Consider the following 455,196-nt stretch of genomic DNA (forward strand, 5'->3'; position numbering starts at 1 on the left):
CTTGGTGCGCCCGATGTACGGAAAGAAGATCTCGCCCTTGGCGTCGACGATGAAGCCGGGCGCCACGGTCACGCCCGTCGGGTCCGACTGCTGCGCGATCACCGCGCCGGCGTTCGGCAGCAGCTCGGGGTGGTCGTACACGATGATGCCCACCACGTCGCCCGGCCCGATGGTGTAGACCGGTGCCGCGGTGAACAGGCGCTTGATGTTCTCGGGCACGCCCTTGGGCCGCTGCGCGATCTGCGTGCGGATCAGGTCGGGCGTGATCGGGATGATCTGTCCGGTGCTGCCCGAGGCTGTGCTGTCGCCGTTGGCGCGGGTGAAGCCCAGCGGTGCCACCGAGCCGAATCCCGGAGCGCAGCCCGCGAGCATCACCAGCCAGATCGAGACCAGCATGGCCAGCCCGAACCATCGCAGCCGTGCCTGCGCTGGCGTCCGGGCCAGGACCGCGGACGGTTGCGTTCCGCGTGCTTGTGTCGCTGGATCGTGGCGTTGCATGGTGATCTCCTTGACGGCTGGTTGTGGCGGGTGGTGCAAGGCGTGAATGAATGGTTCGGCATGGACCTCTGTCAGAGCGCGGCCCAGGTGGTCATGGCCGGTTCGGGGCTGGCGGGTGCCCGGCTGCTGCCCTGGCTGCGCCGCTCGGTGCCACCGGCCAGGCAGCGCTCGGCGACCCAGTCGCCCACGCTGCGCAGGAAGAGCTGCTGTCCTCTCGCGGTGCACACGGTGTGATCGACCTCGCCGAGGAACTCGTACTGCAGCCCCTGCGCGAAGGGCTTGCGGGCGAAGGCGCCGAGCTGGTCGCGGCCGCGGTCGCACACGTGCAGCGAGCCCGAATACAGCAGCTGCATCGCCACGTTGCGCTCGGCAAGGCGCTGCAGCGCGGCGCCGAACCAGATCGCGTTGGCCTCGGGCGCGCGCCTTTCAGCGAAGAAGCCCGGCAGGGGCGTGGTCGAGTGGCTGCGCAGAAAGTGCCGCTGCAGCCAGCGCCTGGCCTTGCCCGGAAAGGATGGGTGCGCGGGCGCGGCCAGCGCGCGGCGCAGGTTGCGCTCCAGCCGCGCGCGCAGCTCGGGAAAGGCGAATCCGTCGAAGAGCGACAGCCCCACCACCCGCCGGTCGGCCAGCGCGGCCGACATGGCGTGCTCCACGCCCGAGCACATGCCCACGATCACGAACTGGTTCACGCCCAGCGTGCGCTGCGCGGCGTCCATGGCCGCCTTCAGGCTGTGCACCGCGCGCACATGCAGGTCGGGCGAGGTGGCCAGCGCGTCGCTGTCGCCGATGCCGCCCAGGTCGAAGCGCAGGCTGCCCACGCCGCGCGCGGCCAGCAGGTGCGCCAGCTTCACGTTGATGCGGCGCGGCCCCACCCGGTGGTTGGCGCCCATGTTGAACATGAGGCAGGCGGTGCCGCCGCGCGCCGGCCGCGCAGGCAGCGTGAGCATGCCCATCAGCGCGTCGCCGGGCCCGAACTGCAGCGGGGCCTGGGCGATGGCACTTGGAAGCGTCGTGGTCGGGTCATTCATGAAGAGCACCCTGCAGGCGGTTGAGCGCATCGGCCGGGACCATCGCGCTGTTGGGATAGGGGTCGGAAGTCCAGTCGAGCTGGTGGCTGAAGTACGCGAGGCGCACCGGCATGTGGCGCGACTGCTGGTCGGCCGCCCACTGGGCGGTGCGCTCGTCGTCGGGGCCGGCGAGCACCAGCGTGTCGTGCAGCGCGGTGAGCGGCAGCGACTCGGGCACCAGCGCCGCCAGCTGCGCGCGCAGCGCGGGCGAGAGCAGGGTGCCCAGCGCCTCCTCGGGCATCGCCTCGGGCTCCTGCAGCAGGCTTCGGCGCCACGCCAGGTCGGGAATGCAGAAGGTGGTGTCGATGGCGGCCACGTGCTGCTCGCGCAGCAGCCGCGCATAGCTGCGCCCGTCGATCACCGGCTCCCACAGCACCAGCCGCACGGGGTCGCAGCGCCCGCCGCGCGCCGCCAGCACCGCCACGGTGGCACCGAGCCGCGCGCCGATCCACACGATGGAAGCGCCGGGCGCGCGCCGCCGCAGCTCTTCGTGCGCCGAGCAGAGGTCGCGGCGCCAGCCGTCGAGCTCGCCCTCGACTTCCTCGCCCGGAGAATCGCCAGAGCCGTAGAAGTCGAAGCGCAGCGTGGCGATGCCCGAGCGCGAGAGCCGCTCGGCCAGCACCTTGAAGAAGCGGTGGGTGCGCAGGCCTTCCTGCCCGAAGGGCGGGCACAGCAGCACGGCGGTGTTGCCGCCGGCGCTGTCTTCCTCGGCGGGATGGAACACGCCGAAGAGCTGCCGCGAGGCCGGCCCGAACATGATCGGCTTCAGATGGCTCATGCGTGCGCCTCCAGCAGGCGGCCCGAGTGGCTGGCGTTGCCGGCGCGCGCCTCGGTCTGCCGCCATTCGGCGATGGAACCCACGCAGTCCATCCGCTCGGGCGCCGGGCCCAGCAGCAGCCAGAGGATGCGGCCCGCCACCGCAAGCTCCACGCTGCGGCAGTCGGGCTCCAGGCCCACTTCGAAACTCTGCGACGACACCAGCAGCCCCACGCCGATGGCCTTCAGGCAGGCTTCCTTGCGGGTCCAGCAGGTCAGGAAGGCGCGGTCGCGTTCCTGCGCGGGCAGGGCGGCCAGCGCTTCCTGCTCGCGGCGGGTGAAATGCTCGGCCGCGAGCACCGCCGCGTCGGGCACCGGGCGCAGCAGCTCGATGTCGGCGCCCAGCGGGCCGCGCCCGCCGATGGCGATCAGCGCCAGCCCCTGGCTGTGGCTCAGCGAGAACTGCGTGCGCGCATGGCCGGTGAGCGACGGCTTGCCGAAGGAGCCCTTCGACAGATGCAGCTCGGCGTGCTGCAGGCCGGTGTACTCGCTCAGCGCCTGCCGCAGCGCGAGGTGCGAGGCCACGTAGCGCTGGCGGTCCAGCGGCGAGCGGAAGCTCTCGGCGCGCTCGCGTTCCTCGTCGGAGAGAACCTGCTCCGACGGAAGGCCCGCGAACCTGTCCAGGTCGACGTACAGGCACAGCGGCACGTCGATGGAAAGCGGCTGGGGCGAATGGCCGGCCATGCTCATCACCCCTTGCGCAGCCAGCCGCCGAGGGCGCCGAGCAGTCCGCCGCGCTGCTGCTGATGCTGTTGGGCGTGCGCGGCCGTGTCGGCGGCGAGCTCGGCGAGGTCCGACGGCACGCCCCCGGCCGCGACGCGCGGCGACGAGGCGATCTGCCCGAGGTTCTCGAACAGGTAGCGGCGCGGCTCCACTCGGTGGCCCAGCGTCAGGGCCGCCTGCTGCACGGCGCGCAGCACCAGAAGCGAGTCGCCGCCGAGGTCGAAGAAGTTGTCGCTGGCGCGGATGTCGGCCACGTCGATGCCGATCACCTCGGCCCAGATGCGGGCGAGCTGCGCCTGCTCGGGCTCGAGCTGGCTCTGCTTCGCCCTGGCCGCGCCGCCGTTGCCGTCGACGGCGCCGTCGACGGTACCGTTAGCGGCGGCGGCCTTGCCCGGATCGGCCGCCGCCATCTTGCGCAGGTAGGCGGCGCTGGTCGACATCTCGGGGTCGGTGATCCGCTCCAGCGTGGCGCCCGGCTCCTCGGCCACGCGGCGCAGCACTTCGAGGTAGCGCTCGCGCAGCTGGGCGCCGGTCTCGCGCAGGTAGACGTCGGCGTTGTAGATCAGCGCGCCTTCCAGGCCGTGCGGCTTGTCCATCAGCCACACGCCGATGTCGTCGGTGGCGCCGTGCTGCATCACGTGCACCTGGCGGGTCTGCAGGCTGCCGACCGAGCGGGCGCGCTCGCGGGCGTCCTGGAACGAGAACATCGACTGGTAGGGCCCGGAGGTCTTGATCTGCCCCGCGTAGCCCGGCTCGGCCATCAGGCGCTCGAAGGGCACCTGCTGGTTGTTCATCATCGACAGCAGCTCCTGCTTCACGTAGCGCATGAAGGCCGGCAGCGCGAGCGAGCGGTCGATGGTGAGCGACACCGGCAGCACGTTGTTGAAGAAGCCCATCACGTCTTCGGTCTCGGCCTGCTGGCGCCCGCGCACCGGGTTGGCGATGACGATGGCGTCGTTGCCGGTCACCTGGGCCATGGTCAGCGCGTACACGCCGAAGGTCAGCATGCTCAGCGTTACGTCCATGTCGCGCGCGATCTCGCGCAGCCGCTGCGTGCTCTGCAGGTCGATGTGGATCCAGTGCGCGCCGCCCTGGCCGCTCTTGCCGGCGCGCCGGGGCATGTCGGTCACCGGCGGGCGCACGGCCTTCGCGCCTTCGAGGCGGCCGCGCCAGAAGGCGAGTTGCTCCTCGCAGGCAGGCCCGGCCAGCCACTTCTCCAGCCACTCCGCGTAGTCCCCCTGGGTGGTGGAGAGCGCGGGCAGGTTGTGCGGTCGGCCGCGCTCGGCCGCGTCGTACAGGGCCGAAAGCTCGCGCTGCATCAGGTCGAAGGACCAGCCGTCCCAGATCAGATGGTGCGGAACGAAAAGGAAGACGTGCTCGTTGTCGTCGAGCTGGAACAGCGTCGCATGCATCATCGGCGCGCTGTGGATGTCGATGGGCCGGTCCGCCAGCTCCTGCATGCGCTCGGCCAGTTCGGCCTCGCGCTGGTCGGCGGGCAGGCCGCGCAGGTCCACCAGCGGCAGCGTGAATTCCGCTGACTCCGAAATCACCTGCACCGGCCTGCCGCTTCCCGCGTCGATGCCGATGTGGGTGCGCAGCGAGGGCTGGCGGCGGATGATCTCGCGCCACACGTTCTCGAAGCGCGCCGCGTCGAGCTGCCCGGTGAGCCGCTGCGCAGAGGGCGCGTTGTAGACCGAACGGCCGGGGTGCAGCTGCTCCATGAAGCGGATGCGCTCCTGCGCCATCGTCAGCGGCGCGGTGGTGCGCCCGATGCTGCGGCCGATGGGCGCCTGCAGCCCCACGCCCGCGCCCTGCAGCGCCTGGATGGACGCCGCCAGCTTCCCGGCCGTGGGGGACTCGAACAGGGTGCGCAGCGGCACCGTCACCTGGAACTCGCGGCTCAGCAGCGTGGTGAGCCGCGCGGCCAGCAGCGAATGGCCGCCCATGGTGAAGAAGTCGTCGTGCATGTCCAGCCCGGGCAGGCTCAGCACCTTCTCCATCAGCGCGAGCACCTTGCGCTCGTGCTCGTTGCACGGGCCGGCGCCGCGGCGCACCTCGTCTCGTGGCACTGCCTGCGGAGCCGGCAGCGAGACACGGTCGATCTTCCCGTTGGCCAGCTTGGGCAGCACATCCATCGTCACCACGTGCTGCGGCAGCATGAAGGCGGGCAGGTGCTTGCGCAGGTGCACCATCAGCGTCTCGAGGTCGAAGCCCGCGCCCTGCTTTAGCGCGAGGTAGGCCACCAGGCGCACGTCACCGGGGTTGTCCTCGCGGGCGATCACCACCGCGCGCGAGACGCCCTCGACCTCGCAGCAGCGCACCTCGATCTCGCCGGGCTCGATGCGGTAGCCGCGCACCTTCACCTGGAAGTCGAGCCGGCCGAGGTGGTCGAGCAGGCCGTCGTTGCGCCAGCGGCCGCGGTCGCCGGAGCGGTACACCTTCTTGGGCGTGCCGAAGATGCGCACCGTGACGAAGCGCTCGGCGGTCAGCTCGGGGCGGTCGAGGTAGCCCAGCGACACGCCTTCGCCCGCGATGCAGATCTCGCCCGGCACGCCGATGGGGCAGGGCTGCAGGTCGGCGTCGAGGATCCAGATCTCGGTGTTGTCCACCGGCCTGCCGATGGAGACGCCGCGCGAGGCGATCTCCTCGGGGCGCACATGCCAGGCGGTGGAATACACCGTGGTCTCGGTCGGCCCGTAGCCGTTCCACAGTCCTTCCATGCGTTCGCACAGCGCCAGCGCCATGCTCGGGCGCAGTGCCTCGCCGCCAGTCCAGCCACGAAAGCCCGGCGCACCGCCGGCCCACTGGGCATCCAGCAGCAGCTGCCACATGCCGGGCGTGGCCTGCAGCAGGGTGATCTGCTCCTCGTCGAGCGTGCGCGACAGCCGGGTGCCGTCCATCGCGACCTCTCGCTTGACCATTACCAGCTCGGCGCCTGCCGCCAGCGGCAGCAGCAGGTCGGGCACGGCCATGTCGAACGACAGGGTGGTGACCGCCGCGATGCGGTCGTGCGGCCCGACGCTGGATTCGCGCTGCATCCACTGCAGCAGGTGCGCCACGCCGCGGTGATGGGCGATGACGCCCTTGGGCAGCCCGGTCGAGCCCGAGGTGTAGATGATGTACGAGGCGTCTTCGGGGCCGGGGTCGTCCGCGCTCGGCGGCAGCGGCTCGCCGGAGAGCTGGCGCCAGTTGTCGCGGTCGATCTCGAAGATGCGCGCGCCCGCGTCGGCGCGCCAGTCGCGCGGCGCGACCGCGATGTCCGACGAGGTCAGCATCAGGCTGAGGCTGGCGTCGGTGGCGTAGTGGTCGAGCCGGGCCTGCGGGAAGGCGGTGTCCAGCGGCACGTAGGAGGCGCCCGCCTTGAGCACGCCCAGCATCGCGACCACCATTTCCAGGCTGCGCTCCAGGCACAGGCCCACGCGCTGGCCGCGGCCCACGCCGCGTGCGCGCAGGGCGCGTGCGAGGCGGTTGGACAGCGCGTCGAGCTCGCCGTAGCTGCAGCTCCTGGCGCCGTCGCGCACCGCGGGGCTGTCGGGCTGCATCGGCACGCGCGCCAGGAAGCCCGCATGCGCCAGCGGCGCGCCGACCAGCGGAACGCGCGCCGGCTGCAGCGCGATGAGCTCGCGCGCGGCTTCGGCCGACAGCACCTCCAGCCGGCCGACGGTCTCGTCGGGCCTGTGCGAGGCCGACTGCAGCACGCACTCGAACATGTCGAGCCAGCGCTGCACGCTCACCTCGTCGAAGAGGTCGGTGTTGTACTGGGCCTCGACCATCAGGCCGCCCTCGTGCGGGCGCAGGTTGGCGAAGAGCTCGAAGTTCTCGTAGCGGCGGGCGATGGTGTCCTGCACCACGTCCAGCGTGGTGAAGGCCTGGGCGCTGCTGGCCACGTCGGGGTCGACGTTGAAGGCCACGCTCACCAGCGGCAGCCGGCTCGGATCGCGCTCCAGCGAGAGCTGGCCCAGCAGCGCGCCATAGGTGAGCGCCTGGTGGTCGAAGGCGTCGAGCACGGCGGTGCTGCACTCGTCCATCAGCGCGTCGAAGCGCATGCCGGCGTGCGCGGCGATGCGCAGCGGCAGCAGGTTCACGCAATGGCCGACCAGGCCCGGCATGTCGTGCGCGAGCTGGCCCGAGGCCGGGATGCCGACCACGATGTCGTCCTGCCCCGTGAGGCGGTGCAGCGTCGCCACGAAGCCGCTGAGCAGGCCGGTGAAGAGGCTGATGCCGGCCTTGGTGCTGGCCGAGCGCACGGCGGCGACCAGCCGCCTGTCGAGCAGCCGCTCGGCGCGGCGCGAGTTGAAGGTGCGCGCGGCCGGACGCGGGCGGTCCATCGGGAGGTCGAGCACCGGCAGCGGGCTGCCGGGGAAGCGGCCGAGCCAGTAGTCGATGTGCGCCTGCATGTCGGGGTGCGCGGCGGCGGCGGCTTCCTCGGCGGCGAAGTCGGAGAAGAGCGGCGCGGCCTTCAGCTTCAGCCCGGTGCCGGTTTCCTCGGCGTAGAGATGGCCCAGCTGCTCGGTGATGACGGCCCACGACCAGCCGTCGCACACCACGTGGTGCGCCGACATCACCAGTTCGTGATCGGTCTCGCCGAGCCGGTAGAGCGCGGCGCGGAAGAGCGGACCGTGCTCCAGCGAGAAGGGCGTGCACACGGCCTCGTCGTGCGCGTCGCGCAGGGCCAGCGTGCGGGCCTCGGGCGCGAGGCCGGCCAGGTCGTGCTCGGCCATCGGACTGCCGCCCGCGTGGCTCACCAGCATGCAGGTGCCGTCGGGCGAGATGGTGGAGCGCAGGGCCTGGTGGCGTTCCAGGAGCCGGGCCATGGAGCGCGAGAGCGCCGGGCGGTCGAGCTCGCCGCGCAGGCGCAGCACCACCGATTCGTTGTAGGCCATCGAGGCCTCGGAACCCAGCGTTGCGCCGAGCCAGACTTCGCGCTGCGATTCCGTGGTCGGAATGATGCACTCGACGGCACCACCGCTCGCGGCGGGCTTGAGGACGGCGTTCATGCTGCGACCTTTCCGTTGACGTGTTGCTGGCTGGCGGCGGCCGCGTCGGGCACGTACCAGAACGGCTGGCCGTCGATGTCGCGGGCCAGCACGGAGCCTTCCTCGGCCGGCTTGTGCCGGTCGAAGGCGGCGACGGGGACGGCGCGGCGCGGCAGGAAGCCGGATTCCTGCATCTCGGCGACCGATTCCTTGAAGGCGCGCTGGATGAAGGCGATGTCCTCGGCGCTGTGCGCGCTGGTGAGGAAGCACGGGAAGTTGTCCAGGATGTGGACCCCGCGGCTGCGCATCATGGCGAACAGCAGGTCCTGCAGCGGATGATCTTCGAGCCAGCTCACGCGCCACAGCGACGCGAAGTGCCGAATCTCCACCGGCGCGCCCACCTCCTTGCACCAGCCCGTGAGCTCCGCGGCCATGGCGGCGGTGCTCGTGTTGAGCCCCGACTGCAGCGCGGGTCCAGCTTCCTTCAAATGCAGGAGCGATGCCCTGGCAGCTGCGAGCGCGAGCGGATGACGCACGAAGGTGCCCGCGAAGTAGGTCACGCCCACGCCGGGAATGGAGTCATCGCCATACTGCCAGGCGCCGCCGTCGAGCGCGTCCATGAACTCGCGCTTGCCGGCGATCACGCCGACCGGAAAGCCTCCGCCGATCACCTTGCCGTAGGTGGCCAGGTCGGCGCGCACGCCGAAGAACTCCTGCGCGCCGCCCAGCGCGGTGCGGAAACCCGTGATGACCTCGTCGAAGATCAGGCAGCAGCCGTTCTTCGCGGTGATCTCGCGCAACTCGTGCAGGAACTCGCGCGGCTGGAAGTCGGGCCGGCGGCTCTGCACCGGCTCGGCCAGCACGGCGGCGAGATCGCCCGCGTTCTCGCGGATGAACTCCAGCGCCTCGGGCGTGCCGTAGTCGAGCACGCGGATGTCGCCGAACATGCCGCTCATCACGCCCGGAGCAGCCGAGAGCCCCTTGCCGCCCTTGCCGGCGCGCACCAGCACCTCGTCGAAGGTGCCGTGGTAGGAGCCGGTGAACACCACCACCGTGCTGCGGCCGGTGACGGTGCGCGCGATGCGCAGCGCCGCCATCACCGCTTCGGAGCCGGTGTTGCACAGGCCCGCGCGGTCGTTGCCGGTGAGCTCGCATACCAGCGCCGTCACCTCGGCGGCCAGCGGATGCTGCGGCCCGATCTCGTAGCCCGCGTCGAGCTGGCGGCGCACCGCGTCGAGCACGAAGTCGGGCTGCCAGCCGAACATGTTCATGCCGAAGCCGTTGAGCGCGTCGACGTATTCGTTGCCGTCGAGGTCCCACATCTTCGAGCCCTTGGAGCGCTCGATGACGATCTGGTAGGTGATCTCCTTCGTGATCGGCCGGAAGCCGTTGACCACGCGCGGATCGGCCATGTGCGAGCGGTTGGCCTCGGTGAACTCCTTGCTCTTGCGCGTGCGCTCCACGTAGCGGCGGATGAAGGCCGCCAGCCGCGCCTTCTGCCGGCCGCTGGGCTCGGCGGTGCGCTGGGTGTGGATGCGGGCGATGGCGCCGAAGGCCTTGCTCACGTCGTAGCGCACGGGTTGGGCGGGTTCTTCGGTGGTTGCGACGGGGGCGGCCGGCGTTGCCGGTGCCGCAGCCACGGGTGCTGCCTGTGCCGGCATCACCGGCTGCAGCGTCACCAGCGGCGCGGCGGGAACCGCGCCCGACAGCAGCGCAAGCTGCTGCCGCATCAATTCCATCTGTTGCGAAATCAGCTGGGGCAGCTGGGCCTCGCCCATGACGACACTGCCTTGCATCGGCATGTAGACCGGCATCGGCACGGGCTGCGGCTGCGGCATTGCCCGCGATACGGAGACCGCGCTTTCGACTGGCGCGGCCACCGGGGCAACCGCTGCAGCAACCGGCGCGGGCGCCGCTTCGGGCGGCAGGCTCTCGCGCAGGAAGGCGGAAAGCGCGTCGAAGCTGCGGTAGTTCTCCATCAGCTGGCGGAAGCTGACGGCGACCTTGAAGTGCTTCTTGATCTGCGTGGCCGCCTGCGTCAGCGTGAGCGAGTCCAGGCCGAGCTCGCCGAAGGGCGCCTGACCCTCGGTCTGCGCCATGTCGAGGCCGGAGATGTCCTCGAACAGGGCGCGCAGGCGCGTGTCGATGGGCGACGCGTTTGGTGGAGGAAGAGGCGAGGGCGTAGCAGCGGTCACGATCGGCTCCAGGGCAATGGGTGGGACGACGACGGCGGCGGCGACGGGCGCCGCCGCGACAGATGGGGTCACGGAAGAAGAGGCGGCTGGGGCGATGTCGACCCAGCAGCGCTTGCGCTCGAAAGGCGTGGTGGGCAGGCGCACGCGCTGCGCGCCGGCACGGGCGGTCAGGCGCGAGAGTTCGACCTCGGCGCCGCAGGTCCACAGGCGCGCGAGCGCGAGGCGCAGGGTGCGGGCCTCGCCGGCATCGCCGCCGGGCTCCATGTGCAGCAACGGCACGACGCTGCCCGCGCCGGCGCCGTGCTGGCGAACCAGCGTGGCGAGCGTGTTGCGCGGGCCGGCCTCCACGAAAAGCGGGCTCTGCACCTGCGCCATCGCGCTGCGCACCGCCGGCGAGAAGCGCACGGTGCCGCGCAGGTGGCGGGCCCAGTAGACCGGGCTGGCGGCATCGGCGTCCCCGAGCGGCTGGCCTGTAAGGGTCGAGAAGATCGGAATCTGCGGCGCGCGCAGCGCCACCTTGGCCACCAGCGCCTCGAAGGGCGCGACGGCCGGGTCCATCATGGCCGAGTGGAAGGCGTGCGAGGTCTGCAGCGCGCGGCAGGCAACGCCGTCGGCTTCCAGCGCGGCCTGCAGCGCGGCAATGTCCTCGAAGGGGCCGGCGGCGACGCAGGCGGTGGGGCCGTTCTCGGCGGCGAGCGAGAGATTCGGGCCGAGGCGGCCGGCGAGATCGGCCGCGCCCATGCGCACCGACAGCATCGCGCCCGCGGGCTGCGCCTGCATGAGCGCGCCGCGGCGGGCGACCAGCCGCGCGGCGTCCTCGAGCCGCATCACGCCGGCGATCACGGCCGCGACGAACTCGCCGACGCTGTGGCCGATCAGTGCATGCGGCCGTGCGCCCAGTGCCAGGAGCCGGCGGGCCAGCGCGTATTCGAGCGTGAAGATCGCCGGCTGCGTGGCGGCGGTAGGTGCCAGCGCCTGCGGGTCGTCGCAGAACATGCGCTCACGCAGGTCGAAATCGGTCGCGCCGGCGAAGGCGGCCATGCAGTCGTCGAAGGCCGCGGCGAACACCGGGTCGTTCGCATGGAGGTTGCGGCCCATGCCGGCGTACTGCGCGCCCTGTCCGGGAAACATCAGCACGAGCTGCTGCGCGCGCTGGGCGGCGCGGCCGCTGGTGCCGCCTGGCGCGGCGGCATCGCGCAGCGCCGTCACCGCTTCGGCAGTGCTGCCGGCCACGACCGCGCGGCGGAAGGCGTGGGCCTTGCGGCCTACCGCAAGGGTGTGGGCCACGTCGGCGAGCGACAGCTCGGGCCGGGCTTCGAGATGCGCGGCGAGCTGGCCGGCGGCCACGCCGAGCGCGGCCTCGGAGCGTGCCGAGAGCAGCAGCACCTGGTCGCCCACGGCCGGTGGGGAGGCCGGGCGCGGCGGCGCTTCCTCGACGATGACGTGAGCGTTGGTACCGCCCACGCCGAAGGAGCTGACACCCGCGCGGCGCGGCTGTTGCGTGCGCGGCCATTCCTGCAGGCTCGCGGTGACGTGGAAGGGCGTGCGCGCGAAGTCGATCGCCGGGTTCGGCGCGCTGAAATGCACCGTCGGCGGAATCTGCTCGTGGTGCAGCGCCAGCGCCGTCTTGATGAGGCCCGCCGCGCCCGCCGCCGTGACCATGTGGCCCACGTTGCTCTTGAGCGAACCGAGCGTGCAGAAACCCAGTGCGTCGGTGTGCTCTGCGTAGGCGCAGGCCAGCGCCTCCACTTCCACCGGGTCGCCCATCGGCGTAGCGGTGCCGTGCGCTTCCACGTAGGAGATGCTGCGCGCGTCCACGTCGGCGGCCGCCAGCGCTGCGCGGATGACGGCCGCCTGCCCGTCGACGCTGGGCGCGGTGAAGCTGGCCTTGGCGCCGCCGTCGTTGTTCACGCAGGCGCTGCGCAGCACGGCATAGATGGTGTCGCCGTCGGCCTGCGCATCGGCCAGCCGCTTGAGCAGCACCACGGCCGCGCCGTCGCTGAAGACGGTGCCCCGGGCCTGCGCGTCGAAGCTGCGCGTGTGGCCGTCGGGTGAGAGCATCGAGCCCTCGTTGTAGAGATAGCCGCTGCGCGGCGGGCAGGTGACCGATGCGCCGCCGGCCAGCGCCATGTAGCACTGGCCCGTGCGCAGCGCGTGGAAGGCATGGGCCACCGCCACCAGCGAGGTCGAGCAGGCGGTGTGCACGCTGACGGCCGGACCCGTGAGGTTGAGCCGGTTCGCCACCCGCGTGGTGATGTAGTCCTTCTCGTTGGCCAGCATCACCTGGAACTCGCCCACCGGCTCCACCAGGTCGGGCCGGGTGCTCACGTGGCGCTGGAAGTAGGTGGCGTTGTACATGCCGGCGTACACGCCCACCGGGCCCGGCGCCGCGTCGGGCACGTAGCCGGCGCGCTCCAGCGCCTCCCAGCAGATCTCGAGGAACACGCGCTGCTGCGGGTCCATGAGCTGCGCTTCCTTCGGGCCGATGCCGAAGAAGGCGGCGTCGAAGTCCTCGATGCCGTCGATCACGCCGCGGGCGCGCACGTAGGCCGGGTCGCTGCGCAGCGCTTCGGAGATGCCGGCGTCGAGCGAGGCGTCGTCGAAGAAGCTGATCGTGTCGCGGCCGGCGACGAGGTTGTCCCAGAACTGCTCCACGTCGGCCGCGCCGGGGAAGCGCCCGGCGGTGGCGATCAGCGCCACGGCGTCTTCAGGATGGGTGGCCGCTGCGTCCGGTCGATCCTTGAAACCGGGCGCAGCGGCCTTGGCGGGCTGTTCGTCCGCCGGCTGCATCCGCGCACCCATCGCTTTTGGCGTGGGGTTGCGGAAGAAAAGATTGGCCGACAGCGGCACCGTCGAGTCCTGCCGCAGGTCGGCCAGCACCTGCAGCACGAGCAGCGAATCGCCGCCGAGGTCGAAGAAGTTGTCGTTGCGTCCGACCTTCGCGATGCGCAGTGCGCGCGCGAAGGCATCGCACACGCGCTGCTCGACGGCGTCGCGCGCTTCCTCGAAAGGCTGGGCAAGCTCGGGGCGTTCGCCGGCCGGATCGGGCAGTGCCTTGCGGTCGAGCTTGCCGTTGGGGGTGACGGGCAACTGGGCGAGCCACACCTGCGCCGAGGGCACCATCGCCGCCGGCAGGCGCTCGGTGAGGTGGGCGCGCAGGGCGTCCCACGAAAGCCGCTCTTCCGCAGAGGGCGAAACCAGGTAGGCGACAAGGCGCAGCTGCCCGTTTTCGTCGGGCCGGGCGATCACGGCGCACGACTGGATGGCCGGGTGCGCGAGGATCGCTGCCTCGACTTCGCCGGCCTCGATGCGGTGGCCGTGGATCTTCACCTGGCCGTCGCGGCGGCCGATGAATTCGATGGTGCCGTCGGGCAGCCAGCGCGCGAGGTCGCCGGTGCGGTAGAGCCGCTCGCCAGGGGCGCCGAAGGGATCGGGCACGAAGCGATCGGCGCTGAGCGCGGGCTGCCGAAGGTAGCCGCGCGCCAGCCCGTGGCCGCCGATGCAGAGCTCGCCCACGAAGCCGGTCGGCAGCAGCGCCATCGATGGGCTCAGCACGCGCAGCACGGTGTTCTTGATCGGACGGCCGAGCGGAATGGAGCGCAGGTCATCGGGCAGGGGCGCGGCGATGCGGTGCGTGGCTGCGAAGGTGGTGCACTCGGTGGGGCCGTAGCCGTTGCTCAGCGTGAGCTGCGGCAGTGCGGCGAGCGCGCGCCGCACGTGCGGCACCGAGAGCGCCTCGCCGCCGGTGAACAGGTGGCGCAGGCCGGCGAGGTGCGCCGGGTCGTCGTCGATCACCGCATTGAAGAGCGCGGCCGTCAGCCATGCGGTGTGCACGCCGTGGCGCTCGATGGTGCGGGCCAGGCCCGCGCCGGTGGGCACGCGCTCGTCATGGATGACGCAGCAGCCTCCGTTGAGCAGCGGTCCCCATATCTCGAGCGTGGCCGCGTCGAAGCCCAGCGGTGCCGCGTGCAGCATCGCGAGGCCCGGGGCGAGGTCGACGTAGTCCACGCCCACCACCAGCCGAAGGATCGAGCGATGGCAGATCTCGATGCCCTTGGGCGTGCCCGTGGAGCCCGAGGTGTACATGACATAGGCCACCGATTCGGCATCGATGGCCGGCGGATTCCATGAACTCCGGTTTTGCTTATCTTGCTGCTCGTCGACCAGAAAAACGCCGTGATGAGGGGGGACGAGGTGGCGGTGCTCCCGCGTGGCGAGCACGCGGTGCGCACCGGCCTCGGCAAGCATGTAGGCGATACGCTCGGCCGGGTAGTCCGTGGGCACGGGCACGTAGGCGCCGCCGGCCTTGAGGATGGCGAGCTGGGCGACGATGGCCGGCATCGAGCGGTCGAGCAGCATGCCCACGCTGTCGCCTGCCTGGACGCCGAGGCTTTGCAGATACCGGGCGAGGTCGCTGGAGCTGCGGTCGAGTTCGCCGTAGCTCATGCGTGCGTCGCCCTGGGCGATGGCGATGGCGTCGGGGGATGCCGCTGCCTGGCGGGCGAACATCGTGGGCACGGTCAGGGCCGGGTCCACGGGGGTCAGGGCGGTGTTCCAGCCTTCGAGCTGATCGGATCGGTCGGCTTGAGGCTGGGTGCGGATGTCGCTCAGGGCTGCGTCCGGGCGCTCGATCAGGTCATGGGCTGTGTCGGCGAGGGCTGCGAGCAGCTGGTCGATCGCCGCCGGGTCCATCAGGCTCGCAGCCGCATCCATGTGAAGTGAGACGGTGGCTGCGTCGAGGCGCAGGCGCACGGGGGCGTCGGCGTCTTCCGTTGGGAACGAGCGGCGGATGCCGTCCAGTTCGGCGAGCCAGGCGCTTGCAGCCCTGGCTGCGTCGACCTCGACGGCGACGGGCCCATGCACGGCCCGCGGGCTTCCGAGCCAGCGCGACTGCAGCAGCAGCCATGCGGCCACGAAGGGCGTGTCGGGCAGCTGGCCGCTGGCGGCGAGCCAGCGTGTCCAGTCGCGCGCGAGGATTGGGGAGAGCGTCGCCGATCCAGCGTGGCGGCCGGTGAGGCCGTTCGAATTGGATCGCGGCACGAACAGGTCTTCCAGAGAGAGCTCCGGAGCACCTTGCATCGCCTGCGAAACAGTTTGAATTTCCACGTAAATATCCCAAAAGAAATACGGCGAAAGCAATCAGGCGAATGGAAAATCCATTCGCCTAATTGAAAGAGCAGGAGATGGTCCGCGCTTTTTTCGTGTCTTCATCCTAGGGTGTTTGCAACTGCCGATGTGGGGACTTAAGGCTTAAGTTACAACTGGATAAAGTTATTTCTAAAACGTACTACCCGATTCGTCCCGGACGGGGTAACTGATGCGCCGTTCGCGGTGAAAAGGGGGTCGAACGACGCTCTCCGGGCATCGGGGAAGCCCGGTAGAAGCAAGGTACTCAAGGGGAGATTCAGGGGGAATCAGGGGCCGAAGCGCTGCGGTGGGCGCATGAGCGGTGGTCCGGACGATGCCTCGCGGCGGGCCGGCGAACCATGCGGAAACCGCACCGGAAAAGTCGTCGAAAAATGAAACATCCTCCCGGTGCAGACTGTTTTTAATTGGCAGAGGCTGTAACCGTATAAAAGATATTCAAACAAAACCTGAAAATTGAAAAAGGCATTGGAAATTGGGCGAGGCCGGAGGGTTCAGCTTGCAGGGATTGCAATGAATTTCGCGACATCCCATTACCCGGTGTAGTTCCACGGCACCGGAACCGCTTTCCCAAATTGGCTTTTCAGGCAATTCGCCACCGTTGCCAGGACCCGCTGTCGAATGAGCGGCCCGCAGCGAAAAAGCCCCGAAGCCACCGGAGCGGCTCGCGACTGCTGTTAGCCTTCGCGCATTCTTCGAGCGCGGTTCCGGGGCACCCGGCAGCGCGCAATCCAGGTTGTGCAGGAAGGAATCCGGTGGTGGTTGTGACAGGAAGGAACTGGCGCGCGGGCGCTGTGCTCGCGGCGGCATTGGTGGTGGCGGCATGCTCCACGTCTCCCAAGGCGCCAGTGGCGGGGCCGGGCGAATACGTCGTCCAGCCGGGCGACACGCTCTATCGCATCGCATCGAGGGCAGGGCGCTCGCCCGGCGACATCGCGCGCTGGAACAATCTCCAGGACCCCGACAAGCTCGAAGCGGGCCAGGTGCTGCGCGTGGTTCCTCCGGGCGGCGCCGGCTCGTCGGAGCCGCCGCCGAGCCGCGAACGGCCCGAGCGCCCCGAGAGGCCTGAACGCGCGGAGCGCCCCCGGCCGCCGCGAGCCTCGGCACCGGAACCGGTCGCGCCGCCCGCATCCCGCCGCAGCGACTGGACCTGGCCCTCGCAGGGCCCGGTGATCGCGGGCTTCAACGGCACCAGCAGCAAGGGCGTGGACATCGGCGGCAGCCTCGGCGACCCGGTGGCGTCCATCGGAGCGGGCAAGGTGGCGGTGACCGAAACGCTGCGCGGCTACGGCAGCGTGGTGATGGTCGACCACGGCGGTTCATATATGTCGGTCTACACCAACCTGCGCGCCGTGCAGGTCAAGCAGGGCCAGCAGGTGAAGCAGGGCCAGAAGCTCGCCGAGATCGGCAGCTCCGACGGCACGCGCGCGCGCCTGCACTTCGAGATCCGCTACCGCGGCAACGCTGTCGATCCGCGCCAGTACCTGCCGGCGAAGTGAGCTGAAGTGGGTCGTCCGGCCGGAGGCGGTGGGCGATCTCTGGCGAACGGCATCCCCCGAATTGGCGATATCGCGATGCCTGCGAAGTGATCAGACTCCCGCTGATTCTTGAAAAGGGGCGGCGATGGAACTCGTGCACTGGATGTTCGTCATTCTCGGCATCGCGCTGGCTCTGACCATGCAGTGGCTGCTCCTTGCCCCCTTCAGCCTCGAGTGGCGGCCGCTGCGCGAGCAGATCGCCGAGCAGGTCACCCAGTCGGCCGCGCTGCTGCAGGAGTGCTCGGCCGGGGCCGACTCCCAGGCCTGATCTGATCCGTCCGCTCCGCACGGTGTCGTCACCGCGGACGATCGTGCGCGCCCTCTAAGATGCTCGCTGTTCGGGACTGACCCGGACGATGCAGACGCGACAGGCAAAGGGAGGGCCACGACGCATGATTTCTTTGCTACACACCGCGGACTGGCAGATCGGCCGCGTGTTTTCCCAGTTCGAGCCCGACGACGCCTCGGCGCTCTTCGAGGCGCGCTTCAAGGCCGTCGAGCGGCTCGCCGCCATCGCCAGCGAACGCAAGGTCGACGCCGTGCTGGTCGCGGGCGATGTGTTCGACCTGCAGACCGTCTCGGACAAGACCATCCGCCGCATGTTCAACGCCATGCAAGGCTTTGCCGGACCGTGGCTGCTGATTCCGGGCAACCACGATTCGGCGCTGAGCGAATCCGTCTGGAGCCGCGCGCAACGGCTGGGCGCCATCGCGCCGAACGTCGTCTGCTGCCTGGAGCCCAGGCCGCACACCGTGGCCGGCAAGTTCACGCTGCTGCCCGCGCCGCTCACGCAGCGCCACACCTATGGCGATCTCACCGAATGGTTCGCCGCCGCCGAGCCGGAGGATGAAAGCCTCCCCCGCATCGGCCTCGCGCACGGCAGCGTGCAGGGCATCCTCTCGGAAGACATCGACTCGACCAACCCCATCGCCGCCGGCCGCGCCGCGCAGGCCGGACTCGACTACCTCGCGCTCGGCGACTGGCATGGCACGCGGCAGATCGACGAGCGCACCTGGTACGCCGGCACGCCCGAAACCGACCGATTCAGGGCCAACGACTCCGGCCAGGCGCTGCTGGTCGGCATCGCCGGTGCCGGCGCGCCGCCCGTGGTCGAAACCATCCGCACCGGCCAGTTCGACTGGCAGCAATGGGAACCCCGGCTCGCCGTGCCCTCCGACATCGACGAGCTGGTGCGCAAGCTCGAGCAGATCGGCAGCGGCGACGTGCTGCAACTGCGCGCCCAGGGCAGCTGCGATCTTGCCGGGCACAACCGGCTGAACGCAGCCCTCGATGCCGCGCGCGCCCGCGCCCGCGCGCTGGTGTGGGAAGGTGAAGCGCTGCGGCTGGAGCCGACCGAAGACGACATACAGGCACTGCGCGCCGACGGCTTCGTCGGCGAGGCGCTGCAGGCGCTGCGCGAGCAGCAGGGCGGCACCGATGCCGAACTGGCGCGCGACGCGCTGCTCACGCTCGCGCGCATCCTCGGTATGCAGCCGGGAGCGGCCGCATGAAGCTGCAGCGCCTTCGCATCGAGAACTTCAAGCTCTTCCGCGCGCCGCTCGAAATCGACGGGCTGACGGACGGGCTCAATCTTTTCGCCGCGCCCAACGAATCGGGCAAATCGACCGTCGCCGAGGCCATTCGCGCCGCTTTCTTCGAGCGGCACCGCTCCAGCGCTGTCGAGCATCTGCGGCCCTGGGGCGAAAGCTCGGCGACGCCCATGGTCGAAGTCGATTTCGAGCTCGACAGCAAGCGCTACCGGCTCACCAAGGCCTTCCTGGGCAAGAAGCGCTGCGAACTGGTGATCGACGGCAGAGCCATGGACGGCGCCGTCGCCGAAGACCACCTCGCGGCCCTGCTGGGCTTCCGCTTTCCGGGCAAGGGCGCCAGCACGCCCGAGCACATGGGCATTCCGGGGCTGCTGTGGATCAAGCAGGGCACCTCGCACGACATCGCCAGCGCGGTGGGCTTTGCCAGCGACCATCTGCGCAACGCGCTCGGCGAATCGCTGGGCGAACTGGCCTCCAGCAACGGCGATGCGGTGCTGAAGGCGGTGGAGGCCGAGCGCAACGAACTGCTGACGCCCGCCGCCGGAACACCGCGTGGCGCTTACGCCGACGCGCTCAAGCTGCGCGCGGAACTCGAAGCCGAACTCGAGCGGCTGCATGCCGACATCGAGTCGTACCAGTCGGGCGTCGACCGCCTCTTCAATCTGCGGCGCGACCACCAGCGCGACGAAGTCGCGCGGCCGTGGGCGACATTGCGGGAGCAACTCGTCGTCGCGCAGCAGCGGCTCGACGAAGCCCGAGGGCTGGACGAGAAGAAGACCGCCCAGGAGGCCGCACTCAGGCAGATCGCCGCGCAGGTGAACTCATGGCGCACCCAGCTGCAGGCGATGGAGCGCGAGGAAGGCTCTCTCGTTCAGCGGGAGACGAATCTGCAGAAGACGCAGGAAGTCCTGGCCAAGGCGCTCGGCGAACTGCAGGCATGGGAGCCTCGCCACGCGTCCGCCACGAAGGCCGATGCCGAAGCTCGCGAGAACCTGCGCCTGGCTCGGCAAGCTGCCTCACGCATCGCACAGGAGAAAACCATCGAAAGCCTGGCCGAGCAGCTCGCCGCGCTCTCGCAAAGCCACGAGAAGGCAAAGGCCGAACAGGAGAAAGTCACCCGCCTGCAGGCCGAGGCGCAGGCGCTCGCGGTGCCCGAAGGCGAGCTCAAGCGGCTGCGGCAGTGCGCGGACGCGCTTCGCACGGCGCAGGCCAGGCTCGACGCGGTGGCGACGGCCCTGGAGTTCGAACTGCAGCCCGGCGCCAAGGTCCGCGTCGCAGGAACTGAGCTGACGGGCTCGCAGCGCCAGACCGTCATCGCCCGCACCGACATCGAGATCGAAGGCGTGGGCCGCATCAGCGTGCTGCCGGGCGGCGCGGACCTCGAAAGCATCGCCATTGAGCGCGACCGTGCGCGGGACCAGCTTGCGGCGCTGCTGCAGGGCCTGCGCGCCGAAAGCTTGGCGGCGGTCGAAGAGCGTGCGCGGCAGCAGGTGCTGCGCAAGGGTGAAGCCGGCGCAGCAGAAGCAGTGCTGGCAGCACTGGCCCCCAAGGGATTGGGCACGCTCGCCGCCGACGTGGCGACGCGTGAAGCACGTCTCGCCGAGGCCCGGCTGGTGCTGCAGGCGATGCCGCCCGCGCCAGCTGCAGGCATCGCAGTGCCTTCGGCCGAATCGGAAGAAGCCGCTGCGCGCGCCGCATTGGAGGCAGCCTCCGCCGCGCTCAACGACGCGAAGGTCGCGGCTGGCAATGCCCGCGAACAGGTGAAGGCCGCCGAAGACGAACTCGCCGCAGTCAAGGCCACCCTCAACGACCCCGCACGCGCCGGCAGAAAGACCGAAGCCGGCGGCGCACTGACCGACGCGCTGGCGCAGCAGTCAGCCATGCAGGACAAGCTCTCAGAACTGGCCCAGCGCCTGCAGACCGTCAACCTGCCCGTGCTCGCGCAGGACGTGGAGCGGCTGGAGCGCAGCGCAAGGCAGGCCGAGGCCGCGCACAGCCAGCGCGCCACCGAGATCACCCGGCTCGAAGTCGAACTGGAAACCAAGGGCGCCCTCGGCCAGGAAGAAGCCGCCTCGGAAAAGCAGCGAGAACTCGAACACGCCACGCGCCGCTGCGCCGAACTCGAACGCCGGGCGAGGGCGCTCGACCATCTGCTCAAGCTGCTGCGCGAGAAGCGCTCCGCACTGGCGCGGCGCCTGCGCGCGCCGCTGCAGAAGCACCTCGACCACTACCTGCAGATTCTTTTCCCCGGCGCACAGATCGAGGTCGGCGACGATCTCTCGCCCGGCCGCATCACGCGCCAGAGCCTGCGCGGCGCCCAGAGCGGCGAGTTCGAGGAACTCAGCGTGGGCGCACGCGAGCAGATGGGCGTGGTCGCCCGGCTGGCCTACGCGGACCTGCTGAAGGAAGCGAACAAGCCGACGCTGCTCATCCTCGACGACGCGCTGGTCAACACCGACGAGGAGCGCCTGCGGCAGATGAAGCGCGTGCTGTACGACGCGGCGCAGCGGCACCAGATCCTGATCTTCAGCTGCCACCCCGAGGCATGGCGTGACCTGGGCGTTGTGGCGCGAAGCATTCCCTGAGGCTGCTTTCCAGTTTTGGCGGCTCGACGTGCGGGCGCAAGCCCGGCCGGTTTCACCCAAGTGGTTTCCCGGTAGGCCAACTCGTCGAGCCGCCGCCTCGTTTGAACTCGGTGTGGCGGTTCGGGTAAGGGCGGCAAGCCGTTTCTGAAGCGAGGTGGGCGCTGTTTATCGTGTGGCTATACTGCGTCGGTCGCGTCAAACAAAGGCGCGATCGGGCTTGGACTCCCGTGAAATCGCTGCGACTTTAAAAACCGCAATCACTTGGAGGCCAACCATGGCTGCTTCTGCACGCGCGTCCACGCGCGTCTCTTCCTCTACCTCTTCCCAATCCTCCGTCTCACAGAACGCCGAGCAACTCGCGCTGCAGCTGTGCGACGACATCGGCAACCTCCAGTCGATGCAGCGCGCCTACTCGTGCCTCGAAAAGCTCATCGTCCAGCAGGAGGTGGGCGATGCGCAGGAGCTCTATCCCAGCCGGGCCGAGCTCGCGGCCCTGGTCGGCGTGGTCAACGAGGAACTGCAGCGGCGCATCGACGCGGCCGATGCCACGGCGCAATCGCTGCGCTATGGCCTGGGAAAGAGCGGCACACCCTGAACGTGCCGGCCGACGTGTTCGCCGGCTACTTGCCCGCCGGCACGAAGAAAAGATATTCGCCGCGCCCCAGCTCGGGCGTGATCGTGTAGCCCGCGCACAGGTCTTCCGTGCACTGGATGACGATCACGCGCGGCCAGATCGTCGCGGCCGTGGGGTAGCCCGGCAGGTACTGCGGCACGTGCCACACGCCGAGGGCGCCGACCGGCAGCGCGTTCTCGGTGCCGCGCGCGTTCTGCAGGCCGCTGCCCATGTTCATCCGCTCGACGCGCAGCGGCTGCTGCACGGCCGCTGCCGCCGCCGTGGTGGCAGCGCAGCAGGCTGCCAGCCAGAGCAGGAATACGGTCCTGGTCATTTGGCGCTCCGTGCGGTCATTGCGCGGCGGGGGCCGAGCGCGGTGCGGTTGCGATGTCGTCGGAGCGCTGGTCCAGCATGCGCGACGCGGCCCGGATGGAGGCGACTTCGCCCGGGTCGATCGGCGTCACCGTGGCGCTGACGACGGGCATCGTGACCACGCCCGTGTCTTCGGAGGCTGCCGCGGCCTGCTGCTGCGGGGCAGGCGAGGCTTGCGCGATGTGCTCGGTGTGCGCGGGAGGCGGCGGCAGCGGAGCCGGGGCGGCCGGCGAAGTGGCAGCCACGGGCTGCGGAGCCACCGGGGCAGGGGCCGCTGCAGCCACCGCGCGAGGCGGCGAGGCGGCAGCGCCGCTGGCCGATGCCTGCGGTCCGTAGGCCGTCACGCGCTCTTCCGCCGTCATCGACTGCGGGCACTTGGTGCCGGTCATCTCCAGCGCGGCCATCGCGGCCGGGTCCATGCAGTCCATGGCCAGCGACGCTGCCTTCATGCCCTTGTTCCAGAGCTCGCGGCTCATCTTCAGGCGCTTGCAGTGCTCGTCCGTCCAGGTGGTGCCGAAGCTCAGGCCCACGCCAGGGCCGTTCGCGCTGGCGCTGCTGCTGCCCATGCAGGTGTCATTGCTCGTCGTCAGGTTGGGTCCGTTGACCGACGGCACGTTCTTGATCGTGTAGCTGCCGCGGTAGTCGACGGTGTTCGTCGTCGCGCCGGTGTTGTTGACGTTCTGGTTGCTGGTCATCGTCGACTGGGTGGTCACGCTCGCCGGGCTCGAAAACGTCACCGACTGGCTGTTGCCCTGGGCCGAGGTCGTGGCCGAACTCGACGATCCGTTGTTCGCACCCGTGTTGGTGTTGGTCTGTTGGGCGATAGCCACCACGGAGAAGGTCAGCAGTGAAAGAAAAAGCAGCTTCTTCATTTTTTCGACTCCTTTGAGGACCGGGGAGAGGGCGTTTCCTGCCGCTCTCCCCATTTCCAGGTTCAGCAACCGGTTTGCGCAAGGCAAGGTTCAGGGAGCCGATGCGGTCGAGCTCGCGCCCGCCGTGCCGCCGGTGCCGCCACCGTTGGTGAAGCCGCCGGCGTTGCCCCATGCGAAGTTGGTGACGCCGAAGGAGCCGCCGGTGGAGCCTGCCGTGGCCGAGGTGCTCGTGCCGTTGATGGGCCCGTTGATCGCGCCGGACGATGCGTTGTAGCCGGAGGTCGTGGTCGAGGTACGGGTCACCAGGGCGATGCCGCCGCCGGGGCCGGCAGCCGTTGCCGCCGTGTTGTTGGTGGTGGAGGAGGCTGCGCCGCCAGCGCTGCCGCTGACGTGCGTGGCGCCGCCCGCGGAGTAGTTGGCGTTGCCCGCCGAGGTCGCGTTGGCCGAAGCGTTGGCGCCGCCGGTGGCCAGGCCGTTGCCGGTCGTCACCGCCATGCTGGTCACGCGGCCGGTGGTGGTTGCCGAGCCGCCAGCCGTCGCGCCGCCGATGGCGAAGCCCGGAACCGCGAACGCGCCGCCCGAGGCGTTGGCATTGGCTGCCGAACTCGACGTGGCCGAGTTGTAGCTCAGTGCGCTGCCCGTGCCGGAGCTGGCGGCGGTCGATCCGGCGGAGCTGGAAGAGCCGGTCGTGGTGGACGTCGCGGCGACCGCGGTGCTGCCGACCGTTGCCGAGGCGACGCTGCCGACAAGGACCACGGCGATGGCGATGAGAGTCTTCTTCATGATGCTTCCTCGAGTGATGTGGAACGAACCCGATCACCGGACCACCCGGCCATCGGCTGACGGTCTGTGACGCGGAATGAAGAGACTGCGTGACGACCGGAGTGCAGTTTCTGCGTCGGGGAAGCAACGAAAAATGCCTTGTGCGGGGTACTGCGAGGCTATGGCGAAAGGCATGGCCGGCGGCTTTTGCGGCAGAGCGGAAAAACGCGCCGGCCACACGATGGCGGCAACCGCAATCGGGGTCTCCGGCAGGCCGCCGGCACAGGTCGCAACGAGATGAAACCGAGGTAATCGAATCTGCGGCCGGGTGCCGGCGCAAAGCCATGCCGACGCTCGGAACGGCCGCCGCACCACGCGGTACCGCCGCTTGCCTAGAGGTGACGGGAAAGGTGGCGGGAAGGCCGTCACCTGTCCATTCGGCCATCTGTCCGTTGTCACGCCGCGCCCCCGGCGCTTTGTCCTGCCTTCCGGCCGGTGCGCATGGGGGATTTGACTCCCCCACAAAAGGGCGCCGCGCTCATGTGCGCAAGCGAGCCGGTTTCTACAGTCATCCCCAAGGCCCAACGCCTCTGCCCATGCGGGGCAACAGGCGCTCCAGGCCGGTCACTACAACGAGGGGATACGCATGGAATTGCTCGCACTGCTGCCGACGACCTTCATGAACCTGCTGCGCGAAGACGCCGGCATGTCGTTCATGGAGTTCGCGCTCATCGGAGCGCTGGTGATGGTCGTGTGCCTGCTCCTGCTGCTCGCCATCCGGCGCACTGCCTGAACCCGTGGAGACCGACATGCAGGAACTCGACGCCGTTCTCGAACTGCTGGCGATGCTGGCCACCGACCTTCGCATGCTCGTGCTGCTGGCGCTGCTGGCCACGGCCGCCGTCAGCGACTGGCGCTCCTACCGCATCCCCAACTGGCTGACCTTCGGCGGCGCGCTCTTCGCGCTGGTCTACGGAACGCTGGCCGCGCGCACCCCCGCCGTGGGGGCCGCAAGCGCATTCGGCGGGCTGGGCGTGGGCTTCGCGGCGATGGTGCCGTTCTACGTGATCGGAGTGATGGGCGCCGGCGACGTGAAGCTGATGGCCATGGCCGGCGCCTTCATCGGGCCTGAGCAGGCGCTGATGGCGGTGCTCTTCACCTTCATTGCCGGCGGCGTGGCGGCCATGGTCTTCGCGATCCACCAGCGCCGCGTGGTGCGCATGCTGACCAACGTCAAGGACGCCGCACAGGGCGTGATGCTGTCGGGCATGGTCGGCATCCGTCCCTCGGGACGCATCGGCGCCAGCCAGTCCATCGGAAGGCTGCCCTACGGCATCTGCATCGCTGCGGGCACGGTCGTCGAAGTGCTCGCGCACCAGCTGGGCTACGTCTAGCCCCTTCACTTTCCCTTTCATCTCATCTCATCTGCGACGGAGGTTCACATGAAGAACATCAAGGCGATCGGGCTGATCCTTCTGGCCCTGCTGACGGGGCTGGCGGCCGCCGTCTATGCGGCGGGGTGGATCTCCAAACAGGGCGGCATCGCGTCCAACAAGGTCGTGGTGGCGGCGGTAGACATCGAGCTGGGCAGCCGCGTCAACCCGCAGATGCTCACGACGATCGACTGGCCCAGCGGCTCGGTGCCGAACGGCGCGTTCAGCGACATCAAGGCGCTGGACGAGCGCGTGGTGAAGGTCGGCGTGCTGCGCGGCGAAGCGGTCATCGAAGGAAAGCTGGCGCCGGTGGGCACGCAGGGCGGGCTCTCGGCGGTGATCGCCAGCGGCAAGCGGGCGATGACGGTGCGCGTCAACGACGTGGTGGGCGTGGCGGGCTTCGCGCTGCCGGGCAACTACGTGGACGTGATGGTCAACGCCCAGCAGGACAAGGGCCGCGGCGAAGAAGCGCTGCAGATCAGCAAGACCGTGCTCGAGAAGGTGCTGGTGCTGGCGGTGGCGCAGGAAGCCAACCGCGACGACACCAAGCCGAAGGTGGTGAGCGCCGTGACGCTGGAGCTCTCGCTGGAAGACTCCGAGAAGCTCGACCTGGCCCGCAGCGTAGGCACCCTGTCCTTGGTGCTTCGCAACCAGATGGACAAGACCACGGTGGCCACCGACGGCATCACCAAGGGCCAGCTCTTCGGCGCCAAGGAACTCGTGCAGGTCGCGGCGACCGCGCCTGCTCCGGCACCGGCCCGGCCGCGCGCCCATCGCCCGGGCCCCGCCGCGACGCCGGCTTCCCAGTGCGTGGAAATCATCCAGCACGCGGGCAGCTCGCTGACCTGTTTCTGAACCGGTTCGACATTCGACAGGAGGAACACCAAGTGCGCCATATCCCCACAACACTCGCCAGCCTGCTGGCGGCCTTCGCGACAGTGGCGGCTCCCGCCATGGGCGCCGAGGTCGCGGCAACCGCCTCGGCCGCGGGCGCCATGCCCGCCGCAGCCACCGCCACCACGCAAGCCGCGGCGGCAGGCAGCAGCAGTGCCTCTGCCGCTGCCAACGGCAGCCGCCGATGCACCGCCATCATTCCCGACGACCAGCCGACCCAGGCCGTGCTGGGCAAGTCGGTGGTCATACCGCTGAAGGCGCGCGTGGTGCGCATCGTGGTCAGCGGCCAGCCGCCGAGCCGCGCACCTGTACCGGCGGCCGCCGCGGCTGCAGTGCCCGCCGGCATGCAGCCCGTCGCGGCACCCGCGGCCAACGCGAACACCAGCGACGGCGTCGCGGACGTCGACGTGACGCTGCTGAGCCCGACCGACCTGTTCTTCCGGGGCCGCCAGGCGGGCTCGATGAACGTGGTGCTGCAAAGCGCCGATGGCACCTGCTACATCAAGGACGTCATCGTCACCATCGACCCGATGGCCCTGCAGTCCAAGCTGGCCGAACTGATGCCCGAGGAGCGCCGCATCCAGGTGCGCAGCGCCGAAAAATCCATCGTGCTCACCGGCGAGATCAGCGACGCGCTCAAGCTCGACGACGTGATGAGCCTGGCCTCGGCCTACGGCGCCGACGGCAAGAAGGTGGTGAACCTGCTTCGCGTGGCGACGCCGCAGCAGGTGATGCTGGAAGTGAAGATCGCCGAGGTCAGCAAGACGCTGCTCGACAGGCTGGGCTCGCGCGTGGGCATCGCACGCACCGGCAACGGCGGCCTGAACAACTATTCGCTGATCTCCAATTTCCTGAGCACCGGCGCCGGCTTGGCGCAGGCGCTGCGCATCGGGCGGACCTCGCTGACCATCGACGGCCAGAAGGACGACGGGCTCGTGCGTATCCTCGCAGAGCCGAACATCATGGCCATCAGCGGGCAGCAGGCCAGCTTCCTGTCGGGCGGCAAGATCTTCATTCCGGTGGCGCAGAACGCCGCGGGCGGCGGTGGGACGAACATCACGCTGGAGGAGAAGGAGTTCGGTATCGGGGTCAAGTTCACCCCGACCGTGCTCAACGGCGACCGCGTCAACCTCAAGCTGGTGTCCGAGGTGTCGGACCTGACGCAGACCGGCTCTCCGTTCACTACCGTCTCGGGCGTCACCGCCGTGCTGCCCTCGTTGACGGTGCGGCGCGCCGACACCACCGTGCAACTCAACGACGGCCAGAGCTTCGTCATCGCCGGGCTCATCAAGAGCAACGTGAACGAGACGATCAAGCGCTATCCGGGCCTCGGCGAGGTGCCGGTGATGGGCGCGCTCTTCCGCAGCACCGAATTCCAGAACGAACAGACCGAGCTGATGTTCGTCATCACGCCGCGCCTGGTGCGTCCGCTGGCCGAGTCGCCGCGGGTGCCGACGGACAACCACGTCGTTCCGAGCCGTGCCGAGGTCTATCTCAACGGCGCCCTCGAGAGCTCGACCCCGGCCCCGGCCGCCCCCGCCAGCGAAACCCCGTGAGGAGCACCGTCATGTTCATCATCAGATCGATCACCGTCGGGCTCGTCTGCCTTCTCGGCGCCAGCTGCTCGACCGTCACGCCCAACTACGACGCGCGCTTCGGCGACGCGGTGCGGGACGCAAGGAAGAAGATGACCATCAACCCGAACGCCGGCAAGAACGGCGACCCCGTCACCGGCATGGACGGGCGCGCATCGCGCGAGGCGATGCACCAGTACCAGGAGTCGTACAAGACGCCGCCGCCGGCGGTCAACGTCATCAACATCGGTGGCCAGATCGGCGGACAGGGCGCCGGCGCCTCGAAGTGATGAACGCACGCATTGCATTAGCCAAGCCCGCTTCCTCGGGACTCACGCGGAAAGGAGAGTGACACGAATCGAAACGAACTTTCTTCCCTCACTCATGTTTTCTCGAACCTGATTTCCAACCGTTCAAACCTCGAAAGGAACGAATCATGCAAAACTTTTTCAAGGCCATCGGCCAATCGACCCAAGGCTTCCTGCGCGAAGAAGAGGGCGCCCAGGTCGTCGAGTACGCGCTGATCATCGCAGTCGTCTCGATCGCGCTGGTTGTCGCGCTGAAGGGCCTCACGGCCAACAACGGCGGTTTCACGAGTTTCATCACTCGCGTCACGACCTGCCTGACGGGGACGAACTGCCAGTAAGCAGTTCTTCGGGGAGGGAAGCGGGTCCATGTCACATGGCCCGCTTCGTTCCATCTCCCCGTTCGCTCCCACGCATTCTTCGTCAACAACGAACCGGGGTTCATCATCATGTTCAAGTCATTTCTGACAGACGAGAGCGGTGCGCAAGTGGTCGAGTACGCACTGATCATCGCCGTGGTTTCCATCGCGCTGGTGGTTGCATTGCAAGCGTTGTCCGACGGCACTGCTCTGGGCGCTCTCATCGACCGTGTCACGACATGTCTGGGCGGCACGAGCTGCACCTGACCCGGCCGCTGCGCGCGCTCACTCAACCAGGGAGCTGACCATGTCCACCTGCCGCCATCACCGCCGCCAGCGCGGCGCGATGATCGTCACAGCCGCGCTGATCCTGCTGTTCCTGATGGGGTTCATGGGCATCGCCCTGGACTTCGGGCATCTGTTCGTGGTCAAGACCGAGCTGCAGACAGCTGTAGACAGCTGCGCCCTGTCCGCTGCGCGCGAGCTCGACGGACAGGGCACGGCGATCACCCGTGCAACGAGCGCAGGCCAGACCGCCGGCAATGCCAACCGCGTGAACATGCAGTCGAGTACCTGGAGCGGGCAGGGCCAGATCGTCGCGAGCGACATCACCTTCCGCGACGCCTCCTATGCCGTCACCACGACGCCCGCCCTCGCGCGCTATGCCCAGTGCGTGCATACCCAACCCAACATCAGCATCTGGCTCATGAAGGCGATGGGCGCCTTCTCGGGCGACACGGCCGGCAACCCCGGGACGCGCAGCGTCACCGCAAGAGCGGTCGCCACCCGTGCCAGCGCGCAGAGCGCTTGCCCCATTCCCGTAGCGGCGAAGCCCAAGACCGGTGGCGTGGCGCCGAACTATGGCTTCGTGGTCGGCGAGTGGGTGACGCTCATCATGGCGCAGAACGCCGCCGCCGGCGGGCAGATCGGCTGGGCCAATCTCGACGGCAGCAACAGCGCGTCGGAGACCGAAGCCGAGCTCAACGGCCGATGCGGCGCCAAGGTCGGCGACACGATCGGCACTCCTGGCGTGCAGACCTCGGTGGCCGACGTGTGGAACCAGCGCTTCGGCATCTACAAGAACAGCGGCGATCCGAGTACGGGCCGCCCTGACTACACGGGCTACGCCTACACCTCGCTCAACTGGCCCGCGCAGTTCAACGCCTACAACGGCCCATCCCCGGGCTCAGGGACTGGTCAGAACTACCTGACGAAGCGCGCCGCCTTCGCGTCGTGCGCCGACACCGGCACCAAGGTGAAGGGCGCGAACAGCTGCGAATCGATCACTGGGCTGTCGCTCAACAGTTTCCAGAAGCTGGCCAACCCGGGCAACGTCGCCGGCGGCCACATGCAGTACGGCCTCGACCGCCGCTTCGTGACGGTACCGGTCATCGATGGCGGCAACCACGTGATCGACTACCTCTGCATGCTGATGCTTCAGCCGCTGAGCATTCCGATGACCGACGTGCAGCTGGAATTCCTCGGCAACGCCGGTGCGACCGGCAGCCCCTGCACCACCAGCGGGCTGGCGGGCGGATCGGCCGGGCCGCTGGTTCCGGTCCTGGTGAGATAGGAAGAGGAGGCACGCCATGAAACCGTCTCGTCGTGCACAGCAGGGCGTAGCGCTTGTCGAACTCGCGCTGATCATCCCGCTGCTGCTGTTGCTGACCTTCATCACCACAGAGTTCGGCCGCGCGATGTACGAGTACAACGCGGTGGTCAAGTCGACCCGCGACGCGGTGCGCTACATGTCGGTGCAGACGCCGGGCACGAAGATCACCGAGGCGCGCAACCTGGTGGTGTACGGCAACACGGCCGGTACGGGTTCGCCGCTGGCGCGCGGGCTGAGCCTGTCGAACGTGCCGGCCGGCACCTGCTGCACCTGGCAGTCGGCCGGCGCGGCGCCGATCATCACAACGGTGACGATCCGGGTCAGCGGCTACACCTTTCATTCGATGTTCCCTTCGGTGATGGGCGTCGTCTTCGCGGATGCGAACGGCAACATCGCCTTCAGCGACATCACCGCCAGCATGAGGGCGCCATCATGAGAAGAAGCACCTCCCGCCACAACCGCGGCGCCACGACGGTCGAGTTCGCCCTGGGCCTGATCATCTTCCTCATGTTCACGCTGGGCATCGTGGACTTCGCGCGCATGCTTTTCACCTGGAACGCCGCCCAGGAGGCCACGCGCGCCGGCGCCCGCTACGCGGTGGTGTGCGACGACACGGCCCAGCAGGCCCTGGTGCTTGCGCGCATGAAGGCGCTGCTGCCGCAGATCAGCACCGTGTCGGTGGCGTGGTCGCCCTCGGGCTGCACGGCCGCGACCTGCGAAGGCGTGACGGTGAGCATCACCGGGCTCAACTACCAGTGGATCTCGCCCATCGCATACGCGACCGCGCCGCTGATTCCGATGCCGGGCTTCTCCACCTACCTGCCGCGCGAGGTCATGCGCAAGGACCCGAACAGCGCCTCGATCTGTTCCTAGCCATCCAGCAATCCAACGCAACGGACACGACCATGAAGATCTCCATTATTTCCCCCAACGCCAACCACCTGCAGGACATGCGCAAGGTGCTGGAGGCGCGCTCGCACATCGTGTCGCTTTTCGAGGGCGGCAAGAGCCGGATGCAGTGGGTCGTCGAGAAGGCGGCTCCCGAGTTGCTGCTGGTCGACGGCATGTGCTGCGACCCGCAGGAGCTCAGCCTGGTGGAAAAGCTCACGCTGCAGCACCCGGCGATCTCGGTGGTGCTGCTGTGCGCGATGCAGACGCCCGAGTTCCTGATCCACGCGATGCGCGCGGGCGTGCGCGAGGTGCTGCCGTCGCCGGCCGACACCGCCGCGCTGGAGGCGGCCGTGGAGCGCATCGCGCAGAAGATGGCCGGCACGCAGGCGCGCGCGCCGGGTCAGGTGGTGGCCTTCATGCCCTGCAAGGGCGGCAGCGGGGCGACCTTCCTGGCCACCAACATCGCGCACCAGCTCTCGAAGGAGCGCTCGGTGCTGCTGGTGGACCTGAACCTGCAGTTCGGCGACGCGCTGTCGTATGTGAGCGACCTGCGGCCCACCTCGACGATGGCGGACGTGGCCCGCGACATCGGCCGGCTCGACGCCTCGCTGCTCGCGGCGAGCGTGGCGAAGGTTTCGCCGACTTTCAGCATCCTGCCGGCGCCGGAGGACATCTCGCGCGCGATGGACGTGAAGGCCGAGCACGTCGACGCGATCCTGCACGTCGCGCAGGGCATGTACGACTTCGTGCTGTTCGACCTGGGCCCGCGCATCGACACGCTCGCGATCCGCGTGCTGGACCGTGCCGACCGCATCTTTCCGGTGCTGCAGCCCAGCCTGCCGCACATCCGCAACGTGACGCGGCTGATGCATGTCTTCAAGTCGCTGGGCTACCAGCCCGGCAAGGTCGAGCTGCTGGTGAACCGCAGCGCCGGCGGCGGGGAGATCGGCCTGTCGGACATGCGGCGCTCGCTGGTGGGCGCGACGCTCACGGTGGTGCCCGACGGCGGCAAGGACGTGGATGCATCCATCAACCGCGGCGTGCCGCTGGCGGAGATGGCGCGAGGCAGCGCACTCGCAAGAAAGCTGGCGGACATCGCGCACACGCTCAGCCCCCGGCAGGAGGCGGAGCCCGGCTTCATCGGGCGGCTCTTCCGCCGCGCTTGATCGGCGCCTGATCGGCGCCTGATCGGCGCCTGATCGGAGCCCGGCAGCCAGTCATTTCAATCAACAGCAAGGCAGGTCCCCATGTCATTCAGAGAACAGCTCAGTGCCGTCGAAACCGATGCAGGTGCCACCGCGCGGCCGGTGGGGCACTCCGCCGAACAGGCGGTGTCGCCCTTTGCCTCGGATGCCTACAAGTTGCTGAAGGAGCGCATGCACCTGAAGCTGCTGGAGCGCTTCGACCTCGCGGCGCTCGAGACCCTGAAGCCCGACGTGCTGCGCCAGGAAATCTCGACCATGACCACGCGGCTGCTGCAGGAGGAGCCCGAGGCGCTCAACGACATCGAGCGGCGCACGCTGATCCGCGACATCCAGCACGAGATGCTGGGCTTCGGGCCGATCGAGCTGCTGATGGCCGACCCGTCGGTTTCGGACATCCTGGTCAACTCGCACGAGAAGATCTACGTGGAGCGCCGGGGCCGGCTGGAGCTGACCAACGTGAGCTTCACCGACGAGAAGCACCTGCTGCGCATCATCGACAAGATCGTCTCGCTGGTGGGGCGGCGCATCGACGAGTCGAGCCCGATGGTCGATGCGCGGCTGCCCGACGGCTCGCGGGTGAACGCGGTGATCGCGCCGGTGGCGCTGGACGGGCCGATGATGTCGATCCGGCGTTTCGCGAAGATTCCGCTGCGCATGGAGAACCTGGTGGACGAGCTCAAGACGCTGACGCCGCAGATGGCGCAGATGCTCGAGGGGCTGGCGCAGGCCAAGGTCAACATGCTGATCTCGGGCGGCACGGGCGCCGGCAAGACCACGCTGCTGAACATCCTCTCGGGCTTCATTCCGCCGAGCGAACGCATCATCACCATCGAGGACGCGGCCGAGCTCCAGTTGCAGCAGCCGCACGTGGCGCGCATGGAGACGCGGCCGATGAACATCGAGGGCAAGGGCGAGATTACGCAGCGCGCGCTGGTGCGCAACGCGCTGCGGATGCGGCCCGACCGCATCGTGATCGGCGAGGTGCGCGGCGCCGAGGCGGTAGACATGCTGCAGGCCATGAACACCGGCCACGAGGGCTCGCTCACGACCATCCACGCCAACACGCCGCGCGACGCGCTGGCGCGGCTGGAGAACATGATCGGCATGGCCAACCTGAACCTGCCGCACCGCACGGTGCGCCAGCAGATCGCATCGGCCATCACCGTGATCGTGCAGGTGCTGCGGCTGGTGGACGGGCGGCGCAAGGTCACGAGCATCCAGGAGATCACCGGCATGGAAGGCGAGGTGGTCACGATGCAGGAGATCTTCAGCTTCCACCAGACCGGCATGGGGCCCGACGGCCAGGTGCGCGGGCACTTCCATGCGACGGGCGTCAGGCCGAAGTTCGCGGAGCGGCTGCATGCCTACGGCGTGGAACTGCCGGACACGATGTTCGACCCGAGCAAGCACTACGAATGACCTGACCAGGCAAGGAACAGGAGGCCATCATGCTCAACAACCTTGGGGGCAACACCCTCATCACCGTCACCGTGCTGGTGTTCGTGACCGTGCTGCTCATGCTCGAGGGGCTCTACATGCTGTGGCGCTCCTACAAGGGGCCCGAGGCACGCAAGATCGAGAAGAGGCTGCAGGCGTTCTCGGCCGCGGTCGACCGCACGCCGCAGGCCCACCTGGCCAAGGAGCGCATGCTCAGCGAGGTGCCGTGGATGCAGCGCCTGCTGCTCACGCTGCCGCGGGCGCACCGGCTGGACCGATTCATCCTGCAGGCCGGGCTGGACTGGACGGTTTCCAGCTTCCTGCTGATTTCCTGCGTGCTGGGCGTGCTCGGCTTCTTCGCCGTGATGGTGATGGTGCACCAGTCGCTCCTGGTGGCGCTGGTGGCGGGAGGCTGCCTGGCGGTACTGCCGCTGCTCTACCTGCAGCGCCAGCGCAGCCGCCGGCTGACACGCATGGAAAAGCAGCTGCCCGAGGCGCTGGACCTGGTGACGCGTGCGTTGCGTGCCGGGCATTCTTTCGCCAGCGGCGTGCAGATGATCGGAGACGAGATGGCGGATCCGATCGCCAGCGAGTTCCGCATGGTCGCCGACGAGGTGAACTTCGGCGTCTCGCTGCAGCAGGCCCTGACCAACCTCAGCGAGCGTGTGCCGCTGACCGACCTGCGCTACTTCGTGGTGTCGGTGCTGATCCAGCGCGATTCGGGCGGCAACCTGACGGAAGTGCTGGGCAACCTCAGCCGGCTGATCCGCGAGCGGCTCAAGCTGCTCGCGCGGGTGCGGGTGCTGTCCTCGGAAGGACGGCTGTCGGCCTGGATCCTCGGGCTGATGCCGTTCGCACTCGCCGCGCTCATGAACGTGTTCAACCCCGAATTCATGTCGCCGCTGTGGACCGACCCGATCGGGCAGATGGTGATCAAGTACATGCTGGTGGTGATGCTTGTGGGCGTCGTGCTGCTGCGCAAGATCGTGAAGATCCGCGTCTGAAGGAGAAGAGCCATGACCATGCTGTTTCCCATCCTCGTCTTCGTGGCCGTGTCGCTGGCGATCATCGGAATGGCCGTATGGCTGTCGCCGACGCGCACCGAGCAGCGCCTGCAGGCAGTGGCGATGCCAGCGGGCAAGTCGGCCTGGACCGAGAAGGCCGTCAAGATCGTCGGGCCGTTCGCGCAGCTTTCATCACCGACCAACGATGCCGAGCTGTCGCCGCTGCGCGTGCGCTTCCTGAACGCGGGCATCCGCCATCCGGACGCCTACCTCGTGTATTTCGGCACGAAGACACTGCTGCCGCTGGGCCTTGCCGCGCTGGCGTACGTCGGACTGAGGGCGACGGGGGCCGCCGAAGACAGCACGGTGATGCTGCTGTGGCTCGCGGTGGCGGCGCTGGCCGGCTGCTACCTGCCCAACCTGGTGCTGCGCCTGATGATCCGCTCGCGCCGCCGGGAGATCTTCGAGAATTTTCCGGATGCCGCCGACCTGATGCTGGTATGCGTCGAAGCCGGCCTCGGGCTGGATGCCGGGCTGGTCAAGGTCACGGAGGAGATCCAGGTGAAGAGCGCGGCGCTGGCGCAGGAACTGCACTGGACCAACCTGGAGATGCGCGCCGGCGCCACGCGCGAGAAGTCGCTGCGCAACCTGGCGCTGCGCACGGGCGTGGAGGAGATCGGGACCTTCGCGACCATGCTGACGCAGGCGGACCGCTTCGGCACCAGCATCGGCGAATCGCTGCGGGTGTTCTCCGAGGACCTGCGCCACAAGCGCCATGTGCGCGCCGAGGAACTGGCGGCGAAGGTGCCCACCAAGATGCTGCTGCCGCTGGTGCTGTGCATCTTCCCGTGCATCTCGCTGGTGATCCTGACGCCGGCGGCGATCCGCATCATCCGGATGATCATGCCGATGCTCAACGGGACCTGAGCGCTTTCGGCCTTCCGATCAAAAAAGCCCTGCGCGCCGTCTCCGGCGCGCAGGGCTTCGAGCTTTTCTCTTTTTTCTTCAGTGCGGGGCGGCGTCGAGCTGGTGCTTGACCGCGTAGATGTAGAGCTCGAGGCGGTTGCTCACGCCAAGCTTCTGGTAGATCGAGGTGAGGTGGTTGCGCAGCGTGTGCTCGGTGACGAAGAGCTTCGCGGCCAGGGCCTTGTTCGAGGCGCCGCTGCCGCTCACGACGGTGTGGATGATCTCCCGCTCCTTGTGCGTCAGGCTGGCCTGCCTGGCGGCTTCAGGATCGGCCTTGGGCTGCTGCTTCTTCACCGAGGTCAGCTCGTAGAAGACGCGGCCGATCGACTGGGCGTCGATGCAGAGCTCGCCGTTGTGCACGCGCTCGATGGCGTCGATCACCTGTTGCGCCGGCGCGTCCTTGCGCATCACGCCGCGTGCGCCTTGCAGCACCGCCAGGTCGAGCGTGCGCTGTTCGCGTTCTCCCGTGAGCACCATGACGCGCGAGACGTCGTTCGACACCAGCCTCGGCAGGATGTCGAGGGCGCTGTGGCCGTCGAGGTCCAGGTCGAGCACGATGACGTCGGGCGCGAGGCTTTCCGACGTGGCCACCGCGTCCTCGCAGCAGCAGGCGGTGCCGACCACCTTCATGCGCGGATGCTCCCCGTCGATCAGCCTGGACAGGCCCCACAGCATGGTCTGGTGGTCGTCCACGAGCAGGACGCCGATGGGATGGGTGGCAGCTGGTTGCATGGTGGGCTCCTTGATTCGGCTCTGGTTTGTCTCTTGGCAGGTGCAGCGGCTTGCTGCCGGGATTCGTCGTTGTTGCTCAGATCGGGATTTCCACCAGCACGGCGGTGCCGCCGCTGTCGCACTGGCGGACCTGGGCGCGCCCGCCGAGGGCGGCTGCGCGTTCGGTGATGGAGTGGGGCCTGAAGCGGGTGAAGCTCTCCTCGCCGTCGGCCTCGTTCTCTATGCGCACGTGCAGCCGGCCGTTGCGGCAGGCCAGGCGCACGCTGCCGTGGCGCGCCTGGGTGTGCTTGCAGATGTTGTTGAGGCCTTCGCCGACCATCTGCAGCACCTCCGCGGTCATCCGGTCGTCCAGGTGCAGCGGGCCGTCGACGTCGACGGCGATGTCGATGCCGTAGAGGCCCTTGATCCGCGCGGCCTGGCGGTGCAGCTGCGGCAGCACGAGGCCACCGGGGCTGCTGTTGCTGCCTTGCCTGACTTCGCCGGCATAGCGGCGCAGGTCGGCGATGACGCCGTCGGCCACGCTCGCGAGCTTTTCCAGGTCGTCGCTCAGCGGGTTGTCGGCGGTGGCCTTCTTGCGCAGGGCGCACAGGCCCATGCGCAGACCGATGTAGGGCTGCACGGCCGTGTCGTGCAGGTTGAGCGCGAACTTCAGACGCTCCGCGGTGGCGGCCTCGGAGGCCATGCGGTCCAGCACCTCGATGGTTTCGATGATCGGGAAGATCTGCTCCATGAGGTGCGTGAGGAAGAGGGCGTCGGACTTGTTGAAGAGCCCGTCGCGCGAGGACACGAAGACGCGGCCTTCGCCCAGCCGCATGGGCAGCGGAGCGCTGATGAAGGCACGGGCCTCCAGCATTGCGGTGATGGCCTCGCAGCGCCGGGCGCCTTCTTCGTCCTCGACGCGCCAGCCATCTGCGGCACCAGCCTCGAAGACGTGGCTCTGGGCATACAGCCGGTTCAACGGCCAGGGCAGGCGGTTGCTGAGCACGGTGTGGTCGGCCGGCAGGGCCATGAGCGGGGATTCGGCGATGCGGCCGATGGTCTCGACGCTGACGTGCTCGCAGGCGTCGTTCTTGCGCAGTGTGCGCAGGACCCAGTTGCCGGTGGCGGTGTCGCGCGTCAGCAGGATGCAGTGGCTGGCCCGGAAGAAGGCCAGCGTGCGTTCCATGGTGCGGGCGATGGTGCGGCCGGCGCCGAAGCGCGGGTTGGAGAGCTGGCTGACGTCGCCCAGCAGGGCCAGGCGGCGCTGCAGGCCGAGCTTGGAGCCGCCCCAGTGCACGATCATGTGGCCGAGCGCCAGCAGGAAGGTGCTGCGCATCAGCAGCTGGGGCGCGTCGTTGCCGGTGCTGGTGGCGAGGCCGCAGGCGGCGAAGGAGGCGACCGACGCCACCGTGACGCGGGCGCCTTCCTCGAAGCCCCAGCGGAAGGCGGAGGTGAGGATCGCGAAGAAATAGAAGAGGAAGAAGAGGCTCTGTACCCCGTCGGTCACGAAGATGATGAGCGTGAACCAGAGTACGTCGGACCAGTGGATGACCTTGCCCTGGAAGTACGGGCGGCCCATCCGCGTGCATGCGTACACCAGCAGGCTGTGCAGCACGTAGCCGCAGAAGGCCAGCCAGACGGCGCCGTCGACATGGTTCCGATGGTCCCCGGCATCAACCACCACCGCCAACAGCGCCGAAACCGAGAGCACCAGCCGCATGCGCGAGACCATGAGCGCGTCCGCGGCGACGCTGATGCCGGCGTCGGGGGTGGCAGTGGTATGGGCCAGCATGGAAGACGATTTCCGGCAGGAGGTACATCACGCGATGCGGGCCGCAAGGCGGCTGCTGCTGGCGAAGCGGCACGGTGTCATTTTGGAATTCACTCCTCGTACCTGAAAGGGATGTATGTGAAGGTTTCACATTACTACTTTGGTAGTCGAAAACAATGGGGTCCGAGGTCTATCGCCAGTTTGTGACTCTTGTTGCATTCAGTTTCATTCGTCTCTGGCCGGGGCGTTTCGAGGTGGTGGCAGAGGAGGGCGAGCGGGCCGGCTGCCAGGAAGCGCGCTATTTGCGGGTACCTGTTCAGTGCGAAAGGCGCGACCGGGTTCCGGGTTTCAGGCCCGGCGCTCGACCAGCGCGGTACGGCCCAGCGGCGTGACCCGCAGCACGACCGCCTGCCTGAATTTCTGCGGGCTCTGCCTGGTCCGGCAGGGCGGGGGCAGGGTTGCTTCCACCATGCCCGCAGCGTTCAGCACCGCCACCGAATTGATCTCCGTCGGATCGTCGATGCGCAGCGGGAAGACCGAATTCCCGATCTTGCGCAGGTAGTCCAGGGGCATCACGGGCCATTTCTGGTCCTCGAGCGCAATGGCTGCGGCGCCGGCCTTCAGGCTGGCGATTTCCGCATGCCCTTCCTCCGTGATGTCGAACACCACGGCGCTCTCGTAATGCTGGTATCCGAAGTGATCGAGATGGAATTCGGCTTCGACCAGCCCGGTGGCCATCAGGACCGAGGCGTGCCTGATGTCGGGTTCAGCCGTGAGCGTGACCGGAAACTTCTCGTGCAGAAGCCGGAGGAGGAGATTGAGCGGCATACATGCTCCCGTCTGCACCGTCGTTGGTGCACATCGAGCAATGGGAAGGACCTGCGGACGGATGCCCGCATCGCAGCGCCGATCCCGGATGCCGCCTCTGGACGTGTAACAGCGTTACCGCGGGCGGAATGCCGGGGTAACACGATCTTGGGTCGTCAAGCGGGCGGTAGGACTTCGACACTTTAAATGTGATTTTTTCACTTTAGTCATTTCGTTGTACTCCTGCCGCTCGACCTTGTCGAGAATTAGTTTTGTGAAGGATTTCTCGTTTTCAGGGCGAGAACGTCACGTGTTGAGCAATCAGCACGCCGTCGACCACCCGGTCGCCCACGACCGTGACCTTCCGGCCGTTGCGCAGGTCGGACTTGGTTCCGTTCTCGAAAACGGCCGCATCGGCATCCACCGGCTGGCCGCGCACCCTGAAGTCCGCAAGGGAGCGATACGCGCCGATGGCGCCGATCAGCGTGAAGGAGGCCGGTCCGCCCGTGCCCGGCACATTGCGGATGCGCAGCTTCTTCGCCACCAGCACGCCGCCCGACATGAATCCGTCGGCTTCGACCTTCACGCCGTTGCCGAGCGAGCCCACGGGGCCGCCTGTGATCTGCGCGTTGGTCGCATCGACGGGAGTGCCCAGCACCCCGAACGAGCCGCGCGAGACGAAGTCGGTGACGACGCCCGCGAGCTGGACCGCCACGCCGTCGCTCGTCGGAATGGCGTACCAGCCCTGGACTTTCGTGGCCGTGAGCACGCCGCCGACCGGCGCAGTGGTGCCCCGGGCGCGAACGACGACGCCATTGGCGAGCGACGATTCATCCAGCCCCGCGAAGACGGCCGTGCCGTAGTTGACCGTCAGCTGGCCGAGCATGAAGGTCTTGTGCGCCTTGTCGAGGCTCTGCACCGCGCCCGTGGCAAGCGGGTCGGCCACCGTGGGCGAGACCTGGATGCGCGTGGCCCGCAGCGTGCCGGGCGCGCCCGGCAGGCCCCACACCTGGATGATGCTGCCCGCCTGGACGTCGGCCAGGCCGTTCGCGTCGCCCCAGACCGTGGCCGAGTCGATGCTGACGCCGATGCCCATCACGACGAAGGTGCCGGCAGGAACATCGATGTTCGAGACCGCGCCCCGCAACTCGGCCGCGGAGACCACCTGGTCGGCGATGCCGCTCGTGAAGTTGTCGTCGACCTTGCCCGCGACCCGCGCGCTCATGCCGATCTGCAGTCCGGTCGCGTCCTCGATGGTGAAGGTCGCGCTGTCGGTGTCGTAGCGCAGGCCGTTGAGGATGATGCTGCCCAGGCCGTCCGCAGCACCGATGCCGGCGGCATCCGCCGTCACGCCGGTGCCGCCCGAGCCCACGCCGGAGCCGTCGGTGTTGCTGTTGCCGGCGGTGCTCGTGCCTGCGCCGGCGTCGCCACCGGTGCTTCCTGTGCCGCCCGTGCCGCCGGAATCCCCTGCGGCACCGGTTCCTGACCCGGTCCCCGAACCCGAACCCGTTCCGGTTCCGGTTCCGGTTCCGGTTCCGGTTCCGGTTCCGGTTCCGGTTCCGGTTCCGGTTCCGGTGGAGTCGCCCCCGGTTGCAGTCGCCGCGGGCGCGCTACCGGTGCCGACGCCGATGCCAGCCATGGAGCCGCCGCTGCCTCCACCCCCGCCGCACGAAAGCAGCAGCGCCAGGAAACCGGCGGACAGGAGTCCGAGCAGGAGCCTTCGAGGCGTCTTCATCGTGCTCATGGTTTGGGCCCTCTTTCTTCCGGCGGCGGCGGCGCTGGCGTGCGCTCGGTCCGCTCGTCCTCGTAGTAGGTGTAGATGCCGACGCGGATGCGTCCCTTCGCACCGCCGGGGGCCTCGTCGACCGCCCGTGACATTTCCTGCGCCAGCTCGTGATGCAGCGCCGTCCAGCGCTCGCGCACGAGCCGCTGGATCTGCTCGCATTCCGCAAGCGTGAGCCCGCGCGCGTACACCGCGCGTTCCAGCATCCTGGGCTCCTCGCCCAGCGTGTTGGCGACGGCCGCCAGCAGGTGGTCCCGCCCGTTGTCGCCCAGGAAGGCCAGCATCGACTGCAGGTCTTCCACCGGCACGAAACCGTCCGTCGTGAGCTCGACCACGCCCTTGTCCTCGTCCTCGCTCACCATGTTCAGGCGCACCAGTTCGTCGAGGATGGTGCGGTGATGCACGTTGCCGCGGCTGCTCATGCGCGCGACGGCCTCGAAGGAGGGCGCGTCGTGGCCCGCCGTGATGGGCAGGCGCCGGTAAGTGTCATCTTTAGTAAGCATCTGCAACCATAACGTGAAAGTCTTGGCTGCAGCCGACAGCTCGGTGTGGGGCAGGGGATCAGTGGTTGCCCTGACCTTGGCAGTCACCGCCTTGCGGTTGAGCCCGGTCGTCACCGAAAGCTGGCTCAGGTTCGGGTTGGCCACCCCCTGGTTGCGCCAGCTGCGCTGGGCTTCCTCGATCAGCAGGTCGCGCAGCAGTTCCTCGAGGTGAGGGTGCTTCACCCCCATGGCGAGCGCGAGCCTGACCACCGGCCGGAGAATCCGGGCGCAGGCAGCAAGGGTCCAGTCCAGCCGATGTTCCATGGATTCGAGCGATATTCCCGAAACTGCGGTTCAAAGAGGGTTCGACGGCACAGATCGCCAGTTGCGATCTGCTTTCAATTGTCCTGCGCAAGAGTATGAATGTGAATGCTTTGGACTACTGCCGGCCGATTGGCTGGGTGTAAAGAAGCAACACCCCGGCCGGGCTCCCGCCAGGAGGCTCGGGGAGCGTCGTCGCAGCCGCTCAGGCGCCGGGCGCCGTCACCGCCGCCTGATCGTGCTGCAGCCGTGGCGGCAGCCGGTCGTCGAGCCAGTCCATGCGCCAGGCCAGCAGCGCCACCGCGCCGACGATGCAGGCGGCCGCCAGCGCGCCCGCCAGGCCATGCCGTTCGCGGTACGGATCGGGTGCGATGCGCTTGGCCCCCGGCGGCACGCGCGCCGTCTGCGACAGCATCCCCCCGAGCCGCACGCTCACCTTCATGCGGCCGTTGATGGCCCACCCGCTCGCGTCGAGGATCGGCCCCAGGCTGCGCTGGCGCAGCTTCAGCCAGGCGATCAGCATGCTGGGCCCCGAGATCGCGATCACGATGCCGGCCAGCGCCACCGGAATCCACTGCCCCAGGTCGATGAACTTGCCGAAGATGCCGACCAGCACCGCACTGATGCTGCCCAGCGCCACCCCGATCGCCGCCACTGTACCCACGTCGATGCGGCTGCCCGCCGTTGGCACGCCGGGCTTGGCAGGGGCCTTCGAAGCGGCGTCCGCGCCCGCCGCCTGATCCGCCGTGGCCACCCGGCCGGCCAGCGACTGCAGCGCGCCCTGCGACCCGGCTTCGCTCGCCGCTGCCCGCTTGGCCACCTGTTCCTCGATCATGCGGACGAACTTCTTGTACGGCGCGAAGAAGGCCTGCGCGACGCTGGTCGGGTTCTCGATCAGCTTGGTGATGGTGGCGTCCCAGTCGCGGCCCTGGCGGTCGTAGAACACGCCGTTGCGCCCCACGAAGAGAAAGTCGACGTCGCCCGCGGTGAAGGCGGCGACGATGCTCATCTTCTGCCCCTGGCGAGTGCAGTCGCAGTACGCGAGGCAGGTCTTCGCCAGTCCCGCCAGTGTCGCGTGCCGGGCGGTGTCCTGCACCTGCACGGTGAGCTCGCAACTGCGCCCGTCGAGGTACAGCGTGCCTGCCTGGAAGATGGCGCCTTCGCGCCGATAGAAGGCCTTGAACGACACGAAGTTGTGCAGCAGCACCAGCAGGTCGCGCTGCAGGCGCAGCAGCTTCTCCAGGTCGACCAGCAGCCGGTTGTGACGCTCCGCCGCCTCGTCCTCGGCAATGAGCGAGAACAAGGCCTCCTGCGTCTGGAGCAGCGCGTCGATGCGCTCCCGCGACAGTGCGGCCAGCGCATTGGCCGGCCGGGCCGCGATCCATGCCTCGCACGGCGCAAGCCGGCTGCGAAGCGATTGCCATTGCTCTTCTTCCAGCGCATCGCGCTCGCCCAGCAGCGGTGCCACCGCGTCGCGCGCGAACGCGGCCATCGCATCGGCCCAGGCCGGGTTCAGGCTCGTGCCGCGCAACGGCAGCGAGCGGCTGGGCGTGACCGGCGCGAGCGGCAGCTCGGCGATGGGCTGCGCGCCCACGTCCAGCGTGTGGCCCGAGAGCGCGTCATAGGCCTGCGGCGAAGGATTGAGCGCCGCCACCGCCTGCACGTCATAGGCCGCGACCCGGCAGCGAGCGAAGAAGTCGTCGATCTTGGCCGCGACCGCGCGCAGGGCCTCGGTGGCGGCAAGCGTGCGATCGCCCAGCGGCAGCAGCACCTCGTCGCTGCTGTCGCCGTGCGCGTACCAGTCGCGCATGGCTTTCGCTTCGGCCATGAAGGCTTGGGCGCGCGCCCGGTCGAGGCCGGGTTTCTTCTCGTGGCGGTCGGGCGTGCTGCCGTGGGTGCGCATCGCTTCCTGGATGGTCGAGCGCAGCGCGTCGTCGGAGGCGGTGTCGGGCGTGACCACGCCGTCGCCGTTGAAACGCATGGCCGCCAGCCATTCGCTGCGGTCCGAAATGTCGGCGAGCGTGAGCGTGTTCGAGTCCTTCTTGCCGAGCAGGTCGAGGATGCGCCGGCCTTCCCTGGCAAGGTCGGCGCCTGCCGCGCTGTTGTTGTCGAGATCGTCCAGCGACAGCGTTCCGCCGCCCGCGAGCAGCGCATCGGCGCTGCGCAGCCGCTCGCAGGCCCACTGGCATGCCGCGATCACTTCGGGCGGGCGCACGCGGCCATCGCCGTCGCTGTCGATCAGATCGAGCGTGCGCGCATCGAAGTCGATGCCGCGCGTGGGGCAGGCGAGCGCGACCCACAGTTTCTGGTCGAGTTCGGCGATGTGCGCAATGTCCGCGCCGCTGCGAAACACCACCTGGTCGAGACCGCCGGCACGGATGAAAAGCCATCGGTGCGGTGTCGATGCCGCGGAAGGCGCACTGTTGCCGGGTACGCCGGCGGGGACTGGGGGCGTGCTGATGTCTGTCGTCACTGGGCTGGGGTTCCTGCAGCGGTAGCGGTGGTGTGTTCTTCGTCTTCGAGACGAGCCTAGATCGCACGCCACACGCACCTTGAGGACAGACGGCGCGCAGCCATGTCGGCCTATGCCGACATCGGCCTCCCCATTTCGCGCAGCCCCGGCCTATGGCAAATGTCCTGCACCCGCCGTCGTTCGCGGATGGCGGCGCGCCAGCTGCTCGCGCCCAAAACTCGGCGCATGCACAGAGCCCGAGGAGCCATCCATGTCGAACAAGCCGAACCCCGCCAGGCAATCCCCGCGTGAGGAACCCGAACTCGCGAACGAAGAGTCCGTTCCCAGCGACGGCCGCGACGTCGAGGGCGAGCAGTTGATGAAGGAAGTGACCAACAGGAAGCTGCACGACAAGGGCGAAGCCGAACACAAGACGCCCGAGAAGGCCGAGAAGGCCGAGAAGGCCGAGAAGGCTAAGAAGGCCGACAGGTCCGCCGATGAGCACGGCACCGACCGCGACTCTCGCTGACCCGGCGGACGCCATGAGCCCCCGGCTTGCCACCGGCTCGACACGGTGGCAGCGTTGGCGTCGATGGGTGCTGCCGCTGGTCGGCGTCGCAGTGCTGGGCCTGCTGCTGTCCCACATCCACAAGATCGACTGGGCCGGTGCCTGGCACGCGCTGCACCGGTATTCGCCGTGGCTGCTGCTCGCGGTGCTCGGGCTCGCCACGGCCAGCCATGCGCTCTACGGCTGCTTCGACCTGATCGGCCGGCGCCATCTGCGGCACCGGTTGCCGGCCTGGCGTACATGGGCCATCGCGGTCACGAGCTATGCGTTCAACCTCAATCTCGGCTCGCTGGTCGGAGGCGTGGGGATGCGTGCGCGCCTCTATGCCCGCGCCGGGCTCGACGATGCCACCGTGGCGCAGATCGTCGGCCTGAGCCTCGCGACCAACTGGCTGGGGTATGGGCTGCTGGCCGGGGGCCTGTTCGCGGCCGGCGTCATCGAGCCGCCGCGGCAGGCGCACATCGGGCAGGGCGCGCTGCAGGCGCTGGGCGTGGCGATGATCATGCTGGCGCTGGGCTACGTGGTGGCATGCGCGGTCTCGCGCAAGCGCGAATGGGTGGTCAGGGGCAGGCACATCCGTCTGCCGGGGGCGCGCATCGCGTCGATGCAGCTGGCGCTGTCTGCCGCCAACTGGGCGCTGATGGGCGCAGCCATGTACCTGCTGCTGGGGCAGAAGGTGCCTTACGCCACCACGCTGAGCGTGCTGCTCGCGGCGTCCATCGTCGGCGTGCTCACGCCCATACCGGCCGGCCTGGGCGTGCTGGAAGCGGTGTATCTCGCCTTGCTTTCTGGCACGGTGAAGCAGGGCGCGCTGATGGGAGCCGTGCTGGCGTACCGGGCGCTGTACTACCTGGTGCCGCTGGCCGGCGGGCTGGCGCTCTACCTGCTGCTCGAACGCTGGGCGCCGGCCAGCGATGGGCAAGCGGGGGCCGCATCCGCGCTGGAAACGCCAGTCGCCTCCGTGTGAGGCCGGGACGGGCCTGTTCACCAGGCCGCTTCGCCGTTCAGCAACGCCCGCCGTGCAAGCAGGAAGGTCGCCGCGTTCCAGCTCTGCCCGGCCATGCCCATGGGCGCCAGCGTGCGGCCGTGAAACCACTCGGTGAAGCGCCAGTCGTCCAGCGCATTGGCTCGCGCCAGCTTCGCGAGTTCGGCCCAGGCCATGCCGTGCTCTCCCAGCTTCGCGAGCGCCATCACCCAGAAGCCGCCGACGAAGGGCCAGATGCCGCCGTTGTGGTACTGGTGCACGATGTTCTGCCGGTGGCGGCCCATGTAGGCCCTCCACAGCGGGTGCTGCCGCGGCAGTGGGTGCAACACCACGCGCACCGGCCAGGGCTCGCCGGCATGCGCCCGGTCGATGGTGTCGACGATGCGGCGCGCCATGGCTGAATCGGCCAGTCCGCACTGCATGGCGAGCACGTTGCCGAACACGTCGCCCTCGTCGCCGACCACCGCCAGGTTGACGAAGCTCAGGTACAGCCCCGGGTCGCGCCGGCCGCGGCGCGCGTAGTGCTGCAGCAGCCGCGCCCGGTGGTATTCGGGCAGATCGCGCTGGAACGGATTGAACAGGTGGTTGAAGTGGTAGTGCGTCGCCTCCGCGTGGTCCAGCGCGAAGCGGCGCTTGACCTCGTACCACAGCGCGTTGGTGTAGAGCACATAGCCCGAGCGCGGCATGATGTCCGCCCAGTCGCTGGCCTCGTTCTGCTGCAGCAGTCGGAAGTGCTGGTGCTCCTGCGCCAGCAGCCAGCCGAGCGCGCGGGCGACTTCCTCCGTCCAACGAGAAGGGCCGACCTGCCCGTGGCGGCGCACGTGGTCCACGGCAATCAGCCACCACAGCGTGGCGTCGATGCAGCCCAGGTACCAGAAATCGGCATCGCGGCCCTCGGGGTCCACGTACTTGGGGATCTGCCCGTTGGCCGCCTGCTGCGCCGCGAGCGCCTCGAGGCTCGCCACCGCGCCCTGTTCCAGCGCGGGCACGCCGCTGCCGCACATCGCCATCACGCAGATCGCGGCGTCACGCCCGAAGATGCGCGTGTAGCGCCGCGCAACGGCGGCCTCGGTGCGGGCGGCCGCCAGGATGCCGTGAGAAGTGAGATTGCGTTCCAGAAGTGCCAGCGAGGCTTGCGAGCAGTTGTCGATCAGCGCGAGCGCGGAGGCATCGAGGTCGGTCATGGGTTCCATGGTGGCTTGGGGCACTCCTTTTTAACAACCGTCGTCTTTCGCGGATGTAGGCCTGGTCCTGCCTGCCCGACTTTGGTTCCGGCTTCCGCCGATACGGGCAGCTCTCCGACAAGGCGAGTCGGCGCAGGCCGTAACCACGATCCTGCCGGCGCTCGCAAATTGAGCCGGGTCAGGCGTGAACGGGCAACAACAACCGAGGTCGGTCCTCGATGCGCCGTTCCGCTGGTCTTCAACGAAGGAGCGCCGGTGCCGTCGAACGAACAACGCCAGAGCGGGCAAGACGCCTACCTTTTCCGCGAGGGAACCCATTCCCGGCTGTACGACCTGCTGGGCTGCCACCCCGATGAGAAGGGCGGCGGCGCAAGGTTCGCGGTCTGGGCGCCGAACGCGGAGACCGTGTCGGTGGTCGGCGACTGGAACTACTGGTCCGGCGACGCCGACCTCTTGCAGCCCGACCCGGACGGCACGGGCATCTGGAGCGGGCACGTCCCGAATGCCGCGATCGGCCAGACCTACAAGTACCGCATCCGCTCGCGCCATGGCGGCTACACGGTCGACAAGGCCGACCCGGTCGCCTTCGCCGCCGAACTGCCGCCCGCCACGGCCTCGCGCATCTGCGAGCTTTCGTACCAGTGGGGCGATGCCGGGTGGATGGCCGACCGCGGCCGGCGCAACGCGCTCGATGCGCCGATGTCGGTCTACGAGGTGCACCTGGGCTCCTGGCGCCGCGAAGACGGCCACTTTCTCGGCTACCGCGAGATCGCGCACCGGCTCGCGGCCTATGCGCTCGAGATGGGCTTCACGCACGTCGAGCTGATGCCGGTGACCGAGCATCCGTTCTACGGCTCCTGGGGCTACCAGACCACCGGCTATTTCGCGCCCACCGCGCGCTTCGGCTCGCCGCAGGACTTCATGTACCTCGTGGACCACCTGCACCAGCAGGGCATCGGCGTGCTGCTCGACTGGGTGCCTTCGCATTTCCCCACCGACGAGCACGGGCTCGCGTACTTCGACGGCACGCACCTGTACGAGCATGCCGATCCGCGCCAAGGCTTCCACCCGGAGTGGAACTCGAGCATCTTCAACTACGGCCGGCCGGAGGTACGCAGCTTTCTCGTGTCGTCCGGCCTTTTCTGGCTCGATCTGTATCACATCGACGGCCTGCGGGTGGATGCGGTGGCGTCGATGCTCTACCTCGACTACGCGCGCGGCCACGGCGGCTGGGTGCCCAACCGCCACGGCGGGCGCGAGAACCTGGAGGCCATCGATTTCCTGCAGACATTGAACCGCGCCGTCTACCGCGAGCATCCCGACACGCTCACCGTGGCCGAGGAGTCGACCGCCTGGCCGCGCGTTTCGCGCCCCACCGACATGGACGGCCTGGGCTTCGGCGAGAAATGGAACATGGGCTGGATGCACGACACGCTCGCCTACATGAAGGAAGAGCCGGTGCACCGCAAGTACCACCACCACAAGCTGACCTTCTCGCTGGTGTATGCCTTCCACGAGAACTTCGTTCTGCCGTTCTCGCACGACGAGGTGGTGCACGGCAAGGGCTCGCTGCTGGGAAAGATGCCCGGCGACAACTGGCAGCAGTTCGCCAACCTGCGCGCGCTGTACGGCTTCATGTGGGCGCACCCGGGCAAGAAGCTGCTGTTCATGGGCGGCGAATTCGGCCAGCGCCGCGAGTGGACGCACGACGGCGAGCTCGAATGGTGGGTGAGCGGGCTCGAAGGCCACGCGGGCCTGCAGCGCCTCGTGTCGCAGCTCAACCGCGTCTACCGCGCCTCGCCCGCGCTGCACCGGCTCGATTTCTCGTCCGCCGGCTTCGAATGGCTGGCCGCCGACGAGGCCGACCTGAGCATCTTCGCCTTCCTGCGCAAGGCCGGCGACGGCAGCCCGCCGCTGCTCGCGGTGAGCAACATGACCCCGGTGCCGCGCACCAACTACATGCTCGGCGTGCCACTGGGCGGGCGCTGGTGCGAGGTGATCAACACCGACGCCACCGAGTTCGGCGGCTCCGGCTGGGGCAATTTCGGGGGCGTCGAGGCGGCGCCCGTGGGTTCCCACGGACGCAGGCAGTCGGTGTGCCTCACCTTGCCGCCACTGTCCACGCTGATCCTGGAGCACCGGCCCTCATGAAGAACATTTTCTCGACCAGGCATGCCGCGGCGGGCAACGCCCCCGAGGCGGACGCGGCACACGGCGACATCCGCGCGGTCATCGACGCGGTGCTTCCCTCCATCGACAACGGCCGCTTCGCCACCAAGTGCGTGGCCGGGGAGCGCGTGACGGTGCGCGCCCATTGCTTCACCGACGGCCACGACGTGCTGCGCGTGCAGCTGTGCTGGCGCGCGCAGGAGCAGGCCGAATTCCGCGAGGTGCCGATGAAGCCGCTGGGCAACGACGTGTGGGAGGCCAGCTTCTCGCCGCCGTCGGCGGGCCGCTATGTCTACACCGCCGTGGCCTGGGTCGATCCCTTCGATTCGTGGCGCCACGAGATGACGCGACGCGTGGACCTGGCCGACGTGCGCGTTGCAGCGCAGGTCGGCGCGCTGGAAATCGCCGCGGCCGCCGCCCGGGCCCATGGAGAGGATCGCACCGCGCTGCAGCGCTGGGCCACGGAACTCGACGCGACGGCAGCCAACCCCGGCGCGGACATCGCCGCCTTGAAGGCGCTGGCGCTCGACGAGGAATACGCCGTGCTGGCGCGGCGCCACCCCGATCGCCGCCACGCGGTGCGCCACGCGGCGGAACTGCCGCTGGTGGCGGAGCGGGAGCGGGCGCGCTTCAGCACCTGGTACGAGCTCTTTCCGCGCTCGGCCGGCACCGAGCCCGGCGTGCATGGCACTTTCAGGGACGTGGAAGCGCGCCTGCCGGCCATCGCCGAGATGGGCTTCGACGTGCTGTACTTCCCTCCGATCCATCCCATCGGCCGCATCCAGCGCAAGGGGCCCAACAACTCCCTGGAAGCCGGTCCCGGCGACGTGGGCAGCCCATGGGCCATCGGCGCGGAGGAGGGCGGGCACAAGTCGATCCTGCCGGCGCTCGGCACCGAGGAAGACTTCCGGCGCCTGCTGGCGCGCGCGGCGGAGCACGGGCTGGAGATCGCACTCGACATCGCCTTCCAGTGCGCGCCCGACCACCCCTACGTCAAGGCGCACCCCGACTGGTTCCGCTGGCGGCCCGACGGCACGGTGCAGTACGCCGAGAACCCGCCGAAGAAGTACCAGGACATCTATCCCTTCAACTTCGAGTGCGAGGGCTGGCGCGCGCTGTGGGCCGAGCTCAAGAGCGTGATCGATCACTGGACGGGGCAGGGCGTGCGCATCTTCCGCGTGGACAACCCGCACACCAAGGCTTTCCCGTTCTGGGAATGGGCCATCGGCGAGGTCAAGCGCGAGCACCCCGATGCGATCTTCCTGGCCGAGGCCTTCACGCGGCCGAAGGTGATGCACCGGCTCGCGAAGCTGGGCTTCTCGCAGTCGTACACCTACTTCACCTGGCGCACCACGAAGCAGGAGCTGCAGGAGTACTTCACGGAGCTCTCGACCGAGCCGGGCATCGACTACTTCCGGCCCAACGTGTGGCCCAACACGCCCGACATCCTGCACGAGCAGCTGCAGACCGGCGAGCCGGCCGTGTTCATGTCGCGGCTGGTGCTGGCCGCCACGCTGGCGGCCAACTACGGCATCTACGGGCCGGCCTACGAGCTTCGCGAGCACCTGCCGCGCAGCCCGGGCAGCGAGGAATACCTGGATTCCGAGAAGTACCAGCTGCGCCACTGGAATCACGACGACCCCGCGAGCCTGGCGCCCTTCATCGCGCGGGTGAACCGCATCCGCCGAGAGAACCCGGCGCTGCAGTGGGACCGCACGCTGCGCTTCCTGCATATCGACAACCCGCAGCTGATGGCCTATGCCAAGAGCTCGGCCGACGGCGCCAACGTGGTGGTGACCGTGGTCAACCTCGATCCGCACAACGTGCAGGAAGGCTGGGTGGGCCTGGAGCCAGCCAGCGTGGGCGTGAACCCGCCCTCGCGCGCCTTCCAGATGCACGACCTGCTCAGCGGGCAGCGATTTCTCTGGCAGGGCGACTGGCACTACGTGCGGCTCGATCCGCGCAGCGTGCCCGCCCACATCTTCGTGGTCCGCAGGCGCCATGGCGACGAGCGCGACTTCGACTACTTCCTGTGAGGCCGCCCGCACATGAACGCACCCGTCTCCCACATCGCGCTCGAGACCGTCGAGATCGACAACAGCGACGACCCGCTGTGGTACCGCGACGCGGTGATCTACCAACTCAACGTCAAGGCCTTCTTCGACTCCAACAACGACGGCATGGGCGACTTCAAGGGCGTCACCGCCAAGCTCGACTACGTGAAGGAACTGGGCGTCAACACCATCTGGCTGATGCCCTTCTATCCCTCGCCGCTGCGCGACGACGGCTACGACATCTCCGAGTACGAGGACGTGCACCCGCAGTACGGCACGCTGGACGACTTCCGCGAGATGCTGGCCGAGGCCCACAAGCGCGGCCTGCGGGTGATCACGGAGCTGGTCATCAACCACACCTCCAGCGACCACCCGTGGTTCAAGGCCGCGCGGCTCGCGCCGCCGGGCTCGCCCGAGCGCAATTTCTACGTGTGGAGCGACACCGACCAGATCTACCAGGGCACGCGGATCATCTTCACCGACACCGAGACCTCCAACTGGACCTGGGACCCGGTCGCCAAGCAGTACTACTGGCACCGCTTCTTCAGCCACCAGCCCGACCTGAACTTCGACAACCCGGCGGTGATGGAGGCCATCTTCAGGACCATGCGCTTCTGGCTCGACATGGGCGTGGACGGCTTCCGGCTCGACGCCATTCCCTACCTTGTGGAGCGCGACGGCACCAGCAACGAGAACCTGCCCGAGACGCACGCGGTGATCAGGCGGCTGCGCGCGGCCATCGACGCGCAGTACAAGAACCGCTTTCTCCTGGCCGAGGCCAACATGTGGCCCGAGGACGTGCGCGAGTACTTCGGCGACGGCGACGAGTGCCACATGGCCTACCACTTCCCGCTGATGCCGCGCATGTACATGGCCATCGCGCAGGAAGACCGGCACCCGATCGTCGAGATCATGGCGCAGACGCCCGATATTCCCGAGGGCTGCCAGTGGGCCATCTTCCTGCGCAACCACGACGAGCTCACGCTGGAGATGGTCACCAGCAAGGAGCGCGACTACATGTACACCATGTACGCGGCCGACATGCGCGCGCGCATCAACCTGGGCATCCGCCGACGCCTGGCGCCGCTGATGGAGAACGACCTGGACCGCGTGAAGCTCATGAACGGGATGCTGCTGTCGATGCCGGGCTCGCCCATCATCTACTACGGAGACGAGATCGGCATGGGCGACAACGTGTTCGTGGGCGACCGCAACGGCGTGCGCACGCCGATGCAATGGAACCCCGACCGCAACGCCGGCTTCTCGCGCGCCGACCCGCAGCGCCTGTACCTGCAGCCGATCATGGACCCGCTGTACGGCTACGAGGCGCTCAACGTGGAGACGCAGGCGCGCGACAGCAGCTCGCTGCTGAACTGGACCAAGCGCATGCTCGCCGTGCGCAAGACCAGCCACGCCTTCGGCCGGGGCCGCCGGCGCTTTCTCAAGCCCGGCAACCGCAAGATCCTCGCGTACCTGAGCGAGTACGACAGCGACGTGATCCTGACCGTGTTCAACCTCTCGCGCGCGGCGCAGCCGGTGGAGCTGGACCTGTCGGAGTTCAAGGGCTTCGTGCCCATCGAGATGCTGGGGCGCTCGCCTTTTCCGCCCATCGGCGAGCTGCCGTACCTGCTCACGCTGGCCTCGTACGGCTTCTACTGGTTCAAGCTGACCGCCGAGGCCGATGCGCCCAGCTGGCACCAGGAGGGCGTGGCGCTGCAGGAATGGCCCACCCTGGTGCTCTTCGACGGCTGGACCAGCTTCTTCCGCGACCGCGTGATGCCGTGGCGCATCGGCATGTCGGAGCGCATGCGCAACCAGTTCGAGCTGGAGACGCTGCCGCGCCACATCGAGATCCAGCGCTGGTACGCCTCCAAGGGCACGACCATCCAGCGCGCGCGGCTGGCCGACCACGCCGTGTGGGAGGCGAACGGCCTGAGCTGGATGCTGCCGCTGCTCGAACTCGACGGCCCGCCCGGTGGCGCCACCTATTTCATGCCGCTCGCGCTGGCGTGGGAAGAGCGCGACGAGGAGCGCATGGCCGGCGTGGCGCAGGCCGCGCTCGCCAAGGTGCGCCAGCAGGCGCAGGTCGGGCTCATGGGCGATGCCTTCTACGACGAGGCCTTCTGCCGCGAACTGGTGCGAGCCATCCGCAGCGCAGCCGAGCTGCCGACCGCGAACGGCCGGCTGGTCTTCAAGCCCACGGCCGCCTTCGCCGAGACCATGGCGGACATCGACGCGCTGCCCTTCGGCCGGCCCAGCGGGGTGAGCAGCAACACGGTGGTGACGCTGGGCGAGACGCTCTTCCTCAAGGGATACCGCCACGTGCGCGAGGGCATCAACCCCGAGCTGGAGATGGGCCGCTTCCTCACCGAGGTGGCGCACTACCCCAACTGCGTGCCGGTGCTGGGCGCACTCGAATACATGGCCGCCGACGGTCGCACGATGACGCTCGCGATGGTGCAGCGCTACGTGGCGAACCAGGGCGACGGCTGGGACTACACGCTCGGCTACCTGGAGCGCTTCCTGCGCGACGTGGTCACGTCGGACGGCGACGCGCCGGAGGTGGCGGCGGTGCACGGCGGCTTCCTCGCGCTGATGGCCACCCTGGGCCGGCGCACCGCCGAGCTGCACGAGGCGCTGGCCGCCCGCACCGGCGCGGCGGCCTTCGACCCCGAGCCGCTCACGGCCGCCGATGCCACCGGCTTCAAGACACGGGCCACGGCCGACGCGGCTGCCACGCTGGAGCTGCTGCGCGAGCGCTTCCAGCTGCTGCCACCGGCCGCGCAGGCCGATGCGCGCACGCTGCTGGACGCCGGCGCGGCGCTGCGCGCCAGCATCGAGGCGAAGCGCCCCGCGGAAGGCGGCGGCATCAGCAGCCGCTACCACGGCGACTACCACCTCGGCCAGGTGCTGGTGAAGGACAACGACTTCGTCATCATCGACTTCGAGGGCGAGCCCGCGCGCAGCTTCGACGAGCGCCGAATGAAGGGTTCGCCGCTGCGCGACGTGGCGGGCATGCTGCGTTCCTTCAACTATGCGCGCTGGTCGGCGCTGCGCCGCGTGGCCCAGAGCCCGCAGGAGGCCGAGCGCCTCGCCGGCCCGGCCATCGCCTGGGAGCAGGCCACGCGCGACGCCTTCCTTGCCGGCTACGGCCTCGCGCTCGATGGCGAGCTTCTTGCTCTCTTCGAGCTGGAGAAGGCGCTCTACGAGCTGCGCTACGAACTCGGCAACCGCCTCGACTGGGTACAGGTACCGCTGCACGGCGTGCTCGCGCTGGTGCGGCCGGGGCGCGGCTGAACCCGGGCCAACCTGGCGAAATCAAGGGAACTCCACCATGGAAAACTTCGGCATTCACCTGGAGCCGCTGCGCGCCATCCTTTACCAGGTCGGCGCCTTCATTCCCCGGCTGCTGGTCGCGCTGGTGGTCGTGCTCGTCGGCTGGCTCGTGGCCAAGGCGGTGCGCTTCGCAGTGACGAAGGCGCTGCGCGCCATCAACTTCAACGTGCTGACCGAGCGCGCCGGCCTCGACAACTTCCTGCGCCAGGGCGGCCTGGCGGGCGACACCAGCAGCCTGTTCGGCGTGCTCGCGTACTGGCTGGTGATCCTCGCCTCGCTGCTCATCGCCTTCAACGGCATGGGGCTGAGCTACATCGCGGACCTGCTGGGGCGCATCGTCTGGTTCGTGCCGAACGTGTTCGTGGCGCTGCTGGTGCTGGCCTTCGGCTCGTACTTCGCGCGCTTCGTGGGCGACGCGGTGGCCAGCTATTTCCGGGGCGTGAAGATGCAGGACGCCGCGCTCTTCGCCAAGGCCGCGCAGTACGCGGTGATGGCTTTCGTGATCCTGATCGCGCTCGACCAGGTCAAGGTGGGCGGCGACATCGTGCGCGAGAGCTTCCTGGTGATCCTCGCGGGCGCGGTCTTCGCGCTGGCCCTGGCCTTCGGCCTGGCGGGCAAGGACTGGGCCAAGTCCTGCATCGAGCGCTGGTGGCCGAGGGAGGCCAGGGACGGCAGGGTGCCGCCTGCCATGCCCGCGCCACCACCGCCTCCGCCACCCCCGACCGTCGTCGGCGGCACAGGTCTGTACCCGCGCCACGACAACGACCGCCCGCCGCGCTGAATGCGGCACAGCCCTTCAACCTACTGCCATCGGATGACATCCAGGAACGCCGCTACCCCCTCCATCACCGCCGTCTGGCCCGGGCGGCCTTACCCGCGCGGCGCCACCTGGGACGGGGAGGGCGTCAACTTCGCTCTCTTCTCGCAGCACGCCGAGAAGGTCGAGCTGTGCCTTTTCGACGATCGCGGCCGCCAGGAGCTGCAGCGCATTCCGCTGCGCGACCGCACCGATGGCGTGTGGCACTGCTACCTGCCCGAGGCGCGCCCCGGCCAGGCCTACGGCTACCGGGTGCACGGCCCCTACAAGCCGGAGGAGGGCCACCGCTTCAACGCCCACAAGCTGGTGCTCGACCCCTATGCGAAGGACCTGGTGGGCGAGCTGCGCTGGGGCGACGCGCTCTACGGCTACACGGTAGGCAGCAAGCGCGAAGACCTGTCGTTCGACCGCCGCGACAGCGCGCCGCTCATGCCCAAGGGCCGCGTGCTCGAAACGGCCTTCACCTGGGGTGGCGACCGCCGCCCCATGATCCCGTGGCAGGACATGGTGATCTGCGAGATGCACGTGCGCGGCTTCACCATGACCCACCCCGACGTGCCGCCCGCGCTGCGCGGCACCTACGCGGCACTGGGCTGCGCGCCGGTGGTCGACTACCTCAAGCGGCTGGGCGTGACCACCGTCGAGCTGCTGCCGGTGCACGGCTTCCTCAACGACCGCCACCTGTCCGAGCGCGGCCTGCGCAACTACTGGGGCTACAACACGCTGGCCTTCTTCGCGCCCGAGATGCGCTACAGCGCCTCGGGCAAGGTGAAGGAGTTCAAGACCATGGTGAAGACGCTGCACTCGGCGGGCATCGAGGTGATCCTCGACGTGGTCTACAACCACACCTGCGAAGGCAACCAGCTCGGGCCCACGCTGTCGATGCGCGGCGTGGACAACGCCTCCTACTACATCGTCAACGGCGACAACCGCCGTTACTACGACGACTTCACCGGCTGCGGCAACACCGTCAACCTGGAGCATCCGCACGCGCTGCAGCTGGTGATGGATTCGCTGCGCTACTGGGCGGAGGAAATGCACGTCGACGGCTTTCGCTTCGACCTGGCCTCGGCGCTGGCGCGCGAGTCGGGCAAGGTGGAGAACCTCGGGGGCTTCTTCGATGCCATCGGGCAAGACCCGACGCTCAACCGCGTGAAGCTCATCGCCGAGCCTTGGGACCTGGGGCACGGCGGCTACCAGGTGGGCAACTTCCCGCCCGGCTGGGCCGAATGGAACGACCGCTACCGCGACGGCCTGCGCGGCTTCTGGAAAGGCGACGGCGGCCTGCTCGGCGAGCTGGCCCGGCGCATCACCGGCTCGGAAGATCTCTATGGCTGGTCGGGCAAGCAGCCCACCGCCAGCATCAACTTCGTGACCGCGCACGACGGCTTCACGCTGCACGACCTGGTCTCGTACAACGACAAGCACAACGAGGCCAACGGCGAGGACAACCGCGACGGCAGCAGCAACAACGTCTCGTGGAACTGCGGCGCCGAGGGGCCGACCGACGATGCGGAAGTGCTGACCCTGCGCGAGCGCCAGAAGCGCAACCTGCTGGCCACGCTGCTGCTGTCGCAGGGTGTGCCGATGCTGCTGGCGGGCGACGAACGCGGCCACACGCAGCAGGGCAACAACAACGTCTATTGCCAGGACAACGAACTCGGTTGGCTCGACTGGACGCCGACGCCCGAGCGGCTCGCGCTCGTGACCTTCGTCGAACGGATGGTCGCGCTGCGCCGCGCGCACCCCTCGTTCCGGCGCCGCACCTTCTTCGCGGGCCGGCCGGCGGAGGTGGAGACCGTGACAGACGTGCACTGGCTCAGGCCCGACGGAGCCGAGATGCGCCCCGAGGACTGGAACGACGCCAACGCGCGCTGCATCGCGATGTACATCCCTGGCGGCGGCATCGTCGACCGGGGCCCGCGCGGCGAGGCGCAGCTCGACGACGACTTCATCGTGCTGTTCAACGCCCACCACGACGAGATCGCCTTCACGCTGCCGGCGGCGCCGCATGGCGCATGGCGGTTGCTGGTCGACACCGCGAACACCGCGCCTCCGCTGACCACCGAGGACGCGGCCGCGCACGCGCCGGCGTGGAGCGAACCCGCCTATCCGCTGCAATGCCGCTCGCTCGTGGTGCTGAGCCGGCCGGACGTGCGGCCATGACCAAGAAACAGCACCGCACCAGGGCAAAGAGGATCCGATGAGCACCCACGCACACACCATGCCCTTCGGCGCCACCGCGCAGGCGCAGGGCGTGGATTTCGCCCTCTGGGCACCTTCGGCCGAGGCCGTGGTGCTGGAGCACCGCGGCGCGGCAAGCGGTTGCGCCGCCGTGTCGCTGCCCATGGAACGCGACGCCCACGGCTGGCACCGGCTGACGGTGCCGAAGGCAGGCCAGGGCGACAGCTACGGCTTCCGCCTGCCCGACGGCACCCGCGTGCCCGACCCGGCCTCGCGCTTCAACCCCGAGGACGTGCACGGCCCGAGCGTGGTGATCGACCCGCGCCGCTTCGAATGGACCGATGATGCGTGGCGCGGCCGCCCGTGGGAGGAAGCGGTTGTCTACGAGCTGCACGTGGGCACCTTCACCGACGAAGGCACGTTCCGGGCCGCGCGGCAGCGGCTGGAGGAGCTCGCCGAGCTCGGCATCACCGCCATCGAGCTGATGCCGCTTGCCGACTTTCCGGGGCGCCGCAACTGGGGCTACGACGGCGTGCTGCCGTTCGCGCCCGATGCCTCGTACGGCACGCCCGACGATCTCAAGGCACTGATCGACGCGGCGCACTCGATGGGCCTGATGGTGCTGCTCGATGTGGTCTACAACCACTTCGGACCGGAAGGCAACTACCTGCACGCCTGCTGCCCCGAGTTCTTCAACCAGGGGCACCAGACGCCCTGGGGCCCGGCCATCAACTTCGACGGGCCGGCATCGCGCACGGTGCGCGACTTCTTCATCCACAACGCCTGCTACTGGATCGAGGAATTCCGCTTCGACGGCCTGCGCATGGACGCGATCCACGCCATCCACGACGAGACGCGGCCGCACATCGTGCAGGAGATCCGCCAGGCGCTCGACGACGGGCCGGCCCGGGGCCGCCACGTGCACCTGGTGCTGGAGAACGACGCCAACCAGGCCTCGATGCTGATGCGCGACGGCCGGGGCATTCCGGTGGCGGGCACCGCGCAGTGGAACGACGACCTCCACCATGCCGCGCACGTGCTGGCCACCGGCGAACGCGACGGCTACTACGCCGACTATGCAAGCGACCCGGTCTCCAGCTTCGCCTGCGCGCTGGCGGAAGGCTTCGTCTACCAGGGGCAGCCCTCGGCCTTCCGGCACGGCGAGCGCCGGGGCGAACCGAGCACGCGGCTGCCGCCGCAGGCCTTCGTCTCGTTCCTGCAGACGCACGACCAGGTCGGCAACCGCGCCTTCGGCGAACGCATCCACGCGCTCGGCGATCCGGTGCTGGTGCGCGCCGCGATGGCCTGCCTGCTGCTGTCGCCGCATGTGCCGATGTTCTTCATGGGCGACGAATTCGCGGCTTCGACGCCGTTCCTGTACTTCTGCGACTTCGGCCCGGAGCTTGCGAGCGCCGTTGCCGAGGGGCGGCGCTCCGAGTTCGGCGGCTTCGCGGCATTCGCCGACGAAGCGGCGCGAGCGCGCATTCCCGATCCGAACGCCGAATCCACTTTTCTCGCCTCGAAGCTGCGCTGGCGGGAGCGCGGCACGCGCGCGCACTTCGAGCGGCTGTGCGAGGTGCGGCAACTGCTGGAGATTCGGCATCGGCTGATCGTGCCCCGGCTTGCGGGCATGAGCGCCGCAGGCGTCTACCGCTGCGAGAACGGTACGCTGCAGGTGGCGTGGGATCTCGGAGCGCCCGGCACTCGGCTGCACCTGCTGGCGCACTTCGGCGATGGGCCCGTGGCGGGCTTGGCTGCGCCGCCCGGCAAGGCGATCCACAGCGAAGGCGCTGCCGTCCAAGAGGGCGCGATGCGCCTGGAGCGCGGCGCCGTGCACGTGACGCTGGAGGATCCGCCGGGTGTCGTATGAAGCAAGCCCGCCGCCGATCGCCGTCACCGATGAACTCGCGCGCCTGTGCGGGCACCACGGCATCGCCACCGGCTATTTCGACGCATTCGGACGGCGCCGAGAAGTTGGCGGGCGCAGCCTGATCGCGCTGCTGGCCGAGTTCGGCGTGCGGCTCGGCGATGTGGCGGAAGCCGGCCCCGCGCTCGAAGCAGCACGGCAGGCGGATCGGGCCGAGTCGCTGCCGCCGGTTGTGGTCGTACAGGTACCGGCGACCGGATGGCCGGTGCGGCTGCGGATTGCGCCTTCGATGAGGCGCGTGCGCTGGCAGATCAGCGACGGGTGCGGGACCGTGCTGGAAGGCGAGGGCGACGTGGGTGCCGAAGAAGCGACGCCTGGCGAGCGCATCCTGCAGATGCCTGTCGTGCTCGAAGCCGGCTACTACCGGCTGCGCGTCGAAGGCCTGCCCGGCGAGACGCTGGTGCTGGCCACGCCGGGCCATTGCTACCGCCCGCCGGCCGTGCAGGACGCAGGCCGCGTGTGGGGCGTGGCCGTGCAGCTCTACGGCCTGCGCTCGCCGCGCAACTGGGGCATCGGCGATTTCGGCGATCTGGAGGACCTGGCCGTGCGGGTGGCGGGGCAGGGCGCCGATCTCATCGGACTCAATCCGCTGCATGCGCTGTTCGCGGGCACGCCGGAACATGCCAGCCCGTACAGCCCGTCGTCGCGGCAGCAGCTCAATGTGCTCTGCATCGACGTCGAGGCGGTCGATGGCTTCCCGGACTGCGCGGCCGTGCGGGAAAAGGTCGGCTCGCCGGATTTCCAGCAGCGCCTGGCCATGCTGCGCGCCGCGCCGCTGGTCGACTACGCCGGCGTGGCCGCGGTGAAGTTCGAAGTGCTGGAGCTTCTGTTCGCGCATTTCTGCGAGCGGCACCTGCCGCCGGAAGGCGAGCCCGATGAAGCGGGCAGGGCCTTCCTTGACTTCGTCGCCCGGCGCGGCGAGGCCTTGCGGCGGCATGCCGTGTTCGAGACCTTGCGCGCTCACTTCCTTTCCACCGACAACGGTTCGGGAGACTGGCATTCATGGCCGGCCGCATGGCGCGACCCGGAATCCGCCGAAGTCGCTGCGTTCGCACGGGTGCATGCGGGGCGGGTGCGCTTTCACCAGTACCTGCAATGGGTGGCCGACCGGCAGCTCTCGCACGTCGCGGCGCGCTGCTGCGTGCTCGGCATGGGCGTGGGCCTCTACACGGACCTGGCGGTATCCGTCGATCGCGCGGGCTCCGATGCCTGGTCCTTCCAGCATGGCTTTGCCGAGAACGCCAGCATCGGCGCGCCACCGGACGAGTTCAACCCGGCCGGCCAGCGCTGGGGGCTGCCGCCGCTGAGGCCCGGCGGCCTGCGCGCCGACGGCTATCGCTTCTTCATCGAGACGCTGCGCGCCAGCATGCGCGGCGCGGGCGCCCTGCGCATCGACCATGCGATGGGACTGATGCGGCTGTTCTGGATTCCACCGGGGTGCGGCGCGGCCGAGGGCGCGTACGTCTACTACCCGCTGGAGGAGATGCTCGCCATCGTTGCGATCGAAAGCCACCGGCAGCGCTGCATGGTGGTGGGCGAGGATCTCGGCACCGTCGAGGACGCGGTGCGCGAAGGACTCGCGCGCGCGGACGTGCTCTCGTACCGGCTGCTCTATTTCGAACAGCGGCAGGGCGGCGGCTTCAAGGCCCCTGCCGATTACCCGCCGGCCGCGCTGGTCGCGATCAGCACGCACGACCTGGCAACCTTCGAGGGCTGGTGGACGGCCGCCGATCTGCGCGAGCGGCTGGCGCTGCGCCTGTTTCCCGATCCGGCGATCTTCGACAAGCAGCTGGCGGACCGCATGCGCGAGCGCGTCGAGCTGATGCAGTCGCTGCAGCATGCGGGCCTGCTGTCGCGCGAGGAAATGGCGGAGGCAGCCGGCCTTGCGATGCCTTCGCAGCGCCTGGTGGAGGCGGCGCATGCCTTCCTGGCCCGCACGCCGTCGGCGCTGATGATGGTGCAGCTGGAAGACGTGGCCGGCACTGTCGAGCAGGCCAACATGCCGGGCACCGTCGACGAACACCCCAACTGGCGCCGCAAGCTGGCGCAGCCGGTCGCGGCGCTGGCGCAGAGCGATCGGATGCACCGCCTGGCGCGCCTGCTGCGCGAGGAACGGCCACGACAGCCTCGGAATGAAACGCCAGCCGGCCTGCGGGCGCGCATTCCACGCGCCACCTACAGATTGCAGTTCCACAAGGACTTCGGCTTCGACGACGCGATCCGCGTGCTGCCGTACCTCGCGAAGCTGGGCGTGAGCCATGTCTATTGCTCGCCGATACAGCGCGCCCGCCCGGGCAGCACGCACGGCTACGACGTGGTCGCGCATGCGGAGATCAACCCCGAACTGGGCGGCGCCGAAGGCTTCGCGCGCTTCGTCGACGCGCTGAAGGCCAACGGCCTCGGGCAGCTTCTGGACATGGTGCCCAACCACATGGGCGTGTTCGGCGCCGACAACGCATGGTGGATGGACGTGCTGGAAAACGGCCCTGCCTCGCTTTTCGCCCAGCACTTCGACATCGACTGGCAGCCGCTGAACCCCGAGCTGGCCGGCAAGGTGCTGCTGCCGGTGTTGGGCGGGCACTACGGCGAGACGCTGGACGGCGGCGAGCTGGTCTTGCGCTTCGAGGAAGCGGCGGGCGGCTTCGCCGTCCGCTATTTCGAGCATCGCTTTCCGCTGGCGCCCGAGACTTATCCGGTGGTGCTGGAACGCGCGCTCGAGCGGCTGGGCGATGCGGATGCGTCGCACCGGCTGGCGAGCCTTTCCACGGCCTTCGGTCGCCTTCCCGGGCGCGACCTGGCATCGCCGCACGAGCAGGCCGAGCGAGTCCGCGACAAGGAGCTCTTCAAGGCGCGCCTCGCGGAGCTGGCGCGCAGCGAGCCCATGGTGGCCCATGCGCTCGCTGCAGCAGTGGCGAGTTTCAATCTGGCCTCGGCGCAAGCCCGCGATGCGCTGCACCGGCTGATCGAGGCGCAGGCGTATCGGCTCGCGCACTGGCGGGTGGCGGCCGACGAGATCAATTACCGGCGCTTCTTCGACATCAACGATCTTGCCGGCGTGCGCATGGAACGCGACGAGGTGTTCGAGGCCACGCAGTCGTTCGCGCTGGATCTGGCGGCTTCGGGCGTGGTGGACGGGCTGCGCATCGACCATCCGGACGGGCTCTACGACCCCGCGGACTACTTCCGCAAGCTCCAGGAAGGCTATGCGCGCCGCGCCGGACTGGCGCTGCCGGCGCACGACACGCAGGGCCGGCCCGCGCGGCCGCTCTACGTGGTTGCCGAGAAGATCGCCGCGGCGCACGAGGAAGTTCCCCACAGCTGGCATGTGCATGGCACCACCGGCTACCGGTTCGCGAACGTGGCCAACGGCGTGCTGGTCGACACAGCCGGCAGGGATCGCATGCTGCACGCCTGGCAGCGCTTCACAGGCGTGGCGGAAGACTTCGCCTCGATCTGCCGCGAAGGCCGGCGCGAGGTGATGCGCAATGCGTTGTCGTCGGAGCTCAATGTGCTGTCCGGCGAACTGCTTCGCATCGCCCGGGCGGACCGAGGCACGCGCGACTACACGCTCAATGCACTGCGCCGGGCCTTGTCTGGCGTGTGCGCCTGCATGACCGTCTATCGCACCTACATCGTCGGTGAGCCGTCCGGGCAGGACGGACGCTTCATCGACGAGGCCGTGGCCGAAGCCGCTCGGCGCAGCGGCGAGGCCGATCTGTCGGTGTTCGAGTTCGTGCGTGGAGCACTGAGTGGGGCGCTGAGTGGGGCGCTGCGTGGCGAGCCATCCACTGCAGCCCACCCCGCGCTCGCCGAACGGGTGCGCCGCTTCGCGATGCGTTTCCAGCAGTTCAGTGCGCCGGTAGCGGCCAAGGGCGTGGAAGACACGGCGTTCTATCGCTACTTTCCGCTGAGCTCGCTCAACGAGGTGGGCGGCGAGCCGGATCTTTTCGGTATCGAGGTCGGGCAGTTCCACGCGCTTTCCGCCGATCGCGCACTTCACTGGCCGCACACCATGCTCGCGACATCGACGCACGACAACAAGCGCGCGGAGGACGTCCGCAACCGGATCGACGTGCTCTCGGAAATCCCCGACGAGTGGATGCGCGCGCTGGCACGCTGGCACGGCAAGTGCCGCGGCACGCGCGCGAATCTGCCGGGCGGCGAGTCGCCGTCGCGCGCCGATGAATACCTGCTCTACCAGACGCTGCTGGGCACGCTGCCACCGGGCGGGCTCGGCGCGGATGCGCTGCCGGACTACATCCAGCGCATCTGCCAGTACATGCGAAAGGCCGCGCGCGAAGCCAAGCTGCGCACGCGCTGGACGCAGCCCGACGAGGACTACGAATCGGCGCTGGAACATTTCGTGCACGAGATATTGGCGCCGGCCGGCAACGGGGAGGAGGGCGAGTGCCTGCGGGACATCCGGCAGCTGTCGGACCGGCTGGCGACGATCGGTGCGTGGAACAGTCTCACGCTGATGCTGCTGAAGTACGCCTCGCCGGGCGTGCCCGATCTCTATCAGGGCAGTGAGCTGATTGCGCTGAGCCTCGTGGATCCGGACAACCGGCGGCCGGTGGACTATGCGCTGCGCCAGCGGCTGCTCGACGAACTGGACGGAATGGCCGGCGAGGACGGCCTTGCCCGCCGGATCCGCGCGATGGCCGCGTCGCCGCACGATGGGCGGGCGAAGCTCTGGTTCATCTGGCGGCTTCTGACCCTGCGACGGGCGCAGCCGCTGCTGTTTGGAGAAGGCAGCTACGAACCGTTGACTGTCGAGGGGCCGCTGGCGCGGCATGTAGTCGCATTCGCGCGGCGGCATGGCGAGCAGGCGGTGCTGGTCCTGGCTGGCCGGCTGTTCGCGTCATTTTCAGGCGATGCCGCAAGACCGACGCTGCCGGAATCGGCGAAATGGAACGGCACGACGATCCGTCTGCCGGACGGCCTCGACGCGGGGCCCATGCGAAACCTGCTGACAGGAGAGGTCGTTTCCGCCACGGACCGGCTGCAACTGACCGAGACATTCAGCGCAATGCCTTGGGCGGCACTGGTTCCCGTGGGTGCATTCCGTTGACTCGGGACCTCCAGGAACTAGGGCCTCAAGGGCTGGTGCGAGAACAGCTCCTCGCACAACGTGCGCAGCCAGCGGCTGGCAGGATCCTGGTGGTAGCGGACGTGCCAGTGCTGTTTGACGGTGAACGGCGGCACTCGCACCGGACAACCGTGGACCTTCAAGGCGCTCCCACTTGAACTGGCGAGCGTCTCGCCGATATGACGCGGCACGGTTGCGATCAGGTCGGTCGTGGACACGACAGCCGCAAGGCCAAGGAACCCCGGCAACTCCAGCAGGACGCGCCGCCCGATCTTTTGTCGCTGCAGTGCAGCCTCCAGCAGCAAGGCGCCGGTGCCCCCAACGATGCCGATATGGGCCTCGGCCTTGTATTCGCGCAGGCCCAATCCCTTGAGGCCGATGCGAGGGTGACGCGCGTTCACGAGGCACACCCAGTCCTGAGGGTAGAGAACCTGCTGGTAGAACCCCGACTCGAGCTGGGGCACCAGGCCGATCGCGAGGTCCGCCTCGCCGGATTGCAGCGCCTGTCCGGTTTGCTCGTCGATTCGCGCGGCCTCCAGGCGAACGCCGGGCGCGACCGCGCGCACATGCGCGAGCAGGCGCGGCAGCAGGGTGATGTGGCTGGCATCCGTCATGCAGATGCGAAAGCGCCGTGTCGCGATCGACGGATCGAAAGGCTCGGCGGGCGCGGCCACTCGGCGCAGTGCGGCCAGGGCTTCCCGCACCGGCACGATCAGCTCCTGCGCGCGCGGGGTCGGCTGCATGCCGTTGGTGGTGCGAACGAAAAGCTCGTCGCCCAGCTGCCGGCGCAGTCGTCCGAGCCAGTTGCTCACGGTCGGCTGGCTCTGGCCCATCGCCTCGCCGGCCCGCGTCACGCTGTTCGTGCTGTAGAGCAGCTCGAACAGGCGCAGCAGCTTGATGCTGGGAAGGGATGCATCGCCTTCGATGTCGTCGTCAGTGTCCAAACCGGGTCTCCATTTCAAATTGGAATGTAGATCATTGCAGCCATGCCATGGGCAACATGATCCTTGGAACCTATCGTCGGGGTCATTCCGAACGAAGGCTCACATGAAGATCTACTTTCTCGGTGCCGGCGCACTGGGTTGCGCCATCGGCGGGACCCTCGCCGCAGCGGGGTCCGACGTCACACTGATCGACCCCTTCCAGGCCCACGTCGATGCGATCAATCGCGACGGGCTGCGCATGAAGGTCGGCGATTCGGAGCGCACCGTGCGGGTCCGCGCGGCGCTCGACAGCACGAGGCTCGAGGCCCCGGACCTCATCGTCGTGCTGGTCAAGTCCTTCCACACGCGTGCAGCCATCGAAGGGGCACGAAACATCGTGGGGCCCGACACGGCCGTGATGTCGCTGCAGAACGGCATGGGGCATGAGGAAATCCTCTCGGAAGTGGTGGGCGCCGGGCATGTGCTCGCCGGCAAGACCTACGTCGGCGGCGTGATGCTCGCTCCCGGTCATGTCATTGCCGGCACACAGGGCAAGCGCACGGTGATCGGCGAGATCGACGGCCGCGTCAGCGAACGCGCCAAGGCGATCGCCGCGGAGTTCGAGCGCGCCGAGCTGCCTTGCGAGGTCAGCGGCAACATCCTCGGCGCGATGTGGGACAAGCTCCTGATCAACGTCGCGACCGGTGCACTGAGCGGCATCACCGGCCAGGTCTACGGAAGCCTCTACGCGGTGCCGGAGATCGAAGCCACGGCCATCGCCGCGGTGGCCGAAGCGATGGCGGTTGCCGAGGCCAGCGGCGTGAAGCTGTCGATCAAGGCGCCGCGCGACGCCTGGCTGATGGCTGCCGAGGGCCTGCCCTACGAATTCAAGACCTCGATGCTGCAGAGCCTGGAGAAGGGCTCGATCACCGAGATCGACTTCATCAACGGCGCCGTGGTGCGCGTGGGCCGCAAATATGGCATGCCGACGCCCGTCAACCAGACGCTGGTCGCAGCGATCAAGGGCATCGAACGCCGCATGGAGGCGAAATGAACACCCGGGCCATACCGAAAGCCTACGTCGAGCACGTCGCCATCTGGGTGCGCGACATCCATTGGCACATCAAGTTCTTCCACGATGTCTGCGGCATGACGATGCGGGAAGTGCAAGGCACCGTCGAAGAGCCCATCCAGTACTGGACGCTCGGGGGCATGCAGTTCATGGCCAGGCCCGATCACGACGGCCCCGAAGGTCGGCTGGGCCACCTGGGCGTGATGTGCGAAGACCTCGAGGCCGCACTGGCCGCCGCAAAGGCCTTCGGCGTCACCGAGATGCCCCAGGGCCGCAACTGGCTGCGCCTGCCCGATGGCCTGGCCGTCGAATTCATCCAGGCCAGCCCCGGCGCCGTGGCCAAGGCGCTGGCGATCGATCCCCGCGCCTGAACCCTGTCCGTACCCGAGCCCCCGACATGAACACACTCACCATCGAAGACAAGTACTGGGACGACGCCGTCGTCGGCGAGGAATGCATCAGCCCGCCGTACGAAGTGACGGAAGCCCGCGTGATGGCCTACGCCGACCTCACGGGCGACCACACGCCCGTGCACACCGACGAGGCCTACGCCCGCACCACGCCTTTCGGCACCCGTGTGGCCCACGGCCTGTTCGGCCTCTCGATCGCAGACGGCCTCAAGACAAGGAGCGACATGCGCTTCATGCCCGGCATGTCGCTGGGCTGGGAATGGAGCTTCGTCGCGCCCATCAAGCTCGGCGACACGGTGCGGGTGAGGTTCCGCGTCGAGTCCAAGCGCGAATCGAAGAGCAAGCCGGGCTGGGGCATCCTGGTGCTGCCGTCCGAACTGATCAACCAGCGCGACGAAGTCGTGCAGAAGGGCGAGCATCGCGTGATGGTGCCCAGGAGGCCGGCATGAACGCGGCGGCACGGCAGGCATTGCCCCTGGCGGGAATCCGCGTCATCGACTACAGCCATTTTCTTGCCGGTCCCTACGTGGGCCGCTGCCTGGCCGCGCTGGGCGCCGAGGTCATCAAGGTGGAGCGCCCCGGCTCCGGCGATGCCGGCCGGCAGCACGCCTGGTTCGTCGGTGACCACAGCGGCTACTTCCTGCAGCAGAACATGGGCAAGAAGGGCCTGTCGGTCAACACCAAGGATCCGCGCGGCCGCGCGCTGATGAAGAAGCTGGTCGACAGCGCCGACGTGTTCGTCGAGAACTACCGCCCCGGTGCACTCGAAAAGCTGGGCCTGGGCTACGCGGAACTGGCCGAGACCAACCCGGGCCTCGTCTACTGCTCGATCTCCGCATACGGCCATACCGGACCGGACTCGCACCGCGCCGGCTTCGGCCTGATTGCTGAAGCCAAGAGCGGCATCATGCAGATGGTGGGCAATCCCGGCGAGGCGCCGCCTCTGCTGCGCATCTCGCTCGGCGACATGTACACCGGCATCCACGCCGTGGCGGCGATCAACGCCGCGCTGCTGGGCCGCGTGAAGTCGGGCCGCGGACAGCACATCGACATGGCGCTGTACGACACGCTGGTGTCGATGCACGAATACGCGGTGCAGTGCTACACGCTCTCGGGCGGCAAGGAAGTACCGGTGCAGACCGGCCACGACATGCCCAATTCGACCCTGTACGGCGTGTTCCGCGCGCAGGACGGCGACCTGGTCATCGCCGCGCAGGTCGACGATGCATGGAAGCGCTTCGCCGCGCTCGTCGAGCAGACCGGCGGACCGGCGGGTTTCGGAGGCGACACGCGCCTGCACGCAGCGGCCGGGCGCAACGCAAACCGCCTGGAAATTCTCGAGGTGGTCCGCCCATGGGTGGCACAGCGACCCGTGGCCGAGATTCTGAAGATGCTGGACGGCATCGACGTGCCCTGTGCCAAGGTGCAGCGCATCGACGAAGTGCTGGCCGACCCGCAGATCCAGGCGCGCGGCATGGTGGTGGAACAAGAGCATCCGGTGCTCGGCAAGATCCGCCTGCCCAATCTGCCCTTCCGCATGTCGGGCTGCGACACCTCGATCACGCAGGTGGCGCCGGAGCTCGGCGAGCACAACGCCGAGATCGCCGCGAGCCTGGGCTACGACGCCGCCCAGATCGCCGAGATGCAGGCCGACGGCGTGCTCTACGGCGCATAACGAGGAGGGCAGCATGACCGACCGCTACGCCGTCATCGGCAATCCCATCGGCCACACCAAGTCGCCGCTGATCCACGGCAGCTTTGCGCGAGCGACCGGCCAGGACATCGAGTACGGCGCCATCGAAGGCTCGCTCGAGCGCTTCGCGAACGACGTGCACGCGTTTCGCAAGGCGGGCGGGCTCGGCCTGAACGTCACGGCGCCATTCAAGCTGCAGGCGCTGGCCCTGGTGACTGAACGCCTGGAGCGTGCCGAGCTGGCCGGTGCCACCAATGCGCTCAAGTTCGAGGGCGACCGCATCCTTGCCGACAACTTCGACGGCGTGGGGCTGACCAGGGACATCCGGAGCAACCTGGGCTTCTCCCTCAAGGGCGCGCGCATGCTGGTGCTCGGTTCGGGCGGCGCGGTGCGCGGAGCCCTGTTGCCTTTCCTCGCGCAAGAGCCGGCCGAACTGGTGCTTGCGAACAGGACCCTGCCGAAGGCGGTCGACCTCGCCGAGCAGTTTGCGGTGCATGGCCCCGTGCGCGCCTGCGCCTATGCAGACCTGGCCGGGGAGCGCTTCGACATCGTCATCAACGGCACCTCGGCCAGCCTCAAGGCCGAGCTGCCACCGGTGCCGGCGCAGACCTTCCAGAACGCCAGGCTTGCCTACGAACTGGCCTACGGCAAGGGCCTGACGCCCTTCCTGCGGCTTGCGCAGAACGCGGGCGTGCCCAAGCTCGCCGACGGCGTGGGCATGCTGGTCGAGCAGGCGGCCGAAGCCTTCCTGTGGTGGCGCGGCGTGCGGCCCGACACCCGTGCGGTCATCGAGCGAATGACCATCCCGCTGGTCTGAGGCCGCGACAACAAGGAGAGACCCGATGAAGATCCTCATGCTCCACGGCATCAACCACAACATGTTCGGCAAGCGCGATCCGAAGCAATACGGCAACACGACGCTCGCCGAGATCGACGCGAAGCTGCAGGCGCTGGGCAAGGAGCTGGGCGCGGAGGTCGAGAGCTTCCAGACCAACAGCGAAAGCGCCATGTGCGAGCGCATCCACCAGGGCTTCGTCGATGGCGTCGATGCGGTCCTGATCAACGCCGGCGCATGGACGCATTACAGCTACGACATCAGGGACGCGCTGGCAATCCTCACGGTGCCGGTGGTCGAACTGCACATGTCGAACATCCATGCGCGCGAGGAGTTCCGGCATCACTCGGTGTTCGCGGACATCGTGAAGGGCCAGATCTGCGGCTTCGGCCTGGACAGCTACCTGCTCGCCTTGCGTGCTGCCGTGTCGGCGGTGCGAGGCGCCGGCTAGCGAGAAGCAAGCTGCGCGAGCCCGCCCCCGGGGATGCCCGGCGACGACGAGGCGGGGTCGCAGCGAGATAGCCGTGCCGCCTGCGAAACATGAGGCGGTCGGCGGCGGAAAACCGGGCTCGGCAGCGATCCGGACGAAGACCATTTCGCATCCAGCGAAAGCACCGGCATCACTGCGTCTTCGAGGTGGAATGAACGCAAGCAAGTTGCAGTGCTTCCGGTCATTCCGAAAATGAAATTCAGTCGCTCATTTTCAGAGGCAATTCAACGCTCGTTGCCGCCTCTGTACAGGTCACACTGATCGGGCTTGCCGTGTCGCGCAGTCGATGCGGTGCGGGCATGGCCGGAGGCAGTGACATTCAATGTCGTTTCGCCGGCGTCTCATGTGACAACGAATGTCACTTCTTGCCGCTGCGCGTCCCTCGCAACGCGCTCAATGCATCCATCGGTTTTACCGATTTCATTTCGTCTACCCATCGAAGCGAATGGCATGCACTTTGCAGAAGCATTTATTTACACATTCCGATAAATGACCCATCCCACGAACGACGACAAAGACGCCGGCCTGCTGGATCGCCGCACCTTCTTCATCGGCACCGCGAGTGCAATCGCCCTGGGCACGACAGCTTGCGGTGGGGGCAGCAGCGGAAGTTTTTCGCCCATAGGGGGAGCGGCCGCGCAGCAGTCATCACAGCAATCACCGGGTGCGAGCTCCGGCGCGGTCGCAGGTGTCGATACACCCGCCACTCCCGCGCCCGAGCCAGCCGCCCCTGAGCCCGCAGTACGCAAGATCGTGCACCCCGGCCTGCTGGTCACGGAAGACGCTCTGCAGCGCATCCGCGACAAGCTGGCCGCCAAGGCGGAGCCATGGGTGGGCGGCTTGAACATGATGCTCAGGGCGAACACCACCGGCCTCGATGCGAAGCCGCGCCCCCTGGCGCTGGTGACGCGCGGCGTCGATGGCGAGAACTATGGGCAGATGGTCGGCGACATGGTGCGCGCCCTTCATTACGCACTGCGCTGGAAGATCTCGAACGACGAGAGCTACGCGAAGAAGGCGGTGGAGTTCCTCAATGCATGGTCGTCGACCTTGACCGAGCTGGGCGGCAATTCGAACGTCTACCTGGCCTCGGGCCTTTACGGCAACCAGTGGGCCAACGCCGCGGAACTGATGCGGACCTACTCCGGCTGGGCGAAGGAAGACGTCGCGCGCTTCCAGGCGATGCTGATGAACGTGTTCTATCCGAAGGCCCACGACTTCCTGGTCAACCACAACGGCAGCGAGACAAGAAAGGTCACCCACTACTGGGCCAACTGGGACCTGGCGAACATCTGCGCCGTCTACGCGATCGGCGTGTTCTGCGACCGGCCCGACCTGAGGGCCGAGGCAAGCAACTACTACAAGGCCGGCCGCGGCAACGGAACGAGCGCCGGCAGCGTCTACTACGTGCACCCCGGTTACCTCGGGCAATGGCAGGAAAGCCATCGCGACCAGGGCCACTCCACCCTCGGCATCTCGCTGGCCGGGATGCTGTGCGAAATGGCCTGGAACCAGGGCGAGGACCTCTACGGCTACTGGAACAACCGGTTGCTGGCCGGTGCGGAGTACGTGGCCAGGACGAACCTGACCGATGCCAATGGCAATGCACTGTTCACGATGCCGTTCGCGCCTTACAACGGCGTATTCGGACCCGCTACCGCCGCGGCGGGCACCGGCAGCGGCCGGCCCTGCTGGGAACTGATCTACAACCACTACGTGAACCGCAAGGGTCTCTCCGCCCCCTGGACCAAGGCGATGGTCGACAGATTTCGTCCGGAGCGCGTCGACGGCGGCGACCAGCCAGGCATCGGCACGCTGCTCTATGCGCGCGATCCGGTCGCTGCCGCAAAGCCCAGCGGCCTGAGCGCATTCCTGAACAACGCAAAGGTGCAGCTGTCCTGGTGGGGCACGGCGGGCGCTTCCCAATACCTCGTGCAGAGGGCGGCTTCACCGAACGGTCCGTTCACGACCCTTGCGCCCGTCACCGATCCACGCACCTACACCGACGATGCCGACCAGGGCACCTGGTACTACCGCATCGATGCGGTGACCGACGCCGGCGAGATCGCCGGTGCGGATACCTTGCGCGTGGCGGTTCCCGGCGAGCTGTGGCTGCACCTGCCTCTCAACGGCGATGCCAACGACGCCAGCGGCCGCGGCCTGAACGCGCAGTTGAAGGGCGGTACGAGCTGGGGCGAAGGGCGCAACGGCGGAAGCGCCGTGCAACTCGACGGTCGCAGCGGCCACGTCCAGTTGCCCGACGGGGCCGTGTCGGCCCTGGGCGACTTCACGGCGGCGGTGTGGGTCTACTGGGATGCCTCGGTGGTCAATACGCGCATCTTCGACTTCGGCTCCAACGACGTGGCCTACATCTCGCTGATTCCTCGCGACGGCAACGGCAAGCTGCGCTTTTCGGGTTCGCGCAACCAGTTCTGGAACGAGGAGTCCGTGACGACCGACGTGCTGCCCACGCAGCGCTGGGTGCATGTGGCGGTCACGCTTTCAGGCACTGTGGGCACGCTCTACGTGGACGGCACGCAGGTTGCGACCGCGGACGGCATCTGGATCAATCCCTTCCAGCTGGGCCGCACGACGCAGACCTGGCTGGGCCGCTCCCAATACGGCGGCGACCCGTACTTCAAGGGCCGCATGCAGGACTTCCGCATCTACAGCGGCGCGCAGGACGCGGCCTTCATCGCGAACCTCGCCCGCTGAGCGCCATCGGGCAGCCGCGCTGCCCGGACAACCCTGAACCCGAACCGGTGTGTGCCTGCACGGGCGCGCCGGTATTTGTTTCCTCTCACCTTTCGGACTTTTCCATGGGCATTCTTTCTCGACGATCCGTTTCCGCGCTGCTGGCCTCGCTGCTGCTCTTCGGCTGTGGCGGAGGAGGTGGCAGCGGTAGCGGTGGCGGGGCCGGCATTCCGTTGTTCGGCAGCCCGACGGGCCAGGCTGGCGGCGGCGGTCAATCCGACGGCGGCCAGAGCAACGGCGGCCAAGTAGCCAGCAACACCTCCGGCGGCGGCACCCAGGGCGGCACTGGAGGCACGACCGGCGGCACCATACCCGTCGCGGCCACCGTCGCCCTGGCGAACAAGCTCGGCAAACCCGCCCGGGTGCTGGTTGGCCTGAGCGCCAATTCCACCGACGACTTGAAGAGCCAGGACATCCACCCCGACATCGTGGAGCACTACCTTGTGGGGATCGTGGGCTACAACGGAGGCTGGCCCGACTGGAACGCGGGCGGCGCCTACGTCACCATCTTTGCGGAGGCCGCGCAGGCCTACGGTGCGGTGCCCATGTTCACGCTCTACCAGATGACGGCGAACGGAGAGGGCAATGTCGACACGACCGCCGATGCGGCCTTCATGAACAAATACTGGGGCCAGGTCCGGCTGATGTACCAACTCATCGCGAAGCTGGACAAACCCGTTCTGATCAACGTGGAGCCGGACTTCTGGGGCTTCGCTGCAGGGAAGCGGTCCGATCACGACCTGACGAAGCTTACCGCTCGCGTCAGCGGTCAGCCCGAATGCAGCACGCTGCCTGACACCGTCGCGGGCCTCGGCCAGTGCGTCGTGCAGATGGGCCGGAAGATCGCACCCAAGGCGCTGATCGGGTTCCCGCCTGCGTTCTGGAACGGCACGCCCTCCGACATCGGCGCGATGATGCAAGCTGCCGGCGCGAACCAGGCGGACTTCATCGTCGCCCAGACCAGTGACCGCGACGCGGGCTGCCGGGAGGTGACGCCGAGGCCCGACGGATGCCAGAACGGAAGCGATCGTTACTGGGACGCGAGCAACAAGACCAGCCCGAACTTCCACGATTCGCAGAAGCAGTATTCGGACTATCGCGCAGCCCTGGGCAACGGCCTGCCCATCCTGTGGTGGCAGACGCCCATGGGCGTTCCTTCCGACACGCCCGGCGGCACCGACGGGCACTACCGCGACAACCGCGTCGACTACATGCTGACCAACACGCAGGAATACGGCGACATGCACACCTTCGGGATCGTCTTTGGCCCCGGCTGGGGCAACCAGACCTCGATCGCCACCGACGGCGGCCAGTTCGCGCGCCTTTCGGCGCAATACCTTGCGCGAGGCGGCGCGGTGCTGAAGTAGCGGGTTCGGTCGAGCCCACTACCGCAGCACCAGAACCGGCAGCGACGATCGAACCAGGACTTGCTGCGTCTCGCTTCCCAGCAAAAGGCGCTTGAGGCCCTTGCGTCCGTGCGAGGCCATCACGATCAGGTCGCTCCTGTGCTTCTTCGCCGCGGCGATGATCGATTCGGCGACCAGGTCCGAGCTGGCCTGCGCCGTCCTGATCCGCACGCCGCGCTCCCGCGCGCGGTCGCGCACCTTGTCGAGCATGGCCTGCGCCTTCTCCGCCCATTGCTTCTCGATGCGGCCGACGTCTTCTGCCGAGAAGGTCGTCGAGCCTTCGAAATAGCTCTTCGGGTAACGGGGAACGACGGTCAGGGCGACCAGGTCCGAGTCGTTCTGCACCGCCAGCGCGATGGCGCTGTCGACGGCCTTCTTCGAAAGGGCGGTGCCGTCGGTGGCGACGAGGATGCGTTTGAACATGAGGGGCTCCGCGTGATTTGCGGCAGAGCTTAGGCGCGCCCGCAACCTACGGCTTGATCCATATCAAACGGCTCGCGCGGCCCGCCTCTTAGGCTCGCCCGATGAATGCCACGCTCGCCCCCGATCGCGCCGCGATCCCCGTATTTCCCGCCGCGGACGGCGACCAGGCCTGGCAGCTGCTGGACGATCCGGCCGAATGGCCCGCCTTCGGCCGCGAGTTGGGTGCCGCCGGCGCTGGCTGCTGGGAGTCGCAGGTCGTGGTCGAGGGCATGCACTGCGCGGCCTGCGCCTTCACGGTCGGGGCGGCGCTGCGCCAGGTGCCGGGCGTGATGGAGGCGCAGGTCAACGCGGCCAGCCGGCGTGCGCGCGTGGTCTGGTCGCCCGCGCAGACCCGGCCTTCGCACTGGTTCGAGGCCAGCGCGAAAGCCGGCTACCGGCTGCTGCCGGGCAGCGACCGCTCCGTCAGGGAACTGCGCCGGCGCGAATCGCGGCTGGCCCTGTGGCGCTGGCTCGTGTCGGGCTTCTGCATGATGCAGGTGATGATGTACGCCTACCCGGCCTACGTCGCGCGGCCCGGCGACATGAACGCCGATTCCGCGCAGCTGCTGCGCTGGGCTTCCTGGGTGCTGACGCTGCCCGTCGTGCTCTTCTCCTGCGGGCCCTTCTTCCGCAGCGCCTGGCGCGACCTGCGCATGGGGCGCATCGGCATGGATCTTCCCGTGGCCTTCGGCGTGCTCGCGACCTTCGCGGTCAGCACCGCGGCCACCTTCGATGCCACGGGGCCGCTCGGCCACGAGGTGTACTTCGACTCGCTGACGATGTTCGTCTTCTTCCTGCTCACGGGCCGCTGGCTCGAGGCGCGCCTGCGCGAACGCACCGCCGGCTCGCTCGACGCGCTGATGAACCGGCTGCCCGACGGTGTCGACCGGCTCGCCGCCGATGGCAGCTGGAAGCGGGTGGCCGTGCGCCGGCTCGCCGTGGGAGACGTGGTGCGGGTGCGGCCGGGCGAGGCCTTTGCGGCCGACGGCGTGGTGATCGAAGGCGACACCAGTGCCGACGAGGCCTTGCTGACCGGCGAATCCCGACCCGTGCCTCGCCCCTGCGGCGACCGCGTGCTCGCCGGCAGCCACAACCTGTCGGCGCCGGTGCGGGTGCGCATCGAATCGGTGGGCGAGGGCACGCGCTTCGCGCAGATCGTCCGGCTGATGGAAAGCGCCGCCTCACGCAAGCCGCGCCTGGCACTGCTGGCGGACCGCGTGGCGCGCCCCTTCCTCGCCGCGGTGCTGGTGTCGGCGGCCGTGGCCGCAGCGCTCTGGTGGCCCACGGACCCGGGCAGGGCGCTGATGGTGGCGGTCGCGGTGCTCATCGTGACCTGTCCGTGCGCGCTCTCGCTCGCGACGCCGGCCGCCATGCTCGCCAGTGCCGGCGCGCTGGCACGCGGCGGGGTGATGACATCCAACCTCCAGGCCCTGGAAGCGCTCGCGTCGGTCGATACCGTCGTGTTCGACAAGACCGGGACCCTGACCGGCGACATACCGCGCCTGGAGCGCATCTACTGCCGCCAGGGCATGCGGCCCGGCGATGCGCTGGAGATGGCCGCCGCGCTCGGCGCGCAGTCGCTGCATCCCGTGTCGCAGGCGCTGGTGAATGCGTGGAATGCGCAATTCCGTTGTGCGCCCGGCTGGGCAGCGGACAAGGTGGCTGAGACTGCGGGCCAGGGCATCGAGGGCCGGATGCGGCGCGTGCGCGCGGCCGCCGGAACGAGCCGTCGCGTGCGCCTCGGCTCGCCAGCCTTCTGCAGCGTGGCGCCGCTGGAAGTCGATGCGGCGCAGGTCCATCTCGCGGACGAGCAGGGGTGGCTCGCCAGCTTCGTGCTGGTCGAGGAATTGCGCGCCGATGCCGCGGCTGCCGTGGCGTCGCTGCGCGAGCAGGGCCTCACGGTGCGGCTGCTGTCGGGCGACAGGGATTCGGCCGCGAGGGAGATCGGCGCGCGTTGCGGCATCGACTTCTCGCAGGGCGGCTGTACGCCCGAGGACAAGCTCGAGGTGCTGTGGCGGCTGCAGGCCGAGGGCCGGCAGATCGCGATGGTGGGCGACGGCCTCAACGACGGGCCGTCGCTGGCGCGCGCGAACGCCTCGTTCGCCTTCGGCCGCAGCGTGCCGCTGTCGCGCGCGCATGCCGACTTCGTCGTGCTGGGCAACAGGCTCGCAACCATCCCCCAGGCCATCGCGCAGGCGCGCAGGACGCTGCGCGTGGTGCGCCAGAACCTCCTGTGGGCGGCGGGCTACAACGCGCTGTGCGTGCCGCTGGCCATCGCCGGCTGGCTGCCTGCTTGGCTTGCCGGCCTCGGCATGGCCGCGAGTTCGCTCGTGGTGGTTCTGAATGCGACGCGGCTCGCGGCCGGCGCGAAAGAGGCGCACTGATGGACATCCTCTTCCTTCTCGTTCCCTTGTCCGTGGCGCTGGTCCTCGCGATCCTCGGCGGCCTGTGGTGGGCCATTGAGCGCGGCCAGTTCGACGACGTCGACGCCGAGGGCGAGCGCATCCTGCACGGCGATTGATCTGCATCAACCCGCAGGGCAGCGTGCCCACGGAAACTGCCCGCAACTCAATCAAGGGCACCACGATGCAACCACCGAATCCACCCGCCGCGGAATACGACGACACGGTCGTGCGGCAATTCGCGCTCATGTCCGTGGTCTGGGGCGTGGTCGGCATGCTGGTGGGCGTGGTCATCGCCTCCCAGCTGACGTGGCCCGAACTCAACCTCGGCATTCCGTGGCTCAGCTATGGGCGCCTGCGGCCGCTGCACACCAACGCGGTCATCTTCGCGTTCGGCGGCTGCGCGCTGATGGCGACCAGCTTCCACGTGGTCCAGCGCACCTGCCAGGTGCGCCTGTTCGCACCCAGGCTCGCGTCTTTCGTGTTCTGGGGCTGGCAGGCGGTGATCGTGGCGGCTGCCATCAGCCTGCCGATGGGCTACACCAGCGGCAAGGAATACGCCGAGCTGGAGTGGCCCATCGACCTGCTGATCGCCGTGGTCTGGGTGGCGTACGCCGTCGTGTTCTTCGGCACCATCGGGATGCGCAAGGTGCGCCACATCTATGTGGCGAACTGGTTCTTCGGCGCCTTCATCATCGCGGTGGCGCTGCTGCACATCGTCAACAGCGCCGAGATCCCGGCTGGCTGGATGAAGAGCTACTCGGCCTACGCCGGCGTGCAGGACGCGATGGTGCAGTGGTGGTACGGCCACAACGCCGTCGGCTTCTTCCTCACGGCCGGCTTCCTCGGGATGATGTACTACTACATCCCCAAGCAGGCGGGCCGGCCGGTGTACTCGTACCGGCTGTCGATCGTGCACTTCTGGGCGCTGATCTTCACCTACATGTGGGCGGGCCCGCACCACCTGCACTACACCGCGCTGCCCGACTGGACGCAGTCGCTGGGCATGGTGTTCTCGCTGATCCTGCTGGCGCCGAGCTGGGGCGGCATGATCAACGGCGTGATGACGCTCTCGGGCGCCTGGCACAAGCTGCGCACCGACCCGATCCTGCGCTTCCTGATCGTGGCGCTGTCGTTCTACGGCATGTCGACCTTCGAGGGGCCGATGATGTCCATCAAGACCGTCAACGCCTTGAGCCACTACACCGACTGGACCGTGGGCCACGTGCATTCCGGCGCGCTCGGCTGGGTGGGCTTCATCACCATGGGCTCGCTCTACTACCTGATCCCGCGCATGTACGGCCGCACCGCCATGTACAGCACCAAGGCCATCGAGGCGCACTTCTGGATCGCCACCATCGGCATCGTGCTTTACATCGCGGCCATGTGGATCGCCGGCGTGATGCAGGGCCTGATGTGGCGCGCCATCAACTCCGACGGCACGCTCACCTACACCTTCGTGGAGAGCGTGAAGGCCACCTTCCCGTTCTACCTGGTGCGCGTGATCGGCGGCGTGCTCTACCTCAGCGGGATGCTGCTGATGGCATGGAACGTCTGGATGACCGTCATCTCCGGGCGCGCGGTGCGCGCCGAGATCCCGCCCCCTGCCATGGCCCATGCCTGAGGACGCACGATGAACCAGAACAACTCCAGCCCGGCTTCCAGCTCCGGCGGCTTCACGCACGAGAAGATCGAGACCAACAACCTGCTGATGATCGTGCTGATCCTCGTGGTGGTGGCCGTCGGCGGCCTCGTCGAGATCGTGCCGCTGTTCTTCCAGAAGTCGACCACCGAGGCGGTGCAGGGCGTCAAGCCGCTCACGCCGCTGCAGCTGGCCGGGCGCGACGTCTACCTGCGCGAGGGTTGCTACAACTGCCACTCGCAGATGATCCGGCCCTTCCGTTCGGAGACGCTGCGCTACGGCCACTACTCGGTGGCGGGCGAGTTCGTCTACGACCACCCCTTCCAGTGGGGCAGCAAGCGCACCGGCCCCGACCTGCATCGCGTTGGCGGCAAGTACAGCGACGAGTGGCACCGCATCCACCTGAACAACCCGCGCGACGTGGTGCCCGAGTCGAACATGCCGGCCTACACATGGCTGGAGAAGACGCCGGTCGACGCCGAGGCGCTGCCGGCCCACATGCGCGCGCTGCGCCGCGTCGGCGTGCCCTACACGGACGCCGAGATCGCCGGTGCCACGGAAGAAGTCCGCGGCAAGACCGAGATGGAGGCCACGGTGGCCTACCTGCAGTCGCTGGGCCTGGCGCTGAAGTAGGCACGGCGGCAAAGGACACAAAACATGATCGACCTCACCACCTTGCGCATCGGCGCCACCGTCGTGTGCTTCGCGCTCTTCATCGGCATCGTGATCTGGGCGTATTCGCGCCGCAACGCGCCCGGTTTCCAGGAAGCCGCACGCCTGCCCTTCGAGCAGGACTGAAGGGAGAAGCACGATGAGCGATTTCATCCACCGTTTCTGGTCCGACTACGTTGCAGTCGTCTCGCTGCTGAGCATCCTCGGCTGCGTGATCCTGCTGTGGCTCACCGCCCGCAAGCGCGTCGCGTCCAGTGCCGACAACACCACCGGCCACGTCTGGGACGAGGACCTGCGCGAGGCCAACAATCCGCTGCCCATGTGGTGGGTGGGCCTCTTCGTGCTGACCATCGTCTTCGGGCTGGGCTACCTGGCGGTCTTTCCGGGGCTGGGGAGCTTTCGCGGCCAATACGACTGGACCTCGCGCGGCGAGTACGACGCGGAAGTCGCCAGGGCCACGCAGGAGCTCGCGCCCGTCTACGCGAAGTACGCCGCCATGCCGGTCGAGGACGTCTCCAGGGACCCGCAAGCCCGAGCCATCGGCGAGCGGCTCTTCATGGGCAACTGCGCGCAGTGCCACGGTTCCGACGCGCGCGGCAGCAAGGGCTTTCCCAACCTCACGGACAAGGACTGGCTGCATGGCGGCACGCCCGAGAAGATCGTCGAGACCATCACCAAGGGCCGCGTGGGCGTGATGCCGCCAATGGCCGCCGCCGTCGGCACGCCCGACGACGTGAAGAACGTCGCCAACTACGTGCTGAGCCTGTCGGGAGAGCCGCACGACTCGGTGCGCGCCGGCCTCGGGAAGTCGAAGTTCTCGGCCTGCGCCGCCTGCCACGGCATCGGCGGCGTCGGTAACCAGGCGCTGGGCGCGCCCAATCTCAGCGACAGGATCTGGCTGCACGGCTACGGCGAGGAAGCCATCGTCCAGATGATCAATTCGGGCAAGCACAACGAGATGCCCGCGCAGGAAGGCCGCCTCACCGAGGCGCAGATCCGGATGGTGGCGTCGTATGTCTGGGGGCTCTCCAACAGCACGGCCGCGGCCACGCCCTGACGTCGGCAGCCCGCCATGACCCGGAAGATCATTCCCATAGCGAACGCGAGCAGCAGCGCGAACCTGGGCAGCGGCGAGGAGGTCGGCCTCTACGAGGCCACGAAGAAGATCTACCCCCGCACCGTGCGCGGCATGTTCGCGCGCTGGCGCTGGGCCATGGTCTTTCTCACCCAGTTGGTGTTCTATGGCATGCCATGGGTGGAGTGGGGCGGGCGGCAGATGGTGCTGTTCGACCTCGCGGCGCGGCGCTTCTACATCTTCGGGCTGGTGCTGTACCCGCAGGACCTGATCTACCTCTCTGGCCTGCTGGTCATCAGCGCGCTGTCGCTTTTTCTCTTCACCGCCGTGGCGGGGCGGCTGTGGTGCGGCTATGCCTGCCCGCAGACGGTCTACACCGAGATCTTCATGTGGGTGGAGCAGAAGATCGAAGGCAACCGCGTCGCGCGCATGCGGCTGGACGCCGAACCGATGTCGCTCGAGAAGCTGGTGAAGAAGTGGTTCAAGCACATCGTGTGGATCGGCATCGCGATGTGGACCGGCTTCACCTTCGTGGGCTACTTCACGCCCATCCGCGAGCTCGGCCTGGCCTTCCTGCAGACGCAGATGGGCTCCTGGGAAGTCTTCTGGGTGTTCTTCTACGGCTTCGCGACCTACGGCAACGCCGGCTTCATGCGCGAGCAGGTCTGCAAGTACATGTGCCCCTACGCGCGCTTCCAGAGCGCGATGTTCGACCGCGACACCCTGATCGTCACCTACGACCCCGGGCGCGGCGAGCCGCGCGCGCCGCGCCGCAAGGGGCCGGACCCGCGCACGATGGCGCTGGGCGACTGCATCGACTGCGGCCTGTGCGTGCAGGTGTGCCCCACCGGCATCGACATCCGCAAGGGCCTGCAGTACGAGTGCATCGGCTGCGGCCTTTGCGTGGATGCCTGCGACACGGTCATGCAGAAGATGGCCTACGCGCCAGGGCTGATCCGCTACGACACGCAAAACGGCATGGAGGCCGGCTGGTCTCGCCGGCAGCTGCTGCGGCGGGTGCTGCGTCCGCGCGTGCTGGTCTACACGGCGATCCTGGCGCTGCTGGTGGCCAGCCTGCTGGCCAGCCTGGTGGTGCGCACGCCGCTGAAGGTCGACGTGGTGCGCGACCGCGCTTCGCTGGCGCGCATCGCCGAGGGCGGAAAGCTCGAGAACGTCTACCGGCTGCAGATCATGAACGCCACCGAGCAGCCGCGGCACTACCTCATCTCGGCCAGCGGGCTGCAGGGCCTGAGCGTGTCGCCCGAGCAGCCGGTGAGCGTCGATGCCGCCCAGTCGCGCTGGGTCGCCGTGCGGCTGCAGGTGCCCTACGGCTCCGCGACGCCCGGCTCGCACACGGTGCACTTCAGCATCCGCGAGGAGGGCGGCGGGGCGCAGGTTTCCGAGAAAGCGGCCTTCCTGGTGCCGCGCTGAAAGGTCTGGAATGAACGCAGCAACCGATTCGACGATGAACGCGCTCGCCGCCGGGGCGGACAAGCCCTGGTGGCGCCATCCGTTGCTCTGGATGGTGATCGGTGGCCCGGTGGCCGTGATGATCGCGAGCTTCGTGACCTTCTGGCTGGCCTGGCGGAGCCCCGACGCGCTGGTGTCGCCGGACTACTACCGCGAAGGCGTCGAGATCAACAAGGCCCTGGCCGCGAAGAAGCACCTTCCCGCGCTGACCGGCCGCAACCACGCGATGACGCCCGCGGAAGACGTGCCCTCCGAGGGCCGGAAGGCCGCGCCATGAACGCGATGCGGCTGGTCGCCGGCATCCTGTGGCCGTCCTTCCTCGTGGCCTGCGGCATGGAGGTGCTGGTGTTCGCGCTGGTCGATCCCATCAACACCTTCTGCGGCGCCGACGCGCTGCGCATGTCGCGCCAGGGCATCTATACCGGTGCCTTCTTCGTCTTCTGGCTGATGGCGGCGGCGTCCAGCGCCTGCACGGTGCTGCTCGCCGGACCGGCCATGCCTGGACAACCCGATGCGCCTGCAGGCACTACCTCCCCATGACTTCCATCGCTCTCGCCCCCGAGCCCGTGCACGCACCACTGCCCCTCGACCTGCTGCGGCAGTTCGACGTGCCCGGGCCGCGCTACACCTCGTACCCCACTGCAGATCGCTTCGTCGAGGCCTTCGGTGCCGACGACTACGTGCAGGCGCTGCGGCATCGCCGCGAGGCCGGGTGCGGGGCGTCGCCGCTGTCGCTGTACGTCCACATCCCGTTCTGCGAGTCGCTGTGCTACTACTGCGCCTGCAACAAGATCGTCACCCGGCACCACGAATGGGGCCGGCAGTATCTGTCGTACCTGGCGCGCGAAGTCGAGTTGCAGGTCGCGCAGCTCGGCCGCAATGCCTCCGTGGCCCAGCTGCACCTGGGCGGCGGTTCCCCGACATTCCTCGATGACGCGGAGCTCGGCGAGCTCATGGAACTGCTGCACCGGTCCTTCGCCTTCGTGCCCGGTGGCGAGCGCTCCATCGAGATCGATCCGCGCACGGTCGACAGGCAAAGGCTCGCCAACCTCGCGGCGCTGGGCTTCAACCGCCTGAGCTTCGGCGTGCAGGACTTCGACCCGGCCGTGCAGCAGGCCGTGCACCGCATCCAGCCCGCATCGCAGGTCTTCGCGCTGATGGACGACGCGCGCTCGCTGGGCTTCGAATCGATCAACGTGGATCTGATCTACGGCCTTCCGCGCCAGAACGACGCCTCCTTCGGGCGCACGCTCGCGCAGGTCTGCGAGTTGCGGCCCGACCGCATCGCGCTTTACGCCTATGCGCATCTGCCGGAGCGCTTCAAGCCGCAGCGGCGCATTTGCGCCGACGAGTTGCCGGACGCCTCGGCGCGCGTGCGCATGCTGGCGGACGCCATCACGAAGCTCACCGGTGCGGGCTATGTCTACATCGGCATGGACCACTTCGCGCTGCCGGACGATCCGCTCGCCGTCGCGAAGCGGGAAGGGCGGCTGCATCGGGACTTCCAGGGCTACGGCACCCGGCCCGAGGGCGACCTGATCGCGCTCGGCGTATCGGGCATCGGGCGCGTGGGCGCCACCTACAGCCAGAACGCCAAGAGCCTGGACGAGTACCGCGACCTGCTCGACCAGGGACGCCTGCCGGTGGTGCGCGGCCTCGCGCTGTCGCGCGACGACCAGCTGCGCCGCGAGGTGATCATGGCGCTGATGTGCCGGGGGCGGGTCGATTTCGATGCCATGGGCGAAGCCTTCGCGGTCGACTTCCGCCGCTACTTCGCCACCGAGTTCGCCGCGCTCGGGACACTGGTCGCCAGCGGCCTGGTGCGCCTGAGCGACCACGACCTCGCGGTGACCGAGCAGGGCTGGTTCCTCGTGCGCGCGGTCGCGATGGTGTTCGACCGGTACTGTCGCTCCAACCGCACGCGTTTCTCCCGCGTGGTCTGAACATGCAACTCGCGCTCGCCGGTGCCGCACTGCTCATGGGCCTTGCCGGCGGGCCGCACTGCGTGGCGATGTGCGGCGCCGCCTCTTCGGCGGTGATACGGATCGTGCCGCTCCCGGCCGCAGGGCAGGGCACCATGCCGGCGCTCGCTGCGCCCGGTGCCTTTCATCTGGGCCGCATCGCGAGCTACGCGGCGGCGGGTGCCCTCGCTGCCGCCAGCGTCGACAGCCTGGCGCTGGCCAGCGCGCAGGTCGCCGCACTGCGGCCGCTGTGGGTGATGCTGCACGTCTTCGTGTTCGCCTGGGGCGCGATGCTGGCCGTCACGGGGCGACAGCCGCTGTGGGCGCGGCGCATCGGCCGTTCGCTCGAATCGCGCCTTCGTCCGCATGCGGGCGGCACGGGGCTGGGCGTGCTTGCCGCCGGGCTGCTCTGGGTGGCGCTGCCCTGCGGGCTGCTCTATTCGGCGCTGATGCTGGCCGGGCTAGGCAACGGTCCTTTGCAGGGCGCAGCGCTCATGATGCTGTTCGCGCTCGGCGGCGGACTTTCGCTGTTGCTCGCGCCGTGGCTCTGGCAGCGGTTGCGATGGACTGGCGGGGAGGCGCGCCAAGCCTGGGGTGCGCGGGTGGCCGGCGTCCTGCTGGCGGCGGTGGCGGTGCACGCGCTCTGGTCGGACCTTCTTCAGCAGATCGACGTCTGGTGCCGCTGAGGCGGTGGCTGCGGAGTCGGCTCAGCCGATGCTTTCCAGCAGCAGGGCCTGGAGGATGAAGCGCCGGTTGTCGGCCCGCGAGGTCGCTTCGCCAAGCAGTTCCGAAAGCTGGTTGGCCGCGTGGGCTTTCATTGCCGCGCCGTCGAAAACCGGAACGCCGGCGTGCTCGGCGATGCGTTGCACCAGCGCGGGGGCCAGCCCCTGGCATTCCACGGCTTCGTAGAGTTTGCCGAGCATGCGGGCAGTGTGCTGCACCTCCTGCAAGGGGCTGGAGGCAGACAGGCTCGAGCGCATCACGGCCACGTGCGCGCCCAGTTCCTCCGCTGCAAGGCGGAACAGCGCCTGCGCCTCGTCGGGCTGCGCCTCGCAGAGCAATCCCAGGTTCTTGCCGCGCAGCAGGGGGCGCGTGGTTCCGCCGAGCGCCGCGCGTTGCAGGATGCGCGCCCGTGAGAGCAGGCTGGCCGCTCCCAACGGGGAAAGTTGGCGCTCGGCCTCGGGGCTGCGGACGGTGTTGGAAGGATGCATGGCAACGGTCAATGTATGACTTGCCAAGGTTAGGGATGCCGGCGGGCGGGTCTTTGATGCAGGTCAAGGCGCGGGGGCGATTGCGGCGCCGTGCGCGGGGCGCCCGCGGTTGATACAAACCGGACACACTGCATTGACCCAGTGTCACATTGGGATTCAAGCCATTGGTATTGCAGTTTCGATGGCTCCCTAGCATCGATTCATCGAAACGCGACAGACCACCAAGGAGTCTCGATGCTCAACACCACCCCCACGAACACCGCGCAGTTTTCACCGAGCCTGACCCTGCCCGCCGGCAGCCGGGAATGCGCGGGCCGCAACACCATGGACACGCTGAAACTGCTGGGCGAGCAGCTCAAGCCGCAGCGGCGCGTGGTGCACACGGGCGACACGATCTACCAGGCGGGCGAGCGCTTCGGCAATCTCTACATCCTGAATTCGGGCTTCTTCAAGATCGTGAACCTCTCGGCCGACGGGCGCGAGCAGGTGGTGGGCCTGAAGTTCCGCGGCGACTGGCTGGGCTTCGACGGTATCGCCGGCGGACGCTACGCATGCGACGCGGTGGCCATGGACACCGGCGAGATCTGGGTCGTTTCCTACGAGGCGCTGCTTGCGACCTGCGCCGTGCAGCCCGAGCTCCTTCAATTGCTGCACGCCGCGATGAGCCGCGAGATCGCCCATGACCGCGATTCGCTGATGTCCGTGTGCACGCTGCCGGCCGATGCCCGCGTGGCCGATTTCCTGCGCTACTGGGCGCAGACCCTGGCCGAGCGCGGAATGCGCGGCGACGAGATCACGCTGCGCATGACACGCGCCGAGATCGGCAACTACCTGGGCATGACGCTCGAGAGCGTGAGCCGCGCGCTGTCGCGGCTGGCGAGGGACAACGTGATCGGCTTCGCGACGAAGGGGCGCCGCGACGTGCAGATCCCCGACGTGGGCGCACTCAGCGCTTTCGTGCAGCGCTGCCTCGCGCCCGCGCCGACCATGCTGCAGTAGGAAGAGCGCCGCGACCGGGCGTCAGATGTGCCCGGCCAGCACCTTCGCCATGGCGCGCGCCAGTTCGGCGCGCGAATAGGGCTTGCGCAGCAGCTCCCAGCTTTGCGGAACCTCGCGATCGGCGTCCAGCAGCTCCGAGGAGAACCCCGACATCAGCAGCACCGCCATCTGTGGAAAGCGCTGCTGCACTTCCGCCGCCAGCCGCGTGCCGCGCATGCCCGCGCCCAGCGCGATGTCGCTCAGCAGCAGGTCGAAGGGGCCCGCTCCCGCATCGAGGGCGGACAGGGCCTGGTCAGCGGTGGTGGCCGAGACCACTTCGCAGCCCAGCGCGGCCAGGAAGGCTTCGACCACCTTGCGGACTTCAGCGTCGTCCTCGACCAGCATCACCCGCAGCCCGGCGGGGAGCGCTTCGCTGCCCGGAAGCTCTTCCATGGCGACGGGGGCATCCGACTCTTCTTCCTCCGGCTCCTGCTGCCGCGGCAGGTAGAGCGTGACCGTGGTGCCCAGGCCCACCTTGCTGTCGATCGACACGGCGCCGCGCGACTGGTTGACGAAGCCGTACACCGTGCTCAGGCCCAGGCCCGTGCCGCGCCCGGCTTCCTTCGTGGTGAAGAAAGGCTCGAAGGCGCGCTCCTTCACGTCGTCGGGCATGCCTGTGCCGCTGTCGGTGATGGAGATCGCGACGAAATGCGTGGTGCCGTCGCTGCCGGGATTGTTTTGCTCGTTGCGCAGGTCCGTCGGCAGCGCGTCGCAGATGCCGGTGCGAAAGCGCAGCGTGCCGCCCTCGGGCATGGCGTCGCGCGCATTGATCGCGATGTTGAGCAGTGCCGACTCCAGCTGGCCCGGATCGGCCATGACCAGCGGATGGCCGGGTGCCGTGTCGATCTCGATGCGGATGCGCTGGTCCAGCGTCCGGCGCAGCATGTCGGCCAGCGAGTGCAGAAGCGCATGCGTGTCCACGGCGGCGGGCTGCAGCACCTGCCGCCGCGAGAAAGCCAGCAGCTTGCCGGTGAGTTCCGCACCGCGCCGCGATGCCCGGGCGGCGGCAGCCAGCAGCCGCTGTCCGTGGCTGCTGTGCGCCAGCTCCGGCAGTTCCTCGAGGACCTGCAGGTTGCCCTGGATGACGGTCAGCAGGTTGTTGAAGTCGTGCGCGATGCCGCCCGTGAGCTGGCCGACGCTCTCGAGCCGCTGCGCATGGTTGAGCGCCTCTTCCGTCTGCACGCGCTGCAGGCTGGTGGCGAGCAGGCTGGACAGCGACTCGAGAAAGCGCACCTCCTCATCCCCGAAGCGCCTGGATTCCCTGGAGCGCACCGACAGCATGCCGATCACGCGCCCCCGGTCCGACAGCGGCACGGCGAGCGCGCTGACCAGGCCGGCGTCGATGTAGGCCGCAGGCACGCGAAAGCGCGCTTCGTCGGCGTAGTCGGGCACCACGACGGGCCGGCCCTGCGAGAAGACGAAGCCCGGCGGAGTGTCCGGGCGGTTGGCGACGTGCGCGCCGATCTCCTCGCCCGGTACCAGCCCGACACCGCTGGCCACGCGGAATTCGAGGCGGTTGCTGTCGAGCAGCCAGACCATCGCCACCTCGACCTCCAGTGCCCGGGTGATGATCTCCGGCACGTGCTGCAGCACCGCCTGCAGGTCTCGCGTATCGACCGCCAGCCGCCCGAGCTGGGCCAGATGCTCGCTGTAGCGGGCGCGCTGCAGCGCCTGCTTCACGCGCGGGTAGGCGCCGATGTCGCGGATGGCGGCAACGACGAAGGGCAGGCCATGGCTCTGCAGGGGACTGAGGGCGATCTCCACCATCACTTCGCTGCCGTCCTTGCGCTTGGCCGCCAGTTCCATGTGCGTGCCCATGGGGCGAGGGCGCGGAGCACGACCGTAGGCCTCGCGGTACGAGGCATGGCGCGGGCGGATGCTGTCCGGTACCAGCTCCTCGACGTTCAGCCCGAGTAGCTCGTCTTGCGCATAGCCCAGCAGCGCGGCCGCCGAGGGGTTGGCGAGCATGATGCTGCCGGACTGGTCCACGAGCAGCAGCGAATCGGGATAGGCCACGAAGAGCGAACGGAAGACGCTGCTTTCGTCGATGCCCGAGGGCAGGCGCCGGATGGGCGCGCCGGGCGCCTCGGGCAGCGCAGGGGGGCTGTCCGAAGGGTCAGCCATGGGACACCGGCGGCACCAGCATGTAGCCCGCGCCTCGCACCGACCTGATGAGCTGCGGATCGTCCGCGTCCGACTCGATCTTCTTGCGCAGCCGGCCGACCTGCACGTCGATCGTGCGGTCGAAGGGCGTGGCTTCGCGTCCGCGTGTCTGCTCCAGCAGGAAGTCGCGCGAAAGCACGCGACCTGGATGCAGGGTGAAGACGTGCAGCAGGTCGAACTCGCCGCCGGTCAGCACGACGCTCTCGCCCTGCGGGTTGCGAAGGCTGCGCGAGCCTGTGTCCAGTTGCCAGCCTGCAAAGCGCAGCTTGCCGGCAGACGCCGGCTGATTCGCCACCGGTGCCGGCGTGGCAGGCGCCAGCCGCCTGAGCACGGCCTTCACGCGGGCCACCAGCTCGCGCAGGTCGAAAGGCTTGGTGACGTAGTCGTCCGCTCCCACCTCCAGGCCCACCACCTTGTCGACCGCGTCGCCGCGCCCGGTGACGATGATGAGGCCGCAGCGCCAGCTCTCGCGCATGCGGCGGGCGATGGTGAATCCGTCTTCGCCGGGCAGTCCGAGGTCGAGCAGCACGAGGTCGGCGGGGTCGGTTTCCATCAGCGCCGTGAGAGCCCGCCCCTCATGCACCTGGCTGACGCGGAAGCCATGCCCCTGCAGGTAGCCGGCCAGCAGCTCGGTGATGTCGGGTTCGTCGTCGAGAACCGCGATGTGGGGTGTGTTTTTCATGCGCTGGCGAGGAAATTCAGCACGAGTTTCCTGGGTGTTCCGGTCTCGCTTGAGCGTAGCACGCACCGTGCGCCGAAGCACCTGCAACAAGCCATCCGCCGCCCGCCATGCTGCCCGGCAACGGCGAGACCGCATTGACCTGCATCAAAGTCCGCGACCCGTGCCGTCAGCAGAATCGCCGGCACTGTTCAAGAGGTATGAATGCAATCCCTGCTCTACTCCGGCGTCCTGGATCTTCCGTGGTGGGGCGTGCTGCTGGCCGCTCTCGCGCTCACGCACGTCACCATCGCGTCCGTCACCATCTTCCTGCACCGCCACCAGGCGCACCGCGCGCTCGAGTTGCACCCCGCGGCGAGCCACTTCTTCCGCTTCTGGCTCTGGCTGACCACCGGCATGGTGACCCGGGAGTGGGCCGCGGTGCACCGCAAGCATCACGCGAAGTGCGAGACCCCCGAAGACCCGCACAGCCCGCAGGTGCACGGGCTCAACCGCGTGCTGTGGGGCGGGGTGTTCTATTACATGCGCGAGGCGCGGCACACCGAGACCCTGGAACGCTACGGCCACGGCACGCCCGACGACTGGCTGGAGCGGCATCTCTACTCGAAGCACAAGATCCTGGGCATCGTGCTGATGGGCGTCGTGGACATGGCGCTCTTCGGCGCCGTGCCGGGCGCGCTGGTGCTGCTCGTGCAGATCGCGTGGATTCCGTTCTGGGCGGCCGGCGTGGTCAACGGCATCGGCCACTACTGGGGCTACCGCAACTGGCCGGCCCGCGACGCCAGCACGAACATCTTTCCGGTCGGCATCCTGATCGGCGGGGAGGAACTGCACAACAACCACCATGCCTTTCCGGCCTCGGCGAAGCTTTCGAGCAAGTGGTTCGAGTTCGACATCGGCTGGCTCTACATCCGCACGCTGCAGCCGCTGGGCCTGGCCCGCGTGAAGCACGTGGCGCCCACGCCGCGCCTGGTCGCGCCCAAGGCGAACGTCGACCTGGCCACGGTGCAGGCGATCATCCGCTGCCACTACGACGTGCTGTCGAACTACACGCGCTCGCTGAAGAAAGCCTGCGTGGCCGAACTCGGCCGACTGCGCGCCATTTCGCCGGAGGCCGCGCGCGCCCTGAAGGCCGTCAAGCCCTGGCTCGGCAAGGACCAGGGCCTGCTCGGGCCCTCGCGGCAGCGGCAGGTGATGCAGGCGTTGAAGGCCTCGCAGCCGCTGGCTACGATGTATTCGATGCGCGGCGAGCTGACCGCACTGTGGAGCCGCTCCACCGCCACGGGCGAGCAGCTCGCCAGGCAGTTGCAGGACTGGTGCCAGCGCGCCGAGGCGAGCGGCATCGCGCCGCTGGCGGATTTTTCGCGCCGGCTGCGCTCCTATGCCTGACTGGCCCTTGGGGAGGGCGACACGCGCATTCCTTGTGCCATATCAAGGGAGGTGCGCCCCACGGCGCATAAGGTATTCACGTCACCCTTTTCCGAGGTAGCCCATATGTCCAAGGACAGCTTCTCTACAACCACATCCACGACCCCGGTCTGCGTCGCTGGCGGCAGCCTCCAGGCCCTGCTGGACTGGGAGGTTGCCGTCGCCAGGAGCATGCTCCTCGTGCAGCGCCAGCAGCTGGAAATGATGTTCGCCTGGCAGCGCTCGGCCACCGCCGTACTGTGCGAATTCCGGGACCAGTGGGTCTGCCGCTTCGGCGGCGGCGTGCCGCTGGACGGCTAGGCGCCGAGGCAATCCGCCCGCAATTCCTTTCCGGCGCCGGGACGCGGCGCGCCAGTTCGCGAGGAGTCCATTCATGAACTACAGAACCATCCTTGTGCACCTGGACCATTCGGACCGCAGCCCCGTGCGCGGCGCGGTGGCGGCCCGGTGGGCGCGGGCGCAAGAGGCCCATCTGGTCGGCCTCGTTCCCACGGGCCTGCATGACGGCGTGATTCCCGCCGATGCCATCGCCACCGGCATGAGCGACTACATCGCCGAGTCGGCCGACTACCTGCGCCGTCGCGCCGAGGCCATCGCGCGCGAGTTCCGGGCGGGCATCGCGGCGTCGGCCCCCCTGTCGTACGAGGTGCGGCTGGCCGACGGCGCCACGGTGGATGCGGTCGCAAGGCACGGCCGCGCGAGCGATCTCGTCGTGCTCGGGCAGGACGACGATTCGACCCGGAAGGACACCACGGTTCGCGCGCTCGCCGAGCAGGTGCTGATGGAAGCAGGGCGCCCGGTGCTGGTCGTGCCCTCGGCCGGCGATGCGTTCGAACAGGTGCCGAAGAACGCCGCCGTGGTCTGGGACGGCTCGCGCGAGGCGGCCGTGGCCCTGCGGGCCGCGCTGCCGGCGCTGCGCAACGGCGTGCGCGTGACGCTCGTGTCGTTGCGCCATCCCCGTGACGAAGACGACGCGCGGCGGCTGCTGGTGCCGGACATGATCCAGTACCTGCTGCGGCATGGCGTGAATGCGCGCGCCGAGTCCGGCGTGACCGAGGCCAGCTTCGCGGACGCGCTGTTGTCACGGGTGTCGGAACTGGGCGCGGATCTTCTGGTGATGGGCGGCTACGGCCATTCGCGATTGCGCGAGCGGATCATGGGCGGCGTCACCCGGCAGATCTTCTCGCAGATGACGGTGCCGGTCCTGATGGCGCATTGACGCGCGGCCGGCTCCCGTCAAAGGGCCTCACTGGCTCGCAAGCTCCCCGCTGGACAGCGCGAAGCGCTCGTGCTCGGTCTTCGCGCTCTCGGGCGCGCGCACCAAGAGCACCGGCACGGGTGACATGCGCAGGATGTGTTCGGCGCTGCTGCCCATCACCCAGCGGCCGATTCCACGGCGCCCGTGCGTGCCGATCACGATCAGGTCGGCCTTCCAGGACTGCGCCTCGGCGATGACCTGGTCGTGGACGGTGCCCCTGAAGCTGTCGAGCAGCACGACGTCGGTTTCGACGCCCTCCCGGGCCGCCATGGCACGGCCGTCCTCGAGCAGCTTGCGCGCATTGCCGCGCAGTTCTTCCAGCCAGCTGCCGGCATAGCCAGCGTAGGCGTCCATCGACAGCGCGAACGACAGTTCGTCGATGACGTGCGCCAGCCGCAGGCGTGCGCCCGTGAGCTTCGCGAGATGAATGGCTTCCGCCAGGCCGCGGCTGGCGGTGGAACTGCCGTCGACGGGAACAAGAATTCGCTGGTACATGGCACGACTCCGAAGGGTTGAAAGAGTCGGTCCAGTATCCGGAGGGGCGCCTCGCACGGCTTGATATCGATCAAACGCGCAGCTCCCTGGCAGGAGCGGCCTTGATCTGGAACAAGCCCGCGAGCGAAGAAAGCGCGACCCTAGGGGCATGCACAGGAAGACTCTCATGCCCCACGCCACCGTCCGCATCATCCGCCAGGAGCACGCCGCGCTCGCCGCCATGCTCCGGTCCATCGTCATGCTGCTCGAACAGCACCGCAAGAAGGGCACGCTGCCCGACTTCGCGACGCTCAGGGCCATGCTCTTCTACGTGGACGAGTTTCCCGAGAAGCGCCACCACCGCAAGGAGACCGAGTTGCTGTTTCCCAGGCTGCGCGCCCGCACGCCAATCTCGCGCGAGCTGCTGGACAGGCTCGACAGCGACCATGCCAAGGGCGAACGCCGGATCCGCAACGTGGAGCACGCGCTGCTGGCCTTCGAGATGCTCGGCGATCCGCGGCGCGAGGAGTTCGAAAGAACCGTCGGCGAGTACGTCGATTTCTATCTCGACCACATGGCGCTGGAGGAGCGAGAGATCCTGCCGCTGGCCGAGCGGGTGCTGACCGAGGACGACTGGCGCGACCTGGACAACGCCTTCTCGCAGAACCGCGATCCGATGACCGGGCACGTGCCCGATCTCGAATACAACGCGCTCTTCACGCGCATCGTCAACATCGTTCCCGCTCCCATCGGGCTGGGGCCGGCGCTCTGAGTTGCCGGCAGCGTGCGCCGCCCGGCCAGGAGGGCTTCAGCTCGATTGCGGCGACAGCGTCACGGGGCGCACCACGGCCTGTGGGCCCTCCGCTTCGCGCACGGCGTTGCCGAAGGCCTGCAGCCGCGCCGCGCAGCTGCCGTCGTCCACCTCGCGCATCGTGACCGAGGAACTCAGGATCGGCGCGCGGCCGACAATCCTTGCGATCTCGGCGGCCGCGTTCGGCGCTCCCTGTCCGCCCATCACCGAGAGAACGGCGACATCGGGAAGCCGGGCGCGCTGGCGTGCCACGAAGCTGCGCATGGGGCCGGCGAGCTGCAGCATCCAGATCGGCGACACCAGCACCACGGCGTCGAAGTCGCCCGGCGGCGGCCCGTCGTAGCGGATGGCGGGCTCGCGGCGCAGCAGGGAGTCGATCACGCAGCGCAGGCTGCCCAGGCCGCCCGCGCGAGGCCGCGTCTCGATGATGTTCGCGAGCTGCCAGTTCTGCTGGCTGCACAGCAGCTCCGCGACGCGGCGGGAAGTGCCCGTGTAGGAATAGACGATCACCAGGACGTTGTTCATGCTTGCCTCTGCTGCGTTCATGGAAACCCAATGTAGGCAGCGGGTGGGCCCGATGCCTTGCGCTGCATCAAGGGCCGGTGCGGTGCGCGCGGCGACCATCCTTGCATCGGGGAAGCTCCCCGGCTGAAGGAACCATCATGAAAATCCTGCTTGCCGTCGACGGCAGCGACTACACGGACCGCATGCTGTCCTACCTGGCCGCGCACAAGGAATGGTCGGGCGCGGGCCACGACTTCACCGTCTTCCACGTGGTACTGCCCGTGCCGCATCGCGCCGCGGCTTTCGCGGGACCGGAGATCGTGCACGGCTACTACGAGGACGATGCGCGGATGGTGCTCGAACCTGTGCGCGGCCTGCTTGCCAGGAACGGCATCGAGGCGCGCTTCGAGCACCGCATCGGACATCCTGCCGAGGAGATCGCCGCGTTTGCGCAGAAGGGGAAGTTCGACCTGGTGATCATGGGCTCGAGGGGCCACGGTGCCCTGACGAACCTGGTGCTGGGCTCGGTGGCCAACAAGGTCCTGGCCGCGTGCACGGTGCCGGTACTGCTGGTGCGCTGATGAAGACCGCCGCCTTCGCGCAAGGCGTGGCCGCACTGGCCCTCGGCGCATTCGCGCTCGCGGGCGGAACGAACGCCTGGCCGCAGGCGCGCTCCTGCCTGGAGCGGGGCCAGCCGGCGTCACAGGCCGTCGACTTCGCGGCCGCCGCCGCGCGGCAGTCGCCCGCGGTGGTGAGCATCATGGTCACGGAAGGCAGCGGCGACCGGCCCGCCATCGGCGACGTGCGGCCCTCCATGCCATGGGATCGGGCGTGGGCGCGCGGCTTCGCCTCGGGTTTCATCATCGGCAGCGACGGATACATCCTGACCAGCGCCCATGCGGTGACCGGCGCCCGGGCGATCTCCATCGTCACCGCCGACCAGCGCCGCTTCGACGCCGAAGTGGTGGGAACCGACCGCCTCAGCGATGTCGCGCTGCTGAAGGTCGCGGCTTCAGGCCTGCCGGTCATCGTTCCGCGCCGCGGCAGCGAGCTGTGCCCCGGCGAGCGCGTTGCCGCCATGGGCGCGCCGTTCGGCTTCGAGCGCAGCGTGACTGTCGGCGTGGTGAGCGCCAATCCGCGCTACATGCCTGGAGGAAGCGGCGTGCCGCTGATCCAGAGTGACGTGGCGCTCAACCCAGGCAACTCGGGCGGGCCGCTGTTCGACGAACGGGGCGAGGTGGTGGGAATGAACTCGATGATCTATTCGCCCGGCGGCGGATATTTCGGCATGTCGTTCAGCCTGCCCATCGATACCGCGATGCGTGTCGCGGATGAACTCCGCGCGACCGGGCACGTGAGGCGAGGGCACATCGGCGCCCGCACCCAGCCCCTGACGGCCGAGCTGGCGCCGGCCTTCGGCCTGGCGTCCACGCAGGGAGCGCTGATCGTGCGGGTCGACCCGGACAGCCCGGCCGCGCAGGCGGGACTTCGCAGCGGCGACGTGGTGCTGGCCGCCGGAGGCGACACCGCGATGAGCTACGCCGACATACAGAATCGCGTGGCCGCTACCCGCGCGGGCAGCCGGATCGCGCTGAAGATCTGGCGCCACAAGGCGCCGCTGACGGTGCAGGTGGGCGTGATCGAGAACCCGCCCGATGCCTCGCCCCGTACGGCCGCGCGCACCGCCGCGCAGCAGGAAACGCGCTTCGGGCTCGAACTCATCGAGCGCAAGGGCGTGCTGGGCATAAGCCTGCCGTCCCCGGGGCTGTATGTGCAATCGGTCTCCGGTTCGGCCCAGATGGCGGGGCTGCGATACGGCGACATGCTGATCGCGGTCAACGACGTGGAGGTGGCCAGCCTGGCGGACTTCGACTCGGTGATCCGCTCCATCGCGGAGAGCGACACGGTTGCGCTGCTCGTCGTGCGTGGCTCGGCTCGAAGCTATGTGCCGATCCTTCCGCGCAGTGCCGCGCGCGCTCCGGTGGCGCGGCACGCAGGCAAGGCGGTCGCGCCTGTGCCCTGAGGCTTTCACGATGGAAAAGACGAGCAGCTGCGGCGTTCTGGTGTTTGACATGGCAGGGCAGTTGCTGCTGTGCCACGCAAGCGACAGCCGCTACTGGGACGTTCCCAAGGGCGCCGCCGAAGGGCAGGAGGAGGGCGCGCAAGCGGCTGCGCGCGAGGCGGCCGAGGAGTGCGGTCTCCGCCTGTCACCGGAGCAACTGCGGGAACTGGGGCTCTTCCCCTATCGCAAGGGCAAGGATCTCCGGCTCTTCGCGGCGCTGGTGCGGCCCTTCGAGGCGAAGAGCTGCGTGTGTTCCAGCTTCTACACCGACCGCCATGGACGGCGGCGTCCCGAGATGGACGCGTTCCGCTGGGCCACCTTCGAGCAGTTGCCCCGGCTCTGTGCGCCCAGCCTTGCCGCGGTGCTGACGCAGGCGTTGTCACTGGCAGCCATCCACGGGCAATTGCTCTACGAAGTGGGGCCGGTCGATGTTGCACCCGGGCCGCACGGCTTTCGCGCAGTTGATCCTGCGCAAAGCCGCGCGCAGCCGGCCGCTCAAGAATGACCGCAGGCCGTTCCCGAAAAACCATCACGAGGTCGCCCCATGAACATCACCTTGAACGCAGCCCTGCAAATCCTGGGGTTCTGCATCGCAACGCTGCTGGCAACTGGTGTCCTCGTGCTGGCGGGTTTGAATGAACGGAATTCTTCGCCGAACGGCCTGGAAACCATCTCGCACACAACGAAAGACTCACGATGAAGTCCAACCGCAGAACTTTCATGCTCACGCTTGCCGCAACGGGGGCGGCCGTTACCGCCACCGGCTCTTTCGCACAGGCTCGGCTCGATGAAAAAGACCCGCAGGCCGTGGCCTTGAGCTATGTAGCCGACTCGGCGAAGGCCGACGTGAAGAAGTTCCCGAAGCATGACAGCGCGCAGTTGTGCAACGGCTGTGCGCTTTGGCAATCCAAGCCGACGGATGCGCAAGGCAACTGCGCGCTGTTTGCCGGCAAGCAAGTCAACGCCAAAGGCTGGTGTAGCGCTTGGGCCAGGAAGGTCTAGCGGACCGATTTCGCCAGCTTCAGGCGCATGGCGCGTGCGAATGAGGCGAGGCCGGCCAAGTGCGGCTATCGACTTGCGACCGCGCGGCTCTCGCTGGGCTCCCAGCCGCCACCCAGTGCCTTGAAGGCCGTGACCGCGGCACGCGCCGCTTCGGTCTGCGCCTGGGCTTTCGCATCGGAGGCGCGCAGCAGGTTGTCGTCGGCCTGCAGTACTTCGATCAGGCTCACCACGCCCTGCTGGTAGGCCGCAAAGGAAGCGCTGCGCGCGCGGCCCAGCGAGTCCACGCCCTGGGCCAGCACGCTGGCTTGCTCCTCGCGCTTGGCGAGGGCCGAGAGTGCGTTCTCGACATCCTCAGTGGCGCGCAGCACGGCCAGCCGATATGCGCCGAGCAGTTCCGCGTCCCGGCCCTTGGCGAGATCGATCTGTGCATTGATGCGGCCGAAATCGAAGAGGCGCCAGCGCAGGCCCAGCACTGCAGCCGCCTGGCTGGCGCCGCCGGTGAAGAGATTGCCGCTCGCCACGGACGTCGCGCTGCCCAGCATGCCGCTCAGGGACAGCTTGGGGTAGTACTCGGCGACAGCCACGCCGATGCGGGCATTCGACGCGGCGAGACGGCGCTCGGCTGCAATCAGGTCGGGGCGTCGCCTGAGCAGGTCGCCCGGTGTGCCCGAGTCATGGAGCTGCGGCGCGACGGGAATGGCGCCGGCCTCGGCCAATTCGGCCCGGTGCGTGCCCGGCGAGGCGCCCAGCATCACATCCAGCGCGTTCATCGCTGTGTCCAGGCCCGCCTCCAGTACCGGGACGGAGGCTTGGACCTGGGCCAGAGCACCTTCGGCCTGCCGCACCTGGAGTTCGGCGGCCAGCCCCTTGCCATAGAGAAGGTTGACCGTGGACAGCAGCTGCTGCTGCGTCTGCACCTGCCGGCGCGCCACGCCGAGGCGCGTCTGAAGGCCGCGGATGCTGATGTAGATATCGGCGGTCTGGGCCGCCACTGCCAACCGCGTGGCGACGGCCGAGGCCTCCGAGGCCTGGTATTCGGCGAGCGCCGCTTCGCGTCCGCGGCGCAAGCCTCCGAACAGGTCCACTTCCCAGCTCGCACCCAGATTGGCTTCGTAGGCGCTGCCGTAGCGGTCGAGGCCAGGCCTCGAGTTCAGCACCTGTCCCAGCGGCGTTTCAACGGACTGGTAGGCCCGGGCTGCCTGTGCGCTGACGTTACCCGAAGGCAGCAGGGCGGCATTCGCCGCGCCCAACGCAGCACGCGCCTGCGCGACGCGCGCGGATGCCTGGGCGAGATCGAGGTTCTGCGCAAGCGCGAGCGTGACGAACCCAGCCAGCTGTGGATCGCCGAAGCCGGTCCACCAGGCGCGGAGATCGGCGCTGCCCGCGGCGGTCCGTTGCTCGAGGCCCTGCCGGCCCAGGTACTGCTGCGGCATCGCCATGTCGGGGCGTGCGTAGTCGGGGCCGACCGCGCAACCTGCAAGAAGGCCGGTCGCAATGAGCGGAACAAGGATGCGCTGGAGCATGGTGTTCTTCCTGAGCTGGAGAGGAAACGTCGATTTGGCGGTGACTATATATCAAAATGGTCACTCGTTGTTCAATCATTCGGCGCGCGGTAAGCTGTCAGGCATGAGCAAAGAAATCTCCTCTGCCGGCGTGGCGCGCGGGCCGGTCGACCATGACGTGCGCGACCAGATCGTTGCCGCGGCGACCGAGCACTTCAGCCGGTACGGGTATGAAAAGACGACCGTTTCCGATCTCGCCAAAGCCATCGGGTTTTCCAAGGCGTACATCTACAAGTTCTTCGAGTCCAAGCAGGCCATCGGCGAAATGATCTGCGCAAACTGCCTGAGCGAGATCCACGCCGAGGTACGGGCTGCGGTCGAGGGGGCAGATCGTCCTGCGGAGAAGCTGCGCCGGATGTTCAAGTCGGTGGTCGAGGCGAGCCTTCGTCTGTTCTCCGAGGATCGCAAGCTCTACGAAATCGCGAGCTCCGCCGCCACCGAGCGCTGGCAGGTAGCGTTTGCGCACGAAGCGCACATCCGGCAATTGCTTCAGGACATCCTGCGCGAAGGCCGGGAGACGGGGGAGTTCGAGCGCAAGACGCCGATCGATGAGGCAGTCTCGGCCATCTACCTCGTCATGCACCCCTACATCAATCCGCTGCTGCTGCAGTACAGCTTCGACCACACGGCTGAAGCGCCCGCCCAACTGTCCAGCCTGGTGCTGCGCAGCCTGTCTCCGTGAAGCCGATTTGTCTGTGACTGTTGACTGAATTAGTCACAAGTATCAGAATACGGGTCCTGATCATTTCGATACCGGGACTCTCATGCCTTGGCGCCGCCTTGCTATCTCCATCGTCACCTGTGCATTGCCGCTCGCGCTGGTCGCCTGCGGCGAGAAGGCGCCTCCTGACCCTCGAACCCAGGCGCCGCAGGTTCGCGTCGCGGTCGTCGAAGGCGCCGGCGCCGCGTCGCGTGCGTTCACGGGCACCGTAGCCGCCCGGATTCAGAGCGACCTGGCCTTCCGGGTCTCGGGCAAGGTCCTGCAGCGGCTGGTGGACACAGGGCAGGGCGTCAGGCGCGGCCAGGTGCTCATGCGCATCGACCCCATCGACCTGAAGCTTGCGGCCCATGCGCAGCAGGAGGCGGTCGCCGCGGCACGGGCGCGCTTGCAGCAAGCAGCGCAGGACGAGGTCCGCTACCGCGATCTGCGCGGCACCGGTGCGATCTCGGCATCGACCTACGACCAGGTCAAGGCGGCCGCGGACACGGCCAAGGCCCAGGTCAGCGCGGCCGAGGCCCAGGCGGATGTCGCGCGCAATGCGAGCGGCTATGCCGAACTCGTGGCTGACGGCGACGGGGTGGTCATGGAAACGCTGGCCGAGCCCGGCCAGGTCGTGAGCGCTGGTCAGACGGTGGTCCGCGTGGCCCGCGCCGGCCCGCGCGAAGCCGTGGTCCAGTTGCCGGAAACCCTGCGCCCCGCGGTCGGGTCCGTGGGGCAGGCCACGCTCTTCGGCAGGGAGGGCGTGAGCGTGGCGACCACGCTGCGGCAGCTCTCGGAGGCCGCGGACCGGCAGACGCGCACCTTCGAGGCGCGCTATGTCCTCAGGGGTGAGCTCGCCGATGCGCCGTTGGGTGCGACGGTCACCATCCGGATTCCTCAGGGCCTTCCCTCCGCGTCGGGAGGACTGCAGGTACCGATCGGCGCGCTCTTCGACGCCGGCAAGGGGCCGGGGGTGTGGCTCGTCAGTGGCGAGCCGGCCAGGGTCAACTGGCGGCCGGTCGTGGTCGAACGCCTGGATGACGATGGCGCGCGCGTTACCGGGTCGCTCCAGCAGGGCGACCGGATCGTCTCGCTCGGGGCGCATCTGCTGCGCGAGGGCGAGCAGGTACGGGTGGCCGACCAGGCGGGCGCCGTCGCGGCGCGCGGAGTCCGCCCGTGAGCGCAGGCCGCTTCAACCTCTCGGCGCTCGCGGTGCGCGAGCGCTCGGTCACCTTGTTTCTGATCTGCCTGATCTCGCTGGCGGGCCTGGTTTCGTTCTTCAAGCTGGGCCGGGCGGAAGACCCGGCCTTCACCATCAAGGTGATGACCATCGTCACCGCGTGGCCCGGCGCGACCGCGCAGGAAATGCAGGACCAGGTTGCCGAGAAGCTCGAGAAGCGGCTGCAGGAACTGCGCTACTACGACCGCGCCGAGACCTACACCCGGCCCGGCCTGGCCTTCACGACGCTGACCCTGCTCGACAGCACACCGCCTTCGCAGGTGCAGGAGCAGTTCTACCAGGCCCGCAAGAAGGTCGGCGACGAGGCGGGCAACCTGCCTGTGGGCGTGATCGGACCGATGCTGAACGACGAGTACGCGGACGTCACCTTCGCGCTGTACGCCCTCAAGGCGAAGGGCGAGGCGCAGCGCCTGCTGGTGCGCGACGCCGAGACGCTGCGCCAGCGCCTGCTGCATGTGCCGGGCGTGAAGAAGGTCAACATCGCCGGTGAGCAGTCCGAGCGCATCTATGTCGAGTTCTCGCACGAGCGCCTGGCGACCCTGGGCGTCAGTGCGCAGGACGTCTTCGCGGCGCTCAACGGCCAGAATGCCCTGACGCCGGCGGGGTCCGTGGAAACGAAGGGCCCCCAGGTGTTCATCCGCCTGGACGGGCCGTTCGACGAGCTGCGCAAGATCCGCGACACGCCGGTCACCTCGCAAGGCCGCACCCTGAAGCTGTCGGACATCGCCGAGGTCAAGCGGGGCTATGAAGACCCGGCGAGCTTCATGATCCGCAACGGCGGCGAGCCGGCCCTGCTGCTGGGGGTGGTCATGCGGGAAGGCTGGAACGGGCTCGACCTGGGCAAGGCGCTGGAGCGCGAGGTGGGAGCGATCAATGCCGAGCAGCCGCTGGGCATGAGCCTGACCAAGGTCACGGACCAGGCCGTCAACATCAGCGCCGCGGTCGATGAGTTCATGGTCAAGTTCTTCGCCGCGCTGCTGGTGGTCATGCTCGTGAGCTTCCTGAGCATGGGCTGGCGCGCAGGCCTCGTCGTCGCCGCCGCAGTGCCGCTGACGCTGGCGATCGTCTTCGTGGTGATGGCTGCTACGGGCAAGGACTTCGATCGCATCACGCTCGGCTCCCTGATCCTCGCGCTGGGCCTGCTGGTGGACGACGCGATCATCGCCATCGAGATGATGGTGGTGAAGATGGAGGAGGGCTACAGCCGCGTCGCCGCCTCCGCCTATGCCTGGAGCCACACGGCCGCGCCGATGCTTTCGGGCACGCTGGTCACGGCCGTCGGCTTCATGCCCAATGGCTTTGCGCCATCCAGCGCAGGCGAATACACCAGCAACATGTTCTGGATCGTCGGCATTGCGCTGATCGCGTCCTGGGTGGTCGCGGTCGTCTTCACGCCCTACCTCGGTGTCAAGCTGCTGCCCGATTTCAAGAAGATCGAAGGCGGTCACGCCGCGATCTATGGCACGCCGCGCTACAACCGGCTGCGTGGGATGCTCGGGCGCGTGATCGCACGCAAATGGGCGGTGGCCGGTGCGGTGGTCGGCCTTCTCGTGGCAGCCGTTCTCGGCATGGGCCTGGTCAAGAAACAGTTCTTCCCGATTTCGGACCGGCCTGAAGTCCTGGTGGAGGTGCAGATGCCCTATGGCACATCGATCACCCGGACTAGCGAAGCCACGGCGAAGGTGGAGGCGTGGTTGGCCGGACAGAAGGAGGCCCACATCGTCACGTCCTATATCGGGCAGGGCGCGCCGCGCTTCTTCTTCGCGATGGGCCCCGAGCTGCCCGATCCGTCATTCGCCAAGATCGTGGTGCGCACCGACAGCCAGGAAGAGCGCGAAGCCCTGAAGCATCGACTGCGCGAGGCCATCGCCGACGGTCTGGCCTCCGAGGCGCGCGTGCGCGTCACCCAGCTGGTGTTCGGCCCGTATTCGCCGTTCCCAGTCGCCTACCGCGTCACGGGACCGGACCCCGACAAGCTGCGCGACATCGCGGCTCAGGTGCAGCAGGTCATGGAAGCCAGCCCGATGGTGCGCACGGTCAATACCGACTGGGGGACACGCACTCCCACGCTGCACTTCACCCTGCATCAGGACCGCCTGCAGACCCTGGGGCTGAACTCCGGCACGGTGGCGCAGCAGTTGCAGTTCTTCCTGAGCGGCGTGCCCGTTACCGCCGTGCGCGAGGACATCCGCACGGTGCAGGTAGTGGCGCGCTCGGCCGGCGCCAGCCGCCTCGACGTGTCGAGGATCGCCGATTTCACGCTGGCGGGTGCCAACGGGCAGCGCATTCCGTTGTCGCAGGTGGGCGAGGTCGAGGTACGCATGGAGGAACCGGTCATGCGCCGGCGCGACCGCATGCCGACGATCACCGTGCAAGGCGACATCGCCGACGAACTGCAGCCACCCGACGTGTCGACGGCCATCACCGCGCAACTGCGCCCCGTCATGGACAAGCTGCCCTCCGGCTACCGCATCGATGAGGCCGGCTCCATCGAGGAATCGGGCAAGGCGACCAGGGCCATGCTGCCGCTGTTCCCGATCATGCTGGCGGCCACGCTGCTGATCATCATCTTCCAGGTGCGTTCGATCTCCGCGATGGTCATGGTCTTCCTGACGAGCCCGCTGGGGCTGATCGGCGTGGTGCCGACGCTGCTTGTCTTCCGGGAGCCCTTCGGCATCAATGCGCTGGTCGGCCTCGTGGCGCTCTCGGGCATCCTGATGCGCAACACGCTGATCCTGATCGGACAGATCCACAACAACCAGCAGGAAGGTCTCGATCCGTTCCACGCGGTCGTCGAGGCCACTGTGCAGCGTGCGCGACCGGTGATCCTGACCGCGCTGGCGGCGATCCTGGCGTTCATTCCGCTGACCCATTCGGTGTTCTGGGGAGCGCTTGCGTACACGCTGATCGGTGGAACCCTTGCGGGCACGGTCCTGACGCTGGTGTTCCTGCCGGCGATGTATTCCATCTGGTTCAGGATCAGGCCCGGCGACGCCGCAGCCGCTGCGCACTGACAACGCTTTTCACCACTCATACAGATCGAAGGAAAACACCATGTCAAGTTCATCGGTTGTCGTCGTGACCGGCGCGTCATCGGGCATTGGGCGCGCCGCCGCGGAAAGCTTCGTCGCGCGAGGCTGCCGGGTGTTCGGCACCGTGCGCGACCTGCGCAAGGCGCCCGTGGTGCCCGGTGTGGAGTTCGTTGAAATGGACGTCCGGGAGGAGGAGTCGGTGCAGGCCGGCATCGACTCCATCATCGAGCAGGGCCTGCGCATCGATGTGCTGGTCAACAACGCGGGAATGATGATGCTCGGCGCGGTCGAAGAGACGGCGACGGCAGAAGCCGCGGCGCTGTTCGACACCAATGTCTTCGGCGTGCTGCGCGTCACGCGCGCCGTGCTCCCCTCCATGCGCAAGCAGCATCGCGGGCGCATCGTCAATGTGAGCTCGCTGTTCGGCGTGATGCCGGCGCCCTACATGGGCATGTATGCGGCCGCCAAGCATGCGCTCGAGGGCCTCTCGGAGTCGCTGGACCACGAGGTGCGCCAGTTCGGCGTTCGCGTGACGCTGGTGCAGCCGGCGTTCACCCGGACCAACCTCGACATCAATGCGCCGCGTGCCAAGGCGCCGATCGCGGACTACGACCGCGAACGCGGCCTGGTCGAGCGCGCGGTGGCCGACAGCGTCAACAACGCGCCGCCGCCGCAGGGCGTGGCCAACACCATCGTGGAAGCGGCGCTCGGCCCCTGGCGCATGCGTTGCACGCCGCCCGGCGAGGCCTCGGTCCTGGCGAAGCTTCGCCGTTTCATGCCCGCGGGTCCGGTCGACGCGAGCTTGAGAAAAAAGCTCGGTCTCGCCTGATACATCGACCCGCCGGAGCCGGCCTGGCCGGTGTCTGGCACCGTCTTGCAAGGAAGGAGAGGCCTTGGACAGCTTGGAACTCTTGCGAACCTTCAACGAAGTCGCCGTGTCGGGCAGCTTCTCGCGCGCCGCGAAGCACCTCGAACTGTCCAGAGCCACCGTGAGCAAGTACGTCGCGAAGCTCGAGGGGCGCTTCGGTGTGCGACTGCTGAACAGGAACAGCCACGCCGTCAGCCTCACGGATGCCGGCGTGCTCTTGCTCGAGCGGAGCAAGCCCGTGCTGGAGTTGGTGGAAGCAACCCGTGCGGAACTGCAGGATCGCGCGTTGACTCCGAGCGGCCGTTTGCGCATTTCCGCGCCCCACGGCATCGACCAGACCGAGTTGCCGGCGCTCTTCAACACCTTCCTGGGTCACTACCCCGATGCCAGCATCAGTCTCTTGCTGACCAATCGCCTTGTCGACCTGGCAGAGGAGGGGGTCGACATTGCGTTGCGCTTTGGGCCGATCGCGAACGAGAACCTGATCGTTCGCAAGTTGCTTCTGATGGGTTTGACCGTTTGCGCGGCCCCGATGTACTGGAAAAGCAGAGGAGTGCCCTCCCACCCCAGCGAACTCGCCAACCACGATGCGTTGATCAGTACCCACCTGAATCCATCGTCCAAGTGGCGCTTCCAGGTCGACGGCGAGCCGTTGGAGATCGCGGTGCATGGCCGGCTGGATGCCACCGAGGCCAGCCCGCTCATCCAGGCCGCACTGCAAGGCGCTGGCGTGCTGTACTTGCCGACGGTCATGCTGAAGCCCTATCTCGACAGCGGCCGGCTGGTTCCCGCGCTGTCGGATTTCGTGCGCAGTGACATGTGGCTTTCAGCCGTCTACCTGCAAAGACGCCACAGCACCGCGGTTCACCGGGCGTTCCTCGATTTCCTCGAAAGTCGGATCAAGGCCGGCAAGACCCTCCGTCGAGGTTGAACGCAGTGCCCGGTGCCGCCTTCATGGCGTTTCATGGGTGAGGTTCACGTTCCGCAGACGAGCGCCTCAAGAGTTCAAGCCAGCATCGATTGCTGGGCGAAGATGCCCGCCATCGCACCCTGCGACGATGCCTGGGTGACCGAGGGCAGGAAGGGCGTGGCGAGGTCGCCGGCGGCGTAGATGCCGGGCACGCTGGTCTGGCGGCGCTCGTCGACCTTCAGCACGATGCCGGTGGGCGTATCGGCCGTGGCGAGGCCCAATGCTTCATGCAGGCTTGCGGACGGCTTGTTGCGCGGGCTGGCGAACAGGACGTCGACCGCGACATTGCGGCCGCTATCGAGATTGACTGTGGCAATGCGGCCCTTGTGATGGGCGATATCGATGATCCGGCCGTCGACGACAGCGATGTTGCGATTCGCCAGATCGGCCCGGATATCGGGCGCAATGTCGCGACCGTCAGCGAAGACGGTCAACTTGTCGGTCCAATCGCGGAACAGCCTGGCCTGATTGTGCGACTGCGGGCCGGACCAGACGTGGCCCCAGTGCCGGTCGGCGACTTCGAAGCCGTCGCAATAGGGGCAGGGCACGATGGACGTGCCCCAGCTTTCGGCGAAGCCTGGGACGTCTGGCATCTGGTCGGCGACGCCGTAGCTCAGGATCACGCGGCGCGCTCCGAGGCTTTCGCCGTCGTCAGTGAGAACGGAGAAATCGTCGATGACGCCGGAGACGTTGTCGGCCCGTGCATTGACCAGCTTGATCGCGGGATACCGCGCCAGCTGCTGCCGCGCCTCGGCGAGGATGTCCAGCGGTGGCTTGTGATCATGGCCGAGCAGGCCATGCGAATGGCCGGCGAAGCGATTGCGCGGCAGGCCGGTATCGAGAACGGTGACCTTGCGGCGGGCACGGCCGAGCTGCAGGGCCGCGGCGAGGCCGGCAAAGCTGCCGCCAATGATGATGACGTCATTCATGGTGATGGGTTCCGTGTAGGGCGGTTATTACTGGACTTTCAAGTACAGTAATGTGAAACACATATAGTAGACTGTCAAGTCCAATAAATATGCCCATGACCCGATCTCCAGTTCCTGCTCCGAAGCCTCAACGCGGGCGGCCGCGCGATCCTGAGCGCAGCCGGCGCATCCTGGAGGCGGCGCAGACGCACTTCGATCGGCATGGTCTGGAGCGCGCCAGCGTGGATGCCATCGCTGCCGACGCAGGCGTCTCCAAGATGACCGTGTACAGCAACTTCGGCTCCAAGGAGGGGCTGTTCGAGGCGGTCGTGCGCGACAGGACGGTAGCCGTGATGGCTGGATTCCCCGGGGCCGGGGCGCTGGACCCGAACCAGCCGGAGAAGGTGCTGCTGGTGATTGGGGAGCGGTTTCTCGCGCTGGCGCGCGGGGACGCCCTGGGCGCGTTGCGCGCCGTCTATGGCGTCGCGGGGGCGCAACCGGAAGTCTGTCGCGCGCTGTACAAGGAGGGTCCGGAGCGTGTGATGGACGAACTGGCTGCATATCTGCTTCTTGCCAGCTCGGCGGGCACGCTGAAGGTGCGGAATCCGCTCCAGGCAGCGGACCTGTTCCTGTCGATGTTCCTGGGCTCCGGCCACATCCGCGGAATGCTGAAGCTCGAGATGCCGGATACCCGGGAAAACCAGGCTCTTCTGCAAGAGGCTGTTCGAGTCTTCATGACGGCCTACGGCGCTTAGGCTCTACCGGGTAGCTTGCCGGCAATGGGGCAGAACTCCTGGTTGCCTCCCGCGCGCCTTATTTAACATAAGACACATTGTGTGAAAATTATCCCGCGCGGGGAGCTAGTTCAACCGGCCATCGCCGCAGGCGGCGGCATCCACTGCACGACTCACCAGCAGCCGCGCCGAAGAAGAACGAAAGCTCACCACTTGCCGTCCTTGGGAACGGCCTTGGCCGCGCTGGCTTTCGCATTGGCGGCCGCGGCGATCATCGAGGCGGCTTCCGAGCGGTTTGCCTTGTTGGCGAAGTCGACGGCGGTCATGCCCAGTTGGTTCTTCATGTTCGTGTCGGCGCCTTCTTCAAGCAGCAGCTTCACGGCATCGTTGGAGCCGTACATGGCGGCCATCATCAGCGGCGTGGTGCCGTTGGGCGATTGCGCGTCGATGAAGGCGAAGTTCTCGAGCAGCGTCTTCATGATCGCGATCTGCCCGCTGGTGGCCGCGTAGTGCAGCGGCGTCCATCCGGTCTTGTTGACGGCAGCGTCGCGCTTGAGCAACTGGGCGACCACGTCCTGCTGGCCCTTGATCGCAGCGAGCATCAGCGGGGTTTCGTCCTTCGGGCTGGCGATGTCCACGTCGGTCTGCGGCGCTTCGATCAGCACCTTGATCACCTTCGGCGAGGGCTCGCGCAGCGCGATCAGCAGGCCGGTCTGGCCGTGCTCGTCGCGCGTGTTGGGGTCGAAGCCGCGCTGGATCAGGTTGCTGACGCCGCTGGCGTTGTCGCCGCGAACGGCGCGGAAGAAGTCTTCGAACGAACCGGCGTTCGCTGCAAAAGATGCAGCAATGACAACAAGATAGATGGATTTCTTGAAGTAGTTTTTCATGATTTGACTTCCCTGAACAATGCTTCGAAATTGTCGCTCGTGGCCTTGGCGATGGCCTCTACGGGCATCTGCCTGAGTTCGGCGATCTGCTGCGCCACATAGGGCACGTAAGACGGGTTGTTGGTCTTGCCGCGGTACGGCACCGGCGCAAGGTACGGGCTGTCGGTCTCGATCAGCATGCGGTCCAGCGGCACGAAGGCAGCCACGTCACGCAGGTCCTGCGCTTTCTTGAAGGTCAGGATGCCGGAGAACGAGATGTAGAAGCCCAGGTCGAGCGCGGCGCGGGCCACCTCGGCGGTCTCGGTGAAGCAATGGAACACGCCGCCGGCAGCGCCGGGCGAGCCGTCTTCGCCCTCTTCCTTCAGGATCGCCAGCGTGTCCGCCGAGGCTTCGCGGGTGTGGATGATCAGCGGCTTGCGCGTCTGCTGGGCGGCGCGGATGTGCACACGGAAGCGGTCGCGCTGCCATTCCAGGTCGGAAATGCTGCGGCCGCCCTTGCGCTCTTCCATCTGGTAGTAGTCGAGGCCGGTCTCGCCGATGGCGACCACGCGCGGCCGCTGCGAAAGCCGAACCAGATCTTCGATCGAGGGCTCGGCGATGTCCTCGTTGTCGGGGTGCACGCCCACGCTGGCCCAGAAGTTGTCGTAGCTGGCGGCCAAGGCCTGCACTTCGTCGAATTCCTCGAGCTTGGTGCAAATGCAAAGCGCCCGGTCGACCTGCGCCGCGGCCATGGCGGCGCGGATCTGCGGCATCTGGCCCGCGAATTCGGGAAAGGTGAGGTGGCAGTGGGAGTCTGTGAACATCGGAAATGGTGGGATGCGAGGCGCACCCCCTTGTCTGGCCCGGACTGCCGGGCTTCGTATGGGAGGCAGGCGCCGTCGACCGAGTTCCGCGTCACGAGGACGGGGCGGAAAACTCAGATGGTTTGCGTGGGGCGGTCGGAGGCCATCGAGCCGCCGAGTGCCGCCTCGATGCGCGCCTTCAACTGGCGCGACTTCTCGTCGGAAGGAAAACGGATACCCACGCCCGGCGCCCGGTTGCCGGCGGCGCGCGGCGGCGTGATCCAGGCGACCTTGCCGGCCACCGGGTAGCGCTGCGGGTCTTCGGGCAGCGTCAGCAGCACGTAGACGTCGTCGCCGAGCCGGTATTCGCGCGTGGTCGGAATGAAGATGCCGCCCTCGGCGAACAGCGGGATGTAGGCCGCGTACAGCGCGCCCTTTTCCTTGATGGCGAGCTGGATGACGCTCGGCCGGGCGGGTGTAGAGGATGCTGCGGGTGCAGCGGATGCGGCAGGTTGGTTCATGGTCGGCGACGAGCGGCAGAGTTTAGGGTGGTTCGCGCTTCGCTCACAAGCGCTTCGAGCATGAGGCCGGCGTTGAACGGGTGCTCCGCGGTTCTCGCGGCGCTTGCGAGCGACTTCGACCAGCGCGCGAGCGCCAGCCGGGGCGGCGCGGCGGGCAGATCGGCGGCCTCGAAGAAACGGGGTGCGGCGCCGTTGCCGACGGCCATCAGGTCATGGCAGAGCTTCTGCAGCGCGCCGACAGCCTGCGCGGGCGCGTGATCGGCCAGCGCGCCGATGTCGCCGCGCACCATGGCCTTGGGCAGCAGTGCCCAGGCCTTGGGCGACTGTCCCGAGCGCGCGAGCTTCAGTGCATCGCTGGGCCGGCCACCGGCGGCGCGCAGCAAGGCGGCCGCGTCGGCGGCGGGCACGTCCTGCGCGGCGAGCCAGGCCTCGGCCTCGGCGGTTGCGGGCCATGGCAGCGTGAAACCCAGGCAGCGGCTGCGGATGGTCGGCAGCAGCTGCCACGCGGCCTCGCTGGCGAGCACGAAGCGCACGTCGCCCACGGGCTCCTCCAGCGTCTTCAGCAGCGCATTGGCCGTGATCGTGTTCATGCGCTCGGCCGGATACACCAGCACCACCTTGCCGCGGCCGCGCGCGCTGGTGCGCTGGGCGAAGCCGACCGCGTCGCGCATCGCCTCCACGCGGATCTCGCGGCTGGGCTTGCGCTTCTTGTCGTCGATGTCCGCCTGTGCCTTTTCGTCGAGCGGCCAGCCAAGCTCCTGCATCGCCACCTCGGGCATCAGCACGCAGAGGTCGGCATGCGTGCGCACCTCGATGGCATGGCAGCTCGGGCAATTGCCGCAGGCGGTGCCCTCCTCCGTCGGCTGCTCGCACAGCCAGGCGGACGCCAGTGCCAGCGCCAGCTCGTACTGGCCGATGCCGGACGGGCCCTGCAGCAGCCAGGCGTGGCCGCGCTGGCGCAGCAGTTCGGTCAGCGGCAGGCGCAGCCAGGGAGACAGTGCCTCGGCGCTCATCCGGCGCGACCTCCGGCCAGCACGCCACGCGCCCTCAGCTCGGACTCGATCTGCAGCCAGACCTGCTCGCGCGTCTGGCTGGCGTCGATGCGCACGAAGCGCTGCGCGTCGGCGCTTGCGCGGCCCGCATAGCCCTGGGCAACGCGGCGGAAGAACTCGACCGGTTGCGCCTCGAACTTGTCGGGCACGCGAGCACCGGCCAGCCGCTGTGCGGCGATCTCGGGGGCGAGGTCGAACCACAGCGTGATCCGTGGCTGCAACAGCTTCGTGCCGCCCGCCTGCCCCTGGACCCATTGCTCGAGAGTCGACAACACGGCGTTGTCGAAACCGCGCCCCGCGCCCTGATAGGCGAAGGTGGCATCGGTGAACCGGTCGCAAAGCACCACATCGCCGCGCGCCAGTGCCGGGCCGATGACCTGGGTGATGTGGTCGCGCCGGGCTGCGAACACCAGCAGCGATTCGGTCAGCGGGTCCATCGGCTTCTCGAGGACCAGCCCGCGCAGCGTTTCGGCCAATGGCGTTCCGCCGGGCTCGCGCGTGCGGACGACCGTGCGGCCCTGCGCCTTGAACAGCGCCTCCAGCGCGTCGAGATGGCTCGACTTGCCCGCGCCGTCGATGCCTTCCAGCGTCAGAAACAAGCCTTGGTCACTCATTGGGTCGTCGCCTTCGGTTTGGTGTCGCCGCCGCGCTGGTAGCGGTTGACCGCGCGGTTGTGATCGTCGAGCGAACTGCTGAACTGGCTGGTGCCGTCGCCGCGAGACACGAAATACAGCGATTTGCTTTGCGCAGGCTGCACCGTCGCCAGCAGCGCCGCCTTGCCGGGCATGGAAATCGGCGTGGGCGGCAGGCCGCCGCGCGTGTAGGTGTTCCAGGGCGTGTCGGTCTGGAGGTCTTTCTTGCGCAGGTTGCCGTCGAAGGCGGTGCCCATGCCGTAGATGACGGTCGGGTCGGTCTGCAGCGGCATGCCGATGCGCAGGCGGTTGGAGAACACGGCCGCGATTTCCGCGCGGTCGTTGGCCTTGCCTGTCTCCTTTTCGACAATGCTGGCCAGAATAAGCGCCTCATCGGCCGATTTCAGCGGCAAGTCGGAAGCTCGGGCGGCCCAGGCAGCTTCCAGCTTCTTGTCCATGGCGCGCATCGCGCGCTGCAGCAGGGCGATGTCGGTCGAGCCCTTCGAGTAGGTGTATGTGTCCGGGAAGAAGCGCCCTTCCGGGTGCAGGCCGGGCTTGCCCAGCTTGGCCATGAGCGCCTCGTCGGTCATGCCCACGCTCTCGGGCTTGAGCTGATCGGCCTTGGCCAGCGCGGCGCGCACCTGGCGGATGTTCCAGCCTTCCACCAGCACCACGCTGCGGGTGGCTTCCTCGCCGCGCACCAGAATGTTGAGCAGCAGCTTGGGCGTGACGCCGCGCTCCAGTTCGTAGCTGCCGGCGCGCATCTGGCGGTCCTGTCCCGAGACGCGGAACCACAGGTAGAGCAGTTGCGGCTGGACATCGACACCTGTGTCGGCCACCGCCTGGGCAATGCCGCGCGGCGTGGTGCCGGGCTCGACCGACAGGTCGACGCTGGGCGCAGGCAGCTTGAGCGGCTGATGCACCCACCAAAGGCCGGCGCCGCCGAGCGCAAGCACGGCCAGGGCGGCGAGCAGGAAGAGCGTGAGGAAGAAACTGCGCACGAGTCCGATGTGGGGATGACGGGGAAAAAGCCGGAGGCAATCAAAAAACGGTGCCCTTGCGAACCGAAGGGCTGGAGCCCCTGCCGCCTCGAAGGAACAGGCCCGGCCATGATAATTCAGCGATGACCACTGTCGTTCTCAATGGGGTGACCGCCCTCTCCCATCTCGGCGTGATCCGTGCCGAAGGTCCGGACGCCGCCAGCTTCCTCCACGGCCAGCTCACACAGGACTTCTCCCTGCTCGGAGCCTCCGACGCCCGCCTGGCCGCGCTGTGCACCGCCAAGGGCCGTGTGATCGCGAGTTTCATCGGCATCAAGCCGCAACCGGAACTGATCCTGCTGGTGTGCAGCCGCGACATCCTTGCCGCCACGCTCAAGCGCCTGTCGATGTATGTGCTGCGCGCCAAGGCCAAGCTGAGCGACGCCACCGAGCAGTACGCGCTGTACGGCCTCGCCGGCACCGCCCTTACCGCCAACGGGCTCGACGCGGCGGCCCCGCCCGGCAAGCGCACGGCTGTCGGCGACGAAGTCAGCGCCGTGTCGCTCTACCCGGCCGACGGCGTGCCTCGCGCGCTCTGGATCGCGCCGGCCGGGCATGCCGCGCCCACGGGCCCGGCTCTGGACGACAACCTGTGGCAATGGAGCGAGGTGCGCAGCGGCATCGTGACGCTGACCACGCCCGTCATCGACGCCTTCGTGCCGCAGATGATCAATTACGAATCCGTGGGCGGCGTGAACTTCAAGAAAGGCTGCTATCCAGGCCAGGAAGTGGTCGCGCGAAGCCAGTTCCGCGGCACGCTGAAGCGGCGCACCTACCTCGTCCAGGCCGATGCGCCGGTGGCCGTGGGGCAGGAAGTGTTCGCCGCCGGCGACGCCGAGCAGCCGGTGGGCACCGTGGCGCAGGCCGCGCCGGCGCCCGATGGCGGCTGGTCCGCGCTGATCTCCATGCAGATCGCCGCGCTCGAGGCCGGTGGCCTGCGCGCCGGCGCGGCCGACGGCCCGGCGCTTACGGTCGAGCCGCTGCCCTACCCGCTGCTCGAAGACATCTGAGCCTGCGCACCCTTTAAACCCCCAACGCCCTCAAAGCGGGTGTTTGGCGCTGTCGAAAATCGACGGCGCCATTTTTTTGCGCGTCTCCTAACCCCGTTGCCGTTGCCGAGCCGTAGAAGCCGGCACCGATCAACTCCGGCAAGGAAACACCATGAAGCGCAGACTCTTTTCCACCGCCCTGGCGCTGAGCGCCGTGGCCTCGTCGTTCCCGGCCTGCGCGCAGACCTCGGAACGGCCCTACGTTCCCTCCACGCCGTCCAGCCGCATCGGCTCGCTGATGCAGATCAGCGTGGTCGACCGCGGCAGCGGCGCCGAACTGCCGATCTACCGCCATCGGGGCGAATACTGGGTGGCCGGCCGCCCCGGCGCGCGCTACGCCATCCGGGCGCGCAACGCGATGGGCGAGCGCATCATGGCCGTGATGTCCGTCGACGGCGTCAACGTGGTCACGGGCGAAACCGCTGGCGTCGGGCAGAACGGCTACGTCTTCGGCGCCCGCGAGCGCAGCGACATCACCGGCTGGCGCAAGAGCGATTCGCAGATCGCCGCCTTCGAGTTCGCCGCGGCCGGCAACTCGTACGCCAGCCGCACCGGCCGGCCGGACGACGTGGGCGTGATCGGCGTCGCGATGTTCCGCGAGCGCATGCCCGAACCGCCGCCTGCGCCGGTCACGCCGTTCCCGCGCCGCGATGAATACGGCGGATACGGCCCCGAGCGCGAGCGCCGCAGCGAATCGTCGTCGTACCAGGGCGACGCGCGGGCCAAGGCAGGCGCAGCCGACAACGCCGCTCCCGCTGCGGCCGCCGAATCTTCCGGCAGCCTGGCCCGCCAATCCGCGCCCAGCCCGAGCCTCGGCACCGCACACGGCCGCCGCGAAACCTCGTACGTTGGCAGGACGACCTTCGAGCGCGCGCAGTCGTCACCCGACGAGGTGGTCCGCATCCGCTACGACAGCCGCGAGAACCTCGTCGCCGCGGGCGTGATCCCGGTGCCGCCCCCTCCGCGCTGGCCGCGTCCCGCAGGGCCGTCGCCCTTCCCCGGCTCGGATCCGGGCTATGTGCCCGATCCGCCGAGCCGTTACTGAGAAGAAGAGGACCGAAGAGGCCGGCGCATCTCGATGTGCGGAATGCCGGCCTCCTCGAAGCCGTCTCCATGCGGCACATAGCCCAGCCGCGCATAGAAGCGCTCGGCGCTGCGTTGCGCGTTCAGTGCGACCACGCTGGCGCCGCGCTCTCTGGCAGCCTCCTCCAGCACCTGCATCACAGCGGCGCCATGGCCGCCGCTGCGCAGATTGCGATGCACCGCCACGCGGCCGATGTGCGAGATGCCGTTCTCGGCCGGCAGCAGCCGGGCCGTGGCGATGACCTGCCCGAGCCGGTTGCGCGCGACCGCATGCAGCACCACGGCATCCTGCTCGTCCCACTCCAGCGATTCGGGAATGTTTTGCTCCTCGATGAACACCGCGCGCCGCAAAGCGCCGGCGCCTTCGCCGAGCGTGGCCCAGTCGCCCGTCTCGATGGTGCGCATGGCCTCGCCGGCCTCGTAGCCCAGCAGCACCTCGCGCAGCGCCGGCGGCACCGGCTTCGACGTCTGCGTCGCCGGATCGGCGAACACATAGACCAGCTCGCAGCCGACCAGGAACTGGTCCTGCCGGAACAGCCCGCCTTCGAACACGATCGACGAATTGCCGATGCGCACGCAGCGCATGCCAACGTCGAGCACGTCGTCGATGCGCGCCGAAGCGCGGAAATCGACCGTCGCCTTGCGCACGTACAGGTCGCCGCCCATCGCGTGCATCGACTCCTCGTACGGCAGCGCCAGCGCGCGCCAGTAGTCGGCGATGGCGGTGTCGAAGTACATCAGGTAGTGCGCGTTGAAGACGATCTTCTGCATGTCGACTTCGGCCCAGCGTACGCGCAGGCGGTGGAAGAAGCGGAAGTCCTTGCGTTCGGTAGCTGTCGTCGTGTTGCTCATGGTGTCAGTAGTGCCTCTTTGATTGCGCGGGCCGCATCGTCCTGCGCCTGCAGCGCCTCCGGAATCGCCCGGCCCATCTTGATGAATTCGTGGATCACGCCGCGGTAGATCTCCAGGTCGACCGGCACGCCCGCCGCGCGCAGCTTGTCTGCGTAGGCGATGCCTTCGTCCACCACCGGGTCGCATTCGGCCAGGCCGATCCAGGCCGGCGCCACGCCGTCCACGTCGTCGGCCAAGAGCGGCGCAAAGCGCCAGTCGTCGCGGTCGACCGGGGTGTTGACGTACTGCGCGAAGAAGAAATCGATCATCGCCTTGGTCAGCAGCGGGCCGTCGACGTGCCGCAGGTGCGAGGCCGTGTCCTGGTGCGCGGTGGTGCCGGGATAGATCAGCATCTGCAGCAAGAGCGGCAGGCCCGCGTCGCGCGCGAGAATGGCGCACACGGCCGCGAGCGTGCCGCCGGCACTGTCGCCGCCCACGGCCAGTCTGGACGGATCGAGGCCCAGGCCCGTGCCCTCCTTCGCGATGAACTGGAAGGCATCCCATGCGTCGTTCGACGCGGTCGGGAACTTGTGCGCGGGCGCGAGCCGGTAGTCCACGGAGATCACCGCGCAGCCGCTCTTCGCGCTCAGCACGCGGCACAGCGTGTCGTGCGTGCGGATGTTGCCGACCGTGAAGCCGCCGCCGTGGAAATAGATCAGCACCGGCAGCACCGCCGATGAAGGCGCGTAGAGCCGCGCGGGGATCGCATACCCGTCGCGCGCCGCGATGGTGAAGTCTTCGACGCGCGCCAGCTCGGGCTTCGGCACTTCGAGCACGCCGGCGCCCTTTTCGTAGGAGGCCTTGGCCTCCTCGGGCGTCTGCTTGTCGAGTGGCGGGTGGCCTGCGCGGGCCATGCGTTCGACGACGCTGGCCATCTTCGGCGTGAGCCGCGTGCCCGCCGGTGTTCCGGGCGCGACAGCGGCAAGGGTTTCTTTCGTGTGCAAGACGGTTCGCTCTTGTTAGATTTGGCTGGTCGGCAATCGTACTGCCCCGTGCCTACCGGGACATCCCCACATCCATGGCCCTCATCCAATACCTCACCCAGATCCAGTTCGAATTCGGCGCGATCAAGCTGCTGTCCAGCGAATGCGCGCGCATCGGCATCAACCGCCCGCTGATCGTGACCGACGCCGGCGTGCGCGCGGCCGGCGTGCTGCAGAAGGCGCTCGACGCCATCGCCGACCTCGAGGTCTCGGTCTTCGACCAGACGCCCTCCAACCCCACCGAAGCGGCGGTGCGCGCGGCCGTGGAGCTCTACCGCAGCGGCCGCTGCGACGGCCTGATCGCCGTGGGCGGCGGCTCCGCCATCGACTGCGCCAAGGGCGTCGCCATCGCGGCCACGCACGAAGGACCGCTCAAGACCTACGCGACCATCGAAGGCGGCTCGCCGCGCATCACCGAGCGCGTGGTGCCGATGATCGCGGTGCCCACCACCAGCGGCACCGGCAGCGAAGTGGCGCGCGGCGCGATCGTCATCGTCGACGACCACCGCAAGCTCGGTTTCCACAGCTGGTTTCTGATGCCCAAGGCCGCCATCTGCGACCCGGAGCTCACGCTGGGCCTGCCGCCGAAGCTCACGGCCGCCACCGGCATGGACGCGATCGCGCACTGCATGGAAACCTTCATGTCGGCCGCGTTCAATCCGCCGGCCGACGGCATCGGCCTCGACGGCCTCGAGCGCGCATGGGGCCACATCGAGCGCGCGACAAAAGACGGCAGCGACCGCGAGGCGCGCCTGAACCTCATGAGCGCGTCGATGCAGGGCGCGATGGCGTTCCAGAAGGGACTGGGCTGCGTGCACTCGCTGAGCCACAGCCTGGGCGGCGTCGATCCACGACTGCATCACGGCACACTCAACGCCCTCTTCCTGCCCGCGGTGATCCATTTCAATTCAGGCGCCGAGTCGGTGCGCAAGGAACAGCGCCTGCAGCGCATGGCGCAGGCCATGCACCTTGATTCGGCCGGCGATCTCGGCGATGCCATCCGCGACATGAACGCGCGCCTGGGCCTGCCCAAGGGCCTGGCCGAAGTGGGCGTGACGCCGGCGATGTTCGAGCAGATCATCGATGGCGCCATGGCCGACCATTGCCACAAGACCAACCCCCGGCTGGCCACGCGCGAAGATTACAAGGCGATGCTCGAAGCCTCCATGTAAGGCTCGCGTAAGAGGCCTGTAAGGGCTTCTTCTACACATTGTTTCAGTGACCGTTTTCGAGGCGTTTTCAGAGGGAAAAGACGCTCTCTGCGCCCCTCACGTCATTTATGTGACATAAGGGATTTCTAGACTGTCACCGAAGGTTTCTCAGCCGCAGAAACCCAAGGGTCAGGGAAGTTCCGAATGCAGCGCACAGTCCAAGTCCACACCGTCCTGAGCACCGAACAGCTCAAGTTCCGCTCGATGCGTGGACGGGAGGGCCTCTCTCAACTTTTCGAGTTCGAGGTGGACATGGTCAGCAGCAGCTTCAGCCTCGACCTGAAGCAGCTGCTCGGCACTTCGCTCACGCTGGAGCTGGCCGACGAAGGCGCACCGCGCTTTCTCAACGGCACCGTGGTGCGCTTCGAGCTCGTGGGCCGCGCCAACGAAACTGGCCGCCACTACATCTACCGCGCGCTGGTGCAGCCATGGCTGTGGTACCTCACGCGCACCACCGACTGCCGCATCTTCCAGAACAAGAGCGTGCCCGAGGTGCTCGACGAAGTGCTGGGCAAGTACGGCTTCCAGTTCGAGAAGCGCCTCACCGGCAGCTATCCCGCCTGGGAATACTGCGTGCAGTACCAGGAGAGCGACTTCGCCTTCGTGAGCCGTCTCATGGAGCACGAAGGCATCGCCTATCACTTCGAGCACAGCAACGGCTCGCACCTGCTGGTGCTGGCCGACGATTCGGGCAGCTACCAGCCGCTGCCCGGCCATGCCAGCATCGCCTACCGTCCGCGCGACCGCGTGGTCAATGCGCTGGAGCCCTGCATCGACCAGTGGCGCGTGACGGAGCAGATCACCTCCGGCCGCGTGATGCTCGACGACTTCGACTTCAGGAAGTCGCGTGCGTCGCTGCAGAGCGTGCAGCAAGACCCGAAGCCTCACGAGCATTCGACCTACGAGGTCTACGAATGGCTCGGCGGCTACACGGAGCACCAGCAGGGCGACGCCTACGCCAAGATCCGCCTGCAGGAACTGCAGTGCGCGCACGAGCTGGCCTCGGGCCACACCAACGTGGTGGGCATGGCACCGGGTTACCTGTTCCAGATGACGCATTGCCCGCGCGAGTCGGACAACCGCGAATACCTCGTCACCGAGACGCGCTACGACCTGCAGGAGCCCGAGTACTCCACCGGCGGCAGCAGCGAATCGGTGTGCGAGTTCGACTTCACCGTGCTGCCCTCCTCCGTGGCCTACCGCCCCCCGCGCAAGACGCCGCGCCCGCGCACCAACGGCCCGCAGACCGCCACGGTGGTCGGCCCCGAGGAAATCTGGACCGACCGCTTCGGCCGCGTGAAGCTGCAGTTCCGCTGGGACCGCTACGGCCAGTCGAACGAGAACAGCTCCTGCTGGGTGCGCGTGTCCAGCAGTTGGGCCGGCGCCAACTACGGCACCATGCACATGCCGCGCGTGGGACAGGAAGTGATCGTCGATTTCATCGGCGGCGAGCCCGACCGCCCCATCGTCACCGGCCGCGTCTACAACAGCGACCAGATGCCGCCGTGGGAGCTGCCCGCCAACGCCACCGCCAGCGGCATCCTCACGCGCTCCAGCACCGGCGGCGCGGCCAACCAGGCCAACATGCTGCGCTTCGAGGACCGCACGGGGGCCGAGCAGATCCTGCTGCACGCCGAGCGCAACCTCGACGTCGAAGTGGAAGCCGACGAAACCCACACCACCGACGGCACCCGCACCACCCTCATCAAGGGCCACGAATCGGCCACCTACCAGGACGGCGAGACGCGCGACATCACCGCCGGCGCCAAGGAAACCATCACCGGCGGCGACACCCGCAGCGTGACCGGTGGCTTCACCGAGACCGTGACCGGCGGCGTGAACCAGACCATATCTGGCGGCAAGACGCGCATGCTCAGCGGTGGACTGAACGACACCATCACCGGCGGCGTCGAGCTGGCCATCACCGGCGGCTTCCACGGCACCATCGACGGCAAGGAAATCCGCTTCGTCAGCGACGGCCGCAACGACACCATCAACACGTCCAACGACGTGCTGGTCAACGGGCCGTCGACCACCACAGTTACCGGCCCCACGGTGCACACCTCGCCGGACGTGACCTTCAACACGACCAACCACATCCACAACACGACGCAGCACGTCATCAACACCAACGTCTACAACACGACGTCGAACACGTACAACAACCTGACGGTCAACTACACCAACAACTCCGCCACCTACACCAACAACTACTCCAAGAGCAGCGACTGGAGGTGGTTCCGCCTGGGTGGCACCGGCCTGAACATGGACGTGTCGGGCATTTCGCTGGGCGTGCTGGCCGTGCGTTCGATGGCCATGGGCGTGCAGGCGCAGGCCATCGGCGTGAAGCTGGAGGCCGTGGGCGCGGAGTGGAAGAACAAGGCCATGTCGCTGGGCGACGCCGGTGCGCTCATCCAGCTCGTGGGCACGGAGATCAGGACGGGCGGCCTGCGCGCCGGCATCCAGGCGCTGAAGGTCCTGCTCTGAGGCGTGGAAAGCGTGCTCGAGATCGTTCTGTGGGGTGTGTTCGGCGTCGTCAGCCTGGGCGTGATCGCGCTTGCCGGGGTCGTGCTGGCGGTGTCGTTGATGAGCCATCGTGCCTACGCCGAGGAAGGCCGGCTGTGGCAGCAGCTGCAGGCCGACGGCCGCCCGCTGCAGGGCGTTGCGGTTTCCGTGCTGCGCTCGCCCAGCGGCTACTCCCGGCGCGGCCCGGTCGGACAGCGCCTGACGGCCGTGCAGCTTGGTGTCGCCTACACCGATGCCGCCGGCATCGAGCAGCAGACCACCTTGCGGACACTCATCGACGAGGACCTGCTGGCCCACTTTTCCGCGGGCCGGCCCGACATTCATCTGCTGCAGGACCCGCAGGACCCGTCACGGCTGGCCATCGACCGCGCGCGCACCCCGCTGGTGATCCGCGGCGCAAGGCGCTGATCCAGCCGTGAAGACCATCAAGCCCCTGCGCCTGAGCGTCCTGACGCGGCCCTTCCTGCGCGGGCAAAGCCAGCGTTTGGCAATCACCGTGATCGGCATGCACACCCTCGGCGAAGGGGGCGTGCTGCTGCCGGAGACGGAGCTCTGGAAGACCGTTTCCGCCGAAGTGGGAAACCAGTCCGCGATCGATCTCGGCATTCCCAAGCTGCGGCCCGAGTTCCTGGTGAGCGGCCAGGCCTACACCTGCCATCAGCAGGACAAGACGCGCTGCGCGGTCGACGTGCGCGTAGGCGGCTTGCGGCGCCAGTTCCTCGTTTCGGGCGACCGCTACTGGCTGGATGGCCGCGCCACCGAGCCGCAGGCTTTCGACACCATGCGCCTGGACTGGCAGCACGCATTCGGCGGCCCAGGCTTCGCCGCCAACCCCGCGGGCATCGGCTACGCCCCCGAGATGGTCAACGGCCTGCTTGTGCAGCGGCTTCCCAACGTCGAACGCCCGGGCCATGGCATGGACCGCCCCGACCGGCGTCCGGCCCCTGCCTGCCCGGGTGCGATGGACGTCGACCTGCCCGAGCGCATGAAGCTGCTCGGAACGGACTACGGCGACCAGTGGCGCGAGACGCTCTACCCCGGCTTCGCGCGCGACATGGACTGGCAGTTCTTCAACGCCGCGGCTGCCGAACAACGCTGGAACGACGAACTGTCCATCCCCGCGGCCGCGCCCTATGAGATCTGGAACATGCACCCGGAGCACGCGGTGCTGCGCGGACGGCTTCCGGACCTGCGCGCACGCGGCTTCGTCGCACGAAAGTCTGCGCAGCCTCTTGCGCTGGAAGAGGTGCCGCTGCGGCTGACCACGGCCTGGTTCTTCCCGCACGTGGAGCAGGTCATGCTGATCTTTCACGGCGAGACGCTCATCGCCGAGGACGACGCCGCGGACATCACGCACGTCATGCCGGCGATGGAGTCGGCGGACAGCCCGCCGCGCCCCCTCTCCCACTACGGGGCGGTCTTCGAGAACCGCTGCAACCTCGAGAAAGGCGCGATCCATGCGTTCCTCGACGAGGAACTGCTTCCGGTCTCGGCCATCGGCCCCTGGCTGGACCAGATCGACGCGCGCGAATCGATCCTGGCAAGGAACATCAAGGACAAGGGCGAGCGCCTGCGCGCCGAACTGACCGCGCGCGGCCTGGAAGCCGGCCACAAGCCGCGCCATTTCCGGGAACGCCCGCTGCCGAAGCCTTTCGACAAGATGCCCACGCTGGCCGAACTGCCCGAGTTCATCGAGAAGACGCGCGCCTACCAGCGCGAGCAGGAACGCAAGCTGGAGGAAGCCAGGCAGGAAGTCGCAAAGGCGGCCCTGGAGAACGCATCCGAATCGCGCAAGGCGGGCTTCGACAGCAGCCGGATCATCGAAGAAAGCCGGAACGCGCAGCTCAAGGGCCCGCCGAAGTTCGAGGCCGAAACCATCCTCAAGGGGCTGGGCGGCATCGCCGCGGCCACGGGCACCCCGGCCATGAGCGCCGCCGAGCACTCCGAGCTGCAGGCCCTCGGACAGCGGGGCCAGAAGGACATGCTGGCGCTGTACCGCATGGGGGCCCACCACCAGGCGGCCGCCGATCCGATGGCCGTTGAACAGAATGCGCAGGCGCGCGAACGCGTGCTCGCCGCCATGGCCGCGGACCGCGATCTGTCCGCCATGGACCTGACGGGCTGCGACCTCTCGGGCCTCGATCTGCGGGGCGCCCGCATGCACCAGACCCTGCTCGAAGGCGCCAGCCTCCAGGGCACCCGCCTGGACGGCGCCGACCTGAGCCAATCGGTGCTGGTGCGCGCCGACCTGCGCCAGGCCTCGCTGACAGGCTGCAACCTCGAGCGCGCCAACCTCAGCCTCGCCCGCTGCGAGAACACCAACTTCGCAAAGGCCCGCTTCGAGCGCACGCAGATGGAAAAGCTGCGCCTGGCCGGCTGCTGCCTCGACGAAGCGACTTGGAGCCATCTGCTGCTGCAGGGGATCGAGCTGGCCGATTGCAGCCTGCGACGCTCCGACCTGAGCTACCTGAGCATGGCCGAACGCTGCCGCCTGACGCGCTGCGACTTCGGCGAGGCGCGCCTGGAAAAGGTGCTGTTCGTACAGGCCGAATTCGAGTCGGTGGATTTTTCCGGCGCCACCGTCGAAGCCTGCAGCTGGGCCCACACGCCGCTGCACAAGGGCACGCGCTTCCGGCATGCCCTTCTCAAGACCACCAGCTTCGTCGGCACTACAGATCTTCGCGAGGCCGACTTCGAGGACGCCACGCTGGTGCACTGCACCTTGCGCGAGCTGCCGCTCGATGGCGCGAACTTCAGACGGGCCACGCTCGACACCTGCGATTTCTCCTCCGCGTCGCTCAAGGGCGCGGACCTGCGCGCGGCGGCTGCGCCCGACAGCCTCTTCATCCGCGCCGATTTCACGCGTGCTTCCCTGCGGCTCGCCAATCTCATGAATGCCACCCTCCAGAAGGCCTGCCTGGTCGATGCCGATCTTGGCGAGGCCAACCTGTTCCGTGCCGATGTCGCCCAGGTTTTCATCAGCCCGGGCACGCTCACCCTGGGCGCCCACATCGACCAGATGAAGACACTGCCCCGGCGCCCCGAGGCGGGCAGAGCGTGAACGCCGAGACGCTGGCAGCCCAGGTCCGCAACGGTGAGCCGATCCGCGAGAAGGACTTCAGCGACATGGACCTGAGGGGCATCGACCTGCGCGGCGGCGTGTTCAGCGAATGCAGCTTCAGGGGTGTTCGGGCCGATGCCGCGCAGCTGGGCGAATCCATCTTCGAGAAGTGCCGCTTCGACCAGGCGCAGCTGCCGGCGGCGGAACTGACGCGAGCCGCCTTCCACGAGTGCAGCCTGCACGACGCGGTGCTGGATTCGGCCTCCATGCCGCATTCGGTGTTCAGCGGCTGCACCCTTTCGGGCGTCCGGCTGGAAGAGGCCTTCATGGACCAGGCGAACTTCCACCAGAGTAAGCTGCACGACGCCTGCCTGGACCGTGCCAGCCTCGAAAAGGCCGTGTTCTCCGAGTGCGACCTGACTGGAGCGTCCTTCAACGAGGTGGCCTTCTCGTCGACCATCTTCTTCCGCGCAACGCTGACGGGCACGCGCTATGCCGGAGCCAGCTTCACGAACGCGATCTTCAGCGAGGCGGATTTTGCGGGGCAGGACTTCTCGGGCCAGCAGTTCCACCTCTGCCAGTTCATCGATGCGGTGCTGACGGCGTGCCGCTTTCGCGATGCACGCCTCACGCAGTGCAACTTCAAGGGCGCAGACCTGCGCAACGCGGTGCTGGCAGGGGCGCAGGCCATGCAGTGCCTTTTTCCCGAAGCCGACCTGCGCGGCGCCGATGCGCGGCGCGGCAACTTCCAGAACAGCATCTGGGTCGACGCCCATCTCGACGGCGCGGACTTCTCGCAGGCGCAGCTCGAGCAAGGCGTCTTCCATCGCGCGCACTGCGGGCAGACCTCGTTCGCCGGCAGCCGGCTGGACTACGCCGACTTCTCCTACGCCCTTCTGGTACAGACCGATTTCCGCGACGCTGCCTTCCTGCGCACCGTATTCCATCGCGCCGACCTGGACGGCGCCAGGTTCAGCACCCGCGTGGGTACGCTGGACCGTGACCCCGCGCTGCACGAAGCCGAGATGGTGGCGTTGGAGCAGCCCGAGCGCGCATCCCGCCTGGACCGCGACATCCATGGCCGGCGCCCCAAGAAAGACAACCCATGAACTCCACACGGAACACGGCCGGCGACACGGTCGCCGCCGCACACCATGCAACGCAAGGCGTGCTGGATCCGCTGATGCAACGCCCTTCCAACGCGGCCCGCGCGGACTCCGGCACGCGGACCGCCACGGTGATCGCCAGCGATGGCGATCCCTGGTTCGAGGTCGGCCTCGACGACGGCCAGGGATCGCTGCGCTGCCGCCGCGTCGCCAGCTGCCTGCTGCTGCCCGCGCCGGGCGACACGGTGCTGATCACCTCCACCCGCCAGGGCGAGAGCTTCGTCATCGCGGTGGTCGCCCAGGCCGACCCGAGGCAGGCGACGCTGGCCGTGGACGGCGACCTGACGCTGGTCTCGCGCTCCGGGGGCATCCGCGCGCGCAGCGCCGGCCCCATGGCGCTGGAGTCGGACACCTCGATCGCCATGCAGTCGCCCGAGTGGCGCGCGCAGGCCCGGCAGGCCCATTGCGAGATCGGCGAGATGGATTACCAGGGCGCCCGCGTCCGCTTCAACGTGCTGGTGTCGCGCTTCGTCGGGCGCGCCTGCGAAGTGGTGCTGGAGCGCCTCAACCTGCTCACCCGCTCGAGCTTCCGCCTGACCGAGGAAGTGGAACAGGTGCGTGCCGGCCAGCTCGACATCCAGGCCGAGCAGACCCTGCGCCTGCATTCGAACAACACGCTGCTCACCAGCAAGGGGCTGGTCAAGGTCGATGCCGAGCAGATCCACATGGGTTGACCCCGAACGAAGGAGCCGTTGCCATGTTCGCCAATGCACAGATGATGGGCGTCGACCTCGCCTTTCCCGACGTCTGCAAGACGCCGCCGGCGCTGCCGATTCCCTACCCCAACTTCGCGCTGGGGCCGACTGCCATCCCCAACGCCTGGAACATCCTGTACGGCGGCACTCCCGCGCACAACCTGGCGACCGTCACGCCCATCACCAACGGCGACAACGCCGGGGTGCTGATGGGCGTGGTGTCGCAGACGGTGATGGGGCCCTCGCGCCACATCACCGGTGCATTCACCGTGCTGCTGAAGGGCACGCCGTGCACGCGCATGACGAGCCTGTCGGTGCAGAACCGCTGCAACATCGTCGGCATGCGGATCGTGCCGAGCCAGTTCAAGGTGCTGGTGCTGGCGCCCTGATTCCGGGCGCCCGGAGGCGCTCCCGGCCTCAGGGTGTCGCGATGCACTTCCACGCGCCCAGCGACTGGTTCGCCGGAATCTCGCCCGTCGCATTCCTCGCAAGCGATGGCGCGCCATAGCGGGCCTGGTCGTCATGCACCCAGTTGTCGAGATCCGCAACGGCATTCCAGGCCAGCTGCAGCGGCGTCAGCCCCACCCGCCTGAGCAGCGAGTTGGTGTTGTAGAAGCCGTGGCTGTAGTCCTCGATGAAATAGGCACGCACCGAGCCCTTGATGTCGCTTGCCGTCACCTTGCCGCCCGAGGGCAAGGCCGCCAGCTTGCTGACGAACTCGCCGGCCTGGGTGCAGGGCACCAGGAAGTCCGACGTGCCCTGGTAGATGATGATCTTCTTGCCCTTTCCGCCCGCCTTCTTCTGGCTTGCGGCCGCATCGAAGAACGCAAGCAGTTCGGCAGGCCGCACGTTCCAGACGGGCGCGAGTTCGTCGAGCAGCCTGTTGTAGCCGTCGTAGTCCGCGCCGGACTCGATGGCCACGTCCGCCAGGTGCCGCGAGACCGCGCCCAGCCCGTCGCTCAGGGTCTGCTGCGACACCTGCTGGCCGAAGAGGCTGGTGATCATTGCCGAGGCGCCGGCCCAGTTGACCACCCAGTCGTTGACCACCGCCGGTACCTCGATCGTCTTGAGCAGGTTGGTCTCGTCCACGGGCGGTGCTCCGGCGACGATGCCGTCGTAGGCGTCGGGCCAGTTCGCCATGGCCTTCAACGCCTGCCGGCCGCCGGTGGAAATGCCGACGAAATAGGTGTCGGTCGGCTTGCTGCCCGTGAGCTTCTTCAATAGATAGAGCCCGACGTCCAGCGATTTCTTGATGGAGTCCTGGCCGAAGTTCTTCACCATTTCCTGCTTCGCGACGTCGCTGAGCTTCCTGCCGGCCTGCACGAATTCGGGGTCGAAGGATTTGCCCGAATCGCCGACGCCCGCATCGGCGAGGATCACCGCGTAATTCGACAGCGCAATTCCCTGCAGCGAGGGCGAATACTGCAGATTCGTCTGGATGCCGTTGGCGACCACGTCGGTCTTCCAGGCAAAACCTCCGCCGCCGAGCTGCACGAATTTGCCGTTCCATTGCGACGGGACATAGATCTGGAAATTGATGTCGGACACGCGGTAGCTCGGGTCCTTCACCGCCGGATCGACACCGCCCGGAGAAGTCGGCTGGATCGTTCCCTTGATGAGGCAATAGGCCGGCAGCGCGAGCCAGACCTGCTCGACGGAAGTGACCGTGAAGCCGCCCGTCCTTGGCGAAGGAAAGCGGGTGCCGCGGAAATCGTCCAGCACCGCATCGGCATATCGCGAGCCGTTCAGCTGGTTGGAACAGGTCCTGATGAGCGTGCCGGAAATGTCGTTGGCCGCGTGTGCCGATGAAATAAACGCGCCGCAGGCCATTGCGAGGAGAAATGGCCGAAGCAGCCGCCCCGGCCACCGTGTTGCTCCATGAAAGCCGGAAATCTTCGTCTTGTTCAAGATTTGTCTCCAGGGTATCGATTGGATTTCACAAACCCACCGCCGCCTCTTCTTCTTCCCGAATCAGCGCGGATGGACCCGTGCCTTCTCTTGAGGCAGTGAAATTCTCGATTGCCCTGCAATGGGCCGCACTATCCGTGCAGCGCCATCCGAATGACCTTCCGGACCTCGGAACCTGTCTTGAACGACTGAATTACCTTGAAAGCGCTACTGCGCTTGTTATTCGGCTTTCACGCCCGCTGTGCGGATCACCTTTCCCCATTTCGCCGTTTCAGCGGTAATGAACGCATCGAATTCCTCCGGCGTGCTGCCTGCGGGAATGGTGCCCATCGCATCCAGCTTGGCGCGCGTGTCGTCGCTCCTGATGATGTTCGCCACCTCCTGCGACATGCGCCTGACGATGTCGCGCGGCGTGCCCGCCGGCGCCAGCATGCCGGCCCAGGTGCTGCCGGTGAAGCCCGCAAAGCCTTGCTCGATGAAGGTCGGCACATCGGGCGCCGCCGCCAGCCGCTTGTCGCCCGCCACCCCGATCAGCCGCACCTTGCCGGCCTTGGCCTGGTTGATGAGGCCCGTCGGCGCATCGAAGAAAAGCTGGATCTGCCCGCCCATCAGGTCCGTCAGCGCCGGCACCGCGCCCCGGTACGGGATGTGGATCATGTAGGTCTGCGTCAGCGACTTCCACAGCTCGGTGGTCAGGTGCGCGGCAGAGCCGTTGCCCGAGGAGCCGAAGCTCACCTTACCCGGATTGGCTCGCGCATAGTCGATGAGCTCGCGCGCCGTCTTGAACGGCGCATCGACGTTCACTGCAGCCAGCAGCGGCGACACGCCCATCAGCGAAACGCCCGTCAGGTCCTTGCGCGGGTCATAGGGCAGCTTCGGGTACAGCGTGGTGTTGGCCGCATAGGCCGCGATGACGACGCCGAAAGTCGTGCCGTCGGGTGCCGCCTTGGCGATCGCATCGACGCCGATCAGGCTGTTGGCGCCCGGCTTGTTGTCGACCAGCACAGGCTGCCCCAGCTTCGTCTGCAGCCCGATCTGCACCAGCCGCGCCATCTGGTCGGTGAAGCCACCGGGCGTGTACGGCACGATCACGCGGATCAGCTTGGTGGGCCATGCGGGCTGCGCGAGGGACGGCAAGGCGAGGCTCGCGGCGGCGGTGGCGAGCGTGAACCGGCGGCGGGACAGCGTGGCTTGGGACATGGCGGCGGAAACCCTTTCGTTGCGTCGTTTCGGGAATGGACCGGGCCATTCTCGAAGCGCCATCCGCGCGCCCGGTCAGGGTTTGCCCGGCACCGCCAGCGGCAACCTCATGTCGAACCGCGCCCCTCCCCCGCTCTCGTTCGCCGCCTCGATCCGCCCGCCATGCGCGTGCACCACGGCCTGCGAAAGCGCCAGGCCGAGGCCCAGGCCCGGCGTTTTCTCATCCGAGCGCGCCGTAGCACCGCGGTAGAAGCGCTCGAACAGGTGCGGCATTTCATCCCCGCGGATGCCGGGGCCGCTGTCGGCCACGGTGATGACGGCCTCGTTCGCCTCCGCGTCCGCGCGCAGGCTCACGCGTACTGTGGTGTCAGGAGGGGAGAACTTGAGGGCGTTGTCGAGCAGGTTGGCCAGCGCGAGGCTGGCCGCGCCGCGGGCGAAGCGTGCAGCGACAGGTCGCGCCGCATCCAGCGACAAGGCAAGGCGCCGCTCGCGCGCCAGCGGCTCGAGCCGCCTCAGGGCCTCTTCGGCGAGCTGGTTCAGCGATACCGTTTCCACCGCGTCGCGTTCCTGGCCGGCGTCGAGCCTGGCCAGCACCAGCAGTTCCTCGACCAGCAGCGTGAGCGACTCGACCTCCTCCAGCGAGGAGCGCAGCGTTTCCACATACGCGGCCGGTTCGCGCGGCCTGCGCAGCGCCAGTTCCAGCTCGGTGCGCAGGCGCGACAGCGGCGAGCGCAGCTCGTGCGAGGCATCCGACGTGAAGCGCCGCTGTGCTTCCATGCCCTGTTCGATGCGTGCCAGCATGTCGTTGAGCGTGTCCACCAGCCGGCCGATCTCGTCGCGCGTGCCGGGGTGCGGCAGCCTCTCGCCCAGGTTCGCGTCACCGATGCGGTGGGCCTGCCGCACCACGTCGTCGATGGCGCCGAAGGCGCGCCGGGTGATGAGCGCGCCGGCTGCGCCCAGCGCCAGCAGCAGCGCGCCGCCAAGGATGATGAACAGCGCGCTGGCCATGGCCACGGTGCGGTTCACGTCGTCCAGCGAGCCGGCTACCTGCACCGCGAGCAGCGAGGCACGACCCGGCACGGGCACCGAGACCATGCGCGTGGGTTCCTCGCCGTAGCCGTCGAGCGTCTCGAACACGGTCTCGCCCGCCGCGAGCCGCTCACGCAGCGCGGCTGGAATGGGCAGCTGCGCCTCGCCGAGGTTGCTGCTGCGCGCGAGCACGCGGCCATCGGCATCGACGATCTGCACCAGCCGGTCGAGCCGCACGAACGAAGGCGCGCCGGGGCCGGGTGGCGCCTCGTGGACGATGACGGTGTCGCCCTCGCCGGCCGACAGCAGCATGCCCATCTCGGTCTCGGCCAGCGCCAGCAGCGCGGCGTCGAGCTCGCGGTGCACGTTGCGCGAGAACACGAGGTACGAGCCGAGGGCGGCGACCGCCATCACCACCACGATCACGCTGACGTGCGCCAGCGCCAGCCGCTTGCGGAAGCTAAGCATGAGCGACGCTTCCGGCACCTGCGCCGTCGTCCGCCAGCGCCAGCCTGAAGCCGCGCCCGCGCACGGTCTGGATCAGCGGCGCGGCCGGCGGCGCGTCGACCTTGCGGCGCAGGTTGCTGATGTGCACGTCGATCAGGTTGTCGATGGCGATCAGGTCGTCCTTCCACACCTGCTCGGCCAGGCGCGAGCGGCTGACCACCTCGCCGGCATGGCGCAGCAGTATCTGCAGGATCGCGAACTCCTTGTGGGTCAGCTCCAGCACCGCGCCGCCGCGCAGCACGCGCTGGCTCATCGGGTCGAGGCTGAGGTCGGCCAGCGCAAGCACCGTCGGGCGCACCAGCTCCGAACGGCGCAGCAGCGCGCGCACGCGCGCCAGCAGTTCGTCGAAGGCGAAGGGCTTGGTGAGGTAGTCGTCGGCGCCGGTGTTCAGGCCGGCCACGCGGTCACTGAGCGCGTCGCGGGCTGTGAGCATGAGCACGGGTGTCTTGCAGCCGCGCTGGCGCAGGTCGCGGCACAGGGTGAGGCCGTCCTTTCCGGGCAGCATCCAGTCGAGCACGATCAGGTCGTAGGCGACGACGAAAGCCTCCTCGTCGCCCTCCTCCGCGGTGTGCACCACGTCGACCACGAAGCCCTCTTCCTGCAGGCCCCGGGCCAGCAGCCGGGCGGCCTTGCGGTCGTCTTCGATCAGCAGAATTCTCATGGCGCGGATCATGCCGCGTGTTCCTGACTTCCGGCCATCGGGGCCGCCGAAGGCCGATCCTGAAGATTTCTTCAGGATTTCTTGGGAGCTTCTTCAGGCGTCATTTCTTACGCTCCCCGGCAGGAGACGGGAGCGGATCGAGGGCATGGGAAGGCGTCCCATGCACGGCGCGCCCGTCCCTCGACATCCGCATGCGATGAAGAAGAAATCCCTCTACCAAATGACTCCCGCGCGCATCGTCTTCGGCGTGATGACCTGCGCGGCCCTGTGCGTCGATTCCTTCGACAGCACCGCCCATGCAGCCACCACCGTGGCCGCCGCCCCTGCACCGATGCTGGTGCGCCAGGGCAACCGCCTGAGCGTGCCCGCCGGCTCGCCGTTGCGCGAGCGGCTGCTGGTCGCCACGGTCGGCCAGGACACGCTGCCGCACGAGGTGAGCCTGCCCGCCACGGTGGAAGCCAATCCGGCCAATACCGCCAACATCCTGCCGCCGCTGACCGGCCGGCTGCTCGAGCTGAAGGTGCGCCTGGGCGACACCGTGAAGCGCGGCCAGGTGCTCGCGACGATGAGTTCGCCCGACCTCGCGCAGGCCGTGGCCGACGCGCAGAAGGCCCGCGACGCGCTCGACCTCGCGCAGCGGGCGCTGGTGCGGGCACGCGGCGTGAACGAGGCCGGCTCCAACGCCGCGAAGGACGTGGAAGCCGCCAGCAGCAGCGTCGCCCAGCAGAAGGCCGAGCTCCAGCGCAGCGAGGCGCGCCTGCGCAGCCTGGGCGCGGACGCGAGCGGCGCGCAGGCGGGCCAGGTGCTGAAGATCGTCGCGCCCACGTCCGGCACGATCACGGCGCTGAACGCGGCCGCCGGCTCCAGCCTGAACGACGCCAACGCGGCGCTGATGACGGTGTCGAACCTCGATTCGGTCTGGGTCACGGTCAACGTGCCCGAGGGCGTGGTCGGCACGGTCGCGCCGGGGCAGAACGTGGTGGTCACGCTGGCCGCCTACCCGGGCCGCAGCTTCACCGGCAAGGTCGCCTTCGTGAGTGCGGTGCTCGACGCGGACACGCGTCGCGCCCGCGCGCGCATCGTGTTCGCCAACCCCGAAGGCATCTTCAAGCCCAACATGTACGCGACGGCCGTGCTGGGCGTGCCGCAGGGCGCGCAGCCGCAGGTGCCGGCATCGGCGCTGCTGATGAACAACGACAGCGTGAGCGTCTTCGTCGAGGCCGAGCCCTGGACCTTCGTGCGCCGCACGGTGGAACTGGGCCGGGAAGACGGCGACAAGGTTCGCATCCGCAGCGGCCTGGCCGCCGGCGAGCGCGTGGTGGTCCGTGGTGGTGTGCTGCTGAATGATTAATCTCATCATCACCCAGTTCTTCCGCCGCAGGCACCTGGCCTGGGCGATGTCGGTGGCGCTCGTGCTCTTCGGCGCGTGGTCGTGGACGCAGATGACGGTGGAGGCTTACCCCGACCTCGGCGACGTGAACGTGCAGGTGACCACGCAGGTCAACGGCCTGGCCGCCGAGGAGATCGAGCAGCAGATCACCACGCCGCTGGAGCGCGCGCTGAGCAACACGCCGGGGCTGGCCTCGATCCGCTCCAGCAGCACCTTCGGCCTCTCGCTGATCACGCTGACCTTCAAGGACGGCACCGACGACTACTTCGCACGCCAGCGCGTGACCGAGCGCATCGGCCAGGTCAGCCTGCCCTCGGGCGCGCAGCCCGGCCTGGGGCCGGTGGCGGGGCCGGCCGGCGAGATCTACCGCTACACGCTGGAGTCGGACAGCAAGAACCTGATGGAGCTGTCGGAGCTGCAGCGCTGGAAGGTGATTCCCGCGCTCAAGCAGGTGGCCGGCGTGGTCGACATCAACAACTTCGGCGGCTTCACCCGCGAGTTCCAGCTGGAGCTGGACCCGGCGCGGCTGCAGAAGTACGGGCTGGTGCTCAACGACGTGGTCACGGCCATCAACAACAACAGCGCCAACGCAGGTGGCGGGCGCATCGCGCGCGGCGACCAGAGCTACGTGGTGCGCGGCATCGGCCAGATCCGCACGCTGGACGACCTGGGCTCGGTGGTGGTGGCGCAGAGCAGCGGCTCGCCGGTGCTGGTGCGCGACCTGGGGCGGCTGCAGTTCGGCCACCAGGAGCGCGGCGGCATCCTGGGCAAGGACACCAACCCGGACACCATCGAGGGCATCGTGCTGATGCTCAAGTACGAGAACCCCTCGCGCGTGCTCGAAGGCGTGCACAGGAAGATCGACGAGCTGCAGGCAGAACTCGCGCCCATGGGCGTGAAGATCGTGCCCTACATCGACCGCGACGACCTGGTGAAGCTCACTGTCGACAAGGTGACGCACACGGTGCTCGAAGGCATGGCGCTGGTGTGCTTCGTGCTCATTCTTTTCCTGGGCAGCCCGCGCAGCGCGGTGGTGGCGGCGGTGGCCATTCCGATGTCGCTGGTGACGGTGTTCATCGTGATGCACTTCACCCGCATGCCGGCCAACCTGTTCTCGCTGGGCGCGATCGACTTCGGCATCATCGTGGACGGCGCCATCGTGGTGATGGAGGCCATCCTGCGGCGAAGGGAAGAAGAGCCGCACGCCACGCTCACCGAGGGCAACATCCTCGAGACGGTGAGTCATGTGTCGGGGCCGATCTTCTTCGCGACGCTGATCATCATCACGGCGTACTTTCCGCTCTTCGCCTTCGAGCGGGCGGAGGGCAAGCTGTTCAAGCCGATGGCGTTCACGGTCGGCTACGCGCTGGTGGGCGCGCTGCTCTGCGCGCTCACTCTCATTCCGAGCCTGGCCTACGTGGCGCTGCGCAAACCGAGCAAGCCCTTCGTCAACAAGCCGCTGGTGTGGCTCACGGGCGCGTACCGGCGGGTGCTGGCGCGGCTGCTGGACGTGCCGGCGATCGCCTACGGGCTGAGCGTGGCGGCGCTGGCCGCGGTGGTGGTGCTGGGCGCCACGGCCGGGCGCGAGTTCCTGCCCGACATCGACGAAGGCGCCCTGTGGCTGCAGGTGCAGCTGCCCTCGGGCCTGTCGCTGGACAAGGCCAGCGAGATGGCCACCGAGCTTCGGCATGTGCTGCTCGAATACCCCGAGGTCTCGTACGTGGTGACGCAGCTCGGGCGCAACGACGACGGCACCGACCCGTGGACGCCCTCGCACATGGAGGTGCCGGTAGGCCTCAAGCCGTACGGCGAGTGGCCGGCCGGGGTGAAGAAGGCCGACTTCGTGCGCACCCTGACCGAGCGCTTCGCGCGCATGCCGGGCTTCGACGTGGGTATCAGCCAGCCGATCATCGACGGCGTGAACGACGCCGTGGGCGGTGCGCACAGCCCGCTGGTGCTGCGCATCTACGGCGACGACCTGAAGGAAAGCCGGCGCATCGGCAACCAGATCGTCGACCTACTCCAGACGGTGCGCGGCACGGCGTCGGCATCGCTCTTCCAGGAGCCGCCGATCCCGCAGGTGGTGATCCAGCTCAACCGCGAGGCGGCGGCGCGCTTCGGCGTGAACGCGAACGACGTGGCCAGCCTGGTCCAGACCGGCATCGGCGGCGCGCCCGTCATCACCGTGTACTCGGGCAACCGCACCTACAACGTGTCGGTGAAGATGCCCAGGAGCGCCAAGGGCAACACCGAGGCCATCGGCTCGCTGCTGCTCAACAGCTCCAGCGGCGCCAAGGTGCCACTAGCGCAGGTGGCCGACATCCGCCTGCAGACCGGCGAAAGCACGATCTCGCACGAGATGAACGAGCGACAGATCACGGTGCGCGTGGACAACCGCGACCGCGATCTCGCCTCCTACCTCGACGAGGCGCGCGATCGCATCGCGAAGGAAGTGAAGTTCGACCCGACGAAGTTCCGGCTGCAGTGGGCCGGCCAGTTCGAGAACCAGCAGCGCGCGCAGGCGCGGCTGGGCGTGTCGCTGGCGATCGTGGTCGGCATCATGGCGGTGCTGCTGTTCTTCCAGTTCGGAAAGATCCGGCAGGTGGCGCTGATCCTCGGCGTGGTGCCCATGGCCACGCTGGGCGGGCTGATCGCGGTGCACGTGGCGGGTGAAACGCTCAACGTGGCGACGGCCGTGGGCTTCATCGCGCTCTTCGGCGTGTCGATCCAGAACGGGATCATCATGGTCGCCAACTTCCGCCGCGTGCGCGGCGAAGGGCTGGCGCTGCAGGCCTCGGTGCTCGAAGGCGCGACCGAGCGGCTGCGGCCGGTGCTTATGACGGCCACGGTGGCGTCGGTCGGCATGCTGCCCGCAGCCCTGGCTACCGGCGTGGGCACCGACGTGCAGCGCGGGCTGGCGACCGTGGTGGTCGGCGGGCTGGTGGTGTCGACGCTGCTGACGCTCTTCATCCTGCCCACGCTGTATTTCGCGATGGAACGCGTGTTCGAACGCAAGGGCTGGGGCACGCGCTCGCGGCGCGATCGCTAGGAAAGCGGAACAACCAGTGAAGACAACGAAGACAAACCTGGCGACGCCCGTGGCGGCCGGCATTGCGGCGATGCTGCTGGCCGGCTGCGCGGTCGGCCCCGACTACGCCCGCCCGCAGCTGAACCTGCCCGAGCGATATACCTCCTCACCATCCGCGAGCAAGGAAGCCGAAGGCGTGCCGCTGGCGCGCCTGTCGCCCGAGCTCGACGTGCCGGCCCAGTGGTGGCAGGCCTTCCGCAGCGAGCCGCTGAACGCGCTGGTCACGCAGAGCCTCGCCGGCAACCCGACCATCGAGGCGGCAGACGCCGCCCTGCGCGCGGCGCAGGAGAACGAAGCCGCCGACCGTGCCGCCTTCTGGCCCAGCGTGGCGCTGGGCTACTCGCCCACGCGGCAGCGCGTGGCCAGCGCGGTGGCGAGCCCGGTGTCGTCCAACGCGAGCCTGTACACGCTGCACACGGCGCAGGTGACGGTGTCGTACACGCCCGACGTGTTCGGCGGCACCCGCAGGCAGGTGGAAGGCGCGCAGGCCAGTACCGAGCTGCAGCAGTTCCAGAGCGTGGCCGCAAAGCTCACGCTCAGCAGCAACGTGGTGACCACCGCGATCACTGAAGCCTCTTTGCGCGCGCAGCAGGCCGCCACGCTGAAGATCATCGCGGGCCAGAAAGAAGTGCTGCAGGCCTATCGCAGGCAGCTGGCGCTGGGCCAGGCGGCGCCGGCCGACGTCGACGCGCAGGAGGCCGCGCTGGCCGCCACCGAGGCCACGCTGCCGCCGCTCGACCGGCAGCTGGCGCAGCAGCGCAACTTGCTGGCCACGCTGGCCGGCCGCTTCCCGAGCCAGGGCGTGGAGGCGCGCTTCGATCTCGATGCCCTGCAGCTGCCGACGGAATTGCCGCTGACCTTGCCCTCCAGCCTCGTCGAGCACCGCCCCGACGTTCGCGCGGCCGAGGCGCAGCTGAAGTCGGCGAGCGCCGCCATCGGCGTGGCGGTCGCGGCACGGCTGCCGAGCGTGACGCTAGGCGTGAACTCGTACGGCTCGTCGGCCTACAAGCTGTCGGACCTGTTCAAGGCTTCCTCGCTCTTCTGGACCGTGGCCGGGAGCGTGACGCAGCCCATCTTCGACGGCGGCGCGCTGAAGCATCGCGAGGCCGCAGCGCGCGCATCGTTCGACCAGGCGGCCGCGCAGTACCGTGCGACTGTGCTCGCCGCCTTCCAGGACGTGGCGAACACGCTCGAAGCCATCGACGCCGACACCCGCGCGCTGCAGGCGGCGGTGAAGGCCGAGCGCACGGCCTCGCAGAGCCTGGCGCGCACCCAGGCGCAGGTGCGGCTGGGCGACGCCAGCGCGCTCTCGCTGCGCATCGCGCAACAGGCGCAGCAGCAGGCGCTGCTGAATCTGGTTCAGGCCCGCGCGCTGCGGCTGACCGACGCGGCCGCCCTCTTCCAGGCGCTGGGCGGTGGCTGGTGGAATGCACCCCAAGCTGCCATCGTCTCGTCTTCTTCCATCTCTCCCGCATCGCCATGAACATCATCCGCCACGACATGGGCCCCCGCTTCAGCGAGATGGTGACCGTCGACCTCGGCGCCGCGCGCCTGCTGTACCTTTCGGGCCAGGTGGCCGAGAACCCGTCGCTGGACATCACCGGGCAGATGCGCGAGATCCTGCGCCACATCGACCGCCTGCTCGCCACGCAGGGGGCGACCAAGCAGGACCTGGTGAGCGTGACGATCTACCTGCGCACCGTGGGCGACTACGCCGCGATGAACTCGGTGTGGGACGAATGGGTGCCCGCCGGCCACACCCCCGCGCGCGCCACGGTGGGCGCGAAGCTGATCGACTCCGAGTACCGCGTCGAGATCCAGGCCACGGCGGCGATCGCTGCGACAGGGCCGGTGCCGTGATGCGCTCGGCCCTCCTCTGTGCGCTGATGCTGGGCGGCTGCTCGGCCTTCGATGCGCACTCGTTCGACCGCTCGGCCGGCTGGCGCGCTGCCGAGGTCGTCAGTGTCGGGCGCGCGGGCGAGCTTGCCGCCACGGTCGATCGCGATTGCGGCTCGGACGGCGGTGCCGCGGTGCCCTACGCCGTCGTGCGCTACCGCAACGGCGGCGTACACAGCCGCTCGCTGGGCACCGGGCGATGGCCTGCGGGCGCCCGGCTCAATGTAGGCGATGCGGTGGAAGTGAACGTGCTCGACTGCGCCCTGCCCCTGGCGCTGCCGGGTCAGAGCGGCAGCAGCTCGGGCACGCCGTCGCGCTGAAGCCAGCCCTCGAACTCGTCCGACAGCCGCCGCGCCTCGCGCGTGGCGCGGCCCCATGCCGCGATGCGCGCCTGCGCGTCGTTCGCGAAGTGGATGAAGTCCTTGCGGTCGGGCAGCTTGCCGTTGGGCAGCGTGCGCACCCATTCCGGGTGGGGCGCGAGCACCACCATCCGGTCGAGAAAGCCGCTGGCCTTGTGGCGCCAGCGCAGGCCCTTGTCGAGCCAGCCCGGCACCACCGCCTGCTGGAAGTGCGGATACAGCACGATGCCCTCGTCGGCCGGCTGGTAGTCCAGGTGCAGGTGGTAGTCGGTGATGCCGCCGTCCCAGTAGGCGCCGCGCGGCGCGCCGGGAATGTCGTGCACCGCCGCCAGCAGGAACGGAATGGAGCACGAGGCCTGCAGCACCATGTTGAAGTTGGCCTCGCTCAGCGCGTGCTGGCGCGTGCGGAAGTCGCGCGTGGCGAAAGGCAATGCCGCGCCGGGCGTTGAGAACACGCAGCGCTCCAGCCACGCGCCCAGGCTCTTGCGGTGCAGGCTGTTGGTGGCGAAGGCGCCCAGGTAACCCACCGGCGTGCGCGCCCTGCCCTCGCGCCCGAGGATGTGACGGCCGCGCGATGTCACCACGTGCAGCCGGTAGCGCGGATGGCTCAGCACCTCGGCGATACGTCCGCCATAGAAGGCTTCGAGGCTCTCGGCGAAGCGCTCGCTGAGCTGGCGCGGGCTGAGCTTCTTCTGCCCCGGCGGTACCTCGAACTGCTGGTGCACGTAGTCGTGCTCGAAGCGCTCGAATGCCGCGTCGGAACCCGACAGGCAGGCCGTCGACAGCCGCCACGCGCCGATCGACGCACCCACCAGGTGCACCTGCTGGCTGGACTGCGGCAGCCAGCGGCCGAAGATGAAGCGGTCCAGCGGCCCGAGGATCAGCCCCTTCGGCCCGCCCGCCGCGCCGGGGATGGTGCGCACGTCCTGCGGACGCAGGCCGTGCTGCGCGATGTGCTTGCGGGCCGCGGGGCCGGCGTAGATGCGCAGGGCTTTCATGCCTTCGGCTGCTCGAAAGGATTCAGAACCTCGACGCCGAATCCGGCGAAGTCGCTGACGTTGCGGGTCACCACGGTCAGCGCGTGCTGCCGGGCGGTGGCGGCGATCATCGCGTCCTCGTACAGCGTGTCCGAACTGCGATGCATCAGCTTCGCCCAGAGCCTGAAGGTTTCCGCATCCATGGGCAGGACGTTGTACGAGACGGCAACCATGGCCGCCCATTGCTCGATCTCGTCGGCCTTGGCTGCGTCCTGCTCGCGCGTGAGTTCGATGCCGGCCTGGATCTCTCCGAGCGTCACCGCCGAGAGATGCAGGTCGCCGTCCGCGATGGGGGCGATCCACGCGAGCACCGCGCCGTGCGGGCGGGGCCTGCGGAGTTCGGAAATGACGTTCGTGTCCAACAGGTACATGCCGACCTCAGCGCATCGGGATGACGCGGCGCCTGCGAGCGCTACCCCGCTGAGGGACGAGAAATTCGGTGCGGGCTTCTTCCGAAAGCAGCAGATCCTTGAGCGACGGCTTGGCGCTCGCGTGCAGGCGCCGCCACTCAGCCGCCGGAACGAGCACGGCTGCTTCGGCGCCGCGCTTCGTCACCATCTGAGGCCCGTCGACCAGGCAAGCCTCCAGGAATTCACTGAAACGCGCCTTGGCGTCTTGTACCGGCCAGGTTTTCATGGCGGATCACCCATTCATAACTAGTTAGATGACTAGTTTAATGGGCAATCGTTCTTTCGGAAGGACTTACTTGCGAAGCCCCTGCAGCTTGGCGAAGGCATTGGCCATCTGCCCCGCCGGTTGCGGCGAGCTGTCGCGGCGGCCGTGCTGCTGCTGGCCGCGTCCTGCGCCCTCGAAGCGGTTGTCGCGCGGGCCGTCGCGGCGCGCGGGCGCCGCATCCAGCTTCATCGACAGGCCGATGCGCTTGCGCGCCACGTCCACTTCCATCACCTTGACCTTGACGATGTCGCCGGTCTTCACGACCTCGCGCGCGTCGTTCACGAACTTGTGGCTCAGCTGGCTCACGTGGACCAGTCCGTCCTGGTGCACGCCGAGGTCGACGAAGGCGCCGAACTGGGCCACGTTGCTCACGGTGCCTTCGAGCACCATGCCCTCCTTCAGGTCGGCGATGTCTTCCACGCCGTCGTTGAAGCGCGCCACCTTGAAGTCGGGGCGTGGGTCGCGGCCGGGCTTCTCGAGTTCGCCCAGGATGTCCTTGACGGTGATGACGCCGAACTTCTCGTTGGCGAAGAGTTCGGGCTTCAGCGTCTTGAGCATGTCGGCACGGCCCATCAGCTCGGCGATAGGTTTGCCGGTCTTGACGATGATCTGCTCGACCAGCGGATAGGTTTCAGGGTGCACGCCGGTGATGTCCAGCGGGTCGGCGCCACCGCGGATGCGCAGGAAGCCCGCGCTCTGCTCGAAGGCCTTGGGGCCGAAGCCGGTCACGTCGAGCAGTTGCTTGCGGGTGGAGAACGCGCCGTTGGCCTCGCGCCAGCGCACCACCGCCTTCGCCACGCTGGCAGACAGGCCCGACACGCGGCTGAGCAGCGGCACGCTGGCGGTGTTCAGGTCGACGCCCACCGAGTTCACGCAGTCTTCGACCACGGCCTGCAGGGTGCGTGCGAGCTCGCTCTGGTTCACGTCGTGCTGGTACTGGCCCACGCCGATGCTCTTGGGGTCGATCTTCACGAGTTCTGCAAGCGGGTCTTGCAGGCGGCGCGCGATGGAGGCGGCGCCGCGAAGGCTCACGTCCACGTCGGGCATCTCCTGCGAGGCGAATTCGCTGGCGGAGTACACCGAGGCGCCGGCCTCGCTCACCACCACCTTGTCGACCTTGAGTTCGGGAGCGCCTGCCTGCGCGGCCATCTTGGCCAGCAGCTTGATGAGGTCGGCGGCGAGCTTGTCGGTCTCGCGGCTGGCGGTGCCGTTGCCGATGGCGATCAGGTTCACGCCGTGCTTGGCGCACAGCTTGCCCAGCGTGTGCAGCGAGCCTTCCCAGTCCTTGCGCGGCTCGTGCGGGAACACGGTGGCGGTCTCGACCAGCTTGCCGGTGGAATCGACCACCGCCACCTTCACGCCGGTGCGGATGCCGGGGTCCAGGCCCATCACCACGCGAGGGCCGGCGGGCGCAGCCAGCAGCAGGTCGCGCAGGTTGTCGGCGAACACTTTGATGGCGACCTTCTCGGCGTCTTCGCGCAGGCGGGTGAACAGGTCGCGCTCGGTGGAAAGCGCGAGCTTCACGCGCCAGGTCCAGGCCACGCACTTGCGGATCAGGTCGTCGGCCGGGCGGCCCGAATGGCTCCAGCCCAGGTGCAGCGCGATGCGGCCTTCGGCGATGCTGGGCTTGCCCGGCTCGGGCTCCACCGGCAGCACCAGCTTGGCGTCGAGGATCTCGAGCGCGCGGCCGCGGAACACGGCCAGCGCGCGGTGCGAAGGCACGCGGCCGATGGGCTCGTCGTATTCGAAGTAGTCGCGGAACTTGGCGACGTCGGCGTTGTTCTCGTCCTTGCCGGCCATGAGGCTGGAGCGCAGCAGGCCCTCGTTCCAGAGCCATTCGCGCAGGCTCTGCACCAGCGCGGCGTCTTCGGCCCAGCGCTCGGAAAGGATGTCGCGCACGCCGTCGAGCACGAACGGCACGGTGGAGAAGTCGGGGCCCGGCTTGCCGTCGTCCAGCGTGGTGGCGGGTTGCAGGAAGGCCTTGGCTTCCACGGCGGGGTCGAGCGTGGGGTCGGCCAGCAGCTTGTCGGCCAGCGGCTCGATGCCGAATTCGCGGGCGATCTGGCCCTTGGTGCGGCGCTTCTGCTTGAACGGCAGGTAGAGGTCTTCGAGCTCCTGCTTGGTGGGCGCCAGCTCGATGGCGGCGCGCAGCTCGGGCGTCAGCTTGCCCTGCTCGTCGATGGCCTTGAGCACGGCCACGCGGCGGTCCTCGAGTTCGCGCAGGTAGGAAAGGCGGGCTTCAATCTCGCGCAGCTGGGTGTCGTCGAGGCCATCGGTGGCTTCCTTGCGGTAGCGGGCGATGAATGGAACCGTGGCGCCTCCGTCGAGCAGTTCGACGGCGGCCTTCACCTGGTTCTCGCCGACCTTGATCTCGACGGCGAGCTGGCGAATGATTTTCTGCATGTCTTGAGCGCGTCCCTGGCAAAGCGCGGGAGTTTGCCATAGGCGGGGACGGCATCCGCCCCGGGCAAGCCGGCGGGCGTGTTACAGCTTGCTTTCGGATTCATGCCTTGCCTCGGCTTCGCACGGCACCACGAGGCGCACGCACAGGCCGTGCGGCACGACGGGGCCGATGTCGAGCTCGGCACCGATCGCCTCGGCGCGCGAATGCATGCTGCGCAGCCCCTTGCCCAGGCTGCCGGAGGGGCCCGCGTCCCCGGCCGGCGCGCTCCCGGCCGGGCTCAGCCCCCTGCCGTTGTCGCTCACCTCGAGCACCATCGCCCGGCCCTGTTCCTGCGGCGCGACGCGCAGCTCGACGCGGGTCGCGCGGGAGTGGCGCAAGGCATTCGACAAAGCCTCCTGCGCCACGCGGCAGACCTGCGACGCGGTCTCCGCCGGCATCGGGAAGCTTTCAGTCTCGGCCGAGATGTTCCATTCGAAGGCGACGCCCATGCGCTCGAACGCGGGGCGCAGGCGGTAACGCAGGTGGCCCAGCCGCTCGACGACGGTGCTGTCGCCCTGGTCGTCGAGGTCGTCCACCGTCATCTGCAGTTCGAGCAGGCAGGCCTGCAGCGCCATCGAGAGGCTGCCGGGGCCGCCCGATTTCGGGTCCTGGCTGGCCAGCAGCGCCACGAGCCGGGAACCGACGCCGTCGTGCAGGTCGTTGGCGATGCGGCGGCGCTCGGCCATCACCGCCTGGGCCTGGCGAAAGCGCGCGGCCCGACGCTGCGAGACGTACCAGATGCCCAGGATCATTCCCAGCACCAGCACGTTGGCCGCCTGCAGGGCCCAGAAGGCGAACGGCATGTCGCTGGCCATGACGGTGACAGCGGAGCCTGCCCTGATGGCCTGCGCTGCGACCGGCGTCAGGTGCAGCGCGCCCGCGAGCGCGGCCCATGCCAGCAGCCGGCGTCGCGAGACGTGCTGGCGCAGCCAGACGAGCAGTACGCACCACGAGCCGATCGACAACCACACGAACTGGTCTTCCAGAAGATGCGGAAGCTGAAGGACCTGCGGCGCGAGCATGGCATGGCCTAGAGAAGTCCCCGATGGGAGGCGAAGCTCACGGCCTGCGCGCGGGTGTGCGCATGCAGCTTGCGGTAGATGTTCTTGACGTGCGCGTTAACCGTCTGGGCACTGATGGTTAGCTGCAAAGCGATCTCTTCGGTTACGTAGCCCGTCGCTACAAGTCGCAACACTTCGCGCTCCCTGGCGGATAACGTCGCCTTGCTGTCCGGCGGGCGCACCGGGTTCACGTTGGAGCGCTTGTGATCGAGGTGCACGAGCAGCCGGCGGGCCAGCCGCGGGGTGATGGCGGCACCGCCATTGACCACCTGCAGCACGGCCTGCGCATAGCTCTGGAACCACGCGTTCTTGACCAGGTAGCCGGAGGCGCCGAGCTCGAAGGCATGCAGCACCTGAGGCTCGTCCTCGAGGGCGGAAATGACGATGATCTCCGCCGCGCTGCGATGGCGCTTGGCCTCTTCGATCAGCTCGAAACCGCTGCCATCTCCGAGGCGGATGTCGACCATGAGCACGTCGAACTCGTGCTGCATCAGCAGCCGCCGTCCTTCGCGCAGCGTGCCTGCCTGCCCTTCGAGCTGGATGCGCAGATCGCCCAGCAATTCCTGCGCGATGACGCGGCGCACGAAGGGGTCGTCGTCCACCAGCAGGACGCGCACCGGCTTGGTCTGTTGCCCGGTCAGGAAGTCGGGCCAAGGGAGGGTATCCGCGGACGGTGAAAGTAGTCCGCCGAACTGGCCAGGGTTGGTGTATTTCCTAGCGGAGTTGCTTGAATCTGTCAACGAAACGTCGAGATCGCTTTCCATTTCAGCCCCTTTGTGACAACTAGTCCATCTTGTTCGTTTCCAAAAGTTAATTCATTTCTACTCAGATTTTTATCTTCAGCTTTTTTGATTACTTTGGTTGCATCTTGTTGCGATTGACTACTCGAGTCAAGCAAAAGTAGTAATTCTCCCTTTGGGCGGCGCATGTAATACCAGCCCGCTGCTCTCTTGAAGCGCTGCTCGACATGTCTTTTGCCATAGCCTCGCTCTACCCAGCAGGGCCCTTTCTTCCCCCGTTTCCCGGGCGCCGAAGAAGCATTTCGGCTGACATCTGGCCCTTCCGGACCGCCTCGCTGATCGCCGGCTGATCGCGAAGCGGCCCGCGGCCCCTTGCGTGCCTTACCCTCGCGCAATGACATTCCTTGCGCGCGTGCTGCGCGTACTGCGTGCCCTGCTCCGCGCCATCGGCACCGCGCTCATCGTTGCGCTGCTGCTCTTCGAGGAGTGGGGCTGGGAGCCGCTCGCGGCCCTTGCTGCGCGGCTGTCCCGCCTCCCCCTCTGGGCCGCGCTCGAGGAACGGCTGCGCCGGCTGCCGCCGTGGGGTGCGCTCCTGGCCTTCTTCGTGCCGGTGCTGTTGCTTCTGCCGGTGAAGGTGCTGGCGCTCTTTCTCTTCAGCCGTGGCCATGCGGCGACCGCCCTCACGGCGCTGGTGCTGGCCAAGCTGGTGGGCACCGCCATCGTGGCGCGGATCTTCCAGCTGGTCGAAGGGCCGCTGATGCGCATTCCGTGGTTCGCCCGCTGGTATCCGCGGTGGAAAGCCTGGAAGGACCGCGTGCTCGACCTCGTCCGGCAGAGCCGTCCTTGGCGCCTTGTGCGGGCACTGAACAGGCGCATGGCTCGCGGCTGGCGGCGGTTCAGGGAAAGCTGAACTCCATTTTTACCCGGATGTATTGCCGTTCTAATTTAATCCGGGTAATATTTGGGGCATGAACCTGTCCACGGAAAACCGCCGCGCCCTGATCCGGCAATACAAGGAAAACCCGCGCCCGGCCGGCGTCTACGCGATCCGCAACAAGCTCAGCGGCCGCGTCTACGTGGCCGGCAGCCTCGATGTGGATGGCGCGATGAACCGCGCGCGCTTCGAACTGAACATGCGCTCCCATCGCAGCAAGGCGCTCGGCCAGGACTGGATCGCGCATGGCGCCGAACATTTCAGCTTCGAGGTGGTCGACCGCATCAAGGAGCGCAAGGACCCCGGTTTCGATCGCAAGGCCGAGCTCGAGAAGCTTCTTTCGCTATGGCAGGAAGAGCTTCAATGCTTCGGCGCGAACGGCTACAACACACCCTGAGCGCATGCGCGACACATGGCGACGAGATGGCGCGCATCGAAGCGCGGCAGCGAGTAGATTACGCACCTCGTTTCGCTTGGTACCCCCCAGGAACAAACAAACATCCGAATGTCTTCCGACACCCCGACAACCACTTTGACCGTGTTCTTCGGCTTCCAGCGCGTGGCACACGGCAGCAAGACCGAAGTGCTCGAACAGCTGAGCCGCCGCGACGACCCCGGCCCGTATCTCGTGTTCGATGACCAGACCGGCGCCCAGCTCGACCTCGACATGCGCGAGCTTCCGCCCGAGCTGCGCTACCCCGAGGCCGAGCCGCATCGCGACGATGCCCCGCGCGGCGTGGGCCGCCCCAAGCTCGGCGTGGTCGCTCGCGAAGTCACGCTGCTGCCGCGCCACTGGGACTGGCTCGGCCGCCAGCCCGGCGGCGCCTCGGTCGCGCTGCGCAAGCTGGTCGAAGACGCGCGCCGCGTGAACGCCGAGCGCGACACCGTGCGCGCAGCGCAGGAAGCCGCCTACCGCTTCATGACCGCGATCGCCGGCAACCTGCCCGGCTTCGAGGAAGCCACCCGCGCGCTCTTCGCCGGCGAGGAGCAGCGCTTTGCCACCCTGATCGACCCCTGGCCCACCGACGTGCGCGCCCATCTGCAGAAACTCGCGGCCGCCGGCTGGAACCATCGATGAGAACGACAACCGAGACGACCGGCACCGGCAGCAGCAACAGCCCCGGTGCCGGCCAGAGCGGCCTGCAGGGCGTGCCCGTGTCGCCCGTCAACGCGCCGCGCCCGCTGTGGAAGGTCTTTCTCTTCTTCCTCGCGCCGATGTTGCTCAGCAACATCCTCCAGTCGCTCTCCGGCACGCTCAACAACGTGTACGTGGGGCAGATGCTCGGCGTGGGCGCGCTCGCGGCGGTGTCGAGCTTCTTTCCGGTGATGTTCTTCTTCATCGCCTTCATCATCGGCCTGGGGGCCGGCGCCTCGGTGCTCATCGGCCAGGCATGGGGTGCGCGCGACGTCGCCAAGGCCAAGGCCGTGGCCGGCACCACGCTCACCGTCGGCGTGCTGATGGGGCTGGTGATCGCCGTATTCGGAGGCGCGTTCACCACGCCGATGCTGGCCGCGCTGGGCACGCCCCCCGACGTGCTGGCCGACTCCACGCGCTATGCCCGCATCATGCTGATCGCGATGCCCGGCGTGTTCATCTTCCTGCTGGCCACCGCGATGCTGCGCGGCGTGGGCGACACCGTCACGCCGCTGCTCACGCTGCTGATTTCCACGCTGATCGGCCTGGTGGTCACGCCCGCGCTCATCCGCGGCTGGGGCGGCCTGCCGCAGCTCGGCGTGGCCAGCGGCGCGTGGGCGTCGGTGCTGTCGTTCGCAGTGGCGACCACCTGGCTGGGCTTTCGCCTGCGCCAGCGCAAGAGCCCGCTCGCGCCAGACGCGGAATTCATGCGCAACCTGCGCATCCAGCCGCACCTGCTGAAGGCCGTGCTGCGCATCGGGGTACCCACGGGGGTGCAGATGATCGTGGTGGCGCTGGCCGAGGTGGTGCTGCTGTCGATGGTCAACGGCTTCGGCTCGAACGCCACGGCCGCCTACGGCGCGGTGAACCAGGTGGTGGCCTACGTGCAGTTCCCGGCGATCTCGATCGCGATCACCGCGTCGATCCTCGGCGCGCAGGCCATCGGCGCGGGCCGGGCCAACCGGCTCGGCGCCATCGCGAAGACGGCGCTGCTCATGAACCTGGTGCTGACCGGCGGCTTGGTGCTGCTGGGCTACCTGTTCTCGCGGCCGCTGATGGGCTTCTTCATCACCAGCGCGCCGGTCATCGAGATCGCGCAGACGCTGCTGCACATCATGCTGTGGAGCCTGGTGGTCTTCGGCATGGCTTCGGCGCTGTCGGGGATCATGCGCGCCAGCGGCTCGGTGCTGGTGCCCACGCTGATCTCGATCTTCTGCATTCTCGGCGTGGAGGTGCCTGTGGCCTGGGTCATGAGCCACCGCATCGGGCTCGATGGGGTCTGGGTGGCCTACCCGGTGACCTTCGGGGCGATGCTGCTGCTGCAGACTGCCTACTACCAGCTGGTGTGGCGCAAGAAGTCGATCCACCGGCTGGTGTAGCCGGCGCCGGCTACTTGCCGTCGAAAGCCCGCTGCACCTGTGCGAGGTCGAGCTTGACCATCTTCATCATGGCCTGCATCGCGCGGTTGGCCTTGGCCGCGTCCTTGTCCTGGAACATGCGGATCATGGCCTTGGGCGCGACCTGCCACGAAACGCCGTAGCGGTCGGTGAGCCAGCCGCACTGCACCGGCTGGCCACCGCCTTCGAGCAGCCTGTCCCAGTAGTAGTCGACATCGGCCTGCGTCTCGCACGGCACGAACATCGAGATGGCCGGGTTGAACTTGTACTCGGGGCCACCGTTGAGAATCATGAACTCCTGCCCGTCGAGCTCGAAGGTCGCGGTGAGCAGCGAGCCCTTGCGGCTGGGGTTGGCGTCGCCCCACAGCAGTGTGTCGGTCACGCGCGAGTTCGGAAAAATGCTGCTGTAGAACTTCAGCGCCTCTTCTCCGTTGGTGTCGAACCAGAGACAGGGAACGATCTTCTGCATGGGACTCCTTCGCTTCTGACGATGAACCTGATAGTTCAGTATCCAGGCGTCGCAGGCCCCCTGTCAACCCGTGCGACGCCTGTCAGCGGGAAGTTCCCATGGGCCCGGCTTTCGAGGCGCCTGCCCCGAAGGCCTTCCGCCAGCGATAGGCCTCGGCCGCATTGACCGCGCCCTTCGGCGCCCTGCCCTGGAAGATCTCCGCGAGTTGCGACACGGTTTCCATCGCCTGGTGCTCCACCGCCGGCGGCGTGAGCCCGCCGATGTGGGGCGTGGCGATCACGCGCGGATGCGCCGCCACGTCCGGCGAAGGCATCTGGTCAGGTGCGCGGCCCACGTCGAGCGCGCATCCAGCGATCACGCCCGCGTCCAGCGCCGCGAGCAGCGCACGCTCATCCACCAGGTTTCCGCGCGAGGCATTGATGAAGAAGGCGTGGGGCTGCATCGCGGCGAACGCCCGGGCATTCATCATGTTCTCGGTCGCCTCGGTGGCGGGCGCGAGGCAGACCACGAAGTCCGATTGCGCCAGCAGCGCCTCGAAGCTCACCTGCTCGAACTCCGCCCGATCGGTCGCCGTGTACGGGTCGTGCACGACGATGCGCATGTTCAGCGCCAGCGCGACATCGCAGAGGTACCGGCTGATCTGCCCGTAGCCGATCACGCCCAGCGTGCTGCCGCGCAGTTCGCGCCCCATCGCGGGCGGCGGCAGGCGGCCCGCGTGGTAGCTCGCGGCGGAGGCACTGATGCCCCGGCCCAGATCGATCATCGCGCCTACGATCCATTCCGACACCGAGGTGATGAACCCTGCGCTCGCCTGCGTCACCAGCACGCCATGCCGGCTGGCGGAAGCCACGTCGATGTTGCGGATGTCGATGGCGCAGCGCACGAAGGCCTTGAGCTGTGGCAGTGCCGCGAACAGCGCCTCGTCGCCCACCGTCTGGCGGTAGGAAATGATCGCGTCGCAGTCCTGCGCCAGATCGGCGAGCTCGCGCGACGAAAGTTCGGCGTCGCTGGGATTGAGGCGAACCTGCGCGATGGCCCGAAGGGCGGCGGTGGCGCGGTCGCCGAAGTAGTTGGCCAGCTTGGCTGGCGGATGGCTGACGAAAACCGTGGTCATGAAAAAACTTCTGTTCGGGAAGAAAGACTGGCCGCGAGCATCATGCCGCCGCAAGCGCCAGGACCGTGCGCCGCCACGAAGGCAGAATGGAAAAATCAACAGGACGCAGCATGACCATAACCTCGCAGACACCCGACGCCGCCCGCGCTTACGCCGTCGAAATGCATGGCGACCAGAAATACGGCACCCATCCGTACGTGCACCACCTCGACGCCGTCGCCGCCCTGCTCCAGCCCTATGGCGACAAGGCGCGCGTCGTCGGCTACCTGCACGACGTGGTCGAGGACACGGCAGCGACGGTGGCGGACGTGCGCTCGCGCTTCGGCGACCTGGTCGCCTCCTGCGTCGCGCTGCTGACCGATGCGCCCGGCGCCAACCGCAAGGAGCGCAAGGCCAGGACCTATGCGGCGCTGGCCGAGGTGAAAGGCGACGAGGAACTCGCGCTGCTGGTGAAGGCCGCCGACCGGCTGGCCAACGTGCGCGCCTGCGTGGCCGACGGCCAGCGCGCGCTGTGGGACACATACCACGGCGAGCACCCGACCTTCAGGGCAGCTGCGTTCAGGGCTGGGCAATGCGATGCGCTGTGGATCGAGCTCGACACGCTGCTCTCGCCCTCTTGCGCGCCAGCAGCGACGCCCTGACAAGGGCCGCGCCCGGTTGGTTCGCCCCTGCCAGGCGAGCGATCTTTCGAGGGTAAGGCGCTCGTCGTGGTCCGGACAGACGGGCCACGCGCCCTGCGCCGGCCAGCCCGAGCCTGTAATGGTGCGAAATTGATTGGTGCCCGAATGGACGCCACAGTGCACCGACTTCAGTTCTCCGGAAAGCCAGAAAGGGGTCAGGTTGCTGGCAGCCCCCCCTACCCCGGGCACGCATCCGGAAGAAGTCGGGTACATCCATTTCAGTAACGCAATCAATCGAACTGGAGGGCTAAATGGGCATTGTGTTTGCAGAAAACTGGGACAACATCGATGGACTCAGGGCAAAACATGGCGATTGGTATGAGGACACATACAACACCCTGGGCGATGCCAGCTACCAGCAGATAACCGCCATGCTGAATACATGGGCGGACAGAGAAATTGCCAATGGGCACGCAGTCGAACTGCACGAATTGGCCGTTGCCGTATTGAGCGACAGGCTCAAGGTCACAGTGGAACTGGGCTTCCACCAACGTCAGACTTTCAGGGGGCAGGACTACTTCCACATCACCGTGATTCACCCGGATGGATGGAAAGCCCACCTGTTCAGCCGCGCGGCGATCTATATGGGCAGCGTCGCGCACATCGAGAAAACGATCGAAGGCGGAACCAAAGTCCCCACCGTCTACGAAAAAAGAATCTACGTGCAGCCTCAACAGCCCTACACGCCGTTCGTTTGAGTCTCGCAAGTTCGAGCAAGGGCAGCCCACGGCCGACGGTGTGATGTCAGCTGGCGCATGAGGCCATATGAATTCCAAGTTCGTTTTCCTCGAACTCCGGCAATAGCTAACCAGCACGCCGATTCGTGAACTCCATCACCCCGTCGTCCACCGAACCGAAGCGCAGGCTCACCAGATCGCGCGCGTAGTTCTGGTACACGCGCCACGGCGCGCGCGAGCCCTGCTTCGGAAACCTGTCCACCGCGCGCTGCACATAGCCCGAAGAGAAGTCGAGCCAGGGCTCGGGCGCCAGCGCCGGGTCCGTGTTGCGCGGCGTGCATTGCCTCCAGCCTTGCTTCTCCATGTGGTTGAGCACCCGGCAGACATACGCGCAGGTCAGGTCGCTCCTGAGCGTCCACGAGGCGTTGGTGTAGCCGAACGACGAGGCCAGGTTGGGCACGTCGCTGTACATCATTCCCTTGTAGTTGAAGGTCGCGGCCGGTTCCACGCGACGGCCGTCCACCTCGAGCTGCACGCCACCGAGCACCTGCAGCTCCAGCCCGGTGGCGGTGACCACCACGTCGGCCTCCAGCTCCCTGCCCGACTTCAGCCTGATGCCGCCCGGCGTGAAGGTGTCGACGTGGTCGGTGACCATCGAAGCGCGCCCTGCCCTGATGGCCGCGAACAGGTCGCCGTCGGGAACCAGGCAAAGGCGCTGGTCCCACGGGTTGTAGCGCGGCGTGAAATGCGTGGCGATGTCGTAGTCGGGGCCGAGCGCCTGCCGTACGCCGCCGAGGATCATCTTCTTCGCGTAGTCGGGCTTGCGCCGGGCGAGGCGGAAGAAGTACATCGACAGCAGCACGTTCTTCCAGCGCGTGAGGCCGTAGGCCAGCCCGGCCGGGAAGATGCCGCGCAGCCTTCGCGCGATCGGGTCCTGCGCCGGGCGCGCGACGACGTAGGTAGGCGAGCGCTGCAGCAGAGTCACGTGGCCGGCCGTCTTCGCCATCGCGGGCACCAGCGTCATCGCGGTCGCGCCGCTGCCGATGACGACCACGCGCTTTCCGCCGTAGTCCAGGTCCTGGGGCCAGTGCTGCGGATGGACGATGCGGCCCGTGTAGTCGCCGATGCCCGCGAAGTCGGGCGTGTAGCCCGCGTCGTACCTGTAGTAGCCGCTGCACAGGAAGAGAAAGTTGCAGCGCAGGCGCAGCGGAAGCCGCTCGGGGCCGCGCTCCACGTCCACGCTCCAGCAGGCCTCCGGCGTCGACCACGAGGCGCGCACCACGCGGTGGTTGAAGCGGATCCTGCGGTCGATGCCGTGCTGCGCCGCCGTCTCGCGCAGGTAGTTCAGGATCGACGGCCCGTCCGCGATGGACTTCGCCTGCGTCCACGGCCGGAACGAATAGCCCAGCGTGTACATGTCGGAGTCCGAACGCACGCCCGGATAACGGAACAGGTCCCAGGTACCGCCGCTGCGCTCACGCCCTTCGAGGATCGCGTAGCTGCGGCCCGGGCAGTGCTTCTGCAGGTGGTAGCCGGCACCGATGCCCGAGAGGCCGGCGCCGACGATCAGCACGTCGAAGTGCTGCTGTTGCTCGCTCTCTTCCCGCATCGGTCGTGCCCCTTTCACTTCTTACCGTCCGTGCCTCCTGCCGCCGGTGGAGTGCTCCGGATCATCAGCCACGCGCTCAATGCGCTGAGCACGGCCAGCGCCGCGCTCGACAGCATCACCCAGCGAAAGCCCGCGACGAAGGATTCGGCCACCGCGCGTTTCACGGCTGCCGCAGTGGCCGCGTCCGCGCCCGGAGGGATCGCCGCGCCCGCCAGCTTGCTGCGCTCGCCTTCGAGAAATGCCGTCAGTTGCGCCGTCGCGTCCATCTCGCGCAGATGCCCGGCCAACGCGGTGTCGAAGGCCCAGGCCATGAGCGCGCCGAACACCGCGATCGCCAGCACCGCAGCCGCGCGCGACACCGCGTTGTTCACGCCAGAGGCCACGCCCGCTAGGTCTGCGCCGACCGCGTTCATCACCGTGGTCGTCAGCGGCGCCACCGTCACCGTCATGCCGAAGCCCAGCACCACCACGGCCGGCAGGAAGCCGCTCCAGTAGCTCGCGCCCACGCCCGGCAGCGCGAACAGCGCGAAACCCACGGCGGCAATCGCCGGCCCGATCACCAGCGGCATGCGCGGCCCGAAGCGGTCGACCAGCTGCCCGGCCCAGCCCGAGAGCGCGAACATGATGAAGATGAACGGCAGCAGCGCCGCCCCCGCCACCGTGGCCGAGTAGCCCTGCACCTGGATCAGGTTGAGCGGAAAGAAATACAGCCCGCCGCCCAGCGCCGCGTAGAGCAGCAGCGTCAGCAGGTTGGCGCCGCTGAAGTTGCCGATGCGCAGCAGCTCCAGCGGCAGCATCGGCGTGCGCGCCTTGCGCTCGGCGACGAAGAACGCAACGCTGCCCAGCACGCCGATGGCCAGCGCCGCAAGCACCGCCGCCGAACCCCAGCCCTGCGTCGGCGCCTCGATGAAGGCGTAGACGATGCCGCCGAGCCCGGCCGTCGCCAGCAGCGCGCCCCACAGGTCGAGCCCGCCGCTGGCGGAAGCGCCGCGGCTCTCGGGCACGTGGCGCCACACGATCCACAGCACCAGCAGCGCCATCGGCACATTGATGAGGAAAGCCCAGGTCCACGAGAAATGATCGACCAGGAAGCCGCCCAGCACCGGCCCCACCGCCGCCGTGATGCCGCTGAAGCCCGACCATGTGCCGATGGCCTTGCCGCGCTCCTTCTCCGGATAGGCCGCGCTGATGAGCGCCAGGCTGCCCGGCACCAGCAGCGCGCCGCCCACGCCCTGCACCGCCCGCGCCGCGATGAGCTGCTGCACATTGCCCGCGAGCGCGCACGCCACCGACGACAGCGCGAAGATGCCGACGCCTATCGCGAAGATGCGCCGCCGGCCGTAGTGATCGCCCAGCGCCCCGCCCACCAGCAGCAGCGCCGCCAGCAGCAAGGCATACGACTCGACCACCCATTGCGCCTGGAAGGCTGTTGCGCGCAGGTCGGACTGGATGGCCGGCAGCGCCACGTTGACCACCGTGCCGTCGATGAAGGCCATGCTCGAGCCCACGATGGCCGCGGCCAGCACCCATGGCCTGGCGGCTTCAGGACAGTCGCTCCCTTCGCCCTCTCCCGCGCGGGAGCCATGAAGGCCATGAAGAATCAGCGTCTCGTCGCAGGGCGCCTTGCCGATCTGTGCCATGGGGTCTCCTTTTCATGGGATTCCGGTCTCGCACTGCCCCTTCAAGGGGAGAGAAGAAAACTCAGGTCGCGCAGGCGGTCGCCGACGGATTCGCCCGCGCCGCGCTCACGCTGCGCGCCATCGCGGCGGCCGCCGCCGAGGTCACGCGCTGTGCCCCCTGCGCCACCGCGTCCATTCCGCTGCCCACCGCCTCGCCGAGGCTCAACTGGCAGACCACGGTGCGCGCCTCGTCCGAGCGCCGCAGCGTCCAGCTGAAATTCGCGTCCACGCGGCCGCCCTCGACCGCGTCGAACTGCCGCAGCTGCACCGCGATGCGCCACACCGGCTGCGAACTCTGACGGCCGCCCTTGGTCACGTCGAGCGCGCCGAGCCGGCCGGCGATGCCGCTGGCCAGCGCGTCGCGAAGCTCGTTCTCGAAGGACGAGGCCCAGCGGTGCTGCTCCAGCACCTCGACCTGCACGCTGCCGTTGGGCTGGCGCACGACCATCTGCGGCCGTGCGAAGCGCTCGGGAACGGCCACGGGCGCGAGCTCGATGTAGAGCGGCGCGGCGCTGCCGAGCGTCGAAGGCGCGGCATCGGCCGCGGCCACCGGGCTTGCCAGCGTGTAGTAGTTGTCGGGCTTGCTCGCGCAGCCCGCGAGCGCCGCCAGCGCTGAAACCGCCGCAGCCACCGCCACGGATGAAAGGTGGTTCTTCTTCATTTCTTGTTGTCGTCCGGTTTGCCGCGCAGCAGCGATTCGGGATGGCGCTCGAGGTAGTCGGTCAGCACGCGCACCGAGCCGGCGGCGCGCGTGAGTTCCTGCAGCGTCTGGCGCATGTCCTGCTGCAGCGGCGAGTCGTCGGCCAGCGTGCGTTCGGCCGTGTTCACGGTCTTGCGCACGTCCTTCATGGCCGCGGCCAGCTCGGGCGTGACGTCGTTGTTGATGCGCTTCACCGTCTGCTCGGCGGCCGTGAGCGTCTTGTTGAGCGAAGCGAGCGTGGTGCGCAGGTCGCCCGCGATCTGCTCGTAGGGCACCTTGTTGAGCTTGGTCGCGATCTCCTGTACCTGCGACTGGATCTCGTCGAGGCTGTTGGGCACGGTAGGCAGTTCGATCGGGTTCTTCGCCAGGTCGATCTTCGCCGGCGGCGCCTTCGGGAAGAAATCGAGCGCCACGTAGACCTGCCCGGTCAGCAGGTTGCCGTTGCGCAGCTGGGCGCGCAGGCCCTTCTCCGCCAGGAAGCGCAGCCGCTCCTGCTGGGTGGAGCGCGACTCGGTGCCGCTCTCGCCCGCGCGGCGGCGCAGGCGGTCGGGGTAGACCTGCACCAGCACCGGCATGCGGAACTCGCGCTCGGCGCGGTCGAACTCCACGCCGATCGACTTCACCTCGCCGATCACCACGCCGCGGAAGTCCACCGGCGCACCCGGCGTCAGGCCGCGCAGCGACTGGTTGAAGTACATCAGCAGGGTCTGCGAAGGCCCGTCGGGCTCCTTCATGGCCGTGGTCTCGTCCTGCGCCAGCGTGAAGGAGGCGTTCTCCTTGGCCACCGGTCCCATCGCGTCGTCGGGCGCCTGGAAGGCGATGCCTCCGAGCAGGATGGTCGCCAGCGACTGCGTGCGCAGCGTGAAGCCGCTGGCGCTGAGCTGCGCGTCGATGCCGCTGGCCTGCCAGAAGCGCGTGTTCATGCCCACGAACTTGTCGTACGGCGCATTGATGAAGACGCGCAGCGTCACGCCGCGCCCGTCGCCGTCGAGCTCGTAGGCCGCCACCTGCCCGACCTTGATGCGGCGGAAGTACACGGGCGAGCCCACGTCGAGCGAACCCACGTCGTTGGCGCGCAGCAGGAACTGCTTGCCCGAGTCGTCGCGCGTGACGGTGGGCGGCGTCTCCAGCCCGGTGAACTCGCCCGCCGTTTCCTGCGACACGCCCGCGTCGGCGCCGATGTAGGCGCCCGACAGCAGCGTGTTGAGCCCCGAGATGCCCGAGGTGTCCAGCCGCGGGCGCACCACCCAGAAACGCGAGTCGGAGGCGGTGAAGCTCTGCGCGTCCTTGTTGAACTGCACCAGCACGCGCACATGAGAGCGGTCGCGCGCCAGGCGCAGGCTGGTGACCAGGCCGATCTGCACGTCCTTGTACTTCACGGCGGTCTTGCCGGCCTCCAGGCCCTCGGCGGTCTTGAAGGTCAGCACCACCTCCGGACCGCGCTCCATGATGATGCGCGCCACCAGCGTGATGCCCACCAGCGCGGCCACGATGGGAATCAGCCAGATCAGCGACGGCAGCCATTCGCGGCGGCGCACCACGCGTGGCTTCGGCAGCGGGGGCTGGCCGGATGGCTCCGGTTTGTCCTGGGGTCGGTCTTCTTCACTCATGCTGGTTTCTCGTCCCTGTTTTCATGTCCCTGTACACGTTGCTCAGGTTGTGCGCCTTCTTCGTTGTCCCGCAGGATGGCCTGGTCTTCCCTGCTGTCCCAGGTGAGCTTCGGGTCGAAGCTCAGCGAGGCCAGCATGGTCAGCACCACCACCGAGCCGAAGGCCGCGATGCCCACGCCCGCGGTGATCACCGCGAAGCCCTGGATCTGCACCAGCCCCGTCAGCAGCGATACCACGAACACGTCGAGCATCGACCACCGGCCGATGATCTCGATGATGTGATAGAGCTTCGCCCGCTCGCGCCGGCGCCAGGTGCTGCCGCGCTGAGCCAGCACCACGAGCAGCAGCAGCACCGCGAGCTTGAACAGCGGCACCAGGAAGCTCGCGATGAAGACGATGGCGGCCAGCCCGTAGGCGCCGGACACCCAGAAATAGATCACCCCGCTCAGGATGGTGTCGTTCTGCGTGCCGAACAGCGTGCGCGTGATCATCACCGGCAGCAGGTTGGCCGGGATGTACATCATGCAGGCCGCGATCAGGAAGGCCCAGGTGAGCTTTAGGCTCTGCGGCTTGCGCGTATGCAGGTGCGTGCCGCAGCGGCCGCAGGCGTCGCCCTCCTCGGCGTCTTTCCAGACGGCGCCGCAATGGCGGCAGGCCATGTAGCCCATCGAGGCGGCGGTGGGAACCTTCGCATCCGCCTCGTGTTCGTGGTGGTAATGCTCGCCGTAAGCCGCAAGGCTGCCGAGGCGCTGCCGGAGGTGGCCCTGCAGCTTCTTCATGCCGATGCTCCACCCTTCTCTTCTTCACCAGGTTCCTCGCCCTTCGGCCTGAACGCCATTCCCCAGAACGCACCCGGGTCGAAGGACAGCACCGCCGTCAGCATCACCGTGAGCGCCATGAAGGCCCACAGCGCCGGCCCCGGCACCACGGTCGCCATGCTCGAAAGCTTGACGATGGCCACGAGAACGCCGAGCAGGAACACTTCGATCATTCCCCAGGGCCGCAGCGACTGCATCGCCCGCACCAGCAGTGCGAAGCCCACGGGCCGGTGCTCGCGGCTCAGCGGAACCAGCAGGTACGCCAGGATGCAAAGCTGCAGGAAGGGAAAGAGGATGGTCGTGGCCAGCACCAGCAGCGCCACCACCGACATGCCTTCGGCGCTCAGTGCCACCACCGCGCCGGCCAGCGTGGTCTGGCTGCGCAAGCCCTGCAGCTCGATCTCGACGATGGGAAACAGGTTCGCGATGGCGAACATGATGAGGCAGGCCACCGTCAGAGGAAGGATCCGGCGCTCCTGCTCGCCCGGATGCCGGTCGAGCTCGGTGCCGCAGCGCGGGCAGCGCGCCACGTCGCGCGGGCGCAGGGGCGTGCGGCCGTAGACCGCATCGCAACCCGGGCAAACCACGGTTTCAGGTACTTCCGTCATGGGTGAGTACCCTAACTCATTCAGCCGCCGTGGCTTGTCGTCTTGAGCCGCAGGCTGCTGAAAACCGCCGCCACCGCGGCAAAACTGGCGGCCAGCACCAGCGCGACCACCGGCCCGTGGCCCCCGTGCGGGCTCCAGATGCTGAAGACGCCCGCCAGCACCACGGCACCCAGCGTCTGCCCGGTGAGCCGTGCCGTGCCCAGCATGCCGCTGGCCGCACCACTGCGGTGCGCCGGCGGCGAGGTCACGATGGTGTGGTTGTTCGGCGACTGGAACAGCCCGAAGCCAAGCCCGCACAGCGCCATGCGCCAGGCGATGTCGGCATTGCCCGGATGCGCCGGCAGCGCCGCCAACAGGGCCAGGCCCGTGGCCAGCAGGCCCAGTCCGATGCCGCCCAGCAGCCCGTCGGGGTACCGGCCGATCAGCCGCCCTGCGATGGGCGCCATCACCACGATGGCCAGCGGCCACGCCGTGATGAGCAAGCCCGCCTCGATGTGGCTGCGCCCGTACACCTCCAGCAGCAGGAAAGGCAGCGCGATGTAGGCCAGCATCTGCGCGCAGAAGGCGGCCACCGAGGTGCTCATCGACAGCGCGAACACCGGAATGCGCAGCAGGTCGATCGGGAAAAGCGGCACCGCTTCCCTGCGCTGGCGGCGCAGGTAGATGAAGCCCACCACAAGGCCCGCCAGCAGGATGCCCCAGGCCGAGGCCTGCGAGCCGCCGCCCTGAACCGCGCCTTCGCGCACGCCGAGCCGGTCGACGCCCAGGAACACCAGCGAGAACATCAGCACGTTCAACGCCACGTCGACTGGCGAGAAGCGCAGCCCCGCGGCGGGCGGCACGCGGTTGAAAGGCAGCGCCTTCATGCCCAGCGCGAAGGTGACGAGGCCCAGCGGCACGTTGATGGCGAAGAGCCAGGGCCAGGAAGCCACCGACAGGATGGCCGCCGCCACCGAAGGCCCCGCCACAGAAGAAGTAGCCACCACCAGCGAATTGATCGCCATGCCCTTGCCCAGCTGCGACGAAGGGTACGTGAGCCGTACCAGCGCCGCGTTCACGCTCATGATGCCGGCCGCGCCCAGGCCCTGGAACGCGCGCGCCGCGATCAGCGTGCCCAGCGAGTTGGCAAAAGTGGCAGCCAGCGAAGACAGCGTGAACACCGCCATGCCGACCAGGTACACGCGCCGGTAGCCCACGAGATCGCCCAGCGAGGCCAGCGGCAGCAGCATCACCAGCGTGGCGATCTGGTAGGCGTTGACCACCCAGATCGATTGCGAAGGGCTGGCGTTGAGCTCGCGCGCGATGCCCGGCAGCGCCAGGTTGACGATGGTGCCGTCGAGCACCGCCACGATCAGCCCGAGGATGATGACCAGCATCGCCCAGCCGCGCTCCGGCTGGGACAGCCCGTCGACGGGCCTTGGCGCCATGTTGCCGCCGTTGTTGTTGTCTTCGGCGGCCGGGAGCGCGGCGCCTGCGCGTACCGTGTTCATCAGGCTCGCTGCGCCCTTCCTGTCTTTGCTGCCTTGCCCGTGGGCTCCGAGCGCACGCCGCCCAGCGTGAGCCAGGTCAGTATCAGCGCGATGAGCGCGCCGCCGGCCATGCCGGCCACCATCGGCAGCGGCCGGCCGTCGGTGAAGAGGCCCACCACCGCCATCGCCAGCGCGCCCGTGAGCATCTGCAGCGTGCCCAGCAGCGCCGAGGCCGTGCCCGCGATGGCGCCGTGCATCTCCAGCGCGAGAACGCCGGTGGTCGGGATCACCAGGCCCATGAAGCCCGAGGCGATGAAGTACAGGACGATGAGCACCCAGATGCTGTCGCCGCCCATCGCGAAGTAGGCGAACATCGCGATCATCGCGGCGCCGCAGCACATCACGCCGAACTTGACGAGATTGACCAGCCCGTAGCGCTCGCCCAGCGTGCCGGTGAACTGCGAGGCGCCGATGAAGGCGGCAGCGTTCACGCCGAAGGCCACGCTGTAGAGCGCGGGCGAGAGGCCGTAGTGGTCGATCATCACGAACGAGGAGTTCGCGAGGTAGGTGAAGAAGCCCGCCATCGCGAAGCTGCCGATGAACACCAGCCCGAGGTAGTGCGTGTCGCGCAACAGCAGCCAGTAGGCCGAGAGCGCGCTGCCGAGGCTGCTTTCGACGCGCTCCGATGGCGGACGGGTCTCGTCGAGCAGCTTCACCATCATGGCCAGGCCCGCCACGGCCGCGACAGTCACGGCCCAGAACACGCCGCGCCAGCCGGAAAAAGCGATGACCGCGCTGCCTGCCAGCGGCGCGAGGATCGGCGACACGCTGAACACCAGCATCAGCAGCGACATCAGCCGGGCCGCGTCGGTGCCCGTGTGCAGGTCGCGCACCACCGCGCGCGGAATCGCCATGCCGGCGGCGGCGCCCAGGCCCTGGATGAAGCGCAGCACGATCAGCGTCTGGATGTCGGTCGCCAGCGCGCAGCCGATGCTGGCGAGTGCGAACAGCAACAGCCCTGCGTACAGCGGCGGCTTGCGGCCCACCATGTCGGAGATCGGCCCGTAGAGCAGTTGCCCCGCGCCGAGCGAGAGGAAGAAGGCCGTGAGGCTCATCTGCACCGCGCCGATGTCGGCGTGCAGGCTCTGTCCGATGGCGGGCAGCGCCGGCAGGTACATGTCGATGGCGAATGGCCCGATGGCCGAGAGCAGGCCCAGCAGCAGGGCCATCTTGAAGAAGGGGGAAGAACGCATTGCAGCGATTGTCGCGAAGCACGGCAATCGCTGCAGGCGTGGGGTCTGTGCCGGCGTGCGCCCTGCCCTTGCTAATTCCTGGCAAAGAATCGCGCGGGCACAGCGCTGTAGAACACAGCGCGCATGAGCCGTTTCGTCTTACTGCTACTTGCCTTGCGGCGGCTTGCCGGCGGGCCAGAACACCAGCGCGCGCAGTTCGATGCTGCGCCGCGGCGGCGCCTCCTGCGAACCCGTCGGGTCCTCGAAGGCGGTGTGCGCGGTGTAGCGCGCCACGCCCTGTTCGAGCGAGTCGTAGATCTTCAGCAGCAGCGCCTCGTCGGGCCGAAGCCTCGGGAACCAGTACCAGCGGTGCTCCGGATTCCAGGTAAAGGACCAGGTCTCGCCCACCTTGTCGGGATAGACGAGGTCGCTGGGCACGAGGTCGTTCGGCGAGATGGAACGGGCGTCGCACAGTGCCAGCGGCAGGCGCTCCACCGTGGCCAGCGGGCGCCACAGGTTGACGATCGCGAAGCGGTTCTTCAGCCGCTCCTCGGCCTCTTCCGGCGGCAGGTGGTCGCGCACGCGGCGCGGCGCGGAGACGAAGGTCTGGTCGTTGTGCACGCGGCGCACCGGCTCGCGCAACTCGGCCGTGCGGCGCGAGCCCTGCGCGCTGTCGCGCAGCGTGTGGTCGAACACGACGATCTTCTCGGCGCCGGTCACGTCGCGCAGCAGCGCCTCGGCCTCGCGGTAGTAGATGTCGCGGATCGCGGCATCCTGCGAGAAATCGGCGAGCACGCTGCGGTGCGAGATCTGCGTGAAGCCGCTGCGGTCGAGCGTCAGCTCGTTCAGCGCCACCAGCGGGCGGCCGTCGCGGATGGTCACGCGGCGCGCTTCCAGTTCGCCGGTCACCCAGGGCGTGCCGGACGGAGGCTCGAATGTGTAGCTCACGGGCCGGCCCTGGCCCGCCTTCAGGTAGTTGAGCTCGGCCTCCACCGAAGGCAGGTTGGCGGCCAGCATCTGTCCATTGGACCCAACGCTCATGCGACGTGACTCCTCGAAACGGTTCCTCTGCAAGCGAATGCAGAGGCTATACCCGCGCCATCGCGCGCGGAACGAAACAAAGGAGATAACCATATTCGGCGGCAGGTGGTGCCCTGTCGCGCTTGACGCAGCATCCGGCTTCACTGCATGCGCCGTGCCCGCTACGCTATCGGCTTCCCGGACAGTCCATAACAACTCGCAGCATTCGTCATCCAGGAGAAGATCGCCCATGGCCCTCGCCCGCACGGTTCACGCCGACCTCTTGCGCGTGTTCGTCCTCACGCTCGTGTCGCTTTTCGCCATTCCGGCGGCGACGCTCGCTTTCACCGAATACGCGCTGCGCTCGCAGGACGCGGAGTTCCTGCAGGCGATGGAAAACCGCATCGCCAAGGATGCAAGGCTGTCCGCCGCCGACAAGGCCGAAGCCACCGCGTTCTACCGCACCCACCAGCTCTCCAGGGCCTGCGACGCCACCGCCCCCGAAGACAGGAACTTCCACGACAAGGTGTGCAGCCCCTATTCGATGCAGTGGCAGTTCCACTGGGCCGACCGCGCCGCCATCTGGACCATCGTGCTCGGCGCCGCGCTGCTCGCCGCGGCGCTGGTGCTGGGCGCACTGGCCTTCGCCAACCGGGGCCTGCGCTACGCCAGTTTCGTCGCGGGCTGGCGGCTCATGACGGTCTCGTGCGCGGTCGAGGTGGTGCTGCAGAGCGCGATGCTGGTATGGCTGTCGTTCTGGCTCACCGCGTACTTCTGGCACAGCTACTACGTCAAGCTCATCGCGCTGGCGGGCATCGCGGCGGGCGCGGCGGTGTTCTATGCGATCTACACGCTGTTCAAGAAGCTGCCTTCGGGCAACGAGATCGAGGGCGAGCTGGTCTCGCAGGCCGACGCGCCGCGCCTGTGGGAGCGCATCCGCCAGCTCGCCGGCCGCGTCAAGACGGCGCCGCCCGACCAGATCGTGGCCGGCATCGACACCAACTTCTTCGTGACCGAGGCTCCCTGCGAAGTCAAGGGCCGCACGCTGCATGGGCGCACGCTCTTCGTCAGCCTGCCTCTCTTGCGCGTGCTCGACCAGACCGAGGCCGACGCGGTGCTCGCGCACGAGCTCGCCCACCTGGGCGGCGGAGACACCCGCAGCAGCGCGGCGCTGGGCCCCAAGCTGCTGCAGTTCGACCAGTACACCTGGAAGATGCGAAGCGGCGGCCTCACCATCGTGGCGCACTACCTGCTGCGGCTGTACCGAATGATCTTCGCCTTCGCGCTGGCCCGCGACAGCCGCGAGCGCGAGTACAGGGCCGACCGCGTGGCCGCCGGCCTCACGGCGCCGCACGCGATCGTGCAGTCGCTCATCAAGATCTCGGCCTATGCGAGCTACCGCAACGACGTGGAGCAGAAGCTCTTCGAGCAGGACCGCGAGCACGACGGCGCGCTCGGCATCGCCCGCTTCGTCGCCGACGGCCTGCCGCCCTACGCCAACTCCGAAGCATTCATCGAGGCGATGAAGACGGCCGGCGTGCCGCACCCCTACGACAGCCACCCGCCGCTGCTGGAGCGCATGCGCAACGTCGGCCACCACGTGCCCGAGAGCGCCTACGGCGGCATCGTCGCGACCGCGCCGCAGACCTCGTGGGCCGACGAGATCGAGACCGCCCACGCCATCGAGCAGCGCCTGTGGAGCGAGTACGAGCAGCGCTTCGTGCAGAACCACGAGCTGAGCCTGGCCTACCGCTACGAACCCGCGACCGAGGAAGAGCGCGCAGTGGTGCTGCGCCACTTCCCGCCGGTGGGCTTCGCGCTGAAGAACGGCGAGCGCGTCGACATCAGCTACGAGGGCATGCACCCCAGCGCGGACGGCGGTTCCACCATTTCGTGGGACGAGGTCAAGAGCCTGACCTACAAGGACGGCAGCTTCGGCGACACCCTCATCGTCACCCACCACGACAAGGGCATGCTGGGCGCGCGCACCACCAAGGTGAAGCTATCGGGCCTCGGCAAGCAGAAAGAGAACTTCAAGGGCGTCGTCGGCCACTACTGGCGGCGCCACCAGATCATGAGGGCCCAGCAGCAACAGTCTTGAAGCCGGCGGGCCCGATCAGGGGCATCCAGGCCCATTCCATGTGCCGCGATTGGCGAGGTTTTTCACGCGCCGCGCAGCACAAACGTCATCTGAATGTTGCCCACAGCCGTTTTGCAAGGGCGCCCATTCAGCGACGCATTTCCCGTCCATCGATGTCATTGCCTAGAAAGAACGCCATGAAGACCAAGCATTTCATCCTCTCCAGCATCCTCGCTTTCGCAGGCCTCGCCCTGCTGGCACCGGCCGCCTCCGCCGCGCCGTACCACCATCCCAAGAAGCACAAGGTGTGCAAGTGGGACGCGCGCCATCACCACCGCGTCTGCCACTGGGTGCGCTGATCCGCCCCATCGGTCCACGGACCGCAGGAAAGAGCCCGCTTCCGCGGGCTTTTCTCGTCATGGCGCCGGCTCAGTAGAGCGTCGCCCGCTGCCGCGCCGGCAGTTCCCGGTCGTAGGCTTCCCCGTCGAAGGCGGATTCGGTCAGCGCCGACAGGATCGCGCCCGGCGTCGGCACCTCGCGCTTCGCATCCGCCTGCAGCGGCGCCCACAGCTTCGAACGCTGGATCGCCCGCGCGCACTGGAAGAACACCGTCTCCACCGTCACGCGGATCACGCATTGCGGCAGCTTGCCTTCCATGGCGAAGCGCTCCAGCAGCGCCGGCTCGACCGAGATCTGCGCCCTGCCGTTCACCCGCAGCGTCTCGCCCACGCCCGGGATCAGGAAAAGCAGCGCCACGCGCGGGTCGGCCACGATGTTGCGCAGGCTGTCGATGCGGTTGTTGCCGCGCCGCTCGGGCATCAGCAGCGTCTTCTCGTCCTGTACCACGACGAACCCCGGCGGGTCGCCGCGCGGAGAGGCATCGAGCCCGCCCGGGCCGATGGTGGCGAGCACCGCGAAGGGCGACGCGGCGATCAGCGTCTGGTAGCTCGGGTGCAGGTACGGCACCTCCTTCTTGAGTGAGGCGTCGCCGGGCACCCCGAAAAGTGCTTCGAGCTGGGAGACGGTTCCGATGGTGTGAGAGGTCGTCATGCACTTCCTTGCTGGATGTTGGTCGATTGTGTCGACGCGCCCCAGCCGCAGGCCAGCGCCGCGAGCGCAAGCAGCAAGGCGGCCACGCCGTAGATCCAGGGCGGCGAGGCGACCGGCAGCAGCAGCCCCGCGATCAGCGGCCCGGCACCGGCGCCGATGTCGCGCCAAACCGAGCGCGCCGCCAGCGCCTGCACGCGCTCCGGCCCCGGCGTGCGTCGCGCCACGATGGGCGGCAGCAGCGGCAGTTGCAAGGCGCGCAGCACCACGATCAGCGCCGCGCAGCTCCACAGCCAGCCGAGGCCGAAGCCCACGAGCGCGATGGCGGTGACCAGCGACAGGCTCACCAGCAGGCGCTCGGCGCCGAAATGCTCGGCCATGCGCCCGCCGACCGGGCTCAGCAGGATCTCCGCGAGATAGCGCAGCGCCATCAGCACGCCGGCCACGATCACGGCGCCGCCCGGCAGCAGGTCCTTGCCCAGGTAGGAGAGACCGACGATGAAGAGCCCGTCGAGCGCCAGCCCTTCCATGAACGACCAGCCGTCGAGGCTGTTGGGCAGCTTGAAGCGCTTCACCGGCCTGGCCACTGGATGCGGCGCCGACGGCAGCCGCCGCGTGACGAAGCACGCCAGCAGCGAGAACACCGCGAGGACGCCGAAGATCGCGCGCGGCCCTGTCCACTGCGCCAGCAGCGCCCCCAGAGGCAGCGCGAGCACCGGCCCCATCGCGATGAAGGCGCGCGAACGCCCGTTGCGCCGCGCGGCGCCCACCGGATCGGCCGTGGCCAGCGCCTGCGTCGACAGGTTCAGCGCCGCGAAACACAGGCCCCACATCAGCCGCAGCGGCAGCAGCGCCCAGAAGCCCGAGAGCGTGGCGTAGCCCAGGCCGCACGCAGCAGCAGCCACCACCGCGATGGTGCAGGTCAGCCGGTCGCCGTTGCGGGCATAGAAGCGGGCGACGAAGCCGTAACCGGCGATGCGCACCAGCCGGTTGGCCGCGAGCAGCATGCCGGCCTCGGCCAGCGTCACGCCGAACTCTCTGGCGTACATCGGCAGCAGCAGGTAGAGCACCACGTCGGCCGGCAGCGAGAGGCCGAGGGCCATCGCCGCATGGCGGGAATTCAGGTCGGTGGGGGAAGTCTGGGGAGCGGGTGCGGAGCGTGACATCGAGCCTCGATGGTGCGACGGCAACCGCCTTGCCGACAAACGACATTAACGACCGTCATGCGTGAGAAAATCGCACGCATGCCGCTTCGAGAGCCTCCCCTGAACGCCGTGCGCGCCTTCGCCGCCGCGGCACGCCACCTCAGCTTCACGCGCGCGGCGCTCGAACTGCACGTCACGCACAGCGCCGTGAGCCGGCAGATCAAGAGCCTCGAGGAGTTCCTGGGCATCGCGCTCTTCGAGCGGCGCATCCGGCAGGTGGCTCTCACGGCCGAGGGCCAGCAGTTCTTCGCCGAGGTGCAGCCGGCGCTCGCGCAGATCAACGCCGCCGCGCGGGCGCTGCAGTCGCAGGGACCGGCGCGCGCCGTGCGCATCAACGTGCGGCCCTCCTTCGCGGTGCGCTGGCTCATTCCGCGCCTGCCCTCCTTCGTCGAGCGCTTTCCGGAGATCGAGCCGCAGGTCGTCACCAGCACCGTCATGCCCGAGGAGGCCATCGGCAGCTTCGACATCGCGGTGCGCCGGGGCCTGGAAGGCTGGCCCTCGTCGATGGAGGTGCGGCCCTTTCTCGAAGATGAAGTGCTGGTGGTCGGGGCCCCTGCGCTCTTCAAGACCCACCCGCTGCCGGATCTGCGCGCCCTCGCCTCGCACGTGCTGCTTTCGGCCCGCACGCGCAAGGACGACTGGGACGCCTGGAAGAAGCAGGTCGGTGCCCCCCGCGCCCGCCCGGCGGGCCGGCTGCAGTTCGACCACCTGCACTTCGTGCTGCAGGCGGCGGTCGACGGACTGGGCATCGCGCTGGCGCCGACATCGCTGGTGTCGCACGACCTCGCCTCGGGCCGCCTGGAGTCGCCGCTGCCCACGCTGCGCATGACGCTGGAGCGCTATTACTACGGCCTCGCGCCCGATGCTGCGCCGGAAGCGGGCTATGTGGCCGAGTGGTTCGAAGAGATGCAGGCGCGGCAGGCTGCCTAGCCGGCAAGGGAGCGGATCACCTCCGCCACGCCCACCCTGCCCTTGCGCACGCTCGCATCGTTGCTCTCGAAGCGGATCCATCCCTCATTGAAGCCATCGAGCATCTGGATGCGCGGCACCGGGTCGCGCATGCCCTGCGCGCGGAAGATCGCGCCCCAGTTCTCGCGCGGCACCGCTTCGGCGTGCACCGGACGGCCCAGCACCTGCGTGAGCGCGGCGGCAATGTCGTGCTGAGTCAGCCGCTGGGGCCCTTCGAGCTCGACCACACGCGGCAGTTCGCCCTCGTGCAGCAGCAGTTCGGCGGCGACGCGGCCCACGTCGGCCGTCGCCACCATCGGCACAGCACGGTCGAGCGGCTGCAGGTAGCTGGAAAGCAGGCCCTGCTCGCGGGCCTGCGCGATGTCCCAGCGCAGGTTCTCCAGGAACCACGCGGGCCGCAGAAAGGTGACGGCGAAGGGCAGCGTGCGCAGCGCCTCTTCCAGCAATGTGCGCTGGCTCAGCAGATTGGGCTGCGCGGCCTGCGCACCGACGGTCGACAGGCACACCACGCGCGGCGGCCGCGCGGTTTCCAGCGCCTCGCGTATCGCCGCGTTCTCGGCCCTGACCTCGGGAAAGCCCGGCTCGGGGTCGAAGTTCGGCGGCGGCAGCACGAAGACGCCGGCCGTGCCGGCGAAGGCGCGCGCCAGTGCGGCGGCATCGTTCATCTCGGCGACGGCCACTTCGCAGCCGAGCCCGGTCCAGACAAGGCCCTTGCCTTCGTCGCGCACGACCGCGCGAACGCGCTGGCCCTCTGCCAGCAAGGCACGCGCGACGGCGCCGCCGACCTGGCCGGTGATTCCGGTGATTGCGTACATGGGATTTCCTTTTCTTCACTTGATCGATTGATTGATTGATTGATTGATTGGCTGACGCATGCGACGGGACGATCGTAGGAAGAACCGATCTTTGAGTGAAGCGACCCCAGTGCATATCATTCATGACACCTGATCACGAATAAGAAGATGACTCTCGACGGACGCCTCCTCTCCAACGTCAGCGTGCTGGCCGCCGTGGTCGAAGGCGGCAGCTTCGCCAGCGCCGCCAACGCGCTCGGCCTGACTCCTTCGGGCGTGAGCCGCGCCATCGCCCGGCTCGAAGGCCGCATCGGCATACGGCTGTTCGACCGCACCACCCGCTCACTGAGCCTCACGGACGAAGGCCGGCAGCTCTACGCCAACATCAATCCGCTGGTGCTCGGCATCGAGGACGCGGTGACGATCGCCTCGGGTGCGTCCGGCGCGGTGCGCGGGCGCCTTCGCGTGAACACCGATGCATTCACGTCCCGCCTGCTGCTGGCGCGGCACCTGCCGCGCTTTCTCGCGCGCCATCCCGACCTCACGCTGGAGCTGATCGCACGCGACCAGCTCGGCGATCTCGTCGCCGAAGGCTTCGACATCGCGGTGCGCTTCGGCGAGCCGCCGTCGTCGTCGCTGGTGGCCCGCAAGCTGATGGATTCGCGCGTGGTCACCGCCGCAACGCCGGCCTACCTCGCGCAACACGGGCGCCCCGCGAAGCCGGCGGACCTTGCCGGCCATGCCTGCCTGCAGGTGCGCAACCCGGTCACCGGTCAACCCTACGCCTGGGAGTTCCAGCGCGGGCGCAAGCTCCTGAAGGTGCCGACCACCGGAAGGCTGCTGCTCACCGATCCAGGCACGGTGCTCGAAACCGTTCTCGCCGGCATCTGCGTCGCGCAGATCAAGGCGGTGGGCATCCAGCCGCAGCTCGACCGGGGCGAGCTGGTCGATCTGTTTCCAGACTGGCCCGACGAGCGGCTCCCGCTATACGCGCTCTATCCGTCGCGCCACTTGCCAGCCGCGAAGGTCCGGGCCTTCATCGATTTCGTGATGGAGGTTGTCTCGCCAGCTTCCGAGCCAGCTGCGAAGAAGCCGCGGCGTTGACACTCGCGCGTCCGGAAACGGCCAGCCGCGAAGGCCCGCCGCCAGCACGATGAGGGCATGACTCGAACAACGCCCCTCCCCCACGCATTTCAAAACCTCGCCTGGTCCAACCTCGCCGCGCAGTCCGCCGAACAGCTGAGCCTCGCGGCGGTGCCGCTGGTGGCGGTGCTCGCGCTAGGCGCGGGGCCTGGCGAGATCGGCTTCCTCGCGGCCGTGCAGACTCTGCCCTTCCTGCTGGTCTCGATGCCCATGGGCCTGCTCGCGGACCGCATGTCGCGGCGGCGGCTGATGGTCTGGGCCGAGGGGCTGCGGGCGGTGTCGCTTCTCGTGCTGCTGGCGATGGTGTTCGCATCGAAGCTGAGCATCGGATGGCTGGCGGTGCTGGGATTTCTGGGCGCTGTCGGCACCGTGGGTTTCAGCGTCGCGGCACCCGCGCTGGTGCCGGCGCTCGTGCCGAGGGACGCACTGGCAGCGGCCAACGGGCGGCTGGAACTGGCGCGCAGCGCGGCCTTCACCGCCGGACCTGCGCTCGCGGGTGCCCTCGTGGCCTGGGCCGGCGCGTCGGCCGCGTTCGTGCTGGCAGCAGTGCTTTCGGCGGCTGCCGTGGCCCTGCTGCTGCGCCTCGCCGAGGCACCGCGTGCCCCTTGCGCCAGCCGGCATCCGCTGCTCGAAGTGCGCGACGGCGCGCGCTTCGTCTGGCAGCACGAAATGCTGCGCCCGATGCTGCTGACCGGCGCGGTCTTCAACATCTCGTGGTTCGTGCTGCAGGCGGGCTACGTGCCCTACGCCGTGCGCGTGCTCGGCCTCGGCGCGCAGGCGGTGGGCTTCACGCTGGCGATGTACGGCGCGGGCATGGTCGTCGGAGCGCTGCTGACTCCTCGCGTGGTGGCGCGCCTGCCCTTCGGCCGCGCGATACAGGTTGGCCCCTCGGTCGCGGTATTGGCTGCAGCAGCAATGGCGGCCACGCTCGTCGTGCCGACCGCGACGCTGGCGGCGCTCTCGTTCTTCCTGTTCGGCGCGGGGCCGATGGTCTGGGTCATCACATCGACCACGCTGCGCCAGAGCGTGACGGCAGCCACGATGCTGGGCCGGGTGTCGGCCGTGTTCCTCACGATCAACGCCGGCGCCCGGCCTATAGGCGCGGCGCTGGGCGGCATGGTCGGCGCCGCATGGGGCGAGCCGGCCTGCCTGCTGCTGGCGCTCGCGGGATTCGGGCTGCAGGCAGCGATCATCTTCGCGTCGCGCATCGCGACGCTGCACCGGCTGCCGGTGCCTGCTGCCTAGAAAAGCGACGCCATTCCGTTCGGCCGCGCATCCTCGATGTCGAGCATGCGCAGCTTGGTCAGCGCGCCGCCGCCGGCCGAAAAGCCGCCCGGCTTGTTGCCCGCCGCCAGCACGCGATGGCACGGCACCACGGGCGCGAAGGGGTTGTGGCCCATGGCCTGGCCCACGGCGCGCGACAGGCCCTTGTCGCCCAGCTCCTCGGCGATCTCGCCGTAGGTGCGGGTCTGGCCCGGTGGAATGCGCCGCGCGATCGCGTAGATCCGCTGGTGGAATTCGGAGACGCCGCTCATGTCCAGCTCGATGTGGCTCAGGTCGTCGTGCACGCCGCGCAGAAGGCCCTGGATGGCCTCGACGGCACGCTGCGCCATTTCGTTCGGCGGGCCTTCCTGCAGATCAGGAAATCGCTGCCGCATGCGCGCACGCGTGGCGGACTCTCCGTTGTCGGCGGGCAGCTGCACGCCGACCAGCCCGTGCGGGCCCCATGCCAGCGCGCACATGCCGATGGAAGTTTCGAACAAGGCAAAGCCGCTCATCGCGATGTCTCCCTTTGCAGCGAATGCTGGCGCGATGCGAGTACCGCGCCGAGCCACAGGGCCGTTGCCGAAGCCACGAGCCCGCGCGCCAGTCCGCCCGGACCGTCCGAGATCCAGCCCGTGACCGTCGGCCCGACGATCTGCCCCAGCGCGAAGATGATGGTGAAGGCGCTGATGCCCTGCGCCCAGCGCGAAGGCGGCAGGTTGTGGCGCACCAGCGCGGTGGTCGAGGCCACCACCGACAGGAACACCGCGCCAAAGAGCACGCCCGAGATCAGCGCCACCGGCGCCGACGAACTCAGCACCGGCAGCAGCGTCGCCACGCCCAGCAGCCCGTTGAGCAGCGCCTGCGGTTGCCCGCCGTGATACCGGTCGAGCAGCCCGGCCCACAGCCTGGAAGAAGCCACACAGGCGATGCCCAGCAAGGCATAGAACAGCGTGACGAAGCCTGCGCTGGCGCCCTGCTCGCGCAACAGCGCGATCACGAAGGTCATGTAGCCGATATAGCCCATGCCGAAGAGGGCATAGCCTGCGAGCGCCCAGCCGAAGCGATGCAGCGCGACGGGCGGTGCCGAGCCCGCCGCGGCGGCGGGCGCCGCGGGCGCAGCAGACTGCTGTTCCGGCATCGCACGCCCCGCCCAGGCCAGCAGGCAGGTGGCGGCCGCGCTCGCAACCGCCAGCGCCCACCACGCCCAGGCCCATCCGTGAGGCACGCCGGCCGCCGCGCGCAGCACCTGCGGCACGAGCAAGGCCGACAGCAGGATGCCGAAGCCGGTGCCACCGTAGTAGATGCCCAGCAGCAGACCTCCGCGCGCGGAGCCCGCATCGCTGAGCCGGGCCGCGAGCAGCCCGCCCGCCACGAACACCCAGGCGCTGGCCACGCCCGCGAGCAGCCGTTGCAGCAGCAGGGCCGACGCATCGGTGACGAAGCCGCTGCCCGCCATGAACACGCTGGCCAGCACCGCGCCGAACACCAGCAGCCGGGTCGCGCCGAAGCGCCGCATCAGCGCCGGTGTGCCCAGCGCGCCTATCAGGTAGCCGACCGCGTTGGCCGTGTTCATGCCCCCAGCCAGCGCATAGCTCCAGCCCAGGTCCGCGCGCATGGGCGGCAGCAGCAGCGCGTAGGCGAAGCGCGTGATGCCTAGCGACACAGCCGCGCCCATCGACAGCGCGAAGGCAAGCCGCAGCGTGGGCTGGGCGGAGATGGGGGATGGAGAAGCGAGCGTCGTCGGCATTGGCGTGGCGGGCGGCAGGCGGGCCTATTCTGCGGCAGCCGCCGCCGGCCTGCAGGCGCCGGCCGCTCAACCCGCTTCGGCCACCGGGTCTGTATGCAGCAGGTGCCGCTCCAGCAGCACCGCCACGTGCACCGCCTCGCGCTGCGCCCCGTCGCCGATCTGGTGGCGGCAGCTTGTGCCGTCGGCCACCACGATGGCACCCGGCTTCGCGCGGATGGCGGGCAGCAGGCTGGCCTCGGCCATCTTCATCGACACCTCGAAATGGCTGGCCTCGTAGCCGAAGCTGCCGGCCATGCCGCAGCAGGAGCTTTCGATGAGCTCGGGCTGTGCGCCGGGAATGAGCTTGAGCACCTCCATCACCGGGCTCACCGCGCCGAAGGCCTTCTGGTGGCAGTGGCCGTGCAGCAGGATGGGCGCTTCGGCCGGCTTCAGCGGCAGCTCGAAGCGGCCCTGCTTGAGCTCGCGGGCGATGAATTCCTCGAACAGCAGCGCATGCTTCGCCACCAACTCGGCCTTCTCGCCGAAGCCCATCACCAGCGCCTCGTCGCGCAGCGTGAGCAGGCACGAAGGCTCGAGTCCGACGATGGGCACGCCCGCGCGCGCCAGCGGCAGCAGCGCGTCGATCAGCGCCTCGGCCTTGCTCTTGGCCTCGTCGACCATGCCGCTGGCCAGGAAGGTCCGGCCGCAGCAGTGATGCCCACCGCCGCCCTTCTCGACCGTGTGCAGCACATAGCCCGCCGCCTGCAGCACGCGTGCGGCTGCGAAGGCGTTCTCGCTCTCGAAGGTGCCGTTGAAGGTGTCGACGAAGAGCACCGCTGCCTTGCCGCCGCGCCGCGCGATCGACAGCGCCACCTCGCGTTCGACGAACAGGCCCGGCTCGTTGGCACGCGCACGCCAGAAGGTGTCGCCGCGCCATTCGGGCAGCGAGCGCTTCGCCGAGAAGCCCAGCAGCTTCTCGCCCAGCCATGCGGCGCCGGGCACGCTGTTGCGCAGGTTCAGCAGCCAGGGAAAGCGGCTGGCCTTGTGGGCGTAGTCGGGAAGGCCCGCCACCAGCCTGTCCTTCAGCGTGTGGCCGTGGCGCTTCTTGTAGTGGTCGAGAAACTCGACCTTCATCTTCGCCATGTCCACGCCCGTCGGGCAATCGCGCTTGCAGCCCTTGCAGCCCACGCACAGGTCCATGGTCTCGTGCATGGCCTCGCTGGTGAAGGCGTCGGGGCCGAGCTGGCCCGACAGCGCCAGCCGCAGCGTGTTGGCGCGTCCGCGCGTGAGGTGCTGCTCGTCGCGCGTCACGCGGTAGCTGGGGCACATGGTGCCGGCGTCGAACTTGCGGCAGTGGCCGTTGTTGTTGCACATCTCCACGGCCTTGGCCAGGCCGCCGGTGCTGTCGCCGCCGGTGCCGGGCGCGGTGGTCACCTCGGTCACGGGGTCGGCGTCGACGTTCCAGGCCGACCAGTCGAGCACGGGCTTGAGCTCGATGCGGCGATAGGGCTTGGGCGCGGTGGGCGGCGCGAAGCGGAACAGCGCGCCGTCGTCCATGCGCGGCGGATCGATGATCTTGCCGGGGTTGAAAAGGTCGATGGGGTCGAGCTTGCGCTTGATGGCGCGGAAGGCCTCGTTGATGGCCGGGCCGAACTGCCATTCGATCCACTCGCCGCGGCACAGCCCGTCGCCGTGCTCGCCGCTGAACGCGCCCTTGTACCTGCGCACCAGCTCGCTCGCCTCCTCGGCGATGGCGCGCATCTTCGCGGCGCCGTCGGTGCGCATGTCGAGGATCGGCCGCACGTGCAGCGTGCCCACCGAGGCATGCGCGTACCAGGTGCCGCGGCTGCCATGCTTCGCGAACACCTCGGTCAGCGCGTCGGTGTATTCGGCCAGGTGCTCCAGCGGCACGGCGCAGTCCTCGATGAAGCTCACGGGCTTTCCGTCGCCCTTGAGGCTCATCATGATGTTGAGGCCGGCCTTGCGCACCTCCCAGAGGTTCTTCTGCCGTGCCTCGTCGGGCATCTCGACCACGCTGCCGGGCAGGCCGAGGTCGCCCATCAGCTCGACGAGCTGCTTCAGCTGCGGCAGCAGCGAAGCCTTGTCGGAGCCCGAGAACTCCACCAGCAGGATCGCTGCCGGCTTGCCGATCAGCGCGGTCTCGACCGTCGGCTTGAAGGCCGGGTTGGCCAGGCTCAGCTCGATCATCGTGCGGTCGACCAGCTCCACCGCCGTGGGCCCGAGCTTCACGATGTGCTGGGCCGAGTCCATCGCGGCATGGAAGGTCGGGAAGTTGACGATTCCCAGCACCTTGGCGCGCGGCAGCGGCGCGAGCTTGAGCGTCAGGCTGCGGGTGTACGCCAGCGTGCCTTCGGAGCCGATCAGCAGGTGCGCCAGGTTCACGCTGCCGTCGGCCGTGTAGGGCCGCTCGCTCTGGTTGTCGAAGATGTCGAGGTTGTAGCCCGCCACGCGCCGCATGACCTTGGGCCAGTTCTCGGCGATCGCCTCGCGGTGCTGCCGCGCGAGGCTGCGCACGAACTGCGCGATGCCCGCCGCGCGCACACCCAGCGAACCCACGGTGCCGAAGTCGACGAGCTCGCCGTTCGACAGCCACGCGCTCGCGCCCAGCACGTTGTGCACCATGTTCCCGTAGGCGATGGAGCGCGAGCCACAGGAGTTGTTGCCCGCCATGCCGCCCAGCGTGGCCTGCGCGCTGGTCGACACGTCCACCGGGTACCAGAACCCGTGGGGCTTCAGCTGCGCGTTGAGGTGATCGAGCACCAGGCCGGGCTCGACCGTGGCCGTGCCCGCCTCCACGTTCACGTCGAGCACGCGGCGGAAGTGCTTGCTGTTGTCGATCACCAGCGCTGCGCCGGTGGTCTGCCCGCACTGGCTGGTGCCGCCGCCGCGCGCGAGCACCGGCACCTTCAGGTCGCGGGCGATGTCGATGGCGGTCGCGATGTCGCGCTCGTTCGTGGGCACGAAGGCGCCGACGGGTGTGATCTGGTAGATCGACGCGTCGGTGGCGTAGCGCCCGCGCGAGGCGTCGTCGAACAGCACCTCGCCCTGCGTCTCGGCGCGCAGGCGGCGCGCGAGCAGCTCGCAGGCTTCATTGGGCGGAAGAACAGTTCCGGCTGGCTGCATGTGGCTGGCGGGGTCGATGCGCATGGTGATCAGGTCGCTTTGACGGACTTGGCCGATTTACTCGGCCGCCTTACTTGGCTGATTTGGCCGGTGGATAGATCTCGCCGGCACGCAGCAGCTCCAGCACCGTGTCGCGCTTGCGCAGCACGTGCGACACGAGCACCTTGCGCATGGCCTCGGCGTCGCGCTTGGAGAGCGCGTCGATCATCTGCTCGTGCTCCTCGACCGCATGCTTCCACTTCGCCTCGTTCTGGTTGGTGCGAAAGCGCAGCGACTGCACGCGGGCGTTGATGGAGCGGTAGGTGTTCGACAGCACCGGGTTCGCCGCCGCCTCGTTGATCGCGGTGTGGATGCGCGCATTCAGCCTGTAGTAGCCCGAGAGATCGCGCCGCGCAAAGCAGGCCAGCATCTCGTAGTGCAGCGCGCGCACCTCGGCAAGCTCTTCGTCGGTGATGCGCCGTGCCGCCAGCTCGCCCGACATGCCTTCGAGCATGGCGAGCACCTCGAAGGTGTCGAGCACGTCGGCCTCGGTGAGCTTCACCGCCACAGCGCCCCGGTTGGGCAGCAGGTCGACCAGCCCTTCGGCCGCGAGCAGCTTGATGGCTTCGCGCAGCGGCGTGCGCGACACGTTCAGTTGCAGGCACAGCTCGCGTTCGTTGAGCTTGGCGCCGGGTGCGATGAGCCCTTCGACCAGCATGGTGCGCAGGCGCGCGGCCACCTGGTCGTGGAGTGCAAGCCTGGAGATTTCGATGATTTCGGCGGTCATAGTTTTGTCCCTTGAATGCATTTTGAATGCAAAAAACAGGACCCACAACCTTGGCGAATAAGGGTAAACCATCAAGCGAAAATGAATTTTGAATGCAAAACTGAACGCGAAAGGAGCGTTCATGCTGCAACTCGACATCCACCCCACCGGCCGCCACTTTCTCCAGATTCCCGGTCCGAGCCCCGTGCCCGACCGCATCCTGCGGGCCATGAGCCTGCCTACCATCGACCATCGCGGGCCCGAATTCGGCACGCTCGGGCTGAAGGTGCTGGGCGGCATCCGGCAGATCTTCAAGACGAAGCACCCGGTCGCGATCTACCCCGCCTCGGGCACCGGCGCCTGGGAGGCCGCGCTCGCCAACACGCTGAGCCCGGGCGACCACGTGCTCATGTACGAGACCGGCCACTTCGCCTCGCTGTGGCAGAAGATGGCCACGCGCCTGGGCCTGTCCACCGAGTTCCTCGCCTGGCAAGGCGCCGATTCGCAGCTGCCAAACGCGCCGAGCTGGCGCCGCGGCGTGCAGGCCGATCTCATCGAGGCCCGCCTGCGCAAGGACACCGAGAAGAAGATCAAGGCCGTGTGCGTGGTGCACAACGAGACCTCCACCGGCGTCACCTCCGACATCGCCTCGGTGCGCAAGGCCATCGACGCCGCGGGCCACCCCGCCCTGCTGATGGTCGACAGCATCTCGGGCCTTGCCAGCGCCGACTACCGCCATGACGAATGGGGCGTGGATGTGTGCGTCAGCGGCTCGCAGAAGGGTCTGATGCTGCCGCCGGGCATCAGTTTCAACGCGCTTTCGCCGCGCGCGCTCGAAGCCGCGAAGCACGCGAAGCTGCCCAAGGCCTTCTGGGCCTGGGACGAGATCGTCGAGATGAACAAGGACGGCTACTGGCCCTACACGCCCAACACCAACCTGCTCTACGGCCTCTCGGAGTCGCTGGACATGATCCTCGGCGAAGGCCTGGACAACGTGTTCGCGCGCCACCAGCGCTGGGCCGCCGGCGTGCGCGCCGCCGTCAACGCCTGGGGCCTGCCGGTCCAGTGCGCCGACCCGGCCGTGTACTCGCCCGTGCTCACCGGCGTGATCACGCCAGAGGGCGTGGACGCCGACGCGCTGCGCCGGCTGATCCACCAGCGCTTCGATCTCTCGCTGGGCACCGGCCTGGGCAAGCTCAAGGGCCGCATGTTCCGCATGGGCCACCTGGGCGACAGCAACGACCTGACGCTGGTGGCCATGGTCGCCGGTGTCGAAATGGGCATGAAGCTCGCGGGCATCAAGCTGGCAGGCAGCGGCGTGCAGGCCGCCATGGACCACTTCTCGAGCCACACGGCACCGGCCGCGCTGCAGAAGGCCGCATAGGCACGCAGCGCCATCGGCGCTGCACAGGTATACGGCGCGGCCGGCGCGCATCGGATTCCCCACCCACGACGGAGACAAGGAAGATGCAGAGACGTTCGTTGATCCAGGCTGCGGGCGCCGCGGCCGCCACGCTGGGCGTGCCCCGGCTCTTCGCGCAGGAGTGGCCCACGGGGCCGGTGCGCATCGTTGTCGGCTTTCCGCCCGGCGGCGGCACCGACGCGCTGGCCCGCGTGGTCGCGCAGAAGCTCACCACGATGTGGGGCCAGCAGGTGATCGTCGAGAACAAGGGCGGCGTGGCCGGCGTGCTCGCGGCCGACTACGTGGCGCAGCAGCCCAGCGACGGCAGCACGCTGCTGATGGCCCACATCAACAGCCACGCGCTCGCGCCCAGCCTTCAGCCCAAGCTGCGCTACAACGTGGAGCGCGACTTCGTGCCCATCGTGCTGGTGGGCGTCACGCCCAACCTGCTGATCGCCAACCCGGCGCAGAAGGCGCTCTCGGTGAAGGACATCGTCGCCGCCTGCAAGGCCGCGCCCGGCACGCTGAGCTTCGGCTCGGCCGGCGCAGGCTCGGCGCAGCACCTGGCGCTGGAGATGTTCAAGCTGCAAGGCGGCGTCGATGCGCTGCACGTGCCCTACAAGGGCAGCGGCCCGCTGCTGGCAGACCTGATGGGCGGGCAGATCCAGTACAGCTTCGAGACCATGACCGCCGCCACGCCGCACGTGAAGAACGGCCGCGTGCTCGCCGTGGCGCAGACGCGCACCAAGCGCGCCAAGGGCCACCCCAACGTGCCGACCATGCAGGAGCAAGGCTTCCAGGGCTTCGAGGCCACCACCTGGTACGGCCTCGCCGGCCCGGGCAAGCTGCCCGCGTCCATCGCGCAGAAGGTGAACCGCGACGTGAACACCGTGCTGGCGATGCCCGACGTGCAGGAGCGGCTGGACACCTACGGCGCGGAGGACGGCGGCGGCTCGCAGGACAAGTTCAGGCAGTTCATCAGCACGGAGATTGCCAAGTGGGCGAAGGTGGTGAAGGACGGCAACGTTCACGTCGAGACCTGAAGGGCCTGCTTTGCTGAGAAGATCCGGAAGATGAATTCATCCCAGACCGCCCTCACCGACGCACTCGTGGCCGCGCGCCGCGGCAACCGCACCCTCGACGCCACGCCCTGGCTCGACACACTCGAAACCGCGGCACAGGCCTATGAAGTGCAGGACGCCGTTGCGTCGGCGCTCGGCTGGTTCGAGAGCCAGCCGGTGCCCCGCGCATGGAAGTCGGGCGGCGGCTCGCGAAGCGCGACGCTCACGCATGCGCCGCTGCCGCCTGAAGGCGTGCGGCAGAGCCCGGCGGATTTCAGCGACCTCGTCTTCCACACGCCCGGCATCGAGGCCGAGATCGCCCTGCGGCTCGGCCAGGACGTGACGCCCGCGCGAGCTGCGACGCTCGACCACGAGAACTCGGCAGCGCTGATCGACGCCATGGCGGTTTCAGTGGAAATCGTCGATGCACGCTGGCAGGACCTCCCCTCCACGCCCGCCCTGCTGCGCCTGGCCGACTCGCAGGTGCACGGCGCGCTCGTGCTCGGCGAGTGGAAACCTTTCGCCGCCGTCGACTGGGCCTCGCAGCGCTGCGAGACAAAGATTGGCAATGCCGAAGTGGTAGTGCGCGAAGGCACGCACCCCCTGGCCGATCCGGCGTGGCTGCTGCCGATCTGGCTGCGCCACATCACGCGCAACGGGCGGACGGCGCCGGCCGGCACCGTCGTCACCACGGGCTCATGGGTGGGCGTGCTGCCCTGCCGGCGCGGCGATCAGGTGACGGCCGAGTTTCCCGGCGTCGGCGCCGTGCGCTTGATCGTGTAGCGCCCGCCTCCCACGCCCGAGCAGGCCACCAGGAAGTCGAGCACCGCCCGCACCCGCGCGGGCAGCGTGCCGGCCTTGCCGATGTAGACCGCGTGGATCGGCTCCACCTCGGCCGGATTGAATTCCTCCAGCAGCGGCACCAGCCGGCCAGCGTCGATGTCGTGCTGTATGTGGTACAGCGACAGCCGCGCCACACCCGCCCCGGCGATGGCCAACTGGCGCAGCGTTTCGCCGTCGCCCGCGCGCACCGGGCCGGCAACGGGCAGCCACTGCATGCGGCCGTCCACGCGCAGCGGCCAGTCGGGCGTGTTGCGCCGGTAGCTCCAGCCAAGGCGGTTGTGCGCCTGCAGCTCCTGCGGCGTGCGCGGCGTGCCGTACTTGGCGAGGTAGTCAGGTGCGGCGACGATGGCCTGGCTGGTTTCACCCAGCCTGCGCGCGACAAGGTCCGACGCCGGCAACTGGCCCCAGCGGATCGCGATGTCTGCGCGCTCGTCCATCAGGTCGACGATGCGGTCGGTCAGCGCGATGTCGAGCGTGATCTGCGGGTGCATCTCGAGCAGCCGCGGCACCAGAGGCACCAGCTTGTGGTGGCCTAATGAGACGCTGGCGTTGATGCTCACCCGCCCGCGAGGCGCGGCGCCGGCCGCGGCGCAGCGCTCGGCCTCGTCCATGTCGGCCAGCACGCGCAGGCTGCGCTCGTAGAACTCCGTGCCCTCGGGCGTGAGCTGCAGCTTGCGCGTCGAGCGGTGCACCAGCTGTATGCCCAGGCGCAGCTCGAGCCGCGCCACCAGCTTGCTCACGGCCGAAGGCGTCATGCCCAGCAGGCGCGCGGCGGACGAGAAGCCGCCCGACTCCACCACCTGCACGAAGGCTTCCATTTCGCCGGAGCGGTTGACCTCGATGCGCGGCATGGCTCCTCCTCAGTTATGTGACTTCAAGTCACAAGTCTATGTAGCCGTGGCATTCTAGTCATCGATGGCATTCGTCCTCACAGTACAGGGCATCATGCCAATCGCTCTACTTGCCCTCACCGCTGGTGCCTTCGGAATAGGCACTACCGAGTTCGTCATCATGGGCCTGCTGATGCAGGTCTCGACGGATCTTCACGTCTCCATCACGGCCGCCGGCCTGCTGATCTCGGGCTACGCCCTAGGGGTCGCGGTCGGCGCTCCCGTGCTCACCATCGCCACCCGCAAGCTGCCGCGCAAGACGGTGCTGCTCGCGCTGATGGCGATCTTCACGCTCGGCAACCTCGCCTGTGCCCTCGCGCCCAACTACGAAATGCTGATGGCCGCGCGCGTCATCACCTCGCTGGCGCACGGCACCTTCTTCGGCGTCGGCTCGGTGGTCGCCACCGGGCTGGTGGCGCCGGAACGCCGCGCCTCGGCCATCGCGATCATGTTCACCGGCCTGACTGCCGCCACGCTGCTCGGCGTGCCCGCCGGTGCATGGCTGGGGCTGCATTTCGGCTGGCGCTCTACCTTCTGGGCCGTGACGGCGATCGGCGTGCTGGCGTTCGCGGTGCTCGCGGTGTTCGTTCCCCGCGTGAAGGAAGAGGCCAAGGCCGCGCCGCTGCGCGAGGAGCTGGGCGTGCTTGCGCGTCCGCAGGTGCTGCTCGGCCTGGCGATGACGGTGCTCGGCTTCGCAGGCGTGTTCGTGGTCTACACCTACATCCAGCCGCTGCTCACGCAGGTCACGGGCCTGTCGGAATCGGCCGTGTCGCCGATCCTGCTGGTGTTCGGGGGCGGCCTCGCGGTCGGCAACCTGCTCGGCGGCAAGCTGGCCGACCGGGCGCCGATGGCCGCCGTGTTCGGCACGCTGGTGGCGCTGGCGGTGGTGCTCGGCGCAATGCAGTTCACCATCGGCACGCCTTTCACCGCAGTGGTGTTCGTCGGACTGCTGGGCGTGGCCTCCTTCGCCACCGTGGCGCCGATGCAGCTGCGGGTGCTGGAGAAGGCTTCGGGCGCCGGTCAGAACCTGGCTTCGAGCCTGAACATCGCGGCCTTCAATCTCGGCAACGCACTTGGTGCCTGGGTCGGCGGCGTGGTGATCGACCATGGCCCCGGCCTGCGCGCGCTGGGCTGGGTGGCCGCGCTGCTCACGCTGGTGGGCCTGGCCATCGCGCTGTGGAGCCGCGCGCTCGACAGGCGCGAGCCGCGCGACGCGCTGGCCGACTGCGCTTCGGCCCGGGCCTGAGTCTTCCAGCACTCGAGCCGAGCAACAGAAGCGCCGGCTCAGTGCTCCAGCCGCGTCGGCGAGCCGCTGTGCGAGCCGCCGGACTGCATGAAGAACGCGAACCTGTCGCGCCCCGCCGCCTTGGCGTTGTAGAGCGCGACGTCCGCGCGCGCCAGCAGCTCCTCGGCCGTGGCCGACGAGCCGCTCGCGCGGTGGAAGGCGATGCCGATGCTCGTCGTCACGTCGACGCGCTGGCCGTCCACCACGAAGGGCGGCGTGTGGACGCGGTCCACGATCTTCTCCGCGACGATGGCGGCCGCCTCCGGCGTGCCCAGCCCCTCCAGCACCAGCACGAATTCGTCGCCGGCCAGCCGCGCGACCATGTCGGTGCCGCGCACGCAGCCTTGCAGCCGCCGCGCGTATTCGGAAAGCACGGCGTCACCCACCGCGTGGCCCATGGTGTCGTTGATGGCCTTGAAGTGGTCGATGTCGAGGAACATCAGGGCCATCGCATGGCCGGTGAGCTGGCTGCGCAGCACCGCGTCGGGCAGGTACTCGTTGAAGGCCAGCCGGTTGGGCAGGCCGGTGAGCGTATCCAGCCGCGCCAGCTCGATGAGCTTGTGCTCCACCACCTTCAGCGCCGTGATGTCCAGCGCCAGCGAGAAGATGCCGTGCGTCACGCCGTCGGTACGCACGTCGGGCACGTAGATGACCTGCGTGATGCGCTCGCTGCCCGCGAGCTGCATGCGCGCCTCGAACTCCACCCGCTCGCCCGCCAGCGCGCGCGCCAGCATCGGCTGGCGCGACACGTACACCTCGCGGCCCGACACCTCCTGCACGTGGCGCCCCAGCACCTGCGCCGGATCGAGCCCGAGCCACTCGCGGCTGGTGGCGTTGGCGAAGGTGATCTTCTCCTCGCGGTCGATGTAGGTGATGAGCGCCGGCATGTTGTCGGTGATGGCGCGCAGCCGCAGCTCGCTCTCGGCCTGGCGCAGCTCTGCTTCCTTCAGCGCCGTGATGTTGAAGGACATCAGGTAGAAGCCCACCACTTCGCCGCGCAGGTTCTTGTCGGGAATCAGGTTGACCTGGAAATAGCCCTGGCGGCCGTGCAGCGGCGCGCGCACCGGAAAGCGCACCTTCTTGCCCGAGAACATGACCGGAAGGTACGGTTTGAGCTGGGAATAGATCGTCCTGCCCAGGGCCGAGCGCAGCGTGGTGCCCTGCAGCGCCGACTTCTCGCCCAGGCCGGCCATCTGCCGCGCGCGGATGTTCGCGAAATGGCAGTTCTGCTGGCGGTCGAAGTAGCCGACCAGCGCCGGGATGCTGTCGGTCACGTCGCGCAGGCGGGTTTCCTGTTCGCTCAGCGCGCGGCGAATGTTGACCTCCTCGGTGATGTCGAAGGTCATCGAGAACACGCCGCACACCCTGCCCTGGGCGTCGAGGTCGGGAATGTAGTGCGCCTTGAAGGTGCGGTCGCCGATGCCCAGCGCCGGGTCGCCCGATTTCTCGAGGATCACGGTCTCGCCGGCCAGCGCGCGCATGAAGTGCGGCTCCACGACCGCGAAGTCGGCCGGGCCGCGCACGTCGGGCATCAGGCGGCCGACGAGCGGCCCGTTGCCGCGGTGCAGCGCCCGCACGTGTGCATTGACGAAGGTGTAGCGCAGCGACGCGTCGACGTGCGACACCATCGCCGGAATGCTGTCGGCAATGATGCGGACCTGCGCCTCGCTGTGGGCCAGGCTGCGCTCGATGGCGCGCCGCTGCTCCATCAGCTCGTCGAAGGTGCGCGAGAGGTCGCCGATCTCGTCGGCGGGGTAGCGCCGCTGCGCCACGGGCGTCCCTTCGTCCCCGCCGGAGGGCGCCTGCTGGGTGGACTGCATGTGACGGTGCAGTTCCGCCAGCGGGGTGAGCTGGCGGCGCACCACGGCCAGCGTCAGCGCGCCGGCGCACAGCGCGAGCGCGAGCGCGCCGATCCAGGCGCCGCGCTCGATGGCGTTGATGCTCGCGAAGGCCTCGCTGCGCGGATACATCGCCCCGACGATCCAGTTCGCCTGCACCATGCGGTCGAAGGCGTAGAGGCTGGGCACCCCGGCCTCGTTGACGCCTTCGCTGGAGCCCTGGAAGCCGGCCATCGCGCGGAGGATCTGGGCGTCGCCGCCGCTGCCGTTGGGCTGGACGTGATTCAGGATGCGCGAGGCGTTCGGGTGGTCGACCACGATGCCGTCCACCGTGGTCACGAACAGGTAGCCGGTCTTGCCGAACTTCACGTCGGCGAGCGTGCCCAGCACGCTGCGGTCCTTCAGGTTGATGGCGCCGGAGATCACGAAGCGCACCTGCCCGGTGCTGTCGAACACGGGCTCGGTGATGGCCACCTGCGCCAGTCCGTTGAGCCGGTTGCGGTAGGGCTCGGACACCAGGCCCGTCCTGGAGGCGACCGTCTGCTGGAAATAGGGCCTGTCCTTGACGTTCACCTTGCCGATCGCCTGCGCGCCGTTGAGGTTGGCCACGAGGTTGCCGTCCATGTCGAGGAAGGCGACGTTGTCGAAGGCCTGGCGCAGCGAGGGATGCTTCTCCACGAAGGTCTGAAGCGCCGCCGTGCCCTGGAAGTCCTGGGCCTCGACGCTGCCGCTGAAGGTCTGCAGCAGGATGCGGCGGCTGCCGAATTTCTGGTCGATCGCGTCGGCGATGGCGTCCACCCGGGCGAACTCCTCGGACGCGATCGAGGCGCGCATGCTGCTCTTGACAAGGTGCAGTGCGAAGGTGGCGATCGCGAAGGTGGCCAGCAGGACCACCGCCGCCACGCCCAGGCTCAGGCGTGTGTGCAATCCGAACCGGAATTTCGAGGGACCTGTTTGATTCATTGAACTTGCTCGGGGCCGGTACGTTGCCGGCGGCGCGAATGTTTCCCGTCTCTGAGTATCGGTGGGTTCGGGTTGCGGCGGAAGATACCGGGTTTACGCGGCGCGGGCGCCGCCGGATTCATTCCATTTGCAACAGCACGTCTCGTACCCGGTCCAGCGACGGGTCGATGTCGGCCTCGCCGATGGCGCCGAACCCCAGCATCAGCCCCGCCCGAGGGGGCGAGAAATGGAAGAACGGCGCCAGCGGATACAGCCCCACGTCGACCCGGCGCGCCAACCGCACCAGCTGGTCCATGTCGATCCGGTCCCCTTTTCCGGGCCTGCACAGCGCCGCCATGTGGATTCCGGCCGAGATCGGCACCAGCTCGAACCACGGCGAAAGATCTTCCGCGAAGCGCCGCACGATGCGCTCGCGTCGCGGCGCATAGGCTGCGTGGCAGCGCCGGATGTGCCTGTTGAGGTCACCGTCGGCGATGAACTTCGCCAGTGCCGACTGCGCCGGCGTCGCGGTGTGGCAGTCGCTCAGGTACTTGGCCGTGGCGGCTGCCTCCAGCACGTCGGGCGGCGCGAGCAGGTAGCCCAGCCGCAGATCGGGCGCCAGCGTCTTCGAGAAGGTGCCGACGAAGACCACGCGGCCGTTGGCATCCATGCCGTGCAGCGAGTCGGCCGGGCGGCCCTCGTAGCGGAATTCGCTGTCGTAGTCGTCCTCGATGACGATGGCGCCCAGTTCGTCGGCCCGCTTCAGCAGTGCCTTGCGGCGCGCCTCGCTCATCGGCATGCCCAGCGGGAACTGGTGCGCGGGCGTCACGTAGATCAGCCGCGTTCCGTCGGGAATGCGCTCAACCACCAGCCCTTCGCCATCGACCGGTATGCCCACCACCTTCGCGCCCTGCCCGGCCAGCAGCAGCCGTGCCGGCGGATAGCCCGGCTCCTCCATCGCGACCGTGCTCCCCGGCTCGACCAGCACCCGCGCGACCAGGTCCAGCGCCTGCTGCGCGCCGTTGGTCACGAGGATGTCGGCCGCGACGCAGCGCACGCCCCTGGAAAAGCTCGCGTGCCGCGCGATGGCGTCGCGCAGCTCCGGCAGGCCCTCGGCCTCGCCGTACAGCCCGCGCGAGCGGGCGCCCTGCCGCAGCGCATGCAGCATGCAGCGGCGCCAGTCCGCGTGCGGAAAAAGATCGCGCGCGGGAGCACCGCCGATGTATTCGTAGCGCGCGCTGCCAGCCGGCGCGGGGTGCCGCAGCGGTGTGCTCATGCCGCGCCAGTGCTCGACCATGGCGCCCCCGGCCAGCGCCCGCGTGGCTGCCGCGCCCGGCTTGCGGGCGGCGTCCTGGGCCACGAAGGTGCCGCTGCCGACGCGGCCCGTGAGCAGCTTTTCGAAGCTCAGGCGGGCGTAGGCCTCCGACACCGTCTTGCGCGACAGCCCCAACTGCTGGGCGAAGAGGCGCGACGGCGGCAGCTTCTCGCCCGCCGCAAGCCGGCCGCTGCGAATGGCCTCCTTCAACTGCCGGTACAGCTGGCCGGCCAGGTCCTTGTCGCCTTCGATGACGACGTGCAACTCCATGGGATTGGTCTCCTGCGAATGCCCCGGATTGGCCGCCTGCGGCGACGCCCCTCGCTCCTAGCATCGAGGCTGCATTGAACCACTCAACCCATTGAAGGAACCCGCGCCATGCAATCCCGCCTCGACTTCTACAAGGCTTCTCCCGACGCGCTCAAGGCCATGATCGGCTTCGAAGCGGCCATCGGCAAACTCGGCCTGGAGCCGAAGCTGCTCGACCTGGTCAAGCTGCGCGCTTCGCAGATCAACGGCTGCGCCTACTGCATCGACCTGCACTCGGCCGACTTGCGCAAGGCCGGCGAAACCGAACGCCGCCTGGCCACCCTGTGCGTGTGGCACGAAACGCCGCTCTTCACCGGACGCGAGCGCGCAGCGCTGGCCTGGACCGAAGCGCTGACGCAGGTGTCGCTCACCCACGCGCCCGACGAGGCCTACGAAGCGCTGGCCGCCCATTTCAGCGAGGCGGAACGTGTCAACCTGACGATGGCGATCAACGCCATCAACAGCTGGAACCGGCTGTCGATCGGCTTCCGCAAGCAGCTGGCGGACTGACCGGGATCAACCCTTCACGATGCGCGCGCTGGCCGTGGAACGCGCCACGATGCGGCCGCCGGCATCGCTCAACCGGGCTTCGAGAAAGGCGATCGTCCTGCCCCGCTGCACCACGCGGCCCTCGCCGTACAGCAGGCCGGGCTTCGCGGCAGCCAGGAAGGACACGCTGAGGTCGATGGTGACCGAGCAGGTCTCCTCGCCGTTCAGCACCCACAGCGCCGGCCCCATCGTGTCGTCGAGCATCGCGGCCAGGATGCCGCCCTGCACCGCGCCCGCGGGGTTGAGGAAGGCGTCGGTGGCGACGAAGCTCAGGCGGATCGAGCCCTTGGCTCTGTCGAAATCCAGCACGCGCTGGCTGAAGAGTTCGGCGGTGGGTGGACGCGGAAAGCGCTCCAACCGGGGGACGTCGGGCACCATTTTTTTCGCTCCGGAAGTGGAGCGAGAAATCCTAGGCCGCGGCTGCTGACAGCGTGGTGTCAGCAGGCTCCAGCAGCGCATCCACCAGAGCGTCCACCCGTTGCTCCACGCGCCGGATCGACTGGGCGAGCTGATCGCCGCCGAACTCGTCGGACTCCACCGCTGCCTCGTATACCTCCGTGATGCCGATGTAGCCCAGGGCCGAGCGCACGCTGTTCTCGGTGTGGTTGAGATGCGCGATGCGCCCGCCCGCGTCGTAGCCGTGGTCGCCGCGCGCGCCCAGCAGCACCACGCGCTTGCCCGCGTCCGCCAGCATCGGCCAGTACGGCACCGCGCCGCGCGAGCGGTCGAATCCGAAGGTGCGGCCCACGCGCACGATGTTGTCGATCCACGCCTTGAACTGCGCGGGCGCGCTGAAGTTGTACATGGGAAGGCCCACCACGATCAGGTCGGCCGCGACGAGCTGGTCGACCAGCCGGTCGCTCTCGGCGAGCACCTGCGCCATCCAGGGCTCGCGTGCGGCGGGCGGCGTGAAGGCCGCGTGGATCCAGCGGCCGCTGACGTGCGCGGGCGGCTGCTGGCCCACGTCGAGGTAATCGACGCGGTCGCCGGGCCGCGCCTCGAGCCAGCGTTCGACGAAGCGCGCGGAAAGGCGGCGGGTGTGCGAGCCGTGCAGGTCGGTGTCGGAACGGCCCGGCCGGGCGCTGGCGTCGATGTGGAGGATGTTCATGGTCGCGTTCGTCATGGATGAGTTTCCTTCTTTCGTTTCGCGCTGCCAGAATGGAGCGCAGGCCTTGAATCTAGGTTTCAGGAGCCAGCTTCACAAACGAACATTTCTCCACCGATGAACGAGATTGGCTCACCTGTCCGCACGCCGCGCCGTCTGCCTCCGCTGCTCTCGCTGCGCGCCTTCGAGGCCGCGGCCGCACACCTGAGCTTCCAGCGGGCTGCGCAGGAGCTCTCGGTGACTCCATCGGCCATCAGCCACCAGGTGCGCGCGCTCGAAGACGCGCTGGGCCAGCCGCTTTTTCGCCGCCTCACGCGCCAGCTTGCGCTGACGCCTGCTGGCCAGCGCCTCTTCGACGACCTGCGCACAGGCTTCGACCTGCTGGAGGCCGGTGTCGACAGGCTGCGCCGCCCTTCCGCCTCGCAGGCCGTGACCCTGAGCACCAACACCGCCTTCGCCGCGCGCTGGGTGCTGCCGCGCATGGATGCCTTCCGCAAGGCCTGCCCCGGTGTGGAACTGCGGCTGCATGCGAGCGACACGCTGGTCGACCTGGCGCGCGGCGAGGCGGACATCGCGGTGCGCTCCGGCAACGGAAACTGGCCGGGGCTGGTGTCGCGCGAACTGATGCCCGAGCGCTACGCGCCGCTGTGCAGCCCGATGCTCGGCCTGAAGGACGCGGCCGATCTGCCGAAGCACCGGCTGATCCACTGCGACTGGCAGCCGCAGGCGCTCGCCCCAGCCGTGTGGCCGCGCTGGTTCCGCGAAGCCGGTATCGCGCCGCCGAGGGGGCGCGCGATGACGGCATCGGGCCTGTCGTTCTCCGACGAGACGCACGCCATGCTGGCCGCGCTCGCCGGGCACGGCGTGGCGCTGCTGAGCCTCACGCTCTCGGCCGAGGAACTCCGCAGCGGCGCGCTGGTGCAGCCCTTCGGGCCTGCGCTGGACACGGGCAGCTACTTTCTTGCCGTTGCGAACGGCAGGGAAGACGAGCCGGCGTTACGCGCCGTGTGGGAGTGGATCGCATCGCAGGCCTCCGCAGCCTGAGCGGAATCTGAAGACCGGGCTTGCAGTCTGTTACCGGTTTCGCGCAGACTCCGGCAACAACTAAGCGAGGAGCCCCCTATGAAGAGGTTTGCCGGCGTGCCCGTTGCCATTGCGACAGGCGCGCTTCTTGTAATGGTTTTGGCCTCATGCGGAGGCGGCGGTGGGGGCGGCGGCGGAGGTGGAGGAATAGGCATAGGACTGGGCACCGGCGGAACCACGCCGCCCGCCACGAACACACCCGAACTGCCGGCGCGCGAAGCCCTCATCGCGCGCGCCAGGAGCTACGAACTCAACACGCCGTACGTGCCGCCGCCGGGCGATCCGCTGGAGCACAACACCTCGGGCTACGCCAAGGCGATGTGCTCGGCAGCCTTCATCACCGGGCTCGACCCCGCCGTCGCGGCCGAGAGCGTGGGCTACTTCACCGGCCCTTACGCGCAGCGCAAGAAGGTCGGCACGCCGGTGGTCGACCGCGCGAAGAAGGAAGTCCGCATCACCATTCCCAACGGCCCGACGCTGACGGCCCGCTACTACGGCTCGCAGGGCTGCATCACGCTGCCGCCGGGCAGGGACGACGTGTTCTTCACGCCGGTGGCGGTCAAGAGCGCCCTGCCCGACGCGTCGACCCAGGCATGGCCCATGGGCGACGTCATGCCTGGCGGCACTCCGCCCGGCATCGACACCGCGAAGGTGAGCCAGGCGGTCGACGCGGCCTTCGAGCTGCCCGAGGCCTACACGGCGGCTTTCGTGGTCACGCACAAGGGGCGCATCGTCGGCGAGCGCTACATGAACGGCATCGGCCCGGGCACGCCGCTGGAGTCGTGGTCGATGGGCAAGAGCGTGACCGCGACCATGATGGGCGTGCTGATGAAACAGGGCGAATACCAGCTCGACCAGCGCGCGCCCATTCCGGAATGGCAAGGTGCGGACGACAAGCGCAAGGAAATCAGGATCTCCGACATCCTCCACATGTCGAGCGGCCTGCGCATCAAGGCGCCCGACGACCCGGACTTCGATCCCAACGGCACCTACCCCGACCACGTCTACTTCTACACGGGCCGCATCAACATCTTCAACTACGCGGCCACGCGGCCACAGCAATGGCCGCCCAACACCATCGGCCGCTATCGCAACACCGACCCAGTGCTGGCGAACTACCTGATCCGGCTGGCCGTGGAAAAACGCGGCGAGGAATACCTGTCGTTCCCACAGAGAAACCTGTTCGACAAGATCGGCATCCGCACGATGACGCTGGAGACCGACCCCTACGGCAACTTCATGGGACAGGGCTACGACTTCATGTCGGCACGCGACTGGTCGCGCCTGGCCAACCTGTACCTGCAGGACGGCGTGTGGAACGGCGAGCGCATCCTGCCCGAGGGCTTCGTCAGGTTCGTGAGCACGCTCGCGCCGACCTGGGCGGCCGACAAGCGCCCGATCTACGGCGGCTTCTTCTGGCTCAACGGAACGAGCACATGGCCGGTGCCGACCTCGGCCTACTACATGCTCGGCGCCGGCGGGCAGGTGGTGCTGATCGTTCCCTCGCACGACCTCGTGGTGGTGCGCCTGGGTTTCGACAAGGGCGAAAGCTCGTCGGTCCCGAGCCTGCGCAAGGCACTGACGCTGCTGATGCAGGCGGTGCCCGCGTCGTCGTGAAATGAAGAAAGGCCTCCCGAAGGAGGCCTGCAACTCGAGCTGGTGTCCGGCTTCGTCTCAGCGCGTCTTGCTCAGCAGCGTCGGCACCACATAGCCATCACGGTAGACGGCCTCGATGGTTCCGTTGACCGTGTCGGACGGATGCGCGGTCACGAACTTTTCCTCCGTCACGCGGTAGACCACCATGGTGCAGGACGAGTGCTTGCTCAGGGTGCGGGCCACGCCTGTGGCCTGCCTCAGGGTCGGATATGTCTCCATGGGGTGCTGCCTCCTCGTCTGCTTGATGTTGCTCCAAATGTTAACTCTTTGGTACTCAAATATTCCTAAGGGTATTTTCTGAGCCCAGACAACACGTACTTTCCTCATGCCGTGCTTTCGAGAATCGAGGGGTCGCGTCAGCGATCGAGGCTTCCGGCAAGCTCGCCCAATGCAGGCCCGGAAAGCCTGTAGCTGAGCCTTTCGATGACTCGCTTCGCCCCCAGGCTCTCGTAGAAAGCGATACCCATGAGGTTTGAGGCCTTGACCGGCCAGTCGATGCGGGCGCATCCGTGCGCTGCCGCGTACCTGGCCACCCATGCCATCAGCGCCCTGCCCGCCCCGTGGCTTCGGTGCGACGAGCGAACGTAGAGCTCCTTCAACTGGCAATGCCTGCGCAGATCGGGAGAAAAATCGACGAGCGAATACACCAGCGAGATGGCGGCAAGGCCGATCACCGTCCCGCGCTCGTCCTCCGCCACGACAAGGCGCTGGGACGACCCGGCAGCCAGCAGGTTCGCGGTCAGATGCTCTCTCACGATCTCCTGCGCGACCTCGGCACCGTCGTTGTAGTAGGCATGCAGCTCGCACAGCAGGTCGATCAGCGACTCGTACTGAGCTTCGGAGACAAGGTCAACGCGCATTGGAAGTCCCAGGCAGGCCCACGGCCAAAAGCGGCGATGCTATCAAGGCACGGTTGGAGCGGTCAGCCCGCAGAGCACCCTCACTACACTGCCCTCCGATGAACCACCCCACCTCATCGCACCCCGCGCCAACCGCCTTCTTCCGAAGCGGCGAACTGCTCCGCAGCCGCAGCGTGAGCGAGGTCGTGCTGACCGGCATGGTGGACGTGCCCATGCCTCCCGCTCGCCTGCTCGCCGACTGGGACCGGGAGATTTCCTCGCAGCTCGCGCTGGAGCTCGGAGACGTGGAGCCCCTGCCCCTCGCACGGGCCCGCGCGCGCTGGCCGGACTACCGGCTCTGCGTCCAGGCCGCGTCCGACTGGGCGCAGGCGCAGAGCCTGCCCGGGGTGCTGGCCTCCAGCGACATCGCCCTGATGGCCTGCCGCGGTGCGACGTACCACCACGACGGCACCCGGTACGGCTTCGCGGCGTTCTGCAATCTCTTCATGAGCGAGGACAAGGGACTGGACCTGCACTTCCCCTTCGCGGACCGGCGCATTCCGCTGAGGCGAGGCACGGTGGCGATCTTCGACACCGGCCAGCCTCATGCCGTGATCCGGCGCGGCAGCAGCGGCTTCGACGCGGCCGACTTCGCGGAGGGCACGGATTGCAACCTGGTCTTCCTGACATGGGAGCTGCCTATCGAGGACGCCTCCGTGGCGAAGGCACTGCGGATCGAGTTCGACGTGGCCGCACAGAACCCGGCGCAACCCGACGAGGAGTCGCTCATGCTGGGCGGCAAATCCGCCGTCGTGCACCCGGCTTCCGGCCAGTGGATCAGCGACGACTGACCGGCTTCGCTCAGCGCTCCTGCGGACGAGCGGCAGCGCCGGCGGCAAGCTCGGCCAGGCATTCCCTGACCGCCTGAAGCGGCGTCCTCTCATGGCAGCGTGCCGCAGCCTCGCGCGCGACGGCTTCGCTCAGGCGCCGCTCCTGCGCGGCCTCGACCTGCAGTTCGACAATCCATTTCATGAGCACGGCCAGCACGATCAGCAGCCCGATCGCAGCGCCGATGAAGGTCAGGCGCCAGCTGCCGATGCGAAGGATGGGAGCCGTGCCAGGCTTGCCGGCCATGCTTTCTTCCCGCCCGGGCATCTAGCGCGGCAGGCCCGGAAAGACCCACATGCTCAGGCCGAGGATCAGCCCGATCCCAAGGAACACGATGGCGGCCGTGGTGAACACCGATGCCGCCACGATGTTCTGGACGAACAGCGCCATCAGCACGAACCCCACTGCGGCGGCGAAGCACATCACGACCGGCAGCAGCGCCCTGAGCGCCGCGCCGCGCCCGGGCACCGAGGTTGGTTCGTCCGGGCTGCCTTCGCGCAGGAACGGGGTTCGCATGACTGTCCTCCTCTTCGCGATATCTCGCGTATATGCATGGGGTCCGCTGAAGAAGGCCGGCTGCTTCGGGGCAACCTTTTCTGACCTTCATCAAAGAAAGTGTCCGAAGGTTAAGGAAAGGATCCGGCCGGGCTAAGGGATTACTGCGCGAACCTCGCGCGTGAGAAGAGGCCCGGCGAACAAAGCTCGACGGCCTGCGTAATAGTTAACAACCGGTACACCGCAAGGCACCGCCCGATCCTCGCGCGGACTCTAGAAGCCCGGACCGGCCGCCACCAGTGTCGAAAGTCATTGCACGCGAAGTCAGCCATTCGCGCCGGGCGGCTGAAGCTCCCTCACCCACTCGAACACCGCCGCCACGGCGGGTTCGTCGCGCCGGGCCTGGGGGCAGACGAGATGAAACGGCAACCCCGGCAGTTCCGGGCCGAAGGGCTGCACGAGATTGCCCGCGCGCAGCTCGTCCGCGATCAGCGCCAGGCTCATCAGCGCGACGCCCTGCCCCTGCAGCGCGGCCCACACCGTGTGCGTCTCGTCGGAGAACACCGGCCCCGCCGACACGTCGAGGCCCGGCACCTGCGCTTCCTGCTGCCACGCGGCCCATGTGCCGGGCTGGCTCTTGCTGCCGGGCACCGTGAAGTGCAGCAGCGTGTGTCGCACCAGTTCGCCGGGGCGGCGCAGCTTGAGCGCGGGGCTGCACGCGGGCGCGAAGACGTTGTCGAACAGCTTTTCAGACACCATGCCCGGCCACTGCCCGCGTCCGTAGCGGATCGCGAGGTCGGCCGTGACGCCATCGAGCGCCACCGCGTCGTGCGACGCGTGAATGCGCAGGTCGAGCCGCGGATGCAGCGCGCGCAGCGTGCTCACGCGCGGCAGCAGCCATCGCGCCGCGACCGCCGGGGTGGTCGACAGCGTGATGGCCATGCGCTCAGGTGGCGCTCGCAGCCGCGCAACGGCATTCGCCATCGCGTTGAACGCTTCGCCGAGCACCGCCTGAAGTTCCCTGCCCTGCGACGTGAGCACCAGTTGCCTCGGCTGGCGGATGAAGAGCGCCACGCCCAGCGAATCCTCCAGTTGGCGCACCTGGTGGCTGATGGCCGTGGGCGTCACCGAGAGCTCGTTGGCCGCGAGCTTGGCGCTGCAATGCCGCGCGGCGGCTTCGAAGGCGCGCAGCGCCGCCAGCGGAGGGAGTTGGCGAAGGTTGGCCATGGATGAATTTATTTTTCAGCAACGCAAAGAAATCGTCGTTTGTCGCCTTGGCGGTGCGCCGATAAATTTCTCTCCATGCCAGGCAGACAGCTGAATTCTCTTCATCCAACCCTTCATGTCAAAGAGGACTGCACCATGACCACACTGCTCCACATCGACGCCAGCGCCCGCCCCGGCCGTTCGGGCACGCATGTCCACGGCTCGCATTCGCGCCGCCTCAGCCATCACTTCGTGACGACCTGGCGGGCAGCCCGACCCGACGACGAAGTGATCTACCGCGACATCGGCGCCACGCCGCCCGGCAACGTCACGGGCGAGTGGATCGCCTCGGGCTATACGCCGGCCGGGCAGCGTGAGCCGTGGATGCACGCGGTGCTCGCCGAAAGCGACGCACTGATCGACGAGCTCCGGCGCGCCGACGTGCTGGTGATCGGCGCGCCCATGTACAACTTCGGAATGCCCGCGCCGCTGAAGTCGTGGATCGACAACATCGTGCGCATCGGCTCGACCTTCGACTTCGACCGCGACCGCGAGAACCCGTACGTGCCGCTGCTGGCCGAGCGACACCGCCGCACGGTGCTGCTCACCTCGTGCGGCAGCAGCGGCTACGGGCCGGGTGGATTCCAGGCGCAGATGGACCTGCTCACGCCGGGCATCGCGAGCCCGCTGGCGCTGCTCGGGCTCAACGAAGTGCACAGCGTGGCGATCGAGCACGCTGAAGACCACGGCGACCTGCTCGACCGCTCCATCGCCAGCGCGCTTGCCCGTGTCGAAGCGCTCGTGGCCGAACTGCAGGCCGGCTGAACGCCCCGGCTCAGGCCGAACGCAACTGCTCGCGCAGCTTCTGGCCGATTTCGGGCCGCTCCAGGAACGGGTCGGCCGGATTGGTGATGGAGACGATGTTCTCCATACGGCTGCGCACGTTGCCCAGCGCCTTCGGATGGCTGAACACGTAGAACTGGTTGTCGCTGATGGCTTCGAACACCTTGGCGGCCACTTCGGCAGCCGTGATCTTGCCGCTGCTCACGGCCTTGTTGCTCATCGCCTGGCCGATCAGCTGGCTCTTGGTGAGCTCGCTTTCCTTCGGCGCGTTCGGACGGTTGCGCTCGCTGCTGGTGATGCCGGTGGGCACGAAGTACGGGCACAGCAGGCTCGCGCCGATCTGGTCGGTGACGAGGTTCAGGTCCTGGTACATCGTCTCGGTAAGGCTCACCACCGCGGCTTTCGCGGCGTTGTAGATGCCCATGTTGGGCGGCGTGAGCAGGCCGGCCATGCTGGCCGTGTTGGTCACGTGGCCGCGGTAGGACGGGTCCTTGGCCGCAGCCTCCAGCATCATCGGCACGAACAGGCGTACGCCGTGGATCACGCCCCACAGGTCCACGCCCAGCACCCATTCCCAGTCAGCCACGGTGTTCTCCCACACCAGGCCGCCGGCGCCCACGCCCGCGTTGTTGAAGACGAAGTGCGGCGCACCGAAGCGCTCCTTCACGGCAGCGGCCAATGCCTCCATCTGGGCCGCGTCCGACACATCGACCTTGCGCGCCAGCACCTGCACGCCGGCCGCTTCCATCTCGGCCTGGGCCTTGTCGAGCGCATCCTGCTGCACGTCGACCAGCACGAGGTTCATGCCGCGGGCGGCGCCGATACGCGCGCACTCCAGGCCGAAGCCCGAACCCGCGCCGGTGAGAACGGCGGTCTTGCCCTTGAAGTCCTGAATCATTGGGTGCTTTCCTTTGGTTGACTCTGTGCCGCCTATTGGACCGCTTCAAGCGGAGAACGGCTGTCGTTCGCGTGACGCGAGTCAGCCCTCGGCCTTCTTCAGCACATACCCGATCCGCGGAAAGTGCACATGCACCGTGCCCACGCGCTCGCTGCTGCGCTCCAGCGTGTAGTGCGTGCGCGTCGCGGCGACCAGCGTGCCGGGCGTCTCTTCGAGGCCGAAGCTCTCGGCGCGGATGGTGACCGCGGTGCCCAGCGGGATGCCGTGGTCGTCCTGGAAGGTGCTGTCGGTCAGCAGTGAATGCGGCATCGAGGCCTTCGCCACCGCGATGGCTTCCTCGCTCGAGAACTTCTCGGGCACGTCGTGGCCGATGGCGGCCATGCGGTCCATCCAGTCGATCACCGCGGGCGTGAGGTCGAGGATGGTGCGGACCGACTCTATGCGCCGCGTGTACCACAGCGGGTGGTAGGCGGAGAAGTCGGCGATGCTGGGCACCTCGCCGAGCAGGTAGGGCTTCTCGTCGAGCATGTCCGACAGGCGGCGCAGGTACGACTTGTAGGCGCTGGTGGCGTCGGCCGGGCGCAGGCGGGTCATGTTGCCCGCGCTCATCTTGCCGCGGTCCTCGCCGAAGGCCTTCGCGGCTTCGGGCGGCGCCTTGGCAAACACTTCCGCCGCGCCCCTGGGCTGCAGGTTCCAGGCCATGGCGGCCCAGAAGAGCGTGGTGTCGGCCCATTGCGCGAGGATGCGCGACATGCCTTTTTCAGGCTCCGGATAGAGCGTGGGTTCGGGCCGCAGATGCTCGAGCACGTCGGCGATGAGCGCGCTGTCGCAATAGATGTCGGCGCCGATCTGCAGGAACGGCGTCTTGCGGTAGCCGCCGGTGAGCACCTCCACGTCGGGCTTGGGCATGATCGGCGGGATGAAGACCGACTTCCACGGCAGCTTCTTGGCGCCGAGGATGAGGCGCACCTTCTCCGAGAACGGCGAGGTGAGGTAGTGATGGAGGATCAGGTCGGCCATGGTGTTTCCCGTGGGTTGTCGTTCGTGTTGCGTCAGCGCGGCTGTGCGCGCTGGATGATGGCGTCGAAATCGGTGCCTGCGCCCAGCGTACCGAAGGCATTGCCCCAGTCGCCGGCCAAGCGCGATGCGCAGAACGCGCCGGCCACTGCAGCCGGCGCCGTCTGCACCAGCAGCGCGGCCTGCACGGCCAGCGCCACGTCCTGCGCGAGACGGCGGGCCTCGGCTTCCGAAGCCATCGCCTCGATGCGCGCCGGCAGCGCATCGGCCAGCCGGTCGAGCGCGGCGTGATGTCCGCGCGCAGGTGCGAGTTCCTTCGCCAGCGTGGCCACCGCGTCGCCCTTGCGCAGGCCGCGCAGCAGGTCGAGCGCCATGATGTTGCCCGCGCCTTCCCAGATGGAGTTGAGCGGCATCTCGCGGTAGATGCGGGCCATGATGCCTTCGCCGCCCTCCTCCACGTAGCCGTTGCCGCCCAGGCATTCCATGGCTTCCTGCGCGAAGGCGCTGCCGCGCTTGCAGATCCAGAACTTGGCGACCGGCGTGAGCAGCCGGGCCATCAGGCGTTCGTGCTCGTCGGACTGGTTGTCGAAGGCCCTCGCGAGGCGGATGGCGAGCGCGGTGGCGGCCTCGCTCTCCAGTGCGAGGTCGGCCAGCACGTTCTTCATCAGCGGCTGTTCGATCAGCGCCTTGCCGAAGGCCATGCGCTGCGTGGCGTGGTTGAGCGCGATGGCCAGCGACTGGCGCATCAGCCCGCTGGTGCCCAGCGCGCAGTCGAGCCGCGTCATCGTGCCCATCTCGAGGATCTGCGGGATGCCACGCCCCTCCTCGCCCACGAGCCATGCGATGGCGCCATGGAACTCCACCTCGGAGCTCGCGTTGGCCTTGTTGCCCAGCTTGTCCTTCAGCCGCTGGATGCGGATCGCGTTGCGCGAGCCGTCCGGCAGCACGCGCGGCAGGAAGAAGCAAGAAAGCCCGGCGGGCGCCTGGGCCAGCACCAGGAAGGCGTCGCACATCGGCGCCGAGAAGAACCACTTGTGGCCGGTGATGGCGTAACGCTCGCCCCAGGCGTCGCCGGTGCCGTCGCGCACGGCCTGCGTGGTGTTGGCCCGCACGTCGGAGCCGCCCTGCTTCTCGGTCATGCCCATGCCCATGGTCACGCCGGGCTTGTCGCTGAAGGGCTTGAGCGCCGGGTCGTACCAGAGGCTGCCGAGCTTCGGCGCCCAGTCGGCATGCACCGCCGCGTTGCCGCGCAGCGCGGGTGCAACGGCGTAGGTCATGGAGACGGGGCAGAGAATCGACGGCTCCAGCTCGGTGAAGAGCATGAAGCCAGCCGCGCGCAGCACGTGCGGCGAGGCCGATGTGCCGGTCCACGGCGTGCCGTGCAGCCCGGCGCCCACCGCGGCGCTCATCAGCGCGTGATAGCCCGGATGGAACTCCACCTCGTCGATGCGCCGCCCGAAGCGGTCATGCGTGTGCAGCTCGGGCGTGTGGATGTTGGCGAGCCGCGCATGCGCCTGCATGCCGGCCGAGCCTAGGGTTGCGCCCAGTTCGTGCAGCTGCGCGGTCTGCAGCGCGGGCGCGTTGAACTTCAGCGCATCGCGCAGGGGCCGGTTGGTGTCGAAGAGGTTGTAGCCCACCAGCGGCGTGGGCTGGTTGAAGACCTCGTGCGTCGAGTCCATTCGAATACCTCCGTGCTCTGCACTGCGGTGCGCGCTGGCTTGGGGCGGCCCGGCGCGGCTCGCATGGCCGGCCTCCTTGCCGTGCGTTCAGCTCATTGATGCATCAGATCAGCTTAACCAGTTGCTTGCCGAAGTTCTTGCCCTTGAGCAAGCCCAGGAATGCCTCGGGCGCAGATTCGATGCCCTGCGCGATCGACTCGCGCGGCTTGAGCTTGCCAGTGGCCACCAGCGTGCCCAGCTCGGCCAGCGCCTCGGGCCACACTTCCATGTGCTCGCTGACGATGAAGCCTTCGATCTTCATGCGGTTGATGAGGATCAGCGCCGGGTTGGCCAGCGGCAGCGGCTGGCCGTCGTAGCCCGCGATCATCCCGCACAGCGCCACGCGGGCGAAGGCGTTGGCGCGCAGCAGCACCGCGTCGAAGATGTAGCCGCCGACGTTTTCGAAGTAGCCGTCGATGCCGTCCGGGCAGGCTTCCTTGAGCGCCGCGCTCATCGACTTGAGGTCGGGGTGCTGGCGGTAGTCGATGCAGGCGTCGAAGCCCAGCTCGTCCGTCACGTACCTGCACTTGTCGGCGCCACCCGCGATGCCGACCACGCGGCAGCCCCGCGCCTTGGCCAGCACGCCGAAGGCACTGCCCACCGCGCCGCTGGCGGCTGTGACGACCACCGTTTCGCCGGCCTTGGGCGCGATGATCTTCACCAGCCCGTACCAGGCGGTCACGCCCGGCATGCCGACGGCGCCGAGGTAGTGCGACAGCGGCACGTGCGTGGTGTCGACCTTCTTCAGCGCGCCGGGCTGCGAGGCATCGACCACGCTGTATTCCTGCCAGCCGCCGAAGCCCACCACCTTGTCGCCCACGGCGTACTTGGGGTGCTTGCTTTCCACCACTTCACCGACCGTGCCGCCCTGCATCGTCTGGCCCAGCGGCTGCGGCTGCGCGTAGCTCTTGGAGTCGTTCATGCGCCCGCGCATGTACGGGTCGAGGCTCATGTAGTGGTGGCGCACCAGGACCTGGTTGTCCTTGAGTTCGGGGGTCTGGGCCGTGACGAGCTTGAAGTTGCTGGCGATGGCCTCGCCCTCGGGGCGGTTGTCGAGGTGGATCTGCTTGTTGGTGGGCATGGAAGGCTCCGGGGGAGAAATAGGGTCGGGTCAGTCGGTCGAGGGCGGGCGCATCTCGTTGGCGCTGGCCGGGCCGGTCGGCAGCCGGCGCTTCACGTACTTGAAGGTACCGGTGGCGTGGGCGCACACGCGCTCCTGCTCGTCGTAGATTCTGGCCTCGGTGAAAGCCAGCGTCGCCGTCCTGTGAATGAGCGTGCCGCGCGCGTGCAGTGGGCCGACCGAGGGCTGCATGAAGCTGGTCTTCATCTCGATGGTGACCACGCCCATCTCGGGCGCGATGCTGCGCGCGGCAGCGGCCATGGTGATGTCCAGCAGCGTCATGCAGGCGCCGCCGTGCGTCACGTCGAAGGTGTTCAGGTGCTCGGGCTTGGCGGTGTAGAGGATCTCCGATTCGCCGTTCTCGAACTTCGTCAGCTCGAAGCCCAGGTGGCGCGCGAACGGGATGCGGCTCGTGTACGAGCGGAAATTGATGTCGTCGGTTTGATCGGTCATTTCAGTTTGCCAGCCTCCTGCACCTCTGCGCGGCCCGTTCGCGGGCTCCCGCGGAACCGGCTTCGCCGGGCCGCAGGGTGCGCCCCCTCGAGGGGGTGTCCGAGCCACACGAAGTGGGCGAGGCTGGGGGTGGTCATTTCAAGCTGCGCCAAGGACGACGCTCACGCCGCCGTCCACGGCCAGCCACTGGCCGGTGACGTGCTTGCCGGCGTCGCTCGCGAACAGCAGCGCCAGGCCCTTCAGGTCTTCGTCGTCGCCCAGGCGGCCCAGCGGCGCCTGCGCGGCCATCTTCTCCTCGCCGAGCGACTTGATGAGGCCGGCGGCCATCTTCGTCATGAAGAAGCCCGGGCAGATGGCGTTCACGTTGATGTTGTACTTTCCCCACTCGGCAGCCAGCGTGCGGGTGAAGCCGATGACCGCGGTCTTGGAGGTGTTGTAGGCCAGCGTCTGCATCTCGGGCGGGTTGCCGTTGAGGCCGGCGATGGAGGCGATGTTGATGATGCGGCCCGATTTCTTCGGGATCATGTAGCCGTTGGCGATCTGCTGCGACAGGATGAAGTAGCCCCGCACGTTGAGGTTCATCACCTTGTCCCAGGCCTCGACCGGGTGGCTCTCGGCCGGAGACCCCCAGCTGGCGCCCGCGTTGTTCACGAGGATGTCGACCGCGCCCATGCGCTGCAGGGTCTCGTCGGCCAGGCGGCGGGTGTCTTCCTCCTTCGAGCAGTCGGCGGCGATCCAGCGCGCGTCGATGCCGGCGGCCTGCAGTTCGGCGGCCGCCTGCTCCAGGTCGTCGGCCTTGCGCGAACTCAGCATGATCTTCGCGCCGGCCTCGCCCAGCGCGTGGGCCATCTGCAGGCCCAGGCCGCGCGAGCCGCCGGTGACGAGGGCGGTCTTGCCGGTGAGGTCGAAGAGTTTCTGGACGGTGCGTGCGGTCATGGCTGGATGTCTCCGGGGTTCGGGTTGGTTCAGTTCAGATCAGATCTCGTAGTCCATGCACTGGCGGGCTTCTCTTACCGCGCCGATGAATGGCTTCAGGGCCACGTGCTGCGGATGGTCCGCATAGGCCGCGAGCGCGGCGGCGTCGGTGAATTCCGAATAAAGGACAAGGTCGTAGGTGGCTTCCAGCCCGGGTTGGGCGATGGCTACCTCGAAACGCAGCGTGCCGGGCGACAGTTTCGCGCAGGCGTCGAGCAGCGCCTTGGCCTTGAGCAGGTTGGTCGCCTTGTCGGCGCCCTCGGCGTGCTCCTTGAACTTCCACATCACGATGTGCTTGAGCATGGCGGGCCTCTTTATTTGCTTGGAGGAGTGTTGGGCAGCCGCGAGCGCACGTAGATCAGCACGAAGCCGACCAGTGCCACGATGCCGCCGGGCACGGAGATGGACCAGCCCAGCGCGGCATCGGTGCGGCCGGTGGCGATGCCCAGGATCACGACGAACAGGCCGCCGTAGATCAGGATCCAGATCCATTTCTCCAGCCGCGCATGCGGCTTCGGCGGCTTGGCGGTGGGGGTGTTGCTGCTGGGGGTGGGGTTCGGCGAATCGGTGGTGGCCATCAGAAGGCGTCCTCGGGCAAAGCTGTACAGGTCGGATCACGGGTTTCGACCACGTTGAGCCATGCGCCGATTTTCGGCAGCTCGTAGTGGAAGAAATAGTCCGTGGCGCCGATCTTGCCAGCTGTTACCGCCCTCGCTTTTTCCGCGTCGGTTTGCAGGGCCTTGCCCGCGACGTCGAGCCAGATCCAGGCCAGCACCGTGTGGCCGAAGGCCTGCATGTACGGCACCGCATTGGCCAGCGCGTCGGCCGGGTCGCCGGTGGACCAGGCGGCCTCGGTGGCGCTGCCGATGCGCTGCAGCGCGGCGCCCAGCGCCTTGGCGTGGCCAGCCAGCGCCGGCACCTTCGCCGCGCGGCCGATGGTGTCGGTCATGCGCGCGGCCAGCAGCTGCAGGCCGAGGCCCTTCTCCATCAGCACCTTGCGGCCGAGCAGGTCGGCCGCCTGGATGCCGTGGGTGCCCTCGTGGATCATGTTCAGTCGGTTGTCGCGCCAGTACTGCTCCACCGGGAAATCGCGCGTGTAGCCATAGCCGCCGTGCACCTGGATGGCCAGCGAATTCGCCTCCAGGCACCACTCGCTGGGCCAGCTCTTCGCGATGGGCGTGAGCACCTCCAGCAGAAGGCGCGCGTCGTCGGCGGCCTGCGCGTCGCCGGTCTTCTGCTCGTCGACAAGGCGGGCGCAGTACAGCTCCAGCGCCAGCGCGCCCTCGCAGTACGCCTTCTGGGCCAGCAGCATGCGGCGCACGTCGGCGTGCTCGATGATGCGCACCTGCGGCGCGGCCGAGTCCTTGGCGACGGCCGTGCCGGCTGCCTCGGGCTTCTTCACCAGCCGGCCCTGCGGGCGGCTCTTGGCGTATTCGAGCGAGGCGTGGTAGCCGGCCATGCCGAGCATGGTGGCCGCCGTGCCGACGCCGATGCGCGCCTCGTTCATCATGTGGAACATGCAGTGCAGGCCCTTGCCGGGCTCGCCGACCAGGTAACCCACCGCGCCGGCCTTGCCGTCGACCGGGTACTTGCCCTCGCCGAAGTTCAGCAGCGTGTTGGTGGTGCCGCGCCAGCCCAGCTTGTGGTTGAGGCCCGCGAGCGCTACGTCGTTGCGCTGGCCCGTGAGATTGCCCTGGGTATCGACCATGCGCTTGGGCACGATGAAGAGCGATATGCCCCGCGTGCCGGGCACCAGCCTGCCGTTCTCGTCGGGAATCTTCGCCAGCACGATGTGCACGATGTTCTCGGTTAGCTCGTGGTCGCCCGCCGAGATCCACATCTTGTTGCCCGTGAGGCGGTAGCGCGGACCCAGCGGATCGTTCTGGAAGTCGTCGCCATCAGGCACCGCGCGCGTGGCCACGTCGCTCAGCGACGAACCGGCCTGCGGCTCCGACAGGCACATGGTGCCCGCCCAGCGGCCCGAGAACTCGTTCTTGGCGAAGACCTCCTTCTGCATCTCGGTGCCATGCACCATCAGCAGGTTGGCGTTGCCGCTGGTGAGCATGTTCGAGCCGATGCTCACAGAGGCCATCGCGAAGAAGCTGTTGGCCGCGGCCTGCAGCGTGTAGGGCAGCTGCATGCCGCCGATGTCGTAGTCCTGTGCCGCGCTCATCATTCCCGACTCGACGAAGGCCTTGTGCGCATCGTGCGTGGCCTGCGGCAGCACGACCTTCTCGCCGTCGAAATGCGGCTCCTGCGTATCGACCGTGCGGTTGAACGGCGCGTACTTCTCGCGCGCGATGCGCTCGCAGGTGTCGAGCACGGCGTCGAAGGTCTCGCGCGAATGGTCGGCGAAGCGCTCGCGCTGGTTGAGGGATTCGGCGTCGAGCCAGTCGTAGAGCAGGAAGTCGAGGGTGGGACGAAGGCTCATGAAATTCTCCAGGGGGTCGGGATCGGACAGCCGAACGCAAAAGAGGTACGGGAAATACGCAGAAGTCGCAGAGAAAAACCAATCAAATTCTGGTTTCTCTTCTGCGACTTCTGCGTAACCTTCGCGACCTCTGCGTTCGGAAGTCCGAATTCAGCGGCTCAGGTGGAAGCTCAGAGCACCTCGAACACGCCCGCGGCGCCCATGCCGCCGCCGATGCACATCGTGACCACAACCTTCTTCGCGCCGCGGCGCTTGCCTTCGATGAGCGCGTGGCCCGTCAGGCGCTGGCCGCTCACGCCGTAGGGGTGGCCCACGGCGATGGCGCCGCCGTTCACGTTCAGGCGGTCGGCCGGAATGCCCAGCTTGTCGCGGCAGTAGATCACCTGCACGGCGAAGGCTTCGTTCAGCTCCCACAGGTCGATGTCGTTCACCGTGAGGCCCAGGCGCTTGAGCACCTTCGGAATGGCGAAGACGGGGCCGATGCCCATCTCGTCGGGTTCGCAGCCGGCCACTGCGAAGCCGAGGAAGCGGCCCATGGGCTTCAGGCCCTTCTGCTGCGCGTACTTCTCGTCGACCACCACGCAGGCGCCGGCGCCGTCGGAGAACTGGCTGGCGTTGCCGGCCGAGATCAGGCCGCCGGGCAGCGCCGGGCGAATGCCGCTGATGCCTTCCTTGGTGGTGCCTGGGCGGATGCCTTCGTCGTTCTCGACGGTGACTTCCTTGGTACGCAGGCCCATCACGGGGTCGGCCACGCCGGCCAGCACGGTGATGGGGGCGATCTCGTCCTTGAACTTGCCGGCTTCCAGCGCGGCGGTGGCGCGCTGCTGGCTCTGCGCGCCGTATTCGTCCATCGCGTCGCGGCCGATGTTGTAGCGCTTGGCGACCTGCTCGGCCGTCTGCAGCATGTTCCAGTAGATATCGGGCTTGTTCTTCACCAGCCACGGGTCGGCCAGCATGTGCTTGTTGGCTTCGTTCTGCACGCACGAGATGCTCTCGACGCCGCCGGCCACGTAGACCTCGCCTTCGCCCGCGATGATGCGCTGGGCCGCGGTGGCGATGGTCTGCAGGCCCGAGGAGCAGAATCGGTTGATGGTCATGCCCGAGGTGGTGATCGGCAGGCCGGCGCGCAGCGCGATCTGGCGCGCGATGTTGGAGCCGGTGGCGCCTTCGGGCGTTGCGCAGCCCATGATGACGTCGTCGACCGATGCGGGGTCGATGCCGGCGCGCTGCACGGCGTGCTGCACCGCGTGGCCGCCCAGCGTGGCGCCGTGCGTCATGTTGAAGGCACCCTTCCAGCTCTTCGCGAGCGGCGTGCGGGCAGTGGAAACGATGACGGCGCTGGTCATGGTGAGGTCCTTTGAAGCAGATGGAAGGGAAAAGAGGTTGCGTAAGCAGGTGTCGTCATTGCGCCGGAGCAGCGTTGGCGTTGCTCAGGAGCTGGCGGTAGAAGCCGATCATCTCGCCATAGTTCGAGATGGCCAGGCGTTCGTTGTTGCCGTGGAAGCGCGCGAGGTCTTCGTTCTTCATGCGGAACGGCGAGAAGCGGAAGACGGCGTCGCTCACGATGCTGAAGTGGCGCGAGTCGGTGGCCGCGGTCATGAGGCCCGGGGCCACCACCGCATCGGGAAAGCTCTGGCGCACGGCCTGTTCGATCGCGCGGTAGCCGGTGCTGTCGGTCGACGACACGGGCGACGGCTCGGAGTTGCCCGGGTAGGCCTTGATCTTGATGTCGTCGTTGCCCAGCGCCTTGCGCAGATGCGCCTCGGTGCTGGCGATGGTGTCGCCCGGCAGGATGCGGAAGTTGACGGCAGCCTCGGCCCGGCCGGGCAGCACGTTGTCTTTATTGCCTGCGCGCACGATGGTCAGCGCGGTGGTGGTGCGCAGCATGGCGTTGCTGCTCGGGCTCTTCTCGAGGATGCCGCGCACCAGCGGCTCGGTGAGCCACAGGTTGGAAAGCATCACGCGGTTGACGCCGCTCATCTCGGGCGCGAGCGCGCCGAACATCTGGCCGGCCACGCCCTTGATGCCCCCAGGCATCGGGTTGGCTTCGAGCCGCGCCAGCGCCGCGCTCATGCTGCCGATGGCGCTGTGCTGCGGCGGCATCGACGAATGGCCGGGCGCGGTGTCGAGCGAGAGGAAGAAGGTGGCGTAGCCCTTCTCTGCCAGGCCGATGAGCGCCGCCGGCTGCTTCAGGCCCTGGAGCACGCCGTCGAGCACCAGCAGGCCCTCGTCGAGCACCCAGTCGAGGCGCACGTTGCGCGACTTGAGCAGTTCGGCGATGGGCAGCGCGCCGCGCAGGCCGCTCACCTCCTCGTCGTCGCCCATCACGAGGTAGACGGTCTGCCTAGGCTTGAAGCCGCTGCCGATGAGCAGTTCGATGGCCTCCATCTGCGCAAACAGGTTGCTCTTGTTGTCGAGCGTGCCGCGACCCCAGATGAAGCCGTCCTTGATCTCGCCGGAGAAGGGATCGACCGTCCAGGCTTTCTCAGTGCCCGGCGCGATCGGCACCATGTCCTGGTGCGCCATCAGCGCGACGGGCCTGGCCTGCGGATCAGTACCGGTCCAGGTGTAGAGCAGCGCCTTGTTGCCCACCACTTCCTTCTTCAGGGTGGCGTGCACCTTCGGGAACTGCTGCTCGAGGTAGGCATGCAGCTTGTCGAACTCGGCCGCGTTGGCGGCCGGGTCGTCGAGGCCCGATACCGTGCGGAACGTGATCGCCGTGGACAGCCGCCTGGCGGCCGCCTGCAGGTCGATGTCCAGCTTGGGCGCGGGCGCCACCGCCAGCTGGCGCGACGGCGTGGTCCAGGTCTTGACCGCCACGGCGGCCGCAAGCAGCACAACTGCCAGCAGCAGCCCGAGGAAGATGCGTTTCAACATTGGCGGTCTTGGTCCCGGCTCAGGTTCTGCGCGTCGTCATCAGCCGAAGGACTTGCCTTCTGCCACCAGCTTCTGGATCAGCGGCGCGGGCTGCCAGAACTCGGCGTCGTCGCGCGGGTTCTTCGCGAAGCGCTTCATCGTCTCGGCCACGTTGTACAGGCCGACCTGCGAGGCGTAGTGCATCGGGCCGCCGCGATAGATCGGGAAGCCGTAGCCGGTGAGGTACACCATGTCGATGTCGCCCGACTTGGAGGCAATGCCGTCTTCCAGGATGTGCGCGCCCTCGTTGACCAGCGCATACACCAGCCGCTGCACGATTTCCTCGTCGGAGATCTTGCGCGGCGTGATGCCCAGCTCCTTGCGGTGATCCTCGATCATCTTGTTGACCAGCTCCGACGGGATGGCGTCGCGCTTGCCGGCCTGGTAGTCGTACCACCCTGCCCCGGTCTTCTGGCCGAAGCGGCCCAGTTCGCAGAGCTTGTCTGCCGTGCGGCTGTACTTCATGTCGGCGCGCTCGACGGCGCGGCGCTTGCGGATGGCCCAGCCGATGTCGTTGCCGGCTAGGTCGCCCATGCGGAACGGGCCCATGGCGAAGCCGAACTTCTCGATGGCCTTGTCCACCTGCTGCGGCGTGGCGCCTTCGTCCAGCAGGAAGCCGGCCTGGCGGCTGTACTGCTCGATCATGCGGTTGCCGATGAAGCCGTCGCAAACACCCGAGACCACGGCCGTCTTCTTGATCTTCTTGCCGATGGCCATCACGGTGGCCAGCACGTCCTTGGCGGTGGCCTTGCCGCGCACCACTTCCAGCAGCTTCATCACATTGGCGGGGCTGAAGAAGTGCATGCCGACCACGTCCTGCGGACGCTCGGTGAACGACGCGATCTTGTCGACGTCGAGCGTGGAGGTGTTCGACGCCAGGATCGCGCCCTTCTTGGCGACGCGGTCGAGTTCCTTGAACACTTTTTCCTTCACGCCGATTTCCTCGAACACGGCCTCGATGATGAGGTCGGCGTCCTTCAGCTCGTCGTAGCTGAGCGTGGTGCTCAGCAGCGCCATGCGCTGCTCGTACTTGTCCTGCTTGAGCTTGCCCTTCTTGACCTGGGCTTCGTAGTTCTTGCGGATGGTGGCAATGCCGCGGTCGAGCGCTTCCTGCTTCATCTCGAGGATGGTCACGGGAATGCCCGCGTTCAGGAAGTTCATCGAGATGCCGCCGCCCATGGTGCCGGCGCCGATCACGCCGACCGACTTGATCTCGCGCTTGGGCGTGTCTTCCGGCACGTCGGGGATCTTGCTCGCGGCGCGCTCGGCCATGAACAGGTGGCGCAACGCCAGCGACTCGGGCGTGAACATCAGCGAGGTGAAGATGCGGCGCTCTTCGGCCATGCCGGCGTCGAACTTCATCTTGGTGGCGGCCTGCACGGCATCGACGCACTGCAGCGGCGCGGGGTAGTTCTTCGACATGCCGCCGACCATGTTCTTCGCGAACTGGAAGTAAGCATCGCCCTGCGGGTGCTTGCACGGCAGGTTGCGCACCAGGGGCAGCTCATCGCCCGTCTTGCCGGCCACGCTCTTGGCGAAGGCCACGGCCTCGTCGAACACCGATTCGGCCGAGGCGGCCAGCTTGTCGAACAGCTTCTGGCCGGGCACCGACGCGAGCAGCTCGCTCTTGACCGGTTCGCCGCTGACGATCATGTTCAGGGCCGTCTCCACGCCCAGAACGCGCGGCAGGCGCTGCGTGCCGCCCGCGCCGGGAATCAGGCCTAGCTTGACTTCGGGCAGCGCGACGTTGGTGCCGGGGGCGGCCACGCGGTAGTGGCAGCCCAGGGCCAGTTCGAGGCCGCCGCCCATGCACACCGAGTGGATGGCCGCGACGATGGGCTTGGGAGAAGCTTCCAGCGCAAGAATCACGCTCAGCAGGTTGGGCTCCTGCAGCGCCTTGGGCGTACCGAACTCCTTGATGTCCGCGCCGCCCGAGAACGCCTTGCCGGCGCCGGTGATGACGATGGCCTTGACGGCGTCGTCGGCATTGGCCTTGGACAGGCCGTCGGTGATGCCGATGCGCGTCGAGAAACCGAGACCGTTGACCGGAGGATTGGTCATGGTGATCACGGCGATGTCGCCGAGCACTTTGTATTCAGCCGTCATGCTGCGTTCCTTGGTGTGTGAAGAAAAAGAAGAAAAAGCACGAGTGTTCTTTTTCGGGGGATTCTAGGCGTTTCGCGCGGCCCAACAATGGCACGCAGTCGCTGTAGAGACAAGGGCCGTGGATGCGGGAACGGCTACCGAACGCAGAAGACGCGAGGATTTCGCAAAGGACGCGAAAGGGAAAGCAGATCATTTTTTCTGACTTGCTTTCGCGTCCTTCGCGAAACCTTCGCGCCCTCTGCGTCCGGAAATCCGCATCCAGCGGCCTAGACCTCCAGCCACTCCTTGCGGGTGGTGGCGTCGGCGCGCAGGCCGGCGGGGGTGCCGTCGAAGACGATGCTGCCGTGGCCCATGACGAGCGCACGGTCGGAGATTTCCATCGCAATGGTCAGCTTCTGCTCGATCAGCAGCACCGAGATGCCCTTGTCCTTGAGCGTGCGCAGGTACTGCCCCACCAGCTCGACGATCTTGGGCGCGAGGCCCTCGGTGGGCTCGTCGATGATGATGAGATCGGGGTCGCCCATCAGCGTGCGGCACAGCGTGAGCATCTGCTGCTCGCCGCCCGAGAGCACGCCCGCCTCGGTGTGCTGGCGCTCCTTCAGGCGCGGGAACATGCCGTACATGTCGTCGAACGACCACCGGCTGCCCTTGCCCGAGCCCTTCTGCCCCAGCAGCAGGTTCTGGTGCACCGTGAGCTTGGGGAAGATGTCGCGGTTCTCCGGCACGTAGCCGATGCCGCAGTGCGCGATCTCGTAGGCCTTTCGGCGCAGGATGTCCTGGCCCTTCCAGTGCAGGCCGCCCTCGGCATGCACCAGGCCCATGATGGCCTTGGCGGTGGTCGAGCGGCCCGAGCCGTTGCGGCCCAGCAGCGCGACGATCTCGCCCGGGTTCACCTCGAAGGAAACACCATGCAGCACATGGCTCTTGCCGTAGTAGGCGTGGATGTCTTGAAGCTTCAGCATTTCAGTGTCCAGCCCCTTGTGCATCGGCGACGGCGGAGCCCAGGTAAGCCTCCTGCACGCGCGCATTGGCGCGGACGGCAGCCGGCGTGTCGAAGGCGATCACCTCGCCATACACCACCACCGCGATCTTGTCGGCCAGCCCGAAGACCACGCCCATGTCGTGCTCCACCGTCAGCAGCGTCTTGCCGACGGTGACGTGCTTGATGAGCGAGATGAAGTGCGAAGTCTCCGTCTTGCTCATGCCGGCCGTGGGCTCGTCCAGCAGGATCACGCTGGCGCCGCCCGCGATGGTCACGCCGATCTCCAGCGCGCGCTGCTCGGCGTAGGTGAGGTTCACCGCGTGCACGTCGCGCTTCTTCTCCAGGCCGATCTGGCGGATGAGTTCTTCCGTGCGCTCGTTGGCGTCGTCGAGGTTCGAGAGAAAGCGCAGGAAGGTGTACTTGTAGCCCAGGCTCCACAGCACGCCGCAGCGCAGGTTCTCGAAGACGGTGAGCTTCGGGAAGATGTTGGTGATCTGGAAGCTGCGCGACAGCCCCATGCGGTTGATCTCGTACGGCTTCATGCCGTCGACGCGCGTGCCGTTGAGCAGCACCTCGCCGCTGCTGGGCGCGAGCCGCCCGCTGATCAGGTTGAAGAGCGTCGACTTGCCCGCGCCGTTCGGTCCGATGATGGCGATACGCTCGCCGGCCTTCACGGCCAGGTCGACGCCGCGGATGATGTCGGTCTTGCCGAAGCTCTTGCGCAGGTTCTTGAGTTCGAGTGAATAGGTCATGCCGTCTCCCGCCGCTTGATCTCGGCTTCGATTTCTTCCTGCGCATGGCCCCAGACCTTCGCGAAGCGCCGGCGCACCACTTCGAACACGCCCAGGCCGACAGCGAACAGGACCACGGCGACCACCCAGGCCATGGCCGAGGATGTGTCGAGCTGCAGGCCGGCGAACGGCACCACCGGCCCGAGCGCCGCGTTGAGCTGCATGTGATAGATCATCTCGACGATGGCCGCCGCACCCGCGAGCATGATGGCCGCGCCGACGAGAAGGCCCACGTACAGCAGGTAGAAGCGCTTGATCTTGCCGAACAGCGCCACGCGCACGTTCATCATGATCAGGCTGGCCACGCCGCCGGGCGCGAACATCACCATCAGCAGGAACACCAGGCCCACGTACAGCAGCCAGGCCTTGCTGAGTTCCGACAGCAGCACCAGCGCGAACACCAGCAGCGCCGCGCCGATGATGGGCCCGAAGAAGAAGGTCGCGCCGCCGAGGAAGGTGAACAGCAGGTAGCTGCCCGAGCGCAGCCCGTTGAGGCTGTCGGCCGCGTTCACGATCTCGAAGTTGATGGCAGCCAGCCCGCCGCCGATACCGGCGAAGAAGCCCGCGATGATGAAGGCGTAGTAGCGCACGCGCTGCGTGTTGTAGCCGATGAACTCCACGCGCTCCGGGTTGTCGCGCACCGCGTTCAGCATGCGCCCGAGCGGCGTGCCGGTGAAGGCGAACATCAGCCCGGTGCAGATGAAGCAGTAGACGGCGATCAGGTAGTAAACCTGGTTCTGCGGACCGAAGTTGAGCCCGAAGAACGAGGCGCCGTACACGCGGTTGGTGGTGATGCCGCCCTCGCCGCCGAAGAAGCTGGGGAACATCAGCGCCATGGCTGCCACCAGCTCGCCCAGGCCCAGCGTGATCATCGCGAAGGTGGTGCCCGACTTCTTGGTCGACACGTAGCCGAAGAGCGCGGCGAAGAACATGCCGCCCAGCCCGCCCACGAGCGGGATGAGCACCAGCGGAACCGGCAGCTTGCCCGCGCCGGCCAGGTTCATGGCGTGGATGGCGATGAACGAGCCCATGCCCACGTACACCGCATGCCCGAAGCTGAGCATGCCACCCTGCCCCAGCAGCATGTTGTAGCTCAGGCAGATGATGATGAGATAGCCGATCTGCGACAGCATGGTCAGCGCCAGGCTGCTGGTGAAGATCATCGGCGCCACGATCAGCAGCAGCGCGAAGAAGGACCAGATCAGGATGCGGCCGATGTTCAGCGGCTTGAACCGGTAGTAGCGCACCGGCGTGGAGGTCGAAGCGGTTGTCGTTGCGGTGTTCATCGCGTCAGTCCTCCCGCGTTCCGAGAAGACCCTTGGGCCTGAAGATGAGGATCAGCACCAGGAAGAGGTACGGAAGGATCGGCGCGACCTGCGAGATCGTCAGCCTGAGCAGCTCGTAGCCGAAGGTCTGGTCGGTCACCGCCACGCCGAAGGCCTGCAGGCCGGTGGCGAGCGACTGGTCCATGGCCACGGCGAAGGTCTGCACCACGCCGATGATCAGCGAGGCCAGGAAGGCACCGGCCAGCGAGCCCATGCCGCCGACCACCACCACCACGAAGATGATGGAACCCACCGACGCGGCCATGGCCGGCTCGGTGACGTAGGTGTTGCCGCCGACCACGCCGGCCAGCCCCGCCAGCGCGGCGCCGCCGCCGAACACCAGCATGAAGACGCGCGGCACGTTGTGGCCCAGCGCCTCGACCATCTCGGGGTGCTTCAGCGCCGCCTGGATCACCAGGCCGATGCGCGTGCGCGTGAGCAGCAGCCACACCGACACCAGCATCAGCACCGCCACCAGCATGATGAACGAGCGCGACTTGGGGAACTGCGTGCCGTAGAGCGTGAAAAGCGGCCCCTGCAGCGCCGACGGCAGGCCGTACGGCACCGTGGAGCGGCCCCACACCAGCTGCACGACTTCGAGGATCAGGTACGAAAGACCGAAGGTCACCAGCAGCTCGGGCACATGGCCGAACTTGTGGACGCGGCGCAGGCAGTAGCGCTCGAAGGCGGCACCCAGCGCGAACACCAGCACCGGCGCGATGACCAGCGCCGGCCAGAAGCCGACGATGCCCGACAGCGTGTAGGCGAAGTAGGCGCCCAGCATGTAGAAGCTCGCGTGCGCGAAGTTGAGCACGCCCATCATGCTGAAGATCAGCGTGAGGCCTGAGCTCAGCATGAACAACAGCAGGCCGTAGCTCACGCCGTTGAGCAGCGAGATGACGAAGAATTCGACGTTCATCGGTCTTTCGTGTCAGTTGAAAAAGAAAAAGGCCCGAGTGTTGAAGTCGGGCCTCGACCGCGTTGGCGCGTTCCCGGAATCAGGAGGGACGCTTCATCTGGCAGGAGGTGGGCGTGCTCGCCACGTAGGCGTCGTAGAACTTCACCGGCACCAGCGTGTAGCCGGTGTTCTCGGGGCTGTAGGGGTACTTGGCGGTGGCCTTCTCCCAGCGGGTGATGTACAAGCCCTGCTGCGCCTGGTGGTCGGTCTTGCGCAGCTCGATGTCGCCGTTGAAGCTCTTGAACTTCAGGCCTTCCATCGCGGCCGCAACCTTCACCGGGTCGGTCGACTTGGTCTTCACGAAGGCCTCGGTGAGCGCCTGGAACACCGTGTAGATGTCGGTGGTGTAGAGGTCGTCGTTGAACTTCTTCTTGAAGTCGTCGGCGTACTTCTGCATGTCGCCGCCCATGTTGTAGTGGGCGTAGCCGACCTGGTAGACCTTGCCGTCCGAAGCCGCGCCCATGGCGGTCGGCGTGCCGGTGGTCACGGCGTAGTAGGTGTAGAACTTGACGTTCAGGCCCGCATCGTTGGCCGCCTTGATCAGCAGCGCCAGGTCGGAGCCCCAGTTGCCGGTGATGACGGTGTCGGCGCCCGAGGCCTTGATCTTGGCGATGTACGGCGCGAAGTCGCGCACCTGGGCCAGCGGATGCAGGTCGTCGCCCACGATCTGGATGTCGGGACGCTTGTGCTTGAGGTCTTCCTTCGCGAACTTGGAGACCTGCTGGCCGTGCGAGTAGTTCTGGCCGATGATGTAGACCTTCTTGATCTCCGGCTGGTCCTTCATGTAGGTGGTCAGCGCCTCCATCTTCATCGACGTGTCGGCGTCGAAGCGGTACTGCCAGTAGCTGCACTTGCTGTTGGTCAGGTCGGGGTCGACGGCGGCGTAGTTCAGGTAGAGCGCCTCCTTGCCCGGATTGCGCGCGTTGTTCTTCTCGAGCGCATCGATGATGGCGAGCGCCGGGCCGGAGCCGTTGCCCTGCACGATGTAGCGCGCGCCCTGGTCGAGGGCCGAGCGCAGCGCGCTGGTGGTCTCCTGCGGGCTGAGCTTGTTGTCGATGCCGATGATCTCGAACTTCACGCCCGCCGCGTTCTTCTTGTTGAACTCCTCGGCGAAGAACTGGAAGGTCTTGAGCTGGTTGGTTCCGACCGCGGCCATGAGGCCCGACAGCGGATCGAGCCATGCGATCTTGACGGTTTCACCCTTCTGGGCAAAGGCACCGGTGGCGGTGGCAGCGATGACGGCTGCGGCGGCGATTTTCAGAGCGAACTTCAATCTATATCTCCTGGTCAAACCGATTCAAAACGCCGCACGAGAGTACAAGCGTTTGCAGCCCCTCCCCTCAGGGAATGCCCGTAAGAGGGGTGCCGCAAAGGCCCGTTTCTATCGCGCATGCGACACCGCGTTTCTCCAATTTGCTACCCGCCGGTAGACAGCTGCTACCGATGGGTAGGAAACGCGTTCACAAAGACGCCTAGGGGCGCTTCATCTGGCACGACGTGGGCGTGCTCGCCACGTACGATTCGAAGTACTTCACGGGAACGTTGGTGTAGCCGGTGTTCTCCGCGTCGTACGGGTACTTCGCGCTCGCCTTCTCCCACCTCGCGATGTAGAGGCCCTGCTGCAACTGGTGGTCGGACTTGCGCATCTCGACCTCGCCGTTGAAGCTCTTGATCTTCATGCCCTCCAGGGCCGCCGCCACCTTCACCGGGTCGGTCGACCTGGTCTTGACGAAGGCGGCATCGAGCAGCGCGAACACGTGATAGATCGACGACTGGGTGAGGTCGTCGTTCATGCGCTTCTTGTAGCCCGCGAGCAGCTGCTGGATCTCGCCGCCCATGTTGTAGTGGGCATAGGCCACGGTGTAGACCTTGCCTTCCGAGGTGGCGCCCATCGCCGTGGGCGTGCCCGCGCCCGGCGCGTAGTAGGTCAGGAACTTGACGTTCAGCCCCGAGTCGTTGGCTGCCTTGATGAGCAGCGAGAGGTCGGAGCCCCAGTTGCCGGTGATGACGGTGTCTGCGCCCGATGCCTTGATCTTCGCGATGTAGGGAGAGAAGTCGCGCACCTGCGCCAGCGGATGCAGGTCGTCGCCCACGATCTGGATGTCGGGGCGCTTCACCTTCAGGTCTTCCTTGGCGTACTTCGACACCTGCACGCCGTGCGCGTAGTTCTGCCCGAGGATGTAGACCTTCTTGATGTCGGGCTGGTCCTTCATCCAGGTGGTCAGCGCCTCCATCTTCATCGACGTGTCGGCGTCAAGCCGGAAGTGCCAGTAGCTGCACTTGCTGTTGGTCAGGTCGGGGTCGACCGCCGCGTAGTTCATGTACAGCAGCTCCTTGCCCGGGTTGCGCGCGTTGTTCTTCTCGATGGCGTCGATGATCGCGAGCGCGGGGCCGGAGCCGTTGCCCTGCATGATGTAGCGCGCGCCCTGGTCCTGCGCGGAACGCAGGGCCGCGGTGGTCTCCTGCGTGCTGAGCTTGTTGTCGATCGCGATGATCTCGAACTTCACGCCCGACTGGTTCTTCTTGTTGAACTCTTCGGCAAGGAACTGCGTGGTCTTCAGCTGATTGGTGCCCACCGCCGCCATCAGGCCCGACAGCGGGTCGAGCCAGGCGATCTTGACGGTCTCGCCCTTCTGGGCGAACGCCGCGGCAGCGCTCACCAACATTGCACAGGCAGCTACAGACTTGATGGCAAATTGCATGAAGAGTCTCCGGTGTGAAAGGCGGACCGCCAGCGTACAAGCGGCCTTTTTTTCGCCGCACAGGGATTGCCCGCAAGCAGGGCCGCCGGGGCCGCCTTGCTATCGCGTATGCGACAGCGCGGCGCTCGCGGCGGGCCCGGCGGTCATGCCGTGGGCAGCTTGTAGTCCTTGAGCAGCTCCCGCAGCTTCGTCTTGAGGATCTTGCCGGTGGCGCCCAGCGGGATGGCCTCGACGAACACCACGTCGTCGGGGATCTGCCACTTGGCGGTCTTGCCCTCGTAGAACTTCAGCAGCTCCTCGCGCGTGACCTCCGCGTTGGGCTTCTTCACGACGGCGATGATCGGCCGCTCGTCCCACTTCGGGTGGAACACGCCGATGCACGCGGCCATGGCCACGCCCGGGTGCGCGACGGCGATGTTCTCGATGTCGATGGAGCTGATCCACTCGCCGCCGGACTTGATCACGTCCTTGCTGCGGTCGGTGATCTGCAGGTAGCCCTCGGCATCGATGGTGGCCACGTCGCCCGTGGGGAACCAGCCGCGGTTGCGTTCATCTGGAATGAGCGGATCGCCACCCTCGCCCTTGAAGTACTCCTTGACGATCCATGGCCCCTTGACCAGCAGGTCGCCATAGGCCTTGCCGTCCCAGGGCAGCTCCTTGCCGTCGCCGTCGACGATCTTCATGTCGACGCCGAAGATGGCGCGGCCCTGCTTCATGCGGATCTGCAGCTGCGCGTCGGCCGGCAGCGACAGGTGCTTGTTCTTGAGCGTGCACAGCGTGCCCAGCGGGCTCATCTCGGTCATGCCCCAGGCGTGCAGCACCTCCACGTTGTAGATGTCCTGGAACGCCTTGATCATGGCCGGCGGGCAGGCCGAGCCGCCGATCACCGTGCGGTTGAGCTTGCTGAACTTCAGGCCGCCCGCCTGCATGTGGCCCAGCAGCATCTGCCACACGGTGGGCACGCCGGCGGCGAAGGTCACGCCCTCGGCCTCGATGAGGTCGTAGACAGACTTGCCGTCGAGCGCCGCGCCGGGGAACACCAGCTTGCAGCCCACCAGCGCCGCCGAGTACGGAATGCCCCACGCGTTGACATGGAACATCGGCACCACCGGCAGCACCGAGTCGCGCGCCGACAGGCGCATCACGTCGGGCAGTGCAGCGGCATATGCATGCAGCATCGTCGAGCGATGGCTGTAGAGCGCGGCCTTCGGGTTGCCCGTGGTGCCGCTCGTGTAGCACATGCTCGAGGCGGAGTTCTCGTCGAAGCTGGGCCATTCGTAGTCGGTCGGCTGCGAGCCCATCCAGCTTTCGTAGCTCACGAGGTTGGGCACGCCGCTGTCGCCAGGGAGCTTGTCGGAATCACACAGTGCAACCCATTTCCGGATCGTGGGACACCGCGCATGCACCGCCTGCACCAGCGGCAGGAACGTGAGGTCGAAGCACAGGATCTGGTCTTCGGCATGGTTGGCGATCCACGCGATCTGGTCGGGATGCAGGCGCGGGTTGATGGTGTGCAGCACGCGGCCGCTGCCGCTCACGCCGTAGTACAGCTCCAGGTGGCGATAGCCGTTCCAGGCCAGGGTGGCGATGCGGTCGCTGAACAGCAGCTGCTCGCCATCCAGCGCGTTGGCCACCTGCTTGGCGCGCGATGCGATGTCGCGCCACGTGCAGCGGTGGATATCGCCTTCGACACGACGCGAGACGATCTCGCCGTCGCCGTTGTGGCGCTCGGCGAACTCGATCAGCGACGAGATCAGAAGCGGTTGGTCTTGCATCAAACCCAGCATCTACGGACTCCTATGTGAAATGACTTCTTCAAAGCTCGGGAACAACGCATTCACGCAAGCTTCGGCCATTTGCACAATGACACAAACCCGCACTGCACGATTGAACGAAGCGGCTCATTGCATGAGCGTGATCTTGGTGGCCGTGGGAGTGGCGTCGAGCAGCAACTGCGAGGGCCAGGGCGCCCAGGTTGCACCAAGTTCGGGCGTGTTCGGGTCGCCCGTTCGCATGAAGGCGCCCACGCTGGCCATGACCGCGCTCGACAGCGCCAGCCGCCCCTTTTCGTTGGCCTTGCCGCGGATCACATTCGACAGCACCGAGGGACCGAAATTGCCGAACACGAAAGGCAGGTCGAAGGCGTGTGCCGCGCCGTAGACGTCGTTCCAGGGGGAGGCTTCCTGGGCCCAGTCGAGGCGGTAGTGCCAGATGTTCGACTGGCGCGTCTTCATCGTGTCGAGCAGGTTGTCGCGGTTGGCTTCGAACAGGCCCTTGGTGATGAGCGCGGTGGCCGCGTTGTAGCCGGTGCCGGCCTTGTCCACCGGAAGGTAGAACGGGTCGATGATGTCTTCCACCTTGAGCGTGGGCGCCGCATCGGGGTCGAAGCTGAACATCATCGAGAAGCGCTGGGCGTCGTTGACGATCCACCCCGGCTTCGGGAAGCCGATGGTGCCCAGCAGCGACGCGAACAGCTTGCCCTCGTCGCGCGTGTTGCCCGAGAGCATCGGCACCTTCGCGTACTGGTCGGCGGCGATGGCGCCGATGGGGTCGGTCGGGATCACCGTGCCGTCGGGAATGGGCCCGACCGCGCCGAGGCCGGCGGCGACCACGGTGGTCAGCATCCTGCCGCCGTCCTGAGCGCGCAGGTACTCGGCGATCTGCGCCGGCGTGCGGGTGGCGATGTAGTTCTTGGCGGCCGTCGCATCGGCCGCGGTGCCGTCGGCGACGAGCAGCTTCTCGAGGATGGATTCGCCCTGCGCCAGCGAAGCAGATGCCGGCGACAGCGAAGGCAAGGTGCCCGGCGGCAGGTTGCTCGCGAGCGAGATGCCGCCGCTCATCTCGAAGGCCTTGTGGAACAGGCCCTTGGCCATCGGCGAAGTCATCACCGACAGCAGGTTGGTGGCGCCTGCCGATTCGCCCGAGAGCGTGACGTTGCCCGGGTCGCCCCCGAAGCTGGCGACGTTGTCGCGGATGAAGCGCAGCGCCGCCATGTTGTCGAGCAGCGCGAAGTTGCCTGAGTCGTCGCCCTCGCTGCCGCCCGGACGCAGCTGCGGCACGTTCAGGAAGCCCAGGATGCCCAACCGGTAGCTGGCGGTGATGACCACCGCGTTGGCGGCCTTGGCCAGCGCGGCGCCGTCGTACAGCGGGTCTGCCGTGTAGCCCGAGATGTTGCTGCCGCCGTGAATGAAGAGCAGCACCGGCAGGTTCTTCTCTTCCGTGGCCGGGCGCCAGATGTTGACGAACAGGCAGTCCTCGCTGCCCGAGGGCTTGCCCAGCATGGTGCCGATGGTCTCGTCGTAGGTGTTGTTGGCGCCGGGGCTGAAGATGCGGCCGATCTGCAGGCAGGCATTGCCGAACTTTGAGGCCGGGCGGATGCCGCTCCAGGGCTCGGGCGCCGCAGGCGCGCGCCAGCGCAGTGCGCCGACTGGCGGCTTGGCGAACGGAATGCCTTTCCAGAACCAGGTGCCGGTCCTGGCGCTGTCGTCCACGCCCTCGACCTTGCCGGCAACGGTCTGGCGGACCATGGGGCCATCCGCCGCGGGCGGGGCCGGCGCCGGAGCCGGTGCGGGCGGCGGGCCCGGAAGGAAGGCGAAGCCGGACGAGCCGGAGCCGCCACCGCCGCAGGCCGAAAGAGCCGCCAGGGCGGCCGCGGCCATCGCCAGGGCGACGGCCCTGGCCGTTGCCGTCTTCTTTACCGCCGCCGGACCCTGCCAGTCGCGTGCGTTCGTCTCTGTCTCCATGTTTCTTGTCTCCACACCGGGTTAATCGGAATTCCTGGTCTGACGCGCCGCGCCCATACTCCGGGGCCGCCGAACGCGTAAAAAAATTCTAGAAACCGGCACGGTTTTCATCGCTATCGCAACAAAGCCAAACGAATGACTTCAGGAGCCTCCACGCCACTGCGCCAACGCGGCACCCAGCGCCGGGCGGGCTGCATGCCGCAGCCGGAGCTGCGCACCAGTTCGGCCGCGTGGCTCGAGGGCGTCCTGTCGATGTTCGAGGCTGAAGGACTGGATGTGCCCTCGCTGCTGCGCGAAGCCGGCTTCGATCCCGACTCGCTGCACCGGCAGAACGCGCGCATCCCGGTCGATGAGATCTCGGTGCTCTGGCAGCTCGCGGTGGCCCGCGCCGGCCGGCCCACGCTGGGCCTGCACCGCGACCTGGCTTCCACACACAGCAAGCTGGGCACGGTGGGGCATGCGATGTCGTGCAGCTCCAGCCTCGAATCGGCGCTGGTGCGGCTCACGCGCTACATGGCCGTTATTTCGGACGCCACCGCCTTTTCGCTGCAATCCGATCCGCGCGGCTGCTGGATGGTGATGCGGCACACCGGCGGCAGCCTGCCCATTCCGCGCCAGCGCGTCGAATACGCCCTGCTGACCGTGCTCATGCAGTGCCAGTGGCTCACGCGGCGCGAGCTGCAGCCGCTGGCGATGGAGTTCGTCTACCCCGCCCCGGCCGACGACCGCCTGCACCGCGAGGCCTTCGGCTGCGAGATCCGGTTCAACGCCGAGGCCAACCGCCTGCTGCTGTCTTCGGCCGACATGGCGACGCCGCTGCCCACCTTCCACGAAACGCTGGGCGAGATGCAGGAGCACCTGCTGGACGACCAACTGAACCTGCTGGGGCAGACCACTACCAGCACACTGGTGTGCGCCGAGATCGCGCGCCGCCTGCAGCACGGCGAACCGCGCCGGCAGGACGTGGCCTCCGGCCTCGGGCTGGCCGAGCGCACGCTGCAGCGGCGGCTGCAGGAGGAGTCGGTGTCCTTCCAGTCGCTGCTCGACCGCACCCGCCGCGAGCTGGCCAAGCAGTACCTGGCCGAAGACCGCCACACGCTGACCGATGTGGCGGACATGCTGGGCTTCGTCGATACCAGCAACTTCTTCCGCGCCTGCAAGCGCTGGTTCGGCGTGCCTCCGGCGCAGTACCGGGCCCGCCTCTGGGACACCCCCGCCGCCCTCGCGGCCTGACACCGGCGGGCCCCCGATGGCCCGCCAGGCCAGGGGTTACGCGCGGTGCCGGACAATCCGGACATGAGCTTGCTTGCTGAAGACACCGAGGCCGCGGACCTGGGCTTGCGCTGGAAACCGGGTTTCGCCGCCCTTGGACCGGCCTTCCTCACCGAACTGCGCCCCACGCCCCTGCCCGATCCCTATTGGGTAGGCCGCAGCGAAGCCGTCGCCCGCCAGCTCGGGCTGCCGGCCGGCTGGCACGAATCCGGCGCCACGCTGGCGGCCCTCACCGGCAGCCTGCCCGTTGCAGGCACCCGCCCCTTCGCCACCGTCTACAGCGGCCACCAGTTCGGCGTGTGGGCCGGGCAGCTCGGCGACGGGCGCGCCATCATGCTCGGCGAGACCGAAGGTGGTCTCGAAGTGCAGCTCAAGGGCGCCGGGCGCACGCCCTACTCGCGCGGCGGCGACGGCCGCGCGGTGCTGCGCTCGAGCATCCGCGAGTTCCTCTGCAGCGAGGCCATGCACGGCCTGGGCATCCCGACCACCCGGGCGCTGTGCGTGACCGGCTCCGATGCCCCCGTGTACCGTGAGGAGATCGAAAGCGCGGCCGTCGTCACCCGCGTGGCGCCCAGCTTCGTGCGCTTCGGCCACTTCGAGCATTTCGCGGCCAACCAGCGCAACGACGAACTGCGCGCTCTGGCCGATTACGTCATCGACCGCTACTACCCCACCTGCCGCACCACTGAGCGCTTCGGCGGCAACGCCTACGCCGCCTTCCTCGAAGCCGTGAGCGAGCGCACCGCCGCCCTGCTCGCCCAATGGCAGGCCGTGGGCTTCTGCCACGGGGTGATGAATACCGACAACATGAGCATCCTCGGGCTCACCATCGACTACGGCCCGTTCCAGTTCCTCGACGGCTTCGACCCGCGCCACATCTGCAACCACAGCGACACCAGCGGGCGCTACGCCTTCAACCAGCAGCCCAACGTCGCCTACTGGAACCTCTTCTGCCTGGCGCAGGCGCTCCTGCCGCTGATCGGCGACCAGGAAGTGGCCGTGGCCGCCCTGGAGTCTTACAAGACGGTGTTCCCGAACGAGTTCGAAGGCCGCATGCGCGCCAAACTGGGCCTTCCTGAAGCAGCCGAGGGCGACCGCGCGCTGATCGAAGGCGTGCTCAAGCTGCTGGCCGCCGGCAAGGTCGACTACACCATCTTCTGGCGCCGGCTCTCCAACTACATGGCCGACGGCAACGTGGAGCCGGTGCGCGACCTCTTCCTGGATCGCCCGGGCTTCGACGCCTGGCTGCTATCGTTTTCGCAGCGCCATGCCGCCGCCGACAGGGCCCGGGCCGCGGAACTGATGCGCCGCTCCAACCCGAAGTTCGTGCTGCGGAACCACCTGGGACAGCAGGCCATCGAAGCGAGTCAGCAAAAGGACCACTCGGGTGTGGCAGTCTTGCTGGCTCTGCTGCAGACCCCATTTGAAGAACATCCCGGCGCCGACGCGTATGCCGGGTTCCCGCCCGACTGGGCCTCCACGATCGAAATCAGCTGCTCATCATGACCACTCCCGTACAGAAAACCGACGCCGAATGGAAAGCCCTGCTCGCTGAAAAAGGCGCCGAACCCGCGGCCTTCGAGGTGACGCGCCACGCGGCCACCGAACGCCCCTTCACCGGCAAGTACGAGGCGCACTGGGAAGACGGCACCTACCACTGCATCTGCTGCGGCGCCAAGCTCTTCGAGTCGGCGACCAAGTTCGACGCCGGCTGCGGCTGGCCCAGCTTCTCGCAGGAAGCCGTGCCGGGCGCCATCCGCAACATCATCGACCGCTCGCACGGCATGGTGCGCACCGAGAATGTCTGCGCCAATTGCGGCGCCCACCTGGGCCACGTGTTCCCCGACGGCCCGACCGAAACCGGCCTGCGCTACTGCATGAACTCGGCGTCGCTCGACTTCCAGAAGAAATAAGAGAAAAGAAACAGGCAACCCGCTCGATGAAACTGATCCTCGACTTCTTCCCGATCCTGCTCTTCTTCATTGCCTACAAGATGGGCAACATCTACACCGCCACCGGCGTGCTCATGGCCGCCACGGTGGTGCAGATGGCGATCATCTACGCCACCGAGCGCAAGCTGCAGGCGATGCAGAAAGCCACGCTGGTGCTGATCCTGCTGTTCGGCACGCTCACGCTGGCGCTGCACGACGATCGCTTCATCAAGTGGAAGCCGACGGTGCTCTATGGCGCCATGGCGCTGGCGCTCGCGGTGGCGCTGTGGGCGCTGAAGAAGAACTTCCTGAAGATGCTGCTGGGCTCGCAGCTGGAGCTGCCCGACCGCATCTGGGGCCGGCTCAACGTGGCCTGGATCGGCTACTGCGTCTTCATGGCCGTCATCAACGGCTACGTGGCGGCGTACTTCACGACCGAGGCCTGGGTCAACTTCAAGCTCTGGGGCTACGTGTTCCCCATCGTCTTCCTGGTGGCGCAGGGCCTGTACATCGCGCCGCACCTGAAGAACGAAGAAGACAAGCCCGCGGCATGACGAGTACGGCCGCCCCCCTTCCCACCACGGCCGAACTCGAGGCGGCGCTGTGCAAGGCGCTTGCGCCGACCGCGCTCGAGGTGATCGACGAAAGCGCCGCCCACGCGGGGCACGCGGGTGCCAACGCCGAGGGCCGGGGCACCCATTTCAGGGTGCGCATCGCCTCCCCCTTGTTCGACGGGAAGCCGCGCGTGGCGCGGCATCGGCTTGTGTATGATGCCCTCCACGTTTTCATCGCACAGGGTCTGCACGCCATCGCCATCGAGGTGCTCTGAGTCAGTCGTCCAACGCATCGCTCGCACGCCGCGCCCGCACCGGCAGCTGCTTCCTCCCTTTCTTCCCCCAATCCCCTGCTTTCATTACCGCGCAACTCCTACACGCGCATTTCCTTCCCAGCTCGACCATTCATTCCATGAAAAAACAAATCTTGCAGGCCGTCGCGGCCGCAGCGCTGCTCGGTGCCATCCCCATGGCGGCCCTGGCGCAGAACGCAGCCATCGTGAACGGCAAGCCGGTGCCCAAGGCCCGCATGGACGTCCTGGCCCAGCAGCTGGCAGCCGCCGGCCGCCCGGTGACGCCCGAGATGCAAGGCCAGCTGCGCGAGGAAATCGTGGCGCGCGAAGTGTTCATGCAGGAAGCCCAGAAGCAGGGCCTCGACGCCACCGAGGACTACAAGAACCAGCTCGAGCTCGCCCGCCAGGCCATCCTGATCCGCGCCCTGTTCGAGAACTACCGCAAGACCAACCCGGTCGCCGACGCCGACGTGAAGGCCGAGTACGACAAGTTCGTCGCTGCCAACGGCGGCAAGGAATACAAGGCCCGCCACATCCTGGTCGAGACCGAAGACCAGGCCAAGAAGATCATGGCCGACCTGAAGAAGGGTGCCAAGTTCGAAGACATCGCCAAGAAGCAGAGCAAGGACCCGGGTTCGGGCGCCAACGGCGGCGACCTCGACTGGGCCAACCCCGCGAGCTTCGTGCCCGAGTTCTCGGAAGCCATGATCAAGCTCAAGAAGGGTGAGACCACCCCCGCCCCGATCAAGACCCAGTTCGGCTGGCACATCATCCGCGTCGACGACATCCGCCAGGCACAGCTGCCGAAGCTGGAAGAAGTGAAGCCGCAGATCACGCAGCAGTTGCAGCAGCAGCGCCTGCAGAAGTACCAGGAAGACCTTCGCGCCAAAGCGAAAGTGGAATAACCCCCCAGGCCTGCGGCCCGGCAACGCCGATTCCGCGGTGTTCTGAAAATGAAAAAGCGGCCTTCGGGCCGCTTTTTCGTGGGCGCCCGGAGCGCCCGGGGCGGCGAAGAGCCAGGCCTCAGCCCACCCAGCGGCGCGCGTTGCGCCAGATCTGCATCCAGGGGCTCAGCTCGCTCTTGTCGCCCGAGGTCCAGCTCATCTGGATGTTGCGGAACACGCGCTCCGGATGCGGCATCACTGCGGTGAAGCGGCCGTCCGGCGTGGTCACGGAGGTCAGGCCGCCGGCGCTGCCGTTCGGGTTGAACGGGTACTGCTCGGTGGGCTTGCCGTGGTTGTCGACGAAGCGCATGGCGGCGATGGCCTTGTCGGCGTCGCCGCGGTACTTGAAGTTGGCATAGCCCTCGCCGTGCGCCACCGCGATCGGCAGGCGGCTGCCGGCCATGCCCGCGAAGAAGATGCTGGGCGACTCGAGCACCTCGACCATCGACAGGCGCGCCTCGAAGCGCTCGCTCTGGTTGGTGGTGAAACGCGGCCAGGCCTCGGCGCCCGGGATGATGTCGGCCAGCTCGGCGAACATCTGGCAGCCGTTGCACACGCCCAGGCCGAAGGTGTCGGCGCGGCCGAAGAAGGTCTTGAACTGCTCGGCCAGCTTCGGGTTGAAGGTGATGCTGCGGGCCCAGCCGATGCCGGCGCCCAGCGTGTCGCCGTAGCTGAAGCCGCCGCAGGCGACCACGCCCTTGAAGTCGGCGAGGTCCGCCCTGCCCGTCTGCAGGTCGGTCATGTGCACGTCGAAGGCTTCGAAGCCGGCCTCGGTGAAGGCGTAGGCCATCTCGACGTGCGAGTTGACGCCCTGCTCGCGCAGGATCGCGACCTTGGGGCGCGACTGCAGGATGGCCGGGGCAACGGGTTGTTGCGCGTTCGGCAGGAACACGTGCACGCCCGGGTCGGCCGGATCGCCGGCCGCGGCGTGTTCGGCATCGGCGCAGGCGGGGTTGTCGCGCTCGCGGGCGATCTTCCAGCTGACCGAGTCCCACACCTGCTGCAGGTCGTGAAGGCTGGCGCTGAACACCGACTTGGCGTCGCGCCAGACTTCGATCTTGCCCTTGCCCGCGTCCATGGTGGAGCTGGCCGGACGGGTCTTGCCGATGAAGTGGCTGTGGGTGCTCAGGCCGTGGGCGCGCAGCACCTGCATGACGTCGTTGCGCTCGGCGGTGCGCACCTGCAGCACCATGCCCAGCTCCTCGTTGAACAGCGCCTTGAGCGTGAGCTCCTCGCGGCGCGCGCTGACCTGCTGCGCCCAGTTCTTGGCGTCGCCGGTCTCCATGCGGCTGTCGGAGATGCCGTCGCCTTCGGTAACGAGCATGTCGACGTTGAGCGCCACGCCGACGTGGCCGGCAAAGGCCATCTCGCAGGCGGTGGCGAACAGGCCGCCGTCGCTGCGGTCGTGCATCGCGAGGATCTTGCCGTCGGCGCGCAGCGCGTTCACGGCGTTGACGAGCGCGACAAGCTGCGCCGGGTCGTCGAGGTCGGGCACCGTGTCGCCGCTCTGGTCGAGCGTCTGCGCGAGGATGCTGCCGGCCATGCGGTGCTTGCCCTGGCCCAGGTCGATCAGCACGAGGGTGGTGTCGGCCTCTTCGGCGTCGAGCTGCGGCGTGAGCGTGCCGCGCACGTCGGGCAGCGTGGCGAAGGCGCTGACGATCAGGCTCACGGGCGAGGTGACCTTCTTCGCCTCCGCGCCATCCTTCCACTGGGTGCGCATCGACAGCGAATCCTTGCCGACGGGAATCGACACGCCCAGTGCCGGGCACAGTTCCATGCCGACGGCCTTGACGGTCTCGTACAGGGCGGCGTCTTCACCGGGTTCGCCGCAGGCGGCCATCCAGTTGGCCGAGAGCTTCACGCGCGAGAGTTCGATGGGCGCGGCCAGCAGGTTGGTGATGGCCTCGGCCACCGCCATGCGGCCCGAGGCCGGCGCGTCGAGCGCGGCCAGCGGCGTGCGCTCGCCCATGCTCATGGCTTCGCCGGCAAAGCCCTTGTAGTCGGCCAGCGTCACGGCGCAGTCGGCCACGGGCACCTGCCACGGGCCGACCATCTGGTCGCGGTGGCTCATGCCGCCCACGGTGCGGTCGCCGATGGTGACGAGGAAGCGCTTGGAAGCCACCGTCGGGTGCGAGAGCACGTCGATGGCCGCCTTCTGCAGGTCGACGCCGGTGAGGTCGAGCGGCTTGAAGCTGCGCGCCACGGTCTTCACGTCGCGGTGCATCTTCGGCGGCTTGCCGAGCAGCACGTCCATGGGCATGTCGACGGGCTGCACCTCGGCGCCTTCATCGGCCACCAGCAGCTGGCGTTCCTCGGTCGCCACGCCGACCACCGAGAACGGGCAGCGCTCGCGCTCGCAGAACGCCTTGAACTGTTCGAGCGACTCTGGCGCGATGGCCAGCACGTAGCGCTCCTGGCTCTCGTTGCACCAGATTTCCTTCGGCGCCATGCCCGACTCTTCGAGCGGCACCGCGCGCAGGTCGAAGCGCGCGCCGCGGCCGGCGTCGTTGGTCAGCTCGGGGAAGGCGTTGCTCAGGCCGCCCGCGCCCACGTCGTGGATCGCGAGGATGGGGTTGGCCGCGCCCTGCTGCCAGCAGTGGTTGATGACCTCCTGCGCGCGGCGCTCGATCTCGGGGTTGCCGCGCTGCACGGAGTCGAAGTCGAGCTCGGCCGCGTTGGCGCCGGTGGCCATCGAGCTGGCGGCGCTGCCGCCCATGCCGATGCGCATGCCGGGGCCGCCGAGCTGGATCAGCAGCGAGCCGGCGGGGAACTGGATCTTCTTGGTCTGCGCCGCATCGATGCTGCCCAGGCCGCCCGCGATCATGATGGGCTTGTGATAGCCGCGCTGCACGGTGTCGACGTCGCTCGCCACGGTCTGCTCGTACTCGCGGAAGTAGCCCAGCAGGTTGGGGCGGCCGAATTCGTTGTTGAACGCGGCGCCGCCCAGCGGGCCCTCGGTCATGATCTGCAGCGGGCTGGCGATGTGCTCGGGCTTGCCGTAGCTGCCCTCTTCCGGCCAGAGCTTCGAGACGGTGAAGCCGGTCAGGCCGGCCTTGGGCCTGGAACCACGGCCGGTGGCGCCCTCGTCGCGGATCTCGCCGCCCGCGCCGGTCGAGGCACCCGGGAACGGCGAGATGGCCGTGGGGTGGTTGTGCGTCTCGACCTTCATCAGCACATGGCTCAGGGCGCTATCTTTTTGATAGCTCTGCGAGCCGTTGGCGGGCACGAAGCGCTCGATGGCCGTGCCTTCCATGATCGAGGCGTTGTCGGCGTAGGCGACCACCGTGTGCTGCGGGTTCAGCTTCTCGGTGTTGCGGATCATCGAGAACAGGCTCTGCGGCTGGGCCTGTCCGTCGATGGTGAAGTTGGCGTTGAAGATCTTGTGGCGGCAGTGCTCGCTGTTGGCCTGCGCGAACATCATGAGCTCGACGTCGCTGGGGTTGCGGCCCAGGCGGGTGAAGGCGTCGACCAGGTAGTCGATCTCGTCCTCGGCCAGCGCCAGGCCGAAGCCGGTGTTGGCCGCCACCAGCGCGGCGCGGCCGCCGCCCTGCACATCGACCTGCGCCATCGGCTGGGCCGGCAGCTCGCTGAAGAGGCTGGCGGCCTGCTCGACCGTGGCCAGCACCGATTCGGTCATGCGGTCGTGCAGCGGGACGGCCACGGCCGCCAGCTGGTCGCCGTCGAGCACGGGGGCCTTGCCGATCAGCGGGGCCTTCAGCTTCAGGTGGTACTGGGTGACGCGCTCGACGCGCCGCAGGGCCAGCCCGCAGTTGTGGGCGATGTCGGTGGCCTTGGAGGCCCAGGGCGAGACGGTGCCCAGGCGCGGCGTGACCACCACGCTGGTGCCCGCCTTGGCCGGCGCCTCGAAGGGGTCGCCGTAGGTCAGCAGCGCGGCGAAGCGCTCGCGGTCGGCCTGGCCGAGCGCCGCGTCTGTCACCACGAGGTGCACGAAGCGCGCCGAGATGCCCTCGATGCGCGGCTCGATGGCCTGCAGCTTCGGCAGGAGCTGGCGTGCGCGGAAGTCGCTGAGCGCGCTGCCGCCCTCGAACATGGTTACGACAGGAAGGGCTTGAGGTGCGGGCTGCGTCACGGTCGATGGGGCCTCGGGGGCCGCGTTGGGAAATCAAGGAATCGAGGCGGATGGCCGCTGACTGGGGTCATCCGCGTTAACCCGGGATTTTAGCCGGGCCAATGGGATAATTCGGCCATGAGCATTAACTACAAAGACGCTGCAGGCATCGAAGCCATGCGGGTCGCATGCCGCCTGGCCTCCGAGGTGCTGGACTACCTCACTCCCCTCATCAAGCCCGGCATCACGACCAACGATGTCGACCGGCTGGCTGCCGAGTACATGGTCAAGCAGGGCACCACCTCCGCCACGGTGGGCTACATGGGCGCGAGCAGCGTCCCGTTCCCGAAGTCGCTGTGCACCTCGGTGAACCACGTGGTGTGCCACGGCATCCCGAACGACAAGCCCCTGAAAAAGGGCGACATCATGAATGTCGACGTCACCGTCATCAAGGACGGCTGGTTCGGCGACAACAGCCGCATGTACGTGATCGGCGACGCCTCCATCGCGGCCAAGCGCCTGTGCAACATCACCTTCGAGGCCATGTGGCACGGCATCCTGCAGGTGCGCCCCGGCGCGCACCTGGGCGACGTGGGCCATGCGATCCAGAAGTTCGCCGAGGGCCAGGGTTTCTCGGTGGTGCGCGAGTTCTGCGGCCACGGCGTGGGCCAGCGCTTCCATGAAGAGCCCCAGGTGCTGCACTACGGCCGCCCGGGCACCATGGAAGAACTCAAGCCCGGCATGATCTTCACCATCGAGCCGATGATCAACGCCGGCAAGCGCGACGTGAAGGAAGACTTCAAGGGCGGCCAGTACGACGGCTGGACCATCGTCACGCGCGACCATTCGCTGTCGGCCCAGTGGGAGCACACCGTGCTCGTCACCGAGACCGGCTACGAGGTGCTGACGCTGTCGGCCGGAAGCCCGCCGCTGCCCTCCTTCGTCACCGCCACCAAGACCTGACGCGCAGACGCCCCCCTCGCCGTGATCGAAGCAGCCAACATCGACGTGGCGACGCTGCGCGAAGCCTATCGCGCGAAAAAGCTCGCCCTGTTCGACACCCTGCGCTTCGCGCGCGCCCCGACCCGCAGCGTCCACACGGTGCTGCGCCAGCTCTCGGCGCTGGCCGACGAAACGCTGTGCACCCTGTGGCGCGACGCCGGCTTCGGCGACTCGCTCACGCTGGCGGCCGTGGGCGGCTTCGGGCGCGGGGAGCTGTTTCCGTATTCCGACGTCGACGTGCTGCTGCTGCTGCCGCCCGAGGGCGAGGCCGGCGGTATCGAGCCGGCCCGCATCGAGGCCTTCATCGGCCAGTGCTGGGACGCCGGTCTGGAGATCGGCTCCAGCGTGCGCACTGTCGAAGAATGCCTGGCGGAGGCCGAGAAGGACGTCACCGTGCAGACCTCGCTGCTCGAGGCGCGCCTGATCGCCGGCGACAAGAAGCTCTTCACCGCCTTTCGCCGCCGCTTCTCGCGCGCCATCGATCCGCAGGCCTTCTTCGTGGCCAAGTCGCAGGAGATGCGGCACCGCCACCAGAAGTTCGACAACACGCCCTACGCGCTGGAGCCCAACTGCAAGGAATCGCCCGGCGGCCTGCGCGACCTGCAGACCATCCTCTGGATGACCAAGGCCGCGGGCTACGGCAGCCGCTGGGACGACCTGGCCAAGAACGGCCTGGCCACCTCCTTCGAGGCGCAGCAGATCAAGCGCAACGAGGCGCTGCTCTCGCTGATCCGCGCCCGGCTGCACGTGATCGCCAACCGCCGCGAGGACCGGCTGGTGTTCGACCTGCAGACCGCCGTGGCCGCGACCTTCGGCTACGAAAGCGAGTCGCAGCGCAAGTCGAGCGAGGCGCTGATGCGCCGGTACTACTGGGCGGCCAAGGCGGTGTCGCAGCTCAACCAGATCCTGCTGCTCAACATCTCCGAGCGGCTGCAGCCCAGCGACGAGCAGCACACGCCGATCAACGAGCGCTTCTACGAGCGCGCCGGGCTGATCGAGATCGCGAGCGACGACCTCTACGAGCGCGAACCGCACGCGGTGCTCGAGACCTTCCTGCTCTACCAGAAGACCATCGGCGTGAAGGGCCTGTCGGCGCGCACGCTGCGCGCGCTCTACAACGCGCGCCACGTGATGGACAGCAAGTTCCGCAACGACCCGGTCAACCACCAGACCTTCATGCGGATCCTGCTGCAGCCCTACGGCATCACGCATGCCTTCAGGCTGATGAACCAGACCTCGGTGCTCGGGCGCTACCTGCGCGTGTTCCGCAGCATCGTGGGGCAGATGCAGCACGACCTGTTCCACGTCTACACGGTCGACCAGCACATCATGATGGTGCTGCGCAACGTGCGGCGCTTCTTCATCGCCGAGCATGCGCACGAGTACCCGTTCTGCTCGCAGCTCGCGGCCGGCTGGGACAAGCCCTGGATCCTGTACGTGGCCGCCCTCTTCCACGACATCGCCAAGGGCCGCGGCGGCGACCACTCCACGCTGGGCGCGCGCGACGTGCAGCGCTTCTGCAAGCAGCACGGCATCGCCCGAGAAGACGCGAGGCTCATCGAGTTCCTCGTGGCCGAGCACCTGGTGATGAGCCAGGTCGCCCAGAAACAGGACCTGAGCGATCCGGAGGTGATCGGCGCCTTCGCCAAACGCGTGGGCAACGAGCGCTACCTGACCGCGCTCTACCTGCTGACGGTGGCCGACATCCGCGGCACCTCGCCGCGCGTGTGGAACGCCTGGAAGGGCAAGCTGCTCGAGGACCTTTACCGCTACACCCTGCGGGCGCTGGGCGGCCGCATGCCCGACCCGGACGCCGAGGTCGAGTCGCGCAAGCGCGAGGCCCTGGTGCAGCTCGCCCTGCACGCCCAGCGCTTCGAGGCGCACAAGGCCCTGTGGGACACGCTCGACGTCGGCTATTTCATGCGCCACGACGCCGGCGAGATCGCCTGGCACGCCAAGCAGCTCTCGCGCTTCGTGCCGCCGCCGAACGTGCCGGCCGACCCCAAGGCAGCGCCCATCGTCAGGGCGCGCCTGTCCCCGGTGGGCGAAGGCCTGCAGGTGGTCGTGTACACGCCCGACCAGCCCGACCTGTTCGCGCGCATCTGCGGCTACTTCGACCAGGCCTCCTTCAGCATCCTGGACGCCAAGGTGCACACCACGAGCAACGGCTACGCGCTCGACACCTTCCAGGTGGTGACCACCTTCCTGCCGGACCACTACCGCGACCTGATCAGCATGGTCGAGTCGGGCCTGGCGCAAACGCTCACCGAGGCCGGCGCGCTGCCGCCGCCCAGCATGGGCCGGGTGTCGCGCCGGGTGCGCAGCTTTCCGATCAAGCCGCGCATCAGCCTGCTGCCGGACGACAAGGCGCAGCGCTGGCTGCTCAGCATCTCGGCCAGCGACCGCGCGGGCCTGCTGTATTCGGTGGCGCGGGTGCTGGCGCGCCATCACCTGAACCTGCAGCTCGCCAAGGTCACGACGCTGGGCGAGCGGGTGGAAGACACCTTCCTGATCAGCGGCCCCGAACTACAGGGCCAGAAGACGCAACTGGCCATCGAAACAGAATTGATGGAAGCACTGGCCTCCTGACACCCCGGGAGCCCTCAGAATGTCGGCCATGGAATTCCTGATCGAACAGCTATCCGAAACCGTCTCCTCGGCCACGACGCTGGAAGACCTCGCGCGCCCGATGCTCGAAATGCTCGAGGCGGCAACCGGCCTTGAATCGGCCTATCTCACGGTCATCGAGCCCGACAAGGCCCGCCAGCACATCCTCTTCGCCCACAACGCGGGCGAGCTGACCATTCCCGAAGGCGCCTACGTTCCCTGGGGCGACACGCTGTGTCGCCATGCGCTGGAAGAAGACCGCATCTACGCCGACGATGCCGGCGGCTGCTGGGGCGATGCCGATGCGGCCCGCGAACTGGGCATCCAGACCTGCGCGAGCGCACCCGTCAGGCTCGACGGCGGCGGCCTGCATGGCGCGCTGTGCGCCGCCAGCGCCCGGCAGATGCCCCTGCCGGCCATCGCCGAACCGGTACTTCGCCTGTTCGCAAAGCTGATCGCCCAGCAGGTGGACCGCGAGCAGATGGTCGCCAGGCTCGACAAGGCCGGCATCGAACTCTCGGCCAATGCAGCGACCGACGTACTTACCGGCCTGCCGAACCGCCGCGCCCTGGTCGACGCGCTGCAGCGCATGCTGGCGCAGGGTGCGCGCAGCGCCCAGAGCGTGCTGGTCGGCTTCATCGACATGGACGACTTCAAGAAGATCAACGACGCGCACGGCCACGCGGTCGGCGACGAGTTCCTGGCGGCCATGGCGAAGCAGCTGTCGAACTGCGTGCGCGCGAGCGACATGCTGGCGCGATTCGGCTCCGACGAGTTCGTGGTGATCGGCCTGGGCCCCGGCCTCGGCGAATCGCCGCGTACCGGCGCGATGGCGCTGGGCGACCGGCTGGCGGAAAACACCAAGGGCGAACTGCGGCTCAGGAACCTGACCATCGACTACGCGGGCGCCAGCGTCGGCGTGGTGGCGGTCGATCCGCGCACCACCTCCGCCGAGGAGGCCCTGCGGCAGGCCGATGCCGCCATGTACGCGGTAAAGCACGGCCGCCGCACCATGTTCCAGCACGCGGGCGAAGCCCTCTCGGACTGACCCCGGGCCGAGTCGCGACGCGGGCGCACGGCTGCGTCGTCCGCGCCTGTCTCCGGTGACGGCGGGGACGAAAGCGCACTTCACCAGAAACTTGAATCCGATCGCGCCCGCGCGACGTATGGAACTCGACCCGACGAAGGTCGCGGTTCGAGCTCGTCCCCGAATTCAGACAGTTGGCCAGCTCAAATTCAGTTCTTTCGTACTAATTAGTTCACATTCATTGTCAATAGTTAACTGATCCAAGAGAATGCCTCGGCATGGAAACTGGTGCGACGTTTATTGACTATTACGAAAAGAAATCCTGCAGCGCCCAATGGTTGGAATTCAACCGCGGCATGGCCGCCGAGTTGAGCGCCGGGTTGCCTCCGGAAGATCTGAGGCAGCTTTTCTTTCGCATCGGCCAGCGTCTCGCGCAGGCCCTGCCGATCCCCCGCTGCCGCACGCTCGAGGAGTTGCAGGACCAGTTCAACGCCCGCTGGGACGGCATCGACTGGGGCTTCGCCGTGCTGAACGAGGAAGCCGACGGCGTCGCCATCACCCACGCCTGCAGCCCAGTGGCCGCCGCCTTCGGGCCCGGATCGACCGACTGGAGCGTCGGTTTCTTCGAAGGTGCCTACCAGACCTGGTTCGAGGCGCAGCACATGCCCTCCACGCTGCGCGTGCAAGCGTTGCAGCCCGAGGTCCAGGCCGGGCCGCGCATCGATCTGCGCCTGTCGAGGGCAGGCGCATGAGCACCGAGGAACCCATGCCCGAGGACATCGCCGGCCTGTTCGGCAAGTTCGGCGGCAACGGCAACGGCTACAAGGAATTCGCGCCGCCCGACGCCGAGGCGCCGCGCGTGTGGCCACTGCTGTCGGGCGAGAAGATCGCCCATCCGCCGGCGGTCACGGCTGCCGCCCCGGTCCCTGCGCCCGCACTGGCGCCCGCTCCAGTTCCGGTCGGCGCGGCAACGCCCCTGCACGCGCCCTCGCCCGCACCGCTGGTCGCCGCTCCAGTCGCCCATGCACCAGCCGCGGTCCCGGTGTTCGCACCCGAGCCCGCACCGGCTCCGGCCGCCATCGCCTCCGGGCCGGGTTCCGCGACACCGCTCGAGCAACTTTTCGCACGTCTGGCCGCGCCGCAGAAGGCAGCCGTGGCGCAGGGTCCCATGTCACGCTGGCGAAGGCCGACGTGACGATGGTTGTCATCCCCGTAATCTCCTCCAAGGGCGGCGTAGGCAAGACGACGATTGCCGCCAACCTCTGCACCGCGCTCGCGCAGCGCGGCAGGCAGGTGCTGGCCATCGATCTCGATCCGCAGAACGCGCTGCGCTTCCACATCGCCAACGAGCCGCAGGCCTGCGACAGCGGCCTGGTCGAGGCTGCCACCGGCCTGATGCCGTGGGCCCGCGCCATTCGTCCCGCGCACGGCGGCGTGATGCTGCTGCCTTTCGGCGACGTCGACGACGAACGCCAGATCGCGTTCGAGCAGCAGCTGGCCCGGTCGCCCGGCTGGCTCGGCGACACGCTGGAACGCTTCGGCCTGCCCGCCGGCACGCTGGTGGTGCTCGACACCCCGCCCGGCCCCTCGGTCTACCTGCAGCAGGCGCTGCGCGCGGCCAGCTTCGGCGTGGTCGCGGTGCTGGCCGATGCGGGCTCCTTCGCCACGCTGCCCATCGTCGAGCGCATGCTCGACAAGTACGCCCGCCCACGCGGCGGCTACCTCGGCACCGGCTACGTGGTGAACCAGATCGACCCGGGCAAGCGGCTCAACCACGATGTCTTCGAACTTCTGCGCCAGCGGCTGCGCCCCGAGCTGCTGGGCATGCTGCACCTGGACCAGGCGGTGCCAGAGGCGCTGGCCTCGGCCGCGCCGGTGCAGCGCTACGCGCCCATGAGCCAGGCGACGCAGGACATCGACGCCTGCGCCGAGCGCCTGCTCGAACGCCTAGACACCGCGCGCCAGGCGGCGTCCTTCCCGACCCTGCGGACCACGGAAACGAACCGATGAAACACGCCCAGTCCGCCGCGCCGGCCCAGCCGGAGCCCCGTCCGGCGCCGGCCATCCTGAAGCTGCTGCCGGTGCGCATCCTCGGCTGGATCGTGGCGCTCACGATGCTGCCCGCGCTGATCATCGCGCCGATGACCTTCGAGCAGCAGATCGTGCTGTCCGTGGGCATCTTCGTGGCGGCGCTCGTCACCAACCGCTTCCGCGGGCGCTTCGCCAGCCTGGTTCTGATCTTCCTGTCGGTGGTGGTGTCCTCTCGCTACACCTACTGGCGGGTGACCGAGACCATGTTCATGGACAACCTGCTCGACCTGGTGCTGGGCGTCGGCCTGCTGATGGCCGAGCTCTACGCCTTCGTGGTGCTGCTGCTGGGCTACGTACAGACCGCCTGGCCGCTGGAGCGCAAGCCGGTGCCGCTGCCGGAGGACCCGGCCGAGTGGCCGACCATCGACCTGTTCATTCCGACCTACAACGAATCGCTGTCGGTGGTTCGCTCCACGGTGCTGGCCGCGCAGCTGATCGACTGGCCGCGCGACAAGATCAAGATCTTCGTGCTCGACGACGGCCGGCGCGAGGAATTCCGCGTGTTCTGCGAGCAGGTCGGCGTGACCCACGTCATCCGCGACAACAACCGCCATGCCAAGGCCGGCAACATCAACGCCGCGCTGAAGAACACCACGGGCGAGTTCGTCGCGATCTTCGACTGCGACCACATTCCCACGCGCTCGTTCATGCAGATCGCCATGGGCTGGTTCGGGCGCGACCCCAAGCTGGGCATGGTCCAGCTGCCCCACTACTTCTTCTCGGCCGACCCGTTCGAGCGCAACCTCGACACCTTCGGCACCGTACCCAACGAGGGCGAGCTTTTCTACGGCCTGATCCAGGACGGCAACGACCTCTGGAACGCCACCTTCTTCTGCGGCTCCTGCGCGGTGCTGCGGCGGACCATCGTGGAAGAAGTGGGCGGCATCGCGGTCGAGACCGTGACCGAGGACGCCCACACGGCGCTGAAGATGCACCGCCTGGGCTACAACACCGCCTACCTCGCGCTGCCGCAGGCCGCGGGCCTGGCGACCGAGAGCCTCTCGGGCCACGTGGGCCAGCGCATCCGCTGGGCGCGCGGCATGGCGCAGATCTTCCGCATCGACAACCCGCTCTTCGGCCGCGGGCTGCACTGGGCGCAGCGCCTGTGCTACGTGAACGCGATGCTGCACTTCCTGTACGGGCTGCCGCGGCTCATCTACCTGACGGCGCCGCTGGCCTACCTGTACTTCGGCGCGAGCGTGATCCACGCCTCGGCCTCGATGATCTTCGCCTTCGCGCTGCCGCACATCCTGCACGCCAACCTGACCAACAGCCGAATACAGGGGCGCTTTCGCTACCTGCTGTGGAACGAGGTCTACGAGGCGGTGCTTGCCTGGTACATCTTCCGCCCGACGCTGGTGGCGCTCATCAACCCCAAGCTGGGCAGCTTCAACGTGACGGCCAAGGGCGGCCTGATCCAGCAGGAATATTTCGACAGCAGCATCGCCAAGGCCAGCCTGGTGCTGCTCGCGCTGAACTTCGTGGGCGTGTGCCTGGGCGTGTGGCGGCTGACCTGGGTCGACTCTCAGCACATCGCCACCGTGTGGCTGAATCTCGCCTGGACGGTCTACAACCTGATGATCCTGGGCGCCTGCGTGGCCGCGGCCAACGAGTCGCGCCAGCTGCGCGGATCGCACCGCGTCGAACTCAACCTGCCGGCCACGCTGTACTTCACCGATGGCCGCTCCCTGCGCTGCAACACCTTCGATTTCTCCAGCGGCGGCCTGGGCCTCGAACTCCCGCAGGACCTGAAGCTGGACCTCGAAACGCCGGTAGAGGTGGCGCTGTACCGCAACGACCAGGAATCGCGCTTCGCCTCCACCGTGCGCTTCAGCAGCGGCAAGCGCCTGGGCCTGAGCTTCGTGCCGATGAGCTTCGCGCAGGAACGCGCGCTGGTGCAGTGCACCACCGCCCGCGCCGACATCTGGGCCGCGCGCTGGGGCAACCACCCGCGCGTGCCGATCCACCGCGTGCTCGGCCACATCATCAGCATCAGCGGCACCGGTTTCCGAGACATGTTCAGCCATTACTACCGTGCGGCCGCCTCGCGGCTGCGTCCCGTCAAAGCGAAGGAATCCACGTGACGACCCACGTGACGCCCAACCAGCGCGCGCATCGCCGCGCCGAGCATCCCGTCAGCGTGGCTTCGTCCCCGTTCGTCTCCCGCGCCGTGGCCCTCGCCGTGGCCCTCGCCGCCGCCGGCACGGCCTTCGCCCAGCCCCGGCCGGCCGAGCCCCAGGCTGCGGCCGCCGCTGCAGCCCAGCAGGCGGCGCCGGCTCCCATTGCTGCCGCGGCACCTGCCGGCGGCGCGGTGCGCGAACTCAACCTCACGCAACTCGGCATCGACTACGCGGTTCAGCTGCGCGGCATCAGCGGCACGGTGGGCATCCCGTTCAACGTGCGCGCCGACGAGCTGGTGACCGCCGCCTCGTTCAGGCTGAACTACGCCTACTCGCCCTCGCTGATCCCGGAGCTCTCGCACCTGAAGGTCACGGTGAACGACGTGCTGGTGGCCACGCTGCCGGTGCCCACCGCAGGCGCGGGCCGGCCGCAGACGGCCGACATCCCGATCGACCGGCGCCTGATCACCGAGTTCAACCGCATCAACGTCGAACTCATCGGCCACTACACCCGCGAGTGCGAGGACCCGGCGCACACCAGCCTGTGGGCGCGTATCGACGCCACCAGCACGCTGAAGCTGACGGTGGCGCCGCTGAAGCTGGTCAACGACCTGGCCGCCCTGCCGCAGCCCTTCTTCGACCGCCGCGACGTGCGCCGCGCGCGCATTCCCTTCGTGTTCGGCACCGCCGCCTCGGGCCCGGTGCTGGAGGCCGCGGGCGTGGTGTCGTCGTGGTTCGGCGCGCTGGCAGATTACCGCGGCGCGACCTTCCCGGTGTCGGGCGGTGACCTGCCCACCGGCCACGCGGTGGTGTTCGTCACGCCCGATTCGAGCATTCCGGGCCTCACGCTGCCGGCCATCCGCGGGCCGGGCCTGGCGATCGTCGACAACCCGCGCGACGCCAACGGCAAGCTGCTACTGGTAATGGGCAGCACGCCCGCCGACCTGCGCACCGCCGCCGCCGCGCTGGCGCTCAACGCCAAGGCCTTCGCGGGCGCGACCGCATCGATCACCGCCTTCCAGGAGCCGCCCGCGCGCAAGCCCTACGACGCGCCGCGCTGGGTGCCGAGCGACCGTCCGCTGCAGCTGGGCGAACTGGCCACGGCGGCCGACCTCTCGGTGTCGGGCTACAACCCCGACGTGGTCCGCGTGAACCTGCAGCTGCCGCCCGACCTCTTCACCTGGCGCAGCCGCGGCATTCCGCTCGACCTGCAATACCGCTACACCCCGCGCGTGCGGCCCGACCAGTCGACGCTGAACGTCAACGTCAACGAGAACTTCGTGGGCGGCCTGCCGCTGCGCTCGGCCAACCCGGCCGGCGACCGGTGGTGGAACCCGCTGGCGGTGAAGCTGATGCCCGACGGCACGCTGGCCGAACGCAAGGAAATCATCCTGCCGCCGCTGGCCATGGGTCCGCGCAGCCAGTTGAGGCTGCACTACTACTTCGAGCCGGTGGGCGGGCGCTGCGTGCCGCAGCTGGACAACGTGCGCGGCTCGATCGACCCGACTTCGAAGATCGACGTGTCGGGCTTCCCGCACTTCATCGCGATGCCCGAGCTTGCCGCCTACGCCAACGGCGGCTTCCCGTTCTCGCGCATGGCCGACCTTTCGGACACCGCCGTCATCCTGCCCGACCAGCCCAGCAGCAGCGACACCGAAATGTTCCTCGGCCTGCTCGGCCAGATCGGCCGCTCCACCGGCTACCCCGCGCTGCGCGTGAAGGTGGGCCGCTCGGGCGAGGCGCCGCAGTGGGCCGACAAGGACCTGCTGGTCATTGGCAACCTGCAGAACCAGCCGCTGTTCACCCAATGGGCCGACCGGATGCCGCTCAAGCGCAACGGCACCGCGCCCGAGCTGAAGCTCAACAGCTGGATCGACAACGCCATCGACTTCGTGATCGGCGCACGCACCCGCGAAGACCTGCCGGGCTCGATGCAGATCTCGGTGAGCGCCGACGGCCGCGACGCGGTGCTGGCCGGCTTCCAGTCGCCGCTGCAAAGCGGCCGCAGCGTGGTCGCCGCCATCACCAACAGCGAGTCGAAGGACGCGCTGCTCAACGCGCTGATGACGCCCGAGCTGCTCAAGAGCGTGCAGGGCAGCATGACCATCGTGCGCGACACGCAGGTCAACAGCGTGCTGGGCCAGGACACGTATTACGTCGGCCGCCTGCCGCCCGTCGCCTGGGTGCAGTGGCACCTCTCGCGCAGCCCGCTGATGCTGGCCGGGCTGGTGATCGTGCTGGCGCTGCTGGGCGCGGCCGTGTCGTACGCGGGCCTGCAGCTGCGCGCGCGCCGCCGGCTGTCAGTGAAGGCCAAGGGGAAGTAAGGAACTCATGCGACGCTCGAACACGGCGCCCCCACCCGAGCGGCTTGCGAGCCGGCGCGCCCTGCTGGGCGCGGCCGGGCTGGCGCTGGCGCTGCCCCGGATGGCCGCTGCAGCGCCCACCGCAGCGCCCCCGGCGCCTGCCGCTGCTCCAGCTGCCGCACCGGCCTGCCACCCCGCCACCGACTGGGCCGCCTTCGCCGCGCGCCACATACAGCCCGACGGCCGGGTGATCGACTTCAACACGCCGCAACAGCAGTCGACCTCCGAGGGCCAGTCGTACGGCATGTTCTTCGCGCTGGTCCACAACGACCGCGCCACCTTCTCTCGCGTGCTGGCCTGGACCGAGGCCAACCTCGCGGGCGGCAGCCTCGCGAGGCAGCTGCCGGCCTGGCAATGGGGCCGCAAGCCGGCCGGCGGCTGGGGCGTGCTCGACGCCAACGCCGCATCCGACGCCGACCTGTGGATCGCCTATTCGCTGATGGAAGCCGGCCGCCTCTGGAACGATGCCGCCTATCGCACGCTCGGCCGCGAGGTGCTGGCGCTGGCGGTGCGCGAGGAGATCATCAACGTGCCGGGCCTCGGGCGCATGCTGCTGCCCTGGCCCAAGTCGGTGGCGAGCGGGCCGCTGTGGCGCCTCAACCCGAGCTATGCGCCGCTGCAGCTGCTGCGCTACTTCCAGCAGGCCGACGCGGCCGGCCCGTGGAACGAGGTCATCGACAACACGCTGCGCATGTTCGGCGCCGTCACGCCCAAGGGCTTCGCGCCCGACTGGTGCGCCTGGTCGCAGGATTCGCGCTCTTTCGTTGCCGATCCACAGAAGGGCGTCACCGGCAGCTATGACGCCATCCGCGTCTACCTCTGGGCGGGCATGCTTTCCGAGCGCGACCCGGCGCGCAAGATGCTGCTGCTGAGCCTGCGCGGCCCGCGCCAAGCACTCGCCGAGAACCACGCGGTGCCCGAGTACGTCGACACCGTCACCGGCCAGGTCCGCGGCATGGCGCCGCTGGGCTTCTCGGGCGCAATGCTGCCCTACCTCAAGGCGCTGGACGCCGCCGACGCTCTGGCCGACCAGGTCGCCCGCGTGCCCGGCGGCCGCGCGGCGCCTCCCGCGCCCAACGCAACGACGCCACCCGTGGCGCCCTTGCCGTACTACGAACAGTGCCTGTTGCTTTTCGGACAGGCGTGGCTCGACGGCCGCTATGAATTCGGCCGCAACGGCCAGCTGCAAACCTCATGGAGAACGCTATGCCGTCCCAATCGACCGGCCTGAAGCCCCGGCGCTCGCTCGGCGTCGCCCCCGGCTCGCGTCCTTTCCCGAGCCCTTTTTCGCTCTCGCCGCAATCCCGTCAATGGACGGCCTGCCTCGGCATGCTCGTCGCGCTGTGCGCCGCCAACCCCGCTCACGCGCAGGCAGACGCCAGCGCCGCGCTGATCGAGCAAGGCAACTACTGGCAGGCCCAGGGTCGTGCCGATCTCGCCGAGGAAAGCTGGAAGAAGCTGCTGAGCGTGCAGCCCCAGTCGACCGACGCGATGTACGGCATGGCGCAGGTCGAGCTCTCGCGCGGCAACTCCGAGGCCGCACGCGGCTGGATCGCCAGGCTGCGCACCGCGAACCCGAACGACAGCCGCCTCGCCCGCCTGCAGCAGCAGTCGCAGCAGCCTGCCGGCGCGCAGAGCACGCTACAGCGCGCCCGCGCCGCCGCGCGTGCCGGCCGTGCCGCCGAGGCGGTGGAGCTGTACCGCAGCCAGTTCGACAACCGCCCGCCGCCCGAGGCGCTGGCACTCGAGTACTACCAGGTGCTGGCCAGCACGCCCCAGGGCGCCGACGAAGGCCGCCGGGGCCTCGAGCAGCTGGTGAAGGATCACCCGGAAAACACCAGCTACACGCTCGCGCTGGCGCAGCAGAAGACATACAGCGAATCGACGCGCCGCGCCGGCATCCGTGAGCTGGTCGAGCTGACCCGACAGCCTGCCGTTGCCAGCGCCGCGCGCGCCGCGTGGCGGCAGGCGCTGATCTGGCTCGACGCCCGCCAGCCCGACGTTCCGCTCTACCAGGAATACCTGAGCAACAACCAGACCGACGCAGCCGTGGCCGCGCGGCTGGAAAGCCTCACCACCGCCAAGGCCGCGGCCACCAGCTCGCCCGGCGTTCCGGTGGGCGAAGGCTTCAAGGCGCTGGACCGCGGCGATGCGAGCACCGCCGAGCAGCGCTTCCAGCAGGCGCTTCGCACCAAGGCCGACGACACCGAGGCGCTGGGCGGACTGGGCCTGGTGCGCCTGCGCCAGGAGCGCTTCGCCGAGGCGCAGGAGCTGCTGGAGCGCGCGGTGCGCGGTGGCGGCAGCAAATGGAACTCGGCATTGCAGAGCGCCAGCTACTGGGTGCTGGTCGGACAGGCCCGGGCCGCCCAGGGCAAGAACGACCTGCGCGGCGCGCAGTCGCTCTACGAACGCGCGGTGCGCATCGATCCGCGCGAGCCCGTGGGCCAGAACGCGCTGGCCGACCTGCGCGCCGCCGCGGGCGACTACGCGCAGGCCGAACAGGGCTACAAGCGCGTGCTCGAAAGCCGTCCGCAGAACACGCAGGCGCTGCGCGGGCTGATCTCGGTCTACGGCCAGACTGGCCGCCCCGACGAGGCGCTGGCCCTGTCGCGCCGCCTCACGCCCGAGCAGGCCACGCAGCTGGGCGGACTGCGCGACATCCAGGTCGAGCAGGCGCGCAACCGCGCCCGCCAGCAGGCCGATGCTGGCGATACGGCCGGCGCGCAGCGCACGCTGGAAGACGCGATGCTCGCCGCGCCCGACAGCCCCTGGGTGCGGCTGGACCTCGCCAATCTCTATCGCAAGCGCGGCATGGTGTCCGAAGCGCGCGGCGTGATGGAGGGCCTGCTGATGTCGCAGCCCGACATGCCCGACGCGCTGTACGCCAGCGCCCTGCTCGCCTCCGAGACCGGCGACGCGGCAGCGGGCATCCAGTACCTCGAACGCATTCCCGCCGGCTCGCGCACGCGCGACATGGCGGCACTGCAGCGCCGCCTCTGGGCGCAGCAGCAGGCGGCGCGCGCGCTGGCACTGGCTCGCCAGGGCCAGGTGGATGCCGCGCGCGGCGTGCTCGCGCAGGCAGAGTCGGCGCTCAGCGCCGACATGCCGGCCGAGCTCTGGGGCCAGCTCGCGGGCGCCTATGCCGAGATCGGCGACGCACCGCGCGCCCTGGCCATGAGTCGCCAGCTGCTGGCGCGCTCGCCCACGCCGAGCACCGGCGACCGGCTGCTGTACGCCTCGGTGCTGCTCAAGACCAGGCAGGACATCGAGCTGTCGGCCGTGCTGCGCCAGCTGGCCACCACCAACATGACGGCCAGCCAGCGCGCCGACTTCGACAACCTGCGCATCGCCTTCGCGCTGCGCCAGACGGATTCGCTGCGCGAGGCCGGCAACCTCGAAGCGGCCTACAACGCGATCGCGCCGGTGCTCGCCGAGCGCCCAGAAGATCCGCAGGCGCTGGCCGCGCTGGCCCGCCTGTACTCGGCGGCGCGCGACGAAGGCCAGGCGCTCGCGCTCTACCAGCGCGTGCTTCAGCGCAACCCGACCGATCTCGACACCCTGCTCGCCGCCGCGGCCAGCGCCAGCGCACAGCGCGACCACAGCTCGGCCGAGAACTACGTGATGGCCGCGCTCAAGCAGGCCCCCGACCAGTCGCGCGTGCTCGCGGCGGCCGGCCGCGTCTACCGCAACGCGGGCGAGAGCCGCAAGGCCGAGCAGTACCTGCGCGCGGCGGTCGAGGCCGAGCGGCAGGTGGCGTCGGGCGGCTTCGCGCCCGGCGGCATGGCGGCCTCGCCGTTGCCGCCGGCCAATCCCTTCGCGGGCATGACGGGCGGCGCACCGAGCGCGGCCGTGCCGGCCAGCTATCCGGCAGCCAACGGCAATCCGTTCGCTCAGGCGCGCATGCAACCGGCGTCCTATCAGGCATCTCCGGTGCCGGCGGGTTACCCGGTCGCGCAGGCCTATCCGGCGGCGAACCAGGCGTATCCGGCCTATCCCGCGGCTGCGGCACCGAATGCCTATCCGCTTGGCGCCCTGCCTTGGAATCCCGGCGCTGCGGCGTCGAACGCCAAGGGCCGCACGACGGCGGCCAAGTCGTCGTCGACGCGCACGGCGCGCAATGCCGCAGCGAACCCGAACAACGTGCCACAGGCCTCCGCGTACATCGCGCAGCCGATGCAGCAGCCATTGCCCCAGTACCCGGTGCCCGGCACGCAGCAGGTCGCGCCGGTCTACATTCCGCCGGCGCAGCAGCCCGGCGGCTATCCGGCTCCCGGCTATCCGCAGGCGAATGCCGCGTATGCGCAGGCCAACACGCCGCGCGCGGACACCGGCTGGAATGCGCCGCCGCGCAGCGCGCCCGCGACGAGCTCGGTGGCCGCCGAGCTGCAGGAGCTCGAATCGCAGCGCGCCGTGAGCCTCACGGCGGGCACGGTGTACCGTAACCGCGCCGGCGAGGCGGGGCTGAGCCGGCTGTCGGACTTCCAGCTGCCGATACAGGCGCGCTTCCCTGCGGGTGAAGGCAAGATCGTCGTGGGCGTGACGCCCACCGTGCTCGATGCCGGCACGCCCGCGAGCGACTACGCCACCGGCAGCCGCTTCGGCGGCGGCCCCAGCGCCGCACTGAACGCGCTGCGCAGCGGCGCCTCGGCCGGCCAGCAGAATGCGGCCGGCGTCGGGCTCAACGTGGGCTACGAGGGCAAGAACATCGATGCCGGCATCGGCACCACGCCGCTGGGCTTTCCCACCACCAACGTGGTCGGCAACGTGACATTCAAGGGCAGCATCGGCGACTCCTGGAACTACAAGGCCGACATCTCCCGCCGCGCCGTGACCGACAGCGTGCTGTCCTTCGCAGGCGCGAAGGACGAGCGCACCAACGAGCGCTGGGGCGGCGTGGTCGCCACCGGCGTGCGCGGCGACATCGGCTATGACGACGGCACCTACGGCGTGTACAGCTACCTCGCGGCGCACGGCATCACCGGCAGGAACGTGCAGAGCAACTCGCGCGTGGAAACCGGTGGCGGCGCCTACCTGCACCTGCTCAACAGCCCGAACTCCAAGCTCACGCTGGGCATGAACATCGGCCTGATGGGCTACCAGAAGAACCTGAGCTACTACACCTTCGGGCAAGGCGGCTACTTCAGCCCGCAGAGCTTCGTGAGCGTGGCCTTCCCGGTCGACTGGAGCGGGCGCAGCGACAGGCTTTCGTGGCGCCTGAACGCCTCGCTGGGCGTGCAGTCGTTCACCCAGAAGTCGTCGCCCTACTTCCCGACGGACCCGTCGCGCAACGCGGCCGCATCGAGCGCCGCCTACCAGGCGCTGGCGCTGGGGCTGAGCAGCTCGGCCTACAACAACACCTACGCCAGCAGCTCCAAGACCGGCCTGGCCTACAACCTGGCCGCGGTGGTGGAATACCAGTTGGCGCCGAAGATGTTCCTGGGCGGGGCGCTGGGGTTCAACAATGCACAGAACTACCGGCAGTTCACCGGTAGCGTCTACCTGCGCTATGTGTTCGGCGGCTCCAGCAGCATCGGCGTGCCCGGCTACGGCACCGGAAGCGGCACCACGCTGAGCCCGATGACGTCGCCCTACACGCCGCTGCTCTAGGGCCTGTTCACACTATTTCCGGGGTCGCGTTGGTGCGCCAACCCTGCGGGAAGGGCCGCCAGGGCGGGCCACTCGGCGTTGCGCTCCTAGCGTGTGCGCATGCACACACGTCGTCGCGCGCCTTGATTGGCCCGCCCTGGCGGCCCTTCGCGACCCCGGAAATAGTGTGAACAGGCCCTAACCGGGGAGGCCCAGGGTGGGCCACCCGTCGCGGCCCCACAGCGGGGCGCGCTCGTATTGGGCCACCCACGGCGCCACGTCCTTGGCCGCCATCGGCTTGCTGATGCCGAAGCCCTGTCCCAGCATGCAGCCCATGGCCAGCAGCGCCTCGCCCTGCTTCACCGTCTCGACGCCCTCGGCCACGGCCGTGAGGCCCAGCGCGTGAAGCAGCGCGATGATGCCCTGCACGATGGCCCGGTCCTGGCTGTTGTCGAGCATGCCGCGCACGAAGGACTGGTCGATCTTCACCGTCGACACCGGCAGCTGGCGCAGGTAGGTCAGCGACGAGTACCCGGTGCCGAAGTCGTCGATGGTGACGCCCACGCCGAGCAGCTTGCAAGCTTCGACGAACAAGGCGACGTTCGCGAACTGGCTGATGGCCGTGGTCTCGAGGATCTCGAGTTCGAGCATGCCCTCGCCCTGCTTCGGAAACTGCGCGAGGTGCCGTGCCAGGCGCTCGACGAAGTCCCAGCGCATCATGTGGCGCGGCGCCACGTTCACGCTCACCGAGATCTGCAGGCCCGCGAGGCGCCACTGGTGCGCCTGCCACAGCGCGGTGGCGATGGCCCAGTCGCCGACCTGCTCGACCAGCGCGTCGTCTTCGATCAGCGGAACGAACTGCGAGGGCGGCATCAGGCCGCGCTCGGGGTGCTGCCAGCGGATCAGCGCCTCGACGCCGACCACCACGCCGCGCAGCATGTCGACCTTGGGCTGGTAGACAAGGAAGAACTCGCCCTGCAGCAGCCCTTCCTGGATGCGCTGGCGCTCGCGCACCACCTGCTCGTCGGCGCGTGCCTGCGGGGCGTCGAAGTAGTGCACCTTGCCGTCGGCCGCGCGCTTGGCGAAGAAGGCCGCGTGCTGCGCCTGGCGCAGCGCCGTCTCGGGGGGCGGGCCGTTGCTGTCGAGCAGCATGGCGCCGATGCTCGCGTCGATGCAGGCCGACTGGCCGCGCCAGTCCCAGGGCTCGGCGAGCGATGCCTGGATGCGCTCCAGCACCTGCGCGCACTGCGAGGTGCCGAGGCCGGCGAACAGGGCCGCGAACTCGTCGCCGCCCACGCGCGCCATCACGCTCTCGCGCGGCAGCTCGGCCTTGATACGGCGGGCCACTTCCTCCAGGGCCGCATTGCCCGCGACCATGCCCAGGCGCGAATTCAGCTCGGCGAAGCGGTCGACATCGATGTAGCAGACCGCGGCCAGCCGCTTGCCGGCCCGGGCCCAGTCCGCCATCAGCGGGCGCAGCACCTCATCCGGCGGGAGGCGGGCCGATCCGTCGTAGTACGACGGCAACGAGACTGTGGGTTGCTGGTTCGACAAAAGACTGGAGCTCCGGAAGTCGCGGGCTATTGTTCTCCCAATTGGGACTGATCCACCCTTTGCAGCGAAGATTTGTTACCGGTACGTGTTTGCACCACAACACCTTCGTATACATCACGGTGGCGTGGTCCGGCGAAGTCCGCTAGCCGCAGTACGCGCCGACCACCCGGCCGGTGGGCTCGACCTGCACGTTGAGCCGCATCATGTCCTGCGCCGGGTCGGCCGGCTCGGTCGCGAGCACGCTGCGCGCCATGCGGGCGCCGGCGCGCTGGCGCATTTCCTCCAGCAGCTGCTGGGTGATGCGCAGCCCCAGTCCGAAGCGCACGGAGGCCGCCTGGCAGGTCTCGGGCGGCGTGACGAAGCTCGGGGGTTCGGGCACTTCCGAAGTCAGGGGCCGGTCGGCGGGGGGCGCCTGGCAGGCGGCCAGGGCGAGGCAGAGGCCCAGGGCAGCCATGCCGGGCAGGTGTCGACCGTTCGCGTGGATGCGCATCTTTCTTGCTCCTTCGTCGTTCTTCATGCTGTGCGGAAGCTTATTCAACTCCGGGGGCGGCCCTGTGGCACAGGTTAAGCCAGCGGGCCTCGATGCATCAACTAAATCACGGGGGCGCGGCCCGGCGTCGCATTCGAGGGGTATGCTGAAAGCAACGCGCGCAGCCCATTGCAGTCAAGGCCCCTCGGGCACGAACCCATGACACAAACCCCTGCCACGGTCTTCCTGATCGACGTCGACAACACCCTGCTCGACAACGACCGCTTCATCGCCGATCTCCATGCCCGCCTCGACGAGGCTTTCGGCGCCGAGGTCGCCAGCCGCTACTGGACGGGCTTCGAGAAGCTGCGCGACGAACTCGGCTACGTCGACTACCTCGGAGCGCTGCAGCTCTTTCGCGCCGGCGCGGGCCGCAGTGGCATGAGCGACCCGCAGCTGCTGCGGATGTCCGGGTTCGTGGTCGACTACCCCTTCGCCGACAGGCTCTACCCCGGCGCGCTCGAAACGCTGAAGCACCTGCGCCGCCACGGCCCCACCGTGATCCTCTCGGACGGCGACGTGGTCCTGCAGCCGCGCAAGGTGCAGCGCTCGGGCCTGTGGGAGGCCACCGAGGGCCGCGTGCTGATCTACGTGCACAAGGAGGAGATGCTCGACGCCGTCGAGCAGCACCACCCCGCGCGGCACTACGTGATGATCGACGACAAGCTGCGCATCCTCTCGGCCATGAAAGCCATCTGGGGACCGCGTCTTACAACCGTCTTCGTGCGGCAAGGGCACTATGCGCTCGACGCCGGGGCCAACGCGGCCCACGCACCCGCCGACATCACCGTCGAGCGCATCTCGGATCTCATCAACTTCGACTTCCCGTCCACATGAGCCAAGCAAGCAACCCTCTCGCGGGCAAGCCCGCCCCAATCGAACTGCTGGTAGACGTGCCGCGACTCGTCTCGGCCTACTACACCGGCCGGCCCGACCCGTCGGTGCCTTCGCAGCGCGTGGCCTTCGGCACTTCGGGGCACCGGGGCTCTTCCTTCGACGATGCCTTCAACGAGTGGCACGTGCTCGCGATCAGCCAGGCCATCTGCGACTACCGCAGGCAGCAAGGCATCGACGGCCCCCTCTTCCTCGGCATCGATACGCATGCGCTCTCCACTCCGGCCTTCGGCACCGCAGTCGAGGTACTGGCGGCCAACGGCGTGGAACTGATGATCTCGAAGGACGACGAGTACACGCCGACGCCGGCCGTGTCGCACGCGATCCTGGTCTACAACCGCGGCCGCACCTCGGGGCTGGCCGACGGCATCGTCATCACGCCCTCGCACAATCCGCCCGAGAGCGGCGGCTTCAAGTACAACCCGCCCAACGGCGGCCCGGCCGGCACCGACATCACCTCGGCCGTGGAGGCCGCGGCCAACAGGATGCTGGCGAACGGCCTGGAAGGCGTGAAGCGCATGCCGCTCGCGCAGGCGCTGCGCGCTTCGACCACGCACCGCCACGACTACCTGAACAGCTACGTCGAAGACCTGGCGCAGGTGCTCGACATGGACGCGATCCGCGACGTGAACATCGACCTGGGCGTCGATCCGCTGGGCGGCGCCGGCGTGCGCTACTGGCCCGCCATCGCCGAGCGCTACAAGCTCAAGCGCCTGAACGTGCTCAGCCGCGAGGTCGACCCGACCTTCCGCTTCATGTCGCTCGACTGGGACGGCCGCATCCGCATGGACCCGTCGTCGCCCGACGCGATGCACAAGCTGATCGAGCTGAAGGACCGCTTCGGCATCGCCTTCGCCTGCGACACCGACCACGACCGCCACGGTGTCGTCGCCGGCAGCACGGGGCTCATGCAGCCCAACAGCTACCTCGCGGTGATGATCGACTACCTCTACACGCACCGCCCGAACTGGCCCGCGCAGGCGGCTATCGGCAAGACGGTGGTGAGCAGCCAGATGATCGACCGCGTCGCCAACCGGCTCGGCCGCAGGCTGCACGAGGTGCCGGTGGGCTTCAAGTGGTTCGTCGACGGGCTGGTCGATGCCTCACTGGCCTTCGGCGGCGAGGAAAGCGCCGGCGCGACCTTCCTGCGCAGGGACGGCTCGGTGTGGACCACCGACAAGGACGGCATGGTGCCAGCCCTGCTGTCGGCCGAGATCGCCGCGCGCACCGGACGCGACCCCGGCGAGCGTTATGCCGAGCTGACGCAGGCGCTGGGCAGGCCGGTGTCGAACCGGGTGGACGCGCCGGCCACGGTCGAGCAGAAGAAGCGGCTGTCGAGCCTGTCGCCGCAGCAGATTCGCTCCACCGAGCTGGCGGGCGACAGGATCGTCGAGGTGCTGAGCCATGCGCCGGGCAACGGCGCGGCCATCGGCGGCGTGAAGGTCGTGACCGCCAACGGCTGGTTCGCCGCGCGGCCCTCGGGCACGGAGAACATCTACAAGATCTATGGCGAGAGCTTCAAGGGCGAGGAGCATCTCGCGCGCATCCTCGAGGAGGCGCAGCAGGTCGTGGACGGTGCGCTCTCAGGAAACTGAAGCCGCATGCGGACGCTGGTGCTGCGGCTGAACCCGGGCGACGACCTGCGCGCTTCGCTCGATTCGGCGCTGGGCCGAAGCGGGAGCGATGCGGCCTTCGTCGTCTCGGGCATCGGCAGCCTGAGCGGCGCGAGCATCCGGTTCGCGGGTGCGCCGACGCCGGCCCGCATCGAGGGCGACCTGGAAATCCTCACGCTGGCGGGCAGCCTGTCGCCGGACGGATCGCATCTGCACATCAGCGTGTCGGATGCCGAGGGTCGTGTCTCCGGCGGGCATGCGGCGCCGGGGTGCGTCGTGCGGACCACGGCCGAGATCCTCGTCGCCGTGCTGCCCGACTGGCGATTCGCGCGAACGCTCGATCCGCTCACCGGCTATGCCGAGCTGAGCCCGCTCAGCCTTCCAGCGACTCCACGCGCAGGGTCGTGACCGCGCCCGCCACCTCGGCGCGCGCCTGCAGCGCATGCACAGCCAGGTCGAGCGTGCCCTGCTCCACCGGGCCGGTCAACACCAGCACCTGAGGCCCCGTGCCGGGCCGCTCGGCCGCCAGCGCGACCTGGCGCACCGGCACTTTCTGCTCCGCGAGACTGGCCGCGACGGCCTGGATCTGATTGACCGCACGCACCGGCACGCGCAGGTAGTGCGATGTGTGGACGGCTGCGCGCGGCAGCACGGCCAGCGCGTTGGTCGCATATGCATGCACGCCGAGGTGCGGCACGTGCTGAGCGGCATGGACGCCATCGAGACGCGCCACGTCGACCAGATCGGCGATCACGGCGGAAGCCGTCTGCTCCGAGCCGGCGCCCGCGCCGTAATACATCGTGAGGCCGGCTGCGTCGCTCTTCACCATGACGGCGTTCATCGAGCCATTCACCTGCGCCATCAGGTGCGTGGCCGGCACGAGCACCGGCTGCACGCGCAACTCGACGCCGGCCGCCTGCCGGCGCGCGACGCCGAGCAGCTTGATGCGGTAGCCCAGCTGCTCGGCGCAGGCCACATCCACGCCCTGCAGCGCGGTGATGCCCTCGACCTGCGCGTCGGCAAAGCGAAGCGGCATGCCGAAGGCGTTGGCCGCCAGCAGGGTCAGCTTGTGGGCCGCGTCGATGCCCTCGATGTCGAAGCTGGGGTCGGCCTCGGCATAGCCCAGCGCCTGGGCCTGCGCGAGCGCGGCGGCGAAGTCCAGGCCCTCGTCGCGCATCTTGCTCAGGATGAAGTTGGTGGTGCCGTTGATGATGCCGGCCACCCATTCGATGCGGTTGGCGGCAAGGCCTTCGCGCAGCGCCTTGATGATGGGGATGCTGACGGCCACGGCGCCCTCGTAAGCCACGATCACGCCCTTCTCGCGCGCGGCGGCGAAGATTTCGGCGCCGTGCACGGCCAGCAGCGCCTTGTTGGCCGTGACCACGTGCTTGCCGTGCGCGATGGCGGCCAGCACCCAGTCGCGCGCCGGGCCGGTGCCGCCGGCCACTTCGACCACCACGTCGACGTCGGGATGCGTTGCGACCTGCATCGCGTCGGACGTCAGCGCCACGCTGTCTCCCACGATGCCGGCCGCTCGCTCCAGGTTGCGCGCGGCGACCATCACCAGCTCGATGGACCGGCCCGCCCGCGCGGCGATGTCGGCCCGGTTGCGCGCCAGCACGCGGAAGGTGCCCGAGCCCACGGTGCCGATGCCGATCATCCCCACGCGCAGGGTACGAATGGCCGCATGGCGGTGGTGCAAGGGCTCTAGGGATTCAACGGGATCGCGGTACATGGACAACTCCTGACGAAAAAACAAAACCCAGCTGCCAGAGCTGGGTTCATTCGTTCGGGGAGAGAGCGATACACCAGGTGGCTGCCGGAACGGCCACCTGCGCGTGCTCAGGTGGCCGCGGTGGTAATGGTGGTAATCATTCGGGCAACGACCATCGCCTGCGCGGAGGCAGGCAGCATCATGCGGCCCATGGGGGCTGCGAAGGATGCGAAGGGGAAGCGTTGGCTCGACATGAAGCCACGGAGTGTACAGGAGCCGGCGGCGCCACCGGTCAGGGCGCGGCCGACAGCCGCTTTTCGAGCCACACGCTGTAGCGCGAGAGCCCGAAACACAGCAACCAGTAGACCGCCGCGATGAAGAGATAGCCCTCGAGGTAGAACGGCCGCCAGGTCGGGTCGCCGCCCAGCGCCAGCCCCAGCGCACCCGTGAGCTCGAAGAGCCCGACCACGGTGACCAGCGAAGTGTCCTTCAGCGTGCCGACCACGTTGTTGGTCAGCGCGGGCACGACGAGCCGCAGCGCCTGCGGCAGCACGATGTCGCGCTGCACCGGCCAGCGGCCGAAGCCCAGCGCCATCGCCACTTCGGTCTGCCCGCGCGGCACGGCCTGCAGGCCGCCGCGGATGATCTCCGCAAGGTACGCGGCCACGAAGAGCGCCAGGCCCGCGAGCACACGCACCAGCACATCGGGCTGCCACCCGGCCGGCCACAGCAGCGGCAGCAGGAAGGAGGCCATGAACAGCACCGAGATCAGCGGCACGCCGCGCACCAGCTCGATGTAGCTCGCGCTCAGCGTGCGCACCACGGGCCATCCGGAGCGCCGCCCCAGCGCCAGCAGCAGCGCGAGTGGAAAGGCCAGCGCCAGCCCCACCACCGCGAGCCCGATGGTCAGCGGCAGGCCGCCCCAGCGTCCGGTGGGCACATGGCTCAGGCCCAGTACGCCGCCGCGCATCAGCAGCACGAAGAGCAGCAGCGCGACGACCCACAGCGGCACCAGCCACCAGCGCCAGCTGCGCGGCCAGGCGCTGAGCATCGTCACGGCCGACAGCACGATCACCGCGACGGCGGGACGCCACTGTTCCTCGTACGGAAAACGCCCGAACAGCATCGGCCGCCACTTCTCGGCCACCACGCCCCAGCAGGCGCCATGCTGCACCGCGCGGCAGGCCTCGGCATCGGGAAGGAACACCGCGTGCACGATGCCCCATTCGACGATGTGGAAGCCGATCCAGGCGAAGAGCGCCACCAGCAGCAGCGTCGCAACCGCGCGCAGCGGCGAACCCCAGAGTTCGCTGCGCCATGCGATGGGCTCCCGCGCGGCATTCCTCATCGCCAGCCCCGCAATGCGACGCGCGCGTTGTAGCGATTCATGCCGAAGGAGATCACCAGCGACAGCATCAGGTAGACCGCCATGATGATCGCGATGCACTCGAAGGCCCGGCCGTTCGTGCCGATGGTGGTGTTGGCCACCGATACCAGTTCCGGATAGCCCACTGCCACCGCCAGCGACGAGTTCTTGGTGAGGCTCAGGATCTGGTTGGTGAGCGAAGGCACGATCACCCGCAGGGCCTGCGGCAGCACGACGATGCGCAGCTGCTGCACCGGCGACAGCCCCAGCGCCTGCCCCGCCAGCACCTGCCCCTGGGGCACCGACAGGATGCCCGCGCGCACGATCTCGGCCACGAAGGCGGCCGAATAGAGGCTCAGGCCGGCCACGATGGTCACGTATTCCGGGCTCAGCGCCGCGCCACCGCTCACGCCGAAATCACCGCGCTCTGGAAGCTCGAAATGCAGGCCGCCCTCGCCCATCATCGGCCACGGCACGCTGAGGCCGCCCTTGCTCAGCCATACGCCCGGGAGCAGCCGTACCGGCTCCGTCGGATCGGGCAGCAGGTTTGCCATCGCGAAAGCCAGCATCAGCAGTTGCACCAAGAGCGGCACGTTTCGCACCAGCTCGACATACGCGGTACAGATGCCGCGCAGCAGCACATGCGGGGCCAGCCGGCCGATGCCGATCAGCGTGCCCAGCACCACCGAGAAGATGGCCGCCGGCACCGCCGCGCGCACCGTGTTGATCAGCCCCGCGAGGAAGGCGCGCCAGAACGGCTGGCTGGCATCGAAGTCGAGCCAGCCTTCGCTGATGGAAAAGCCCGTGGGCTCGGTCAGGAAGTCGAAGCCCGAGCGCACACCGCGGGCACGCAGCACTTCGAGCGCGTGGTGCACCACCCAGACGGCGCCGGCCACCACGGCCAGCACCAGCAGGGCCTGGACGGCCCAGGCCAGCCAGACCCCGCGGCGCGAGGCCCGGTCGTTCATCGAACGGGAGGTGCGTAGATCAGGCCGCCCTTGCTCCACAGGTTGTTGGAGCCGCGCGGCAGCTTCAGCACCGACTTGGGCCCGACGTTGCGCTCGAAGATCTCGCCGTAGTTGCCCACGGCCTTGATGGCGCGGAAGGACCAGTCCTTGTCCAGGCCCAGCAGCTTGCCGAGGTCTTCACCGCTGCCCAGCAGGCGCTGCTGTGCCGGGTCCTTGCTGCTGGCCTTGAGCTCGTCGGCGTTGGCCTGGGTGATGCCGAACTCCTCCGCCTCGATGAGCGCGTTCGGCACCCACTTGGCGATGGCGAACCACTCGTCGTCGCCGCGGCGCACCAGCGGCGCCAGCGGCTCCTTGGAGATCAGCTCGGGCAGGATGACGTAGTCGTCGGGGTTGGTCGCTTCCTTGTTGCGCAGGCCGGCCAGCGCCGAGGCGTCCGTCGTGAAGGCCTGGCAGCGGCCCGAGAAGAAGGCCTTGAACGAGGCCTCGAAGCTCTCGAACACCACGGTCTTGACCGGAATGCCCTGCGCGCGGAAGTAGTCCGACACGTTCTTCTCGTTGGTGGTGCCCGACTGGGTGCAGATGGTGGCGTTCTTCAGCTGCCTGGCGCTCGTCACCTTGAGCTTCTTGGGCACCAGGAAGCCCTGGCCGTCGTAGTAGGTGATGGTGGTGAAGTTGAAGCCCAGCGAGGCGTCGCGCGTGAGCGTCCAGGTGGTGTTGCGAGCGAGGATGTCGATCTCGCCGGCCTGCAGGGCCGAGAAGCGCTGCTGAGAGTTGAGCGGCACGAAGTCGACCTTCTTGCCGTCGCCGAGCACGGCCGCCGCGATGGCGCGGCAGGTGTCGACATCCAGCCCCGACCAGTTGCCCTGCGTGTCGGGCGCCGAGAAGCCGGCCACGCCGTTGGTCACGCCGCACTTGACGGTGCCGCGCTGCTTGACCGCGTCGAGCGTCTTGCCGGCAAAGGCCGGAGCAGCGAAGGCCATGGCGGCGATGCAGGCGCCTGCGAGCAGTGCCGGGCGGAATCGTTTGTTCATCATTGGTGTTCTCCTCAACAACGGTAAGCAAAAGGCAGTGTACGGGCCGACGCCGGACTCTGCCAAAGAACTCCGGGTTGGATGCATATGCGCCGCACAAGGCTGGATAGACAGGCCCAGGGTTCACTACCATACGGCCCTTCAACAACCACTCAATGGGAATCCACACAATGGTCAAATCCGACGACACCGGCAAGTTCATCCTGCGCGTTTCGCTTGGCGTGCTGATCCTGCTGCATGGCATCGCCAAGCTCCAAGGCGGCGTCGGCTTCATCTCCGGCATGCTGGCCCAGCACGGGCTGCCGGGCGCATTGGCCTACCTGGTCTACGTCGGGGAAGTGGTGGCGCCGGTGCTGCTGATCGTCGGCCTCTACACGCGGCCTGCGGCCTGGATCGTGGCCATCAACATGGTGGTGGCGATCGTGCTGGTCCATACGAAGGAACTGGGCGCACTCGGCAAGCAAGGCGGCTGGGCGCTCGAACTGCAGGGCATGTTCCTGGCCGCGGCCCTCGGCCTCGCTTTCATGGGTGGCGGCCGCTTCGCACTGAGCAGCAAGTACAACTGAGCCGACCCGGCTCAATCGTCGTCGGCAGCATCGAGGCCCGGGAACAGCACCTCGGTGTAGCCGAAGCGCGAGAAATCGCGCACCCGCATCGGGTAGAGCTTGCCCAGGAGATGGTCGACTTCATGCTGCACCACGCGCGCATGAAAACCGGTGGCGACCCGCTCGATCGGATCGCCATACGGGTCGAACCCGGAGTAGCGGATGTTGGCGAAGCGCGGCACCACGCCGCGCAGGCCCGGCACCGACAGGCACCCTTCCCAGCCTTCCTCTTCCTCGCCGTTCAGCGGCGTGATGATGGGGTTCAGCAGCACGGTGCGCGGCACCGGTGGCGCATCGGGATAGCGCGGATTCACGACGTCGGTGCCGAAGATCACTAGCTGCTGGTCGACGCCGATCTGCGGCGCGGCAAGGCCGGCGCCATTGACAGCATGCATGGTCTCGAACATGTCGCGCACCAGCATGTGCAGTTCGTCGGTATCGAAGGCGGCGACCGGCTGCGCGATGCGCAACAGCCGGGGGTCGCCCATTTTCAGGATTTCGCGGATGGCCATGGCGGGATTATCGCGATGGCTCCGGTTCTCCACTCCCGACGGGGAATCAGGGAGGGGTCTGAGTCTTGGAGTCGGGAGAAGTCCACAGTCGCGCATTGCCGCGCGGTGGTGTGGGGATCGAACCCGGACCGCCACCAGCGATCGGCGGCCGGGGCGGCACCACCACCGGCGGAGCTACCGGCCGGCCACCGCCACCCCAGACCGGCGGGCGTGCCGGATAGCCCGGACGATCGTAGTAAGGCCTGTCGTAGTAGCGCGGACGCCGCTCGTAGTAGGCCCCGCCGTTGATGTAGACCGGTGCCGGCACCACCACAGGCGCGGGCTCGCTGTAGTAAGGCCCCGACGAATAGCCCCCGCCGTAGTAGGGATCGGCGGGCACGCCCACGCAGCCCGACAGCAGCACGACGCCACCGGCTGCAGCAAGGGCACCGAGAACTCGAATTTTTTTCATGAGGGACTCTCCTTGTGGCCTTCAATTAGCTTTCAACGCCAGGTTGTAGACCCTGTTGACTGCGCTCCGATGAAGTCGCGTAACGGCCGGTAAAGAGGACTGGCCGCCTTTGCCGACTGCGCCCCGTTCAGGCCGCCGGAACGCCGTTGGCGAGGATCTCCAGCATACGCGCCTCGTCGATGATCTCCACGCCGGCTTCGCGCGCCTTCTCGAGCTTGCTCCCGGCCTCTTCGCCGGCCACCAGGTAGTGGGTCTTCTTGCTGACCGAGCCGGACACCTTGGCGCCGGCCGCCTCCAATTTATCCTTCGCTTCGTCGCGGCTCAGCGTAGGAAGGGTGCCGGTGATGACGAAGGTCAGTCCCGCCAGCGGCTTCGGCGCCCTGGCGGCCGGCTCGCCCTCTTCCCAGGTCAGTCCGCAGGCGCGCAGTTGCTCGACCACCTCGCGGTTGTGCGGCTGGTCGAAGAAGGTGCGCAGGCTCTGCGCGACCACCGGGCCGACGTCGTTCACCTCGAGCAGCTGTTCTTCGGTCGCGTCCATGATCGAATCCAGCTTGCCGAAATGCTTGGCCAGGTCCTTCGCGGTGGATTCGCCCACGTGCCGGATGCCCAGCCCGAACAGGAAGCGCGGCAGCGTGGTCTTCTTCGAGGCTTCGAGGGCATCGACGAGGTTCTTTGCCGACTTCTCCGCCATTCGATCCAGTCCCGCCAGCGTGGTGAAGCCCAGCTTGTAGAGGTCGGGCAAGGTGCGGATCAGGTTCGAATCCACGAGCTGTTCGACCAGCTTGTCGCCCAGCCCGTCGACGTCCACGGCGCGGCGCGCCGCAAAGTGCAGGATGGCCTCCTTGCGCTGCGCCGCGCAGAACAGGCCGCCGGTGCAGCGGTAATCGACTTCCCCCTCCTCGCGCACGGCTTCCGAGCCGCACACGGGGCACTTGTGCGGCATCGTGAAGACGGCGCCGCGCTGCTCTTGCGGCTTGGCCAGGCTGTCCGGTGCCACGCCGACCACCTCGGGAATCACGTCCCCCGCGCGGCGCACGATCACCGTGTCGCCCACGCGCACGTCCTTGCGGCGGGCCTCGTCCTCGTTGTGCAGCGTCGCGTTGGTCACGGTCACGCCGCCGACGAACACCGGCGCCAGCTTGGCCACCGGCGTGAGCTTGCCGGTGCGCCCGACCTGGATCTCGATGCCGACCACCTCGGTCAGCTGCTCCTGCGCCGGGTACTTGTGGGCCACGGCCCAGCGCGGCTCGCGAGAGACGAAGCCCAGCTGCCGCTGCAGCTCGATGCTGTCCACCTTGTAGACCACGCCGTCGATGTCATAGGGCAAGGCGTCGCGCTGGCGTCCGATGTTCTCGTGAAACGCTATGAGTTCGATAGCACCGGTAGCCCGAGCAGTCTGCGTAGCCACGGGGAAGCCCCATTCATGGAACTGCTGCAGCCAGTCGAATTGCGTCGGCCAGTCGGGCCCGCCCTCGGCCACCGGCGTGACCTCGCCCAACCCGTACGCAAAGAAGCTCAGGGGCCGCGCCGCCGCGATCGCCGGATCGAGCTGGCGCACCGCACCGGCCGCCGCATTGCGCGGATTGACGAACACCTTTTCGTTCTTCTGCCCCTCGGCGATCTTCTGGCGTTGGCGTTCGTTGAGCGCGTCGAAATCCGCGCGCTTCATGTAGACCTCGCCGCGCACCTCGACCACCGGCGGCGCCTTGCCGTTGAGGCGCAAGGGAATCTCGCGCACCGTGCGGATGTTCTGCGTGACCTCCTCGCCCACCTCACCGTCGCCGCGCGTCGCGGCCTGCACCAGCACGCCGTTCTCGTAGCGCAGGTTCATGGCCAGCCCGTCGAACTTCAACTCGCAGACGTAGCTCACCTGCGGGCCGTCCTCGGCCAGGCCAAGCTCGCGGCGCACGCGCGCATCGAAGGCGCTGGCGCCGCCGGGCGTGATGTCGGTTTCGGTGCGGATCGACAGCATCGGCACCTTGTGGCGCACCTTCACGAAGCCGTCGAGCACCTTGCCGCCCACGCGCTGGGTCGGCGAATCGGGCGTGCGCAGATCGGGAAACTCGGCTTCGATGGCCTGCAGGCGCTGGAAGAGCTTGTCGTACTCCGCGTCCGGCAGCTCGGGCGCGTCGAGCACGTAGTAGAGATGGGCGTGCCTGTGGAGCTGTTCGCTCAGTGCGGCGGCTTCGCGTGCCGCTTCGTCGCGCGTCGTCATGGTGTCTCCCGGGGAGGAATCGGATTAGCTGAAGAGCCGCCGCGCCAGCGGAGAGCCCGCCGCAAGGTCGCGCCCGTCGAGCGTGTCGTAGAGCTGTTCGAGGTCGGCGCCGATCACGTCCATGGTCTCGTCGCGCAGCAGCTGGCCGTCGCTGTCGGTGACCACGCCGTCCATCTCGCGCGCCAGCGTGGCGGCGGCTTCGCGCATGCGGCGGAAGGGTTCCTCGGCACGGTCGACCTGCGGCACGTCCAGGCTCAGGCTGAGTTCGCGGATGGCCGACTGGGCCGGATCGTCGGCCAGCGCGGCCTGGGTGTCGAAGGCCAGCCCGAGGATCGGCGGCAGGCCCGCCTCGCTGGTCGGCAGCACCATGCGGCCGGGGATGATGCCGGCCACGAAACCGAGGCGCGCAGCGTTCTGCTGCACATAGCCCGGGCTCCAGGCCGCATGCAGCGCGCGCAGCACGAAGCCCAGCTGCGCATCGTGCGCGCTGGCGAACTGGTCGAGCTCGCGGGCGCGCGCCACCTCGTCGAGCATCTCGGGAAACTCGGGCGCGCCGTTGACGGCATCGGCAAAGGCCTGGGCCTTGACCACGAACTCGGAGTACTCGATCTCGTTGAGCGCCCCGGTGCGGTTGGCCAGCTGCACGCCGACCTGGAAGGCGCTGTAGCGCTGACCGGGCACGGGCGGCTCCCACTGGCCGGTGTGTTCGTTCAGGCCCTCGATGGCCACCGGCTTGCTGCCCGCGCGGCGCGTGGGCGGCATGGCGGCGATGGCGGCGTCGCCCGAGGCCAGGCCATCGAGCGAGATCGGCGCGATCACGTCGATCAGCGGATCGAGCCCGCCGCGGCGCTCGGCCGCGGGCGCGGGCACGCCGCTGGGCGCCGGAAGATCGGGGTCGAACAGCGGCTCATGCCGGTCGGAGCCCTGCACCTTGTTCGGATCGGCGTGCAGCACCGGCTCCACGCCGTCATCGCCAGCGGCCAGCGCGCGCTCGGCCTCGTCGAGCGCGACATCGACTGCATCGGGTTGGCGGGGCGCGTTGCGGCGCGACATCATGGCCTCGTAGCCGACAACGGCCGCGAGAACGAGGCCACCGAAGATTGCCAGGGCGAGTGTGAGATTGCTCATGGATCGTTGCCGCCCGGCTTATGCGGCTTCGACCATGGACACCGCCGACTCCATGTCGACAGCCACGATGCGCGACACGCCCTGCTCCTGCATCGTCACGCCGATCAGCTGTTCGGCCATTTCCATGGCGATCTTGTTGTGGCTGATGAAGAGGAACTGGGTTTCGCGGCTCATGGCGGAGACGAGTTTGGCATAGCGCTCGGTGTTGGCGTCGTCCAGCGGCGCGTCCACTTCGTCGAGCAGGCAGAAAGGCGCCGGGTTCAGCTGGAAGATGGCGAACACGAGCGCAATGGCCGTGAGCGCCTTCTCGCCGCCCGACAGCAGGTGAATGGTCTGGTTCTTCTTGCCCGGGGGCTGCGCCATCACCTGCACGCCGGAGTCGAGGATCTCGTCGCCGGTCATCATGAGCTTGGCGTTGCCGCCGCCGAAGAGCTCGGGGAACATGCGGCTGAAGTGCTCGTTGACGATCTTGAAGGTGCCGCCCAGCAGGTCGCGCGTCTCGGCGTCGATCTTGCGGATGGCGTCTTCCAGCGTGCCGATGGCTTCGTTCAGGTCGGCCGACTGGGCGTCGAGGAAGGTCTTGCGCTCGCTGGCAATGGCCAGTTCGTCCAGCGCCGCCAGGTTCACCGCGCCGAGCGCGACCACCTCGCGGTTGAGGCGGTCGATTTCGCCCTGCAGCCCCGTGAGCTTCACCTTGTCGTTCTCGATCGACTGCTCGACGGCTTCGAGGTCGGCACCGGCGTCGTCCAGCAGCTGCTGGTATTGCTCGACGCCCAGGCGCGCGGCCTGCTCCTTGAGCTGGAACTCGGTGATGCGCTGGCGCAGCGGATCGAGCTCGCGCTCCAGTTGCAGGCGGCGTTCGTCGCTGGCGCGCAGCTTGAGCGTGAGGTCGTCGTACTGGCTGCGCGCCGAGCCCAGTGCGGCTTCGCGTTCGAGCTTGAGCGACAGCGCGTCCTGCAGGCCGGCCTGCGCGGCGGCGTCGGACAGGCGGCTCAGCTCGGCGCGGGCGCGCTCGTCCTCGTCGGTCAGCGCGACGGTCTGCTGCGCGGCGGTCTCGATGGAGCGGTTGAGTTCGGCACGGCGTGCTTCGAGCGTGCGCTGCGAGAAGGTGGCCTCCTGCGCCTGGCGCTCGAGGCTGCGGTGCTGCTCGCGGCTCGCGGCCAGCGCGCGGTTGGCCTCGATCACGCGTTCGTCGAGCTCGGCATGGCGTTCCTGGCTGTCGGCCAGCTGCATGTCGAGTTCCTCGAAGCGGCCTTCGGCGGCAATGCGCCTTTCCTGCAGTTCCTCGAGTTGCGCATCGACTTCGCCGATGTCGGAAGCCAGTTGCTGGCTGCGGGCGCGGGTCTGCTCGGCCAGCTGCGTCATGCGCAGCGTCTCGACCTGCAGTTCGTGCGCGCGCGACTGGGTTTCGGCGGCTTCGCGCCGTGCAGTGACGAGGCGCGATGCGGCATCGGCATACGCGGCTTCGGCGCGGACCAGCGCGGTACGCGCTTCCTCGGTGATGAGCGTCTGGGCGCGCAGCTGGCGCTCCAGGTTTTCCATTTCCTGCTGGCGGGCCAGCAGGCCTGCCTGCTCGGAATCGGGCGCGTAGAAATTGACGCTGTGCGCCGACACGGCATGGCCGCTGCGCACATAGATGACCTCGCCCGGCCGCAGCGAGCCGCGCTGGGCCAGCGCTTCCTCGAAGCTCGCGGCGGTGTAGCAGCCGTGCAGCCAGTCGTTCAGCAGGGCCTGCTGGCCTGCATCGTTCAGGCGCAGCAGGCTCGACAGGCGCGGCAGCGCGGCCGAGCCCTCGGGCGTGCTGGCGGCCGGCGGGCTGTAGAAGGCCAGCTTGGCGGGCGGCGCGTCGTTGCCGAAGGCGCGGACCATTTCCAGCCGACTGACTTCGAGCGCACCCAGGCGCTCGCGCAGTGCCGCTTCGAGCGCGTTCTCCCAGCCCTGCTCGATGTGGATGCGGCTCCACAGGCCCTGCAGGCCGTCGAGGCCGTGCTTGGCGAGCCAGGGGGCCAGCTTGCCGTCGGTCTTGACCTTTTCCTGCAGCGCGCGCAGCGCCTCCAGGCGGGCCGAGAACTCGGCGTGGCGGGCGCCCTCGGTGTTGACGGCCTGTTGCTTCGTGCGGCGATCGTCGTCGAGCTGCGGCACGGCTTCGAGCAGCTCCTGCAGGCGCGCGTCGGATTCGCTCGCCGCCTCCTGCGCCATCGCGTACTGCTCCTGCATGTCGAGCAGGCGGGCCTCGTCGGGCGCGGCCAATGCGTTCTGGTCGGCGCGCAGGCGTTCGCTGCGCTGCATGAACTGGCGGCTCTGTTCCTCGATGTTGCGCTGGTCGGCGGCCAGCACCTGGATCTGCTGCTGCACCTGCGACACGGTCGTGCGCTGGGCGTTGGCTTCGTCCTGCGCGCGCTGCACAGCTTCTTCGAGCTCGGGCATGCGCGCATCGTGCTCCTCGAGCTGTGCGGCCAGCATGATGGCCTGCTCCTCGGCATCGACGCCCGCGCCGGCCAGGGTCTCGATCTCGGCTTCGGCTTCCTCGCGGCGGCGGCCCCATTGGCCCATCTGCTCGCGCAACTGGACGAGGCGCTGCTCGACGCGCTGGCGGCCCTCGACCACGAAACGGATCTCGCCTTCGAGCCGGCCGACTTCGGCGCTGGCCTCGTAGAGCTTGCCTTGCGCCTGGTTGACCTGGTCGCCGGCGCCGTAGTGGGCCTGGCGCACGGTTTCGAGCTCGGCCTCGATGTGGCGCAGGTCGGCCGTGCGCGATTCGAGGTCGTTGATCGCGCGCTCGGAATCGGCCTTGATCTTCGCCTGGTCGGCGTTGCTCTCGCTGCGCTTGAGGAACCACAGCTGATGCTGCTTCTTTGTGGCATCGCCCTGCAGCGCGTTGTAGCGGGCGGCCACCTCGGCCTGCTTCTCGAGCTTCTCGAGGTTGGCGTTGAGTTCGCGAAGAATGTCTTCCACTCGCGTGAGGTTCTCGCGCGTGTCGCCCAGGCGGTTCTCGGTTTCGCGGCGGCGCTCCTTGTACTTGGAGACGCCGGCGGCCTCCTCGAGGAAGAGGCGCAGCTCCTCGGGCTTGGATTCGATGATCCGGCTGATCGTGCCCTGCCCGATGATGGCGTAGGCGCGCGGGCCGAGGCCGGTGCCCAGGAACACGTCCTGCACGTCGCGGCGACGCACCGGCTGGTTGTTGATGTAGTAGCTGCTGGTGCCGTCGCGAGTGAGCACCCGACGCACCGCGATCTCGCTGAACTGGTTCCACTGGCCGCCGGCGCGGTGGTCGGCGTTGTCGAACACCAGTTCCACGCTCGAACGGCTGGCCTGCTTGCGGGTCGTCGTGCCGTTGAAGATCACGTCCTGCATCGACTCGCCGCGAAGCTCCGAGGCGCGCGATTCGCCGAGCACCCAACGCACCGCATCCATGATGTTCGACTTGCCGCAGCCATTGGGGCCGACGACGCCCACCAGTTGGCCCGGCAGCATGAAGTTGGTGGGTTCGGCGAACGACTTGAAGCCCGATAGCTTGATGGAATTAAGACGCACGACTTGTCGGCCTGCCTTGACTGTAGAGCCAAGGTATTGATTTGTAAGGAAAATTGCACGGGCCCGCAGCTTGCAGCAGGCCGCCGCCCTAGCCGTGGATGATAACGTCAGGGCATGCACGATTCCCCGGTTTCACCCCTCGCCGCACGATGGGCCCGCCGCCCGGCGCGCATGGCCACCCGGCTTGCCGTTCTGCTCGCCGCCCTGGTCGGCATGGCCGGCTGTTCGTCGATGCGCGACACCGAGCGCGCCGAGCCCTACACCAACCAGGAGTGGCTGCAGTCCGGCGCCAACCGCATCGCCAATCTCTCGCTGCGCGACAACCTGCAGTCGGTGCGGCGGGTGCAGAGCACGCTCTACAAGCGCAACCCACGCGAATGGCGCAAGTCGGCCGCCAGCATGGACGAAGCCATCCAGCGCGCCTGGGATGCCGTGCTCAAGGGCCCGCCGCTGCCCGAACTCAAGGGCGCCAGTGGCATCGACGCCATCCGCATGGCCTTCGACACCACGCCGCAGGGCTACCAGGGCGACCGCGTCGCGGCGCTGGTCTACGGCTGGGCCACCATGCTCAAGCAGGCCAACGGCGACACCTGGGACCAGACCATGCTCGACGGCGTCAACGCCGAAAACAGCTTCCGGGCCGCGCGCAACTTCGAGATCTCGCTGTGGCTCATCTCCTCCAAGACCGGCCCCGACGGCCAGCCACTGCTGCTGGCCACCGAGATCAGCGACCGCGGCCGCAATCTCGTGGCCGACCGCGAACTCTCCAAGGTGGTTGCGCGACTCGACCTCATGGCTGCACAGGCGGACGAGAAATACCGCCGGGCGGCGCTCGACTTCGGGCAGAACTGGGTTATGGGGGTGGTGATGCCCCTGTTCACGCTGGTGCCCAAGTAGCGGGGATGACGGCCATTCCAGGAAACATATTTCCCAAAATCGTATTTACGGTAATATATTTCCATGAACAAGCAGGACCTCGTCAACGCACTCATCGCTCGTCGAGAGACTTCCGGAGTCTCGAACGCCGAAATCGCCCAGCGCAGCGGCCTGACCGAGCGCTCGGTGCGCAATGCGCTGAGCCTGCATGGCAATCCGCAGCTCTCGTCCCTGCTCGCGCTGGTCGACGCATTGGGTCTAGAACTCCAGCTTGTGCCCAGGGGCTTCGGCCAGGCGGTCGCGGCTGATCCCGGTTATCGCCCCGTGGCCACCCGCATCGGCCACGCAGTGGCAAAGGCACCGCCTGAATCGGCCTCGGCGAAAGCCAGGCCCCGGGGGCGGCCATGAACGTCAAGATCCTTGAGATCTCGCTCGGTGCGCGCCGGTTCGGAAAGCTGTTCCAGTACGCCGATCTTTGCCGGTTCGTCGCGGAACCCGAGATCGTGGTCGATCCGCCTGCCGAGATCCTTTCGCTTTCGATGCTCGCGAGCGATCCTGCCGCCCAGTCGGCCTTGTGGAGCGACGTCAAGAATCCGCTGTTCAATGCCCAGGGCGGACAACTGCCCAGCTTCTTCCAGAACCTGCTGCCCGAGGGCGTGCTGCGCAGCCACATCGCGCAGCTGCGCGGCTGCCTTGAAAGCGATCATTTCGAACTGCTGGCAGCCTGCGGCGGCGACCTGCCCGGCGCCGTCAGCGCGAGGCCGGTGTCCGTGGACCGAAGCACGCTGCAGCGGCTCGTCACACAGGACCAGGACGCGCTGGAGATGTCCGTGGTCGAGTTGCCGATGCCGCAAGGCATTTCGGTGTCGGGCGTGCAGCCCAAGCTGGGCCTGCGCCGCCAGGGCGGCCGCTACGTCGCCCGCACGCGGGCCGGCGCGAGCACCCGTGTCATCGCCAAGCTGCCGGTGGCGGGCAGGCCGCACATGCCGCAGCTCGAAATGCTGTCGCTGCAGATGGCCGGCGCTGCGGGCGTCGAGGTCTGCCATGCCGAACTCGCCCCTCTTTCGGCCATCTCGGCCGAACACAGCTACGCGCTGCCCGACGAGCCCGAGTTCCTGGCGGTCACACGGTTCGACCGCGACGGCGCCCGCCGCATCCATTTCGAAGACTTCGCGCAGGTGCTCGCCATCGACCCGATGCACAAGTACGGCGCGAGCTATCTCGACATGGCACTGGCGATGCGCGCCTTTGCGTCTCTGGGCGACGAAGCGGTGCTCGAACTCGTGCGGCGCCTTGTGGTGAACGACCTGCTGGGCAACCCCGACGCGCATCTGAAGAACTTCGGCGTGCTGTACGCAGACGCCGTCGCCCCGAGCTTCGCGCCGGCCTACGACATCGTCGCCTACGCGGCGATACAGGGCGTCGAAGGGCATGCGCTGCCGCTGCTGCCTCCTGCTGCGGGCGCAGCCGCCAGGCGATCTGCCATGTTCACGCCTTCGAGCGTGCGCGCATTCTGCTTTTCCAGCGGAATGCACGAGCCACTGGTCCGGCGCACGATCGCCGACACGACACGGCTGGCGCGCGACGCATGGCCCGCGATGATCGAGGCTTCCGCGCTTCCGGCCGCCTGGAAGAAGCGGCTGGCGCAGCGTCTGCAGGCGCACCCCTTGCTTGAGGCCGTTGCAAAAGGTGGCAGATCGAAAAAGACAGCCCCCTAGAATGACCCGGCCCTCTCCCCTCTCTTCCTCAACCCATGCGAGGCAGCAGCAACTCATGAGCTCCATCAACTTCATCGGCGGCGAAAAAGGCGGTGTAGGCAAGTCGGTCACCGCGCGGGTGCTGGCCCAGTACTTCATCGACCACAGCCGGCCCTTCACCGGCTTCGACACCGACCGCTCGCACAGCTCCTTCACCCGCTTCTACGAAGGCTTCGCCTCGCCGGTGGTGGTCGACAGCTTCGAGGGCCTGGACACGGTCGTCAACGGCTTCGAGACCAACCCGCAGCAGAGCGTGATCGTCGATCTCGCGGCGCAGACGCTGGCGCCGCTGGCGCGCTGGATCAAGGAATCGGACCTCTTCGACGTGTTCGCCGAGATCGGCGTCACCGTCAACTTCTGGCACGTGCTGGACGACGGCAAGGACTCGACCGACCTGCTCGGCACGCTGATCGACACCTTCGGCAACCGCCCCAACTACATCGTGGTGCAGAACTACGGACGCGGCAGCGACTTCGGCATGCTGCTGGGCTCGCAGTCGCTCTCGAAGGCCACCGCGAACGGCGCCCGCGTGATCGCCCTGCCGCGCCTGCACGACGCGAGCATGCGCAAGATCGACGCGCAGAACACCAGCTTCTGGAAGGCCGTGAACGACCGCGACGGCCCGCATGCACTGGGCCTGCTGGAGCGCCAGCGGGTGAAGTCGTGGCTGGCCACGGCCTACGCGGCCTTCGACACGCTGCCCCTTTGAGCCTTCATCCGGTCGGTCGAGGCTGTGCGCGCTCGGACAGACCCTGCATCCCATAAGAACAGAAAGAGGGAGATTCGCCTTGCACATCCACGTCAACCGGAACGGCCAGGCCTTCGGCCCCTACGAAGAGAGCGAGGCCAGGGCGCTCTATGCCCGGGGCAACATCGCCGCCACGGACATGGTCTGGCGCGAGGGCATGGCCCAATGGCAGACGGCCCTGCAGATGTTCGGCGAGCGGGCGACGCAGCCCGGTGCGCCTGCCGCCGTCTCGCCGCCTCCCTTGCCACCGCAGCAGGTGCCCGCGGTGCCGGGCTACGCCGCGCCGCCGTCCTCCTACGGAAAGCAGACCGTGGTGCCGCAGCAGGACCTGCCGCCCAGGCTGCATTGGGCGCTGGTTCTGTTGTTCACGGTGCTGAGCTTCGGCATCTTTGCCCTCGTCTGGCCGTTCATCCAGTCGACCTGGGTGCGCAAGATCGATCCTCGATCCAATGCGACCCTGTACCTGATCGGCTACATGATCCTGGCGGTCATCGGGGGCCTGATGGACAGCGCCTCCGACTCCTCGGGCAACCAGGGGCGTGACCTGCTGCTGCAGATCCTGTCGTACGTGCTCTTCTATTGCGGGTGCTACTCGATGAGGCGCTCGATGATCGAGCACTACAACAATGTCGAGCCGATCGGACTCAGGCTCTCCGCAGCCATGACCTTCTTCTTCGCCATCTTCTACCTGCAGTACCACATGACGCGGATCGCCAGGTGGAAGACGACCGGAGACATCACGCCGCAGTAGCCGCCGCCGTGTTCCGGAGCAGGGTCCCTCAGATCATCCCGCCGTTGATCGAAATCACCTGCCCCGTGATGTAGCCCGCATCCTCGCTCGCGAGGAACGAGGCCAGCGCCGCCACTTCCTGCGGCGTCCCGGCGCGCTTCACCGGCACCATCTGGTTGATGACGGCGGGGTCGAACACCGCATCGGCCATCGGCGACGAGATGATCCCCGGCGCGATGGCGTTCACCGTCACGCCGCGCGAGGCCACTTCGAGCGACAGCGCCTTGGTCGCGCTGTTCAGCGCGCCCTTGGCCGCGGCGTAGTTGACCTGCCCCCTGTTGCCGGCAATCGCGGCCACCGACGAGATGTTCAGGATTCGCCCCCAGCGCGTGCGCATCATCGGCAGCAGCAGCGGCTGCGTGACGCGGAAGAAGCCGTTGAGCGACACGTCGATCACCTTGTGCCACTGGTCGGCGCGCATGCCGGGCAGCACGGCGTCGTCGTGCACGCCTGCGTTGTTGACGAGGATCTGCACCGGCCCGCCTTCGAGGATGCGCGCGCAGGCGGCAGCAGACGCCTCGTCGCTGCACAGGTCGAAGACGTGGCATTCGGCCTTGCCGCCCGCAGTCGTGATCGATGCCGCCAGCTGCTCGACCGCCTCGGGCCGCGAATTGGCGTGCAGCAGCACCGTGGCGCCGTCGCGCGCCAGGCGCTCGGCCATGGCGGCACCGAGCGCGCCGCTGGCGCCCGTGATCAGTGCGCGTTTTCCTTCGAGGCTCATGGAGACGACGTGCTTTCTTGTGCTGCCGCGGCGAGCGGCGTGTTCAGGACCACCACGGCGCGGCCTTCGGCCAGCATGCGGCCGTCCTCGGCCGCCACCGTGAATTCATAGAGGATCTGCCGGTCGTCGCCCGACAGGCGCCGGGCCCCGACTTGCAGGGCGCCGGCCACGTCGTCCAGCCGCGCCACCGCCAGCTTCACGTTGCGCGCGCTCGCGAGAAAGCCGGCCGACGGCGCGCTGCCCTCCTCTGCCAGCAGGCCGCCATGCAGAGCCATGGCCTGCGCGGCGTATTCGATGGCGTTCGGCGCCAGCAGCCCGCTTTCGGTGCGCAGAGGGTTGTCTGCCTGCGAGTGGGTGGTGGTGGTACAGCGGATGGAGTCGGTGTCCCAGCCTTCGAGCCGCTCCAGCAGGCACATGCTGCCGCTGTGCGGAATGCGCAGGGCGATGCCCGCGCGGTCGAGCGTCTGTGGCGCGGTCAAGCGGCCGGCTCCAGGTCGGCCACCAGCAGCACGTTGGCGAAGGGAGTGCCTTCGCTCATCGGAATGCTCTGCACGCGGAAGCCCAGGCGGTCCAGCACAGCCGTCCACTCGGCCAGCGGACGGCCCCAGGTCGGCGAGACCTTGTGGCCGCGGATGCGCGTGACCGTGCGGTCCACCCACTGGCTGATGGCGAAGCCGCGCCGGCTGGACGCATCGCCCACGCGCAGCAGCAGCCGCGCGTGCGGGTTGCCGCCACGGCGCAGTGCGTCGCGCACGCGCAGCAGCACGCCCTCCTGCGCTTCGAGGTTGACGTAGTGCAGCACGTCGAGGATCACGACGAGGTCGCACTCGGGCAGATCGGCCTTGCACATGTCGGCGCAGACCAGCCGGGGCGTGGGCTCCAGGTGGCCGATGGAGGCCTCGGCGCGCGCCACGTCCTTGGGCATGAGCTCGATGCCGGTGTAGTCCGCGCCGTGCGGCGTGGCGTCCCACGACGAGGGCCAGCGGCCCTGCTTTTGCATCGCGCTCATCGAGGCCAGCAGGCTCGCGAAAAGGCCCTGGCCGCAGCCGATGTCGACCACGCGCTGGTGCTGCGCGCCGAAGAGCCGGCGTTCGAGCAGCCCGCGGAACACCGGGTCGCGTCCCAGCTTGCCGCGCGCGAAGTGCCAGGCGAAGTTGCCACCCTTCTTGTACGGAATGGTGGCGGCCTCGTGCAGCTCGCGCCACGCGACCTCGGTCGAAAGCGAAGGCGACATCGCGGCGTTCATGGTTTCAGCCCTTCCGGCAGGGTCACGGAGCGCAGTCCATCGGCGCGCAGGCGTTCGAGCAACAAGGGCAATACCTCCAGCAAAACAGGTTGTCCCGCAGCGGTGCGCGCGGCGTTGCCGTCATGCAGCAACAGGATGTCGCGCGCCTGCAGGTTGCGGCTCAGGCGCGCCATCACCTTGGCGGCGTCGCCCTCGCGGGTGTCGAAGCCGCGCCGCGTCCAGCTCACGAGCGAGAGGCCGAGGCGGTGCAGCACGGGTTCCAGGAACGGGTTGCGCAGGCCGGCCGGCGCGCGGAAACAGGTCGGGCGCTGGCCGGTGACCTCGGCGAGGATGTCCTGCGCCCGCGCGATTTCGGCCGCGAACCCGCGCGGCCCGAGAAACGAGAAGTTGTGCCGGTGCCGCGCCGTGTGGTTCTGGATGCTGTGGCCACGCGCGACGATCTCGCGCGCCAGCGCCGGCTGCGCCAGCACGCGCTCGGCGATGCAGAAGAAGGTGGCGCGCTGGCCGTGCGCATCGAGCAGGTCGAGCACGCGTGGCGTGACCTCGGGCTCGGGGCCGTCGTCAATGGTGATGGCGACTTCGCGCCGCGCCGCGGCCGCCTCTGGCAACCGGGTGACGTTCGGGCCCAGCAGGCTGCTGCGCGGCGTGAGGCCCGCGCCGGTGATCAGCGCGTGGTTCAGCACGATCGCGCCCACGGCCCACGGCAAGGCGCCCGGCACCAGCACGCCCGCGCCGATGGCTGCCGCGTGCCAGGCCGCGCTGGCGCGGATGGCCGGCGGCCAGGGCCAGGATTCGTTGGTGGACGCGGGAGCGGAAGACATGGCGCCGGATTTTCCCCTCATGCGCCGCGCGAAGCCTTCGAAGGCCCCACTCGCCGCGCGAAAGCCGCCGACAGCAGCAGCGCCAGCAGCGCCCCCGGCGCGACCACCCGACCGATGGACGACAGCGCCGGAATGTCGGAAATCGCGATCAGCCCGAAGGACACCACGGTCGTCAGGTTGGCCAGCATCAGCGAGGCCAGCGTGTCTTCGTCGGCCCTGCCGGTCGTGCGCAGCTGGTCGAAGAAGAGCGCGTAGTTCGAGCCCACCGCCACGATCAGCAGCAGCCCCACCAGGTGCAGGATGCCCAGCGCCGCCTGCAGCACGGCCATGCCGCCCAGCGTGAGCACCACCGCGAACAGCAGCGGCTGGCACACGGCCAGCAGCCGGCGCCACGAGCGCAGGTAGATGCCGAGCAGCACCACCACCGCCAGCGCGCCGAGCAGCACCTGCACGAAGGCCTCGTGCAGGTAGCGCTGGTACAGGCTGGCCAGCTCGCGCCCCACGTCGACCACCTGCACTTCGGGCAGACCCGCCAGCGCCGCTTCGAGGCGGCCCTGGTCGAACTTCGCGCCGGGGTGCAGCACCACCAGCGTGCCCCAGCCGCCGCCAGGGCGCTGGTACATCAGCGTGTTCAGTACCGGCTCCAGCGGCCCCTCGGCCAGTTCGGCGCGCTGCACCGGCGGCAGCTTGCGCGCGGCCTCGATGTCGGCCAGGAAGGGCTCGAGCCGCGAGGCCGGCAGCGGCAGGCCCTTGGTGGCCTCGGCCAGGTTGGCGCGCAGGGTCGCGGCATCGGGCAGGCCCGCGATGCGCGCGAGCTGCACCTCCATGCTCGGCAGCACGCGGGTGACGGTCTCGTAGCCGACCAGTTCGCCGCTGTCGACCAATGCATCCAGCTTCGCGGCGGCCGCCTCGGTGTGGCGCAGCGCGGCCTGCTCGTCGTCGCCGAAGGCGACCACCAGCACGCCGCCGTCGCTGGCGCCGATGTCGTTGCGCAGCATTTCGTCGAGCTGCTGGGAAGCCTTGGGCACCGGGCTCATGGCGCCGAGGTCGGCGCGCCACAGGTGGCCGCCCTGCCACAGCACCAGCGCCAGCGCGGCCACGCCCAGCGCGGCCAGCGGCCAGCGCAGGCGCGGGAGCCCGCGCACCAGCGCGCCCGCGAGCTGCGCCATGTACCGGCGCATACCCATGCCCGTGGCGCCATCGGGTGCCAGCACGGGCAGCACGTAGCGCGTGGCCAGCGCGGCCGAGACGAGGCCCGCGATGGAGAACACGCCCAGCTGCGCCAGACCCGGGAAGCCCGAGAACACCAGCGCCGCGAAGCCGCACACCGAGGTCAGCAGCCCCAGCCGCACGGTGGGCCAGTTCAGGTCGCGCCAGCGCTGCCAGCCGGTACCGGCCACCGCGCCCGCGCCGACCTGGCGCGCCTGGATCAGGTAGTAGATGGCGTAGTCGACCGTCTCGCCGATCAGGGTGCTGCCGAAGCCCAGCGTAAGGCCGTGCACCGAGCCGAACACCAGGCTCACGCTCGCGGTGCCGATCACCACGCCGGTGGCCACCGGCAGGAAGGCGATGACCAGCGCGCGCGGCGAGGCGAAAGCCAGAAGCAGCAGCCCGCCCATGACGATGCCGCCCACCACGGCGAGATGGATCGCCTCGGTCTTGATCTTGTCGCGGCTCATCACCGAGAACACCGGCGGGCCGCTCAGCAGCAGCTTGGGAGCCTCGGCGCCCATGCCGCGCGTCGCAGCCTCGTAGGCCGAGTGCACGCGGGCGATGGCGACGGCCTGCGCATCGAGGTCGCTCCCGGCGGCGCGCGTGGTGGCGATCATCAGCGCGCGCGGCGCGGTGCGCGACATCCACACGCCGTCCTCGCTGCGCGGCGAGCTGGCCGGCACCAGTTCCATGGCGATGCGCTGCGTCTCGCCGGTCGGGTCGCGGTCGAGGAAGGGCTTGATCACGTTGCCGGCCGGCGTGCCCAGCATCGACAGAGTCTCGTTGATCGCGTCGCGCAGGCCCTCGACCGTGAAATGCCCCGGATTCATGCCCGGCGAGAGCTGGTAGCGGTGCTGGAACACCCAGGTGCCGCTGTCGCTCCAGTCGCTCACGTCGCCGTTCTGCACCAGCTCGAAGAGCTTGCTCTCGCGCATTTCCTTCGCAACCGCGCGCGACACGGTGGCCCGCTGCGCCGTGCTGCCGCCTTCGATGCCCAGCATCAGCGTGCGCGAGGCGACGCCGCTTTGCAGCTGCTCGATCAGCACGCGCTGGCGCACGTCGGGGCTCTTGGGCAGGAAGGCCGAGAGATCGGCGCCGATCTGCGTGCGCGCGATGACCACCACGCCGCACAGCAGCACCAGCAGCCATGCCAGCAGCACGGCCGCCCTGCGCCTCCAGGCCGGCGGACCGCCCGCCTGCTGCAGCTGCCCCGGCTGCATCACGGCGTGGTGCGTCCGGGAGCGCCGGCCGGCGCTGGAGCCGGCCCGGGGCCGGCGGCGCCCGGCGTGATGTTCATGACCGAGCGGTCGCCGCCGACGAATTCCATCTCGAGCCCCAGCACGTCGCTCGCGCGGCCGCTGATGCGCATGCTGCGCACCTGCGCGGCAAGGCGGCTGTCCAGCGGCGCGAGGTCGAGCGTCCACCTGGCGGCGGAGCCCGACACGGTGCTGCGGAAGTAGCGTTGCAGCGTGGCGCCGTCGCCCGTCAGCGTGCCGCGCATCGCTTCGACCAGGCCGAGCAGCTCGGGCATGCTGTCGAGCGCCAGCGTGCGGTTGCGACCGCCGCGCGACAGCGTGAGCGTGTTGCCTTCGACCGCCATCGTCTCGACGCGCGGCGACAGCGTGCGGCGCACCAGCTTGTCGGGCGCGTCGAAGCTCAGCGTGCCACTGGCGTCCAGCGGGCCTTCGAGGCCGTGCACGAAGCGCTGCTCGGTGAAGCGGGCCTCCCCGCTCTTCTGCTTGGCCAGCAGCGTCATCAGTTCGGGCAGGTCGAAGGCCGCCCAGGCCGGCACGGCGCAGAAGGCCAGCGCGAGCACGAATGCCCTGCAGAGCCGGTCAAGCCGCATCTTCGAGCCAGAAATCATGGAAATTGAACCAGTTGTAGGGGTACGCACGGCACATCGCCTCCAGGCGCGCCACGTAGGCTTCGACCGCCGCGCGGATGCGCTGCTCGCGCTCCGCCGGGCTGGCGGCCCGCTCGCCGAAATCGGCCAGCGGATCGAACCGGACATCGTAGCGCGCGCCGCCGCCGTACAGACCCGCCATGAAGAACACCTTGCGGCGCAGCAGCGCGGCCAGGCGGAAGGGACCGTCGTTGAAGACGGCGGGCTGCCCGAGAAAAGGCAGCACGATATTGTTGCCGCGCTGGTGCGCGGGCTGCTCCTCGCCGCCGGGCAGCGTGCGGTCGGCCAGCATGCCGCCCATGCCGCCGCTGTCGAGCCAGTCGCGAAGCTCCAGCATCGAATGTGGCCGGCCCAGCGCGATGACGTGGGGGCGCAGCTCGGGCACCGCGATGGCGTTGAGGATGCCGGTGATGCGCCGCGCGTTGTCGGGGTACATCAGCATCGCGACGCGCAAGTGGCGCTGGTGCGTCTGCTGCTTGCAGGCGCCCAGCGCCTCGAAGCTGCCGACGTGGGCGCCGAGCAGGAAGGCGCCCCGCCCGTTCGCCATCTCGAGGTCGAGCGGCTCGTTGCCCCGGATCTTCACCTTGAACAGGTCCATGCGCCCGCGCAGGAAATACACGCGGTCGAGCACCGTCGAGGCAAAGGCATGCAGCAGCCGGAAGCCGTCGACCCAGCCCGCCTGCGGCCCGATGGCGCGGAACAGGTAGCGCTTGATGTGCCGGCGCTGCGCCGGCGCGAACAGCAGGAAGTACAGGGCAATGGGCGGCAGCAGCAGCCGCGTGATGTGCCGGCCGAACACCAGCGCCATCATCACGATGAAGCGCAGCGCGAGCATGTTGCTGCGCTCCGGCGCGCGTGCCCAGTCGCCGCCCTCGCCACGCTCCCCCTTGGGTTCCGCCTGGCCGTTGCGGGAAGCCTCGTCCAGGGCGCGCCTCTCGACGTCGGTGTGCTTCATCAGCCTGACTCTTGCACGCCGGTCCAGCGGCCGGTGACAGCCACCACGCCGTCGCAGCGAACGTCGAATCGCACGCCGCGGGAGGCACCGGCCTCGGGGTTCAGTTCGATGGAGAGCACGGCGCCGGGCCGCACGGGCGCGAGGAACTTGGCCGCGGCCAGCGTGGGATGCCCGCCCAGCCGAGTGACCAGCGCCGGCACGCGGCGGATGGCCTCCATCACCTCGGCCAGCACCAGCGCGCCGGGCAGCAGCGGCTGGCCCGGAAAATGGCCGGCGAACACGGGGTGATCGGCCGGCACCGCATGGGCCATCTGCACCGGCGTATCGTCTTCCGCGAGCTGCGCCAGCGCGAATTCGCGCAGTGCCCGCACGGTGAGCTTGCCCGTGCCCTCGCGCGGGAAGGACTTCACCTGCACCACGCGGCGCGGCACGAAAACCGCCTCCAGCCGCTGGCGCAGCGCGGCGATGATCGCGCCCGCCGACAGCGTGGGCGCGACCACGAAGGCCACCGGCCGCACCACGCCGTCGGCCACCTCGTCGGGCAGCCAGAAGGCGCCGTCGTCCACGCCGGGGATGCTGTTGAGGTGGAAATTCAGGTGCGCGAGCGAACTGCGCCGGCCCGCCACGTGGATCAGGTCATTGGCGCGGCCGAAGAGCCGGAAGCGGCGCTCGTCCAGCAGCTCGAGCACGTCGGCCATGGGCGTGGGCTCGGGCATGAAGTCGCCGCTGAAGATGAAGCGCTCGGGCCCTCCGTCGGCCGAGGGCTCGGCATGCACGCGGATCTCGCCGAAGGTTTCCCAGATCTCGTTGTCGGTGGTGCGGCGCGTGGCGACCTGGCCCGACTCGGTGCTGCCGTAGATCTCGAGCAGCACGCCGCCCATCGCCTGCTCGGCCTGCTGCGCGAGCTGCGGGGACAGCGGCGCGGTGGCCGACAGGATCAGGTCGACCGGCGGCAGCTCGATGCCCGAGAGCAGCAGCGTCTTGAGGTGGAACGGCGTGGTCACCAGCGCGCGCGGGCGCGGCACCGAGGCCAGCGTCTTCGCGACGTCGGCCGGGAAGAACGGTCGGCCGCTCTCGAAGGCCGCGCCGCCCAGCATCGCCAGCAGCACCGACGACTCCAGGCCGTAGCTGTGCTGCACCGGCACCGTGGCGACCAGGGTCAGGCCTTCGAGCGTCGGGCGCTCCAGCACCCGGCACAGGCGCTTGACAGCCACGGCCACGTCGCCCACCAGCGTGCGCCAGGTCTTGGCGTGCGGCTGGGGGACGCCGGTGGAGCCCGAAGTCAGCAGGCTCGCGGCGTGCATGCCCGCGTCGATGCGCGGCACGTCCACGGGGGCATCATCCGCGGGGCCGGCCAGTCCTTCGAGCAGCAGACGCTCGATACCCGGCGTCTGAATGTGCGAGGCGTCGGTGTGCGCGAAAAGCGGCGAGCCGTGCGATTCGAGCAGCCGCGAGATCGTGTCGGGCCGTGCGTCGGGCGGCAGCATGCTCGCGCGGCCGCGCACCAGCGCCGCGCCGAGGCTCACCGCGAAGGCATAGCGGTCGCCGCAGAGATTGACGGCATCGCCCTCCGCAGGGAGCGTGGGAGCGAAGCGGGCCACGTCGGCCAGGAACTGGCGCGCGCTCACGGGAACGCCCGCGCGCCATGCGAGGGGTGCGTCGGGGTCGCGGTTCGCGAGCAGTGGCAGGAATCGGTTGTCGTCTGTCGTCACGCGGGCGGGGCCTGTGTCGAGGCCTGTTTCATTGGCCGCCGGGGCTGCTGTCAACCGACGACGTGCCATAGAACGCGCGCACCGCGTCCACGAGGCGCGTGCGTTCGAATTCGGGATGCAGCCGGTAGCGCACCAGGTGCTCGCCCACGAAGAGCAGCGTCACCATCACCGGCGACAGCACGTTGGCGAACAGCGACCAGTCGGAGAACGGCCGTGTCAGGTAGATGATGACCGAGGCCACCACCATCACCGCGAAGAAGCCGGTCCAGATGCGCGTGAGCTGCGTGGTGTAGGAAAGCATGTGGCCGCGCAGCGGATGCACGCGCTGCGCGAACTGCGTGATCAGGGGCAGTCCCTTGCCGCGCAGCGTGGAGCCGAACCAGCCGCACAGCGCGCCGTTGATGGCCACGTGCTGCATCACGTACAGCCGGTTGGGGTCGCCCGCCTCGCCGAGGAAGACGAGCGAGAAGCCGCCGATGCCCACTGCAGCAGCAATGGCGACGCCCCAGCGGCCGAACCAGCTGCCGGCCAGGCCCATGGCTGCGAGCCACAGCGGACCGAGCAGCACGACCACCGCCCACGGCTGGGTCGCGTGGAACAGCGTCATCCAGTGGGAGAGGCCGGCATATGCGACCCCCACCACCAGCAGGAGCGCTATTCGCCATCGGGACATGGGATCAGGTGGCTACGCGATGCTGGGCCACGTGTGCCGCGAGCGTGCGCAGCGACTGGAAGATCTGCTGGTTGCGTTCGTCGTCGGAACGCAGCTGGAAGCCGTAGCGGCGCGAGACTTCGAGCGCCACTTCGAGGATGTCGATGGAGTCGAGGCCGAGACCTTCGCCGTACAGCGGTTCGGTCGGCACGATGTCCTCGGGAGCGACCTCGAGATTCAGCGCGTTCACGAGCAGCACGGCCAGCTCTTTTTCGATCGGCGACTGTTCGGAGGCGTCGCCGTTGGCGGGAATGGGGGGCTGGGCAGTCGATGACAAAAAAACCTCCTAAAACTTTTTCCTGAACCACCGTGCGGGCCGTGGATTATAGGAGTGCCGGTTGATTAGACTGCCCGCTTCCCATACGACGGAGCGCCCCATGGCCGACCCTCTTCTGATCGCACGGCACGACACCATCGAGTGCAACCTCCTGCCCGGCCTGGCCAACCGCCATGGCCTCATCACCGGCGCCACCGGCACCGGCAAGACCGTCACGCTGCAGACCATCGCGCAGAAGCTTTCCTCCATCGGCGTGCCGGTGTTCATGGCCGACGTCAAGGGCGACCTGACCGGCATCAGCCAGAAGGGCAGCATCGGCGACAAGCTGGCCGCCACGCTGAAGGAACGCGGCATCGAGCTGCCCGAGCCCGCGGCCTGCCCTGTCACGCTCTGGGACGTGTTCGGCGAACAGGGCCACCCGGTGCGCGCCACGGTCTCCGACATGGGCCCGCTGCTGCTGGGCCGCATGCTCGACGTGAACGAAACGCAGGCCGGCGTGCTGAACCTGGTGTTCAAGATCGCCGACGACAACGGCCTGCTGCTGCTCGACCTGAAGGACCTGCGCGCGATGCTGCAGTACGTGGGCGAGAACGCGAGCCAGTTCACCACCCAGTACGGCAACATCAGCGCCGCCAGCGTGGGCGCCATCCAGCGCGGGCTGCTGCAGATCGAGACCCAGGGCGGCGACAAATTCTTCGGCGAGCCGATGCTCAACATCGCCGACTTCATGCAGACCGTGGGCGGCAAGGGCGTGGTCAACGTGCTCGCGGCCGACAAGCTCATGAATTCGCCGCGGCTGTACGCCACCTTCCTGCTGTGGATGCTGTCGGAGCTCTTCGAGCAGCTGCCCGAGGTCGGCGACCCCGAGCAGCCCAAGCTGGCCTTCTTCTTCGACGAGGCCCACCTGCTGTTCAACGAGGCGCCCAAGGCGCTGGTGGAGCGCATCGAGCTCGTGGTGCGGCTGGTGCGCTCCAAGGGCGTGGGCGTGTATTTCGTTACGCAGAACCCGCTGGACATTCCCGACACCGTGCTGGCCCAGCTCGGCAACCGCGTGCAGCACGCGCTGCGCGCCTTCACCCCGCGCGACCAGAAGGCCGTGAAGGCGGCCGCCAGCACCATGCGCCAGAAGCCGGGCCTGGACATCGAGACCGCCATCACCGAACTCGCGGTCGGCGAAGCGCTGGTGAGCCTGCTCGACGAAAAGGGCCGCCCCAGCGTGACCGAGCGCGTGTTCGTGCTGCCGCCGGCCAGCCAGCTCGGCCCGATCACGCCCGAGCAGCGCAAGGCGCTGATCGACGGCTCGCTGGTCGCGGGCATCTACGAGAAGTCGGTGGACCGCGAATCGGCCTACGAAAAGCTAAAGGGCCGTGCCGAAAGCGCGCCGGACGCCCCTGCCCCTGCCGCGCCGGGCGCCGCCAAGGGCCCCGCCGAATCCTCGGGTTCGGGCATGGGCGGCATGCTCAACGACATGCTCTTCGGCACCACCGGCCCGCGCGGCGCCAAGCACGACGGGCTGGTGCAGACCATGGCCAAGTCGGCGGTGCGCACCATGGGCACCTCGGTGGGCAAGGAGATCCTGCGCGGCGTGCTGGGCGGGATCTTCGGCAGCAAGAAGCGCTGAGAGCCCAGGAACCGGCCCGCCTGACTGCTGCCTACCAGCGCAGCAGGCGCGGCCCCAGCAACGCCCCCAACAGCACGGGCACCGCGATCCCGCTCACGTACCACACGGCGAGGAACGGCGCGGTCAGCTCCATGCAGTGCAGCGCATAGACCGAAGCCCCCACGCCACCTGCCAGCGCGCCGGCCGCCGCGCCCGCCAGCGCGGGCCGCGTGGGCGCCATGCCCTTGAGCGCGACCAGGGCGGCCACGAACACCGGCAGCGCCATCAGCCCGATGCTCGCCGCGCAGATGCGCCACGACTGTCCCATCAGCGCCGGCATGCGATCGTCGGCCGGCATGGTGAACCAGGCTATCGCCGCCAGCAGCCACACCCCGAGCACCGGCAGCACCGCGCCCATCCAGGCATGCCGGGGCTTCACGCCCGGCCGCGCGAGCCGTTCGGCGGCCACGAAGCCGGCGGCCGCGATGCACAGCGGAAACAGCACCTTGACCCAGAACATCGGCCAGAACATGGCCTGCACGATGTCGTGCCGCACGCCGTAGCCGGCGAGCAGGATCGCGAACGAGAACGGAAGCCCCAGCAGCACCGCCAGCCAGGTGCGCGAACTGGCGCGCCGGCGAGAGACGGCCACCTCGCCGTTGGCCAGCATCGAGACGAGGTCGTCGGTCTTCATGCCGCAGCCTCCCAGCCATTTCCGAAGCGGGCGGCCAGCGCCTTCAGCCCCCTGTGGATGCCGACCTTGACGGCCGATTCCGACATGCCGGTCAGGCTCGCGGTCTCGGCCACCGAGCGGCCCTCGATCTTGACGTGCACGATCGGCAGGCGCTGGCGATCCGGCAGGGTCTCGAGCAGGCCGCCGAGGTCGCGCTTCGCGTCACTGGCCTCCTGCGCCGATTCGGCGAACACGGCCAGGTCGTCGTCCAGCGGCTCATGCAAATCTTCGCGGGCCGACTTGGCGCGCAGCAGATCGATCATCTTGTAGCGCGCGATGGCGTGCACCCAGGCCGTCAGCGGCTGGTCGCTCTGGTAGGTATGGCGCTGGTTGTGCATGGCGAGCAGGCATTCCTGGACGAGGTCTTCCACTTCATCGGGCCAGCCAAAGAGGCGCTTGCCCAGAAAGGCGCGCAAATGCGCGCTGAGCTGCTGCAGGAAGTCGCGGTAGGCCTTCGCGTCGCCGTCGAGGCCGCGGAGGAACAGGCCGCGCAGCGCCGCTTCCACGTCGCCGGGGTTCTTCCTGCTGCCTACGGTGTTTCGTTCCATCGGGCTGGCTGGTTACAGCCTTGTCGAAAAAGTTCCGGCCGATTGTGCCGGGGCCGGCGGCGCCGGCAGGGGCTGCTTCAGGGTTGCTTCAAGCACTGCTGGATGATCGGGCCGATTCGCGCCCCGACCTTTTCCTGGTCCTGCAGGTCGGCCACGGAGGTGTCCTTCATGACGCTGTCGGCCGCGCAGGTGCACAGCTTCCTGCGCTCTTCCTCCGACTTGTTCCCGCGCTCGCCCGCGCTCTTGACGCAGCTGCCGATGAAGCTCTCCCGGAAACTGGCCCTGAAGGCGGTATCGAAGCCTTCGGAGAAACCCTCCTTGGCCTTGTCGCAGCCGCTCAGGCCGAGCAGGCCCAGGGCGAGAAATACACAGGGAAGCACACGCATCGTTCTTTCCTCCATCGCATCCGGTCCATCCGCCGTCCCCGCGCATTGTTCCCCATTCGCGCCGCGGCTCGCGCGTGGCCCGTTGCTTGCAAGCCGCACGCCTGATCGGTACATTGCATTTTTTGAGGGCCACCAATGTCTGCTGACAGCACAACGATCCCTTCCGTCCCCGGCGGCGCCACCGGCGCGATGCCCCTCCCCCCGCTGCACCCCTCCACGTCGACCGGCCACATCCGGCTGACCTCGCACGCCGGCGGCTTCGGCGCGCTGCCCATCCGCTGGGGCGCAGCCACGGCAGCCGAGCGGGGGCCGGTGGTCGGCACCACCACCAAGCGGGCGCACCGCAACGTGATCGGCACGCACAGCGGCTCCTACAGCGTCTACCGGGCGCTCGCGGTGGCGGCCGGCGCGCTCAAGCGCGAGCACAAGGCCGACCTGACCAACACCGCGCCCACCGACACGATCGGCCCCTATCCGCAATGGAGCGAGCCGGGGCGCATCGTGTCGCTGGACCCCTGGGGCGCGCAGGTGGCCGAGGTGTTCGCCACCGAACTGGCGGCGGGCTACGACATCCGCCCGACCATCGCTATCACCAAGGCGCACGTGATCCTGCCGGAGGTGATCGAGGCGCTGCAGAAGGGCCGCCTCAAGGCCGACGGCAAGTTCCTCACCGCAGGCGGCGCCGCGATGGTGACCAAGGCCGCCATCGAGCCCGTGTGGTACCTGCCCGAGGTGGCGCGCCGCTTCGGCTGCTCCGAGACCGACCTGCGCCGCACGCTCTTCGAGGAGACCGGCGGCATGTACCCCGAGCTAGTCACGCGCTCCGACCTCGAGGTGTTCCTGCCGCCCATCGGCGGGCAGACGCTCTACATCTTCGGCAACCCGCGCGACCTGGCCAACCCCGAGGTCGAGCTCACCGCGCGCATCCACGACGAGTGCAACGGCTCGGACGTTTTCGGCTCCGATATCTGCACCTGCCGGCCTTATCTCACGCACGCCATCGAGGAGTGCATCCAGGGCGCGCAGCGCGGCGGCGTCGGCCTCATCGCCTATTCGCGCAAGGAAGGCCGCGCGCTGGGCGAGGTGACCAAGTTCCTGGTCTACAACGCGCGCAAGCGCCAGGTGGGCGGCGACACGGCCGACCAGTATTTCGCGCGCACCGAGTGCGTGGCCGGCGTGCAGGACATGCGCTTCCAGGAGCTGATGCCCGACGTCTTCCACTGGCTCGGCATCAGGAAGATCCATCGGCTGGTGTCGATGAGCAACCTGAAGTTCGACGCGATCACCGGCTCGGGCATAGAGATCGGCGAGCGCGTGAACATTCCCGATGAACTGATTCCCGCGGACGCCCGCGTCGAGATGGACGCCAAGATGGCGGCGGGCTATTTCACGCCCGGCCCGGTGCCGGACGCCGAGGAACTCAAGAAGGCCAAGGGCCGGGGATTGAGCGAATGAGCAAGAACAGCAACAGCAGCAACGACGACCCCAACCTGCCGGTCGACGGCTCCGGCAGCCTGCCGCCCGGCGGCGCGGGCGAGGTCGATCCGTCCATCGAATTCAACGCCGACACCGCCCACCCGGCGGGCGCGGCCACGCTGCTGCGCACCACCGCGGCCATCCGCCAGCGCGCGAACGCCCTGCTGGCGCGCGCGAGGCGCGGCGAATCGCAGTGGTTCCGCATCGGCGGCGACGACGCGCTCGAGGACGCGGCGCGCACCGTGGCCGAGGTCACGCGCGAGCGCTATCCGTGGGACACCATCCCGTACCACAGCCGCTGGCGCCACTTCGAGGCCGGCGGCGTGAACCGGGTCGAGGAACTCGACAGGCTGCTCGGCAAGGTCGACGCACGCCAGCGCGCCAGCGCGCACATCGACCTGGTGCTGGTGAGCGTGCTGCTCGACGCCGGTGCCGGCGCCGGCTGGCACTACACCGAATCGGCCACCGGCCAGCGCTTCACGCGCTCCGAGGGGCTGGGCGTGGCGAGCTTCCACGCGTTCACGAGCGGCCTTTTCTCGTCCGACCCCGACCGGCCTTTCCAGGTCGACGCGGCCGGCCTGCGCGGCTTGGTCACCGAGCGGCTGGGCGACGCCTTCCAGGTGAGCGAGGTCAATCCGCTGGTCGGCCTCGCGGGCCGCGCTGTGCTGCTGCGCCGGCTCGGCGAGGCGATGAGCGAGCAGCCCGAGACCTTCGGCGACGAAGGCCGGCCCGCCGGCATGTTCGATGCACTGGTGGCGCCTTTCGGCGCGGCCACGCCACCCACCGCCGAGATCACGGCGCACCAGATCCTTTCGCTGCTGCTGGAGACGCTCTCGCGCATCTGGCCGGCGGCCAATTCGGTCGACAGCATCGCGGCCGACGGCAGCGACAACGCGGGCGGCATCGGCTCGGGCGACCCGGCGCTGGCGCTCGGCGACTGCTGGCGCCACAGCGCCGTGCGCGGCCCCGGCCTCACCAATGGCTGGATGCCCTTTCACAAGCTCTCGCAGTGGCTCACGTACTCGCTGCTCGAACCCTTCGAGTGGGCCGGCGTGAAGGTGCGCCATCTCGACGCGCTCACCGCCCTGCCCGAGTACCGCAACGGCGGCCTGCTGATCGACAGCGGCGTGATCGTGCCGAAGGATCCGGCCTTCCTCTCCCGCACCTGGAAGGTGGGCGACGAATTCATCGTCGAATGGCGCGCGCTCACCGTGGCGCTGCTCGACGAGGTGGCGCCGCGCGTACGCAAGGTGCTCGACCGCACCGAGGAGGAGCTTCCGCTGGCCTGCGTGCTCGAAGGCGGCACCTGGGCGGCGGGCCGCGCGCTGGCACAGCGCTTGCGTGACGGTGCTCCGCCCCTGCTGATCGAGAGCGACGGCACCGTCTTTTAGACTCTCGGGTTCCCTGTCTTTCAGCAACGCCACAAAGAACTCCAATGAGCAGCAACGTCCACCTCCTCGACCACCCCCTCATCCAGCACAAGCTCACGCTGATGCGCCGCAAGGATGCGTCCACCAACAGCTTCCGCCGGCTGCTGAACGAAATCAGCATGCTGATGGCCTATGAGGTCACGCGCGACATGCCGATGCAGGACATCGAGGTCGAGACCCCGCTCGAAACGATGCAGGCCAAGGTCATCGACGGCAAGAAACTGGTGCTGGTGTCCATCCTGCGTGCCGGCACGGGCATCCTGGACGGCATGCTCACCGTGGTGCCCGGCGCGCGCGTCGGCCATATCGGCCTGTATCGCGACCCCAAGACGCTGACGGCCGTGGAGTACTACTTCAAGATGCCCGGCGAGATGGAGAACCGCGACGTGATCGTGGTCGACCCGATGCTGGCCACCGGCAACTCGGCCGTGGCGGCGGTCGAGCGGCTGAAGGAGCTCAACCCCAAGTCGATCAAGTTCGTCTGCCTGCTGACTTGCCCCGAGGGCGTGGCGACGATGCAGAAGGCGCACCCGGACGTGGCGATCTACACCGCTGCGATCGACCGCGAGCTCAACAGCCATGGGTACATCCTCCCTGGCCTCGGTGACGCCGGCGACCGCATCTTCGGCACCAAGTAACCCCGCCCTCCAGCGCACACGCCATCGTCCGGTGGCCGCGGGCTGCCGGTGAGGCGGCCCCACAAGAAGATTTCCATACCTCGAGGAGAAGTACCGTGACCGCACGCCGTCAATTGATCATCCGTTCCGTCGCCGTTGCCGCAGCGCTTGCCGCGGTTGGCGCCCCGGGCCTCGCGCTCGCGCAGGCCAAGCTGAAGGTGGCGGCGGTGTACACCGTGCCGTTCGAGCAGCAATGGGTGGGCCGCATCCACAAGGCGCTGAAGGCGGCCGAGGCGCGTGGAGAGATCGAGTACAAGGCCACCGAGAACGTGAGCAACGCCGACTATGAGCGCGTGATGCGCGAGTACGCCACCGGCGGCAACCAGCTGATCCTGGGCGAGGTGTTCGGCGTGGAGGCCGCGGCGCGCAAGGTGGCGAAGGACTTCCCCAAGGTCGCCTTCCTGATGGGTTCGTCGCTCAAGCCGCAGGCGCCCAACTTCAGCGTGTTCGACAACTACATCCAGGAGCCCGCCTACCTCAGCGGCATGGTGGCCGGCGGCATGACGAAGAGCAACCGCATCGGCATGGTCGGCGGCTTCCCCATTCCCGAGGTCAACCGCCTGATGAACGCCTTCATGGCCGGCGCGAAGGAGACGAACCCGAAGGTGGAATTCAGCGTGAGCTTCATCAACAGCTGGTTCGACCCGCCGAAGGCCAAGGAAGCGGCCTTCGCCATGATCGACAAGGGTGCCGACGTGATGTACGCGGAGCGTTTCGGAGTCTCGGATGCCGCCAAGGAAAAGGGCAAGCTCGCCATCGGCAACGTGATCGACACCCAGAGCCAGTACCCCGACACGGTGGTGGCATCGGCCCTGTGGAACTTCGAGCCGGCCGCCGACCGAGCGATCAAGCTCGTGAAGGAAGGCAAGTTCGCCGCCGAGGACTACGGCATCTACGCGCAGATGAAATACAAGGGCTCCGAGCTCGCGCCGCTGGGCACCTTCGAGAAGAAGGTTCCGGCCGACATCGTCGCGAAGGTGAAGGCCAAGCAAGCCGACATCCTCTCGGGCAAGTTCACCGTGAAAGTGGACGACTCGCAGCCGAAGTCCACCGCAAAATGAAGTACACCCCCAGGCTCCGCGCACTTCGTGTCGCTTCTCCTACCCCCTTGCAGGGGGCAACACCTGCGGCCCGGCAAAGCCGGTTCCGCGGTGTTTCCCGAACAGTCAGAGGCGTTCTTGCCGCCGCGGTACTCGGTATTTCGCTGACCGGCTGCGTGGGTGTCTACAAGGGCGGCGCCGTCGCCATCAACAGCAGCACCCGGCTCGACGATACGCCGCGCATCGCGGTGCTGTCGGCCTTCGAGCCGGAGCTGAAACTGCTGCTCACGCGCCTGCAGGGCCCGATGAAGCACAGTGTGAACGGGGTGGAGTTCACCACCGGCACGCTGGAAGGCAAGCCGGTCGTGCTGTTCCTCTCGGGCATCAGCATGACCAACGCCACGATGAACACGCAGCTGGTGCTCAACCGCTTTCGCGTGACCAACATCGTGTTCAGCGGCATCGCGGGTGGCGTGAACCCGTCGCTGCACGTGGGCGACGTCACCGTGCCGGCGCAATGGGGCCAGTACCTCGAGGTGCTGATGGCCCGCGAAACTGCGCCCGGCAAGTACAGCGCGCCGCCCTTCATCACCGACGCCACGCTGCCCAACTTCGGCATGATGTTCCCGCGCCCGGTCGAGGTGCGCTCGGCGGCGCACCCCGAGATCCAGCGCAAGTTCTGGTTCGAGGCCGACCCGAAGATGCTCGAGGTGGCACGCAGCATCCGCAACGTCGACCTCGCCAACTGCAGCGCAGGCAAGTGCCTGCCGCGCAAGCCGCAGCTGGTGGTGGGCGGCAATGGCGTCTCGGGCCAGGCCTTCATGGACAACAAGGCCTACCGCGAATACACCTACAAGACCTTCCAGGCCAACGTGCTCGACATGGAGACCGCCGCCGTGGGCATGGTCGCCTACAGCAACGGCGTGCCCTTCATCGCCTTCCGCTCGCTCAGCGACCTCGCGGGCGGCGGGGACGGCGAGAACGAGATGGGCACCTTCATGGGCATCGCGGCGGACAACTCCGCCAAGGTCATGCTGGCCTTCCTGGCCGCGTGGAAGTGACGGCACCTGCGTCGCCGCTCCCTCCGGCGGGGGGAGCAAGTGCCACCGTCCTGCGCCTGCAGGGCATCACCAAGCGCTTCGGCAGCCTCGTCGCCAACGACGCGGTCTCGCTCGACCTGAAGACCGGCGAAGTGCTCGCGCTGCTCGGCGAGAACGGAGCGGGCAAATCCACGCTGATGTCCATTCTTTTCGGCCACTACGTCGCCGACGAGGGCGGCATCGAGGTCTTCGGCTCGCCGCTGCCGCCGGGCAACCCCAAGGCGGCGCTGGCGGCCGGCGTGGGCATGGTGCACCAGCACTTCACGCTGGCCGACAACCTGAGCGTGCTCGACAACGTGATGATGGGCACCGAGCCGCTGTGGCGCCCAGTGTCGCGCCGCGCCGCCGCGCGCGAGCGGCTGCTCGACGTGGCGAGGCGCTTCGGCCTGCCGGTGCAGCCCGACGCGCTGGTAGGAAGCCTCTCGGTCGGCGAGCGCCAGCGCGTGGAGATTCTCAAGGCGCTGTACCGCGGAGCGCGCATCCTCATCCTCGACGAGCCCACCGCCGTGCTCACGCCGCAGGAGAGCGAGGCGCTCTTCGCCACGCTCGCGCAGATGGTGGCGCAGGGGTTGTCGGTGATCTTCATCAGCCACAAGCTCGACGAGGTGCTGCGCGTGTCGCACCGCATCGCCGTGCTGCGCGGCGGCAAGCTGGTGGCCGAGGCACGCACGGCCGACACCACGCAGGCGCAGCTCGCGCTGTGGATGGTCGGGCATGCGGTCGAGGCGCCGCAGCGCCGGCCTGCGAAATCGGTGGGCGATGCCGTCTGCGTGCTCGACCACGTGAGCACCGCGGCCTCCGCCAAGGGCGACGGGCGCGACCGGCTGCGCGAGGTGTCGCTGACGCTGCGCGCCGGAGAGATCACCGCCATCGCCGGCGTTTCCGGCAACGGACAGGTCGCGCTGGCCGAGCTGCTCTGCGGCACGCGCCGCGCGACCTCGGGCACGGCGCAGCTGATGGGCCGCGCGCTGCCGCCCTCGCCCGCCCGGCTGGTGCAGCGCGGCGTCGCGCGCATCCCCGAAGACCGGCATGCGGTCGGCGTGGTCGGCGACCTGCCGGTATGGGAGAACGCGGTGTCGGAGCGGCTGCGCAGCCCCGTGTTCTCGCGCTGGTCGTGGATCGTGAAACGCGCCGCCGCCCGCCTCCATGCGCGGCGGATCGAAAAGGCCTTCGACGTGCGCGGTGCCGGCCTCATGGCGCCGGCTCGCTCGCTCTCGGGCGGGAACATGCAGAAACTGATTCTTGGACGCGCACTGCTGGCACCCGAACAACCCGAGCCCGATGCCGGCCAGGACAAGGCCGACAGGAAGCACCCCAACCGAGCCCCGCGCCTGATCGTCGCGCACCAGCCCACCTGGGGCCTGGACATCGGCGCCGTCGCGTACGTGCAGCAGCAGTTGATCGCCGCGCGAGACGCGGGCGCCGCCGTGCTGGTGATTTCCGACGACCTCGACGAAGTGCTCGCGCTGGGCGACCGTGTGGCGGTGATGCACGGCGGCCGCCTGGGCGAAGCGCGCCCGGCCTCGGCCTGGACGCGCGAGGCGATCGGGCTGGCCATGGCCGGTGCGACAGCAGCTCCCGCCAAGGGAGCCTCGTCATGATGCGGCTCGAACGACGCCACGAAACCTCGCGCACGGCGCTGGTGCTCGCGCCCATCGGCGCGATCGTCTTCACGATGGCGATCAGCGCGCTGCTGGTGCTGTGGGCCGGCGCGCCGGTCGGCCGCACCTACGCGCTGCTGCTGCAGGGCGGCTTCGGCTCGGTGTTCGCGTGGAGCGAGACGCTGACGCGCGCGATCCCGCTGATCCTTACCGGGCTGGCGGCCACCGTCGCTTTCAAGGCGCGGCTCTTCAACATCGGCGCCGAGGGTCAGCTCTACGCCGGCGCGCTGGCTGCTGTGGCAGTGGGCGGCATGCACGGCGGCACCGGCTTCGAGCTGTCGCCGTGGCTGCTGTTCCCGCTGATGATGCTCGCCGCCGCCATCGCGGGCGCGTTGATGCTGCTGGGCCCGGCGCTCATGAAGAACAGGCTGGGCGTGGACGAGGTCGTCACCACGCTGCTGATCAACTTCATCGTGCTGCTGGGCGTGTCGGCGCTGCTCGACGGGCCGATGAAAGACCCGAGCGCCATGGGCTGGCCGCAGAGCGTGTCGCTGCAGTCCGACCTGGAGCTCGGCAAGCTCGTCGCGCAGACGCGGGTGCACACCGGCCTGCTGTGGGCGGTGTCGCTGGCGGTGATGGTGTGGGCCATCTTCAAGTACACGGTGCTGGGCTTCGACATCCGCGCCGTGGGCGCGAACGCGCGCGCCGCCGCCTTCGCGGGGGTGCCGGTGACGCGCACGGTGGTGATGGTGGCGCTGCTCTCGGGTGCGCTGGCCGGGCTGGCGGGCGCCATAGAGGTGGCGGGCCGCACCAGCTACGTCACGCTCGACATGTCACCGGGCTATGGCTACACCGGCATCGTGATCGCGATGCTGGCGGGGCTGCATCCGCTGGGCGTGATCGCAGCCGCCGTGTTCGTGGCGGGCGTGCTGGTCGGCGCCGACACCATGAGCCGCGCGGTGGGCGTGCCGACCTACATCGCCGACGTGATCGTCGCGGCCTCGCTGATCGCGGTGCTGGTGGCGACGCTGCTCACGCAGTACCGGGTGAGGATGTCGAAATGAGCGACCTGCTCGACATTCTTTCCAACGCCGCCTTCTGGGTCGCGGTGCTGCGCATCGCCACGCCGCTCATCCTCGGCACGCTCGGCGTGCTGCTGTGCGAGCGTGCGGGGGTGCTCAACCTCGGCATCGAGGGGATCATGGTCGCGGGCGCCTTCACCGGCTGGCTCGCGGTGTATGCCGGCGCACCGCTGTGGGTGGGCGTGGGCGTGGCCGCGCTCGCGGGCATGGTGTTCGGGCTGCTGCACGCCTTCCTGACCGTGGGGCTGGCGCTATCGCAGCACGTCTCGGGGCTGGGCATCACGCTGCTGGCGACCGCGCTGAGCTACTTCGGCTATCGCGTGAGCTTTCCGAAGGTGAACACGCCGCCCACCATCACGCCCTTCGCGCCGATGGACTGGCTGCCCATCCCGATCCTGAACGCACAGACCGCGCTCACCCTGTTCGCGCTGCTGCTGGTGCCGGTGGTGGGCTGGGTGCTGTACCGCACGCCGCTGGGCCTGGCGCTGCGCATGGCCGGCGAGAACCCGCAGGCCGCGGAAAGCCAGGGCGTGTCGGTCGCGGCCACGCGCACCGGCGCCATCGTCGCGGGCTCGGCGCTGATGGGCATGGCCGGCTCCTTCCTCACGCTGTCGGCCTTCAACGCCTTCTTCTTCAACATGGTGAACGGGCGCGGCTGGATCTGCGTGGCGCTGGTGGTGTTCGCCTCGTGGCGGCCGGGCAAGGCCCTGCTGGGCGCGCTGCTGTTCGCCTTCTTCGATGCGCTCCAGCTGCGGCTGCAACAATCCGGCGACGCCGTGCTGCCATACCAGATCTACCTGATGCTGCCCTACCTGCTGTCGATCCTGGCGCTGGTGCTGGTGGCACGCAAGGCGAGCTACCCGCAGGCGCTGATGAAACCGTACCGCAAGGGGGAACGCTGATGACCACGAGGACCGCCAACGCCGCTCGAAGGGCCCTGCTCTCGGCATTGCTGGCCATGCTCGCAATGGGCAGCAACGGCGCCCGCGCACTGGGCATGAACTACGGCTACGAGGCTTTCAGCACGGCCGACGCGGTGACCTGGGTGCAGATGTGCGGCACCTGGGGCAAGGACCACCAGGGCTCCTACCGCGTGGTGCACGCCGAACAGTACGCCCAGTCGTTCCTCTACGTGCAGTGGATGAGCCGCGACGCCAACGGCAGCCTGCGCGCCGAGCACACGGTGGCAATTGCAGAACTCGACAACGACCACGCGGAGATCTCGCTGTCCGACCTCACCTGCCGTGCCACGCCGCGCGGCATCGTCGTCACGGCAAAGGCCGATTCGGGGCACGACGAGAAGCTGCGCCGCGTGACCATCGAGGTCGGGCCTGCGCCAGGGCAGTACCGGTACCGGGCGCAGAACACGCGCTGAGACGCTGGCATCCGGGCGGTGAGGTGAACACGGCACTCCATCTGGACACGACGAACGGCTGTCTCTCGGCGGCCGGCGTCGTTGCCTGTACCGACACCCGCGCCGACAGCCTGCCAGACTCCTTCGCACGGACGGCCCAGACCGTGCTTGTCGAAGGCCGGCTCGTCGACTGCGTCTTCGCAAGCGCAACCACGACATCCGGCGACATGGCCGTGCAGCTCATGTTGCGTTTCGAAGAACTGCTGTTGGTCAGCTGCTCCCTGATTCTCACGACGCCCGCCCTGCGCAAGCTCGAGGACGCCGACTTCTACGGCAGCGTAGGCCAGCGCTATCGCTTCCACGAGCGCTGGCTGGCCTCCATGGGCGTTTCCCGCAACCCGGCGGCATTCCCCTGGGGCCGTACCGGCGTCGCCCGCGACCGCAGCGACAACGTGTACATCTACATCCACAACCGGAACAACCGCTGGGCTCTCCGATAGCCTCGCGAGGAACAGGAAAAGGCCCCCACGATGCTCGACCTCCTCATCACCAACGCCACCCTCCCCGACGGCCGCACCGGCATGTCGGTCGCCGTGCAGGGCGGACGCATCGCCGAAATCACTCAGGGCATGGATGCGCCGGCACACGAAACGCTCGACGCGCAGGGACTGCTGCTCGCGCCCCACTTCGTCGACCCTCATTTCCACATGGACGCCACGCTGAGCTACGGCCTGCCGCGCGTCAACCAGAGCGGCACGCTGCTCGAGGGCATCGCGCTGTGGGGCGAACTCAAGCCGCTGCTGACGGCAGACGCACTGATCGAGCGCGCACTGGCGTACTGCGACTGGGCGGTGGCCAAGGGATTGCTGGCCGTGCGCTCGCACGTGGACACCAGCGACCCAAGCCTGCTGGCAGTCGATGCGCTGCTGGAGGTCAAGCGCAAGGTTGCGCCGTATCTCGACCTGCAGTTGGTCGCCTTTCCGCAGGACGGCGTGCTGCGCTCGCCCGGCGGCGTCGAGAACCTGGAGCGCGCGCTCGACAAGGGCGTGGACGTGGTCGGCGGCATTCCGCATTTCGAGCGCACCATGGCCGAGGGCGCGGCGAGCGTGAAGCTGTTGTGCGAGATCGCCGCGGCGCGCGGCAAGCTGGTCGACATGCACTGCGACGAGTCGGACGACCCGCTTTCGCGCCACATCGAGACGCTGGCCTTCGAAACCCAGCGCCTCGCTCTGCAGGGCCGCGTGACGGGCTCGCACTGCACCTCGATGCACTCGATGGACAACTACTACGTGAGCAAGCTGCTGCCGCTGATCGCGCAGAGCGGCGTGTCGGTGGTGTCCAACCCGCTCATCAACATCACTCTGCAGGGCCGCCACGACACCTACCCCAAGCGCCGCGGCATGACGCGGGTGCCCGAGCTCATGGCGGCCGGCGTGAACGTGGCCTTCGGCCACGACTGCGTGATGGACCCCTGGTACGGCATGGGCTCGGGCGACATGCTCGAAGTGGCGCACATGGGCCTGCACGTGGCGCAGATGACGAGCCAGGACGGCATCCGCCAGTGCTTCGAGGCGGTGACGACCAACGCGGCGCGTGTGATGCACCTGGAGAACTACGGCCTCGAGGCCGGCCGCGACGCGAGCTTCGTGCTGCTGCAGGCGCGCGACGCGGTCGAGGCGATACGCCTGCGCGCCGCGCGGCTCAAGGTGTTCCGCAAGGGCCGCCTGCTGGCCGAGACGCCGGCCGCCACGGCCAGCCTGCACCTTCCGGGCCGGGGCGCCTCGACGAGCTGGATGGCGCCGAAGCACGCTGGTTGAACCCGCGGTTAGCCCTGCTACAGGGCCGGCGCGCGAAAATCCTGCCCTCATCGGTCCACCGGGAGCCTTTTTTCATGAAGCGTCTTGCACGGATCTGCGCGACCTGGCTGCTGGCGCTGGCGTTCGCGCCGGCCAACGCACAGCAGCCCGGCGGCGAAACGGCCGCGCCGCCCGCCGGGGTGCGCCTGCTGACAGACCAGCCCTACGGCCCCGATCCGCGCCAGCGCATGGACGTCTACCTGCCGCAGAAGGCGCAGCAAGGCGCGCCGGTGCTCGTGATGGTCCACGGCGGGGCCTGGATGTTCGGCGACAAGGCAGCCGCATCCGTGGTCAACCGGAAGATCGCGCACTGGGTGCGCGAGCAGGGCTTCATCCTCGTTTCGGTGAGCTACCGCTTCGTGCCGCAGGTCGACGTGATGCAGCAGGCGCAGGACGTGGCGCGTGCCGTCGCCACCGCGCAGGCGAATGCACCGTCGTGGGGCGGCGACGCCGGCCGCTTCGTGCTCATGGGCCATTCGGCTGGCGCGCACCTCGTCGCGCTGCTCAGCGCATCGCCTTCCATCGCGCGGCAGCAAGGCGCCCGCCCCTGGCTCGGCACCGTGGCGCTCGACAGCGCGGCGCTGGACACGGCCGCGCTGATGCAGCGCCGGCACATGCCCTTCTACGACCGCGTGTTCGGCAGCGACCCCGCCTTCTGGCGCAGCGTGTCGCCCTCCGACGCGCTCGCACCTGGCGCGCCGCCGATGCTGCTGGTGTGCTCCACGCAGCGCCGCGACGGCTCGTGCACGCAGGCGCGGCAGTTCGCGGCACGCATCGGGGCAACGGGTGGCCGTGCGGAGGTGGTGCCGGAAGATCTTTCGCACGCGCAGATCAACGACGAACTGGGGCAGCCCGGCGCATACACCTCGGCGGTGGATGCCTTCGTCCGCTCGCTGGCCGGGACGCCCGGCCGGAGCTAGGCCAGCTGCCGCGCGAGCGTCGTCAGCGCCAGGCCGACAGGCTGCTCGACCTTCAGCGAAAGCAGCGCGTCGGCCCGCGTGCGCCCCAGGTTCACGGCCGCCACCGGCTTGCCTGCCGCGGCGGCCGCCTGCACGAAGCGGAAGCCCGAATAGACCATCAGCGAAGAGCCGGCCACGAGCACGGCGTCGGCCTCCTCCAGCGCGGCGAAGGCGGCTGCGACGCGCTCCTTCGGCACGCTCTCTCCGAAGAACACCACGTCGGGCTTGAGCAGGCCACCGCAGTGCGGGCAGGCGGGCACGTCGAAAGTGGAGAAGTCGCGGCCTTCGAGGTCGGCGTCGCCGTCGGGTGCGGCGCGGGCTTCCAGCTCGGCCCAGCGCGGGTTGCGCCGCCGCAGTTCGAGCTGCAGTTCGGAGCGCGGCGTGCGCCGCTCGCAGCCCATGCAGCGCACGGTGTCGATACGCCCGTGCAGGTCGACGGTGCCGCGGCTGCCGGCCGCATCGTGCAGGCCGTCGACGTTCTGCGTGAGCAGCAGGCCGACGCGCCCCGCGTCGCTCAGCTTCGCCAGCGCGCGGTGCGCGGCGCCGGGCCGTGCGCCCGCCATGGTCGGCCAGCCGATCAGGCTGCGCGCCCAGTAGCGCTTGCGCGTGGATTCCTCGCCCATGAAGGCCTGGTAGGTGACGGGCGACGGGCGCTTCCACTCGCCGTCGAGGTCGCGGTAGTCGGGAATGCCCGATTCGGTGCTGCAGCCTGCGCCGGTGAGCACGAAGAGCTTGCGGTGGCGCGTGGCGAAGTCGGCCAGCGCGGCGGAATTGGCGTCCATGCGGGCGAGCATACGTGGGCGCGCCGTGGGCCGCTCGCGCCGGGGATTGGCGGCAGCCGGCATTGCGTACGGCAGCCTGCGTTCCTAGGATGGCGGTCTTTCCCTCGAAGGAGCCAGTTCGCATGATGAAAGTACAGGGCGCCTGCCATTGCGGCCGGATCAGCTACGAAGCCGAGGTCGATCCCGAGAAGGTCGGGCTGTGCAACTGCACCGACTGCCAGGTGCTCTCGGGCACGGCGTATCGCGTGTCGGTGACGGTGCCCGCCGCCGGCTTCAGGCTGCTGAGCGGCAAGCCCCGCGGCTACGTGAAGACGGCCGACAGCGGCGTGCTGCGCCGGCAGAGCTTCTGCGAGAACTGCGGTACGCCGGTCTGGGCCAGCGCCGACAGCGACACGCCTCCCAGCTACACGCTTCGCATCGGCCCGCTGGCGCAGCGCGCACTGCTGGCCCCGCGCCACCGGATATGGTGCCGCTCGGCGCTGGCGTGGTCCGAGAACCTGAGCGGGCTGCCTGCAGCGGACGCGGAACCCGCGCCATCGGCCTGACAAGCTCCAAGGGTCAGGCCCGGCCCTCGCCGAGGTCGCACCACATGTGCACCTTTCCAAGCAAGGCACCACCGAGCGCAATGGCCATCGGCTCGACGCCGAAGCTGCGGAAGCCGCAGTCCTCGTAGAGTTTCTGCGCGGCTTCGTTGCCCTCGGTGACGGTGAGCTGCACCACCCGCAGGCCGGCGCGCGCCCGTGCGTGGTCGAGCAAGGCCAGCACCAGCCGGCGGCCGAATCCCACGCGTCGCGCAGAGGCCTTCACCGACATGCCGAACAGCGTGGCCTTGTGGCTGGCTCGCTCGCGCGTCTCGAAGCTCAGGCCAGCCGCGCCGACCAGCGCGCCGCTGTCGTCGAATGCGCCGTAGACCACGCTGTCGCCGCTCGCACCATCTGCGGCCCCGAGGCGCTCCATCCACCAGCTCAGCGGCAAGGCGGCACGCTCCTCCACCGTGGAGGTGAAGGCGCTGGGGTGCCTGGCGTAGGCGTCGAGCATCACGGCGCGATAGGCCTCGGCGTCGGCCGCGCTCAGGCGGCGGACGACGTTGCGATCGCGCGGCAAGGCCTCAGAAACGGACACAGACGGCCTGCCTCTCCTGCAGCACGGCTTCCTGCGCGAACCTCTGGCGGTACGCGCCGATGATGGCGGCGATGTCGGCGTCGTCCTTCTCGCTGCGCGCATGCAGCAGCACGACCAGCTTGGAGCGCTCGCGCACCACCTCGCCCGACACGCCGCGCCACTGGCCCGCCGCATCGATCACCGTCAGGCCCTGCGGGAACGCGGGTGTCACGGTGCCGTCGAGGAAGGCGGTCCACTCGGCGTCCGACACCTGGCCGCCCGAGGGAATGGCACGGCCGAAAAACAGGGTGTCGCGCTCGAAGGTCTCAAAGCCGCTCCCGCAGGCCCTTGCGCCGCCAGCCCCCGGGGGCGGCAAGGTGCCGCAGCCGGCCAGCGCCAGGGTGGCCCCGGCGGCCGCAAGCGCGACGCGGACAGCAGACAGGGTCGCTCTTCTGGTTGTCATGCGCGCACCTCCTTGCATCGTCGTTGTTCAGCCCGGCAGAAAGACCAGCGGCGCGGGCTGGCCCTCGGCGGGCGGCTGGCCGCGGTCGAGCAGCCGCCAGCCGGGATTCCAGCGCGAAAGGCGGTTTTCGGCAACGGCATCCTCCAGCATCGACTGGGCGGCTTCGGGGTGCTGCCAGTCCAGCGCCAGAGTGCGCAGGTCCCAATTCCACCAGGGGCAGGCGCGGATGCGCTCGACCAGTGTGTCGGGAAAGCGCTGGCGGATCACCTTGGCAGGCACGCCGCCCACCACGGTGAAGGGCGCCACGTCGCGCGTCACCACCGCGCCCGCGCCGATCACCGCGCCGTCGCCGATGGTGATGCCACTCTTGAGGCTGACGCGCGAGCCGATCCACACGTCGTTGCCGATGGTCACCGGCGAGTGCGACGGAAACTGGCCGACCGACTGGTGGCGGTACGGCTCGGGGAAATTCGGCGCATAGGCCAGCATGTGCGTGGTGAACCAGTCGGCCGGATGGTCCGACAGGGTCTGCACGCCGTCGCCGATGGAGCAATAGCGCCCCATGCGCACGTCGACGAGCAGCGCGCCGGGCGAGATGCTCGTATACGCACCCACGGAGCAACTCGCATGCAGCTGGGCCGAGTGCCAGATGCGCACCGGAGTCTCGAAGCGGAACGGCGTCGGCAGAAGGCAGCCGTCGGACAGGAAGAGCCCGTAGCTTTCGAGCCCCTTCGACAGTTCGGCGTTGATCGTCAGGCTCATGGGCTGGGCGCTCGGTTGCGTTGCTCAGGCCTCGGGCGCGATGGCCTCGGCGTATTCGTAGAGCGCGCCGAGGATCTCTTCTCCACGCTCGTCGGCGTTCTCGGAGAGCGCGTCGACTTCGCTGAACAGCATCTCGATGGTGCGCGCCCCGCCCTCGCCCTTGAAGAGCTTCGCGACACGCAGTGATTCCCAGCGCTCGGTCTCGTCCTCGTTCAGCAGCTGCGGCCAGTTGCGCGCGCGATAGCGGAAGAGGATCTCTTCCAGACGGCCATCGTCGAAGCCCGTGCGATCCTTGGCCAGCTCCTCTGGCGACAAGCCGCGCAGCTGGTTCAGGCGCCGCCGGTCGGCGTTGCCGACGAAGCCGCCGTACAGGTCTTCATCGACATCGGGCGTGGCCTCCTTGGGCCGGGCGTAGACCTGCGACCAGATCGCGCTCATGTCGGGCAGGTCGCGCGCAATGGCCGCGTGGCGCATCGCCGCTTCGAGATCGACGCCCCAGCGCTCGGCCATGGGCGCCGCAAGCGTGCGCAGGTTGCCGACCACCATCGGCGACTTGTTGAGGTGCACGCCCTTGATCGGCAGGCGCACCACGCCCTCGGGCAGGTCGGCCGTGCGGGTGAAGAGGCGCAGCCGCAGCGTCTCGACGTCGATGTCGCGCAGCTCGCTGGGGTCGTGGGCCAGGTCCCAGGCGAGCAGTTCGTTCTTGTTAGTGGGGTGGCTGGCCAGCGGCCACATCACTGCAAGGCAGCCGCGCTCGACCGGGAACATGCCCGAGACGTGCAGGAAGGGCTTGGCGGTCTCGCGCGTCGCGGGCAGGCCCAGCTCGGTGGCGACGCGGTCCTTCCTGTGCAGGCCGAAGGCGAAGTCGAACAGCTTGGGCTGCTTGCTGCGAATGAGGCGCGCCAGCGCGATGGTGGCGCGAACGTCCGACAGGGCATCGTGGGCCGATTCGTGCAGCAGGCCGTTGGCGCGTGCCAGGTCTTCGAGCTTGAAGCTGGGCTTGCCGTCCTCCTTCTTCGGCCACTCGATGCCCTCTGGGCGCAGCGCATAAGTGAGGCGCACCACGTCCAGCAGGTCCCATCGGCCGCATTCGTTCTGCCATTCGCGCGCGTACGGGTCGATCAGGTTGCGCCAGAACAGGAAGCGCGTGACTTCGTCGTCGAAGCGGATGGTGTTGTAGCCCACGCCGATGGTGCCGGGCTGCGAGAACGCCTTCTCGATACGGGCGGCGAACTCATGCTCGGAAATGCCGCGCTCCAGGCACAGCTGCGGCGTGATGCCGGTGATGAGGCAGGCCTCGGGGCTGGGCAGGTAGTCCGGCGCGGGCTTGCAGTAGATCATCAGCGGCTCGCCGACTTCGTTGAGCTCGGCGTCCGTGCGGATGGCCGCGAACTGCGAGGGACGGTCGCGGCGCGGCACCGCGCCGAAGGTTTCGTAGTCGTGCCAGAGAAAGGTGTGGTTCATTCAGAGCAAGGGTGAAAACAGGCGTGCGATCGCGTCGCCGAGGCGGCGCCAGAAACCCTGGCGCCGGTTGGCGCGCACCGCGCCGGAGCTGTGCAGGTCGGTCTCGAACTGCGCCGCCAGCGGGCGGGTCAGCTCGGGGCCGTAGACCACCGCGCAGACCTCGAAGTTGAGGCGGAAGCTGCGGTTGTCGAAATTGGCGGTGCCGATCATCGCGCAATGGTCGTCCACCACCAGGGTCTTGGAATGGAGCATGCGCGCCTTGTATTCCCAGACCTTCACGCCGGCGGCGATCAGCTCGTCGAAGTACGAACGCGCGGCGGCGCTCACGACGGCCGAGTCGCTTCGGCGCGGCACCAGCAGGCGCACGTCGACACCGCGCAGCGCGGCGCTCGTGAGCGCCATCAGCGCCGGCTCGCCGGGCACGAAGTACGGCGTGGTGAGCCAGGCGCGGTGCGTGGCCGAATGGATGGCCTCGACGTGCATGCGGTGGATGGCTTCCATCGGGCTGTCGGGGCCGCTGGTGACGATCTGCACCGGGATGTCGCCGGCCTCCAGCTGCGGCAGCATGGCGTTCAGCGCGTCGTCCATGCCGCGCGGATCTTCGCCTGTGGCGTAGGTCCAGTCTTCCAGGAAGGTGGTCTGCAGCCAGCGCACCGCGCTGCCTTCGACGCGCAGGTGCACGTCGTGATACGCGTCGGGGTTGGTGCGCTTGTCTTCCTCGTCGGTGATGTTCACGCCGCCGGTGAAGCCCACGCGGCCGTCGCACACCACGATCTTGCGGTGGGTGCGGTAGTTGGTCACAGGGCGCAGGCGGCGTCCGATCTTGGTGTCGTGGAACAGCGCCACCTTGACGCCCGCGTCGAGCATCGGCGCCATGAACTTGCGGCCTATGCGCTTGGAGCCCAGCGCGTCGATCAGCAGGCGCACTGCCACGCCCTCCTTCGCGCGTTCGATCAGAAGGTCGCGCAGCGCGGTGCCGATGCGGTCGGGCTCGAAGATGTAGTACTCGAGGTGAATGTGGTTCCGCGCGGCGCGCACGGCGTCGAAGATCGCGTCGAAGGTGCGCGCGCCGCCGGAGAGCAGTTCGACATCGAGCGCGCTGGACACCGGCAGGCCGCAGGTCGCGGTGCCCAGCTTGGCCATCTGTTGCAGCGCTGGAGGAGCGTCGCGCGCCGCGTCGCGCAGCCGCGCCACGTCGGCCTGGGCGAAGGCACTGGCGCGGCTGCGCAGGCGCTTCAGGCGCTGCTTCTTCAGCCGCTGCGGCCCGAGGAAGTAGTAGACGACGAAGCCCGCGAACGGCAGCAGCGCCAGCGAGAGGATCCAGCTCATCGTCGAGACCGGCGCGCGCTTCTGCATCACGATCCAGACCGACAACACCGCGATGTAGCCGCTCCATGCCAGGGAGAGGCCGGTTTTCCATTCGTGGCTGAGTTCGGGGAGGATCAAGGCGGAAAAACGGTTGGTGCTGGTGCGCGGTTCGATATGCGTGGCCGCAAAGAAAAAGGCCGGTAGCGATGCTACCGGCCTTTGACTTCATTGCAGAAACCGCTGCGGGCTCATTCAGCCTGCCGCTGCTTCCTCTGCTTCGGGTTTCTGCTTGCCTTCCTTCTTCGGAAGGGGCTGGATGTCCAGAAGCACTTCGTCCTTGTCGTCGAGGTCGACTTCGAGGCGGCCACCGTCGGTCAGGCGTCCGAACAGCAGCTCGTCGGCCAGCGCACGACGGATCGTGTCCTGGATCAGGCGCTGCATCGGGCGTGCGCCCATCAGCGGATCGAAGCCCTTCTTCGCCAGGTGCTTGCGCAGCTTGTCGCTGAAGGTGACTTCCACCTTCTTCTCGCCGAGCTGGGTTTCCAGCTGCAGCAGGAACTTGTCGACCACGCGCAGGATGACCTGTTCGTCGAGCGCCTTGAAGTTGACGATGGCGTCCAGCCGGTTGCGGAACTCGGGCGAGAACAGGCGCTTGATGTCGCCCATTTCGTCGCCGGCCTGCCTCGGGTTGGTGAAGCCGATGGTCGCCTTGTTCATGGTCTCGGCACCCGCGTTCGTCGTCATGATGATGATGACGTTGCGGAAGTCGGCCTTGCGCCCGTTGTTGTCGGTCAGCGTGCCATGGTCCATGACCTGCAGCAGCACGTTGAAGATGTCCGGGTGCGCCTTCTCGATTTCGTCGAGCAGCAGCACCGCGTGCGGCTTCTTCGTGATGGCCTCGGTCAGCAGGCCGCCCTGGTCGAAACCGACGTAGCCCGGAGGCGCGCCGATCAGGCGGCTCACCGCATGGCGTTCCATGTATTCCGACATGTCGAAGCGGATCAGCTCGATGCCCATGATGTAGGCGAGCTGCTTCGCGGCTTCGGTCTTGCCCACACCGGTGGGACCGGAGAACAGGAACGAGCCGATCGGCTTGTCGCCCTTGCCCAGGCCAGAACGCGCCATCTTGACCGCCGAGGCGAGCACTTCGAGCGCCTTGTCCTGGCCGAACACCACGCTCTTGAGGTCGCGCTCGATGGTCTGCAGCTTGCTGCGGTCGTCGTTGCTGACGTTGGCCGGGGGAATGCGCGCGATCTTCGCGACGATTTCCTCGACCTCGGTCTTGCTGATAGTCTTCTTGCGCTTGCTCGGCGGCAGGATGCGCTGGGCGGCGCCGGCTTCGTCGATGACGTCGATCGCCTTGTCGGGCAGGTGACGGTCATTGATGTACTTCGCGCTGAGCTCGGCCGCGGCCTGCAGGGCCGCCACGGCGTACTTCACGCCATGGTGCTCCTCGAAGCGCGACTTAAGGCCCTTCAGGATGTCGACGGTTTCCTGCACCGAAGGCTCGACCACGTCGACCTTCTGGAAACGACGCGACAGGGCCGCGTCCTTCTCGAAGATGCCGCGGTATTCGGTGAAGGTGGTCGCGCCGATGCACTTGAGCTGGCCGCTGGAAAGCGCCGGCTTGAGCAGGTTGGACGCGTCGAGCGTGCCGCCCGAGGCTGCGCCCGCACCGATCAGGGTGTGGATCTCGTCGATGAAGAGGATGGCGTTCGGCTTGTCCTTGAGCGACTTGAGCACGCCCTTCAGGCGCTGCTCGAAATCGCCGCGGTACTTGGTGCCGGCCAGCAGCGCGCCCATGTCGAGCGAGAACACGTTCGACTCGGCCAGGATCTCCGGCACGTCGCCCTGCGTGATGCGCCATGCGAGGCCCTCGGCGATGGCGGTCTTGCCCACGCCGGCTTCGCCCACCAGCAGCGGGTTGTTCTTGCGCCGGCGGCACAGGATCTGGATGACGCGCTCGACCTCGTACTCGCGGCCGATCAGCGGGTCGATCTTGCCGTCCTTGGCCATCTGGTTGAGGTTCTGGGTGAACTGCTCGAGCGGGGAAGCCTTCTCGTTGCGCTCGCCGCCGCCCTCTTCACCTTCGCCCGAGGGAGCTTCGCCGCTGCCCTTGACGGCTTCCGGCGGATCGCTCTTCTTGATGCCGTGGGCGATGAAGTTGACCACGTCGAGGCGGGTAACGCCCTGCTGGTGCAGGTAGTACACGGCGTGCGAGTCCTTCTCGCCGAAGATCGCGACCAGCACGTTGGCGCCGGTGACTTCCTTCTTGCCGTTGCCGGTGGACTGCACATGCATGATGGCACGCTGGATCACGCGCTGGAAACCCAGGGTGGGCTGGGTGTCGACATCGTCGGTACCCGCCACCTGGGGCGTGTTGTCCTTGATGAAGTTGGTGAGCGACGCCCGCAGGTCGTCGACGTTGGCCGAGCAGGCGCGCAGAACTTCCGCGGCGCTCGGGTTGTCCAGCAAAGCGAGCAGCAGATGTTCCACGGTGATGAACTCGTGGCGTTGCTGCCGGGCCTCTACGAAGGCCATGTGCAAGCTGACTTCCAGTTCCTGGGCAATCATGTGATTTCCTTTTGCCTTGCTGTAAATAAGTTCTCAGATGGGTTGGAGCTTGCGCAATTCAACTGGTTCATGCAACAGGTTCACTGACGCACTGGAGTGGATGCCCCGCCTGCTGGGCGGCTTCCATTACCTGGTTGACCTTGGTGGCCGCCATGTCGCGGGAATAGACCCCACAGACGCCCCGGCCATCGAGGTGGATCTTGAGCATGATCTGGGTCGCGGTTTCGCGATCCTTGCTGAAATATTCCTGGAGCACGACGATCACGAACTCCATGGGCGTGTAGTCGTCGTTCAGCATCACCACCTGGTACATCTGGGGCGGCGCGGTTTTCTGCGGCCGGCGCTCCAGGACGACCGAATCCCCGTCGTCCCCAGCCGGTTTCTGGGCCGGTGGAGCGCTGGGAGTTTTTGGAATTCTCGTTGCCATGAAAATCATTCTATAGAGCGTGCCAGCGCCGTGCCGAGCGAAAAAAACGTGGTGGCGCGTATCCGACAATTCAAGGGGTTTGCGGCCGTTGCGACACTATTTCCGCAACGGTGCCCCAGGCAGGAGTTTTAGGCAAAAAAGTCCGCAGCAATTGACTGAAGAAGCAGCAAAAAGCCCTTGAATTCCTTCCGGAAAGTTCAAGGGCTCCTCGTTTACCGCAACGCCGCCATGGACGTCGAAGCGCAGCAATTACATGTTGTCGATCATCACCTGGCCGAAGCCCGAGCAGCTCACCTGCGTAGCGCCGTCCATCAGGCGGGCGAAGTCGTAGGTGACCTTCTTGCTGGCGATGGATTTTTCCATCGAGCTGATGATCAGGTCGGCGGCTTCCTTCCAGCCCATGTGACGCAGCATCATCTCGGCCGAGAGGATCTCGGAGCCGGGGTTCACATAGTCCTTGCCAGCGTACTTGGGGGCCGTGCCGTGGGTGGCCTCGAACATGGCGACGGTGTCGCTCAGGTTCGCGCCCGGGGCGATGCCGATGCCGCCGACCTGCGCAGCCAGGGCGTCGGAAACGTAGTCGCCGTTGAGGTTGAGTGTGGCGATCACGCTGTATTCGGCGGGACGCAGCAGGATCTGCTGCAGGAATGCATCGGCGATGCTGTCCTTGACGGTGATCTCCTTGCCCGTCTTCGGGTTCTTGAACTTCATCCAGGGGCCGCCGTCGATCAGTTCGGCACCGAACTCCTTGGCCGCGAGGCCGTAGCCCCAGTCACGGAAGCCACCTTCGGTGAACTTCATGATGTTGCCCTTGTGAACCAGGGTGACGCTGGGCTTGTCGTTGTCGATTGCGTACTGCAGCGCCTTGCGCACGAGGCGCTCGGTGCCTTCCCGCGATACGGGCTTGACGCCGATGCCCGAGGTGTTCGGGAAGCGGATCTTCTTGACGCCCATCTCGTCCTGCAGGAACTTGATGAGCTTCTTCGCCTTCTCGCTTTCGGCCTCGAACTCGATGCCGGCGTAGATGTCTTCCGAGTTCTCGCGAAAGATCACCATGTTGGTCTTGTGCGGCTCGCGCACCGGGCTGGGAACGCCTTCGAAGTACTGGATGGGGCGCAGGCAGACGTAGAGGTCGAGCTCCTGCCGCAGCGCGACGTTCAGGGAGCGGATGCCGCCGCCGACCGGCGTGGTCAGCGGGCCCTTGATGGAAACAACGTAGTCGCGCACGGCGTGCAGCGTTTCCTCGGGAAGCCAGACGTCGGGGCCGTAGACCTTGGTCGACTTCTCGCCGGCGTAGACCTCCATCCAGTGGATCTTCTTCTTGCCGCCGTAGGCCTTGGCCACGGCGGCGTCCACCACTTTCAGCATCACCGGGGTGATATCCAGTCCGGTACCGTCGCCCTCGATGAAGGGGATGATCGGTTGGTCAGGCACATTGAGGGAGTTGTCGGCGTTGACCGTGATCTTCTGGCCTTCGGTCGGGACTTTGATGTGCTGATAACTGGTCATGAGAGGGGACGGCTCCGGGATTGACGTACTTTTGACGACTGTCAGCGAATTCAGACACGGCGCGTATTCAGCTGTACAGCCGGCGAACAAATCGCTGTACATTTTAGACGCAACCCATCAGCAAGCGTTTGTCAACCGGCGGCCCGACGGCGTCGTTAGTGGCTGACCTTCTGCTCGCCGGGAGGCGTTTCCAACCAATTCTCGATAGAGGAATCATCAATGAGCAAAATTCTCGCAGTCATGATCGCCGGCCTGTTCGCCGCTGGCGCCTACGCCCAGAACCCGGCCGGTACGACGCCCGAGCAAGGCAACGCCACCAACAGCAAGTCGCAGCAACGCGCCGAAGCCAAGAAGGCTGCCAAGCCCGCTGGCCAGGTCAAGGCCCCGGCTGGCGACGAAGCAAAGACCCCCGAAGGCGGCGCCATCGGTGCCGACAAGGCTGCTGCCTCTGGCGAGAAGCGTGCCGAAACCCGCGACCAGCGTCGTCGCAACAAGGACGGCAGCGTCAAGCGCAAGTCGACCCAAGGCGGCACCCCGAAGTAATTCGGCCTGCTCCGCAAAAGAAGCGCTCTTCGGAGCGCTTTTTTTTCGCCCGAGGCTCCCTCGTTGCTGTCAACCGGGTGCAGTGGCCTCCGTTGAATGTCTACCTTCCGCAGGGAGGGCAATCCAGATCAACGAATTTCAAAGGATATGTTCATGAACAAGCTGCTCGCAGCCCTGGTCGCCGGTCTCTTCGCAGTCGGCGCTTTCGCTCAACAAGCCGAACCCGCTCCGGCTGCTCCCGCTCCCGCCGCCAAGGCTGCCAAGCACGCTTCGGCCAAGAAGCACGCAGCCGCCAAGAAGCACAAGGTTCGCCACGTGGCCAAGGCCCACACGGCCGCTGCCAAGAAGGTGTAAGCTTCCACGCTCACCGGCAATGCCCGCATCAGCGGGCATTTTTATTGGTATTTTTAAATCCAGGCCGGGCCCTGGCCCCGCCCTGAAAGAGTCGTCCGATGCTCAAGCGCCTCGCCGCCCTGCTCCCCCTGCTCCCCCTGCTCCTTGCATCCGCGTCGTTCATGATGCCGGCGCATGCCCAGCAGCAACCCCAGACCGATCTGTCGCGCACGCAGCTGTCGATCGGGCTGTACAAGATCGACGCGCAGGTCGCGCAAACCCCTCTGCAACGTGAAATCGGCCTGATGTTCCGTAAGGAAATGCCACAGGCCGAGGGCATGATCTTCGTGTTCGAGCAACCCGCCACGCAGTGCTTCTGGATGCGCAACACGATCCTGCCGCTGACCGCCGCCTTCGTTGCCGACGACGGCCGCATCGTCAACCTCGCGGACATGCAGCCCATGACCGAGAACACGCATTGCTCCCAGGAACCGGTGCGCTACGTGCTCGAGATGAACCAGGGGTGGTTCGCCAAGAAGAACATCAAGAAGGGCGCGAAGCTCGGCGGCGAGCTGTTCGCGGCCGGCAAACGATGAGCACCTGCCGTCCATAGCCAGCAAAAAGCCAAAAAAAGAGCCGACCCATGGTCGGCTTTTTCGTTTTCGGCAGAACGCGGGATCAGCCGAAGTTTTTGGCTGCGAAGTCCCAGTTGACCAGCTTGGCCAGGAAGGTCTCGACGAACTTCGGGCGCAGGTTGCGGTAATCGATGTAGTAGGCGTGCTCCCAGACGTCCACCGTCAGCAGCGCGGTGTCGGCGGTGGTCAGCGGCGTACCGGCTGCGCCCGTGTTCACGATGTCCACCGAGCCGTCGGCCTTCTTCACCAGCCAGGTCCAGCCCGAGCCGAAGTTGCCCACGGCCGACTTCACGAAGGCTTCCTTGAAGGCGTCGTAGCTGCCCCACTTGGCTTCGATGGCCTTGGCCAGCGCGCCGGTCGGAGCACCGCCGCCTTGCGGCTTCATGCAGTTCCAGAAGAAGGTGTGGTTCCAGATCTGGGCGGCGTTGTTGTAGATGCCGCCGCTGGACTTCTTGACGATCTCCTCGAGCGTCATCGACTCGAACTCGGTGCCCTTCTGCAGGTTGTTGAGGTTCACCACGTAGGCGTTGTGGTGCTTGCCATAGTGGTACTCGAGGGTTTCCTTCGAATACTCGGGTGCCAGTGCGTCGAGTGCGTACGGCAGGGGTGGGAGCACATGTTCCATGGTTTTTTCTCGTGGGTTGGTTGTGGGAATGAAGGATTCTAGGAAGTAATTATTGGGGCGACGTCGGACGCGTTCCCGTCGCGCCGCCCGGTGCGACGGTCAGGTCGACTTCACCGTCGGCCAATCGCGCCTTCACTGCATCGCCAGGCGCAAGTTGCTTCGCGCTGACGATCGCATGACCGTCTGTATCGGTCAGCCATGCATAGCCGCGCTGCAAGACCAGTGCCGGATCGAGCAGCCGCATACGAAGAGCCACACGTTCCAGCCGATCTCGCCGCTGCACAACCGCGCGGCCCAGCTTCTGCGGAAAGTCGGCGGCGATCAGGCGCGGCGCCTGCGTGAGGCGCTCCCTTCTGGCCAGCACCATGTAGCGAAGACGCTGCGCATGGTGTGCCAGGCGCAGCTGTTGCCGATTCACGAGCCCCGAAGGCCGGCCAAGGCGCCCCGCAGCCTGGTCCAGACGTTGCCCGAGCACATCGAGGCGTCCGCCCAGCGCCTCGCCCAGCCGCTCCTCGATCAGATCGAGCGCGCCCAGCCACACGTCGCGTGGCGCGCTCACCAACTCCGCCGCGGCAGTCGGCGTGGGTGCGCGCAGGTCGGCGCAGAAGTCGGCGATGGTGAAGTCAGTCTCATGCCCCACGCCGCTGACCAGCGGCACCGGGCTCTGCACGATGGTGCGCGCCAGCGCCTCGTCGTTGAAGGCCCAGAGGTCCTCGATGGAGCCGCCTCCGCGCACCAGAAGAATCACGTCGACGGCAGGCGTGAGCTCATACAGCGACTGCAACGCCCGTACCAGTTCACCCGGTGCGTTGACTCCCTGCACAGCCGCGGGGGCCAGTACGACCGGAATGTGTGGAACACGCCTTCGCAGCGCGGTGACTACGTCGTGCAATGCGGCGGCGCCGAGCGAAGTGACGATGCCGATCGAGCGCGGCATGGTCGGCAGCGCCCGCTTGCGCGCAGGATCGAAGAGGCCTTCGGCTTCCAGGCGCGCCTTGCGCTGCAGGAACTGCTCGAACAGCGCCCCCTGCCCAGCCCGGCGCAGGCTTTCGACTACCAGTTGCAGATCGCCGCGCGGCTCGTAGACGGCAAGGCGCCCGCGCACCTCCACCTGGTCGCCATCGCGCGGCGAAAAATCGAGAAGGCCGGCGGCCCGGCGGAACATCGCGCAGCGCAGCTGGCCCGACTCGTCCTTGAGCGCGAAGTAACAATGTCCACTTGAGGCGCGCGAAAAGCCGGAGATCTCGCCACGCACGGACACCGGATTGAAGCGCGCGTCGAGCGCGTCGGCCACCGCCCGGCACAAGGCGCCGACGGCCCAGACGCGCGGCCCCGGCGCGGAATTCTGTTCACGCACGCTCACAAAATGCACGCTCGGCCAGATGCCACTCTTCCACAACGGGCGACAAGGCCCCGGCCTTCGGCCCCCGAGGCGAGACAGGCGCACGGTTTCTCGTGCAACCCATTGATTTCATTGAAAAAAGTGCTGCTCAAAATTCAGTCGATCCAGCGAAAAGGCCGTCCCATGCGGGTCCGGACGCGTTGCGCAGCGGGTTAATCACAAAGTTATCCACAGAATCTGTGCGTCCTTGCTGACACAAAAACAAGGCGCGTGACGATGGTGACCTCAGTGGATAATCGCCGCGCATTTGCAGTCTACGGGCCGGAGGATTTTCTTGTTTTCCATCATAGTTGCCGCGGGTTGGCCGATCTGGCCCTTGCTTGCTTGTTCGATCATTGCGCTCGCGCTGGTTATAGAACGTTTCACGAGTCTCAAGACCGTGAGGGTACTTCCGCCGAAGCTGCTCGACGAAACCATCACCGCGTCGCACGGAGCCATTCCCGGTCCGGATGTGGTGACCAAACTCGAACGCAACTCGATGCTCGGCCAGGTCCTGGCCGCCGGCCTGCGCGCGCTGAACGCCAATCCGCGCTGCACCGAAGACGACCTGCGCGCCGCCATGGAAGCCTCGGGCCGCACCGTCGCCCACAAGCTCGAGCGCTACCTGCCCGCGCTGGCCACCATAGCATCGGCCGCCCCGCTGCTGGGCCTTCTGGGCACCGTGATCGGCATGATCGAGATCTTCGGCTCGCAGTCGCCCGGTAGCGGCGCGGTGGGCTCGGGCAACCCGGCGCAGCTGGCGCACGGCATCTCGATCGCGCTCTACAACACCGCCTTCGGCCTGATCGTGGCCATTCCGACGCTGATCTTCTGGCGCTACTTCCGCAGCCGGGTCGACGAGTACCTGCTGAACCTCGAACTCTCCGGCGAGCGCTTCGCCCGCCATCTCAACGCACTGCGCAAATGAGCCGCGCCCGCATGCAGTTCCGCCACGGCGCGCGCGACGAGCCGGAGATCAACCTGATCCCGTTCATCGACGTGCTGCTGGTGATCCTGATCTTCCTGATGCTGTCGACCACCTACAGCAAGTTCACCGAGATGCAGCTGCGGCTGCCCACGGCGGACGTCGATGCGCAGCGCGACTATCCGAAGGAAGTGATCGTGGCGGTGTCGGCCGACGGCCGCTATTCGGTCAACAAGAATGCCGTGGCCGACCGCAGCGTGGAAACCGTGACGGCCGCCCTCGCCGCCGCGGCCACCGGGGGCAAGGACAGCGTGGTGATCATCAGCGCCGACGCGACGAGCCCGCACCAGGCCGTGGTGACGGTGATGGAAGCCGCGCGCCGCGCCGGCCTGATGCAGATCACCTTCGCGGCCCAGTCGACGGCGCAAGCCGGGCACTGAGTGCCTTCGGACGGCGGCAGCAACAGCGGCAACCCGGGTTCGCGCCTGCAGGAGGCCTGGCTGCACCGCGGCCTCCTGGCCTGCATGCTGTGGCCGCTGTCGCTTGTCTACGCCGCGCTGTTCGCCGTGCGCGGCTTGTTCTATCGCATGGGATGGCTGCGGACCGAGCGCGTGCGCGTACCTGTGATCGTGGTCGGCAACGTGATCGCTGGCGGCGCGGGCAAGACGCCGGTCGTGATGGCCGTCGTGCGCCACCTGCAGGCGCGGGGCATTCGGGTCGGTGTGGTGTCGCGCGGCTATGGCCGCCGTACCGATGACTGCCGCGAAGTGCTCGGCGACAGCGATCCGCAGGATGTGGGCGACGAGCCGGCACTGATCCACCATGCGACCGGGGTCCCGGTGTTCGTGGCGCGCCAGCGCATCGATGCGGCCCGCGCGCTGCTCGAGCGGCATCCGGCCACGCAGGTCATCGTCAGCGACGACGGGCTTCAGCACCTGGCCTTGGGGCGCGACATCGAGATCTGCGTATTCGACGACCGGGGAATCGGAAACGGCTGGCGGTTGCCTGCCGGCCCGCTGCGCGAAGCCTGGCCGCGCCGTTGCGATCTGGTGCTGCACAGCGGATCGCGGCCGGCCTTCGCGGGGGGCCATACCGCCACGCGGACCCTCGCGAACGATGCCCTGGGCAGCGACGGAAACCGCGTGTCGTTGGCATCCCTCGCAGGCAAGCCCTTGACCGCACTGGCGGCGATCGCTCGGCCGGAAGCCTTCTTCGAAATGCTGCGCGCCCGCGGCCTGACGCTCGCCGACGTCATCGCCCTGCCCGATCACTTCGATTTCGAGAGCTGGCAACGCCCGTCCGGCAAGGAGCAGATCCTCGTCTGCACCGAAAAGGACGCCGTCAAGCTGTGGCGCAAGGCGCCCGATGCGCTGGCCGTGCCGCTGGAGTTCGTGCCGTCCGCGGAATTCTTCGCCGCACTCGACGCAAAGCTATCATCGCTCGATGGATACCAAGCTGCTTGAACTGCTCGTCTGCCCCGTCACCAAGGGGCCGCTGACCTGGAACCCCGAGAAGCAGGAGCTGTGCTCGCGCAGCGCCCGCCTGGCGTATCCGGTGCGCGACGGCATTCCGGTGCTGCTCGAGAACGAGGCACGCACGCTTTCCGACGAAGAGCTCGGGCTGTGAGCTTCACCGTTCTGGTTCCGGCGCGGCTCGCGTCGACACGGCTTCCCAACAAACCCCTGGCCGATATCGCCGGCGTGCCCATGGTGGTGCGCGTGGCGCAGCGCGCCAGCGAGTCGGGCGCTGCACGCGTGGTGGTCGCCGGCGACGATCCATCCATCGTCGAAGCCTGCAAGGCGCATGGCGTCGAGGTTGTGCTCACGCGGCAGGATCACCCCAGCGGCACCGATCGGCTGGCCGAAGCCTGCGAGCAACTGGGCCTGGATGGTGAGGACATCGTCGTCAACGTACAGGGCGATGAGCCGCTGATCGACCCCGCGCTGATCGACGCCGTGGCGTCCACGCTCGCCACGCACGCCGAGGCGGCGATGAGCACCGCCGCCCACGAGATCGACTCGGTCGGCGACTTCATGAATCCCAATGTCGTGAAGGTCGTGCTCGATGCGCAGGGCAACGCGATGTACTTCAGCCGCGCGCCGATCCCTTGGTGGCGCGACGGCTCCGCCAATGGCGCCGCGCCTGCGATGCTGCCTGCTACCCCCGCTGCACTGCGCCACATCGGAATCTACGGCTACCGCGCCGGCTTCGTGCGGCGATTTCCTTCGCTGCCCCCTGCGCCCGTCGAGTCGACGGAGGCACTCGAACAGCTGCGCGCGCTGTGGCACGGGCATCGCATCGCGGTGCATGTGAGCCATGTGGCGCCGGGGCCCGGCATCGACACGCCGGAAGACCTGGCGCGCGTGCGCGCCGTCTTCGCGGCGGCCGGCGCCTGAGCCTGCGCGTCTCCACGGCCACTGACAGCGGGATTTCCCGAAGGGCACGCATGCTATCCTCGAAGCAACTCCGCCCAGCCCAGCCATGGGGCCGACGCTCGGCGCGACACAAAATCTAAGAACCGTCCGAGGACACCATGAGACTAATTTTGCTGGGCGCGCCCGGGGCGGGCAAAGGCACGCAAGCGGCCTTCATTTGCCAGAAATACAGCATTCCCCAGATTTCGACCGGCGACATGCTGCGCGCAGCCGTCAAGGCCGGCACGCCGCTCGGGCTGCAGGCCAAGGCCGTCATGGACGCCGGCGCACTGGTCAGCGACGACCTGATCATCAATCTCGTGAAGGAACGCATCGCGCAGCCCGACTGCGCTAGCGGCTTCCTGTTCGACGGCTTCCCCCGCACCATTCCCCAGGCCGACGCCATGAAGGCGGCAGGCGTCAAGCTCGACTACGTGCTCGAGATCGACGTGCCCTTCGGCGACATCATCGAGCGCATGAGCGGCCGCCGCTCGCACCCGGCTTCGGGCCGCACCTACCACGTCAAGTTCAACCCGCCCAAGGTGGAAGGCAAGGACGACGTGACCGGCGAGGACCTCATCCAGCGTGAGGACGACAAGGAAGAAACCGTGCGCAAGCGGCTCGACGTGTACAGCCAGCAGACGCGTCCGCTGGTCGACTACTACTCCGCCTGGGCCAAGGCCGATCCGGCCGCCGCGCCTAAGTACCGCGCCATCAAGGGCGTGGGCACGGTCGACGAGATCACCCAGCGCGCCTTGGCCGCGCTGAGCAGCTGATCGAAAGATCGACCGATCATCCGACTCGCAGCAAACCGCCCCTCCAGAGGGGCGGTTCTGCTTTCAGCCCAGCAATTCGAGCATCAGGGCGATGCGGGCCTTCGCGGGCGTCAGCGAGCCCGCATCGCGAAGCGGATCCCCCGCCTTCGGCAGGATGCGCCCGCTCGAGCAGCGCGTGGCTCGGAGCACCTCGATGCCGGCGTCCCGGGCCTCGAGCGCGGCAGCTTCCAGCGCATGGTGCAAGGTGCCGTTGCCGGTGGTGGCAAGCACCAGTCCGCGCAGAGGATCCGCTCCGCCCGCCTGAAGCAGCGCCTCGATCGCCGCACCGCTGGCACCGGCGTGGCTCATCACGATCTCCACGCGTGGCCACTGCACCTCGGTAGCACCGAAGAGCTTCACTACCGGCAGCGTTCCGCCTTGCGGCCACGACCGGACAAGGCGCACCTCGCCCTCCTCCACATAGCCCACGGGGCCCGCATCGCCCGAAGCAAAGGCGTCCAGCCGATAGGTATGGACCTTCTGGATGTCGACGCCGGCATGGATCGCCCCGGCGCACACCACGGTGACTCCGTGCGCACCCCGTGTGGCGGCGACGCTGATTGCATCACGAACGTTCTGCGGACCGTCCGGCGACAGCGCGGTGGCCGGGCGCATCGCGCAGGTCAGCACGACGGGCTTGGACGGCACCAGCACAGAATGCAGGAAGAACGCGGTTTCCTCGATCGTGTCGGTGCCGTGCGTGATCACCACACCCGCCACATCGGCCTGCGCCAGCCAGTGCGCGCAGCGCCGGGCCAGCTGCTGCCAGATGGCGAAGGACATGTCCTTGCTGTCGACCTGAGCCACCTGCTCGGCCTCCAGCATCACGCCGTCGGGTGCCTCGATGCCACCCAGCAGGTCGGCCACGCCCACCTGCGCGGCGGTGTAGCCGATGTTGTCGCCGCTGCTGGCGGCCCGGCCCGCGATGGTGCCGCCGGTGCCCAGAACCACCACGCGGCGCGGCAGTTCGGGCGAAGAGGAATTGACCATGGCTTGTCAACTTCTAAAAACTGGTTAAAAATACAGGCACTGGATATCCAACCAGTGCCGCAAGGAACCACACATGCAGTTCGCCGTGAAGCTTACAGCCCGCCAGCAGCAGATCCTGGACCTCATCCAGAGCGCCATCGCACGCACCGGTGCGCCACCCACGCGCGCCGAAATCGCCAATGAACTCGGGTTCAAGTCCGCCAATGCCGCCGAAGAGCACCTGCAGGCACTGGCGCGAAAGGGCGTCATCGAGCTGGTCAGCGGCACTTCCCGCGGCATCCGCCTCAAGGGCGACGCGCTGCGCTCGCTCAACGAAACGCGCCATCGCGAGGGTGGACAGTTCTCCCTCTCGCTGCCCGGCATGGCCCAGCTGGCGCTGCCGCTCATCGGCCGCGTCGCAGCCGGCTCGCCAATCCTGGCTCAAGAGCACGTCGACCAGACCTTCTACGTCGAGAACACGCTGTTCCAGCGCCAGCCCGACTACCTGCTCAAGGTGCGCGGCATGTCGATGCGCGACGCCGGCATCATGGACGGCGACCTGCTCGCGGTGCAGGCCACCAAGGAAGCACGCAACGGCCAGATCGTTGTCGCGCGCCTGGGCGACGAAGTGACCGTCAAGCGCCTGAAGCGCAACAAACAGGTCATCGAGCTGCACGCCGAGAACCCCGAATACCCGACCATCATCGTGCAGCCCGGCGAGCCTTTCGAAATCGAAGGCCTCGCGGTCGGACTCATTCGGAACACCATGCTGATGTAGGCCGCTGCGACCTGCTTTCCAGAGCAACAGCACCCCATCCGGCAGCGACAGGTGGCGGGCGTATGGCGAAGAGTCGCCATCACCCTGTCGCGGCCGATTCAAGAAATCCTGCCTGTGTTCAACCTCATACTTTTTTGGAGTTCACATGGGAATCGCCCTTCTCGCCATCGCCGACATCTGGATGCCGCTGCAATCGCTGGCCAACCGGCTGATGCCCGCACGCCGCCCCTCCCATCGCAGGGATCATCTCGATTCCGCAGAGTCCTCCGCTGGACTGCGCTACGTGGCCGTGCGCCCCGCCTGTACAGCCCGCACCGGCGGCACCGCCCCTTCTGAAGCAGCCGCTGCGGCACGCCCGCTGCGCGTGGTCCGCGTGGTCGACGGCAAGGGCCAGCAGCGCAACAGCAATCGGGTGCTGATCTCCGGCCGCATGGCCGACGTCTGCGCCGAACTCGACCGCCTGGCCGCTCTGGAAGCCGCCGAAACACTGGCCGCGGCCCCTCGCTCGACACGTCTGCATTGAACCTGCACTGAGCCCGGTATCGGATCCTGTACCGGGCCCGAACCGCTCTGCAAGCGGCTGCAGGGCGGGTATCCAAACGTTCGCCGGCGCGACATTCCAATGCTGCGAGGCACAATGGCACGCCATGAACATTGTGATCCTCGACGATTACCAGGACGCCGTACGCAAGCTGCGCTGCGCTTCCAAGCTGGACGCATACGCGGCCAAGGTCTATACCAACACGGTCAAAGGCATTGGGCAGTTGTCGGTCCGACTCAAGGACGCCGACGTGATCGTGCTGATCCGCGAACGCACCCAGATCTCGCGCCAGCTCATCGAGAAGCTCCCGAAGCTCAAGCTCATTTCCCAGACGGGGCGCGTCGCCGGACACATCGACGTCGCGGCCTGCACCGAGCGCGGCGTGGCCGTGGCAGAGGGTTCCGGCTCTCCCCAGGCGCCCGCCGAGCTCACCTGGGCGCTCATCATGGCCGCCATGCGCCGGCTGCCGCAGTACATCAGCAACCTCAAGCACGGCGCCTGGCAGCAGTCCGGGCTCAAGTCGGCCTCGATGCCGCCCAATTTCGGCATCGGCTCCGTACTCAAGGGCAAGACTCTGTGCATCTGGGGCTACGGGCGCATCGGCCAGCTGGTGGCGCGCTACGGGCAGGCCTTCGGCATGCAGGTCGTGATCTGGGGCCGTGAAGCCAGCTGCGCCAAGGCGCGCTCCGACGGCTTCCAGGTGGCCCAGAACCGCCATGAGTTCTTCGCCGCGGCCGACGTGCTGTCGGTGCACCTGCGGCTCAACGAAGAGACCAACGGCCTCATCACCCTCGAGGACCTCTCGCGTATGAAGCCGACCGCCCTGTTCGTGAACACCTCGCGCGCGGAGCTGGTCGAGGCCGATGCCTTGCTCGCGGCCCTCAACCGCGGCCGCCCGGGGCTCGCGGCCGTCGACGTGTTCGAGAGCGAACCACCGCTGCAGGGCCACGCGCTGCTGCGCCTCGAGAACTGCATCTGCACGCCGCACATCGGCTACGTCGAGCAGGAAAGCTACGAGAGCTACTTCGGCCAGGCCTTCGACAACGTCGTGAGCTACATCAACGGCAACCCCACGAACATCGTGAATCCCGGCGCGCTGCAGGTCCGTCGGTGAGCCAGCCGGCGCCACGGAGGGCGCTCTGGGCGCTGCTTGCCGGCAATTTCGTGATCGGAACGGGCGTGATGGTCGTGCCCGGCACGCTCAACGAGATCAGCGCCTCGCTCTCGGTCACGGCCGCCACGGCGGGGCAGCTCATCACTGCCGCCGCGGCGGTCATGTGCGTAGGCGCACCGTTGCTGGCCGCCGCAGTGGCCGGATGGGACCGCCGCCAGCTTCTCGCCCTCACCCTCCTCTGGTACGCCATCGGCCACGTTCTCTGCGCGCTGATGCCCACCTTCGGCGCCCTGCTGCCGGTGCGCATGCTCACGGTGATCGCGCCCGCGATCTTCACGCCCCAGGCCGCCGCCTGTGCCGGCCTGCTTGTGCCGCCGGAGCATCGCGGGCGGGCCGTGACCTTCGTCTTTCTCGGCTGGTCGATGGCCTCTGTGCTGGGCCTGCCCATCGGCGCGCTGATCGGCGGGCACCTGGGCTGGCGCATGGCTTTTGCGGCGATTGCGGCGCTCAGTGTCGCGAGCGCGACATCGGTGTGGCTCACCTTGCCCAACGGCATCCGCCCCGCCGCGCTGACGGCCGCCGCATGGTCGCGCGTGCTGCGCAGCCCGGTGCTGATGGGCATCGTCTCGGTCACGGCGCTGCAGGGCGCGGGCCAGTTCGTGCTGTTCAGCTATTTCGGTCCGATCCTCAAGCAGAGCTTCGGCGCCGACGCCACCACGCTGAGCGCGATGTGGGCGCTGTTCGGTGCCTGCGGGCTGGTCGGCAACATGGTGGTCAGCCGCTTCATCGACCGCGTGGGCGCCGGGCGCATGGTGCTCGTCACCACGGTGCTGATCGCCTCCAGCCTGCTGCTGTGGCCGCTGGCCTCCACGCTGGCCTGGCTGGCGGTGGTGCTCGTTCCCTGGGGACTGGGCTGCTTCGCGACCAACTCGGCGCAGCAGGCCCGCCTGGTGGGCCTGGCGCCCGCGCTGGCGCCGGGCTCGGTGGCGCTCAACAGTTCCGGCATCTACACCGGGCAAGCCGTTGGCGCAGCGCTGGGTGGCTGGCTGCTCGCCAACGATGCGGGCGCATGGATGAGCTGGGTCGGCCTCGGCCTGCTGATGGTCGCCATCTCGCTGAGCGTGGCCATCGACCGCAGCCGTCGTGCGCCCTGAAAGCGCGCCCCCGCGTAAAACCCGTCACGCCCCGCCCGCGCGGGGCTGCAAAATCGAAGACTTCGACAGCGGTGCCGATGCGTACGACACCTGTGTCGACGCCTGCCCCGCAGGTCCGGATACCACCCAACCAGTGAAAATCTCCAGCAAATGACAGTGAACTACTCCCGAATCGGCGTCGTCGGCGCCGGCGCCATGGGTCGCGGCATCGCGCAGATCGCGGCGCAGGCAGGCAGCGAAGTGCTGCTGCTCGACAGCTTTGCGGGCGCCGCCGAGCGCGGGCGCGAAGCCCTCAGTGCCCAATGGAACAAGCTGCACGAGAAGAACAAGATCGATGCCGCCATGCGCGACGCGTACATCGCCCGCGTGAAGGCTGTCGATTCGATCCAGGCGCTGGCGGGCTGCGACCTGATCGTCGAAGCCATCGTCGAAGACCTGGAAGTCAAGCGCAAGCTCTTCAGCGAGCTCGAAGGCGTGGTGGCGGAGACTGCCACGCTGGTCACCAACACCTCATCCCTCTCGGTGACGGCCATCGCAGCCGGCCTGAAGCATCCGGCGCGCGTCGCGGGCTTCCACTTCTTCAACCCGGTGCCGTTGATGAAGGTGGTCGAGGTGGTCGCGGGCTTCAAGACCTCGCCCGATGTGTGCAAGCAGCTCGCCGGCTACGCCACGCAGATGGGCCACAGCGCCGTGCAGGCGCAGGACACGCCCGGCTTCATCGTCAACCACGCCGGCCGCGGCTATGGCACCGAGGCGCTGCGCATCGTCGGCGAAGGCGTGGCCGACTTCGCGACCGTCGACCGCATCCTCAAGGACCAGGCCGGCTTCCGCCTCGGCCCCTTCGAGCTGCTGGACCTGACGGCGCTCGACGTGTCGCACCCGGTGATGGAGTCGATCTATCACCAGTACTTCGAGGAGCCGCGCTTCCGCCCCAGCGTGATCACCGCGCAGCGCCTTGCTGCCGGCGCGCTGGGCCGCAAGACCGGTGAAGGCTTCTACCGCTACGACGACGGCGTGATGCAGCAGGTGCCCGAGGCGCCCGCGCCGGTGGTCGAGGGCACGCCTTCGGTGTGGGTGTCGCCGCGCGCGGCACGCCGTGCCGAGCTGCTGCGCCTGGTGAACACGCTGGGTGCGCAGATCGACAGCGGCGCCACCGCCGCGCCGCATTCGCTGATCCTGGTGGCGCCGCTGGGCTTCGACGTGACGACGGTGGCCGCCGTCGAGCGCCTGGACGCCACGCGCACCGTCGGCATCGACATGCTGATCGACGATGCAGCCACCAAGCGCCGCGTGCTCGCCACCAACCCGGCCACGCGCCGAGACATCCGCGATGCCGCGCACGCACTCTTCGCGCGCGACGGCAAGGCCCTGAGCGTGATCCGCGACAGCGGCGGCTTCGTCACGCAGCGCGTGATCGGCACCATCGTCAACATCGCCGCCGACATGTGCCAGCAGCGCGTGTGCACGCCGGCCGACCTCGAGACCGCCGTGCAGCTGGGCCTGGGCTATCCGCGCGGCCCGCTGGCCATGGGCAACCTCTACGGACCGACCAACATGCTCGAGGTGCTGTTCAACCTGCAGACGGTGTATGGCGACCCGCGCTATCGCCCGAGCCCATGGCTGCGCCGCCGCGGCGCGCTGGGCCTGAGCCTGCTGCACGAGGAAGAATGATCACGAAATGAACGAGGAGCACGGAAGCGAGCCATGAGCACCGCAGAACTCAAGAGCACGAGCGAGGGCAGCACCATGGTGCTGACGATCTCCAACCCGAGCCAGCGCAACGCGCTGGGCCCCGACATCTACGCAGCGGGCATCGAGGCGCTCAACGGCGCCGAGAACAGCGCGGAGATCCGCAGCGTGGTCATCGTGGGCGAAGGCTCATGGTTCTGCGCCGGCGGCTCGCTGCAGCGGCTGCTGGCCAACCGGCAGCTCGACCGCTCGGTTCAGGCCGAGAGCATCGAGGGCCTGCACAACTGGATCGACTCGATCCGCACCTTTCCCAAGCCGGTCATCGCCGCCGTCGAGGGCGCGGCTGCCGGCGCGGGCTTCTCGCTCGCGCTGGCCTGCGACTTCGTGGTGTCGGCGCGCGATGCGGTCTTCGCGGCCTCGTACAGCAACGTGGCGCTGTCACCCGACGGCGGCCTGAGCTGGCACCTGGGCCTGCAACTGCCGCGCCAGCTTGCGAGCGAATGGCTGATGAACGGCGAGCGCATCGAGGCTTCGCGCCTTCATGCGCTGGGCCTCGTCAACGAGCTCACCGAAAGCGGCCAGGCCCTCGCGGGCGCGCTGGCGCTGGCGGGCCGGCTCAATGCGCGCGCACCGAACTCGCTGGCCAGCATCAAGGAGCTGCTGAGCGAGGCCCGGGGCGCCACGCTGGCATCGCAGCTCGCGCAGGAGCGGGACCATTTCGTGCGCAACCTGCACCACGCGAACGCGGGCATCGGCATCGCCGCGTTCCTCGAGAAGAAACCGCCGCAGTACGAATAGCCCAGTAACCGAGCGGCGCCGCACGGCGTCGCTCCCGTGACACCCACCAGCTTTCCAGTCGCCGAGAGGACAGACCAATGGACGACCCCATTCTTACCATCGAAGAACGTGAAGCGATCAACAGTGGTCGCTGGTTTTCTTCCCTTTCTCCATCGCTGCGGCACGACATCCTCCGATGCGCCTTCGTCAAACGCTACAAGGACGGCGACCTGATCGCTGCCCGCGGCGATCCGCCCGAACACTGGATCGCCTGCGCCAAGGGCGCGGTGCGGGTGAGTTCGACGGCCGTCTCGGGCAAGCAGGTGACGCTGACCTACGTGGAGCCGGGCATCTGGTTCGGCGACGTGGCGATGTTCGACGGGGACCGGCGCACGCACGACACCTACTCGCATGGCGACACCACCATCCTGTGCGTGGCGCGCGCCGACTTCCAGAAGATCCTGGCCTCGCACGTGGAGCTGTACGAGGCGCTGATGCGGCTGCAGGCGCGGCGCATCCGCACGCTCTTCGGGCTGGTGGAAGACCTCAACACCCTGCCCCTGCGCGCGCGGCTGGCCAAGCAGCTCATCCACCTGGTGCGCAGCTACGGCGTGCCCAACCTGGAAGACGGCAGCCAGATGCGCATCGGCTTGCAGCTCGCGCAGGAAGAACTGGCGCAGCTGCTGGGTGCGTCGCGCCAGCGGGTCAACCAGGAGCTCAAGACCATGGAGCGCGAGGGCACCATCCGCATCGAGCCGGGCGGCCTCGTGGTGCTCGACCGCTCGGCGCTGATGCGCGTCTCGGAAGCTGAAAGCTAGAACGACAACGACAGGCAGATAGACATACCGACATGAGCCAGGACTTCTCCTCCTTCATCGGCACCCGTGCCGTCTCGCAACAGCACGCCTTCGACGTCGACGCGCTCGCAGCCTGGCTCGGGAAGAACCTCGACGGCTTCAAGGGCCCGCTGACGGTCGAGATGTTCAAGGGCGGCCAGTCGAACCCGACCTACAAGCTGATCACGCCCACGCAGAGCTACGTGATGCGCGCCAAACCGGGCCCGGTCGCGAAGCTGCTGCCCTCGGCCCACGCGGTGGAGCGCGAGTACAAGGTGATGAGCGGCCTGGCGGGCACCGACGTGCCCGTGCCGCGCATGTACTGCCTGTGCGAGGACGAGAGCGTCATCGGCCGCGCCTTCTACGTCATGGAGTTCATGCAGGGACGCGTGCTGTGGGACCAGTCGCTGCCCGGCATGAGCAATGCCGAGCGCGCCGCCCACTACGACGAGATGAACCGCGTGATCGCCGCGCTGCACACCGTCGACTTCGCCGCCCGCGGCCTGGCCGACTACGGCAAGCCCGGCAATTACTTCGAACGCCAGATCGGCCGCTGGAGCAAGCAGTACAAGGCCTCGGCCGACGGCGCGGGCGAGCTCTCGCAGCCCATCGAGGCCATGGAGCGGCTGATCGACTGGCTGCCCGCGCACATGCCCGCGAGCGCGCGCGACGAGAGCAAGGTGTCGATCGTCCATGGCGACTATCGCCTCGACAACGTGATGTTCCACACCACCGAGCCGCGCATCATCGCCGTGCTCGACTGGGAACTGTCGACGCTCGGCCACCCGCTGGCCGACTTCAGCTACCACTGCATGTCGTGGCACATGCCCCCGACCACCGGGCGCGGCATCGGCGGCGTCGACGTCGCCTCGCTGGGCATTCCCACCGAGAGCGAATACATCCGCCGCTACTGCGAGCGCACCCGCATCAGCACGCCCGAGGCGCTGGCGCCGGACTGGAACTTCTACCAGGCCTACAACCTGTTCCGCATGGCCGCGATCCTGCAAGGCATTGCCAAGCGGGTCGAGGCCGGCACCGCGTCGAGCGAGCAAGCCGTGGCTTCGGCCCGCGGCGCCCGCCCCATGGCCGACATGGCCTGGCAGTTTGCCCAAAAGGCATAAGCCGCCCCACCCCACCAGGAGAGACAAAGATGGACTTCGAATACTCGGCCAAGACCAAGGACCTGCAAAAGCGCGTGCAGGCATTCATGGACGACCACATCTATCCGGCCGAAGCCGAGTACGCCGCCGAGCTGGCCGCGAACACCGCCGCCGGCAAGCGCTGGACGGCGCTCAAGACGGTCGAGAAGCTCAAGGAGAAGGCCAAGGCCCAGGGCCTGTGGAACCTGTTCCTGCCGGTCGACAGCGCCGCCGCCTCGGGCTATGACGGCGCGGGCCTGACCAACCAGGAATACGCACCGCTGGCCGAGATCATGGGTCGCGTGCCATGGGCTTCGGAAGCCTTCAACTGCTCGGCGCCCGACACGGGCAACATGGAGACCATCGCCCGCTACGGCTCCGAAGAGATCAAGGCCCGCTGGCTCAAGCCGCTGCTCGAAGGCCAGATCCGCTCTGCCTTCGCCATGACCGAGCCTGAAGTGGCCTCGAGCGACGCCACCAACATCTCCACGCGCATCGAGCGCCAGGGCGACGAGTACGTCATCAACGGCCACAAGTGGTGGATCTCGGGCGCGGCCGACCCGCGTTGCGCGGTCTTCATCACCATGGGCAAGAGCGACCCCGAGGCGCCGCGCCACTCGCAGCAGAGCATGATCGTGGTGCCGGCCGACGCCAAGGGCATCCGCATCGTGCGCCCGCTGAACGTGATGGGCTACGACGACGCGCCGCACGGCCACGTCGAGATGTACTTCGAGAACGTGCGCGTGCCCGCCAGCAACATGCTGCTGGGCGAAGGCCGCGGCTTCGAGATCGCCCAGGGCCGCCTCGGCCCGGGACGCATCCACCACTGCATGCGCCTGATCGGCCTGGCCGAGCGCGCGCTGGAGCTGATGTGCAAGCGCGCCTCCTCGCGCGTGGCCTTCGGCAAGACCGTGGCATCGCAGACCGTGACGCAGGAGCGAATCGCCGAGGCCCGCTGCAAGATCGACATGGCTCGCCTGCTCACGCTGAAGGCTGCATGGCTGATGGACGTGGCCGGCAACAAGGTCGCGAAGAACGAGATCGCCATGATCAAGGTCGTCGCACCGTCGATGGCCTGCCAGGTGATCGACTGGGCCATGCAGGTCCACGGCGGCGGCGGCATGTGCGACGACTTCCCGCTGGCTTCGGCCTACGCCGGCGCGCGCACGCTGCGCTTCGCGGACGGTCCGGACGAAGTGCACCGCAATGCGATCGCCAAGTGGGAACTGGGCAAGTACGCGCCGGGCAAGGCCGATGCCGAAATGCCGGTGACGCGCTTCTGATCTGGCGGTAGAGAACAAAGGGCCGGTGGCGAACGATTCGCCCCGGCCCTTTTCCTTTGGTGGTTTGCCCTCAGAGCCTCTTCTGCAGGAAGACAGCGGTGCCGAATGCCGGATCGAGCTGGTAGCCCGCGAAGCCTTCGCGCTCGTAGGCGCGCAGCGCGGGCGCGTTGCCCGAAAGCACCTCCAGCGTGAGCTTGCACGCGCCGCGGCGGCGAGCTTCTTCCTCTACCAGCGAGAACATCTTCTGCGCCACGCGCTGCCCGCGATGGCTGGGCAGCACGACCACGTCGTGCACGTTCACCAGCGGCTTGCAGGCGAAGGTCGAGAAGCCTTCGATACAGTTGATCAGGCCCACAGGCTGCCCGCCGTCGAAAGCCAGCACGCTGAAGGCCTGGGGACGCGCGGCCAGCGCCGAGGGCAAGCCTGCGAGCACCGCGGGATCGAGCGGTGTGCCGCCGCCGGCCGGGTCACCGGCATAGGCGTCGAGCAGACCGACCAGGGCGGTCGCGTGGGCGGCGTTGCGGTAGTCGGCGATGAAGACTTCGATCGGCTGCGCGCCGGCCGCTGCTGTCATCGCGCAGGCTCCAGCGTGGCCGCGAGGCGCCTGGCGCACGACTCGGCCTGCTTCGCATCGCGAGCCTCGACCATCACCCGAACCAGCGGCTCGGTGCCGCTCGCGCGGATCAGCACGCGGCCCGAATCGCCGAGTTCGGCCTCGATGCGCGTGGTTTCGCTGGCCAGCGCCTTGTTGGCCTTCCAGTCCTGGTCGGGCGAGATGCGCACGTTGATCAGCGTCTGCGGGAACAGCGTGACGCCTTCGAGCAGCTGCGCTACCGCCTTGCCGCTGCGCACGCAGGCCTGCAGCACCTGCAGCGCGCTCACGATGCCGTCGCCGGTGGTGTGGCGGTCGAGCGCCAGCAGGTGGCCGGAACCCTCGCCGCCCAGCAACCAGCCGCGCTTGTCGAGCTCTTCGAGCACATAGCGGTCGCCGACCTTCGCGCGCACGAATTCGATGCCCTGCCCGCGCAGGGCGACTTCGACGGCCTTGTTGGTCATGAGCGTGCCGACCACCCCCACCGGCTTGTCGCCGCGCGCGATGCGCTCCGACACCATCAGGTAGAGCAGCTCGTCGCCGTTGAACAGGCGCCCGCTCGCGTCGACCAGCTGCAGGCGGTCGGCGTCGCCGTCGAGTGCGATGCCATAGTCGGCCTTCTGCGCCGTCACCGCGGCGATCAACGCCTCGGGGTGCGTGGCGCCGAAGCCCTTGTTGATGTTCAACCCGTCGGGCGAGACGCCGATGCTGGTCACTTCCGCGCCCAGCTCGTGGAACACGTTGGGCGCCACCTGGTAGGCCGCGCCGTGTGCAGCATCGACCACGAGCTTCATGTCGCGCAGCGTCAGGTCGTTGGCGAAGGTGCTCTTGCAGAACTCGATGTAGCGGCCGGGCGCGTCGTTGAGGCGGCGGGCCTTGCCGAGGTTGGCGGAATCGACCCAGACCGGGTCTTCCTCCAGCGCGGCCTCGACGGCCAGCTCCCAGGCGTCGTCGAGCTTGGTGCCCTGCGCGCTGAAGAACTTGATGCCGTTGTCCGGATAGGCGTTGTGGCTCGCGCTGATCACCACGCCGAGGCTGGCGCGCTGGGCGCGCGTGAGATAGGCCACGCCGGGCGTCGGCAGCGGGCCCAGCAGCACCACGTCGACACCCGCCGAATTGAAGCCGGATTCGAGCGCGGATTCGAGCATGTAGCCCGAGATGCGCGTGTCCTTGCCGATCAGCACCGTGGGGCGAGACTGCGTCTTCTTGAGCACGCGGCCCACGGCGTGCGCGAGGCGCAGGACGAAGTCGGGAGTGATGGGCGCCTTGCCCACGGTGCCACGGATGCCATCGGTGCCGAAATATTTGCGGGTCATGGTGTGGGTGCCTGTCCTTGTGGTTGTAGTTGTGACTTTTCCTGAGCCTTCATTGCGCGCCATACCGCGAGCGAGGCGACCGTGTCGCGCACGTCGTGCACGCGCACCACGGCAGCGCCCCGATCCGCCGCCAGCACGGCAGCAGCAACGCTGGGCACGATGCGCTCGCCCGCCATCTCGATGCCGGTGACGGCGCCGATCGACGACTTGCGCGACCAGCCCAGCAGCAGCGGATGACCCGCCGCGAGCAGTTCGCGCTGGCGCGCGAGCAAGGCGAAGTTCTGCGCCACCGTCTTGCCGAAGCCCACGCCGGGGTCGAGCGTGATGCGCGCAGCGTCGACGCCGAGGTCGTAAAGAAGCTGCGCCTGCTCCCGCAGGAAAGAAAGGACTTCCGGAACGACATCGCCCGACATGGGCACGGCCTGCATGGTCTGCGGATCGCGGTGCATGTGCATCAGGCAGATGCCGCAGGAGGGATGCGCCGCGACCGCCTCGCGCGCGCCCGGCTGGCGCAGCGCCCAGATGTCGTTGACGATGTCCGCGCCCAGGTCGAGCACGGCGCGCATGACCTCGGGCTTGTAGGTGTCGATGGAGATCGGCGCATTGAGCTTCACCGCCTCGCGCACCACCGGCACCACGCGCGCCAGCTCGGCCTCGAGCGGCACCGCGGGGCTGCCGGGGCGGGTCGATTCGCCGCCGATGTCGAGGATGTCTGCGCCCTCCTTCAGCAACTGCTCGCAGTGCCGGAGGGCGGTCTCGGTGGAGGCATGAGCGCCGCCGTCGGAAAAGGAATCGGGCGTGACGTTGACGATGCCCATCACGCGCGGCTGCACAAGGTCGATGCGGAAGCGGGAGGTCTGCCAGAAAGCGCTGCCGGCCGCCGCGTGTCCGCCATCGAAAACGGGGCCAGAGGCCCCGTTGTGGTTTGACGCCGGATTCGCGCTCACGCTGCGTTGGGAGCCGGGTCGGTCGTCACGGCCGGCGTGCCGCCGCTGCCGCCACCGCTGCCCGAAGGCGGGATGCGGGGCGTCCAGTCCTTGGGAGGACGGGGCGCGCGGCCAGCCATGATGTCGTCGAGCTGCTCGGTATCGATGGTTTCCCATTCGAGCAGCGCCTTGGCCATTGCGTGCATCTTGTCGCTGTTCTCCTCGATCAGGCGGCGCGCCAGGGCGTATTGCTCGTCGATGATGCGGCGGACTTCCGAGTCGACCTTCTCCATGGTCTGCTCGCTCATGTTCGTGGTCTTGGTGACCGAGCGGCCCAGGAACACTTCGCCTTCGTTCTCGGCGTAGACCATCGGCCCAAGGGCATCGCTCATGCCGTACTTCATGACCATGTCGCGCGCCAGGTTGGTCGCACGCTCGAAGTCGTTGCTGGCACCGGTGGTCATCTGGTGCATGAACACTTCCTCGGCGATGCGGCCGCCGAACAGCATGCTGATCTGGTTCAGCATGTACTCGCGGTCGTAGCTGTAGCGGTCCTGCGAGGGCAGGCTCATGGTCACGCCGAGGGCGCGGCCGCGCGGAATGATCGTGACCTTGTGGACCGGGTCGCACTTGGGCAGCAGCTTGCCGATGAGGGCATGGCCGGACTCGTGGTAAGCCGTGTTGCGGCGCTCTTCCTCGGGCATGACCATGCTCTTGCGCTCGGGGCCCATGAAGATCTTGTCCTTGGCCTTTTCGAAGTCCTGCATCTCGACCACGCGCGCATTGCGGCGGGCGGCCATCAGGGCAGCTTCGTTGCAGAGGTTGGCCAGGTCTGCGCCCGACATGCCGGGCGTGCCGCGGGCGATCACGCTCGGGTTCACATCCTGGCCCAGAGGGACCTTGCGCATGTGCACGCCGAGGATCTGCTCGCGACCACGGATGTCGGGCAGCGTGACGTAGACCTGGCGGTCGAAACGGCCGGGGCGCAGCAGCGCGGCGTCCAGGATGTCGGGGCGGTTGGTGGCAGCCACCACGATCACGCCGAGGTTGGTTTCGAAGCCGTCCATCTCGACCAGCATCTGGTTGAGCGTCTGCTCGCGTTCGTCGTTGCCGCCGCCGAGGCCGGCACCGCGCTGGCGGCCCACCGCGTCGATTTCGTCGATGAAGATGATGCAGGGAGCGTTCTTCTTGGCGTTCTCGAACATGTCGCGGACGCGGGCAGCGCCCACGCCGACGAACATTTCGACGAAGTCGGAACCGGAGATCGAGAAGAAAGGCACCTTGGCCTCGCCGGCGATCGACTTGGCCAGCAGCGTCTTGCCGGTGCCCGGAGGGCCGACCAGCAGCAGGCCGCGCGGAATGCGGCCGCCAAGCTTCTGGAAGCGCTGCGGGTCCTTCAGGAAGTCGACCACTTCACGGACTTCCTCCTTGGCTTCGTCGCAGCCCGCGACGTCGGCGAAGGTGACCGTGTTGTTGTTCTCGTCCATCATGCGGGCCTTGCTCTTGCCGAAGCTGAACGCCCCGCCCTTGCCGCCGCCTTGCATCTGCCGCATGAAGTAGATCCACACGCCGATCAGCAGCAGCATCGGCCCCCAGCTGACCAGCAGGGTCATGAGCAGGGAGCTTTCTTCGCGCGGCTTGACGTCGAACTTGACGTTGTGGTCGATCAGGTCGCCCACGAGGCCGCGATCGAGCACGGTTGCAGTCGTGCGGATCTTGCGGTCGTCGTTCGTGACGGCGACGATCTCGCCGCCTGCGGCGCCTTCAGGAATGACGGCGCTCTTGATCTGGTTGTTGCGGACCTGGTCCAGAAACTCGGAGTAGCTGACTGTCCCCGAGCCGACGCCGCCGCGGGTGTCGAACTGCTTGAAGACAGTGAACAACACCATGGCGATGACGAGCCACACGGCAACTTTGGAAAACCACTGATTGTTCAAACGAAGCTCCAGGCTAAAGCGCGTGACAGGTGAATGAAAAAACGCGCTGTGGGTACGCAATTGCGCCCCATTTTAGGCTTTTCAAGCTGCGAAAAGCTGGCATTTCCCTAATGCGGCCATAGCCTGACATGGGTTTGCGCCGCAAAGGATGTTGCTCGGGCCGGTATCAAGGCGTATCCACGGCCTTCAGTCCTACCCCGACCAGGAAGGTCTCGGCCGATTTGTCCCGGGACGCCTTGGGTTTGAAGGGTTTCACGACACGGAAATTGGCCTTGAAAAGCTTCACCAGCTCGTCGTAGCCGCTGCCATGGAAAACCTTGGCCACCAGCGCGCCCTCGGGCTTCAGGTGGTTCTGGGCGAAGTCGATGGCGAGCTCGATCAGGTGCGAAACGCGGGCTGCGTCGGCCGAATGGATGCCCGACAGGTTGGGCGCCATGTCCGAAACCACAAGATCGGCCTTGCGCCCGGCCAGCACGCCCAGCAGTTGCTGCAGCAGCTCGTCTTCGCGGAAATCCCCCTGCAGGAAGATCACGCCCTCGATGGGCTCCATCGGCAGCAGGTCGAGCGAGACGATGGTGCCGTTCAGTTCACCGGCCGCGGCCCCGCCCGGCGACATGCGCCGGCGCAGGTACTGGCTCCATGCGCCCGGGGCGGAGCCGAGGTCCACCACCAGCTGGCCTGGCTTGACCAAGCCGAGGGATTCGTCGATCTCCTTGAGCTTGTAGGCCGCGCGAGCCCGGTAGCCCTCCTTCGTGGCGAGCTTCACGTAGGGGTCGTTGATATGGTCGTGCAGCCACGCCTTGTTGACTTTCTTGCTTTTGGCTTTGGTGCTCATGGGGGTCTTCGTGTACGGGTCGATAATACGGGGATGCCCGCCATTCAACTTACCCCTGCCGAGCGCAAGGTGCATCGCGCCGAAGCTCACCACCTGGATCCGATCGTCATGGTCGGTGGAGACGGGCTCACCCCTGCCGTGAAGAAGGAAGCCGACGCGGCGCTCAAGGCCCACGGCCTGATCAAGATCCGAGTCTTCTCCGACGACCGCCTGGCCCGCGACGCCATGCTGCGCGAACTGGCCGAAGAACTCGACGCCGCCCCCATCCAGCACATCGGCAAGCTGCTCGTGCTGTGGCGCCCCAAGGTCGAGAAGGAGCGCGTGGTCGACGAAGACCGCATGCCCGGCCCGCGCGACGTGAAGATCGTCAAGTACAGCAAGCGCGGCGGCCAGCGCCCTGAAATCAAGACCCTGCGCGTGCTCGGCAACCAGCGCCTCACCCCTGGCGGCACCATCAAGCGCGCCAAGGCGAAACGGCCCCTGTCGGTCAAGAAACGCAACCAGACGGATTGAACTTGGCGCCAGCGCAAGGCGCCCAGCGCCATATCCTCTGCATGAAGTGGGGCACGAAGTACGGCCCCGAATACGTCAATCGGCTCTACGCGATGGTCCGCCGCAACCTCGGCGGCGACTTTAAGTTCGTCTGCCTGACCGACGACGGCAACGGTGTTCGCCCCGAGGTGACCTGCCTGCCGATTCCCCCGCTCAACCTGCATCTGGCCCCCGGCCAGCGCGACGGCGCCTGGAAGAAGCTCACCACCTTCGAGAAAGACCTGCACGGCCTGAGCGGCCCCGCCCTCTTCCTCGACCTCGACGTGGTGGTCGTCGGCAGCCTGGACGCGTTTTTCGAGCAGCCGGGCGAGTTCCTGATCATTCACGACTACGACCGTCCCTGGCGACGCGGGCGCATCACAGGCAACTCGTCGGTCTACCGCTTCGAGCTCGGCGCCCATGCCGACGTGCTGGCCTATTTCCGCGCCAACATGTACAAGGTCCAGGCCGAGTACCGCAACGAGCAGACCTACCTGTCGGACGTGCTCCACAAGCAGGGCAAGCTGTCCTACTGGCCCGACGGCTGGTGCCCCAGCTTCAAGTACCACGGCATCCCGACCTGGCCGACCAACTACTGGGAAGAGCCCTTCGTGCCCGAAGGCGCGCGGATCATGGTGTTCCACGGCGAATGCAACCCGCCCGACGCGCTGGCTGGCCGCCGCAACCGCGCCTTCCGGTTCATCAAGCCGGCGCGCTGGGTCGCGAAATACTGGAAAGAGTAGCAGCGCCCTGCAGAAACAGAAAAGAGAAAAGGCGGCCCGCGAGCCGCCTTTTTCTTTGCCGTGCGTTCCGTCGTTGCCTTCAGCCCGTCGTGCGGCCTCCCACGCGCCACAGCACCACGCCGGCACAGAGCCACTGCACGAAGTACATGCCCGTTCCCATGGCATGCCACAGTTTCAGGTTCTCCCGCGCCACAATGCGCGGCGCCACCGCGTACTGCTGCAGCAGCGCCAGCAGCAACGCGCCCAGGATGAAGAAGATGGTCGTCATCGCCGGCCCGCTCATGCGCTCGTCGGCCTTCGAGCGGAAGTGGATCAGCAGGATCACCCCGCAGGCGATGGCGATCCAGCTCTGTGCCTCGAACAGCTGCGCCGCGAAATTGCCCGCCACCGCCGGGTTGCCCAGCTTCGCGAACAGCATCGGCACGACGAGAAAGCCGATCGTCGTCAGGCTGCCCCACCAGAAGGCAGCCAGCATCAGCGCAATACGGTCTTTCAGGTCCTTCATGCGCGCGGCGATCAGAGGTAGCTGACCGCCACGATCTCGTAGCGCTTCAGGCCGCCGGGCGTCTGCACCTCGGCGGTGTCGCCCTCTTCCTTGCCGATGAGCGCGCGGGCGATCGGGCTGGAAACGTTGATCAGGCCCTGCTTCAGGTCGGCCTCGTCCTCGCCCACGATCTGGTACTTGACGGCGTCGCCGCTGTCTTCTTCCTCGAGTTCCACGGTGGAGCCGAACACCACCTTGCCGCCGGCGTCGAGCTCGCTGGGGTCGATCACCTGCGAGGCGGAGAGCTTGCCCTCGATCTCCAGGATGCGGCCTTCGATGAAGCCCTGGCGGTCCTTGGCGGATTCGTACTCGGCGTTTTCGCTGATGTCACCCTGCGCGCGCGCTTCGGCGATCGCATTGATGACGGCGGGGCGGTCCACCGACTTGAGCCGGCGCAGTTCTTCGCGCAGCTTCTCCGCGCCGCGCTTGGTGATGGGGATGGTCGCCATATCTAGTTCTCCATAAAGCGAAACCGCCGAACGCTGCCGTTCGGCGGTCGATGGGGGACTGCGCTCAGACGAGCGTCCGTCCTGTCAGCCGGCTCAGGATGGCGAGCGGGCTCGAAGCGGGATTGTATTGCTTGGAAGCGTCCAGGTGGAGGGTCTGCTCGAGCATGTACTGGCCCGCCATCACGGCGTGCGAGGTCTGGTCGGAGAAGCAGACCCACACCGAACCCGGCGGGAACTTCGCGGTTTCCTGCGGCGAGTTCTCCTGATAGGCCATGTCCGACTTCATGCCGTCGTGCAGTTGCAGCATGAGGTGGTCGTACTCGCTGCGGAACGACTTGGTCACATGCAGCGCCTGCAGCAGCTTGGCCTGCCAGCGCGAATAGGGCTTGGCGCGCGGCAGGAAGCGCTTCGCGATGTCCTCGAAGGGTTCGCCCACGCGCCACACGCGCGGCGCGCCGTCGGGATTCACGTTGGTGAAGACGCGCAGGATGCGCTCGCCGTAGTTCGGCCGCGACGGGAATGCATCGACATGCAGGCGCCGGTCGTCGGCGCGCCACGACTGCACCCGCGTCTCGACCTGCGCAGGACGGTAGCTGGTCGGCGCCAGCCGCAGCGCCGGCGCGTAGTGCGGCAGCAGCCCGTGGATGAGCTGCGTGGCCTGCGCCCTGAAGCGCCCCACCATCGCGGCAGCCGTCCGCTGTACCGTCTCGTCGCCCACGGCGCCCTTGAGCTTGCCGTTGGCGTCGAGGCTGATGTTGCGCACATCGGGCGACAGCAGGCTGGGCGTGAGCAGGCTGCGCTCTTCGGGCAGCAGCTCGAAACCCAGGCGCGGAAAGCACAGCACCTTGCCCGCTTCCAGCTCCGCGATCCACGCCTCGTTGGGCGTGGCCGCGTTCCAGTCGGTCAGGCCGAGTTCGACGAGCTGCGTTTCCATGATCGCGATGACGCTCAGGCCGCGGCCAGTTGCGCGTGCATTTCCTGCACCGAGATCACGCCGAGCTCGTCCATGAAGCCCATGCCCTCGACCGCGGCTTCGGCGCCGAAGATCGTGGTGAAGGTCGTCACGCGCGCCTGCAGCGCCGAGGTGCGGATCTGGCGCGAGTCGGTGATCGCGTTGCGGCGCTCTTCGACCGTGTTGATGACCAGGGCGATCTCGTTGTTCTTGATCATGTCCACGATGTGCGGGCGGCCTTCCGTCACCTTGTTCACCGTCGCGCACTCGACGCCGGCGGCATTGATGGCGGCGGCCGTGCCCTTGGTCGCGATCAACTCGAAGCCCAGCTTGGCCAGGCCGCGAGCCACTTCGACCGCGCGCGCCTTGTCGTTGTTCTTCACCGAGATGAAGACCTTGCCCGACTTCGGCAGGTGCGTACCGGCACCCAGCTGCGACTTCACGAAGGCTTCGCCGAAGGTCTTGCCCACGCCCATGACTTCGCCGGTCGACTTCATTTCGGGGCCGAGGATGGTGTCCACGCCCGGGAACTTGACGAACGGGAACACGGCTTCCTTCACGCTGAAGTACGGCGGCGTCACTTCCTTCTCGATGCCCTGCGACTTCAGCGACTGGCCGGCCATGCAGCGTGCCGCAACCTTTGCCAGCTGGATGCCGGTGGCCTTGCTCACGTAAGGCACGGTGCGCGAGGCGCGCGGGTTCACTTCGAGCACGTAGATGACGTCCTTGCCGTCCTTCTGCTGGATGGCGAACTGCACGTTCATCAGGCCGACCACATTCAGCGCGGCCGCCATGGCGGCGCTCTGGCGCTTCAGCTCGGCCACCGTCTCGGCGCTCAGGCTGTAGGGCGGCAGCGAGCAGGCGGAGTCGCCCGAGTGCACGCCGGCCTGTTCGATGTGCTCCATCACGCCGCCGATGAGAGTCTGGCCCTCGGCGTCGCGCAGGCAGTCGACGTCGCATTCCACGGCGTCGTTCAGGAAGCGGTCGAGCAGCACCGGCGAATCGTTGCTGACCTTGACGGCTTCGCGCATGTAGCGCTCGAGGTCACGCTGCTCGTGCACGATTTCCATCGCGCGGCCGCCCAGCACGTAGCTGGGGCGCACCACCAGCGGATAGCCCAGCTGCGAGGCCTTCTCCAGCGCCTCGGCTTCGGTACGAGCAGTGGCGTTCGGCGGCTGCAGCAGCTTGAGCTCGTGCAGCAGCTTCTGGAAGCGCTCGCGGTCTTCGGCAGCGTCGATCATGTCGGGCGAGGTGCCGATGATCGGCACGCCGTTGGCTTCCAGGTCGAGGGCGAGCTTCAGCGGCGTCTGGCCGCCGTACTGCACGATCACGCCCAGCGGCTTTTCCTTGTCGACGATCTCGAGCACGTCTTCCAGCGTCAGCGGCTCGAAGTACAGGCGGTCCGAGGTGTCGTAATCGGTCGACACGGTCTCGGGGTTGCAGTTGACCATGATGGTCTCGTAGCCGTCCTCGCGCATGGCGAGCGCGGCGTGCACGCAGCAGTAGTCGAACTCGATGCCCTGGCCGATGCGGTTGGGACCGCCGCCGAGCACCATGATCTTCTTCTTGTCGCTCGGGTCGGCCTCGCACTCGTCCTCGTAGGTCGAGTACATGTAGGCCGTGTTGGTGGCGAACTCGGCCGCGCAGGTGTCCACGCGCTTGTAGACCGGGCGCACGCCCAGGGCGCGGCGCTTCTCGCGGATGGCCGTGTCGGTGGTGCGCAGCTGCTTGGCCAGACGGCGGTCGGAGAAGCCCTTCTGCTTCAGCAGGCGCAGCGTGGCGGCGTCGATGTCGTCGAGCGACTTGGTTTCCAGCTCGAGCTCGATCTTCACGATTTCCTCGATCTGCACCAGGAACCACGGGTCGATCTTCGTGAGCGCGAACACTTCATCGACGCTCATGCCCTGGGCGAAGGCATCGCCCACGTACCAGATGCGCTCGGGGCCGGGCTCGCCCAGTTCCTTCTCGAGCACTTCGCGGTCCTGCGTCTTCTCGTTCATGCCGTCGACGCCGACTTCGAGGCCGCGCAGCGCCTTCTGGAACGACTCCTGGAAGGTGCGGCCCATGGCCATCACCTCGCCCACCGACTTCATCTGCGTCGTCAGGCGCGAATCTGCCTGCGGGAACTTCTCGAACGCGAAGCGCGGGATCTTGGTGACGACGTAGTCGATCGAGGGCTCGAACGAGGCCGGCGTGGCACCTCCGGTGATCTCGTTGCGCAGCTCGTCGAGCGTGTAGCCGACGGCCAGCTTGGCCGCGACCTTGGCGATCGGGAAGCCCGTGGCCTTGGAGGCCAGCGCCGACGAACGAGACACGCGCGGGTTCATCTCGATGACGACCATGCGGCCGTCCTTCGGGTTGATGGAGAACTGCACGTTCGAGCCTCCGGTGTCCACGCCGATCTCGCGCAGCACCGCCAGCGAGGCGTTGCGCAGGATCTGGTATTCCTTGTCGGACAGCGTCTGGGCGGGGGCCACGGTGATCGAGTCGCCGGTGTGCACGCCCATCGGGTCGAGGTTTTCGATGGAGCAGACGATGATGCAGTTGTCGGCCTTGTCGCGCACGACTTCCATCTCGTACTCCTTCCAGCCGAGCAGCGATTCTTCGATCAGCAGCTCGTTGGTCGGCGAGGCTTCGATGCCGCGCTTGCAGATGGTCTCGAACTCTTCCGGGTTGTAGGCGATGCCGCCGCCGGTGCCGCCGAGCGTGAAGCTGGGGCGGATCACGGTCGGGAAGCCGACATGCTTCTGCACCGCCCAGGCCTCTTCCATCGAGTGCGCGATGCCGGAACGGGCCGAGCCCAGTCCGATCTTGGTCATCGCGTCCTTGAACTTCAGGCGGTCTTCGGCCTTGTCGATGGCCTCGGGCGTGGCGCCGATCAGCTCGACGGGCCTGTTGGTGGCAGCGCCCGTGTACTTGTCGAGCACGCCGTTGCGCCACAGGTCGAGCGCGCAGTTCAGCGCGGTCTGGCCGCCCATGGTCGGCAGGATCGCGTCGGGGCGCTCCTTGGCGATGATCTTCTCGACCGTCTGCCAGGTGATGGGCTCGATGTAGGTGACGTCGGCCGTGGCCGGGTCGGTCATGATCGTCGCGGGGTTGCTGTTGATCAGGATGACCTTGTAGCCCTCTTCGCGCAGCGCCTTGCAGGCCTGCACGCCGGAGTAGTCGAACTCGCAGGCCTGGCCGATGATGATCGGGCCGGCGCCGATGATGAGGATCGATTTGAGGTCTGTGCGCTTAGGCATTCTCTTTCTCCGTCTTTTCCGTCTTGTTCTTTTCCATGAGTGCCGTGAAGCGATCGAACAGGTAGCCGATGTCGTGCGGGCCAGGCGAGGCTTCAGGGTGGCCCTGGAAGCAGAACGCGGGCTTGTCGGTGCGAGCCAGGCCCTGCAGCGTGTTGTCGAACAGGCTGATGTGGGTGGGACGCAGGTTGGCCGGCAGCGACTTCTCGTCGACCGCGAAGCCGTGGTTCTGGCTGGTGATGCTCACGCGGCCGTTGTCCAGGTCCTTCACCGGATGGTTCGCGCCGTGGTGGCCGAACTTCATCTTGAAGGTCTTGGCGCCGGAGGCCAGCGCCATGATCTGGTGGCCCAGGCAGATGCCGAAGGTGGGAATGCCGGTCTCGATCAGCTCCTTGACGGCGCTGATGGCGTAGTCGCAGGGCTCCGGGTCGCCAGGGCCGTTGGCCAGGAAGATGCCGTCCGGCTTCAACTTGAGCACGTCGGCCGCGGGCGTCTGCGCCGGCACCACGGTGATGCGCGCGCCACGCTGGGCGATCATGCGCAGGATGTTCTTCTTGACGCCGTAGTCGAAGGCCACGACGTGGAACTTCGGCGTGATCTGCACGCCATAGCCCGAGCCCAGCTTCCACTCGGTCTCGGTCCACTCGTAGGTCTGCTTGACCGACACCACCTTGGCGAGGTCGAGGCCCGCCATGCTCGGCGCGGCCTTGGCGGAGGCGATGGCCTTGTCGATCAGCGCCTGCGTCACGGTCTCGCCCGCGGCCAGGCCCAGGATGCAGCCGTTCTGGGCGCCGTTGGTGCGCAGGTGGCGGGTGAGCTTGCGGGTGTCGATGTTCGCGATGGCCACGGTGTTGCCGGACACGAGGTACTCGGTCAGCGTGGCGGTCTTGCGGAAGTTGGAGGCGACGAGTGGCAGGTCCTTGATGATCAGGCCCGCGGCATGGATCTTGTCGGCTTCGATGTCCTCGCCGTTGACGCCGTAGTTGCCGATGTGCGGATACGTGAGCGTCACGATCTGCTGGCAGTAGCTCGGGTCGGTAAGGATTTCCTGGTAACCGGTCATGGCGGTGTTGAACACCACTTCACCGGTCGTGGAGCCGGTGGCTCCGATCGAGTTGCCGAGAAAGACCGTGCCGTCTGCGAGCGCCAGGATGGCGGGCGGGAAACTTCCCTTGAGAGACAAAAGCACTGGGTTCTCCGGATGGTTACGGTCGCCCGGAGCCTCAGGCGTATAGCCTGGGGACTGCTGCTTAAGGGGAAGATGGCGTTGTAGGCGGCCGGGCGACGCTGATTTGCGAGTAAGCCCCCGATTGTAGCCCGGACTGGGTGTGTTATTCGGCCAGCAGGGCTGCTCCGCTCGCATGCAGGCAGATCGCCGCGGCCGCGGCCACGTTCAGCGACTCCTCTCCGCCCGGCTGCGCGATGCGGATATGGTGCGAGGCCCGGGCTTCCAGCGCCGCCGAAACGCCCTGCCCCTCGTGCCCCATAAGCCAGGCGCAGGGATGCGGCAGATCGGCCTTGTGCAGCCAGTCGCCGCGGTGCGAGCTGGTCGCCACCAGGGGCACTCTCAGGCTGTCGAGCACATCTGCGTCCACACCTTCGATCAGCCGCAGGCCGAAATGCGCCCCCATGCCGGCGCGCAGCACCTTGGGCGCCCACAGCGCGGCCGTGCCCTTGAGCGCGATCACCTGCGCGAAGCCGAATGCGGCGGCGCTGCGCAGGATGGAGCCGGCATTGCCGGCGTCCTGCAGACGGTCGAGCACGACGCTCGGGGCATCGGGCAGCAATTCGGGGCGGGCCGGTACGTCGAGCACGAAGCCCATCGGCGCTGGCGACTCGAGGCCGCTGACGTCGCGCAGCAGGCTGTCCGCGACAACTACGGTTTTGATAGCACCCATCGACCACTCCGCCGGCGCTTTCGGCCAGAACGACTCCGAGAACACGGCAATGGCGGGCTTCACGCTCCGCGCCAGCGCCGCCCGGCACAGATGGTCGCCCTCGAGCCAGATGCGGCCCAGCTTGCGATAGGCGCCCGGATCCTGGGCAAGCTTGCGCAAGTCCTTGAGCAGGGGGTTGTCGCGCGAGCTGATGTGGCTGGCGCCGGTATCGGAAGTCATCGGGCCGGGTTCAGGGAGCAGCGCGAAGCTCGGAGCGCGCAACCTCGATGGCACCGATGCCCATCGCCGGCTGCCCATCGGATTCGGCCGGCAGCATCACGTTCAGGACGCCGCCGGTGCGGAGGAGCGCCGCCGCCACCGGGCTGAAGGACTTCCGGTGATGCACGCAGGCACCATGGCGCTGCAGCGCCTCCAGATGCTCCGGCGTGCCGTAGCCCTTGTGGCCCGCAAAGCCGTAGTGCGGGAATTCGACGTGCAGTTGCTCGCACAGCCGGTCGCGGTGCACCTTCGCCAGGATCGACGCGGCGGAAATCGCCTTGACCCTGGCGTCGCCCTTCACGATGGCCTCGGCGAGCACGTCCAGCGTGGGCAGGCGGTTGCCGTCGACCAGCACCTTCACCGGCTTGAGCCGCAGCCCCTCGACGGCCCGGCGCATCGCCAGCATGGTCGCCTGCAGGATGTTGTGGGTGTCGATTTCCTCGACGGTAGCCTGCGCGATGGAGCAGCACAGCGCCTTGGCGAGGATCTGGTCGTGCAGGCGTTCGCGCTGCAGCGCGGTCAGCGTCTTGGAGTCCGCGAGACCGCGGATGGGCCGCATGTCGTCGAGGATCACGGCTGCAGCCACCACGGGCCCTGCCAGGGGCCCGCGGCCCGCCTCGTCGACGCCCGCGATCAGGCCGGGTGCGTCCCACACCAGCGGGGCCTGCTCAGCCTTCAAGAACTTTCTGGATCGCATCGGCGCAGAGTGTGGGCGTATCGCGCTGCAATTGCGCATGCAGCTCTGAAAATCTTTGTTGCAGCGCCCGGGTCCTTTCAGGCGCGTCCAGCCAGTCGAGCGTGGCCCGGGCCAGCGCCTCGGGGGTGGCGGCCTCCTGCAGCAGCTCGGGCACCACGAAATCGCGGCACAGGATGTTGGGCAATCCCACCCAGGGCTGCAGTTGCTTGCGCCGCATGAGGCGCCACGAAAGCGCGTTCATGTTGTAGGCGATGACCATCGGCCGCTTGAACAGGGCCGCCTCGAGCGTGGCGGTGCCGCTGGCGATCAGCGTGGCGTCGCAGGCGGCCAGCACCGCATGCGACTGGCCGTCGAGCAGCCTGACGCGCCCGGCCATGCCGCTGGCCTGCAGCAAGGCTTCGACTTCGGCGCGAAGGCCCGGAATGATGGGCGCCACGAACTGCAGTTCCGGCCGCGCATTGTGCATCAGCGCCGCGGCGGCGAAGAAACGGGCGGCCAGGTAGCGGATCTCGGAACGGCGGCTGCCCGGCAGCAGCGCGACGACCGGCGCATCGGGCGCCAGGCCAAGCGCGGCGCGCGCACCAGCCTGGTCGGGCACCATCGGGATCACGTTCGCGACGGGATGGCCCACGTAGCTCGCGGCCACGCCCTTCTCCGCCAGCAAGGCGGGTTCGAACGGGAAGATGCACAGTAAGTGGTCCGCCGCTGCCCGGATCTTCTCGATGCGCTCAGGCCGCCACGCCCAGATCGACGGGCAGACGAAGTGCACCGTCTTCATGCCCTGGCTGCGCAGGCCGGCTTCGAGGTCGAGGTTGAAATCGGGTGCGTCGACGCCGATGAAGAGCTGGGGCCGCTCCTGCAGCAGCCGCGCCTTGAGCTGGCGGCGGATGCCGGCAATTTCGGCGTAGTGCCGCAGCACCTCGATGTAGCCACGCACCGCGAGCTTTTCCTGCGGCCACCAGCTCTGGAAGCCGTGGGCCAGCATGCGGGGCCCGCCGATGCCGACGGTCTGGAGGTCGGGCCAGCGCGCCAGCAGCCCGTCGAGCAGCAGGCCGGCCAGCAGGTCGCCGGACGCTTCGCCCGCGACCAGCGCGAAGCGTCGCTGTCCGTCGTTCTGCATGGCCGTCACTTCAGCGCGCGATGCCGCGCGTCGAATTGGCGAGGAAGGATTCCATCAGCGCGACGTCGCCGGCCGCTTCGGGCATTTCGGTCGCCAACGCGGCGATGCCTGCGCGCGCCTCGTCGAGCGTCTTGCCCTGGCGGTACAGCAGGCGATGCATCTGCTTCACCGCGGCGAGCCGCTGCGCGGAGAAATCGCGCCGGCGCAGGCCGACGATGTTGAAGCCGCGCACCGCCAGCGGATTGCCGTCGACCAGCATGAAAGGCGGCACGTCCTGCGTGACCGCGCTCGCGAAGCCGAGCATGGCGTGGGCTCCGATGGAGACGAACTGGTGGATGCCCGTGAGCCCGCCGACCGTCACCCAGTCGGCAAGGTGCACATGCCCGGCCAGCGTGGTGTTGTTGGCGAGCGTGGTGTGGTCGTCGACGCGGCAGTCGTGGGCGATGTGCGTGTACGCCATGATCCAGTTGTCGTTGCCGACACGCGTGACGCCCCCCGCCCCCGGCACGCCGAGGTTGAAGGTGCAGAACTCGCGGATCACGTTGCGGTCGCCGATGACGAGCTCGGTAGGCTCGCCGGCGTATTTCTTGTCCTGCGGAATGGCGCCGAGGGACGAAAACTGGAAGATCCTGTTGTCGCGCCCGATGGTGGTGCGGCCCTCGATCATGCAGTGCGCGCCGATGGTGGTGCCCGCGCCTATGCGCACGTGCGGGCCGATCACGGTATAGGGCCCGACCGACACCGAGGCGTCGAGCTGTGCCTGGGGGTCGACGACGGCCGTCGAATGAACCTGGGTCATGCCTTGTGAAGAAGCAACTGGCTGCGGCCGGCCATCAGTTGATCTGGCGCATGGCGCACATCAGCGACGCCTCGCAGGCGAGCTCGGTGCCCACCAGGGCCCGGCCCTTGAACTTGGAGATGCCCGCCTTCATGCGCTCGATCTCGACTTCGAGGGTGAGTTGGTCGCCCGGCTCCACCGGACGCTTGAAGCGGGCGCCGTCGATGGCAGCGAAGTAGTAGACGGTGTTGTCGTCCGGCACGATGTCCAGCGAATGGAACGACAGCAGCGCCGCCGCCTGGGCCATCGCTTCGAGCATCAGCACGCCCGGCATCACCGGGCGGTGCGGGAAGTGGCCGTTGAAGAACGGCTCGTTCATCGTCACGTTCTTGAGCGCCGTGATGCGCTTGCCCTTTTCCATGTCCAGCACGCGGTCCACCAGCAGGAACGGGTAGCGGTGAGGCAGCAGCTTGAGGATTTGATGGATATCGAGCGTCGTCATGATTTTCTGTTCCTGCATCGTCGTCATTTTTTCGAGGGAGCCTTCTCCAGCGCCTTCAGTCGTTCGCGCAGGCTGTGCAACTGCTTGAGCGTTGCCGCATTCTTTTCCCAGTTCGCATTGTCATCGATGGGAAACATGCCGGTGTATTGGCCGGCCTTGTGGATGGACCGGGTGACCACGGTCGCGGCCGACACATGCACGCCGTCGGCGACCGTCAGATGACCCAGCACGATGGCGCCGCCACCGAAGGTGCAGCCGGCCCCGATGATGGCGCTCCCGGCCACGCCGACGCAGCCCGCCATGGCCGTGTTCTTGCCGACCCGGACGTTATGGCCGATCTGGATCAGGTTGTCGAGCTTCACGCCGTCTTCGATGACGGTGTCGTCCAGCGCGCCGCGGTCGATGCAGGTGTTGGCACCGATCTCGACGTCGTTGCCGATGCGCACGGCTCCGAGCTGCTCGATCTTGACCCAGCGCCCCTCGTGTGGAGCGAGGCCGAAGCCGTCGGCGCCGATCACCACGCCGGGATGCAGCAGGCAGCGCTCGCCGATGACGCAGTCCTCGCTGACCGTCACGCGCGACTTCAGCACGGTGCCCGCGCCGATGCGGGCGCCCCGCTCCACCACGCACAGCGCGCCGATGCGCGCCGTGGCGTCGACTAGCGCTTCAGGATGGATCACCGCGCTGGGATGGACGCGGTCGGCCTCCGGGCGCGCATGGTGCGCCTTCCACAGCTGCGTGAGACGGGCGAAGTAGAGGTACGGATCGGGCGTGACGATGTAGGCGCCACGCGCAGCTGCTGCCTCGCGCATGGCGGGCGACACGATCACGCAGGCGGCCTTCGAAGCCGCCAACTCCTGCTGGTATTTGGGATGGCTCAGGAAGCTGAGCGCATCGGGCTGTGCATTCTGGAGAGGCGCGAGCCGCTCGATGGACAGCGCCGCATCGCCATGAAGCTCGCCCCCGAGGGCGTCAACAATGGCTCCGAGCTGCAGTGACACGCCGGTTCGCGGCGTTACTTGCCGGCCGCGGGCGCAGGAGAAGCGACGGACGCGTTCAGCGCCTTGATCACCTTGTCGGTGATGTCGTGCTTCGGATTGATGTAGATCGCTTCCTGCAGGATGGCGTCGTACTTCTCGGCCTCGGCCACCTGCTTCACCACGCGGTTGGCGCGCTCGTAGACCTGCTGGAGCTCTTCGTTTTTGCGCGCGTTCAGGTCTTCCTGGAACTCGCGGCGCTTGCGCTGGAAGTCGCGGTCCTGATCGACCAGGGCGCGCTGGCGGGCAACGCGCTGGGTTTCAGACAGGGTGGGAGCCTCGCGCTCGAACTTCTCGGAAGCAGCCTTCAGGGCATCGCCCTGCGCGGTCAGGTCTTTCTCGCGCTTCAGGAACTCCGCCTCGAGCTTTGCCTGGGCAGTCTTCGCGGGCTGCGCTTCACGCAGCACGCGGTCCGGGTTCACAAAGCCGATGCGAAAAGTTTCCTGCGCCTGTGCCTGGGCAGGTGCCGTGGCAAGTGCGAAAGCGGGAATCAACAACGCGCCGGCCGCGGCGCGGATCAAATGCTTCATTTAGAAAGACGTTCCGATCTGGAATTGGAGGCGCTGAATTCTATCCTTCGGGATATAGCCTGCCGTGAACGGTTGCCCCACTTCCTTCTGGGACTTGATCGGGAAGGCGTAGGCAAGGCGCAGCGGGCCCAGCGGCGAGATCCAGCTGACGCCAAGGCCGACCGAGGCGCGCAGCTTCTTCTCGGCCTTCCATTGCTCGTCGGTCACGCCGGCGGCACGGGTGCCGAAGACGTTGCCGACGTCGAAGAAGCCGTACAGACGCAGGGTGCGGTCGTTGCCGGCGCCGGGGAACGGCGTGCTCAGCTCCGCATTGAAGATCGCCTTCTTCGTACCCCCGATGGCCGCGCCTTCGCTCTGCAGGAACAGCGGCGCATCACGCGGACCCAGCGAGTTCTGCTCGAAGCCGCGCACCGAACCCAGGCCACCCGCGTAGAAGTTCTTGAAGATCGGATAGACCTTGTTGCCGAAGGCCTTGGCGTAGCCGACCTCGCCGTTGATCGAGAAGGTGTACTGCTTGTTGATTGCGAAGAACTGTTGGTACTGGTAGTTCGTCTTGACGTACTTCATGTCACCGGCGGCACCCACCTCGAGGTTGGCGCGTTGCAGGCGGCCGGTGGTCGGGATCAGCGCGCTGTCGCGGCTGTCGCGGCCCCAGCCGACGCTCAGCGGAATGCCCCAGACGCTCTTCTGGTCGCAGCCGGTCACCAGCAGGCCCGTCGGGTCCTTCTTGCACTGGAAATAGTTGAGGTACGACGGCGGCGTGTACAGGCCGGAGAAGGCGGTCGAGCTGTTGGGATCGAACGCATAGCGCTCGATGCCGACGCCGAAGAAGACGGTGTCGACCTCGCTGAACGGCACACCGAAGCGCACTGATGCGCCCTGGTTCACCAGCTTGTAGTCGCCGTCGGTCGAGGTCTGGTACGGACGCGTCGTGGTGTGGTAGATGCTGAAAGTACGCGAGATGCCGTCGGCCGTGAAGTACGGGTCGGTAGCCGTCAGCGACAGCGTGCGGTTGTACTTGCTGGTGTTGACCTGCACGCCCAGGAAGTTGCCCGAGCCGAACACGTTCTCCTGCGAGATGCCGAAGGTCAGCGCGACCTTTTCCGCGCTGGAGTAGCCCGCGCCGAGCTGCAGGCTGCCAGTGGGTTTCTCAACCACGCTGACGGTCAGGTCCACCTGGTCCGGCGAGCCGGGCACTTCCTGCGTATCGACGTTCACTTCGGTGAAGAAGCCCAGGCGGTCCACGCGGTCGCGCGAGAGCTTGATCTTGTCCCCGTCGTACCAGGAGGCCTCGTACTGGCGGAACTCGCGACGGATCACCTCGTCGCGGGTCTTGTTGTTGCCGCCGACCGAAACGCGGCGCACGTACACGCGGCGCGAGGGCTCGGCCTGTAGCGTGAGGGCCACGCGGTTGTTGACGCGGTCGATCTCGGGGCGTGCCTGTACGCGCGCAAAGGCGTAGCCGAAGGTGCCGAAGTAGTCGTTGAACGCCTTGGTGGTCTCCGTGACCTGCTCGCCGTTGTAGGGCTCGCCCGGCTTGATGGTGATGAGCGACTTGAACTCGTCGTCGCGGCCGAGGTAGTTGCCATCGAGCTTGACGCTCGACACCACGAACTTCTCGCCTTCGGTGATGTTCACCGTCACCGTCAGGTCCTTGCGGTCCGGGGAGATCGCGACCTGCGTCGAGTCGATGCGGAACTCGAGATAGCCGCGCGTGATGTAGTACGAGCGCAGGGTTTCGAGGTCGGCGTTGAGCTTGGCGCGCGAATACTGATTCGACTTCGTGTACCAGCTCATGAAGCCGCCGCTGTCCTGGTCGAACAGGCTCAGCAGCGTCGATTCGCTGAAGGCCTTGTTGCCCACCACGCGCACTTCGCGGATGCGGGCCGACTCGCCTTCGGTCACGGTGAAGGTCAGGTTGACGCGGTTGCGCTCGATGGGCGTGACGGTGGTCACGACCTGCGCGTTGTAGAGGCTGCGGCTCACGTATTGGCGCTTGAGCTCCTGCTCCGCACGGTCGGCCAGAGCCTTGTCGTAGGGGCGGCCATCGGCCAGGCCCACTTCGCGCAGCGCCTTCTGCAGCGCAGCCTTGTCGAATTCCTTGGTGCCGACGAAGTCGACATCGGCGATGGTCGGACGCTCTTCCACGATGACCACCAGCACGTTGCCGTTCACGTCGATGCGCACGTCCTTGAACAACCCCAGATCGAACAGCGCGCGAATCGCAGCGGAGCCGCGCTCGTCGCTGTAGGTATCGCCCACGCGAAGCGGCAGCGACGCGAAGACCGTACCGGCCTCGACGCGTTGCAGGCCTTCGACGCGGATGTCGCGCACCGTGAAAGGTTCGACTGCCCAGGCGGCCGAAGCCGCAAGCGCACTGGCAACCACCGCAACAACGCTACGCAGGCGAAAGCGACTGAAGTTTTTGTTCATCTGTGAATTGAGCCGGCACGGAAAGGGCCGGCAGAAAGTTAACCAAAGAGCCGCGTGACGTCGTTGAAGAGTGCGACCGACATCATGACCAGCAGCAGGGCCACACCCCCGCGCTGAAGCCGTTCCATCCAGGCGTCAGAGACGCTCTTGCCGGTCAGGCCCTCCCAAAGATAATACATCAGGTGTCCTCCATCGAGGACCGGCAGCGGCATGAGATTGAGCACCCCGAGGCTCACGCTGATGAGCGCCAGGAAGACCAGGTACTGGGTGAAACCGAGGCTTGCGGACTTGCCCGCGTAGTCCGCGATGGTGAGCGGACCGCTGAGATTCTTGATCGACGCCTCGCCGATGACCATCTTGCCCATCATGCGCACGGTCAGCGCCGAAACCTCCCAGGTACGCACCACGCCGCGCCAGATGCCGTCGACCACGCCCTGACGCACGGTCACCATTTCGGGCGGCGCGCCAACATAGGCGCCCACGCGCCCCACCTTGACGCCGCCCTCTTCCCGCACCTCGGGCTTCACGTCGATGGCGAGCGCCCGGCCGCCGCGCTCGATCTGCCATGCCTGCGTGCGCGGCTGGCCACCGTCGACCGACGCCCGGATCGCCTCGCGCAGCTGCTGCCCGTCGATGATCGGCGTGCCGCCGATGGCGCGCACCACGTCGCCGTTGAGCAGGCCCGCCGCTTCGGCCGCGCTGCCCTTCATGACTTCGCCGATCTCGGGGCGCGTCAGGGGCGCCAGCACGCCGATCTTGCGGAACATCTGCGGATCGGCGTCCTTGGTCTCCATGCGGCTGAGCGGAAGCACCAGCTCGCGAGCGGGCCGACCGCCCTCGCCCGCGACCTCGAGCTTCAGGTCACGACCATCGAGCGCTCCGCGCGTCATGCGCCAGCGCAGGTCCTCGAAGGACTGGACCGGCGTCAGCTCGCCATCGAACCCAGCCCGGGAGATGTGCTCGCCGCCCTTCAGGCCCGCCGACTCGGCAAGGGAGCCTGCTACCGGCCGCGCCAATGTGGCGACCGGCTCCTGCACGCCGATCCAGTTGACTGCCGTGTAGAGCGCCACCGCCAGCAGCAGATTGGCGATCGGCCCCGCGGCCACGATGGCCGCGCGCGAACGCAGCGGCTGCGTGTTGAAGGCGCGGTGGCGTTCCTCGGGCGCCACGGGGCCTTCACGCTCGTCGAGCATCTTGACGTAGCCGCCGAAGGGAAATGCGCCGATGACGAACTCGGTCTGCTGGCCCGGATGCTGGCGCCTGGGCTGCCAACGGAAAAGCGCCTTGCCGAAACCGACGGAGAAGCGCTCCACCTTGACGCCGCAGGCCACCGCCACACGATAGTGGCCGTATTCGTGCACCGCGATCAGGACACCGAGCGCAACCACAAAGGCTATGACAGTAAGCAGCATCGGAGTCCTTGCTTTACGAGGGAGGCGTCAGGCAGCGAATCGCAGCGCCGCGGCATTGGCTGCCGCCCGGGCGCTGGCGTCGATCGCCAGCAGGTCGGCCAGCGATGCCGGCTTGGAGGGGGCGACTCTTTCCAAAGTTTCCATGTTGACCGCGTGTATGCAATCGAAACGCAGGCGGCGGTTGAGGAATGCTTCAACTGCGACCTCGTTGGCGGCATTGAGCACAGCCGTCGTACCGGGCGCGGCGCGCAGCGCGTGCCATGCAAGGCCCAGCCCGGGGAAGAGAGCCGCATCGGGTGATTCGAAGGTCAGCGAGCCCATCTGCCGGAAGTCGAGCCGCGCGGCGCCGCTTTCGATGCGCTCGGGCCAGGCCAGGCCCACCGCGATCGGCACCCGCATGTCGGGCGTGCCGAGCTGGGCGATGACCGACGCATCGGTGAACTGCACCATCGAGTGCACCACGCTCTGCGGATGGATGACCACCTCGATCTGCTCGGGCGAGACGCCGAACAGATGACGCGCCTCGATCACCTCGAGCGCCTTGTTCATCATCGTGGCCGAATCGACCGAAATCTTGCGGCCCATGACCCAGTTCGGATGGGCGCAGGCCTGCTCGGGCGTCACCGCGCCCAGTGTTTCCGGCGCACGGGTGCGGAACGGGCCTCCCGAGGCAGTCAGGATGATCTTGTCGATGCGCCGCGCCCAGGTGGACGGGTCCTCGGGCAGCGACTGGAAGATGGCGGAATGCTCGCTGTCGATGGGCAGCAGCGTCGCCCCACCCTCGCGCACGGTGCGCATGAAGAGTTCGCCGCCGACGACCAGCGCTTCCTTGTTGGCCAGCAGGAGCCGCTTGCCGGCGCGCGCGGCAGCCAGGCATGGCCCCAGGCCGGCGGCACCGACGATGGCGGCCATCACGGAATCGACCTCGTCGTGCGACGCTATCGTTTCGAGAGCATCGCCCTCCATCAACACGACCGTCTTCAGGCCATTCTGCTGGAGCTTCTCGGCCAGCAGCGCGGCGTGCGGCGCGCTGGCCATCACGGCGAACCTGGGCGTGAACTGGGCGCACTGCGCCAGCAACTCGTCGACCTTGGTGGCCGCGGAAAGCGCGAAAACCTCGAAGCGCTCGGGGTGGCGCGAAATGACGTCGAGCGTGCTCACGCCGACCGAACCGGTCGAGCCGAGCACCGTGACGCGTTGTCTTCTGGGTGAATTCACAGGAAAGCCAGCATCATGGCAATGGGAAGCGCCGGCAAGAGGGCATCCACGCGGTCGAGGACGCCGCCGTGGCCGGGCAGCAGCCTGCTGCTGTCCTTGGCGCCGGCGCTGCGCTTGATGAGAGATTCGACGAGGTCGCCCACGACGCTCATGGCCGCGAGGAACAGCGCGGCCAGCAACAGCAGCCACCAGCCACGCTCGGCGAGACGGGTATACAGGCTGGCCACCGTGGCGCCCGCGGCCTTGTCGGCCCAGACCCAGGCGAAAGCCAGCACCACCACGCCGACCATGCCGCCCCAAACGCCCTCCCAACTCTTGCCGGGACTGATCGCCGGAGCGAGCTTGTTGCGGGTGAACTTGAGGCCGAAGGCCCGGCCGGCGAAATAGGCGAATACGTCGGCCACCCACACCAGCACGAGGATCGACAGCAGGAAGTTGATGCCGATCATGCGCGCCTGCACCGCAGCCAGCCAAGCTACCCACAGCGCCAGCAGGCCACCGACCAGTCGAAGGCCGCGCGGAATGCGGGGCCAGCCCGGCACTGCCACGCGCAGCAAAGCCGCGCCGCCCAGCACCCAGGCAGCGCTCGCCAGGGTCCACATCACGACCAGGGGTTGCTCCAGCAGCCCGAGCCACCAGGAGAGCCCGCACAGCACCACCGTCTCGGCACCGAGGAACAGCGACACCCCCTGCCCATAGCCGTTCAGACGCCCCCACTCCCAGGCGGCGGCGCCGATCAGCACCAGCATGACGCAGCCGAAGGGGATATAGCTTGGGTAGAACAGCGCCGGCAGCAGGATCGCGAGGAGCACGATCGCCGTGATGATGCGTTGCTTGAGCATGCGGAGGCTGCCTGACCGTCAGGCCGCGGCGGTGGAAGAGACTTGCGCCGAGGTCTGTCCGAAACGCCGCTCACGGCCCTGGAACGCGGCAATGGCCTCGTCCAGCGCTGCCTCGTCGAACTCGGGCCACAGCTTGTCGCTGAAGAAAAGCTCGGCGTAGGCACTCTGCCAGAGCAGGAAGTTGGAGAGACGCTGCTCGCCGCCGGTGCGGATGAACAGGTCGGGGTCGGGCACGTGGGCCAGGGCCATGGCGCGATCGAGGCTGAGCTCGGTGATCGCTTCGCCCTGTGCTGCAAGCTTGGCTGCGGCCTGTGCGATGTCCCAGCGGCCGCCGTAGTTGAAGCAGACGTTGAGCACAAGCCGGGTGTTGTGCGCCGTGGCGGCTTCGGCGTCGAGCAGGCCGCTCACCATCTTGGGCGACAGACCGGCGCGCTCGCCGACGAAATGCAGCCGCACGCCGTCGGCGCTGAGCTTGGGCACCTCGCGAGCAAGCGCACCGACCATCAGTTCCATCAGCCCGGAAACCTCCTCGACGGGACGGTTCCAGTTCTCGGACGAGAACGCGAACACGGTGAGCACACCCACGCCGCGCTCGGCGCAGGCCTTGACGCAGCGGCGCAGCGATTCGACGCCCTGCTTGTGCCCCGCGATGCGTGGAAGAAAGCGCCGCGTCGCCCAGCGGCCGTTGCCGTCCATGACGATGGCAACGTGGTGGGGAATGCGCAGCGCCGACGAGGCCATGGCGGGCCTCAAACGGCCATGATCTCCGCTTCCTTGGCCGCGACCAGGCGGTCGATTTCCGCGATATGGCGGTCGGTGACCTTCTGGATCTCGGCTTCGGCGCGCTTCTGGTCGTCTTCCGACGCCAGCTTTTCCTTGACCAGCTTCTTGACCGCTTCGTTCGCATCACGGCGCAGGTTGCGCGTGGCGATCTTGGCGCTCTCGCCTTCGTTGCGGACGAGCTTGGTCATTTCCTTGCGGCGCTCTTCGCTCATGGCCGGCAGCGGCACGCGGATCAGGTCGCCCATCGAGGCGGGGTTGAGGCCCAGGTCGCTTTCGCGGATGGCCTTCTCGATCTTGGCGCCCATGCCCTTTTCCCAGGGCTGCACGCTGAGCGTGCGCGAATCGAGCACCGACACGTTGGCCACCTGGCTCAGCGGCACCTGCGAGCCGTAGTACTCGACGTGGATCGCGTCGAGCAGCGCCGAGTTGGCGCGGCCGGTACGGATCTTGGTGAGGTTGTTCTGGAATGCGGCGATCGACTGGTTCATCTTCGCGTCGGTCGCACTGCGGATGTCTGCAATGGTCATCTCAAATACTCCTAGGCATGCACCAGCGTGCCTTCGTCCTCGCCCATGACGACGCGCTTGAGCGCGCCATTCTTGAAGATCGAGAACACCTTGATCGGCAGCTTCTGGTCGCGGCACAGCGCGAAGGCCGTGGCGTCCATGATGCCGAGGTTCTTCGCAATCGCCTCGTCGAAGGTCAGCGTGGCGTAGCGGGTCGCGTCGGGGTTGGTCTTGGGGTCGGCGGTATAGACGCCGTCGACCTTGGTCGCCTTGAGCACCAGCTCGGCGCCGATCTCGGCACCGCGCAGCGCGGCGGCCGTGTCGGTGGTGAAGAACGGGTTGCCCGTGCCGGCCGCGAACACCACGACCTTGCCCTCTTCGAGGTACTGCAGCGCCTTGGGGCGCACATAGGGCTCGACCACCTGCTCGATGGCGATGGCGGACATCACGCGGGCCACGAGGCCCTGCTTGTCCATCGCATCGGCCAGGGCCAGCGAGTTCATGACCGTGGCCAGCATGCCCATGTAGTCGGCGGTTGCGCGGTCCATGCCGACGGAGCCGCCCGCTACGCCGCGGAAGATGTTGCCGCCGCCGATCACGACCGCCACCTCGACACCCATGTTCACGACCTCGGCCACCTCCTGCACCATGCGCACGATGGTCGCACGGTTGATGCCGAAGGCGTCGTCACCCATCAATGCCTCTCCCGACAGCTTCAACAAGATTCGCTTGTGGGCTGGGCGGGCATCAGACATGGGCAATTTCCTTTGGTTGGGTCGGGACGAGTGTAAAACGTGGCGATGAAAAAACGACGGTGCGCGCGAACGCACCGTCGCTGGAGCCGTAAAGGCTTAAGCGGCAGCCTTGGCTGCGGCGACTTGGGCTGCGACTTCAGCGGCGAAGTCGTCAACTTTCTTCTCAATGCCTTCGCCGACCACGTACAGGGTGAAGCCCTTGATCGTGGTGTTGACGGCCTTGAGCATCTGCTCGACGGTCTGCTTGTCGTTCTTCACGAAGGGCTGGTTGTGCAGCGAAACTTCCTTGAGGAACTTCTGCACGCCGCCTTCGATGCGCTTGGCGACGATGTCGGCCGGCTGGGGCTTCTTGCCTTCGGCTTCGGCCGTCTTGCGGTCTTCCTCGGCCTTGCCAGCGGCAACTGCGCGTTCCTTCTCGATCAGCTCGGCGGGCACGTCCGAAGCGGCAACCGACACGGGCTTCATGGCGGCGATGTGCATCGCGACGTCCTTGGCGGCGGTGTCGTCGCCCTCGAACTCCACCATCACGCCGATGCGCGTGCCGTGCAGGTAGGAGGCCAGCTTGCCGTTGCCGGCGAAGCGCTTGAAGCGGCGGAACGTCATGTTCTCGCCGATCTTGCCGATCAGGCCCTTGCGCACGTCCTCGAGCGTGGGGCCGAAGCCGTCCTGCTCGTAGGCCAGGGCGCCCAGCGCGGCGATGTCGGCGGGGTTCTTCTCGGCGACCAGCTTGGCGGCGGCATTGACCAGGGCCAGGAAGCTGTCGTTCTTCGAGACGAAGTCGGTTTCGCAGTTGACTTCGATCATCGCGCCGGCGTCACCGCCAACGTATGCGGCCACCACGCCTTCAGCGGTGATGCGGCTCGAGGCCTTGCCAGCCTTGTTGCCGAGCTTGATGCGCAGCAGCTCTTCGGCCTTTTCCATGTTGCCGTCGGCCTCGGTCAGGGCCTTCTTGCATTCCATCATCGGCGCGTCGGTCTTTGCGCGCAGTTCGCCCACCATGCTTGCGGTGATTGCAGCCATTTCGTATCTCCGTGAATTCAAAAATCAGATTAAAAAAAAGGGGCACCAAAGCCCCTTCTTCAGGCTCGCGGGCGCGCCAATCAGGCCGAGGCGCCCTCTTCGACTTCGACGAATTCGTCATTGCCTTCGGCGATGGCCTTGACCACGTCGCCGGTGGCGCTGTTACGGCCTTCGATGATCGCATCGGCGATGCCGCGGGCATACAGCGTGACAGCCTTCGACGAGTCGTCGTTGCCGGGGATCACGTAGTCGATGCCTTCGGGCGAGTGGTTGGAGTCCACCACACCGATCAGCGGAATGCCGAGCTTCTTGGCTTCGGCCACGGCGATCTTGTGGAAGCCCACGTCGATCACGAAGATGGCGTCGGGCAGAGCGGTCATGTCCTGGATGCCGCCGATGTCCTTCTCGAGCTTCTCGATTTCGCGCGTGAAGGTCAGCTGCTCCTTCTTGCTCAGGCTGTCGAGGCCGGCTTCCTGCTGGGCCTTCATGTCCTTCAGACGCTTGATCGAGGTCTTGACGGTCTTGAAGTTGGTCAGCATGCCGCCGAGCCAGCGGGTGTCGACGAAGGGCACGCCGGCGCGGCGGGCTTCCGCCGCCACGATCTCACGGGCCTGGCGCTTCGTGCCGACCATCAGGATCGTGCCGCGGTTGGCGGTGAGTTGCTTGGCGTACTTCATCGCCTCCTGGAACATCGGGAGCGACTTTTCCAGGTTGATGATGTGGATCTTGTTGCGATGGCCGAAGATGTACGGAGCCATCTTGGGGTTCCAGAAGCGGGTTTGGTGACCGAAATGGACGCCTGCTTCCAGCATTTCGCGCATGGTGGTGGACATTGAAATTACTCCAAAGGTTGGGTCTAAAATCCAGCCCGTTTTGCGCTCTTTGAATCGAGTCACAACACCTTGATTGGGCCGGTTTGCGGATGTGTCTGGCTGGATGCAACGGGAGCCGTTGCCCGACCAGCGAAACCCAAAGAGTATAGCACGGCCGTCGCCCCTCCCTCTGAACCCGAGCCGCCCCGGCGGCACCCGCAGCTTCCATGAACGACCTTCACGCCACCCGTCTCGACCTTCTGGCAGGTGGCACCGATGCACGCACCGAAATGGAGCGCGCCATCGACATCTCCAGGTCCGCGGTCTGCCAGCACGTCTTCACCCGCACGATGTTCGACGAGGCCCTGCAGGCCGCCTCCACGTCGGACCCGGCCAGCCGCCTGGCCGGCCTCGCCTTCACCGCCAAAGACCTTTTCGACGTCGAGGGTCAGGCCACGCCCGCCGGCTCCGCCGTCCTGGCGCACGCCCCGGCCGCCAAGGCCGACTCCCCCGCCGTGGCCCGGCTGCGCGCCGCCGGCGGCGTACTGACCGGCCGGACCAACATGACGGAATTCGCCTTTTCAGGCGTCGGCGTCAATCCGCATCATGGAACGCCAGCCAACGCCAGCGACCCCGCGGTACCGCGCATCCCGGGCGGTTCGTCTTCCGGCGCCGCGGTTTCGGTCGCCAGCGGCGCCGCCTTCATCGGCCTGGGCTCCGACACCGGCGGCTCGATCCGCATTCCGGCAGCGCTCAACGGCATCGTCGGCTTCAAGAATACGGCCCGGCTGACGCCCACCGCCGGCGCGCTGCCGCTCTCGACCACCCTTGATACCGCCTGCGCCATGACCCGCTCGGTGCGCGACGCCATCACCGCGCACGAGATCCTCGCCGCCCGTCGCGTGACCGCCGGCAACGCCCCGCTCGCCGCCTACAGGCTCGCCGTGGTGAAGAACGTGTTCTTCGACGGCATCGAGCCCGCCGTGGCCAACGCTTTCGAGCGCTCGCTGAAGATGCTTCGCGCCGCCGGCGCCCGCATCGTGGAGATCGAGTTGCCCGAACTCGCCGAGCTGGGCGCCATCAACGCCACCGGCGGCTTCTCGGCCGCCGAGTCGTACGCCTGGCACCGCCTGCTGCTGGAACGCAGCGGCGCGGGCTACGACCCGCGCGTGGCCCAGCGCATCCTGCGCGGCGCCACGATGAAGGCGCACGAGTACATCGACCTGATCAACGCCCGCCGCGACTGGATCGCCCGCGTCGAAGCCGTGCTCGCGCCCTTCGACGCCGTGCTGTCGCCGACGGTGCCGATCACCGCGCCGTCCATCGCCAGCGTGGCGCCGGGCGCGGAGCGCGACGAAGAATTCTTCCGCGTCAATGCGCTGCTGCTGCGCAATCCGTCGATCGTCAACATGCTCGACGGCTGCGCCATCTCGCTGCCCTGCCAGGCTCCAGGCGAACTGCCGGTGGGCCTGATGCTGTGGCACGCGGCGCTGCACGACGACGCCGTGCTCGCGGTGGCGCTCCAGACCGAGCGCGCGCTGCAAGAATAACGGCCGACGGCGCCCGTCCCGCGGGCGCCAGCCATCTCTCTCATCCTGAACACTCAATGAAAATCGCGATCGTGGGCGCCGGCATCATCGGCGTCACCACCGCCTGGGAACTGGTTTCCGACGGCCATGAAGTGACCGTCTTCGAGCGCCGCGGCGCCGCCGCCGAGGAAGCCAGCTTCGCCAACGCCGGCGTGGTCGCTCCCGGATACGTCACGCCCTGGGCCGGCCCCGGCATGCGCGGCAAGGTGCTGCGCTCCCTGCTCTCCTCTCACGGTGCCATCAAGCTGCGCTGGCCCCTGGGCTCGCGCGACCTCGGCTGGCTCTCCCGCTGGCAGAAGGCCTGCAAGCTCGACACCTACCTGGCCAACCGCGCCCGCATGCAGCGCCTGGCCTTCTACAGCCGCAACCGGCTGCACGAAGTGACCGAGGCACGCGAACTCAGCTATGAGCGCAGCGACGGCTACCTCGTGCTGCTTCGCTCCAAGCGCGAGAAGAAGCTGGTGCAGCCCGGGCTCGACGTGCTGCGCGCGGCTGGCAGCGTCTTCAAGGAAGTCGACGCCGACGAAGCGCGGCTCATCGAACCCGCCCTGAACCCCGACACCCCGCTGGCAGGTGCCATCCACCTGCCCGAGGACGAAGTGGCCAACTGCCGCCAGTTCGCGCTGCTGCTCAAGTGGGAGGCCGAGTCGTTCGGTGCGCAGTTCCATTTCAACTGCGACATCGCGCCGCTGAGCCGCGCGGCCCCCACCTCGCTGTCGCTGGCGAGCGGCTCCGACCCGGTGCGCTACGACGCCGTCGTGGTCTGCGCCGGACTGGAATCGGCCTCGCTGCTGCGGCCGCTGGGCCTGCGCATTCCGATGGCGCCGGTCTACGGCCATTCCGTGAGCGCGCCGGTCCGAGAGCCGCTCAATGCGCCCCGCAGCGCGGTGATGGACGAGCGCTTCAAGGTCGCCATCTCCCGGCTGGGCCAACGCGTGCGCGTGGCCGGCAGCGCCGAAATCGGCGGCTCGCTGGACACGATGAACCCAGCCGCGGTGCAGACGCTCTACAAGGTGCTGCACGACTGGTTTCCGGGCGCCGCCACGCTGCAGTCCGGCATCCAGCAATGGAAAGGCGCGCGGCCGATGCTGCCCGACGGCCCGCCGGTGCTGGGCGCGAGCGGCATTCCGGGCGTGTGGCTCAACCTCGGGCATGGGTCGAGCGGCTGGGCGCTCTCGTGTGGCAGCGCGCGCGTGCTGGGCGACCTGATCGCCGGACGCGAGCCAGGCATCGACCTCGAAGGGCTCGGGGTCGAACGGCTCAGTCTTTAGGGCCCCACCGGCGCAAGGCTTCGGGGCTTGCGGGCTTCTCGACGGGAAGCCCCGGCTCGGGCGGAGGCCGCAGCCTGCCGGCGCCCCAGGCCAGCAAGCCGGGGCAGATCAACGCGAAGAAGATCAGGCACAGCACACCGGCGCCCAGCAGCGCCAGCCGCGCCAGGCCGGAGGCCCCCTCGGCCGGCAGGTCGAACCAGCGGATCACGCTGATGCCGAAACCGACATTGGCGGCCCAGGCCACATCTCGCAGAGGCACCCATCGCCTGAACTCCGCCAGCAGGAAGACGCCCCACACGAGGCACAACAGGCCCAGCACCCACCCGAATCCCGCGATCCACGCCATCGTCGCGGCCAGGAACGAAACAAGCGCCGCGAGAAGCAGGACAAGCAGCCAGCCGACGCCTTTGAAGTTCATCCCCCGGATGATAGGGAGGCAAGCAGCGAGCCGGGCCAACGGCACAATGCGCCGATGCAACGCATCACCTCCGCCACTGCTGCCGACCTGTTCGACATCGCCGCCACGCGCCGCATCGAGCAGGCAGCGTCGGCCGCCCTGCCCGCCCACACGCTGATGCGACGCGCAGGCCTTGCGGTGGCGAGGCTCGCGATGGCAATCGCGCCGCACGCGCGCACGATATGGGTGGCTTGCGGGCCGGGCAACAACGGTGGCGACGGGTTCGAGGCTGCCGCCCAGTTGCGGCACCGGGGCTTCTTTCCGGTGGTCACGTCCATCGGCGATGAAGGCATGCTGCCGCCGGACGCCAAGGCATCGCTGCAACGAGCGCGCGATGCCGGCGTGACCTTCGCATCGACGCCCCCTTCGGACTACGAACTGGCGATCGACGCATTGCTCGGCATCGGCTCGACGCGGCCACCCGAAGGGGCGATGGCCGACTGGCTGGAGAAGATGCACGCCAGCGGCCAGCCCGTGCTGTGCGTCGACGTGCCATCGGGCCTGAACGCCGATACCGGCACGCTGGCCCAAGGCGTCAGCCCTGCGCAGGCGTCGACTCGCACCTGCATCACCTTCCTCACGCTGAAGCCCGGCCTGTTCACCGCGCAGGGCCGAGACGCCGCGGGCACCGTCTGGTTCGACGACCTGGGGTGCGGCGCCTTCAAGGACCAGCCCACGGCACGGATCGCAGGAGCACCCGAAGCGCAGCCGCGCAACCACGCCTCGCACAAGGGCAACTATGGCGACGTCGCGGTGATCGGCGGAGCGTCCGGCATGGCCGGCGCCGCCCTTCTCGCCGGCTCCGCGGCACTGCATGGTGGCGCGGGGCGCGTGTTCGTCGGCCTGCTCGACCCGAGCGCGGCTCCCGTCGACACCGCCCGGCCCGAGCTGATGCTGCGCGATGCCCGGACTCCGGATCTTTCGAGCATGACGGCGGTCTGCGGTTGCGGCGCAGGAGAAGCCGTGGGCGAACTGCTGCCGGCCGTGTTCTCCAGCGCGGCGGCGTTGGTGCTCGATGCCGATGCGCTCAACGCCATCGCGGCCGACGGCGTGCTGCAAGCCCAGCTGGCATCACGCGGAAAAAGCGGCTCGCCCACGGTGATCACGCCCCACCCGCTGGAGGCAGCTCGCCTGCTGGATCGATCGGTCGGTGAAGTTCAGGCCGACAGGCTGGCCGCAGCCCGCGGACTCGCCGCGCGCTTCGGCGTGGTCGCGGTACTCAAGGGATCCGGCACCGTCATCGCCAGCCCTGGCGAAGCGCCACCGATCATCAACCTGAGCGGCAACGCCCGCCTCGCAACCGCCGGAACCGGCGACGTGCTGGCCGGAATGATCGGCGCGGCGCTGGCCGCGGGCCGCCCCGCCTTCGAAGCCGCGCGCGAAGCCGTCTGGCAACACGGCCACATCGCAGACATCTGGCCGGCCGACGCAGCCCCGCTCACGGCTGGCACGCTGGCCCGCCGCGCGCCGGTCTGAAGCGCCTTAGCCGCGCCCGACGAAGGGCATCTTCGTCGCCATGATGGTGTGGAAGAGCACGTTGGCTTCCAGCGGAAGGTTCGCCATGTAGAGCACCGACTGGCCGACGATCTTCACGTCGATCAGCGGCTCGATGGCCAGTTCGCCGTTGGCCTGCGGCACGCCCTTGGCCATGCGCGCCGCCAGCTCGGTCATGGCGTTGCCCACGTCCACCTGCCCCACGGCGATGTCGTACTTGCGGCCATCGAGGGACGCCGTCTTGGTGAGTCCCTCGACTGCGTGCTTCGTCGCGGTGTACGCAGCCGAGTTCGGACGCGGCGCCGTGGCCGAGATGGAGCCGTTGTTGATGATGCGCCCGCCCATCGGCGTCTGAGCCTTCATCGTGCGGAAGGCCTGCTGGATGCAGAAGAACATGCCTGTCAGGTTGATGTCGACCACGCCCTGCCACTGCTCGGGCGTCCAGTCCTCGAACGGGCCCGGCGGGTTGCCGACGCCGGCGTTGTTGAACAGCAGGTCGACGCGGCCGAAGCGCTCGACGGTGGCAGCGAACAGGGCTTGCACCGAGGCCGCGTTCGATACGTCGGTAGGCACCGCGAAGGCGCGCGCGCCGGCGCCCGACTCTTCCGCCACCTGCTCCAGCGGCTCCAGGCGGCGGCCCGCCAGTGCCACGCTCCAGCCGTCGCCCAGCAGCGCCAGCGCGGCGGCGCGGCCGATGCCGGAGCCGGCACCCGTGACGATGGCGATACGGCCCTTGTTGTCTTCAGCGCTCATGCTGTCTGTCTCTTTCTTTTCGGTTGTCGATGGTTCGTTCGATGGCGTGAGGCCCGGTCAACGGCGCGGCTTGCGCCCCTTGCCCTTCATCTTGCTGGCGGCTTTCTTCACCGCCGACTTGAAGGCCTGCATCGCCGACTGCGCCCCGGCCGTGGCCGAGGTGGGCCGCTCGCCACGCGGCTCGGCCTTGCCGGCTTCCGCCTTGTTGCGCGTGCTGCGCTTGGCCGAGGCCTTCAAGGGCACGCCCGATGATGCCGCACCCTTGTCCTTCATGGCCCGCGTCGTCAGCTCCTCGCCTTCGCGCACGAGGCGGAAGTCGATCTTGCGGCCGTCCAGATCGACGCGGCTCACCTGCACCCGCACTCGCGTGCCGATGGCATAGCGGATGCCGGTGCGTTCGCCGCGCAGCTCCTGGCGCATCTCGTCGAACTTGAAGTACTCGCCGCCGAGCTCGGTGATGTGCACCAGGCCCTCGACGTACATCGCATCGAGCGTAACGAAGATGCCGAAGGTGGTGGCCGCGGTGACCACGCCGCCGTATTCCTCGCCGAGATGCTCGCGCATGTACTTGCACTTGAGCCAGGCCTCGACGTCGCGGCTGGCTTCGTCGGCGCGGCGCTCGTTGGCGCTGCAGTGCAGGCCGGCGGCCTCCCACGCCATGACTTCCTTGCTGGGCGCGACGGTGGCCTTCTGCGGCTTCGCCGTGGGCGCCTTCACGCGCGAGGCGAGTCGCTTGGCCAGCTTGGCATGCGCCTCACCGGGGGTGGGCAGCATCGGCAGCTGATAGCGCGTCTTGCCGAGAATCGCCTTGATCACGCGGTGCACCAGCAGGTCCGGATAGCGCCGGATCGGACTGGTGAAGTGCGTGTAGGCCTCGTAGGCCAGGCCGAAGTGGCCGCTGTTGATCGGCGTGTAGATCGCCTGCTGCATCGAGCGCAGCAGCATGGTGTGGATCTGCTGTGCGTCGGGGCGGTCCTTGGTGGCTTCGGCGATCGCCTGGAATTCACCGGGCCTGGGGTCGTCGGTGATGCTCAGGCCGACACCCATGGCCTTCAGGTAGCCGCGCAGGATCTCCTTCTTTTCGGGCGTGGGGCCTTCGTGCACGCGGTACAGGCCCGGGTGCTTGCCCTCGGCGATGAAGTCGGCGCTGCAGACGTTGGCGGCGAGCATCGCTTCTTCGATCAGGCGGTGTGCCTCGTTGCGCGTGCGCGGCACGATCTTTTCGATGCGGCCTGCGTCGTCGCAGATGATCTGCGTCTCGGTGGTCTCGAAGTCGACGGCGCCGCGCTTGCCGCGCTGCTTGAGCAATGCCTTGTATACGTCGGCAAGGTTCAGCAGATCCTTGACACGGTCCTTGCGCTTCGCGGCCTCGGGCCCGCGCGTGTTGCCGAGGATGGCCGCCACCTCGGTGTACGTGAAGCGCGCGTGGCTGAACATCACGGCCGGATAGAACTGGTAGGCGTAGATCTCGCCGTCGGCGGCGACCAGCATGTCGCACACCATGCACAGGCGCTCGACCTCGGGGTTGAGCGAGCACAGGCCGTTCGAGAGCTTCTCCGGCAGCATCGGAATCACGCGGCGCGGGAAGTAGACGCTGGTAGCGCGGTCGTAGGCGTCGATGTCGATGGGCGAACCGGTCTGCACATAGGCGCTGACGTCGGCAATGGCCACCAGCAGGCGCCAGCCCTTGCCGCGGCCCACCTTCGCGGGCTCGCAGTAGACCGCGTCGTCGAAGTCGCGCGCATCTTCGCCGTCGATGGTGACGAGCGGGATGTCGGTGAGGTCGACACGGCCTTTCTTGTCAGCGGGGCGGACCTTCTCGGGCAGCGCCTTGGACGCCGCCAGGCACTCCGCGGAAAACTCATGCGGCACGCCGTACTTGCGCACGGCGATCTCGATCTCCATGCCGGGATCGTCGATCTCGCCCAGCACTTCCTTCACACGGCCCACGGGCTGGCCGAACAGGGCCGGCGGCTCGGTGAGCTGCACGACGACGACCTGACCCACCTTCGCGGGGCCGGTGGCTCCCTTGGGAATCAGGACGTCCTGGCCGTAGCGCTTGTCTTCCGGCGCGACGAGCCAGATGCCGCCTTCGTGCAGCAGGCGGCCGATGATGGGCTGCTCGGGGCGCTCGACGATCTCCACCACGCGCCCTTCGGGGCGGCCACGGCGGTCCTGGCGCACGATGCGCGCCTTGACGCGGTCCTTGTGAAGCACCGCACGCATTTCATTCGGGGGCAGATAGATGTCTGCTTCGCCATCGTCGCGCTGCACGAAGCCGTGCCCGTCGCGGTGTCCTTGGACAGTTCCTTCGATTTCATCCAGCAGTCCGCTGGAAGTGACGTTATTTTTGATATGATCTCCTTCTTTCCTGAAATTCAAAACGCAGTTGCTTCTGCAACTACGTGGGCCCAGATGGCGGAATTGGTAGACGCACTAGTTTCAGGTACTAGCGAGTAACATCGTGGAGGTTCGAGTCCTCTTCTGGGCACCAAGTTTAAACAGACCTTTACCAGGTCATTCGATTCAAGCCACCGGTCTCCGGTGGCTTTTTTCATTGCCGATCGAATCCGCATCGAACGGTCGGCGCAACCGGACAGGCAAGAGCCGGACCAGCGCCAAATTTTTTGCGCGCGACCCGTTTTTTTCAGGCCGTCGCGGCAAATTGTGTATACTCGCAGTCTTTGCTGAAAAGCAGAGAAAGCCCAGATGGCGGAATTGGTAGACGCACTAGTTTCAGGTACTAGCGAGTAACATCGTGGAGGTTCGAGTCCTCTTCTGGGCACCAGATCCAAATTGACCCCCGCCAGGTCATCCGAAACAAGCCACCGGTCTCCGGTGGCTTTTTTCATGGTCGATCGGATCCGCATCAAACGGGCAGCGCGATCAGATCGTGGCCCTCTGCACCCACGATGCGCGCGCGGGTGAACTCACCTACCTTCAGCGTCTTGCTGATCTTCTCGGGCGGCAGCAGACGGACCGTGCCGTCGATCTCCGGCGCATCTGCGTACGTGCGCCCCACTCCGCCCTTGCGGCCCATGGCGGGCGCCGAATCGACCAGCACCTGCATCGTCGAGCCGATGCGCCTTTGCAGCTTGGCGATCGACACAGCCTCCGCCACTTCCATGAAGCGCGCACGGCGCGCCTCGCGCTCCGCCTCGGGCAGCATGCCGGGAATGTCGTTGGCGGTGGCGCCTTCGACCGGGCTATAGGCAAAGCAGCCGGCGCGATCGATCTCGGCCTCGCGGATGAAGTCGAGCAGATGCTCGAACTCCTGCTCCGTCTCGCCAGGGAAGCCCGCGATGAAGGTGCTGCGGATCACGAGCTCGGGACACACCTCGCGCCAACGCGCCAGCCGCTCCAGGTTCTTCTCACCACTGGCCGGGCGCTTCATGCGTTTCAGTACATCCGGGTGGCTGTGCTGCAAGGGCACATCGAGATACGGCAGCACCTGCCCGCTCGCCATCAGCGGAATGATCTCGTCCACGCTCGGATACGGGTACACGTAGTGCAGGCGAACCCACGCGCCATATGGCTCGGCGATTTCACCCAGCGTGCGCACCAGCTCGAGCATGCGCGTCTTGACCGGCTTGCCGTCCCAGAAACCGGTGCGGTACTTCACGTCGACTCCATAGGCCGAGGTGTCCTGGCTGATCACCAGCAGCTCCTTCACGCCACCTTCGAACAGGGCCTTGGCCTCGCTCAGCACATCGCCGACCGGCCGTGACACGAGGTCGCCGCGCATCGAGGGAATGATGCAGAAGGTGCAGCGATGGTTGCAGCCCTCGCTGATCTTCAGATAGGCATAGTGGCGCGGCGTCAGCTTGAGACCCGCGACGCCGAATGTGTTGGGCACGAGATCGATGAATGGGTCGTGCGGCTTCGGCAGATTGGCATGCACCGCATCCATCACCTCCTGCGTGGCATGCGGGCCGGTCACGGCCAGCACGCTCGGGTGCATCTGGCGCACCAGGTTCCCGCCCTGGTCGCCGGTCTTGGCACCAAGACAACCAGTGACGATCACGCGGCCGTTTTCGGCCAGGGCTTCGCCGATGGTGTCCAGGCTTTCCTTCACGGCATCGTCGATGAAGCCGCAGGTGTTGACGATCACCAGATCGGCGCCTTCGAAGGTCTTGGCGGTCTGATAACCCTCGGCGCTCAACTGGGTCAGGATCAATTCGGAATCGGTAAGGGCCTTGGGGCAGCCCAGGCTCACGAAACCGACCTTGGGGGCGGTCGACGTGGCCGTACGTTCGGGGGAGGCAACTTCGCTCATATGCCCCTATTGTCCCAGCTATCGGAGACGGCGGGGCAACCACCGCTTGCGGGCACCCGCTTCAGATCAGGAACGCTTGATGCCAAAGGCCCCCAGCACCTGCTCGGTGTTCTTCTGCATCTGCTCCTGCATCTGCAGGAAGACGTTCTTCGATTGCTCGACGTAGCTGCCCATCAGCCCCTGCAGCATCGGCGACTGCATGGTCATGAAGCGAGCCCACATCTCGGGCGTCAGGCCTTCGGCCTTTTCGGCGAGCTGCGCCTGCACCTCGGTCATGGCCTGGATGTTCTTCTCGAGATATGGCCCCATGTAGCCCTGCATCGCCTGCCCGTAGAAACGGATGATGTTGGCCAGCACCTGTTCGGTGAACATCGGCGCGCCACCCGCCTCCTCTTCAAGGATGATCTGCAGCAGGATGCTGCGCGTGAGGTCGTCACCGGTCTTGGCATCGCGCACCACGAACTGGGCGTTCTGGATGACCAGCTGCTTCACCTCGGTCAGCGTGATGTACGTGGATGTCTCGGTGTCGTAGAGCCTTCGGTTCGGGTACTTCTTGATCACACGCTGTACCGGCTTGACCCCGGACTTCTTGCTCTGCACTGCGGACTCCTTCACATGGACGCCCATGTCGTCGGATGATTCTAGGGAGCGGTTTTGCTGCGCCGCGACAAGGTTTACCCTGACCGGAACGGGCACTTTCCTCAATCCGACGATGTCGCGTACTCCGCACCGCAGATATGGCAGGCCGCCACCTCCGGCCGCTCTTCGTCGGCCTCGCGAAATCGCAACGGCGTCTTGTGACCGTAGACCACCCAGCAACGCGGGCAGTGCTCCTGCCCGACGGTCGGCAGATAGGCGCGAGCACGCTGCTCGGCACGCTCTTCGGTCAAAGGCATGCCTTGGCGTTGGGCGCGTACCACTTCGCGCGCAGCCATGGTGTCGGTGCGCCCGCTCGCGTAATCGTTGATGCCGTAGACAGCACGCGCAAACTCGATGGGAGCCTGCTTGAGCAATGCGGTCAGGCGCTTGTCGGCATGAGCCCGATCAACCAGTGTTGATCGCGTATTCATCGGATCGCTTATCAAGAAAAATGGAATGTAGTTGCAGAGCGACCAAGGTAGCACAAGAACGTGGCCAAGGCTTTTGCCTGCATCACTACAAGGGACGATATACACACCGGAGAACCCGGTGCATGATCTGTTCGACTGATCCGGTGGTTGGCCGGGCGAAACAGAAATTGGTAGGCGCGATTGGACTCGAACCAACGACCCCCACCATGTCAAGGTGGTGCTCTAACCAGCTGAGCTACGCGCCTAAGGATGTGTCCGAGAAGCAGTTATTGTAGCAGGAGAAATCGCGTTTTTCAGCGGCGACGTGCAGATCGCACACCAATAACTGCAGTGACCAGTCCAAGGACCTGCGTGAGCCTCGCCGCATCGGCGATTTCCACGGTGAACGTCATCCACGCCGTGCCCTTGATCGACTGCGTCTGCACGCCGATCACGTTCATCTTCTCGCGCGCGAACACATCGGAGATGTCGCGCAGCAGTCCCTGGCGGTCGGCCGCTTCGACGGCCACGTCCACCGCATATACAGGTGCATCGGTGCCCTTCTTCGCGACGCCCCACTCCACGTCGATGACGCGCTCGCCATCCTTCGCGGCCATCGTGCGGAAGTTGCTGCAATCGCTGCGATGCACGCTCACGCCATGGCCTCGCGTGACGAAGCCGCGAATCGCATCGGGCGGCGCAGGCTTGCAGCACTTGGCGAGCTGCGTCATCAGCGAAGACACGCCCACCACCAGCACGCCGCCCTTGCCCGACTTCTCGCTGCCGCGCGCCTTCTTGATGAGCACGCCATCGTCCGGCCCCTGCGCAGGTTCCGGCGGACGCAGCAGCGTCTCGATGTTGCGCAGAGAGAACTCGTCCTTGCCCACCACTTCGAACAGATGGTCCGCCGACTTGAAGCCGAGCTGCGAGGCCAGGTCTTCGAGGCGCATGGCCGTCTTGCCTTCGCGCTGCAGCAGCTTCTCGACCGCCTCTCGTCCGCGCGCCACGGTCTCGTGGGTGATCTGTGCGTTGAACCATGCACGCACCTTCGCGCGCGCACGGTGGCTGGCCAGATAGCCCAGCTCCGCATTGAGCCAGTCGCGCGAAGGCCCCCCTTCCTTGGCCGCGATGATCTCCACCGTCTGCCCGTTCGACAGCGGCGTGTTCAGCGGCACCATCGCGCCATCGACACGCGCCCCGCGGCAGCGATGGCCGAGCGTGGTGTGCACCGTGTAGGCAAAGTCGACCGGCGTCGCGCCCTGCGGGAGCTCGACGATCGCGGCGTCCGGCGTCAGCACATAGATGCGGTCGTCGAAAAGGCCCTGCCCCTGCAGGCCACCCGAGAGATCGCGCTCCCAGGCCAGCAGCTGCCGCAGCACAGCGATCTTCGCGTCGTACTCGCCGCTGGCCCACACGCCCGCGTAGCCCTTGTGGCCCGCTTCCTTGTACGCCCAGTGCGCAGCCACGCCATGCTCGGCATGGTCGTGCATTTCTTCAGTACGGATCTGGATCTCGATCGGCTTGCCCGCCTTGCCGTCCACCAGCTCGCGCACCACCGTGTGCAGCGACTGGTATCCGTTGGGCTTGGGCCGCGCGATGTAGTCGTCGAATTCCTCGTCGATGGGCTGGAAGTGCGAGTGCACCCAGGCCAGCGCCGCATAGCAGTCCTTCACATCGGGCACCACCACGCGCAGCGCGAGGATGTCGAAGACCTGCGCGAAGTCGAGCGACTTGCCGCGCATCTTCTTCACGATGCTGTAGATGTTCTTGGGTCGCCCCTGCACCACGGCCTTGACGCCCTCGGCCTGCAGCTCGCGCTCCAGCTTCGAGCGCAACTGCTCCACATGCCCTTCGCGCTCGATGCGCTTCTCGTCGAGCAGGCGCGCGATCAGCTTGTAGGTTTCGGGCTCGAGGAAGCGGAACGAGAGATCCTCGATCTCCCACTTCACCTGCCAGATGCCCAGCCGGTTGGCCAGCGGCGCGAACACCTGCAGCGACTCGCGCGCCACGCCCTCGGGCGCCGGCTGCTTGCTGGCGGCGGCATGCCGCAGGGTCTGCAGCCGGGAGGCCAGCCGCAGCATCACCACGCGCAGGTCGCGCGAGAACGCCAGCAGCATCTTGCGCACGTTCTCCGTCTGGGCGCCGGCGTTTTCCGCGTGATGTCCCTGCGAAGCGGAGCGGGCCTGCTCCTGCACGCGCACCAGCTTGGTCGTCTCGACCGCCAGCGCCGCGAAGTTGTCGCCGAATACCTTGGCGATCACCTCCTGCGGCCGGTTCAGGTGCTGGCACGAATAGACCAGGTAGCTCGCCGCCTGCATCGCCTCGGAGCCACCCATCTTCGCGACGATGGCGGCAACGGCGTCGGCATGCGCGAGCGTGTTCTCACCGGTGTCGAGCTTCTCGTCGGCAATCAGGGGTTCGGCGAAGGCACGGGCGCGCGCCAGCATGTTCTCCATCACCGGCGTGCGCTCGGCCGTTGCCGCGGACAGCGGGTAGTCGACCATGACCGCGTCGGACGCGGTCGCCGTCTGGAGACTCGAAGAATCGCGCTTCACGCTTCGCTCACTCAATCGCTCGATCAGTCGAAAAGGAAGTTGGTGACGGCTGCGATCTGCGCGGGGTCGACGAAAGTCGGCGCATGGCCCACGCCCTCGAATTCGACCAGCGTCGCATGCGGACCGCGCTGCGTCATGGCGAGCGCGGTTTCGCGCGACAGCAGATCCGACTCGGCACCGCGCGTGAGCAGCGTGCGCGCCTCGATGGCGTCGTACAGGCCCCACATGATCGCGCCCCCCTGCGCCGCGGCCTCAGGAGTGATGGCACGGAGCGCAACGCCGATGGCCGGGTCGTAGTGAAGAAGCCAGGCCTCCTTGTCGCCGACCACTGTCGATTCAAGCTTCGCCGAGCCGTCGGCCGTGCGCTGCGAGGCAGGCACCACCATGTGCCGCGACAGCGCCAGCCACTGCTGCGGCGTATGCGGTCCGAAGGTGGTCGACAAAGCCCACATCGCATCGGCCGCCGCCTGCACGCTTTCATAGCTGCCATTCTTTCCGACGTAGGCACCGATGCGCTGCAGCGCGACCGGTTCGATGGTCGGACCGACGTCGTTCGCGACGAAGCGTCGAATGGGTCGCGCCAACGGCAGCTCCTTGTGGCCCGCCAGCACGAAGCCGATCAGGCCGCCCATGCTGGTGCCGAGGTAATCGAGCGTGCCGATCGCCTGCTCGCGCTGCAGCTGCGCGATCAACGCGACCATGTCGGCCGCGTACACCGGCACCTGATAAAGAGAAGGGTCGCGCAGCCAGTCGCTGCGCCCGCGGCCCACCACGTCAGGGCAGACCACGCGAACTTCGCCGCCCGCACGCTCCACGATGGCCTGGGCCAGCAGGTCGAAATCGCGCCCCTGTCGGGTCAAGCCATGCACGCAGATCACGACATGCGCGCTGTGCGCGTCGCCCCATTGCCAATAGGCCATGCGGTGGCCGCCCTGGGCGTCATCGCACGCCACGTAATGAAGCGTCGGTTCGGTCATGGAAACGATGGTGTCCTGGTGCGGATAATTGTCTCGTCGCATCCTAATTCATCCGGAGATTGATCTTCATGCTCAAAGGCAAAACCGCGCTTGTCACGGGGTCCACCAGTGGCATTGGCCTCGCCATCGCCAAGTCTCTCGCCCAGCAGGGCGCCAACATCGTGCTCAACGGCTTCGGCGATTCCGCCGCTCCGAAGGCCGAGGTCGAAGCCCTCGGCGTGCGCGCCGAATACCACGGCGCCGACATGAGCAAGCCCGGGGAGATCGAGGACATGATGAAGTTCGCCGCGTCCAGGTTCGGCCGCGTCGACATCCTGGTGAACAACGCCGGCATCCAGCACGTCGCCAAAGTGGAAGACTTTCCCATCGAACGCTGGGACGCCATCATCGCGATCAACCTCACCAGCGCCTTCCACACCACGCGGCTGGCGATCCCGGCGATGCGCGAAGCCAACTGGGGCCGCGTCATCAACATCGCCTCGGCGCACGGGCTGGTGGCGTCGGCGCAGAAGTCGGCCTACGTGGCGGCCAAGCATGGCGTAGTCGGCCTGACCAAGGCGGTCGCGCTGGAAACCGCGACCACGGGCGTTACCGTCAATGCGATCTGCCCTGGCTGGGTGCTGACGGCGCTGGTACAGAAGCAGATCGACGACCGCGCCGCGCGCGAAGGCATCACGGTCGCGCAAGCTCAAAACGATCTGCTGGGCGAAAAGCAGCCTTCGCTGCAGTTCACCACCGTGGAGCAACTGGGCGGCCTGGCGGTCTTCCTCTGCTCGCCGGCCGCCGACCAGGTCCGTGGCCAGGCATGGGCCATGGACGGCGGCTGGACTGCCCAATAAGACTGCCCAGTAGTGGGTAGCCCCGCGGTACGCGCCTCTTTCTTATATGAGCACGGACCGCTCTACTTGAGCTGCACGGAGCCCGAGACGGTGACCATCACGGCGGTCTTGCCGGCTTCGACCGGCACCGCCGAATCCGCCGACGAGTACGACTTGGCCTGCACCGCCATCATGCGCGGGCGGATCGGGCCGTTGTCGCTCGCATTCACCGACACCTCGCGCAGCGTGTAGCCGCCGAAGCCGAAGCCCTTGGCCAGCTCATTGGCCTTCTGCTTGAAGTTGTCGATGGCGATGTTCTGCGCCTCGGTCTCGGTCTTGGCCCGCTGCTCGCGGCTCAGGCCGAAGCCCACGTTGCCCACGCTGAGCGTGCTGATGCGCCCTGCCGTCTGGGTGATGCGCGGGAAGTCGCGGCCTTCGAGCACCAGTTCGGTCGAGCCCTGCCAGCCGTTGATCTTGCCGTCCTTGGTGTAGCGCGGCGACAGGCTGAAGTTGCCGGTACGCACGTCGAGCTGGCCCGCCTGCGCGTTCTTCTTCGCTTCGGCCAGCGCGGCGTCGAGCGCGGCCTTCAGCTGCGTCTGCACGGTGGCGGCGTCGGTCGCGTCGCGGGTGGTCACGAGGGTCATGCTCAGCATGTCCTGCTGGACTTCGACCGTGCCCGATGCCGTCAGCTGCAGCACGTTCTGGGGAGCCGGAGTGGCGGCGTTCTGGGCCAGCGCATTGCCGGCGGCGGCCAGGGCTGCGCAGGCCGCGAGCAGTTTGATCTTTTTCTTCATGGCGAAGTACTCCCATTGTTGGTATGAAAAGACAGGCAGCCGAGCCTGCACCGGCAGGCCGGACGCACCCGCGCATATCAGCGGCGCTGGCTGCGCGGCGCGAGCGGCAATGCACTTGCCGCGGCCGGCGGCACCGGCACGATGCGCTCGGCCGGCTGCGATTCTGCCGAATTGAGCAAAGCACCCGTCGAAGGCGGGGTCCATTGGCCGCGGACCTGCTGGCGCAGCTCGAACAACTCAGCGGGAGTCAGGCGCCGACCGGCAATGGCTTCTCCGCGCTTCATTTCCTCACGCTGCGCGGCCCGGTGGGCGGCGACCGCATCGCGGACTTCGCTGCGGCGCGTTTCACCCACCCTGAAGAAGTCGCCAGACACCGCCAGCGAGGGGCCGCAGGCGAAAACGAGGATGAGCGGCAGTGCGGAAAAAGGACGTCTCATTGAGGCGAAAGTCATCGGTAGACGCGACTTTGCCATTGCCGGACTAACGTCGGATGACCAGACCGCGAGCGTCCGCAAGTTTTGTAACTTAGTGTCAAACCATAAGCAAATCCGGCTCAACCGGACCGCAACGCCTTCAGAATCGGCCCTGTTACAAATTCGACGTTGTAGAAATGACTCAAGTTCCCGCTCGCACCGACAAGATCGTGATCGTCGACGACGACGCCCGCATCCGCGACCTCCTGCGCCGCTACCTGACGCAGGAAGGCTTCGAAGTGATCGTGGCCGAGGACGGCAAGGCGCTCAACCGCATCCTGTTGCGCGACACGGTCGACCTGATCGTGCTCGACCTGATGATGCCCGGCGAGGACGGCCTGTCCGTCTGCCGCCGCCTGCGTGCCGCCAACGACCGCACGCCGATCATCATGCTCACCGCCAAGGGTGAGGACGTGGACCGCATCGTCGGTCTCGAAGTCGGCGCCGACGACTACCTCGGCAAGCCCTTCAACCCGCGCGAACTGCTGGCCCGCGTGCACGCCGTTCTGCGCCGCCGTCCGCCGCTGGAAGCGCCGGGCGCCCCCTCCACCGAGAACGAAACCGTCACCTTCGGCCCCTTCGCCTTCGACCTCGGCTCGCGCACCCTCAAGAAAGACGGCGAAGAACTCTCGCTGACCACCGGCGAGTTCGCCATGCTGAAGGCGCTGGTGCGCCATCCGCGCCAGCCGCTGTCTCGCGAAAAGCTGGCCCAGCTGGCCCGCGGCCGCGAGTTCGAGCCCTTCGACCGCAGCCTGGACGTGCAGATCTCGCGCCTGCGCAAGCTCGTCGAGTCCGACGCCGCTGCGCCCCGCTACATCCAGACCGTCTGGGGCGTGGGCTACGTGTTCGTGCCGGACGGCACGGCCTGACGCCACGTTGAAAGGTGGCCGTCGGCCAACCCCCCGGACCAGGCGCAGCCCAGGAGGACGGCGCGCAGGTCACGATGCCGAGCCCGCTCGAAGCGAGCGCGCAGCGTGACCGCCGCCCCGGCCTCAAGCTGGGCTTCAGCCTTTTCTGGCGCACCTTCTTCCTGCTGGCGCTGCTGCTGATCGGCTGCACGGTCGCGTGGCTGCAGACTTTCCGCTCGCTCGAATACGAGCCGCGCGCCATTCAAACGGCGCACCAGATCGCCTCTCTCGTGAACCTCACGCGGGCGGCGCTGGTGTACTCCGACGCCATCACCCGGGTGTCGCTGATCAAGACGCTGGCCGACCAGGAGGGCGTGCGCATCCTGCCGCGCGAGCCCAACGACCGCTTCCAGCCCTACACCAGCGGCGCGCTCGACCTGCGCGTGACCGAGGAGCTCATCGACCAGCTCGGCGAAGGCACCACGGTGGCGAGCCGCGTGAACGACGAGGCGGGCCTGTGGATCGGCTTCACCATCGAAAGCGACACCTACTGGCTGCTGCTCGACCCCACCCGCTTCAGCCGCGTGGGCGGGCGCACCTGGCTGGTGTGGCTGAGCACCGCCATGGCGCTGTCGCTGGCCGGCGCGGCGCTGATCACGCGGCTCATCAACCTGCCGCTCAAGCAGCTGTCGCGCGCGACCATGCAGGTGCGCGAGGGCGAGTACGAGGCGCACCGGCTCGACGAGCGCGCCCGCACCAACGAGATCCGCGCGGTCAACATCGGCTTCAACCGCATGGCCGACCAGCTCGCCAAGATCGAGCAGGACCGCGCCATCATGCTGGCCGGCATCTCGCACGACCTGCGCACGCCGCTGGCCCGGCTGCGGCTGGAAACCGAGATGAGCGTGGCCGACGAGGACGCGCGCGACCACATGGCGGCCGACATCGCCCAGCTCGACGCGATCATCGACAAGTTCCTCGACTACGCCCGCCCCGACCACGTCGACCCCAAGCCAGTGCTGCTGCGCGACGTGGTCGACGCCTGCACCTATGCCGTGCAGGACTACGAGGAGATGAACATCAAGGTCGAGGTACCGCCCGACCTGCGCGTGATGGGCGACGAGGTCGAGCTCACCCGCGTCATTTCCAACCTGGTCGAGAACGCACGCCGCTACGGCAAGACGCCCGCCACCGGCGTGGCCGACGTGACGATCCAGGCGCAGGCCAACAACGACGCGGTGCTCATCAAGGTGCGTGACCACGGCGCGGGCGTCGAGCCGGCCCTGCTCGCGCAGCTGACCAAGCCCTTCTTCCGCGGCGACGCGGCGCGCACATCCGCAGCCGGCGCGGGGCTGGGCCTGTCGATCGTGGCGAAGAACATCGAGCGCATGGGCGGCACCTTCGCGCTGACCAGCACACCGGGCCGCGGCCTGGCGGCGCACATCCGCATGCCGCGCGCGATGCCGGCGGGAATGGTCAGGCCGGGCGAGCCCCAGGGCAGCGGCAAGAAGCCAGCCTGAACAACGCCGGCCGCGCCGGCGTCAGCGATGCAGCAGAACGGCCGCGCGAGCTTCCATCGCGCGGCCCTCGCCCACGGGGCCCAGCTTCTCGGCCGTCTTGGCCTTCACGTTCACCTGGCCGAGTTCCACGCCCAGCGTGTCGGCGATGCGCTGGCACATCAGCGGAATGTGCGGCGCGAGCTTGGGCGCCTGCGCGATCACGGTGCTGTCGACGTTGCCGATCTCCCAGCCCGCGGCACGGACCCGGCGCGCCGCCTCGGCCAGCAGCACCGCCGAATCGGCACCGCGGAACTGGGGATCGGTGTCCGGAAAATGCCGGCCGATGTCGCCCAGCCCCGCGCCGCCCAGCAGCGCATCGGTGATGGCGTGCAGCAGCACATCGGCGTCCGAATGGCCCAGCAGGCCGGTGGTGTGCGGCACCTCGACGCCGCCGAGGATCAGTTTGCGCCCCGCCACCAGTTGGTGGACGTCCCAGCCCTCGCCGATGCGGATGTTGAAAGGCGCGGCGGTCATGCCAGCTCCTTCCTGCGGCCGAGCAGCACGGCCTCGGCCAGGGCGAAGTCTTCCGGAAAGGTCACCTTGAAGTTCTGGGCGCTTCCGGGCACCAGCAGCGGCGAAAGGCCGACGGCCTCGATCGCGCTGGCCTCGTCCGTAACGGAGTCGCCAGCGCGCTCCAGCGCGTCGAGCAGCATGCCGATGCGGAACATCTGCGGCGTCTGCGCCAGCCACTTGTCGGCGCGCGGCAGCGTCTGGGCCACCCGGCTCTCGGCGGTGGACGACTTCAGCGTGTCCGCCAGCCGCTGCGCCAGCAGGCCGCCGACGGCATCGTGCTCGCAGGCGGCGATCAGCGCCTCGATCTGGCTGGAAGTGACGAGGCAGCGCGCCGCGTCGTGCACCAGCACCCAGTCGTGCGCGCCGGCGCCCTTCTGCCGCAGCGCCACCAGGCCGTTGCGCACCGTGGCCGCGCGGGTCACGCCGCCCACGCGCAGCAGGTATTCGTTCTCCGAGGGAAAGCGCGGCAGCACCGCATCCACGTCCCGGTCGTCCGGCGACACCACCAGCGCCAGCCCGGCGAAGCGCCCCGACATCGCGCGGAAGGCCTCCAGCGTGTGGGCCACCATCGGCAGCCCGGCCAGGCGCCGGTACTGCTTGGGCTGCGTGGACTGCGCATGTCCCGCGCGATGGCCGGAGCCGGCGCACGGGATCAGCACGAAGAGTCGGGAAGAGGACATGAGGGCCCAGCGTCGGCCGTGGCCGACAAGCGGATAAAGGGCCGCCATTCTAGAATTGACCGCTACGCACACCCCTCGCCAGCCGGCGCGGGGTGTTGTGCATTTCCATCAAGCGTTCCATGGACCTCCCCCACCTCACGGCGGGCAAGCGATTCACGCTGCCGCGTCCTCCCTTGTCGGCAGATGCCTTGCTGCTGGCGCAACTGGCCATGCGCGAGAAGGCCGCCGGGCGCGCCACCGCGATGTTCACGGCCGATGCCAACGACGCCCAGCGCCTGATCGACGAGATCGCCTTCTTCGCTCCCGAGCTGCGCTGCGCGCTGTTCCCCGACTGGGAGACGCTGCCCTACGACAGCTTCTCGCCCCACCAGGACCTGATCAGCGAACGCCTGGCCACCCTCTGGCGCATCAGCCAGAAGGAGGCCGACGTGGTACTGGTGCCCGCCACCACCGCGCTCTACCGGCTGGCGCCGCCGTCCTTCCTGGCCGGCTACACCTTCCACTTCAAGGCCAAGCAGAAGCTGGAGGAATCGAAGCTCAAGGCCCAGCTCACGCTGGCCGGCTACACCCATGTGACGCAGGTGGTGAGCCCCGGCGAATACGCGGTGCGCGGCGGCCTGATCGACCTGTTCCCCATGGGCTCGCCGGTGCCCTTCCGCGTCGACCTGTTCGACGACGAGATCGACACCATCCGCACCTTCGACCCCGACACCCAGCGCAGCCTCTACCCGGTGCCCGAGGTGCGGCTGCTGCCGGGCCGCGAGTTCCCGATGGACGACGACGCGCGCGGGCGCTTCCGCAGCCGCTGGCGCGAACTGCTCGAAGGCGACCCGACCAAGAGCCGCATCTACAAGGACATGGGCAACGGCGTGGCCACCGCCGGCATCGAGTACTACCTGCCGCTGTTCTTCGACGAGACGGCCACGGTGTTCGACTACCTGGGGCCGGACGCCACCGTGGTGCTGCACGGCGACCTGGAACCGGCCTTCCAGCACTTCTGGCAGGACACCAACGAGCGCTACCGCCTCGTGCGCGGCGACCCCGAGCGCCCCGCCCTGCCGCCCGAGGCGTTGTTCCTGAACGCCGAGCAGTTCTACCAGCGTGCCAAGCCGCACGCGCAGCTGGCCATCCGCGGCGACGTGGACACCGACGCGCCCTACGCCGAGTTCGACCGGCTGCCGCCCTTCGCCGTGGTGCGCGGCGCCGAGGACCCGCTGGTCGGCCTGAAGGCGCACATCGCGAAGACACCGCACCGCGTGCTGCTGATCGCCGAGAGCGAGGGCCGCCGCGAGAGCCTGCTCGACTTCCTGCGCGCCAGCGGCGTGAACCCGCCGGCCTTCGATTCGCTGGCCGAGTTCGAGTCTTCCGGCGACGAGAAGATCGGCATCGCCACCGCCGCGCTGGCCTCGGGCTTCGCGTGGCGCGAACAGGGCATCGACTTCGTCACCGAGACCGAGCTCTTCGCCACAGCGCCCACTACGCGCCGGCGCAACAAGAAGCAGGAGCAGGTCAGCGACGTCGAGGCGCTCATCAAGGACCTGTCGGAGCTCAACGTGGGCGATCCGGTGGTCCACAGTGCGCACGGCATCGGCCGCTACCGCGGCCTGATCCACATGGACCTGGGCCAGGGCAACGGCCCCGACGGCAAGCCGCTGATGCAGGAGATGCTGCACCTGGAGTACGCCGACAAGGCCACGCTCTACGTGCCCGTGAGCCAGCTGCACCAGATCAGCCGCTACACCGGCGTCAGCGCCGACGAGGCCCCGCTGCACAAGCTGGGCTCCGGCCAGTGGGAAAAGGCCAAGCGCAAGGCCGCCGAGCAGGTGCGCGACTCGGCCGCCGAGCTGCTGAACATCTATGCTCGCCGCGCGGCACGCGAGGGCCATGCCTTCCGCTACTCGCCGGCCGACTACGAGGTGTTCGCCAACGACTTCGGCTTCCAGGAAACCGCCGACCAGAAGGCGGCCATCCACGCCGTGGTGCAGGACATGATCTCGCCCCAGCCCATGGACCGCCTGGTGTGCGGCGACGTGGGCTTCGGCAAGACCGAGGTGGCGCTGCGCGCCGCCTTCATCGCCGTCACCGGCGGCAAGCAGGTGGCATTCCTTGCCCCCACCACGTTGCTGGCCGAGCAGCACTACCAGACGCTGGTCGACCGCTTCGCCAAGTGGCCGGTGAAGGTGGCCGAGATGAGCCGCTTCCGCTCCGCCAAGGAAATCACCGCCGCCGCCAAGGGCCTGGCCGACGGGCAGGTCGACATCGTCGTCGGCACGCACAAGCTGCTTTCGCAGTCGGTCAAGTTCAAGAACCTGGGCCTGCTCATCATCGACGAGGAGCACCGCTTCGGCGTACGCCACAAGGAAGCGATGAAGGCCATGCGCGCCGAGGTCGACGTGCTCACGCTCACCGCCACGCCGATCCCGCGCACGCTGGGCATGGCGCTCGAAGGGCTGCGCGACCTGAGCGTGATCGCCACCGCGCCGCAGCGGCGCCTGGCCATCAAGACCTTCGTGCGCAACGAGGGCACCGGCGTGATCCGCGAGGCCGTGCTGCGCGAGCTCAAGCGCGGCGGGCAGGTCTACTTCCTGCACAACGAGGTCGAGACCATCGAGAACCGCCGCCAGAAGCTGGAAGAGATACTGCCCGAGGCCCGCATCGCCGTGGCCCACGGCCAGATGCCCGAGCGCGAGCTGGAGCGCGTGATGCGCGACTTCGTGGCGCAGCGCCACAACCTGCTGCTTTGCTCGACCATCATCGAGACCGGCATCGACGTGCCGACCGCCAACACCATCGTGATCAGCCGCGCCGACAAGTTCGGCCTGGCGCAGCTGCACCAGCTGCGCGGGCGCGTCGGCCGCTCGCACCACCAGGCGTACGCCTATCTCATGGTGCCCGACACCGAGGGCCTGACCAAGCAGGCCGCGCAGCGGCTGGATGCCATCCAGCAGATGGAAGAGCTGGGCTCCGGTTTCTACCTGGCCATGCATGACCTGGAGATTCGCGGCACCGGCGAGGTGCTGGGCGAGAACCAGAGCGGCAACATGATGGAGATCGGCTTCCAGCTCTACAACGAGATGCTGAGCGAGGCGGTGCGCGCGCTGAAGGCCGGGCAGGAGCCCGACCTGCTGTCGCCGCTGTCGGTCACCACCGAGATCAACCTGCACGCCCCCGCCCTGCTGCCCGACGACTACTGCGGCGACGTGCACCTGCGGCTGTCGTTCTACAAGAAGCTCGCCACCGCGAAAACGCCCGACCAGATCGACACCTTGCTGGAAGAGATCGTCGACCGCTTCGGCAAGCTGCCGCCGCAGGCGCAAACGCTGATCGACACCCACCGCCTGCGCGTGCTTGCGCGGCCCTACGGCGTGGTGAAGGTCGACGCGGCGCCGGGCATCATCAACATCACCTTCAAGAAAGATCCGCCGGTGGACGGCATGGCCATCATCCAGCTGATCCAGAAGAACAGGCACATCAAGCTCGCCGGCAACGAGAAGCTGCGCATCGAGCGCGAACTGAAAGAACCCAAGGACCGGGCCCAGATGGTGCGCGACGTGCTGCGCAGCCTGGGCCAGCCCACCGTCAAGGAAACCGCCACCGCATGAGCGCTACTGAAATCTCCCCCGGCCTCGTCATCCAGCGCGTGAAGCCGCCGCTGAAGCTCGCCGACTTCAAGCTGATCGCCTTCGACATGGACTCGACGCTGATCAGCATCGAGTGCATCGACGAGATCGCCGATGCCGTCGGCAAGAAGGCGGAGGTGGCCGCGATCACCGAAGCCACCATGCGCGGCGAGATCAAGGACTTCAAGGAGAGCCTGCGCCGCCGCGTGGCGCTGCTCAAGGGCGTGCCGGTCGGGGCGCTGCAGCAGGTATACGACGAGCGCCTGAAGCTCAACCCCGGCGCGGCCGAGCTGGTTGCGGCCTGCAAGGCGGCCGGCCTCAAGGTGCTGCTGGTGTCGGGCGGCTTCACCTTCTTCGCGAACCGGGTGAAGGACCGGCTGGGCATCGACTTCGCGCGCTCCAACCTGCTCGACGAAGCCGACGGCAAGCTCACCGGCGAGGTGGTCACGCAGAGCTGGGGCGACATCTGCGACGGCGCCGAGAAGCGCCGCACGCTGCTGGAGGTGGCCTCGCTCATGGGCATCTCGCCGCAGGAGACCATCGCCGTGGGCGACGGCGCCAATGACCTGCCGATGATGGGCGAGGCCGGGCTCTCGGTGGCCTATCACGCCAAGCCCAAGGTGCGCGAACAGGCCATGGTGGCCATCAACGAAGGCGGGCTCGACCGCGTGCTGGAAATCCTGAAATGACCGACGCCACCGCGCCTGCTCCATCGGCTCCCCTGTATCGCGCCGATGCGCTCGTCGAGTATGCGGATGCCCTGCTGCAGAAGGCCGGCCTTGCCGCGCCCAAGGCCGCCGTGGTCGCGCGCACGCTGGTCGAAGGCGACCTGCTCGGCCACGACACCCACGGCCTCGCGCTGCTGGCGGGGTACGTCAAGGAGCTGGAATCGGGCGGCATGACGCGCGACGGCGCGCCCGAGGTGCTGTCCGACCGCCCCGCCGCCGTGCTGTGGGACGGCAGGCGCCTGCCCGGCCCGTGGCTCATGGACCAGGGCATGAACCTGCTGGTGCCGCGTGCGCGCGAGCTGGGCACGGCCTCGCTGGTCATCCGCCGCAGCCACCACATCGCCTGCCTGGCCGTCTACATGCTGCGCGCGCTGCAGGAAGACATGCTGATGCTGCTGGCCTGCTCCGACCCCAACGCCGCCAGCGTCGCGCCCTTCGGCGGCACGCAGGCGGTGTTCACGCCGAATCCGCTGGCGATGGGCTTTCCGCTGTCTCAGGGCGGCGTGATGGTCGACATCTCGGCCTCCATCACCACCAACGGCATGAGCAACCGCAAGCGCGCGGCCGGCGAGACCTTCGCCGAAGAGTGGCTCATCGACGCCGCCGGCAAGCCTTCGAACGACCCGCAGGTGCTTTTCGACCAGCCGCCCGGCACGCTGCTGCCGGTGGGCGGGCTGAGCCACGGGCACAAGGGCTACGGCATGGCGCTGCTGGTGGAGACGCTCACGGCCGGCCTCGCGGGCCACGGCCGCGCCGATCCGCCCGAGGGCTGGGGCGCAACGGTGCACGTCACGCTGCACGACCTGAACGCCTTCGGCGGCAAGGAAGCCTTCCTGCGCCAGATGGACCACGTGGCCGAACGCTGCCGCGCGAATGCGCCCATCGACCCGGCGAAGCCTGTGCGGCTGCCGGGCGAAGGCGGATTGAAGCGTCGGGAATCGCAGTCGAGGAACGGGGTGCGGCTGCACCCGTCGATCGCGCGCTCGCTGCAGGATGCGGAGCAGCGCCACGGCCTGCGGCTGGCGCAGGCGCTGGTCTGAGCGGGGCTCAGCCTTCTTCGGGCGGTTCGGATTCCGGCGAGCCTGCCGGGCGCGCCTTGCGCTGCGCCGGCTTGGCCAGGATCTCGATGTAGAACTGCTTGCCGCCCTCCTTCGCCACGCCGTCGATCAGGCCGGTGATCGCGGAGAGGTGTATGACCTCGGCGGATTCCTTCGAGGCGCCGAAGCGGCAGTCGAAGTCCCAGTAGTCCATGCCCTCGGGCAGTTCGCGGCGCCGCTCGCGCTTGATGTACTTGCGGATCTCGTGCTTGATGGCTTCGAGTAGACGGTCGGGGTGCTTGCCCTCGACCTGAAGCTGGAAGGTTTTTCTCATGGGTGATCCTAACCCGCTGTGTACAGTCGCCTCATTCCACGGACAACAGGACAGGTGACGACATGGCGCGCGCGAACGACTGGGCAAGCAAGGTGATGGCACTGATCAACGGCGGCAACCCGACCGCGGCCATCGCGCAGATCAAGGTCGCGCCCTCGGTCAAGGACCTGAAGGCGCTGCAGACGATCATGACGCTGTCGAAGATGAAGGGCCGCTATCCGAACGTGGATGCGGCCATCACGGACAACCTGGACCTGCTCGCGGCGCCCCGGCTGCACCGGTCGCCCTGAGCCTGCGCCAGCTACCTTCAGAGGGCCTGGCCGAGGCGCTTCACGCCCTCTTCGATCTTCGCCACGTCGGCCGTCGCGAAGCTCAGGCGCAGCGTGGCGACGTCGGGCTTCTCCGCGAAGAACGGCGCGCCGGGCACGAAGGCCACCAGCTTCTCGATGGCGCGCTTGGCCAGTTCGTTCGCGTCGGCCAGCTTGCCGTTGGCGCCCGTCAGGCGGGCCCAGAAGAACAGGCCGCCGTTGGGCTGGGTGAAGCTCACCGCGTCGCCCAGCTCGCGCTTGAGCGCCGCGCCCATGGCCTGCGCGCGCTGGCCGTACACCTCTCGCACATGCGCCAGCGTCGCGGGCATGCGGCCGCTCTTGAGGTATTGCGCGGCCGTGGCCTGCGAGAAGGTGCTGGTGTGGGCGTCGCTGAACTGCTTGCACATGGTGGCCTTGGCCAGCAGTTCGGGCGGCGCGATCATCCAGCCGATGCGCAGGCCGGGGCTCAGCACCTTGCTCAGGCTGCCGCAGTGCGCGAGCAGTTCGCGGCTGCCGGGCACGTCCTTGCTCAGCGACATGATCGAAGGCGGCGGGGCCTCGCCGAAGTAGAGGTCGCCGTAGGGGTCATCCTCGACGATCAGCGTCTGGTACTTCACGGCCAGCTCCAGCACCTTCTTGCGGCGCTCCAGGCTCAGCATGGCGCCGCTGGGGTTGCCGAAGGTGGGGATCAGGTAGACGAACTTGGGCTTGTGCTCGGCGATGAGCTTCTCGAGCTCGTCGGTCTTCACGCCATTGGCGTCGATGGGCGCGCTGATGAGCTGCGCGCCGTAGAGGCGAAAGCACTGGATGGTGGCCAGGAAGGTCGGGCCTTCGACGATGACCTTGTCGCCGGGCGAGATCATGGTCTTGCCCAGCAGGTCCAGCGCCTGCTGGCTGCCGGTGGTGACGATCAGGCCGCTGGGCTCGACGTCGACGCCCTTGGTCTTCATGAAGGAGCTGAGCTGCGTGCGCAGGGGTTCGTAGCCTTCGGTGGCGCCGTATTGCAGCGCGCCGCCGGGTTCCTCGGTGAGTGCCTTCTGGCTCGCCTCCTTGAGGCCTTCGACGTCGAACATGGCGCTGTCGGGGAAGCCGCCCGCGAAGCTGATGATGCCTGGCTTGCCCAGCAGCTTGAAGAGTTCGCGGATGGCGGAGGTCTCGACGTTGTCGAGGCGGGAGGCGAATTGCATGGTCAGTCTCTCTTTCTGGGGTGGCATTGTCGCCAAAGCGCGGGCAATAAAGCTGCGTAAGGCCATCGGCTTTCGACGATATATTGCGGCTGCCGGCCTTGCCTGCCCTTCCGAAGCCCCATGAAAAAAGACAACATCCCCCTCTTCTTCGCCACCCTGCAGGCGGCCAACCCCGAGCCCGAGACCGAACTGGAGTACAGCACCCCCTTCGAGCTGCTGGCCGCCGTGCTGCTGTCGGCCCAGGCCACCGACGTGGGCGTGAACAAGGCCACCCGCAAGCTCTTTCCGGTGGCGAACACGCCGCAGGCCATCCTCGATCTGGGCGTGGAGGGGCTGGAGAAATACATCAAGACCATCGGCCTGTACCGCAGCAAGGCCAGGCACCTGATCGAGGCCTGCCGCATGCTGGTGGAACAGCACGGAGGCGAGGTGCCGCGCACCCGCGCCGAGCTGGAGGCCCTGCCAGGCGTCGGCCGCAAGACGGCGAACGTGGTGCTGAACGTGGCCTTCGGCGAGGCGACGATTGCGGTCGACACGCACATCTTCCGCGTGGGCAACCGCACCGGGCTGGCTCCGGGCAAGACGCCGCTGGAGGTGGAACTCAAGCTCGAGAAGCGCGTCCCACTGGAGTACCGGCTGCATGCCCACCACTGGCTGATTCTGCATGGCCGCTACATCTGCGTGGCGCGCAAGCCGCGCTGCTGGGAATGCGCGGTGGCCACCTTCTGCTCCTACAAGCCCAAGACGCCCGCGCCCAGATCGGCCTGAAACAAGACAACCACGACGAATGACGAGAAGCAAGACCACAGCGACGACCACCGACCACTCCCGGGCCCTGCTGCGCACCGCCATGCTGGCCGCGCTGCTGCCGGCCGCCGCCTGGTCGCAACAGGGCGGCCAGCAGCTTCCCAACTACATCGCCCAGTACACCGGCCGCTGGTCCGCCGACTGCGCGGACAACTCGGCCGCCGCGCTGCAGGTGCGGCAGGATTCGCTGATCGCCGAGAGCGGCAAGCGCCGCGTGGTCACACGCGAGCCGCAGACGGTCCACAGCCTCTTCGGCAACAGCCCGCCGCCCGCGGGCTTCGACGTGGCGCTGGTGGGCGACACGGGCAAGGCCGGCGCCCTCACCTTCCTGGTCTACCGCAGCTCGCGCGGCCAGTACGCCACGCTCGATGCCGACAAGCCCCTGGCCGGCCAGCTCGGCCCCGAGATGATGAAGCTGCGCTACTGGCGCTGCAACGGCGCCGCCCGCGCGCTGCCGCCTCCCCCCGAGCCTGCCGCCAAGGTACCGCCGCCGCCCACCGGGAGCCCCGCCGCGCTGGCGCAGGGCCCCGCCATGCAGAAGGCCTGGCGCGCCGCGCTGGGCACGCGCGAGAACGAGCGCTGGCTGGTGCGCCGCGAAGGCCCGGCGCCCGAACCGCAATGGGTGACGGTCGATGGCACGCGCTACCTGCTGCATGCCTTCTGCAAGCCGCACGACTGCTACGACAACAACGCCATCGCGCTGTACGACCAGGGCTCCGGCCGCATCTACGGCCTGGTGCAGCGCAACGGCGGCAACCGCCTGCTGGGCTCGCCGCCCGCCACGCTCGCGCCGCAGCTCGACAAGCTCTGGCGCGAGCAGTGGCGCAAGTCGAACTGACCGGCCGCTGAAGGGCGGATTCAGGCCAGCTTGAACATCCGCACCGCGTGCACCAGGCCCGCGGCCTGGTCGTTCATCGACTGCGCGGCGGCCGAGGCCTCTTCGACCAGCGCCGCGTTCTGCTGGGTGGTGCGGTCCATCTGCTTGATGGCGTCGTTGACCTGACCGATGCCGGCCGCCTGCTCCTGGCTGGCCGCCGTGATCTCCGCCATGATGTCCGTCACGCGCCGCACGCTGCCCATGATTTCCTCCATGGTCTTGCCGGCCTCGTTGACCAGGGTGCTGCCGGCCTCCACCTCGCCCACCGAGTCGCCGATCAGCGTCTTGATCTCCTTGGCCGCCGCGGCCGAACGCTGGGCCAGGCTGCGCACCTCCGAGGCCACCACCGCGAAGCCGCGGCCCTGCTCGCCGGCGCGGGCCGCCTCCACGGCGGCGTTCAGCGCGAGGATGTTGGTCTGGAACGAGATGCCGTCGATCACGCCGATGATCTCCACCACCTTCCTCGAGGAGGCGTTGATGGACGCCATCTTCTCCACCACCTGATCGACCACCGCGCCGCCGCGCGAGGCCACCTGCGAGGCCGAGTCGGCGAGCTGGTTGGCCAGCCGCGCGTTGTCGGCGTTCTGCCTGACGGTGCCGGTGAGCTCCTGCATGGCGGCGGCCGTCTGCTCCAGCGAGCTGGCCTGCGCCTCGGTGCGTGAGGACAGGTCGCGGTTGCCCGAGGCGATCTGGCCCGAGGCCGAGGCGATGGAATCGGTGCCGTCGCGCACCTGCCCCACCACCTTGGCGAGCTCGTCGTTCATCGAGCGCAGCGCGCGCATCAGCATGCCCGACTCCGAGGCGTCGGCCACCTCGATGCGCGCCGTCAGGTCGCCCGAGGCCACCTGCTGCGCCACGGTCACCGCCTGACCCAACGGCCGCGTGATGGAGCGGGTCATGCGGTATGCCAGCAACACCCCGCCGGCCAGCGAAGCGCAGCTGATCCACAGGATCATCCACTTGGCGCGCTGGTACGCCGCCTGGGTCGAGCCGGTGCTTTCGTCGGCGCTCTTTCGCAGCATCGCCTGGAAGGCCGAGACATGCGCCAGCACCTGGTTGAGTAGCGGCATGCATTCCTGCGTCAGCACCTTCACGGCCGCGTCGGTCTGGCGCGAAGTGGCCAGGCCGACGACGTTCTTCGCGATGGGCAGGTACTGCGCCTCGAGCGCGCGCAGCTTCTCGAGCATCCTGCGCTCCTCGGGGGTGGAGGCGTCCGGCGCGGCCATCACGGCGGCGAGGTTCTGCAGGCCGGCGTCGATCTCGCGCTGCGAACTGCCGACGAGGTCGATGTCGCCCTTCTGCGCCGCCGGATCGGACACCAGCGCCAGGTTGCGCGCCGCGATGGCCCGCTTGCCGATGGCCGACTGCACGTTGTTGAGTTCGTCGAGCTTGCGCTGGCCCACTTCGGTCGCGAAGGCGACGCTCTGCGAGAGGCGCGCCATCTCGCGCAGGCCGATGCCGGTGATGACAAGCTGCAACAGCAGCAACAGTGCAAAACCCAGCCCGAGGCGGGCTCCGATCTTGAGATTCGAGAGATCGAACATGAGGCTTTCTCCAGTGGACTTGTTGTTGAGGGCTGCGCTGCCTCATCGGCAGCGCGGCCGCGCGCCACCCCACCCTCGAAGGGTGGGGAGGGGCAAACCCTCGAATATGGGATCCGATCCGCGCGCGGTATGACTCAGAATCCGCAGCGATGCAACCCGCCCCAATCCCCGGTACGCCCGCTCTGCGCACGCGAAGCCACCGCCTGCTGGTTCGTCAAGGCCTGCTCGAGAGGCTCGACGGTCCGGACACTCGGCGCTGCGTTGTGCTGCGCGCACCCGCCGGCTTCGGCAAGAGCTCGCTGCTGCTGACCTGGCAGCGCGAGCTGGTCTCGTCGGACGCCGGCATCGCCTGGCTCAGGCTCGCCGACCTTCCCGAGGGCGACCTGCACTTCATGACCGGCCTGATGTCGGCCCTCGCTGGCATCGACACCGCCATTCCCGGGCAGGCCATGGCGCACGCCGTTCCCGATGCGCTCTCGACGGAGCGGCTGGTCATCGCGCTGGTGCGCGGCATCGCGGCGCATGGCCGCAGGGTGGTGCTGATCGTGGACGACGTGCAGTGCGCCCAGAGCGGCAACGTGCTGCACGCGCTGCAGCTGCTCGTCGAATACGCGCCGCCGAACCTGCTGTGCGTGTTCGCCAGCCAGGACGAACTGCCGATGACGCTGGCGCACTCCCCCGCCTCCAAGACGGTGCTGGAGCTGCGCAACGACGACCTGCGCTTCAGCCTGCCGGAATCGATCGACTATCTCGGCATGCGGCTGCCCCACCTCGACGAGCGCGCGGCCGCGACGATCCACCGGTTGACCGAGGGGTGGCCGGCCCTGCTGCGGCTGGCCAGCGCCGACGTGCGCCGCCGGCGCGGCGTGCAGTCGCCGCTGCTGCACGGCGTGCCCGACCCGGAGCCTTTCGCGGCCTACTTCCACGCGCACGTCTTCCCTCGCCTGTCGGAAACGCAGCTGCGCCTGCTCACGTGCTGCGCCGCCACCACGCGCTTCAGCGCGCCGCTGTGCGCCGACCTGGCCGGCGACGGCTACACCCCGGCCCTGTGCGCCGAGCTGCTGGAGCCGCTGGTGCGCGAGGGCCTGCTGTCGCTCGTGGTGGAAACGTCCGAGACAGCCACCCACGAGCGCTGGTGGCACATGCATCCGCTGCTGCGCAGCGTGCTGCTGGTGCGCTTCGCGGCCTGGCCCGAAGCTTCGCGCCTGCGGGTGCATGCCACGGCCTGCCACGCCTTCGCGACCCGCGGCATGCACCACCAGGCCGTGCGACACGCGCTCGCGGCCAACAACCACGAAACGGCAGGCCGGCTGGCCGAGCGCGGCGCGGAGGCGCTCTTCACCCGGGGCAAGATGAGCGAGGTGATCGCGCTGCTGCGCCAGCTCGACGCCCGGACGGTCGGCGACAACGCCAATCTCGGTCTCTGGATTGGCTGGGTCGAGCTGGCCGACTACCGGCTGGACGACTGCGCCCGCAGCATCGAGCGCCTGCGCGCCAGGCCCGGCGCGCTCGACCCGGCCATGCGCTACCGGCTGACGCTGCTGGGCTGCCTGTTCGCCATCCGCAACGACGACGACGACGCCCTCTCCTGGCTGCTGCCCGAGCTGCTGGCCCCGCCGCCAGCGGCCGACGAGTTCGCGGTGGCGGGCAGGCGCAACGTGCTGACCTGGCTGCACCTGCATCGCGGCGAGTTCGAGGAGGCGCGCCGCATCCAGCGCGACGAGCCGGCGCCCCGCATCGACGGCGAGCCGGTCGCCGGCACCCTCTTCGGCTCGCTGGTGGGCCAGTGCCTGGTCGGGCTGTCGTACGCCATCGAAGGCCAGATGCACCGGGCGGAGCGCATCTACCGCCAGGTGCTGGACGAGGCGCAGGAGCGCGGCGCGCGCTGCGGCGAGGCGGCGCGGCTCACCGCCCAGCTGCTGGTCGAGGTTCTGTACGAACAGCAGGGCCCGCTGGTGGCGGCGCGCTTCATGCAGGAGCAGCTGGGCACGCACGACGGGCTGATTCCCGACACCACGCTGCGCATGATCATCGTGGCCAACCGCGCGCAGCAGGCCGCCGGCCGCCAGCGCGAGGCGCTCGAGCACCTCGCGCAGGCCGGCTGCTTCCTGCGGCGCTACGGCATGGACCGCGCGCTGGCCTGCGTGCTGCTGGAGCAGCTCGGTGTCCAGCTCGCGAACGGCGACGCCGGCGCCGCGCGCGAGTCGCTGCAGGAACTGGAGGCGCTGCACGCCCGGCATCCCGCCGTCGGCCACGGCACGCTGCGGCGCATCGCCGACGTCGTGGAGCGCGCGCGCATCCGCATGGCGATGCACGACGGCGACCAGCCCTCCACGCTGGAAAGAATCGAACACCTGTCGCAGCACTACGAAAAACTCGGTCAGGTCGGCCTCGTCGCCGCCCTGCAGCTGCAGGCGGCCGAGGTCGAACGCAGGCTGGGCCACGCCGAGGCGTCCAGGGCGCGCGTGTGCGCGGCCCTGCGCCTGGGCCATCGGCTCGGGCTGCTGCAGACCCTGCTGGGCGCGCACGACAACGTCCTGCCGCTGATCCGCACGGCGGCGTCCATCCCCAATCTCGACCCGGTGCTGGGCTTCTTCATCGAGCGCATCGAGGCGCAGGCCCGTTCGCAGCTCGACGCGCGCACCGAGCCTGCGCCGGTGCCGCGCCTGCGCGACGACCGGCGCCTGACGCGGCTGCTCACGCTGCGCGAGGCCGAGATCGCCGAGCTGCTGCTGCAGTCGCTGCCCAACAAGAAGATCGCGCTCACGCTCGGCCTGTCGCTGGACACGGTCAAGTGGCACCTCAAGAACATCTACCTGAAGCTGGACGCCCACGGGCGCAGCGCGGTCGCCGAGCGGATGCGGCGGGAGCTGGCGCGCAACGACGAAGGCAGCGGCGCGGGCGGCAAGTAGCGCGCGGCCGCTGTCCGGTCAGGGTTTTTTATCGAAAACCAGCCAATTGCCGAAGGGCATCTCGCCGGACGGCCAGTCACTCGCCACAACCGGGCAGCGGATGCCGCGTTGCAGCAGGGTCACGGCGCGCAGCACGCCCGCATGCGTGACCCAGAGCGTGTCGCGCGGCCGAGCCAGCCATTCGTCGTGCGCCTCGGCGATACGCGACATGAAGGCGCGCACGCTCTCGCCGCGGGTGCCGGCGCGCAGATCGGCGAAGTCGGCCGTCCAGGCATCGAAGTCCTCGCGCGGGATGTCGGCCCAGGGCCGGCCTTCCCACGCGCCGAAATCCATCTCGGCCAGCCGCACGTCGCGCCGGACCGACAAATCCGGCCGCAGCGCGGCGATGGCTTCGGCCAGCGCGACGCAGCGCCTCAGCGGAGAGCTGCACAGCGTCACGCCCGCCGGCAGCAAGGGCGCGATGCGGCCGGCGGCAGCCAGCGTGGCGTCGGCATGGGCTTCGAGGTCCGTCGCCCCGTAGCAGAGGCCGGGCTGGGCCACGACCGGCGCATGGCGCTGGAGCCAGAGCGTGCTCATGCCTTCCAGGCCAGCGCGAGGTAGATGGCGAGCTCGCAGACCTGTTGCGTCGCGCCCAGCCCGTCGCCCGTGAAGCCCTGCAGCCGCCGCACGAAGAGCCGCGCCATCCAGCCCGCCGCGAGCATGGCCGCGAGCACCGCCGCCGCGACATGAACCGCATCGTGTGCCTGCAGAAGCAACACCACGGCAGGCACCGTCCAGACGATGGCGATAAGCAGCGCGCCCCGGCTGATCGCATCCGCCAGCGGCTTGGCCTTGCTCGCGCCGCTGTCGCCCACATAGGGCAGCCAGCGGATCAGGAACAGCGGCATCAGCCGCGACAGCACATGCGCGCCGACGAGGGCGATCGCCGCCGCCTGCAGCCCCCGCCCCGCAAGCGCGGCGAGCAGCGCGAACTTGAGCCCGAGCGCCAGCACCAGCGCCACGGCCCCGAAGGCGCCGATACGCGAGTCCTTCATGATCTCCAGCGCCCGCTCGCGGTTCGCCGAGCCGCCCAGGCCGTCGGCCACGTCGGCCAGCCCGTCCTCATGGAAGGCGCCGGTCAGCATCACCGTGGCGACGGTGCTGAGCACCGCGGCGGCCAGCGCGCCCGCCACGCCGGGCAGGCCCCAGGCCACGCCCGTGAAAACCAGCGCCGCCACCCCGCCCGCCAGCCAGCCGATGCCCGGCAGATGCGCCGCGCTCGCGCGCAGCATCTGCGGGCTGAAGCCGACCCACTCGGCCAGCGCGCCCGTCACCGGCACGCGGGTGAAGAACTGCAGCGCGAGCAGGAAATGGCGGATACAGCTCACAGGAATACCTTCGTGCTTCGCACTGCGGTGCGAGCTTGCTTGGGGCGGCCCGGCGCGGCGCTCATGCGTCCTTGCGCGACACGCCCGCCGATTCGAAGCTCGCCATCTCGCGCAGGATGCGGCAGGCGGATTCGAGCAGCGGCCATGCCAGCGCGCCGCCCGAGCCCTCGCCCAGGCGCAGGTCGAGTTGCAGCAGCGGATCGAGCCCCAGCCGCTCCAGCAGCAGCGCATGCCCCGGCTCGGCCGAGCGGTGCGCGGCCACGCAGCGCTGCACCACGTGCGGCTGCAGCGCCTGCGCCACCAGCACCGCGGCGCTGGCGATGTAGCCGTCGACCACGATCACCCGCCGCTCGCTGGCCGCCTGGAGTACCGCGCCCGCCAGTGTCGCCAACTCGAAGCCGCCGAGTGCTGCGAGCGCTTCCAGCGGTGCCGTCGCGCCGGCGTGCAGCGCGAGCACCTGCCGCAGCACCTCGCGCTTGCGCGCCAGGCCGGCCGCGTCGAGGCCTGTGCCGATGCCGATGCAGGCGTCGATGTCCAGCCCGCCCAGGCGCGACAGCAGCAGCGCGGCCGACGAGCTGTTGCCGATGCCCATCTCGCCGAGCAGCAGCGCGTTGCCCGGCAGCGCGCGCACCACCTCGCGGCCGTTGGCGATCGCCTGCGCGCATTGTTCGGCGCTCATCGCCGGCGACACCGAAGCGTCGGCCGTGCCGGGGGCGATGCGGCGAGACACCAGACCCGGGCGCGCCTGGAAGTCGCGGCGCACGCCGCAGTCCACCACCGTCAGCGCCAGGCCGTGCTGGCGCGCGAGCACGCTCACGGCGGCGCCGCCGGCCAGGAAGTTCTCGACCATCTGCCAGGTCACCTCGCTCGGGTAGGCCGAGACGCCGCGCGCCGCCAGCCCGTGGTCGGCGGCGCAGACCAGCATCTGCGGCGCCTCCAGCACGGGCTTGTCGGTGCCGAGGATGCTGCCGATGCGCAGCGCCAGCGCCTCCAGCCGGCCGAGCGCGCCAAGCGGCTTGGTCTTGTTGTCGAGCGCGGCCTGCAGGCGTGCGGCGAGCGCGGCGTCGGAAATGTCGGGGATCGTGGGAACGAATTCGGTCATGCAATCAGTCCGGCGAGCACGCCGGTGTCGAAGTGGGTGTCGATGAAATCGGCCAGGCCGTCGAAGGTGGATTCCAGCGTGGGCGCTGAGGCGCCGAAAAGCGCGTGCAGCGCGCCCGGGTCCTCGAACAGGCCGTGAAGATAGATGCCGAGCACGTTGCCCCGCGCGTTCTGCCAGGCCAGCCCCTCGGGCATCACAGCCCTGCCGTCGTGCGCGAGTTGCGGGTGCTCGGCGGTCTGGCCGTGATGGATCTCGTAGCCGCCAACCGGCACGCCCGACAGCGCGCTCCAGGCGCCGGTCAGTTCGCCGAAGGCGGCCGTGCGATGCCGCACCGTCTTCTCGCGCTCGAACACCGTCACCAGCGGCAGCAGGCCCAGCCCCGGGGCATTGCCGTCGATGCCGTGCGGATCCACCAGCGCCTCGCCCAGCATCTGCAGGCCGCCGCAGATGCCCAGCACTGCGCCGCCGCGTTCGGCATGCGCGGCCACGGCGCGGTCCAGCCCCTGCGCGCGCAGCCAGGCCAGGTCGCCGCTGGTGTTCTTGGAGCCGGGCAGCACGATCCAGTCGGCGGCGGCCACGTCGGCCGGCGCGCGGGCCCAGACCAGCCGCACGCCGGGCACGTTCTTCAGCGCCTGGAATTCGTCGAGGTTGCTGATGCGCGGGTACGCGACCACGGCCACCGTTCGCGTGACGGCGCCGCTCGCGCGGCTGCGGTCGTCGAACACGCCGTCTTCCTCGGGCAGGCCGTGCTGCCACCACATCGGCAGCGTCGCCACCGTGGGCACGCCGGTCAGCTCCTGCAGCTGCTGGGGCGCCGGCGCGAGCAGCGAGGCATCCCCCCGGAACTTGTTGAGCACGAAGCCGCGCAGCAGCGCCCGGTCGGCCTCGGGCAGCAGCGCCCAGGTGCCGTAGAGGTGGGCGAAGGCGCCGCCGCGGTCGATGTCGGTCGCCAGCAGGCAGCGCGCCTGGGCGTGGCGGGCGATGCGCATGTTGACGATGTCGCTGGCCATCAGGTTGATCTCGGCCGGCGAACCGGCGCCTTCGATCACGACCACGTCGTTCCCGGCGCGCAGTTCATCGAGCGCCTGTGCGATCTGCGGCCAGACGCGCTCGCTGCGGCCGCGCCAGGGCAAGGCCGAGAGCGCCTCGCTCACCTGCCCCATCAGCACCACCTGGCTGTGGGTGTCGCGCTCGGGCTTGAGCAGCAGCGGGTTCATGCGAACGTCGGGCACCGCATTCGCGGCCAGGGCCTGGAAATACTGGGCGCTGCCGATCTCGCCGCCATCGACGACACGGGCGTTGTTGCTCATGTTCTGTGCCTTGAAGGGCGCCACCTTCAGGCCCCGGCGGGCATACCAGCGGCACAGCGCGGTGGCCAGCCAGCTCTTGCCGGCGCCGCTGGTGGTGCCCAGGACCATGACGCAGCGCGCCGGCCCGCTATTCGCCTTTGAACTCATCGGCGGATTGTCGTTGAGCGCCGCGGCCGCTCCGCCGGAGTGCGACATCTTTCACATCTGGACGCAGCAAATGCGGGCGGCGAATCCAGGTGGCGCTTTCCCGCGTACCCCCTGGCGTCGCACACTGTCACAACAACACACCCCAGGGAACCATGCCAGCCTTGAACGATTTGGCGCTGACCGTCGAGGAACCCGAGCCGGGCCAGTTCTTCTGGACCCTGCTCGAGGCCCACCACGCCGACGAAGCCTCCGAAACCCTGGACTACCGGGTCTGCCGCAGGGCCGTCCGGCCGCAGGCCAGCTATTCGAACGCCCTGGCCATGGGCGTGCTGGAGCTGCAAAAAATAAGCGCCGCCGAAAGCCCCGCCGGCGAAACCGGCTGAGCCCCCGACGGCGCAAGACCGCCTTGCGGCGTTCAGGCTGTCAATTTCTTTCCCGAGCGATTCAGCGCGCGGCCACCGTGGTCTGCGCGGTGCCGGCCGCAGCCACCGGCGCCGGCACGTCCCAGCCTCCGCCGATGGCGCGGATCAGCCCCACGGCCGCCTGGTACTGGGCCGACTTCACCTGCAGCGCCTGGCGGCGGTTGCGCAACTCGCTGCGGCGGGCGTCCAGCAGATCGAGCTGGCTGATGTAGCCGTTGCGGTAGCGCGTGTCCGACAGGCTCGTCGCACGGGCCGCCGAGGCGACGGCCTGCGCCTGCACCACCGACTGCTCCTGCAGCGTGCGGATGGCGGCCAGCTGGTCTTCCACCTCCTGGAAGGCCACCAGCACCTGCGTGCGGTAGCTGGCTAGTGCGCCGTCGAGCTGGGCGTTGGCGCCCTGCACGCCGGCCTCGCGGCGGCCGCCGTCGAAGATCGGCAGCGACAGCAGCGCACCCACGCCCCACGAGCGGGCCGACCACTTGAAGAGGTCGCCGATCTCGGGCGAGGCGTAGCCGGCGGCGCCGGTCAGCGAGATGTCGGGGAACCACGCGGCCTGCGCCACGCCGACGCGGGCCTGCGCCGCGAGCACGGCGCTCTGCGCGGCCGACACGTCGGGACGGCGCGTGAGCACCGTGGCCGGCACGCCCGGCGGAATGCTCGGCAGCGTGGTCGACCAGTCGGCGCCGCTCAGGCCGAAGCTGGAGGCCGAATCGCCCACCAGCACCGCGAGCGCATGCTCCACCTGGGCGCGCTGGCGGTCGAGCGCGAGCGCGTCCGATTCGGTGGACGACACCTCGGTCTGCACGCGCGCCACGTCGAGCTCGGCGATGTCGCCGGCCTGCTCGCGGCGCTGCGACAGGCGCAGCGTGTCGCGGTAGGCCTCGACCTGTTCGCGCACCAGCGCGCGCTCTGCATCGAGCGCGCGAAGCTGCAGATAGGTCTGCGCCACCTCGGCCTGCACCGCCAGGCGCGTGCTCTGCAGCAGCGCCTCGCGGCCGGCCGCGTCCAGGTTCGCCGCCTTGCTCGCGCCGGAGAGGCGGCCGAACAGGTCGACCTCGTACGAGAAGGTGGCGCCGATGTTGGTCATCGTGGCCGGGCGCGTGCTGGCGGTGGCCTTGTCCAGGCCCGCACCGCGGTTGGCGCCGGCGCTCAGGCCGATCTGCGGCAGGCGGTCGGCGTTGGCGCTGCGCGCCAGCGCGCGGGCCTCGGCCAGCCGCGCTGCCGCGGCCTGGATGTTGCCGTTGTTCACGTCGGCCTTCTCGACCAGCGAATTGAGCACCGGGTCGTTGAACGCCAGCCACCAGGCACCGCGCGGCTGAGCCTCCGCGGGCACTGCGCGCGTGAAGCCGGCGGGCGGCGTGGCGCCTTGTTGCTGCTCCTTGCCCTGCTCCTTGAACTGGGCGGTGGTCTGGATCTCGGGCAGGCCCGAGGGCACGGTGGCACAGCCGGCCAGCACCAGGGCGGCCATCAGCGGCAGCAAGGCAGTCCGCAGGGGCTTCACCAAGGGTTGTACTGAGAATTTCATGATCAGCTTTCTTCGTCTCGATCGATCAGTCATGCGAGCCGTGCGAGGGGCGCGGCGACGCAGGCATCGGGTTCAGACCGCCGCCGCCCGAGCCGCCGTGCGATGCAGGCGCCGCAGGATGGCCGGCCGACACGAAGTCCTCGCCGTGCGGCACCTGGCCATGCAGCTTGAGCTGGCGGTTGCCCGCGAGGCGGCGCATCAGTACGTAGAACACCGGCGTCAGGAACAGGCCGAAGGCCGTCACGCCGATCATCCCGGCGAACACCGCCACGCCCATCGCCTTGCGCATCTCCGAGCCCGCGCCGGTCGACAGCACGAGAGGCAGCACGCCCATCACGAAGGCCAGCGAGGTCATGAGGATCGGGCGCAGGCGCAGGCGGCTGGCTTCGATGGCCGCCTGCACGGGCGTGCGGCCGGCGAACTCGAGCTCCCGTGCGAACTCCACGATCAGGATCGCGTTCTTCGCACTCAGCCCCACTAGCACTATGAGCCCGATCTGCGTGAAGACGTTGTTGTCGCCCCCCGAGATCCACACGCCGGTCATCGCGGCCAGGATGCCCATCGGCACGATCAGGATGATCGCGATCGGCAGCGTCAGGCTCTCGTACTGCGCTGCCAGCACCAGGAACACCAGCAGGATGGCCAGCGGGAACACGAGGAAGGCGGAGTTGCCGGCCAGGATCTCCTGGTAGGTCAGCTCGGTCCATTCGAAGGTCACGCCCTTGGGCAGCGTCTCGGCTGCGATCTTCACGATCGCGTCCTGCGCCTGGCCCGAAGAATAGCCTGGCGCCGGTCCGCCGTTGATGTCGGCGGCGAGGTAGCCGTTGTAGCGCATGGCGCGCTCAGGCCCGAAGGTCGAATTCACCTTCATCAGCGCCGACAGCGGCACCATCTCGCCCGAGGTCGAGCGCACCTTCAAGAGGCCCACGTCTTCGGCACGGGCGCGGTAAGGCGCATCGGCCTGGACGCGCACGGAGTACGTGCGGCCGAACTTGTTGAAGTCGTTCGCATACAGGCTGCCGAGGTAGATCTGCATGGTGTCGAAGATGTCCGTCACCGGCACGCCGAGCTGGCGGGCCTTGGTGCGGTCGATGTCGGCGTACAGCTGCGGCACGTTGACCTGCCAGCTGGTGAACATGCCGGCCAGCTCGGGCGCCTGGTAGGCCTTGGCCATGAAGGCCTTCACCGCCGCGTCCATCTGGTCGTAACCCACCGAGCCGCGGTCTTCCAGCTGCAGCTTGAAGCCGCCGGTGGTGCCCAGGCCCGCCACCGGCGGCGGCGGGAACATCACGATGAAGGCGTCCTGGATGCCCGCGAAGGCCTGGTTCAGCTGTCCGGCCACCGCACCGCCGCTCTGGTCGGCGCGCTTGCGCTGGTCGAAGGGCTTGAGCGTGGCGAACACGATGCCCGAGTTGGAGCTGTTGGTGAAACCGTTGATCGACAGGCCCGGGAAGGCGATGGCGTCTTCCACGTTCGGGTTCTTCTTCATGATCTCGCCCATGCGCTGGATCACTTCGTCGGTGCGGTCCAGCGTGGCGCCATCGGGCAGCTGGGCGAAGCCGATCAGGTATTGCTTGTCCTGCGCCGGCACGAAGCCGCTGGGCACAGCCTTGAACAGGCCGAAGGTCACGCCGATCAGCGCGAGGTAGATCGCCAGCATTAGGGTCTTGCGCGAGATCACGCGCTTGACGCCGCCGCTGTAGGCCTCGGAGCCGCGATGGAAGAAGCGGTTGAAGCCGCGGAACAGCCAGCCAAAGGCGCGGTCCATGCCGCGCGTCAGCGCGTCCTTGGGCGCGTCGTGGCCGCGCAGCAGCAAGGCAGCGAGCGCTGGCGACAGCGTGAGCGAGTTGATGGCCGAGATCACCGTCGAGATCGCGATGGTCACCGCGAACTGGCGATAGAACTGGCCCGTGAGGCCACTGATGAAGGCCAGCGGCACGAACACGGCCACCAGCACCAGCGCGATGGCGATGATCGGGCCCGACACCTCGCGCATCGCGCGGTAGGTCGCTTCACGCGGCGTGAGCCCCGCCTCGATGTTGCGCTCCACGTTCTCCACCACCACGATGGCGTCGTCCACCACGATGCCGATGGCCAGCACAAGCCCGAACAGGCTCAGCGCGTTGATCGAGAAACCGAGCACGTGCAGCACAGCGAAGGTACCGATCACCGACACCGGCACGGCCAGCAGCGGGATGATGGAGGCGCGCCAGGTCTGCAGGAACAGGATCACGACCAGCACCACCAGCATGATGGCTTCGAGCAGCGTGTGGATCACCGACTCGATGGACGCGCGCACGAACTGCGTCGGGTCGTAGGCGATGCGGTATTCCAGGCCCTCGGGCATATTCTTGTTGAGCTCCGCCATCGTCTTGCGAACGTTGGCAGAGATGTCGAGCGCGTTGGAGCCCGGTGCCTGGAACACGCCCATGCCGACGGCCGGATCGTTGTTCAGCAGCGAACGCAGCGAGTAGTCGGCGGCGCCCATCTCCAGGCGGCCGATGTCGCGAAGACGCGTGACGGCGCCGTCGGTGCCGCTCTTGACGATGATGTCGCCGAACTCTTCCTCGCTCTGCAGGCGGCCCTGCGCATTGATCGAAAGCTGCATGTCCACGCCCGACAGGCCCGGCGAAGCGCCGACCACGCCAGCCGCGGCCTGCACGTTCTGGCCGCGGATGGCGGCCACCACGTCGGAAGCCGACAGGCCGCGCTGCGCGACCTTCTGCGGGTCGAGCCACACGCGCATGGAGTAGTCGCCGCCACCGAAGATCTGGACTTGGCCCACGCCTTCGATGCGCGCCAGCGGGTCCTTCACGTTCAGCACCGCGTAGTTGCGCAGGTAGTTGATGTCGTAGCGGTTGTTCGGCGAGACGAGGTGGACCACCATCGTCAGGTCGGGCGCGCTCTTGACGGTCGTGATGCCGAGACGGCGCACTTCCTCGGGCAGGCGCGGCTCGGCTTGCGAGACGCGGTTCTGCACGAGCTGCTGTGCCTTGTCGGGATCGGTACCCAGGCGGAACGTGACGGTGAGCGTCAGCACGCCGTCGGTGGTCGCCTGGCTGCCCATGTAGAGCATGCCTTCGACGCCGTTGATCTGCTCTTCGAGCGGGGTGGCCACTGTTTCAGCGATCACCTTCGGGTTGGCACCGGGATACTGGGCGCGCACCACCACCGAAGGCGGCGCGACTTCCGGGTACTCCGAGATCGGCAGACCGCGCAACGCGATCAGGCCGGCTATCAGCATCAACAGCGACAGCACGCCGGCAAAGATCGGCCGGTCGATGAAGAATTTTGAGAGATTCATGTTCGTTTACTCCACCGCGTCGTGCGCGGTCCACGCCGCGTGCAAGCACGCAGCATCCAAGTGGCTCCCATTTCAGGAACACCGCGGAACCGGCTTTGCCGGGCCGCTGGTGTTGCCCCCGTGCGGGGGTTGGCGGCTACACGAAGTGAGCAAGCCTGGGGGTGGTTCAAGATTTGGCGGCCTCTGCCACGCGTTCCGGTTGTTGTTGCTTGGGGTCGGCCTTGGCGTCCATCGTCACCTGCTGCGGCGCCACCACCGCACCCGGGCGGATGTGCTGCAGGCCGTTGACGATCACGCGGTCGCCCGCCTTCAGGCCCTTGCTCACGACACGCAGGCCGTTGATGGAGGCCCCGAGCGTCACTTCGCGGTAGACGGCCTTGCTGTCGTCACCCACGACCATCACGAACTTCTTGTTCTGGTCGGTGCCGATGGCGCGTTCGCTCACCAGCAGCGCGGTGTCGTTGCGGGCCTGGCCCATGCGGATGCGGGCGAACTGGCCGGGGATCAGGGCGCCGTCCTTGTTGTCGAACGAGGCACGAACGCGCACGGTGCCGCTGCGAGCATCGACCTGGTTGTCGATCAGCTGCAGCTTGCCGGTGAAGGGCGTGCCGTCCATGCCGGCGGTGCCCATCTGCACGGGGATGCTCTCGATCTGGCCGCGGGCGCTGGAGCCGCTGGGCAGTTCCTTCAGCGCGCGGGTGATGACCTGTTCGTCGGCATCGAAGCTCGCGTAGATCGGGCTCACCGACACCAGCGTGGTCAGCACCGGAGCGCCCGGACCGGCCGCCACCAGGTTGCCCACCGTCACCTCGATGCGGCCGATGCGGCCCGACACCGGGGCGCGCACCTGGGTGTAGCCCAGGTTCAGGCGCGCCGACTGCAGCGAGGCCTGGGCCGCGCGCAGGTTGGCTTCGGCTTCGCGGCCGGCGTTCACGCGCTCGTCGTACTCGCGCTGGGCGATGGCCTTGTCGTCCCACAGGCGCTTGGCGCGCTCCTGCTCGCTGCGGCTGAAGGACTGGCGGGCCTGCGCGGAAGCCACCTGCGCCTCGGCGCGCTCGACCTCGGCCGCGTACGGCGCGGGGTCGATGGTGACCAGCAGGTCGCCCTGCTTCACCAGCGCGCCTTCACGGAAGTGCACCGCCTGCACGGCGCCCGCGACGCGGGAGCGCACGTCGACGCGCTGCACGGCTTCGAGCCGGCCCGAGAACTCGTCCCAGGCGTTGATCTCGCTCGCCGCCACCGTAGCGACCGACACCGGTGTGGCCTGGGGCGCCGCCGGTGCGTTGTTGGCTTCGGCCTTGAAGCTGTACATGCCCACCACTGCCGCGGCCACGGCCAGCAGCGCGGTGAGGCCGGTCAGGGCGGGCCAGAGGCCCTTGCGGGCGGCGGAAGACAGCTTTTTCTCGTTGTTCGACATGATTTCAGTCCTTCTCGATGACTTTGGGATGCAACAAGCCACCCCGGCGCTTTTGGCACCAGGAGGCGGGATTTCAGGGAAAAAGGGGCCCCGGCACGCGGCCGCGCTGGCAGCGTGTCGATCAGGCAGCCGGTGACCGGCGGGAACTAGCTGGGGTGGTCGGCCGTCGCGGGCGGCGGCGTGGTCGCGCTGAAGAACTCGCGGAAGTGCTGCTGCACCGCCGCTTCACAGGCCACGCAGCCCGTGTTCTCGGTGTCGTACAGCGCCTTGGGCCAGTTCGAGGCGCTCGGCAGCACGCTGCTCGTGACCTCGATGCCTGCGGCGCGCAGGCGGTTGGCGAAGGTCATCGCCTCGTCGTGCATCGCGTCATCGGCGCCGACCAGCACCAGCGCCGGCGCCAGTGCCGAAAGCCGCAGCGATCCGCTGGGCACCGCATAGGGGTGCATGGCGTTCGAGGGGCAGCTGAGGTACTTCTCCCAGCCGCTGGCCCAGCGGCACTCGGGCGCGTCGCTGGTGGCGTTGCGCAGCGAGGCGGTGCCGGCGCAGGGGTCGAGCATGGGCGACAGCAGGATCTGGCCCGCGATCGGCGGATGGGCCCGGTCACGGGCGATCAGCGCCACGGCCGCCGCCAGGTTGCCGCCGGCTTCCTCGCCGGCCAGGTAGACCTGCGAGCCCTTGCCGCCGAGCTTGGTGCGTTGCTTGTAGAGCCATTCGAGGGCCGCATAGCCCACCTCGATGGGTTCCGGGAACGGCGACTGGGGCGCCAGCGGATAGGCCAGCGAGACCACCACCGCGCCCGCGCCGGCCAGCAGCCTGGCCACATTGCGGCCGTTGTCCAGGCCGCCGCAGACGAAGGTGCCGCCGTGGAAATGCAGCACCAGCGGCGCCACCTCCCCCTTGGCGCGCTGGCCGTACACGCGGGCACCGACCGGTTCGCGGCCGGGCAGCTCGATCGACAGATCGGCTTCCACGCCTTGTGCCGCAGCGCGGGCGGCGGCTTCGGCAGAACGGGACGATGGAACGGGTGACATGGGCGACCTCAGGGATTTGGGCGATGGTTGAAATATAAGTCGGCCGATCTGTCCATAAACAGGGTCGGCCGACCCCACTCTGTTTCCAAACGGACAACAATCAGCACAGCTCAAGGCAACAGGCGGTGCCACCGGAGGGAATTGTCTCCTTGTGTGAGAATCCGCCTCCCCCGGTGTGGGCCGGGTACCCAGAACAGGCATTCGATGGATCAAATCCAGGCCATGCGGATCTTCGTCCGCGTCGTGGAAGCCGGCACCTTCACCCGGGCAGCGGACTCGCTGGCCCTCCCCAAGGGCACGGTCACCAAGCAGATTCAGGCGCTCGAATCGCGCCTGCGCGTGAAGCTGCTCAACCGCACCACGCGCCGCGTCACGGTCACGCCCGACGGCGCGGCCTACTTCGAGCGGGCGGCGCGCCTGCTCAACGACTTCGACGACATGGAAGCCAGCATGACGAACGCGCAGGCCAACCCCACGGGGCGGCTGCGCATCGACGTCGGCACCTCGGTGGCCAGGCTGATCATCCTGCCCGCGCTGGCCACCTTCTGCGACCGCTACCCCGACATCCAGGTCGACCTGGGCGTGAGCGACCGCACCGTCGACCTGATCAGCGACAACGTCGACTGCGTGATCCGCGCGGGCGAACTCAGCGACCAGTCGCTGGTGGCGCGGCGCATCGGCACGCTCGACTTCGTCACCGTGGCCTCGCCGGCCTACGTGAAGCGATACGGCATCCCGCAGCACCCGAACGACATCGAGAAGCGCCACCACGTGGTGAGCTACTTCTCGGGCACCACGCGGCGCGTGTACCCGCACGAGTTCAAGAAGGGCGACGAGGTGATCGAGCTGAACGGCCCCTACCGGGTGTCCGTGAACGAGAGCAACGCGCACATCACGGCGGTGCTGGGCGGCTTCGGCATCTCGCAGTGCATCACCTTCATGGCCGAACCGCTGATCGAGAGCGGCGAGCTGGTTCAGATCCTGCCCGACTGGCACCGCGACCCGCTGCCGATCCACGTGGTGTACCCGCCCAACCGCCACCTGAGCGCGAAGGTGCGCGCCTTCGTGGACTGGGCGGCCGAGCTGTTCGCCAAGAATCCGAGGCTGCAGCGCCGCTGACTGCGCGGACTGCCGCTGCGGGAGCCAATCGGGCGGCGAATCCGTCTGCAGATCGCCGCGCAGCCCTAAATTCCGGCCGGCAAATGCCGTTAATCATTTCGGCTGCCTGCCGGAAACCCGTCCCGACACCTTCACCCGGCATCCGGCCCCGGGAGCCAGCCCGCCCATGCGCGCGCCGGAAAACAGACACACAAGCTCATGGATACAGAACAGTCGAACGCAGCCGAGCACACCAGCGAATTCGCCCGCCGCACACCGGCTGAGATCGGCGTGCACCTGCGCAACCTCGTCAGCCGCCGCGACAACCTCACGGTGCAGTACGCGGGCGGCCACCTCGTGACGCAGCTGCTCGACGTGGACACCCGCGCCCGCGTCTTCACCTTCGACTGGGGCGCCTCGCCCGAGCAGAACCAGGGCCTGCTGGCGGCGCCGCGCTGCCACTTCGAAGCCCAGCAGGACGGCGTGCGCATCGAGTTCTCCACTGCCTCGCCGCGCGAGACCCGCTACGAGGGCCTGCCGGCGTTCGAGGCCGACTTTCCCGAGATGCTCGTCTACCTGCAGCGGCGCGAGTACTTCCGCGTGGACGCGCCCATCGCCGATTCGTACACCTGCTCCGGCATCCTGCCCAACCGCGAGGCCTTCTCCTTCGAGGTGCAGGACCTGTCGCTGGGCGGCGTAGGCCTGCGCACCCGCGACGAACGCGCGGCCGCGTTGCCGGTCGGCACCTTCCTGCGGGACTGCGAACTGTCGCTGGGAGCGCTCGGGCGCCTCACGCTCGACCTGGAACTGGTGTCGCTGCGCCCCGGCATGCAGCCCAACGGCACGCCGCGCTACCAGCTGGGATTCCGCTTTCTTGCGCTGCCGCCCGGCGCCGAAAGCGCGCTGCAGCGCCTCGTCACCCGGCTCGAGATGAAGAGCCGCTCGCTGGTCGGCTGAATTCGCCCGGCCGGGTCAGAACACCGGCTCGCAGCGCACCTCGGTCTTCACCGAGTTGGCGATGAAGCATTCCTCGTGCGCCCGATGGTGCATCTGCTCGACCTGCTCGCGCGTGGGCAGGTTCTCGCCCGAGAAAATCACCTCGGGCCGCAGCGTGACCACCGTCATTGCCATCTTTCCTTCGGCGTTCTTCTCCATCACGCCGACGGCCGCATCGAAGTAGCGGTCGACCACGAACCTGCGCTTCACCGCCATCGTGAGGAACCACAGCATGTGGCAGTTCGAGAGCGACGCCACGAACATCTCCTCGGGGTCGACGGCCGATGCGTCGGACATCGGCAGCGGCACTGACCTGCCCCCTCCCGGCCGTACCAGCGTAATGGCAGCGAAGTCCGTCAACTTGGAGAATGACGGACATGAGAAAGAGCAGATACACCGAGGAGCAGATCATCGGTTTCATCAAGCAGGCCGAGGCCGGCCTGCCGATCAAGGAGCTGTGCCGCAAGGGCGGCTTCAGCGACGCCACCTTCTACAAGTGGCGAGCCAAGTACGGTGGCATGGAGGTGCCCGATGCGAGGCGACTGCGTGAACTGGAGGCGGAGAACAACAAGCTCAAAAAGCTGTTGGCCGAAGCCCACCTGGACATCCACGCGCTGAACACCGCCTTCGGGGTAAAGCGTTAGCCCCACAGGCCAAGCGTGCCGCCATCGCCACCATGATCGAGCAATGCGATCTGAGCGAGCGACGGGCGTGCAGGCTTGTGGGGCTCTCACGCGACAGTTGGCGCAACCCACCTGAGATCGATGCCATGACCCAGGAGCTCAGCAGCAAGATCGTCGAGATCGCGCATGTGCGCCGGCGCTTCGGCTATCGGCGCATCCACGACATGCTGCGCCCGCATTTCCCCGGCGTGAACCACAAGAAGGTCTACCGGCTCTACAGCGCGGCCAACCTGGCCGTGCGCAAGCGCAAGAAGGCCAAGCGGCCCGTCAGCGAGCGCGTGCCGCTGCAACTGGCCAGGACGGTCAATGAGGTCTGGAGCATGGACTTCGTCAGCGACAGCCTGAGCACCGGGCGGCGCATCAAGTGCCTGACGGTGGCCGACGACTTCAGCCGCGAGTGCGTGAGCATCTCGGTGGACTGGGGCATCTCTGGGCAGTACGTGACGCGGCTGCTGGACCAGGCGGCGGTCTTCAGAGGCTATCCGCTGGCCGTGCGCACGGACAACGGCCCCGAGTTCACCAGTCGCGCCTTCATGGGTTGGGCCCAGACCCATGGCATCCGCCACATCCTTATCGAGCCCGGGCGACCCATGCAGAACGGCTACATCGAGAGCTTCAACGGCAAATTCAGGGACGAGTGCCTGAACGAGCAGTGGTTCGAGACGCTGGTGCAGGCCAGGTCGGCCATCACCGCCTGGCGGCAGGACTACAACGAGGTCAGGCCGCACAGCAGTTGCAATCGCATGCCGCCAGCCAAGTTCGCCGAGCTGCATCGCCAGCGCGCTGGCGATGCAGCTCGGCCCAGCTCAAACACCACCGAGATCAATTAATCTTGCAACCCCGGACTTCCTCGTTATGAATGGCATGGCAAGAGGGGGCAGGTCAGCACCACGTGCGGCGACGAAGACGCGACCACTTCGGCGCCGCCGTCGAAGCGCAGCGAATGCCGCCGGCTGTAAGTGTTCGCGAGGAAGTCCTGCTCGCCGCGCAGCCAGAGGACTTCCGCCGTGTACTGGGTCATTTGATTCTTCTCCGGGCTCGGTTTGCGGGAGTGCGATTCTGCGCCAGGGGCGGTTCAGGCAAGCGCGATGCGGTAGCGCAGCTTCGTCACGCTTCCCTGGCTCGGCAGGGTGATGAAGGTCTCGACCAGCTCGCCGCCATTCGCCACGATCACCTTCTGCGAGGCGAAGTTGTCGGGGCTGGTCGTGATCTCCACGCGCTTGAGGCCTTCTCGCGCCGCGAGCTTGAGCATCGCGCCGAGCGCACGCGTGGCGTAGCCCCTGCGCTGCTTCCAGGGCACCACGCTGTAGCCGATGTGGCCCAGGCAGTAGAGCGGCAATGCGTCGGTGCCGGGCTGCCAGCGCAGGTCGATGCTGCCGCAGAACTCGCCGTCCCACATCCAGCACTTGTAGCTTGGCAGGCGCCTGACCTTGGAGCCGTCGGGCATGACGATGCGGCCGCCCTTCGCCTCGCGGTCGACCAGGCTCGCAAGGAAGCGGTCGGCGTTCGCCTTGATGGCGGCGCGGTCCTCGGCGCCCGATTCGGGCCGCGTCTCGTCGCGCGCCCAGCCGCGGTTGAGCGCGGAGACGTAGCTTGGCAGATAGGCCTTGGAAGGCCAGACCAGCTCCATCGGACGCGGCTCCACGCCAAGCTTGGCCATGAGCTTTCCTAGGCCCCCATCAGCTTCACGATCAGCGGCACCAGCAGCGCGGTGGCGATGCCGTTGAGCCCCATGGCGAGCGCAGAGAACGCGCCCGCCGTCTCGTTCACCTGGATGGCGCGCGCCGTGCCGATGCCGTGCGCCGCCATGCCGACCGCGAAGCCGCGCACCGCCGGCTCCCTGATGCGCAGCAGGTTCAGCAGGCCGGTGGCCATGATCGCGCCCGAGATACCCGCCACGGCCGCGGCCACCGCCGCCAGCGAAGGCAGCCCGCCTATCTTCTCGGCCACGCCCATCGCGATGGGCATGGTGGCCGACTTGGGCGCGAGCGACATCATCAGCTCGTGTGAACCGCCCAGCACCCAGGCGATGCCCACGGCCGAGACGATGGCTGCGACCGAACCGACGACCAGCGCCACGCCGATGGGCAGCCACAGCCGCCGCAGCCGGTCGATCTGCCCGTAGAGCGGCACGGCCAGCGCCACCGTGGCGGGGCCGATCAGGAAGTGCACGAACTTCGCGCCCTCGAAGTAGGTGTCGTAGGGCGTGCGCGTGAGCAGCAGCACGGTAACGATCACGATCACCGAGATCAGCACCGGGTTGACCATCGGGTTGCGCCCGCTGCGTGTGTGCAGCCACAGCGCCCCCAGGTACGCCAGCAGCGTGAGCGACAGCCACAGCAGCGGCGACTGGGCCAGGAACACCCAGATTTCGAAGAGCCTGGCGGGCGCGGTCATCTATTGGGCGTCCTTGCCGGTGATGCGGATCATCCAGCGGAAGGTGAGCGCGGTGACCGTCATGGTGAAGGCCGCCCCCACGATGCCGGCGGCGAGAAAAGGCAGCCACTCGCGCCCCACCCGCTCGAAATGCAGCATCACGCCGGTGACGGCCGGAATGAACAGCAGCATCAGGTTGCGCAGCAGATGGCCCGATGTTTCGTTCAGCACCTGCGGAACGCTGCCGCGCACCAGCAGGCCGATGAACAGGAAGACCATGCCGATCAGCGGTCCGGGAATGGGCAGCCCCAGCCACTGCACGAGCAGTTCGCCGGCAAGCTGGCAGAGGAAAAGCGTGGTGATGGCGTAGAGCATTCTTTCTTCTGTTCTTCTTCAGGTGTGGGTATGTAGGCGTTCAGGCGACGCTTGTCCAGGCTTCTTTCAGCGCCTGCTGGCTGGCTGGCGGCAGCACGCCCATGCGCACGTGGCCCGGCAGGCCGAAGGAAGCGCAGTCGCGCAGCTTGATGCCCGCCGCGCGCAGCCGCTTCAGCAGAGCTGCGAAATCGTCGGCGCCGGGCTTGGCGACATGGAAGTTGGCGTCGCTCGGCCAGACTTGCCAGCCCATCTCGCTACACAAGGCCGTCTGCGACGCCTTCCACGCACGCAGGGTGACGAGGCTGTCGCGCAGCCACTGCTGCACACCGGGCTGTGTCCAGGCCGAAAGCATCGCCACGCCATCCGCGCCCACCGGCCACGAGGCTGCAAGGCGCAACAGCGTGCGCACCGCGTCCTGCGCATCAGCCGGTGCAATCGCATAGGCCGCGCGCACGCCCGTCATGCCGAGCGCCTTGTTGGGCGACCACATCTGCCAGACGCGGTCCAGCTGCCGCTGGTTCAGTACGAGACGGCCTTCCAGCCGCAGAGGCTCGTAGGCGCGGTCGAGCACGCATGGCACGCCTTCAGGCAGGGTGTCGACGGTTTCGCCGATGCCCTGCTGTGCCTGGCCCAGCGGCGCAGAGGGATCGCAGCACCAGGCCAGCCAGGGCCGCCGCGCCGCATGCGGTGCGCGCACCACCTGCAACCCGAGCGCCCGAGCGCTCGCGGCGTAGTCGCCGTACGACATGGCCGGCAGCGCTGCCTCGCCATGCCCGTTCCGGTTTTCGAGCGCCACCCAGGTCGTGATGCGCCGGATGAATTCGCTGGCCCCGGCCGCGAGCACGATGCGCCACGCGTCCACGCCGTGCATGGCCGCGAGTTGCTCGCGCAGCGCCGTGTAGGCCGGATCGGGATAGCGGGACAGGTCGGCCGCACGCACCAGCTCCATCGCCCCGGGGCTCGGGCCGCATGCGTTGGCGTTGGTGGAGAAGTCGTGAGCGGGCGCGCCGAGCGCGTCCGGGCCGCCGTGGGTGAACAGGGAGTCGGCGTCGGTCATGGCACCAAGAACAGTAGCGCAGCGGACAGCAACAGGACGCCGCTCGCCAGCAGCAGCACACCGCGCTGGCCGAGCTGCGCGGCACGGCCGGTATCCGCCGGCGTCGGGGCGGCTCCCTCGGCATTCAGCGCATACACGCCCGGCTTGGCCAGCCGCACGCCGAGCAGCAGGGCCACCGTCGCCATCGGCCAGCCGCTGTTGGGCGACGGCGTGCGGCGGGCTTCTTCAGACAGCCCCGAAGGCCAGCGCCATGCGGCAAGTACGAGTAGTGCCACGGTGATGCGAGCAGGAATCCACGAAAGAACGTCGTCGGCTCGCGCGGCCCATTTGCCGAACCAGGTCCAGTCGCGGCCGCTGCGCTCGCCTCGATAGCCCCACATCGCATCGGCGGTGTTGGCGAAGCGGTAGAGCGCCGCGCCCGGCAGGCCCAGCAGCACGAACCAGAAGACGGGCGCCACCAGCGAATCGTTGAGGTTCTCGGCGAGCGATTCGATGGCGCTCTCGCGCACCTCGCGCTCGCTGAGACGCTCGACGTCACGGCTCACAAGGCGCGCCAGCTGAGCGCGCCCGGCATCGAGCGAAACGCCCAGCGCCGCCTCGACCGCGAGCACCTCGTCGCGCAACATGCGCCAGGCGAAGAGCGGCTTGAGCAGCAGGCCCAGCACCAGCGCCACCGCCCATACGGGCAGATGCAGCACCGCCAGCGTCTGCAGGGCCATCGCGATGCCCCAGACGCACATCGCCCCCACGCACCACACCAGCGCGCCGCAGAAGAACATCGGCAGATCGACCGTCTTGGCCTCATGCATGCGCGGCGCGATGCGCGACCCCGTGCCCAGATAGCGTCCCATCCACACGACCGGATGCAGCGGCGCTGGCGGCTCGCCCAGCCAGCGATCGACGGCCAGCGCTATCCACAGCGCGGCGGCGAAGGCGATGGCGTATTCGGAACTCGGCAAGGGCATGGGAGCCGCCATTCTCGCGAATCAGGCGGCCGCCCTGCCCCGGCGCCATTGCATCGCCGCGCCGAACACCAGAAGCAGCGCGGCGCCCAGCACCATCCAGAGCCGCAGGACGGCGGCTTCGCCGGCCTTGGGCGGCGGTGCATCCGCTGGCGTCTGCTCCAGCTTCAGGCCGAAGACGGGCCGCGGGCCGTCCGGCGCGGGAGCAGGTTCAGAGACCGCTGCCGGCGCGGGCGCCTGCACGACCACGGGAGTGACGGCCGGCTGCGGCCTGGGCGAAACCGGAGCCGGTGCCAGTTCGGCCTGCACGAAGCGCTGCACACCCGCATTCGGCTCGCGCAGCCCCGTCGCCCGCACCGCCTGCGCATAGGCCTGCGCCAGCTCTCGCCGCGTGGCGGCATCGGGCTTCCAATAATTCAGCCGCACCGCATCGAGCATGCGCTCCAGCGTCTGCGCGAAGGCCGCGCGGTTGTCGCCTTCCAGCCATTCGCGCGTGCCCAGCCGGTACCTGTCGCGCACATACACGTCGTGCAGCGACTGCCACTGATCCTGCCGCACCGCCTGCGGCGCGGTCACCTGCCAGCCCCAGAGGAACTGCGCGGTCTTCAGCACCTGCAGCGTGCCACTGTAGCCCTCGGCCTTCTGGGCTTCGATCCATTGCGGGTGAAGGTAGCGCGTCTGCATCTCGCGCGCGATGGCGCCGGCCGCGGTGTCGGTGCGCACCTCGGCGCCGTCGCGCAGGTTCTGCACGTACAGCGCCGGGTCCTTGCCGGTGAGATGCCGCACCGCCTGGGCGATGCCGCCCAGGTACTGGAACGGGTCGTCGTTGGTGAGCACGCCGTAGAGGTTGGAGCTGCGCGCCATCAGCGCCGCATCGACCTGCGCGAGGTTGCCCGCGTAGGCGCCTGGCCGCACGGCGCCGTCCAGGCCCTTGCCGTAGGCGTGGCCCATGCGATCCATGTAGAGCTGCGCCATCTGCGCGTCGCCGCCGCCGCGCTGCTGGTTCTTCCATACATCGCTCGCGAGCGCGGCTTCCTCCAGCCCGGCGCCGTAGCTGCCCTGCTCGTTGGAGAACACGCGGGCGGTGGACCAGCGTTGCGCCTCGCTCGCCGTCGCCCCCTCAGCGCTCAGCTTTCGCGCCATCGCCTCGCTGTGCAGGGCGACGGCGTTACCGGGCTCGCGCAGCGCCGCCACCTGCTGCACCGCCTCGTCGAGCCAGCGCATCACGGCCGGAAACTGGTCGCGGTAGGAGCCCGTGACGCTGACCAGCACGTCGATGCGCGGTCGCTTCAGCTGCGACGCCGGAATGATCTCGATGCCCGCCATGCGCCCGCCCTCGTCCCAGCGCGGCCTCACACCCATGGCATAGAAGGCCTGGCTCTCCAGCACGCCCTGGTGTCGCGAGGCCTCGCCGGCCCAGAGGGTGAAGGCGATCTTCTCGGGCGTCTTGCCGGCATGGGTCTTGGCGTGCTGCGCGATCCATGCGTCCATCGCAGCGACACCCGTGTCCCACGCCGTGCGGGTGGGCACGCGGCTCGGGTCGAAGCCATAGAGATTGCGCCCGGTCGGCAGGCTGTCGGGGTTGCGCACCGGGTCGCCGCCGTAGCTGGACTTGAGATAGCGGCCGTCGAGCGCGGTCAGCAGTCCTTCGATTTCCTCGTTGTGCGCGAGCACGTCGTCGAGCTTGCGGGCACGTGCGGCCAGCTCCAGCAGCTTCTGCCGGTCGGCCGCCGTCTTGCCCATGGCGCTCGCGGCCTGCGCCTCGGCGAGCGCCTGTTCCACCCAGCGCGCAGGGCGCGAGCCGGCAACGTTCTTCGCGTCGATCAGGAAGGCCTCGTCGATGTCCTCGTCCAGCGCCTCGACCAACGGCTTGCCGAGGATCTGCAGGATGGTCATGCGCCTGCGCTGCGCGTCGGGCGCCTGCCCGAAAGTCGCGAGGCCCAGCGGCTGCGCGGTCTGCGCGAGCTCGTCGAGGTACGGATGCAGCACCGCGATGAAACCCGCGAAATCGGCGCGGATGCGCGCGGGCGTCCAGCCCAGGTCGCGGTCGTAGCGGTGCTCGGCGAACTCGGCCGTGAGCCGCTTTTCCAGAGCCGTCTTCACGGGGCCGAGCGACAGCGTCTCCCACTCGTGCATGCGCTCGTGCATCTCCTGCACGCCGGGGCGGAAGCCCGCCGGCGCGAACATGGGCGTCGAGTGGCTCACCATGGTCGCGCGGCCGCGCCGCTTGGCGGTGGTGGCTTCGCCGAGGTTGTCCATGATGTACGGGTACACGTTGGGCAGGTCGCCGAGCGCGAGCAGCGGATCGTCCTGCACCGACAGCCCGCGCTCCTTGCCCGCCGACCACTCGACCGTGCCGTGCGTGCCCACGTGCACCACCGCGCTGGCGCCGAAGCGCTTGCGCAGCCAGAGGTACGTTGCGAGGTAGCCGTGGCTCAGCGGAACGGCCGAACGGTGATAGACCTGCTCGGCCTTGCCCACCACCTGCGTGCCGGGCTCGAACCGCGGCGGCTGGCGCAGCACGACCACGTTGCCGAAGCGCACGCGCGGGATCACGAAGGCCGGGCCGCCCGCCACGGCGCGCAGCATGGTCGACTTCTCGGGCGCTCCCCAATAGCTTTCGATGCGGCGCTGCGTTTCCTGCGGTAGCGCGCGGAACCATGCGAGGTAGTCCGAAAGCGTCAGCGTGTCAGCCAGATCCTTGTCGAGCAGCGGCTGCAGCTCGTCGCCCTGGCCCGTCGGGTAGTAGGCCCGCATCGTCGCCTGCACCTGCGCGATGAGCGCGTCGGTGCCGGGCAGCTCGGCAACGTAGCCGGCCGACTTCATCGCCGCCAGCATGTTGTTGACGCTGCGCGGCACGTTCAGGAACGAGGCGCCGAAGTTGGCCTCGCCCGGCGGGTAGTTGTAGACCAGCATCGCCACGCGCCGCTCGGCCGGTGGCGTGCGTTGCAAGCGCAGCAGCGCCGCGGCCTTGGCGGCCACGGCCTCGATCTGCGCGGGCAGCGGCTGCAGCGTGCCGCTCGCTGCATCGCGGGCGCTCACGAGCATCGGGTCGGTCATGCCGGCCAGTTCGCTCGGGCTGTAGTAGGCGGCGATGTCGGTCTGCGCGAGGCCGTCCTTGCTCTTCGCCCATTGCGCGGCGTCCATCGCCAGCGAGGGCAGCGTCTGCAGCACCGGCACGCCGATGCGCTCCAGCTCGGCCTTGCGCTCGTTGGGACTGAAGACCAGCGAGGCGTTGACGATGGCATCGGCCACGCGACGTTCGCCTTCATCGTGCGTCATGCGGAAGAACAGGTCCTTCTGCTGGCGCGGGCCGTAGAAGGCGTAGGCGCGCAGGCCGCGGGCTTCCAGCGATGCGATCAGCGCGTCGAGCCAGCCGGTGTCGTCGCCCGTCACCGTGGCGCTGTTGATGGCGATGGCGACCGTGCCGCTGCCAGGCAGCCTTTCGACGGCTGCCATGTCCGTTTCGACGCGCGGCCAGCCTGGGTGATAGATGCCGGCGAGCGGAAGCGGCACGGGATCGGGCAGCCCGTCCAGCCTGCCGGGCTGGCGCAGCGCCTTCATCGACGCCCCCAGGTTGGCCGCGCCCGCAAAGCGCCAGAACTCGCGCAGCCGCTGCGCCCAGGCGGCATCGACGCCGCGCTCGGCCGCAAGCGGTGCGGCGGCGGTCGTCTGGCCCTTGGCCACCAGCGCGAACTCGCCGACCAGCACGTAGGGCACCGCGCTGCGCAAGATCGCATCGCCGAAACGCGCTGCCGCCGCCTGCGCCACGCTGATGTGCGGCGCGTCGATCACGAGCAGGCCGGCGCCGTCGAGCGCACCGGCCAACGCCTCGGGCGAATCCTGCGAAGCGGACAGCACTTGCAGCGGCAGCCCCGCCTCGCGCGCGGCCTCCCGCATCCGCACCACGCGCGCCGGCGACACCAGCGAGGTGCTCAGCACCACGACGCGGGCAAGCCCCTGCTGCTGCGCATGCGCCGGAAGAAGAAATCCCAGCCCGGAAAGAAGGAGCCAGGCCGAAAGAAGAAGCCGCGTCACTTCCCGCCCGGCCCGGCCAGCTCCGCGTCCGCCGGCACGTAGACCATCGTCCCGTCCTTCAGCCGCCAGGCGGTGCCGGCCTTCTCGCCGTCGCCCTGCCCCGTCGCACCACTGGCCTTGAAGCGCGTGATCTTGCGGCCCTCGCGCGTCACGATCTCCATGTCCGGCTGGCCTTCGTTGCGGATGATCGTCACCTTGTCCTGTGCGAAGGGATTCATCGGGTTGTTGATGACCGCGATCATCAGCATGCCGATCACCACCATGAACACGTCGATCAGATTGATGGTCGAGAGCACCGGATCGTCGTCGTCGCTGTCCAGGCTGCTCAATATCGAGAACTGGCGCCGGCTCATGAGAGGCGGTCCCGCGCGTCGAGTACCGTCACCAGCTCGCGCATCAGCCAGCGGCGGCGCACGGTGTAGACCACGAAGGTGATCGAGGCAGAGGCCAGCGCCACGATCACGCTCGCGAAGGCCGGCGCCAGGCTCTGCGCCACGCCCTGCGATTCGCCCGAGGCCACGGCCACCAGCGCCGGGCCCATCGGGATCATGGTGGCGATCAGCCCCAGCATCGGCGCCACGCGGCTGCACAGGCGCACGCCTTCGAGCTGCTTGAGCACCACCAGCTCCATCTGCTCCTGGCTGGCCTGCGCGTGGCTTTGCAGCACCAGCGCGCGCGACGGATCGCGGCGGCGCTGCAGGTACTCGACGCCGAAAGCGCCAAGGCAGTACACGGCATAGACGAAGGACAGCAGCACGCCCAGCGTCACCGGCCAGAGAAACAGGCGCGCTAGCTCGAAGAGAACGGAGTCGAAGGCCAGCATCAGGTACGCTCCACGGCGGTTGGTTGGTCGAAGAGGTCCGAAGGCCGGCCCCAGCCCTCGTCGAACACCAGCGAGGCGAGCGGCTCGCGCTTGGCCCAGCGTTCGCGCTGCAGCATCGGCTCTTCGTAGAAATCGGCCACGGGGCCCAGGCACAGCAAGGCGATGGGCTCGGCGCCCTCGGGCAGGCCCAGCAGCGCAGCCACTTCGGCCGGATCGAAGAGCGACACCCAGCCCATGCCCAGCCCCTCGGCGCGTGCTGCGAGCCAGAGGTTCTGGATCGCGCAGGAGGCCGAGGCCAGGTCCATCTGCGGCAGCGTGCGGCGGCCGAACACGTGCTTCTCGCGCCCGTCGGCCAGCGTCACCGCCAGCAGCTCGGCGGCATCGAGCAGGCCCTGCACCTTCAGGCGCATGAACTCGTCCTCGCGCTCGCCGAGGGCGCGGGCCGTCAGCACGCGTTCCTGTTCGACGACTTGGTGCAACTGCTGCCGCAGCGCCTCGCCGCGAATGCGGATGAAGCGCCACGGCTGCATGAAGCCCACGCTGGGCGCGTGGTGCGCCGCGTCGAGCAGCCGGCGCAGCACCTCGGGCTCGACGCGGCCGCCCGCGAAGTGGCGCATGTCGCGCCGCTCGTGGATGGCGCGGTACACCGCCCTCGCCTCGCCGGCCTCGAACGCGTGTGCCATGAGCGCCTTCAGTCCTCGATGCCGCGCTGGGCGGGAATGCCGGCCTTGAAGGCGTGCTTGACCAGCGCCATCTCGGTCACCGTGTCGGCCAGCTCGATGATCTCCGGCGGGCAGCGCCGGCCGGTGAGCGCAACGTGCACATGCTTCGGCCGCGCGCGCAGCGTTTCGAGCACGCCTTCGAGCGGCAGCCAGCCGTAGATCAGCGGATAGGTGATCTCGTCGAGCACCACGAGGAAGAACTCGCCCGACAGGATCGCCGCCTTCGCCTTCTCCCAGCCGTCGCGCGCGAGCTGGGCCGAACGCTCCAGGTCCTGGCTCTTCCAGCTGAAGCCGTCGCCCAGCCCTTCGATGGGAATGCCGATCTGCTCGAACATGCGGTGCTCGCCGAAACGCGCGGTCGGCACCTTCATGAACTGGTAGATCTTCACGGCCTTGCCGCGGCCGTGCGCGCGCAGCGCGAGGCCGAAGGCGGCCGTGCTCTTGCCCTTGCCGTCGCCGGTGTTGACGATGACGATGCCGCGGCGCTCGCCTTCGGGCTTCTCGTAGGGCTTTTCGCTGGGTGGGGTCTCTATTTGCATCTATGCCTTTTCAAGCTGTCTCAAATGCGGACTTGACCGCGAGCGCAGAAGTCGCAAAGGTTTCGCGAAAGTCGCAAAAGGAATATCCAGAAATTTTGTATTCCTGCGACCTCTGCGAATCCTTCGCGCCCTCTGCGTTCGGCTGTCCGATCCCGCATTTCGATTTCATCTGGGTAACGCAATCCACTGCTCAGCCACGCGGTGCACGCGGATGCGGTGGTCGAAGACCTGCTCCAGCGCGGCATGGGTGGCCGGGTCGTCGCAGGTGCCGTGGTGCACGACGCGACCCTGGTTCATCACCACCATTTCGTCGGCGGCCAGGGCCATCGGCAGTTCGTGCAGCACGCTGACCACCGTGCGGCCTTCTGCGACGAGGGTGCGCACGATCTGCATCCAGTCGGCCTGGTGGGGCGGGTCGAGGTTGGCCAGCGGCTCGTCCATCAGCAGCGCCTCGGCTTCGACGGCGAGCGCGCGCGCCAGCAGCACGCGCTGGCGTTCGCCGCCGGAAAGCTGGCCCAGCGGGCGGTCGCGCCAGTCCCAGGCCTGGGTGCTGCGCAGTGCGCGTTCGACAGCCTCGCGGTCGGCGACGCCGGGCGTAGCGAGCCAGCGCTGGTGAGGCAGGCGGCCGAGCATGGCGACGTCGTAGACCATCAGGTCGTCGGCGCTGCCTTCACCCGTGCCGCTCTGGCCCAGCCACGAAAGGCGGCGGGCGCGAACGCGGGCGGGCACCTTGTCCTGCGCCTCGCCGAACAGGCGCACCTCGCCGCGATGCGCAAGCAGCCCCGCCAGCGCCTTCAGCAGCGTCGACTTGCCCGCGCCGTTCGGGCCGACGATGCTGGTCCAGCGCGCCGCCCGCAGCTTCAGGTCGATGCCGTGCAGCACCTCGGTGGAACCGAGCGTGGCGCTCAGCTGGCGCGCCTCGAGCGCGGCGGGAGCGTCGTTGCGGCTCATGCCACGCCGCTCCGCGCGCTGCGCCTGTGCATCAGCCACAGCAGGTAGCTGCCGCCCAGCACGGCCGTGAGCACGCCCACGGGCAGCTCCTGCGGCGCAATCAGCCAGCGCGCCAGCAGGTCGGCCGCCATCAGCAGCAGGCCGCCCATCAGCGCCGACAGCACGATCAGCCGCGCATGCGTGGTCTTGACGGCCGAGCGCACCAGGTGCGGCGCCGCGAGTCCGACGAAGGCGATCAGCCCGGTCTGCGCCACGGCCGCGCCGGTGGCCAGCGCCAGCACCACGACCAGCGCCGCGCGCATCGCGCCCAGCGGCAGGCCCAGGCTGCGCGCGGTGGCCTCGCCGAGCGCGAGTCCGTCGAGCACCGGCGCCAGCGCCCAGCCCGCGAGCAGGCAGGCCGCGCCGACCATGGCCATCACCGCGCAGGCGCTCCAGCCGACGAGGCCGGTGCTGCCGAGGATGAAACCCTGTATGGCCTGGAGGATGTCCGCCGAGGCGATGGTGATGAGGTCTTTGGCCGCGCCAAGCACCACGCCCACGATCACGCCGGCCAGCAGCAGCCGCAGCGTCTGCTGCACGCCGCGCGCCAGCATCAGCGTGAGCATCACAGCCAGCACCGCGCCCAGGAAGGCCGCACCGGTGAGCCCGAGCCGCATCACCCACTGCGTGCTCGCCGCCGAGCCGCCGAACATCAGCAGCGCCACCGCCACGCCGAGCGAGGCGCCCGAGGCGCTGCCGAGCAGGTACGGATCGGCCAGCGGATTGCGAAAAAGCCCCTGCGCCACCGCGCCCGCCAGTCCCAGCAACGCGCCGGCCAGCCAGGCGCCGAGCGTGCGCGGCAGGCGGATGTCCCACACGATCTGCAGCGCCACCGGGTCGTGGCGCGCGGCGAACAGGCTCTCGAAGCCTGTGCTGCCGATGCCCAGGCCCAGCAGCATCAGCCCCGTGCCCAGCACCAGCAGGCCGACGCCGAGCAGCAGTACGCGACGCAGATGGGCGGTATGCCTGACGGCCGCCGCGTTCATCGCTTGCCGCCCTTGTCGGTGATGCACTGCGCCATCAGCCGCGCGGCCTCGTCCATGCGCGGGCCGGGGCGCACCAGCACGTCGGACTGTTCGGCACTGAATCGGCAGACGCGGCCCTCGCGCACCGCGCGGATGCCGGCCCAGCCGGGCCGCTGTTCCAGCCCCTGCGCGCTGCGCACACTGACCATGATGAGGTCGGGATTCGCGCGCACCACGTACTCGGGGTTGAGCTTGGGGAACGGGCCGAGCGAGGCCGGCACGATGTTCTTCACGCCGAGCCGCGAAAGCGTCTCGCCGATGAAGGACGACTCGCCCGCCGCGTACGGCGCGCTGTTGACCTCGAAATACACGCGCATGCCTTTCGCCCCTGCGGGCACCGACTGCGCGGCGGCCGACACGCTGGCGTCGATCACGCGCCAGACTTTCGGCGCCTCGTGCGTGCCCAGCACCTGGTCGAGCTTGTCGAGCACGCGGCGCACGTCGGCGTGGCTCTTGGGTTCGAGCACCAGCACCTTCATACCCAGCGCCTCCAGCCGCTGCGTGACGCGCGAGGACTTGGCCAGCAGCACCGCGTCGGGCTTGAGCGCGACGATGGCCTCCACGTTCGGATCGATGCCGCCGCCAAGCTGTGGCAGCGCCTTCACCTGCTCGGGCGAATTGGAGTACCGGTCCACGCCCACCAGCCGGTCGCAGGCGCCGAGCGCGCAGACCGACTCGGTGAGCGATGGCAGCAGCGAGACGATGCGCTGCGGCGGCTGCGGCAGGTTGACGGAAACGCCGCGCTCGTCGACCACGTCGAGCGCATGCGCGGCCAGCGCGAAAAGAGCGAGGCCGAGCGAAGCCAGCGAGATGCGGATCTTCTTCATGCAGCAGGCGCCTTCAGACTCAGCGGCAATCCGGCCGCCATCAGCGTGACGCGCCCGCAGGCGGCGGCCACGTCCTGGTTGAGCCGGCCGAGCGCGTCGACGAAGGCGCGCGTCTCGCGGCCCATCGGGATCACGCCCCACCCGATCTCGTTGCCGACCAGCACCACCGGACCCGGCGCATCGCGCAGCGCGACCAGCAGCATCGCGATGTGCGCCGCGGGGGTGCGCGTCACAGGGCGGGCGTCTTCGCTGGGCATCGGCATCAGCAGGTTTGTGAGCCACATCGTGAGGCAGTCGACGACCACCAGCGTCTCGGGCGTGCTCTGCGTGACGATGGCGCGCGCGAGCTCGATCGGCTCCTCGATGGTGCGCATGCCGGGCACACGCTCGGCGCGGTCGGCCTGATGGCGCACGATGCGCTCCTGCATCTCGTCGTCATAGGCTTGGGCGGTGGCGATCAGCACGGCGCGGCGGGGCCGGGAGCCGGATGCGAGCCAGTCGATGGCGCGCTGCTCGGCGCGGCGCGACTTGCCGCTCTTCTGGCCACCCAGGATGAACTCGTGCACCACGGCTTCAGGCTTGGTCGAATGCGGCATGGCTCTCCAACTCGATGGACATGGCGCCGAAAAGGCGGGCAGTGGCTTGCGGACTGGACGCGAACCACGCATGGAAGTAGCTCGCGCGCACCGGGCCGTGCACGTACAGCGCTTCGCCGGCGGGCGCGCCCACGGCCTGCGGGGCGCCGGGCCGGGCGGTGCGGGCGACCGGCTCCAGCGGCGTTTCGCAGCTCGAATAGTGGAAGGTGTGGCCGCGCAGCACATGGCTGCCCAGCGAGAGCTGCTGCGGCCCGAGGCCCGCGAGCCGCTTCTGCATGGTCACGCGGCCGGGCAGCAGGCCCCAGAGGCGGTGGACTTGCTCACCGTCCTGCAAGGCCAGCTCGTCGAACAGCGCCATCATTCCGCCGCACTCGGCCCAGACCGGCTTGCCCGCTGCGGCATGCGCGGCAAGCGATTCACGCATCGCCGTGCAAGCCGACAGCGCCTGCGCGTGCAGCTCCGGATAGCCGCCGGGCAGCCAGACGGCATCGCAGGCCGGCAAGGCGTCGCCCGCGAGCGGCGAGAAGAAGCTCAGCTTCGCGCCCAGTGCCGTGAGCACGTCGAGGTTCGCGGGGTAGATGAACGAGAAGGCGGCGTCGCGCGCGATGGCGATGGTGCGGCCGGCCAGCAGAGGCGGCGTGGCTTGTGCCTCCTCGGATGCGGGGGCCTCGAAGCGCACCTGTGGCAGGTCGCCGGCGGGCGTGCGGCCCAGCGGTGTGTCGGCCAGCACGTCGGCGGCCGCGTCGAGCCGCGCCATCGCATCGCCGAGTTCGGTGGCGGCCACGAGGCCCAGATGACGCTCGGGCAGCGCGAAACGGGAATCGCGCGGCAAGGCACCGAGCCATTGCGAAGGGTTGCGCAACGCTTGCTGAAGCATGGCGCCGTGCCGTTCGCTCGCCACGCGGTTCGCCAGCACGCCGGCCCACGGCAGGCCGTCGCGGAAGTTCTGCAGCCCGTAGGCCAGCGCCCCGAAGGTGCCGGCCATGGCGTGCGCGTCGATCACCGCCAGCACCGGCAGGCCGAAGCGCTGCGCCAGGTCGGCGGCGCTGGGCGTGCCGTCGAAGAGGCCCATCACGCCTTCGACGACCAGCAGGTCACATTCGGCCGCTGCCGCGTGCAGGCGCGCGCGGCAGTCGGCTTCGCCGGTCATCCAGAGGTCCAGCGAATGCACCGGCGCGCCGGTGGCCAGCGCCAGCCAGTGCGGGTCGAGGAAGTCGGGCCCGCACTTGAAGGCGCGCACGCGCCTGCCCTGGCGCGCATGCAGCCGGGCCAGCGCGGCAGCGACCGTGGTCTTGCCCTGCCCTGAGGCCGCGGCGGCCACCAGCACGGCGGCGCAGGTGGCCGCCGCGGCACCGGCGGTGCCGCCCGGCTGGGATGCTTGGCTGCTTAGTGAGGCGTCCACTTGAGACCGACGTAGGCGGTACGGCCGGCATTGGCGTACAGCCGTGCGAACTGGTAGTCCTTGTTGCCCACATTGTCGACGCGCGCGACGAGGTTGATGTCGCGCGTGATCTGCGTGGTGGCCGACAGGTTCAGCACGGTGTAGCCGCCGAGCTTCACGCTGTTGGCGGCGTCGTCGTAGCGGCGGCTGGAAGTCTGCACCTCGGCGCCCAGCGTCCAGCCCGCGATGCGCCAGTCGGCGCCCAGGGTGGCGTGGCGCTGAGCGCGGCGCGCCAACAGGTTGTGGGTGGCGAGGTCGCGCGGGTCCTGGAAGTCGAAGGAGCCGCGCAGCGTGACGTCGCCGATGCGGTGGCTGCCCGAGAGCGTGACGCCCTGGTAGCGCGCGCGGGCGGTGCTGGCGTAGCAGCCGAAGGACGATGCGCAGCCCTTGGCCGAGCCGTCGAACACGATCAGGTTCTGCACGCGGTTGGCATACGCCACGATGCCCATCTGCGTCGCGCCCTCGGTGTACTGCAGGCCCAGCTCGAGGTTGCGGCTCGATTCGGGCTTGAGCGTGGCCAGGCCGTATTCGCTGAAGCGCTGGTACAGCGTGGGCACGCGGAAGGCGGTGCCTGCCGACGCCGTGAAGCGCAGCGTCGGCGTGATGGCGTAGCCGTAGGCCGCGCTGCCGGTGGTCTTGCCGCCGAATTCGCTGTCCTTGTCGTGGCGCACGTGCAGCTGCAGCGAGTGCGGGCCCTTCACGAAGCCGTAGCCCAGCGAGACGGCGTCCTGCGAGCGGTCGCGCGAGAGCAGCTTCGAGGTGGTTGTGGGAGCGTTCTCCAGGGCGTCTTCGCGGCGCTCGAGCGTGGCGGTGACGAGGTGCGGTCCGAAGCGGAATTCGTTCTGGAACAGGTAGCCGCGCAGCCGGGTTTCGGTGCGGTAGAACGAAGGCTGCGTCTTGTAGACCTGCTGCGAGTCGGTCACCTGCAAGCGGGTGCTGTAGACGTCGTTCCACTTTGCCGACCAGCTCAGGCCGGCGGTCTGCAGCGTGTTGCTCGAGATGTCGTTGGCGAACAGGAACGGCAGCCTGGTCCTGTAGGACACCGTGGCGTCGTAGCCGGCCTTGACGTCGCTGGAAAGCATCGTGGCCTCGATGCGCTGGTCGGGCGTGATCTGGAAGCCCAGCTTCACGTTGCCCGAGGTGCTGTTGTAGCCGTCGCGGTCGGGGCTGGTGAAGCCGTCCTTGGTCACGTTGCGCTTGCTCACGGGCTGCACGTTGTAGCCCTTGCTCTCTTCATGCGCCACGCCGAAGGAATAGTCGAAGAGGCCCGACTTGCCGCTCACGCCGCCTTCGATCCTGCGCAGCCCCTTGCTGCCGAAGCCGATGCCGGCGTAGGGCGACACGCCCTCTTCTCCTCGCCTGGTGAAGAGCTGGATCACGCCGCCCACGGCGTCGGAGCCGTAGACCGCGGCGGCCGGGCCGCGCAGCACCTCGATGCGGTCGATCTGCGACAGCGGAATGCCTTCCCAGCCGGCGCCGCCGGTCGATTGCGAGTCGATGCGCACACCATCGAGATACACGGCTGTGAAGCGCGTCTCGGCGCCGCGGATGAAGAGGCTGGTGGTGTTGCCCACGCCGCCCGAGCGCGAGATCTCGATGCCGGGCACTCGCGAGAGCAGGTCGGCCACGCCGGTCGCGCCGCTGCGCTCGATGGCGTTGCTGTCGACGATGGAGACGTCTCCCACGAGCTCCGACAACGCCTGCGGGGTGCGGTTGGCGGTGACCACCGTCTCGCGCAGGGTGGAAGCCTCCTGCGCATGGGCCAGCCCGCCGAAGGCGGAAACCAGCGCCAGCGGCAGGCAGGCGTGGCGGAAGCGGCGCGCAGGAGCGCGGCCGCGGAAAGAGCAAACACGGGAAATCATGGATCAAGCGAACGAACGTCAATACCCCTGGCCGGCCTCCCCGCCGGCGCCTGGGCGCAATGGCCGCGCATGCGTTCGTCATTCATCTTCGACGCATGCGGCAGCCGCCTTGTTGGCCGGTATCCGGGCTGGCAGAGCGACTCCTTGCCGCCTTCCCAGACGCCTGTTTCAGGGCATCCAGTGGCTTCGATGGAAAGGGGTTGGCGCCTTGCGGCACCGTCTGCTTGACCGTTGCGGGGGCAGCGCAGGCGGCTTCGGCCTTGTTCCGGCAAGAACCGGGGCGTTCACTCCTGCTTCCCGTTGAACTGCGCCGTGCGAACCACGGCGCGAGCACCAACGGCGGTGATTTTATGCGCTGGCCAACGGGGCTTAAGTCGAAAGTTGCGGCACCGCTAACATCGACGGCCATGATGCAGCCCGCCTCGGTCTTCCTGAATCTGCGTTCGGCGCTGCAGCGTCTCTTCGGTGTGTCGGGCTGGCAGTCGATGCTGCTGTGGTCCATCGTGGCGGGGCTGCTGGGGACGCTGGCGACCGAATTCTTCCGCGCGGCGCTGCTGGCCTTCGAGCACCTGGTGCTGGGACCTGGCGAAGGGCTCGTGGCAATGGCCAGGCAACTGCCATGGTGGGCACGCATCGCCTGCCCCACGCTCGGCGGTCTGGTGGCGGGGCTGCTGCTGGTGCTGGCCAGGCGCGTGGCTTCGCGCAGCGCCACGTCGGACTACATGGAAGCCATCGTCCTCGGCGACGGGCGCATCCCGGTGGCGCAGACGCTGGCGCGCAGCGCGTCGTCGCTGGTGAGCATCGGCACCGGCGGCTCGATCGGGCGCGAGGGCTCGATGGTGCAACTGGCGGCGCTGGCTTCCTCGCTGCTGGGACGGGTGTTCCGCTTCCCGGCCGAACGGCTGCGGCTGCTGGTGGCCTGCGGCGCGGCGGCCGGCCTCACTGCAGCCTACAACGCGCCCATCGCGGGCGCCTTCTTCGTCGCGGAGATCGTGCTGGGCTCCATCGCGATGGAGAGCGTGGGGCCGATCATCATCGCCTCGGTGGTCGCCAACGTCGCGATGCGGGCGCTTCCGGGCTACCAGCCGCCTTACAGGATGCCGCCGTTCCCGGAGATCCACGGCACCGAGGTCGTGCTGTTCTGCGTGCTCGGCGTGCTGCTGGGCTTCGCGGCGGTGGGCTTCCTGCGTGCGCTGCAGGGCAGCCGGGCGCTGTTCTCGCGGCTGCCGCTCGCGCTGCCGTGGCGGCTGGCGCTGGGCGGGCTCGTCATGGGCGCGGTGTCGGTGCCGATGCCGGAGGTCTGGGGTAACGGCTACAGCGTGGTCAATTCGGTGCTGCACACGCCGTGGGCATGGACACTGATCGCGACGGTGCTGCTCGCCAAGGCGGTCGCCACCATGGCAACGGCGGGCTCGGGCGCGGTGGGCGGCGTGTTCACGCCCGCGCTCTTCTTCGGCTGCATGATCGGCGCGCTCGTCGGCCAGGGCGTGCAGGCGCTGTGGCCAGCGGCGAGCTCGGCGCCTTTCGCCTACGCCATCGTCGGCATGGGCGCGTTCCTGGCGGGCGCCACGCAGGCGCCGCTGATGGCGATATTGATGATCTTCGAGATGACGCTGAGCTACCAGGTCATGCTGCCGCTGATGGCCGCGAGCGTCATCGCGTATTTCGTGGCGCGCTCGGCCAACGCGGGCTCGATGTACGAGATCACGCTGCATCGCAATGCGCAGCGCGACGACCAGATGCGCCTGCGAGGCCTGCACATGCGCGACCTGGTGCAGCCGGCGGAAACGGTGGTCGGCCCGCTGGCGGACCGCGAGGCGATGAGCAGGCTCTTCCTGCAGTACCCCGTGAAGTACCTGTACGTGGTGGACGCGGACAACCGCTATCTCGGCGTGGTGCCGCTCTCGTCGCTCGGCACGGCGCCGCAGGAGACGACGGCCGGCGCCCTGCTCTCGCAGGCGATCCTGCCGATCACCGCCGACACCGGGCTGGGCGAGGCGCTGCAGCGTTTCCTCGACCACCTGGGCGAGCGGCTGCCGCTGATAGAGAGCGCCGCCAACCCGGTGCTGCTGGGCGTGGTCGCCAAGAGCGCGCTGCTGGCCACCTACGTGCGGCTGAGCGAAGCCTGACCACCGGCTCAGGGGTTTGATCGGCGAGCGCCAAAGCCGCAGAATCCCGGGCACGCCGGGCGCCGCGTCCGGCCTCGGCGGGACCGCCTCCCCGGGAAACTACAATCGCCAACCATGCCCGCCTCCAGCCCCATCGACCAGATCGCCGAGCGCGTCGAACGACTGCTCGTGCGTCACGAAGAGGTGCAGCGCACCAACGCGCTGCTGCAGGAACAGGTCGATGCGCTCACGCGCGAACGCGACGCCCTGAAGTCGCGGCTCGTCGCGGCCCGCACGCGCCTCGATGCCCTGCTCGAACGGCTGCCGGCTGAACCACCTTCCGAAGATTCCCCCGCATGAAGCAGATTGAAGTACAGATCATGGGACAGAGCTATCTGCTCGGCTGTCCCGACGGCGGCGAGGCGCAGCTGCGCGAAGCCGTCGACCGCGTGGATGCCGCCATGTGCAAGATCCGCGACGCGGGAAAAGTCAAGGCCCGCGACCGCATCGCGGTGCTGGCATCGCTGAACCTGGCATTCGACCTCGCCGCGCAGCAGGCCGCCGCCACCGCGGCACCCGCGCCTGCTGCCGCGCCAGCCGATACCACAGAGACCGACCCGAAGGCTGCCCAGCTCATTCAAAGACTCGATCAGGCCCTGGCGGGCGATGGACATTTGCTCTGAGCGGGTTCCGCCGGCAGGGCTGCAGCGGTAAAATCCGAACTGTCTGCGGTGCGCGTTGGGCTTTATATGTCCTTGTTCCAATGCTCTACGGAGCCGGGCTTGGTAAATCGCTCGACGGGTGTGATCATCTCGCGTCAGATGAACCCGAAGTCCTGCTGCCCTCGCCCACCTGAACCCCGGTTCAGGATGCGAGTCCGGCGCCCACTTGCAGACACCTAATTCCGCCACGGCCCCCTGCACAAACTGCTCGGGGCCGTTGCTTTTTGCGATACAGAATTTCCGTGAACGTCTCCAGCCTGCTCGACCCCATCCTCATCGCCGAACTCGCCGCCCTCGGGCTCGGCACCGGTTTCCTCGCAGGCCTGCTGGGCATCGGCGGCGGCATGCTGATGGTGCCGTTCATCACGATCATCATGGGCCACCGCGGCGCGCCGGCCGATCTCTCGGTGAAGATGGCCATCGCGACCTCGATGGCGACCATCATCTTCACCTCGGTGTCGAGCGTGCGCGCGCACCACAAGCGCGGCGCGGTGCGCTGGGACATCGTGCGCCGGCTCGCGCCCGGCATCGTCATCGGCAGCCTGGTGGGCAGCCTGGGCGTGTTCTCGCTGCTCAAGGGAACGGCGCTGGCGATCTTCTTCGCGCTCTTCGTGGGCTTCTCGGCCACGCAGATGTTCCTCGACAAGAAGCCCGCGGCTTCGCGGCAGATGCCAGGCACGGGCGGCCAGCTCGCGGCGGGCGGCGCCATCGGCTTCATCTCGGGGCTGGTGGGTGCCGGCGGCGGCTTCATCAGCGTGCCGTTCATGACGTGGTGCAACATCTCCATCCACAACGCGGTGGCCACCAGCGCGGCGCTGGGCTTTCCGATCGCGGTGGCGAACGTGCTGGGCTATGCAGTGAGCGGACAGTCGGTGCAGGGCCTGCCGGCCGGCTCCTTCGGCTACATCTGGCTGCCCGCGCTGGCGGTGATCGCCCTGTGCAGCGTGCTGACCGCGCCGCTGGGCGCGAAGGCGGCGCACAGCCTGCCGGTGAAGAAGCTCAAGCGCGTGTTCGCGAGCATCCTCTACATGCTGGCCGCCTACATGCTCTGGAAGGGCCTGCACGGCTGATTCCCTTCGGGCGCAAGGCCCTTGCGCGAGAGGTGCGACTCGTTGCCGCCCGCGCGGCACGCGCCGTATAACGGGGCCATGAAAATCCTCATCGCAGTCGACGGCAGCGCCTACACGCAAAAGGCGCTGGCTTATCTGGTTGCCAACCGCGCGATGTTCGTGGACGGCCACGAACTGGTCATCGTGCACGTGTGCACCGGCATCTCGGGCCACGTCACGCGCCACCTCAGCAAGGAGATCGTCTCCGACTACTACGCCGAGGAAAGCGCCAAGGTGATCGACCCCGTGAAGGCGCAGCTCGCGGCACAGGGCATCGCCAACTACACGGTCGATGCGCGCCACGGCCACATCGCCGAGGAGATTCTCAAGTCGGCCGCCGCCGCACAGGCGGGGCTGATCGTGCTGGGCACGCACGGCCACGGCATCCTCGGCCGCGCGCTGATGGGCTCTGTCGCCACCAAGGTGATCGCCGAGACGAACACCACCGTGCTGCTGGTTCAGTAAGCCGATCCTTCGATCCGTTACTGCATGCGCTGCTGCCGCCACTCGCGTGGCGAGCAGCCGAATCGCTCCCTGAACGCGCGGCTGAAGTGCGCCGCGTCATTGAATCCCCTGCCGTAGGCGATATCGGCCACGGGACGGCCCGCCAGGCGCGGCTCCAGCAGGTCGCGGCTGCATGCCTGCAGCCTGCGCTCCCAGATGTACTGCGAGGGCGTGAGCGGCTCACTCTTGAACACGCGATGGATGTGGCTCACCGAGACGCCCAGCCCGGTCGCCAGCGTGCTCACCGAGAGTGACGGATCGGCCAACTGCTCGTCGATGCGCCGCTTCACGCGCGCGAGGTGGTAAGCCGCCAGATTGCTCAGCGAAGGCGCGCTCGCCGCCGGCAGCGTCTGCAGCCCCGCCACCAGGATGTTCTGCACGCCGTTGGCCACCGCGAGGGCCGAGGCCGGCTGCAGCGTGTCGATGTCCTCGCGCAGGGTGCGGATCATGCCCAGCAGCAGGTGTCCCGCGCCTTCGCGCCCCGACACGGTGGTGGCCGTCAGCGCCTCGGTGTCGCGCAACTCGCTGCGCAGGCGTTCGCCGGGCAGCTTGAGCACGATCTGCTCGAATGATTCGTCGAACAGCAGCTGGTAGGGCCGCGTGCTGTCGTACAGCGCGAAATCGCCGGCCGACAGCACCGCGTCGCGGCCGTCCTGCCGCACCACGCCCTGGCCGCGCGCCTGGATGCTCACGAGGAAGTAGTCGTCGCTGGAATGCGAGATGTGCCCCGGCGTGCGCATCACCTTCTGCGGGCTCGAGGTGACGACCGACACGTCGAGCCCGGGCAACGTGTGCTGGCGGATGCTTCCCTCGAAATCGCCCGGATCGCCCTCGCGCACCGGGTCGCAACCGAGCTGCACGTAGACATTGCAGATCATGTCGGTCCAGTAGGCGAGCCGCTGGTTGCGCGAAACGGCATCGGTGCTGAGCAGCTGGGTCATCGGATTCCTCGGAAAGCCTGGGCAACGAGCGGATGCAACGCTGGAACAAGAACGCCGCCAAACCGGGTCAAGGCGTTCCAGCGGCGCGAATCTACGCTTCAAGCAACCCGCATGCCACAGCGCAAACCCGGTGACTGCGGACCGAGCCGTTCACACCCCGTCACTTTCATTGCATCTGGAGAACCTTCATGCCGACCACCGTCCACCCCAAGCTGCGCGTTGCCGCAGTGCAGGCCGCCCCCGTGTTCCTCGACCTCGACGGCACCATCGACAAGACCATCGACCTCATGACGCAGGCCGCGAAACAGGGGGTGAAGCTCATCGCCTTTCCCGAGACCTGGGTGCCCGGCTACCCGTGGTGGATCTGGCTCGATTCGCCGGCCTGGGGCATGCAGTTCGTGCAGCGGTACCACGACAACTCGCTGGTCGTCGGCTCGGCCGAATTCGAGCGCGTCGCGCAGGCGGCGCGCACACTCGGAATCTGGGTCTCGCTGGGCTACAGCGAGAAGGCCGCGGGCAGCCTCTACATCGCGCAGGCGCTCATCGACGACCAGGGCGAGACGGTGCAGACGCGGCGCAAGCTCAAGCCCACGCACGTCGAGCGCACGGTGTTCGGCGAAGGCGACGGCTCCGACCTCGCCGTGATCCGCACGCCGCTGGGCAACATCGGCTCACTCTCGTGCTGGGAGCACCTGCAGCCGCTGAGCAAGTACGCGATGTACTCGCAGAACGAGCAGATCCACTGCGGCGCATGGCCGAGCTTCTCTCTCTACCGCGGCGCGGCCTACGCGCTGGGGCCCGAGGTCAACAACGCCGCGAGCCAGGTCTACGCGGCCGAGGGCCAGTGCTTCGTGATCGCGCCCTGTGCCACCGTGTCGAAGGCCATGAGCGAGCTGATGTGCACCGACGCCGGCAAGCAGCAGATGCTGCGCACCGGCGGTGGCTACGCGCGCATCTACGCACCCGACGGCTCGCCGCTGGGCACGCCGCTGGCGGAAGACGAGGAAGGCCTGGTCGTCGCCGACATCGACCTCGGCATGATCTCGCTCGCCAAGGCCGCAGCCGACCCGAGCGGCCACTACTCGCGGCCCGATGTCACGCAGCTGCTGCTCAACAAGACGCGCCGCGAACCGGTCGTGGTGCAGCAGGCGACGTCGCCGGAGCCTGAAGTCAGCACGCCAGAGCCGGTCGCGGCCTGAAGCAACGGAGGCGCACCATGGAATCCGCCATCGACGAGCACCTGAAGTGCCCCCGCACGCGCCACCGCCGCGTGGAAGACGACTACGTGCCGCCCTACCCCGTGTGGTCGGCCCGCGCACCGGTCGCGGTGAGGCAGGTCGTGATGGGCTACTTCGGCGTGCAGTCGCGCGGCGCCGAAATGCAGGGCCGCGCCTGTGCCGCGCTGATGAAGATCGCGCGCGACTTCGCCCTGCCCGACGGCCCCGGCCATCACGACCTCACGCACTACGTCGACGCGCAAGGCTTCGACAACATGATCGCCATCGCCTACTGGAACGACCCCGCCGCCTACGCCCGCTGGTGCGCGACGCCCGCTGTCGACGCCTGGTGGCGCTCCGACGAACGGCTCACGGAAGGCCTCGGCTACTTCCGCGAGATCGCCTCGCCCCGCGTCGAGCACTTCGAGACCATGTTCAACACGCCCGACCGCTTCGAAGGCGTCGGCGTGGTGATGGGCGGGGTCAGCGGCGAGCTGCAGGAGCACGGGTACTGGGGTTCGATGCGCGACCGCATTCCGCTGTCGCAGACCGACGCGATGGCGCCTTCGGGCTCGCGCGCGGTGATCGCAGGCGTGCCGGCGCCGGGGCAGCGCGTGCGCATCGCGGGCCACGAGAACGTCGCGATGATCCGCTCCGGCCAGGAATGGACCGACACCACCGGCCAGGAGCGCACGCTCTACCTGCAGGACATGGAACCGGTGCTGCGCGAGGGCATGGACTTCCTGCGCGACCAGGGGCTGGGCATCGGCTGCTACAGCAACCGCTACATGCGCCACCTCGACGCGCAGGGCGCGCCGCTGCAGAAGTCGTTCGGGCTGAGCTACTGGCGCTCGCTGGCCGACATGGAACGCTGGGCCGAGTCGCACCCCACGCACGTCGCGATCTTCGGCAGCTTCATGCGCTATGTGCAGGCGCTGAACTTCCAGCTGCAGCTGCGCGTGTATCACGAGGTGTCGGTGCTCAAGGCCGACGAGCAGAGCTACGAGTACGTCAACTGCCACGCGGGCAGCGGGCTGATGAACGGACTCGCGCCCTCTGACTGAAAGAACTCAGGCCGCGAAGAGGCCCTTGTGCTCCGTACGCAGCAGCGCCTTCTGCACCTTGCCCATGGCGTTGCGCGGCAGCTCGGGCACCACGAAGCAGCGCTTGGGAATCTTGAAGTTGGCGAGCTTCGACTTGAGCTCCGCCACGATGGCGTCGCCATCGAGCGCGGCGCCCGCCTTGGGAATGACGATGGCCACGCCCACCTCGCCGAAGTCGGGGTGCGGCACGCCGACCACGGCGCTCTCGGCCACGCCGGCCATCTCGTTGATGTAGCCCTCGATCTCGGCGGGGTACACGTTGTAGCCGCCGCTGATGATCAGGTCCTTGCTGCGCCCGACGATGGTGATGTAGCCGCGGCCGTCGATCTTGCCCACGTCGCCTGTCTTGAAGAAGCCGTCGGCGGTGAACTCCTCCTTCGTCTTCTCGGGCATGCGCCAGTAGCCCGCGAACACGTTGGGGCCGCTGACCTCGATGTTGCCGATCTCGTCGGTGGTGCAGTCGCGGCCGTTGTCGTCGCGCACGCGCAGCTGCACGCCCGGCAGCGCGAAGCCGACGGTGCCGCCGCGGCGCTCGCCCTGCTCGGGCCGGTAGGGGTTGGAGGTGAGCATGACCGTCTCGCTCATGCCGTAGCGCTCAAGAATGGTGTGCCCGGTGCGCTCGCGCCATTCGTCGAAGGTCTCGATGAGCAGCGGCGCCGAGCCCGCGACGAACAGGCGCATGTTGCGCACCGCCTCGCGCGTGAGGCCCGGCTCGGCCAGGAGGCGCACGTACAGCGTGGGCACGCCCATGAACACGGTCGCCTCGGGCAGCTTCTGCGCGACGCGCTTCGGGTCGAACTTGGCGAACCACAGGATCTTGCTGCCATTGAGCAGCGCGCCGTGCAGCGCGACGAACAGGCCGTGCACGTGGAAGATGGGCAGCGCGTGGATCAGCACGTCGCCCTCGGTCCAGCCCCAGTAGTCCTTCAGCACCTCGGCGTTCGACAGCAGGTTGCCGTGCGTGAGCATCGCGCCCTTGCTGCGGCCGGTGGTGCCGCTGGTGTAGAGGATGGCGGCCATGTCGTCGGCCTTGCGCTGCGCCGGCACGTGCTGGTCGCTGCACCGGGCGGCCACGTCGAGCAGCGAGCCGGTTCGGTCGTCGTCCAGCGTGAAGACGTGCTTCGTGCCCGCCGCGGTGGCGATGGGCGCGACCCACGACGCGTTGCGGCTGGTGCACACCACCACGGCCGGCTCGGCGTTGCCGATGAAGTATTCGATCTCGGCGCTCTGGTAGGCGGTGTTCAGCGGCAGGAACACATAGCCCGCGCGCAGCGTGGCGAGATACAGCAGCATGGCCTCGACCGACTTCTCGACTTGCACCGCGATGCGCGCGCCCTTCTCCAGCCCGAGGGCGTCGAGCAGGTTGGCGATCATGGCGCTGGCGCGTTCGAGGTCGCGCCAGGAATAGAACAGGCCGCTGTCGGTTTCGACGGCGATGGCGTCGAGGTCGGCGGGAAAGGCCGCGCGCAGGGCGGCGAACAGGTTGGCGTTGGCGGACTTCTTCATTCGGACGATTGCTTGGCTTGGCTTCAGAAATTCGGGGTGCGCTTGGCAAGGAAGGCGGCGATGCCCTCGCGGTGCTCCACGGAGTCGGCGTAATCGTAGGCGGTGGCCAGCAGGCCGTGGGCCGAGGGAGCGCCGGCACGCAGCACGGCGAAGGTGGCCTTGTGCAGGCGCGCGGCCTGCGGGGAGAGTGCTGCGATGCGCGCGGCGTGCGACTGGGCGGCGAGCGTCACTTCGTTGTCGGGCAGCACCTGCAGCAGGAAGCCCGCGTCGTACAGGCGCTGCGCGCCATGCACGCCGGCGGCCAGCAGCATGTCGCGCGCGAGCACGTCGCCGATGGCGCCATGCACCAGCGCGGCTTCGCGCGGCGCCATCGGGAAACCGAGCTTGGCGATGGGCGCGCCGAACCTCGCGGAGGCGCCGGCCAGGCGGATGTCGCAGCAGCTCGCGATCTCGATGCCCGCGCCCATGCAGGCGCCCTCGATTTGCGCGACCAGCGGCAGCGGGCAATCGAGCATCGCCTGCAGCGCAGCCCAGACCTCGTTCTCGTGGAACTCGCGCAGGCTGGGCTCGCTGAAGCGGAACGACGGGTACTCGGAAATGTCGCCGCCCGCGCAGAAGGCGCCGCCCTCGCCGCGCACGATCACGCAGCGCAGGGCGCTGTCGCCATCGCTGCGCAGGCCGTCGAACACCGCACGCAGTTCACGCCACATGGCGCGCGTCATGGCGTTGAGGCGCCCCGCGTTCGACAGCGTGACGATCGCGATGGCGCCGTCGTGGCGCAGGGAGATGGCGCTTCCAGCGGTCATTCGAGCTTGGCGCCCGAGGCCTTCACCACCGCGGCCCAGCGCTTGATCTCGGCATTGACGAAGCTGCCGTAGGCAGTGGTGGTGAGGTTCGGGATCTCGGAACCGTTCTGGGCCCAGATGCCCTTGAGGTCGTCGGTGGCCAGCGACTTCTTCATGTCGTCGATGGCGCGCGTCTGCGTGTCGGCCGGCGTGCCCTTGGGCGCCCACAGGCCGTACCAGGTGGTCACGGTGTACTCGGGCAGGCCCACCTCGGCGGCGCAGGGCACGTCGGGGAAGGCCGGGTTGCGCTTGGTGCCGGCCACCATCAGCGCCTTGATGCGGCCGCTCTTGATGTGCTGCGCCGAGGAACCCAGGCCGTCGAACATCAGGTCGACGTTGCCCGAGATCAGGTCCGACAGCGCCGGGCCCGCGCCGCGGTACGGAATGTGGGTGATGAAAGTGCCGGTCTGGATCTTGAAGAGCTCGCCCGCCAGGTGGTGCGAGGTGCCCGAGCCGGCCGAGCCGTAGTTGAACTTGCCGGGGTTGCGCTTCACCAGCGCGATGAATTCCTGGATGGTGTTGGCCTGCACCCGCTTCGGGTTGATGACCACCACCTGCGGCACGTTGGCCAGCAGCATCAGCGGCACGAAGTCTTTCTCGATGTCGTAGTCGAGCTTCGGATAGATGGACGGTGCGATCGCATGGTGCACCGCGCCCATGAAGAGCGTGTAGCCATCGGCCGGCGCCTTGGCGGCGATGCTCGCGCCCAGCGTGCCCCCTGCCCCGCCGCGGTTGTCGATGACCAGCGTCTGGCCCGCCACGCGCGAGAACTGCCCCGACAGCGGCCGAGCGAAGGCATCAGTGCCGCCGCCGGCCGGGAACGGCACGATCATCGTCACGGGCTTCGTCGGCCAGCCCTGCTGGGCCCGCGCGGCGCCGCACAGTACGGCCGCACCGGCGGCGGCCACGCGCAGTACGTCGCGGCGCTGAAAGCTTGGGTTCATTTGTCTCATCTCCTGTGTGTCGTTGTGGATCTTGCCGCCCCGTGCGGCTGCCGGCCTTGGGTGCACCGGCTCCTTGCTCTGCTTCGACTTTCTCTTTTGCGGACTTCAGCCTTTTTTGAAATACAGGCTTTCGACGTCTCCCGATACGGCCACCTTGCCCTCGGCCAGCCAGGTGCGGTGCTTGTCCAGGCGCTTGAGGTCATAGAGGTAGTTGACCATGAGTCCGTAGGACTGCTTCTGTCCCTTGGCCGACGGATCGCCCGCCCAGTTCAGGCGCTCGACGCGCGCGCCGTTGCCCAGGTGGAAGCGCGCCACCGGATCGGCCGGCGTGCCGTCGACCAGCGCGCGGCCAAGGTACTCGGCGGCCGCCTGCATCAGCCACTGGCGTAGCGGCGACTTGGCGTCGAGGCTCGCGGCGCCGTCCGCCGCGGCGAGCAGGCGCTCCGCCGTGGGCGGCACCGAGCCGACGAGGCGGCCCAGTTCGGCCTCGCGCTTTTCGTCCAGGCGCGGCAGCAGGTCGCCGGCGTTCTTCGCGAGCCAGGTGCGAAAGCCCGGAATCGGCGAGAGCGTGGCGAAGGTCTTCAGGCGCGGAAGCTCGTCCTGCAGCGTCTCGACAACGCGCTTGATGAGCGAATCGCCGAAGCTCACGCCGCGCAGGCCGTTCTGCGTGTTGCTGATCGAATAGAAGATGGCGGTGGTGGCCCGTGCGGCAGGCACCGGCACGGCGGTTTCGTCGAGCAGCGGCGTGATGCCGGCGCTGATGCGGTCGACCAGCGCCACCTCGACGAAGATGAGCGGCTCGTTGGGCAGGCGCGGATGGAAGAAGCCGTAGCAGCGGCGGTCGCTGTCGTCGAGCCGGTTCTTCACGTCGGACCAGCTCTTGATGTCGTGCACCGCTTCGTAGCGAATGAGCTTCTCGATCAGCGAGGCCGGCGAATCCCAGTCGATGCGGCGCAGTTCGAGGAAGGCGACGTCGAACCAGGTGGAGAAGAGCTGTTCGAGCTCGGCGTCGAGCGCGAGCAGGCGCTTGTCGGCCTTCAGGCAAGGCAGCAGGTCGGCGCGCAGGTCCACGAGAAAGCGCATGCCCTCGGGCTCCACCGCGAAGCGCTGCAGCAGGCGCATGCGCGGCGACACCAGCGCGCGACGCAGGCGCAGTTCGGCCTGGCCCTCGTCGGGCGTACCGACGGCCGCCTGGTGCTGGTCGCGCGCGGTCTTGAGCTTTTGCGCGTCGGCGGCGAAATGCTCGCTCATGAGCGCCCAGTAGTCGCGGCGCTCGTCGGGCGTGGCGGCTCGGTAGGCGTCGGCAATGGCATGGGCGCGGCGGCCGCCCTCGACCTCGCTCACGCGCGGGTCGATCACCGCCTGCAGGTCGGCCAGCACGCGGCGCAGCGCACGCGGCGACAGGGCCTCGTCGGCCTTGCGCAGCGTGGCCTGCAGGCGCTCGGCGGTCGGGCGGGCGCTGGGCTTGGGCGCGTTCTTCGATGCGCTCTTCGCCGCGCCTTCGGGCGCTACCGGCACTTTGGACTTCTCGCCAGAACGCAGCCGCGCCTGGAACCATTCGGTCGCACTCATCGGGGCACTCCAATGCTCGTAAGGATCGTCACGACATCACCCTGGACTTCTGCTGGCGCGCGACCTCGCGCAGCGCCTCGCGCTGGCGGGTCAGGTGCGTGCGCATGGCGGCGTCGGCGCCTTCGCTGTCGCGCGCCTTCAGCGCCGCGAACACGGCCAGGTGCTCCGACAGGCTCTGGTCGAGCCGCCCGGGCGCATGCAGCTGCTGCAGGCGGGCAAGCTTGAGGATCTTGCGCAGGTCGCCGATCACCTGCGCCAGCCACTTGTTGTCGGCCAGCTTGATGATCGCCTCGTGGATGATGTGATTGGTGGCGTAGTAGTCGTTGATGCGCTTGGCCCTGGCGTGGCGCACGAGGCGCTCGTGCAGCGCGTCGAGTTCCTGCAGCTCGGCGTCGCTGGCGTTGCGGGCCGCCTCGTAGGCGCAGCGGCCTTCGAGCAGCGCGATGACGGGGAAGATCTCGTCGAGATCGCGCTCGGTCACCTCGTTGACGAAGCAGCCGCGCCGCGGCTCATGCCGCAGCAGGCCTTCGGCGGTGAGCACCTTGAGCGCTTCGCGCAGCGGCGTGCGGGAGATCGAGAGCCGCTCGCACAGCGCCGTTTCGTCGACGAAGCTGCCGGGGGCCAGGGAGCCGTCGAAGATCTGCTCGCGCAGCGTGGCGGCGACCTCGTCGTGCAGGGAGTTGGGAACCAGGCGCATGGGATCAGGACCGCATAATTTCCTGTAATTACGCGTAATTCTGAGCCCGACATCCGCCCGGCGCAAGTGCCGCGCGTCGAATGTGCGGCGGGTAGTTACCCTTAAGACAAAGGGCCCGAAGGGCCCCTTTGTGAAAGCTCAGGCCCGCGCGGCGCTGGCCGCTTTGCCACCGGTGCGGCCGAACCAGAACCAAAGCGCGATGCCCGCAACGATCATCGGGATGCTCAGCCACTGCCCCTGGCTCAGGTCGAGCGCCCGCAGGCCGAGGAAGTCGTCGGGCTCGCGGAAATACTCGGCCACGAAGCGCAGCACGCCGTAGCCGATGAGGAACACCGAGGCCACCTGACCCTGCTTGCGCTCCTTGCGCGCGTAGAGCCACATCACGACGAAAAGCAGCAGCCCCTCCAGCAGGAACTGGTAGACCTGCGAGGGATGGCGCGGCAGCATCGACCCGCTCTGCGGGAACACCATGCCCCAGGGCAGATCGGGGCTGCTGAAGCGCCCCCACAACTCGCCATTGATGAAGTTGCCCACGCGGCCGGCCGCGAGGCCCGTCGGCACGCAGGGCGAGACGAAGTCCATCACCTGCCAGAACGGCCGCTTGCGCGAGTGCGAGAACCACACCATCGCGCCGATCACGCCGAGCAGACCGCCGTGGAAGCTCATGCCGCCCTGCCACACGTACAGAATTTCGAGCGGGTGCGTGAGATAGAACTCGGGCTTGTAGAAGAGGCAGTAGCCGAGCCGCCCGCCGACGATGACGCCCATCACGCCGAGGAAAAGAATGTCCTCGATGTCCCGGCGTTGCCACACGCCAGCATCCACCAGCCTGCGGAACGGCTCGTGCCGGAGGCGGCGCGTGCCGAGGAAGTAGAACAGCGCAAACGCGGCCAGGTAGGTCAGGCCGTACCAGTGGATGGCCACCGGCCCGATTTGCAGGGCGATGGGGTCGATATGCGGATACATGAGCATCCGCGGATTGTGCCCCGGCCCGATGTCACGGCCGGGTCGGGGCTATTCGGGCCGGGCTAGCGCCCGAACTTCCACCATACGAGCGCCGCCACCACGGCCGGCACCGCGAAGATCAGCAGGAAGATCGGCAGCTCCTCGGCCACCGAATACCCGGCCTTGATCACGCCCACGGCCATGTTGATGCCCGCGCCGACGAACCACGCCGGAATGAACCACTTGGCCGCGACGGCCAGCGCCGCCGGGGAGCCGTCGCCCAGCAGGCGCCCGGCCAGCAGGAACACCACCAGCAGCACGAAGCCGCCGCCCATCACCATGATCGTGTGCATGTCGTCTTTCCTCCTGGCGGCATCTTGCCCGATCAACGCGTGGTGTAGCCGCCGTTCGCGAAGATCGTCTGCCCGGTGATCCACCAGCCTTCGGTGACCAGGAAGCGCACGATGGGCGCGATGTCCTCGATGTCGGTCAGGCCCTTCTTCGAGAACTTGCTGAGCGCGGCAGCGCTGCTGTGGTACTCCACGGCCTCCTTGCTCTCCTGGCCGTAGAAGAACGGCGTGTCCATGGGCCCGGGGCCGATGGCGTTGACCGAGATGCCGCGCTCGCCGAACTCCTTCGACGCGGCGCGCGTGTAGTGCTCCACGGCCGCCTTCGAGCCCGGATAGATCGCATAGAACGGCGTGTAGGCCGCCAGCAGCGAGCTCACCAGCGTGACGATGCTGCCGCCGTCCGCCATCGTGCGACCGGCCTGCTGGATGAAGAAGAAGGCGGCCTTGGCGTTGGCGTCGAAGCTCTTGTCGTAATCGGCCTCGGTGACGTCGAGGATCGGCTTCTTGATGACCACGCCGGCCGTATTGATGGCGATGTCGACCTGGCCGAAGTGCTTCACCGCCTTGTCGAACAGGCCGACGCAGTTCTCGACCACCGAGAGGTCGCCCTGCACCAGCAGCGTGTCGGCGCCCTTCGCCTTGAGCTCGGCGGCGGTCTTCTCCGCATCGGCGCGCGAGGCGTCGCTGTTGTAGTGGATGGCGATGCCCCGGGCGCCGCCGTCGACCAGCTGGTGGCCGATGAGGGCGCCGAGGTTCTTGCCGCCGCCGGCGATGACGGCGACCTTGTTCTTGAGCGTACGTGCGGACATGGATGGACTCCTTGGTTGAAGCGTGGATGTGTGACTGGAGCGGCCAGTCTATTGATCGGCTTCGAACTGATAAATAGGCCATCCAAGGCTAGACTGTTCAGGATTTCACGAACAATTCGTTCTTCTTCCATGGACCGCATCGACCTCCTCCAGGTCTTCGTTCGCGTGGCCGAAACCGGCAGCTTCACGCGCGCCGCCGACCGCCTGGGCCTGCCGCGCGCCAGCGTCTCCACGGCGGTGCAGCAGCTCGAAACCCGCCTCGGCTCGCGCCTGCTGCACCGGACCACGCGCCGCGTCGGCCTCACGCCCGATGGTGAGGTGATGCTGGAGCGCGCCCGTGCGCTGGTGGCCGACATGGAGGACATGGAGCAGCAGTTCCTGCCCGCGCGCGGCCAGGTCAGCGGACGCCTGAAGGTCGACGTGCCCAGCCGAATCGCGCGGCGCCTGATCGCACCGGCGCTGCCGGACTTCTTCGCGCTCCATCCGGCCATCGAGCTCGAACTCGGCTCCAGCGACCGCGCCGTCGATCTCGTGCTCGAAGGCATCGACTGCGCACTGCGCGTCGGCCCGCTGGCCAACAGCAGCCTCGTGGCGCGGCCGCTCGGCCACTTCACACTCATCAACTGCGCGAGCCCCGCCTACCTGGAGCGCCACGGCACGCCGCGCACGCCGGCCGACCTGCCGGAGCACGTGGCCGTCAACTACGCCTCGCCGACCAGCGGCCGGGCCGCGCCATGGGAATGGCTGCGCGACGGCGAGACCTCCACCCTGCGCATGCGCAGCCAGGTGGCGGCGAACAACGCCGAGACCTACATCGCCTGCGCGCTGGCGGGGCTGGGCCTGATCCAGATCCCGGCCTACGACGTGCGCGAACACCTGGCGGCCGGCGAACTGGTCGAAGTGCTGCCCGACGCGCGCGCCGAGCCGCTGCCCGTGCAGCTGGTGTACCCGCACCGGCGCAACCTGTCGCGGCGCATGCAGGCTTTCGTGGGTTGGCTCGAAACGGTGCTGGCCGATGCGCTCGACAAGCCGGCCCAACCCACCGGCGGACGCGCACGCAAGGCCCGCTAGACCTCGTCGCGCCGCTTCGACCCCGCTCCCCGCTCGCGCACGAAGGCGACGAAGCGTTCGAGCGCCGGGTTGGCCGCGCCCTCGGGCCACACCAGGCTGGTTTCGCACCCGGGCAACTCCGGTGCGCTGCGCCGCCGCGCGGCCGGCACGAACTCCTCGGCGCGGCGATACACCACGCCCGCCCGACGGAACTGCGTGACGCTCTCGGGCACCCAGGCCACGCCGATGCCGCCCGAGACGAGGTTCACGATGGTCTGCATCTGTATCGCTTCCTGCCCGAGCTGCGGCGTGCGGCCGGCCGCGTGGTAAAGGTCGAAGATGGCATCGTGCAGCGAAGGCACGATGCGGCGCGGAAAGATCACCAGGGGCTCGGCGAGCACGTCGGCCAGCAGCAGCCGGTCGGTGCGCGCCAGCGGGTGACGCTCGGGCAGGGCCAGCACCAGCGGCTCCTGGGACACGGCGAGGCGCGCCAGGCCCGGCGGCGCGGCACCGGGCGAATGCAGCATCAGGCCGGCGTCGATCTCGCCACGCGCGAAGGCCTCGAGCTGCACGTCGCCGGTGGCCTCGACCAGTTCCAGCGCCACCTCGGGGCACAGCACGCGGAATTCGCGCACCCAGGCGGGGAGTTGCTCGAAGCCCACCGTCGAGACGAAGCCGATGCGCACGCGCCCGACCTGCCCCGCCGCCGCGGCACGGGCCCTTGCGGGCAGCGCCGCGGCGCGCGCCAGGAGCTCCCGCACGTCGGGCAGCAGCGCCTCGCCCGCCGGCGTGAGCGCCACGCGCCGGCGGGTGCGGTCGAACAGCACCACGCCGAGCGTCTTCTCGAGCTGCGCGATGGCCTGCGTGACCGGCGGCTGCGTCATGTGCAGCCGTTGCGCGGCGCGGCCGAAGTGCAGCTCCTCGGCCACGGCGACGAACTGGCGCCAGGCGCGTAGGTCGATGAGGGCTTCATTCATATGTCGAGCATATCAATCTGCAATTGAAAATGGATTGGAAGCAATCAATCAGAAGTCCGATACTTGGACCCCCACCCGATCTCCCCACGACAGAAGAGACACCATGGACACCAAGCCAATCCAGATCAACCGCCGCAGCGCCAACATCGTCGAAGGCAAGAGCCGCGCCCCCAACCGCTCGATGTTCTACGCCATGGGCTACGAGGAAGGCGACTTCAAGAAGCCGATGGTCGGCGTCGCCAACGGCCACAGCACCATCACGCCCTGCAACTCGGGCCTGCAGAAGCTGGCCGACGCGGCCATCGCCGGCATCGAGGAAGCCGGCGGCAACGCGCAGGTGTTCGGCACCCCCACCATCTCCGACGGCATGGCCATGGGCACCGAGGGCATGAAGTACTCGCTGGTGAGCCGCGAAGTCATCTCCGACTGCATCGAGACCTGCGTGGGCGGCCAGTGGATGGACGGCGTGCTGGTGGTCGGCGGCTGCGACAAGAACATGCCCGGCGGCATGATGGGCATGCTGCGCGCCAACGTGCCCGCCATCTACGTCTACGGCGGCACCATCCTCCCCGGCAAGTACAAGGGCCAGGACCTCAACATCGTCAGCGTGTTCGAGGCCGTGGGCCAGAACGCCGCCGGCAACATGAGCGACGAGGACCTGAAGGAAATCGAGAAGCGCGCCATTCCCGGCACCGGCTCGTGCGGCGGCATGTACACCGCCAACACCATGTCGAGCGCCTTCGAGGCGCTGGGCATGTCGCTGCCCTACTCGTCGACCATGGCGAACCCGCATGACGAGAAGCAGAACTCGGCCAAGGAATCGGCCAAGGTGCTGATCGAGGCGATCAGGAGGGACCTGAAGCCGCGCGACATCGTGACCAAGAAGGCCATCGAGAACGCCGTGGCCGTCATCATGGCCACGGGCGGCTCGACCAACGCGGTGCTGCATTTCCTGGCAATCGCGCACGCGGCGGGCGTGGACTGGTCCATCGACGACTTCGAGCGCATGCGCAAGAAGGTCCCGGTGATCTGCGACCTGAAGCCCTCGGGCAAGTACCTCGCGGTCGACCTGCACCAGGCCGGTGGCATTCCGCAGGTGATGAAGGTGCTGCTGAACGCGGGCCTGCTGCACGGCGACTGCATCACCATCAGCGGCCAGACCATCGCCGAGGTGCTGAAGGACGTGCCGGACGTGCCGCGCGCCGACCAGGACGTGATCCGCACCATCGACAACCCGATGTATGAAGAAGGCCATCTCGCCATCCTGAAGGGCAACCTGTCGCCCGAGGGCGCGGTCGCCAAGATCACCGGCCTGAAGAACCCCGTCATCACCGGCCCGGCGCGCGTGTTCGACGACGAGCAGTCGGCGCTCAAGGCGATTCTCGACGGCAAGATCAAGGCCGGCGATGTGATGGTGCTGCGCTACCTCGGCCCCAAGGGCGGCCCGGGCATGCCCGAGATGCTGGCGCCGACCGGCGCGCTGATCGGCGCGGGCCTCGGCGAGAGCGTCGGCCTCATCACCGACGGCCGCTTCTCCGGCGGCACCTGGGGCATGGTGGTGGGCCACGTGGCGCCCGAGGCGGCTGCCGGCGGCACCATCGCCTTCGTGAACGAGGGCGACTCGATCACCATCGACGCGCACCAGCTCAAGCTCGAACTGAACGTGCCCGAGGCCGAGATCGCCAAGCGCCGCGAAGGCTGGAAGGCGCCGGCTCCGCGCTACACGCGCGGCGTGCAGGCGAAATTCGCGTTCAACGCATCGAGCGCCAGCTCGGGCGCTGTGCTCGACAAGTTCTGAGATCGCTCGCTCAAGCAGCCATCATCCACGCGCCGTAGCCGAAGGCCAGAAAGCCCAGGCCCACGATGGCGAGGATGCTGCGCGACTGAAAATCCATCGCCGGCGGCAGGCTCTGCACCAGAAAGTGCAGGATCGCGCCGGCGCCGATGGTCATGAAGCCGGCGCCGAACTGCTTCATCGGGCTCGGGTCCGGATAGAGGAACACGAGCGCGAAGCCGGCCAGGAAGACCAGGTTGGCGAGCACGGTGCCGCGCGTACGCCAGCGCTTCTGGCCAGGGGTGGGTTCGCGCAACTCCGGCCGCACGTAAGCGCCCTGTTTCTCGCGCGCCTCCCTGCGCGCCATGCCGATGAAGAACAGGCCGAACATCATGGGAAAGGCACCGAAGATGCCGAGCCCCCAGACGCCGCCCCACATGTTCTGGAAATCGGCCACCAGTGCCTGCGCGGGGTCGGCCACGCGGTAGCGCACTTCGACCGGGTCGCCCCATTCCTTGTCCGCAAGGCCGCCGCCAAGGCCCTTGACGCGGCGCTTCCGGCCATCGGGCGTGACGTATTCGACGACCGGGGCGCGCGACACCGTGACGCGGCCCTTGCTGTCCTTGCTCTGCTCGTCCACGAACTCGACGAGGCTGCCCTGCACACTGGCGGTGCCGGCGATCGATTGGTAGCGGCTCCAGCCCAGCGAAGCCGCGCCGTACAGGCCGGCGCAGCCGATGAGCAAGGCGCCCACGCCCACACCCCAGAAGAAGTTAGTGCGCCACCCCACGAGCCCGCCGATGGCCGGGCCGAGCAGCAGCGAAAGTCCGAAGACGATCAGCGCGCGGGTGGTGGCTTCCTCGTCCATGGCACTTCAGCGCGGTGCATGCGGTGCGGGGACTTCGGCAGACGGCGAAGGAAAAGGCTCAGCGGCGCGGGCGCTGCCCGTTGCTGGTCTTCATGCCCATGTTGGTCTTCTGCCGGTCGATGCGCTCCTGCCGGCGCCGGTTTTCACGTTCGACGACCTTGCGCTTGGTATAGCCCGACGAATCGGCCCAGGCCCACCATGCCACGGCCATCGCGAACGGCGACAGCACGATCCACCAGCTCCATGTGGCGACCATGCCGATCTCGAAATACTTGAGGGCCAGAGCAAGCAGGCCCAATCCCAGAAACCACATCGCGAATCCCTCAGGGTTGTATTGGCAACGCTTCCGGCGCCGTGCACGGCGCTACCTACAATCGCGTTGAGTCGAATGTAACTCAGCCTTTAACAATTACACCCCATGAAAAGAGTCTTGCTGCCGGCAGTCCTGGGCCTCGGCCTCACCGCACTCGCCGCGCCCGCCTTCGCCGACCTGGCGCTGGCGACCTCGAAGAACTGCATGAGCTGCCACGCGGTCGAGCGCAAGGTGCTCGGCCCCTCGTTCAAGGACGTGGCCGCCAAGTACAAGGACGACAAGGGTGCCGTCGACACCCTCGCCAGCAAGATCATGAAGGGCGGCTCCGGCGTGTGGGGCCCGGTGCCGATGCCGGCGAACAACCAGGTCAGCGAAGCCGACGCGAAGAAGCTCGCGGCCTGGGTGCTGTCGACGAAGTAAGCCCCGGAAAGCTCAGGCCTGCGGATTGATGTCCGCGGGCACCGGACGGCGCTCGATGCGGTCCTCGAGCTGGCCGATGTGCGCGGCCATGGTGTTGTCGGTCTGGTCCGAGCGCAGCCGGATCGCCGTCTCGAGCTGCTCCAGCCGCGCCAGGATCGCCGTCTGGCGATCGGCGTTCTGCGCCATGTGCTTGTTCTCCTGCGCCTCCAGGAAGTTGCGCAGCTCGGTGAAGCGCGAAGCTTCCGCCTTGTCCGCCAGGTCGCGCTGGACTTGCATTTCCTTGGTGTGGCGCTTGGCGTCGATCAGCACCGAGCTGTGCAGGTACAGCACATAGACGAGGAAGAAGGCCGCCAGCACTGCGGTCAGCCCCAGCATGATGAGGCCCAGCGGGGCCGAGACGGTCATGAAGCCCAGCCACACGTCGGTGGGCGTGGACAGCGTGCCCCAGTTGAGCGCGGCAAGCGCCACGATCAGCAGCACGACGACAAAAAGAAAAGCGGATCTCACGCCCATTGCAGGCCTCCTTCGGAAAGATCGAACACATCTGGAACCCGCGCGCTTCGAGGCGCGCGGTGATCCGATGGTTTTACCTCAGCGAAGAGCCCCGTTCGGCGCAAATGGCCGCATAAACGGCCATGTCCTACAGCACTAATGCACTGCTGGTCAGTTCGTCTGCGACAACTGCTCCAGGATCGCAGGGTTCTGCCGGCACATCACATCGCTGCGCGATATGAGTGCCGTCTTCACCTGCTCGCGTGCTCTTCGCACGCACCGGCCTGCGGCCGGATCCCGGATCAGTTCGTCTGCGACAACTGCTCCAGGATCGCAGGGTTCTCCAGCGTCGATGTGTCCTGCGTGATCGCCTCGCCCTTGGCGATGCTGCGCAGCAGGCGCCGCATGATCTTGCCGCTGCGGGTCTTGGGCAGGTTGTCGCCGAAGCGGATGTCCTTGGGCTTGGCGATCGGGCCGATTTCCTTGGCGACCCAGTTGCGCAGCTCGTTGGCGATCTGCTTGGCTTCCTCTCCGGTCGGGCGCGCGCGCTTGAGCACGACGAAGGCGCACACGGCCTCGCCGGTCACATCGTCGGGGCGGCCCACCACGGCGGCTTCTGCCACCAGGTCGGTCTTGGCGACCAGCGCCGATTCGATCTCCATCGTGCCCAGGCGGTGGCCCGACACGTTGAGCACGTCGTCGATGCGGCCGGTGATGCGGAAGTAGCCGCGGTCCGCACTGCGCACCGCGCCATCGCCGGCGAGGTAGATCGTGCCGCCCATCTCCTCGGGGAAGTAGCTCTTCTTGAAGCGCTCGGGGTCGTTCCAGATCGTGCGGATCATCGAAGGCCAGGGCCGCTTGATGACCAGCATGCCGCCCGCGCCGTTGGGCAGGTCCTTGCCCGTCTCGTCGACGATGGCGGCCATGATGCCCGGCAGAGGCAGCGTGCACGAGCCCGGCACCAGCGGCGTGGCGCCCGGCAGCGGCGTGATGACGTGGCCGCCGGTCTCGGTCTGCCAGAAGGTGTCGACGATGGGGCAGCGCTCGCCACCCACATTGCGGTGGTACCACATCCACGCTTCGGGATTGATCGGCTCGCCGACCGAGCCGAGGATGCGCAGGCTGGTGAGGTCCCAGTTCTTCGGATGCACCTTCTCGTCACCGTCGGCCGCCTTGATGAGCGAGCGGATCGCGGTGGGCGCCGTGTAGAACACACTGACCTTGTGCTTCTCGATCATTTGCCAGAAGCGGCCCGCGTGCGGGAAGGTCGGGATGCCCTCGAACACCACCTGCGTCGCGCCTGCGGCGAGCGGGCCGTAGGCGACGTAGGTGTGGCCGGTGATCCAGCCGATGTCGGCGGTGCACCAGAACACGTCCTCGGGGCGGATGTCGAAGGTCCAGTCCATCGTGAGCTTCGCCCACAGCAGGTAGCCGCCGGTGGAGTGCTGCACGCCCTTGGGCTTGCCGGTGGAGCCCGAGGTGTAGAGGATGAAGAGCGGATGCTCGGCGTTGACCGGCACGGGCGCGCATTCGGTGCCCTGCCCCTTCAGCGCCTCGGCGAATGTGATGTCGCGGCCCTCGACGCGGTTCCACGCGGTGGGCGTGCGCTCGTAGACCAGCACGGTCTTGATCGACTCGCAGCCGCCCAGCGCGATGCCGTCGTCCACGATGGCCTTCAGCGGCAGTTCCTTGCCGCCGCGCAGCTGGTAGTTGGCCGTGATGACCGCCACCGCGCCCGCGTCGATGATGCGCTCCTGCAGCGCCTTGGCCGAGAAGCCGCCGAACACCACGCTGTGGGTGGCGCCGATGCGCGCGCAGGCCTGCATGGCGACGACGCCCTCGATGGTCATCGGCATGTAGACGATGACGCGGTCGCCCTTCTTTATGCCGCGAGCCTTCAGCGCGTTGGCGAACTGGCTCACGCGCGCGAGCAGTTCCTTGTAGGTGACATTGGTGACGGTGCCGTCGTCGGCCTCGAAGACGATGGCGGTCTTGTTCTCGACCGGGGTGCCGATGTGCCTGTCGAGGCAGTTGGCACTGGCGTTGAGCTCGCCGTCGCCGAACCACTGGTAGAACGGCGCGTTCGATTCGTCGAGCGTCTTCGTGAAGGGCTTGGTCCAGTTCAGGTTGTCCTTCGCAAGGCGGGTCCAGAAACCCTCGAAGTCCTGCTCGGCTTCCTTGCACAGGGCCTCGTAGGCGGCCATGCCGGAAATGCGCGCGCCCTGCGTGGCGCGGGCGTCCGGCGGGAAGACGCGGTTCTCGACCAGGACGGATTCAATGTTCTTCGATGCGCTGCTGCTCATGCTCTTTGTCTCCAGGATGGGTGCGGCCGTAATGTCGGCGGGCCCACTTACGGGTCACTGACGGTTGCCATGTTAGAGCCTGTTCGATGGCCCTCTCGGGGTTATCACGAGTGCGTCACCGGGACGCCCCTAGAATTCCCGGTCCTCCACAACCGCACTGCAGATGTCTGCTCCCGACCCTTTCGACACCCGGAACCCGCCCGTACCGCGCCGTGGTTCGCCGCTTCGCCCCCTGCCCAAGCTGATCTTCGCGAGCCGCTGGCTGCAGCTGCCGCTGTACCTGGGCCTGATCGTGGCGCAGGCGGTGTACGTGGTGCACTTCCTGGTCGAGCTGCTGCACCTGGTGGAGGCCGCCTTCGGCTCCAAGGAGGCGCTGCAGGCGCTGATCACCAGCATCGGCTACAAGACCACGGCCCCCGTGGGCACGCTCAACGAGACGGTCATCATGCTCGTGGTGCTCGCGCTCATCGACGTGGTGATGATCTCGAACCTGCTCATCATGGTGATCGTGGGCGGCTACGAGACCTTCGTGAGCCGCATGGACCTCGAAGGCCACCGCGACCAGCCCGAGTGGCTGAGCCACGTGAACGCCTCGGTGCTCAAGGTGAAGCTGGCCACGGCCATCATCGGCATCAGTTCGATCCACCTGCTGAAGACCTTCATCAACGCCGACAACTACACCGACCGCGTGCTGATCGCGCAGACCGTGATCCACATCGCGTTCCTGTTCTCGGCGATGGCCATCGCCTATACCGACCGGTTGATGGCGCCCGCCCATCCGCCGGCAGACCCGCACTGACCTCTTCTAGCCCCGGCCCTGGCCTGCCTGCGATGCAATGTCCCAGGCGGGCGGGTCGGTGAAGCGCTCGGCAAGAAAGTCGAGCATCGTGCGCAGCGTGGCCGGCATGTGCTTGCGCGAGGCGTACACCGCGTACATGCCCACCACCTGCGGCTCGAAATCCCCGAAGAGCCGCACCAGTTCGCCGGACTGCAGCAACTGCGACGTGAGATAGGTCGGCAGCATCGCGATGCCGGCCCCTGCCCTCGCCAGATACATCAGGCTCGCCGCATCGTTGGTCGACACGTTGCCGCCAACGGCCACCGACACCGGCTCCCCGTTTTCCTTGCGCGTGAAATTCCACAGGCTGCGCCCGAAGTACGAGTGCGTGAGGCAGTTGCGCTGCGCCAGTTCTTCCACGCTCGACGGCCGGCCGTGCTCCTTCAGATAGGCTGGTGAGGCACACACCACCGAGCGGCAGTCGGTGAGCCGCCGCGCGATCAGGTTCGGGTCGATCTCCGCCGCCACGCGGATCGCGAGGTCGATGCGCTCGTCGACCAGATTCACCGCCCGATCCAGCAGCACCAGGTCGACCGCTACGCCCGGATAGACCCGCACGTAGTCGGCCATCGCATCGGCCAACTGGGCCTGCGCGAACGAAGTGCTGGCGGTGATGCGAAGCTGTCCGCGCGGCGCCTCCGCCGGATGCCGCACCGCGGACTGCATATCGCCCGTGAGCTCCAGCACCTGGCGGCAGCGCGGCAGCAGTTCCTCGCCGGCCGCCGTAAGGCTCAGGCGGCGCGTCGTGCGATGCAGCAGCCGGGCACCGGTCCATTGCTCCAGTTCGGCCACGTAGCGCGTGACCACCGGGCGGGACATGTCGAGTTTCTCGGCCGCAGCCGAAAGACTGCCCGAATCGACCACCGCCACGAACACGCGCATTGCATTCAATCGATCCATTCGAACGATTTTAGGAATAAACAAGCGCGCAAATCGAGGTATTTCTTTCGAAACCAGAAATCTAAGATTCGCTCCATCCCTTCCCGATCTCTCGATCTTTCCGATCTTTCACAGGAGTCACCATGAGCCACATCGCCATCATCGGCGCCACCGGACGCGCCGGCAGCCAGCTTCTCGAAGAGGCCCTGCGCCGCGGCCATACCGTCACCGCCATCGCGCGCAAGGCCAGCGCCAAGCTGGCGGGCCGCGCCAACGTGAAGGCCGTCGACCTCGACGTGCTCGACGGCGCTGCGCTGGAGAAGGCCCTGGCCGGCCACGACGCCGTGTTCAGCGCCGCGCATTTCGCCACCGTGCCGCCCGCGGCCATCATCGAGCCGACGAAGCGCGCCGGGGTGAAGCGCCTGCTGGTGGTCGGCGGCGCGGGCAGCCTGTTCGCGGCGCCCGGGCTGAAGGTCATCGACACGCCGAACTTCCCCGACGCGTACCGTGCCGAAGCATCGGCCGGTGGCGTGTTCCTCGACACGCTGCGCAACGAGAAGGACCTGGACTGGACCTTCCTCTCGCCCTCCGCCGAGTTCGTCGAAGGCGAGCGCACCGGCAAGTTCCGCCTGGGCAAGGACGACCTGCTCGTGAGCGCCGAAGGCCGCAGCTGGATCAGCTTCGCGGACTACGCGATCGCGTTCATCGACGAGCTGGAAAAGCCCGCTCATTCCCGCCAGCGCTACACCATCGGATATTGAGCGGCAGGCTGCAAAAAAGGACCCTCGCGGGTCCTTTTTTGTTTGAGCCGGCCAAATCAACGCCCGGTCATGTTCTCCGGCACCACCCACTGGTCGAACTGCTCGGCCGTCAGGTGGCCCGACGCGATCGCCGCCTCGCGCAGGCTGGTGCCCTCCTTGTGCGCCTTCTTGGCGATGAAGGCGGCCTTGTCGTAGCCGATGTGGGTGTTGAGCGCCGTCACCAGCATCAGCGAACGCTGCACCAGCTCGGTGATGCGTTCGCGGTTGGGCTCGATGCCCACGGCGCAGTGGTCGTTGAAGCTCACCATGCCGTCGGCCAGCAGGCGCACGCTCTGAAGGAAGTTGTGCGCCACCATCGGACGGAACACGTTCAGCTCGAAGTTCCCCGAGGCGCCGCCGATGTTGATGGCCACGTCGTTGCCGAACACCTGCGCGGCCAGCATCGTCACGGCCTCGCTCTGTGTCGGGTTGACCTTGCCCGGCATAATCGACGAGCCGGGTTCGTTCTCGGGAATGCTCAGTTCGCCGATGCCGCTGCGCGGGCCGCTGGCGAGCCAGCGCACGTCGTTGGCGATCTTGTTCATGCTGGCGGCCAGCGTCTTCAGCGCGCCGTGCGCATGCACCAGCGCATCGACGCTGGCCATGGCCTCGAACTTGTTGGGCGCGGTCACGAAAGGCAGGCCGGTGAGCTTCGCCAGCTCTGCCGCCACCTGTTCCGCGTAACCCTTGGGCGCGTTGAGGCCGGTGCCGACGGCCGTGCCGCCCAGCGCCAGTTCGCACAGGTGCGGCAGCGCGGCGCGCACATGCGCCTCGCCGTGCGCGAGCTGCGCCACGTAGCCCGAGAACTCCTGGCCCAGCGTGAGCGGCGTGGCGTCCTGCAGGTGGGTGCGGCCGATCTTCACGATGTCCGCGAAGTCCTTGGACTTCTGCTCCAGCGTGCCGCGCAGCTTGGCGATGGCCGGCAGCAGCTTGTGGGTGATGGCCTCGACGGCCGCCACGTGCATCGCCGTGGGGAACACGTCGTTGCTCGACTGGCTGCGGTTCACGTCGTCGTTGGGATGAACGAGGCGGCCTTCGCCGCGCTCGCCGCCGAGGATCTCGCTGGCGCGGTTGGCCAGCACCTCGTTGACGTTCATGTTGGTCTGCGTGCCCGAGCCGGTCTGCCAGACCACCAGCGGGAACTCGCCCGGGTGCTTGCCGGCGATGACTTCGTCAGCCGCGGCCACGATGGCGTTCGTCTTCTTCTCGTCCTGCAGGCCCAGCGCGTGGTTGACCACGGCGGAAGCGCGCTTGACCTGGGCCAACGCCTTGATGATCTCGCGCGGCTGCTGCTCGCCGGAGATGTCGAAGTTCTGCAGCGAGCGCTGGGTCTGCGCGCCCCACAGCTTGTCGGCCGGCACGTCGATCGGTCCGAAGGTATCGCGCTCGGCACGGGTCTTGGGGGAAGTCGTCATGAGAAAAAGCTCCGCAGGATCATGAAAAGTCGCGCCGCTTTCCGGCGCCTTCGCAGTATCGCCCCAATGAGAGTGGCTCTCATCTGACGTGGTCATTGCATCGCCTCCGACGGCGCCGCATCGCCTCCAAGGTTGACCGCATCATGTCGAAAAGTTATAATCGATAGCTTCTGACGACCAACAAGTCATGATGATGACGGCGTTGGTCAAGCCTTCACTACTCGCGGATCTCCGAATCCCGTCGCGGTGCAAGGTGCTCCCGCCGGGCCATGCCCGGCAAACCGGCCGGATCTTTCCGGCTCCATTGCCACGTCACGCTCTTCCAGCCGGCGCCCCTCGACCAGGCCCGTCGCGCTGCGAATGAAGCATCCGGCGGGCACTGGCTTCGTCGCCCTGTCGTCTTCAGTGCCTGCCGGCCGCCCATCGATGCGATGGGCCGGGACGTGGCTGCGCCGCTCCTTCGGGACGGCCAACCCACAGTCAACCCTTCACCCAAGGAGAGCCCCGACGTATGGCCAAAGGAATTCTCATCGACCATGTCTTCAAGGTGTTCGGCGACGAGCCCGAACAAGCACTGGAGCTGGTCCGGCAAGGACTTTCGAAGAAGGAGATCCTGGCGCGCACCGGCCAGTCGATCGGCGTGTTCGACGCCACCTTCGAGATCCAGGCCGGAGAAATCTTCGTCATCATGGGCCTCTCGGGCTCGGGCAAGTCGACGCTGGTGCGCCTGCTGAACCGGCTGATCGAGCCGACCGCCGGGCGCATCGTGATCGACGGCGCCGACATCAACGAGCACTCCGACGCCCGCCTGCGCGCGCTGCGCCGCAAGGACATCAGCATGGTGTTCCAGTCGTTCGCGCTGATGCCGCACATGACGGTGCGCGAGAACACCGCCTTCGGCCTCGAACTCTCGGGCACCGGCAAGAAGGAGCGCCTCGCGCAGGCCGACAAGGCGCTCGCGCAGGTGGGCCTGGCGGGCTGGGGCGACAGCTACCCCGACGAGCTCTCCGGCGGCATGCAGCAGCGCGTGGGCCTGGCGCGCGCCCTGGCCTCCGATCCGTCGATCCTGCTGATGGACGAGGCCTTCTCGGCGCTCGACCCGATCATCCGCACCGAGATGCAGTCGGAGCTGCTGCGCCTGCAGCAGGAGCAGCGCCGCACCATCGTCTTCATCTCGCACGACCTCGACGAGGCGATGCGCATCGGCGACCGCATCGCGATCATGAAGGACGGCCAGGTGATCCAGGTCGGCACGCCCGACGAGATCCTGCGCAGCCCCGCCAACGACTACGTGCGCAGCTTCGTGCGCGGCGTGGACGCGGCGGCCGTGTTCAAGGCCGGCGACATCGCGCGCAAGCAGCTCACCGTGGTCTGCGAGCACCCTGAGCGCGGCGCGCGCGCGGCGCTCAAGCAGCTGGAGGACCAGGACCGCGACTTCGCCTACGTCACCAGCCCGAACAGGCGCTACCTGGGCACCGTGTCGGCCGACACGCTGCGCGCCGCGCTCGACGGCCATTCCGGCCCGCTGGGCCTGCGCCACGCCTTCCTGAACGACCTCGGCACGATCGATGCCGATGCGCCCGTGGCCGGCCTCTTCGGCCAGGTGGCCCAGGCGCCGTGCGCGATGCCGGTGGTGGCGGCCGACGGCCGCTTCTGCGGCGCGATCAGCAAGACGACGCTGCTGAAGTTCCTCGACCGCGACACGCCGCCCATCGACCCGGCGCACCAGCCGCAGCAACCCGTGGCCGCCGTTGTCTCAGCCAACGCCGCCTGAACGAACTCGAAGGAACAACAGATGAACGACACCGCACTGCCCTCCGAACTCGCGCCGCTGAACGACGCATCGACCGCGCTCGCGACGCCCACCCCTGCGCCCACGCCGATCGACCCGTGGGAAGCCCTGTCGGCAGCGCCCGACAGCTCCGCAACCAGCGCCTGGCTCGACGCTCCCGCACCGCTCGATGGCGCCCATCAGCTCGCCGGCAACGCCGATGCCGCCGGCGGCCTGCAGCTGCACCGCCTGTGGGACGGCTCGCTGCCCGTCGAATCCTGGATCAACAGCGGCCTGGGCTGGGTGGTGGAGCACTTCCGCCCCTTCTTCCAGACCGTGCGCCTGCCCATCGACGGCACGCTGAACTGGATCGAGGGGCTGCTCACCGGCCTGCCCACGCTGGCGATGATCGCGCTCATCGGCCTGCTGGCCTGGCAGTTCGCCGGCCGCGCGCTGGCCATCGGCACCACGGTGGCGCTGCTGCTGGTGGCCATGCTCGGCATCTGGCCCGAGGCGATGGTGACGCTGTCGCTGGTGCTGACCTCGCTGGTCTTCTGCATGGCCGTGGGCCTGCCGCTGGGCGTGCTGCTGGCCAGCAGCGACCGCGCGCAGCGCGTGATGCGCCCGGTGCTCGACGCGATGCAGACCACGCCGGCCTTCGTGTACCTGGTGCCGGTGGTGATGCTGTTCGGCATCGGCAACGTGCCGGGCGTGATCGTGACCATCGTCTTCGCGCTGGCGCCGCTGGTGCGCCTGACCAACCTCGGCCTGCGCCAGGTGCGCCCCGACCTGATCGAGGCCGCGCGCGCCTACGGCGCCTCGCCGTGGCAGATGCTGGTGAAGGTGCAGCTGCCGCTGGCCATGCCGTCGATCATGGCGGGCATCAACCAGGCGCTGATGCTGTCGCTGTCGATGGTGGTCATCGCCTCGATGATCGCCGTGGGCGGCTTGGGCCAGATGGTGCTGCGCGGCATCGGCCGCCTCGACATGGGACTGGCGACCGTGGGCGGCCTGGGCATCGTGCTGCTGGCGATCTCGCTGGACCGCCTGACGCAGGCCATGGGCAAGTCGCGCCGCAGCGCCGGTCGCCGCTGGTGGCACACCGGGCCGGTGGGACTCGCGCTGCGCCTGCTGCAGCGTGCAGTGGCGCCGGCCCGCACCGATGCCGAGCCCGCTCCCGCCCTGTCGGCACAGGTGCGATGAACGGAGGAACCCGCCACATGAACTTCATCAACCGAAAGACCCGATTCGTCGCACGCGGCCTGCTCGCCCTCGCCTTCGTGGCCTCGGGCGTGGCCGCCCAGGCCTCCGCCGACCTGCCCGGCAAGGGCATCAAGGTACAGCCGCTGAAGAGCTCGCTCGCCGAGGAAGCCTTCCAGACGTTGCTGGTGATGCGCGCGCTCGAGAAGCTCGGCTACACCGTGGAGCCCATGAAGGACCTGGAGCCCGCCACCGAGCACCTGGCCATCGCCAACGGCGACGCCACCTTCATGGCCCACCACTGGAGCCTGCTGCACGCCGACTTCTACAAGAACAGCGGCGGCGACGCCAAGCTGTGGCGCAAGGGCGTGTATTCCGAAGGCGCGGTGCAGGGCTACCTGATCGACCGCAAGACGGCCGAGCAGTACGGCATCACGAACATCGCGCAGCTGAAGGATCCGGCCATCGCGAAGCTGTTCGACATCGACGGCGACGGCAAGGCCGACCTCACGGGCTGCAACCCCGGCTGGGGCTGCGAGCTCGCCATCGAGAACCACCTGACGGCCTACCAGCTGCGCGACACAGTCAGCCATCGGCAGGGCAGCTACGCCGCGCTGATGGCCGACACCATCGCGCGATTCAGGCAGGACAAGCCGGTGCTCTACTACACGTGGACGCCGTACTGGGTCAGCGCCGTGCTGCGCCCCGGCAAGGACGTGGTGTGGCTGCAGGTGCCGTTCTCGTCCTCGCAAGGCGACGGCGGCAACGTCGACACGCAGCTGCCCAACGGCAGGAACTACGGCTTCCAGGCCAACGACGAGCGGATCGTCGCCAACCGCGCCTTCGTCGAGAAGAACCCGGCCGCCGCGAAGCTGTTCGAGGTGATGAAGCTGCCGATCGGCGACATCAACGCCCAGAACCTGCGCATGAGCCAGGGCGCCAACACCCAGCAGGACGTGGAGCGCCATGCCGACGGGTGGATCCGGGCGCACCGGCAGCTCTTCGACGGCTGGGTGGAGCAGGCCCGGGAAGCGGCACGGTAAGCGGGGCAGGCGCGGCGGCTGAGATAATCGGGGGGCGTTTCACATTCCTAAAAAGCCCCCACCATGACGACCACGATCCAGCAGGCCGACCTGATCGAATCGATCAGCGCCGCGCTGCAGTACATCAGCTACTACCACCCCGCCGACTACATCGCCCACCTGGCCCGCGCCTACGAGCGCGAGCAGAGCCCGGCGGCCAAGGACGCCATCGCGCAGATCCTGACCAACAGCAAGATGAGCGCGACCGGCCAGCGCCCGATCTGCCAGGACACCGGCATCGTCAACGTGTTCCTCAAGGTGGGCATGGACGTGCGCTGGGGCGGCTTCACCGGCAGCCTGGACGACGCCATCAACGAAGGCGTGCGCCGCGGCTACAACCACCCCGACAACAGGCTGCGCGCCTCGGTCGTGGCCGACCCGCAGTTCGACCGCAAGAACACCAGGGACAACACGCCCGCGGTGATCTTCACGGAGATCGTGCCGGGCGACAAACTTGAAGTCACCGTGGCCGCCAAGGGCGGCGGCAGCGAGAACAAGAGCAAGCTGGTCATGCTGAACCCCGGCGACAGCGTGGTCGACTGGGTGCTCAAGACCGTGCCCACCATGGGCGCCGGCTGGTGCCCGCCGGGCATGCTGGGCATCGGCATCGGCGGCACGGCCGAGAAGGCGGCGCTGATGGCCAAGGAAAGCCTGATGGACGACCTCGACATGCACGAGCTGCTGGCCAAGAAGAACTCCGGCGCCGAACTGAGCAAGGTCGAGGCGCTGCGCGTCGAGCTGTACGAGAAGGTCAACGCGCTGGGCATCGGCGCACAGGGCCTGGGCGGCCTGGCCACCGTGCTGGACGTCAAGATCCAGATGTACCCCACGCACGCGGCGAGCAAGCCCGTGGCGATGATCCCCAACTGCGCGGCCACGCGCCACGCGCACTTCACGATGGACGGCAGCGGCCCGGTCTACCTCGAGGCGCCCTCTCTCGACCTGTGGCCCGAGGTGAACTGGGCACCCGACGAGAAGAAGAGCAAGCGCGTCGATCTCGACAAGCTCACCCCCGCCGAAGTGGCGAGCTGGAAGCCGGGCGACACGCTGCTGCTCAACGGCAAGATGCTCACCGGCCGCGACGCCGCGCACAAGCGCATCCAGGGCATGCTGGCCAAGGGCGAGAAGCTGCCGGTGGATTTCACCAACCGCGTCATCTACTACGTCGGCCCGGTCGATCCGGTGAAGGACGAGGCCGTCGGCCCCGCAGGCCCGACCACCGCCACCCGCATGGACGGCTTCACCGAGATGATGCTGGCGCAGACGGGCCTGATCGCCATGATCGGCAAGGCCGAGCGCGGCCCTGTCGCCATCGAGGCCATCAAGAAGCACAAGAGCGCCTACCTCATGGCCGTGGGCGGCGCCGCCTACCTGGTCAGCAAGGCCATCAAGACCGCCAAGGTGGTGGGCTTCGAGGACCTGGGCATGGAAGCCATCTATGAATTCGACGTGGTCGACATGCCCGTGACGGTGGCGGTCGACGCCGGCGGCACCAGCGCGCACATCACCGGCCCGGCCGGGTGGCAGAAGCGCATCGCCACGGGCGAGTTCAAGACCATCATGATGGAAGAAGCCTGAGTTGAGCCCGGTAGGCGTCTTCGACAGCGGAGTCGGCGGGCTCAGCGTGCTGGCCGCGCTGAGGGCCGAGCTGCCGCACGAGAACTTCGTCTACTTCGCCGACACGGCCTATGCGCCCTACGGCGAACGCGGGGACGCCTACGTGATCGAGCGCTCGCGCGCGGTGGTCGAACACCTGCTGCGCGAGCACGGAATCAAGGCGCTGGTGGTGGCTTGCAACACGGCCACCACCGCCGCCATTCACCTGCTTCGGGCCGACCACCCCGACCTGCCGATCGTCGGGCTGGAGCCCGGCCTCAAGCCTGCCGTGGCTTCGAGCCGCACGGGGCACATCTCGGTGCTGGCCACGCGGGGCACCCTGGCCAGCGCCAAGTACGCGAACCTGCGCGCTTCCTTCGCGGGATCGGCCGACGTCCGGCCCGTGCCCTGCGACGGCCTCGTGAAGGCGATCGAGGGCTTCGACTCGGCCGGCATCGCGGCGCTGAGCGAGCGCTACATGGCCGAGGCCGGCCCCTTCGGCGACGGGCCCGGCGAGGTCGACACGGTGGTGCTCGGCTGCACCCACTATCCGCTGGTGAAGGAAGAACTGGGCAAGCATGCGCCGGCGACGCTGCGCTTCATCGACACGGGCATGCCGGTCGCGCAGCAGACGCGGCGCCTGCTCGCATCGGCGGGGCGGCTTGCCGATGGCACCGGAGCCGCTGGCAACCTCCTGCTGCAGAGCAGCGGCGATGTGGCAGTGCTCGAAGCCGCGGCCGCCAGGTGGCTCGGGCTTTCGGCAACCGCCACAGCCTGAACCGAGCCATGCGCCTGCCGCTGCTGCGCCACGCCGCCCTCTTCTTCCTGGGCCTTGCGGCCGCCGGCCTGAGCCACGCGGCCTGCGAAAGCGGCCTTGCCGAGCGCATGCATGCAAAGCTGCACCCCCACCGCCAGCTCGACGAGCGGCTCGCGGCCTGCAAGGTGTGGCCGGCCTTTCCGGGGCGCAGCATCGTGGTGCTGCCGATGCCGCGCGAAACCACCGACCGGGGCGCCAAGGTCTTCGATCTCGAGATCCTGCTGATCCAGCGCCCCGACAACGGCAACACCGACCGCGACACCGTCATCGGCCGGCTGCTACAGCCCGAGGCGCTCGACGAGGACGCCACCACGTCGATCCAGGACATCCGCATCGACACCTCGCGCTATGTGCTGTCTTCGGAGGCGCGCGCCTTCGGCCTGCGCGTGCGCTACAGGGGCAGCAACGGGCCCGGCAACCCGCTGGCGAGCGAAACGGTGCGGCTGTACGTGCACCACGGCAAGCAGCTGCGCCAGGTGCTGCAGGAGATCGAACTCGACCACGACCACGGCGGATGGGATTCGACCTGCACCGGGCACTTCGAGAAGCTGCGCACCATGCTCTCGGTGGGCAAGGGCAGCAGCAACGGCCTTGCCGACCTGCAGCTGTCGCGCACGCTGCTGCAAAGCCGCGCACAGGAGCAGGAAGACCAGGGCTGCGTCGAGAAGTCCCTGCCTCCGAAATTCAACACCATCACGCTGCGCTACGACGGCGAGCGCTTCAAGGTGCCCAAGTCGCTCCAGCAGCAAGTCCCCTGACGGGAACCTGATTCGAGCCCGCTTTTTCACCGGGCCGTCACACAAAAGTACCAGCATGCGCGGTTTGTCAAAAAGTATTGCCGCGCACAATGAACCCTCTTCCCCAAGCCCGTATTCCCTTCAAGCCCCTGATGCTCGCCGGTGCGCTCGCGCTGGCACTGAGTGCCTGCGGAGGCGGCGGTGGCGGCTCCGGTCCGATCGGTTTCCTTCCGCCCGCGAGCACCACGCCGCCGGCCACGCAGCCGCCGGCACAACCGCCCACAGCGCAGCCTGAGCCCGACCAGCTCGTCTCCAAGGCGCGATTCACGCCCAATGCAGGCACCACCGAAGGTTCTTCCGACGCATCGACCGCCCTCGCCCTGCCCGGCAACTTCATGATCGTGGCGGACGACGAGTCGAACGTGCTGCGCGTCTACCCGCGCGGCGGCGGCGCCGCGGTGAAGGAATGGAGCTACGAGCTCGAAGGCCCCAGGCTCACCAAGGAGCTCGATCTTGAGGCCGGCACCCGCGTCGGCGACACGCTGTACTTCACCGGCTCCAACAGCAACAAGAAGGACGGCGCCGATGCGGCGGCCGACCGCTCGCATCTGTTCGCGGTCAAGGTCACCGGCACGGGTGCCGACACCGCATTCAGCTATGTCGGCCAGTTCTCGCTACTCGAAGCGCAGCTCGTCGCCTGGGACTCCGGCAACGCGCACGGTCTCGGCGCCAACCGCTTCGGCTTTGCGGTGTCGGCCGCGGCGGGCATCGTGCCCGAGCGCGTCGACGGCTTCTCCATCGAAGGCATGACCAGCTCGCCGGGCGACACCGCGCTGTGGCTCGGCTTCCGCGCGCCGCAGACGGGCACCACGGTGCGCTCCAAGGCGCTGATCGTGCCGGTGCAGAACTACGCCGCGCTGGTCGCGGGCACCGCCACGCAGGCTACCTTCGGCGCGCCCATCGAGCTCGAACTGGGCGGCCGCGGAATCCGCTCGATCGACAAGGGCACCGACGGCAACTACCTGATCGTCGCCGGCCCCGCGGGTGCCGCAAGCCCGGACGTGGATCGAAACTTTGCGCTCTTCGCGTGGGACGGCAACCCGAACAGCGCGCCGGTCGAGCTGTCGAACAACCTCGACGCACTGGCCAAGAACACCGGCGGCAGCTTCGAATCCGCAGTCGAGGTGCCGGGCCCCGTGAGGCCCGGCACGGAAGTCCAGCTGCTGCTGGACAACGGCGACACCAAGTGGGACGGCAGCACCGCCTCGAAGGACCTGCCTCCCGCCGACCAGAAGTTCGACGGCTTCGTGGTGCGCCTGGGCTCGCCGCTGGTGGACACCACCGCGCCGAAGCTGAAAAAGGCATCGTTGGCCGGCCTCGTGGGCGTGAATCTCGACGCCTCGATCGCGCTGTCGTTCAACGAAGCCGTGCGCCTGGGCTCGGGCAGCATCGTTCTGCACAAGGCCGACGGCAGCGTGGTCGAGACCTTCCACGCCAACAGCCCGACCAGCCGCCTGCAGGTGGCCTTCAACAAGCTGAAGCTGGTGCCGACGGCGCCGCTGGCGGCCAGCAGCGGCTACTACGTCACCATCGACGCCAACGCGATCACCGATCCCGCCGGCAACGCCTTCGCCGGCATCAGCGACGCGACGCAGCTGAGCTTCACCACGACCGACGGCGCCACGGCGCTCGCCGCCGGCGACCTGCTCTTCATGGCCGCCAACGCCGAGGCGCCCGACGCTTACGCCTTCGTGCTGCTGAAGGCGGTGAACGGCGGCACGAAGGTGCTCTTCACCGACCGCGACCGCAAATCAGGCACGAACGAGTTCACCGGCATCACCAACGAGACGGCCTTCTTCTGGACCGCCGACCGCAACCTGCCGGCCGGCACCATCGTGACCATCCAGACCGACGTGACGGGCAATCCGGTCGCGGACAAGGGCTTCACACTCGGGTCGCCGGGCGGCATCGGCAAGTCGGAGACGGTCTATGCCATCGCGGGAGGCAGCATCGCCGGCCTGGGCGACGGCGTGGCCGGGCAAATCACCGCCGTCGGCGACTACCTCGCGACCATCACGCTGGGTGGCACCGCCGGCACCATTCCCGACGCAGTCACGACGGCCGGCACCGCCTTCAGCTTCACGGCGAGCCCCGCCAACCAGACCAACGCGATCTACACCGGCTCGCTGGACCGTTCGGACCTGGCGGCCTTCGCGGCCCGCGTGAAGAACCCGGCGAACTGGACGGTGCGCTACGCACCGGAAGTCGGCTGGCCGCTGACCAACGGCAGCCTGTTCGGCGACAAGCTGCCCTGATTGCCGGCAGTCAGGAGGAGGCGCGCAGCGCGGCCTGGCGGCCGCGCTGCATGTCGATAGGGAGCAGCAGCAACAGCCCCGCCACGAACAGCACCGTGGTCGAAAGAATCGCGATTCGCTGGTTGCCGCCGGTCATCCAGGTGATGGCGCCGAAGCTCAGCGGTCCGACGATGCTCGCCAGCCGCGTGGCGAAGGTCCAGAGCCCGAAGAACTCGGCGAGTTGCTTCGGGGGCGCCAGGTAGCCCGTCATCGCGCGGCCGGCCGACTGGCTCGATCCCATGGCCAGCCCCGCGATGGTCGCGGCCCACCAGAAGCCGCCCTTGGTGGTGACCAGCGCTGCGATCACGCAGACAGCGATCCAGGCGACGAGCGTGCCGGCCAGCGAGACCTTGTGGCCGATGCGGTCCTGCACATAGCCGAAGCCGAAGGCACCGAGTGAAGCCGCGATGTTGAGCACGAAGATCAGCACCATGGTCTCGCTTGCCACGAAGCCGATCACCTGCTCCGCGTAGATGGCGGCAAGCGTGATGGCCACCGCCACGCCGCCCTGGTAGCAGACGGTGCAGGCCAGCAGCCACATGAAGTCGCGATACGCGCGCGCCTGACGGTAGGTGGCGAGCAACTGCTGCCAGGCGCCCTGGTTGCCGGCGACGCGGGGCTGTGCGCGCTCGGGCAGCAGTGCGAAGGTGGCGCATGCGGCGAAGCCATAGATGGCTGCGGTGATCAGCATCGTGACCGGCACGAAGTGCGACGCCGGCAGCCCCTTGGATTGGGACCACAAAACGTAAGCCAGACAGATGCCCAGCGCCAGCATGCCGCCCACATAGCCGAAGGCCCAGCCCCATCCGCTCACCTTGCCCATGCCTTCGGCCGTCGCCAGTTCGGGCAGGAAGGCGCCCGTGAGGGACTCGCCGTAGGAATAGAAGGCGTTGGAGACGATGATCAGCGCCATCGCGAGCGCGACGCCGCCGGTGCCGGAGAAGCTGGGCGTGACGGCGAGCGCAGCCGTCGCGAAGACGCAGCCCAGGGTCGCGAGAACCAGCACGCGCTTCTTTGCCGCGCGCATGTCGGCCCATGCGCCAATGGCGGGCATCGTGAGCATCACGATGGCATAGGAGGTACTGAGCGCCGCCGTCCATGCGAAGGCGGCCCATGGTGCGCCTTTGGCGATGCCGCCCACGAAGTAGGCGGCGAACACAGCAGTGATGACGACGGTGGTGTAGCCCGAGTTGGCGAAGTCATACATCGCCCAGCCGAACACCTCGCGCTTGCGCACGCCCGGCTGCAGCGCGGAGGCGGGGAACAGGGCCATGCGCGGGCTGCGGCGAGCGGTGCCGGGAGCCAGTCGGGCAGTCAGTGCAGGTGGCGCGGACGGCGGCCGCCGCCGTGGCCACCGCCGCTGCCCCCGCTGCCCGGTCCACCGGTGCCGCGCGGGCGCTTTCCAATTTCGAGCGAGTTCACGAGCGCGTCGAAACGGTCGCTGAAGAGGCGATCGATTTCGGCAACAACACCACCCAGCTCGGAGCCGTCGAAGTGGCGTTCCATGAGGTTGACGACGTCTTCGACGAGCAGGTCGCGCTGCACCTGCATGATGGCGGCCGGATTGGGGCCGACGAAGAGCATCAGGAAGTCGTCGCGCGACTCCTCTTCGGGGTCGCCCTCTTCCTCGTCGAAGTCGGTGTCGTAGAAGGTGACCTCGATGGCCGCGCCGCGCTCGGAGAGCTCGTTCAGGCCCATGCACATCTCGTCGAGCGCCTGGCGGAAGTCTTCATCGCCGGCCACGGTCCAGCACATCTGGAGCATGTGGTCCTTCTGCTCGTAGCGGATGCCGGGTTCTTCTTCGTAGGAGCTGGTGGCGCCATCGGCCAGCGACTTGGCACCGGCGTATTTCCACAGCGGCTTGAGAGCCTCCTGGATCTGTTCGAAGGTGACGTCCGAACGCAGCGGCACGTCGCCGTGCACATGAATTTCAAATGGAGCGTTGTAGCGAGGCATCTGATGCTCCCTTGTAAGTTGGTACCCGGAACGGGGGTCGAACCCGTATGCCCCGATTAAGGAAGCGGCGGATTTTAAGTCCGATGTGTCTACCAATTTCACCATCCGGGCGTCAGGTTGGACATCGACGATAACCCAAACAAAACAAGCCCCGGCAACGTCGGTTGGCGGGGCTTGGCGTTCGGGGTCGAATCTGTTTGAACCGAGAGAGTGGAGGCGCGATCCGGAGTCGAACCGGACTAGACGGATTTGCAATCCGTTGCATAACCGCTTTGCTATCGCGCCACGCAGAAATACGAAATCGAACTAGCGAAAAAAAGGGAAGCTGGAGCTTCCCTTTTTCAAAACTGGAGCGGGAAAAGAGTCTCGAACTCTCGACCTCAACCTTGGCAAGGTTGCGCTCTACCAACTGAGCTATTCCCGCGTTTCGAGCCTTGAAGTATATACCAATTTTTCAAGGTCCCGCAACTTTTGCGATTGTTCGATCAGTGTTTGACCGAACCTTCGGAAGCCGGAGCCGGCGTGCGCTGCTTGGCCAGTTCGGCCATGGCGGCGGCGGACGCAGCGACCTCTTCATCGGACAGCGGTTCGGGCGATTTCTCGAGAGCGATCTCGAGCACCTTGTCGATCCATTTCACCGGCACGATCTCGAGACCGTTCTTCACGTTCTCGGGAATGTCCTGCAGGTCCTTGGCGTTCTCTTCCGGAATCAGCACGGTCTTGATGCCGCCACGCAAGGCTGCCAGCAGCTTTTCCTTGAGACCGCCGATGGCCGTGACCTCGCCTCGCAGCGTGATCTCGCCCGTCATCGCGACGTCGCTGCGCACCGGGATGCCCGTGAGCGCCGACACGAAGGCCGTCGTCATCGCGGCGCCCGCACTCGGGCCGTCCTTCGGCGTGGCGCCATCGGGCACGTGGATGTGGATGTCGCGCTTCTCGAACACCTCGTCCTTGATGCCGAGGCGGCGCGAGCGGCTGCGCACCACGGTGCGCGCGGCCTCGACCGACTCCTTCATCACGTCGCCCAGCGAACCGGTGCGGCTGATCACGCCCTTGCCGGGCATGGTGACCGCCTCGATCGTCAGCAGGTCGCCGCCGACTTCGGTCCACGCGAGGCCGACCACCTGGCCGACCTGGTTCTGCTTCTCGGCCAGGCCGAAAGTGAACTTGCGCACGCCGAGGAAGTCGTTGAGGTTCGCGCCGGTGACCGTGACCTGCGGCGTGAGCTGCTTGAGCAGCAGGCCCTTCACCACCTTGCGGCAGATCTTCGACAGCTCGCGCTCGAGCGAACGAACGCCGGCTTCACGCGTGTAGTAGCGCACGATGTCGCGCACCGCTTCCTCGGTGACGGCAAGCTCGTCGTCCTTCACGCCGTTGTTCTTCATCTGCTTGGGCAGCAGGTACTTGATCGCGATGTTGGTCTTCTCGTCCTCGGTGTAGCCCGAGAGGCGGATGACTTCCATGCGATCCAGCAGCGCCGGCGGGATGTTCATCGAGTTCGAGGTGGCGACGAACATCACGTCGCTCAGGTCGAAGTCGACTTCCACGTAGTGGTCGCCGAAGGTGTGGTTCTGCTCGGGGTCGAGCACCTCGAGCAGCGCGCTCGAGGGGTCGCCACGAAAGTCCGTGCCCAGCTTGTCGATCTCGTCGAGCAGGAACAGCGGGTTGCGCGTGCCGATCTTGCTCAGGCCCTGCAGCACCTTGCCCGGCAGCGCGCCGATGTAGGTACGGCGATGGCCGCGGATCTCGGCTTCGTCGCGCATGCCGCCCAGCGCCATGCGGGTGTACTTGCGGCCGGTCGCCTTGGCGATCGACTGGCCCAGCGAGGTCTTGCCCACGCCCGGAGGCCCCACGAGGCACAGGATGGGCGCCTTGACCTTGTCCACGCGCTGCTGCACCGCGAGGTATTCGAGAATGCGGTCCTTGACCTTCTCCAGGCCGTAGTGGTCGGCGTTGAGCACCGCCTCGGCGTTGGCCAGGTCGTGCTTGATCTTGGTCTTCTTGCTCCAGGGCAGGCCGACCAGCACGTCGATGTAGTTGCGCACCACCGTGGCCTCGGCCGACATGGGCGACATCAGCTTGAGCTTCTTGAGCTCGCCCTCGGCCTTCTTCAGGCCTTCCTTGGACATCTTCGCGAGCTTGATCTTCTTTTCGATCTCCTCGATGTCCGCGCCCTCTTCGCCTTCGCCGAGCTCCTTCTGGATGGCCTTGACCTGCTCGTTGAGGTAGAAGTCGCGCTGGTTCTTCTCCATCTGGCGCTTCACGCGCCCGCGGATCTTCTTGTCGACGTTGAGGATGTCGACCTCACGCTCGAGCTGGCCGAACAGGTTCTCCAGGCGCGACTTGACGTCGTCCAGGTCGAGCACGGCCTGCTTGTTGTCGAGCTTGAGCGGCAGGTGGGCGGCGATGGTGTCCGCGAGGCGGCCCGGATCGTCGATGCTCGAGATCGAGGTGAGGATCTCGGGCGGAATCTTCTTGTTCAGCTTGACGTACTGGTCGAACTGCTGCATCACCGCGCGGCGCAGCGCCTCGACCTCGGTGCCCTTCTCGCCGCCTTCGGGCGCCTCCACGGGCGTCACGTTGGCCGAGAAGTGGGTCTCGCCGTCATCGATGCGGTTCACGCGGGCACGCTGCTGGCCCTCGACGAGCACTTTCACCGTGCCGTCGGGCAGCTTGAGCATCTGCAGGATGGTCGAGACGCAGCCGACCTCGAACATGTCCTCGACGGAGGGCTCGTCCTTGGCCGCGGCCTTCTGGGCCACCAGCATGATGCGGCGCTCGGCCTCCATGGCCAGCTCGAGAGCCTTGATGCTCTTGGGGCGACCCACGAACAGCGGAATCACCATGTGCGGAAACACCACGACATCGCGCAGCGGCAGCAGCGGCAGGTCGAGGGCTTCGGGGGGCAAGGGGGTGTGGCCAGACATGCAAATCCTTCGCGTCTTTGGCTTTAAGCCTTTTTCGCCGCTTCGCGGTACACGAGCAGCGGGGGCTTGTTTTCGTCGATGGTCGATTCCTCGACCACCACCTTGTCGACATTGGTCGCGTTCGGCAACTCGAACATGGTGTCGATCAGCGACTGTTCAAGGATCGAGCGCAAACCGCGCGCACCGGTCTTGCGGGCCAGAGCCTTGCGGGCGATGGCCTTGAGTGCCGCCGGACGGATCTCGAGGTCCACGCCTTCCATCTGCAGCAGCTTGGTGAACTGCTTGACCACCGCGTTCTTCGGCTCGGTGAGGATCTGCACCAGCGCGTCCTCGCTGAGTTCGGCGAGCGAGGCGACCACGGGCATGCGGCCCACGAGTTCGGGGATCAGGCCGAACTTGATCAGGTCCTCGGGCTCCACTTCGCGGAACACTTCCGTGAGGCTACGCTGCTGCTTGCTCTTGACCGAAGCGCCGAAGCCAATGCCCGAGGCCTCGGTGCGGTTTTCGATGACCTTCTCCAGGCCCGCGAACGCGCCGCCGCAGATGAACAGGATGTTGGTCGTGTCGATCTGCAGGAAGTCCTGGTTCGGGTGCTTGCGCCCGCCCTGGGGCGGCACGCTGGCCATGGTGCCTTCGATCAGCTTCAGCAGCGCCTGCTGCACGCCCTCTCCCGACACGTCGCGCGTGATGGAAGGGTTGTCGGACTTGCGCGAGATCTTGTCGATTTCGTCGATGTAGACGATGCCGCGCTGCGCGCGCTCCACTTCGTAGTTGCAGCTCTGCAGCAGCTTCTGGATGATGTTCTCGACGTCCTCGCCGACATAGCCGGCCTCGGTCAGCGTGGTGGCGTCGGCCATCACGAAGGGCACGTCGAGCATGCGCGCCAGCGTCTGCGCCAGCAGCGTCTTGCCCGAACCCGTGGGGCCGATCAGCAGGATGTTGCTCTTGCTGAGCTCCACGTCGTCGCCCTTGGCCTTTTCCTTGTGGCGCAGGCGCTTGTAGTGGTTGTAGACGGCCACCGACAGCATGCGCTTGGCCGGCTCCTGGCCGATCACGTAGTTGTCGAGGTTGGCCTTGATCTCCAGCGGCGTCGGCAGGTCGCTGCGCGCCTCGCGCGCTTCCTCACCCGCCGGGAGTTCGTCGCGGATGATCTCGTTGCAAAGGTCGATGCACTCGTCGCAGATGAAGACCGAAGGGCCCGCGATCAGCTTCTTGACCTCGTGCTGGCTCTTGCCGCAGAACGAGCAATAAAGCGTTTTTTCGCTGGAGGAGCCTTTTTTATCGGCCATGGACATTTGCCTCGTTACAGGGTAGGGACAATGATAACTAAACAAAAACGGCGTTTCCCGTGTGGAAAACGCCGTTTCTTGCCATTTGGCGCCCTCGGCGCCGGCGTTCAACCGCGCTTGGCGACGACCTGGTCCACCAGGCCGTAGTCCTTGGCCTCGTCGGCCGTCAGGAAATAGTCTCGTTCGGTGTCGGCCTTGACCTTTTCCAGCGGTTGGCCGGTGCGTTCGGCCAGGATGCGGTTCATCTGGTCCTTGGTGCGCAGGATGTCGCGCGCGTGGATCTCGATGTCGGTCGCCTGACCGCGTGCGCCGCCGAGCACCTGGTGGATCATGATCTTCGAGTTGGGCAGCGAGAAGCGCTTGCCCTTTTCACCCGCCGCCAGCAGGAAGGCGCCCATGCTGGCCGCGAAGCCCAGGCACATGGTCGAAACGTCGGGCTTGATGAACTGC

General features: G+C 68.1%; 406 protein-coding genes, 6 tRNA genes, 2 pseudogenes and 1 riboswitch (2 of these 415 only partly in view). Of the genes and pseudogenes, 194 read left to right on the forward strand and 220 right to left on the reverse strand.

The features are described from left to right. The 6 genes from ABL843_RS15360 to ABL843_RS15385 all read right to left on the reverse strand — a co-directional run. A protein-coding gene (locus tag ABL843_RS15360) for a polysaccharide biosynthesis/export family protein (protein WP_418120405.1) crosses the window boundary here: on the reverse strand, positions 1–498 show its 5' portion. It extends 714 nt beyond the left edge of the window; the window shows 498 of its 1,212 coding nt (coding positions 1–498); it begins with the start codon at positions 496–498; its stop codon lies off the left edge, out of view. Between the two features lie 71 nt (positions 499–569). Beyond that, positions 570–1,523: a hypothetical protein gene (locus tag ABL843_RS15365; RefSeq protein ID WP_418120406.1), complete on the reverse strand. Its 954-nt coding sequence runs from the start codon at positions 1,521–1,523 to the stop codon at positions 570–572. After that, positions 1,516–2,340: a serine aminopeptidase domain-containing protein gene (locus tag ABL843_RS15370; RefSeq protein WP_369662362.1), complete on the reverse strand. Its 825-nt coding sequence runs from the start codon at positions 2,338–2,340 to the stop codon at positions 1,516–1,518. The genes ABL843_RS15365 and ABL843_RS15370 overlap by 8 nt, the downstream gene beginning before the upstream one ends. After that, on the reverse strand, positions 2,337–3,062 hold the full coding sequence (locus ABL843_RS15375) for a 4'-phosphopantetheinyl transferase family protein (RefSeq protein WP_418120407.1): 726 nt from the start codon (positions 3,060–3,062) through the stop codon (positions 2,337–2,339). The genes ABL843_RS15370 and ABL843_RS15375 overlap by 4 nt, the downstream gene beginning before the upstream one ends. 5 nt (positions 3,063–3,067) lie before the next feature. After that, positions 3,068–8,098, reverse strand: a complete 5,031-nt coding sequence (locus ABL843_RS15380) for an amino acid adenylation domain-containing protein (RefSeq protein ID WP_418120408.1) — start codon at positions 8,096–8,098, stop codon at positions 3,068–3,070. Continuing rightward, positions 8,095–15,351 carry an amino acid adenylation domain-containing protein gene (locus tag ABL843_RS15385; protein ID WP_418120475.1) on the reverse strand — a complete coding sequence of 2,419 codons (7,257 nt, stop codon included), beginning with the start codon at positions 15,349–15,351 and terminating at the stop codon, positions 8,095–8,097. The genes ABL843_RS15380 and ABL843_RS15385 overlap by 4 nt, the downstream gene beginning before the upstream one ends. A gap of 824 nt (positions 15,352–16,175) precedes the next feature. Between ABL843_RS15385 and ABL843_RS15390 the strand changes: the two genes are divergently transcribed. From ABL843_RS15390 to ABL843_RS15410, 5 genes are all read left to right on the forward strand, one after another. Further along, complete coding sequence (locus tag ABL843_RS15390; protein WP_240650486.1) at positions 16,176–16,916, forward strand: peptidoglycan DD-metalloendopeptidase family protein; 741 nt, start codon at positions 16,176–16,178, stop codon at positions 16,914–16,916. A gap of 124 nt (positions 16,917–17,040) precedes the next feature. Continuing rightward, positions 17,041–17,223 (forward strand): hypothetical protein, encoded by a 183-nt coding sequence (locus ABL843_RS15395; RefSeq protein WP_126019712.1) that lies wholly within the window; start codon positions 17,041–17,043, stop codon positions 17,221–17,223. 124 nt (positions 17,224–17,347) lie between these two features. Next, on the forward strand, positions 17,348–18,466 hold the full coding sequence (locus tag ABL843_RS15400) for a metallophosphoesterase family protein (protein WP_184637961.1): 1,119 nt from the start codon (positions 17,348–17,350) through the stop codon (positions 18,464–18,466). After that, a complete protein-coding gene (locus ABL843_RS15405; RefSeq protein ID WP_184637960.1) occupies positions 18,463–21,090 on the forward strand; it encodes an AAA family ATPase in 2,628 nt (875 codons plus the stop codon). The genes ABL843_RS15400 and ABL843_RS15405 overlap by 4 nt, the downstream gene beginning before the upstream one ends. Positions 21,091–21,364: 274 nt before the next feature. Beyond that, positions 21,365–21,685, forward strand: a complete 321-nt coding sequence (locus ABL843_RS15410) for a hypothetical protein (protein WP_418120409.1) — start codon at positions 21,365–21,367, stop codon at positions 21,683–21,685. Between the two features lie 25 nt (positions 21,686–21,710). Here the strand turns inward: ABL843_RS15410 and ABL843_RS15415 are convergent, their stop codons facing one another. The 3 genes from ABL843_RS15415 to ABL843_RS15425 all read right to left on the reverse strand — a co-directional run bounded on the left by ABL843_RS15415 (position 21,711) and on the right by ABL843_RS15425 (position 23,730). After that, complete coding sequence (locus ABL843_RS15415) at positions 21,711–22,037, reverse strand: hypothetical protein (protein ID WP_369662355.1); 327 nt, start codon at positions 22,035–22,037, stop codon at positions 21,711–21,713. A gap of 16 nt (positions 22,038–22,053) precedes the next feature. Next, entirely contained in the window at positions 22,054–22,947 is an 894-nt protein-coding gene (locus ABL843_RS15420) for a hypothetical protein (protein WP_418120410.1), read from the reverse strand. 90 nt (positions 22,948–23,037) lie between these two features. After that, on the reverse strand, positions 23,038–23,730 hold the full coding sequence (locus tag ABL843_RS15425; RefSeq protein WP_184637956.1) for a hypothetical protein: 693 nt from the start codon (positions 23,728–23,730) through the stop codon (positions 23,038–23,040). Between the two features lie 625 nt (positions 23,731–24,355). Between ABL843_RS15425 and ABL843_RS15430 the strand changes: the two genes are divergently transcribed. The 14 genes from ABL843_RS15430 (at position 24,356) to ABL843_RS15495 (ending at position 35,350) form a co-directional block, all read left to right on the forward strand. Further along, a complete protein-coding gene (locus ABL843_RS15430; protein ID WP_165909544.1) occupies positions 24,356–24,502 on the forward strand; it encodes a hypothetical protein in 147 nt (48 codons plus the stop codon). 16 nt (positions 24,503–24,518) lie between these two features. Next, positions 24,519–25,103, forward strand: coding sequence for an A24 family peptidase (locus ABL843_RS15435; protein ID WP_184637954.1), 585 nt, complete (start codon positions 24,519–24,521; stop codon positions 25,101–25,103). A 48-nt stretch (positions 25,104–25,151) separates the two neighbouring features. Then, positions 25,152–25,997, forward strand: a complete 846-nt coding sequence (gene cpaB / locus ABL843_RS15440) for a Flp pilus assembly protein CpaB (RefSeq protein WP_126019729.1) — start codon at positions 25,152–25,154, stop codon at positions 25,995–25,997. A 98-nt stretch (positions 25,998–26,095) separates the two neighbouring features. Continuing rightward, positions 26,096–27,592 (forward strand): type II and III secretion system protein family protein, encoded by a 1,497-nt coding sequence (locus tag ABL843_RS15445; protein ID WP_418120476.1) that lies wholly within the window; start codon positions 26,096–26,098, stop codon positions 27,590–27,592. Between the two features lie 11 nt (positions 27,593–27,603). Continuing rightward, a complete protein-coding gene (locus ABL843_RS15450) occupies positions 27,604–27,900 on the forward strand; it encodes a hypothetical protein (RefSeq protein ID WP_184637951.1) in 297 nt (98 codons plus the stop codon). Positions 27,901–28,046: 146 nt separating this feature from the next. Then, entirely contained in the window at positions 28,047–28,256 is a 210-nt protein-coding gene (locus tag ABL843_RS15455; RefSeq protein WP_176664063.1) for a Flp family type IVb pilin, read from the forward strand. A 108-nt stretch (positions 28,257–28,364) separates the two neighbouring features. After that, the gene (locus ABL843_RS15460; RefSeq protein WP_176664064.1) at positions 28,365–28,541 is read left to right on the forward strand and encodes a Flp family type IVb pilin; all 177 of its coding nucleotides are present in this window, start codon (positions 28,365–28,367) and stop codon (positions 28,539–28,541) included. A gap of 40 nt (positions 28,542–28,581) precedes the next feature. Continuing rightward, a complete protein-coding gene (locus tag ABL843_RS15465) occupies positions 28,582–29,847 on the forward strand; it encodes a pilus assembly protein TadG-related protein (protein ID WP_418120411.1) in 1,266 nt (421 codons plus the stop codon). A gap of 16 nt (positions 29,848–29,863) precedes the next feature. Further along, complete coding sequence (locus ABL843_RS15470; RefSeq protein WP_126019737.1) at positions 29,864–30,322, forward strand: TadE/TadG family type IV pilus assembly protein; 459 nt, start codon at positions 29,864–29,866, stop codon at positions 30,320–30,322. Then, positions 30,319–30,759: a TadE/TadG family type IV pilus assembly protein gene (locus ABL843_RS15475; RefSeq protein WP_418120412.1), complete on the forward strand. Its 441-nt coding sequence runs from the start codon at positions 30,319–30,321 to the stop codon at positions 30,757–30,759. The genes ABL843_RS15470 and ABL843_RS15475 overlap by 4 nt, the downstream gene beginning before the upstream one ends. 32 nt (positions 30,760–30,791) lie before the next feature. Continuing rightward, a complete protein-coding gene (locus ABL843_RS15480) occupies positions 30,792–31,943 on the forward strand; it encodes an AAA family ATPase (protein WP_418120413.1) in 1,152 nt (383 codons plus the stop codon). Between the two features lie 81 nt (positions 31,944–32,024). Continuing rightward, positions 32,025–33,401 (forward strand): CpaF family protein, encoded by a 1,377-nt coding sequence (locus ABL843_RS15485; protein WP_418120414.1) that lies wholly within the window; start codon positions 32,025–32,027, stop codon positions 33,399–33,401. Positions 33,402–33,430: 29 nt separating this feature from the next. Further along, positions 33,431–34,423, forward strand: a complete 993-nt coding sequence (locus ABL843_RS15490; protein WP_184637945.1) for a type II secretion system F family protein — start codon at positions 33,431–33,433, stop codon at positions 34,421–34,423. A gap of 12 nt (positions 34,424–34,435) precedes the next feature. Beyond that, on the forward strand, positions 34,436–35,350 hold the full coding sequence (locus tag ABL843_RS15495; RefSeq protein WP_418120415.1) for a type II secretion system F family protein: 915 nt from the start codon (positions 34,436–34,438) through the stop codon (positions 35,348–35,350). Positions 35,351–35,428: 78 nt separating this feature from the next. Here ABL843_RS15495 and ABL843_RS15500 read toward each other — a convergent pair whose 3' ends face one another. From ABL843_RS15500 to ABL843_RS15525, 6 genes are all read right to left on the reverse strand, one after another. Beyond that, on the reverse strand, positions 35,429–36,121 hold the full coding sequence (locus ABL843_RS15500) for a response regulator (protein ID WP_126019753.1): 693 nt from the start codon (positions 36,119–36,121) through the stop codon (positions 35,429–35,431). A gap of 76 nt (positions 36,122–36,197) precedes the next feature. Continuing rightward, positions 36,198–37,892, reverse strand: a complete 1,695-nt coding sequence (locus tag ABL843_RS15505; protein WP_369662346.1) for a sensor histidine kinase — start codon at positions 37,890–37,892, stop codon at positions 36,198–36,200. 327 nt (positions 37,893–38,219) lie between these two features. Next, positions 38,220–38,699 (reverse strand): hypothetical protein, encoded by a 480-nt coding sequence (locus ABL843_RS15510; protein ID WP_418120416.1) that lies wholly within the window; start codon positions 38,697–38,699, stop codon positions 38,220–38,222. Positions 38,700–38,970: 271 nt separating this feature from the next. Continuing rightward, positions 38,971–40,050, reverse strand: a complete 1,080-nt coding sequence (locus ABL843_RS15515; protein ID WP_418120417.1) for a DUF5666 domain-containing protein — start codon at positions 40,048–40,050, stop codon at positions 38,971–38,973. A 368-nt stretch (positions 40,051–40,418) separates the two neighbouring features. Next, positions 40,419–41,267: a DUF6502 family protein gene (locus ABL843_RS15520; RefSeq protein ID WP_126019763.1), complete on the reverse strand. Its 849-nt coding sequence runs from the start codon at positions 41,265–41,267 to the stop codon at positions 40,419–40,421. Between the two features lie 202 nt (positions 41,268–41,469). Next, positions 41,470–43,737 (reverse strand): hypothetical protein, encoded by a 2,268-nt coding sequence (locus ABL843_RS15525; protein WP_418120418.1) that lies wholly within the window; start codon positions 43,735–43,737, stop codon positions 41,470–41,472. A 250-nt stretch (positions 43,738–43,987) separates the two neighbouring features. On the opposite strand from ABL843_RS15525, the gene ABL843_RS15530 reads away from it, so the two are divergent. Together ABL843_RS15530 and ABL843_RS15535 are read left to right on the forward strand one after the other, a co-directional pair. Next, positions 43,988–44,245 carry a hypothetical protein gene (locus tag ABL843_RS15530; RefSeq protein ID WP_418120419.1) on the forward strand — a complete coding sequence of 86 codons (258 nt, stop codon included), beginning with the start codon at positions 43,988–43,990 and terminating at the stop codon, positions 44,243–44,245. A 13-nt stretch (positions 44,246–44,258) separates the two neighbouring features. Then, positions 44,259–45,251 carry a lysylphosphatidylglycerol synthase domain-containing protein gene (locus tag ABL843_RS15535; protein WP_418120420.1) on the forward strand — a complete coding sequence of 331 codons (993 nt, stop codon included), beginning with the start codon at positions 44,259–44,261 and terminating at the stop codon, positions 45,249–45,251. Positions 45,252–45,268: 17 nt separating this feature from the next. Here the strand turns inward: ABL843_RS15535 and ABL843_RS15540 are convergent, their stop codons facing one another. Further along, on the reverse strand, positions 45,269–46,453 hold the full coding sequence (locus ABL843_RS15540; protein WP_184638762.1) for a glycoside hydrolase 100 family protein: 1,185 nt from the start codon (positions 46,451–46,453) through the stop codon (positions 45,269–45,271). Positions 46,454–46,708: 255 nt separating this feature from the next. Here ABL843_RS15540 and glgB point away from each other — a divergent pair, with 255 nt between their 5' ends. The 7 genes from glgB to ABL843_RS15575 are packed head-to-tail and all read left to right on the forward strand — an operon-like array spanning position 46,709 to position 64,011. After that, positions 46,709–48,604 carry a 1,4-alpha-glucan branching protein GlgB gene (gene glgB, locus ABL843_RS15545; protein WP_418120421.1) on the forward strand — a complete coding sequence of 632 codons (1,896 nt, stop codon included), beginning with the start codon at positions 46,709–46,711 and terminating at the stop codon, positions 48,602–48,604. Further along, positions 48,601–50,658 carry an alpha-1,4-glucan--maltose-1-phosphate maltosyltransferase gene (locus ABL843_RS15550; RefSeq protein ID WP_418120422.1) on the forward strand — a complete coding sequence of 686 codons (2,058 nt, stop codon included), beginning with the start codon at positions 48,601–48,603 and terminating at the stop codon, positions 50,656–50,658. The genes glgB and ABL843_RS15550 overlap by 4 nt, the downstream gene beginning before the upstream one ends. Positions 50,659–50,670: 12 nt before the next feature. Next, a complete protein-coding gene (gene treS, locus ABL843_RS15555) occupies positions 50,671–53,973 on the forward strand; it encodes a maltose alpha-D-glucosyltransferase (RefSeq protein ID WP_418120423.1) in 3,303 nt (1,100 codons plus the stop codon). A 37-nt stretch (positions 53,974–54,010) separates the two neighbouring features. Next, positions 54,011–54,793 (forward strand): mechanosensitive ion channel family protein, encoded by a 783-nt coding sequence (locus ABL843_RS15560; protein ID WP_418120424.1) that lies wholly within the window; start codon positions 54,011–54,013, stop codon positions 54,791–54,793. A gap of 33 nt (positions 54,794–54,826) precedes the next feature. Further along, a complete protein-coding gene (glgX, locus tag ABL843_RS15565; protein WP_418116398.1) occupies positions 54,827–56,995 on the forward strand; it encodes a glycogen debranching protein GlgX in 2,169 nt (722 codons plus the stop codon). A gap of 37 nt (positions 56,996–57,032) precedes the next feature. Then, positions 57,033–58,883 carry a malto-oligosyltrehalose trehalohydrolase gene (gene treZ / locus ABL843_RS15570; RefSeq protein WP_418116399.1) on the forward strand — a complete coding sequence of 617 codons (1,851 nt, stop codon included), beginning with the start codon at positions 57,033–57,035 and terminating at the stop codon, positions 58,881–58,883. Beyond that, the gene (locus ABL843_RS15575) at positions 58,873–64,011 is read left to right on the forward strand and encodes a malto-oligosyltrehalose synthase (protein ID WP_418116400.1); all 5,139 of its coding nucleotides are present in this window, start codon (positions 58,873–58,875) and stop codon (positions 64,009–64,011) included. The genes treZ and ABL843_RS15575 overlap by 11 nt, the downstream gene beginning before the upstream one ends. A 17-nt stretch (positions 64,012–64,028) precedes the next feature. Here ABL843_RS15575 and ABL843_RS15580 read toward each other — a convergent pair whose 3' ends face one another. Beyond that, entirely contained in the window at positions 64,029–64,973 is a 945-nt protein-coding gene (locus ABL843_RS15580) for a LysR family transcriptional regulator (RefSeq protein WP_418116401.1), read from the reverse strand. Positions 64,974–65,076: 103 nt separating this feature from the next. On the opposite strand from ABL843_RS15580, the gene ABL843_RS15585 reads away from it, so the two are divergent. The 8 genes from ABL843_RS15585 (at position 65,077) to ABL843_RS15620 (ending at position 73,573) form a co-directional block, all read left to right on the forward strand. Beyond that, the gene (locus ABL843_RS15585; RefSeq protein ID WP_184637921.1) at positions 65,077–66,006 is read left to right on the forward strand and encodes a ketopantoate reductase family protein; all 930 of its coding nucleotides are present in this window, start codon (positions 65,077–65,079) and stop codon (positions 66,004–66,006) included. Then, complete coding sequence (locus ABL843_RS15590; protein WP_126019790.1) at positions 66,003–66,395, forward strand: VOC family protein; 393 nt, start codon at positions 66,003–66,005, stop codon at positions 66,393–66,395. The genes ABL843_RS15585 and ABL843_RS15590 overlap by 4 nt, the downstream gene beginning before the upstream one ends. Positions 66,396–66,421: 26 nt before the next feature. After that, positions 66,422–66,883 carry a MaoC family dehydratase gene (locus ABL843_RS15595; protein WP_126019792.1) on the forward strand — a complete coding sequence of 154 codons (462 nt, stop codon included), beginning with the start codon at positions 66,422–66,424 and terminating at the stop codon, positions 66,881–66,883. Then, positions 66,880–68,109, forward strand: a complete 1,230-nt coding sequence (locus tag ABL843_RS15600; protein WP_418116402.1) for a CaiB/BaiF CoA transferase family protein — start codon at positions 66,880–66,882, stop codon at positions 68,107–68,109. Before ABL843_RS15595 ends, ABL843_RS15600 begins: the two co-directional genes overlap by 4 nt. A 13-nt stretch (positions 68,110–68,122) precedes the next feature. Further along, a complete protein-coding gene (gene aroE, locus ABL843_RS15605) occupies positions 68,123–68,944 on the forward strand; it encodes a shikimate dehydrogenase (protein WP_418116403.1) in 822 nt (273 codons plus the stop codon). 25 nt (positions 68,945–68,969) lie between these two features. Beyond that, positions 68,970–69,413, forward strand: coding sequence for a type II 3-dehydroquinate dehydratase (gene aroQ, locus ABL843_RS15610; RefSeq protein WP_418116404.1), 444 nt, complete (start codon positions 68,970–68,972; stop codon positions 69,411–69,413). A gap of 528 nt (positions 69,414–69,941) precedes the next feature. Then, a complete protein-coding gene (locus ABL843_RS15615) occupies positions 69,942–72,167 on the forward strand; it encodes a LamG-like jellyroll fold domain-containing protein (protein ID WP_418116405.1) in 2,226 nt (741 codons plus the stop codon). Positions 72,168–72,271: 104 nt separating this feature from the next. Then, positions 72,272–73,573: a hypothetical protein gene (locus ABL843_RS15620; RefSeq protein WP_418116406.1), complete on the forward strand. Its 1,302-nt coding sequence runs from the start codon at positions 72,272–72,274 to the stop codon at positions 73,571–73,573. Between the two features lie 18 nt (positions 73,574–73,591). Here ABL843_RS15620 and ABL843_RS15625 read toward each other — a convergent pair whose 3' ends face one another. Next, positions 73,592–74,035, reverse strand: coding sequence for a universal stress protein (locus tag ABL843_RS15625; protein ID WP_418116407.1), 444 nt, complete (start codon positions 74,033–74,035; stop codon positions 73,592–73,594). A 101-nt stretch (positions 74,036–74,136) separates the two neighbouring features. Between ABL843_RS15625 and ABL843_RS15630 the strand changes: the two genes are divergently transcribed. From ABL843_RS15630 to ABL843_RS15680, 11 genes are all read left to right on the forward strand, one after another. Continuing rightward, on the forward strand, positions 74,137–76,458 hold the full coding sequence (locus ABL843_RS15630; RefSeq protein WP_418116408.1) for a heavy metal translocating P-type ATPase: 2,322 nt from the start codon (positions 74,137–74,139) through the stop codon (positions 76,456–76,458). Next, positions 76,458–76,595, forward strand: a complete 138-nt coding sequence (ccoS, locus tag ABL843_RS15635) for a cbb3-type cytochrome oxidase assembly protein CcoS (RefSeq protein WP_093196545.1) — start codon at positions 76,458–76,460, stop codon at positions 76,593–76,595. Before ABL843_RS15630 ends, ccoS begins: the two co-directional genes overlap by 1 nt. Positions 76,596–76,660: 65 nt before the next feature. Beyond that, positions 76,661–78,100, forward strand: coding sequence for a cytochrome-c oxidase, cbb3-type subunit I (gene ccoN, locus ABL843_RS15640; protein WP_184637903.1), 1,440 nt, complete (start codon positions 76,661–76,663; stop codon positions 78,098–78,100). Positions 78,101–78,109: 9 nt separating this feature from the next. Then, positions 78,110–78,751 (forward strand): cytochrome-c oxidase, cbb3-type subunit II, encoded by a 642-nt coding sequence (ccoO, locus tag ABL843_RS15645; protein ID WP_126019810.1) that lies wholly within the window; start codon positions 78,110–78,112, stop codon positions 78,749–78,751. Between the two features lie 24 nt (positions 78,752–78,775). Further along, the gene (locus ABL843_RS15650) at positions 78,776–78,916 is read left to right on the forward strand and encodes a cbb3-type cytochrome oxidase subunit 3 (RefSeq protein WP_184637899.1); all 141 of its coding nucleotides are present in this window, start codon (positions 78,776–78,778) and stop codon (positions 78,914–78,916) included. Between the two features lie 13 nt (positions 78,917–78,929). Further along, positions 78,930–79,847, forward strand: a complete 918-nt coding sequence (ccoP, locus tag ABL843_RS15655; RefSeq protein WP_418116409.1) for a cytochrome-c oxidase, cbb3-type subunit III — start codon at positions 78,930–78,932, stop codon at positions 79,845–79,847. 15 nt (positions 79,848–79,862) lie between these two features. Continuing rightward, positions 79,863–81,296 carry a cytochrome c oxidase accessory protein CcoG gene (gene ccoG, locus ABL843_RS15660; protein WP_418116410.1) on the forward strand — a complete coding sequence of 478 codons (1,434 nt, stop codon included), beginning with the start codon at positions 79,863–79,865 and terminating at the stop codon, positions 81,294–81,296. Between the two features lie 10 nt (positions 81,297–81,306). Next, entirely contained in the window at positions 81,307–81,612 is a 306-nt protein-coding gene (locus tag ABL843_RS15665; protein ID WP_418116411.1) for a FixH family protein, read from the forward strand. Next, positions 81,609–81,875 carry a hypothetical protein gene (locus ABL843_RS15670; RefSeq protein ID WP_126019816.1) on the forward strand — a complete coding sequence of 89 codons (267 nt, stop codon included), beginning with the start codon at positions 81,609–81,611 and terminating at the stop codon, positions 81,873–81,875. Before ABL843_RS15665 ends, ABL843_RS15670 begins: the two co-directional genes overlap by 4 nt. Continuing rightward, a complete protein-coding gene (gene hemN, locus ABL843_RS15675) occupies positions 81,872–83,278 on the forward strand; it encodes an oxygen-independent coproporphyrinogen III oxidase (RefSeq protein WP_418116412.1) in 1,407 nt (468 codons plus the stop codon). The genes ABL843_RS15670 and hemN overlap by 4 nt, the downstream gene beginning before the upstream one ends. Positions 83,279–83,280: 2 nt before the next feature. Then, complete coding sequence (locus ABL843_RS15680; protein ID WP_418116413.1) at positions 83,281–83,982, forward strand: sulfite exporter TauE/SafE family protein; 702 nt, start codon at positions 83,281–83,283, stop codon at positions 83,980–83,982. 21 nt (positions 83,983–84,003) lie between these two features. On the opposite strand, the gene ABL843_RS15685 is transcribed toward ABL843_RS15680, so the two are convergent. After that, the gene (locus tag ABL843_RS15685) at positions 84,004–84,507 is read right to left on the reverse strand and encodes an ornithine carbamoyltransferase (protein ID WP_418116414.1); all 504 of its coding nucleotides are present in this window, start codon (positions 84,505–84,507) and stop codon (positions 84,004–84,006) included. 234 nt (positions 84,508–84,741) lie between these two features. Between ABL843_RS15685 and ABL843_RS15690 the strand changes: the two genes are divergently transcribed. After that, complete coding sequence (locus tag ABL843_RS15690) at positions 84,742–85,506, forward strand: Crp/Fnr family transcriptional regulator (RefSeq protein ID WP_369662319.1); 765 nt, start codon at positions 84,742–84,744, stop codon at positions 85,504–85,506. 21 nt (positions 85,507–85,527) lie between these two features. On the opposite strand, the gene ABL843_RS15695 is transcribed toward ABL843_RS15690, so the two are convergent. Both ABL843_RS15695 and ABL843_RS15700 read right to left on the reverse strand, forming a co-directional pair. Further along, the gene (locus ABL843_RS15695) at positions 85,528–87,669 is read right to left on the reverse strand and encodes a PAS domain S-box protein (protein WP_418116415.1); all 2,142 of its coding nucleotides are present in this window, start codon (positions 87,667–87,669) and stop codon (positions 85,528–85,530) included. Then, positions 87,662–88,390, reverse strand: coding sequence for a response regulator (locus tag ABL843_RS15700; protein WP_184637883.1), 729 nt, complete (start codon positions 88,388–88,390; stop codon positions 87,662–87,664). The genes ABL843_RS15695 and ABL843_RS15700 overlap by 8 nt, the downstream gene beginning before the upstream one ends. A gap of 201 nt (positions 88,391–88,591) precedes the next feature. Here ABL843_RS15700 and ABL843_RS15705 point away from each other — a divergent pair, with 201 nt between their 5' ends. The 3 genes from ABL843_RS15705 to ABL843_RS15715 all read left to right on the forward strand — a co-directional run bounded on the left by ABL843_RS15705 (position 88,592) and on the right by ABL843_RS15715 (position 91,034). Beyond that, a complete protein-coding gene (locus ABL843_RS15705; protein ID WP_418116416.1) occupies positions 88,592–89,776 on the forward strand; it encodes a fatty acid desaturase in 1,185 nt (394 codons plus the stop codon). Positions 89,777–89,881: 105 nt separating this feature from the next. Beyond that, complete coding sequence (locus ABL843_RS15710; RefSeq protein WP_369662315.1) at positions 89,882–90,115, forward strand: hypothetical protein; 234 nt, start codon at positions 89,882–89,884, stop codon at positions 90,113–90,115. Between the two features lie 73 nt (positions 90,116–90,188). After that, positions 90,189–91,034, forward strand: coding sequence for a universal stress protein (locus tag ABL843_RS15715; protein ID WP_418116417.1), 846 nt, complete (start codon positions 90,189–90,191; stop codon positions 91,032–91,034). A gap of 27 nt (positions 91,035–91,061) precedes the next feature. On the opposite strand, the gene ABL843_RS15720 is transcribed toward ABL843_RS15715, so the two are convergent. Next, on the reverse strand, positions 91,062–91,568 hold the full coding sequence (locus ABL843_RS15720) for a universal stress protein (RefSeq protein ID WP_418116418.1): 507 nt from the start codon (positions 91,566–91,568) through the stop codon (positions 91,062–91,064). 166 nt (positions 91,569–91,734) lie between these two features. Between ABL843_RS15720 and ABL843_RS15725 the strand changes: the two genes are divergently transcribed. After that, positions 91,735–92,319 carry a hemerythrin domain-containing protein gene (locus ABL843_RS15725; RefSeq protein WP_418116419.1) on the forward strand — a complete coding sequence of 195 codons (585 nt, stop codon included), beginning with the start codon at positions 91,735–91,737 and terminating at the stop codon, positions 92,317–92,319. A gap of 36 nt (positions 92,320–92,355) precedes the next feature. Here ABL843_RS15725 and ABL843_RS15730 read toward each other — a convergent pair whose 3' ends face one another. After that, positions 92,356–92,883, reverse strand: coding sequence for a flavodoxin family protein (locus tag ABL843_RS15730; RefSeq protein ID WP_418116420.1), 528 nt, complete (start codon positions 92,881–92,883; stop codon positions 92,356–92,358). A gap of 137 nt (positions 92,884–93,020) precedes the next feature. Between ABL843_RS15730 and ABL843_RS15735 the strand changes: the two genes are divergently transcribed. Genes ABL843_RS15735 through ABL843_RS15755 form a run of 5 tightly spaced genes read left to right on the forward strand, consistent with a single transcriptional unit; the run spans position 93,021 to position 95,926 of the window. Continuing rightward, complete coding sequence (locus ABL843_RS15735; RefSeq protein WP_126019946.1) at positions 93,021–93,443, forward strand: universal stress protein; 423 nt, start codon at positions 93,021–93,023, stop codon at positions 93,441–93,443. Beyond that, positions 93,443–94,885 carry a trypsin-like peptidase domain-containing protein gene (locus ABL843_RS15740; RefSeq protein WP_418116421.1) on the forward strand — a complete coding sequence of 481 codons (1,443 nt, stop codon included), beginning with the start codon at positions 93,443–93,445 and terminating at the stop codon, positions 94,883–94,885. Before ABL843_RS15735 ends, ABL843_RS15740 begins: the two co-directional genes overlap by 1 nt. A gap of 10 nt (positions 94,886–94,895) precedes the next feature. Further along, the gene (locus tag ABL843_RS15745) at positions 94,896–95,429 is read left to right on the forward strand and encodes an NUDIX domain-containing protein (RefSeq protein ID WP_418116422.1); all 534 of its coding nucleotides are present in this window, start codon (positions 94,896–94,898) and stop codon (positions 95,427–95,429) included. Positions 95,430–95,468: 39 nt separating this feature from the next. Next, on the forward strand, positions 95,469–95,624 hold the full coding sequence (locus tag ABL843_RS15750; RefSeq protein ID WP_184637865.1) for a hypothetical protein: 156 nt from the start codon (positions 95,469–95,471) through the stop codon (positions 95,622–95,624). Beyond that, a complete protein-coding gene (locus ABL843_RS15755; RefSeq protein ID WP_418116423.1) occupies positions 95,621–95,926 on the forward strand; it encodes a high-potential iron-sulfur protein in 306 nt (101 codons plus the stop codon). Before ABL843_RS15750 ends, ABL843_RS15755 begins: the two co-directional genes overlap by 4 nt. A 65-nt stretch (positions 95,927–95,991) precedes the next feature. Here ABL843_RS15755 and ABL843_RS15760 read toward each other — a convergent pair whose 3' ends face one another. Further along, positions 95,992–97,449: an efflux transporter outer membrane subunit gene (locus ABL843_RS15760; protein WP_418116424.1), complete on the reverse strand. Its 1,458-nt coding sequence runs from the start codon at positions 97,447–97,449 to the stop codon at positions 95,992–95,994. A gap of 103 nt (positions 97,450–97,552) precedes the next feature. Here ABL843_RS15760 and ABL843_RS15765 point away from each other — a divergent pair, with 103 nt between their 5' ends. The 5 genes from ABL843_RS15765 to ABL843_RS15785 all read left to right on the forward strand — a co-directional run bounded on the left by ABL843_RS15765 (position 97,553) and on the right by ABL843_RS15785 (position 104,259). Next, positions 97,553–98,170 (forward strand): TetR/AcrR family transcriptional regulator, encoded by a 618-nt coding sequence (locus ABL843_RS15765; RefSeq protein WP_184638754.1) that lies wholly within the window; start codon positions 97,553–97,555, stop codon positions 98,168–98,170. 82 nt (positions 98,171–98,252) lie between these two features. Then, positions 98,253–99,368 carry an efflux RND transporter periplasmic adaptor subunit gene (locus ABL843_RS15770; RefSeq protein ID WP_418116425.1) on the forward strand — a complete coding sequence of 372 codons (1,116 nt, stop codon included), beginning with the start codon at positions 98,253–98,255 and terminating at the stop codon, positions 99,366–99,368. Continuing rightward, on the forward strand, positions 99,365–102,442 hold the full coding sequence (locus ABL843_RS15775) for an efflux RND transporter permease subunit (RefSeq protein ID WP_418116426.1): 3,078 nt from the start codon (positions 99,365–99,367) through the stop codon (positions 102,440–102,442). The genes ABL843_RS15770 and ABL843_RS15775 overlap by 4 nt, the downstream gene beginning before the upstream one ends. A gap of 40 nt (positions 102,443–102,482) precedes the next feature. Beyond that, positions 102,483–103,289, forward strand: a complete 807-nt coding sequence (locus ABL843_RS15780; RefSeq protein ID WP_418116427.1) for an oxidoreductase — start codon at positions 102,483–102,485, stop codon at positions 103,287–103,289. Between the two features lie 64 nt (positions 103,290–103,353). Next, positions 103,354–104,259, forward strand: a complete 906-nt coding sequence (locus tag ABL843_RS15785) for a LysR substrate-binding domain-containing protein (RefSeq protein ID WP_418116428.1) — start codon at positions 103,354–103,356, stop codon at positions 104,257–104,259. A gap of 74 nt (positions 104,260–104,333) precedes the next feature. On the opposite strand, the gene ABL843_RS15790 is transcribed toward ABL843_RS15785, so the two are convergent. Next, positions 104,334–105,227, reverse strand: a complete 894-nt coding sequence (locus tag ABL843_RS15790) for an NAD(P)/FAD-dependent oxidoreductase (protein WP_418116429.1) — start codon at positions 105,225–105,227, stop codon at positions 104,334–104,336. A gap of 95 nt (positions 105,228–105,322) precedes the next feature. On the opposite strand from ABL843_RS15790, the gene ABL843_RS15795 reads away from it, so the two are divergent. Then, positions 105,323–105,961, forward strand: coding sequence for a TetR/AcrR family transcriptional regulator (locus tag ABL843_RS15795; RefSeq protein ID WP_418116430.1), 639 nt, complete (start codon positions 105,323–105,325; stop codon positions 105,959–105,961). Between the two features lie 185 nt (positions 105,962–106,146). Here the strand turns inward: ABL843_RS15795 and ABL843_RS15800 are convergent, their stop codons facing one another. From ABL843_RS15800 to mltG, 6 genes are all read right to left on the reverse strand, one after another. Further along, the gene (locus ABL843_RS15800) at positions 106,147–106,827 is read right to left on the reverse strand and encodes an ankyrin repeat domain-containing protein (protein WP_418116431.1); all 681 of its coding nucleotides are present in this window, start codon (positions 106,825–106,827) and stop codon (positions 106,147–106,149) included. Further along, a complete protein-coding gene (locus ABL843_RS15805; RefSeq protein ID WP_184637845.1) occupies positions 106,824–107,630 on the reverse strand; it encodes a TatD family hydrolase in 807 nt (268 codons plus the stop codon). Before ABL843_RS15805 ends, ABL843_RS15800 begins: the two co-directional genes overlap by 4 nt. A gap of 113 nt (positions 107,631–107,743) precedes the next feature. Then, on the reverse strand, positions 107,744–108,130 hold the full coding sequence (locus ABL843_RS15810) for a PilZ domain-containing protein (RefSeq protein WP_126019960.1): 387 nt from the start codon (positions 108,128–108,130) through the stop codon (positions 107,744–107,746). Then, entirely contained in the window at positions 108,127–109,143 is a 1,017-nt protein-coding gene (locus ABL843_RS15815) for a DNA polymerase III subunit delta' (RefSeq protein WP_418116432.1), read from the reverse strand. The genes ABL843_RS15810 and ABL843_RS15815 overlap by 4 nt, the downstream gene beginning before the upstream one ends. Beyond that, the gene (gene tmk, locus ABL843_RS15820; protein ID WP_418116433.1) at positions 109,140–109,796 is read right to left on the reverse strand and encodes a dTMP kinase; all 657 of its coding nucleotides are present in this window, start codon (positions 109,794–109,796) and stop codon (positions 109,140–109,142) included. The genes ABL843_RS15815 and tmk overlap by 4 nt, the downstream gene beginning before the upstream one ends. After that, positions 109,793–110,815 (reverse strand): endolytic transglycosylase MltG, encoded by a 1,023-nt coding sequence (gene mltG / locus ABL843_RS15825; protein WP_418116434.1) that lies wholly within the window; start codon positions 110,813–110,815, stop codon positions 109,793–109,795. Before mltG ends, tmk begins: the two co-directional genes overlap by 4 nt. A 122-nt stretch (positions 110,816–110,937) precedes the next feature. Between mltG and ABL843_RS15830 the strand changes: the two genes are divergently transcribed. Then, positions 110,938–111,864 carry a YgfZ/GcvT domain-containing protein gene (locus ABL843_RS15830; protein ID WP_369662297.1) on the forward strand — a complete coding sequence of 309 codons (927 nt, stop codon included), beginning with the start codon at positions 110,938–110,940 and terminating at the stop codon, positions 111,862–111,864. 151 nt (positions 111,865–112,015) lie between these two features. Next, the gene (locus ABL843_RS15835) at positions 112,016–112,948 is read left to right on the forward strand and encodes a hypothetical protein (protein WP_418116435.1); all 933 of its coding nucleotides are present in this window, start codon (positions 112,016–112,018) and stop codon (positions 112,946–112,948) included. On the opposite strand, the gene ABL843_RS15840 is transcribed toward ABL843_RS15835, so the two are convergent. Further along, positions 112,942–113,838 (reverse strand): YbgC/FadM family acyl-CoA thioesterase, encoded by an 897-nt coding sequence (locus ABL843_RS15840; protein ID WP_418116436.1) that lies wholly within the window; start codon positions 113,836–113,838, stop codon positions 112,942–112,944. The two genes, ABL843_RS15835 and ABL843_RS15840, sit on opposite strands and share 7 nt — an antisense overlap. Next, a complete protein-coding gene (locus ABL843_RS15845; protein ID WP_418120477.1) occupies positions 113,835–114,752 on the reverse strand; it encodes an alpha/beta hydrolase in 918 nt (305 codons plus the stop codon). Before ABL843_RS15845 ends, ABL843_RS15840 begins: the two co-directional genes overlap by 4 nt. Positions 114,753–114,895: 143 nt before the next feature. Between ABL843_RS15845 and ABL843_RS15850 the strand changes: the two genes are divergently transcribed. From ABL843_RS15850 to ABL843_RS15880, 7 genes are all read left to right on the forward strand, one after another. Then, on the forward strand, positions 114,896–116,032 hold the full coding sequence (locus ABL843_RS15850; protein ID WP_418116437.1) for an iron-containing alcohol dehydrogenase: 1,137 nt from the start codon (positions 114,896–114,898) through the stop codon (positions 116,030–116,032). A 183-nt stretch (positions 116,033–116,215) separates the two neighbouring features. Further along, positions 116,216–118,558 carry a type VI secretion system Vgr family protein gene (locus tag ABL843_RS15855; protein ID WP_418116438.1) on the forward strand — a complete coding sequence of 781 codons (2,343 nt, stop codon included), beginning with the start codon at positions 116,216–116,218 and terminating at the stop codon, positions 118,556–118,558. Positions 118,559–118,570: 12 nt separating this feature from the next. Beyond that, the gene (locus ABL843_RS15860) at positions 118,571–119,005 is read left to right on the forward strand and encodes a hypothetical protein (RefSeq protein WP_418116439.1); all 435 of its coding nucleotides are present in this window, start codon (positions 118,571–118,573) and stop codon (positions 119,003–119,005) included. 7 nt (positions 119,006–119,012) lie between these two features. After that, positions 119,013–121,658: a DUF2169 domain-containing protein gene (locus ABL843_RS15865; RefSeq protein WP_418116440.1), complete on the forward strand. Its 2,646-nt coding sequence runs from the start codon at positions 119,013–119,015 to the stop codon at positions 121,656–121,658. Continuing rightward, positions 121,655–122,767 carry a pentapeptide repeat-containing protein gene (locus ABL843_RS15870; protein ID WP_418116441.1) on the forward strand — a complete coding sequence of 371 codons (1,113 nt, stop codon included), beginning with the start codon at positions 121,655–121,657 and terminating at the stop codon, positions 122,765–122,767. The genes ABL843_RS15865 and ABL843_RS15870 overlap by 4 nt, the downstream gene beginning before the upstream one ends. After that, complete coding sequence (locus ABL843_RS15875) at positions 122,764–123,498, forward strand: DUF3540 domain-containing protein (protein WP_369662290.1); 735 nt, start codon at positions 122,764–122,766, stop codon at positions 123,496–123,498. Before ABL843_RS15870 ends, ABL843_RS15875 begins: the two co-directional genes overlap by 4 nt. Before the next feature lie 23 nt (positions 123,499–123,521). Beyond that, entirely contained in the window at positions 123,522–123,908 is a 387-nt protein-coding gene (locus ABL843_RS15880; protein WP_126019990.1) for a DUF4150 domain-containing protein, read from the forward strand. Positions 123,909–123,936: 28 nt separating this feature from the next. On the opposite strand, the gene ABL843_RS15885 is transcribed toward ABL843_RS15880, so the two are convergent. The 4 genes from ABL843_RS15885 to ABL843_RS15900 all read right to left on the reverse strand — a co-directional run bounded on the left by ABL843_RS15885 (position 123,937) and on the right by ABL843_RS15900 (position 128,824). Further along, on the reverse strand, positions 123,937–125,427 hold the full coding sequence (locus ABL843_RS15885) for a tannase/feruloyl esterase family alpha/beta hydrolase (RefSeq protein ID WP_418116442.1): 1,491 nt from the start codon (positions 125,425–125,427) through the stop codon (positions 123,937–123,939). Between the two features lie 219 nt (positions 125,428–125,646). After that, positions 125,647–126,627 carry a tripartite tricarboxylate transporter substrate binding protein gene (locus tag ABL843_RS15890; protein WP_418116443.1) on the reverse strand — a complete coding sequence of 327 codons (981 nt, stop codon included), beginning with the start codon at positions 126,625–126,627 and terminating at the stop codon, positions 125,647–125,649. Between the two features lie 75 nt (positions 126,628–126,702). Next, entirely contained in the window at positions 126,703–128,124 is a 1,422-nt protein-coding gene (locus tag ABL843_RS15895; RefSeq protein ID WP_418116444.1) for a sensor histidine kinase, read from the reverse strand. Beyond that, on the reverse strand, positions 128,117–128,824 hold the full coding sequence (locus ABL843_RS15900) for a response regulator transcription factor (RefSeq protein WP_418116445.1): 708 nt from the start codon (positions 128,822–128,824) through the stop codon (positions 128,117–128,119). The genes ABL843_RS15895 and ABL843_RS15900 overlap by 8 nt, the downstream gene beginning before the upstream one ends. Before the next feature lie 196 nt (positions 128,825–129,020). Here ABL843_RS15900 and ABL843_RS15905 point away from each other — a divergent pair, with 196 nt between their 5' ends. From ABL843_RS15905 to ABL843_RS15925, 5 genes are all read left to right on the forward strand, one after another. After that, entirely contained in the window at positions 129,021–130,175 is a 1,155-nt protein-coding gene (locus ABL843_RS15905) for an efflux RND transporter periplasmic adaptor subunit (RefSeq protein ID WP_418116446.1), read from the forward strand. Then, entirely contained in the window at positions 130,168–133,263 is a 3,096-nt protein-coding gene (locus tag ABL843_RS15910) for an efflux RND transporter permease subunit (RefSeq protein ID WP_418116447.1), read from the forward strand. Before ABL843_RS15905 ends, ABL843_RS15910 begins: the two co-directional genes overlap by 8 nt. A gap of 70 nt (positions 133,264–133,333) precedes the next feature. Continuing rightward, positions 133,334–134,785, forward strand: a complete 1,452-nt coding sequence (locus ABL843_RS15915) for an efflux transporter outer membrane subunit (protein WP_418120478.1) — start codon at positions 133,334–133,336, stop codon at positions 134,783–134,785. After that, on the forward strand, positions 134,782–135,162 hold the full coding sequence (locus ABL843_RS15920) for a RidA family protein (protein WP_369662282.1): 381 nt from the start codon (positions 134,782–134,784) through the stop codon (positions 135,160–135,162). The genes ABL843_RS15915 and ABL843_RS15920 overlap by 4 nt, the downstream gene beginning before the upstream one ends. Then, positions 135,162–135,518 (forward strand): hypothetical protein, encoded by a 357-nt coding sequence (locus tag ABL843_RS15925; RefSeq protein ID WP_418116448.1) that lies wholly within the window; start codon positions 135,162–135,164, stop codon positions 135,516–135,518. The genes ABL843_RS15920 and ABL843_RS15925 overlap by 1 nt, the downstream gene beginning before the upstream one ends. On the opposite strand, the gene ABL843_RS15930 is transcribed toward ABL843_RS15925, so the two are convergent. The 6 genes from ABL843_RS15930 to ABL843_RS15955 all read right to left on the reverse strand — a co-directional run bounded on the left by ABL843_RS15930 (position 135,482) and on the right by ABL843_RS15955 (position 141,537). Further along, entirely contained in the window at positions 135,482–136,555 is a 1,074-nt protein-coding gene (locus ABL843_RS15930; protein ID WP_418116449.1) for a phospholipase, read from the reverse strand. The genes ABL843_RS15925 and ABL843_RS15930 overlap by 37 nt on opposite strands. After that, entirely contained in the window at positions 136,552–136,965 is a 414-nt protein-coding gene (locus ABL843_RS15935; protein ID WP_369662279.1) for a type II toxin-antitoxin system VapC family toxin, read from the reverse strand. The genes ABL843_RS15930 and ABL843_RS15935 overlap by 4 nt, the downstream gene beginning before the upstream one ends. A gap of 7 nt (positions 136,966–136,972) precedes the next feature. After that, positions 136,973–137,230: a type II toxin-antitoxin system Phd/YefM family antitoxin gene (locus ABL843_RS15940; RefSeq protein WP_369662278.1), complete on the reverse strand. Its 258-nt coding sequence runs from the start codon at positions 137,228–137,230 to the stop codon at positions 136,973–136,975. 66 nt (positions 137,231–137,296) lie between these two features. Beyond that, a complete protein-coding gene (locus ABL843_RS15945) occupies positions 137,297–139,672 on the reverse strand; it encodes a Tex family protein (RefSeq protein WP_418116450.1) in 2,376 nt (791 codons plus the stop codon). Between the two features lie 81 nt (positions 139,673–139,753). Beyond that, a complete protein-coding gene (locus tag ABL843_RS15950; RefSeq protein WP_418116451.1) occupies positions 139,754–140,734 on the reverse strand; it encodes a sensor histidine kinase in 981 nt (326 codons plus the stop codon). Between the two features lie 8 nt (positions 140,735–140,742). Further along, a complete protein-coding gene (locus tag ABL843_RS15955) occupies positions 140,743–141,537 on the reverse strand; it encodes a LuxR C-terminal-related transcriptional regulator (RefSeq protein WP_126020026.1) in 795 nt (264 codons plus the stop codon). Between the two features lie 370 nt (positions 141,538–141,907). Between ABL843_RS15955 and ABL843_RS15960 the strand changes: the two genes are divergently transcribed. From ABL843_RS15960 to ABL843_RS15975, 4 genes are all read left to right on the forward strand, one after another. After that, positions 141,908–142,423 carry a hypothetical protein gene (locus tag ABL843_RS15960; protein ID WP_418116452.1) on the forward strand — a complete coding sequence of 172 codons (516 nt, stop codon included), beginning with the start codon at positions 141,908–141,910 and terminating at the stop codon, positions 142,421–142,423. A gap of 58 nt (positions 142,424–142,481) precedes the next feature. After that, positions 142,482–142,844, forward strand: coding sequence for a GIY-YIG nuclease family protein (locus tag ABL843_RS15965; RefSeq protein ID WP_418116453.1), 363 nt, complete (start codon positions 142,482–142,484; stop codon positions 142,842–142,844). A 108-nt stretch (positions 142,845–142,952) separates the two neighbouring features. After that, positions 142,953–143,525 (forward strand): DUF2239 family protein, encoded by a 573-nt coding sequence (locus tag ABL843_RS15970; protein ID WP_126020032.1) that lies wholly within the window; start codon positions 142,953–142,955, stop codon positions 143,523–143,525. After that, positions 143,522–144,961, forward strand: a complete 1,440-nt coding sequence (locus ABL843_RS15975) for an MATE family efflux transporter (protein ID WP_126020034.1) — start codon at positions 143,522–143,524, stop codon at positions 144,959–144,961. Before ABL843_RS15970 ends, ABL843_RS15975 begins: the two co-directional genes overlap by 4 nt. Before the next feature lie 10 nt (positions 144,962–144,971). Here the strand turns inward: ABL843_RS15975 and ABL843_RS15980 are convergent, their stop codons facing one another. Together ABL843_RS15980 and ABL843_RS15985 are read right to left on the reverse strand one after the other, a co-directional pair. Beyond that, positions 144,972–145,448, reverse strand: coding sequence for a VOC family protein (locus tag ABL843_RS15980; protein ID WP_126020037.1), 477 nt, complete (start codon positions 145,446–145,448; stop codon positions 144,972–144,974). An 82-nt stretch (positions 145,449–145,530) separates the two neighbouring features. After that, on the reverse strand, positions 145,531–146,562 hold the full coding sequence (locus ABL843_RS15985) for a hydroxyacid dehydrogenase (protein ID WP_418116454.1): 1,032 nt from the start codon (positions 146,560–146,562) through the stop codon (positions 145,531–145,533). Positions 146,563–146,672: 110 nt separating this feature from the next. Here ABL843_RS15985 and ABL843_RS15990 point away from each other — a divergent pair, with 110 nt between their 5' ends. Beyond that, positions 146,673–147,203, forward strand: a complete 531-nt coding sequence (locus ABL843_RS15990) for an HD domain-containing protein (RefSeq protein WP_418116455.1) — start codon at positions 146,673–146,675, stop codon at positions 147,201–147,203. A 290-nt stretch (positions 147,204–147,493) separates the two neighbouring features. Continuing rightward, a complete protein-coding gene (locus ABL843_RS15995) occupies positions 147,494–147,940 on the forward strand; it encodes a hypothetical protein (RefSeq protein WP_126020044.1) in 447 nt (148 codons plus the stop codon). A 106-nt stretch (positions 147,941–148,046) separates the two neighbouring features. Here the strand turns inward: ABL843_RS15995 and ABL843_RS16000 are convergent, their stop codons facing one another. The 9 genes from ABL843_RS16000 to ABL843_RS16040 all read right to left on the reverse strand — a co-directional run bounded on the left by ABL843_RS16000 (position 148,047) and on the right by ABL843_RS16040 (position 158,685). Then, on the reverse strand, positions 148,047–149,528 hold the full coding sequence (locus ABL843_RS16000) for a flavin-containing monooxygenase (RefSeq protein ID WP_418116456.1): 1,482 nt from the start codon (positions 149,526–149,528) through the stop codon (positions 148,047–148,049). Between the two features lie 14 nt (positions 149,529–149,542). Further along, entirely contained in the window at positions 149,543–151,168 is a 1,626-nt protein-coding gene (locus ABL843_RS16005) for an MFS transporter (RefSeq protein WP_369662268.1), read from the reverse strand. Between the two features lie 61 nt (positions 151,169–151,229). Continuing rightward, positions 151,230–151,868 carry a PqiC family protein gene (locus ABL843_RS16010; RefSeq protein ID WP_418116457.1) on the reverse strand — a complete coding sequence of 213 codons (639 nt, stop codon included), beginning with the start codon at positions 151,866–151,868 and terminating at the stop codon, positions 151,230–151,232. After that, a complete protein-coding gene (locus ABL843_RS16015) occupies positions 151,865–153,517 on the reverse strand; it encodes an intermembrane transport protein PqiB (RefSeq protein WP_126020052.1) in 1,653 nt (550 codons plus the stop codon). The genes ABL843_RS16010 and ABL843_RS16015 overlap by 4 nt, the downstream gene beginning before the upstream one ends. Next, positions 153,514–154,185: a paraquat-inducible protein A gene (locus tag ABL843_RS16020; RefSeq protein WP_418120479.1), complete on the reverse strand. Its 672-nt coding sequence runs from the start codon at positions 154,183–154,185 to the stop codon at positions 153,514–153,516. Before ABL843_RS16020 ends, ABL843_RS16015 begins: the two co-directional genes overlap by 4 nt. A 107-nt stretch (positions 154,186–154,292) precedes the next feature. Then, entirely contained in the window at positions 154,293–154,943 is a 651-nt protein-coding gene (locus tag ABL843_RS16025; protein WP_184637782.1) for a paraquat-inducible protein A, read from the reverse strand. 20 nt (positions 154,944–154,963) lie between these two features. Then, a complete protein-coding gene (locus ABL843_RS16030) occupies positions 154,964–156,433 on the reverse strand; it encodes an MFS transporter (RefSeq protein ID WP_418116458.1) in 1,470 nt (489 codons plus the stop codon). Beyond that, on the reverse strand, positions 156,433–157,665 hold the full coding sequence (locus ABL843_RS16035) for a multidrug effflux MFS transporter (protein ID WP_418116459.1): 1,233 nt from the start codon (positions 157,663–157,665) through the stop codon (positions 156,433–156,435). The genes ABL843_RS16030 and ABL843_RS16035 overlap by 1 nt, the downstream gene beginning before the upstream one ends. Before the next feature lie 144 nt (positions 157,666–157,809). Then, positions 157,810–158,685: a CmcJ/NvfI family oxidoreductase gene (locus tag ABL843_RS16040; protein ID WP_418116460.1), complete on the reverse strand. Its 876-nt coding sequence runs from the start codon at positions 158,683–158,685 to the stop codon at positions 157,810–157,812. 229 nt (positions 158,686–158,914) lie between these two features. Here ABL843_RS16040 and ABL843_RS16045 point away from each other — a divergent pair, with 229 nt between their 5' ends. Then, complete coding sequence (locus ABL843_RS16045; protein ID WP_418116461.1) at positions 158,915–160,765, forward strand: M48 family metallopeptidase; 1,851 nt, start codon at positions 158,915–158,917, stop codon at positions 160,763–160,765. Positions 160,766–160,941: 176 nt separating this feature from the next. After that, on the forward strand, positions 160,942–161,103 hold the full coding sequence (locus ABL843_RS16050; RefSeq protein ID WP_165909549.1) for an HHHH-motif protein: 162 nt from the start codon (positions 160,942–160,944) through the stop codon (positions 161,101–161,103). Positions 161,104–161,173: 70 nt separating this feature from the next. Here ABL843_RS16050 and ABL843_RS16055 read toward each other — a convergent pair whose 3' ends face one another. Both ABL843_RS16055 and ABL843_RS16060 read right to left on the reverse strand, forming a co-directional pair. Beyond that, positions 161,174–161,794, reverse strand: coding sequence for a pyridoxamine 5'-phosphate oxidase family protein (locus tag ABL843_RS16055; protein WP_418116462.1), 621 nt, complete (start codon positions 161,792–161,794; stop codon positions 161,174–161,176). Then, on the reverse strand, positions 161,791–162,957 hold the full coding sequence (locus tag ABL843_RS16060; protein WP_418116463.1) for an MFS transporter: 1,167 nt from the start codon (positions 162,955–162,957) through the stop codon (positions 161,791–161,793). Before ABL843_RS16060 ends, ABL843_RS16055 begins: the two co-directional genes overlap by 4 nt. 78 nt (positions 162,958–163,035) lie before the next feature. On the opposite strand from ABL843_RS16060, the gene ABL843_RS16065 reads away from it, so the two are divergent. Beyond that, the gene (locus ABL843_RS16065) at positions 163,036–163,926 is read left to right on the forward strand and encodes a LysR substrate-binding domain-containing protein (protein WP_126020074.1); all 891 of its coding nucleotides are present in this window, start codon (positions 163,036–163,038) and stop codon (positions 163,924–163,926) included. On the opposite strand, the gene ABL843_RS16070 is transcribed toward ABL843_RS16065, so the two are convergent. Next, positions 163,923–164,780, reverse strand: a complete 858-nt coding sequence (locus ABL843_RS16070) for an NmrA family NAD(P)-binding protein (RefSeq protein ID WP_418116464.1) — start codon at positions 164,778–164,780, stop codon at positions 163,923–163,925. The genes ABL843_RS16065 and ABL843_RS16070 overlap by 4 nt on opposite strands. Before the next feature lie 147 nt (positions 164,781–164,927). On the opposite strand from ABL843_RS16070, the gene ABL843_RS16075 reads away from it, so the two are divergent. Together ABL843_RS16075 and ABL843_RS16080 are read left to right on the forward strand one after the other, a co-directional pair. Next, entirely contained in the window at positions 164,928–165,863 is a 936-nt protein-coding gene (locus tag ABL843_RS16075; protein WP_418116465.1) for a LysR substrate-binding domain-containing protein, read from the forward strand. A gap of 57 nt (positions 165,864–165,920) precedes the next feature. Beyond that, positions 165,921–167,147 (forward strand): MFS transporter, encoded by a 1,227-nt coding sequence (locus ABL843_RS16080; protein WP_369662259.1) that lies wholly within the window; start codon positions 165,921–165,923, stop codon positions 167,145–167,147. Here the strand turns inward: ABL843_RS16080 and ABL843_RS16085 are convergent. From ABL843_RS16085 to ABL843_RS16100, 4 genes are all read right to left on the reverse strand, one after another. Further along, positions 167,144–167,680, reverse strand: coding sequence for a methylated-DNA--[protein]-cysteine S-methyltransferase (locus ABL843_RS16085; protein WP_418116466.1), 537 nt, complete (start codon positions 167,678–167,680; stop codon positions 167,144–167,146). The two genes, ABL843_RS16080 and ABL843_RS16085, sit on opposite strands and share 4 nt — an antisense overlap. Then, entirely contained in the window at positions 167,677–168,915 is a 1,239-nt protein-coding gene (locus ABL843_RS16090; RefSeq protein ID WP_418116467.1) for a YbfB/YjiJ family MFS transporter, read from the reverse strand. Before ABL843_RS16090 ends, ABL843_RS16085 begins: the two co-directional genes overlap by 4 nt. A gap of 66 nt (positions 168,916–168,981) precedes the next feature. Then, entirely contained in the window at positions 168,982–172,062 is a 3,081-nt protein-coding gene (locus ABL843_RS16095; RefSeq protein ID WP_418116468.1) for an FAD-binding and (Fe-S)-binding domain-containing protein, read from the reverse strand. A gap of 46 nt (positions 172,063–172,108) precedes the next feature. Next, the gene (locus tag ABL843_RS16100; protein ID WP_126020090.1) at positions 172,109–172,804 is read right to left on the reverse strand and encodes a GntR family transcriptional regulator; all 696 of its coding nucleotides are present in this window, start codon (positions 172,802–172,804) and stop codon (positions 172,109–172,111) included. A 121-nt stretch (positions 172,805–172,925) separates the two neighbouring features. Here ABL843_RS16100 and ABL843_RS16105 point away from each other — a divergent pair, with 121 nt between their 5' ends. The 3 genes from ABL843_RS16105 to ABL843_RS16115 all read left to right on the forward strand — a co-directional run bounded on the left by ABL843_RS16105 (position 172,926) and on the right by ABL843_RS16115 (position 176,029). Next, positions 172,926–174,167, forward strand: coding sequence for a pyridoxal-phosphate-dependent aminotransferase family protein (locus tag ABL843_RS16105; protein ID WP_369662254.1), 1,242 nt, complete (start codon positions 172,926–172,928; stop codon positions 174,165–174,167). Between the two features lie 83 nt (positions 174,168–174,250). Then, the gene (locus ABL843_RS16110) at positions 174,251–175,228 is read left to right on the forward strand and encodes a Bug family tripartite tricarboxylate transporter substrate binding protein (RefSeq protein ID WP_126020094.1); all 978 of its coding nucleotides are present in this window, start codon (positions 174,251–174,253) and stop codon (positions 175,226–175,228) included. A gap of 30 nt (positions 175,229–175,258) precedes the next feature. Next, positions 175,259–176,029 (forward strand): fumarylacetoacetate hydrolase family protein, encoded by a 771-nt coding sequence (locus ABL843_RS16115; RefSeq protein ID WP_418116470.1) that lies wholly within the window; start codon positions 175,259–175,261, stop codon positions 176,027–176,029. Here ABL843_RS16115 and ABL843_RS16120 read toward each other — a convergent pair. Continuing rightward, positions 175,978–176,940: a LysR substrate-binding domain-containing protein gene (locus ABL843_RS16120; protein WP_418116471.1), complete on the reverse strand. Its 963-nt coding sequence runs from the start codon at positions 176,938–176,940 to the stop codon at positions 175,978–175,980. The two genes, ABL843_RS16115 and ABL843_RS16120, sit on opposite strands and share 52 nt — an antisense overlap. A gap of 94 nt (positions 176,941–177,034) precedes the next feature. On the opposite strand from ABL843_RS16120, the gene ABL843_RS16125 reads away from it, so the two are divergent. Further along, positions 177,035–178,225: an MFS transporter gene (locus tag ABL843_RS16125; RefSeq protein WP_418116473.1), complete on the forward strand. Its 1,191-nt coding sequence runs from the start codon at positions 177,035–177,037 to the stop codon at positions 178,223–178,225. Between the two features lie 38 nt (positions 178,226–178,263). Here the strand turns inward: ABL843_RS16125 and ABL843_RS16130 are convergent, their stop codons facing one another. After that, a complete protein-coding gene (locus ABL843_RS16130) occupies positions 178,264–181,029 on the reverse strand; it encodes a diguanylate cyclase domain-containing protein (RefSeq protein ID WP_418116474.1) in 2,766 nt (921 codons plus the stop codon). A gap of 154 nt (positions 181,030–181,183) precedes the next feature. After that, positions 181,184–182,629: a PLP-dependent aminotransferase family protein gene (locus ABL843_RS16135; RefSeq protein ID WP_418116475.1), complete on the reverse strand. Its 1,446-nt coding sequence runs from the start codon at positions 182,627–182,629 to the stop codon at positions 181,184–181,186. A 108-nt stretch (positions 182,630–182,737) separates the two neighbouring features. Here ABL843_RS16135 and ABL843_RS16140 point away from each other — a divergent pair, with 108 nt between their 5' ends. After that, on the forward strand, positions 182,738–183,178 hold the full coding sequence (locus ABL843_RS16140; RefSeq protein ID WP_184637741.1) for a carboxymuconolactone decarboxylase family protein: 441 nt from the start codon (positions 182,738–182,740) through the stop codon (positions 183,176–183,178). Between the two features lie 6 nt (positions 183,179–183,184). Here the strand turns inward: ABL843_RS16140 and ABL843_RS16145 are convergent, their stop codons facing one another. Next, entirely contained in the window at positions 183,185–183,595 is a 411-nt protein-coding gene (locus tag ABL843_RS16145; RefSeq protein WP_418116476.1) for a PaaI family thioesterase, read from the reverse strand. Positions 183,596–183,626: 31 nt separating this feature from the next. Further along, entirely contained in the window at positions 183,627–184,340 is a 714-nt protein-coding gene (locus ABL843_RS16150; protein ID WP_418116477.1) for an FMN-dependent NADH-azoreductase, read from the reverse strand. 99 nt (positions 184,341–184,439) lie between these two features. Here ABL843_RS16150 and ABL843_RS16155 point away from each other — a divergent pair, with 99 nt between their 5' ends. Together ABL843_RS16155 and ABL843_RS16160 are read left to right on the forward strand one after the other, a co-directional pair. After that, positions 184,440–185,366 (forward strand): LysR substrate-binding domain-containing protein, encoded by a 927-nt coding sequence (locus ABL843_RS16155; protein WP_418116478.1) that lies wholly within the window; start codon positions 184,440–184,442, stop codon positions 185,364–185,366. A gap of 132 nt (positions 185,367–185,498) precedes the next feature. After that, a complete protein-coding gene (locus tag ABL843_RS16160) occupies positions 185,499–187,022 on the forward strand; it encodes a serine hydrolase domain-containing protein (RefSeq protein ID WP_418116479.1) in 1,524 nt (507 codons plus the stop codon). A gap of 57 nt (positions 187,023–187,079) precedes the next feature. Here ABL843_RS16160 and ABL843_RS16165 read toward each other — a convergent pair whose 3' ends face one another. Both ABL843_RS16165 and ABL843_RS16170 read right to left on the reverse strand, forming a co-directional pair. Then, the gene (locus ABL843_RS16165; protein ID WP_126020114.1) at positions 187,080–187,280 is read right to left on the reverse strand and encodes a hypothetical protein; all 201 of its coding nucleotides are present in this window, start codon (positions 187,278–187,280) and stop codon (positions 187,080–187,082) included. 137 nt (positions 187,281–187,417) lie between these two features. Continuing rightward, the gene (locus ABL843_RS16170; RefSeq protein ID WP_418116480.1) at positions 187,418–187,921 is read right to left on the reverse strand and encodes an N-acetyltransferase family protein; all 504 of its coding nucleotides are present in this window, start codon (positions 187,919–187,921) and stop codon (positions 187,418–187,420) included. Positions 187,922–188,019: 98 nt separating this feature from the next. On the opposite strand from ABL843_RS16170, the gene ABL843_RS16175 reads away from it, so the two are divergent. Continuing rightward, positions 188,020–188,751, forward strand: coding sequence for a hypothetical protein (locus tag ABL843_RS16175; protein ID WP_418116481.1), 732 nt, complete (start codon positions 188,020–188,022; stop codon positions 188,749–188,751). A 10-nt stretch (positions 188,752–188,761) separates the two neighbouring features. On the opposite strand, the gene ABL843_RS16180 is transcribed toward ABL843_RS16175, so the two are convergent. The 3 genes from ABL843_RS16180 to ABL843_RS16190 all read right to left on the reverse strand — a co-directional run bounded on the left by ABL843_RS16180 (position 188,762) and on the right by ABL843_RS16190 (position 190,510). Further along, positions 188,762–189,034: a general secretion pathway protein GspL gene (locus tag ABL843_RS16180; protein WP_240650500.1), complete on the reverse strand. Its 273-nt coding sequence runs from the start codon at positions 189,032–189,034 to the stop codon at positions 188,762–188,764. A 21-nt stretch (positions 189,035–189,055) separates the two neighbouring features. Then, positions 189,056–189,304: a hypothetical protein gene (locus ABL843_RS16185; RefSeq protein ID WP_126020122.1), complete on the reverse strand. Its 249-nt coding sequence runs from the start codon at positions 189,302–189,304 to the stop codon at positions 189,056–189,058. A gap of 303 nt (positions 189,305–189,607) precedes the next feature. Beyond that, positions 189,608–190,510: a LysR substrate-binding domain-containing protein gene (locus tag ABL843_RS16190; RefSeq protein ID WP_418116482.1), complete on the reverse strand. Its 903-nt coding sequence runs from the start codon at positions 190,508–190,510 to the stop codon at positions 189,608–189,610. Between the two features lie 135 nt (positions 190,511–190,645). On the opposite strand from ABL843_RS16190, the gene ABL843_RS16195 reads away from it, so the two are divergent. Continuing rightward, a complete protein-coding gene (locus tag ABL843_RS16195) occupies positions 190,646–191,314 on the forward strand; it encodes an FMN-dependent NADH-azoreductase (protein ID WP_418116483.1) in 669 nt (222 codons plus the stop codon). 10 nt (positions 191,315–191,324) lie between these two features. Here the strand turns inward: ABL843_RS16195 and ABL843_RS16200 are convergent, their stop codons facing one another. The 20 genes from ABL843_RS16200 to ABL843_RS16295 form a co-directional block, all read right to left on the reverse strand. Next, positions 191,325–192,230, reverse strand: coding sequence for an SDR family oxidoreductase (locus tag ABL843_RS16200; protein WP_126020128.1), 906 nt, complete (start codon positions 192,228–192,230; stop codon positions 191,325–191,327). 81 nt (positions 192,231–192,311) lie between these two features. Next, positions 192,312–193,250 (reverse strand): glutathione S-transferase family protein, encoded by a 939-nt coding sequence (locus ABL843_RS16205; protein ID WP_418116484.1) that lies wholly within the window; start codon positions 193,248–193,250, stop codon positions 192,312–192,314. A 32-nt stretch (positions 193,251–193,282) separates the two neighbouring features. Next, positions 193,283–194,926, reverse strand: a complete 1,644-nt coding sequence (locus tag ABL843_RS16210; protein WP_418116485.1) for an isovaleryl-CoA dehydrogenase — start codon at positions 194,924–194,926, stop codon at positions 193,283–193,285. Between the two features lie 103 nt (positions 194,927–195,029). Beyond that, complete coding sequence (locus tag ABL843_RS16215; protein WP_418116486.1) at positions 195,030–196,046, reverse strand: NADP-dependent oxidoreductase; 1,017 nt, start codon at positions 196,044–196,046, stop codon at positions 195,030–195,032. A gap of 30 nt (positions 196,047–196,076) precedes the next feature. After that, positions 196,077–196,538: a PaaI family thioesterase gene (locus ABL843_RS16220; protein ID WP_184637720.1), complete on the reverse strand. Its 462-nt coding sequence runs from the start codon at positions 196,536–196,538 to the stop codon at positions 196,077–196,079. Positions 196,539–196,676: 138 nt separating this feature from the next. Further along, complete coding sequence (locus tag ABL843_RS16225) at positions 196,677–197,474, reverse strand: SDR family oxidoreductase (protein WP_418116488.1); 798 nt, start codon at positions 197,472–197,474, stop codon at positions 196,677–196,679. A gap of 39 nt (positions 197,475–197,513) precedes the next feature. Beyond that, the gene (locus tag ABL843_RS16230) at positions 197,514–197,816 is read right to left on the reverse strand and encodes a Dabb family protein (protein ID WP_093306839.1); all 303 of its coding nucleotides are present in this window, start codon (positions 197,814–197,816) and stop codon (positions 197,514–197,516) included. An 11-nt stretch (positions 197,817–197,827) separates the two neighbouring features. Next, the gene (locus ABL843_RS16235; RefSeq protein ID WP_418116489.1) at positions 197,828–198,091 is read right to left on the reverse strand and encodes a hypothetical protein; all 264 of its coding nucleotides are present in this window, start codon (positions 198,089–198,091) and stop codon (positions 197,828–197,830) included. After that, entirely contained in the window at positions 198,091–199,944 is a 1,854-nt protein-coding gene (locus tag ABL843_RS16240; RefSeq protein ID WP_418116490.1) for an acyl-CoA dehydrogenase, read from the reverse strand. The genes ABL843_RS16235 and ABL843_RS16240 overlap by 1 nt, the downstream gene beginning before the upstream one ends. Before the next feature lie 170 nt (positions 199,945–200,114). After that, positions 200,115–201,290 (reverse strand): acetyl-CoA C-acyltransferase, encoded by a 1,176-nt coding sequence (locus tag ABL843_RS16245; RefSeq protein WP_418116492.1) that lies wholly within the window; start codon positions 201,288–201,290, stop codon positions 200,115–200,117. Between the two features lie 55 nt (positions 201,291–201,345). Next, complete coding sequence (locus ABL843_RS16250; protein ID WP_418116493.1) at positions 201,346–202,821, reverse strand: M20 family peptidase; 1,476 nt, start codon at positions 202,819–202,821, stop codon at positions 201,346–201,348. Positions 202,822–202,860: 39 nt separating this feature from the next. Then, entirely contained in the window at positions 202,861–204,966 is a 2,106-nt protein-coding gene (locus tag ABL843_RS16255; protein ID WP_126020152.1) for a 3-hydroxyacyl-CoA dehydrogenase NAD-binding domain-containing protein, read from the reverse strand. A 266-nt stretch (positions 204,967–205,232) separates the two neighbouring features. Beyond that, complete coding sequence (locus ABL843_RS16260) at positions 205,233–205,928, reverse strand: ABC transporter ATP-binding protein (protein ID WP_418116495.1); 696 nt, start codon at positions 205,926–205,928, stop codon at positions 205,233–205,235. Between the two features lies 1 nt (position 205,929). Then, positions 205,930–206,700, reverse strand: coding sequence for an ABC transporter ATP-binding protein (locus ABL843_RS16265; protein ID WP_369662233.1), 771 nt, complete (start codon positions 206,698–206,700; stop codon positions 205,930–205,932). Beyond that, entirely contained in the window at positions 206,697–208,025 is a 1,329-nt protein-coding gene (locus ABL843_RS16270) for a branched-chain amino acid ABC transporter permease (protein ID WP_418116496.1), read from the reverse strand. The genes ABL843_RS16265 and ABL843_RS16270 overlap by 4 nt, the downstream gene beginning before the upstream one ends. Positions 208,026–208,029: 4 nt before the next feature. Further along, positions 208,030–208,983: a branched-chain amino acid ABC transporter permease gene (locus ABL843_RS16275; protein ID WP_126020162.1), complete on the reverse strand. Its 954-nt coding sequence runs from the start codon at positions 208,981–208,983 to the stop codon at positions 208,030–208,032. A gap of 79 nt (positions 208,984–209,062) precedes the next feature. Beyond that, complete coding sequence (locus ABL843_RS16280) at positions 209,063–210,295, reverse strand: branched-chain amino acid ABC transporter substrate-binding protein (RefSeq protein ID WP_126020164.1); 1,233 nt, start codon at positions 210,293–210,295, stop codon at positions 209,063–209,065. A 199-nt stretch (positions 210,296–210,494) separates the two neighbouring features. Then, positions 210,495–211,724: a branched-chain amino acid ABC transporter substrate-binding protein gene (locus tag ABL843_RS16285; RefSeq protein ID WP_369662231.1), complete on the reverse strand. Its 1,230-nt coding sequence runs from the start codon at positions 211,722–211,724 to the stop codon at positions 210,495–210,497. Between the two features lie 143 nt (positions 211,725–211,867). Further along, complete coding sequence (locus ABL843_RS16290; RefSeq protein WP_418116499.1) at positions 211,868–213,511, reverse strand: 3-(methylthio)propionyl-CoA ligase; 1,644 nt, start codon at positions 213,509–213,511, stop codon at positions 211,868–211,870. A 114-nt stretch (positions 213,512–213,625) separates the two neighbouring features. Then, positions 213,626–215,383 carry a carboxylesterase/lipase family protein gene (locus tag ABL843_RS16295; protein WP_418120480.1) on the reverse strand — a complete coding sequence of 586 codons (1,758 nt, stop codon included), beginning with the start codon at positions 215,381–215,383 and terminating at the stop codon, positions 213,626–213,628. Positions 215,384–215,662: 279 nt separating this feature from the next. Between ABL843_RS16295 and ABL843_RS16300 the strand changes: the two genes are divergently transcribed. The 6 genes from ABL843_RS16300 to ABL843_RS16325 all read left to right on the forward strand — a co-directional run bounded on the left by ABL843_RS16300 (position 215,663) and on the right by ABL843_RS16325 (position 220,422). After that, the gene (locus ABL843_RS16300; protein WP_418120481.1) at positions 215,663–216,700 is read left to right on the forward strand and encodes an AraC family transcriptional regulator; all 1,038 of its coding nucleotides are present in this window, start codon (positions 215,663–215,665) and stop codon (positions 216,698–216,700) included. Positions 216,701–216,763: 63 nt separating this feature from the next. Beyond that, complete coding sequence (locus tag ABL843_RS16305) at positions 216,764–218,245, forward strand: protein adenylyltransferase SelO (RefSeq protein ID WP_418116500.1); 1,482 nt, start codon at positions 216,764–216,766, stop codon at positions 218,243–218,245. Next, positions 218,242–218,652 carry a peptide-methionine (R)-S-oxide reductase MsrB gene (gene msrB, locus ABL843_RS16310; protein ID WP_126020174.1) on the forward strand — a complete coding sequence of 137 codons (411 nt, stop codon included), beginning with the start codon at positions 218,242–218,244 and terminating at the stop codon, positions 218,650–218,652. Before ABL843_RS16305 ends, msrB begins: the two co-directional genes overlap by 4 nt. A 26-nt stretch (positions 218,653–218,678) precedes the next feature. Next, entirely contained in the window at positions 218,679–219,224 is a 546-nt protein-coding gene (locus ABL843_RS16315; protein ID WP_019652541.1) for a septation protein A, read from the forward strand. Next, the gene (locus tag ABL843_RS16320) at positions 219,221–219,499 is read left to right on the forward strand and encodes a BolA family protein (RefSeq protein WP_418116501.1); all 279 of its coding nucleotides are present in this window, start codon (positions 219,221–219,223) and stop codon (positions 219,497–219,499) included. The genes ABL843_RS16315 and ABL843_RS16320 overlap by 4 nt, the downstream gene beginning before the upstream one ends. A 137-nt stretch (positions 219,500–219,636) precedes the next feature. After that, positions 219,637–220,422, forward strand: coding sequence for a peptidylprolyl isomerase (locus ABL843_RS16325; RefSeq protein ID WP_184637698.1), 786 nt, complete (start codon positions 219,637–219,639; stop codon positions 220,420–220,422). 118 nt (positions 220,423–220,540) lie between these two features. On the opposite strand, the gene purL is transcribed toward ABL843_RS16325, so the two are convergent. Then, positions 220,541–224,512 carry a phosphoribosylformylglycinamidine synthase gene (gene purL / locus ABL843_RS16330; protein ID WP_418120482.1) on the reverse strand — a complete coding sequence of 1,324 codons (3,972 nt, stop codon included), beginning with the start codon at positions 224,510–224,512 and terminating at the stop codon, positions 220,541–220,543. A 156-nt stretch (positions 224,513–224,668) separates the two neighbouring features. On the opposite strand from purL, the gene map reads away from it, so the two are divergent. The 10 genes from map to ABL843_RS16380 all read left to right on the forward strand — a co-directional run bounded on the left by map (position 224,669) and on the right by ABL843_RS16380 (position 241,347). Then, the gene (gene map, locus ABL843_RS16335; RefSeq protein WP_093195007.1) at positions 224,669–225,493 is read left to right on the forward strand and encodes a type I methionyl aminopeptidase; all 825 of its coding nucleotides are present in this window, start codon (positions 224,669–224,671) and stop codon (positions 225,491–225,493) included. Between the two features lie 21 nt (positions 225,494–225,514). Next, a complete protein-coding gene (locus ABL843_RS16340) occupies positions 225,515–228,121 on the forward strand; it encodes a [protein-PII] uridylyltransferase (protein WP_418116503.1) in 2,607 nt (868 codons plus the stop codon). Positions 228,122–228,149: 28 nt separating this feature from the next. Next, positions 228,150–229,187 (forward strand): sensor domain-containing diguanylate cyclase, encoded by a 1,038-nt coding sequence (locus tag ABL843_RS16345; RefSeq protein WP_126020186.1) that lies wholly within the window; start codon positions 228,150–228,152, stop codon positions 229,185–229,187. A 257-nt stretch (positions 229,188–229,444) separates the two neighbouring features. Then, positions 229,445–229,918, forward strand: a complete 474-nt coding sequence (bcsD, locus tag ABL843_RS16350; protein WP_126020188.1) for a cellulose biosynthesis protein BcsD — start codon at positions 229,445–229,447, stop codon at positions 229,916–229,918. Next, entirely contained in the window at positions 229,915–230,361 is a 447-nt protein-coding gene (locus ABL843_RS16355; protein ID WP_418116505.1) for a hypothetical protein, read from the forward strand. Before bcsD ends, ABL843_RS16355 begins: the two co-directional genes overlap by 4 nt. Positions 230,362–230,363: 2 nt before the next feature. Beyond that, a complete protein-coding gene (bcsQ, locus tag ABL843_RS16360; protein WP_184637691.1) occupies positions 230,364–231,176 on the forward strand; it encodes a cellulose biosynthesis protein BcsQ in 813 nt (270 codons plus the stop codon). Further along, a complete protein-coding gene (gene bcsA / locus ABL843_RS16365; RefSeq protein WP_418116506.1) occupies positions 231,173–233,341 on the forward strand; it encodes a UDP-forming cellulose synthase catalytic subunit in 2,169 nt (722 codons plus the stop codon). Before bcsQ ends, bcsA begins: the two co-directional genes overlap by 4 nt. Further along, complete coding sequence (gene bcsB, locus ABL843_RS16370; RefSeq protein WP_418116507.1) at positions 233,338–235,701, forward strand: cellulose biosynthesis cyclic di-GMP-binding regulatory protein BcsB; 2,364 nt, start codon at positions 233,338–233,340, stop codon at positions 235,699–235,701. The genes bcsA and bcsB overlap by 4 nt, the downstream gene beginning before the upstream one ends. A 7-nt stretch (positions 235,702–235,708) precedes the next feature. After that, entirely contained in the window at positions 235,709–236,971 is a 1,263-nt protein-coding gene (gene bcsZ, locus ABL843_RS16375; RefSeq protein ID WP_418116508.1) for a cellulose synthase complex periplasmic endoglucanase BcsZ, read from the forward strand. After that, the gene (locus tag ABL843_RS16380) at positions 236,947–241,347 is read left to right on the forward strand and encodes a cellulose synthase subunit BcsC-related outer membrane protein (protein WP_418116510.1); all 4,401 of its coding nucleotides are present in this window, start codon (positions 236,947–236,949) and stop codon (positions 241,345–241,347) included. The genes bcsZ and ABL843_RS16380 overlap by 25 nt, the downstream gene beginning before the upstream one ends. 177 nt (positions 241,348–241,524) lie before the next feature. On the opposite strand, the gene ABL843_RS16385 is transcribed toward ABL843_RS16380, so the two are convergent. Beyond that, complete coding sequence (locus ABL843_RS16385; RefSeq protein ID WP_418116512.1) at positions 241,525–242,880, reverse strand: putative bifunctional diguanylate cyclase/phosphodiesterase; 1,356 nt, start codon at positions 242,878–242,880, stop codon at positions 241,525–241,527. A 142-nt stretch (positions 242,881–243,022) separates the two neighbouring features. Next, on the reverse strand, positions 243,023–243,397 hold the full coding sequence (locus ABL843_RS16390; protein WP_240650503.1) for a hypothetical protein: 375 nt from the start codon (positions 243,395–243,397) through the stop codon (positions 243,023–243,025). A gap of 171 nt (positions 243,398–243,568) precedes the next feature. Here ABL843_RS16390 and ABL843_RS16395 point away from each other — a divergent pair, with 171 nt between their 5' ends. From ABL843_RS16395 to ABL843_RS16405, 3 genes are read left to right on the forward strand one after another with little or no spacing between them, the layout of a single operon-like run. Beyond that, positions 243,569–244,246, forward strand: coding sequence for an HAD family hydrolase (locus tag ABL843_RS16395; RefSeq protein ID WP_418116514.1), 678 nt, complete (start codon positions 243,569–243,571; stop codon positions 244,244–244,246). Then, positions 244,243–245,898, forward strand: coding sequence for a phosphoglucomutase (alpha-D-glucose-1,6-bisphosphate-dependent) (pgm, locus tag ABL843_RS16400; RefSeq protein ID WP_418116516.1), 1,656 nt, complete (start codon positions 244,243–244,245; stop codon positions 245,896–245,898). Before ABL843_RS16395 ends, pgm begins: the two co-directional genes overlap by 4 nt. 6 nt (positions 245,899–245,904) lie before the next feature. Beyond that, the gene (locus ABL843_RS16405; protein ID WP_184637675.1) at positions 245,905–246,324 is read left to right on the forward strand and encodes a PPC domain-containing DNA-binding protein; all 420 of its coding nucleotides are present in this window, start codon (positions 245,905–245,907) and stop codon (positions 246,322–246,324) included. Here the strand turns inward: ABL843_RS16405 and ABL843_RS16410 are convergent. The 4 genes from ABL843_RS16410 to ABL843_RS16425 form a co-directional block, all read right to left on the reverse strand. Further along, positions 246,290–247,651, reverse strand: coding sequence for a homoserine dehydrogenase (locus tag ABL843_RS16410; RefSeq protein WP_418116517.1), 1,362 nt, complete (start codon positions 247,649–247,651; stop codon positions 246,290–246,292). The two genes, ABL843_RS16405 and ABL843_RS16410, sit on opposite strands and share 35 nt — an antisense overlap. Positions 247,652–247,922: 271 nt before the next feature. Beyond that, on the reverse strand, positions 247,923–248,978 hold the full coding sequence (locus tag ABL843_RS16415) for an amino acid ABC transporter permease (protein ID WP_418116518.1): 1,056 nt from the start codon (positions 248,976–248,978) through the stop codon (positions 247,923–247,925). Continuing rightward, a complete protein-coding gene (locus ABL843_RS16420; RefSeq protein WP_369662213.1) occupies positions 248,975–249,964 on the reverse strand; it encodes an amino acid ABC transporter permease in 990 nt (329 codons plus the stop codon). Before ABL843_RS16420 ends, ABL843_RS16415 begins: the two co-directional genes overlap by 4 nt. Next, on the reverse strand, positions 249,961–250,995 hold the full coding sequence (locus tag ABL843_RS16425; RefSeq protein WP_126020455.1) for an amino acid ABC transporter substrate-binding protein: 1,035 nt from the start codon (positions 250,993–250,995) through the stop codon (positions 249,961–249,963). The genes ABL843_RS16420 and ABL843_RS16425 overlap by 4 nt, the downstream gene beginning before the upstream one ends. A 170-nt stretch (positions 250,996–251,165) precedes the next feature. Here ABL843_RS16425 and ABL843_RS16430 point away from each other — a divergent pair, with 170 nt between their 5' ends. Then, entirely contained in the window at positions 251,166–251,561 is a 396-nt protein-coding gene (locus tag ABL843_RS16430; protein ID WP_418116520.1) for a DoxX family protein, read from the forward strand. A gap of 11 nt (positions 251,562–251,572) precedes the next feature. Here ABL843_RS16430 and def read toward each other — a convergent pair whose 3' ends face one another. From def to smc, 5 genes are all read right to left on the reverse strand, one after another. After that, complete coding sequence (gene def, locus ABL843_RS16435; protein WP_126020224.1) at positions 251,573–252,112, reverse strand: peptide deformylase; 540 nt, start codon at positions 252,110–252,112, stop codon at positions 251,573–251,575. Positions 252,113–252,158: 46 nt separating this feature from the next. After that, on the reverse strand, positions 252,159–252,563 hold the full coding sequence (locus ABL843_RS16440) for a hypothetical protein (protein WP_126020226.1): 405 nt from the start codon (positions 252,561–252,563) through the stop codon (positions 252,159–252,161). 127 nt (positions 252,564–252,690) lie between these two features. Then, a complete protein-coding gene (gene ligA / locus ABL843_RS16445; protein WP_418116522.1) occupies positions 252,691–254,778 on the reverse strand; it encodes an NAD-dependent DNA ligase LigA in 2,088 nt (695 codons plus the stop codon). A gap of 24 nt (positions 254,779–254,802) precedes the next feature. Then, a complete protein-coding gene (locus ABL843_RS16450; protein ID WP_126020229.1) occupies positions 254,803–255,906 on the reverse strand; it encodes a cell division protein ZipA C-terminal FtsZ-binding domain-containing protein in 1,104 nt (367 codons plus the stop codon). 18 nt (positions 255,907–255,924) lie between these two features. After that, on the reverse strand, positions 255,925–259,440 hold the full coding sequence (gene smc / locus ABL843_RS16455) for a chromosome segregation protein SMC (RefSeq protein ID WP_418116525.1): 3,516 nt from the start codon (positions 259,438–259,440) through the stop codon (positions 255,925–255,927). Positions 259,441–259,611: 171 nt separating this feature from the next. Between smc and ABL843_RS16460 the strand changes: the two genes are divergently transcribed. From ABL843_RS16460 to ABL843_RS16480, 5 genes are all read left to right on the forward strand, one after another. Then, positions 259,612–260,337 (forward strand): hypothetical protein, encoded by a 726-nt coding sequence (locus tag ABL843_RS16460; RefSeq protein WP_240650504.1) that lies wholly within the window; start codon positions 259,612–259,614, stop codon positions 260,335–260,337. A 63-nt stretch (positions 260,338–260,400) separates the two neighbouring features. Continuing rightward, a complete protein-coding gene (locus ABL843_RS16465; RefSeq protein WP_418116527.1) occupies positions 260,401–260,724 on the forward strand; it encodes a helix-turn-helix domain-containing protein in 324 nt (107 codons plus the stop codon). Further along, complete coding sequence (locus ABL843_RS16470; protein ID WP_184637656.1) at positions 260,721–262,034, forward strand: type II toxin-antitoxin system HipA family toxin; 1,314 nt, start codon at positions 260,721–260,723, stop codon at positions 262,032–262,034. Before ABL843_RS16465 ends, ABL843_RS16470 begins: the two co-directional genes overlap by 4 nt. Positions 262,035–262,089: 55 nt before the next feature. Continuing rightward, the gene (locus ABL843_RS16475) at positions 262,090–262,782 is read left to right on the forward strand and encodes a mobilization protein (RefSeq protein ID WP_126020235.1); all 693 of its coding nucleotides are present in this window, start codon (positions 262,090–262,092) and stop codon (positions 262,780–262,782) included. A 79-nt stretch (positions 262,783–262,861) separates the two neighbouring features. Next, positions 262,862–263,572, forward strand: a complete 711-nt coding sequence (locus tag ABL843_RS16480; protein ID WP_418116530.1) for a DUF4339 domain-containing protein — start codon at positions 262,862–262,864, stop codon at positions 263,570–263,572. 28 nt (positions 263,573–263,600) lie between these two features. On the opposite strand, the gene fabG is transcribed toward ABL843_RS16480, so the two are convergent. From fabG to ABL843_RS16530, 10 genes are read right to left on the reverse strand one after another with little or no spacing between them, the layout of a single operon-like run. Further along, positions 263,601–264,332 carry a 3-oxoacyl-ACP reductase FabG gene (gene fabG / locus ABL843_RS16485; RefSeq protein WP_418116532.1) on the reverse strand — a complete coding sequence of 244 codons (732 nt, stop codon included), beginning with the start codon at positions 264,330–264,332 and terminating at the stop codon, positions 263,601–263,603. Then, entirely contained in the window at positions 264,329–264,811 is a 483-nt protein-coding gene (locus ABL843_RS16490; protein ID WP_418116533.1) for a hydroxymyristoyl-ACP dehydratase, read from the reverse strand. Before ABL843_RS16490 ends, fabG begins: the two co-directional genes overlap by 4 nt. Next, a complete protein-coding gene (locus ABL843_RS16495) occupies positions 264,808–265,578 on the reverse strand; it encodes a class I SAM-dependent methyltransferase (protein WP_126020243.1) in 771 nt (256 codons plus the stop codon). Before ABL843_RS16495 ends, ABL843_RS16490 begins: the two co-directional genes overlap by 4 nt. Further along, entirely contained in the window at positions 265,575–266,399 is an 825-nt protein-coding gene (locus ABL843_RS16500; protein ID WP_184637646.1) for a polysaccharide deacetylase family protein, read from the reverse strand. Before ABL843_RS16500 ends, ABL843_RS16495 begins: the two co-directional genes overlap by 4 nt. A gap of 17 nt (positions 266,400–266,416) precedes the next feature. Further along, positions 266,417–268,831 carry an MMPL family transporter gene (locus ABL843_RS16505; protein ID WP_418116536.1) on the reverse strand — a complete coding sequence of 805 codons (2,415 nt, stop codon included), beginning with the start codon at positions 268,829–268,831 and terminating at the stop codon, positions 266,417–266,419. Then, on the reverse strand, positions 268,831–269,475 hold the full coding sequence (locus tag ABL843_RS16510; RefSeq protein ID WP_418116538.1) for a LolA-related protein: 645 nt from the start codon (positions 269,473–269,475) through the stop codon (positions 268,831–268,833). The genes ABL843_RS16505 and ABL843_RS16510 overlap by 1 nt, the downstream gene beginning before the upstream one ends. Beyond that, positions 269,447–270,469 carry an acyl-CoA synthetase gene (locus tag ABL843_RS16515; protein ID WP_418116540.1) on the reverse strand — a complete coding sequence of 341 codons (1,023 nt, stop codon included), beginning with the start codon at positions 270,467–270,469 and terminating at the stop codon, positions 269,447–269,449. Before ABL843_RS16515 ends, ABL843_RS16510 begins: the two co-directional genes overlap by 29 nt. Continuing rightward, a complete protein-coding gene (locus ABL843_RS16520) occupies positions 270,469–272,181 on the reverse strand; it encodes an AMP-binding protein (protein ID WP_418116542.1) in 1,713 nt (570 codons plus the stop codon). The genes ABL843_RS16515 and ABL843_RS16520 overlap by 1 nt, the downstream gene beginning before the upstream one ends. 28 nt (positions 272,182–272,209) lie before the next feature. Then, entirely contained in the window at positions 272,210–272,854 is a 645-nt protein-coding gene (locus tag ABL843_RS16525) for a hypothetical protein (RefSeq protein WP_418116544.1), read from the reverse strand. A 4-nt stretch (positions 272,855–272,858) separates the two neighbouring features. After that, on the reverse strand, positions 272,859–273,170 hold the full coding sequence (locus tag ABL843_RS16530; protein WP_093194980.1) for a phosphopantetheine-binding protein: 312 nt from the start codon (positions 273,168–273,170) through the stop codon (positions 272,859–272,861). A 100-nt stretch (positions 273,171–273,270) separates the two neighbouring features. Here ABL843_RS16530 and ABL843_RS16535 point away from each other — a divergent pair, with 100 nt between their 5' ends. Next, positions 273,271–274,791, forward strand: coding sequence for a helicase HerA-like domain-containing protein (locus tag ABL843_RS16535; RefSeq protein ID WP_418116546.1), 1,521 nt, complete (start codon positions 273,271–273,273; stop codon positions 274,789–274,791). A 31-nt stretch (positions 274,792–274,822) separates the two neighbouring features. Here the strand turns inward: ABL843_RS16535 and ABL843_RS16540 are convergent, their stop codons facing one another. The 3 genes from ABL843_RS16540 to ABL843_RS16550 form a co-directional block, all read right to left on the reverse strand. Then, on the reverse strand, positions 274,823–275,464 hold the full coding sequence (locus ABL843_RS16540) for an NrsF family protein (RefSeq protein WP_418116547.1): 642 nt from the start codon (positions 275,462–275,464) through the stop codon (positions 274,823–274,825). After that, complete coding sequence (locus ABL843_RS16545; RefSeq protein ID WP_418116548.1) at positions 275,461–276,051, reverse strand: sigma-70 family RNA polymerase sigma factor; 591 nt, start codon at positions 276,049–276,051, stop codon at positions 275,461–275,463. Before ABL843_RS16545 ends, ABL843_RS16540 begins: the two co-directional genes overlap by 4 nt. A gap of 77 nt (positions 276,052–276,128) precedes the next feature. Next, positions 276,129–276,437 (reverse strand): hypothetical protein, encoded by a 309-nt coding sequence (locus ABL843_RS16550; protein ID WP_126020261.1) that lies wholly within the window; start codon positions 276,435–276,437, stop codon positions 276,129–276,131. Between the two features lie 135 nt (positions 276,438–276,572). On the opposite strand from ABL843_RS16550, the gene ABL843_RS16555 reads away from it, so the two are divergent. The 12 genes from ABL843_RS16555 to ABL843_RS16610 all read left to right on the forward strand — a co-directional run bounded on the left by ABL843_RS16555 (position 276,573) and on the right by ABL843_RS16610 (position 288,973). Continuing rightward, complete coding sequence (locus ABL843_RS16555) at positions 276,573–277,892, forward strand: GTP cyclohydrolase II (RefSeq protein ID WP_206169448.1); 1,320 nt, start codon at positions 276,573–276,575, stop codon at positions 277,890–277,892. After that, complete coding sequence (locus ABL843_RS16560; RefSeq protein ID WP_418116549.1) at positions 277,889–279,304, forward strand: URC4/urg3 family protein; 1,416 nt, start codon at positions 277,889–277,891, stop codon at positions 279,302–279,304. The genes ABL843_RS16555 and ABL843_RS16560 overlap by 4 nt, the downstream gene beginning before the upstream one ends. A 44-nt stretch (positions 279,305–279,348) precedes the next feature. Next, positions 279,349–279,981: a uracil phosphoribosyltransferase gene (gene upp / locus ABL843_RS16565; protein WP_093194973.1), complete on the forward strand. Its 633-nt coding sequence runs from the start codon at positions 279,349–279,351 to the stop codon at positions 279,979–279,981. A gap of 95 nt (positions 279,982–280,076) precedes the next feature. Beyond that, the gene (locus ABL843_RS16570; RefSeq protein ID WP_418116550.1) at positions 280,077–281,081 is read left to right on the forward strand and encodes a BMP family protein; all 1,005 of its coding nucleotides are present in this window, start codon (positions 280,077–280,079) and stop codon (positions 281,079–281,081) included. 155 nt (positions 281,082–281,236) lie between these two features. After that, positions 281,237–282,121 carry a 5'-methylthioadenosine/S-adenosylhomocysteine nucleosidase gene (locus tag ABL843_RS16575; protein ID WP_311737008.1) on the forward strand — a complete coding sequence of 295 codons (885 nt, stop codon included), beginning with the start codon at positions 281,237–281,239 and terminating at the stop codon, positions 282,119–282,121. After that, complete coding sequence (locus ABL843_RS16580) at positions 282,112–283,761, forward strand: ABC transporter ATP-binding protein (protein WP_418116551.1); 1,650 nt, start codon at positions 282,112–282,114, stop codon at positions 283,759–283,761. The genes ABL843_RS16575 and ABL843_RS16580 overlap by 10 nt, the downstream gene beginning before the upstream one ends. Further along, complete coding sequence (locus ABL843_RS16585; RefSeq protein ID WP_418120483.1) at positions 283,761–284,825, forward strand: ABC transporter permease; 1,065 nt, start codon at positions 283,761–283,763, stop codon at positions 284,823–284,825. Before ABL843_RS16580 ends, ABL843_RS16585 begins: the two co-directional genes overlap by 1 nt. Continuing rightward, positions 284,822–285,745, forward strand: coding sequence for an ABC transporter permease (locus ABL843_RS16590; RefSeq protein ID WP_369662195.1), 924 nt, complete (start codon positions 284,822–284,824; stop codon positions 285,743–285,745). The genes ABL843_RS16585 and ABL843_RS16590 overlap by 4 nt, the downstream gene beginning before the upstream one ends. Then, positions 285,745–286,218, forward strand: coding sequence for a hypothetical protein (locus tag ABL843_RS16595; RefSeq protein WP_418116553.1), 474 nt, complete (start codon positions 285,745–285,747; stop codon positions 286,216–286,218). Before ABL843_RS16590 ends, ABL843_RS16595 begins: the two co-directional genes overlap by 1 nt. Positions 286,219–286,241: 23 nt before the next feature. Continuing rightward, positions 286,242–286,697 carry a hypothetical protein gene (locus ABL843_RS16600; RefSeq protein ID WP_418116554.1) on the forward strand — a complete coding sequence of 152 codons (456 nt, stop codon included), beginning with the start codon at positions 286,242–286,244 and terminating at the stop codon, positions 286,695–286,697. A 30-nt stretch (positions 286,698–286,727) separates the two neighbouring features. Continuing rightward, complete coding sequence (locus tag ABL843_RS16605) at positions 286,728–288,014, forward strand: amidohydrolase family protein (RefSeq protein ID WP_418116555.1); 1,287 nt, start codon at positions 286,728–286,730, stop codon at positions 288,012–288,014. A 74-nt stretch (positions 288,015–288,088) separates the two neighbouring features. Then, the gene (locus ABL843_RS16610) at positions 288,089–288,973 is read left to right on the forward strand and encodes an alpha/beta hydrolase (RefSeq protein WP_418116557.1); all 885 of its coding nucleotides are present in this window, start codon (positions 288,089–288,091) and stop codon (positions 288,971–288,973) included. On the opposite strand, the gene ABL843_RS16615 is transcribed toward ABL843_RS16610, so the two are convergent. Further along, entirely contained in the window at positions 288,970–289,794 is an 825-nt protein-coding gene (locus ABL843_RS16615) for an NAD-dependent protein deacetylase (protein WP_418116558.1), read from the reverse strand. The two genes, ABL843_RS16610 and ABL843_RS16615, sit on opposite strands and share 4 nt — an antisense overlap. A 122-nt stretch (positions 289,795–289,916) precedes the next feature. Between ABL843_RS16615 and ABL843_RS16620 the strand changes: the two genes are divergently transcribed. Then, a complete protein-coding gene (locus tag ABL843_RS16620) occupies positions 289,917–290,339 on the forward strand; it encodes a GFA family protein (RefSeq protein ID WP_418116559.1) in 423 nt (140 codons plus the stop codon). Between the two features lie 13 nt (positions 290,340–290,352). On the opposite strand, the gene ABL843_RS16625 is transcribed toward ABL843_RS16620, so the two are convergent. The 8 genes from ABL843_RS16625 to icd form a co-directional block, all read right to left on the reverse strand. Then, positions 290,353–290,916: a GNAT family N-acetyltransferase gene (locus tag ABL843_RS16625; RefSeq protein ID WP_240650511.1), complete on the reverse strand. Its 564-nt coding sequence runs from the start codon at positions 290,914–290,916 to the stop codon at positions 290,353–290,355. Further along, complete coding sequence (locus ABL843_RS16630; protein WP_418116560.1) at positions 290,903–291,358, reverse strand: DUF3574 domain-containing protein; 456 nt, start codon at positions 291,356–291,358, stop codon at positions 290,903–290,905. The genes ABL843_RS16625 and ABL843_RS16630 overlap by 14 nt, the downstream gene beginning before the upstream one ends. 27 nt (positions 291,359–291,385) lie before the next feature. Further along, positions 291,386–292,120, reverse strand: coding sequence for a CatB-related O-acetyltransferase (locus tag ABL843_RS16635; protein ID WP_418116561.1), 735 nt, complete (start codon positions 292,118–292,120; stop codon positions 291,386–291,388). Between the two features lie 24 nt (positions 292,121–292,144). Beyond that, on the reverse strand, positions 292,145–293,584 hold the full coding sequence (sbcB, locus tag ABL843_RS16640; RefSeq protein ID WP_418116562.1) for an exodeoxyribonuclease I: 1,440 nt from the start codon (positions 293,582–293,584) through the stop codon (positions 292,145–292,147). Next, positions 293,585–295,030: a cardiolipin synthase gene (gene cls, locus ABL843_RS16645; RefSeq protein ID WP_369662187.1), complete on the reverse strand. Its 1,446-nt coding sequence runs from the start codon at positions 295,028–295,030 to the stop codon at positions 293,585–293,587. It lies immediately after the preceding gene. Between the two features lie 114 nt (positions 295,031–295,144). Next, positions 295,145–297,466 carry an ATP-dependent Clp protease ATP-binding subunit ClpA gene (gene clpA, locus ABL843_RS16650; RefSeq protein WP_126020299.1) on the reverse strand — a complete coding sequence of 774 codons (2,322 nt, stop codon included), beginning with the start codon at positions 297,464–297,466 and terminating at the stop codon, positions 295,145–295,147. Between the two features lie 67 nt (positions 297,467–297,533). Continuing rightward, entirely contained in the window at positions 297,534–297,893 is a 360-nt protein-coding gene (gene clpS, locus ABL843_RS16655; RefSeq protein ID WP_126020469.1) for an ATP-dependent Clp protease adapter ClpS, read from the reverse strand. A gap of 249 nt (positions 297,894–298,142) precedes the next feature. After that, positions 298,143–299,402 (reverse strand): NADP-dependent isocitrate dehydrogenase, encoded by a 1,260-nt coding sequence (icd, locus tag ABL843_RS16660; RefSeq protein ID WP_126020302.1) that lies wholly within the window; start codon positions 299,400–299,402, stop codon positions 298,143–298,145. Positions 299,403–299,621: 219 nt separating this feature from the next. Between icd and ABL843_RS16665 the strand changes: the two genes are divergently transcribed. From ABL843_RS16665 to ABL843_RS16675, 3 genes are all read left to right on the forward strand, one after another. Next, complete coding sequence (locus ABL843_RS16665; protein ID WP_126020304.1) at positions 299,622–299,945, forward strand: cell envelope biogenesis protein TolA; 324 nt, start codon at positions 299,622–299,624, stop codon at positions 299,943–299,945. Between the two features lie 153 nt (positions 299,946–300,098). Beyond that, positions 300,099–300,299 carry a hypothetical protein gene (locus ABL843_RS16670; protein WP_184637613.1) on the forward strand — a complete coding sequence of 67 codons (201 nt, stop codon included), beginning with the start codon at positions 300,099–300,101 and terminating at the stop codon, positions 300,297–300,299. Positions 300,300–300,397: 98 nt separating this feature from the next. Beyond that, positions 300,398–300,874, forward strand: coding sequence for a DUF192 domain-containing protein (locus ABL843_RS16675; RefSeq protein ID WP_418116563.1), 477 nt, complete (start codon positions 300,398–300,400; stop codon positions 300,872–300,874). A gap of 82 nt (positions 300,875–300,956) precedes the next feature. Here ABL843_RS16675 and ABL843_RS16680 read toward each other — a convergent pair whose 3' ends face one another. Beyond that, positions 300,957–301,538 (reverse strand): superoxide dismutase, encoded by a 582-nt coding sequence (locus tag ABL843_RS16680; protein WP_019652466.1) that lies wholly within the window; start codon positions 301,536–301,538, stop codon positions 300,957–300,959. A gap of 49 nt (positions 301,539–301,587) precedes the next feature. Continuing rightward, positions 301,588–302,901, reverse strand: coding sequence for an exodeoxyribonuclease VII large subunit (xseA, locus tag ABL843_RS16685; RefSeq protein WP_369662440.1), 1,314 nt, complete (start codon positions 302,899–302,901; stop codon positions 301,588–301,590). 313 nt (positions 302,902–303,214) lie between these two features. On the opposite strand from xseA, the gene ABL843_RS16690 reads away from it, so the two are divergent. The 6 genes from ABL843_RS16690 to adk all read left to right on the forward strand — a co-directional run bounded on the left by ABL843_RS16690 (position 303,215) and on the right by adk (position 307,034). Beyond that, entirely contained in the window at positions 303,215–303,847 is a 633-nt protein-coding gene (locus ABL843_RS16690; protein WP_126024055.1) for a MotA/TolQ/ExbB proton channel family protein, read from the forward strand. 11 nt (positions 303,848–303,858) lie between these two features. After that, a complete protein-coding gene (locus ABL843_RS16695) occupies positions 303,859–304,284 on the forward strand; it encodes an ExbD/TolR family protein (protein ID WP_371287180.1) in 426 nt (141 codons plus the stop codon). A gap of 84 nt (positions 304,285–304,368) precedes the next feature. Beyond that, positions 304,369–305,307 carry a tetraacyldisaccharide 4'-kinase gene (gene lpxK / locus ABL843_RS16700; protein ID WP_418120484.1) on the forward strand — a complete coding sequence of 313 codons (939 nt, stop codon included), beginning with the start codon at positions 304,369–304,371 and terminating at the stop codon, positions 305,305–305,307. Then, positions 305,288–305,470: a Trm112 family protein gene (locus tag ABL843_RS16705; protein WP_007836935.1), complete on the forward strand. Its 183-nt coding sequence runs from the start codon at positions 305,288–305,290 to the stop codon at positions 305,468–305,470. The genes lpxK and ABL843_RS16705 overlap by 20 nt, the downstream gene beginning before the upstream one ends. Then, the gene (gene kdsB, locus ABL843_RS16710) at positions 305,467–306,240 is read left to right on the forward strand and encodes a 3-deoxy-manno-octulosonate cytidylyltransferase (RefSeq protein WP_126024052.1); all 774 of its coding nucleotides are present in this window, start codon (positions 305,467–305,469) and stop codon (positions 306,238–306,240) included. Before ABL843_RS16705 ends, kdsB begins: the two co-directional genes overlap by 4 nt. A gap of 137 nt (positions 306,241–306,377) precedes the next feature. Beyond that, entirely contained in the window at positions 306,378–307,034 is a 657-nt protein-coding gene (adk, locus tag ABL843_RS16715; protein WP_126024051.1) for an adenylate kinase, read from the forward strand. A gap of 63 nt (positions 307,035–307,097) precedes the next feature. Here adk and ABL843_RS16720 read toward each other — a convergent pair whose 3' ends face one another. Continuing rightward, the gene (locus ABL843_RS16720) at positions 307,098–308,063 is read right to left on the reverse strand and encodes an asparaginase (RefSeq protein WP_418116566.1); all 966 of its coding nucleotides are present in this window, start codon (positions 308,061–308,063) and stop codon (positions 307,098–307,100) included. 73 nt (positions 308,064–308,136) lie between these two features. Here ABL843_RS16720 and lexA point away from each other — a divergent pair, with 73 nt between their 5' ends. The 9 genes from lexA to ABL843_RS16765 all read left to right on the forward strand — a co-directional run bounded on the left by lexA (position 308,137) and on the right by ABL843_RS16765 (position 317,353). Further along, entirely contained in the window at positions 308,137–308,820 is a 684-nt protein-coding gene (lexA, locus tag ABL843_RS16725; protein ID WP_418116567.1) for a transcriptional repressor LexA, read from the forward strand. Between the two features lie 145 nt (positions 308,821–308,965). Continuing rightward, positions 308,966–309,343, forward strand: a complete 378-nt coding sequence (locus ABL843_RS16730) for a hypothetical protein (protein ID WP_418116568.1) — start codon at positions 308,966–308,968, stop codon at positions 309,341–309,343. A 124-nt stretch (positions 309,344–309,467) separates the two neighbouring features. After that, complete coding sequence (locus ABL843_RS16735) at positions 309,468–310,475, forward strand: D-2-hydroxyacid dehydrogenase family protein (protein WP_093202278.1); 1,008 nt, start codon at positions 309,468–309,470, stop codon at positions 310,473–310,475. Continuing rightward, positions 310,472–311,629, forward strand: coding sequence for an MFS transporter (locus ABL843_RS16740; protein ID WP_418116569.1), 1,158 nt, complete (start codon positions 310,472–310,474; stop codon positions 311,627–311,629). The genes ABL843_RS16735 and ABL843_RS16740 overlap by 4 nt, the downstream gene beginning before the upstream one ends. Positions 311,630–311,779: 150 nt before the next feature. Then, positions 311,780–313,300: a 3-hydroxyacyl-CoA dehydrogenase gene (locus ABL843_RS16745; RefSeq protein WP_418116570.1), complete on the forward strand. Its 1,521-nt coding sequence runs from the start codon at positions 311,780–311,782 to the stop codon at positions 313,298–313,300. Positions 313,301–313,333: 33 nt separating this feature from the next. Further along, complete coding sequence (locus ABL843_RS16750; RefSeq protein WP_418116571.1) at positions 313,334–314,116, forward strand: oxepin-CoA hydrolase, alternative type; 783 nt, start codon at positions 313,334–313,336, stop codon at positions 314,114–314,116. Between the two features lie 77 nt (positions 314,117–314,193). Beyond that, a complete protein-coding gene (locus tag ABL843_RS16755; protein ID WP_093202289.1) occupies positions 314,194–314,913 on the forward strand; it encodes a Crp/Fnr family transcriptional regulator in 720 nt (239 codons plus the stop codon). 32 nt (positions 314,914–314,945) lie between these two features. Continuing rightward, a complete protein-coding gene (locus tag ABL843_RS16760; protein ID WP_418116572.1) occupies positions 314,946–316,052 on the forward strand; it encodes a phosphotransferase in 1,107 nt (368 codons plus the stop codon). A gap of 29 nt (positions 316,053–316,081) precedes the next feature. Beyond that, on the forward strand, positions 316,082–317,353 hold the full coding sequence (locus ABL843_RS16765; protein WP_019652449.1) for an acyl-CoA dehydrogenase family protein: 1,272 nt from the start codon (positions 316,082–316,084) through the stop codon (positions 317,351–317,353). Between the two features lie 70 nt (positions 317,354–317,423). Here the strand turns inward: ABL843_RS16765 and ABL843_RS16770 are convergent, their stop codons facing one another. The 5 genes from ABL843_RS16770 to ABL843_RS16790 all read right to left on the reverse strand — a co-directional run bounded on the left by ABL843_RS16770 (position 317,424) and on the right by ABL843_RS16790 (position 322,959). After that, positions 317,424–317,927, reverse strand: a complete 504-nt coding sequence (locus ABL843_RS16770) for a GNAT family N-acetyltransferase (RefSeq protein ID WP_418116573.1) — start codon at positions 317,925–317,927, stop codon at positions 317,424–317,426. Continuing rightward, positions 317,924–319,261 (reverse strand): phosphoglucosamine mutase, encoded by a 1,338-nt coding sequence (glmM, locus tag ABL843_RS16775; protein WP_418116574.1) that lies wholly within the window; start codon positions 319,259–319,261, stop codon positions 317,924–317,926. The genes ABL843_RS16770 and glmM overlap by 4 nt, the downstream gene beginning before the upstream one ends. Next, on the reverse strand, positions 319,258–320,079 hold the full coding sequence (gene folP / locus ABL843_RS16780) for a dihydropteroate synthase (protein ID WP_418120485.1): 822 nt from the start codon (positions 320,077–320,079) through the stop codon (positions 319,258–319,260). The genes glmM and folP overlap by 4 nt, the downstream gene beginning before the upstream one ends. Positions 320,080–320,204: 125 nt before the next feature. Then, positions 320,205–322,124 carry an ATP-dependent zinc metalloprotease FtsH gene (ftsH, locus tag ABL843_RS16785; RefSeq protein ID WP_019652445.1) on the reverse strand — a complete coding sequence of 640 codons (1,920 nt, stop codon included), beginning with the start codon at positions 322,122–322,124 and terminating at the stop codon, positions 320,205–320,207. 166 nt (positions 322,125–322,290) lie between these two features. Then, complete coding sequence (locus tag ABL843_RS16790) at positions 322,291–322,959, reverse strand: RlmE family RNA methyltransferase (protein ID WP_369662178.1); 669 nt, start codon at positions 322,957–322,959, stop codon at positions 322,291–322,293. Positions 322,960–322,992: 33 nt separating this feature from the next. Here ABL843_RS16790 and ABL843_RS16795 point away from each other — a divergent pair, with 33 nt between their 5' ends. Both ABL843_RS16795 and ABL843_RS16800 read left to right on the forward strand, forming a co-directional pair. Next, positions 322,993–323,472 (forward strand): YhbY family RNA-binding protein, encoded by a 480-nt coding sequence (locus tag ABL843_RS16795; RefSeq protein ID WP_418116575.1) that lies wholly within the window; start codon positions 322,993–322,995, stop codon positions 323,470–323,472. A 41-nt stretch (positions 323,473–323,513) separates the two neighbouring features. After that, a complete protein-coding gene (locus ABL843_RS16800; RefSeq protein ID WP_418116576.1) occupies positions 323,514–324,233 on the forward strand; it encodes a glycosyltransferase in 720 nt (239 codons plus the stop codon). Positions 324,234–324,312: 79 nt separating this feature from the next. Here ABL843_RS16800 and ABL843_RS16805 read toward each other — a convergent pair whose 3' ends face one another. The 21 genes from ABL843_RS16805 to rpsB all read right to left on the reverse strand — a co-directional run bounded on the left by ABL843_RS16805 (position 324,313) and on the right by rpsB (position 346,042). Then, positions 324,313–324,738 (reverse strand): DUF4149 domain-containing protein, encoded by a 426-nt coding sequence (locus ABL843_RS16805; protein ID WP_418116577.1) that lies wholly within the window; start codon positions 324,736–324,738, stop codon positions 324,313–324,315. A gap of 11 nt (positions 324,739–324,749) precedes the next feature. Continuing rightward, positions 324,750–325,226, reverse strand: coding sequence for a transcription elongation factor GreA (greA, locus tag ABL843_RS16810; RefSeq protein ID WP_126024038.1), 477 nt, complete (start codon positions 325,224–325,226; stop codon positions 324,750–324,752). 64 nt (positions 325,227–325,290) lie between these two features. Continuing rightward, positions 325,291–326,160, reverse strand: a complete 870-nt coding sequence (locus ABL843_RS16815; protein ID WP_418116578.1) for a Kdo hydroxylase family protein — start codon at positions 326,158–326,160, stop codon at positions 325,291–325,293. Between the two features lie 14 nt (positions 326,161–326,174). Next, the gene (gene carB / locus ABL843_RS16820; protein WP_418116579.1) at positions 326,175–329,423 is read right to left on the reverse strand and encodes a carbamoyl-phosphate synthase large subunit; all 3,249 of its coding nucleotides are present in this window, start codon (positions 329,421–329,423) and stop codon (positions 326,175–326,177) included. Then, on the reverse strand, positions 329,416–330,609 hold the full coding sequence (carA, locus tag ABL843_RS16825) for a glutamine-hydrolyzing carbamoyl-phosphate synthase small subunit (protein WP_184637582.1): 1,194 nt from the start codon (positions 330,607–330,609) through the stop codon (positions 329,416–329,418). The genes carB and carA overlap by 8 nt, the downstream gene beginning before the upstream one ends. Before the next feature lie 142 nt (positions 330,610–330,751). Next, positions 330,752–331,537 (reverse strand): TrmH family RNA methyltransferase, encoded by a 786-nt coding sequence (locus tag ABL843_RS16830; RefSeq protein ID WP_418116580.1) that lies wholly within the window; start codon positions 331,535–331,537, stop codon positions 330,752–330,754. Positions 331,538–331,547: 10 nt separating this feature from the next. After that, positions 331,548–332,273, reverse strand: coding sequence for a ribonuclease HII (gene rnhB / locus ABL843_RS16835; RefSeq protein WP_260319257.1), 726 nt, complete (start codon positions 332,271–332,273; stop codon positions 331,548–331,550). Then, entirely contained in the window at positions 332,245–333,393 is a 1,149-nt protein-coding gene (gene lpxB / locus ABL843_RS16840; RefSeq protein ID WP_418116581.1) for a lipid-A-disaccharide synthase, read from the reverse strand. Before lpxB ends, rnhB begins: the two co-directional genes overlap by 29 nt. A gap of 10 nt (positions 333,394–333,403) precedes the next feature. Continuing rightward, positions 333,404–334,192 carry an acyl-ACP--UDP-N-acetylglucosamine O-acyltransferase gene (gene lpxA, locus ABL843_RS16845; protein ID WP_418116582.1) on the reverse strand — a complete coding sequence of 263 codons (789 nt, stop codon included), beginning with the start codon at positions 334,190–334,192 and terminating at the stop codon, positions 333,404–333,406. A gap of 34 nt (positions 334,193–334,226) precedes the next feature. Continuing rightward, on the reverse strand, positions 334,227–334,700 hold the full coding sequence (gene fabZ, locus ABL843_RS16850; protein WP_184637576.1) for a 3-hydroxyacyl-ACP dehydratase FabZ: 474 nt from the start codon (positions 334,698–334,700) through the stop codon (positions 334,227–334,229). Continuing rightward, on the reverse strand, positions 334,697–335,674 hold the full coding sequence (gene lpxD, locus ABL843_RS16855; protein ID WP_184637574.1) for a UDP-3-O-(3-hydroxymyristoyl)glucosamine N-acyltransferase: 978 nt from the start codon (positions 335,672–335,674) through the stop codon (positions 334,697–334,699). Before lpxD ends, fabZ begins: the two co-directional genes overlap by 4 nt. A 14-nt stretch (positions 335,675–335,688) precedes the next feature. Then, a complete protein-coding gene (locus ABL843_RS16860; RefSeq protein ID WP_126024027.1) occupies positions 335,689–336,240 on the reverse strand; it encodes an OmpH family outer membrane protein in 552 nt (183 codons plus the stop codon). Further along, positions 336,241–338,673 carry an outer membrane protein assembly factor BamA gene (gene bamA, locus ABL843_RS16865; RefSeq protein ID WP_126024025.1) on the reverse strand — a complete coding sequence of 811 codons (2,433 nt, stop codon included), beginning with the start codon at positions 338,671–338,673 and terminating at the stop codon, positions 336,241–336,243. It abuts the gene before it with no gap. Positions 338,674–338,711: 38 nt separating this feature from the next. Beyond that, a complete protein-coding gene (rseP, locus tag ABL843_RS16870) occupies positions 338,712–340,085 on the reverse strand; it encodes an RIP metalloprotease RseP (protein WP_418116583.1) in 1,374 nt (457 codons plus the stop codon). A 27-nt stretch (positions 340,086–340,112) separates the two neighbouring features. After that, entirely contained in the window at positions 340,113–341,303 is a 1,191-nt protein-coding gene (gene ispC, locus ABL843_RS16875) for a 1-deoxy-D-xylulose-5-phosphate reductoisomerase (RefSeq protein WP_184637569.1), read from the reverse strand. Next, a complete protein-coding gene (locus tag ABL843_RS16880; RefSeq protein ID WP_126024020.1) occupies positions 341,300–342,145 on the reverse strand; it encodes a phosphatidate cytidylyltransferase in 846 nt (281 codons plus the stop codon). The genes ispC and ABL843_RS16880 overlap by 4 nt, the downstream gene beginning before the upstream one ends. Before the next feature lie 18 nt (positions 342,146–342,163). Continuing rightward, a complete protein-coding gene (uppS, locus tag ABL843_RS16885; RefSeq protein WP_418116584.1) occupies positions 342,164–342,886 on the reverse strand; it encodes a polyprenyl diphosphate synthase in 723 nt (240 codons plus the stop codon). Positions 342,887–342,894: 8 nt separating this feature from the next. Beyond that, positions 342,895–343,455 carry a ribosome recycling factor gene (gene frr, locus ABL843_RS16890; RefSeq protein WP_126024017.1) on the reverse strand — a complete coding sequence of 187 codons (561 nt, stop codon included), beginning with the start codon at positions 343,453–343,455 and terminating at the stop codon, positions 342,895–342,897. An 11-nt stretch (positions 343,456–343,466) separates the two neighbouring features. Next, the gene (pyrH, locus tag ABL843_RS16895; protein ID WP_093202350.1) at positions 343,467–344,189 is read right to left on the reverse strand and encodes a UMP kinase; all 723 of its coding nucleotides are present in this window, start codon (positions 344,187–344,189) and stop codon (positions 343,467–343,469) included. Between the two features lie 96 nt (positions 344,190–344,285). Next, on the reverse strand, positions 344,286–345,209 hold the full coding sequence (gene tsf, locus ABL843_RS16900; protein ID WP_418116585.1) for a translation elongation factor Ts: 924 nt from the start codon (positions 345,207–345,209) through the stop codon (positions 344,286–344,288). Positions 345,210–345,289: 80 nt separating this feature from the next. After that, on the reverse strand, positions 345,290–346,042 hold the full coding sequence (gene rpsB / locus ABL843_RS16905) for a 30S ribosomal protein S2 (RefSeq protein WP_126024014.1): 753 nt from the start codon (positions 346,040–346,042) through the stop codon (positions 345,290–345,292). 206 nt (positions 346,043–346,248) lie between these two features. Between rpsB and ABL843_RS16910 the strand changes: the two genes are divergently transcribed. Together ABL843_RS16910 and ABL843_RS16915 are read left to right on the forward strand one after the other, a co-directional pair. Then, entirely contained in the window at positions 346,249–347,571 is a 1,323-nt protein-coding gene (locus ABL843_RS16910) for an amidase (RefSeq protein ID WP_418116586.1), read from the forward strand. Positions 347,572–347,627: 56 nt separating this feature from the next. After that, positions 347,628–348,881: a D-amino acid dehydrogenase gene (locus ABL843_RS16915; RefSeq protein ID WP_418116587.1), complete on the forward strand. Its 1,254-nt coding sequence runs from the start codon at positions 347,628–347,630 to the stop codon at positions 348,879–348,881. Here the strand turns inward: ABL843_RS16915 and ABL843_RS16920 are convergent. Continuing rightward, the gene (locus ABL843_RS16920; protein ID WP_418116589.1) at positions 348,871–349,299 is read right to left on the reverse strand and encodes a hypothetical protein; all 429 of its coding nucleotides are present in this window, start codon (positions 349,297–349,299) and stop codon (positions 348,871–348,873) included. The genes ABL843_RS16915 and ABL843_RS16920 overlap by 11 nt on opposite strands. Before the next feature lie 54 nt (positions 349,300–349,353). On the opposite strand from ABL843_RS16920, the gene ABL843_RS16925 reads away from it, so the two are divergent. Further along, complete coding sequence (locus ABL843_RS16925; protein ID WP_418116590.1) at positions 349,354–350,814, forward strand: NAD(P)H-hydrate dehydratase; 1,461 nt, start codon at positions 349,354–349,356, stop codon at positions 350,812–350,814. A gap of 6 nt (positions 350,815–350,820) precedes the next feature. On the opposite strand, the gene ABL843_RS16930 is transcribed toward ABL843_RS16925, so the two are convergent. Beyond that, the gene (locus ABL843_RS16930) at positions 350,821–351,585 is read right to left on the reverse strand and encodes an SDR family oxidoreductase (RefSeq protein ID WP_176664295.1); all 765 of its coding nucleotides are present in this window, start codon (positions 351,583–351,585) and stop codon (positions 350,821–350,823) included. A gap of 57 nt (positions 351,586–351,642) precedes the next feature. Continuing rightward, the gene (gene rnr, locus ABL843_RS16935) at positions 351,643–353,913 is read right to left on the reverse strand and encodes a ribonuclease R (RefSeq protein ID WP_240650752.1); all 2,271 of its coding nucleotides are present in this window, start codon (positions 353,911–353,913) and stop codon (positions 351,643–351,645) included. 81 nt (positions 353,914–353,994) lie between these two features. On the opposite strand from rnr, the gene ABL843_RS16940 reads away from it, so the two are divergent. Together ABL843_RS16940 and ABL843_RS16945 are read left to right on the forward strand one after the other, a co-directional pair. Then, positions 353,995–354,079: transfer RNA gene (locus ABL843_RS16940), tRNA-Leu, on the forward strand. 209 nt (positions 354,080–354,288) lie between these two features. Next, positions 354,289–354,373, forward strand: a tRNA-Leu gene (locus ABL843_RS16945). 81 nt (positions 354,374–354,454) lie between these two features. Here ABL843_RS16945 and rimO read toward each other — a convergent pair. The 6 genes from rimO to ABL843_RS16975 all read right to left on the reverse strand — a co-directional run bounded on the left by rimO (position 354,455) and on the right by ABL843_RS16975 (position 360,484). Further along, complete coding sequence (gene rimO / locus ABL843_RS16950; RefSeq protein WP_126024005.1) at positions 354,455–355,861, reverse strand: 30S ribosomal protein S12 methylthiotransferase RimO; 1,407 nt, start codon at positions 355,859–355,861, stop codon at positions 354,455–354,457. A gap of 66 nt (positions 355,862–355,927) precedes the next feature. Further along, positions 355,928–356,488 carry a polyhydroxyalkanoate synthesis repressor PhaR gene (gene phaR / locus ABL843_RS16955; protein WP_019652414.1) on the reverse strand — a complete coding sequence of 187 codons (561 nt, stop codon included), beginning with the start codon at positions 356,486–356,488 and terminating at the stop codon, positions 355,928–355,930. Positions 356,489–356,562: 74 nt separating this feature from the next. After that, positions 356,563–356,931 (reverse strand): hypothetical protein, encoded by a 369-nt coding sequence (locus tag ABL843_RS16960; protein WP_184637556.1) that lies wholly within the window; start codon positions 356,929–356,931, stop codon positions 356,563–356,565. Positions 356,932–357,099: 168 nt separating this feature from the next. Further along, positions 357,100–357,176: transfer RNA gene (locus tag ABL843_RS16965), tRNA-Val, on the reverse strand. Between the two features lie 48 nt (positions 357,177–357,224). Then, positions 357,225–359,414 (reverse strand): RelA/SpoT family protein, encoded by a 2,190-nt coding sequence (locus ABL843_RS16970; protein WP_240650751.1) that lies wholly within the window; start codon positions 359,412–359,414, stop codon positions 357,225–357,227. Positions 359,415–359,488: 74 nt separating this feature from the next. After that, complete coding sequence (locus ABL843_RS16975; RefSeq protein WP_418116591.1) at positions 359,489–360,484, reverse strand: alpha/beta fold hydrolase; 996 nt, start codon at positions 360,482–360,484, stop codon at positions 359,489–359,491. 26 nt (positions 360,485–360,510) lie between these two features. Here ABL843_RS16975 and ABL843_RS16980 point away from each other — a divergent pair, with 26 nt between their 5' ends. Next, positions 360,511–361,281: a 3-hydroxybutyrate dehydrogenase gene (locus ABL843_RS16980; RefSeq protein ID WP_418116592.1), complete on the forward strand. Its 771-nt coding sequence runs from the start codon at positions 360,511–360,513 to the stop codon at positions 361,279–361,281. A gap of 62 nt (positions 361,282–361,343) precedes the next feature. On the opposite strand, the gene ABL843_RS16985 is transcribed toward ABL843_RS16980, so the two are convergent. Together ABL843_RS16985 and ABL843_RS16990 are read right to left on the reverse strand one after the other, a co-directional pair. Further along, a complete protein-coding gene (locus ABL843_RS16985; protein WP_418116593.1) occupies positions 361,344–362,054 on the reverse strand; it encodes an SIMPL domain-containing protein in 711 nt (236 codons plus the stop codon). Between the two features lie 77 nt (positions 362,055–362,131). Then, the gene (locus ABL843_RS16990; RefSeq protein WP_418116594.1) at positions 362,132–362,527 is read right to left on the reverse strand and encodes a hypothetical protein; all 396 of its coding nucleotides are present in this window, start codon (positions 362,525–362,527) and stop codon (positions 362,132–362,134) included. Positions 362,528–362,664: 137 nt separating this feature from the next. On the opposite strand from ABL843_RS16990, the gene ompR reads away from it, so the two are divergent. Together ompR and ABL843_RS17000 are read left to right on the forward strand one after the other, a co-directional pair. Further along, positions 362,665–363,396, forward strand: a complete 732-nt coding sequence (gene ompR, locus ABL843_RS16995; RefSeq protein WP_007837017.1) for a two-component system response regulator OmpR — start codon at positions 362,665–362,667, stop codon at positions 363,394–363,396. 74 nt (positions 363,397–363,470) lie between these two features. Beyond that, entirely contained in the window at positions 363,471–364,895 is a 1,425-nt protein-coding gene (locus tag ABL843_RS17000) for a sensor histidine kinase (RefSeq protein ID WP_126023995.1), read from the forward strand. A 21-nt stretch (positions 364,896–364,916) separates the two neighbouring features. On the opposite strand, the gene ispF is transcribed toward ABL843_RS17000, so the two are convergent. Together ispF and ispD are read right to left on the reverse strand one after the other, a co-directional pair. Beyond that, the gene (ispF, locus tag ABL843_RS17005) at positions 364,917–365,408 is read right to left on the reverse strand and encodes a 2-C-methyl-D-erythritol 2,4-cyclodiphosphate synthase (protein ID WP_184637548.1); all 492 of its coding nucleotides are present in this window, start codon (positions 365,406–365,408) and stop codon (positions 364,917–364,919) included. Next, positions 365,405–366,127, reverse strand: a complete 723-nt coding sequence (gene ispD / locus ABL843_RS17010) for a 2-C-methyl-D-erythritol 4-phosphate cytidylyltransferase (protein ID WP_418116597.1) — start codon at positions 366,125–366,127, stop codon at positions 365,405–365,407. The genes ispF and ispD overlap by 4 nt, the downstream gene beginning before the upstream one ends. A 119-nt stretch (positions 366,128–366,246) precedes the next feature. On the opposite strand from ispD, the gene mfd reads away from it, so the two are divergent. From mfd to ABL843_RS17025, 3 genes are read left to right on the forward strand one after another with little or no spacing between them, the layout of a single operon-like run. After that, positions 366,247–369,729, forward strand: a complete 3,483-nt coding sequence (gene mfd / locus ABL843_RS17015; protein ID WP_126023991.1) for a transcription-repair coupling factor — start codon at positions 366,247–366,249, stop codon at positions 369,727–369,729. After that, on the forward strand, positions 369,726–370,436 hold the full coding sequence (gene serB / locus ABL843_RS17020; RefSeq protein ID WP_418116599.1) for a phosphoserine phosphatase SerB: 711 nt from the start codon (positions 369,726–369,728) through the stop codon (positions 370,434–370,436). The genes mfd and serB overlap by 4 nt, the downstream gene beginning before the upstream one ends. Beyond that, positions 370,433–371,515, forward strand: a complete 1,083-nt coding sequence (locus tag ABL843_RS17025) for an Ldh family oxidoreductase (protein WP_418116600.1) — start codon at positions 370,433–370,435, stop codon at positions 371,513–371,515. Before serB ends, ABL843_RS17025 begins: the two co-directional genes overlap by 4 nt. A gap of 7 nt (positions 371,516–371,522) precedes the next feature. Here ABL843_RS17025 and ABL843_RS17030 read toward each other — a convergent pair whose 3' ends face one another. Continuing rightward, a complete protein-coding gene (locus tag ABL843_RS17030) occupies positions 371,523–371,846 on the reverse strand; it encodes a DUF6172 family protein (protein WP_126023987.1) in 324 nt (107 codons plus the stop codon). A gap of 62 nt (positions 371,847–371,908) precedes the next feature. Here ABL843_RS17030 and ABL843_RS17035 point away from each other — a divergent pair, with 62 nt between their 5' ends. Beyond that, positions 371,909–372,136: a hypothetical protein gene (locus tag ABL843_RS17035; protein ID WP_126023986.1), complete on the forward strand. Its 228-nt coding sequence runs from the start codon at positions 371,909–371,911 to the stop codon at positions 372,134–372,136. A 17-nt stretch (positions 372,137–372,153) separates the two neighbouring features. Here ABL843_RS17035 and ABL843_RS17040 read toward each other — a convergent pair whose 3' ends face one another. Further along, positions 372,154–373,341, reverse strand: coding sequence for a PLP-dependent aminotransferase family protein (locus ABL843_RS17040; RefSeq protein WP_418116601.1), 1,188 nt, complete (start codon positions 373,339–373,341; stop codon positions 372,154–372,156). 120 nt (positions 373,342–373,461) lie between these two features. On the opposite strand from ABL843_RS17040, the gene nth reads away from it, so the two are divergent. Further along, positions 373,462–374,109: an endonuclease III gene (gene nth, locus ABL843_RS17045; RefSeq protein ID WP_418116602.1), complete on the forward strand. Its 648-nt coding sequence runs from the start codon at positions 373,462–373,464 to the stop codon at positions 374,107–374,109. 19 nt (positions 374,110–374,128) lie between these two features. Beyond that, positions 374,129–374,986, forward strand: coding sequence for an Ivy family c-type lysozyme inhibitor (locus ABL843_RS17050; RefSeq protein ID WP_418116604.1), 858 nt, complete (start codon positions 374,129–374,131; stop codon positions 374,984–374,986). Between the two features lie 20 nt (positions 374,987–375,006). On the opposite strand, the gene ABL843_RS17055 is transcribed toward ABL843_RS17050, so the two are convergent. Then, complete coding sequence (locus ABL843_RS17055) at positions 375,007–376,569, reverse strand: methyl-accepting chemotaxis protein (protein ID WP_126023980.1); 1,563 nt, start codon at positions 376,567–376,569, stop codon at positions 375,007–375,009. 149 nt (positions 376,570–376,718) lie between these two features. Between ABL843_RS17055 and ABL843_RS17060 the strand changes: the two genes are divergently transcribed. Continuing rightward, positions 376,719–379,481 (forward strand): LuxR C-terminal-related transcriptional regulator, encoded by a 2,763-nt coding sequence (locus tag ABL843_RS17060; protein ID WP_418116606.1) that lies wholly within the window; start codon positions 376,719–376,721, stop codon positions 379,479–379,481. Between the two features lie 18 nt (positions 379,482–379,499). On the opposite strand, the gene ABL843_RS17065 is transcribed toward ABL843_RS17060, so the two are convergent. The 4 genes from ABL843_RS17065 to ABL843_RS17080 form a co-directional block, all read right to left on the reverse strand. Further along, complete coding sequence (locus ABL843_RS17065) at positions 379,500–380,057, reverse strand: histidine phosphatase family protein (RefSeq protein WP_418116608.1); 558 nt, start codon at positions 380,055–380,057, stop codon at positions 379,500–379,502. Beyond that, positions 380,054–380,848: an adenosylcobinamide-GDP ribazoletransferase gene (locus ABL843_RS17070; protein WP_418116609.1), complete on the reverse strand. Its 795-nt coding sequence runs from the start codon at positions 380,846–380,848 to the stop codon at positions 380,054–380,056. The genes ABL843_RS17065 and ABL843_RS17070 overlap by 4 nt, the downstream gene beginning before the upstream one ends. A gap of 61 nt (positions 380,849–380,909) precedes the next feature. Continuing rightward, positions 380,910–381,950, reverse strand: coding sequence for a nicotinate-nucleotide--dimethylbenzimidazole phosphoribosyltransferase (gene cobT, locus ABL843_RS17075; protein WP_418116610.1), 1,041 nt, complete (start codon positions 381,948–381,950; stop codon positions 380,910–380,912). Then, a complete protein-coding gene (locus tag ABL843_RS17080; protein WP_418116612.1) occupies positions 381,947–383,407 on the reverse strand; it encodes a cobyric acid synthase in 1,461 nt (486 codons plus the stop codon). The genes cobT and ABL843_RS17080 overlap by 4 nt, the downstream gene beginning before the upstream one ends. A gap of 152 nt (positions 383,408–383,559) precedes the next feature. Here ABL843_RS17080 and ABL843_RS17085 point away from each other — a divergent pair, with 152 nt between their 5' ends. Then, positions 383,560–383,790, forward strand: a complete 231-nt coding sequence (locus tag ABL843_RS17085; RefSeq protein WP_126023974.1) for a hypothetical protein — start codon at positions 383,560–383,562, stop codon at positions 383,788–383,790. Positions 383,791–383,851: 61 nt separating this feature from the next. Here ABL843_RS17085 and ABL843_RS17090 read toward each other — a convergent pair whose 3' ends face one another. The 4 genes from ABL843_RS17090 to ABL843_RS17105 all read right to left on the reverse strand — a co-directional run bounded on the left by ABL843_RS17090 (position 383,852) and on the right by ABL843_RS17105 (position 391,106). After that, complete coding sequence (locus ABL843_RS17090; protein WP_418116614.1) at positions 383,852–385,354, reverse strand: efflux transporter outer membrane subunit; 1,503 nt, start codon at positions 385,352–385,354, stop codon at positions 383,852–383,854. 25 nt (positions 385,355–385,379) lie between these two features. Then, positions 385,380–388,658: an efflux RND transporter permease subunit gene (locus ABL843_RS17095; protein ID WP_418116616.1), complete on the reverse strand. Its 3,279-nt coding sequence runs from the start codon at positions 388,656–388,658 to the stop codon at positions 385,380–385,382. 166 nt (positions 388,659–388,824) lie between these two features. Next, on the reverse strand, positions 388,825–390,075 hold the full coding sequence (locus ABL843_RS17100) for an efflux RND transporter periplasmic adaptor subunit (protein WP_418116618.1): 1,251 nt from the start codon (positions 390,073–390,075) through the stop codon (positions 388,825–388,827). Between the two features lie 146 nt (positions 390,076–390,221). Further along, positions 390,222–391,106, reverse strand: a complete 885-nt coding sequence (locus tag ABL843_RS17105) for an alpha/beta hydrolase (protein ID WP_418116620.1) — start codon at positions 391,104–391,106, stop codon at positions 390,222–390,224. A 204-nt stretch (positions 391,107–391,310) separates the two neighbouring features. Here ABL843_RS17105 and ABL843_RS17110 point away from each other — a divergent pair, with 204 nt between their 5' ends. Further along, the gene (locus ABL843_RS17110; RefSeq protein ID WP_418116621.1) at positions 391,311–392,225 is read left to right on the forward strand and encodes a LysR family transcriptional regulator; all 915 of its coding nucleotides are present in this window, start codon (positions 391,311–391,313) and stop codon (positions 392,223–392,225) included. Between the two features lie 198 nt (positions 392,226–392,423). Then, complete coding sequence (locus tag ABL843_RS17115; RefSeq protein WP_418116622.1) at positions 392,424–393,161, forward strand: flagellar brake protein; 738 nt, start codon at positions 392,424–392,426, stop codon at positions 393,159–393,161. Positions 393,162–393,176: 15 nt separating this feature from the next. Here ABL843_RS17115 and ABL843_RS17120 read toward each other — a convergent pair. Continuing rightward, positions 393,177–393,509: pseudogene (locus ABL843_RS17120) on the reverse strand (OsmC family protein); the annotation flags it as partial. A 68-nt stretch (positions 393,510–393,577) separates the two neighbouring features. Here ABL843_RS17120 and ABL843_RS17125 point away from each other — a divergent pair. After that, positions 393,578–394,713 (forward strand): IS3 family transposase gene (locus ABL843_RS17125; RefSeq protein ID WP_418116623.1). Its coding sequence is split into 2 segments (ribosomal slippage): positions 393,578–393,839 and positions 393,839–394,713, totalling 1,137 coding nucleotides; the frame shifts between segments, so codons are not numbered across the junction. A gap of 56 nt (positions 394,714–394,769) precedes the next feature. On the opposite strand, the pseudogene ABL843_RS17130 reads toward ABL843_RS17125, so the two are convergent. The 17 genes and pseudogenes from ABL843_RS17130 to ABL843_RS17210 all read right to left on the reverse strand — a co-directional run. Next, positions 394,770–394,904, reverse strand: a pseudogene (locus tag ABL843_RS17130) (OsmC family peroxiredoxin); the annotation flags it as partial. Between the two features lie 54 nt (positions 394,905–394,958). Beyond that, on the reverse strand, positions 394,959–395,543 hold the full coding sequence (locus tag ABL843_RS17135; protein ID WP_418116624.1) for a GNAT family N-acetyltransferase: 585 nt from the start codon (positions 395,541–395,543) through the stop codon (positions 394,959–394,961). Between the two features lie 8 nt (positions 395,544–395,551). After that, positions 395,552–396,280, reverse strand: a complete 729-nt coding sequence (locus ABL843_RS17140; protein ID WP_184637503.1) for an LrgB family protein — start codon at positions 396,278–396,280, stop codon at positions 395,552–395,554. After that, entirely contained in the window at positions 396,281–396,634 is a 354-nt protein-coding gene (locus ABL843_RS17145; protein ID WP_369662084.1) for a CidA/LrgA family protein, read from the reverse strand. Between the two features lie 40 nt (positions 396,635–396,674). Next, positions 396,675–397,691, reverse strand: coding sequence for an aminotransferase class I/II-fold pyridoxal phosphate-dependent enzyme (locus ABL843_RS17150; protein ID WP_418116626.1), 1,017 nt, complete (start codon positions 397,689–397,691; stop codon positions 396,675–396,677). Further along, positions 397,688–398,656, reverse strand: a complete 969-nt coding sequence (gene cbiB, locus ABL843_RS17155; protein WP_418116627.1) for an adenosylcobinamide-phosphate synthase CbiB — start codon at positions 398,654–398,656, stop codon at positions 397,688–397,690. The genes ABL843_RS17150 and cbiB overlap by 4 nt, the downstream gene beginning before the upstream one ends. Positions 398,657–398,677: 21 nt before the next feature. Then, complete coding sequence (cobN, locus tag ABL843_RS17160) at positions 398,678–402,691, reverse strand: cobaltochelatase subunit CobN (RefSeq protein WP_418116628.1); 4,014 nt, start codon at positions 402,689–402,691, stop codon at positions 398,678–398,680. After that, on the reverse strand, positions 402,688–403,044 hold the full coding sequence (locus ABL843_RS17165; RefSeq protein ID WP_369662080.1) for a DUF2149 domain-containing protein: 357 nt from the start codon (positions 403,042–403,044) through the stop codon (positions 402,688–402,690). Before ABL843_RS17165 ends, cobN begins: the two co-directional genes overlap by 4 nt. Then, a complete protein-coding gene (locus ABL843_RS17170) occupies positions 403,041–403,514 on the reverse strand; it encodes a MotA/TolQ/ExbB proton channel family protein (protein ID WP_184637491.1) in 474 nt (157 codons plus the stop codon). Before ABL843_RS17170 ends, ABL843_RS17165 begins: the two co-directional genes overlap by 4 nt. Continuing rightward, positions 403,514–404,197, reverse strand: a complete 684-nt coding sequence (bluB, locus tag ABL843_RS17175) for a 5,6-dimethylbenzimidazole synthase (protein ID WP_418116629.1) — start codon at positions 404,195–404,197, stop codon at positions 403,514–403,516. Before bluB ends, ABL843_RS17170 begins: the two co-directional genes overlap by 1 nt. Positions 404,198–404,205: 8 nt before the next feature. After that, the gene (gene cobO / locus ABL843_RS17180) at positions 404,206–404,775 is read right to left on the reverse strand and encodes a cob(I)yrinic acid a,c-diamide adenosyltransferase (RefSeq protein ID WP_418116630.1); all 570 of its coding nucleotides are present in this window, start codon (positions 404,773–404,775) and stop codon (positions 404,206–404,208) included. Between the two features lie 165 nt (positions 404,776–404,940). Next, a complete protein-coding gene (locus tag ABL843_RS17185; RefSeq protein WP_418116631.1) occupies positions 404,941–405,726 on the reverse strand; it encodes an ABC transporter ATP-binding protein in 786 nt (261 codons plus the stop codon). Further along, the gene (locus tag ABL843_RS17190; protein ID WP_418116632.1) at positions 405,723–406,751 is read right to left on the reverse strand and encodes a FecCD family ABC transporter permease; all 1,029 of its coding nucleotides are present in this window, start codon (positions 406,749–406,751) and stop codon (positions 405,723–405,725) included. Before ABL843_RS17190 ends, ABL843_RS17185 begins: the two co-directional genes overlap by 4 nt. After that, complete coding sequence (locus ABL843_RS17195; protein WP_418116633.1) at positions 406,748–407,617, reverse strand: ABC transporter substrate-binding protein; 870 nt, start codon at positions 407,615–407,617, stop codon at positions 406,748–406,750. The genes ABL843_RS17190 and ABL843_RS17195 overlap by 4 nt, the downstream gene beginning before the upstream one ends. Then, on the reverse strand, positions 407,614–408,213 hold the full coding sequence (locus tag ABL843_RS17200; RefSeq protein WP_418116634.1) for a bifunctional adenosylcobinamide kinase/adenosylcobinamide-phosphate guanylyltransferase: 600 nt from the start codon (positions 408,211–408,213) through the stop codon (positions 407,614–407,616). Before ABL843_RS17200 ends, ABL843_RS17195 begins: the two co-directional genes overlap by 4 nt. After that, a complete protein-coding gene (locus ABL843_RS17205; RefSeq protein WP_418116635.1) occupies positions 408,191–409,615 on the reverse strand; it encodes a cobyrinate a,c-diamide synthase in 1,425 nt (474 codons plus the stop codon). Before ABL843_RS17205 ends, ABL843_RS17200 begins: the two co-directional genes overlap by 23 nt. Next, entirely contained in the window at positions 409,600–411,516 is a 1,917-nt protein-coding gene (locus tag ABL843_RS17210; RefSeq protein ID WP_418116636.1) for a TonB-dependent receptor domain-containing protein, read from the reverse strand. Before ABL843_RS17210 ends, ABL843_RS17205 begins: the two co-directional genes overlap by 16 nt. Positions 411,517–411,612: 96 nt before the next feature. Next, positions 411,613–411,869, reverse strand: a riboswitch (cobalamin riboswitch). 54 nt (positions 411,870–411,923) lie between these two features. Here ABL843_RS17210 and ABL843_RS17215 point away from each other — a divergent pair. The 5 genes from ABL843_RS17215 (at position 411,924) to ABL843_RS17235 (ending at position 415,920) form a co-directional block, all read left to right on the forward strand. After that, positions 411,924–413,645, forward strand: a complete 1,722-nt coding sequence (locus tag ABL843_RS17215) for a ClcB-like voltage-gated chloride channel protein (protein ID WP_418116637.1) — start codon at positions 411,924–411,926, stop codon at positions 413,643–413,645. A gap of 114 nt (positions 413,646–413,759) precedes the next feature. After that, on the forward strand, positions 413,760–413,984 hold the full coding sequence (locus ABL843_RS17220; RefSeq protein WP_019652365.1) for a hypothetical protein: 225 nt from the start codon (positions 413,760–413,762) through the stop codon (positions 413,982–413,984). Continuing rightward, positions 413,981–414,307 (forward strand): cell division protein ZapA, encoded by a 327-nt coding sequence (locus ABL843_RS17225; RefSeq protein WP_418116639.1) that lies wholly within the window; start codon positions 413,981–413,983, stop codon positions 414,305–414,307. The genes ABL843_RS17220 and ABL843_RS17225 overlap by 4 nt, the downstream gene beginning before the upstream one ends. Positions 414,308–414,588: 281 nt before the next feature. Next, positions 414,589–415,416 carry a sulfite exporter TauE/SafE family protein gene (locus tag ABL843_RS17230; RefSeq protein WP_126023950.1) on the forward strand — a complete coding sequence of 276 codons (828 nt, stop codon included), beginning with the start codon at positions 414,589–414,591 and terminating at the stop codon, positions 415,414–415,416. A gap of 78 nt (positions 415,417–415,494) precedes the next feature. Next, positions 415,495–415,920, forward strand: a complete 426-nt coding sequence (locus ABL843_RS17235; protein WP_126023949.1) for a universal stress protein — start codon at positions 415,495–415,497, stop codon at positions 415,918–415,920. Between the two features lie 17 nt (positions 415,921–415,937). Here the strand turns inward: ABL843_RS17235 and ABL843_RS17240 are convergent, their stop codons facing one another. Beyond that, entirely contained in the window at positions 415,938–416,900 is a 963-nt protein-coding gene (locus ABL843_RS17240; protein ID WP_418116640.1) for a helix-turn-helix domain-containing protein, read from the reverse strand. Between the two features lie 188 nt (positions 416,901–417,088). Here ABL843_RS17240 and ABL843_RS17245 point away from each other — a divergent pair, with 188 nt between their 5' ends. Both ABL843_RS17245 and ABL843_RS17250 read left to right on the forward strand, forming a co-directional pair. Continuing rightward, positions 417,089–418,099: a carbon-nitrogen hydrolase family protein gene (locus ABL843_RS17245; protein WP_418116641.1), complete on the forward strand. Its 1,011-nt coding sequence runs from the start codon at positions 417,089–417,091 to the stop codon at positions 418,097–418,099. Between the two features lie 17 nt (positions 418,100–418,116). Continuing rightward, positions 418,117–419,181: a phenylacetaldoxime dehydratase family protein gene (locus ABL843_RS17250; protein WP_418116642.1), complete on the forward strand. Its 1,065-nt coding sequence runs from the start codon at positions 418,117–418,119 to the stop codon at positions 419,179–419,181. Positions 419,182–419,187: 6 nt separating this feature from the next. On the opposite strand, the gene ABL843_RS17255 is transcribed toward ABL843_RS17250, so the two are convergent. The 8 genes from ABL843_RS17255 to ABL843_RS17290 all read right to left on the reverse strand — a co-directional run bounded on the left by ABL843_RS17255 (position 419,188) and on the right by ABL843_RS17290 (position 426,888). Beyond that, entirely contained in the window at positions 419,188–420,726 is a 1,539-nt protein-coding gene (locus ABL843_RS17255) for a malonate--CoA ligase (protein WP_418116643.1), read from the reverse strand. Between the two features lie 23 nt (positions 420,727–420,749). Next, positions 420,750–421,532: an enoyl-CoA hydratase/isomerase family protein gene (locus tag ABL843_RS17260; protein ID WP_418116644.1), complete on the reverse strand. Its 783-nt coding sequence runs from the start codon at positions 421,530–421,532 to the stop codon at positions 420,750–420,752. Further along, on the reverse strand, positions 421,529–422,515 hold the full coding sequence (locus tag ABL843_RS17265; RefSeq protein WP_126023943.1) for a Bug family tripartite tricarboxylate transporter substrate binding protein: 987 nt from the start codon (positions 422,513–422,515) through the stop codon (positions 421,529–421,531). Before ABL843_RS17265 ends, ABL843_RS17260 begins: the two co-directional genes overlap by 4 nt. Positions 422,516–422,620: 105 nt before the next feature. After that, on the reverse strand, positions 422,621–424,087 hold the full coding sequence (locus tag ABL843_RS17270; protein ID WP_418116646.1) for a malonyl-CoA decarboxylase: 1,467 nt from the start codon (positions 424,085–424,087) through the stop codon (positions 422,621–422,623). Positions 424,088–424,115: 28 nt separating this feature from the next. Beyond that, on the reverse strand, positions 424,116–424,784 hold the full coding sequence (locus ABL843_RS17275) for a GntR family transcriptional regulator (protein ID WP_184637460.1): 669 nt from the start codon (positions 424,782–424,784) through the stop codon (positions 424,116–424,118). A 138-nt stretch (positions 424,785–424,922) separates the two neighbouring features. Continuing rightward, positions 424,923–425,756, reverse strand: coding sequence for a prolipoprotein diacylglyceryl transferase (lgt, locus tag ABL843_RS17280; protein WP_126023940.1), 834 nt, complete (start codon positions 425,754–425,756; stop codon positions 424,923–424,925). Between the two features lie 56 nt (positions 425,757–425,812). After that, positions 425,813–426,082 carry a hypothetical protein gene (locus ABL843_RS17285; protein ID WP_126023939.1) on the reverse strand — a complete coding sequence of 90 codons (270 nt, stop codon included), beginning with the start codon at positions 426,080–426,082 and terminating at the stop codon, positions 425,813–425,815. A gap of 32 nt (positions 426,083–426,114) precedes the next feature. Continuing rightward, entirely contained in the window at positions 426,115–426,888 is a 774-nt protein-coding gene (locus tag ABL843_RS17290) for an SDR family oxidoreductase (protein WP_418116647.1), read from the reverse strand. A 129-nt stretch (positions 426,889–427,017) separates the two neighbouring features. Here ABL843_RS17290 and ABL843_RS17295 point away from each other — a divergent pair, with 129 nt between their 5' ends. Then, a complete protein-coding gene (locus ABL843_RS17295) occupies positions 427,018–427,959 on the forward strand; it encodes a LysR family transcriptional regulator (RefSeq protein ID WP_184637456.1) in 942 nt (313 codons plus the stop codon). On the opposite strand, the gene ABL843_RS17300 is transcribed toward ABL843_RS17295, so the two are convergent. Beyond that, positions 427,956–428,915 (reverse strand): LysR family transcriptional regulator, encoded by a 960-nt coding sequence (locus ABL843_RS17300; protein ID WP_418116648.1) that lies wholly within the window; start codon positions 428,913–428,915, stop codon positions 427,956–427,958. The genes ABL843_RS17295 and ABL843_RS17300 overlap by 4 nt on opposite strands. Positions 428,916–429,018: 103 nt before the next feature. On the opposite strand from ABL843_RS17300, the gene ilvD reads away from it, so the two are divergent. Continuing rightward, positions 429,019–430,713, forward strand: coding sequence for a dihydroxy-acid dehydratase (ilvD, locus tag ABL843_RS17305; RefSeq protein ID WP_418116649.1), 1,695 nt, complete (start codon positions 429,019–429,021; stop codon positions 430,711–430,713). 10 nt (positions 430,714–430,723) lie between these two features. On the opposite strand, the gene ABL843_RS17310 is transcribed toward ilvD, so the two are convergent. After that, positions 430,724–431,557: a DUF3592 domain-containing protein gene (locus ABL843_RS17310; protein WP_184637450.1), complete on the reverse strand. Its 834-nt coding sequence runs from the start codon at positions 431,555–431,557 to the stop codon at positions 430,724–430,726. 58 nt (positions 431,558–431,615) lie between these two features. Further along, a complete protein-coding gene (locus ABL843_RS17315; RefSeq protein ID WP_126023933.1) occupies positions 431,616–431,870 on the reverse strand; it encodes a TIGR04438 family Trp-rich protein in 255 nt (84 codons plus the stop codon). Between the two features lie 105 nt (positions 431,871–431,975). Here ABL843_RS17315 and ABL843_RS17320 point away from each other — a divergent pair, with 105 nt between their 5' ends. Beyond that, positions 431,976–432,290: a c-type cytochrome gene (locus ABL843_RS17320; RefSeq protein ID WP_126023932.1), complete on the forward strand. Its 315-nt coding sequence runs from the start codon at positions 431,976–431,978 to the stop codon at positions 432,288–432,290. Between the two features lie 12 nt (positions 432,291–432,302). Here ABL843_RS17320 and ABL843_RS17325 read toward each other — a convergent pair whose 3' ends face one another. Beyond that, positions 432,303–432,803, reverse strand: a complete 501-nt coding sequence (locus ABL843_RS17325; protein WP_369662063.1) for a LapA family protein — start codon at positions 432,801–432,803, stop codon at positions 432,303–432,305. 281 nt (positions 432,804–433,084) lie between these two features. Next, on the reverse strand, positions 433,085–435,085 hold the full coding sequence (gene acs / locus ABL843_RS17330; protein ID WP_418116651.1) for an acetate--CoA ligase: 2,001 nt from the start codon (positions 435,083–435,085) through the stop codon (positions 433,085–433,087). A gap of 163 nt (positions 435,086–435,248) precedes the next feature. Between acs and ABL843_RS17335 the strand changes: the two genes are divergently transcribed. Then, on the forward strand, positions 435,249–435,884 hold the full coding sequence (locus ABL843_RS17335; protein ID WP_126182026.1) for a YqhA family protein: 636 nt from the start codon (positions 435,249–435,251) through the stop codon (positions 435,882–435,884). A gap of 6 nt (positions 435,885–435,890) precedes the next feature. On the opposite strand, the gene ABL843_RS17340 is transcribed toward ABL843_RS17335, so the two are convergent. Beyond that, positions 435,891–436,823 (reverse strand): LysR family transcriptional regulator, encoded by a 933-nt coding sequence (locus ABL843_RS17340; protein WP_418116652.1) that lies wholly within the window; start codon positions 436,821–436,823, stop codon positions 435,891–435,893. 122 nt (positions 436,824–436,945) lie between these two features. On the opposite strand from ABL843_RS17340, the gene ABL843_RS17345 reads away from it, so the two are divergent. Next, a complete protein-coding gene (locus tag ABL843_RS17345) occupies positions 436,946–437,563 on the forward strand; it encodes an NAD(P)-dependent oxidoreductase (protein WP_418116653.1) in 618 nt (205 codons plus the stop codon). A gap of 56 nt (positions 437,564–437,619) precedes the next feature. Here ABL843_RS17345 and fumC read toward each other — a convergent pair whose 3' ends face one another. Beyond that, positions 437,620–439,017: a class II fumarate hydratase gene (gene fumC, locus ABL843_RS17350; protein WP_126023926.1), complete on the reverse strand. Its 1,398-nt coding sequence runs from the start codon at positions 439,015–439,017 to the stop codon at positions 437,620–437,622. Between the two features lie 511 nt (positions 439,018–439,528). Here fumC and proV point away from each other — a divergent pair. The 7 genes from proV to ABL843_RS17385 all read left to right on the forward strand — a co-directional run bounded on the left by proV (position 439,529) and on the right by ABL843_RS17385 (position 448,535). Continuing rightward, the gene (gene proV / locus ABL843_RS17355) at positions 439,529–440,791 is read left to right on the forward strand and encodes a glycine betaine/L-proline ABC transporter ATP-binding protein ProV (protein WP_126023925.1); all 1,263 of its coding nucleotides are present in this window, start codon (positions 439,529–439,531) and stop codon (positions 440,789–440,791) included. A 21-nt stretch (positions 440,792–440,812) separates the two neighbouring features. Next, positions 440,813–441,991 (forward strand): glycine betaine/L-proline ABC transporter permease ProW, encoded by a 1,179-nt coding sequence (gene proW, locus ABL843_RS17360; RefSeq protein WP_418116654.1) that lies wholly within the window; start codon positions 440,813–440,815, stop codon positions 441,989–441,991. Positions 441,992–442,008: 17 nt separating this feature from the next. Further along, the gene (proX, locus tag ABL843_RS17365; RefSeq protein WP_418116656.1) at positions 442,009–443,031 is read left to right on the forward strand and encodes a glycine betaine/L-proline ABC transporter substrate-binding protein ProX; all 1,023 of its coding nucleotides are present in this window, start codon (positions 442,009–442,011) and stop codon (positions 443,029–443,031) included. Between the two features lie 63 nt (positions 443,032–443,094). Next, entirely contained in the window at positions 443,095–444,648 is a 1,554-nt protein-coding gene (locus ABL843_RS17370) for a fumarate hydratase (protein ID WP_418116657.1), read from the forward strand. A 1-nt stretch (position 444,649) separates the two neighbouring features. Beyond that, entirely contained in the window at positions 444,650–445,444 is a 795-nt protein-coding gene (gene murI, locus ABL843_RS17375) for a glutamate racemase (RefSeq protein ID WP_418116658.1), read from the forward strand. An 8-nt stretch (positions 445,445–445,452) separates the two neighbouring features. Then, positions 445,453–446,241 carry a hypothetical protein gene (locus ABL843_RS17380; RefSeq protein WP_418116659.1) on the forward strand — a complete coding sequence of 263 codons (789 nt, stop codon included), beginning with the start codon at positions 445,453–445,455 and terminating at the stop codon, positions 446,239–446,241. Positions 446,242–446,330: 89 nt separating this feature from the next. Then, the gene (locus ABL843_RS17385) at positions 446,331–448,535 is read left to right on the forward strand and encodes an Ig-like domain-containing protein (RefSeq protein WP_418116660.1); all 2,205 of its coding nucleotides are present in this window, start codon (positions 446,331–446,333) and stop codon (positions 448,533–448,535) included. A 10-nt stretch (positions 448,536–448,545) separates the two neighbouring features. On the opposite strand, the gene ABL843_RS17390 is transcribed toward ABL843_RS17385, so the two are convergent. The 8 genes from ABL843_RS17390 to clpP all read right to left on the reverse strand — a co-directional run. Continuing rightward, the gene (locus ABL843_RS17390; RefSeq protein ID WP_418116661.1) at positions 448,546–449,847 is read right to left on the reverse strand and encodes an MFS transporter; all 1,302 of its coding nucleotides are present in this window, start codon (positions 449,845–449,847) and stop codon (positions 448,546–448,548) included. Between the two features lie 41 nt (positions 449,848–449,888). After that, a complete protein-coding gene (locus ABL843_RS17395) occupies positions 449,889–450,530 on the reverse strand; it encodes a DUF6806 family protein (protein ID WP_126023918.1) in 642 nt (213 codons plus the stop codon). A 19-nt stretch (positions 450,531–450,549) separates the two neighbouring features. Further along, positions 450,550–450,641: transfer RNA gene (locus tag ABL843_RS17400), tRNA-Leu, on the reverse strand. Between the two features lie 100 nt (positions 450,642–450,741). Beyond that, positions 450,742–450,815 (reverse strand) — tRNA-Cys (locus ABL843_RS17405). 63 nt (positions 450,816–450,878) lie between these two features. Then, positions 450,879–450,954 (reverse strand) — tRNA-Gly (locus tag ABL843_RS17410). A 61-nt stretch (positions 450,955–451,015) separates the two neighbouring features. After that, positions 451,016–453,457, reverse strand: a complete 2,442-nt coding sequence (gene lon, locus ABL843_RS17415) for an endopeptidase La (protein WP_184637425.1) — start codon at positions 453,455–453,457, stop codon at positions 451,016–451,018. A 23-nt stretch (positions 453,458–453,480) separates the two neighbouring features. After that, the gene (clpX, locus tag ABL843_RS17420; RefSeq protein WP_126023916.1) at positions 453,481–454,746 is read right to left on the reverse strand and encodes an ATP-dependent Clp protease ATP-binding subunit ClpX; all 1,266 of its coding nucleotides are present in this window, start codon (positions 454,744–454,746) and stop codon (positions 453,481–453,483) included. Positions 454,747–454,853: 107 nt separating this feature from the next. After that, a protein-coding gene (gene clpP / locus ABL843_RS17425) for an ATP-dependent Clp endopeptidase proteolytic subunit ClpP (RefSeq protein ID WP_126023915.1) crosses the window boundary here: on the reverse strand, positions 454,854–455,196 show its 3' portion. The gene runs 266 nt beyond the window's last position; 343 of the gene's 609 nt are visible here — the last part of the coding sequence; the start codon falls outside the window, past its right edge; the stop codon is at positions 454,854–454,856.

It is taken from the genome of Variovorax sp. 350MFTsu5.1, from assembly GCF_048302515.1.
Classification (GTDB): Bacteria; Pseudomonadota; Gammaproteobacteria; order Burkholderiales; family Burkholderiaceae_C; genus Variovorax; species Variovorax guangxiensis.

Coding starts and splice junctions, on each gene's coding strand:
- ABL843_RS15365 (WP_418120406.1), bottom strand. CDS start 1,523: ATGAATGACCCGACCACGACGCTTCCAAGTGCCATCGCCCAGGCCCCG.
- ABL843_RS15370 (WP_369662362.1), bottom strand. CDS start 2,340: ATGAGCCATCTGAAGCCGATCATGTTCGGGCCGGCCTCGCGGCAGCTC.
- ABL843_RS15375 (WP_418120407.1), bottom strand. CDS start 3,062: ATGGCCGGCCATTCGCCCCAGCCGCTTTCCATCGACGTGCCGCTGTGC.
- ABL843_RS15380 (WP_418120408.1), bottom strand. CDS start 8,098: ATGAACGCCGTCCTCAAGCCCGCCGCGAGCGGTGGTGCCGTCGAGTGC.
- ABL843_RS15385 (WP_418120475.1), bottom strand. CDS start 15,351: ATGCAAGGTGCTCCGGAGCTCTCTCTGGAAGACCTGTTCGTGCCGCGA.
- ABL843_RS15395 (WP_126019712.1), top strand. CDS start 17,041: ATGGAACTCGTGCACTGGATGTTCGTCATTCTCGGCATCGCGCTGGCT.
- ABL843_RS15400 (WP_184637961.1), top strand. CDS start 17,348: ATGATTTCTTTGCTACACACCGCGGACTGGCAGATCGGCCGCGTGTTT.
- ABL843_RS15405 (WP_184637960.1), top strand. CDS start 18,463: ATGAAGCTGCAGCGCCTTCGCATCGAGAACTTCAAGCTCTTCCGCGCG.
- ABL843_RS15410 (WP_418120409.1), top strand. CDS start 21,365: ATGGCTGCTTCTGCACGCGCGTCCACGCGCGTCTCTTCCTCTACCTCT.
- ABL843_RS15415 (WP_369662355.1), bottom strand. CDS start 22,037: ATGACCAGGACCGTATTCCTGCTCTGGCTGGCAGCCTGCTGCGCTGCC.
- ABL843_RS15420 (WP_418120410.1), bottom strand. CDS start 22,947: ATGAAGAAGCTGCTTTTTCTTTCACTGCTGACCTTCTCCGTGGTGGCT.
- ABL843_RS15425 (WP_184637956.1), bottom strand. CDS start 23,730: ATGAAGAAGACTCTCATCGCCATCGCCGTGGTCCTTGTCGGCAGCGTC.
- ABL843_RS15430 (WP_165909544.1), top strand. CDS start 24,356: ATGGAATTGCTCGCACTGCTGCCGACGACCTTCATGAACCTGCTGCGC.
- ABL843_RS15435 (WP_184637954.1), top strand. CDS start 24,519: ATGCAGGAACTCGACGCCGTTCTCGAACTGCTGGCGATGCTGGCCACC.
- cpaB (WP_126019729.1), top strand. CDS start 25,152: ATGAAGAACATCAAGGCGATCGGGCTGATCCTTCTGGCCCTGCTGACG.
- ABL843_RS15445 (WP_418120476.1), top strand. CDS start 26,096: ATGGGCGCCGAGGTCGCGGCAACCGCCTCGGCCGCGGGCGCCATGCCC.
- ABL843_RS15450 (WP_184637951.1), top strand. CDS start 27,604: ATGTTCATCATCAGATCGATCACCGTCGGGCTCGTCTGCCTTCTCGGC.
- ABL843_RS15455 (WP_176664063.1), top strand. CDS start 28,047: ATGCAAAACTTTTTCAAGGCCATCGGCCAATCGACCCAAGGCTTCCTG.
- ABL843_RS15460 (WP_176664064.1), top strand. CDS start 28,365: ATGTTCAAGTCATTTCTGACAGACGAGAGCGGTGCGCAAGTGGTCGAG.
- ABL843_RS15465 (WP_418120411.1), top strand. CDS start 28,582: ATGTCCACCTGCCGCCATCACCGCCGCCAGCGCGGCGCGATGATCGTC.
- ABL843_RS15470 (WP_126019737.1), top strand. CDS start 29,864: ATGAAACCGTCTCGTCGTGCACAGCAGGGCGTAGCGCTTGTCGAACTC.
- ABL843_RS15475 (WP_418120412.1), top strand. CDS start 30,319: ATGAGAAGAAGCACCTCCCGCCACAACCGCGGCGCCACGACGGTCGAG.
- ABL843_RS15480 (WP_418120413.1), top strand. CDS start 30,792: ATGAAGATCTCCATTATTTCCCCCAACGCCAACCACCTGCAGGACATG.
- ABL843_RS15485 (WP_418120414.1), top strand. CDS start 32,025: ATGTCATTCAGAGAACAGCTCAGTGCCGTCGAAACCGATGCAGGTGCC.
- ABL843_RS15490 (WP_184637945.1), top strand. CDS start 33,431: ATGCTCAACAACCTTGGGGGCAACACCCTCATCACCGTCACCGTGCTG.
- ABL843_RS15495 (WP_418120415.1), top strand. CDS start 34,436: ATGACCATGCTGTTTCCCATCCTCGTCTTCGTGGCCGTGTCGCTGGCG.
- ABL843_RS15500 (WP_126019753.1), bottom strand. CDS start 36,121: ATGCAACCAGCTGCCACCCATCCCATCGGCGTCCTGCTCGTGGACGAC.
- ABL843_RS15505 (WP_369662346.1), bottom strand. CDS start 37,892: ATGCTGGCCCATACCACTGCCACCCCCGACGCCGGCATCAGCGTCGCC.
- ABL843_RS15510 (WP_418120416.1), bottom strand. CDS start 38,699: ATGCCGCTCAATCTCCTCCTCCGGCTTCTGCACGAGAAGTTTCCGGTC.
- ABL843_RS15520 (WP_126019763.1), bottom strand. CDS start 41,267: ATGGAACATCGGCTGGACTGGACCCTTGCTGCCTGCGCCCGGATTCTC.
- ABL843_RS15530 (WP_418120419.1), top strand. CDS start 43,988: ATGTCGAACAAGCCGAACCCCGCCAGGCAATCCCCGCGTGAGGAACCC.
- ABL843_RS15535 (WP_418120420.1), top strand. CDS start 44,259: ATGAGCCCCCGGCTTGCCACCGGCTCGACACGGTGGCAGCGTTGGCGT.
- ABL843_RS15540 (WP_184638762.1), bottom strand. CDS start 46,453: ATGACCGACCTCGATGCCTCCGCGCTCGCGCTGATCGACAACTGCTCG.
- ABL843_RS15550 (WP_418120422.1), top strand. CDS start 48,601: ATGAAGAACATTTTCTCGACCAGGCATGCCGCGGCGGGCAACGCCCCC.
- treS (WP_418120423.1), top strand. CDS start 50,671: ATGAACGCACCCGTCTCCCACATCGCGCTCGAGACCGTCGAGATCGAC.
- ABL843_RS15560 (WP_418120424.1), top strand. CDS start 54,011: ATGGAAAACTTCGGCATTCACCTGGAGCCGCTGCGCGCCATCCTTTAC.
- glgX (WP_418116398.1), top strand. CDS start 54,827: ATGACATCCAGGAACGCCGCTACCCCCTCCATCACCGCCGTCTGGCCC.
- treZ (WP_418116399.1), top strand. CDS start 57,033: ATGAGCACCCACGCACACACCATGCCCTTCGGCGCCACCGCGCAGGCG.
- ABL843_RS15585 (WP_184637921.1), top strand. CDS start 65,077: ATGAAGATCTACTTTCTCGGTGCCGGCGCACTGGGTTGCGCCATCGGC.
- ABL843_RS15590 (WP_126019790.1), top strand. CDS start 66,003: ATGAACACCCGGGCCATACCGAAAGCCTACGTCGAGCACGTCGCCATC.
- ABL843_RS15595 (WP_126019792.1), top strand. CDS start 66,422: ATGAACACACTCACCATCGAAGACAAGTACTGGGACGACGCCGTCGTC.
- ABL843_RS15600 (WP_418116402.1), top strand. CDS start 66,880: ATGAACGCGGCGGCACGGCAGGCATTGCCCCTGGCGGGAATCCGCGTC.
- aroE (WP_418116403.1), top strand. CDS start 68,123: ATGACCGACCGCTACGCCGTCATCGGCAATCCCATCGGCCACACCAAG.
- aroQ (WP_418116404.1), top strand. CDS start 68,970: ATGAAGATCCTCATGCTCCACGGCATCAACCACAACATGTTCGGCAAG.
- ABL843_RS15615 (WP_418116405.1), top strand. CDS start 69,942: ATGACCCATCCCACGAACGACGACAAAGACGCCGGCCTGCTGGATCGC.
- ABL843_RS15620 (WP_418116406.1), top strand. CDS start 72,272: ATGGGCATTCTTTCTCGACGATCCGTTTCCGCGCTGCTGGCCTCGCTG.
- ABL843_RS15625 (WP_418116407.1), bottom strand. CDS start 74,035: ATGTTCAAACGCATCCTCGTCGCCACCGACGGCACCGCCCTTTCGAAG.
- ABL843_RS15630 (WP_418116408.1), top strand. CDS start 74,137: ATGAATGCCACGCTCGCCCCCGATCGCGCCGCGATCCCCGTATTTCCC.
- ccoS (WP_093196545.1), top strand. CDS start 76,458: ATGGACATCCTCTTCCTTCTCGTTCCCTTGTCCGTGGCGCTGGTCCTC.
- ccoN (WP_184637903.1), top strand. CDS start 76,661: ATGCAACCACCGAATCCACCCGCCGCGGAATACGACGACACGGTCGTG.
- ccoO (WP_126019810.1), top strand. CDS start 78,110: ATGAACCAGAACAACTCCAGCCCGGCTTCCAGCTCCGGCGGCTTCACG.
- ABL843_RS15650 (WP_184637899.1), top strand. CDS start 78,776: ATGATCGACCTCACCACCTTGCGCATCGGCGCCACCGTCGTGTGCTTC.
- ccoP (WP_418116409.1), top strand. CDS start 78,930: ATGAGCGATTTCATCCACCGTTTCTGGTCCGACTACGTTGCAGTCGTC.
- ccoG (WP_418116410.1), top strand. CDS start 79,863: ATGACCCGGAAGATCATTCCCATAGCGAACGCGAGCAGCAGCGCGAAC.
- ABL843_RS15665 (WP_418116411.1), top strand. CDS start 81,307: ATGAACGCAGCAACCGATTCGACGATGAACGCGCTCGCCGCCGGGGCG.
- ABL843_RS15670 (WP_126019816.1), top strand. CDS start 81,609: ATGAACGCGATGCGGCTGGTCGCCGGCATCCTGTGGCCGTCCTTCCTC.
- hemN (WP_418116412.1), top strand. CDS start 81,872: ATGACTTCCATCGCTCTCGCCCCCGAGCCCGTGCACGCACCACTGCCC.
- ABL843_RS15680 (WP_418116413.1), top strand. CDS start 83,281: ATGCAACTCGCGCTCGCCGGTGCCGCACTGCTCATGGGCCTTGCCGGC.
- ABL843_RS15685 (WP_418116414.1), bottom strand. CDS start 84,507: ATGCATCCTTCCAACACCGTCCGCAGCCCCGAGGCCGAGCGCCAACTT.
- ABL843_RS15690 (WP_369662319.1), top strand. CDS start 84,742: ATGCTCAACACCACCCCCACGAACACCGCGCAGTTTTCACCGAGCCTG.
- ABL843_RS15695 (WP_418116415.1), bottom strand. CDS start 87,669: ATGGCTGACCCTTCGGACAGCCCCCCTGCGCTGCCCGAGGCGCCCGGC.
- ABL843_RS15700 (WP_184637883.1), bottom strand. CDS start 88,390: ATGAAAAACACACCCCACATCGCGGTTCTCGACGACGAACCCGACATC.
- ABL843_RS15705 (WP_418116416.1), top strand. CDS start 88,592: ATGCAATCCCTGCTCTACTCCGGCGTCCTGGATCTTCCGTGGTGGGGC.
- ABL843_RS15710 (WP_369662315.1), top strand. CDS start 89,882: ATGTCCAAGGACAGCTTCTCTACAACCACATCCACGACCCCGGTCTGC.
- ABL843_RS15715 (WP_418116417.1), top strand. CDS start 90,189: ATGAACTACAGAACCATCCTTGTGCACCTGGACCATTCGGACCGCAGC.
- ABL843_RS15720 (WP_418116418.1), bottom strand. CDS start 91,568: ATGTACCAGCGAATTCTTGTTCCCGTCGACGGCAGTTCCACCGCCAGC.
- ABL843_RS15725 (WP_418116419.1), top strand. CDS start 91,735: ATGCCCCACGCCACCGTCCGCATCATCCGCCAGGAGCACGCCGCGCTC.
- ABL843_RS15730 (WP_418116420.1), bottom strand. CDS start 92,883: ATGAACAACGTCCTGGTGATCGTCTATTCCTACACGGGCACTTCCCGC.
- ABL843_RS15735 (WP_126019946.1), top strand. CDS start 93,021: ATGAAAATCCTGCTTGCCGTCGACGGCAGCGACTACACGGACCGCATG.
- ABL843_RS15740 (WP_418116421.1), top strand. CDS start 93,443: ATGAAGACCGCCGCCTTCGCGCAAGGCGTGGCCGCACTGGCCCTCGGC.
- ABL843_RS15745 (WP_418116422.1), top strand. CDS start 94,896: ATGGAAAAGACGAGCAGCTGCGGCGTTCTGGTGTTTGACATGGCAGGG.
- ABL843_RS15750 (WP_184637865.1), top strand. CDS start 95,469: ATGAACATCACCTTGAACGCAGCCCTGCAAATCCTGGGGTTCTGCATC.
- ABL843_RS15755 (WP_418116423.1), top strand. CDS start 95,621: ATGAAGTCCAACCGCAGAACTTTCATGCTCACGCTTGCCGCAACGGGG.
- ABL843_RS15760 (WP_418116424.1), bottom strand. CDS start 97,449: ATGCTCCAGCGCATCCTTGTTCCGCTCATTGCGACCGGCCTTCTTGCA.
- ABL843_RS15765 (WP_184638754.1), top strand. CDS start 97,553: ATGAGCAAAGAAATCTCCTCTGCCGGCGTGGCGCGCGGGCCGGTCGAC.
- ABL843_RS15770 (WP_418116425.1), top strand. CDS start 98,253: ATGCCTTGGCGCCGCCTTGCTATCTCCATCGTCACCTGTGCATTGCCG.
- ABL843_RS15780 (WP_418116427.1), top strand. CDS start 102,483: ATGTCAAGTTCATCGGTTGTCGTCGTGACCGGCGCGTCATCGGGCATT.
- ABL843_RS15790 (WP_418116429.1), bottom strand. CDS start 105,227: ATGAATGACGTCATCATCATTGGCGGCAGCTTTGCCGGCCTCGCCGCG.
- ABL843_RS15795 (WP_418116430.1), top strand. CDS start 105,323: ATGACCCGATCTCCAGTTCCTGCTCCGAAGCCTCAACGCGGGCGGCCG.
- ABL843_RS15800 (WP_418116431.1), bottom strand. CDS start 106,827: ATGAAAAACTACTTCAAGAAATCCATCTATCTTGTTGTCATTGCTGCA.
- ABL843_RS15805 (WP_184637845.1), bottom strand. CDS start 107,630: ATGTTCACAGACTCCCACTGCCACCTCACCTTTCCCGAATTCGCGGGC.
- ABL843_RS15810 (WP_126019960.1), bottom strand. CDS start 108,130: ATGAACCAACCTGCCGCATCCGCTGCACCCGCAGCATCCTCTACACCC.
- ABL843_RS15815 (WP_418116432.1), bottom strand. CDS start 109,143: ATGAGCGCCGAGGCACTGTCTCCCTGGCTGCGCCTGCCGCTGACCGAA.
- tmk (WP_418116433.1), bottom strand. CDS start 109,796: ATGAGTGACCAAGGCTTGTTTCTGACGCTGGAAGGCATCGACGGCGCG.
- ABL843_RS15830 (WP_369662297.1), top strand. CDS start 110,938: ATGACCACTGTCGTTCTCAATGGGGTGACCGCCCTCTCCCATCTCGGC.
- ABL843_RS15835 (WP_418116435.1), top strand. CDS start 112,016: ATGAAGCGCAGACTCTTTTCCACCGCCCTGGCGCTGAGCGCCGTGGCC.
- ABL843_RS15840 (WP_418116436.1), bottom strand. CDS start 113,838: ATGAGCAACACGACGACAGCTACCGAACGCAAGGACTTCCGCTTCTTC.
- ABL843_RS15845 (WP_418120477.1), bottom strand. CDS start 114,752: ATGGCCAGCGTCGTCGAACGCATGGCCCGCGCAGGCCACCCGCCACTC.
- ABL843_RS15850 (WP_418116437.1), top strand. CDS start 114,896: ATGGCCCTCATCCAATACCTCACCCAGATCCAGTTCGAATTCGGCGCG.
- ABL843_RS15855 (WP_418116438.1), top strand. CDS start 116,216: ATGCAGCGCACAGTCCAAGTCCACACCGTCCTGAGCACCGAACAGCTC.
- ABL843_RS15875 (WP_369662290.1), top strand. CDS start 122,764: ATGAACTCCACACGGAACACGGCCGGCGACACGGTCGCCGCCGCACAC.
- ABL843_RS15880 (WP_126019990.1), top strand. CDS start 123,522: ATGTTCGCCAATGCACAGATGATGGGCGTCGACCTCGCCTTTCCCGAC.
- ABL843_RS15890 (WP_418116443.1), bottom strand. CDS start 126,627: ATGTCCCAAGCCACGCTGTCCCGCCGCCGGTTCACGCTCGCCACCGCC.
- ABL843_RS15895 (WP_418116444.1), bottom strand. CDS start 128,124: ATGCTTAGCTTCCGCAAGCGGCTGGCGCTGGCGCACGTCAGCGTGATC.
- ABL843_RS15900 (WP_418116445.1), bottom strand. CDS start 128,824: ATGAGAATTCTGCTGATCGAAGACGACCGCAAGGCCGCCCGGCTGCTG.
- ABL843_RS15905 (WP_418116446.1), top strand. CDS start 129,021: ATGAAGAAGAAATCCCTCTACCAAATGACTCCCGCGCGCATCGTCTTC.
- ABL843_RS15910 (WP_418116447.1), top strand. CDS start 130,168: ATGATTAATCTCATCATCACCCAGTTCTTCCGCCGCAGGCACCTGGCC.
- ABL843_RS15915 (WP_418120478.1), top strand. CDS start 133,334: ATGCTGCTGGCCGGCTGCGCGGTCGGCCCCGACTACGCCCGCCCGCAG.
- ABL843_RS15920 (WP_369662282.1), top strand. CDS start 134,782: ATGAACATCATCCGCCACGACATGGGCCCCCGCTTCAGCGAGATGGTG.
- ABL843_RS15925 (WP_418116448.1), top strand. CDS start 135,162: ATGCGCTCGGCCCTCCTCTGTGCGCTGATGCTGGGCGGCTGCTCGGCC.
- ABL843_RS15930 (WP_418116449.1), bottom strand. CDS start 136,555: ATGAAAGCCCTGCGCATCTACGCCGGCCCCGCGGCCCGCAAGCACATC.
- ABL843_RS15935 (WP_369662279.1), bottom strand. CDS start 136,965: ATGTACCTGTTGGACACGAACGTCATTTCCGAACTCCGCAGGCCCCGC.
- ABL843_RS15940 (WP_369662278.1), bottom strand. CDS start 137,230: ATGAAAACCTGGCCGGTACAAGACGCCAAGGCGCGTTTCAGTGAATTC.
- ABL843_RS15945 (WP_418116450.1), bottom strand. CDS start 139,672: ATGCAGAAAATCATTCGCCAGCTCGCCGTCGAGATCAAGGTCGGCGAG.
- ABL843_RS15950 (WP_418116451.1), bottom strand. CDS start 140,734: ATGCTCGCGCCGCAGGTCCTTCAGCTTCCGCATCTTCTGGAAGACCAG.
- ABL843_RS15955 (WP_126020026.1), bottom strand. CDS start 141,537: ATGGAAAGCGATCTCGACGTTTCGTTGACAGATTCAAGCAACTCCGCT.
- ABL843_RS15960 (WP_418116452.1), top strand. CDS start 141,908: ATGACATTCCTTGCGCGCGTGCTGCGCGTACTGCGTGCCCTGCTCCGC.
- ABL843_RS15965 (WP_418116453.1), top strand. CDS start 142,482: ATGAACCTGTCCACGGAAAACCGCCGCGCCCTGATCCGGCAATACAAG.
- ABL843_RS15970 (WP_126020032.1), top strand. CDS start 142,953: ATGTCTTCCGACACCCCGACAACCACTTTGACCGTGTTCTTCGGCTTC.
- ABL843_RS15975 (WP_126020034.1), top strand. CDS start 143,522: ATGAGAACGACAACCGAGACGACCGGCACCGGCAGCAGCAACAGCCCC.
- ABL843_RS15980 (WP_126020037.1), bottom strand. CDS start 145,448: ATGCAGAAGATCGTTCCCTGTCTCTGGTTCGACACCAACGGAGAAGAG.
- ABL843_RS15985 (WP_418116454.1), bottom strand. CDS start 146,562: ATGACCACGGTTTTCGTCAGCCATCCGCCAGCCAAGCTGGCCAACTAC.
- ABL843_RS15990 (WP_418116455.1), top strand. CDS start 146,673: ATGACCATAACCTCGCAGACACCCGACGCCGCCCGCGCTTACGCCGTC.
- ABL843_RS15995 (WP_126020044.1), top strand. CDS start 147,494: ATGGGCATTGTGTTTGCAGAAAACTGGGACAACATCGATGGACTCAGG.
- ABL843_RS16000 (WP_418116456.1), bottom strand. CDS start 149,528: ATGCGGGAAGAGAGCGAGCAACAGCAGCACTTCGACGTGCTGATCGTC.
- ABL843_RS16005 (WP_369662268.1), bottom strand. CDS start 151,168: ATGGCACAGATCGGCAAGGCGCCCTGCGACGAGACGCTGATTCTTCAT.
- ABL843_RS16010 (WP_418116457.1), bottom strand. CDS start 151,868: ATGAAGAAGAACCACCTTTCATCCGTGGCGGTGGCTGCGGCGGTTTCA.
- ABL843_RS16015 (WP_126020052.1), bottom strand. CDS start 153,517: ATGAGTGAAGAAGACCGACCCCAGGACAAACCGGAGCCATCCGGCCAG.
- ABL843_RS16020 (WP_418120479.1), bottom strand. CDS start 154,185: ATGGGCTACATGGCCTGCCGCCATTGCGGCGCCGTCTGGAAAGACGCC.
- ABL843_RS16025 (WP_184637782.1), bottom strand. CDS start 154,943: ATGACGGAAGTACCTGAAACCGTGGTTTGCCCGGGTTGCGATGCGGTC.
- ABL843_RS16030 (WP_418116458.1), bottom strand. CDS start 156,433: ATGAACACGGTACGCGCAGGCGCCGCGCTCCCGGCCGCCGAAGACAAC.
- ABL843_RS16035 (WP_418116459.1), bottom strand. CDS start 157,665: ATGCGTTCTTCCCCCTTCTTCAAGATGGCCCTGCTGCTGGGCCTGCTC.
- ABL843_RS16040 (WP_418116460.1), bottom strand. CDS start 158,685: ATGAGCGTTGGGTCCAATGGACAGATGCTGGCCGCCAACCTGCCTTCG.
- ABL843_RS16045 (WP_418116461.1), top strand. CDS start 158,915: ATGGCCCTCGCCCGCACGGTTCACGCCGACCTCTTGCGCGTGTTCGTC.
- ABL843_RS16050 (WP_165909549.1), top strand. CDS start 160,942: ATGAAGACCAAGCATTTCATCCTCTCCAGCATCCTCGCTTTCGCAGGC.
- ABL843_RS16055 (WP_418116462.1), bottom strand. CDS start 161,794: ATGACGACCTCTCACACCATCGGAACCGTCTCCCAGCTCGAAGCACTT.
- ABL843_RS16060 (WP_418116463.1), bottom strand. CDS start 162,957: ATGTCACGCTCCGCACCCGCTCCCCAGACTTCCCCCACCGACCTGAAT.
- ABL843_RS16065 (WP_126020074.1), top strand. CDS start 163,036: ATGCCGCTTCGAGAGCCTCCCCTGAACGCCGTGCGCGCCTTCGCCGCC.
- ABL843_RS16070 (WP_418116464.1), bottom strand. CDS start 164,780: ATGTACGCAATCACCGGAATCACCGGCCAGGTCGGCGGCGCCGTCGCG.
- ABL843_RS16075 (WP_418116465.1), top strand. CDS start 164,928: ATGACTCTCGACGGACGCCTCCTCTCCAACGTCAGCGTGCTGGCCGCC.
- ABL843_RS16080 (WP_369662259.1), top strand. CDS start 165,921: ATGACTCGAACAACGCCCCTCCCCCACGCATTTCAAAACCTCGCCTGG.
- ABL843_RS16085 (WP_418116466.1), bottom strand. CDS start 167,680: ATGAGCGGCTTTGCCTTGTTCGAAACTTCCATCGGCATGTGCGCGCTG.
- ABL843_RS16090 (WP_418116467.1), bottom strand. CDS start 168,915: ATGCCGACGACGCTCGCTTCTCCATCCCCCATCTCCGCCCAGCCCACG.
- ABL843_RS16095 (WP_418116468.1), bottom strand. CDS start 172,062: ATGCGCATCGACCCCGCCAGCCACATGCAGCCAGCCGGAACTGTTCTT.
- ABL843_RS16100 (WP_126020090.1), bottom strand. CDS start 172,804: ATGACCGCCGAAATCATCGAAATCTCCAGGCTTGCACTCCACGACCAG.
- ABL843_RS16105 (WP_369662254.1), top strand. CDS start 172,926: ATGCTGCAACTCGACATCCACCCCACCGGCCGCCACTTTCTCCAGATT.
- ABL843_RS16110 (WP_126020094.1), top strand. CDS start 174,251: ATGCAGAGACGTTCGTTGATCCAGGCTGCGGGCGCCGCGGCCGCCACG.
- ABL843_RS16115 (WP_418116470.1), top strand. CDS start 175,259: ATGAATTCATCCCAGACCGCCCTCACCGACGCACTCGTGGCCGCGCGC.
- ABL843_RS16120 (WP_418116471.1), bottom strand. CDS start 176,940: ATGCCGCGCATCGAGGTCAACCGCTCCGGCGAAATGGAAGCCTTCGTG.
- ABL843_RS16125 (WP_418116473.1), top strand. CDS start 177,035: ATGCCAATCGCTCTACTTGCCCTCACCGCTGGTGCCTTCGGAATAGGC.
- ABL843_RS16135 (WP_418116475.1), bottom strand. CDS start 182,629: ATGGAGTTGCACGTCGTCATCGAAGGCGACAAGGACCTGGCCGGCCAG.
- ABL843_RS16140 (WP_184637741.1), top strand. CDS start 182,738: ATGCAATCCCGCCTCGACTTCTACAAGGCTTCTCCCGACGCGCTCAAG.
- ABL843_RS16145 (WP_418116476.1), bottom strand. CDS start 183,595: ATGGTGCCCGACGTCCCCCGGTTGGAGCGCTTTCCGCGTCCACCCACC.
- ABL843_RS16150 (WP_418116477.1), bottom strand. CDS start 184,340: ATGACGAACGCGACCATGAACATCCTCCACATCGACGCCAGCGCCCGG.
- ABL843_RS16155 (WP_418116478.1), top strand. CDS start 184,440: ATGAACGAGATTGGCTCACCTGTCCGCACGCCGCGCCGTCTGCCTCCG.
- ABL843_RS16160 (WP_418116479.1), top strand. CDS start 185,499: ATGGTTTTGGCCTCATGCGGAGGCGGCGGTGGGGGCGGCGGCGGAGGT.
- ABL843_RS16165 (WP_126020114.1), bottom strand. CDS start 187,280: ATGGAGACATATCCGACCCTGAGGCAGGCCACAGGCGTGGCCCGCACC.
- ABL843_RS16170 (WP_418116480.1), bottom strand. CDS start 187,921: ATGCGCGTTGACCTTGTCTCCGAAGCTCAGTACGAGTCGCTGATCGAC.
- ABL843_RS16175 (WP_418116481.1), top strand. CDS start 188,020: ATGAACCACCCCACCTCATCGCACCCCGCGCCAACCGCCTTCTTCCGA.
- ABL843_RS16180 (WP_240650500.1), bottom strand. CDS start 189,034: ATGGCCGGCAAGCCTGGCACGGCTCCCATCCTTCGCATCGGCAGCTGG.
- ABL843_RS16185 (WP_126020122.1), bottom strand. CDS start 189,304: ATGCGAACCCCGTTCCTGCGCGAAGGCAGCCCGGACGAACCAACCTCG.
- ABL843_RS16190 (WP_418116482.1), bottom strand. CDS start 190,510: ATGGCCAACCTTCGCCAACTCCCTCCGCTGGCGGCGCTGCGCGCCTTC.
- ABL843_RS16195 (WP_418116483.1), top strand. CDS start 190,646: ATGACCACACTGCTCCACATCGACGCCAGCGCCCGCCCCGGCCGTTCG.
- ABL843_RS16200 (WP_126020128.1), bottom strand. CDS start 192,230: ATGATTCAGGACTTCAAGGGCAAGACCGCCGTTCTCACCGGCGCGGGT.
- ABL843_RS16205 (WP_418116484.1), bottom strand. CDS start 193,250: ATGGCCGACCTGATCCTCCATCACTACCTCACCTCGCCGTTCTCGGAG.
- ABL843_RS16210 (WP_418116485.1), bottom strand. CDS start 194,926: ATGGACTCGACGCACGAGGTCTTCAACCAGCCCACGCCGCTGGTGGGC.
- ABL843_RS16215 (WP_418116486.1), bottom strand. CDS start 196,046: ATGCCCACCAACAAGCAGATCCACCTCGACAACCGCCCCGAGGGCGAG.
- ABL843_RS16220 (WP_184637720.1), bottom strand. CDS start 196,538: ATGACCGATCAAACCGACGACATCAATTTCCGCTCGTACACGAGCCGC.
- ABL843_RS16225 (WP_418116488.1), bottom strand. CDS start 197,474: ATGACCGCACGCACCGTCCAGAAACTCTTCGACCTCACCGGCAAGACC.
- ABL843_RS16230 (WP_093306839.1), bottom strand. CDS start 197,816: ATGCTCAAGCACATCGTGATGTGGAAGTTCAAGGAGCACGCCGAGGGC.
- ABL843_RS16235 (WP_418116489.1), bottom strand. CDS start 198,091: ATGGCCACCACCGATTCGCCGAACCCCACCCCCAGCAGCAACACCCCC.
- ABL843_RS16240 (WP_418116490.1), bottom strand. CDS start 199,944: ATGAGCCTTCGTCCCACCCTCGACTTCCTGCTCTACGACTGGCTCGAC.
- ABL843_RS16245 (WP_418116492.1), bottom strand. CDS start 201,290: ATGACCAGCGCCGTCATCGTTTCCACTGCCCGCACGCCGCTCGCGAAG.
- ABL843_RS16250 (WP_418116493.1), bottom strand. CDS start 202,821: ATGTTGAAACGCATCTTCCTCGGGCTGCTGCTGGCAGTTGTGCTGCTT.
- ABL843_RS16255 (WP_126020152.1), bottom strand. CDS start 204,966: ATGACGGCTGAATACAAAGTGCTCGGCGACATCGCCGTGATCACCATG.
- ABL843_RS16260 (WP_418116495.1), bottom strand. CDS start 205,928: ATGCTGAAGCTTCAAGACATCCACGCCTACTACGGCAAGAGCCATGTG.
- ABL843_RS16265 (WP_369662233.1), bottom strand. CDS start 206,700: ATGACCTATTCACTCGAACTCAAGAACCTGCGCAAGAGCTTCGGCAAG.
- ABL843_RS16270 (WP_418116496.1), bottom strand. CDS start 208,025: ATGAACACCGCAACGACAACCGCTTCGACCTCCACGCCGGTGCGCTAC.
- ABL843_RS16275 (WP_126020162.1), bottom strand. CDS start 208,983: ATGAACGTCGAATTCTTCGTCATCTCGCTGCTCAACGGCGTGAGCTAC.
- ABL843_RS16285 (WP_369662231.1), bottom strand. CDS start 211,724: ATGCAATTTGCCATCAAGTCTGTAGCTGCCTGTGCAATGTTGGTGAGC.
- ABL843_RS16290 (WP_418116499.1), bottom strand. CDS start 213,511: ATGCTGGGTTTGATGCAAGACCAACCGCTTCTGATCTCGTCGCTGATC.
- ABL843_RS16295 (WP_418120480.1), bottom strand. CDS start 215,383: ATGGCCGCGGCCGCCCTGGCGGCTCTTTCGGCCTGCGGCGGTGGCGGC.
- ABL843_RS16300 (WP_418120481.1), top strand. CDS start 215,663: ATGCCGCAGCCGGAGCTGCGCACCAGTTCGGCCGCGTGGCTCGAGGGC.
- ABL843_RS16305 (WP_418116500.1), top strand. CDS start 216,764: ATGAGCTTGCTTGCTGAAGACACCGAGGCCGCGGACCTGGGCTTGCGC.
- msrB (WP_126020174.1), top strand. CDS start 218,242: ATGACCACTCCCGTACAGAAAACCGACGCCGAATGGAAAGCCCTGCTC.
- ABL843_RS16315 (WP_019652541.1), top strand. CDS start 218,679: ATGAAACTGATCCTCGACTTCTTCCCGATCCTGCTCTTCTTCATTGCC.
- ABL843_RS16320 (WP_418116501.1), top strand. CDS start 219,221: ATGACGAGTACGGCCGCCCCCCTTCCCACCACGGCCGAACTCGAGGCG.
- ABL843_RS16325 (WP_184637698.1), top strand. CDS start 219,637: ATGAAAAAACAAATCTTGCAGGCCGTCGCGGCCGCAGCGCTGCTCGGT.
- purL (WP_418120482.1), bottom strand. CDS start 224,512: ATGTTCGAGGGCGGCAGCGCGCTCAGCGACTTCCGCGCACGCCAGCTC.
- map (WP_093195007.1), top strand. CDS start 224,669: ATGAGCATTAACTACAAAGACGCTGCAGGCATCGAAGCCATGCGGGTC.
- ABL843_RS16345 (WP_126020186.1), top strand. CDS start 228,150: ATGGAATTCCTGATCGAACAGCTATCCGAAACCGTCTCCTCGGCCACG.
- bcsD (WP_126020188.1), top strand. CDS start 229,445: ATGGAAACTGGTGCGACGTTTATTGACTATTACGAAAAGAAATCCTGC.
- ABL843_RS16355 (WP_418116505.1), top strand. CDS start 229,915: ATGAGCACCGAGGAACCCATGCCCGAGGACATCGCCGGCCTGTTCGGC.
- bcsQ (WP_184637691.1), top strand. CDS start 230,364: ATGGTTGTCATCCCCGTAATCTCCTCCAAGGGCGGCGTAGGCAAGACG.
- bcsA (WP_418116506.1), top strand. CDS start 231,173: ATGAAACACGCCCAGTCCGCCGCGCCGGCCCAGCCGGAGCCCCGTCCG.
- bcsZ (WP_418116508.1), top strand. CDS start 235,709: ATGCGACGCTCGAACACGGCGCCCCCACCCGAGCGGCTTGCGAGCCGG.
- ABL843_RS16380 (WP_418116510.1), top strand. CDS start 236,947: ATGCCGTCCCAATCGACCGGCCTGAAGCCCCGGCGCTCGCTCGGCGTC.
- ABL843_RS16390 (WP_240650503.1), bottom strand. CDS start 243,397: ATGAAGAACGACGAAGGAGCAAGAAAGATGCGCATCCACGCGAACGGT.
- ABL843_RS16395 (WP_418116514.1), top strand. CDS start 243,569: ATGACACAAACCCCTGCCACGGTCTTCCTGATCGACGTCGACAACACC.
- pgm (WP_418116516.1), top strand. CDS start 244,243: ATGAGCCAAGCAAGCAACCCTCTCGCGGGCAAGCCCGCCCCAATCGAA.
- ABL843_RS16405 (WP_184637675.1), top strand. CDS start 245,905: ATGCGGACGCTGGTGCTGCGGCTGAACCCGGGCGACGACCTGCGCGCT.
- ABL843_RS16410 (WP_418116517.1), bottom strand. CDS start 247,651: ATGTACCGCGATCCCGTTGAATCCCTAGAGCCCTTGCACCACCGCCAT.
- ABL843_RS16415 (WP_418116518.1), bottom strand. CDS start 248,978: ATGAGGAATGCCGCGCGGGAGCCCATCGCATGGCGCAGCGAACTCTGG.
- ABL843_RS16420 (WP_369662213.1), bottom strand. CDS start 249,964: ATGAACGACCGGGCCTCGCGCCGCGGGGTCTGGCTGGCCTGGGCCGTC.
- ABL843_RS16425 (WP_126020455.1), bottom strand. CDS start 250,995: ATGAACAAACGATTCCGCCCGGCACTGCTCGCAGGCGCCTGCATCGCC.
- ABL843_RS16430 (WP_418116520.1), top strand. CDS start 251,166: ATGGTCAAATCCGACGACACCGGCAAGTTCATCCTGCGCGTTTCGCTT.
- def (WP_126020224.1), bottom strand. CDS start 252,112: ATGGCCATCCGCGAAATCCTGAAAATGGGCGACCCCCGGCTGTTGCGC.
- ABL843_RS16440 (WP_126020226.1), bottom strand. CDS start 252,563: ATGAAAAAAATTCGAGTTCTCGGTGCCCTTGCTGCAGCCGGTGGCGTC.
- ligA (WP_418116522.1), bottom strand. CDS start 254,778: ATGACGACGCGCGACGAAGCGGCACGCGAAGCCGCCGCACTGAGCGAA.
- ABL843_RS16450 (WP_126020229.1), bottom strand. CDS start 255,906: ATGAGCAATCTCACACTCGCCCTGGCAATCTTCGGTGGCCTCGTTCTC.
- ABL843_RS16460 (WP_240650504.1), top strand. CDS start 259,612: ATGGCCACCCGGCTTGCCGTTCTGCTCGCCGCCCTGGTCGGCATGGCC.
- ABL843_RS16465 (WP_418116527.1), top strand. CDS start 260,401: ATGAACAAGCAGGACCTCGTCAACGCACTCATCGCTCGTCGAGAGACT.
- ABL843_RS16470 (WP_184637656.1), top strand. CDS start 260,721: ATGAACGTCAAGATCCTTGAGATCTCGCTCGGTGCGCGCCGGTTCGGA.
- ABL843_RS16475 (WP_126020235.1), top strand. CDS start 262,090: ATGAGCTCCATCAACTTCATCGGCGGCGAAAAAGGCGGTGTAGGCAAG.
- fabG (WP_418116532.1), bottom strand. CDS start 264,332: ATGAGCCTCGAAGGAAAACGCGCACTGATCACGGGCGCCAGCGGCGCG.
- ABL843_RS16495 (WP_126020243.1), bottom strand. CDS start 265,578: ATGAACGCCGCGATGTCGCCTTCGCTTTCGACCGAGGTCGCGTGGCGC.
- ABL843_RS16500 (WP_184637646.1), bottom strand. CDS start 266,399: ATGTCTTCCGCTCCCGCGTCCACCAACGAATCCTGGCCCTGGCCGCCG.
- ABL843_RS16505 (WP_418116536.1), bottom strand. CDS start 268,831: ATGCAGCCGGGGCAGCTGCAGCAGGCGGGCGGTCCGCCGGCCTGGAGG.
- ABL843_RS16510 (WP_418116538.1), bottom strand. CDS start 269,475: ATGATTTCTGGCTCGAAGATGCGGCTTGACCGGCTCTGCAGGGCATTC.
- ABL843_RS16515 (WP_418116540.1), bottom strand. CDS start 270,469: ATGAAGCACACCGACGTCGAGAGGCGCGCCCTGGACGAGGCTTCCCGC.
- ABL843_RS16525 (WP_418116544.1), bottom strand. CDS start 272,854: ATGTCCCGATGGCGAATAGCGCTCCTGCTGGTGGTGGGGGTCGCATAT.
- ABL843_RS16535 (WP_418116546.1), top strand. CDS start 273,271: ATGGCCGACCCTCTTCTGATCGCACGGCACGACACCATCGAGTGCAAC.
- ABL843_RS16540 (WP_418116547.1), bottom strand. CDS start 275,464: ATGAAGACCGACGACCTCGTCTCGATGCTGGCCAACGGCGAGGTGGCC.
- ABL843_RS16545 (WP_418116548.1), bottom strand. CDS start 276,051: ATGGAACGAAACACCGTAGGCAGCAGGAAGAACCCCGGCGACGTGGAA.
- ABL843_RS16550 (WP_126020261.1), bottom strand. CDS start 276,437: ATGCGTGTGCTTCCCTGTGTATTTCTCGCCCTGGGCCTGCTCGGCCTG.
- ABL843_RS16555 (WP_206169448.1), top strand. CDS start 276,573: ATGTCTGCTGACAGCACAACGATCCCTTCCGTCCCCGGCGGCGCCACC.
- ABL843_RS16560 (WP_418116549.1), top strand. CDS start 277,889: ATGAGCAAGAACAGCAACAGCAGCAACGACGACCCCAACCTGCCGGTC.
- upp (WP_093194973.1), top strand. CDS start 279,349: ATGAGCAGCAACGTCCACCTCCTCGACCACCCCCTCATCCAGCACAAG.
- ABL843_RS16585 (WP_418120483.1), top strand. CDS start 283,761: ATGCGGCTCGAACGACGCCACGAAACCTCGCGCACGGCGCTGGTGCTC.
- ABL843_RS16590 (WP_369662195.1), top strand. CDS start 284,822: ATGAGCGACCTGCTCGACATTCTTTCCAACGCCGCCTTCTGGGTCGCG.
- ABL843_RS16595 (WP_418116553.1), top strand. CDS start 285,745: ATGACCACGAGGACCGCCAACGCCGCTCGAAGGGCCCTGCTCTCGGCA.
- ABL843_RS16605 (WP_418116555.1), top strand. CDS start 286,728: ATGCTCGACCTCCTCATCACCAACGCCACCCTCCCCGACGGCCGCACC.
- ABL843_RS16610 (WP_418116557.1), top strand. CDS start 288,089: ATGAAGCGTCTTGCACGGATCTGCGCGACCTGGCTGCTGGCGCTGGCG.
- ABL843_RS16615 (WP_418116558.1), bottom strand. CDS start 289,794: ATGGACGCCAATTCCGCCGCGCTGGCCGACTTCGCCACGCGCCACCGC.
- ABL843_RS16620 (WP_418116559.1), top strand. CDS start 289,917: ATGATGAAAGTACAGGGCGCCTGCCATTGCGGCCGGATCAGCTACGAA.
- ABL843_RS16630 (WP_418116560.1), bottom strand. CDS start 291,358: ATGACAACCAGAAGAGCGACCCTGTCTGCTGTCCGCGTCGCGCTTGCG.
- ABL843_RS16635 (WP_418116561.1), bottom strand. CDS start 292,120: ATGAGCCTGACGATCAACGCCGAACTGTCGAAGGGGCTCGAAAGCTAC.
- sbcB (WP_418116562.1), bottom strand. CDS start 293,584: ATGAACCACACCTTTCTCTGGCACGACTACGAAACCTTCGGCGCGGTG.
- clpA (WP_126020299.1), bottom strand. CDS start 297,466: ATGATTGCCCAGGAACTGGAAGTCAGCTTGCACATGGCCTTCGTAGAG.
- clpS (WP_126020469.1), bottom strand. CDS start 297,893: ATGGCAACGAGAATTCCAAAAACTCCCAGCGCTCCACCGGCCCAGAAA.
- icd (WP_126020302.1), bottom strand. CDS start 299,402: ATGACCAGTTATCAGCACATCAAAGTCCCGACCGAAGGCCAGAAGATC.
- ABL843_RS16665 (WP_126020304.1), top strand. CDS start 299,622: ATGAGCAAAATTCTCGCAGTCATGATCGCCGGCCTGTTCGCCGCTGGC.
- ABL843_RS16670 (WP_184637613.1), top strand. CDS start 300,099: ATGAACAAGCTGCTCGCAGCCCTGGTCGCCGGTCTCTTCGCAGTCGGC.
- ABL843_RS16675 (WP_418116563.1), top strand. CDS start 300,398: ATGCTCAAGCGCCTCGCCGCCCTGCTCCCCCTGCTCCCCCTGCTCCTT.
- ABL843_RS16680 (WP_019652466.1), bottom strand. CDS start 301,538: ATGGAACATGTGCTCCCACCCCTGCCGTACGCACTCGACGCACTGGCA.
- ABL843_RS16695 (WP_371287180.1), top strand. CDS start 303,859: ATGCAGTTCCGCCACGGCGCGCGCGACGAGCCGGAGATCAACCTGATC.
- lpxK (WP_418120484.1), top strand. CDS start 304,369: ATGCTGTGGCCGCTGTCGCTTGTCTACGCCGCGCTGTTCGCCGTGCGC.
- ABL843_RS16705 (WP_007836935.1), top strand. CDS start 305,288: ATGGATACCAAGCTGCTTGAACTGCTCGTCTGCCCCGTCACCAAGGGG.
- adk (WP_126024051.1), top strand. CDS start 306,378: ATGAGACTAATTTTGCTGGGCGCGCCCGGGGCGGGCAAAGGCACGCAA.
- ABL843_RS16720 (WP_418116566.1), bottom strand. CDS start 308,063: ATGGTCAATTCCTCTTCGCCCGAACTGCCGCGCCGCGTGGTGGTTCTG.
- lexA (WP_418116567.1), top strand. CDS start 308,137: ATGCAGTTCGCCGTGAAGCTTACAGCCCGCCAGCAGCAGATCCTGGAC.
- ABL843_RS16730 (WP_418116568.1), top strand. CDS start 308,966: ATGGGAATCGCCCTTCTCGCCATCGCCGACATCTGGATGCCGCTGCAA.
- ABL843_RS16735 (WP_093202278.1), top strand. CDS start 309,468: ATGAACATTGTGATCCTCGACGATTACCAGGACGCCGTACGCAAGCTG.
- ABL843_RS16745 (WP_418116570.1), top strand. CDS start 311,780: ATGACAGTGAACTACTCCCGAATCGGCGTCGTCGGCGCCGGCGCCATG.
- ABL843_RS16750 (WP_418116571.1), top strand. CDS start 313,334: ATGAGCACCGCAGAACTCAAGAGCACGAGCGAGGGCAGCACCATGGTG.
- ABL843_RS16755 (WP_093202289.1), top strand. CDS start 314,194: ATGGACGACCCCATTCTTACCATCGAAGAACGTGAAGCGATCAACAGT.
- ABL843_RS16760 (WP_418116572.1), top strand. CDS start 314,946: ATGAGCCAGGACTTCTCCTCCTTCATCGGCACCCGTGCCGTCTCGCAA.
- ABL843_RS16765 (WP_019652449.1), top strand. CDS start 316,082: ATGGACTTCGAATACTCGGCCAAGACCAAGGACCTGCAAAAGCGCGTG.
- ABL843_RS16770 (WP_418116573.1), bottom strand. CDS start 317,927: ATGACAGCAGCGGCCGGCGCGCAGCCGATCGAAGTCTTCATCGCCGAC.
- glmM (WP_418116574.1), bottom strand. CDS start 319,261: ATGACCCGCAAATATTTCGGCACCGATGGCATCCGTGGCACCGTGGGC.
- folP (WP_418120485.1), bottom strand. CDS start 320,079: ATGGGCATCGTCAACGTCACGCCCGATTCCTTTTCCGACGGCGGCGCT.
- ABL843_RS16790 (WP_369662178.1), bottom strand. CDS start 322,959: ATGAGCACCAAAGCCAAAAGCAAGAAAGTCAACAAGGCGTGGCTGCAC.
- ABL843_RS16795 (WP_418116575.1), top strand. CDS start 322,993: ATGCCCGCCATTCAACTTACCCCTGCCGAGCGCAAGGTGCATCGCGCC.
- ABL843_RS16800 (WP_418116576.1), top strand. CDS start 323,514: ATGAAGTGGGGCACGAAGTACGGCCCCGAATACGTCAATCGGCTCTAC.
- ABL843_RS16805 (WP_418116577.1), bottom strand. CDS start 324,738: ATGAAGGACCTGAAAGACCGTATTGCGCTGATGCTGGCTGCCTTCTGG.
- greA (WP_126024038.1), bottom strand. CDS start 325,226: ATGGCGACCATCCCCATCACCAAGCGCGGCGCGGAGAAGCTGCGCGAA.
- ABL843_RS16815 (WP_418116578.1), bottom strand. CDS start 326,160: ATGGAAACGCAGCTCGTCGAACTCGGCCTGACCGACTGGAACGCGGCC.
- carB (WP_418116579.1), bottom strand. CDS start 329,423: ATGCCTAAGCGCACAGACCTCAAATCGATCCTCATCATCGGCGCCGGC.
- ABL843_RS16830 (WP_418116580.1), bottom strand. CDS start 331,537: ATGACTTCCGATACCGGCGCCAGCCACATCAGCTCGCGCGACAACCCC.
- rnhB (WP_260319257.1), bottom strand. CDS start 332,273: ATGCGATCCAGAAAGTTCTTGAAGGCTGAGCAGGCCCCGCTGGTGTGG.
- lpxB (WP_418116581.1), bottom strand. CDS start 333,393: ATGCAGAACGACGGACAGCGACGCTTCGCGCTGGTCGCGGGCGAAGCG.
- lpxA (WP_418116582.1), bottom strand. CDS start 334,192: ATGACCCAGGTTCATTCGACGGCCGTCGTCGACCCCCAGGCACAGCTC.
- fabZ (WP_184637576.1), bottom strand. CDS start 334,700: ATGACGACGATGCAGGAACAGAAAATCATGACGACGCTCGATATCCAT.
- ABL843_RS16860 (WP_126024027.1), bottom strand. CDS start 336,240: ATGAAGCATTTGATCCGCGCCGCGGCCGGCGCGTTGTTGATTCCCGCT.
- bamA (WP_126024025.1), bottom strand. CDS start 338,673: ATGAACAAAAACTTCAGTCGCTTTCGCCTGCGTAGCGTTGTTGCGGTG.
- rseP (WP_418116583.1), bottom strand. CDS start 340,085: ATGCTGCTTACTGTCATAGCCTTTGTGGTTGCGCTCGGTGTCCTGATC.
- ABL843_RS16880 (WP_126024020.1), bottom strand. CDS start 342,145: ATGCTCAAGCAACGCATCATCACGGCGATCGTGCTCCTCGCGATCCTG.
- uppS (WP_418116584.1), bottom strand. CDS start 342,886: ATGGCCTCGTCGGCGCTGCGCATTCCCCACCACGTTGCCATCGTCATG.
- frr (WP_126024017.1), bottom strand. CDS start 343,455: ATGACCATTGCAGACATCCGCAGTGCGACCGACGCGAAGATGAACCAG.
- pyrH (WP_093202350.1), bottom strand. CDS start 344,189: ATGTCTGATGCCCGCCCAGCCCACAAGCGAATCTTGTTGAAGCTGTCG.
- tsf (WP_418116585.1), bottom strand. CDS start 345,209: ATGGCTGCAATCACCGCAAGCATGGTGGGCGAACTGCGCGCAAAGACC.
- rpsB (WP_126024014.1), bottom strand. CDS start 346,042: ATGTCCACCACCATGCGCGAAATGCTGGAAGCAGGCGTCCATTTCGGT.
- ABL843_RS16910 (WP_418116586.1), top strand. CDS start 346,249: ATGAACGACCTTCACGCCACCCGTCTCGACCTTCTGGCAGGTGGCACC.
- ABL843_RS16915 (WP_418116587.1), top strand. CDS start 347,628: ATGAAAATCGCGATCGTGGGCGCCGGCATCATCGGCGTCACCACCGCC.
- ABL843_RS16920 (WP_418116589.1), bottom strand. CDS start 349,299: ATGAACTTCAAAGGCGTCGGCTGGCTGCTTGTCCTGCTTCTCGCGGCG.
- ABL843_RS16925 (WP_418116590.1), top strand. CDS start 349,354: ATGCAACGCATCACCTCCGCCACTGCTGCCGACCTGTTCGACATCGCC.
- ABL843_RS16930 (WP_176664295.1), bottom strand. CDS start 351,585: ATGAGCGCTGAAGACAACAAGGGCCGTATCGCCATCGTCACGGGTGCC.
- rimO (WP_126024005.1), bottom strand. CDS start 355,861: ATGAGCGAAGTTGCCTCCCCCGAACGTACGGCCACGTCGACCGCCCCC.
- phaR (WP_019652414.1), bottom strand. CDS start 356,488: ATGGGCGTCCATGTGAAGGAGTCCGCAGTGCAGAGCAAGAAGTCCGGG.
- ABL843_RS16960 (WP_184637556.1), bottom strand. CDS start 356,931: ATGAATACGCGATCAACACTGGTTGATCGGGCTCATGCCGACAAGCGC.
- ABL843_RS16970 (WP_240650751.1), bottom strand. CDS start 359,414: ATGGTCGACTACCCGCTGTCCGCGGCAACGGCCGAGCGCACGCCGGTG.
- ABL843_RS16975 (WP_418116591.1), bottom strand. CDS start 360,484: ATGCGACGAGACAATTATCCGCACCAGGACACCATCGTTTCCATGACC.
- ABL843_RS16980 (WP_418116592.1), top strand. CDS start 360,511: ATGCTCAAAGGCAAAACCGCGCTTGTCACGGGGTCCACCAGTGGCATT.
- ABL843_RS16985 (WP_418116593.1), bottom strand. CDS start 362,054: ATGAAGAAAAAGATCAAACTGCTCGCGGCCTGCGCAGCCCTGGCCGCC.
- ABL843_RS16990 (WP_418116594.1), bottom strand. CDS start 362,527: ATGGCAAAGTCGCGTCTACCGATGACTTTCGCCTCAATGAGACGTCCT.
- ompR (WP_007837017.1), top strand. CDS start 362,665: ATGACTCAAGTTCCCGCTCGCACCGACAAGATCGTGATCGTCGACGAC.
- ABL843_RS17000 (WP_126023995.1), top strand. CDS start 363,471: ATGCCGAGCCCGCTCGAAGCGAGCGCGCAGCGTGACCGCCGCCCCGGC.
- ispF (WP_184637548.1), bottom strand. CDS start 365,408: ATGACCGCCGCGCCTTTCAACATCCGCATCGGCGAGGGCTGGGACGTC.
- ispD (WP_418116597.1), bottom strand. CDS start 366,127: ATGTCCTCTTCCCGACTCTTCGTGCTGATCCCGTGCGCCGGCTCCGGC.
- mfd (WP_126023991.1), top strand. CDS start 366,247: ATGGACCTCCCCCACCTCACGGCGGGCAAGCGATTCACGCTGCCGCGT.
- serB (WP_418116599.1), top strand. CDS start 369,726: ATGAGCGCTACTGAAATCTCCCCCGGCCTCGTCATCCAGCGCGTGAAG.
- ABL843_RS17025 (WP_418116600.1), top strand. CDS start 370,433: ATGACCGACGCCACCGCGCCTGCTCCATCGGCTCCCCTGTATCGCGCC.
- ABL843_RS17030 (WP_126023987.1), bottom strand. CDS start 371,846: ATGAGAAAAACCTTCCAGCTTCAGGTCGAGGGCAAGCACCCCGACCGT.
- ABL843_RS17035 (WP_126023986.1), top strand. CDS start 371,909: ATGGCGCGCGCGAACGACTGGGCAAGCAAGGTGATGGCACTGATCAAC.
- ABL843_RS17040 (WP_418116601.1), bottom strand. CDS start 373,341: ATGCAATTCGCCTCCCGCCTCGACAACGTCGAGACCTCCGCCATCCGC.
- nth (WP_418116602.1), top strand. CDS start 373,462: ATGAAAAAAGACAACATCCCCCTCTTCTTCGCCACCCTGCAGGCGGCC.
- ABL843_RS17050 (WP_418116604.1), top strand. CDS start 374,129: ATGACGAGAAGCAAGACCACAGCGACGACCACCGACCACTCCCGGGCC.
- ABL843_RS17055 (WP_126023980.1), bottom strand. CDS start 376,569: ATGTTCGATCTCTCGAATCTCAAGATCGGAGCCCGCCTCGGGCTGGGT.
- ABL843_RS17060 (WP_418116606.1), top strand. CDS start 376,719: ATGCAACCCGCCCCAATCCCCGGTACGCCCGCTCTGCGCACGCGAAGC.
- ABL843_RS17065 (WP_418116608.1), bottom strand. CDS start 380,057: ATGAGCACGCTCTGGCTCCAGCGCCATGCGCCGGTCGTGGCCCAGCCC.
- cobT (WP_418116610.1), bottom strand. CDS start 381,950: ATGACCGAATTCGTTCCCACGATCCCCGACATTTCCGACGCCGCGCTC.
- ABL843_RS17080 (WP_418116612.1), bottom strand. CDS start 383,407: ATGAGTTCAAAGGCGAATAGCGGGCCGGCGCGCTGCGTCATGGTCCTG.
- ABL843_RS17085 (WP_126023974.1), top strand. CDS start 383,560: ATGCCAGCCTTGAACGATTTGGCGCTGACCGTCGAGGAACCCGAGCCG.
- ABL843_RS17090 (WP_418116614.1), bottom strand. CDS start 385,354: ATGAAATTCTCAGTACAACCCTTGGTGAAGCCCCTGCGGACTGCCTTG.
- ABL843_RS17095 (WP_418116616.1), bottom strand. CDS start 388,658: ATGAATCTCTCAAAATTCTTCATCGACCGGCCGATCTTTGCCGGCGTG.
- ABL843_RS17100 (WP_418116618.1), bottom strand. CDS start 390,075: ATGTCGAACAACGAGAAAAAGCTGTCTTCCGCCGCCCGCAAGGGCCTC.
- ABL843_RS17105 (WP_418116620.1), bottom strand. CDS start 391,106: ATGTCACCCGTTCCATCGTCCCGTTCTGCCGAAGCCGCCGCCCGCGCT.
- ABL843_RS17110 (WP_418116621.1), top strand. CDS start 391,311: ATGGATCAAATCCAGGCCATGCGGATCTTCGTCCGCGTCGTGGAAGCC.
- ABL843_RS17115 (WP_418116622.1), top strand. CDS start 392,424: ATGGATACAGAACAGTCGAACGCAGCCGAGCACACCAGCGAATTCGCC.
- ABL843_RS17135 (WP_418116624.1), bottom strand. CDS start 395,543: ATGGCCAAGCTTGGCGTGGAGCCGCGTCCGATGGAGCTGGTCTGGCCT.
- ABL843_RS17140 (WP_184637503.1), bottom strand. CDS start 396,280: ATGACCGCGCCCGCCAGGCTCTTCGAAATCTGGGTGTTCCTGGCCCAG.
- ABL843_RS17145 (WP_369662084.1), bottom strand. CDS start 396,634: ATGCTCTACGCCATCACCACGCTTTTCCTCTGCCAGCTTGCCGGCGAA.
- ABL843_RS17150 (WP_418116626.1), bottom strand. CDS start 397,691: ATGACCGACGCCGACTCCCTGTTCACCCACGGCGGCCCGGACGCGCTC.
- cbiB (WP_418116627.1), bottom strand. CDS start 398,656: ATGCCCTTGCCGAGTTCCGAATACGCCATCGCCTTCGCCGCCGCGCTG.
- ABL843_RS17165 (WP_369662080.1), bottom strand. CDS start 403,044: ATGAGCCGGCGCCAGTTCTCGATATTGAGCAGCCTGGACAGCGACGAC.
- ABL843_RS17170 (WP_184637491.1), bottom strand. CDS start 403,514: ATGCTGGCCTTCGACTCCGTTCTCTTCGAGCTAGCGCGCCTGTTTCTC.
- bluB (WP_418116629.1), bottom strand. CDS start 404,197: ATGGCACACGCGTTCGAGGCCGGCGAGGCGAGGGCGGTGTACCGCGCC.
- cobO (WP_418116630.1), bottom strand. CDS start 404,775: ATGCAAATAGAGACCCCACCCAGCGAAAAGCCCTACGAGAAGCCCGAA.
- ABL843_RS17185 (WP_418116631.1), bottom strand. CDS start 405,726: ATGAGCCGCAACGACGCTCCCGCCGCGCTCGAGGCGCGCCAGCTGAGC.
- ABL843_RS17190 (WP_418116632.1), bottom strand. CDS start 406,751: ATGAACGCGGCGGCCGTCAGGCATACCGCCCATCTGCGTCGCGTACTG.
- ABL843_RS17195 (WP_418116633.1), bottom strand. CDS start 407,617: ATGAAGAAGATCCGCATCTCGCTGGCTTCGCTCGGCCTCGCTCTTTTC.
- ABL843_RS17200 (WP_418116634.1), bottom strand. CDS start 408,213: ATGCCGCATTCGACCAAGCCTGAAGCCGTGGTGCACGAGTTCATCCTG.
- ABL843_RS17210 (WP_418116636.1), bottom strand. CDS start 411,516: ATGATTTCCCGTGTTTGCTCTTTCCGCGGCCGCGCTCCTGCGCGCCGC.
- ABL843_RS17215 (WP_418116637.1), top strand. CDS start 411,924: ATGATGCAGCCCGCCTCGGTCTTCCTGAATCTGCGTTCGGCGCTGCAG.
- ABL843_RS17220 (WP_019652365.1), top strand. CDS start 413,760: ATGCCCGCCTCCAGCCCCATCGACCAGATCGCCGAGCGCGTCGAACGA.
- ABL843_RS17225 (WP_418116639.1), top strand. CDS start 413,981: ATGAAGCAGATTGAAGTACAGATCATGGGACAGAGCTATCTGCTCGGC.
- ABL843_RS17235 (WP_126023949.1), top strand. CDS start 415,495: ATGAAAATCCTCATCGCAGTCGACGGCAGCGCCTACACGCAAAAGGCG.
- ABL843_RS17240 (WP_418116640.1), bottom strand. CDS start 416,900: ATGACCCAGCTGCTCAGCACCGATGCCGTTTCGCGCAACCAGCGGCTC.
- ABL843_RS17245 (WP_418116641.1), top strand. CDS start 417,089: ATGCCGACCACCGTCCACCCCAAGCTGCGCGTTGCCGCAGTGCAGGCC.
- ABL843_RS17250 (WP_418116642.1), top strand. CDS start 418,117: ATGGAATCCGCCATCGACGAGCACCTGAAGTGCCCCCGCACGCGCCAC.
- ABL843_RS17255 (WP_418116643.1), bottom strand. CDS start 420,726: ATGAAGAAGTCCGCCAACGCCAACCTGTTCGCCGCCCTGCGCGCGGCC.
- ABL843_RS17260 (WP_418116644.1), bottom strand. CDS start 421,532: ATGACCGCTGGAAGCGCCATCTCCCTGCGCCACGACGGCGCCATCGCG.
- ABL843_RS17265 (WP_126023943.1), bottom strand. CDS start 422,515: ATGAACCCAAGCTTTCAGCGCCGCGACGTACTGCGCGTGGCCGCCGCC.
- ABL843_RS17270 (WP_418116646.1), bottom strand. CDS start 424,087: ATGAGTGCGACCGAATGGTTCCAGGCGCGGCTGCGTTCTGGCGAGAAG.
- ABL843_RS17275 (WP_184637460.1), bottom strand. CDS start 424,784: ATGCGCCTGGTTCCCAACTCCCTGCACGACGAGGTCGCCGCCACGCTG.
- lgt (WP_126023940.1), bottom strand. CDS start 425,756: ATGCTCATGTATCCGCATATCGACCCCATCGCCCTGCAAATCGGGCCG.
- ABL843_RS17285 (WP_126023939.1), bottom strand. CDS start 426,082: ATGCACACGATCATGGTGATGGGCGGCGGCTTCGTGCTGCTGGTGGTG.
- ABL843_RS17290 (WP_418116647.1), bottom strand. CDS start 426,888: ATGTCCGCACGTACGCTCAAGAACAAGGTCGCCGTCATCGCCGGCGGC.
- ABL843_RS17295 (WP_184637456.1), top strand. CDS start 427,018: ATGGACCGCATCGACCTCCTCCAGGTCTTCGTTCGCGTGGCCGAAACC.
- ABL843_RS17300 (WP_418116648.1), bottom strand. CDS start 428,915: ATGAATGAAGCCCTCATCGACCTACGCGCCTGGCGCCAGTTCGTCGCC.
- ilvD (WP_418116649.1), top strand. CDS start 429,019: ATGGACACCAAGCCAATCCAGATCAACCGCCGCAGCGCCAACATCGTC.
- ABL843_RS17310 (WP_184637450.1), bottom strand. CDS start 431,557: ATGGACGAGGAAGCCACCACCCGCGCGCTGATCGTCTTCGGACTTTCG.
- ABL843_RS17315 (WP_126023933.1), bottom strand. CDS start 431,870: ATGTGGTTTCTGGGATTGGGCCTGCTTGCTCTGGCCCTCAAGTATTTC.
- ABL843_RS17320 (WP_126023932.1), top strand. CDS start 431,976: ATGAAAAGAGTCTTGCTGCCGGCAGTCCTGGGCCTCGGCCTCACCGCA.
- ABL843_RS17325 (WP_369662063.1), bottom strand. CDS start 432,803: ATGGGCGTGAGATCCGCTTTTCTTTTTGTCGTCGTGCTGCTGATCGTG.
- acs (WP_418116651.1), bottom strand. CDS start 435,085: ATGAGCAGCAGCGCATCGAAGAACATTGAATCCGTCCTGGTCGAGAAC.
- ABL843_RS17335 (WP_126182026.1), top strand. CDS start 435,249: ATGTCTGCTCCCGACCCTTTCGACACCCGGAACCCGCCCGTACCGCGC.
- ABL843_RS17340 (WP_418116652.1), bottom strand. CDS start 436,823: ATGGATCGATTGAATGCAATGCGCGTGTTCGTGGCGGTGGTCGATTCG.
- ABL843_RS17345 (WP_418116653.1), top strand. CDS start 436,946: ATGAGCCACATCGCCATCATCGGCGCCACCGGACGCGCCGGCAGCCAG.
- fumC (WP_126023926.1), bottom strand. CDS start 439,017: ATGACGACTTCCCCCAAGACCCGTGCCGAGCGCGATACCTTCGGACCG.
- proV (WP_126023925.1), top strand. CDS start 439,529: ATGGCCAAAGGAATTCTCATCGACCATGTCTTCAAGGTGTTCGGCGAC.
- proW (WP_418116654.1), top strand. CDS start 440,813: ATGAACGACACCGCACTGCCCTCCGAACTCGCGCCGCTGAACGACGCA.
- proX (WP_418116656.1), top strand. CDS start 442,009: ATGAACTTCATCAACCGAAAGACCCGATTCGTCGCACGCGGCCTGCTC.
- ABL843_RS17370 (WP_418116657.1), top strand. CDS start 443,095: ATGACGACCACGATCCAGCAGGCCGACCTGATCGAATCGATCAGCGCC.
- ABL843_RS17380 (WP_418116659.1), top strand. CDS start 445,453: ATGCGCCTGCCGCTGCTGCGCCACGCCGCCCTCTTCTTCCTGGGCCTT.
- ABL843_RS17385 (WP_418116660.1), top strand. CDS start 446,331: ATGAACCCTCTTCCCCAAGCCCGTATTCCCTTCAAGCCCCTGATGCTC.
- ABL843_RS17390 (WP_418116661.1), bottom strand. CDS start 449,847: ATGGCCCTGTTCCCCGCCTCCGCGCTGCAGCCGGGCGTGCGCAAGCGC.
- ABL843_RS17395 (WP_126023918.1), bottom strand. CDS start 450,530: ATGCCTCGCTACAACGCTCCATTTGAAATTCATGTGCACGGCGACGTG.
- lon (WP_184637425.1), bottom strand. CDS start 453,457: ATGTCTGGCCACACCCCCTTGCCCCCCGAAGCCCTCGACCTGCCGCTG.
- clpX (WP_126023916.1), bottom strand. CDS start 454,746: ATGGCCGATAAAAAAGGCTCCTCCAGCGAAAAAACGCTTTATTGCTCG.